Below are 460,705 nucleotides of genomic sequence, written 5' to 3'. Positions count from 1 at the left end.
TCTGAATTTTCCATCTTCAATACCGGTTAGAAATTTTATGGTGTATGTTGACATCATATAAGATATGACGAGCGAAATGAGCATAACGTATTGCCACTCTAAAAGACAACTACTCTCAATACGCTCCTATAACCACTACCAGAGCAGAGAGAAGCCTAACGTCATTTAAAGAAGCATATTGTCAGCTTCCAGATTAACAGGTACGTTCTAATGTCTGCTCCTCGCTCGGAGCGGACCTTCAGCGCCACGTGTTTGTCTGCTGTGTGCCAGGAGCGGACGTTAATGCTCTGAATGAATACCGGAGCTGCTCAGCTCAGTATTAGGATGTGATAAAGGAGCCAGTTTCGGTTCCAGTATCATTTTGGCAACCCATATGGCGGATGAAATAGTCAGTTCCAGTATTCGTATTTCGCCGTTATAACGGCTTTATATTTGTCCACATCCTGTTTACCCGTCCGATCGACTGGGACAATCATGATGTTCATATTGGCGCGTGTGCATTCTCCATGCGAGTTCCACTCCTCGCACGTGGACAGGTTTTTTTCGATGGTGAAATAGGTCTGGGTCTTGCTCAGGGTCAGCTCACGGCCCTCGTTATCATAGGTATACTCTTCTATGGTTGAGGGGGACTGGGTTTTGATCAGGCGATGATTGTCATCATAGCTGTATACAATCGTATTGTTATCTATCGGCAAACTTCCTTTGCTTACCATCCTTGCCAGCAACCCTGATGAATTGAAAACGTAATCTATTTTGCTCACTGTGGTTTTGTCTTTATCTTCTGCTTTTGTGGCCGCGATAGTCGAGCGTGTAACTGCGTGGCTGATTAATCCTTTATTGTTAAGCAGGTACATTCCCTCCAGAGTCTGCTGGTACAGCTGTGTGGTCTTCTTACTGTTGTGATCGACTATGACCCCGTTTGCATCCATCTGGATGCGCCAGCCAAAGTCCGTTCTGTTCAGCTGAATTTCATTGGTAGCCGTGAATACTGCTTTCGGGCCTCTTGAGGTTTTGACCTCTTTTACACTGCCGCCAATTAGCTCACCGCACTGACTGAAGTTGCCTTGAACCGATGCACGAAGATACCCATTAGGACTATCAATAGTCATTTCAACCGATTTGGGGATTTCTGTTCTTGTCTGCTGGCTCATGAGAATGAAGTTGTTCAGTTTGTTTTTAGCGATGGTTTCCGCTGTGCATTGTGCTGCATAAGTCTGGAACGTGCAGAGGGATAAGAGAGTAATAAACAGATTTTTATTATTGAAAAGCATTATTTGTTGTCCTCAGGAACCGATCAATTATCTGAATGAACCATTTAGCTTGCCAGGAAAGAGGGCCTTTTCTATGGACAGGTCGAAATCGAGGATCGCCTCATCTGTATGTAGCAGCACAGGAAACTGTGCCTTTAGGCTCAACAATCGGCACGTCTTCCCAACACGGATGAAACAATGCACGATTCCAGTCCGGCCTGAGACGACCACGTTTTTTAAAGCGCTCACCATTACATGCAAGCCTGTTGCGCGTGTGATTCGACTCACTTGTCAATCAATGGCTTCACTGTAATCTGGCGACATGCTTTGTACAAGAACGTCTGCACCTCGCTCACAGCTGACCTTCCTCTACTTGCGTCCGCTCGCTCAGTGCCAGGAGCAGACCTTAGCGCGTGGAATAAGTATGGATATTATACAAAATCCGGGTAACCGACAGGTTGCCCGGGAAACGAAGCTAAAGCGGCACAACGTTTTCCACGACATGCTGGAAAACGTAGGGATCGGAAAGTAGTTCAAATTCTTCGTCACCTGGGTAAGTCACCGCGACGTGATAACTTTCTCCGGCAAATGTCTTAACCGATTGCAGATCTTGCCAGTAGTAACTCAAACACTAATTATTAGGATCAGCCAGCTTCCTCTTACTCCCCCGCCCCTCACCTCCTGAATTTTCCCCCTGGCCCTTCCGCCCCATGATAAGGTTGAAATCACGCAAACTGTCACAGGATAAACAGGCAAAAAATGGGTGAAAACGCGATACATGAGTGGCACAGCAACGCTTACCTGATCAGTACCGACAGCGAAAAGTTAGACGCGGTGGCAATACACCAGTATCTGACCCGATCAACGTGGGCTGCCGGAATCGATAAAGATACCGTGACGAACGCGATCCGTCACAGCCTTAACTTTGGCCTTTATCACCATGGGGTGCAGGTGGGGTTTGCCCGCCTTATTACGGATTACGCCACCTTTGCCTACCTGTGCGACGTCTACGTGCTGGAAGAACATCAGGGCCAGGGGCTGGCAAAATGGCTGATGCAATCCATCCACAGTCACCCGGTTTTTGTCCGGCTCCGCAGGATCACGCTGTTCACCACCACCGCGCCCTGGCTGTATGAAAAGTTCGGTTATGAGCCTGTCAATAAACCGAATTATGCATGGGCGATAACCCGGCCTGATATCTATCGTGTCAAAGCGCAGTAACCCCTCGTCCACAGAAAAATGGACGGGTATCAAAAGCGCGGCTTCTGATCGAGAGAGAAATGCTGCCCGTGAAAAAACTGGCCGCAGAATGCGGCTTTTCCGGGCCGGACGTGATGCGGCGTGTTTTCAGTTGGCTGACTGGCGTCACGCCTGCGGTTTACCGGAAAATAATAAGACGGAAATAACAGACGTTGCGCACGCGACGGGTACAACAATCGCCTGCTACAGGACTTCAACCCGCTCGAATTCTTCTGCAACCAGCTCCATATCCTCCTGGTATGTGCCCTCTCTTGAGAAAAATGCTTTATGCTCTGTCCTCCAGTATTTCAGGCTGAGATCCCCCTCGCCCTCCTTCCTTACAAGGTCTTCATCGACATCGCAGAAGCGAACGATACACAGCGAAATAGTCCTGATGACGCATACCGGTTCGTCTCTGCCGTTAAGGATGATGCTGTAACCGCCAATGGTGGGTGCTCCCTCTTCGTTTTTGAACGACGAAAGCGATCCACAGGTGGCCGTTTTCACGCCTTTGATGACCAGTTCAGCCAGTTCATCTGCCATTTCTGGCGAGTCCCCAAATGCCCATGCGATCGCGCCCGGGTACTTAACGGTTAATTGTTCAATCATGCTCATCACTAAATCCTTTTTAAACAGATTTTTGAGTCTACATTAGCCAGCATCAGCCCCTCACAATCAAGACCTGACATGAATGTTTACGATGGGGCCGTTCAATATTACAGGTGACCCATGCCTTGGCGGTGTTACCCTCCACTACGGATCCCATCCTCCCCAAAACGAATGCGCCGATGGCTGATATGATCAATCAGCGCTTCATCGTGGCTGACCACCAGCAGCGCACAGTTCTGCTCTGCGGCGACCTCGACTAACAGCTCAATGGTCTGTTGCTGGGTCAGCAGATCCAGCCGCGAGGTGGGTTCATCGGCAAACAGAAACACCGGGTCGAGCAACAGCACGCGCAGCAGGGCAAAACGCTGCAGCTCACCGCCGGAAATCTCACCAGGATAACGGTCCAGCAGCAGCGGGCGCAGCTTCAGTCGTTCCATCAGAGGCGCAATGCGTGCGCCGTCTAGGCGATGACGTTTCACCACATCACTTAATGCCTCACGCAGCGTGACACGCGGCGCAAAAGCAGACGGCGGATCCTGGAAAATCTTCTGGTACTTCACCGCGGCTAACTGGCGGTCACGCACCACGTCTCCACTGTCAGCGGCCAGCAGCCCGAGCAGGATATCGCCGAAGCTGCTCTTACCGCAGCCGCTGGGGCCAGTAATGCCAATCACCTCCCCGGCATGGACGCGCAGCGACTGGTCGCTGAACAACTGACGGCCTCCGCGCGTGATACTGAGGTTATGGGCTTCCAGCACCACGTCACGCGCGTGTGCAGCAGGTAAACGTGCGGCCCAGCGAGCCGGATCGGCAGCCAGCAACGCCTGGGTATAAGGATGCTGCGGCTGCGTCAGCACCTGCTCTGCACTGCCACGCTCGATGATTTCACCGCGCAGCATGACGGCCACTTCACCGCCGATCTGGCGGGCCAGTTCAATATCATGGGTGATGGTCAGCAACCCGCCGCCTGCGCGCACTTCCTGCAACAGCAAGGCGATCACTTCATCGCGCCGCGCCACATCCAGCCCTTTGGTCGGTTCATCGGCGACAATAATGTTCGCCCCACCGGCCCGCGCCGCGGCAAAGGCCACCCGCTGGGCCATCCCGCCGGACAGTGCCTGCGGCAGGCGGTCGGCTGCGGCGGACACGCCCAGCGCATCCAGATCGCGCAGGGCGGCCTCGCGGGCAGGTCGCGCTTTCATGCCACGCAGAAAGCGGTAGCTCTCGGCCACCTGCTCGCCTGCACGCATGGTCGGGTCCAGCGCCAGCCACGGCTCCTGCGGCAGAATGCCCAGCCGATGCCCCCAGAAGGCACGCGCCGGATGGAAAGCCAGCGGCAATGCCTGACCATCAACGTGCAGCGTACCGCTGGCCTTCAGTCCGGCGGGCAGCGTGCCGATCACCGCCTGCGCCAGCAGGCTTTTACCCGATCCGGTTTCCCCTAACAGCGTAAATGGCTGCCCGGCACGCAGCGTAAACGACAGCGGCTGCACCGGTAAATCGCCGCCGCTAACGGCCGCCTGTTCAATATCCATCAGGATCATGCTTTCTCCCTGCCTGCCAGCAACAGCAGGCTTAACACCAGTAAAAACACCACCACCACGGGCTGCAACAGCGCATACGGCGCTTCTTCATAATACGGCAGCAGCTCGGTCATCATTAGCCCCAGCTCCGGGGTCGGTGGGCGAACGCCAACGCTGACAAAGCCTAACGCAGCAATCGCCATAATCGCGCTGGCTGCCCCAAAGGCCGCTACGGTCAGCACCACGGGTGCCATCTCCGGCCACAAATGACGGCGGAAAATCAGCCACGGACTCAGGCCCAGCAGACGCGATGCCTGTACGGCGGGTGAGCTCAGCAGCGGGCGTGCAATGGCACGACTGATACGGAAATACTCCACCCACAGCAGCAGGGAAATCCCGACATACAGCATCACGGCCGAGTCAGGCACCAACGCGGTGAGCAGCAGCACCAGCAGCAGGCCGGGCAACGCCAGAAACGCATCGGCCAGCAGTGAGACGCCACGATCCACCCCCCCCCGCGCCAGGCTGCCAGCACGCCCAGTAGAATGCCGGGGATCATCGCACTCAGCACGCTGACAAAGGCCAGCCCCAGCGACAGACGGATCGCCGCTGTCAGACGGGCAAACAGGGAGCGCCCCAGATGGTCATAACCGAAGGGGGCACTGAGGTCAGGCCATTGCAGTGCCAGCATCAACTTCTGCCGCACCGGGTCCTGCGGCCACAGCAGCGGCAGCACAAAAGCAAACACCACCAACAGCAGTAACAGTGCTGCCCCGGTCCGTTGCGCCAGCGAACTGCGGCGCACTATCGTCATCATCATGCATTTTTCCTTCGCGGATCGAGCCAGTAACACAGCCCGTCACTGAGTGCGTTGAGCAGCACAAACATCAGCCCCATAACCAGTGCCGTACCCTGAATCATCGGCACATCGCGGGCAAAAATCGCATGCACCAGTGCATGACCAATGCCCGGCCAGGCGAACAGCGTCTCCACCACGATCACGCCTTCAATCAGGTAGATAAACTGAACGCTGAGGTACGTCACCAGCGGCACGCTGACGTTGCGCAGACCGTGCCGCCAGAACAGCGTGCCCTCTTTCAGCCCTTTGGTGCGGCCAAACTGATACCAGGCCGAGTCAGTCACCTGGCGCATGGCGTTGCGCGCCACCCGGCTGGACACCGCAGCCAACCCGAGGGCCAGCGTCAGGGCAGGCAGCAGCACATGCTGCACATCGCCATAGCCGGCCGCAGGTAGCAGGCCCAGGTTGAGCGCAAAGATCACCACCAGAATCAGCCCGAGCACAAAGTGCGGCAGCGCACGCAGCGTGGTGGAGATCGCCAGCAGCGCGCGATCCAGCTTCCCACCGGGGGACAACCCGGCCAGAATGCCGAGCGGCGGGCCGAGCAGCAGTGACAGTAGCAGCGCCACGGCCGCCAGCAGCAGGGTCTGCCCCAGCTGATGACCTATCTCTTCCATCACCGGCGCACCGGACACCAGCGAGTTACCGGGATTGAAGTGCAGCAGTTGCACAAACCAGTCTGCCAGCGCCTGCCAGGCCGGGCGATCCAGCCCCAGCTCTTGCTGAACCGCGCTGGCCGCCGCCGCATCAACGCGGTCATAACCGTAACGCCCCGCCGCAATACGGTAGGCAATATCCCCCGGCAGCGAGCGCATCAGCACAAAGGTCAGGCCGCCGACCAGCAGCGCCACCAGTCCGGCCTGCAACAAGCGGTAGCCCAGCATCCGTATCATTCAGCCCACCTCATTTTTTCCAGTCCGAAGGTGCGCTCAAACGGGTCAAGGGTGGCACCACTCAGACGTTTAGACACGGCCGCGGTCTGCTGATACCAGGCCACCGGAATGGTGGGCAGATCGGTTTGCAGAATGCGCGTTAACTGCTGACGTTCTGCCTGGCTTTTCGCCGGGTCGCGGCCCTGCACCAGGTCGGCCAGGGTCTGATTGAACGTGGCGTTGCTCCAGTTCATTGCCCCCCACTCTCCGCCCTGAGGTGGATAATCCTGCAACAGCGTACCCAGTGGATCTGGCGTCAGCGCAAAGTTACGTGCCACCAGCGCCAGCTCCAGCGTGCCGTCATGATGCTTCGCGGCAATTTCCCCGGAGTTGGTCGAGTTGATCGCCACCTGCACGCCGACTTCACGCAGCTGCTGCTGGATGGCCGCCGCGATCAGTGGCAGCTCCGGGCGGTCAGGATAGGTGGTCAGCGTCAGGGAGAATGGCTTGCCGTTACGTTGCAGCACGCCGTCTGCTCCCGGTTTCCAGCCAAGCTCCGCCAGCAGCGCCTGGGCCTGCTGCGGCTGATTCGCCAGAGGCGTCAGGCTGGCGTTATGCCACTGCGCCACGGAAGGGGGAAACAGCTGATCGGCTGCCGCCGGATAACGCAGAATGGCGCGTGCAATGCCCTGACGATCGAGCGCCATGCTCAGCGCCTGGCGCACACGCACATCATTCAGCAGCGGATGCCCGGCATTCACTTTCAGCAGGACGCTGCGCGGGATCGAGACTGACAGCAACTGCACGTTGCGGTTGTTTTTCAGACGGCTGCGGCTGGCAGGATCGAGATTCAGCACCATATCGGCATTGCCACTTTCAGCCAGCAGGGCACGGGTTTCCGCGCGACCCACGGCCATGTAGCTGGCCTGCTCAATGGCAGGGGCTTTGCCCCAGTAGTCGTGGAAACGGGTCACGGTCAGCTTCTGCGGTGCCTGCAAGGAGGTCATCCGGTACGGGCCGCTACCGATAATCTGCACGACTTTGTGCGCGGCATCGTAAGAAGCAGGCGCCAGGATCTGAGCACGGTTTTCCGCCAGCATACTGAGCAGCGGCGTAAACGGCTGGCTGAGCGCAATCACTACCTGCCCTGCTTCGGCGCGGATGGCGGTGACCGGAGCTTTATCCAGCAGGCCGGGTTTACTGCGTGAGACTTCCAGCGCATTCACCACACTCTCAGCAGTCAGCGGACTGCCATCATGGAATTTCACGCCAGGACGCAGGGTAAAGCGCCACAGCAGACCATCGTCGGACACCGTCCAGCTGGTCGCCAGGCCAGGCAGCGGCTGCCCGGCGGTATCCGCGTTGACGAGGGTTTCGACAATCGACATTTTCAGGAAAATATCGCCGGAAAGCGTCGGGTCTGTACCTTTGATTTCGAAGGGGGCGACCAGCGCGGCGACCCGCTCAGGGGCGGCACTGGCTGGGGCAGCAATGGCCGCCAGCATCAGGGCCAGCAGCGGTGAGCGTAAAAATTTGTGCATCCGTTATCAATCCTTTATCCAGAGAAAGGGAACAACGCAGGCTGACGCCCGCGCTGCGGATGATAACTGTTACTTTATAACATTACAATTAGCAATCTGTAGTTACAATTCCCCGTATTTAACGGGGGATTCTGTGTACCTGGAGATAACGCCTGCCACGGGACGACCGAAAAAAGGTCATCCACTGAGGGATCCCCAGCCATTTTTGTCGCTGGCAGTCTGGCTTCAGGGCTGAGGCCCGTTTGAGCACGCCGGAACGGCAACGGCCGCATCCCTGCGGGCCTCGGCACGCGACGTCCTGTCGCGTGACGTCCGGCTTACCTCAAACGGGCCCCATCCCCGCAAGATAGCGCTCGCTGTAAATTTTAAAACCCCGACTGCATGGCGATCTTTCGTAGGGGGCGATCATCTTTTCCGATCGCCCCGTAACTCCGGATTGGCGTCCTGCTCAACATTACGGGCAAGACGGTATCTACGCGCCCTGAGTTGTTTTCGGGTTGGGTGTTGACCTGGGTTTTGAGGTTGAGGCGGCATTCAGCAGCGCTGAGGAAGCACAGTGAACCAGGACGAACAGCCAGGACGGCGGTGAGAGGGAGAGCCGGCACAGGGATGTGCCGTCACGACCGGTGCGTCGGTGAACGACGCTTGCGAAGGCACCCGCTGAAAGCGGGCGATGCGCCAGCCGCAAGCCCGGGTCCCCAGGGTGGGGGCGACTGCCCACCCTGGGTCGCTCAGCCCGCGCAGCGGGAAAGCGAAACGCCCTTGACGTTGACCTGGACAATCGCGCACGTCCACTACGGTTTGAGGTGACCCGGATTCAACGTCTCAGATGTATATCTGCCCTCAGCGTCACTCTCCAGCGGCCTGACCTGCGCAGTCATCACCCCCTGCCCTTCGCCATATTTATGCTGTAAGGCCCGCTGCATTTCATGCAGGATTTCGCCATCCAGCTTGTAGTGACGCAGGTAGATCCACAGCGTGAGAACAAAGAACACCAGCGGCAGGCCAATCATAATCCCCTGCATCCCCATGATGGTGCTGGCTGACTGCTGCGCCCCCGGAACATACCCCACCACACCCAGCATCACGCCAATCAGCAGCCCGGCAAACGCGGCACCGGCTTTTACCACCATGGTTTGCACCGAGAAGGCGATACTTTCAATGCGAACGCCCAGCGCGTAGTCGCCATAATCCACGGTATCCGCGACCATAATCACCAGCATCACCCAGAAGAAAGCCCCGCCAATGTTAACCAGAATCCCGGACAGCGAAATCAGCGTGGCGCTCTGCGGCGCATACATGCCCACCACCAGCAGCAGCAGACAGCTCATCACCGGCAGCACCGAGGCGCTAATCCAGATCGCCCGCCGTGAGAAGCGCGCCACCAGTTTCGGGAAGCAGAGGATGGCGATCAGGTTGGCGATCCCGGCATACATCATGTACCACGGGAACAGCTCTGCCCGGCCCACCACATAGGTGAAGTAGTAGATGGCAAATGCGGTAATCACGTTATGTGCCAGATTCCAGGCCAGCGCCATCAGCAGCAGCGCAAACAAGGGGCGGTTGCGGAAAATCATGCTGAGTACGGCTTTAATGGTGGTCTGCTCTGGCGCATTCGGCACGGCAGAGGAAGAGTATTTCTCTTCGATATTACGCAGCGTGATGATCGCAGAGAGGATAAAAAACACCACCAGGATCAGCGAGAACAGCATGAACCCCTGCCCTTTGTTGCCGTCACCCAGGTAGTTCACCAGCGGCAGACCGATCACCCCGGTGGTGTAACCCGCCAGACTGGCGAAGAAACGCGGCCACGGGATCAGCGCTTCACGTTCCCGTTTGTCGAGGGTAATGCAGGGCACCAGCGACCAGAACGGCACGTCCATCAGGGTATAGGTAAAGCCCCACAGCAGGTAGGTCGCCCAAATCCACGCAATCAGCGCACCGCCCTCGAAGTTATGCGCACAGAAAACGGAGACCAGCACCACCGAATTGCTCAGCGTACCAATCAATATCCAGGGTTTAAACTTGCCCCAGCGGGTGCGGGTGCGCTCAACAATCCAGCCCATCACCGGGTCAAAGAAGGCATCAAGAATGCGCGCCACCAGGAACAGTGAGGCCACCATACTGACCGATACCCCAACCACATCGGTGTAGTAGTACATCAGATACATATAGATAATGCCGATGGCAAAATCCTTACCGAATGCCCCCAGCCCGTAGCTGATTTTTGTTTTTACCGAAACTGTCATCGTGATTAATCCCTGCCAGTGTCATCGTAAATGGCGGCCATAAGTGGCCGCCACGAGCCAAAGCGCTGTACCCGTTTCAGGGATTAACGGTAAGTGGGTAACCAGTCACCGTGAGCGGCGATCAGTTCGTCGCACAGCTTCACCGTGTCATCAATCGACAGTTCAGCAGAGGTGTGCGGGTCAAGCAGCGCAGCATGGTAGATATGCTCTTTTTTATGGCTGATCGCGGCCTCAATGGTCAGCAGCTGGCTATTAATATTGGTGCGGTTAAGCGCCGCCAGCTGTGGCGGCAGGTCGCCGACATAACATGGCGTCACACCCTGACCATCCACCAGACACGGCACCTCTACGCAAGCCTGGGACGGCAGGTTGGTGATCAGCCCGTGATTCAGAACGTTGCCGCCAATCTTATACGGCACATCGGTTTCCATCGCTTCAATCATCCACGACGCGTACTCGTGGCTGCGCGTATGGCTGAGGTTCTCGTTTTGCGTCAGCTTATCGCGCTGCTGATGCCAGCGGTCGATCTGCTCAATACAGCGACGCGGATATTCATCCAGCGGAATATTAAAACGCTCAATCAGCTCGGGATAGTTGCGCTTGATCCAGTACGGCATATATTCCGCATTATGTTCGGAGGACTCGGTGACGTAATAGCCAAAGACGCGCATGATTTCGTGACGTACCATATCGTCATGTTTATCCGACAGGGCCAACGCGCGGCGTTTGATCTCCGGGTAAATGTCTTCGCCATCACGGGTAATATTGAGCAACCACGCCATATGGTTGATACCGGCAATCTGCCATTTCACACCGTCCATCGACATATCAACGGACTTCAGCAGTGTCTCAGCACAAACCTGCACGCTGTGGCACAGGCCAACGGTTTTAATCCCCGTGTGTTGCAGCATGGCACCGGTCAGCGACGCCATCGGGTTGGTGTAGTTCAGCAGCCAGGCATCCGGGCACACCGCTTCCATATCACGGGCGAAATCCAGCATCACCGGAATGGTGCGTAATGCACGGAAAATCCCGCCAATACCGAGAGTATCGGCAATGGTCTGGCGCAGTCCGTACTTTTTTGCGATCTCAAAATCAGTAATGGTGCAGGGATCGTAGCCGCCGACCTGGATGGCGTTAATCACATAGCTGGCCCCCTGCAACGCATGGCGGCGCTGCTCCACGCCGGCGTATTTCTCAATGCGAGCTTTGCCCTGGCACAGATTGGCATTGAGATTATTCAGCATCAGCCAGGAGTCATTAAGCCGTTCAGCGTCAATGTCATACAGGGCGATATCCACCTGCTGCAACGCGGGCGTTGCCAGAATATCCCCCAGTACATTCTTCGCAAATACCGTACTGCCTGCCCCGAGAAACGTAATTTTCATTGTTGTGCCCTTTTGAATCCATGAGGTGAAGTTGCACTCACTTTAGGCAGCAGGCGCACGGCTGCCTATGTCATTTTTTGACATTGATATGGTGAAAAACGACCGCCAAATCGAACTGTGATCTGGCTCGCTAATTACCGTCCCCGACGAGCAAAATAACGGTGCAATGTCACAACCCGGGTTTATTTCACGCAACCAGCTGACGATTCACTGCTGTAATAAGCTGAAAAATAAAAGGAAGATGCCATGCAGAAAGATATTCACCCCGATGACATTGCCCAGTTTGGTCTGAACATTTATCAGTACGGGCATGAAGTCTGCGCCAGCCAGCACAGCTATGGCCCCGCAGTGCGCCAGCACTATCTTTTACATTATGTGATACGCGGCGGCGGGACGCTGTTTAGCGGCGATCGGCGCTGGCCCGTGCGTCAGGGGGAGGCGTTTCTTATCCATCCGCATGAGATCACCACCTACACCGCCGATAAACAGCGGCCATGGGAATATATGTGGGTGGAACTGGATGGATTGATTGCGTTGAGAAGCCTGGAAAAATGCGGGTTACGCCGTGACATGCCATTGTATCGGCCAAAAGAGACGCTTTCTCCCTGCCCTGCCTACCCCTATTTGCAACAACTGGTGGCACAGGACCCGGTACATTCGCTGCGTATCGCCGGGTTAACCTGCCTGTTTCTTGATGCATTAATCGCCAACGCGCACCACGAGGACGGTGAGGAAACCCGTTGCGGAAATAAACACCTGGACAGTGCCATTCAGTTTATTGAACGCCACTACCACCGTAATCTCGCGATTGGCGAGGTGGCAGACCACTGCAATATTGACCGCAGCTATCTCAGCCGCCTGTTTCAGCAGCAGTTCGGCTATGGTCCGAAACAGTATCTGTTGTTGCTGCGGATGGAGGTGGCCACTTCGCTGCTCTCTGACCCCAGCCTGCCAATAAAAGTAATAGCCTATTCACTGGGTTACACCAGTCAGATGCAGTTTGCCAAGGTATTTCAGCAACATTTTCACTGCTCCCCTACGCAGTGGCGGCGCGAGAAAGCCCGCCCGGCCTGATGGGTGGCTGAGATTCTGCCATACTCTGTGGCACTGCCCGGCTACGGGCCGGATTCTCATCACCGTGAGGCGCCCGATGAATACTGAACTCAGCCCATCCCCTGCCTACGGCCAACTGCACAGCGCCCTGCTGGAACAACGTTCCCGGGTGCAGTCAGCAGAGGTAATTCATACCATTAATCGTGCATTACTGGCCGGAGAACGGGTCAGTGCAGCGTTTTATGACCTCAGCCAGCTTAAGCTCCTGCAACAGCGAAAAATTTTGCCGCTGATCACCCCGGAAACCGAAGATGAAGTGGCCGCTTTTATTGCTGCGCTTAACCCAGTGGTTCCTGCCGCGCTGGTGAATGAAGCCCAGTTTTGTGAGCTGCAGCAGCGTGTCAGCCATCTGAGTGAGCACTTTCGCTGGCAGCATGCCAGCCTGCCGCTGGTGCAGAATGCGCTGTTTGTCCGCACCTGGCACCACTGGCAGCAAACGCTGGAGACCCTGTTCAGCGCGGGCGATAATGCCGCGGTGTTTACCCGGCTTGAGCAGGTATTGAATGATTCCAGCGGTAAGATCCCGGTGCTGGGTGAAGCGCGTGAACTGTACCGGGCGCTGGAAGGATTACTGGTGAGTTGCCGCCAGAAGGCGGAAGAAAGCAGCGGCGAGCAGGATGCACTGGCGGGATATGTTGCCGCCGCCGACATCGCCACCCGGGGGATTATCACCTTTGGTGCCACTGCTGAGGCGGTATTACGCGGCCGCCCGCTTCCCACGGAGGCACAGCTGAAAACCCGCATTAAAGAGCATCACACCAGCGTCACCGAGCGCATGCATCCGTGGTTTTCAACCGTGTAGTCAGCCCGCTATTATTCGATAAAAGTGGCAAGCGGAATGCTGAACCGTTTCGCCAGCGCTCTCATATGTTCCAGCGTTAAGGCCCGCTGGCCACTCATGATCATACTCACCAGCGAGCGGCTGCCAATCTCCTGTTGGAAGCTGCTCTGGTTCAGGCCATGCTGATCCATTAAAACCCGCAGTACTGACAGCTCGCGCGGTGTTGCATCAATACGCGCATTAAAATCCGCGAATGCCGGTGCAACATTTTCCCAGGCGGAAATTTTCTTCGCCAGAATATCGATCAGTGGATTTTCATCATCGTGATCGATCAGGTACTCCACCAGCACCAGTGCCTCTTCATAGTCATGTGTGGTTGCTTGACGACCAAGGAAAGGAATCGCATGAATCAGTGCAGCACTGGCACTGAGTGCGGTATGAAATTTTTTTTCTGCAACCCTCATTCCGGGTGCCTCCGATAGTAGTCCGTTAACCTGTCGTATTCATCGTGCGTAACAATATGCTTAATAAATACATTTTGTGTCTCAAACTTGATATAGGTAATGATGCGCAGGTGGTTCCCTGCGGCATTGATGACCCACCATTTACGCCGATACTTGAATCTGTCCAGTGAGGCAAACTGGGCTTTCAACTGCTCAGGTGTAATGTAATCCCTTGAGTTCAGTACCCTCCAGATATCATCAAGCGAGAGTGCTGCGTTCGGATAGCAGCGGGCAGCCTCGATAAACGGTCGTCTTGAGATAACATGCATAGATCCCTCTTCGTTATCATGGTTGCAAAGTATACAGACATCCCTTCATGGTCACAATATGTGAACAATTATTTTATCGCAGACCGCTTTATCTGGCTATTTGCTGACGGCGATTTTGCGAGGCACTATTTGTAAATCAGCGCCTCAGGCGCTACTCTGGCGGCGGTTTCCACTGAAAATGATGGATATAGATTCACTATGCCAGCCCCCGTCAAACGTAAAAACGATCCGGAAGGGTTAAAGAAACGCATCCTTGCCAGCGCCCTCACCACCTTTGCTGAATTCGGCTTGCAGGGTGCACGTATGGAGCAGATTGCCGAGGATGCACAGACCACCAAGCGAATGGTGGTGTATCACTTCACTAATAAAGAGCAGCTGTATATCGAGGTTCTGCACCTGGTGTATCGCGAGATCCGCCAGCATGAGACCGGCCTGAATCTGGCCGAGATGTCACCAGGCCTGGCCATTGCCCGCCTGGCGGAAGCCAGCTTCGATTATCACATTTCGCATCCCGATTTTATGCGGCTGATCTGCAGTGAGAACCTGATGCGTGGCCGCTATATTCGCCAGTCAGAGACGATAAAAACGCTGAACCAAAGCGCGCTGGATGTACTGGATGCGGTACTGATACGCGGAAAACAGAGCGGTGAGTTTGATCCGCATGTCACCACCGTGGACGTTCACCGCCTGATCAGCAGCATCAGCTTCCACAACGTCGGCAACCATTACACCTTCCATACGCTGTTTGGCGGCAATGAAACCGAACAGCAGAGCCTGGCGCGTAACCGCCGGTTAGTGGTGGATGCCACGCTGCGTTATCTGCGCCCTGAGCACTAATCTCTACAGCCCATTTAAATCGGTACAACTCACAATTACCCCGCTATGCCCTGAGGTATCCCCACAAAAATGAATGGCTGATCATTCGGCTTCAGGTCTGAGGCCAGTTTGAGCACGCCGGATCGGCAACTGCCGCATCCATGCGGGCCTCGGCACGCGGCGTCCCTGCCGCGTGACGTCCGGCTTACCTCAAACTGGCCCCATCCCCGCAGAACGTCTGCTCGCTGTGGGTATTACAACCCCCACCATGTGACAGTCTCTGCGGATTGATTTGAATCAGGATTAAAGAAGGTGGCTGCCAATAATGCAGGTCTTGTTTTGTGGGGATCCCTCAGCGCTATGCCCTCATAGCGGGGTTTTTCGTCTACGCTTAGCGTCTGGCTGAACTGCCTGCCATCGCCCTCCATTCACCCGTTATTGTCCTGAACAGGAGCTGTCAATGACTCGCGAAACGACCGACTATTCTCGCCGACAGCCACATCTTTCCCCCCAGCATCCCCTGGTGTGGAACTGAGCACAGAATGCCACGCTGGCATGCCGAAGTGCAGCCGCATATGCATGGGAGAAGCAACCCGATCCTGATGCCCGCTATTACACGCTGAATAAGCTGTGGTGGAACGCTGTATCGTAGGGGTCAGACATGTCTGACCCGGGCGGGGCTTGCCCCGCCCCTACGCATAATCACACGACGTACCGCCCCGTGCCCAGATTAGTTGTATCGTAGGGGTCAGACATGTCTGACCCGGGCGCGGCATGCCCAGCCCCTGCAAAATCAGGCGCCCCTGCTGCTATTTTTCTGGCGCAAACAGCGGCACGGGTTGGCCGCTGATATAGCGTTTGCGTAGTTTCGCCGAGAGATGGTCCATGATCATTACGATCACGACCATGATCAGGGTAATAAACATCACCACATCCCAGTTCCACAGGCGCATATTTTCGGCATACACCAGGCCGATACCGCCAGCGCCGACAAAGCCCAGCACGGCCGCCGAACGGGTATTCGACTCAATCTGATACAGACTCAGCGCCAGAAACGCCGGGAATGACTGGGTGAAAATACCGTAACGGTGTTTTTGCAGGCTGTTGGCCCCCACCGCATTTAACCCGCGTCCTGGTGAACGTTCCACGGCTTCATGCCCTTCGGCATAGAGTTTCCCCAGCAGCCCGACGTCCTGCATGATAATCGCCAGCACCCCTGCCAGCGGCCCCATGCCGACAGCACGCACGAAAATCAGCCCCCAGATTGCCATATCAATTCCGCGCAGGATATCCAGCAGGCGACGAACCACCAGCGCCACCGGACGCAGCACAGGCGTGGCCATCACGTTGCGTGCTGCAAGAAATGACAGCGGTAAGGCCAGCAGTGTGGCGGTGATCGTACCGGCGAAGACAATCGCCAGCGTGATAAAGATCTGGCTGAAATAGTAGGCAAACGGCCAGTTCGCCACGTCATGCCAGACAAACATGCGCATAAAATAGTGCGCCAGCTGGCCTAAGCCAATAGTGAGCTGCTGCCAGCTGATGCCAAACTGGGTGAAGAAAAACACGTAGTAAAGCAGGATGGCTGCCGCAATCAGCCCGATGCGCCTCAGGTAGCTGCGCTGAATGGCAAACAGCGCCTGATGCTGCTGCTTCATGCCTTCCAGCTTGTCACTGCCGATTAATCCCATCATGAGCGGTTTCCTTCCACAACGCGCTGGCGCACCCGCCCGGAGACCATGTCCAGCAGTGAGACCACCACGATAATCAGTATCAGCGTCATACTGACCTGGTCATAACGGTCCAGTTTGATGTTGGTCATCAGCTCCTGGCCGATGCCCCCCGCCCCCACCAGTCCGAGGATCGTGGACTGACGGAAATTCACCTCAAAACGCATAAAACCATACGAGAGAAACACCGGTTTGACCTGCGGCCAGAGCGCGAAACGCATACGCTGCAACGACGATGCACCGCAGGATGCCAGGCCGCGCACCGGTTTATCTGACGCACTTTCAATCGCTTCATAGAACAGTTTGGTCAGGCTGCCAATGGTGTGCAGCGCCAGTGCCAGAAAGCCCGGGATCACACCAATACCAAACGCCATGACAAACATCACTGCCCACGCCAGTTCCGGCATGGTACGCAGGAAAGCCACACAGGTACGAATGGCGAAACTCACGCTGCGCGGTGTCTGGGTGTTGCTGGCAGCGAAAAAGGCCAATACGCCCGCCACCATCACCGATGCCAGGGTCGCGGCCAGCGCCAGTTGCAGTGTTTCCCAAATCAGCGGCAGCTGAATAGGCAGACGATAGCCCCAGTAAGCCAGTGAGCCTTCCGTATGGCTGTCGGCAAACAAGCGTGAGGCGCTCAGCGTGGGCACGGTTTCCGCGAGGTAATCGAAAAAGTGCGGCAACGACACCCAGATGGTGTGCAGATTAAATTCCGCCATCTGGCCGGAGGCGAGGTACAGCACCAGCAGCGTCAGGGACCACAGCAGCGTGTCGCGCTTCTGCTTACCGCGGATCTGCTGGTAATAGCGTTCAAAATCGGGATGTGTCATGCGGATACCTGAGTGAAGGATCGACGGCAGTCGACCCTTATCAGCGGAGAAGAGAACGGGTGATTAACGGGCTTTGGTCAGCGCACGTTTCATATCGATGATCGCCTGATAATCAGCCACTGTAGCCGGGCCGATATGCTGGGCGCCACCCACGGCTTTGACGAAGCAGCTGTGATGTTCGGTATCCAGCTTTTTGATGGCCGTGACCAGCTTCGCTTTGAAATCAGCAGGCAGCTTGTTGCTCACCAGCACCGGACCGTTCGGGATCAGCGGTGACTGCCAGATGATACGAATTTTCTTCATCAGGTCCGGGTTACCGGCACGGATCATTCGGGTGAATGCACCGCTGGTGTAACCGGTGTTGTAATCGCCGATCATCGAGGCCCAGGTCACTGCGCCTTCGAACTGACCGTTCAGCACGCCCAGTACATCCTGCTCGTGGCCGCCGGAGAAGGTCACGCTGGAGAAGTGGCCTTTGTATTTGTCATCCACCGAACCGCCAAACTCTTTCTTGAAGCTTTCGTTCGGGATCAGGAAGCCGGAAGTGGAATCCGGGTCGGCCATACCAAATGATTTGCCTTTCAGGTCGGCCAGTGTTTTGTACGGACTGTCCGCTTTCACAACGACAACAGAGTGATAGCCGCGTGATTTATCGGCGTCATCCACCACAATGCCAACCACATCGACAGCTTTCGGGTCATTGATGTAGACCGAGGCATACGATGACGGTGACATGCTCAGCACCATATCCACTTTGCCGCCGATCAGGCCCTGGATCACACCAGAATAGTCAGACGAATTACGCAGTTTGGTATCAACGTTCAGCTCTTTATCGAAGAAATCTTTCACGCACTGGTTATCACCAATCTGCTGCGTGGCATTCTGGCCGCCGAGGATACCTAAATTCAGTTCTTTCGGTGCGTCAGCGGCAGAGACGTTAGCTGCCATCACACTACCGATTACTGCTGCGAGAATCATTTTTTTCATTGCTGAGTTCCGTGTCCCATAAAAGTGTTATTACCCGTCATGCCTGCGGTGTGACCGTCAGCCGTGATGGGCATCGTTAAGTTCAGAGTTTTCGTCGCCATACAACACATGCAAAAGATCATCGGTCAGTTCTGACGGATGGCCGTCAAACACAATGCGGCCCTTAGCAACGCCAATGGCACGCGTACAATATTCTTTCACCAGCTCCACCGAGTGCAGGTTCACCATCACGCTGATGCCGTTTTCACTCACCTGACGCAGCACATCCATAATGCGCCGGGTGTTTTTTGGGTCGAGCGAGGCAACCGGCTCATCGGCCAGCAAAATCTTCGGGTTCTGCATCAGCGCGCGGCAGATCGCCACACGCTGCATCTGTCCACCGGAGAGATTTTCTGCCCGCTGCAAGGCCTGAGGCAGCATGTTCAGCCACTCCAGCAGGCCGATAGCGCGGGCACGATCGGCATCGGGGAAGATTTTAAAGAAGGATTTCAGCGTCGAGGTCTGGCTCAGACGGCCCAGCAGGACATTGGTCAGCACATCCAGCCGCGGTACCAGGCAGAAATCCTGGAAGATCATGCCGCACTCGCTGCGCCACTGGCGCATCTGCCGGGTATTCAGCTCAACAATGTTCTGTTGTTTGCCATGATCATTGAAGTGAAGGATGGCGCCTTCGCTGGCCGGGAGGGTGCCATTCAGCACATGCAGCAGCGTTGATTTTCCTGCGCCGCTGCGACCAATCACCGCCACCAGCTCACCGGCATGCAGGTCAAAGTTAATGTCCTGCAAGACCCGCGTCTGTGTGCCGTATGATTTTCCGAGTCCATTCACTGCCAGCACTTTTGCACGATGCTCCGCGTGGGGGATCGCCTGCTGCTGGGGGGCAATTTTTAACAATGCCTGTGCCATGTGTTGTCCATTATCAGGTTGCGCGTTATCCGCTGTGCGCCCTATTAACCACCTGTGCGATGAAAGTTTAATGACAGAGGGGTGATGGAAGCATGACAGACCGAAAAGGGCACTGAGCAAATTAACAAAGATTGAATGTTTATCCCCTCCCGCCGATAACCCTGTGGACAGCTAACTCTAATAATAAGGTCCACCATGTTTTCCACTATTGCATCAGGTATCACGTCACGCCTTGCGTGGCAGAAACGCACTCACTCTTCTGCCACGCTTGACTCATTAAAAGACTCTATCGCCATGATCGAATTCATGACCGATGGCACCATCATCACGGCTAATAGCTTGTTTCTTGAGAAAATGGGCTACGAACTGAATGAGGTGGTCGGGCAGCATCACAGCCTGTTTTGCACGCCGGACCTGTTGGCGTCGCGCCAGTATCAGGACTTCTGGATGCGGCTGAATCGCGGGGAAAGTTTCAGCGATAAATTTCTGCGCGTGGCGCAAAATGGCCGTCCGGTGTGGCTCGAAGCCAACTATGTACCGGTGCGGGATCGTAACGGGCGCGTGTTCAAAATTATTAAGCTCGCTACCGACATCACGTCGCGCATTATGGATGCCCAGGAGCAACGGGCAATGACCAATGCTATCGAGCGCTCAATGGCGGTGATTGCCTTTAACCTTAAAGGCGAAGTGCTGAAAGCTAACGATAACTTTCTTAAAACCATGGGATATCGCGCCAGTGAAATTATCGGTGCGCATCACAGCCAGTTCTGTTCCGCAACATTGCGCAGCAGCCCGGAATACACACTGTTCTGGCAGAAGCTCAACCGTGGTGAGTTTATTTCCGGCCAGTTTCAGCGCGTCAACAAGCAAGGGTCTACCCTCTGGCTGCGCGCGACCTATAACCCGGTGTTCGACGACAGTGGTGAGCTGTATAAAGTGGTGAAGTTTGCCACCGATGTCACCGCCCAGGTTGAGAAAAACCAGCTAGAGCGTGATGCAGCCCAACAGGCTTATCAAACGGCGCTGCAAACCAGCGAAAGCACAAAACGCGGTGCCAGCGTGATTGCCAACAGCGTGCAGACCATGAATGAACTGGCAGGTGAACTGCACGGGATCTCTGGCGATATCACCGGGCTCGGGGATTCCTCAGACAGTATCGGCCAGATCGTGACCAGTATTCGTCGTATTGCCGATCAGACCAACCTGCTGGCCCTCAATGCGGCGGTGGAAGCCGCCCGCGCAGGCACGCAGGGTCGCAGCTTCGCGGTGGTGGCCAACGAAGTGCGCACGCTGGCGCAAAACATCAACCGCGCCACCACCGAAATCGAACAGATGGTGCAGCAAAATCACCTGCTGGCGAGCAAAGCGCAGAAAGGCATTACCTCAAACCTGCAACGTGCCGACCGTGGCGTGGAACTGGCGCAGGAAGCCGGCGGCGTTATCGCCGATATCCGCGACAGCTCAGATAATGTGTTACGCGCCATCGGCCACGTCACCGCCGCGTTAAAGAGCGATTAAGCGTCGTCTCATCAACCTGCACAACGGCATTATCACTCCGGCAAAAAGGCCGACCCGAAAAGGTCGGCCAACGCAACAGGATCTTCATCAGCAAAGCTGAAGGCATACGTCAGGCGTATACCCTCTGTCATTTAATTTTGCATTTTTTCCAAAGTATCATCAATTCGTAAACTACAGATAGCCATAGCGATGGCGAATATCATTACTGTTGGACCGTAAATTAAAACAGAATCCGTCAGCCCCGTGATAAACAGTGAAGCGATTGGTAGATAAAACCCCTTATATAAGGAAGGTTTTAACAGTGCGACAAAGCCCACACTGAATAATAACAGTAACGATAAAAATCCTGCTATTCCTTGTAAACTAGTCACTTCAAGGAATTCATTATGCAGATTGTATTTCACATTGGTATAGGCGATGACGTTTTTGGGCTGTACTTCGTGAATGTATCCATGTGCACTCACTGTACGTTCATCAGGAGAGGAAAAACCGTACCGACCATCAATAAAATGTAGCCCACCCTGCCAAATGGCAAATCTCGCTCCTACAGAGGTTGAGCTATTGGCATTGTAACTTTCGATATTATTTATTGCTTGAACCCAACGCTGCTGTGTAAAAAAAAACAGAGAAACGAAGAATACGACAGCCAGTACAATACTCTTCCAGCTGGAAATAATATTTTTCCATCCCAATACTGAGATAGCGTAATACGTTGAGATAAAAATGAAGGCAAGATAAGTAATTCTGGTACCACAGAGCACCAGAACGAATAATGAGGTCACTACGAATAGAAAATCGATAGTTTTCCATACAGGCTGACAAGTAAAACGTCTTAACCACAGATAGCAACAGTATATAAATATGACCATATAAGATGCGCTTGAAGCTGCATCCGCTGTTAGTTTGATTCGGTTGTGAGTCACCAGATAATGCTCATGAACACCCGAAATTAATGTCAGGAACATTCCTAAAAAAATAATAGCCTTGGAATAACCCACGACTTTGAAGGAGATCCGGTTACCAAACATCATTATCGCGGCGATAACAAACACCCCTAACAACAGTCGCTTGCCTCCCAGCAAGTAGTTTTGAATAATTCCCAAAGCATTAGAAGACAGTTCGTAATGATGATAATTCAAATAACCGACCCAAGCCAATCGAATTAACGCGATTAACGCCAAAGAAAAAATAAGGAAGAAACCGAGTTTGGACACCCTACTCCTGGCATCTTTGTTTGCAACACCCAGCAGTGTCAATCCAATGCTAAGATAGCCAGAAAAATAAAAAACCTTCTGTGAAATACCATAAGTAATGAGATTAAAAGACAATGAAACACATAAAAGGACCAACACAACATTAATCAGCTTAGTCACTAAATTAGCTTTATAAAGATCAACTTTCATCATTTTCCTGACAATTTATTATATAATATTTTTTTGAATCTTTCCATGTAAGACGACTCATAAAATGCAGAAATACTTTCCCTGATATCGTTCTGCGAAGTCTTTAATACATCATCTTTTATCCCATTAAGGATCTTAACGAGTTGCTGCACATTATTCGTTTCATAAAGCTGTCCATTGACACCCGGTTGAATAATCTCTGCAGGTCCGCTTATGCAATCAGATGAAACACAATATATACCACGTGCCATGGCCTCAAGTAACACTAAAGGCAAACCTTCATTATTCGAGGTTAAAAGCAAACAAGTAACATCGCCAATGTTATTACTCACATATCCCCATGAGTCATCTTGCCAGCCATGCCAGGTTATTCTATTTTCTACCTTGCAGGTAGCGGCATAATCTTTACACCGTAGGATATCATTCCCATCACCAACAATATCTAATGACCACTCGAAAGATAGCTGACTGACTGCATCAATCAAATCCTTTAACTGTTTTTGATCTTCAAAATGTACGCGACCAACATAAAGAAACTTTACTTTACGTGAACGTGGAATAACCGAATTACTCCGCTTAACAGGATTATAAACAACATCGATACTATCAGGGCTAACCCCCAACTCAATCAACTGCTCTTTAATTCCCGTACTGATGGAAAAATGATGGTCGGCCAGTTTCAAATAATGAGGACGGTATCGGTATTTTGGTGGTAAATGCATCCATGTTGATAAACTGGCGCGCTGGAGGGAGAGTGTCAGTGCGCGACGAGAGATAAGACATGAAATAGTATTTAAGGCAATAACATGGTCCGGCTTCTCTTTACGCAAAAAAAATGCCAGTCGTATGCTGTGGATAAGACGAGTTATTTTAGGATTTCTGACTATATTGGCACTCGAACCCCAAACGATACTTCGCATCCAGGTATCTGATTGACTCTTAATCTGTTGGTTAATGATGAATAAACCGGCAGAAATTTTGCGATCAGAATTAAGTTGGTTAATCAGATGGCAAGTTACATTCTCCATGCCGCCTCGACCATTGAGCATTTCAACGACAAAGACTATTTTTTTGGACGCGTTCATATTTTGCGTGTTCAGTATCATTTAATTCGGAAATTGTACCAATGATACATGCCGAGTGTACAGCTAGGCAACTACTTAGGAATTTTCTGTACAGTGAGGCCAGGGGTCAAAGAATCCACTTCTCAACAATAGCTTATGTCCTGCTACCGCCTGATTTATCTCGGCATATTCTACGCGCCATCAGCCACGTCACCGCCGCGTTAAAGAGCGATTAAGCGTCGTCTCATCAACCTGCACAACGGCATTATCACTCCGGCAAAAAGGCCGACCCGAAAAGGTCGGCCACTGCGAATAATCAGATCTGTTTATTGATAAGCCGCATCAAAGAAAGCCTTTTCCAGCGTCACGGCGCGCAGGAAGAAATCCTCACACTGCGCCTGCTGTGCCGGGCCAACACGGTCGAGCTCCTGACGTAAAAAGGCGACAAATTCGCGGAAATCGGGGTTATCGTGCAACATAATCCACTCGGCGTGAACAAAACTGGCAGGCAATGGCAGCGGGGCCTGTGACGCCCAGTCGAGGTACAGCCACTCGGCGACATTGAGCACGGTCAGGATCACCGCATAGGAGCGCGTGGCAGCGGCCTCCAGCATGATCGCCTTGAATCCCGCAGTGGGAGAAGTGTCCGGTTCGGCGTCGCGCTGCGCAGCGCTGACGTCCAGCGCCTCAAATGCGCGCAGAAAATAGGTGTTCTCTTCACCGGAGACAACCCCGGCGCAGCGACCAAAGCGCAGGCGGGCTGCGGGGCTGTCGGCACTGGCAATGGCCGATCCGACTAAGGTGAGGAAGCTGTCGAGAAAACGGTGATCCTGGGTGAGGTAAGTGCTCATCACCTGGCGATCCACGCTGCCATCATAGAGTTCACGAACAAAGCGATGCGTGACGGCCTGTGTCCAGATGGGCTGGCTCAGGGTACGGAGTGTGTCAGTAAAACGAGTGGTCATCAGGTAGTCCTTATAAGCAGACTACCGGCAAAAGAGAGGTAAGTTGCCCCATCCCTTCGCCGGCATTATCCGGATCAGGTGTTAAGGGTCATCGCGCTGAATCTTTTACGATTTCTCAGCCAGTTGCCTGGCTCCCCCTGGAGGGGGAATTAAGTCAGGAATTTGCCGGAACGTCAATGTTGCTGAAGCGGGACATCGGGCGAGGCATGCCTCACCCCTACAGAATGCGCAGGTCAGTGGGTGTTGCATTACGGGACATCGGGCGAGGCATGCCTCGCCCCTACAGAAGCGCAGGTCAGTGGGGGTTGCATTACGGGACGCGGGCGAGGCATGCCTCGCCCCTACAGAAGCGCAGGTCAGTGGGGGTTGCATTACGGGACATTGGGCGAGGCATGCCTCGCCTCTACAGAATGTGCAGGTCAGTGGGTGTTGCATTACGGGACGCGGCGAGGCATGCCTCACCTCTACAGAATGTACAGGTCAGTGGGTGTTGCATTACGGGACGCGGGCGAGGCATGCCTCGCCCCTACAGAAGCGCAGGTCAGTGGGGGTTGCGTAGGGGCGGGTCATGACCCGCCCGCCGTCAACGGGGCGGCGTTAACAACGCCGAAAAACCCTGTAACGTCTCACTCAATGGCCCATCATTACTTAACGTCATACACCCTGCCGCCACCGGCTCTGCCGCACGCTGCAACCGCTGTTCAATGGCGGCTTCATCCTCGCGACCGCGCTGGCGCAGTCGCCCGGCGAGGATCTCCGCCGACACCTTCAAACACACCGGCAACAGCCGCTCACCGTAACGCTGACGGGCAGCCGCCAGATGCAGCCGTGAACCGTTCACCACCACATCCAGCCCACTTGCCAGCCACTGATCGATCTCAATACCCAGCCCGTAGTAAAAATGATGCGCCTGCCAGTCGAGGGCAAACAGACCGTATTCACGCCGACGTCGGAACTCATGCTCGCTGAGGGCGATATGGTTTTCGCCCCCGGCGCTGGCGCTGCGGGTGATATAGCGATGCGCCACAATCATCCGCTCTGGTGCGCATTCACGCAGCGCCAGTAGCAGGCTGTCTTTGCCGGAGCCGGAAGCGCCCATCAGCCAGATCAGCCGCCCCATCAGAACACCTTCCTGCCCTGCGCCCACACCGACGATACATAGACCTGATCGCGGTGCGCACGCACCAGCACCAGATCGGCCCGTTTGCCTTCATCAATCACACCGCGATCGTCAAGGCCGATGGAACGGGCCGGGTTACGCGTCACTAGCGCGATGGCCGCAGGCAGCGTCATGCTGTGACGTTCATCGGCGGCAAGACGGAATGCCGCATCCAGCAGGCTGGCGGGATAGTAATCCGACGAGAGAATATCCAGCAGCCCCAGCTGTGCCAGCTCGCTGGCCGCCACGTTACCCGAGTGCGAGCCGCCACGCACAATATTCGGCGCACCCATCAGTATCTGTAAGCCCATTTCACGCGAGGCGCGTGCGGCCTCTTCGGTGGTCGGGAACTCAGCGATAACACTGCCTACCCCTTTCGATTCAACCACGTGTTCATAGGTGGCGTCATCGTGGCTGGCCAGCGGAATGTGATACTGACGACACCAGGCAGAAATCGCCTCACGGTTCGGCGTGGACCAGCGGGCCGCCAGGCGTAGCTGATCGGCCTCGTACTCATCAAGCTGCCGATCGCTGAGCTGATATTTGCCGCCAAAATAGGTGCGCCACGCCGCCAGCGACACATACTGGCGCTGCCCGGGTGAGTGATCCATCAGTGACACCAGCGACAGTGCCGGGTTACACATCAGTTGTTCAAACAGCGGCAGCGTTGAGTCATGGGGCAGTTCACAGCGCAGGTGCAGGCGATGTTCGGCACGGTTCAGGCCGTGCTTCTGCGCATGGCGAATCGCATCGATCATCTTGTTCAGATTCTCCATGCGGTGGCCGCCATCGCGCACATCGCCCACGCCAATCGCATCCAGCACCGTGGTAATGCCGCTGGCGACAATCAGCGCATCATGGCTGCTCATGGCAGAGTGCGCAGGCCAGTCCACCTTCGGGCGCGGGGTAAAGAACTTATCCAGATTGTCAGTATGCAGCTCGACCATGCCGGGCATCAGCCAGCCGCCCTCGCCGTCAATTGCTGCCGGAAGCTGGCTTTGTGTGTCAGAGAAGGCGCGGATCACGCCATTTTCACAGGCCAGCGATCCCTCAACCACTTTATTTTCCAGGATAAGTTTGACGTTATTGATGATCATTCGGCGTGCTCCAGGGCAACAGGTTGCATCACATGCAGACGGTCAGCGATGCGATCGCGCACCGCGTTATCATGAAAAATGCCGACAATCGCCGCGCCGCGCTGGCGCGCCTCTTCAATCAGCGCCACCACGGCAGCGCTGTTGGCGGTATCGAGTGAGGCGGTCGGCTCATCCAACAACAGGATCGGCGAGTCGGCAATAAACCCGCGCGCAATATTGACGCGCTGCTGCTCACCGCCGGAAAACGTCGACGGTGCCAGTGCCCACAGGCGCGACGGCACGTTAAGGCGGCCCAGCAATGCTTTGGCACGCTCTTCGCTCTGGGATCGCGACACACCACGCTCCAGCAGCGGCTGCATCACTACCTCCAGCGTGGAAATCCGCGGGATGACGCGCAAAAACTGGCTGACCCAGCCAATCGTATCTCGGCGAATGCTGAGGATCTGGCGCGCCGGGGCGCTGACCAGGTCAACCCACTGCTGCTGATGATCCACCCAGATATGCCCGCTATCCGGCAGATAGTTCGCATACAGCGAACGCAGCAGCGTGGATTTACCGCTGCCTGAATGACCGTGCAGCACCACGCACTCCCCGGCAGCCACCTGTAAGGAGGCGTTACGTAACACCGGCAGTTCTGCCCCCTGCTGATTGTGCATCACAAAGGTTTTTGACAGATTTTCGACACGCAGTTTCAGATTCATAATGATTCCCGTAGGGGTATTTAAACAATGGATGAGACCAGCAGCTGGGTATACGGATGATGCGGATCATCCAGCACCCGGTCGGTCAGGCCACTCTCCACCACTTTCCCCTCTTTCATCACCAGCAGACGGTGTGCCAGCAGACGCGCCACACCGAGGTCGTGGGTGACAATCACCACCGCCAGATTCAGATCGCGGACCAGACTGCGCAGCAGATCCAGTAGTCGCGCCTGCACCGACACATCCAACCCGCCGGTGGGTTCATCCATAAACACCAGCGTCGGATGCGTCACCAGATTACGGGCGATTTGCAGACGCTGCTGCATGCCGCCGGAGAACGTACCCGGCAGGTCGTCGATGCGCGACAGCGGGATCTCCACATCCTGTAACCACTTCCCGGCGGTTTCGCGGATCTGCCCATAGTTACGCTGCCCGACCGCCATCAGGCGTTCACCGATATTGCCCCCGGCAGAAACCTGCGCCCGCAGGCCATCCATCGGATACTGATGTACCACGCCCCATTCGGTGCGCAGCAGACGGCGGCGTTCGCTTTCGCTCAGGGCATAGAGATCCTGGCCCTGATAAATAATCTCACCCTGCTGCGGTGCCAGCCGGGCCGAAATCGACTTCAGCAGCGTGGTTTTACCGGAACCCGATTCCCCGACAATTCCCAGTACTTCTCCCGGAAAGAGCTCAAAGGAGACGTCACTGAACCCTTTGCCCGGCGCATAGAGATGCGTTAACTGATTGACCGCCAGCAGCGGTGTTTCGCGCGTCATGATGGATTCTCTTGTTGCTGATGGCAGTAGTCGGTATCGGAGCAGACAAACAGGCGCGAACCCTGATCGTCCAGCACCACTTCATCCAGATAGCTGTCGCGTGAACCGCACAGCGCGCAGGGTTCATCCCACTGCTGTACGGTAAAAGGATGGTCGTCAAAATCGAGGCTTTCCACTTTGGTATAGGGCGGCAGCGCGTAGATACGCTTCTCGCGTCCTGCACCAAACAGCTGGAGCGCGGGCATCATATCCATCTTCGGGTTGTCGAATTTCGGGATCGGTGACGGGTCCATCACATAGCGATCGTTGACCTTGACCGGATAGGCATAGGTGGTGGCGATATGACCGTAACGGGCGATATCTTCATACAGTTTGACCTGCATGATGCCGTACTCCTCCAGCGCGTGCATGGTGCGGGTTTCCGTTTCACGTGGCTCGATAAAGCGCAGCGGCTCCGGGATCGGCACCTGATAAATCAGGATCTGATCTTCCGTCAGCGGCGTTTCAGGAATGCGGTGACGCGTCTGGATCAGTGTGGCGTCAACGGTGCGTTCCGTGGTGGCGGCACCGCTGACGCGCTGGAAGAAGCGGCGGATAGAGACGGCGTTGGTGGTATCGTCAGCGCCCTGATCGATCACTTTCAGCACGTCATGTTCGCCAATCACGCTGGCGGTGAGCTGAATACCGCCAGTGCCCCAGCCATAGGGCATCGGCATCTCACGTCCGCCAAACGGCACCTGATAACCGGGGATCGCCACCGCTTTAAGGATGGCACGGCGGATCGTACGTTTACTCTGTTCATCCAGATAACCGGGGTTATAACCGCTTAGTTCAGTCACGCTGCTTCTCCTGGTATTCCGCCCGCAGGCGTTTCAGCAGTTCCAGTTCAGCCTGGAAATCGACGTAATGCGGGAGTTTCAGGTGAGAGACAAACCCCGCCGCTTCAACGTTATCCGCATGCGATAGCACAAACTCTTCGTCCTGCGCCGGGCTGGTAATGCGTTCGCCGTGTTCATCGGTTTGCAGCGCACGGTCCACCAGCGCCATCGCCATCGCTTTGCGTTCCGCACGACCAAAGACCAGCCCGTAGCCCCGGGTAAAGTGCGGCGCATCGTCCGCCGGGGTGGTGAAACCGTTCACCATTTCACACTCGGTCAGCATCACTTCGCCAATCTCCAGCGCAAAACCCAGCTCTTCCGGGATAATCTCAACAGTGACCGATCCGGTACGAATTTCCCCGGCAAAGGGATGGGTGCGCCCGTAACCGCGCTGCGTGGAGTAGCCCAGCGCCAGCAGAAACCCTTCGTCACCGCGTACCAGCTGTTGCAAACGCGCTGAACGCGGCATCGGATAAGATGGCGCATCGCGGGTGATATCCAGCGGCTCGCTGCCATCGTCCTCTTCGCGCAGCGCCAGCCCTTCGCGCGTCATCAGGTCAAACATATGCGGGCATTCTGCTGCCAGTGGCTGTTCCGCACGCGGTGTCACGGGCGCTTTGCCTTCGGCCAGCAGGGTGAAATCCAGCAGACGATGGGTGTAATCATAGGTTGGCCCCAGCAGCTGTCCGCCGGGCAGATCTTTGTAGACCGCAGAGATACGGCGCTCAACGCGCATCGCACCGCTGTCCAGCGGCAGGCTGTCGGCCAGCCGTGGCAGCGTGGTGCGGTAGGCACGCAGCAGAAAAATCGCTTCGACCAGGTCGCCACTCGCCTGCTTAATGGCCAGCGCCGCCAGCTCACGGTCGTGAATACCGCCTTCGGTCATCACGCGGTCAACGGCCAGGCCAAGCTGCTGGTCAATCTGTGTGCAGGTCAGTTCCGGCTGGTCATCCGCGCCACGACGCAAACGCTCCTGAAGCTGATGGGCGGCGGCTATCGCCTTCTCGCCCCCTTTCACCGCGACATACATCAGCAGACCTCCACGTCAGTAGTGCGCGGCAGCGCCATCATGTTTTCACCACAGGTGAAGATCAGGTCAATGCCCTGCGGGAAGCGGTGGCGGCGATCGCGCAGGTAACTCAGCACGCTTTCTGGCAGCTGCGGAGCAATGGCGCGGCGCTCCTGCAAGCCCGGGCCGCGCAGGCGCAGTGTCAGGCCGCCGCTCAGGGCCGGTACGTCAATAATCAGCGTGCTGCTTTTCTCCGGTGACACATTATCGCCGGGGGAGAAACTGTCGATGCTGGTGCCGGATTTGGCATGCAGCAGGGCAAACGGGGCATCTGTGCTGTCGGTGATCGGTGCACCGGTGTGGAACCGCAGATTGCTGAGCAGGGCATCATCGCGCAGCGCTTCGTCAATCCACAGAGGCGTTTCGCGATCCACCAGCGTCATCATGACCGCCGTTGCGGCACAGGAGGCGTTGCCCCAGGCGGGCAGCGTCGGCAGCGATACCATCACGCCCGGTTCACTCATCGCCTTGAGAATACGGCGGAAGGCGCGCTGAGCATCAGCAACGGGATGGCTAAAACTGGCCAGTAAGGTCATGCGTTATCTCCGCGAACAAGGGTAAAGAAGTCGACCCGGCTGCTGGCCACTTCGCGCGAACGCAGCGCCAACTGCTCTGCACGCAGGGCCGCCAGCGGTGCGATAATCTGCTGATATAAATGCGGTGAGCGGTCACCCTGTAACAGGGCATCCAGCAGTGCACAGCGTTCGGCGTGGGCTTTGTCGCGCCCGAGAATGTAGCTGTAACCACAGAGTCCGTTGGTCAGGCGCACCACGGCACGCGTCACGGTGGTATCCCCAAGAATAAAACGACGACCCGTACCGCCCATTCGCGCCTGGAAACGGGTCAAGCCGGTTTCCGGTGCGCGCAGCAGTTGATAGTCGGTGGGGAGATCGGCGGGGCAATGCGCCAGCAACTGTTGCGGCTGGCTATGAGCCAGCACGGAAAGCCAGTGCTGACGTGCCTTATGTGCTTCCATTTAGTGCTCCAGCGTCAGTTCAATCATATCGGCACGCGTCAGGCTGACGGAGTATTCCGCCATCCGGCCGTTGTCGGTACAGGTATTCAGGGTGCGTACGCACAGCAGCGGCGCATGCAGGGAAACTTCAAGCAGACCGCTCTCTTTCGCCTGCGCGCGGCGGGCGGTAATGCGTGTCTGTTTACGCGTCAGCCCGGTAGTCAGTTGCTGACGGAGAAAATCGTGCAGTGAGCCACTGCTGAACTGTTGCAAGTGCGGCCACCACGTCAGGTCGGGCAGATAATGGTTGATCACGCAGACCGGCACGCCGTTGACCCGCCGCAGGGTGCGCAGATGAATCACCGTGTCGCCTTCGTTGCAGGCCAGCGCGGCGGCCACTTCGGCATTGCAGGGGCGCAGCACCGCCAGCAGGCGTTCACTGGTGGGATGGCTTCCCTGTTCCATCAGATTCTGACTGAAGCGTGCCTGGGCATGGAGCGGGTAGTTATAGGGCCGCATCAGCACCAGTATCCCCACCCCCTGACGGCGCTGTACCAACCCTTTATCCACCAGTTCATCCACCGCACGGCGCAGGGTATGGCGGTTAACGGCATAGTGCGCCGCCAGCTGTTTCTCAGACGGCAGGTACTCGCCACAGCGGTAACGGCTGCGCAGTTCATCCTCCAGTTGCGCCGCAATGGCCTGATATAAAGTGGTCGGATGTCTGGATAAGTTGAGCATAAAAAAATCTCCACAGAACAAAGCCGGTTAGCGGGCTTATTTGCGTTAAGGTCCCTGCTACTGATGGCAGTTACATTGAAGATGTTGTGTGACAGTGCGGTTAACGCCAGATGAAGGTTTTTAAAAAGTGCGGGGAGTGTGTCAGGATAGGCAACGTCAGAGTCAGCCAGAAGGATACAGCGTGGATAACGAAAGCGAGATCGTGCAGGCCGGGGCCGTATTGAGCCAGAAACTGGCAGAGCTGGGAGCTGTGGATTTTCTTTATCTGCGCCAGAATAAGCGTGCCCCGGAAGAGGCGCTGGTGCTTTCCAGTCATTCAGAGGAGTGGATCAGCGACTATCGCGATCGCCGCCGCTATCTGAAAGATCCGGTGGCGCTGGCCGCCCGGCAGCGCATCTCCCCCTTTAACTGGCAGGATTGCACGCGCCCCAACGCCGGGCTATGCGATGCAGGCAGCCAGTGCCAGCGGGTGAAGGGGTTTACCTTTGCGGTTCACGACGAGCAGCAACAGATGTCACTGCTGAGCGTGATACGCCGCCATGACAACCTGACGTTTTCCCACGACGTGATTTCCCGGCTGGCGGATTTGCAGATGCTGTTGATCCTGCTGCATGAAAAAACCCACCTGCGGCGCGAAAACAGCCCGGTGCTCTCGCCGCGTGAGCAGGAGGTGTTGCTGTGGAGCAGCCGGGGTAAAACCTACGGAGAGATCGCTATCATCCTGGGGATTCAGCTCAGTACCGTGAAGTTTCATATCGCCAATGTCACGCGGAAACTGGGCGTCAGTAATGGGAAACATGCGATTCGCCGGGCGCTTGAAATGAACTATCTGCCCTCCCCCCTCTACTAAAGGCTAGCTGGACGCAGCGGCCTCAGGCTCTACACTCGTATTCACTTATCTCTTTTCAGGAAACGTTATGTCGTCGTCTCCCTCCCGTCTTCCCGCTGCCGTGTATACGCTCGGCTTTGGTGTTTTTGCGCTGGTAACCAGTGAGTTTCAGGTTGCCGCACTGATGAATATTATGACCACCGACCTGCATATCACCCTGCCGATGACCGGCTATCTGATCACCGTGTATGCGCTGGCGATGGCGATTGGCGGCCCGCTGCTCGCCCTGTTGCTGCTGAAACACCCGCCGCGCAGCAGTCTGTTGATCCTGCTGACGCTGTTTATTGCCAGTCAGGCGCTGGGGGCGGTAGCGGGCAGCTATCTGCCGCTGGTGATTGCGCGCATTCTTACCGGTGCCGTGGCCGGGGCCTATATTGGCTGTGCGGTCAGTACCGGCGTGAAGCTGGTGCCCGAGCAGCAGATCCCGGCGGCGATTACCGTGGTGCTGGGTGGACTGATGATCGGTACGGTGATTGGCCTGCCGCTGGCCAGTTTTATCGGTAACCTGGCGGGCTGGCGCGTCAGCTTCTGGTCGGTGGTGGTGATTACGCTGCTGGCGCTGTGGCTGACGCACAAAACGTTGCCCTCCACGCTGGCTCCGGATGACATTAATCTGAAAGAAGAGCTGCGGGCACTGAAAAATCCGACGCTGTGGCGTGCTTATTCCACCAGTCTGCTGATTATTGGCGCGACCTTTGCGGGCTTCAGCTACTTTACGCCGATCCTGAGTGCGCAAACCGGCTTTAGCAGCGGCCAGGTCACCGGGTTACTGCTGGTGTATGGCATGGCGACCGTGCTGGGGAATGCGGTTGTGGGGCGTCTGGCCGGGCGCTATGCGTTGCCGGTCATTGCCTGCGGTTTACTGGCGCTGGTGGGCTTTTTCGCCCTGTTTGCCAGCTTTATTCAGCTACCGTCGGTGGCGATAGCCTGCGTTGTCGGCGTGGGTCTGTTCGGGGTAACAATGAACCCGGCGATGGTGACCCGCGTGATGGGTGCGGCCGGTAATCGCCAGTTGGTGAATACGCTGCATACGTCGATGGTGACGTTCGGGCTGATGCTGGGATCGTTGCTGGGCGGGCTGAGTATTGAATATGGCTTCGGCCTGAGCGCCCCGCTGTGGATCGGTGCCGGGATGGCGCTGTGCGGGCTGTTAACGCTGCTGCCGGATGTCAAAACATCACAGCCTGAAGCCTGTCGCGAGTGAGGTTACGTCAGAGACGACCGGAAAAAGGGTCGTACCCTGATGGCTTCCCAGTCATTTTTTGTCGCTGACAGTCTAACTTCAGGTCTGAGGCCAGTTTGAGCACGCCGGATCGGCAAAATCCGCATCCCTGCGGGCCTCGGCACGCGGCGTCCCTGCCGCGTGACGTCCGGCTTACCTCAAACTGGCCCCATCCCCCCTGAATGGTTGCTCGCTGTTAGTTTTAAAACCACCACAACATAACGATCTCTGCGGATGAATTTGAATCAGGATTTTGGTTTTAGACCCAGGTTTTGACGTTGAGGCGGCATTCAGCTGCGCTGAGGAAGCGCAGTGAACCAGGACGAACCGCCAGGACGGCGGTGAGAGGGAGAGCCGGTACAGGGATGTGCCGTCACGACCAGTCCGTCGGTGAACCGCGCTTGCGAAGGCATCCACGCAGTGGACGCAGCGCCTGCCGCAAAGCCCGGGTCCCCAGGGCGGCGGCGACTGGCCGCCCTGGGTCGCTCAGCCCACGAAGTGGGAAAGCGAAACGCCCTTGACGTTGACCTGTATCTTGACCTTGAGCGTCGTGCATAGCATCATCACGGGTCAAGTCCGCCAAGAGGCAATGTCGGTCTTGTTTTGTGGGGATCGCTCAGGGATCGCACCCTGACGAATCCAATGCCCGTCAGCCTGCGGGTTTGGCCTGCTCTGCGGTGAGTGCAGCAATCCGGGTGATCACCCTTACCGCCTGCTCCATATTATCGAGTGAGGCAAACTCATGCCTGCCGTGATAGTTATAGCCCCCGGTAAACAGATTCGGGCAAGGTAAGCCCATAAACGACAGTTGCGCACCGTCCGTGCCGCCGCGAATCGGTTTCACATGCGGGGTGATGTCACAATCGCGCATCGCCTGAAGGGCCAGCTCGATACTTTGCGGGCACGCTTCCACCTGTTCACGCATATTGTAGTAACTGTCTTCAACCACCAGCTCAATCGCCGCCGGGGCAGGCAGCGTTTTCTCTAAACGGTGGGCGATAGCTGCCAGCCGTTGTTTACGCTCGTCAAAGCCGCTGCGGGCAAAATCGCGCACGATGTAGTGCAACTCGGCGCGGTCCACACTGCCTTTGATACCATGCAGATGGTAAAAACCTTCGTAACCGGACGTCTTTTCCGGCACCTGATCTTCCGGCACTTCACGATGGAAACGCATCGCCACATCCAGCGCATTGACCATCACGCCTTTTGCCGTTCCCGGATGGACGTTATTGCCAGTAATTTTTACCGTAACCGAAGCCGCATTGAAGTTTTCATATTCAAACTCCCCCATCCCCCCGCCATCGACGGTATAAGCCCAGTCGGCGGCAAAGGCGGCAACATCAAAGTGCTGGATACCCCGGCCAATTTCTTCATCGGGAGTAAAAGCAACGCGCACCTCGCCGTGCGCCACTTCTCCGGAGGTGAGATGGGCCAGCGCCGTCATAATCTCGGCAATTCCGGCTTTATCATCTGCGCCCAGCAGCGTTTTACCGTCCGTGGTGATCAGCGTATGCCCGGTCAGCTCATGCAGTACCGGAAACATCACCGGCGACAAAATTTCATCGCCAATTCCCAGGGCAATATCACCACCGCGATAATTCTCAATCACCTGCGGGTTAACATTTTTCGCAGTGAAATCCGGGGACGTATCCATATGGGAAATAAAACCGATGACCGGCGTCGGCCAGCTTACGTTTGACGGCAGCGTGGCCATCACAATACCGCGTGGGCTGCAGGACACATCGCTCAGTCCCAGCGCACGTAACTCATCACACAATCTTTGCGCCAGGCGAAGCTGCCCTTCAGTACTGGGAACCTGACGAACGTTACCTTTAGATTGCGTATCAAAAGACACATAGTTTAAGAAGCGATCAAGTAAGTTATTCATCTGTCTTCCCTTTGGATGCCAGTGCTTATTATGGATAGCGGAACAATGTTAAATATTGTTTCAGGTCAGTTTAGTACGCTGGCGCAGCATTAACGTTGCGGATAATGGATGAGATCATGAAAACGCACCGGCTCCGTGCCCGGATTGCGGTAAGCATGGGCGCAGTCAGCGTGAAAACGCACCCCATCCCCCGCGGAAAGGCGCTGCCACTGACCATCAACCTGTAACTCAAGCTCGCCCTCGATGACAATGACATGTTCGACCACACCGCGTTCATGGGCGTCGGATGCACTGGATGCCCCGGAGGCCAGCTCAATCACCAGCATTTCAAAATTCAGGGCGGCATCGAAAGGAAACAGCGGGAACACCTGCATCGTACTGTCAAAGGCAGTGTAGCCCTGCTGACGTTGGTGCCGTGCCGCACTGTCAACGGCTGGCGGATCGATAAAGGCAGAGAATGGCAAGTTAAAACCCGTTGCGATTTTCCACAGCGTTGCCACGGTCGGGCTGGATTCCGCGCGTTCGATTTGCCCAAGCATCGCTTTACTCACGCCCGTGGCATCCGCGGCCTGGGTCAGACTCCAGCCACGTGCGCTACGCTGGGTCTTCAGGGTTTGCGCCAGATGGTGTTGCAGACTGTCCACGTTGTGATCTCCTGTAAGCATGAAACGAGTATAACGCCTTGTGCGCTATAACGCACGATGCTACCTTGTACGTTATAACGCACATTGGTCTGCCTCTGCCAGGACACTCGCTATGCGCCCACCGCTTACATTAAGTCACCTGACGTTTCCTGCCATCGTCGCCGGATTTGTTGCCGTGCTCGTCGGCTACACCAGCTCTGCGGCGATTATTTTCCAGGCCGCAGCGGCCGCCGGGGCCACCGCGTCTCAAACGGGCGGCTGGCTGACCATGCTTGGGCTGGCGATGGGCCTCACCACGCTCGGCCTCTCACTGTGGTATCGCACGCCGGTACTCACCGCCTGGTCAACACCCGGCGCGGCATTGTTGGTGACCAGTCTGCCCGGCACATCACTCAATGAGGCCGTTGGCGTATTTGTCTTCGCCTCGGCGCTGATCTTTCTTTGCGGCATTACCGGACTGTTTGCCCGCCTGATGAATGCCATACCGCAGGCGATCTCTGCCGCGATGCTGGCAGGAATTTTACTGCGGTTTGGCGTGGATGCATTTGCCGCGATCCAGGTTAATTTCGCCCTGAGCGGCACCATGTGCCTGGTCTATCTGCTGTCACGCCGTCTGCTGCCGCGCTATGCCATTATTCTCACCTTGCTGGCCGGGTTAGGCATGGCGGCACTCCAGGGCAATATTCATGCTACGCAGACGCAGAGCCTGGTGATGCCGGAATTTATCATGCCGCACTTTACGCTCGAAACGCTGCTGGGCATTGGCGTACCGTTTTTTGTGGTCACGATGGCATCACAGAATGCACCCGGTATCGCCACCCTCAAAGCACACGGCTATACGCTTCCAGTGTCACCGCTGATCGCCTGGACCGGGCTGGTGGCACTACTGCTGGCCCCTTTCGGTGGCTTTACCGTGTGTATTGCCGCGATTACGGCCGCGATTTGCATGGGACCGGAGGTGCACAGCGATCCGCAGCGCCGTTACTGGGCCGCTGCCGCTGCCGGGGTGTTTTATTTGCTGGCAGGGGTGTTTGGTGGGGCGATTAGCGGCCTGTTTACTGCGTTGCCGCTGGCACTGATCCACACGATTGCCGGGCTGGCACTGCTGGGCACCATCGCCGGGAGTCTGCAACGGGCATTAAGCGATGAGAAACAGCGAGATGCAGCGGTGATCACTTTTCTGATCACCGCCTCGGGCCTCACCCTGCTTGGCGTGGGTGCCGCGTTTTGGGGATTAGTCGGCGGAGTTATCGCCCACCTGGTCTTCTCGCTGGCCAAACGCTGAAGGCGCATCGGCCCCGGTCAGCACCGGTACAGCGATGTTTTTCAGCAGGTCATGAACCCATTCCGGGACCACTTCGCTGGCCAGTCCGTACTCTTTTTCTTCAAACTCGCTGCCCACCTGGCTCGGTTCCAGGTTCAGCTCCACGGTATGAGCCCCCTGCAAACGCGCTTCATGGACGAAGCCTGCCGCCGGATAAACGTGCCCGGAGGTGCCAATCGCCACAAAATAATCGGCCTGCGCCAGCGCCTGGTAAATTTCATCCATCTGCAACGGCATTTCGCCAAACCACACCACGTGTGGGCGCAATACGGACGGGAACTGACAGCAATGGCAGCGATCGTCGGGTTTCACATCATCCGTCCATTGCAGGATCTGACCACTACCGGAGCAACGCACTTTTAACAGCTCACCGTGCATATGGATAACGTTACGGTTTCCGGCGCGCTCATGCAGGTTGTCGATATTCTGTGTCACCAGCAGAAAATGGTCACCCAGTGCGGCTTCCAGTTCAGCCAGCGCCAGATGCGCCGTATTAGGCTGGATATCATCCTGCTGCAGCTGACGCCTGCGGGCATTGTAGAAATCCTGCACCCGCTGAGGGTCGCGGGCAAAACCTTCCGGCGTGGCGACATCCTCCACTTTGTGCTCTTCCCACAGGCCATCGGCTGCGCGGAAAGTCCGGATGCCGGACTCAGCGGAAATCCCGGCCCCGGTCAGCACCACCACACGCGGCAGCGGATGACGGGCAATTTCGATATTGCGGTCACGTTCGAAAATGCGCTGACGAAAACGCTGGTGAACCTGGCGTCGGGTCTTCTTGTAGCGTGCCAGCCTGAGGCGGCGACGGGGTGTGCGCATCATCAAATCCTCTAATCCTTAATATGCAGGAATGGCGCACCGTACGGTGCGGAACCTGTCCCTGATAATAACGGGTGATTAACCCGGGTGCACTGAGAGTGTGCCGATAAACGTGATATCCACCCCAGGAAAATCCGCATCCTGAGAGTGAGAGACCGCCCTCAATGCCCTCGTGTTTTTACTGCCCACTCAGTACCCGTGCCGGATCGATACGGCTGGCCCGGCGCGCCGGATACCAGCTTGCCAGCAGACTGAGTAACAGCGACGTGACCAGGACAATCCCGACATCACGCCAGTGCAGCTCTGACGGCAGGAAATCAATAAAGTAGATATCCCCGGAAAGGAAATGGTAACCGGTCAGCGCTTCAATCCCATGAATGATCGGTGTCAGATTGAACGCAGCCAGCACCCCCACCACCACGCCGCTCACGCTGCCCACCAGTCCGGCAAGCAGGCCATACCAGACAAAGATAGCGCGGATCAGGCCGTCTTTCGCCCCCAGGGTGCGCAGTACGGCAATGTCGCTGCTTTTATCTTTCACCGCCATCACCAGGGTGGAGACGATATTGAAACAGGCCACGCCAATCACCAGCACCATCGCCAGATACATAATCGCGCGGATCATCTGGATATCACGGTACATATAACCGTAAGTGCCTACCCAACTGCGAATGTACACATACGCGTGGGTGACTTCGCCCGCCTGACGGACAAGGCTGACCGCATTGAACGGATCAGTGGCTTTGATGGCGATGCCGGTAACACTGTCCCCCATGCCCAGCAACTGCTGCGCATCCGCTAACGGCACCAGCGCCAGACTGTGATCGAGCATCCCGCTTAACTTTAAGATACCGCTCACTTGCAGGCGCACGCGCTTGGGCTGCAACAGTTTGTGCCCGGCATCGCTGTTTGGGATCATAATCGTCAGCCAGTCGCCCTGTTTTACCTTCAGGCTGTTGGCGACGCCCTGCCCCAGCAGGATCTGTTGCTTGCCCGCACCAAAGTTCTGCCAGGCATCGCCCTGCACATAGGAGGGCAGCGCACTGAGGCGGCTCTCCTGCTGCGGGTCAACACCTTTCACCTGCACGGCCTGCAACTTGCTGCCGCTTTCAATCAGCCCGGTGAAATTAATGTAAGGTGCTGCCGCTGCAATACCTGGGATCTGTTCCATTTTCGGCACCAGCCCCTGCCAGCCAGTAAACGGCTGGTTGACCGGCTCAATTTCACCGTGTGGCACGACGGCCAGAATGCGGTTATTCAGTTCACGTTCAAAGCCATTCATCGCGCTTAGCCCGACGATCAGCACCGCCACGCCCAGCGCAATGCCGACCGTTGAGATCACGGAAATCAGCGAAACCATGCCTCCGCGCCGACGACCACGGCTGAAGCGCAGGCCGAGCAGAAGAGAGAGAGAACCCGCCATCAGAAGCTACCTGCCAGTTTGACCTGGTCACTGAGCTGCCCGTCGCGCATTTCCATCTGACGACGCATACGTTTCGCCAGATGCAGATCGTGGGTGACGACCAGAAAAGCCGTGCCCTGGCGTTGATTCAGCTCGTTGAGCAGGTCAAAGATGGCATCGGTGTTACGCGCATCGAGGTTACCGGTCGGTTCATCGGCCAGCACCAGGCGAGGGTTGTTGACCAGCGCACGCGCGATGGCTACACGCTGACGCTCACCACCGGACAACTCTGACGGACGGTGTGCAGCACGGTGATCCAGCCCGACGGCTTTCAGCATGTCGACCGCTCTCTGCTGAGCTTCGGCTTTGGCGGTCTGACCAATCAGTAGCGGCATCGCGACATTTTCCAGCGCACTGAAATCGGGCAGCAGATGGTGAAACTGATAGATAAAACCCAGTTCGCGGTTACGCAATTCGGCCTTAGCGACCGAGGACATGCTATTCAGCGACTTCCCGTCAAACACCACCTCCCCGGAGGTTGGCGTATCCAGCCCGCCCATCAGGTGCATCAGGGTACTTTTCCCCGAACCTGAGCTGCCAACAATCGCCATCATTTCACCCGGTTCTACGCTAAAGGTAACGTTGCGCAGGACATCGGTCTGCACGCTGCCTTCCTGATAGCGTTTGCACAGGTTGTCGCACTGCAACAGGATCTTGTTACTCATAACGTAAAGCCTCAGCGGGTTGAACGGCGGCCGCGCGCCAGGAAGGGTAAAGCGTTGACAACAGCGCCACGACAATCGCCGTCAGGGTAATGGTGGCAACCTGAGTCAGGGAAATTTCAACCGGTAAGGCGGCGCCATCAAGGAAGGCACCAATCACCGGCATCAGGTTATTTAACTGGCTGGCGAGCAGCACGCCGAGCAGTGCGCCGAGTAACGCACCGACAATACCGGCCGTTGCACCCTGCACCATAAACACCGCCACAATCTGACGGCGTTTCAGCCCCTGCGTTTGCAGGATCGCGACTTCACCCTGCTTCTCCATAATCAGCAAGCCCAGCGAGGTGACAATATTGAATGCAGCGACGGCGACAATCAGGCTGAGCAGCAGGCCCATCATGTTTTTTTCCATCTTCACTGCCTGGAACAGTTCGCCTTTGCGCTCACGCCAGTCTTTCCACACCAGCCCTTTCGGCAGGGTTTGCTGGCTGACGCTATCCACCTGTAACGGTTTGTCCAGCCATAAACGCCAGCCCGTGATATTCCCGGCCGGGTAACGCATCAGACGCGAGGCATCCTGCTGGTTGACCAGAATCTGATAACCGTCGACATCGCTGTTCGAGGCAAAGGTGCCAATAATAGTAAACAGACGCTGACTGGGAATACGCCCCATCGGGGTGAACTGGCTGGCTGAAGGCACCATCAGACGCACTTGATCGCCACGTTTTACGCCAAGCTGCCCTGCCAGTTGTTCACCGATGATCACATTGTACTTGCCTGATTCCAGCTGCTGCTGGCGTACGCTCACCAGATACGGCGTTAACGGATCGGCTTCATCGGGATTAATGCCCAGCATCACGCCAACGCCAACGCTGCGCGCACTCTGCATCACCACTTCCCCGGTCGTCAGCGAGGTGACGCGACTGACCCCGGAGAGGTGCAGGCTACTGGCGGGCAGTTGTTGCGGATTGATCGACCCGGTGTCGCTGGTGATCAACGCTTGCGGCATCAGGCCAAGGGTATTTTTTTCCAGCTCGTGCTCAAGGCCGTTCATCACCGACAGCACGGTAACCAGCGCCATCACACCCAGCGTAATGCCGATAGCGGAAAGCCAGGAAACAAACCGCCCGAAGCGATCTGAACCACGCCCGCGCATGTAGCGCAGGCCTATAAATAAGGCGACAGGTTGATACATGACATCCGTCTTTCTTATGGCAGTAAACAATTGGGGAGGATAATAAAGGTTAGCACTGCGTTATGGAACCACTAAGCCCCTGAGTCCGCACATTGTTTTGTCAATGGCTGAAACACTTTTCCCCCTCCTGCCTCGCGTTACGGTCCATCACCCCCCGCCGCAAACCGCCTTTCTGGCGGGGTCCTCAAGTCCATTCATTACCCTTATTTCAGCGGGCTGGCCTCCCTGCGGATAGCGCAACACTCAGGATAGTCAGTTTCTTTTATGATTTAGCTCAGTGAGTTAGCATCACCAGGATTTTTCCCAAACCGCCTGACTGTGTATTTTTTTATTCGATCGCTGCTGGGTTTTGCGCTATATGTGGCATCACATAACGGCGCTGGCCGGGAAACAGATTAAAAATACTTAACTGATTGAGTAGCGCAAGTGATAGTCAGATCGTGCTTGCGCCATTCTGCTAATAGCAATACCAGGAATAGTCTTAAGGAATTGCTTTCATCCGGGTTGTCACGTATGTTGTGGGCGCGTCATTTCGCGCCAATCCCCTGATGTCGATCTGTTATCTAACTGCAGCCAGCCAGTAAACTCGACCGTCTCGAGAGTGACCCGTTTTAACCGTCCTGAGCCTAACGATGCCAAATTATAAATATAACCTCAACAGGGCCATCATCTTATTTGCCCTTGCCATGCTGCTATCCACAATCGGCCTGGAATCGCGCAATTTAGCCTCACTGTCACTGTTCTGGCCGGGTAACGCCATTCTTCTGGGGCTGCTGATCCGCTTCCCATCACTGGACAAACCCAGCACCCTGGTCGTGCTCTATTTCGGTATGCTCAGTGCCGATATCCTTTATGGTACCCAGGTGAGGATTGCCGTCGGTCTGGATATCGCTAATATTCTTTTTATCGCCACCGCCCGCTGGGTGTTGCTGAGTAACCCTTTTTTCACGCGCGGACATCCCCGCCGCTTGCAGGCGCTGTTGCATGTGTTTCCTGCTTCACTGCTGGGTGCCGCAGCCTGTGCGCTGGTCGGCGCCATCGTCAGCGAGCGCTACTTCGAAGATGAGCTGTTTAAAGCCTGGTTCTCCTGGTTCTCCGAACAGATGTCGACATCGATTCTGCTATTACCGTTGGTGATCAGCCTGCCGAGACGCGATGAACTGGTACATCTGGTTACTGCCCTGCGCGACAGCAGCGTGCTACCGATACTGGCGCTGGTGCTCACCACGGTAACCGGCATTTGGGTCGGCGGCGGCGGCAGTTTACTGTTCCCATTACCGGCGTTGTTGTGGTGTGCGATCAGCTATCCGCTGTTTATTACCTGTTTCCTGACGCTGTTTACCGGTATTAGCGAAATTATTCTGGTCGCGGGAAACGTGCTGAATATTCAGGGCAAAGACGACCTGTTCCGTATTGACAGTTTGTCATCCGCGCGCCTGGGCGTGGCAGCGATGTTGATCAGCCCACTGATTGTGGCACTGAGTACCGCCTCAAACCGTAAACTGGTGGCGCGGATTACCAAGCGTGCCGACTATGATTTCCTGACCGGCGCGCTGACACGCAGCGGTCTCGCCTCCAAACTGGAAACACTGGTCACCCCGCGTAACCGCCCACAGGGCTTTTTTGGTGCGGTATTTGTCATTGATATCGACCGCTTCAAGAACATTAATGATACCTACGGCCATGCCAGCGGCGATTATGTGCTGGCAAAAACGGTGGAGTGTATTCGTCAGGGATTGCCCGCGTCAGCGCTGGTGTGCAGGATGGGGGGCGAGGAATTTCTGGTATTAATAGAAGGGATTTCACAGCCGCGCGCTTTTCTGTTAGCCAACCGTCTGCGTCACAGTATTGAAGAGAACCAGATCCTGCTTGACGGCAACGATCTCAGCGTGACGGCCAGCATCGGTATCAGCGCGCTCAATATCAATAACGTCAACAGTCTGGACGAATCGATTACCAAAGCCGATGAGCAGCTCTATATCGCCAAGAGCAGCGGTAGAAATCAGGTCCGTCCGGAATTTATCTTGTAACTACGGGTTTGGCGAGGGCTGGTGCGGCCAGACGTGATGCTGTCAGACCAGATGAGAATAAAGGGCCGACCTGAAAAGGCCGGCTTTTTTGCATTATGCTTCGTTTTCGATGCGGTTCGCTTCGATTTCAAAATCCTGGATGGTGGTATCCAGCTCATCCAGCAGGCTACCTTGCTGAGTCAGTAACTGATTAATTTTCTCTGCAAAGCCTGTGTCTTTGTGCTCCCCCTGATCGAACGCCAGCCACTGTGTTGACAGCGTTTCAGTATTACTCTGAGCATAATGGCGCATTTCTTTTAGCTGCGAAGTCACGTCACGTAAGTGGTCAGTCTGCGTTTTGCTTTCGTTATCACTCATGGATATTTCCTTTCATCGTTAAAAGAAGCCTACCCTTTTTGTGACCGGACGAGGTGGAGAAAGTTCATAACCATTTTTTAACAGCCGCGAAAACGACAAAAAAAGGCCGGATTTCCCCGGCCTTAAGCTGTTGATTAATAATACGCAATTTTTCTGTCGGTCCCATTGACGTTCACAGTGATATAACCGGCAACCGTGGTGGTGGCAGGCGCTGTTGCGATCGCTGTCGCCACCGTCAGCACGCCTTTTTCATTCGCCCCCACGCCCGCCAGCCCGTTATGCAGGCTCATACGTGCCGCCGGAGAGACGGTGCCTATCGTCGTGGCATCCGTGACTTCACTCAGGTCCGGCGTAAACAGCGAGCACTCACCGGATTCAAAGCGCGTCGGTCCGGTGGATTTCAGGTTGAACATAGTATCGCCACTGGCCGCTTTCAGTTTGACCCAAATCTCCGATGTGGTCACGCCGATGCGGTTGAACTTGATATCCAGCACCGCAGGAGAACCATGATGCCGGATATCGCCGTAAATCGCGGTGGCGCAGCGAGAAATGGCCAGATAACTGGTGCCGGATGACATGGCACCGATCGGGCTTCCCGCCGTCCCGGTCACAGCATCGTTCGTCGACTTACCGATCATCTCAATAATCCATTGCTGGTTATCTTTTGGCATAAAGACTTTACCCAGCTTGTACCATTTGTCGCTGGTAGAGATGTTGGTAATTTTATAGCCGCTGTACCAGCCCGCGCGCATAGTGCCGGTCATCTGTGTACCGAAGCTTTCATCCCGACGCCAGCCGGATTCATAGCCGGACAACCAGCGCCCGGCGGCGGCGTTCAGGCTGACCGCGCCGCCGGATTGCAGATTGAGCTGGCGGATCTGCACGCGGGCATTATCCATATTCAGCGGATTGGCGCAGTCCTCCAGACTCAGGGCATCCACCAGCCACTGCCCGTTATTGAAATCCCCCGGGAAGCGGGTGTGCTCAATCCAGACGTTGCGTATCAGCCCCTGGCCAACGCGCGGCATCATTAGCGTGGCGTCACCATAGCCGCTCTGGAAGTTAGCATTCGACAACTCAATGGCCGTGGAGTGGTCCCATACGCCCTTCACCGTATCAGACCAGCCGACGTCAAAGACGCGCCCATAGGTATTGATCGAGTAGATCTGGTCGAACTTGGTATCCAGCGTATCCAGAAGCTTGACCGCCGTCCCCCCCGAATTCTGTACCCGGAAACAGGTGATCAGCACCGTCTGGCCTGCCACCATAATATTTTCAAAGAAGGGCTGCTGGTTGGTACACATCTCAGCGCTGATCGCTCCCTTATTGGCGGTGATATCCGCCGAGGCCTGACCGTTCCAGCAAATACCTTTAATCGCCGTGCGCCGTGCGTTCACTTTGAACACCGGGCTGGTGGATTTATCGGAAACAATGGTGGTACGCGGCATTCCCCCCTGGGGGTTGTCGTCACCATAGAGATAAAAGAACGGGATTTCGCTGGCGGAGAGATCAATCGGGTTGATCAGAAACTTACCGCCCGGGAAACGAACGCCAAGATCCTTGCTGCTGGTATTCACATTCTGTGCCCAGTTCAGCATCAGCTTAAAGGCACCGCTGTCGTCGGTGATACCGTCACCTTTGCCGCCAAAGTGATAGATATTCAGCTCGTCCTGGCTGTTCACCACCCGTTTCCAGAAAAATCCTGTTCCGACGGCATAGGTGCCACTGTCATCCACCGGCAGCGCCGTTGTCACGAAACCAGCAAAAGTACCACCACCACGAAAGGTGGAGTCTTTATCGTAATAACGTTTTAACAGCGCAATTTCGCCTGATTTTGATGGCGCGGTGGTGCGTAATTCAGCAAAAGAGTTAACTTCAATCATAATAACCTCCGGGCAGCGCACAGATGTCAGCCGCCTTATTCAGGATTAATAAATGGGGTTGAGTGGGATACAATAAATAACAAACTGCGTAACACCTCCTAAATAAAATAATAAAGGCGAGGCTTACTTGTTTTTACTTGCACACAATGATACCCAGAGATCGTTATGGGCATTTATTTGCCTGACCGTTCTGATATCCATTAACTGTGCATCCTGACCGTGCGTGTAAATAGGTGAAAAGAGGGTGCAGGAAGAGTCAGTAATTAACTCACTGGCTATCGTCGGAGTTGAATTGTGACTGCTGCAACTTGCGACGAGCGTCAGTATCATCAAGCACAGCATTGGCCGTTTGTACACGTTTTGCCTCCTCACTGTTATCTGCCTGTTTTTTTGCCACAACGGCAATCTGCGCGGCACTTTTCTGCGCCTCGGCGACCTGGGCTTTCGCTCGCTGCTGGCTTTTGCCCACCTGCTTACCGCCGAACCAGACGGCGAAAAAGGCCCCAACCACGGCAACGATCGCCAGCAGGCCATGCCAGCTACTGCTGAGTAGTGAAAGCAGCGCACTCATACCTTGCCTCCATTCAACGTATCACGCTGTTTACTGAGGTTTTTCTGTTTTATAAACTGCGCCATCACTGCCATTGCCACCATAAAAGCGCCCGTCATCCCCAGGAAATTGTGTGGCAGATAGGACTTAACATCCTCTGGTAGCGAACTCCATGCCGTTAGCGCAGCATCGGGAAAAGACTGCACCCATGCGGTCAGTGCCGACCCCCCTGACGCCAGCCAGACAGACCAGGTTTTAAACAACAGGCGCGCATGATTGACTACCGCCACCCGCCCATAATGGACTAACAGCCAGATTGCCAGTGACGTCACAGCCACCAGCGAAACAAACAGGGTAAATTTCACAGGACCTCCTGATATTGCGTATAGGTTCCGCTGCGCATCACGTCAGCATGGCGCTGGGCGCGTGTCGGAGTTTGTCGTGCCCAGAGGCTGGCCAGCATCGCTTCCGCTGCGCCGCTGAAATTCCCCGCAGCAATCAGCAACAGGGTGTTTTTGAACGCTGACAGCCCGTCAACACCCAGCTGGTAGGCCATGCTGTACAACACATCGGCGCGCGGCGTGTTGCACTGCCGCAGCGCAGCCAGAATCGAAGGACGACGGTTAATATCCTTCATCTGGCTGTTTAGCATCTCTTGTAACCAGACTTCGGCGACCGTTCGCGGCAGGCTGAAAATATAATTATCGAGCGCCGCACCTTTGGGTCCGATCTTAATTCCGCACCCTACCGTCGGATATCCCTCCGTATCCCGGTAAGGTTTCTCCTGGTATCCTTCTTCATACATTAAAATCTGAATGACTTTACTCATAGTTCACCTCACTGACAGGCAATAAAAAAAGGCTGCTTTGCCAGCCTTGTTCATCACGTCGAACAATAAAATGGCGAGTTTTTTCACAAAAGAGAAATAACAGTGACGCTTAAGAATGTTATTTAAAGGTGGATAGTGATAGTTTGAGACAGAATTTGCGTACGCAATAAATTTTCCTGATTTTTTTAATATTCTTTTTTCAATTGCGTTGTTGAGTGATTTTACCCGGAAGTGTCCTATTCGAGTTTGCAGAGCGAATCACATTCCAGTTCACACTCCAGTGCGGTGAGAACACCAGAAACAAATCCCTCAGCCGTCTGAATCTGCTTACGGATAGTCCCGTCAGCACAGCGACGACGACGGGCAATCGAACGGAGTGAAATTTGATAGAGGTAATGTGCCACGAGGATAGTGTGCTGTTCTTTATTCACGCTCATCAGCCGGCTAATACAGCCGTCGAGTATCAGGCCGTCGTTATCACTGCAAGTCAGTCGTTGATGACCACGATCGCTGACCAGGCCTCTGAAGCCCGCCGCGACAGAAGAGTAGCCCAGCCCGTGTCCACTGGCCGCCGCCCAACCGCCCCATCGTTCCAATAGTATTTTGATATCTCGCATAGCCTGCTCCTTTATCCCATGCAGGGTTGTCCGACAGCCCCGATTTATGCCAGGTGTCGGCCTGCAACGGTGAGTGTCAAAACAGTGTTTTGCCCAGGTCGGCACGATCTCCCGATAGTGTGACGATGCTGGCAAAGACACCAGGACGGGTGGCCATTACGCCACCGTGAAGATGAGACCAGCGATTAGGCTGGACGACCGGGTTGGTAAAGAGCGGTAAAAAATATCCTGCAATAAGGGGAAATCCGACGATATCGGTGCAACACTATCCTGCAACGTCACGTTAATACTGGACCTGTTCCCGAACCGCCGGATGTGGCCGTTAGCACCACATAGAACCCGACATGCTTTCCTGACTGGTAACAAAAAAAACGCTTTTGAATGCCATTCGCTCACCATGTCGATACTTATAGGTATAGATAAAAGACAATAAATAGCAAAGGCTATTATAAAAAATAATAGCAAAGCGTGTTTGACGAAAAATACGCATCGCTATAAATTCTGGTATATGAAACCGAATACACTCGCCTGGCGGCTGAACATGGCTATGACCATGATGGGAATGACACAGGGTGCTTTGGCAAAAGCATCGGGCGTATCACAGCCAACAATTTGGCGGCTGACGAAGGGTGAGGCAGAGGGATCGCGTAAGCTGGTCGACATTGCCAGAGCACTGGATATCAACGTGGAGTGGCTGGCAAACGGCGCGGGAGAGATGCGCGGAGCGGCAGCCATGAGCCCCACAGAAAAAGTTAAAAGCGGCACTACTGTGCCGCTCTGGGATGCCAGCGGAAAAACCACTGAACTGGTCGCTGTCCCCACCGGCGTTAAGGCTAAAAAGAGCTGGCGGGCCTATATTCTTGACCGAAATAGCGGTTGCGTGGAAGCAACCGCAGGCAGCGTTGTGATCATTGACGTCGATGTACCAGTTGAATCTGGAGATCTTGTCATGGCTGAGATGAATTCACGCGTCTCTGTATACCGCTATCTGGAAGGGCCCTCGAATGGTTTTTTAACCGTTGATGACCCACGCCTGCCCGCGGTTGAGCTGGCGGGAGAAGTCCGCTTAATTGGTGTGGCTATTTTCCTTATTCGCGATTTAAGACGATAATCACTCACCTCCTGCTCCGGCAGGATTATCTCCTCGTAGTGACCGCCAGACACCCTGAACAACACAGAAACCATCAGTATTTCCTCGCGGTAAACCATCAATCCCTCTCACATCATGGGCATGACAGTGTTCATCTATCGATATAACTGAATAGGTTAGTAAAATTTTTCAGTTCTTTGCCATTAAACTGCCAATTAATCCAAATTAAATATTAAAAATCAGTTATTTCAAATAAATACGCTGATAGCAAAGGTTATTTAACTCATAACATTTGATATTGATAATAACTATAGCTATCGTTTTTATAGGCGCGATTCATCAGCTGCGCTTACGAGGGTTTTTACCGCACATGGCAAGGGGAATCAGAGAACGGGTTCCTGCACCGGAGGTCTTTATGACTACGATATTTTGGAAAACGGCAGCACCATTCGGTACCTGTCGTAGCCGCTATAAGGCGCGACGTGCGGCTGCCATCGCTGCGCGTCAGCGCGAAAAAAGATTGATACGCAAAATTGGTCATCTGCTGGGTCAGGAAGAGTGTGCGAGGTTAAGTCTGAATATGCGCAGTACATTTGCCGTCGGACATCATTGCCCGCATTGTGCTTTACCTGGCCCAGGCAACCATTCAGGCTGCTCATTTTGCTCTGCGTTTGTTCAGTCGGTACCGGACAGATAAAAAAAAAGGCCGCACACTGGCGGCCTGTTTGTTTTTAGCGATCGGTATCGCTTTCGTCATCCTCACTGAGTAAGGACTTAATAAAGGTTCGCTGCGCGGGTGTTAACACCCAACCTTCCAGATCCACTGCAATCGGATGAGCACAATCCGTGCTGTCCGGTGGAGGATCCGCAGGAATTTCCGCCTGAACATCGGCGGGTGGGTTATGACTGTCTTTATCCATAAGTTCTGATGAAGGAACCTCAGTAAGCAAGCGCACCATCCAGATCGCGTCAAATCGACGTACCGGGCCTTGTACGTTCTCTTCCTTACTTCCTCCAGCCTCCTTTTAACGATGCCCGGTTTCATTCTAGGATTTTTCAGACAAGTGATAAGTGAATTATTCTGATATGTGAATTAGCGCAATGATTATCGCCACGTTGCAAAGGCGTTGCAGGGAGAAGTAAAAGCAGGCAGGTGCGCCACTCGCACCTGTCCTGCCCGCTGCATTCTCTTCATTGACTGCCCTCTTAGGACGGAGGGATATTTAACGTATTACAATCAGTAGACTGCATCTTCCAGTACCTGGTGTATCACCGCGGAAAGCTGATTAATTTCGAATTTCGCCACATAACCATTCGCCCCGACTTTACGGACGTGATCTTCGTTAGCACTGCCAGAAAGTGAAGAATGGATCACCACCGGAATATCCTTCAGATTGTGATCGCTCTTGATGTTACGCGTCAGCGTAAAGCCATCCATTTCGGGCATTTCAAGGTCGGTTAACACCAGAGCGATCTTGTCATGAATAGAAGTGCCCTCTTCCTGAGCCTCTTTGTAGAGCTTTTTAATTTTTTCCCAGGCTTCCAGACCCGTGGTATGCATCTCGGCCGGGATCCCCATCGCTTTCAGGCCCTGCTCAAGCATTTGACGGGCAACCTTCGAGTCCTCCGCCACAATCGCTATCGCACCCGGCTTCAGCTTGAAGGTTTTCACCTTAATGTCGCCTTCTTTCACTTCACGAACAGAAGGGATGACATCATGCAGAATCTGCTCAACATCCAGCACCATGGCCATGTTGTTGTTGTTATCCAGGCAGGCAATGCTGGTAATGTTACGGGTACTGACACCGGATTCCGCTGCATGTACCTGGCTCCAGTCAAGGCGTACGATATCTTCAACAGATTCCACCGCAAACGCCTGCGTGCTGCGCGCGTATTCGGTCACCAGCAATAAATTGAGGCCCGTTGAAGGAGTACAACCCGCCACCGCAGGAAGATCGATCACCGGGATCAACTGCCCACGAATATTCGCCATACCCAGCAGCGGCGATTTCATACCTGCCGCACGGGTGATGTTGGTCATCGGCACAATTTCACGCAGTTTAAAAACGTTGATACCGAACAGCTCAGGCTTATCATCCTGATGAGCAGACCCCAGGCGGAATAACAAAAGTTCGAACTTATTCGATAATGCGAGATTCGCTCTCTCATCGATCTCTTTTTGAAAGTTATCCATGTCTACCTCAAGGTTATTATTCATTGTTGTCAGCCGGCGCGGAAAAACAGCACGCGCTCAGGATCGCTGTTGAAAGTTATCGGCAGTGACGAAGAAAAATACAGGGCAGATTGCAGGATTTATGACCGGGGGAGAGAAAAAGATGAGAGTGACATACCCCTTCCGGCGCTTATCTCCGGCACTCTGTGGTGTTAGCTCTGTGAGGGGCAAAGCAATAATACAAGTAAGAAGCATTCTTAACAAGTTAAATGATATTAAGTATCATTCGCATAGGAATTTAGACTGTCTGAGTGTGTCTATATTGGCTGGCAGGGGCATAGCATCGGCATCAACGATGACCACTGAATAAAAAACACATTGATGACGTGTCGATAAGCACCTGTAAGGATACAGCGCAGCTAATCAGTGACTGCTTTCACTATCACGCGGTATGGCAGGGCTGATGATCACCAGCCCTGAAACGGCTTTGCCCACTACTGCCCCACACTCACACCGGATAGGTATTTAAACAATTTTATTCAGGTACTTAACCAATTTAAACTTGCATGTTCATGATGTCGCTGTACGCGCTCACCAGCTTGTTACGCACCTGGATGCCCATCTGCATTGAGACGCTGGACTTCTGCATATCCACCATCACGTCATTCAGTGAGACGCCTTCTTTACCCATCTGGAAGTCCTGCGCCTGAGCACGTGACTCGGTCTGGACTTCACTGATCTTGCTGAGCGCGGCTTTTAGCTCCGCACCAAAATCTGCCTGCGATGTACTGTCAGCGCCTTTACCGCCAGCAGCCTGCATTGCGGTGGTTTGCAGCGCTTGCATCACACTCTCAATACCCTGAATAGCCATGTTTTCTCCCGAACGAACGATGTGGTGATTACGATTGCTGACAAACTTAACACAATGTCAATAAGACAAAGCCCCTAAATAGCCGCATAAATCACAGCTTATCCAGCCATCGAATTTCTCATTTCAGAAAATAATGGCAGTCCATTGAGGTGGAAATTTTTTAAGCCAGCGCATCAGGGAGTCAGTTTTGTTACGACACTACACGCAACAGTCCGGTCAACTGTCAGGCAGGAACGAGTCATGAATGCAACTGTCACGCAGGATAATCCAGAGAAGAAAGGTTTGAATGACCTGTTCGCTCGCCTACGCGCCAACCCACGCATCCCTATTATCGTTGCGGCGGCCGCGGTCATTGCCATCGTTATTGCGATGGTATTGTGGGCCAAGCAGCCAGATTATCGCGTCCTTTATAGCAACCTCAGTAATGAGGATGGCGGGGCTATCGTCACGCAACTGACCCAGATGAACGTACCGTATAAGTTCGACGATCAGGGTGGTGCGCTGTTGGTTCCTGCCGCACAGGTGCATGAGCTGCGCCTGCGCCTCGCTTCACAGGGGTTGCCGAAAGGTGGCGCTGTGGGGTTCGAGCTGCTGGATAAAGAGAAATTCGGTATCAGCCAGTTCAGCGAACAGGTGAACTACCAGCGTGCGCTGGAAGGTGAGCTGGCACGTACCATCGAAACACTCGGCCCGGTTAAGGGTGCACGGGTGCATCTGGCGATGCCAAAACCAACGCTGTTCGTGCGCGAGCAGAAATCACCGTCCGCGTCTGTGACCCTGGCATTGCAGCCGGGTCGTGCGCTGGATGAAGGTCAGATCAACGCCGTTGTCCATATGGTGTCCAGCAGCGTCGCCGGTATGCCACCGGGCAATGTGACCGTCGTTGACCAGGCGGGCCGTCTGCTGACTCAGAACGATCCAACCGGGCGTGACCTCAATGACACCCAGTTAAAATATGCCAGCGATGTTGAAGCGCGTTTCCAGCAGCGTATCGAAGCCATCCTGGGTCCTATCGTTGGCAACGGCAATGTCCATGCGCAGGTCACCGCGCAAATCGACTTTAATACCCGTGAGCAGACCGACGAGCAGTACAAACCGAACAGCAACCCTGACCAGCAAGCAATTCGCTCACGCCAGACCAGCAACAGCGAACAACTTGGTGGCCAGTATCCTGGCGGCGTTCCGGGTGCCCTGTCGAACCAACCGGCTCCGGCCAACGCAGGTCCGATTACCACCCCAGCTAACGGTGCCGCCGGTGCCAATGGTGCTGCGGGTGCTAACGGTGCTGCGGGTGCCGCTGGCGCTAACGGTGCAGCCGGTGCTAACGCGAATAATGCGGCTGCCAATGCAGCCACCAGCAGTGCTCAGAAAATCGTTCCGTCAAATACGCGTAACGATGACACGACTAACTACGAAGTGAACCGCACCATCCTGCATACCAAGATGAATGTCGGTGAAGTTCAGCGTCTGTCTGTTGCGGTGGTGGTGAACTACCGTACCGATGCCGCCGGTAAGCCTATTGCACTGAATGATGCACAGCTTAAGCAGATCGAAAACCTGACCCGTGAAGCGATGGGCTTCTCGGAGCAGCGTGGTGACAGCCTGAACGTGGTTAACTCTCCGTTCACGGAAAACAGTGACCTTGGCGCTGAGCTGCCATTCTGGAAACAACCTGCATTTATCGAGCAGATGCTGGAAGCCGGACGCTGGTTACTGGTGCTGATTGTGGCTTACATCCTCTACCGCAAACTGGTTCGTCCACAGCTGCGTCGTAAAGCAGAGCAGGAGAAAGCCGCGCTGGAAGCTGCTGCCATTACTGCTGCACGTCAGGCCGAAGATGAAGAGTCCGGTATCTCCGTCAAGCTGTCGAAAGACGAACTTGACCAGGAACGTAAATCTCAGCACCGCATGAGTGCTGAGGTGATGAGCCAGCGTATTCGTGAGATGTCAGAAAATGACCCACGCGTAGTGGCTCTGGTTATTCGCCAGTGGATGAAGGAAGAACTATGAGTCTCACCGGTACTGAGAAAAGCGCCATCCTGATGATGACAATTGGCGAAGACCGCGCCGCCGAGGTGTTCAAACATCTCGACTCCCGCGAGGTGCAGCACCTCAGTGCGGCGATAGCCAATATGCGTCAGGTATCTCATAAGCAGCTTACCGATGTTCTGCGCGAATTCGAAATTGATGCAGAACAGTATGCAGCCCTGAGCCTCAACTCTAACGACTACTTGCGTTCCGTGCTGATCAAAGCGCTGGGCGAAGAGAAAGCGTCTACCCTGCTGGAAGATATTCTGGAAACGCGCGAGACCACCTCCGGGATGGACACGCTCAACTTTATGGAACCACAGGCGGCTGCCGACCTGATCCGCGACGAACATCCGCAGATCATCGCCACCATCCTGGTGCACCTGAAACGCGGCCAGGCGGCCGATATTCTGGCGCAGTTCGACGAACGTCTGCGTCACGATGTGATGCTGCGTATTGCCACCTTCGGCGGCGTACAGCCAGCCGCGCTGGCAGAACTGACCGAAGTGCTCAATGGCCTGTTGGATGGTCAGAACCTCAAGCGTGCGAAGATGGGTGGTGTTCGTACCGCGGCAGAGATTATCAACCTGATGAAAACTCAGCAGGAAGAAGCGGTTATCGAAGCGGTTCGCGAGTTCGACGGCGAGCTGGCACAGAAAATTATCGACGAAATGTTCCTGTTCGAAAACCTCGTCGAAGTGGACGATCGCAGTATCCAGCGCCTGTTGCAGGAAGTGGAATCCGAATCGCTGCTGGTGGCTCTGAAAGGTTCCGAGCAGCCGTTGCGCGAGAAATTCCTGCGCAACATGTCGCAGCGTGCTGCCGACATCCTGCGCGACGACCTCGCCAACCGCGGTCCAATGCGTATGTCTGCGGTGGAAACCGAACAGAAAGCGATTCTGTTGATTGTTCGTCGTCTGGCCGAAACCGGCGAGATGGTGATTGGTGGTGGCGAGGAAACTTATGTCTGATAACGCGTCACTGCCTTGGCAACGCTGGCAGCCAAACGACCTGGCGCGCCCGGATCGTCCGCTGCTTGAAGAGCTGGTCTTACCCGAGGTCACTACCGATGACCCGATTGAGCAGCAGCAGTTTCAGTTAGAACAGTTGCAGGCTCAGGTCCGCAACGAAGCCCAGGGTCTGGGTTACGCCGAAGGGCAGCAGCGCGGTTTTTCTGAAGGTCAGAAAGCCGGCTATGACGCTGGTTTTCAACAGGGTCTGGCAGAGGCACAGCAGCAGCAGGCGCCATTACAGGCGCGTATGCAGCAGTTGGTTTCCGAGTTTCACCATACGCTGGAAGCACTGGATAGCGTGATTGCCTCACGTCTGATGCAGTTGGCACTGGAAGCGGCCCGTCAGGTGATTGGCCAGGCGCCTCACGTCGACGGTACCGCCCTGCTGCGTCAGATTCAGGGCATGTTGCAACAGGAACCGATGTTCAGCGGCAAACCTACGTTGCGCGTCCATCCCGACGATTTGCCCCGCGTGGAAACCACGCTGGGCGCGACGCTCAGCCTGCACGGCTGGCGTCTGCTCGGTGACAGTACCATCCATCCCGGCGGCTGCAAGGTCAGCGCGGAAGATGGCGATCTGGATGCCAGTATTGCCACCCGCTGGCACGAACTCTGCCGCCTGGCCGCACCGGGAGAATTATAATGACCACTCGCCTGTCGCGCTGGCTTGGCGCACTCGACAACTTCGAACAACGTCTGGCACAAGTGCCGGACGTCCGTCGTTATGGTCGTTTGATCCGCGCTACCGGTCTGGTACTGGAAGCGACCGGGCTGCAACTGCCGCTGGGCGCCACCTGTGTGATTGAACGTCACGACAGCCAGGGCGTTAGCGAAGTGGAAAGTGAAGTGGTGGGGTTTAACGGCCAGAAGCTGCTGCTGATGCCGCTGGAAGAAGTTGAAGGTATTTTGCCCGGAGCGCGCGTGTACGCACGTATCGCCGGCGACAAACAGAACAGCGGTAAACAGATGATGCTGGGCCCGGAACTGCTTGGCCGCGTGCTGGACGGCAGCGGCCGCCCGCTGGACGGGCTGCCTGCACCTGAAACCGGCTATCGCGCACCGCTGAATACCCCGCCTTTTAACCCGTTGCAGCGTACGCCGATTACCGATGTGCTGGATACCGGTGTGCGTGCGATTAACGCCCTGCTCACCGTCGGACGCGGCCAGCGTATGGGCCTGTTTGCCGGTTCCGGCGTGGGTAAAAGTGTGTTGCTGGGCATGATGGCCCGTTATACCAAAGCCGACGTGATTGTCGTGGGCCTGATTGGTGAGCGTGGCCGTGAAGTGAAAGACTTTATCGAGAATATCCTCGGCACAGAAGGACGTGCGCGTTCGGTAGTGATTGCCGCCCCGGCCGATGTCTCTCCCCTCCTGCGTATGCAGGGTGCTTCGTACGCCACGCGTATTGCCGAAGATTTTCGTGACCGTGGCCAGCACGTGCTGCTGATCATGGACTCCCTGACGCGTTATGCCATGGCGCAGCGTGAAATTGCCCTGGCCATCGGTGAACCCCCTGCGACCAAAGGCTATCCGCCTTCCGTGTTCGCGAAATTGCCTGCACTGGTAGAACGTGCCGGTAATGGCATCGACGGCGGTGGTTCGATTACCGCTTTCTATACCGTTCTGACCGAAGGGGATGACCAGCAGGATCCCATCGCTGACTCAGCCCGCGCCATCCTTGATGGCCATATCGTTCTGTCACGCCGCCTGGCGGAATCCGGCCACTATCCGGCCATTGATATTGAAGCCTCGATCAGCCGCGTAATGGCACACCTGATTGATGAGACCCATTACGCCCGCGTGCGTCAGTTTAAACAGCTGCTGTCGAGCTATCAGCGCAACCGTGATTTGGTCAGCGTGGGCGCCTATGCGGCGGGAACCGACCCAACGCTGGATAAAGCGATCAAACTCTACCCTGAACTGGAAGCCTTCCTGCAACAGGGTATGTTTGAGCGCAGCACCTTCGACGATGCCAGCCTGCATTTGCAGGCGATTTTTGGTTAAGTTTCATCTGAAGTCGCATCACGCCCTGTGCCGTGATGCCGCCTGACTGGAGGGCTTTATGACAAAAACAGTCTCAGCCATTGATACGCTGCGCGATCTGGCGCACAAAGATGTGGAAAAAGCCGCCATTCAGTTAGGTGACGTGCGTCGAGCGCAAAAACAGGCCGATGAGCAGCTCAACATGCTGCTCAATTATCAGGACGAATACCGCAAGAACCTTAACAACACCATGAGCGAAGGGATAGCCAGTACCCGTTGGTACAACTATCACCAGTTTATTCAGACGCTGGAAAACGCGATTGAGCAACATCGTCAGCAACTGCTGCACTGGAATACGCGCGTGGAAAATGCATTGCGCCTGTGGCGCGACAAACAACAACGGCTGCACGCCTACGAGACTCTTCAGTCACGCGCGCTGGCTACCGCCCTGTTACAAGAAAACCGTCTCGATCAGAAACGGATGGATGAATTTGCCCAACGGGCATCATTGAGGAAAGGCGAATGATTACCTTACCAACTGCGGTCACGACGACGGCAACCACCGGCAGCGCGAAAGTCAGCAGCACCGGCGACAGTACTCTCGACAGCACCGGCAGTGAATTAACGGTGGGTGGGGAGACCTCGCAGCAGGGCTTCCTGACGCTTTTAGGCAACCGCCTGCTCACCCTGGCCCAACAGGGTGGAACGGGTGTGGCAGTCGATGGCGTCGAGGTTGCAGCCAGTGATGACGGTAAAGAGACTAAGAAGCCGGGCATCAGCGATCTGCTGGCCGCTCTGGATAAGCCCGATACACTGACGGCCCTCTTGCAGCCACAGCAGGCAAAAATCGCTACCAAAGACGATGTGGCGACGGATGAGAAAGAGGCACCTGCGGTGACACTCAGCGACAGCGATCTTCAGGCATTGCAGGCGCTTTATGCCATGCTGCCGAACAACGCCGCCGTTCCGGTTGCCAGTGCTACGGCAAAAAGTAGCGATCTGCTCACCGCTGGGCTGAATAAAAGCGATAAACAATCGACGCTGAATGCGCTGAGTGCGGCCCTGGGTAAAGTGACAACGGAAGAAGGGGATGCCACTAGCGCAGACGCTAAAAACAGCAATAATGCCCTTTTGGTTCCCGTTAGTGCAAAATCTTCTGACGGCACGGGCACAGGTAAAGCGTCCGTAAATCCAGGCGCGGTGACTCTCGACCCGGCTTTTCAGCAGGTTATGAGCAATGTCAGCAAAGATATCGATAAAGAAAATTCAAGTTCTGCCCCTACCGCGACGATAACCAATAATGTGATCAGTACCGCGTCTTCATTACTTACCCCGACGTCAACCTCGATGGTAAGTGCACCGGCAACTCCTCTGCTGAATTCTCAGTTGGGAAGCCCGGAATGGCAGCAGGCACTGGGACAACAGATCCTGATGTTCAGTCGCAACGGGCAACAGACCGCCGAGTTGCATCTGCATCCGCAGGACCTGGGCAGTATCCAGATCAGCCTGAAACTGGATAATGACCAGGCCCAGCTGAGTATGGTGTCAAATCAGAGCCAGGTGCGGGCCGCACTGGAGGCAGCATTGCCTCAACTGCGCGCCTCTCTGGCTGAGAGTGGCATCAACCTGGGTCAAAGTAATGTCAGTAGCGATGCGTTCCAGCAAGGCCAGTCTTTTGCTGGTCAGCAGGAACAGCAGCGCAATAACAACGGAAGCCCGTTTAGTCTTGCTACAGAAAATGACAGTGATGTGACGCCAATTGCCGTTCCTGCCGCCCTGCAGGCGCGCGCAGCCGGCTCCAATGCTGTTGATATTTTCGCCTGACGGCAACAAACGCGTAAGCTGATGGCAAAACTCGCGTCTTTTCTGCCTATTGTTTGGCGCAAGACGCGGGATAATTTGTCATAACGCCGTGGGACAGTGGATTACGTGGCACCGCCCCCGAAAATAATCACAGGAAGTTACAGCTAATATGACTGATAACGCTAAAGCCAAAAGCGGCAAACGTAAGCTCCTGATACCGGTGTTACTCATTGTGACTCTGGTCGCTTGCAGCGTGGCGGGCTATACAGTCTGGCGCATGATGAAAACTCCGGCAGATGCCGCTGCGGCAGCAAAGCCGGAGCCGCCACCTGCGCCGGTGTTTTTTGCTCTGGATACTTTTACGGTTAATTTGATCAACCCAGATAACGACCCGGATCGTGTGCTGTACGTGGGCTTTACGCTGCGTTTGCCAGACGAAGAATCGCGTCGTCGTATGAATGATTATCTCCCGGAAGTCCGTAGTCGTCTGCTGCTGTTGCTTTCACGTCAAAGTGCCTCGGCGTTAGCGAATGAACAAGGCAAGCAGGCATTAGTAGCACAGATAAAACAGGTACTGGCACCTCCGCTGGTGCAGGGACAACCACAGCAGGTCGTGACAGATGTCCTCTTCACGGCCTTCATTCTGCGGTGATGGATATTTATGGGCGATAGCATTCTTTCTCAGGCAGAAATTGACGCACTACTCAATGGCGACAGCGATAGTGCGACAGAAGATAAGGTCAGTAGCGGTGGCGAGAGCGACATTCGCCCCTATGATCCCAATACCCAGCGCCGCGTGGTTCGTGAGCGTCTGCAGGCACTGGAGATCATTAACGAACGTTTTGCGCGTTCTTATCGTATGGCGCTGTTTAATCTGTTGCGCCGCAGCCCGGATATTTCGGTCGGCGCGATCAAGATTCAGCCATACCATGAGTTTGCCCGCAATTTGCCGGTGCCAACTAACCTTAACCTTATCCACCTCAAGCCGCTGCGTGGCACGGCGCTGGTGGTTTTCTCGCCGAGTCTGGTGTTTATCGCCGTAGATAACCTGTTTGGGGGTGATGGCCGTTTCCCGACGAAAGTCGAGGGACGTGAATTCACCCACACTGAACAACGCGTCATCCGTCGTATGCTGAAGCTGGCGCTCGACTGTTACAGTGAGGCCTGGAAGCCAATCTATCCGCTGGATGTCGAGTACGTTCGTTCAGAGATGCAGGTGAAGTTCACCAACATCACCACCTCACCTAACGATATCGTGGTTACCACGCCGTTCCAGGTTGAGATTGGTAACCTGACCGGTGAGTTCAATATCTGTATTCCATTCAGCATGATTGAACCGCTGCGTGAAACGCTGGTGAACCCACCGTTAGAAAACTCTCGCAGCGAAGATGAAAACTGGCGTGACACGCTGGTGAAGCAGGTTCAGCACTCTGAGCTGGAGCTGGTGGCGAATTTTGCCGAAGTATCGATGAGAATTTCACGTCTGCTGGCCTTGAAGCCTGGCGACGTATTACCGATTGAAAAACCGGACCGCATTATCGCCCATGTGGATGGCGTGCCGGTGTTGACCAGCCAGTACGGAACGCTGAATAAGCAGTACGCTCTGCGCGTGGAACACCTGATCAACCCGATTTTGAATTCGCTGAATGAGGAACAGCCCGATGAGTGATACGAATAAGCCGTCCGATGACGACATCTCTGCGGACGACCTGTGGGCTGACGCAATGAATGAACAGGTAAAATCCTCTTCCACCGACAGCGTATTTAAATCGCTGGATGTGGGCGATGTGTCCGGTTCTCTGCAAGATATCGATATGATTATGGATATCCCGGTCAAACTGACCGTTGAACTGGGCCGTACCAAAATGACAATCAAAGAGCTGCTGCGCTTGTCGCAAGGTTCGGTTGTCGCACTGGATGGATTAGCGGGTGAGCCACTGGATATCCTGATTAACGGTTATCTGATTGCTCAGGGTGAAGTGGTCGTGGTGGCCGATAAGTATGGCGTACGCATCACCGACATTATTACCCCGTCTGAACGTATGCGTCGCCTGAGTCGCTAAATGAATACCACGCAGCAGCAGCCGGTCATCCCACAGCCGGCCATTTCAACCGGCTCTATGCTCACTCAGGTGAGTGGCGTGCTGGCAGCGATTATTATTCTTATTCTCGCTTGTGCCTGGGTGGCAAAACGCTTCGGCTTTGCTTCACGACGCAGCGGCAGTCAGACACTGAATATCAGTGCAAGCTGCTCGCTGGGTCAACGTGAACGTGTCGTGATTGTCGACGTTGATGATGCGCGTCTGGTGCTGGGTGTTACTGCACAGCAGATTACCCATCTGCACACGCTGCCTGCCAAACCTCAGCAAGAGACATCCGACTCTGCGGAACCAAAGCCCGATTTCCGTCAGGTTCTCCAGTCATTAATGAAAAGCGCCGGGAAGAAAAAATGAAACGCACCCTTCCACTGCTGCTGCTCGGCCTGCTGATGCTGGCACCTGATGTTTATGCCCAGTTACCGGGCCTGATCAGCAAACCAATGGCCAATGGCGGCCAGAGCTGGTCACTGCCGGTACAGACACTGGTATTTATTACCTCGCTGACCTTCCTGCCAGCCATCTTACTGATGATGACCAGCTTTACGCGCATCATTATCGTATTTGGTCTGCTGCGAAGTGCACTCGGAACACCGTCTGCACCACCGAACCAGGTTTTACTGGGTTTGGCGCTGTTTCTGACCTTCTTTATTATGGGCCCGGTGTTCGACAAAATTTATACCGATGCCTATCAGCCGTTCAGCGAAGACAAAATCAGCATGCAGGAAGCCATTGAGAAAGGTTCCCAGCCGCTGCGTGAGTTTATGCTGCGTCAGACGCGTGAGGGTGACCTGGCGCTGTTTGCCCGTTTAGCCAACACACCGCCAATTGCCGGCCCCGAAGCCGTACCGATGCGTATTCTGCTGCCCGCTTACGTGACCAGTGAACTGAAAACGGCGTTCCAGATTGGTTTTACCGTTTTTATTCCGTTCCTGATTATCGACCTGGTGGTCGCCAGCGTATTGATGGCTCTCGGGATGATGATGGTGCCACCAGCGACCATATCGTTACCCTTTAAGCTCATGCTATTTGTGCTGGTCGATGGCTGGCAGTTGCTGGTCGGTTCGCTGGCCCAAAGTTTCTATTCATAACGCGGAGCCACGACAATGACACCTGAATCGGTAATGGTACTGGGGCATGATGCCATGTTGATTGCGCTGGCACTGGCGGCTCCGCTGCTGCTGGCTGCGCTGGTCAGCGGTTTCCTTATCAGCCTGTTGCAGGCGGCAACCCAGATCAACGAACAGACGCTCTCCTTTATTCCTAAGATCCTGGCGGTTGTCACCACTATCGTGATTGCCGGTCCATGGATGCTGAATCTGGTGCTCGACTATATGCGCACCCTGTTCAGTAACCTGCCGTATATGATCGGATAATGATTCTTTTTGACAGTAGTCAGCTGTTGTTCTGGATAAGTCAGCTATTCTGGCCCCTCGCCCGCGTGCTGGCTTTGATCATGTCTGCGCCGTTACTGAATGAAAAATCCATCAGCCGTAAAGTCAAAATCGGGCTGGGCGTGATGATTACCTGGGTACTGGTGCCTTCCTTACCCCCGACTACCGTTACATTATTCTCCGTCGGTGGTTTCTGGCTGCTAATCCAACAGATACTGATTGGCGTATCGATTGGTTTTACCATGCAGTTTGCTTTTGCAGCCGTGCGCACAGCGGGTGAAGTGATAGGTTTGCAGATGGGGTTATCCTTTGCCACCTTCTTCGATCCAAGCAGCCGCCTGAATATGCCGGTGCTGGCACGCTTTCTGGATATGCTGGCCATGCTGCTGTTTCTGTCGTTCAACGGTCATCTTTGGCTGATTTCGATGGTTGCTGACAGTTTTCATACATTGCCCATCGGCGGGGAGCCGCTTAACGGCAATGCGTTTATGGCCCTGACCAAAGCTGCAGGCCTGATTTTCCTTAATGGCATGAGATTAGCGCTACCGTTAATTACTCTGTTACTCACCTTAAACCTGGCCCTGGGTTTGTTAAACCGCGTTTCACCTCAACTCTCCGTTTTCGCCATCGGCTTCCCTGTCACCTTATCAATCGGTATGGTGTTCATTAGCCTGATGATGCCGCTGCTAGCGCCCTTCTGCGAACATTTGTTCAGTGAAGTGTTCGACTTGCTGGCTACGTTGCTCAGTGAATTACCCGGCAAGTAAACTTACCTATTCTCATTTTTGTGCAAAGTTATTGTTAAGCGTTGAAAATACATCTGTGTATTTTTTGGGCCATTATTTGCAGAATGTCCTTAAGGAAATTCTGATAAATGCACTAGCACGATGAAAATCATTCTTATTAAAACGCACTTAGCGTATTTTATCCCCTCAAACCGATGATTTGTTGCGAAAGAGTTAACGGTTAAAAAACACTCAAATAACTGTTTTTTATGGGAATTTTATTTTTCGCGGTTTTTCTTGTTTTAAAATACATTTTCCGGCATTGTCAATGCACTCCGCGAGTCCACACTTTCGGGAAATGAATGTTTTTAAGAATCGTCCTATCAGAGTTTTCTGTTTTCTGCGCGATAGTGTGTCGATGCAGGCAGAAATCTGCGTCAAATGCTGTGTTAAGTCAGATCGCTAAGCGGAACCTCTGCTTTTGCACTGACCCTGGTACTCAGACAGGTTTTCACCTCGTCAAAACTCAAACTACCTGTCAGCAAGGATGAATTAAGTACCCTCGCCGTCAATGGCAAGCTTTGCTAACGCTGGGTAAATATAACAAGACCGTGAAACAGAACTCTTGCTCTCGTACCGAACGCGCGTAATTCATCGTTGATTTAAACGGATAACAAATTGGTGAGGGTCGCTATTATGCCAACGATTATTATGGATTCATGTAACTATACACGGCTAGGTTTAACTGACTATATGGCAGTGAAAGGGGTTAAAAAGAAAAATATAACCTCAGTTAACGATATTGAGCAGTTACAAATAAAGTGTCAGCAGCTTCAACCCGGCGTTGTTTTTATTAATGAAGATTGTTTCATTCATGAATCCGATGCAAGCCAACGGATCAGAAACGTTATTATGCAGCATCCTGATACGTTATTTTTCATTTTTATGGCCATCTCTAATATCCATTTTGAGGAATACCTCTACGTTCGTAAGAATCTGATTATTACATCAAAATCGATAAAGCCGTCGACCCTGGATTCATTACTTAGCACGTACTTTCAAAAGAAACTTAATCTGTCACCTCGCTATTCTTCGGGCTTCGACGTACATCCACTGACGCTCAGTCAGACGGAGTCAAACATGCTGAAGATGTGGATGTCAGGTCATGACACCATTCAAATTTCAGATAAAATGCAAATAAAAGCGAAAACGGTGTCATCACACAAAGGTAATATCAAACGTAAAATAAAAACACATAACAAGCAGGTTATTTATCATGTGGTTCGTTTAACTGATAACGTTACCAGCGGTATTTATGTCAACGTAAGATAGTCATCCAGGGGAAGCGGGTACTCACCGGCTTCCCCGCCTCACATCAGATAATGCTCATTATGTGAGCCTGCTCCCACTTCCAGCCCTAATCCTTTTAGCCCGTATGCCGATGTTTTGTAGACGACCGGAGTATGACTTCGTCCCTATCTGACAGAGAGCAATGGATATGAAATCACAACTACAATCTCACGAACATCAGGCTATCAGCTTCTGGCAGCACCTGCGTCTGGTTCCGTTGTTCGCCGCCATCCTTGGTGGAATTTTGCTACTTTTTGCCCTGTGTATCGGCCTCGCCAGCTATTTTTTGATTCAGAGTAATCAGTCACTGAATGATGTGACGGAAGAGATTCAGGTACGTATGGCGCTTTCTAACAGTTCCAACCATTTACGTACGGCACGCCTGACCGTAGTCCACGCAGGAGCTTCCGCACGTATTGGTGAGATGGATGAGTTCAAAACCAACCTCGACAAAACTCAGGCACGCATTAAATCGGCACGCGAAAGCTTTAATGCCTATCTCAACCGCCGGGTAAAAACGCCGGCTGATGAAGCGCTGGATGGCGAACTGAAAACCCGTTTTGAGGCATATATCACTCAGGGCGTCATGCCGATGGTAAAAAGTGCTTCCGATGGGAGCTTTGAAGGCGTTATTGCCCAGGAAACTGACTACACCCGCAAGCTGGACGATGCGTATAACGCGGTGCTGTTAAAAGCCATTAAGATCCGTACCGAACGCGCGGAAGCGATTAATGTGCAGGCCGCCTCTCAAACCCGTCTCGGCTTTATTATGATGGCAGGCGCGTTTGGCCTTGCGCTGTTATTAACCCTGGCGACCTTTATCTTCTTGCGCCGGGTGGTTATTACCCCATTACGCCAGGCGGTAGAACGCATTGAACATATTTCCCGTGGCGATCTGACCGCGCCACTGCAAAACTGGGGACGCAGTGAAATTGGCAGTCTGGGGAATAATCTGCAGCTGATGCAGCAGGCCTTAGTGAAAACCGTTGGCACCGTGCGTGAAGGAGCCGTAGCGATTTATCAAGGCTCCAGCGAAATATCAGCGGGCAATACCGACCTCTCTTCCCGTACCGAGCAGCAGGCCTCGGCGCTGGAACAAACCGCCGCGAGTATGGAAGAACTGACTGCGACGGTGAAACAGAACGCTGAGAATGCTCATCATGCCAGCCAGCTCGCCTCGGATGCCTCCGGCAAAGCACGCCAGGGTGGCGATATTGTCACTGGCGTGGTGAATACCATGAATAATATTTCCACCAGCTCGAAGAAAATTGCCGAAATCACTACGGTGATTAACAGCATCGCCTTCCAGACTAACATTCTGGCACTGAACGCCGCCGTTGAAGCTGCACGCGCCGGTGAGCAAGGTCGTGGTTTTGCCGTGGTGGCCAGCGAAGTTCGCAATCTGGCGCAGCGCAGCGCCGGTGCAGCGAAAGAGATCGAAGGACTGATAGCTGAATCGGTAGATTTGATCGGCAAAGGTTCGGCACAGGTTGGCCACGCCGGTAATACGATGGGTGAAATTGTTGATGCCGTCCGTCGGGTGACCGATATTATGGCGGAGATTGCTGCTGCCTCTGACGAGCAGAGTAAAGGCATTCAGCAGGTGAGTATGGCAGTGACCGAGATGGACAACGTCACCCAGCAGAATGCCTCACTGGTAGAAGAAGCGTCTTCTGCGGCGGCGTCTCTGGAAGAACAAGCGGCGCGTCTGACTCAGGCGGTATCAGCCTTTAAATTGAATGGTGCCGCAGCAGCCACCGTAAAAACCAGCAACACAGGCAGTCAATCCAAAGCATTAGCGGCTCCACGGCCTGCGCTGGCATCCACCAGCAATGAGCACTGGGAAACGTTCTGAGTCGTTGATCACAGGGCGGAGGGGCGACCGAAAAAGGGTCGCCCCGTACAGCAGATTACGAATGCGGCTCAACGAAAATGCCGTCGTCATGACCGACTTCATTAAAGAACCAGATCCCCAATGGGTAGTCCTCAAGCGCGACCAGAAACATAGTACCTTCACTGAAGTTCTCAACGGCCAGAACCGTACCTTCACGACGCGGTCCGCCATCCGTTTTCACTGTTACCCGTTCATTGACCTTCATAACCCCTCCTGCGCCATTTTTGGATGAGTTTAACCGAAAATCTCACTCTGCGCAGGCACTCACATCAATGATTAGCGACGGGCGATGACCCAGACAGCATGCACAATGCCCGGGATATAACCACATATCGTCAGCAGGATATTCAGCCAGAAGGCACCTGCAAAACCGACCTGCATAAACACACCCAGTGGGGGTAATAGAATCGCAATTACAATTCGTAAAAAGTCCATAAATTCTCCGTTATCTGTTTTATCGCACGGGATGACCCGCACAAAGAGTATAGCCAGTCTGGATTCACATCACTGTCTGCGGCGGGTAAAGCTGGGTAAAGCCTTATCCCATCAGGTTTTTTCACTTTCTTTACGATTCATAGTGAGATTTTTCACGGCGTAAACCCTTAGAATATTCTTACTGCGCCAACCCCAAAGGGGCAGACGGTGATGTCCACTCAATGGGCAGCACCTAAGTAACAAGGATTTTTGCCCGCGCAGCGCGGGCTTTTTTTTGCCCTGAATAATGTACATCCCTTCTGAATCCCTGACCTGATATCAATGGGCAAAAAAAATCCCGACCAAACCAGGCCGGGATAAAAGTGTTTCTCACAGGAAATGAAGTTCGTTACATCTGGGAATTCTTTAACGTTAGCAGACTAACCGATCCTCACGTTCGGATAAGTCTTAATACACCGCCTAATGTGTACAGCCTGAGAATTTTCGTACAGCTTAAACGACGCTAAGCTGCACCACATCTGGCTTCTTCTTCCTACCGGGATAATCACGCCCGTTATTTAACACTGTTTTTTTTAAGATAATTCCTGGAGTGAGTGGAAGCCTTGCCTCAATCCCTTCCCTACCCTTCTCAATGCGATGGCTGAGCTATACTGACGGTTCTACTGCCAAATATCACTCTGAGGTAGGGCTTATGCCGACGTTGCAGGACCCACTGATGATCGTCACCGATCTCGACGGCTCGCTGCTTGATCACCACACCTACAGCTGGCAGCCTGCTGAGCCCTGGCTGGCGCGTTTGCAAGCGCACCACATTCCGCTGGTGATCTGCTCAAGCAAAACCGCAGCAGAAATCATTCCGATACAGCGAGCACTGGGGCTAAGTGGCACCCCTTTTATTGCTGAAAACGGTGCCGTTGTGAGCGATGGTCATGCCCGTACGCCGTCACCGCATCTTCCTGAAAGCACCGTTAACTACGCGGCATTGTGCGGGCAGTTAGCACAACTGAAGCAGCAGTATGGCTTTAAGTTCACCGGTTTTTCTGATGTGAGCGAAAAAGAGGTTTCCGAATGGACGGGACTGACGCCGCATGATGCTGCTCTGGCCAGATTGCGCGAAGCCTCCGAAAGCCTTATCTGGCGTGACAGTAGCGAACAGTTCGCCCTGTTCCGCCAGCAGTTGGAGGCCCGGGCATTGACCTTAGTTCAGGGAGGACGCTTCTGGCACGTGATGCGGGAAGGCAGCGGCAAAGGCGCCGCACTGCGCTGGCTACTTCAACACACCCTGCAGGGAGACAAATCCCCCGTCACCATTGGACTGGGCGATGGCCCCAACGATGCGCCGATGCTGGATGCCGTCGATTATGCCATCGTAATCAAAGGCTACAGTAAAAATCCCATCATCCTGGAACGTCAGGATAAACATCATATCTATCATACCGCGCACTTTGGCCCCGAGGGCTGGAGCGAAGGGCTGACGCATTTTATCACTCAGTAAACTGAGGCGATTTTTAAGGGGTAAGCGATGAGCGATTTTTACCAGAATGGCGTGATAACGAATTTTCATAATCTGACCGGACGCTCCGTAGAGACGCTGGAAAAAGATCTGGTGCGCTTTTCGCGCAAGCGCAAAATGGGGTTGATCCTGCCATCACTCTTTTCCGAACTGGAAGGTCCAGCCCTCAGTCATATTGTCGATGAACTGGCCAAAGTCCCCTACCTGTCGGAGATTGTTATCGGTCTGGACCGCGCGGACCGCGACCAGTTTCTGCTCGCTCGCGAGTTCTTTTCACGTCTGCCACAGCGACATCGTATTTTGTGGAACGATGGACCGCGTCTGAAGGCGCTGGATGCGGAGCTGGACAAAGAGGGGCTATCACCTTCGCAACCGGGAAAAGGCCGTAACGTCTGGTTTTGCACCGGCTATACCCTGGCGTCAGACAAGTCGGCCTGCGTCGCCCTGCACGACTGCGATATTGTTACCTATGAACGGGGAATGCTGGCGCGCCTGCTCTATCCTCTGGCTAACCCCGGCTTTCAGTATGAGTTCTGCAAAGGTTTCTATGCGCGGGTAGCCGATAACAAGCTCAACGGTCGTGTGGGACGGCTGCTGGTGGGACCGCTGTTACGTTCTCTGCAAAAAGTATACGGTCACTCTGACTATCTGGATTACCTGACCAGCTTTCGCTACCCTCTTTCCGGCGAGTTCGCCATGCGCACGCATGTGCTCAACGGCATCAAGCTGCCGGGCGACTGGGGGCTGGAGATCGGCGTACTGTCAGAAATATATCGCAACTACACCACCCGCCAGAGCTGCCAGGTAGAGATCGCGGATAATTACGATCATAAGCATCAGCCACTGGCAGAAGAGGACGGCACTGGCGGTCTGAAGCGCATGAGCAACGACATTGTGCAGTCGTTACTGCGCAAGATGGCCACGATGGGAGTCAGTATCACCAGTGATTCCTTCCGCGTGCTGAAAGCGACCTATTATCGCAATGCGCTGGATATGATGGAAATCTACCACCATGAAGCGACCATGAATGGCCTGACTTTCGATCAACATGCGGAAGAAGCCGCCGTCGAAACGTTTACGCAGTCGATCCTTGATGCCGGACAAGCCTTTATTGAGCGCCCGAATGAGAAGCCGTTTATCCCCAGCTGGAGCCGTGTACAATCGGCCTTTCCTGATATCATGCAACGCATTTACCAGGCGGTTGAAGATGATAACAGCGGGGACGTTTAAGGCCCGCTGCTGACGCAGTTACGGCCGGCGGCTTTTGCCTGATAAAGCCGGCCATCTGCCACCGATTGCAGGGTATCTATCTGGTACTCCTGCTGCTCTTCGCTGCTGCTCACACCCAGTGAGGCGGTCACCTTCAACGTATGAGTGGCGTCAATCAACACCTCTTTTGAGGCCAGCTTGCCGCGAATTCGCTCCGCTATTTCTACTGCCTCCTCAAGCCCGGTATCGGGTAAGACAATGCAAAACTCTTCGCCCCCTACGCGCCCCAGCACATCCACTTTTCGCACGGTCTGGGCAATGATGGCCGCTGCATGGGTCAACACCACATCGCCCGCATGATGCCCAAGCGTATCGTTCACCGATTTAAAATGGTCAAGATCGAGCTGAATCAGAGAAACAGGCTGCTGCTGACGTTCACAGAACGCTGACACGCGTTCCGCATGGTCGAAAAAGGCACTGCGGTTTAACAGGCGGGTTAAACCATCATAGTTCGCACGCCAGCTCAGGGTTTCCTGAAGGGTCAATAAGCGCCCGATCATCCGAATGATGGCCTGATGGGACGCCAGCAGCGTCAGGCTGAACAGCCCCCACATCAGCAGCAGTATCATCATCACCCGTCCCGCTTCACCCCGCAGCCCCTCATGCAGGGTTTGCACATTAACCAGCAGTCCGTCGAAGTTTTGTAAATGCATCCAGGTGATTAACTGCATTCCTGAACGGATTTGCCCACTTTGCTCCGGGGTAACCTGGCTGAAAATGCTGGCCACCTGTGCAGCATCCAGTCCGTGTTCGTTCAGCGGTTGACCATCCGAAATCGCCACCGCGTGTTGTTGGCTATCGAACAAGATGATGCTGCCGTCCTGCCACCTGGGCAAAGCGTGCTGTAAGTACCGTTGAATGACCTGGGTGGAAAAGTCCATCGCCAGAACGCCATACCAGTATTGGTCATGGTCGACGGGCAGAGCCACCGTCACCACATCACCTTCGTTATCAACGGAACGATAGGTTCCAGACCAGCGAAGTTTACGCTGCGGGTTTTGTTCCGGGCTGGCACTGAGGAAATAAGGGCGGTTGATAACGCTGCTGTAACTTGTCGCCGTCTCGGCATGATCGTCAGGCACAGAACTCAGATAAAAACCGGCGCGCGAGATATACCAGAGACGGTAGTGGAAATCCTGTTGAGGATTGTTGAACTGCAGGATGTAGCTCATCTCAAGCGCGGCGGTTAGCTCATCGTTCAGGCGCTGTGGATCGCTGCGGTCGAGTAATGGCAGGCGCTGTACGGCAGCATCAGAAATTCCGGAGATCGGTATGCTGCGCTCGGTATTAATAGAGATGCTCCACAGCGGACTTTGCCGCTCGCCGGCAAAGACGGTTAACGCATCACGGGATTTATCGGTTTCCAGCGGATCGCCAAGCGCATGGCGCAGCATATTACGAAAGAAGAACATCTCATCAATACTTTGCTGCCACTGCCGCTCAAGGCTGCTGCCCGCCTGAGTCAGCCAGGCACGCTGGGTGGTTTCATGTGACGATTTCAGCACTATCGCTTCATGCAGGGTTAAAATGCTGGAGAAGGCAAAGACAATCGCAAAACAGAAATGAACCATGTTTTTAGGCCGAAAGAAACGCGAACTTTTGTCAGGCATCACTTAAGCATTCTCCGCCGCTACTCTTCTTGGTTTTTACACAGTTTAGACCGCTGCCTACTGCGCAGCCAGCACGCGGCGTTCGTACGACAGAGTGATGACATTTTTATTGATCTCCTTCAGGCCAAACCCCTTTCAACAGGGGGAAAATAGCGCTATTACTGTAAAGAGTATTCGCCTGAGGCCCTGCTGGTACAGGAGGTAGTAATGTCCAGATTTCCTAAAGGCAGTATTGTGCGCCATAAAACGGGACAGATTAAAGGTGTGGTCCTTAACGTCTTTGATCAGGGCGACCGATCCGCAGGATATTACATCAAGTGGGATGATGGAAACCACAGCTATCACGCTGAAAACGAACTGATATGGGCGAATATCGACCGCCCAAGAATGCATGATGGTCCACAATCACCAAAATAACGTACTGCCCCCAACAAGCGCTAAAATCAAGGTATACTCCATCTAGCTGAATCGGGCCCCCCCGGCGCGCCAGGGGTCCCGTTCTCCCTTTTGTGAAGAGACCGTCTAACTTATTATGCCTGAACTCTACCGTTATGACCTGCCGACCAGAGCAGGTGACCAGCGCCAGCTGGGGCAACTCACCGGCGCGGCCTGTGCCGTTGAATGCGCCGAAATTGTTGAACGTCATCATGGTTTGGTGATTTTGATTGCGCAGGATATGCAGAATGCACTGCGCCTGCAGGATGAAATCAAACAGTTTACCTCCCACCCCGTGATGGCACTGGCTGACTGGGAGACCCTGCCGTACGACAGTTTTTCTCCCCATCAGGAAATCATCTCCTCCCGGCTTTCCACTTTATATCAACTTCCCGGGCTGGAACGCGGGTTACTGATTATGCCAGTCAATACCCTGATGCAGCGCGTTTGCCCGCATAACTTCCTGCACGGCCACGCGCTGGTGATGAAAAAGGGACAGAAGCTCTCACGTGATAAACTGCGTGCCCAGCTTGAGCAAGCCGGTTATCGCAGCGTTGACCAGGTCATGGCACACGGTGAATTTGCTACCCGTGGCGCCCTGCTCGACCTCTATCCGATGGGCAGTGAACGTCCCTACCGCATCGACTTCTTTGATGATGAAATCGACAGCCTGCGTCTGTTCGATATCGACAGCCAGCGTACGCAGGAAGAAGTGACAGCGATCGATCTGCTGCCCGCTCACGAATTCCCGACCGATAAAAAAGCCATCGAACTGTTTCGCACCCAGTGGCGCGAGCATTTTGATGTGCGCCGTGAGCCCGAGCATATTTATCAGCAGGTGAGTAAGGGGACGTTGCCTACCGGGATTGAGTACTGGCAGCCGCTGTTTTTTGAGCAGCCCCTTCCCGCGCTGTTCAGCTATATCCCGGCCACCACACTGCTGGTGATTTCCGGCGATCTGGAAAGCGGCGCCGAGCGCTTCTGGCAGGATGTCAATGCACGTTATGAAAACCGCCGCGTCGACCCGATGCGCCCACTGCTACCGCCTCCGACATTGTGGCTGCGTACGGATGAATTGTTCAGCGAACTGAAGCTGTGGCCTCGCGTACAGTTGAAAACCGACCTGCTGGCTGACAAAGCCGCCAATACCAACCTGCGTTATGAAACGTTGCCGGACCTCGCCGTACAGGCGCAGGCCAAAGCCCCGCTGGACACGCTGCGCCGTTTCCTTGAGTCTTTCGATGGTCCGGTGGTGTTCTCGGTAGAAAGCGAGGGCCGCCGTGAAACGTTGCAGGAATTGCTGGCACGCATCAAGTTAAAACCCACCGCTATCGACTCGCTGCCGCAGGCCGACCAACCCGGCCACTATCTGTTAATTGGTGCCAGCGAACACGGCTTTATTGACCGGCTGCGCAACCGCGCCCTGATCTGTGAAAGCGATCTGCTGGGGGAGCGCGTCAGTCGCCGCCGTCAGGATAGCCGCCGGACCATTAACCCGGATGTCCTGATCCGTAACCTTGCCGAACTGCGTCCCGGTCAGCCCGTGGTGCATCTGGAGCACGGCGTGGGCCGCTACATTGGCCTCACTACGCTGGAAACGGGGGGGATTCAGGCCGAGTATCTGATGCTGGCCTATGCCGGGGATGCCAAGTTATATGTGCCAGTCTCGTCACTGCATCTGATCAGCCGTTATGCCGGCGGCGCCGAAGAGAATGCCCCACTGCATAAACTGGGCAGCGATGCCTGGTCACGTGCGCGGCAAAAAGCAGCCGAGAAAGTGCGTGACGTTGCAGCAGAGCTGCTGGATATCTACGCACAGCGCGAGGCGAAAACCGGGTTCGCGTTTAAGCACGACAAACAGCAGTACCAGCTGTTCTGTGAGAGCTTCCCTTTTGAAACCACCCCGGACCAGGCGCAGGCCATCAATGCGGTATTGAGCGATATGTGCCAGCCGCTGGCAATGGATCGTCTGGTGTGCGGCGATGTTGGCTTCGGTAAAACCGAAGTCGCCATGCGCGCCGCCTTCCTGGCCGTAGAAAATCATAAGCAGGTTGCCGTGCTGGTGCCGACCACCCTGCTGGCTCAGCAGCATTACGATAACTTCCGCGACCGTTTTGCTAACTGGCCGGTACGTATTGAGATGCTGTCACGTTTTCGTACCGCCAAAGAACAGGCACAGGTGCTGGCAGAAGCGCAGGAGGGTAAGGTCGATATTCTTATCGGCACCCACAAGCTGCTGCAAAACGACATCAAGTGGCGCGATCTGGGGTTACTGATCGTCGATGAAGAGCATCGCTTTGGCGTGCGCCATAAAGAGCGAATCAAAGCGATGCGCGCCGACGTGGATATCCTGACGCTCACCGCCACACCGATCCCGCGTACGCTGAATATGGCGATGAGCGGAATGCGCGATCTGTCGATTATTGCCACGCCGCCCGCGCGCCGTCTGGCGGTGAAAACCTTCGTACGTGAATATGACGATATGGTGGTGCGCGAGGCGATCCTGCGTGAGGTACTGCGCGGCGGCCAGGTGTATTACCTGTACAACGACGTTGAGAATATTGAAAAGGCGGCAAAACGCCTGTCGGATCTGGTGCCAGAAGCCCGTGTGGCCATCGGTCACGGTCAGATGCGTGAGCGCGAACTGGAGCGGGTGATGAATGACTTCCATCATCAACGTTTTAACGTGCTGGTCTGTACCACCATTATTGAAACCGGTATTGATATCCCGACCGCGAACACCATCATCATTGAACGCGCCGATCACTTTGGCCTGGCACAGCTGCATCAGCTGCGTGGTCGCGTCGGGCGTTCGCACCATCAGGCCTATGCCTGGCTGCTGACGCCACATCCAAAATCGATGACCACCGATGCGCATAAGCGTCTGGAAGCCATTGCTTCGTTAGAGGATCTGGGCGCCGGATTTGCGCTCGCAACACACGATCTGGAAATTCGTGGTGCCGGGGAGTTGCTGGGCGAAGGTCAGAGCGGCCAGATGGAAACCATTGGTTTCTCACTGTATATGGAACTGCTTGAAAACGCCGTCGATGCCTTAAAAGAGGGGCGTGAACCTTCGCTCGAGGATCTGACCAACAATCAGACCGAGATCGAGCTGCGTATGCCGGCACTATTGCCGGATGACTTTATCCCGGATGTGAATACCCGTCTTTCATTCTATAAACGCATTGCCAGCGCCGTGCAGCCGGGTGAACTGGACGACCTGAAGGTTGAGCTGATTGACCGTTTCGGCCTGCTGCCGGATGCGGCACGCAATCTGCTGGATATCGCGTCTATGCGTCTGGTGGCGAAAACGCTGGGTATCCGCAAGGTCGAAGCCAGTGAGAAAGGCGGTTTCGTTGAGTTTGCAGAGAAAAACAAGGTCGACCCGGTATGGCTGATTGGTCTGTTACAAAAAGAACCGCAGCACTGGCGCCTGGATGGGCCAACGCGTCTGAAATTTATCCGTGAGCTGGGCGAACGTAAGGTGCGGATGAAGTGGGTGCAGACGTTTATGCAGCAGATGCTGGAGAATGCAACGGGCTGACATCAAAAAAGGGACCATGAGGTCCCTTTTCATCGTATAGCGTCAATCTGCTGACTTACGCTTTATTACTCAGCACCAGCTGACCATTATCGTCTAACGGAATACGTGTACCCGGGTCATTCTCCATGCGGATTTTACCCTGCTGGTCGCCAATCTTATAAGTGACGTCATAACCCAGCATTTTTTCCTGCTTATCGTAGACCGTCTTACAACGCTGCTCGGTCGTGGTGTAGGTATCACGATCCTGCAACGCGCCCTGGACCTGGTTACCGCCATAGCCCCCCGCCAGCGCACCCGCCACGGTGGCAACATCACGACCACGACCGCCACCAAACTGGTGACCCAGCACACCACCGGCAACAGCACCCAGCACGGAACCGGCGATGCGGTTTTCATCCTGAACAGCGCGACGATGAGTCAGCGTGACGTTACGGCACTCCTGACGTGGATTCTTCAAGGTCTCTTTAATCGGCGTGGCTGAAAGTACCTGCGCGAACTGTGGGCTGCGATCGAACACATTCATACTGGCCACCGCTGCTACACCGAGTGCAGCCACAACACCAATACCAATACCCGCTAACATTGATTTATTCACAGGAAACCTCCTGACATTGTTACCGCGCATTCTTGATTACTGCGGCATCCTGAACAGGTGCGGCATATTCGGCGTGCGCGACGCGCCGTGGTAATTGATAGGAATTCTGCTACCAGCCGGGGATTGTGACAATAAGAATACTGGACGAAAATCGGATCAGGCATGATAAGAGAAAGTTTTTAAGAGAGTTCTTATCAAAGGGGATTAGCGGGGGGAGTCAGAAGAACGGCTTATACCACCACAGACGCTCATCCGGGAGTATAAGCCGTTTTTTCACAGCTTAGTGCAGCTTGAGGCGCGGACGGATCGCGCGGTTGATACTGCCCACCAGCACCATCAACCCGGTTTTAAAGTAACCGTGCAGCGCAACCTGGTGCATGCGGTACAGCGAGATATAGACGAAACGCGCAATGCGCCCTTCGACCATCATCGAACCGCGCATCAGGTTACCCATCAGGCTACCCACTGTACTGAAGCGGGACAGTGAGACCAGTGAACCGTGATCTTTATAGACGTACGGTTTCTGTGGCTGCCCTTTTATATCCGCCAGAATATTGGCCAAAACACGTGAGGCCATCTGGTGCGCAGACTGTGCGCGCGGAGGGACAAAACCGCCGGACGGCAACGCGCAGGATGCGCAGTCACCAATGGCGTAAATGTTCGGGTCACGAGTCGTCTGTAAGGTTGGCTCAACCACGAGCTGGTTAATACGGTTGGTTTCCAGGCCGCCCAGCTCTTTCATAAAGTCCGGTGCCTTGATCCCTGCCGCCCAGACCATCAGATCGGCATCAATAAATTCGCCGCTCTTGGTGTTCAGACCTTTTTTATCCGCGCTGGTGACCATCGTCTGAGTCAGCACGCGTACCCCCAACTTGGTCAGCTCGCTGTGAGCCGCGCTGGAGATACGCGGTGGCAGTGCAGGCAGAATACGTTCACCGGCTTCCACCAGCGTGACGTTCAACGCCTGGCTGTCCAGACCTTTATAGCCATAGCTGTGCAGCTGTTTCACCGCGTTATGCAGCTCGGCTGACAGCTCAACGCCGGTCGCACCCGCGCCGACAATAGCGATATTAACCTTATCCTGCGAACCTTCACTGGCGGAAAACTTCAGGAACAGGTTCAGCATCTCATTATGGAAACGGCGTGCCTGGTGTGGGTTATCGAGGAAGATACAGTTGTCTTTTACGCCCGGCGTACCAAAGTCGTTTGAGGTGCTCCCCAGCGCCATCACCAGCGTGTCATACGCCAGCTCACGCTCCGGGACCAGAAGTTCACCCTGCGCATCGCGAATTTCAGCCAGTTGCAGACGGTTATTCTCACGATCGAGGTTGGTGAGCGTTCCCAGCTGGAAGCTGAAACCATGTTTGTGCGCATGTGCCAGGTAGCTCAGGCCGTCAATACCTTCATCCAGCGACCCGGTTGCCACTTCGTGTAACAAGGGTTTCCACAAATGGCTGTGGTTACGATCCACCAGCGTAATGTGTGCTTTCTTCTTGCGGCCCAGTTTGTGCCCCAGCTGAGTCGCCAGTTCAAGACCTCCGGCACCTCCGCCGATGATTACAATTTTTTTCATAGGTGTTGTCAAACGACCCTCTCTAAAAGTAAACCAATCGTTAACTAAAAGTTAAATAAATAACCTTAGTAAACATAGGGTTGGCGATGTTAATTCGCGAGCTGGGGCCAGAATAACACGAGGGAATTCATCTGTTCTAAGAAAATTGATCCTGGTCAATTTTATTAGCAAAACTAAGAATAGTACGAATAAAGACCCTGCATCCAGCCCGCCTTTTAGCGGGCATGAGGTCTGTTTTCGAGGGATAAAAAACGGGGATTAACCTAATGATTTGAACGCTTTGATTCGCGGAAGATGATGGGAGATATTCTTGAATTTATGCCCTTCCACTTCATCCCATATCAGCTCGTAAAAATGTTGTAACGCCTCGGCACTGCGCTGGTTATCAAGCGCATCGTCATGACGGGAAAGAATGGTCATACAGCGGTCACGGTTCTTCTCACGGAAATTGCCGACGCATTTGGTGGCAATATCAACATACTCTTCCGGGCGGTCAATTTTGCCTTCCATCACTTCCTGTGGCCACAGGTTAGGATTGAACATCACCTGGCGCACATCACACAAGAAGCCGATACGTTCAGCCCAGTAGCCGCCCAGACCAACACCACAAATCAATGGCCGTTCGTCATCACTTTGCTGCAACATCTTGTAGGTCTCTTTCAGCAGATGCTGCATATCGTGCTTCGGATGCCGGGTGCTGTAGCTGAGCAGCCGGACATCCGGGTCAATAAACTGAAGTTGCAACACTTTTTCATGGTTGCCCGGGCTGTTTGAATCAAAACCGTGCAGATAAATAATCATTGTCATCCTCACCGTTGATGCGCCGCAGGCAGCCTGAAATCAGATGCCTGCCGCCGCTTTATGTTCCAGCCAGCGTTCCTGCAATTGACTCAGTGTGGCACTGGTCTCTTTCCAGCGTGTCGAGTCACGCAGTTGCTGATGGGTAAATGAGCTTCGATGGTAAAGCTGCGTCACCCTTTCAGCATTGATCGGCGACAGGTTATCCAACACGCTCACCGCTCCCTGACGATTATTGCATACCAGAATCATGTCACACCCGGCATCCAACGCGGCCTGACCCCGCTCGGCATAGCTGCCCATAATAGCCGCACCTTCCATCGACAAATCATCTGAAAAGATGACGCCGTCAAAACCAAGTTCCTCACGCAGCACGGTTTTTAGCCAGTGTGACGAACCGCTGGCCGGGCGCGCATCAACTTCAGTATAGATAACGTGGGCCGGCATAATTGCGTCCAGCGCCTGTTCCGCAATCAACTGCCTGAAGATTGGCATGTCATGCTGGCGGATCTCGGCTTCACTGCGCGTATCTCGCGGAGTTTCTTTATGGGAATCTGCACTCACAGCACCATGTCCCGGGAAATGCTTACCCGTGGTTTTCATTCCCGCGTCGTGCATCCCGCGAATAAATGAACGCGCCATTTGCAGGGCAACCTGCGGATTTTCATGGAATGAGCGTTCGCCGATGGCCGCGCTGCCGTGACCAATATCCAGTACCGGGGCGAAGCTGATATCAATATCCATTGCAATCATTTCAGAGGCCATCAACCAGCCTGCCTGCTGGGCCAGTGCCTCTGCCTGCTCACCACGATGTAATGCGGCAAAAGCCTGCATCGCTGGCAGACGCGTAAATCCGTCGCGGAAGCGCTGAACGCGGCCACCTTCCTGATCGACGGCCACCACCAAACGATGGCGCGATGCCGCACGGATCTGTCGCACCAGCTCACGCAGCTGCGCCGGATCGTGATAGTTACGGCTGAACAGGATCAGTCCGCCAACCAGCGGGTGTTGTAAAATTTCACGCTCTTCGGCATCCAGTTCGCCGCCTTGTACATCTAACATTACCGGTCCCACACTTCACCTCTTAACCTGATGACATGCGCTGCCAGCCCTCGGCTGCCAGCGTCTTAAATTGGTGTTCACCACTTTGCTGCCAGCGTAACTCATACCAGCTGGTCGCCAGTAGATCGAGCCACGGTAACCAACGGTCAACCTGCCGTCGTAGTGGGTCATAATCAAATTGTTGCCGATCCGAATAATGGACAATCAAACGCTGCTGTTGCTGTGCATCCAGCCCGTTACCCATTATGATCGCGGCCAGTTCCAGCGCCACATCGCCATCGCCGGCGTACTCCCAGTCAATCAGCCGCAGGCGCCCGTCATTGAGGATCAGGTTCCCACAGTGAATATCCATATGCAGTAAGGCCATCCGTAATGGTTTCGGTTCGCCCTGCCGCTGACAGCGCTTTAGCGCCCGCAGCCAGTGTATCTGGCGCCGCGCAGGCTGACTGCGCTGCCAGTAGCTCATCAGCAACGGCAGCAGCTGTAAGGGGTATCCTGACAGCGGCTGACGGTGCAAGCGGACGACTTCATTCACCAGAGGTTCTACCCACCTGTCCCACTGCCCTGTCGACAGCACGTTACCCGGCTGCCAGGCCAGAAGCAGCCAGTCCGCATTGCGTCCATAAACGCGCGGTGTAAGGCCGCTGGCGGCCAGTTTGCGCAGCAGTCGGTATTCACGCTGGCGATCCACCCCAGGCATGGTCTGCAGCCCTGCGGCACGCCTGGCCAGCAGGGAAACTCCCTCAAGCGAAACCTGAACACTGCACCCGCTCAATCCCTCAAGGGGGGAAAAAGAACCGGCGGCTCGCGCCGCCGGAAATTGTTGCATGATCAGCCGCTCAAGGGCGGGATCAGTGCACAACGGCACCGCTACCTGACCAGATGATTTCGCCGGTCTGCACCAGCATTAACTGCATTTGCAGCGTGGGTGCTTTCACATCCCCCTCCGCATTGCTGTACAGCACATACTGTGCACCCACGTAACGCGCCAGACCCACCGCTTTACTGCGTGAGACCAGGCTGTCATCCGCTGACAGACCGAGCGTCTGCTTCGCCACCGCCAGTTGTTGTGGCGTCACCAGCGTAAACTGGGTGTTATCCTTCAACGCACTTTGCAGCGCAGCCGTCGCTTTAGCACTTTGCAGGCTGCCGTTGGTGCTGTTTTTTACATTATCCACCAGCAGCACGCCGCCAGGCGTAACGCCATCCGCTTTGAGCATCTGGGCAATCAGCGGAGAAACACTGGCTGGCCAGTTGAGGGTTTGCATTTTCGGCGGCGGTGGCACGTTCTGCCCCGGCTCTGCTTTTGGCTGTTCAGGCACAGTAATCGGTGGCTGCACCGGTTCAACGGGCGCAGGGGGTGCCGTTTCCTGTTGCTTCTGAAAAAATACACAGCCGCTCAGAAAAAGCGCCAGCATCAGCACCCCTGAGCGTTTAACGATGTTGCTGTTCACGCGATAACTCCTTACAGATACAGATAGAGACGAACTTTGCTCGCCGTCAGATTACCGGTTTGAGATGAAATTTCGGCTTTACCATGAGCGGGTACCGTCAGGGTATGTGGTCGTTCAAACGGCAAGATTTCCAGCCCTTTGTCATCATACCAATAGAATCGGTAGGTCACCTGGACCGGTTTTTCCTGCTGATTAAATAGTACCGTTGACGCACGCTGTTGTCCTTCTGTCTCGCGGATCGTCGGTTCGTCGGTCGTGATCCCCGCTGACAATACTGACGATTCCATCACCAGTGACTGTGAGGTATTGATGGCAGTACGATCGCTGCTGCATCCGGTTAATGCTATCAGTAACGTGATGGCCGTTACGCTTGCCCGCATAGGATTATGTCCGTATTCGTTGGCGTTCAGGACGCCAGCATTGGGCCTAAAGGTCGGCCACCGACAAGATGCAGGTGGATATGATAAACCTCCTGCCCGCCGTGTTTATTGCAGTTCATGATCAAACGGTAGCCGTCTTCAGCAATCCCTTCATCCTTCGCGATTTTCGCCGCTACGGTGATCATACGTCCCAGCGCGGCTTCGTGCCCGGCGACAGCATCGTTAGCCGTGGCAATCAGCAGGTTAGGAATGATAAGAATGTGCGTCGGCGCCTGCGGGGAGATATCGCGAAATGCCGTGACCAGTTCATCCTGATAGACGATGTCGGCCGGGAGTTCACGGCGGATAATTTTACTGAAAATGGTTTCTTCAGCCATGCTATCTGTCCTTGTGTTCATGTCGTTAACGTTACCGCAGTATGAGCGAGAGAATCGTTTTCTTTCAACCTGCAACTGACTTTTCTTTGGTTAATCGCTCGGCTTTACGGCATTTCACTCTCTCAGCGTTGCCCTTCACCCTCTTTCTGTGCTGTTCATCAACAAAATGAACCGCTACTTTCGATAAAAACAAAACAGTGTTTTATAAATTTAGATGTGCGACACACCGATGACGGCCATTTTGCCACCTTCTTGCCTCAGATGGCAAAAACGGCAAGGTTCAGCCATCGCGAACGCTCTATTTTTCCAGCATCCGTATGAGTTGTCCGGAACCTGTGGCTGAAGCCACCCCACCGCGCAAGGAGTTTTCCTGATGCACACTCGTAAGATCGGACTGGCAAATTATCTCGCCTACGGTTCCGGTGATTTTCTCGGCGCCGGCACTACTGCCCTGACCGCCGCATGGCTGCTTTATTTTTACACCACCTTCTGTGGCCTGACGCCAATTGAAGCGACCTTTATCTTCGCCCTTGCCCGGGTGCTGGACGCCGTGATCAGTCCACTGATGGGCTTTCTCACCGATAACTTCGGCAGCACCCGGCTGGGTAAACGCTTTGGCCGCCGTAAGTTCTTTATTTTGCTCGGCATTCCCTGTGTGTTCAGCTACAGCCTGATGTGGGTCGGGGATATGAGCTACCTGTGGTATCTGCTCACTTATCTGCTGTTTGATATCGTCTACACCATGGTGCTGGTGCCCTATGAAACACTGGTACCGGAAATGACCGACGACTTTAAGCAGAAAACGCGCTTCTCCGGTGCCCGTATCGCCCTCGCCCAGCTATCTGCGATTCTTGCCGCCTTTTTACCGGGCATCCTGCTGGGGGTTTTCGGTAAGGACAACGCGGTGTCATTCTTCTATTCCAGCCTGGTGTTTTCCACACTCTGTGCCATCGTGCTGACGCTGGTGTGGTTCTTCACCTGGGAGCGTCCGGCCGATGCCATGTCGGAAGAGTCAAAACGCGCAGAGGAGGAGAAAAAACACCTCACGCTGGGCCAGAGCCTGAAACGCCTGTATGTCGAGCTGGCATCAACGTTACGTATCCGTATATTCCGCCAGCATCTTGGTATGTATCTCGGCGGCTACATCGCTCAGGATGTGTTTAACGCGGTGTTTACCTGGTACGTGGTTTTTGTGCTGATGCAGAGCGCGCAGCTGGCCTCCAACCTGATGGGCACCATGGCGGTCCTGCAATTTATCGCGGTGATTGGCATGATCCCGTTATGTATTCGTATTGGACCAGCCCCGGCCTATCGCCTGGTGGTGGCACTGTTTGCCGCCAGTGCCCTCTCATACTGCCTGCTGTGGTACGCAGGTATGAGTAATAACCTGGCACTGCTGCTGTTGATTTCCGCCGTAGCGGGTCTGGGGCGTGGTGGCATCAACTACATACCGTGGAATATTTACACCTACATCGCCGATGTGGATGAAGCCATTACCGGCCAGCGGCGCGAGGGGATTTTTGCCGGAATCATGACGCTGACGCGCAAAGCCTCACAGGCAGGTGCAGTGATGGTGGTCGGTATTGTCCTGCAACTTTCCGGGTTTGTCTCGGGCAAAGCGGAGCAGCTTCCCCAGGTCGGCCATACCATTGTCGTTATTCTCGGTGCCGGCACGCTGGTGATGCTGACATTCGGCTTTATTATCTCCCTGCGCTTTAAACTCAATCTTGCCACTCACCATACCCTGCGCGAAGAAACGCTGAAAATGCGCCAGGCCGATGGTGTGGTTCCGCAGCAGCTGACACCGGAAGCACGTGCCACCGTCGAAACCCTGACCGGTATGCCGTATGAGAATCTCTGGGGTAACAACAATGTTGGCTACCTCAATCGTCATAAACCTCAGGCAGCAGCGTTGTCAGAAACACGCGCCGCCTTCCCTTCTATCCGACCTCAGGAGCACCACGATGACAGTTTACCCGGTTAAGTTCAGCGCACTGCTGCGCCAGCCCGAATATCTGCTGCCGCGCACTGCGCTACAGCAGCTGATTGCTCGCGTCAGTGATAATCTGGTCGGCATTACTGATGAAAGCGGCGAATTTTTGCTGCGCCTGGATGATGGCCGGGTGATTGATACCAAAGGCTGGGCAGGCTGGGAGTGGACGCACGGCATCGGGCTGTACGGCATGTATCACTATTACCAGCAGACCGGCGATAAGCTGACGCTGCAACGTATTGATGACTGGTTTAGCGCACGGCTCCAGGAGGGTACACCGACCAAAAACGTCAATACTGTCTGTCCGTTCCTGACCCTCGCGTACCGCTATGAAGAAACGCGCGATCCGTCGCTGCGCCCGGTACTGGAACGCTGGGCAGAATGGGTGATGTATGACATGCCGCGCACTGAGCATAACGGCATTCAGCATCTGGTCTACAACAATGAGAACCACCAGCAGATGTGGGATGACACGCTGATGATGAGCGTGTTGCCACTGGCGAAAATCGGCCAGTTGCTTAACCGTCCGGAATTTGTTGAAGAAGCCACCTATCAGTTTCTGCTGCATACACAATATCTGATGGATCGCCAGACCGGCCTGTGGTTCCACGGCTGGACATTCGACGGCCACCACAACTTTGCCAACGCCCGCTGGGCGCGCGGTAACAGCTGGCTGACCATCGCCATTCCCGATTTTCTTGAACTGATGAACTGGCCGGAGCAACACGCCACCCGCCGCTACTTGCTTCAGGTGCTGGAAAGACAGGTGAAAGCGCTGGCGGAGTGCCAGCATGAAAGCGGGTTATGGCATACGCTGCTGGACGATCGTGACGCGTATCTTGAAGCCTCGGCGACTGCCGGTTTCGCTTACGGCATCCTGAAAGCTGTGCGTAAACGCTATCTCAGCCGCGACTATTATCCTGTGGCCGAGCGTGCACTGAAAGGTGTGATGGAACACATCAATGATGACGGTGAGCTGACGCAGGTGTCATTCGGCACCGCGATGGGCAGTGATTTAGACTATTACCGCCAGATACCGCTGACCTCAATGCCGTATGGACAGGCGATGGCGCTCCTGTGCCTGACAGAGTATCTGCGGGTCTATCTCTGAGGCATAAAAAAAGGGGCGCTTTCGCGCCCCTTCTGGTCACTATACCGTGATCATTTCGAATTACGGATAAAGTCATCCATATCGGTTTTCAGGTTATCGGATTTAGTACCGAAAATCGCCTGAACACCAGAACCTGCCACGACCACACCGGCCGCACCCAGTTTCTTCAGACCCGCCTGGTCGACTTTGCTCACATCCGCCACGCTAACGCGCAGACGGGTGATGCAGGCATCCAGATTGGTGATGTTATCTTTACCGCCGAAGGCAGCCACCAGGTTACCCGCCATTTCACTGGCGTTGCCGACAGTCTGCTCGCTGGTCGTTTCTTCACGGCCAGGTGTTTTCAAATCCAGCTTGGCGATCAGTACACGGAAAATGGTGTAGTAGACCAGGCCGTAGACGATACCCACAATCGGGAACAGCCAGATTTTGCTGCTGTTACCGCTCAGAACGATGAAGTCGATCAGACCATGCGAGAAGCTGGTGCCGTCACGCATACCCAACAGGATAGCGATTGGGAAGGCCAGACCCGCCAGGATTGCGTGGATTGCATACAGAATCGGCGCAACGAACATGAACGAGAACTCGATCGGTTCGGTGATACCGGTCAGGAACGAGGTCAGCGCGGCGGAGATCATGATACCGCCCACTTTGGCACGGTTCTCAGGTTTCGCTGAATGCCAGATAGCAATCGCAGCGGCTGGCAGACCGTACATTTTGAACAGGAAACCACCTGACAGCATACCTGCCGTTGGATCACCCGCCATATAACGTGGAATATCACCGTGGAATACCTGGCCTGCCGCATTGGTGAATTCACCAATCTGCATCTGGAAGGGAACGTTCCAGATGTGGTGCAGACCGAATGGCACCAGCGAACGCTCAACCACGCCGTAAATGCCAAAGGCGACGACCGGGTTCTGATACGCCGCCCACTGTGAGAATTCCTGAATCGCAGTACCGACGGGTGGCCAGATAAAGGACAGCAACACACCGAGGAAAATCGCGGTAAAACCGGAGATGATCGGAACGAAGCGTTTACCCGCGAAGAAGCCCAGATACTCAGGCAGCTTGATGCGATAGAAGCGGTTAAACATATAGGCCGCGATGGAACCGGCAATAATCCCGCCCAGTACACCCGTGTCAGCCAGGTGCTTAGCCGCAATCTCTTCGGCAGGCAGGTGAAGGACCAGCGGTGCCACGACGGCCATCGTTTTCACCATGATGCCGTAAGCAACAACGGCGGCCAGCGCTGAAACGCCATCGTTATTGGTGAAGCCCAGTGCCACACCAATCGCGAAGATCAGCGGCATATTGGCAAACACCGAACCACCGGCTTCGGCCATCACATGAGAAACTACCGCTGGCAGCCAGTCGAAGTTGGCAGAACCAACGCCCAGCAGGATCCCCGCAATCGGCAGCACCGATACGGGCAACATCAGCGATTTACCGACCTTTTGCAGGTTCGCAAATGCATTTTTGAACATAGTGTAAAGCTCCTGAGTATGAGTGCTTTTCTTCGCGCTGTGCGCGTTGCAAAGGGGGAGGATCCTTTGCGGGTAGTGCAAAATAAGGAGCGTCTTAAGCGCTCTCGGTATTTATTACGAAGGGTAAAATAAATCCGCTCAAATTTGTTTGATGGCTATCACGTTTCGTTGAACGCGTGCCACTTCTTTAGTAAAAGTTGACGGGAAACGCCAGTTTTTTGCGCAAAAAAAATGCAGCACCCGATTTAAGGGCGCTGCACTTTACGACTTTTGCTTATTAATTACGAGCTATAAAAGAAATCCCGGCCTCAATGTCAGTCTGTCAGACGCGACATTGGCACATGAAATAAGCGCGAGAAGTTTTCTGTGGTCGCCTGCGCCATCTGCTCAATACTGACCCCTTTGACCACCGCCATGTATTCCGCTACATCGCGGGTATAAGCAGGCTGGTTTTCTTTGCCACGGTACGGCACCGGGGCAAGATACGGCGAGTCGGTTTCCACCAGCATACGGTCCAGTGGCACATGACGGGCGGCTTCGCGGATCTGTTCAGCGTTCTTGAATGTGGCAATTCCTGAGAAAGAAATATAGAACCCCATATCCAGCAGTCGGGTGGCGGTTTCACGATCTTCCGTAAAACAGTGCAACACACCGCCACACTCTTCTGCTTTCTCTTCCTGCAGGATCGCCAGCGTATCTTCGCGGGCATCGCGAGTATGGACGATCACGGGTTTGTTCAGATCGCGCCCGATGCGAATATGTTCGCGGAAAGAGGCCTGCTGACGCACCATCGTCTCTTTTTGATAAAAATAATCCAGCCCGGTTTCACCCATCGCGATAACGCGCGGGTGTGCGGCCAGCTCGCGCAATTCAGCGAAGTCATACGCCTCTTCCTGATTCAGGGGATGCACGCCGCATGAATATGCAACGTTTGGACGTTCCCCAATCAGGTCAACCATCGCTTTATAGCCCGGCAGCGTGGTCGCTACTGCCAGCATAAATTTCACATCGCGGGCAGCAGCCTTTGCCAGCACATCCGACACATCCTGGTGCAGCGTTTCATAATTCAGGCCATCGAGGTGGCAGTGGGAATCAACTAAAAACATAATGTACTCTCTAAAGCGGTGAACCGGCCGATGCCGGGTTGAGCATGGCTTCCCAGCCTAGCAGCTGATTGGTCAGTAGCAGTTCGCGGTTGACGGCGACCACATTCAGCAGGCGGTCGCGACAGATAATCCACTGGCGCAGACTGGCATCAATAGCGCTGGTCGGTAACAGGCTGGCGATACGCATCACGTCCGCCTGGCGATCGACGTTGCTGATAAACTGCCCGCCTCCCTGCTGCCATTTCACGGCATCGATCAGCAGTGAACAGAGCCATCCAATACGCTGGGCGGCATCATCATGATGTAACGCGGGAAGCAGGCTCAGCATATCACCCTGCAAAGCATCAGGTAGCGCCTCGCAGACCCGTTGACGTTGTTGCCAGATTTTGTCGTCCAGTAACGCCAGCGCTGCCGCAGGTGCGCCCGCTGACAGGCGCAAGGCGGCAGTACGTTCGCTCAGACCGGCCGCAGACTGTTTCTGTAACCATTGCAGACTTTGTGCTTCTGCGGGGGGAGCGAGGTGCCACAGCAGACAGCGGCTGCGCAGCGTCGGCAGCAGGCCCGAGGGTTCGCGGCTACTGAGTAAAAACCAGGTGTTTTTTGGCGGCTCTTCCAGCGTTTTCAGCAGCGCATTCGCGGCCGCTTCAGTCAACTGTCCGGCATCCGGCAGCCAGACAACTTTTGCCCCGCCCTGCTGCGCATGATGGTACAGCTTCTCAGTGACACTGCGCACTGCGTCAATGCCGAGCGAACTTTTGCCTTTTTCCGCTTCCAGCCGATACCAGTCCGGATGCGTTCCGGCCAGCATCAGCTGGCAGGCGTGGCATTCACCACAGCTTTTCAGGCCATCAGGCCGCTTGCACATCAGCCAGCGGCTGATCCCCCAGATAAGGGCATCATCGCCCATCCCCGGCAGCGCCTGAATCAGCAAAGCATGATGGCCGCGCTGTGCCTGATGCTGGCTGAGGATCTGACGGTAGCTGTGATTGAGCCACGGATACCAGTTCATTGCTGTTCCTGTAACCACTGGTCAAGCGTCTGGCGCAGCGAGACGGTAACCTGTTCCAGTGACTGGGTGGCATCCACGGTTTTGATACGGGTGTCAGCGGCTGCCAGCGCCAGATAACGGTCACGCGTGCGGATAAAGAAGTTGAGGGATTCCTGTTCGATGCGGTCCAGCGCGCCACGGGCACGGGCACGTTGCAGGCCAATTTCAGGCGTGACATCGAGGTACAACGTCAGGTCCGGGGAAAAATCGCCCAGTACTGCCTGCTTCAGGCTGCGCATTAACTCGCTGTCCATGCCGCGTCCTCCGCCCTGATAAGCCTGCGATGAGAGATCATGACGATCCCCTACCACCCAGGCACCGCGTGCCAGCGCAGGTTTAATGACATTTTCAACCAGCTGTACGCGGGCTGCGTACAGCATCAGCAGTTCCGCCTGATCGGTGATGGGTTCATCATTTATTCCCTGCTTGATCAACTCGCGCAGTTTCTCTGCCAGCGGCGTACCGCCGGGCTCGCGGGTAAAGACAATGTCGTTAATGCCGTGGCGCTGAAGTTCGCTGACCACGGCATCACGTGCTGTGGTTTTCCCTGCGCCTTCCAGGCCTTCAATAACGATAAATTTACTGTTCATTTTTTTCCTTCATCGCCAGGCGATACACCTGTACGGCTTTATTATGGCTGGCCAGATTGGTGGTAAAGGTATGCCCTCCTTTTCCATCGGCCACAAAATAGAGGAAGTTAGTTTTATCCGGGTGCGCTGCCGCAGCTAGCGAGGCTTTTCCTGGCATGGCAATCGGGCCTGGCGGCAGTCCGTTAATCGTATAGGTGTTATATGCCGTGGGCGTTTCCAGATTCTTGCGTGTTAGCGTGCCTTTATAGGCATCACCCATACCATAAATTACCGTCGGGTCGGTTTGCAGGCGCATGCCCAGACGCAGACGGTTGATAAATACCGAGGCGACGCGACGACGCTCGTCACTCACCGCAGTCTCTTTCTCAATGATCGAGGCCATGGTCAGCATATCATTTTTGCTTTTATACGGCAGGTTATCCATTTTACCCTGCCATTCACTGTCAACCAGCGTCACCATGCGATCATGCGCACGTTTCAACAGCGCGACGTCGGTGGTGTTCGCCGTATAAAGATAAGTATCGGGATAAAACCAGCCTTCCACGGCGGCTTGTTCCCCCTCCAGCTTTAATGCCGTGGCAACCGTCGTGAGTTTGTCATCCGTCAGGGTATGTTTAATGTATGGCGCATTGCGGAGCTGACTCAGCCATTCCTGCATACGCGTGCCTTCAACAAAACGCAGGGGGAATTGTGCCTCTTTACCGCTGGCCAGCAGCGCCAGCATCTCACGCACGGTCATTCCTGGCGTGAAGCGGTAGGTTCCGGCTTTAAATTTCGCCAGTTCAGGTTCCAACTTCAGCAGAACGCCAAACCACGGGCCATCAGGCACGATGTGCTTCGACTCCAGTTGAGCTTCCAGCACCACGCGGCCTGACCCCGCAGGCAGGGTAAAGATCGTTTCTTTATCAATGGTTAACGCAGAATCAGCCAGCTGGCGTGTTTGCCAGTAACCGTATGCGACTACCAGTAGCACGAATGCGAACAGCACTACTATCGTTTTTCGGAGTTTAGTCATGAAGGTCCCACGTCATTCATTATGGTGGTTGAGCAGACCAAAAAGCTGGCGTGATGAATAATGCCAGTTCTCAACCTGGTAAACCGGCAATACGGGCATCAGTGCGTTGGTGATCAGCACTTCTTCTGCCGACGCCAGTGCGTCAATCTCAGCACGGACTTCTGTCAGGGTGAAGCCCAGTTGAACCACCTGCTGCATCACCCATTGACGTTGAATGCCATTCACACCCGATGCCGTTAAATCAGGGGTAAACACCTGATTTCCCGTACGCCAGAATAAATTAGCCGCACAGCATTCCACCAGCATAGCGTCACTGTCAAGCACCAGCGCCTCATCGGCGGCAGTCTGCTCAAGCTCTGTGCGGATCAGCACCTGTTCAAGGCGGTTTAGATGTTTTATTCCTGCCAGGTGGGGATTTTTCCCCAGGCGCACACTGCTGAGTGCCAGCCGTGCGCCAGTCTGGCGTAGCGTATGATAATGAGCAGGATAGTCAGCGAGCGATATGATGCGTACCGGCTGGCTGCAGCCCGTTGCGCTGTAACCGCGTCCGCCGCTGCCACGCGTCAAAATAACCTTCAGTACGGCATCGCTACGGGTTGTCGCAGCAAAGCTCATCTCTTTTTCGAGGTTATGCCAGTCAACGTCACCGATCATAAGACGTTCGCAGGCTTGCTGTAAACGCGTCAGATGGGCCTCAAGAAACGTTACCCTGCCCTGTTGAACACGCGCCGTGGTAAAACAACCATCGCCGAACTGCACTGCGCGATCGCGGATATCGATATTGTCCCGCGTGTCACCATTGACCCACATCATGCTCACTCTCCGTTATCGTCAGTGCCAAGATTACCTGCCAATCCCGCCAGAATCATCTGATTGTCGCTCACTGACGATCAGAATAAAAAAAGGCCCGCACAGTGCGGGCCTTTCAATCGGACAGGACAAACTCAGATCTTACGGAAAATAAGCGAACCGTTGGTACCGCCGAATCCGAAGGAGTTACATAAAGTGTACTCCAGACCTTTTGTCTGACGCGCCGTGTGCGGAACAAAATCAAGATCACAACCTTCATCTGGATTATCCAGATTGATGGTTGGCGGAACGACCTGGTCGCGCAATGCAAGAATAGTGAAGATCGACTCCACCGCGCCCGCTGCACCTAACAGGTGACCGGTCATGGATTTTGTCGAGCTGACCATCACGCTGTTCGCACTGGCACCAAAGACGGATTTCACTGCCTGCGTTTCTGCTTTATCTCCGGCCGGCGTCGAGGTACCGTGCGCGTTGATATAGCCGATTTGCTCTGGTGACAGTTGTGCATCTTTCAGTGCATTCACCATCGCCAGCGCCGCACCCGCACCGTTTTCCGGTGGAGAGGTCATGTGGTAGGCATCGCTGCTCATCCCAAACCCGACGATTTCAGCGTAGATTTTCGCCCCGCGTTTTTTCGCGTGCTCATACTCTTCCAACACCACCAGACCTGCACCGTCACCCAGTACAAAGCCATCACGATCTTTATCCCACGGACGGCTTGCTGCCTGCGGGTTATCGTTGCGGGTAGAAAGTGCACGTGCAGCACCAAATCCGCCCACACCCAGTGGTGTACTGGCTTTTTCAGCACCACCAGCCAGCATAACATCAGCATCGTTATAAGCGATGATACGTGCAGCGTGACCGATATTGTGCACGCCAGAAGTACAGGCAGTTGCGATGGAGATACTTGGGCCTTTCATGCCAAACATGATCGTCAGGTGACCCGCAATCATGTTAACAATGGTCGAAGGAACAAAGAACGGGCTGATTTTACGTGGGCCACCATTCACCAGAGAGGTGTGGTTTTCTTCAATAAGACCAAGACCGCCAATGCCGGAGCCAATGGCAGCGCCAATACGTTCAGCGTTCTCTTCGGTGATTTCCAGGCCGGAATCCTGCATGGCTTGAATGCCAGCAACAATTCCATATTGGATGAAGGCGTCCATCTTGCGCTGATCTTTACGCGAGATGAATTCATCACAATTAAAATCTTTTACTAAGCCAGCAAAACGCGTTGCGTAGGCACTAGTATCAAAATGGTCGATGAGGCTGATGCCACTCTGACCGGCAACAAGAGCATTCCAGGTGGACTCTACGGTATTGCCGACAGGAGACAACATGCCAAGACCAGTCACAACTACACGACGCTTAGACACGTTCGTCCTCCAGAGAGGGAAAAGTTGACACTGTGTGGGACGTTCAGATAAAACTCAGGCGGTCGAGCGACCGCCTGGAGATGCTCACTTATGCCTGGTGACCATTGATGTAATCAATAGCAGCCTGAACGGTAGTGATTTTCTCAGCTTCTTCGTCCGGAATCTCGGTATCAAACTCTTCTTCCAGAGCCATTACCAGCTCAACGGTATCAAGAGAATCAGCGCCCAGATCTTCTACAAAAGAGGCAGTATTAACAACTTCTTCCTGCTTAACGCCCAGCTGCTCGCCAATGATTTTCTTAACGCGTTCTTCGATAGTGCTCATACTATTAAATTTCCTATCAAAACTCGCTTTCGCGATGGTTTTCGTAGTGTATAAAATGTTGAAAAAGATGCAACTAAATCCCGGCTGGTCCAACCACGATTTTACGCTATTCTGCGGCCTTTACCCCAAATAACGCAAATAATTTTCGTGATTTTCAGACCATGTACATTCCGCCATTGACGTGCAGCGTTTCACCAGTGATGTACGCTGCCTCGTCAGAGGCTAAAAATGCAACGGCATTAGCGATCTCCTGCGCGCCGCCGAGGCGACCTGCAGGAACTTCCGCCAGAATGCCCGCACGCTGATCTTCGCTCAGTGCACGCGTCATGTCGGTTTCAATGAAACCAGGTGCCACGACGTTAACAGTAATACCACGGGACGCGATTTCACGCGCCAGTGATTTGCTAAAGCCAATCAAACCCGCTTTTGCTGCCGCGTAATTTGCCTGACCCGCATTACCCATTGTTCCAACTACGGAGCCAATGGTAATAATTCGACCCGCACGTTTTTTCATCATGGCACGCATTACCGCTTTTGACAGACGGAATACTGAAGTCAGATTGGTGTCCAGGATGTCCTGCCACTCATCGTCCTTCATGCGCATCAGGAGATTATCACGCGTGATGCCTGCATTATTGACTAAAATGTCCACTTCGCCAAATTCGGCGCGAATATTTTCCAACACGCTTTCAATCGATGCGCTGTCGGTCACGTTCAGAAGCAGGCCTTTTCCGTTATCGCCCAGATAGGTACTGATAGCGTCGGCGCCACTTTGGCTGGTCGCAGTACCCACAACTTTGGCACCACGTGCCACCAGGGTTTCTGCAATCGCACGGCCGATTCCACGGCTTGCACCGGTTACCAGCGCAATTTTACCTTCGAAGTTCATGTTTCTCTCCGTGTTATTGTTCAAGCGCCGCTGTCAGGCTGGCCTGGTCGTTTACCGCCGCCGCTGTCAGGGTGTCAACAATACGTTTAGTCAGCCCGGTCAGAACTTTACCCGGACCCACTTCCAGCAGCGACGTTACGCCCTGCCCGGCCATAAATTCTACACATCCGGTCCAGCGCACTGGATTGTACAACTGGCGAACCAGCGCACTACGGATAGCTTCTGCTGACGTCTCGCACTGCACATCAACGTTATTCACTACCGGGAAGGCAGGCGCGTTGAAGGTCAGCAATTCGAGTGCTGCGGCCAGTTTATCTGCCGCAGGCTTCATCAGTGCACAGTGTGACGGCACGCTGACAGGCAGCGGCAGTGCACGTTTCGCGCCGGCGGCCTTACAGGCAGCACCCGCACGTTCTACGGCTTCTTTGTTACCGGCAATCACAACCTGACCCGGAGAGTTAAAGTTCACCGGAGAGACAATTTGCCCCTGAGCAGACTCTTCACAGGCTTTGGCAATAGACGCATCGTCCAGACCAATAATCGCCTGCATCGCGCCAGTTCCTTCCGGAACGGCTTCCTGCATCAGTTTGCCGCGCAGTTCAACCAGCTTAATCGCATCTGCAAACGCCATGACACCTGCACAAACCAGCGCACTGTACTCACCCAGGCTGTGCCCTGCAAGCATTGACGGCGCTTTTCCGCCTTTTTCCTGCCAAACGCGGAAAATGGCAACAGAAGCAGCCAATAAAGCAGGCTGAGTTTGCCAGGTTTTGTTCAATTCTTCAGCAGGGCCTTGTTGCACTAACTGCCAGAGATCGTAACCCAGTGCGTCAGAAGCTTCACGGAAGGTTTTTTCCACAAGCGGATTCGTTGCAGCCAGATCGGCCAACATACCTACCGTTTGCGATCCCTGCCCCGGGAAGACCATTGCAAATTGCGTCATTGTGATTTCCTGTTAATCGCTATTTTTGCTTAATTAAAAGCGAACCAGTGCAGAACCCCAGGTGAACCCGCCACCAAAAGCTTCCAGCAGAATCAACTGACCACGTTGAATACGGCCATCACGTACCGCTTCATCAAGTGCGGTCGGCACAGATGCCGCCGAGGTGTTGCCATGACGATCGAGCGTCACAACGACTTTATCCATGTCCATGCCCAGTTTGCGGGCAGTGGCACTGATAATACGCAGGTTTGCCTGATGCGGCACCAGCCAGTCGATAGCAGAGCGATCAAGCTTATTGGCTTCCAGCGTTTCATCAACAATGTGAGCCAGTTCAGTCACAGCAACCTTGAACACTTCATTGCCCGCCATGGTGACATACGCTGGCGTGTCCTGGTTCGCACGATCCTGATTAGGCAGCGTCAACAACTGGCCATAGCGGCCATCTGCATGCAGATGAGTAGAGATAATCCCCGGCTCTTCACTGGCGCCCAATACCACGGCGCCTGCGCCATCACCAAACAGGATAATGGTGCCACGATCCTCAGGATCAAGCATACGAGCGAGGACATCAGCACCGATCACCAGTGCGTGTTTCACTGCACCATTTTTAATGTACTGATCGGCCACACTCAGCGCATAGGTGAAGCCTGCGCAGGCGGCGGCGAGGTCAAAGGAAGCGGCATCATCAATCTCAAGCATCTGCTGAATCATGCATGCTGAGCTTGGGAATGCGTGGCTGGACGACGTGGTCGCTACCACGATCAGACCGATATCATTTTTATCGATACCGGCCATCTCCAGCGCGCGCTCGGCCGCATGGAAGCCCATGGTTGCCACGGTTTCGTCCGGGCCGGCAATACGACGTTCACGAATGCCGGTACGAGTGACAATCCACTCATCCGACGTTTCTACCATTTTTTCCAGATCGGCGTTAGTCCGCACCTGCTCGGGCAAATAGCTGCCCGTACCGATAATCTTCGTATACATGTACGCTCAGTCACTCTTAGGTAATACCGCTTGAAGGCGCGCAGCAATCCGCTCGGGAACTTGCCGCCGCACCGCCTGCTCTGCCTGTTGGATCGCCACAGTAAATGCACGTTGATTCGCCGCGCCATGACTCTTAATCACGGTGCCACGTAATCCTAACAGGCAGGCGCCATTGTACTGGTCGGGATTGAGATGGCCGAACTTCTTTGCCAGACGCTTCTTGAGCCAGCGTCCCAGCAATCCCAGCCACCAGGCCTTCTTTTTACCTTCGCCCTGTGAATTCAACAGCGAAAGGAACATTCTTACTACACCTTCCATCGTTTTCAGCGTGACATTGCCCACGAAACCATCGCAAACAAGCACATCCGTCTTACCGGTGAGAAGATCGTTACCCTCGAGGTATCCAATATAGTTAAGTTCTGGCGATGCACGCAGTATTGCCGCTGCTTCACGTATCGAACTCAACCCTTTAGTCTCTTCCTGACCAATATTAAGCAGTGCCACTCTCGGTCGGTCGATGGCCAGGATTTCCTCTGCCACCACCGCGCCCATAACGGCAAATTGTACCAGCATAGCACTGTCCGAATCGACATTAGCGCCTAAGTCCAGCACCACGGTTTTCCCGTATTGCTGATGCGGTAACACGGTCATCAACGCCGGGCGATCAATGCCGTCCAGCGGTTTTAATAATAATTTAGCTAACCCCATCAGCGCACCCGTATTACCTGCACTGATACAGGCCTGTGCCTGCCCTGCTTTCACCTGCTCCAGCGCGACACGCATAGAGCTTCCACGGCTGGCGCGGATCGCCTGTGAAGGTCTGGCATCACTGGCAATAACCGATTCGGCAGCAATGATCTGCAGACGTGCCTTGAGGGCAGAATCAGCTTTGGCAAGTAATGACGTGATGGTGTCGGGATCGCCGACCAGAAGGAGATGCAGATGCGGATTTAAGGCCAGTGCCTGCAGTGATGCAGGCACTGTCACGCAGGGACCGAAATCCCCGCCCATGGCATCTATCGCCAGGGTCAAACGTGTCAAAGTAGCGCCGCGGACCGCGGAATTACTTAACGATGACCTTGCGACCGCGGTAGTAACCATCCGCAGTGATGTGGTGACGCAGATGAGTTTCACCAGAAACTTTATCTACGGAAAGAGCTGCTGTGGTCAGCGCATCGTGTGAACGACGCATGCCACGTTTGGAACGGGTTGGTTTATTCTGTTGTACGGCCATGGACCTTACTCCTATTACTTACGCTTTAAACTGGCTAATACGGCAAATGGGTTTGGTTTTTCTGCCTCTTCAGGCAACTGACCAAAGACCATGTCCGCCTCGGACACTTCACAGTGTTCAGAATCATGCACCGGAACGACAGGCAGGGCGAGAATGATTTCATCCTCAACCATTGCCAGCAGATCGGTTTCGCCAAACTCGTTGACGTTGATCGGCTCGTACGCTTCCGGCAGTGCTTCGGCCTGTTCGTCAGTGACGACCGGGCTGAAACAGTACGATACGTGGACATGCTGCGGAAAAGTCTTGTTGCAACGTTGGCAGCACAGCGTCACTGAAACTTCGGCCGTACCTTTCAGTACTGCCAGACGCTGCTCGTCAATCGCAAACGACATGACACATTCTACATCACTGTCCACACTCACTACCGACTCGGCAATCCGCTCAACCTGCTCAGGGGTGTAAACACCCTGGTAGTCCAGGCGTTTTTGAGCGGTACGAGTCGCATCGAGAGTTAGGGGTAATTTTACCTTTTGCATAGGGCGCGCATATTAACTTTGTAACGACATAGAGTCAAAGAAAAAGGCCGTTTTACGGCATCTTTCACCCATGATTCGCATCCAGTGCGGCGCATAGTTTAAAATGCCTGACACTGATTCGCTATATATTCTGGAAAAAATTATGCGCCACCTGGTATTAGCCTCCACATCGAGCTATCGAAAAGCCTTATTAGCCAAACTGGAACTGCCGTTTATTACCGCGGCGCCAGAGGTGGATGAAACACCGCTGGACGATGAAGATGCCACTGAATTGGTGGTACGACTGGCAACCGCCAAGGCGCAGGCGCTGGCCGGACGCTACCCGGACCACTTAATCATTGGTTCCGACCAGGTCTGCGTGGTGGCCGGCAAGATTTTTGGCAAACCTCTCACAGCCGCACGGGCACAGGAGCAGTTGCGTGCAGCCAGCGGCCACAGCGTGGTGTTTTATACCGGTCTGGCGCTCTATGACAGCCGCAACGCGTCACTGCAGGTGCTTTGTGAGCCCTTCAGCGTCGATTTTCGCACACTGAGTGACGAGGAAATCGTGGCCTATATCAGCAAAGAGCAGCCACTTAACTGTGCAGGGAGCTTTAAAAGTGAAGGACTGGGTATCACACTGTTCGATCGCCTGTCAGGGCGTGACCCCAATACACTGGTAGGGCTACCGCTGATTGCCCTGTGCGACATGCTGAGAAACGCCGGTGTTAATCCACTGGTGTGATGGAGAACCGAAGCACGGCATGGGGGCCTGGGTCAGGCATGCCTGACCCCTACAAAGTCCGTGTCCTTACGTAGGGGCGAGGTATGCCTCGCCTTGGGTCAGGGCTACCTGCCCCCTACAAAGTCCCTGTCCTTACGTAGGGGCGAGGCATGCCTCGCCCTGGGTCAGGGCTGCCTGACCCTACGTGGCGGGATACTGTTTACGCAGAATCTCCAGACAACGTTTCAGTTCGTTGTCCAGGGGCGCTTCCACACGCATGATTTCCCCGGTATTCGGGTGCGTGAAACGCAGCGCAGCGGCATGCAGGAACAGGCGTTTCAGACCGGTCCCACTTAGCTGCTGGTCAAAATCGGCTTCGCCGTAGCGATCATCAAAGGCAATCGGATGCCCGGCATGTAATGTATGTACGCGAATCTGGTGAGTACGCCCGGTGACCGGACTGGCTTTTACCAGCGTAGCCATGGCATAACGCTCTTCCACTTTAAACAGCGTCTCGGACGGTTTGCCTTCACTGTTCACCTTCACAATGCGCTCACCGCTTTGCAGGATATTTTTCAGTAAAGGTGCCCGGACCGCTTTCACATGGGATGGCCACTGCCCGCGTACCAGCGCGAGGTAATCCTTCTGCATGCCCTTCTCACGCAGTTGCTCGTGCAGCGAACGCAGCGCAGAGCGTTTTTTTGCCACCAGCAATACCCCGGAGGTGTCGCGATCCAGGCGGTGGACTAACTCCAGGAAGCGCGCATCTGGACGCAGCGCACGCAGCCCTTCAATCACACCGAAACTCAGACCACTGCCCCCGTGTACGGCAGTGCCGGACGGTTTGTTCATGACGAGAATGTGGTCGTCTTCATAAATGATGGCGTGTTCCAGTGCGGCGACTTTCGCCAGCTTAGGTGACACATTATCGTCTTCACGCTCTGCCACCCGCACGGGGGGAATGCGCACCTCATCCCCGGCCTCCAGTTTGTATTCCGGTTTGATACGTTTCTTGTTCACCCGCACTTCGCCTTTACGCAAAATGCGATAAATCATGCTTTTCGGCACCCCTTTTAACTGGGTGCGCAAAAAGTTATCGATGCGCTGTCCTGCTTCATCAGCAGAAATGGCAATAAAATGTACGGCTGGAGTATTGGTTTTCATGGTTGGCGATTCTAAATAGTGCGCTGTGATAGCGCCACCTCTTTTTCTGTGCTTAACTGACAGAGACGGTTACCGCAGGAAGTTGTGACCGGTTTTTAGACAATCTGCTGAAAAGCACTGCAATACGTTCTAAAAGCTGAGAGAAACTTCTCAACGCGGATAAAGTCACCTTGCGATCACCGCCTTAGCAATGGAATAATATCTCCGTTTTTGACGCTAAGACTTGCGAACGTAAGGGAATAGTTAGCGTGTACCCAATAGATTTCGTGTTGCAGCAAGGCAAGCGAAAGAATCCCCGGAAACAGACATAAGTCGGTATTTGGGGATGAATGAGATCAGCCAACATGGCTGCGGCTCGAAAGATGAAGGGTGAGAAATTTTGCCGGATAGCGCATACACGCAGCAATGGCGTAAGACGTATTGTGCAATCAGGCATTTAGCGGGCTGCGGGTTGCAGCCTGGACGATAAAACGGGATTGGTTCACCTGGTATTCTACTGGCGGTTCCCCCCTTAAAAGCGCTGTTTTTCCATATGTAAAACAGGCTACCGAGTTTTTGCACCCCTTTAGCTGCTGACAACCGGGAGGTTGACGGCTTTGCGATGAGACACGGGGTCATCGGTTTTCATGTCCAGCGTTACTTTGCCCGCAGCTTTGTCACTAATGTAAGAATAATGAGTAAGTTACGATGAAAAGAATGTTGATAAACGCAACTCAGCAGGAAGAGTTGCGTGTTGCCCTCGTGGACGGACAACGTCTGTACGATCTGGATATTGAAAGCCCTGGACACGAACAGAAAAAAGCCAACATCTACAAAGGCAAGATCACCCGCATTGAACCCAGCCTCGAAGCCGCATTTGTTGATTACGGCGCTGAACGGCACGGTTTCCTACCTCTGAAAGAAATTTCCCGCGAATACTTCCCTGCTAATTACAATTCTCACGGTCGTCCAAATATCAAGGATGTACTGCGTGAAGGCCAGGAAGTCATTGTTCAGATCGATAAAGAAGAACGTGGTAATAAAGGCGCAGCCCTGACCACCTTTATCAGCCTGGCGGGAAGTTACCTGGTTCTGATGCCAAACAACCCACGAGCAGGCGGTATTTCACGCCGTATCGAAGGCGATGACCGCACTGAACTGAAAGAAGCCCTGTCAGCACTGGAATTGCCTGATGGTATGGGTCTGATTGTACGCACCGCGGGTGTGGGCAAATCGGCCGATGCACTGCAATGGGATCTCAGCTTCCGTCTGAAACATTGGGAAGCCATTAAGAAAGCTGCTGACAGCCGCCCCGCGCCTTTCCTGATCCATCAGGAAAGTAACGTGATCGTGCGCGCCTTCCGCGACTATCTGCGTCAGGACATCGGCGAAATCCTCATCGACAATCCAAAAGTGCTGGAGCTGGCTCGCCAGCATATCGCCGCACTGGGTCGTCCAGATTTCAGCAGCAAAATTAAACTGTACACCGGTGAAATCCCGCTGTTCAGCCACTATCAAATCGAATCGCAGATCGAATCTGCATTCCAGCGTGAAGTGCGTCTGCCTTCTGGCGGATCGATTGTTATCGATTCCACCGAAGCGCTGACGGCTATCGATATCAACTCCGCACGCGCCACTCGCGGCGGGGACATCGAAGAAACGGCGTTTAACACCAACCTGGAAGCGGCCGATGAAATTGCCCGCCAGCTGCGTTTGCGTGACCTCGGTGGCCTGATCGTTATCGACTTTATCGATATGACCCCGGTTCGTCATCAGCGTGCGGTAGAAAACCGCCTGCGTGAAGCCGTACGCCAGGATCGTGCTCGTATTCAGATCAGCCATATTTCACGTTTCGGCCTGCTGGAAATGTCGCGTCAGCGTCTTAGCCCTTCTCTGGGTGAATCCAGCCATCACGTTTGCCCACGCTGTAGCGGCACCGGTACCATCCGTGATAACGAATCGCTGGCTCTCTCCATTCTGCGTCTGATTGAAGAAGAAGCGCTGAAAGAGAACACCAAAGAAGTTCATGCCATCGTACCGGTTCAGGTTGCTTCATACCTGCTGAACGAGAAACGTGAAGCCGTCAGCGCCATTGAAAAACGCCAGGGCGGCGTGCGTGCCATTATCGTACCCAACGATAATATGCAGACACCGCACTACTCAGTTCTGCGCGTGCGCAGTGGTGAAGAGACGCAAACTCTCAGCTATCACCTGCCTAAACTTCACGAAGCAGAAATGGCGTTACCTTCTGAAGAAGAGCACGCTGAGCGCAAGCGTCCTGAGCAGCCTGCCCTCGCCGCTTTCGTGATGCCAGATGCGCCGCCAGCACCACAGGAAGAAATCGCAGAAGTTGCAGCAGCCACTCCGGTTACCCAGCCTGTCGCGAAAACACCTGCTGCTGCTGAGCCGGGCCTGGTTAGCCGCTTCTTCAGCGGGTTGAAAAAACTCTTCGCTGCGGAAGAGAAACCGGTCGTTGAGCCACTGCCACCTGTCGTTGAAGAAAAAACGGCCGAAGCCGCGGCTCCACGTGGTGAGCGTCGTAATAACCGCCGCCAGAACAACAACCGTCGCGACCGTAACGGTGAACGTGGTGAGCGTTATGGCGACCGTAATGCGGACCGTAGCGATCGTAATGGCGAACGTAACGACCGTAACAGTGAACGTAACGACCGTAATGGTGAACGTAACGAGCGCAACAGCGAGCGTAACGACCGCAACGGTGAACGTACTGAACGTACTGAACGTGCACCACGTGAACGCAACAACGAAGCGCGTGAAAATGGTCGTGACGACAATCGTCGTAACAACGCCAATAAACGCAATGCACCACAGGCGGATGCCCGCAGCGAACGTATGGTTCCAGACGAATTTGAACGCAGCGAAACCTCGCAGCCACGTCAACCTCGTCAGGATCGCCAGCGTCGTCGTCCTGGTCAGAACCAGGAAGAAAAACGGCCGGTCGTGCAGGAAGAGAGCATCGTTGAGCCGATCATCGAAGCTGTAGACAATCAGGAAGTGCAGGAAGAGAACGTACAGGTGATGCCGCGCCGTAAACCGCGCCAGTTGAACCAGAAAGTGCGTATCGAAACGGCTGAACAGACCGCTGCGCGTTCGTTTGAACCGCAAGGTGAAGAAGTGACCCCGGCAGCCACGCCAGTGGTTAACGAACCTGTGGCTGAGTCTGATGACAACGACGATCGTGATGGCAACAATATGCCACGCCGTTCACGTCGCTCTCCACGCCACCTGCGTGTGAGCGGTCAGCGTCGTCGCCGTTACCGTGATGAGCGTTATCCGACACAGTCACCAATGCCGCTGTCTAACGCTGCTGCATCGCCAGAAATGGCATCAGGTAAAGTGTGGATTTCTTATCCGGTTGCTCAGACAAGCGATCACGAAACGCATGAAGAGCATGGCCATTCAGTGGTCCCTCCTTACGGTCATACAGAGGTTGAAACGCCTGTTGCAGAAGCCACTGCCGCTGTCGAAGCCGCTAATGCGGTAGAGGCTGTCGCTGCCACCGCACCTGTGGTTGAAACCCCTGAGGTTAACACTCCTGCGATTGAAGCCCCGGTCGAAGAGCAGGCAGAACCTGTGCAGCAGGCTGAGCCACAGCCAGAAAATCTGCCAGAAATCACCCCTGTGATTGCTGAAGAGACGGCTGCCATTGACGCACCGGTAAACGAAGAACCCGCCGTAATTTCTGCCGCTGACGAAGTTGTCGCGGAAGAGACTGCAGCAGAAGCGACGCCTGTGGAAGATGTTCAGCCTGAGCCAACTTTTGCCGCAGTTGATGCTGTTGCGGATATTGTGGAAGAAGCCCAACAGGCGACTGACATTGCCAGCGTTGCTCCGGTTCAAGTCAGCCCTGAAGTTGAGCAGCAGGTTGCCGAAGTGCTCCATGCACCGGAAGTGACTGCAGCACAACACACTGTGGCGACCAGCGAGCCGCACGCTCCGGTTCCTGCCCGTGACGAGCCTGTCGCGGATGCACCGGTTGCTGCTGAGCCTGTGGTTGATGCTGCACCGGTCGTTGCCAGCGCACCTGCTGTTGCAGAACCCGTGGCCGCTGCCCCCGTGCAGAGCAGCGCTCCGCATCATGCTACCGCGCCAATGACGAAAGCCCCGGCTCCGGCTTACCAGCCAGAAGCACCAAGTCAGAGCGACTGGGTGCGTCCGGACTTTAACTTTGAAGGTAAGGGGTCAGCAGGCGGTCACGCTGCAACTCATCAGGCGACTGCTCCGGCAACCCGTCCTTAATACCTGATAACGCGTCAATCAAGCCCTGGCCACCTGGCCGGGGCTTTTTTTTATCTGCTCTTCCCTCCCCGTTTACGCCAGTATCTCTGTATTCACCGATCGTTGTCGCAACGTATTCATGTCTGTGAGTATACATATACCCGCCGTCATCAGCATCGCGGTTCATAGACACCATTGCGTTATCGACAAGTCGTTAAAAGGATACGGGGCACACCGTTACGTGAGGGGAGATAGCAGGCAAAAAAAACCCGCTGTCAGCTTTGGCTACTGACAGCGGGAGAAACTGAACGTACACGGTTAAAGCACGTTCAAATATTAGAGGTCAGCTAGGAATTCATAGTAAACAGCGACAGTTTCGACATCTGCTGGAACACGGTATAAGAGGCCTGTAAGGCCGCCTGCTGCATGGTATAGCTGGAGATGGTTTCAGTGGTATCGGCACCGATTAACCCGCTTAACTGGTTCTTCAGATTCAGTGTGGTGTCATCCCCTTTTGAATCAAGGTTTGTCAGTTCCTGCAGGTTCGTACCGATCTCAGAACGCACGCTTGACACATTTTCCAGCGCATTACTCAAACCACGGTTAGCCTTGCCCATATTGAGCCCCTCGGCATCGATTGCCGCTTGATCGGCATCGTCCAACGGGACTTTCAGCGATTTAATCGCGGTATCAAGGATGGTAAAGATATTGCTTTCACCCGTGGTGCCATCCGGTTCTTTCACCGCACTACTGGTCAACGAGTCAAAAATTTGCTTGCCGGTATGGTTCGTGGTCAGCGTACGGCTGGCATCTACTTTTTGTGTAATCGGAGTCAGCCCGCCATTATAGGTGGTTTCGCCTGTAGTGGCATCGGTGGTGAACGGTGCCGTATCGCTATCATAACCGGCAAACACATAGCGCCCATTACCATCGGTACTGTTTGCCAGATTGAGTAACTGTGCACGAAGTCCTTCCAGCTGGGTGGCATAGGAAGCACGGTCAGCATCTGACAAGATCCCGTTTGATGCGGCAACCACAGTAGTCTGAGCGCTGATAATGACATCAGCAGCCTGCTTCAACGTGGTTTCTTCGGTTGACTGGTTTTGCGTAGCAAATACGCGCGCCGTTTTAAACTGGGCGGTCTCAGCCTGTGCCTGAGACACCACCACCGCCTGCGCAGATGCAACGGGATCATCCGACGGCCGGTTAACACGGTTACCCGTTGAGAGCTGTTCACCCACTTTCAGCCAGCTTGCCTGCGAAGTCTGGATGCCACGCATCTGCTGGTCATAGATCATGCCGGTACTGAGTCGCATGGTATTAGTTCCTCTGCAAAAAATTAGCTGACAGCACTAAGCAGTGCCTGAAAGATGGTGGATGCAGTCTGCAATACCTGGGCGTTAGCCGTGTAATATTGCTGATAGCGCGTCAGGTTGGTGTACTCTTCATCCAGGTTCACCCCGGAAACAGACTGCTGCTGATTAGTCAGCTGTGTGACGACGGCCGCCTGTGTGGTACTGGTGGTTTCCAGCGTGCTGGTTTTATTACCTACGGTCGCCACCAGGCTGGCGTAAGCCTGCGTCAGGGTGCTTTTACCGTTGATCACATTAGCTGTCTGCAGATCCAGCAGCTTCTGTACGTTTTCATTGTTACTTTCACCGCCCGCCGAACTGGCCGCAGCCAGCTTGGCTTCCTCGGTCACCAGTACGCTCATTCCGGTCACGACGCTGGAGACCGGCTTAACAGTGAAGCTGTCTTTGGCTGCAGGCAGAGTGTCATAGGCCACTGAGAGGCCATCAAACGACAGCGTCTGAGCAGTGGTATCCACGGTAACTGTCGATTTAGTGTTATCAGACAGGCGCGTTGCCGTCCAGTTGGTGCCGTCGTAACTGACGGTATAATTAGAAGCCTGTACCGCAGTAGTATCTGCCCAGGTGGCAGTCAGCGAAGCACCGCCGGTATTTTTGCTGTTCGAGATCACAGACGGGCTACCGAGCGCAAAGAAAGCACCGCCATCTGCGCCATCAACATCTTTACCCAATTCATGCTGGGTATTGAAGCTGGTGCCCAGCGCCATAGCGAGTTGTCCCACCTGGTTGCGTACGCTGTCCAGATCGCTACGGAATGCCAGCAATCCACCAAGTGAACCCGTGGTGACCAGTTTTTCTGAGATTTCGACTTTTTGACCCGTCACTGAGTCAACGGTCGCGATTGTGGTACGCGATGGATCGGCGCTGGAAGGCACGGCAGCCAGTTGGCTGTAAGTATCACCCTGGACCAGAGAAATACCGTTACCAATAGAGATATTGTAACTACCACCATCCTGCTGGGTGACGTTAACGCCGACCAGCTTATTCAGCTCACTGACCAGTTGATCACGCTGATCGAGCAAATCGTTGGGTTCGCTACCCCCACCCGCGCCTTTCAGTTTGATGATCTGCTGGTTAACGTTAGCGATCTGTTTGGCGTAGTTGTTAATTTGCTCAACAGTGGCTTTTACCGACGTGTTCACACTGCTGTCGAGGTTCGATAAATAGGTATCAGTCACTTTAAACTGATTGACCAGACCTTCCGCTTTGCCTAATACCGCCTGGCGGGAAGAAGAGTCGCTGGCGTTGCTGGCAAGCGTCTGCAGCGAGCTGAAGAAGTCCTGCATATTGGTCGACAATGTGTTTGTGGTGCTGGACAGCATGTCGTCAATACTGGAAAGCTGGCTGTACTGAGTCGTAATGGCACTGGACTGAGCGCTGGCCGCGCGCAGCTGGTTAGTGATGAACTGGTCATACTCACGGTATACCGTGGAGACGTTCGCACCATTACCATAGTAGCTGTTGCCACTCAGGGTACTGTTGGCCTGAGCCAGCACAGTTGTCTGGCGCGAGTAACCGGTTACCGCGTAGTTCGAGATGTTGTTACTGGTGGTATTCAGCGCAGCAGATGCAGCGCTTAACCCGCTCATCGCGGTATTGATTAAGTTAGCCATTTCGGGTCCTTGTTAACCGGCAACTGCAGAGCCAGCATTGACGAATCGTTTGCCGGAAGGGGGTTAACGCAAATCCGGCCTGAAAAGGTTATCGGTTAAACCGGGGCAAACTTGAGCATTTCCCCGAAAAATTTAAAACAAATCGCCGATATCCTGGCTGTAGGCTTTGACCACTTTTTCACCCATATTTTTGAACTGCTGGATCATACCCACCAACTTTTGTGCATATTTAGGATCGGTGGCATAACCCGCAGCCTGCAACGCCTGCGCGCCCTGTTCCGGCGAGGAAGCGGTCGTCACGGCCGCATAGCGTGGATTGTTACTCAGCAGTTTGACGTAGTCGTTGAGGGCATCGAAATAGGAGTCGTAAACACGGAATTTTTGCTTCACCTTTTTCGCTTCACCATTCTCAAATTCGGTGGTCATCACATCAGTGGTTTTACCCTGCCAGCTGCCCGTCGCTTTAATACCAAAGACGTTATAGCTTGGCTTACCGTCACGCGTGAGGATCTGGCGCTGGCCCCAACCTGATTCGAGTGCGGCCTGGGCCAGAATCAGGTGATGAGGAATACCACTTTGCTCACTCGCCGCCTGTGCCGGTTTTGACAGCATCGCGATAAAGTCACCATTGTCACCGGATAACGGCATCTCTGCGCTGGAGAAACGTGGCACCGCTTTACGGAGCATTTGTTCCATCGCCAGCGGAGGTAAGGTGTTGATAAAGCTCTTATCCAGCGGCATGGGCACCGTACCGGCTTTCTCATCCAGCGGCTTCTGCCCTTCCATCTGTTTCACGATAAGGTCAGCCAGACCGAGGCCTTTAGCCCCGATCTCCTGGCCAATCTGCTGATCGTACATTGAGGTATAAAGCCGCGTCTGCTCGCTACTCATCAGGCCATCCTGCGGTAGCGCCTGGCGCATGCTTTTCAACATCATCTGGACAAACATCCCTTCGACCTGTTTTGCCACTTCGCGCGCATGCGCTTTCGGGTCATCACCGGCTAACCGTTTCAGGGTGTTCAGCGAGCGGCTGTCATACGCCGCGCTGCTCAGAGACTGGCTGTTGTCACTCATCAGATAATTTCCAGTTTGGCGTGCAGGCAACCTGCGCTTTCCATCGACTGCAAAATAGACATCAGATCGATAGGCGTCGCACCCAGCGAGTTCAGTGCACGAACCACGCTGTTCAAATTCGCGCTGGCGTTAACCGTTTGCAGTGCGCCCCCGCTCTGACGCATATCAATCTGCGTTTGCGGTGTCACCACAGTCTGACCACCGCCAAATGGCGTATCAGGCTGACTAACGTTCTGCGTCTGATTGACCGTGACCGACAGGCTGCCCTGGGCGATCGCACATTGCGTCAACATCACTTCACGGTTCATGACCACCGAGCCAGTACGTGAGTTGATGATCACTTTGGCGTCCTGAATCGGAACCGAGACATCAATATTCTGGATATCCGCCAGTAGACGTACCTGAGAGGTGTTATTTGCTGTTGAGCGGATCTGCACCGTGCGGCCATCGACGGCCTGCGCCATCCCGTAGCCACCGCGGCTGTTAATGGCGTCGCTGATGCGCTGCGCCATGCTGAAATCTTCCTGGTTCAGATACAGGCTTACGATATTGCTGGTGGCGAAGTTATTCGGCAATTCACGCTCAATCGTGGCACCGCCGGTAATACGACCACCGTTCACCTGGTTGACCTGCACGCTACTGCCACCGGCCGCAGCACTGGCACCGCCGATCAGAATGTTACCCTGCGCCAGCGCGTAAACCTGGTTATCCACGCCTTTCAGCGGGGTCATCAGCAGCGTACCGCCGCGCAGACTTTTGGCGTTACCCATGGAGGAAACCACCACATCAACCACCTGCCCCTGACGGCCAAATGCTGGCAGCTTTGCAGTCACCATCACCGCCGCCACGTTTTTCAACTGCATATTGGTGCCGGTAGGAACAGTGATCCCTAACTGCGACAGCATGTTGCTCAGGCTCTGTGTGGTAAATGGCGTCTGGGTTGTCTGGTCACCGGTGCCATCGAGTCCCACCACCAGACCGTAGCCGATCAGGGAGTTATCACGCACGCCGCCCACGGTAGTGAGATCGCGAATACGATCGGCCTGCGCCAGGGCGCTAAACCCCACCGTCAGCAGCAGGACACATCGAATCAGTACATTACGCATTAAAACCTCTTACATCGGTGATATGTTCAGGAAGAACCGTTGCAGCCAGCCCATATTCTGCGCCTCATTGATGTAGCCGTTACCAACGTACTCAATGCGGGCATCAGCCACCTGGGTGGAAACAACACTGTTGCTGGCGCTAATCGTGCGTGGGTTAACCACACCGGAGAAGCGGATAAACTCTGTTCCCTGATTAATTTCAATCTGTTTCTCACCGACCACATTCAGGTTGCCATTAGGCAATACCTGGTTAACGGTAACGGTGATGGTGCCGGTAAAGGTGTTATTCGCTGAAGCGCCCCCTTTTCCTGCAAAATCATTTTTCCCTTCCCCGGCGAAGGTGGCTTTGTCGCCACCCAGCAGTCCGACGAGGGCACGTGGTGTCGCGCTTAACCCGAAGCTGGAAGATCCATCACGTCCGGCATTGGCAGAAGAACTCTTACTCGCGCTGACATTTTCCTGCAGCGTGATGGTTAATGTGTCGCCAATATTACGTGGGCGGCGATCCTCGAACAGCGGCTGATAGCCGTAGTTCATCGGCATCACGCCCTGAAAAATAGAACCGTTGACCAATGCAGGTGAAGCAGGCATCGGCTGGGCCGTCGTCGAGCCTTCGACCAGTGGCTTACGGGGAACTAACGCACAACCGTTAAGCGTTAGCAGCAACGTGGCTACCAACAAACGTCCAGGCAATGAGATCTGCTGCGCCATGGATATAAACCTTTCATTACGAGAATATTGTATTAACGGGCCGGGCAAGCCCGGCACCTGTAACGGTCAATCAGTCCGTCTTACTTTTACAGCTGAGTCAGTTTCGCCAGCATCTGGTCAGAAGTACTCACGGCCTTACTGTTAATCTCATAAGCGCGCTGAGTCTGGATCATGCTGACCAATTCTTCCGCGACGTTTACGTTCGACGTTTCCACATAGCCCTGGTACAGCGTACCGGCACCGTTGTTGCCCGGGTTACTTTCCGTTGGCGCACCGGATGCCTGTGTTTCCTGGTAAAGGTTTTCACCCATACTTTCCAGACCGGCATCGTTGACAAACGTGCTCAACGTCAGCTGCCCTACCTGAACCGGGTTAGTCTGGCCCTGCTGGGTCACACTCACCACACCATCACGACTGACGGTCATGCTCAGGGCGTTTGGCGGGATCGTGATAGCGGGCTGAACCGGGAAACCACCGTTGGTGACCAGCTGGCCATTCTGATCCGTCTGGAAAGAACCATCGCGGGTATACGCGGTGGTGCCATCCGGCATCTGAATCGAGAAGAAGCCCTGGCCACTGATCGCCACATCCTTAGATGAGCTGGTCTGCGACAGGTTACCCTGATTATGCAGGCGCTCTGTGGCCACCGGACGCACACCCGTACCGATCTGCAAACCGGAAGGCAGCGTGGTCTGTTCTGATGACTGCGCGCCTGGCTGACGCATCGTCTGGTACATCAGGTCTTCAAAAACCGCACGCTGGCGTTTAAAACCGTTGGTGCTCACGTTTGCCAGGTTGTTGGCAATAACGTCCATATTGGTCTGCTGGGCGTCAAGGCCGGTTTTGGCAATCCATAGAGAACGGATCATGTGTTATTCCTCTGATCAGCCCATTGACAGCAGCTGGTTGGCTTTTTGTTCGTTTTCATCGACGCTGGAAATCACTTTCATCTGCATCTCGAAACGACGGGCATTGGCAATCATGTCCACCATGGTCTGCGTGCTGCTGACGTTGCTGCCTTCCAGCACGCCCGGCATCACTTTCATGGTGGCATCGATAGGTAACGTGGCACCGCGTTGGGCCACCGCACTGGCTGAGACGCGGAACATACCGTCATCACCGCGCGTCAGCTCACTGCCAGTAGCTTGTACCAGCTTGAGCCTGCCCAACTGCACCGTCGCATTCGGCGCATCGCCCGGATTCAGCGCAGTAATAGAACCGTCAGCCGCGATGGTGAGTTCAGCGCCCTGCGGCACCGCAATCGGTCCGCCGTCACCCATCACCACGTTGCCCTGTACGGTAAGTTGCCCGGCAGGGCTGACTTCCATATTCCCGTTGCGGGTATAGGCTTCGGTGCCGTCGGCAGTCTGCACTGCCAGCCAGCCGTCACCCTGCATCGCCACGTCCAGCGCACGCTCGGTGTAATCCAGCGCGCCCTGGGTCATATCTGCTCCCGGCGTCGACGCCGTGACCAGCGTACGGGTAGGCAATGACAACCCTTCCACCGGCACCGCACGCGCAGCACTGAGCTGCGCACGGAAGCCCGGCGTTGCGGCGTTGGCCAGATTGGCCGCCGTCACTGCCTGCTGATCGAGGGTCTGACTGGCAGCCCCCATTGCGGTATATATTGCGTGATCCATAGGGCCGTCCTGTTAACCGAATTAGCGCAGGTTGACCAGTGTATTAAGAATCTGGTCCTGAGTTTTGATGGTCTGCGCATTCGACTGGTAGTTACGCTGCGCAACGATCATATTCACCAGCTCTTTACTCAGGTCCACGTTTGAGGATTCCAGCGCACCCGCGGTCAGCGTACCGAGGTTACCGGTGCCGGCGATGCCGGTCAGTGCCTGACCAGAAGACGCCGTCGCAGACCAGACGTTGTTACCTTCTGATTTCAGGCCTTCCGGGTTTGCGAAGTTAGCCAGCACGATCTGACCCAGAACCTGAGTCTGTTCGTTGGAGTAGGTTCCGACCAGGGTGCCATCATCGTTAATCTGATAGCTGGTCAGTTCACCCGGTTTGTAACCATTCTGGGTCGGGTTACCGAAGGTGCTGGTACCGTTGTTCTGTTGCAGGCTGCCGGTAATATCGACAGTCAGGTTGGTCGGGCCTGCTGAACCGTTCAACGCGCCCATGGTGAAGGCCACCATGCCACTCGCTGGGGTGGTCAGATTACCGCTGGTGTCAAAGACCAGCGGAGTAGCCGTACCCGTGGTACCGGTTGAAGCATCAACCGGAGTGACCGTCCAGTTGTTATCAGCCGTCTTATTGAAGTACAGATTGATGGTATGTGAGTTACCCAGTGAATCGTATGTGGTCATTGACGACTTGGCGTTATAAGTCGTTGGATCGGTAATATCTAAGTCTGCAACAGCCAGAACGCTATCCGTCGAATTCAGGTTCGCAGTCATGGAGGCAGTGGTAGTTGCTTTCGCTGACATCGCGGTGGTTGGCACGCTCAATCCTACCGGGTTAGCACCGGTCTGGATGGTTGGCGGGGTACCGGTGGCCGGATAACCGGTCAGCTGCAAGCCCTGCATGTTAACGATATTACGATCTGCATCCAGCGTGAACTGGCCGTTACGGCTGTAATACACCGCACCAGTGGTGTCCGCCATACGGAAGAAGCCCTGCTGGCTGATCGCCACATCAAGACCACGGCTGGTGGTGGTAGTGGTACCGTCGTTAAAGTCCTGTACCACGGCCGCAACCTTAGTACCCAGACCCACTTTAGAACCGGCAAACATATCAGCAAACGCGACGGTGCTGGATTTAAAGCCCGAGGTGGCGGAGTTGGAAATGTTGTTACCAATAACGTCGAGGTTGCTGGATGCTGCGTTTAAGCCGCTGACTGCCTGTGAAAAGCCCATGTTGTCACTCCTGAAGCATAAATTAGTGGATTAAATAATCTGACGTACGTTTTCCAGGGTGGTCGTCCCCATGGTGCCCAGGTCAAGTACAGCACCCGTCGCGCTACTGCTGACGCCGCTCACGTAGGCGTAATTCAGCGGCTGTGCAACCAGCTGACCGGTGGCATTACTGGCGCTGATTGAAACGGTGTATTTACCGTCGGCCGCGACGCTACCATCGGCGGCTTTCCCATCCCACTGGAAGGTATGCACACCGGCGGTTTGAGCGCCCAGGTCAATGGTCTGGATCACGGCACCGCTGCCATCTTTAATGGTGGCGGTGGTCGCAGTGGAAGCCTGCCCCAGTTCCACACCAAACGGCGTGGAGGTGCTGTTGCCGACCAGCACCTGTGAACCATTGACCATCACGCCGTGACCGATAAGGGTCGAGGCCTGCAAGGACTGGCCCGAGGTAATCTGACCGGAAATCGATCCCAGCGTGGTATTCAGTTTCTCAATACCACTGAGGGTATTGATCTGTGCCAGCTGCGAGGTCAGTTGACTGTTATCCATCGGATTGGTCGGGTCCTGATTCTGCAACTGGGTGACCAGCAGCGTCAGGAAGTTACTCTGCAAGTCCGCCGCTGACGTATCAGAAGAAGACGAGGAAGATTGCAGCGTTGTGGTGGCCTGCTTTTCATTTACACCAACAGCAATACTCATCGGGAAGCTCCTTATTGACCCATGGTTAAGGTTTTCAACATCATCTGTTTAACGGTGTTTAAAACCTCAACATTGGCCTGGTAACTGCGCGAGGCCGACATGGTGTTCACCGTTTCTCCTACTACATCCACATTGGGCATTTTCACGTAACCTTTGGCATCGGCCATCGGGTTACCGGGCTCATACACCAGACGCGCCGGGGCAGGATCATCGATCACCTGCGCCACTTTCACGCCGCCGGTCGGGGACCCCGGTGCCGCGTCGGTTTGAAACACCACCTGTTTCGCTACATAGGGCTGACCATCCGGCCCGGTAACGCTGTCGGCGTTGGCCAGGTTACTGGCGCTGACGTTAAGACGCTGTGATTGTGCAGCCATTGCCGAACCGGCAATATTAAAAATATTTAAAAGTGCCATCGTTATTGCCCCTGTAGCACAGACATCATGCCTTTAATCTGACTGCTGATAGCCATCAAATCCGTCTGATATTTCAGACTGTTATCGGCAAACTCTGTGCGTTCGCGGTCCATATCTACCGTGTTACCGTCCAGCGCAGGCTGGTCAGGAATGCGGTACATCAGGTCCATCGAAGGCGGTTGAAGATTTTCCGCAGGAATATGGCGTGCCGACGTCACCGCCAGCGACAGCCCGGAACCCTGCGCCCGCCCTTGTTCCAGCACCTTATTCATCTGGCTGGCGAAATCGATATCGCGTGCCTGATAGCCCGGCGTGTCAGCATTGGCGATATTGGATGCCAGGATTTCCTGTCGCTGTGCACGCAGGTTCAGGGCTTCGGTGTTAAACCGTAGTGCTGCGTCCAGTTTGTCGAGCATGCGTCCTCCGCAAGTGAGAATTTAGAGCTGACAGCATAATCTCGTGGGGGAAAGGGCTATCGTTTGAATAGCGCTAAAAACCGTCGCTAATTTGCGCCTTGACAATATGCATCTGAGGGTAGAATCGGTGCCATGTTGAAATTAAGGGGGTCTCTGATGCGAGGATTCACACGACTACTGGCCGTTTTAGTGGCTCTGATAAGCGTCTCTGCCAGTGCTGTCGACCTTAACGCACAGCTCAATGAATTTTTTAAAAATCGCTATGGGCAAAGTGGTCAGTCTGCCGATAACCTCACCGTGGTGGTGAAAACTCCGCAGACGATGTGGCCTGCCTGTGAGCAACCGCAGTTCTCACTGCCGGGTAACAGCCGCATGTGGGGAAACATCAGCGTTGCCGCCAATTGCGATCAGAATCGACGTTATATTCAGGTACAGGTTCAGGTCAGCGGTCAGTATCTGGTTGCTACTCGCCAGGTGCCGCGCGGCGCGACGATCTCCGCCAGCGATATGCGAATGGAGCAGGGCCGACTGGATACCCTGCCCGCCCGCACCCTGACGAGCCCCGCGGACGCGGTCGGTGCTATTGCCCTGCGCGATATCAATCCCGGTCAGCCCGTCACACTGATGATGATGCGCCAACCGTGGCGAGTGAAAGCAGGCCAGATGGTTACCGTTACCGCCAGCGGTGAAGGGTTTAATATCAGCAGCGAAGGCAAGGCAATGAACAATGCCACGTCCATGCAACCGGTCAGAGTTCGGATGAGTTCAGGGCAAATCGTGATGGGTAAGGTCGACGCTAATGGGAATATTCTGATATCGCTATAAACCACTAAAGAAGGCTACAGTTCTGCCGATAGTGTTAATAACGGTCATTGTACTATTAGAATATTGAACATCAGGTTGTGAGAACCTGAGTTAACAGGAGCGCATATGAGCATCGACAGAACCCAGGCATTGAAACCGGCAAGCACTGTACAGTCACGTGATACCAATGATGTTGCCCAGCCAAAAGCACGTGCAGCAGAAAGCAAGACCACTGAAACCACAACCGGTACTCAGGTTATTCTCAGCGGCGCGCAGTCACAGTTGAGCAAAGCCAGCTCACAGGACATTAATACGGCTCGCGTTGAAGAGCTGAAGAACGCAATTCGCAACGGCGAACTGAAGATGGACACCGGCAAAATTGCCGACGCACTGATTCAGGAAGCTAAAGACTCACTGCAAGGTAATTAACCCATGGATAAGCTGCAAAACGCACTTGATAAAATGCTTGAAGTTCTTTCGTCGCTGGCCGATGTCATGAATGCGGAGCAAGAACAGCTCTCGGCAGGTCAGGTCAACAGCAGCTTATTGCAACGGATTACCGAGGATAAAAGCTCTTTACTGGCTACCCTCAATTTCCTGGAAGATATGCGTCGTGACGCCGAAAAAGTCACTGGTATGCATGTGCCTTACAGCCAGCACCCGGCACTTGCACGGCGCTGGGCGGCTATTCAGGAACAGACGGTAAAACTGCGTGATACCAATTTACATAACGGTATGTTGCTCAACCATCAGATCAGTCATAACGAGCATGCGCTGCAAGTCTTGAAGCCTTATCAGTCACAAAAATTTTATGGCCCTGACGGACATGCGATTACCAGCGCTCCGGTAAGTCGCAAAGCATAATATCCGTCAACCCGTGTTCGACTTTACCCCGCTGCGCCCTTGCGCTGCGGGGTTTTTCTGTTTGTTATTCTCTTACTGCGCCGTTCGGCGAGAGAAGTGACGCGGGCGGAAACCAAGAGCACCCAACACAACAAAATAGACACCCCCTCCCACCGCGCAGACCGCGGCCAGACGCAGCAAACGCGACAACATATTGCCGCTGGCCCAGTCAGGCATCACGTACATCATGCCCAGCAGCGCCGCTGCCATCACAACAACAGCAATCCCCAGACGCATCAGGAAACTGAACCAGCCCGGCTGCGGCTGGAAAATATCCTGCTTACGCAGTTGCCAGTAGAGCAGCGCGGCGTTAAGACAGGCAGCCAGACCGATAGACAGCGACAGCCCGGCGTGTTTCAGCGGGCCGATAAACGCCAGGTTCATCACCTGCGTGGCCAGCAGCGTAAACAGCGCAATCTTCACCGGGGTTTTGATGTTCTGTCGCGAGTAAAAACCCGGCGCCAGCACCTTAACCACAATCAGCCCCATCAGTCCGACCGAATAAGCCACCAGCGCCCGCTGCGTCATGGCGGCGTCAAATGCGCTGAACTTGCCGTACTGGAAGAGCGACACGGTGAGCGGTTTCGCCAGAATCCCCAGCGCTACCGCGCTGGGCAGTGCCAGCAGGAAGCAGAGGCGCAGCCCCCAGTCCATCAGTTTGGAATACTCGTCCTGGTTACCGCTGGCAAAACTCTTGGCCAGCGAAGGCAGCAGAATGGTGCCCAATGCCACGCCCAGCACCCCGGAAGGAAATTCCATCAGACGGTCAGCGTAGTACATCCACGATACCGAACCGGACACGAGGAAGGAGGCAAAGATGGTATTGATGATCAACGAAATCTGGCTGACTGACACACCGAGGATCGCCGGCCCCATCTGACGCATCACACGCCACACGCCCGCATCCTTCAGGTTAAGGCGCGGCAACACCAGCATGCCGATTTTCTTCAGATGCGGCAGCTGATAACCCAGTTGCAGCACGCCCCCCGCGACCACCGCCCATGCCAGTGCCATGACGGGAGGATGAAAGTGCGGTGCCGCAAACAGCGCAAAGCCGATCATACTGACGTTCAGTAACGTGGGCGCAAAGGCGGGAACAGAAAAACGGTTCCAGGTGTTGAGGATTGCCCCCGCCAGCGACGCCAGCGAAATCAGCAGAATATAAGGAAAGGTGACCCGCAAGAGCGAAGACGTCAGCGCAAACTTGTCCGGTGTGTCGGCAAAACCCGGGGCGGTAATCAGGATCACCCAGGGAGCCGCGAACATCCCCAGCACCGTGATAATCGCCAGAGCCAGGGTAAGCAGCCCTGACACATAGGCAATAAAGACTTTGGTCGCTTCTTCACCCTGCTTGCTTTTGTACTCCGCAAGAATCGGCACAAAGGCCTGAGAAAATGCGCCTTCGGCAAAAATACGGCGCAGCAGGTTTGGCAATTTGAAAGCAATAAAGAAGGCATCGGTCGCCATCCCCGCGCCAAACACGCGTGCCACAATGGCATCACGCACAAAGCCCAGCACACGTGAAAACAGGGTCATGGAGCTGACCGCTGCCAGTGATTTCAACAGGTTCATGTAATTCCTGATTCTGATATCCGGGAAGACCGGCTTGCGACAATCACAGCCCGATGATCTTCGGGCCATTTAAGGTGCGGATAGTCTACTGAAGTGAAAGGAAATAACCACAGTGGATTGTTACGGGGTTTGTGTTGTAAACCTATTCCCGCTCGGCATCACGCCATAATTTTTCGACCATACGCTGGGCCAGCAGCGCCTGCTCGCCGCTGATTTGCGGCATTGTCTGATTTTCCACGCAGCGGATAAAATGATGCGCTGCGCCGACAAAACCACGCTGCTCCAGCGTGCTCTGCCAGCCGGGGATGGGGTCAATACTGATCTGCCCTGCTTTCTCCTGCTGCCAGTCACGCATATCGCTGACCTGATAGACCGCCCCCTCGTCCACCGCCATCACGCGTTCCATCTGGCTGCCAGCACGACGATGCATACTGGTCGTGACCTGAACACCCGCCACGTTAAAGTGGTGTTCGGCATACAGCATCTGCCCACTGTCGTTGGTCTGCAACGTGCCACTCAACAACTTTCCTTCCCCGCCACCCAGCCACAGCACGCTGTCGACCACATGCAAATAGTCATCCAGCAAGGTGAAAAACAGATCCTGTGGCCCCACGCTATCACTGCGGTGTTTATCCATACGTATCGTCGCCGGTTGCAACAGCGCTGACTTCAACTGAAGGTAGCGTGGTGCAAAACGGCGGTTAAAGGCCACCATCAGTTTGCGTCCGCGCTTATCGGCCAGGTCCACCAGCCGCTCCGCCTCACTCAGCGTAGCCGCCAGAGGTTTATCAACGCAGACATCCACCCCGGCGCGTAACAGCCGATCGACGATCGCATAGTGGCTGGCAGTGGTGCTGTGGACAAACACGGCATCGCTGGCCGCCGCCAGATCGTCAAGGGAGCTGAGTAAGGGAATGCGATAGCTATCGCAGACCGGGCGCGCCTTTTCCTGATTCGGTGAGAACGCGCCAGCAATCTGCCAGCCATCTGTCTTCGTCAGCACCGGCAACCAGGCTTTTTGCGCAATGCCGCCCAGACCGACGATCCCCACTTTTAATGCACTCATTCTGCCTCCTGTACGGCCAGTAGCCGGGCAAGCTGCTGTTGCAGTGCCACAACCTGTTGTTCAAGGGAGGCCACCCGCGCTTCCAGCCCGCTGTCATGGTCATTAACAGGGCTGGCAGCCAGTGAACCTTCATCCACATCACCGCTAAACAGATGCATAAAGCGGCTTTCGCGTTTACCCGGTTCACGTGCCAGACGCACCACCAGTGCGCCGGATTCGCGCTGTGCCAGCCGCTCCAGCGTCTGTTCCACTTCGGATATATCGGCAAAATCATGCATACGCGTAGTGCGGGTGCGCAACTCACCCGGCGTCTGTGCGCCACGCAGCAGCAGTGTTGTGATCACTGCCACTTCGGCAGCAGTAAACTTCAACTGACCAAACTCAGAGTTACAAAAACGCTGTTCATACTTCACTACCCGGCTGCCAAAACCGTTCAACGCCGTCAGTTGGTGTTTTTTCACCAGCAAATCGAGGGTGTTCTGTACATCGCTATCGGTCAGCGACATCACCGGCTCACGGTTGGACTTCTGGTTACAGGCGGTCACGACGCCGTTAAGCGACATCGGATACTGATCCGGAGTAGTGACCTGTTTTTCCAACAGGCTGCCGATGACGCGCGCTTCAACGGCGGTAAAAGGGGTTTTGATCATCTGGGGGTTACACTCCGCGCCGGTCCGGCGTCCATTCGTGGGAGGTCAGCGCCGTCAGAACATGGTCCTGCCAGCGCCCGTCAATCAGAAGGTAATCTTTGGCGTAGCCCTCTTTTTCAAAGCCGAGGCGCGCCAGTAAACCGCCGCTACGGTGATTATGTGGCATGTAGTTGGCCATAATACGGTGAATGCGCTGCTGCCGCTGCATATAACGAATTACGCTTTGCAACGCCTCAAACATCATCCCCTGCCCCTGCCATTTTTCCCCCAGCGAATAACCGAGGTAGCAGGCATGAAATGACCCGTGCAAAATGTTGCTGAAGTTGGCCACACCGCGCACTTCATTTTCCTCCGGGTCCATCACTGCGAAATAGAATGCGCTGCCCTGCTTCTGCATTTCTGCAATCAGCCCGAGCCGCGCCTGCCAGCCGGAGGGATAACAGTGACTTTCATCACGCACGGGTTCCCAGGGTTTCAGGAACGCGCGATTTTCCGCATAGTAGTCAGCCAGTCGCCAGGCATCACGCTCATTGACAAGACGAACCACCAGTCGATCGGTCGTCAGGCGCACTTTCGGCGCAGCAGTACGGTAGCCAAACATCTTCTCTCCTGAAATCCCTGGCCGGGTGTAAGTTTGCGGGGGGGGGGGGGGATTTATCGGCGAAAAAGCACGTTATCCCCATCGCTTTACTATAACCGCCATCCGAATCCCCGGTAAAACACTGCCGATTAAAAATTCGTAAAATTGTGGAGAAAACAACGAATGTCAGGGACAGGTTTGCCCTATGGCGGGTTCTCTTCCATACTTCCTTTGTACATTCAGATAGTTGATGAGTGCTCATCATTTATCCCAATTTAAGGGGAACCGCTTGAAACTCTATATTTATGACCACTGCCCGTTCTGCGTGAAAGCCCGCATGATCTTCGGCCTGAAAAATATTCCGGTTGAACTGGTGGTGATGATGAACGATGACGAAGCCACGCCAAACCGTCTGATCGGCCAGAAAATGGCCCCGATTCTGATGAAAGAAGACGGTAGCTGCATGCCGGAAAGTCTGGATATCGTGCAGTATATTGATCGGGTGGATCATGATCCCCTGCTGACCGGTAAAACCAATCCGGCGATCAGCGACTGGCTGCGACATGTCCACACTTATGTGAATAAACTGCTGTATCCGCGCGTAGCAGAAGCCCCGTTTGCCGAGTTCGCGACCCCGGAAGCACGCAGCTATTTTAAAAACAAAAAACAGGCCGTTGCCGGTGATTTCGCTGAGCTGAGAGAACATTCAGCAGGCTGGATTAAAAACATCAATGATGACCTGCGTAAACTCGACAAGTTGATTGTTAAACCGAATGCCGTGAGCGGTGAATTGTCGCTGGACGATATCCACCTGTTCCCGCTGCTGCGTTCCCTGACGCTGGTGGCCGGGGTAGAATACCCAACCCGCGTGGCGGATTACCGCGACAATATGGCAAAACAGACCCAGATCACCCTGCTCTCCTCTTCCGCTTCCTGACCTGTCCGGGCCGTCAAACGGCGGCCCGACACATTCCGTTGTCATTTTTCCCGGTTTCTCTCAGCGTTGTCCTGGTGACGAGCAGGCGCGAGTGGTGCATGCTATCCCCCTGCTCCGGTAGGATCGACCGGTGATTTGAAACAGAGGAACATCATGAAAAAAATACTTTTTGGCCTGAGCGCTTTACTGTTAGCGGGTTTGGTCAGCGGCTGTAATGATATTGCCCAGTACAGCATCAGCGAGCAGGAAGTTAACCAGGCGCTGGTGAAACACAATAACTACGAGAAGAATATTGGTGTCTCCGGGCTGGCCGATGCGCATATTACTCTGAGCGATCTTAGCAGCCAGATTGGCCGTGAAGAACCAAACAAAATCACCCTGACGGGCAAAGCTAACGTCAACATCAGTTCCCTGTTTGGCCCACAGCAGGCAGAAATGATGTTAAAGATGAAAGCACAGCCCGTGTTTAATCAGCAGGAAGGCGCGATCTATCTGAAAGATATGGAACTGGTTGATGTGACAGTGCAGCCGGAGAAAATGGCAGGCGTACTGAAAACCCTGACACCGTATCTTAACGAGTCGTTGAAGAATTACTTTAATCAGAAACCGGCTTATGTATTAAGCACAGACCGCAGCAAAGCGGAATCGCTGGCGAAACGCTTTGCCAAAGGGCTGGAAGTAAAACCTGGTGAACTGGTGATCCCATTTACTGACTGACAGAACAAGGCGGTACGGTCTGCCCGTACCGTTTTTTATCCCGGCGCGCATAAACCTGGTGCATTCCCCCCGTTTTATCCCTATCCTTTGTACCCGGCCAAAACCTGCCCTTTTCCCACTCTGCCGGAGCACATCGCATGACCACACAACCTCAGCAATTGATTATTCGCCGCCCTGACGACTGGCACATCCACCTGCGTGATGGTGATATGCTGGAGGCGGTCGTGCCGTTTACCAGTGAGGTGTGTGGACGCGCCATTGTTATGCCAAACCTGGTGCCACCCGTCAGCAGCGTTGCTGCCGCCCGTGCCTACCGTGACCGCATTCTTGCTGCCGTTCCTGCCGGGCATCATTTTACCCCGCTGATGACCTGCTATCTTACCGACGGTCTGGACCCGGATGAGATCGAAACCGGCTTCACTGAAGGCGTGTTTACCGCCGCAAAACTCTATCCAGCGCACGCCACCACCAACTCTGCGCACGGCGTGACCAGCATTGCGTCCATTGCCCCGGTGCTGGAGCGTATGCAGAAAATTGGCATGCCGCTGCTGATCCACGGTGAAGTCACCGATGCGCATATCGATATTTTTGACCGTGAAGCGCGTTTTATTGAGACTGTGCTGCACCCGCTGCGCCTGCAATTTCCGGAGCTGAAAGTGGTGTGTGAACACATCACCACCAAAGAAGCGGCCGCGTATGTGCTGGAAGGCAATCGTTTCCTTGGTGCCACCATCACCCCTCAGCATCTGATGTTTAACCGCAACCATATGCTGGTGGGCGGTATTCGCCCCCATCTCTACTGCCTGCCCATCCTGAAGCGCAACATTCACCAGCAGGCACTGCGTGACGCGGTGGCAAGCGGTCACGACCGATTCTTCCTGGGCACCGATACGGCGCCGCATACCCGCGATCGTAAAGAAACCAGCTGCGGCTGTGCCGGGGTATTTAACGCCCCCTCAATGCTCTCCGCCTATGCCACGGTATTCGAAGAGATTGGCGCCCTGGCCCACTTTGAAGCCTTCTGCTCCGAAAATGGCCCACGTTTCTACGGCCTGCCGCTGAATCAAGGCACCGTGACACTGGTTCGTGAGCCCTGGACCGTGGCGGAATCCGTCTCCGTTGGCCGCGACGGCCACACCCTGGTACCGTTCCTGGCGGGTGAAACCCTCAACTGGAAGGTCGACATTTAATCGCGCGCCCTCCCTTGGGCAATGCGCGATAATGATTGCGCACGGTTGAATTACTGTATATATTCACAGTAATTCAACCGGAGGCTATCATGCGTATTGAAGTCACTGTAGCAAAAACCACGTCCCTGCCTGCAGGCGCTATTGATGCGCTGACGCAGGAACTCAGCAAGCGAATCGACAAACAGTTTCCAGATGGCACCAATACCATATCGGTACGCTATGCCGGAGCCAATAATCTGACGGTGATGGGCGGCGGAAAAGAAGCCAAAGATCAGATCACCGATATTTTACAGGAAACCTGGGAAAGCGCTGACGACTGGTTTATCGCCTGAGTTAATGCGGTTGTGATGTCAGGCAATACCGCTATTCCCGTTCGATTCCATAATGATTGTGCCGTTTTTGCCGGATACGCCATCCGGCTTTTTTATGTGCGCGCCTTACCGCTGAACGCTGATAGACGGCTCGGGTAGAATATCTTATTCTGAGGCTGACATTTATTACTGAGGTTTTTCCTATGGCTGCCGATAATCCAGATGAGGCAATGACGTTTGGCGAACTGCTGGCGATGATTGGTGAACAGCAACGCCGTCTGACAGTATTAGAAAATGCCTTTTCCACCCTCTCTTTCTGTCTTGATGACAAAGCTAACCAACTGTTAATACACAGTTTAAAACTTGAAGGACAGAACCAGAACTACGATGAACAGCTCCAGCAGCATTTCATCCGTCTGGCCGGGGAACTGGAAAAACGCCTGGGTGTGTTACCGATAATACCGGATGTGTCTTAAATATAACCTGTATTATCACACCTGAAATAATGCTGCCATTCATCAGCAGGGTGATTATTTTCCACCCTGCGATGCTTAATTAGCGTGCGAATAGCGCCTGATTTTTACGCAGAACGAAATTTAAGTCTGCGAACAAAAAAACTCCTGTTATAATTAGAAAGCTCTAAGAAAAAAAGCCGCATTGAACCTCGATAAAACACTTCGTTGTCATCTTTCACGAGTAATAGGGGGTTATAATGGACAGAAACAAAGAGGTCATCCAGACACATCCCCTCATCGGATGGGATATCAGTACCGTAGACAGCTATGATGCCATGATGATCCGTCTGCACTCGCTCTCTTCCGATCATCAACCGGCAGAAGATGCTGAAGTTGGTCAGACCTACTGGCTGACAACTGATGTTGCAAGGCAATTTATTTCCATTCTTGAAGCTGGCATTGCCAAAATAGAAGCCACCGAATACCAGGACCGTGATTACAAGAAGCACTAATCTGCAACTGAATCTTGTTTCCCAGGGCACCCAACAGGGTGCCTTTTTCATGTCTGCCATATTTGCTATTCTGCTTCAATTGCTTGATTAACAGAGGCTGATACTGATGGTTTACGATTTAATTGTGGTGGGCAGTGGCTCCGTCGGTGCTGCCACCGGCTGGTATGCCACGCAGGCGGGTCTGAAAGTACTGATGATTGACCGTCATCATCCGCCACACAGGGAAGGCAGCCATCATGGTGAAAGCCGCCTTATCCGCCATGCCTACGGTGAAGGTGCTCGCTATGTCCCAATGGTTCTGCGCGCCCAACAGCTGTGGGATCAACTGGAACAACAGAGCGGCGAGCGCGTCATGCAGCGCAGCGGCGTACTGAATCTTGCCCCACACCGCTCCGAATTTATTCAGAATGTTATCCAGAGCGCAGAACAGTTTGCATTAAACGTACAGATCCTGAACGAAGCAGAGATCCGTCAGCGCTGGCCGCAGATCAACGTACCGGACGGTTATATCGGCGTGTTTGAACCACAGTCGGGCTACCTGAAATCAGAGGTTGCCGTTAAGAGCTGGATCCGCATGGCGAAGGATGCCGGCTGCGCCCAGCTTTTCAACTGCGGCGTCACACAAATTGCAACCGAGGACGGCCTGCAAGCGGTCACCACCTCGGACGGCGTTTACCGTGCGCGCAAACTGCTGATCAGCGCCGGAACCTGGGTGAAAACCCTTTACCCTTCCCTGCCGGTCACCCCGGTACGAAAAGTGTTTGCGTGGCATCAGGCCGACGGTCGCTACAGCGAGGACAATAAGTTCCCGGCGTTTACCGTCGAGATGCCGGACGGCATCCACTACTATGGTTTCCCCGCCGATAACAACGCCATCAAAATCGGTAAACACGAAGGTGGGCAGCCCATTGATACGCCGGATGGACGTAAACCTTTTGGCAGCGTAGCGGAAGACGGCAGTGAGCTGTTTAACTTTATGCGCACTTTCCTGCCGGGCGTTGGCGTATGCCTGCGCGGGGAAGCCTGCACCTATGACAACACCGCGGATGAAGACTTTATTATTGATACCTTCCCCGGTGAGCCGAACCGCATGCTGATTACCGGTTTAAGCGGCCACGGTTTTAAATTCGCCAGCGTACTGGGAGAAATTGCCACCCAGTTCGCCCAGGGGAAAAGCAGCGACTTTGATTTAACGCCGTTCGCGCTGAAGCGCTTTCAGTAGTCACGGATTCAAGGCCCATGCTTTGGGTTGCGTGTTTTAGTCGTCTTACTGGACTGGCCTGCCCCCTGGCAGGCCGTCAAGATAGCGACGTCTGTTCCCGTCCCTGTTCTAAAAACTACCAGACACCATACGGATATACTTTGTCCTTAATAAATTCTTTTGTATTTTCTCCGTATTCATAACCGTTTGAAAAATTAGTTATCCCTTTGCAAATATCTAACTTATTCCCGGAGAGCGTTTTCAGGACGGACGGGGTGACACGATAATTAGGCTCAAATCCTATGCCATTAATCCAGACCGCGATTTTTCCTTCAGGGGCCAGCCCTATCTGGATACTGTCGTGATACCGGGTCTTTCCCTGATAGTCTTTATGTGTGCTGGGCTTACGCATTTTATCCACTATCTCATCGGACAATGTCAGATGAGTTTCATACACCTTTTTATCAATCACCGAGTCCCAACAGAATAAAATATGCCGGGGAGGATGCTGTACATGATTCCAGTACCCGTAAAGTGCACGCGCACTGTCGTTCCACTCATCCGTCACGTCATACAGCGCTTTGGTACTGTCGAGAGTATTAAAACGATAATCAATACCGCCCATATCAAGGATGGCGACGAACGTTACTCGTGCAGGCAGTGCTCTAGGCGTGAAAAAATTAAATTTCCACTCCGTTGGTTCCGTGTTTTGAGTCGCCTTGTTGGGTTGTCCTGCCCCCTGGCAGGCCGTCAACGTCAGTAGTGAAAGCAGCACAGCGATACGTTTTATTTCCATATTCTGTTCCCTCCCTGTTCTAAAAACTACCAGACACCATACGGATACACTTTGTTTTTAATGAACTCTGGTGTATCCCCGTAGTATTCATATCCATTTGGATGGCTGGTTATTCCTTTGCAAATATCTAATTTATCCCCGGATAACGTCTTCAGCACTGACGGCGTTATACGGTAGTTATGCTCGAAGCGGATACCATTTACCCAGACGGCCACCTTTCCTTCAGGAGCCAGCCCCATCTGTACACTGTCGTAATACGCAGCTTTACCAAGATAGTCCTTGTGTACGCTGGGCTTACGCATTTTATCCACCACATCCCAGGGGAAAGTCAGATGGGTTTCATAGACCTTTTTATCAATCACCGAATCCCAGCAAAAAATAATATGCTTGGGCGGTTTTTCAACGTGATTCCAGTGCCCGTTGACTGCCCGGGCACTGTCATTCCACTCACCCGTCACGTCATGTAACGCCTGCGTACTGTCGAGAGTATTAAACTGATAAACCGTACCGGCGGCATCCTGGACTACGACAAAGGTCACCAGGGCAGGTAACGCTTTGGGGGTGAAAAAGTTGAATTTCCACTCCGTTGGTTCCATGTTCTGAGTCGTCTTGTTGGGTTGTCCTGCCCCCTGGCAGGCCGTCAGGATCAATAGCGAAAGCAGCCCGGCAATACGTTTTATTTCCATATTCTGTTCCCGTCCATATCGTAAATCGTCCGTTGCCAGCGTTCATCCGGCCGGTTGGTAAAGGTCACCAGCTTCGCAGGCTTCACCGCCCCGGTGATCCTTCCCTGACTGTCCCGTATCACGCTGTTCCAGTTGGCTGAACAGTGAAGGTATTTTCCCGCCAGCGCAGTAATTTCCGCGGTCGTAAACTCGCTGACCGATTGACCATTGCGGACGGCGCGGCCCATCACAATGGCTTTTTTATACATGCGGTTCAACTCTTCAGGCAAGGCAAAGTCAGGGACCGTTGCATCGATAGGGTTAAACACCACCCCCGCATCCTGCGCGGCGTCGATCATCACCCGTAGCGCCACCTTTGACCAGTCATTGCGCGTCGGGCGCTCAAGAATTAGCGCGGCGCCGCTGCGCTTTTGCAGCATACCATAGCGGTCGGCGGGCATTCGGTCGTCATGCCAGGCTCTGAGTTTAATCACGTTACCCTCAAGCAGCGGCGCTATGGCCGGATAACGCGTCATGATCCCAAACTGTGCACCGGCATGACGATACGTTGCGGTCTCCTTATCAGAAACAGAAGCCAGAACCGTTTCAAACTGCGGGCGGGTGAGGAAACAGGCTTCATGCTCGTCAGGATTATACCCGCCGCCAATATCCGAATGCGCCCCGGGCAACACCAGCTCCGGCCATGCAGGTTTTACGCTGTTCAGCGCAAAGTTAAAGCGGCACTCATGCTGCGCGGTAATATGGAACACCTTCTCCGCCACGCCGGGGCGCAGCACAATATTCACCTCCCCGGTATCCGCGCTGTGCGGGTTAAAGCCGTTCACCGGCGAACCAATCCCCGCAACGGTATCGAATATCCCCAGGAAGCGGGTTTTACCGCCGGGCGTGCCATTGAACTTAACCTCACCTAATCCGGCTTTAATCGCTGCCACAATGGCATCATCCTGCTCGAACACCCGGTTGGCAAAATGCCGTGCCGCCGCTGCCCCCCGGCTAAAACCGAAGATATCAAACTGCAATTCCCTGACGATGCTGATACCGTATTCGGAGGGTTTATCTAAATGATTTTTGATAGCAACAACCAGCGCGGCGACGGCTTTATCCGTTTTTCTGACTACGCCGGTGTTGCCCCTGCCCGTTCCCACGCCATAGGCACTGTCGCCCTTGCCGCTCTCTGTACCAATCCCCTCAATATAAATCTTGATCTGACCATGCTTGTCATCATTGGGGAAACTAGTGGTATACAACCTATTCAGCCAATACACATTGGTGTAATAACCAAGATAACTTCCTGCGGCAATACCGCTATGACTCCGTTTCAGCCTTATGCACTGAGATAACGTAGATTCGGCATCCCCGTCACTCATGCCATAATGCTCGCCTGCACAGGCATTCTGACGGTCAGCACTGTTATCCGCATTATTTCCCGTCCCATCAAAAAACACCCCGATCGTCAGCGTGATTTCGCGCCGCTTTATCTTCGCGGACTGGGCGTGTTGTTGCGGTACGTCTGCCTGAGAGGGGGCGAACAGGGAGAGTTCAATCGGCTCTGGCTTGCGCTGCGTTACGCTGGCGGGTTCTTTGCCGTAACCGTCAGGAATGGAAGAAATAAACGTGGCCCTGCAGGGGCAGGAACTGACGCTGTCGAGCGTACCGGCCAGCGGCATCCCGCCCACTCTGATTTTGCCAGGCCCGCTGATGATGCTGTACGTCATACCGGGGTTCTTACCGCAGGAGACCAGACTGCCCTCCCGCGGAAGCTCCGCGCCACGCAGAAAGACGGTCGAGTGACCGCTCAGTACTTCCCCACCGCAGGTGGTTTTATCGCCGACGCGAAGAAAATAGCCCTTTGCCATATGCTGTCCTTAGCCCGTTTACGTTGAACATAAAATGTGCGAAGGACAACTTAACCAGAAATTTTCATAAAAAAAATACGCGAACCGGTAACCCGGTCCCCGTATTTTTACGATTTATTATCTGAGTTTGTGTATTTTCAGACGAGGGATTTACTTCTCTGTAGCCGCAGAGGTTTTCTTCCCACGCAAACGCAGTTTATCCACCAGACGCTGCGCTTCTGCACGGCTGCCAACCGACGGCGCCGATCCTCGTAGTGGCTTGCGTGCCGTTTCACGCAGGGTGAAGACCGTGATCACCCCGATAACCCCCGCGCCCATCAGATAGTAAGCAGGCATCAATAAGTTACCCGTCTTCTCCACCAGCCAAGTGGTGATCAGCGGTGTGGTGCCGCCAAACAGCGACACCGACAGGTTAAAACCTATCGCCAGCGCACTGTAACGAATATCGGTGGAAAACAGCGCCGGTAAGGTGGCAGGCATCGAACCGCTGAAGCAGGTGTGAATCACCCCCAGGATCATCAGGCCGAGGAACACCAGCCACAGGTTTCCGGTGCCGATCAGCATCATGCACGGCACCGCCAGCAGGATCAGCGCGACAGCCCCGCCCCAGATCACCGGACGGCGGCCCAGACGATCGTTCCAGTGCCCCCAGAACAGCGTCAGCGGCATCATGACGAACATCACCACCATAATCAGCAGCAACGAACTCAGCTCACTCAGGCCGAGGATCCCGGTCAGGTAACTCGGCATGTAAGACGTCATCATATAGTTCGAGACGTTAAACAGCAGCACCAGCCCAATACACTTCAGCATCGCCGCGCGATACTTTTTCAACATCTGCCACAGGTTAAGGCGGGGTTTGCTGTGTTCCAGCTGCTCCTGTTTCTCCATATGCTTCTGGAAAGCCGGCGTCTCTTCCAGCTTAAGGCGGATATACAGGCCAAACAGCCCCAGGGGCGCAGCAATAAAGAAGGGAATACGCCATCCCCAGTCCAGGAGCGCCTGTTCCGGCATTGCCGCCGTCAGTCCGGTCACCAGACCTGCGCCCAACAGGTAGCCGCCGAGCGTACCAAACTCCAGCCAGCTCCCCATAAACCCACGCTGCTTATCGGTAGAATACTCGGCAATAAACGTTGCCGCTCCGCCATATTCACCGCCCGTCGAGAATCCCTGTAACAGACGCGCCAGCAGCAGCAGCACCGGAGCCATAATACCAATGGTGTGATAACCGGGGATCAGGCCAATACAGAAGGTACCGATCGACATCATGATCATCGTCAGAGCCAGCACCTTCTGGCGGCCAATACGATCGCCCAGCGGACCAAACACCAGCCCACCGATCGGACGCACCAGAAACGCGGCGGCAAAGGCACCAAACGTCGCCAGCAGCTGTGCCGCCGGGCTACCGCCAGGGAAAAAGACCTTACCGATGGTCACAGCCAGAAAGCTGTATACCCCAAAGTCGAACCACTCCATGGCATTGCCAAGAGCCGCAGCCCCGACTGCCCGCTTCAGCATCGATTTATCGACAATGGTAATATCGTCGACACTCAACGCCGGTTTAGCGGACTTATCTTTATTCCAGAAATGTTTTTTTCGGGGCTGTTGCCCCTCTGATGTGTGACCCATTGTATGCTCCCGGTGTGACTATCAATGAGCAGCCTCATAGCTTTCGTCGCCTGACATAAAATGGAAAATAGTGAAGAGGAAGAAAGCTATAACGCAGCAAATTAAGAATGGTAATTAACGGTAAATTTTATAGTGAACGTTACTGACACGTCTTTACGGTAGACAATATCTCGCAAAAATTCAAGTTAAGAGCGATATTCACTGGCTTAATGATAAATTTCAATCACAGGCACTCCCCCTGTGACTTTGGGTGAGATCATCGCTTCAAATAGGGGATAATTACCTCTGGCAATGAATTAATTTTCATAACGATTAAACTCTGCCTGATATTGACATAACGTGACAGAAAATTGACACTACCTTAATTAAACAGCAAAAAATCAGAACATCATATTTTCATTCAACTGCCGTTAAAGTGCCAAAATACGCAACCATCCACCATAAAACGCTATAACACTTCTGAATTACTGGGCATAACTCATTTTTTTATTCAAAATATTTCACGCTATGAGTGAATTTTAAAACCAGTAAAATTATTTGTTGATTTTGCCCTTACATCTGGTCAGTCTTATTGAAAATTCTGACAAACGGGTCTCTCAATGCAATTGAAAAATAGCGTGTTGCGTTATGGCTCACTGAGTATCGCTTTGCACTGGCTGGTGGCGGGTACCGTTTACGGTATGTTTGCACTTGGTCTGTGGATGGTCACCCAGGGCTATTATGATACCTGGTATCACAAAGCGCCGGAGCTGCACAAAAGTATCGGTATGGTGCTGTTTGTTGTGATGCTGGTGCGCGTGGTGTGGCGTTTTGTTTCGCCGCCCCCTAAACCTCTCAGCAGTTATACGCCGCTGGTACGTTACAGCGCCGTCGCCGCCCATCTTCTGCTTTACGGCATTCTGTTTGCTATTTTAGTCAGTGGCTATCTGATCTCGACTGCCGAAGGTAAACCTATTGATGTCTTTGGCGTGCTGCCGGTGCCCGCGCTCTTCTCCGGGCTGGGTGAACAGGCCGACCTGGCCGGTGATATCCATCTCTGGCTGGCATGGAGCGTGGTGATCCTCTCCGGGCTGCACGCGCTGGCCGCACTGAAACACCACTTTATCGATCGCGATATTACGTTGAAAAGGATGCTGGGTCACCGCATCGACTAACTAACAGGAATGGAGAACACCATGCTGAAGAAAAGTATTCTGGGTTTAACGACTGCCGCACTGCTGATGACCGCAGGCACCGCCAGCGCCGCAGATTATAAAATTGATAAAGAAGGACAGCATGCCTTTGTCCAGTTCCGCATCAAGCATCTGGGCTACAGCTGGCTGTACGGTACGTTTAAAGATTTCGATGGCAGCTTTACTTTTGACGAGGCCGACCCGGCGAAAGACAAAGTCAATGTCACTATTAATACCGGCAGCGTGGACACCAACCACGCCGAACGCGATAAACACCTGCGCAGCGCTGACTTCCTGAACGCCAGCAAATTCCCGCAGGCGACTTTCGTCTCAACGGGCGTAGAGAAACAGGGTGAAGGCCTGGCCGTGAACGGTAATCTGACACTGAACGGCGTGACCAAACCGGTGAAACTGGCTGCGAAGCTGACCGGCGAAGGGAAAGATCCATGGGGCGGCTACCGTGCAGGCTTTGAAGCCACCGGGACCATTGCCCTGAAAGATTTCAATGTTAAATCCGATTTAGGCCCGGCATCGCAGGACGTTGAGCTGATTATTTCTGTCGAAGGCGTGCGTCAGTAACGCCAGACTGACCTCTCACCGGAACATCGCCCGGTGAGAGGTCGATACACCCGGTTACTCTTCAGGCGAAGGGATGTGCATCGTGGTACTCAACAGGCCACGGGACTTGTTGAAAATCTTATTACCGTTCTCACGACCCGCACGGCGGGCACGCTGCTCTTCCGGCGGTAACGCCAGCTCTTCCATACAGATTGGGCTACAGCAGTGATTAAACTTCTCAGCGCAGCTCGGACACTGAATAAACAGCAGATGGCAGCCATCGTTCAGGCAGTTGACGTGGGTATCACAAGGCTCACCGCACTGGTGGCAGTTCGCAATAACATCCTCGGAAATTCGCTCCCCCATACGTTCATCAAAGACAAAATTTTTGCCTTTAAAACGCACCGGTAACCCCTGCTCACGGGCACGACGGGCATATTCGATAATCCCGCCTTCAATGTGGTACACATTTTCATAGCCGTTGTGACGCATCCAGGCACTGGCTTTCTCACAGCGGATGCCGCCGGTGCAGTACATGACAATTTTTTTGTCTTTGTCCTGCTGCAACATGTCCACCGCCATCGGCAGCTGATCACGGAAGGTGTCCGCCGGAATTTCCAGCGCGTTGTCAAAATGCCCCACTTCGTACTCATAGTGGTTACGCATATCGACAAATACTGCCTGTGGATCGTCCAGCATCGCATTCACTTCGGCGGCTTTCAGATAAGCACCGACATCGCTGGCATCAAAACTGTCATCCGTGATGCCATCAGCGACAATGCGCTCGCGCACTTTCAGGCGCAGCACCCAGAAAGATTTACCGTCGTCGTCCAGCGCAATGTTCATTCGCAGATCGTTCAGCGCCGGGTGGAAGCCGTACAGCGCGGCTTTCATCTGCTCATACTGGCTGGCCGGGACGCTGACCTGCGCGTTAATGCCTTCTGCCGCCACATAAACGCGGCCAAACACTTTCAGCTTTGTCAGGGTGACATACAGGGCGTCGCGGAACGCGCGCGGATCGTCAATAGTGAAGTACTTATAAAAAGAGACTGTGGTACGCGGTTCGGTTTCGGCCAACATGCGCGCCTTCAGCTCTTCATTGGAAACAAGGTTATGTAACACTGGCATGGTGTACGTTCCTGCATTCAAAGAGAGGAAAAATTTGCGGCGCTATCATACCTGAGGCATGGTGGATTGTCCTTAGTCACAGCCCTTTTTCATCACAGCAATCTACAGATAATGTAAAATATCTCGTTGTAAATCGCACAATTAGCCATAATTAAACTTTTATACCTATTCATAATTACTCTAATTTACTTGCGATCCGGACACTCATGACACAGCTTCCCCACTTCAATCGCACATTGCTGCATCCCCGTTATTGGTTTACCTGGTCAGGGATTATCCTGCTGTATTTGCTGGTTTTGTTGCCCTACCCGGTGCTGTACTTCATTGGTTGTGGCCTGGGAAGAGTCTCAATGCGCTTCCTGAAATCCCGGGTGACCATTGCCAGACGTAACCTTGAACTGTGCTTCCCGCAGATGCCGAATGCCGAACGCGAAGCGCTGGTCATCTGTAACTTTGAGTCACTGGGCATGGGTCTGATCGAAACTGGCATGGCCTGGTTCTGGCCCGACTGGCGCATCAAAAAATGGTTCAGCGTTAGCGGGCTGGAGCACATCCAGAAGGCGAAAACGGATGGAAAAGGCGTGCTGCTGATTGGCCTGCACTTTCTGACGCTGGAGCTGGGTGCGCGCATTTTTGGCATTTATAATCCGGGAATTGGCGTTTATCGGCCCAATGATAACCCCCTGATTGACTGGTTACAGACCTGGGGACGGATGCGGTCCAATAAAAGCATGCTTGACCGTAAAGACCTGAAAGGGATGATCCGCGCCCTGAAGAACGGCGATATCATCTGGTATGCTCCCGACCATGACTACGGTCCCAAAAGCAGTGTGTTCGTGCCGCTGTTCGCCGTAGATGAGGCCGCCACCACCAAGGGAAGTTACCTGCTGATCCGCAGCGGCAACCCGGCGGTGATCCCTTTTGTTCCACGACGTCTGCCTTCTGGCAAAGGCTATGAAATGGTGATCCTGCCAGAGCAGACCTCCGCCATTCCGCTGGACGATGAACGCACCACTGCCATACATATGAACCAGATTATTGAGCACGCCGTCTTAATGGCCCCCGAACAGTATATGTGGCTGCATCGCCGCTTTAAGACCCGTCCTGAAGGGCAACCCTCTTTTTACGACCACTGACGGGTCACCGATCCGGCCTGTTCCATTATTTGAAACAGTTTTTCATTTTTTTTGATCGCACGTCGGTTAGCAGCAGAATAAGCGCGTATACTTGGTGAGCTAATAGTTCAAAAGGTGACCCTTTATTTTATGTCCACGCCCGCTGCCCCCGCTGCCGCCATCAACTGGCAAAGAAATCTGTTCGTGACCTGGATAGGCTGTTTTCTGACGGGAGCAGGATTCAGCCTGGTGATGCCCTTTCTGCCGCTCTACGTGGAGCAACTTGGCATCACCGATCCTCAGGCACTGAATCTCTGGTCAGGACTGGTCTTCAGCATTACGTTCCTTTTTTCCGCGATTGCCTCCCCCTTCTGGGGCGGACTGGCCGACCGCAAAGGACGAAAAATCATGCTGTTGCGTTCGGCACTCGGGATGGCCATCGTGATGATGTTGATGGGGATGGCAACGTCTATCTGGCAATTTCTGGCGCTGCGTGCCCTGCTCGGTTTGTTGGGGGGATTTGTTCCTAATGCCAATGCGCTGATCGCTACCCAGGTCCCGCGCGGTAAAACCGGCTGGGCGCTGGGCTGGCTCTCCACCGGTGCGGTCAGTGGCGCACTGATTGGCCCGCTGATTGGCGGCCTGCTGGCCGACAGCTTTGGTCTGCGCCCGGTGTTCTTTATCACGGCAGGCGTGCTGTTTACCTGCTTTATGATGACGCTGTTCTGCGTACGCGAAAGTTTTATTCCGGTGCAGAAAAAAGACATGCTGCACGCCCGCCAGGTGCTGAGCTCGCTGAAAAACCCGCGCCTGGTGCTGGCGTTATTTGTCACCACGCTGATTATTCAGGTCGCCACCGGCTCCATTGCGCCGATCCTCACACTGTATGTGCGTGAGCTGGCGGGACATGTCTCTAACCTGGCCTTTATCAGCGGGATGATCGCCTCGGTGCCGGGCGTCGCGGCGCTGATGAGCGCGCCCCGGCTCGGCAAACTGGGCGACCGCATTGGCCCTGAGCGCATTTTGATCACCATGCTGATGCTGTCCGTGCTGTTGCTGATCCCGATGGCGTTTGTGCAGAATGCGTGGCAGCTGGGGATTCTGCGTTTCCTGCTCGGCGCCGCCGATGGCGCACTGCTTCCCGCCGTACAGTCTCTGCTGATTTATAACGCCAGCAACCAGGTGGCCGGGCGCGTGTTCAGCTACAACCAGTCATTCCGCGATATTGGCAACGTCACCGGGCCGCTGATGGGGGCGACCGTCTCAGCCCACTTTGGTTTTCGGGCGGTGTTTATCGTCACCGCCTGCATTGTGCTGTTTAACGTGCTGTATACCTGGATCACCCTGCGCGGCCGTAGCGAAATGATGGTGGTGCGGGAAGAGTAACGTCATCCTCAAACCAGGGCGATGTGCAGTTTTTCCAGCAGCTGGCACATCTCTTCGTCGGGCCACGCATCCACCACCAGCGTGCTGGCCAGCGAGAGATCGCCGATGGCAAAGGCCGAGGCAGAGTTCAGTTTTTCCTGCGACACCAACACCACGGTTTCCGCGGCCCGCTCTGCCAGCGCCCGTTTTACACAGGCCTCTTCATAGTTTCCCGTGGTCAGCCCGGCACTTTTGTGTACGCCGGTTACGCCCATAAAAAACAGATCGGCATTGATGCGGCGTATCCCTTCCATCATCGCCGCACCGACCGTCACCACCGAATGCTTGTAGAGTTGCCCGCCAATGATAATCACCTCAATCAACGGATAATCCACCAGCCCGACCGCCACGCCCGGACTGTGCGTGACCACGGTAAAAGCCCGATCCCTCGGCAGCAACGTGATCATCTCAGCCGTGGTCGTGCCACCGTCGATCATCACCACCTGACCGGGCTGAATCAATGCGGCCGCTTTCTCCGCCACCCGACGTTTGGACGCCATCTGCACGCTTTTTCTCGTTTCGAAGGGGGCAATCGCGGCAGACACCGGCAGCGCACCGCCGTGAACGCGTTGCAGCAATCCTTCTGCCGCTAACTCTCTCAAATCCCGACGAATAGAGTCTTCTGATACGGAAAAATACTGGCTCAGTTCACGCGAAAGCACCTGCTTTTCACGATCGAGCATGGCCAGGATCTGCTGTTTGCGCTGACTGGAAAGCACTGTTTCACCCTTCACGATTGATCTTGATATTGCACGATTATGCATGTTAGCGTGTTTTCTGTCACCACAATAAGGGCATAAACATGCAAAACATGCAGGAACGCGTACGCAATATCCGCGAGCAGCTGCTGTCGGATAACTGGTACACCCTGAAAAAATACACGTTTGAACTGCTGCGCCGCGACGGCAGCTGGCAGGAGCAAAGCCGGGAATCCTACGATCGCGGTAACGGCGCCGTGGTGCTGTTGTACCACAAAGCCCGAAAAACCGTGGTACTGACACGGCAGTTTCGTTTCCCCATTTTCGTCAACGGCCATCACGGTTTTCTGATTGAAGCCACCGCAGGCCTGCTGGATAACGCCTCGCCGGAAGCGCGTATTATTGCCGAAGCCGAAGAAGAAACCGGCTTTCGCATCACACACATCGAAAAGGTGTTCGAATCCTATATGAGCCCCGGATCAGTGACAGAAAAACTGTTTTTCTTTATCGCCGAATATTCTGACGACGATCGTCAGGGAAGCGGCGGTGGCGTCGCGGAGGAAGGGGAAGATATCGAAGTACTGGAGTGGCCATTTTCCCGCGCACTGGACGCCGTGCGCAGCGGCGAAATTATGGATGCCAAAACCATCATGCTGATCCAGCACCTGGCCCTTAACCCCATTTTTTAGGAAACCCTTATGAAATCACTGCAAATTTTAGTGGCAGGCCCGGTACGCAGCGGCACAGGCGACCGTGAAGACTTAATCCATGCCAACCTTGAACGCATGGAACAGGCAGCCTTAGCCATTTACCAGAAAGGGCATATTCCGCTGATTGGCGAGTGGCTGGCGTTTCCGCTGGCGCGGATTGCCGGGTCACAGAAGATTGGCGATGCGATCAGTGAAGCGTATTTATATCCGGTCGCACACCGACTTATCGGCCACTGTGATGCCATTCTGCGTTTACCGGGGGAGTCACGCGGAGCCGATAACGACGTACGCATTGGCCATGAGCTGGGGCTGACGATTTATCAGCATCCGGATGAGATTGCACAGGTTTAATCGTGCCGGGGTGGCATTGAAACAAACGCCACCCCCGGCTAATCAGAAACTGATATCGGCGGCCAGGCCACCAATTAGCGCATCCTGAACCTGACGCACGCCGCCCGGTTTAGTCACAACTTGCAGGTTAGGCCGCACATTCAGCCAGCGGGTGGCCTTCGCGTTGTAATAGAGTTCATAGTTCCATTCCGCGCCCTGTTGCAGGGGCAGATAAGCAGGATTGTGATAATCACTCATGCCGTTTGCGGCGTTCTGCCCCTCACGCATCTTTGTGTAGTCGCTGTTAACATGGATACGCGCCATGCCGATGCCGATCTCATCGGCGGGACGGGCATCAAAGGGCCCTTTCCACGCCAGTGCCAGCGACTGATAATTGTCCATCTTCGCCGTACGATGGTCGTTCATCACATACTGGAAACTCACGCTCAGACCACGCTTGTTATCACCGTCCATCGCGAACAACTGCTGCTCGGCCAGCAGATAGCCGCCGTAAGCACGTCGGTTATGTTGATACTCTCCATTCTTGAACGAGTGAAAATCCCCGCCCTCGGTGGAACTGTAGAACATCCCCAGCCGATAATTACCCTGAAGTTTGTCCTGCCCCAGCTGCGGCTTCCAGCCCAGTTCAACCGGGATCAGGTTTCCTTCGCCGTGGCCCATATCAAAACGAAATCCGTTCGCTTTCGTGTAGTTGGCACGGTTCTGGTTATAGACCCCGACCTGGAAATAAACGTCTTCGGGCAGATTGAGTTTGAACCGCCCTCCCCACTGCGATACCGGGGCGTTAAACCAGCGGTCGTTACGCCAGTGGCCCGGCTGTCCGCCGCCCATCGCCCAGTTCTGGAACATTCCGACGCTGGCCGTATCGAAATCCTCGTTGGTGGTGACACGGCCCAGCTTCACTTCCAGCCAGTGATCAAACAGTGACTGATTGAGCCAGAACTGCGTCAGGCGCAGATAGTCACCGCGTGCCGAAATACCCTGTACGTTAGACAGGCCACCGGTTCGCGGATCGTTAATATAGGGCGTAAGGTTTTGCCCGTTGCGGTTGGTCAGCGTCACCTGAAACTGACCGCCCTGCCAGTTCATCAGTTTATCCAGATCGAGCTTACTGCCGAACGTCCACTGATCGGCATAGCGCATCGTGGTGCTGGTGCGGTAGCCGCCGGCCAGGTTGGCCGCCGACTGCGTGGTATAGTCCACCTGGAAATCCACGCCTTCATCCGCCAGATGTTTGCGGTAGCCCGCCCAGTCACCGAGCAGCCACGGGGAATCCGGGTCAAAAGGGGCATCATTCGCGAACACAGGCGCGGCAAGAAAGAGAAGACTGCAGGAGAAACGGGTGAGAACGGTTTTGCGCGACGCTCTGCACGTTAAGGCTGATTTATCCATATCACTGATCCTGAAAAGGGGGTGAACAACCTGGCACACCGCCAGAGTTGGGGCAGTTCATTTGCCCGGCGCTAATACATCATATTTCAGAAACAGAACCCCATTAAAAACGTGCGAAAAACCGCCGACAGCACGCGATGCTGGCGAGTCAGAGAATTCCTGGCGACAGAAATTCTTGTCAATCGGCCTCACGCACGGTACACAAAATTTCTTCTTTACCGCCTTGCATCCTGACGCACAGCGACAACAATTACTCTTTACCAATAAAACCAGGGAGATGACCATGACACTTTATGCCACGCTGGAAGAAGCCATTGATACGGCTCGTGAAGAGTACCTTGCTGCCAACCCGGAGGTCGACGAAGATGACGCCGCGGTGAATCAGTTCAATCTGCAAAAGTTTGTGATGCAGGATGGGGACATTATGTGGCAGGCGGAGTTTCTCACCGAGGATGGAGATGAAGGTGAGCTTGTGTCGCTGTACAGCGGTGAAGCCGCGCAGGCCATTTTTGACGGTGATTTCGACGAGGTCGAATTGCGAAGCGAATGGTTGCCTGAAAATACCCTGCATGAATGGGATGAAGGGGAATTCCAGCTTGAGCCACCTGCCGACAGTGAAGAAGCTGAAGCGGCAGCAGAAGAGTGGGAAGACAATAATACGGATGCCGATAACCGTGCCTGAGGTACGGTAAAAGGGATTACTCGTACGGACCGTGGTGCGCATCCACCGGTAACAACAAGGTATCCACCACCAACGACAGCGGCAGGTCGATAATGGTGATCACGCGCCACGCCGTATCACGCACATCCCACTGTACGCCGGGATAATACTGATTACCGTGCCCCTGTCCGGGCACGGTTCTGCTGATAATACTGCCACACCCGCTCAGTACCAGCACACTGACTGCCAACATCACACCGCGTAAAAACATGCTCACCATATTATTCCCGAATAAAAAACGCACTATCTTACCGTCTGTACATCACAGCACCATAGCACTCAATGCAAAAAAAACGTAAAAAATGCCATCGCAACAGGTTGCTGTCCTGATTGAAAATCATTCTTTTACTATATTCGCCTCAATTTTTTGGCCGTAACTTCCTCTGGGTATAAGTATTAAAATACTTAATCAACCCACTAACGGATTCAGCTTTAAATAGGAGATTGTTGGCTTAGTGATGAAACTGCATGAATTTTATCAACCTAAGGAAGGGGGAAGTTATGCTCTATATAGATAATGGCGGTTATACGGATGCGGAGCGCATCATCCTTAAAATCATCAAGAATATTGAACGTGGACAGATGGATGCCATCAATGGCATTGTGGTGCACCAGACGGACAGTACGACGGCCAATAGTACCTTTAACAGCTATCAGACTAAAGGGGCCAACGGCGCTCATTTTCTGATTGACCGAGATGGCACCATTTATCAGACAGCTTCGCTTTATCAAGTTACCTGGCACGTGGGAAAAATTCAGTCCCGATGTTTTATCACAAAAAAATGTGAGCCGGTGGATTTGAAAAAAGTCACTGAATTGGAAAGAAATTGGAAAAACAATACTAAAATATCAAATTTAGAGAAAAAAAAGAGTTACCCGGATCGATTCCCTAATAATACTGACAGTATTGGCATAGAGATTGTGGGTAAAGCAATAGAGGTTAAAAACCCTAAAACGGGTGAAACAAAAGATATTTACGAGCAGGTTAGCGAACAACAAAATGACGCGCTTAAATGGTTAATAAAAGAATTAACCAGCACGTTAAATGTGTCGATGAATGAAATATATCGCCACCCGGAAATCGGCAGAAAAAACGTAACAGAGGCAAGCACTGCAAAATGGTAAACTTTAAGAGTTTGTTTTTTATCATTTTTTTCTTTGGTTTTTTTTCATATCAAGCAAAAGCGAGAGTCGTCAGCGATATCACGATTAAAAGCCTGGGGGTGCGGGCCGAAGGGCGAACAGATGAAACCGAAGCAGTAGCCTGTAAAGTCTATAAACCCACAAAAAAACAGTTAACCCGTTTTTTTAAGCTGGCAGAGGAGTCAAAAGAACGTGGCACACTCCTTCATGAATACTACTCACCCTGTGTATCATTTGGCACGGTGAAATTCAAAGATGGTGCCTCCGGGAGCTGGACTATACAGTCCAGTGGGCTGGGAACGGTTATTTTTGACAATAAAGACGTGACTACGTTTTTCCTGAAAGATAACAAATGGACCGATCCCTATGCCTGTACCTATGGCATGAGCGATGAAATTGAATGTTAACCTCGATATAGGCAGATAGAAATATCAATTGTGAACGATAAAAAAGGCCACAACGTTACGCGTTGTGGCCTTTTTTTATTGTTCGTTAAGGATTAACCTAAATCAGCTCACCCGATAAACGTTAATGTTACTTCGCGTTATTCAGCGCCAGTGGATTCAGTTTCAACGTATGGTAATGATCTAACCAGTCGTGATACTTATCGGCGTGCTGCCACAGGCGGTAATGCATGCGTGACAGCGTGACCGGGTCGCTTAACAACGCCAGGCGCTGATCGCGGTCCAGCTTCGCTGGCGATTCACTGAGTGCCTGCTCAATACGGCGGTCACGGGCGAAGTCGAGGATATCGCTCTTCAGGTGACGCGAGGTCGCCATGGCGCTGGCCAGCGCGTTAAACGAGGGATGGAACATGGCGTGCATAAAGCCATTATCCAGCTCACGTTCGCGGTTCAGCTCAACGTAACGATCCGTATCCACCAGCTCCTGCGGCGGGCTGAACTCTTCCGGTATCAGGAACAGTTTACCGCGCTTCGATGCCTGACCGAGCGTACGACGGCTGGACCATACCGAAACAAACGGAGACAGGATCAGCGAGAAGACAATCGGCGACAGCCACCAGAGGAAGTTAAGATCCAGCCAGCCCATACCGCCCGCCCAGACCAGGCCGAGCAGCATCTGCGAACCGTGGCGCTTAAAGGCTTCACTCCATGGCGTAGCATCATCGTCACGCTGCGGTGAGTTCCACACTACTTCCCAACCGAGGAAGGCACTGACCACAAACACCGTATGGAACAGCATGCGCACCGGTGCCAGCAGCACGGAGAACAGCATTTCCAGGAACAGGGAAGCCAGTACGCGCAGCGCACCGCCATAAGGTTTCGCGCCCTTGAACCACACCAGCACAATACTCAGCAACTTCGGCAGGAACAACAGCACCAGCGTGGTGGAGAACAGCGCTATCGCCAGTTCCGGACGCCACTGCGGCCACACCGGGAACAGCTGGCGCGGTTGCAGGAAGTACTGCGGCTCCATCAGCGTATGCACCACCTGAAGAGCGGTGGAGAGCGCCAGGAACATAAACCACAGCGGTGCTGACAGATAAGACATCACGCCCGTCAGGAACACAGCACGGTGAACCGGGTGCATCCCTTTCACCAGGAACAGACGGAAGTTCATCAGGTTACCGTGGCACCAGCGACGGTCACGCTTCAGTTCATCCAGCAGGTTTGGCGGCAGTTCTTCATAAGAACCCGGCAGATCGTAAGCGATCCACACCCCCCAGCCTGCACGGCGCATCAGGGCCGCTTCCACGAAGTCATGGGACAGGATGGAACCGGCAAACGAGCCCTCGCCCGGCAATGGCGCCAGCGCACAGTGTTCGATAAACGGCTTCACGCGGATAATCGCGTTATGGCCCCAGTAGTGCGACTCACCCAACTGCCAGAAGTGCAGACCGGCGGTAAACAGCGGACCGTAAACGCGGGTCGCAAACTGCTGACAACGCGCATACAGCGTATCCATACCCGATGCTTTTGGTGATGACTGGATGATGCCCGCTTTCGGGTTCGCTTCCATCATGCGCACCAGACCGTTCAGACAGTCACCGCTCATCACGCTGTCGGCATCCAGTACGACCATGTAGCTGTACTGGCTGCCCCAACGGCGGCAGAAGTCATCGATATTACCGGATTTGCGTTTCACGCGACGGCGACGGCGGCGATAGAAAATACGCCCTTCCCCACCGACATCACGTACCAGCTCCATCCAGGCCTTCTGTTCAGCCATGGCGATATCCGGGTTGTAACTGTCGCTGAGGATATACACATCGTAGTTCGCCTGCTCACCGGTACGCACCACGGATTCCCAGGTAGCACGCAGACCAGCAAACACACGCCCGACATCTTCATTACAGATGGGCATGATCAGCGCGGTGCGGTGTTCCGGGTTAATCGGTTCGTCGCCGTTGGTCAGATACGAAATACTGTATTTGTCCTTGCCGATCATCAGTTGCAGGAACCCCATCAGTGCCGTCCAGAACCCCGCAGATACCCAGAGGAACAGGATGGCAAACAGGAACAGGATCCCGGTCTGCAACACATAAGGAAGGATCTGCAACACCGACTGCTGCCAGTTCTGGTTGATCATCTCCATAGGATCGATCAGCGCCCAGCCCTGGTAAGGCAGAATGGTTTTCATATACCAGGTGGCCACCACCGTCTGGAAGACGGAGAGGAACAGCAGGATATAACGACGAATAGAGCCAACATGGCGCCATTTGTCTTCATTTTTCTGCTCTTCGCGGCTGTCGTAACGCGGTGTGCTTTTACGCCCACGCAGGGAATCCCATGCACGCGCCACCGGGTTGGTCCGCCACTCTTCCGGATACATAGAAGAACGGGTGTGTTTCGGCATCGCTTTCAGCGTGGTGCGATCCAGCGCGTCTTTGTCAAACTGACGACCGCCATCAACAGAGTCAGGCCAGCTCATCTCGACACGCGCTTTTACCGATTCCTGCGGAGCATCATCGGGGCGCGTTTCGACCGGGCCGTCTTCGGCCAGCTGATAGTGCAACTGGCTGAAGGTATCGGACGGTTGTTCTGGCAACGCATCACGCAGCGCCCCTTTCCGCTCCGGGGAAAGGGGCAGCGCATCGATATATTCGTTGGGTATTACGGTAGACTTATTCATTGGCAGGCAACTGATTGCTCCAGGTTTCCGTCAGCGTTTTGTCACCGTTAACCAGTGCAGCACGCATCTCGGTCGGCTGTTTATTGTCTTTAACACGAACACGCAGCACCAGACGCCAGCCTTTGGTGACCGGGTTATAGCGCACGCTGTTTTCTACCAGCTCACCATTATTACCGATGCTCACCTGCGGCGTGACCGGGGTGTTTTCCGGCAGCTTGCTCATGTCCGGGCCAACAAAGTCGACGATAAACGCCACTGTGCCGTCTGGCTGACGCACCAGATTAGACTGTTTCACATCACCCAGAGAACGCAGCGTGCTTTTCACATAGGCGGTATCCGGCGTATGCAGCTGGCTTTCGTCACGTGTAAAGTGCAGGCGATAGGCAAACTTCATCTCTTTGCCTGGCTCTGGCAGACTTTCCGGGGTCCAGAATGCCACGATGTTGTCATTAGTTTCATCGCTGGTTGGGATTTCGACCAGCTCAACGCGGCCTTTACCCCAGTCACCCTTAGGCTCGATCCAGCCGCTTGGGCGCAGATCGTAGCGGTCATCCAGATCCTGATACTTATCGAAATCACGGCCACGTTGCAGCAGACCGAAACCACGTGGGTTTTCCACGGTGAAGGTGCTGACGGCCAGGTGTTTCGGATTATTCAGCGGACGCCAGATCCATTCACCGTTGCCGGCATGGATCGACAGGCCGTTGGAATCATGCAGCGCCGGACGGTAGTTAGCCACAGGAGACGGCTGGTTCGCACCGAACAGATACATGCTGGTTAACGGAGCCACGCCCAGTTTGCCCACTTTGTCACGCAGGTAGACTTTTGACTGCACATCAACGGTGCTGTCTTTACCCGGGGTGATCAGGAAACGATAGGCGCCGGTCGCACGCGGCGAATCCAGCAGCGCATAGATCACCAGATGTTTATCCTGCGGCTTCGGACGCTCAATCCAGAACTGTTTGAAGCGCGGGAACTCTTCACCGGACGGCAATGCCGTATCGATGGCCAGACCACGGGCAGACAGACCATATACCTGGCCCTGACCAATCACGCGGAAGTAGCTGGCCCCCAGGAAGCTGGAAATCTCGTCTTTCTTATCTTTACTGTTCAGCGGGTACAGCACTTTAAAACCGGCAAAACCGAGGTTTTTCACGGTATCCGGATCGTGCTTCACATTGCCGAAATTGAAATATTCCGGAGAGTATTTGATCTCGCGAACGCTGTTAGCCGTCACTTCATTGAGGCGTACCGGCGTATCGAAGTACATACCCTGATGGTAAAACTCAAGTTTGAAAGGGGTCTTCAACTTGTTCCAATAGGCTTTTTCATGATTGAACTGGATCTGCTGATAGTCGGCATACTTCATATCACGCAGCTGTGACGGTAGATTACTTTTCGGCGCTTCAAAGCCTTTGCCGGCTAACTCTTTCGCCTGTTTTGCCACATCGTCAATGTTGAAAGCCCAACTGGTGTTGGCATACATTGAAAGCAAAACTGCCGCGCCAACCCAGCGCAATTTCATCAGTTTTGGTTTATTGTTCATTTTAGTCCGCACATCCCCCCCTTTCGGGTGCTTAAATCAATGGATCCATCTTAAAGGATAATTCAGCATTCCGACAGCCTGAGCCCGTTTTTGTTCCACTATTCCGAGTGGCTAATAGCCCGATTCTCAAGCGTTTAGCGGAAACAGATTCGGCTGATAGTATACGCGGGTTTGCTCTATTAAAGTAAGCGGTAAGCTTTAGACTGGTTCAGGGTGAACCGGGTGATTAACTTGTTGAATACTGGACATATATGACTAAAAAAACACCACAACGAGAATACTTTTTGGATTCGATTCGCGCCTGGCTGATGTTATTAGGGGTGCCTTTTCATGTCTCATTGATTTATTCCACACAAAACTGGTCGGTCAACAGTGTCGCGCCCTCCGAATGGCTGACGCTGTTGAATGACTTCATCCATGCGTTTCGCATGCAGGTGTTCTTTGTTATTTCAGGCTATTTTTCCTATATGCTGTTCCTGCGCTACACCCCATCAGACTGGCTGAAGGTGCGTGTGGAGCGGGTTGGTATCCCGATGCTGACCGCCATCCCCCTGATTACGCTGCCGCAGTTTTTTATGCTGAAAGAGTGGACCAGTAAGATCGGTGACTGGAGCAGTAAGACCCTGTATGAGAAATATAATACGTTGGTTTGGGATCTGATTTCCCATCTGTGGTTCCTGCTGGTCCTGATCGTTCTGACCGTGGCAGGCTTCTGGCTGTTCCGTTTTCTGCGCGATGGCGCACGTGAGAAAACAGACTATTCCGAACTCACCTGGACCCGTTTAACCTGTTTTATTCTGCTTTGCAGCCTGGCCTGGGGTGCATTTCGTCGTCTGATGTTTATTTTTGCACCACAAATCCTGAGCGATGCGCTGTTTAATATGGTGGTGATGCAGACACTGATGTTCCTGCCCTTCTTTATACTGGGTGCCATGGCATGGAAATATCCGGCGATTAAGGCCCTGTTTGTCCGCCCGGTACCCTGGACCTTTGTGGGATCGGCGCTGGCTTTTGCCGCCTATGTGGCCAATCAGACCTGGAGTAAAGGGGAAGGCTGGCTGTATGAGATTGATGCGGTGGTCTCGATGCTCATGGGCCTGTGGATGGTCAACGTGGTGTTTACCTTCGGTCATCGCCTGCTGAACTCCCAATCTCCACGCGTAACGTATCTGGTGAACGCCTCGCTGTTTATCTACCTGGTCCACCATCCATTAACCATTCTCTATGGCATTCTGTTTGTGAAGCAGATCGACAGCAACACCCTCGGATTCTTCGCCGGTCTGGTGTTTGTGTTTGGCATCGCCTTCCTGCTGTATGAGATTCATCTGCGCATTCCACTGCTGCGCTTCTTGTTCTCCGGGAAGCCACAGCGCCAGTAATGGCAGGGGGCGACCGGAAATAGGGTCGCCCCTTACAGTAACCATTCGATTGGCAGACGCCATACCAGGCGCACCAGCAGACGCTGCATCAGCCGGGTGCGCGGTTCATGCTTATGCACCACTTCATTGGCCCCTTCTCCCGGATACTCCACCCAGTTAACCCGCCCCCATTTATCCAGACGTAGCGTCCAGGCGCGGTCGCGCATACTGCTGATAAATCGCTCGTGAATGCGCGTTGCCAGCGCATCATTTTCAATCACCAGCCCCATTTCGGTATTCAGCACGGCAGAGCGCGGGTCAAAGTTAAACGAACCGATAAATACCGTCTGGTTATCCACGCTGAAGGTTTTTGCATGCAAGCTGGACCCCGAGTTCCCCGTCAGACCACGATCGTGGCTGGGCTCGCGTGTTCCGCTGTTCGGCTTAAGCTCGTATAAACGAATACCGTGACGCAGCAGCTTTTTACGCCATTTTGCATAGCCCGCGTGCACAATCGACACGTCGTTGGCCGCCAGCGAATTCGTGAGGATAGAGATTTTTACCCCTTTGCGCACCAGGGCCAGCAGTTGCGCCACGCCAGTACGTGTTGGCACAAAATAGGCAGAAATGATGTCGAGTTGCTGCTGCGGTTTACCAATCACCTCCAGCAGACGTTGTGGCAGCAGCGTGCTGGTTCTGGCACGTCCCAGCCCTTTACGCGGGTCGTCGCTTAACAGACGCGTTTTCGCCCAGGTAAAAGGCAGCTTGCGATTGTCTAACTGGGTCACGAACGTTGACTCATCCACCTGACGTAGATAGCGCGCCACCTGTGGGCTGTCGCGCCAGGCCTCCGGCAATGATACCGCCGACGTCTCGCCCTCTTCCTCTTCAACCACGCGGTGCAGCGGTGCCACGGGCCGGCTCTGCCAGTAGCGGTCAAAGTCCTGCGCCACTTCATCCACCACCGGGCCCACGGCCAGCACATCCAGATCGGAAAACAGCGGTTCATCACCCACGCCAAAATATTCATCACCGATGTTACGCCCCCCCACGATGGTGGCTTGATTATCAACGGTGAAACTTTTGTTGTGCATCCGTCGGTTCAGGCGGGCAAAGTCCGTCAGGTAACCCAGCGCCCTCAGCGTGCGGAAGGTAAACGGGTTAAACAGGCGCACTTCGATCAGCGGGTGACGGTTCAGTTCGCTCAGGGTCCGGTCCAGTCCCTGAGTGTTATTGTCGTCCAGCAGCAGACGCACTTTCACGCCGCGCTGGGCTGCCGCCAGCAGTGCGCTGAACAACAGCCTGCCCGACAGGTCGTTCTGCCAGATGTAATACTGAATATCCAGCGTATTTTCCGCCAGGGTGATCAACTGATAGCGCGCGGCAAAGGCATCCAGCCCTTCGGCCAGTGGATAGACCCCGCTGTACAGGGGATGCTGTGCGACCAGTGGCGTAATCGCCTGCGCCAGGCGTGTCGCGTCAGCCGGGCTGACTGCCTGCAATGGGTGAAGCGTGTAGGTCATCAGCAATCCTTGTGCGGTAATACGGTTATTCATCCGGTTAACTCCGGCCTGGCCCACAGTCTGTTCAGGCCTGCAAACATATAGTCTAGACTTAGCCCATCGCCTGCGTTTTATTCCCTCAGGAGAACATTATGCATGATGGACATTACCCGCCCGGTCTGTTTTCCAGCTTCTACCAGGGGAGCTTCGCCTGCTCCACTGCCTGCCGGACACCGGGCAAGCGCGCCGACCTGATGATCAGCAGCGGACATGACACGCTGCTGGAGAAAGATTATGCGCTGTTAGCCAGCCATCAGATCCTGACGGCACGCGATGGCGCCCGTTGGTATTTAATTGAATCGCAACCCGGAGAATATCACTGGGACAGTTTTTTGCCGCAGCTAAAAGCGGCGGAAAAGTACGGTATTGAAATGATCTGGGAGCTGGCCCACTTTGGCTGGCCGGACGGGCTGGATATCTGGCAGCCTGAATTCGTTGATCGTTTCAGCGCCTTTGCCCGCGCCCTCGCCCGCCTGATGCGTGAAGAAGGTCATACCCGCCCGTTTATTACCCCCATGAATCAGATTTCATTCTGGTCATGGGCCGGTGCGGAAATCGCCTGGTTTAACCCTTTTGTTACCGGGCGTGGTCGCGAACTGAAACGACAACTCGCTCGCGCCAGCATAGCGGCAATGCATGCCATGCGTGAAGAACTGCCTGGGGTGCGCTTTGTGCTCACCGATCCACTGGTCAACGTTGCGGCATCCGGATATTCCACCGCCGCCCGCTTACAGGCGCAGCAACAGCATCAGGCGCAATATGAAGTCTGGGACTGGCTGGCAGGGCGAAGCGAACCGGAACTGGGGGGATCGGAAGATCTGCTGGATATTATGGGCCTGACCTGGTACCCGGACAATCAGTGGTTCCATAACGGCGACCCGCTGGAACCGCACCACCCGGACTACCGGCCGTTAAATGTGTTGTTACAGGAAGTGTGGCAACGCTATCAACGCCCCCTGCTGATCGCCGAAACCGGTGCAGAAGCAGGCCAGTCTCAGACGTGGCTTAACCTCGTCAGTCAGGAATGCGATTTGGCACTGAAAGCGGGCGTACAGCTGGAGGGCATTTCACTCTATCCCGTTGTCGACTACCCGGCATGGGATGATGACCGTCGCTTACCTGCCGGATTATTTGGTCTACCCGATGCGAATGGCAATCGCACCATCAATGAATCCATGGCGCTGATGCTACGCAGTCAGCAGATAAAACATCAGCAGGAGCCGATCAGGACATCCACAACGTAATGCCGAGGACAAAGATAATCAGCGTAAAAGAGGTGACAGCGAGGACCACAATGGCAAACTGCGCATCATCTAACGGTACACGAGGTTCTTTTTCAGATTCAGGTTTGGAACTGTTTTTCATGTTCAGCCACAGCGTACCGGCAAACAATCCTGTTGGGGTGCCGGTAAAAAATGAAAGACGTCCCTTTCACCTAAAAAATAAGCAACACTAACGAAAGTACAGTATTCCACGAGGGTTTATAGCACCAAAAAGTGTCAATCATTCTCAAATAATCGCGCAGGATAATAGCACAACTCCCAGTCTGATTAACGTAATAAATTGATTCATCACTGCTAAAAAAGGAATAAGATAGACTCTTTTCTTCTGAAATCAGGCAGGTGCAGTGATTCCTCGACTGAACAGTCAGACAAAATGATTATCAACCTTAACTAATATTTCCAGACAAAAATAACAAGAAGGGCGTTGCAGTTGCAACGCCTTAGCAGGGTCAGGACCAGCGACGGAAAATCAGAGAGGTGTTGATGCCACCAAAGGCAAAGTTGTTGGACTGAATGTAGTCCGTCTGTATCGCACGGGGTTGCTGCATGATGTAGTCCAGCGCGGCACAATCCTCAGCGGGTTGAGTGAGGTTTAATGTAGGGGCGAACCAGCCTTCACGCATCATCTCAATGCTCATCCAGGCTTCCAGCGCGCCACAGGCACCCAGCGTATGGCCAAAATAACTTTTCAGCGATGAAACCGGCGTACGGTCGCCAAAGACCGCCGCCGTGGCATGACTTTCCGCCACATCGCCACGGTCGGTCGCGGTGCCGTGAGCGCTGATATAACCAATATCGTCGGCTGTCAGCCCTGCCGAGCGCAATGCCCGCTCAATGCAGATTTGCATGGTTTCACGCTGTGGCTGGGTAATATGCGCAGCATCGCAGTTGGTATAGAAACCGACGATCTCCGCATAAATCTTCGCACCGCGTGCTTCAGCGTGTTCCAGATCTTCCAGCACCAGCGTCCCGGCCCCTTCGCCAATCACCAGACCATCACGTTGGGTATCAAACGGTGAAGGCGTGCTTTGTGGGCGGTCGTTGCGCTGACTGGTGGCAAACAGCGTGTCAAACACCGCCGCCTCTGAAGGGCATAACTCCTCTGCCCCACCTGCGACCATCACCGTCTGATAGCCGTGGCGGATCGCTTCCCATGCATAACCGATGGCCTGGCTGCCGGAGGTGCAGGCGCTGGAGGTCGGGATCACCCGGCCTCGCAGGCCAAAGAACAGTCCGGCATTCACCGCTGTGGTGTGCGGCATCATCTGCACATAGGTGGTGCCGGTAATGTTGTTGGTGTGCTTTTCCGTCAGCATGGTAGCAAATTCACTGACCGGGCCGGTGCTGCCGGTTGAGGAACCGTAAGCAATACCGGTATCGCCATTGGTCAGCACCGGGTGCCCCAGCAGCCCGGCCTGCTCCAGCGCCAGTTCGGTAGCACGGGTCGCCATCAGTGAGACGCGCCCCATGGAACGGATACGTTTACGGGTGTAATGCTCCGGTAGCGTAAAATCATCTACGGGTGCCGCTAACAGGGTATTCAGGCCGTCATAAATCTGCCATTCCGGCATCTTACGGACCGCATTGGTGCCCGCGCGCAAACGCTCAGACACCGCCTGCCAGTTTTCACCAAAGGCGGTCACGCCCCCCATTCCTGTTACCACAACACGGCGCATCAGAGCATCCCCCCGTTAATCGAAATGACCTGACGGGTGACATATCCCGCGATATCAGACATCAGATAGCTGGCCAGCCCGGCCACTTCCTCTGCGGCACCCATGCGTTTCATCGGGATCATCTTCAGCGCCTCATCCACCGCCACCGGTTCCATCTGGATCATTCCCGTATCAATCAGACCCGGAGCAATGCAATTAACGGTGATTTTGCGTTTCGCCAGCTCAATCGCCAGCGCCTTGGTCGCACCGATAATACCCGCTTTGGCCGCACTGTAATTCACCTGTCCGCGATTACCCATCATGCCGGAAACCGACGAGAGGGTAATAATGCGCCCGCCTTTGCGCAGTCCGATCATCGGCATCACACAAGGCTGGATCACGTTATAAAAACTGTCGAGGTTAGTGTGGATCACCTGGTCCCAGTCGTCATCGCTCAGAGCAGGAAATGCACCGTCGCGAGTAATACCGGCATTGCTGACCACGCCATAATAAGCGCCATGTTGCTCGATATCCGCTTCAAGACGGGTGCGGCACATCTCGCGGTCGGCAATATCAAAGCCCAGCACGCGGCCCATGCCTCCGGCCGTTTCTATCTGGTGCAGCGTATCCCGTGCGCCCTGCTCATCGCTGTGAAAATGAACTATCACGGTAAATCCATCGGCGGCCAGGCGCAGCGCAATCGCACGGCCGATACCTTTGCTAGCTCCGGTGACTAAAACAGAACGCGTCATTCCTGAATATCCTGTTGCATAAGTTGTTGAAGTTCCTGGTCATCTGGCTGATAGGTATTCAGTCGGCCATGGGCCCAGGTGTCGCCATCAATGGTGATAACGCCGTCGAAACTGCCTATTTTTTCATCGCGCATCAGCAGGCTGACGCGAATATCCAGCACGCTGTCAGCGGGGAAAATCGCCTGCTGGCAGCGGTAGCCGCGCCCGCCCAGTAGCATCCCGGGACGCGGGGGGCATTGATGCTGCTGGCGGCCATGCCAGCCTGACCAGACGCCTATCGTCTGGGCAATAATTTCAATGCCGAACCAGGCAGGCAATGCCCCCTGCGGGTTGAGAAAGGGTGCCAGCACACTGTCAGCACTGACCCGTACCCGGCAATGGGCCTCTTCGTCACTGACCATCAGCACCTGCTCTACCAGCACCATCGGTGAGGCATGCGGCAGGTAATACGCGGCGGGTTGATACTCTGACATCACAGCGTTCCTAAAATCAGGCAGGCATTATTGCCGCCAAAAGCAAAAGAGTTACTCATGATCACCGGGCGTTCCAGCGGCTCGGGCACCGTCAGCAGACCGCAATCTGGCAGGCCGTTGTCCGGGGTGCTGGCGCTGAAATCTTGCGGCGGCAGCGGCAGGTGACGTGTGAGGATAAGCCAGCACAGCGCCGCCTCAACAATGCCTGCGGCACCGAGCGTATGTCCGGTTAAGTGCTTGGTGGAGCTACAGGGTACCTGGTCGCCAAACAGCGCACTGACCACGCCCGCTTCAATCTGATCATTTAACCGCGTTGCCGTACCGTGCAGGTTGATATACCCCACCTGCTCCGGGGCCAGACCCGCCTGTTGCAGCGCCATAGTAATCGCGCGTTTGGCCCCTTCCCCTTCAGGATGGGGTGCCGACATATGCCAGGCGTCCGAGGACTCACCATAACCCAGAATCGCTACGGGCTGCGGCTCGCGGGTCAGCAGCATCAGCGCCGCCCCTTCGCCAATCGTTATGCCATCACGCTGCTGGCTGAACGGCACGCAGCGTTGCGCTGATAACGACTCAAGGCTGTCAAAACCGTTGAGTGGCATACGACTGAGCGTATCGGCCCCGCCGACAATCGCCACATCCGCCAGTCCGGCGTCAATCAATCGCTGCCCGCTGATCAGCGCCCGCGCGCTGGAAGAGCAGGCCGTCGACAGCGTGTAGGCCGGGCCGCTCAGTTGCAGATAGTCCGCCAGAAAACGCGAGGGATCGCCAAGCTCCTGCTGAAAATAGTGATAATTCTCGCTGTCACCGCTGATAAAACGATCGCCCTCATCCAGGCCAGACGTGCTGGTGCCGAGCACCACCGCCACGCGGTCTGCACCAAAATGCGCGATCGCCGACTGCACTTCCGTTTCAATCTGTGCCAGCGCCGCCAGTAGCAGCTGGTTATTCCGGCTGTTATGCGCCGCCAGCCGGGCCGGAACCGCGGGTAATTCCGCATCCACCCGCCCGGTCCAGCAGGGTTTATCGCCGATCAACCATCCGCTGTCGGCACGCATCCCCGGTGCCACGCCGCGCACCAGGTTATCGGCGATGTCATCGGACGTTGCACCCAGCGCACTGAGCATACCCACCGCAGAAATAAACATCATCATCCGTCCAGATTCTGAATCAAGATATGGTAGCCAAAAGCAAACTGCTGAACACTGATCGGCATCCGCTGTGTCCCGCGTTGCAGGTAGCGGATCTCCGTGATCAGTTTGCCCCCGTCATCACGCAACTGCCGGCGGTCGCCCTGGTCTGCCAGCGTCCAGCCCGCCGGCAGGCGCGGAAGCCACACGGAAACAGGCCAGTGACTGAGCATAATATCAGCCAGCACCTGGCTGGCTGGCGGCATCTCCGGCAGAACCAGCGCCTGTTCGGCGTGAATGCCGCTGGCATCATACGTTACCCGAAACAGGCGGATGCCGAGTGATGACAACCCGGCCAGCGTCAGCTGCTGACCATCGGCACTCAGCAACACCAGCAGCGACTGCTGTTTGCCCTTGAAACTCCCGGTCAGCAGCTGTTGCTGACTGAACGCCGGATCAATGGCCGGGGGCGGTAACGTCACGCGTACGCCCGGTTTAAGCCAGGCCTGCGCCCGGGTGTCATCCGGTTTTCCGGCACAGCCCGTGAGCAGCAACGCGGCGCAGAACAGCGCCAGAAGGCTTTTCATTTTTTTCTCCGTTTCGCCGGCAGTGCCAGCGGGGACAGTAAGAACGCGGTAAAGATGCCGCTGCACAGCACAATGCCGAAACTGCTGATCGCCTGGGTACTGCTGAACACCAGCATCCCCAGCGTCAGCAACGTGGTCGCCATCGCCAGCAACACCGCCAGCAGAGAGGTTATCGGCGTCCCACGCGGATTGCTGAAGAACAGGGTGTAATTAATCCCAATGCCCAGCACCAGTACCAGCGCAAGCAGCGAAAACAGGTTAAGCGAATGGCCGGACAACGCCAGCGCCGCCAGTCCACCGCCCAGTGACAGTACGGAAGGGATCACCGTCAGCAGCCCCTGACGCCAGCCAAGGCGCAGCACATTGCTCAGGGCAATCGCCACCAGCGCGGCTGCCAGCAGCCAGCCCAGCAGGGTACGGTAAAAGGCAAACAGCGTATCGAAGGTCTGTTTACGGTCAATCCAGCTGACGCCCGGCAGGCTGTCAGCCAGTTGCGCCAGTGCGGCACGATTGCTCACGCCGCTCAACGGCACCAGTACACCACTGCGCCCGTCAGGCAGCGTCAGCCACAGCAGGCGCCAGCCTTCGCTGTTCTGACTGTTAAGCCAGGCTTCCGGCGTCAGCGGCTGCGCGCTGAGATCGGGGGCATTCACCGTCACCCCGGCCTCGTGCAAACGGGCGATCACCGTCGGAGCCGCCTGCTGCAGCCTCTGTAAATCCTGCTGCTGCTGCGCCAGGGAGGAGAGCGGCAACAGACGGTAACTGTTGAGCCATTGCTGACGGCGCGCATCGCCCAGTTTCGGGGCCAGCGCCTCCAGACGTTGCAAGGTCTGCTGCGGGTTATCGCCGGAAACCGCCATCCAGGTCTGATCGGCACTCTGACCGGTGAGCGCAGTGACCTGCCGCTCCACGGCCAGCAAATGCGCGGGCAGCGCCTGGAGCTGGGAAATATCATCATCAACGCGCAGCTGGCTGATCCCGCCCAGCGAAAGTAGTGCCACCAGCAGCGGCAGACCGATACGCAGGCGGTTGTTGCGCCGCCACGCCGCCAGCCAGCGCCCCATCAGCGCCATCAGCGGCACCGGGCGCACAGGCAACCCTTTCACCAGCAGCGGATACCAGCAGATCACCGTCAGGCAGGATGCCGTCAGGCCAACAGCAGCGAACACCGCCAGCTGGCGAATCCCCGGGAAGGGTGCCACCACCATAATCAGCCATGCAATGGCGGTGGTGCCCAGCGCCAGCAGCAACGCACGCATCACCTTATGCAGGCTCTCCTGCGGGGTCATATCTGCCCCGTGAACCATGCGCTCCGTGAGGTAATAGAGGGTGTAATCGGCCGAAATCCCGACAATGCTCAGGCTCATCACCAGCGTCATCAGGTGCAGCTCACCGAAGCAGAGGAGCGTGATCACCGTCCCTGCCAGTGCACCAATCCCTACGGAGAGCGCGCAAAGCAGCAGCGGTCGCGGTGAACGAAACACCGAGAAAACCAGCAGCAGCACACCAACAATGGTGGCCACCCCAAGGGTGGAGACATCATGCCGCGCCTGCTGGCTGGCATAATCACTGAACCAGACGGTACCGCGTGACAGCAGTTGTGCATTCGGGTACTGCTGTCGCAGTTGCTGCTCGATATCCTGAAGCTGGCCAACAATGGCGTGGCTTTGCTGCATATCGAACGAGCTGCTGGCCAGTTCGCCATGAATAAAGTACCAGCGCTGCCCCTGCTTATCGCGGGTGGTCAGCCAGCCGTTGCTCAGCCCGAGCTGGCTGGCATTTTGTTGCATCATTAGCTGTGCGCCACGCACCAGCATCAACGGATCGTGATTCAGTTCCTGCCCGCTCACCCCGGCAAACGCGGAATAGAGCTGTGCCAGCACCCAGTCGGCCTGGGCGGCTCCGCCGTTTTCCAGCCGTGCGCGCGTGGCGGCATCAATCATGCTGTTTCGGTGCTGAAAAGCAAATTGCCCCCAGGCCTGCTGTTGCTGTGCGTCCAGCGGCCCTTTCACCTGCTTCAGTCCTTCAAGCTGTTGCAGCTTCGTCAGCAACGTCTGTGCCACGGCCGGGTTATCCTGCTTCCCGGCGCTGACCAGCCACACCATCTGGCGGTCAAGACGCTGCATAAAGCCCTGTTCCAGGTCGGCTGGCATCGCCCCCATCGACTGAGCAGGCAGCAGCGCCAGCACGCTACTGTTAATACGCGCCTGCGGCAGCAATGCCGCCAGCCCGGCCAACAGCAGCAGGCAGACGATCAGCCAGGCAACGGCAATCTGACGCGGTCGGTTAGAAAACAAAATGCTGCTGCTCTTCATCAGTCAGGTGAGTCGGCGTCAGGCGCTGATTGCTCAGGGTTATATCCGTACGATCGCCCTGTCGGTCATTCAACTGAATGCTGTCGAGATACGCAGCACCCTGTAAGGTGATGTTGTTAAAAAGTTTATCCAGCGGCGAAGTGGTTGGCGTCAGCACCAGGCGCCAGCGGTCCTGCCCGAGATCGTGAAAATCCAGCGCAAAGTTCTGCTCCAGGACTTGGCGGTCTGCCTGAAACAGGGCGCGCAGCAGATGGTTGAACTGGAACATCTGCGGATTGCTGTCGGCAGTGACAATTTCCGGCGGCTGGCCGTTCATCACCTGGACCATGCGTTTTTCATCCAGCACCAGCGTCAGCGGGAAAGGCTTTGCCTGCTGCCACCACAGCCCTTTATCCTGGGCTATCAGCAGTTGGCCACTGGATTTCAGGGGTTGCGCCATACCTTTGATGGTACGCAGTTGGCTGAAGTCAGCCCGCACCACCGGCTGGCTGGCAAAGCGCTGTTGCAGTGCGTCCAGCGTAACGGCCTGCACGCTAAGGCTGGTGAGCATCAGCAAGGTGAAAAGCATTTTGATCATAGCGTGACTCCCAGACGATCAAACAGGATCTGCGGCGAGACAAAGCTGATGCCCGTCTCCCCTTCGGCCACCGCAACCTGAATGGTGTAACCGGTGGTCGTACGCTGGCCGCTCTCTGCATCAAAAATCTGATAAGCGATACGCAGGCGATTCTCCACTTCTTCAATGGTGGCACGCACGCGGATACGCTGCTCAAACGTCAGGGTGCCGCGATATTTTACCCGGGTATCCACCACGGGCCAGACGTACCCCGAGGCCTTCATCTCGCGGTAGCCATAATTAAACTTGCCCAGCAGCGCTTCGCGGGCAATTTCGAAATAACGGAAGTAGTTGCCGTGCCAGACCACGCCCATCGCATCCACATCGTGGAACGGAACGGTCAGCTCAACCTCAACAGAGAAACGCGCATCGTTTAACACCGGGGATCCTTCTCTTCATGTTCGGTCGGGGGAGCTTCCGGCAGTTGCCAGAAGTCGAAAAAGTTAAACCAGTCGAGTGGCGACAGCAGCGCATGGTATTCCAGCCGCTGTGCATAACGATCGACGACCTGCTGTAAGGCCTGCTGCCGTGTCGCACGCGGCAGTTCCAGCGGGTCGGCGAACGGCTCGCAGTGCAGACGCAGCGTGCTGCCCTGACGCAGGGCAAACATCAGCATCACCGGGCAACGTAGCGCCGCCGCCAGCACAAAAGGCCCCTGCGGGAAGGGGGCCGGTTTGCCAAGAAACTCGCTCCATATCACACGACGACTGCCGCCGCGCTGGCGGTTGACCGCCGTACGGTCACCGACAATCGCCACCCATTCTCCGGCATCGAGCTTCTGCCGCAGCATGATGGCGGTTTCCGGGCCGATATGACTCACCGGGATCACATTAACACTGGCTTGTGGGGCAATCTCGTCCAGGACCTGTTTGAAGCGCTGCGCGTGGTCGGTAAACACCAGCGCGTTGATCACCAGCCCACTCACCTGCTGTGCCAGTGCACGGCAGGCCTCAATATCGCCCAGATGCGAGGCCAGGATCAGTCGCCCGCCCGGCGGGCCGTGGTTGATAATTACCCCGGCACCGGGGGCGAAATCAATGTCTTTACCCCAGCGCAGATCGCCGCGCCAGCTGGCAATTTTGTCCAGCATGGCATCGCCAAAACGCAGGAAGTGGCGGAAGCTGCTCAGCGGTTTGGGCAATGTCAGCTGCTGCGACTGTGCGTAATCACGGACGGCATTCAGCCACTGCACGGAGGCGCGCCGCTGTTCGCCGCCGGTCAGCCAGTACACGGCGGTCACTGGCCACAGCAACAACGTAAACGCGCGGCGGCCAAAGCACCGATACACGGTGAGCATAAAGCGTATGCCCCACAGCCCGCTGCGTTCCGGGGTAGCAGACCAGTGTCGTGCGGTTTTTCTGCGCCAGAGTAAGGAAGGTATACGCGGCAGCATGCCGAAAAACAGCCGGGTGTGCATCCAGGAGATACGCAGGTTATCGCGCAGCGCATCAAAGTGTGACAGCCCGTCCTGCGGGTAGGTTACCCGGGTGGCAACGAAGTACGAAGGCGTGCCCGCCCAGTAGAGGCGCACCATAATTTCCGTATCAAAATCCATACGCTGACCGATAGCACGGCGCTGTGCCAGCGCCAGCGTCGGGGCCAGCGGATACACACGGAATCCGCACATGCTGTCTTTCAGGGAAAAGGACAGGGTTTCCACCCAGACCCAGAAATGGGTGATATAGCGGCCATAGAGGCGCGCCCGAGGCACCGAGTCGTCATACTGCGGCTGGCCTGAGATCAGCGCTTCCGGCGCAGCACGCGCTGCATCCAGCAGGCGCGGGCAGTCTTCGATCTGATGTTGCCCGTCAGCGTCCACCTGAACCGCATGCGTAAAGCCCTGACGGGCCATCTCCGTCAGCCCGGCCAGTACCGCCACGCCTTTGCCCTGATTGGTCGTCAGGCGGTGGAGCTGCACGTCCGGCCCCACCAGCGCATCGAGCTGAACGGCGGTGGCGGCATCACTGCCATCATCGACAATCAGCACTGGTAACGTAAACGGGGCCAGGCGGGCCAATACCGAGGCCATCATCATGCCGTGGTTATAGCAGGGGATCACCACGCAGGGGCGGAACGTCTCGTTTAACACAGGCGGATCTTCCCGCTACTGGCCGGGTGCAGCCCCGCATCGGTCACCCGCTGATATTGAAAACTCAGCCCTTTTTCAGGCTGCCAGCTCAGCGTCAGTTTCAGCGTAGCGCCCGGCAGGATCGGCTGCTGAAACTTAATGTTATCCACGGAGGCAAACTGCAGCCCTGGGGCCAGCAACGAGGTGCCATAGTGGATCACCCAGTCCAGCTGCGCCACGCCGGGCAACAGGGGCTGCTCAGGGAAATGGCCCTGGAACCAGAACAGATCCGCATCGACGCGCAACAGCAGTTCCGCTTCGCTGCCCTGCTGTTGTACCGCAAGCTCAACGGGCAACATGAAATAACTCCTGTATCTGCGGCCAGGCACGTTTGCTCTGACTGTTATGCGGGATGATCTCAACCACCCGCCAGAACCGCGGCATCGCCACCGGCTCAAGCCAGCGCTGCAGTTCATGACGCCACTGGCGTTTGAGTCCGTTGAGATCGCTCTGCGGCTGATAAAGCACCAGTACCACGCCAATGCCGCTGCGATCGCCGCGCACCACCTGGAGTGCCACCGCATCGGCCACCTCCGGTAGCGCCAGCAGCCGCCGCTCAATCTCACTGAGCGACACACGTTTATCTTCGATTTTCACAATACGATCATGGCGGCCACAGAGCTGAAAGCCCTGCTCACTGAACACCAGCTTATCGTCCAGCATCGCACCCTGCGGCAGTGGGATCAGCGCCGAACGCACCCACCAGTTTTTCTGCTCATCCTGGCGGAATGCCACCCCGCTGAACGGCTGCCACGCGGCGTCATCACGCGCGCGGGTACGGCTGGCGATGGCGCTGGTTTCGGTACTGCCGTAGATCTCTTCGACCGGATACCCGGTCCACTCCGTCACCGACTGCGCATCCCGCCATGGCAATGCCCCTCCGGCTGACACCGTCAGGCAGCAGTCAGGGGCCGCCAGGGAGAAATCAATACGGCGCAGAAAGGCCGGACTGCTGATAAACGCATAGCGCCCTGGGGGTTGCGCCACCAGCTGTTCACTGTAGCAGACCTGGCGGCTGTCAAACGGCAGCCCCAGCGCCATCGGCATAACAAGGCGGAAACTCAGCCCGTAGAGATGCTGATGAGTGACCGACGCAATCAGGGTGCAGCCTTGCAGACGTTCGCCCCACAGCGTATGCAACCAGCGCGCCTCTTCATCCAGGCTGGCAACGGGTTTACTGACCTGCCGTGGCGCGCCCGTAGAACCGGAGGTAAACAGGATAATGGCGGCATCAGGGGCCATCGGCGGCAACACATTGTCTGACGCCCTGCCCGCCTCGTCGACCTGCCAGACCGGGCAGTCGAGGGGAAATGCCTGATCGCTGAGCACGCCGTCGAATTCCGCGATTTGCTCCGCCAGCAGTGAGGGCCGACAGTGGCCGGGGATCAGCGGGGTTTTTCCCGCATGCAGCGCCGCCAGTAACGCCACGCTAAACAGATAGCAGTCTTCAAAGCACAGCGCCCAGCGTTGCCCCGGGTGCGCCAGCAGACGCGTACCCAGCGCGGTGACCTGCTGCTGCCACTGCTGTCGGGTCCATTGATGCGTGCCGCTGCGTGCCACGATGCCCGGCGTAACGGTGGTCAGCCAGTCGCCCATTGGCAAAACGTTGTGACTCACCGCGAGGCCTTTATGCGCTGGCGTACACACCATTCGCCCGCCATCAACAGCCCGATTAACAGATAGCTGATTAGTCCGTTCCACCACGTCCACCAGAAAAGAGAAGTTTGCAGGCAGGTGACCAGCGCCACCCCGCCATTCATCAGAAAGAACAAGCACCAGACCTGCGTGACGCGACGGGTGTATGCCACCGCGCGCGGCGGTAAATCGGTTTCACGCAGACGGGCCAGGCGTTCAACCAGCGGCATGGCGCTGAATAAGGAGCTGGCGAACAGCAACAACAGAATGGCGTTTACCGCCACCGGGTACCACAGCAACAAATGATGGTCGCGCAGCAGCATGCTGGCCGCACACAGCGCTGCCCCGGCCACTGCCAGCCATTTGCCTGTCATCGCAAATGCCCCCTGCTGCCGACGCAACCCCAGCCAGCGCAGCACAAACAGCAGTGCCATCAATGGCAGCAGCCAGTGATATTGAGGGTGAGTGAGGCTGAACCCGACCAGAAATGGCCACAGCACCAGCAACAGCCCGGTGAGCATACGTAGCATCGGTTCGCTTTCCCTGCCGCCGTTAACGATCAGCCTTCACGCAGCAATTGTTCTACTGCATCCACCACATCCTGCACGGTGCGGACTGATTTGAAGATCTCAGGTTTGATTTTTCGGCCAATGCGCTTTTGCAAATGCACGACCATATCGACGGCATCAATGCTGTCCAGTTCAAGGTCTTCATACAGACGCGATTCCGGTTTGATATCGTCCGCATCCAGCTCAAACAATTTGACCAGCAGGCCAGTGATTTCCTGATAAATTTCGTTCTTATCCATTACGGTCTTCTCCTGGATACAATCAGGCCGTCAGCGCAGAACGCTGGGCATGGATAAACGCCGCCAGGGTGGCAACGGAGTAAAAATGCTGACGCATTTCGTCACTTTCGGCAGAGAGCACCACGCCGTAACGGCTTTTCACCGCCAGGCCCAGTTCCAGTGCGTCGATAGAATCAAGACCCAGGCCGTCGCCAAACAGCGCCGCGTCGGTTTCAATATCCATCACGCTCACTTCTTCCAGATTAAGCGTGTCGATGATCATCTGTTTAATTTCGAGCGATAACTCTTCCATACTGTTTCCGAATAATTATTGATGTTCTGGTGTTAATGCATCTTGCAAATAGTGAGTGAGGTGACGCGCGGCACGTGACTCCAGCTCCCCCTCTTCGGCCCAAAATGTGCTGCCGTCAATGCGCTGCTGCACGCGCACGGTGAACAGCGGTTTTTCTTCTGGTACCTGATACCAGCGGCTCTGCTTGTCGAGCATACGCTGGGTACAGACAATATGAACCAGACGCAGATCGCAACGGCAGCGCACTGCAATATTGGCAGCGCCGCGCTGGAGTTTCAGTGGTTCACCGTAACGGGTACGTGTCCCTTCCGGGAACAGGATAATCGCATCGCCCTGATCCAGACGGCGCTGGCTGTCCGGCAGCAGCGTTTCCCCCTGGCTGTTCACCAGATAATCCGCAGCGCGCACCACGCCGGAAAGGAAAAAGTTTTTCTGTAACCCGGCTTTCACCAGGCAATCTGCTTCCGGCATCACTGACGCCAGAAACACGTAATCCACCAGCGAAGGATGATTCGCCACGATCAGACAACGTCGATCCTGTTGCAACAGTTCGGCCCCTTCAATGCGGTAGTCAAACACCCCAAGGGTACGGCAACAGCGCAGGAAAAGACGAAAACAGCGCGAGATACTGCGCCGCGCCAGGCGGCGGCGCTGCTGAGGATTGCGCAACAGCAGCAGCAGGTTAAACCACACCAGCGACAGCATCAGCCCTCCCAGACCAAATAGCGTAAAGCACAGGCCGGTCATCAGAATGCGCCAGTAGCGACTGAGGTAACGATAAGGTCGGGCTCGCAGGGTGAGATCAGTCATAGCGACACGCCCACTGCCAGTGGAAACGATCGCCCGGCACGCTGAACTGCGCCTGACGTGCCAGCCAACCGTGCAGGAACAGCAGGCTTTGCGGCAGCGCAGGTGCACGCGGCGTAGCCTGCGGCTGGCTCACACACTGACAGGCATCACCCGGTGCCAGCAGCAATGCCACCGCATACGCAGAAAACAGCGTCAGGTCAGGAATATGCGGGTGATAGATATCAGGAATGGTGCCGTCAAAATCAACCAGCAGCACATGGTGATAGCCCGAGGCATGTAACGCGGCCACTTCCAGCATACCCTGCTGAAAAGAGTCCACTCCGGCTGACAATGACGTTGAGACCAACGGGGCTTCGGCGGCAATGGTCAGGCTGCCTACCGCCGCATTGTGCACCGACATCGCAAAGTCTGTCGGCGACAGATTCTGCTGTTTTGCCAGGGCAGTGAGAATACGTAGATTACGCTCCAGCTCACCGTGACGGCTGGTAAATACCAGCGCATCCACGGGCTGACGACGCATGACAGACAGCCCACAGTCCACCGCCGAACGGCTGCCGCTGTTCAGACGCCGCGCAGTCATCATCGGCAGCTGGCTGCATTTGGCCAGTTGCTGCGTGCTGTCGATGACGGGCGGCTGCATTGCCCAGTTTTGCCAGTGCTCAGGCTCATTCAACCCGGGCGCGCTAGCCTGCCAGTCGAGGAGTGTAAAGGCTAAATTCATGCTGATTCTTCTTGCAGCGCGGGAACGTTCTCCGCCCTGTATTCGAGTAATTTGATCATGCCCACAGAGGGATCGTCACTGCGGTTCATCGGTCCATTCAGCGGCACCCGTGCCGCATGGCTAAACCACAGCATAGCGTTTAGCAACGGGTGCTGGCATTCGGAATTAACCGCATTTGCGATATAAAACGCTGTTAACGACTCACCCCATTTAATGGGTTGTCGGCCAGGCTGGCAGGATCTTTAATGCCTGAGCGAACCGACGCCTGACGATTAGGGTGTTTTTGAGGATGCCAGACGTAACTGGATGTCCTTATCGAGGTTATTGACCCAACGATTGTAATTACGGTGAATTTCACCCGGTGCGGCCATCAAGTTATTGCTACCGACATAATTGATAGAATAATGGTTCGCGCCGTAGGTAATGCGAATATCGGCGCTATGGTTACGCTGAATGATCCGCCCGGTAATCACGCCCGGCTGCTGTGGCTGCATCACCCATTGACGTGCGCGCCCGGCGTCCAGAATGGCCGTTTGCAACTGATTGTCGCTGTAATCAGCATTCAGCGTTTGATTGATATTTTTTACCGGTTCTGTGCGCGCGCACCCTGCCAGCGCAAAGGCGCATAACAGTGTGGCGAAAAGACGTGACTTTTTCATAGCATCCCTAAAAATAATCTATAATTTCCAGCTAGTTATTTGCACAAATAGCACCCATTACGGAGATTTTTTTCCGCATGACTCAGACTATTAATTGTAAAGATTCGCATAATAGCATTCGTTGCTAAGCAATGAGAAGTACTAAAGAATCCGATTGATTCCCAATTTTTTCTCGTTATTGATTGGCATCAAGGGTGCCACTGACGCTACGCTGTCGTGGGGATTCTCTGAAGGGGGCAAGGTTATGAAGCCATCAGGCTGGATAGAAATGGCGCGCGATGACGCGACGTCGATTGAAACCCTGCGCGCTCATTTTACCGGCCACGCTTACGATCCACACTGGCATGACAGCTACCTGGTCGGTGTGACCGAACAGGGTGTGCAACAGTTTCATTCGCGTCGCCAGCAGCATCAGAGCCGTCCCGGTACGGTATTTTTACTGGAACCGGGTGAACTGCATGATGGCGATGCGATCGACGAAAGGGGTTTTACCTATCGTATGCTGTATATCGACCCGCTCACGCTGCGCCAGCAATTAAGCAGCCTGTTTAGTGAGATTCCCGACCGTTTTGAACTGAACTTTGCCCGTACCCTGAGCAGCGATCGTCAACTGGCGTGGGCAACGCTTCATGCCTTTCAGGCTCTGCATGACAATGAGTTGAAAATCATCAAAGAGAGCGCGTTACAGCGCCTGTTTTCTGCCCTGACACGCCACCTTCACTGGCGGCGCCCCCTTCAACTGGCTGCGCATGAGAACACCCTGGCGCTGCGGGCGCGCGATTTTATGCTGGACCACCGTTATGACAATATCGGCCTGAGCGATATGGCAGCGGCGCTGGAGGTTGATCGTTTTCGTCTGTCACGCGAGTTTCACGCTCACTTTGGCCTGCCTCCTCATGCCTGGCTGATTCAGTTGCGCCTGAGCGAAGCGCGCCGCCTGCTGTCGGCCGGTCAGCCCCCTGCCCTGGTTGCGGCACAGCTGGGATTTGCCGATCAAAGCCATCTCGGGCGCTGGTTTAAACGCGCCTATCAGCTGACTCCCGCTTTTTATCAACAGCACTGCACAAATCTTCCAGACTGAGCCGCCGCACTGATTTACGCTGCGTTTTTTCTCCGTCAGAAGGCAAAAATGATGAATGATGTTCGTTGTGTGGTGGTACTGAATAGTGCGTTAACCGTGGGCAAGGCGGCCAACGCCGCCGCGGTACTGAGCCTGACGCTGGGGCAGCGCCATCCGCATCTGGTCGGTGATGCGTTAGCGGATGCCAGTGGCCAGTGCTATCCGGGCCTGATCCCGGTGGGCATCCCGGTGCTGTCAGCCGATAATACCCAGTTGAGTGTGCTGCTTGAGTGCTGCGAAGAGCAGCAGTTTGATGCGATTATCTTTCCGCAGGAGGGCCAGATGACGGTGGATTACGCCGAATTTTCAGCTGCCGTCAGTCAGATTGCCACCGCCGATCTACAACACCTCGGGCTGGCTATCGCCGGGGAGAAGAAGGCACTGCGGAAACTGACGGCGAAACTGAAACTCTTTGGCTGATCGCAGGCCGACAGCAGCAAGCCTGCCTATCTGTTATGACGCCTGCCAGCCGCCGCCCAGTGCGCGGTAGAGATCGATCTGCGCCAGCAACAGGTTATTTTTGGCCTGCACCACACTGAGCTGGATGCTGAACAGCGTACGCTGAGCATCCAGCTCATCCAGATAGGAAGCGTAGCCATTCTGATAGCGGTTGCGCGCGATACGCAGCGCCTCCTGCACCACTTTCTCCTGTGCCTGTAACTCGGAGAGTTGCTCCTGATAGCGGGTAATGGCATCCAGATCGTTATTCACTTCACCAAACGCACTGCGCACGACTTTTTCGTAGTTGTACAGTGCCTGGTTGCGCGTGGCCATGGAGACATCAACCTGCGCGGTCAGCGCTTCACGGTTCAGCAATGGTGCCAGCACGCTGCCGCCAATACTCCACAGGCGGAACGGATTCTCCACCAGTTCATGGAGCACCGAGCTTTGCATTGTTCCGGTGGCGGTGAGATTCAGTGAAGGCAGCAGACTGGCGCGTGAAGACTGAAGTGATGCATCCGCCGCCAGGAGCTGGCGTTCGGCCTGCACGATATCCGGCCTGCGCTGCAACAGCTGAGACGGCATCACGGCAGGCAGCGTCTGCGGTGCCACGTGGTCAAAGTGGTTCTGGCGGGCAATCTGACGCGGGTTCATTCCAACCAGAATACTCAGGGCATTTTCCTGCTCAGCAATCTGATGTTGTAACAGCGGGATTTGCGCTTTTGCCGTCTGATATTCCGACTGCGACTGCACCCACTCCAGGCGCGAGGTGTAACCCGTTTCAAACTGGCGCTGTGCCAGCTTTAACGAGTTGGCACGGCTGGCCAGCGTGGCTTCCGTAACCCGCAGCTGTTCGTCGAGCGACACCAGGGTCATATACCCTGACGCCACCGAACTGGCGATGGTCAGTTCGGCCGCGCTCGCCGCCGCCTGCTGGGCTGCCAGCGAGGCTTTGGCTGCATCAATGCTGCTGCTGCGTTCACCCCATAAATCGACGTTGTAGTTGGCCTGTAACAGGCCCTGGAAGACGGTGGATTGCGCAGGCTGGCCCGTTGCCGCGGAGATAGCCCGCGCACGGCTTGCCGCCACGCCGGCATCCAGCGTCGGGTAGTTATCCCCCTGCGCTCCACGTAGCTGAGCACGATACTGATCGACGCGTGAACGGGCGGTTAATATATCCGGGTTGTTGCGCAGCGCCTGCTCCACCAGCTGGTTCAGTGATGCATCGTTAAACGCCCGCCACCAGCTCGCTTCCACCGCCGCACCCGGTCCAACCTGGTTTCGCCACTGCATCGGTATTGGCAACGCCGACGGTGCCTGCTCCACTTCCGTAGCACAGCCTGCCAGCGTGGCCGTCAGCATCATCATCACCAGAGTTTTCGGCGCAGGCATCATTTTTTATCTCCATCCTGCACGGCCGCAGTATCGATATTGACCTCGACCGACATACCCGGACGCAGATGGGCCGTGTTATCGCTGGTGATCTTAATTCGCACAGGAATGCGCTGGGCAATTTTCACAAAGTTGCCGGTGGCGTTATCCGGTGAGATGGCACTGAACTCCGATCCCGCTGCCGGGGAGATATACTCAACCTCACCGTTAAACTGTTCACCGTCCAGTGCATCAACGTGGAACGTCACAGGCAGCCCCGGACGGATGCGCGCCATCTGGGTCTCCTTCATATTAGCCACCACCCACATCTGCTGCGGCACCAGCGAGGTCAGCCGGGTTCCCGCCGTGACGTAAGCGCCCTGCCGCACAGAGATTTGCCCTAACTGCCCATCACGCGGGGCGATAATTTTGGTGTTGTCGAGGTCGATCTGCGCCAGTTCCAGCGCGGCCTGCGCGCTGGCGACATCCGCCTCCAGCGAGGCACGATTAACAATCACGGTTTGCAGATCCTGGCGAGAGACTTCCAGTGTGGCCTGCGCCTGCTGCACATCCGCCAGTGTCTGGCTATTGCTGGCACGCGATGCATCGCGTTCACGCAGAGAAAGTGAACCATCTGAGACCAGATTTTCCACACGCTTCAGATCCAGCCCACCTTTTACCGCCTGGGCTTTGGCGTTTTGCAGTGCGGCGTCATTGCGTTTGATCACCGCTTCCGCGCTGCGGCGCTGCTGAATATTGTTGGCCAGCGTCGCTTTTTTCATATCCAGCTGCGCCATCGCCTGGTGCACGCGCTGGCGATAGATGCGGTCGTCAATGGTCATCATCAGGTCGCCCTGGTGGACCGGCTGGAAGTCCAACACCTTAACCTCAGTGATATAACCACTGACCTGCGGGCTGATAAAAGTCACCTGGCCGCGCACATAGGCGTTTTCCGTTGACTGTGTCTGGCTGGTAAAGGGCGGTAGCTGCCAGGCGTAAAGGATCACCAGTACGCCGACCAGGGCAATCCCCGATCCAAGGGCAATCGATAAAATACGCAGCTTATTATTTCTCAGACGCTCGGTGAGTTGCTGCTGTTCCTGTTGACTCATGTTTTCCCCGTGTTCCCTTCTTCGTTCCACAGAACGCTTACCGGGCAATAGTCTTGTTAAGATTTTGCATCGCGCGCTGTTCCGCTTCGGCTTCGCGTTTGGCCTGCTGCCAGTTGAGATAACGCAGACGCGAAAGACGCCACAGCACCCAGAGTAAAGTGATCCCTGCCATGATGGCAGTCAGCATATACACATCGTTATAGGCCAGTACATTCGCCTGTAATGTGGCAACGGTTTGCAGCTGTGCCGTGCCCTGAGCACTTTGCAGGGTGCTGTCACCCACAAGGCTGGCAAACAGATTATTGTACTGGGCTAAACGATCGGTCACGTTCGGATCCAGCAGCGACAGCTGGTCACCGAGCAGGCTGGAGTGATATTTTTCGCGCCAGGTCTGGAAGGTCCCGAGCAGCGCCGAACCCATCAGGCCGCCGAGGTTTTGACTCATACCAAACAGCACTACAAAGCTGACCAGGTTCTTCGGCTGAGTCACCACGCTGCCCACGCCCAGCAGCATCGCTGGTGCGATAAAGAAGGAGGTACTGAAGCCCAGCAGGAACTGACTGAAATACATATTACTGGCGCGGGTCAGCGGGCTGGACTGGGCATCCATCAGCGAGGCCACCATCACGATAATCAGCGACAGTACAATCGGCCAGCTCAGATGTTTGGGATTAATGGTCAGCGCGCTACAGATAATCCCCGCCGCCACCCCGGCAAGGATCGCCAGCGCCAGCCCCTGCATCTGATCGTTCAACATGCCAATCTGTTGCAGATAACCAATCGCACCGGTGTTCTGTTCGGCCAGCATGATACGCAGCAGGATCATCACAATACCGAGACGGAATATCGCCCCGCTCCCCAGCCAGCGGGTGTTAATCAGTGGATTACTGCGATTGTGTTCCACCAGCACGGCTGCCGTGACCAGCACCAGCCCGAGGGCGAGGCAAACGCCCAGCCACGGCGTGCTGGTCCACCATTCAATGCGCCCGAGCGACAGTACGCCGCAGAACAGCGCCATACCGGGTGCCAACAGGAAGAAGGTCAGAAAGTCTTTTTTCTCGAAAACTTTGGTGCGCTCTCCCGGAGGCAGTTTAAGGATCAGCACCGCACCGAGCGCCATTAACGCCAGCCCCAGCTCAAACAGGTACAACCCGCGCCACTCATCCAGTTGCAGCAGTTCCGTCGAGAACAGACGCGCAAGAGGAATGGCGAGCTGTGAAGCCCCCAGACCAATCGCCAGCGCTTTCAGGCGATGTTTCGCGGGCCAGGCCTGAACCTGATAATAGATACCCAGTGAACTGAGTGCGGCACCGACCATGCCGTGCGCCGCACGGACGATAATCGCGGAACTGAGGTCGTTGACCAGCAGATGGAAGAACGCCACCAGCACATACAGCACCAAAAACGCTTCGGTGAATACCCGCAGCCCGAACTGCTGGCGAAACTTCACCAGCAGCAGGTTAATCGAGATATTTCCCATCACGTAAACGGCGGGCAGCCAGGCAATCTCGTTATTGTAGGCACCAAACACGCCCTGCAAATTGGTCAGGTTGGCAGTCACCAGCGCGTTACTGAGCGCCCCGGTGATGCAAATCAACAGGCCAACGATACCAAAGGCAATGCGTTTATGGGTGGGGTGCAGCGGCGTAGAGGGCGATCCAGGCAGCATGGGCTTTTCGCCAGGCGCCCACTCACGCGGAGCATAGGGATTGGATTTAATGCGGGACACCTTACTTCACCTCTGTCGCCGCCAGCAGTTGCTGCAGTACACGCTGGGTGACCGCCAGATCGCCCGCATTCACGCCAGACAGCAGCTCATTGCGCAGTGCATCAGCCTCCGTTTTCAAACGCTGATACAACACCTCGCCTTTCGGCGTGACATGCAGCAGTCGTTTACGCCGATCTTCAGGAGGCTGTACCCGCTCGACCAGTTGCTGCTTTACCAGACGGTCAATCAGCGGCACGACGCTGGCATCTTCCAGACCCAACGACTGCGCCAGTTCTTTCTGACTCATCGGCTCATCCTGAAGGGCGATCGTCGCCACGGCCATCCAGCTGCTCATGCTGAGACCATTATCTTTCATCCGCCGATCTATCGCCTGACGCCAGGCGTGGGCAGTAAGATGCAGCAAACGGGAGAAATTCAGTTCCTGGGTATTCAATAGGTAAGATGCCTGATAATTAGAGCTCTAACTAAACGATATAGCAATTATAGCCACGATGAGATAAAGAAAGGAAGACAACCTCAGAAGAGTGTAGATAATTCTTTTCCGCCTCGCCAGGCGGCTACCGCTTAAGGAACAGCATGATGCCCATTTTTACCCTGCGCCAGCAGCCTGAACGCCGCCATGAGATTGCTCGTCTGTTGCATAGCGAATGGTCTGAACTCGCGAACTGGTCCTCGTTAGCCACCATCAGCCAACGTCTTGATGAGCGTAACCAGCACGACAGCGGCAGTTTTACCCTGATCGCCTGTGACACTGACGGCACGCTGGCAGGCACGGCCAGCGTGATCGAATATGAACTGGATGACAGGCCAGAACGTCGTTACTGGCTGGGCGAAGTGTTCACACCCAAAGAGTGGCGCGGTAAAGGAATAGGTTCCAGCCTGGTAAACGCCTGTATTGACCGCGCCCGCGCACAACAGATAGACGCGTTATGGCTGTATACGCCGGACCAACAGGCTCTTTATCGCCGACTCGGTTGGCAGGATGTGGAACAGCGTTGGATTTCAGAAGAGTGGGTGACGGTGATGGTGCTGGGGTTGTCCGCAGTAATAGATGATCCTTCGTCTGACAAGATGCTGAATCGTGTTGGATCTTAGATAAGTGAATGATGAGGATGGGCAATCAGGTCTGGATAATAAACGGTGAAGATTAAATAAGCGTTCTTCACCGCGTTAGTATGGCTTTCATTTTCTGAGAGCCATCAAAAGACGACTTTTACTGCACCTACATCAGTCTCTTTCAAAGCAGCTGGAGTGATATAGGCTGGTCCAGCATCACTCAGCCAGTGCTTTATTATCCTAGAAAGCTCGGTGTCACTGGTGGTTCTGTGACTGGTGGTTCTGTGACTGGCGGTTCTGTGACTGGCGGTTCTGTGACTGGCGGTTCTGTCGTTGGTGGGCAGGTTACTGGCGGCTTTGTCAATGGTGGTTCTGTCGTTGGTGGGCAGGTTACTGGCGGCTTTGTCACTGGTGGTTTCTGAGTATTGCAGCACACTTTAATATTGATACAACCGCATTCGTCTTCAGCAGCAGAAATAGTCAACGACAAGTCACCGATGATAATGGTGTTTTGATCAATGCACAGTTTTTTCATTATTTATCCCTAATAAAACAACTCCATTTTATCGCCACGTATGTCTTAATCATCATAGCGATCCCTTAGGCCATTGTTATAGCACTCAAGGTGCGAATGAAATATCGCAATTGCTTGAGTAATTCATCCATTTTTCCATTACGCCTCAACGCAGGTAACCTCCTTTTCTTTAAAGGCCCAGCCTTAAATCTGCGGTTCGTGATGGTAAAAAATGTTGAACGGTCTGTACGTCACGACCGAAAAATAGCGGTAGTTCCGGTTGTTGGTGGGCAGAAGTAGAAGCGAATATTAGGAAGGCATATTAGGAAAGGATTAATTCAGACGTAAAAAAACCGCCTTTCGAGGCGGTTACGACATTGCTTACTGCTTGTTTTTATTCGTTTTAATCGGTACTGATAATATGGTGCCCGGGGTGGGACTTGAACCCACACAGCCATAAGCCGAGGGATTTTAAATCCCTTGTGTCTACCGATTTCACCACCCGGGCATGGGTGTTAATTGGAGGCGCGTCCCGGAGTCGAACCGAGGTAGACGGATTTGCAATCCGTAGCATGGCCACTCTGCCAACGCGCCTTTAAATCTTTTTGTCATCAGAGAGTCATCTCTGGCGACTAATTTGGAGCGGGAAACGAGACTCGAACTCGCGACCCCGACCTTGGCAAGGTCGTGCTCTACCAACTGAGCTATTCCCGCATTGCCATCAGTTTTATTCTGTTTTAAATGAAACCTTCAGAACTTGCTGATTTGCTTTATCTTCTGGCTGCCTGAGCTGCCTTTCGATGCGTTGCATTCTACTGTTCTGGCGCAATGAGTCAACCAAATTATCCTCACAATGCATCCGTTTGCTGCTTTTTAAGTCGCTTCGATCACCGTTCGAGCAAATCGCCACGTGCAGCGCTCAAATACTGGAACATTGACCAGAAGGTTAGCACAGCGGCAATGTACAACGCGGCAACGCCAACGCCCTCAACAATACTGTTCGGGCGCCATAACAGCGCAAACAGTGACAACATCTGGGCCGTGGTTTTGACTTTACCAATCCACGAAACGGCCACACTGCTGCGTTTGCCGATTTCAGCCATCCACTCGCGCAGAGCTGAAATGATGATTTCACGGGCAATCATGGTGGCAGCCGGTAAGGTGATCCACCATGAGTGGAAATACTCGGCCACCAGCACTAACGCGATCGCCACCATCACTTTATCGGCCACCGGATCCAGGAACGCCCCGAACTGGGTCGTTTGTTTCCAGCGACGGGCCAGGTAACCATCAAACCAGTCAGTCACCGCAGCAAAGATGAAAATCAGTGCGCATGCCAGTGGAGCCCATTGAAATGGCAGGTAAAATGCCAGTACAAAGAATGGGATTAATACAACGCGAAACAGGGTAAGTAAGGTCGGAATATTAAATGGCATAATTACGCTAACTGTTTGGACAGAGTAGAATTTGTCCCTATGTTCCTACATTGCTACGGGTGTTGCAATGCTTAGTGTTTCAGCGCATAGAAGATTTTTTCAGCCAGCGCATGTGAAATTCCAGGGATACTGGCGATTTCTTCCATAGAGGCATTGATCAACGGTTGCAGGCCTCCCATGTACTTGAGCAGCATCTGGCGCCGTTTTGGACCGATCCCTTCAATGGTTTCCAGCGCACTGGTGTTCTTCACTTTAGCCCGTTTATTACGATGGCCTGTTATTGCATGATTGTGAGAGTCATCACGAATATGCTGGATAACATGTAACGCCGGAGAGTCTGGCGGCAAAGCAAATCCCTCCCCTTCCGGTTCAAGGAACAGCGTTTCCAGCCCGGCTTTACGATCGGTGCCTTTTGCCACCCCCAGCAACAGAGGATGATGTTTATCCCAGGTCACATCCAGTTCAGCGAAAACGTCTTTCGCCTGTGAAAGCTGGCCTTTGCCACCATCGATCAGAATTACGTCAGGAATTTTGCTCTCTTCAATGGCCTTGCCATAACGGCGACGCAGCACCTGGTTCATGGCCGCATAGTCATCACCGGGGGTGATGCCCGTGATGTTATAGCGACGATATTCGCTGCGCAGTGGCCCGTTGGCATCAAAAACCACACAGGAGGCGACCGTCTGCTCCCCCATCGTGTGGCTGATATCAAAACATTCCATACGACGAATAGCCGGTAACTTCAGGGTGTCGGCAAGAGCCGTTAGCCGTTGGTGTATAGTGGAATGCTGTGCCAGACGCGTCACCAGCGCGGTAGCCGCATTGGTGCGGGCAAGCTTCAGGTAACGGGCGCGGTCGCCCCGGGGTTTGCTCTGGATGGCAATACGCCTTCCGGCAAGCTCTGTCAGCGAGTCCGCCAGCAGCTCTTTTTCCGGTAACTGGAAATCCAGCAGAATATCAGCGGGTAACGTGCGTGCCTGGCTACCCTGCAAATAGAATTGCCCCACAAATGTCTGCACAACTTCAGCCAGTTCTGTGCCACTGGGCACTTTCGGGAAATAACTTCGGCTGCCCAACACCTTACCCTGACGGATAAACAATACGTGCAGACAGGCCATTCCAGAGTCGAACGCAACACCGATGACATCCAGATCGTCCCCCTGATTGGAGACAAACTGTTTTTCCGTGACGCGGCGCACCGCCTGTATCTGATCGCGCAGACGGGCGGCCTCTTCAAAGCGCATTTCCTGGCTGGCATGTTCCATGCGTGCAACTAGCTGATTCAGGACCTGATCGTCTTTACCCGAAAGGAACAAGCGCACATAGTCGATCTGGCGCGCATACTCCTCTTCCGTCACCAGCCCCTTCACGCAAGGCCCAAGGCAACGACCAATCTGGTATTGCAGACACGGACGTGAGCGGTTGCGATACACGCTATTTTCACACTGGCGTACCGGGAAAATTTTTTGCAACAGCGATAACGTCTCTCGCACCGCATAGCCGTTAGGGAAAGGACCGAAGTATTCCCCTTTCGCATGCTTGGCACCGCGATGGCTTGCCAGGCGCGGATGGGCATCCGCGCTCAGAAAGATGTAGGGATAGGATTTATCGTCACGCAGCAGCACGTTGTAGCGCGGCTGGTAAAGTTTGATGTAGTTATGTTCCAGCAGCAGCGCTTCGGTTTCCGTATGGGTCACCGTCACGTCTATCTGGCAAATCAGCGCCACCAGCGCTTCCGTCTTACGACTGGCGAGGTTTCCGCGAAAATAGCTGGAGAGCCGTTTTTTGAGATCTTTCGCTTTGCCAACGTAGATAACCGTACTCGCAGCATCATACATCCGGTAAACGCCGGGCTGGCTGGTGACGGTTTTCAGGAAATACTTTGCATCAAACTGATCATTCACTACTGATTAACGGCTCCGCGCTGTACAGGCCATGACGGATGGCCAGATGCGTTAACTCCACGTCCCCACTGATATTCAGTTTGCTGAACATGCGGTAACGATAGCTGTTAACAGTTTTAGGACTCAGATTGAGTTGTTCGGAGATTTCCGTCACTTTCTGGCCCTTAGTAATCATCAGCATAATCTGCAACTCGCGTTCCGACAAACTGTTGAACGGCGATTCCGCTTTTTGCGGTTCGATTTGGCTCAGTGCCATCTGTTGCGCAATATCGGAGGCAATATAGCGCTGCCCCGAGTTGACAGAGCGAATCGCGCTGATCACTTCCTGCGGCGCTGCCCCTTTGCTGAGATAACCAGAAGCCCCCGCCTGCATCACTTTTGCTGGCAACGGGTTTTCGGTATGAATCGTTAACATGATAATTTTGCAGTCTGGCGTGTAACGGATAATCTTGCGCGTCGCTTCAAGTCCGCCAATACCTGGCATATTCATGTCCATCAGCACCACATCAGCACTGTTAGCACGACACCATTTTACCGCATCTTCACCGCAGTTCGCTTCTCCAACAACCTGGATACCTTTGATATCCTCCAGGATGCGACGAATACCTGCGCGAACCAGCTCGTGGTCATCAACAAGAAAAACGCTTATCAAACGATGCTCCTTAAGCGGCTAAGGCAGGTGGCGAAAAAAACATTGGCAGGCCGATGATGTTACTACTTTTTCACGGCTGTTAGAACAGAAATAATGTTGAACTTTATACCAAATCTAATTTATCTGTAGAGGCTAAATAGCACGTAAATTCTTCAATAATGCAAAGGTGTAACTTGTAAACGTTAATCTTTTAGGTCGAAAAAAATCTCATCCGCCAGCACCATAATAAAATAAATTATAATTTACAATAAGTTGTATAAAAAATGCTATTTTTCATTTAAAAATAAAGTCAATATTTTCCTAAATTTTAGCACTTTCTACAACGTGACATAACACTAACGCACAACCGATTGTTTTATCATTAATCTTAACCGACTCACTGCTTTCTTCATGCCATTATATGATATACTTTCGAACACTTTACGTGCCTGGTAAACTAACCGGAAGCACTGTTTTTTCAAAGACTATCGGGAGAAATCATGAGCGAGACTGACTTTTCAACCAGCGAAGAAGTGCAGGCATTAGCTAACGAAGTGACGTGCATGAAAGCACTTGTCACACTGATGCTGAAAGGTATGGGTCAGGCAGATGCCGGTAAAGTCATCATCAATATGGAACGCTACATCGCCGCGCTGGAAGATCAGCAGCAGGCAGAAGTGTTCAGCAATACGGTCAAGCAGATCAAACACGCTTATCGTCAGTAATACACCCGCCTTCCCGCCGCGTTAAACGCCCGTTGCTTTTTTATTGGTTTTGTCACACCGTAGTGTTTTAACTGACAGAACAAAGCAATGGGCTTACTTTTCAAAGCAATACTGGGTGCTGCGGTCGTGGTGTTAATCGGCCTGTTATCGAGAACCCGTCATTACTATCTTGCCGGTCTCATTCCGCTGTTTCCCACCTTCGCACTGATAGCCCACTATATTGTGGCCAGTGAGCGGGGCATCGAGGCGCTGCGAACCACCATCGTCTTTGGCATGTGGGCGATTCTGCCCTACTTTATCTATCTGCTGGCACTTTGGTATTTTATTACGATGATGCGGCTGCCACTGGCACTGCTGGCAGCCGTATTATGCTGGGGCGTAGCAGCGTGGGTGCTGATCACGCTGTGGTCGAAATGGCATGGACAATAAACTTAGCGCCCGCGTGGCCCCCAGCTAACAGATACCCCAAGTGTAGGCAGCACTTCTTCAGGCCGGAAGCGACGTGCGCCATGGAACTTTTCAGCCAGATTCGGCTGAGCAATCGGGATTTTGACCGCAAACAGGTTGTCTTCTGACTGAATGATCCCTGGTGTGAGCGGATCATAGTTCACCTGATGCTGTTCAAACATCTGCTCCAGCATCGGCGTTGCCGCACTGTAGAGATACTGAATGCCCGATTGTCCCGCCAACTGCACCGCATGCCATAAAATGTTCAGCGGCAACTCCGCATCAATTTCAAGCCGGGCAGAGAAACGTGACATTTCCCAGACGATATCACTCTCATTGTTACTATTTTCAGCACCTGCGGCTGAACGGTTGCTGTCCGGATCCTGCCATGCCATTAAACGCGCACAACCACAGATACCAAACTGCGCAGTCCAGGCAATCAACCAGATCACATCGGAACGATCGAAGCGATCGTACTCCTGGCCCGGGGTACTGAGACGAGACGGAATCGACCAACCTTCACCTCTGGCAAAGACGCTGTAACGATAACTTCCTAATTCTGCCAGTAAAGATGACGGCATGTCCTTCAGCTTGGTCTGGATAATCTTCATTCATGATCCCCTGTCGCATTCCCTCGTGAGCGCCGCTCCTGACGGTTCGGGCAGGGTTGTTACCCTGGGCGCAGGGTAGACAACCGGGTGGCAATTCGAAACTACCAAATTTGGTAGTTGCATCCTCTTTCAGATTAAACCGATTGCTGCGGCATAAGAGGCAATTTGCGTTTTGTTTGGTGCATTAAATCGTTTTTGCATGTTTTTTTGGTGAAAATTAACGGTATTCTCTGAGATAGAGAGGATCAGTGATATTTCTGCCGATGTTTTTCCCTCTGCGGTCCATTTGAGAATTTCGAGTTCTCTTTCACTTAATTCCAGTTTCGTTGCCAGCATCGAAATATCATCCATTTCGATCAATGCAGCCATTGACAGCTCCGAAATATACTGGAGTTTAAGTTCAAGTTCTGTCGTTAACGCTATCATTTTAGAAGGATTGGCAGACGACAGCGATAATATACCTACGGATCTGTTTTTCGCCATCACGGAACAAGAAATACCGTGATAAATACCATGTTCTCTGGCAGCTTGCAGAACGCACTGCTCCTCGGGGAGCAGATCGCCTCCCCACAACCACATCGCTCCCGGTGAACGGCACTTCTTCATCACAGGATCGCGCTGCACTAAGTCTTCATGCAAATAATACTCAATCCACTTCTGCGGATAATTACTGTAAAAAAAAGTTTTTGGCCGGGTAAAAGGAACGGGATGACGAATAAAAAGAGCATAAAAATCGAATTCCAGCTCCCCCGCCTGTTGCTCAATTATCCTGGTAATATGAGCGGTGTTGCTTCCCGTACCAAAAGCCAATTGCATCCTGTTTCGCCAACTGAAATAGTTCTCAGATGTCATTAATGCCTCAGTCCGACAGGGAAAATCCCCGCCCTGATTATAATTGTCATTGTGAATATGGCAGTAAAAAAATGAATGAAATCGAGTAAAAATTTTAATTGTCCAGAGTGATATTTCTGAACAAAAAACAGTTTACAACGTTCAGGTATTGATCTGTTTGGGCATAAAAATCACCAGGAAAATAAGCCCAAAAAATGGACACCAGACCGATAATAACCTATGTAACATTTTGTTCTCAGTGTCGCCAACGAGATACATCGATTTATCGCACCACTCACCACAGGTGGTTAGAATAGGATTTTTCCTATAAAGATTCAATAATTTTGCCCCTTTTGTCATGGCGTTTACGCACAATAGTTTTACAGTGTTTCAGGGCTTTTTTTCAGTAAAAAAAATGTGACTCGTCCGACAAAAAGTCAAAACTTATTGATATAACTATCAATTACCTCCCTCCTGTTACCATTTGGCTTTCACGCAATAGGTTAATGACTATGTAGCAACAGCAGACAATCCCACAGTTATCACATGGGGTTAACGGCAATATGTACAATTTGCATCATCATCTTTTCGTTTTAAGTTCTGCTGCGTATTGTTATGCGAAAATACGTCTCTGCGAATACCTGCCTCCTGAAACAAGCAGCATGAGTGCATGCTCTACAAATGCATCGACTTTATGCATCATTAATTGCATCGCGCTATATCAATATTGCTCATCACTCGTTGTCTCATTTATTGTCCGCAGGTATCAGCCATCTCCACGCGCTTTCAGCGGCACAAACCAAAACCGCGCATACCGAGATGAAAATGATTGGCATGCGCCGCGTTATATTCCGGTCCTAAGGCATTACCAAACAGATGACAGCTACGGGCAAAGACGAGGTGCAACCATCGGCTGCGATCATCTCCGCCTCTCCAGTGACTCAGTACACTGATGCGTTGGCCGTTTTGTAAACGAAAACCGCTGAGGTCCCAGGCGTCAGCCGTGGCGTGCTCACTTAAGCGACCTTCTGCACGGTGATAAATATTACGACAGGCGTAGCTACCGAGGTGATCAATGCGCGTTAGTGGCGACCCCAGCTCACGAGTAGCCATGGGTTTGAGCGTTTGAGTGACCAGCATCGTGCTGCTGACCGCCAGCGTGCAGCTGCTGAGGAAGGTGCTGCTGAGGGTCACATCGCCAAAGCCCGTTATTCTGACCGGGTCAACCAACGGACAACGTCCCTGCTGTGTGCCTGGTCGGGTGTAGCTCAGATATCCCTGTGTTCGAGCCTGTTGCAGCACCGCGAAACAGGCCTCCGGGTTGGCAGCCAGTCTCTTCAGTTTATAACGTGTAACCAGCGTCGGTGCATCGGTGACCGACAATGGCGCAAAGGGATCCCAGGCGGGGGGTAAAACACGTAACAGCAGCGAACACAGCCATCCTCCGGCGAGGAGAACAGCAACCAACGTGATGAATCGCTTCAACTCCCCTCCTTTTACCCTGGCACAAAGAAGTGATGCCGGGTTTTTAAGCATATGACGCTTCGTTATCGTAGTTTAGCTGCAATTTTGCTTTATCGACCGGGATTTTACGTTAAGCTCTTGATCGCACTAACCTCAACAACATCAGACATACGAAAAGCCATCAGAGCTTTCATATCATTACCACAGGACAGGAAACCCATTAATGGTTGATCAATCAAAAGAGGCTGCTGCCTCTGAAAAAGGAGCGGACCAGCTCCAGCGCAATCTGCACAATCGCCATATTCAGCTGATCGCCATCGGCGGTGCTATCGGCACCGGTCTGTTTATGGGATCTGGAAAAACGATCAGCCTTGCCGGGCCGTCGATCATTTTCGTTTATATGATCATCGGTTTTATGCTGTTCTTTGTCATGCGCGCGATGGGCGAGCTGCTGCTCTCTAATCTTGAGTACAAATCCTTCAGCGACTTCGCCGCCGACCTGCTGGGTCCGTGGGCAGGCTATTTCACCGGCTGGACGTACTGGTTCTGTTGGGTGGTCACCGGGATTGCCGATGTCGTGGCCATCAGTTCCTATTTCCAGCTCTGGTTCCCGGACTTCTCTATCTGGATGAGCGCCCTGCTGTGCATCGTCGTTTTCCTGTCGCTCAATATTGCGACGGTGAAACTGTTCGGCGAGATGGAGTTCTGGTTTGCGATTATTAAAATCGTCGCCATTGTTGCGCTGATTGCCACCGGCATTGTGCTGGTCGCGATGCATTATCCGTCACCGGGTGGCGGTACCGCTTCCCTGAGCAACATCTGGGATCACGGCGGGATGTTCCCGAAAGGATTGAGTGGTTTCTTCGCCGGCTTCCAGATTGCGGTGTTTGCTTTTGTGGGTATCGAACTGGTCGGTACTGCGGCGGCAGAAACGCATGACCCTAAGACCGTCCTGCCACGCGCCATTAACGCCATCCCTTTACGCATCATTATGTTCTACGTTTTGTCGCTGATGGTGATTATGGCGGTGACGCCGTGGGATCAGGTGGTGGCCGATCGTAGCCCGTTTGTTGAAATGTTTATGCTGATTGGTTTACCGGCAGCGGCGAGCATCGTGAACTTTGTGGTACTGACCTCCGCGGCCTCATCGGCTAACAGCGGCATCTTCTCGACCAGCCGCATGCTTTACGGTCTGGCTCAGCAGGGTGTGGCACATCGCCGCTTTGGGTTGCTGTCACGCCGTTCGGTGCCGACCACAGGTCTGTTCTTCTCCTGCCTGTGTTTGCTGGGCGGCGTCGCGCTGATTTACCTGATCCCCAATGTGATGACGGTGTTCACGCTGGTCACGACGGTATCTGCCATTCTGTTTATGTTTGTCTGGACGATTATCCTTTGCTCTTATCTGGCCTACCGCAAGAAGCATCCGGAACGCCACGCGACATCCAGCTATAGAATGCCATTGGGCAAATTTATGTGCTGGGTGTGTATGGCCTTCTTTGCCTTTGTGCTGGTGCTGTTAACGCTGCAAGAGGATACCCGTCAGGCGCTGATGGTCACGCCACTGTGGTTTATCATTCTGGCGGTGGGATGGTTCCTGCGTCAGCGTAAATCTGCCTGATAAACAAGCAGGCCAGGTCAACCTTGCCTGCTGCATCAGAATCGTGACCACAGTTTATGCAGCGCCTGCCCCAGTGGAGGGCGCTGAACCGGCAAGCGTTCCGGTTTAAATGGCCCGTCTTGTAATGGCTCAGGGCCGAGATCAAAGGTAAAGTTGTAATTGGGTTCTTCCCCCATCCGCAGGTCAGTGATCGTAATATGATCCCCCACCCGCTTCATCGCATAAAAACCACGACTGAACCAGACCACGCGCTGAACATACCAGTTACTGCTGTACTGTTGATACAGTGCACTGCCGTTGTCATGAGGGGTAAGCGCCAGCGGCTTATCCGGGCTCAATAACGACCAAAATCCTTCCTGATAATCATCAGCCGACATCACCACCACACGCCACTGTACTGTGTTAAATGCCGTGGGCGTCACCAGCAGTCGCTCTGCGCTGACGTGCTGCTGAACCAGCTGTTGCTTCACCTCGTGAGTGACCCATGCCTGCGCCACCATGCTCCAGACGAGATACAGGCAGCTCAGACTTAAGCCCAGCGTATTCCAGCGCCGCCCGTGACGGTGTCGCCATACCAGTGCCGCTATCAGCCCGGCCAGCAAGGGCAGAGTATATAGCGGATCGATAATAAACATGCTGCCGATGGCAAAAGGACGATCGGTGAAAGGCAGCGCTAACTGCGTGCCATATATAGTGGTCAGGTCAAGAAGAGGATGAGTAATCAGCGCCAGCCACACTGCCGCCCACCAGCGTCCGAAAGCCTGCGGCTGGCGACACAGACGGCTGCACAACCCGGCAAGCAGCGGCGACGCCAGCGTCAGCCAGAACAACGCATGGCTCTCAGTGCGGTGCAGAGTCATATTGCGGATGGCATCGCCGTGATCAATAAAGACATCCAGATCGGGCAGCGTACCACAAACCGCCCCCACGACAGCCGCCTGCCATACCGGGGCTTTACGCCCCATCACGGCAACAGCGACCGATGCGCCCAATACCAATTGTGAAACGGAATCCATCATCGCTCCCTGTTAATCACGGCTCTTAGCGTACGCGGATACCTTCAATCACCATACGCTGCACATTTTCGACCGTCTGGTTGAAGAAATGCTCATCATTCAGCGTCTGCCCGGTTATCGCCTCCACCTGGGTGGCGAAGTCAGCATAGTGCTGGGTCGTGGCCCACAACATAAAGATCAGATGATCAGGCTGAACAGCGGCCAGTTTTCCCTGCAAAACCCAGGTTTCTATGATGGCCGCCTTATCTTCAACCAGATGACGCAAATCCCTCGCCAGTTCGGCTTTAAGTAACGGTGCGCCCTGCAGCATCTCCATGCAGAACAGACGTGAAGCCTGAGGGTGATCGCGTGAAACCTCCAGCTTAAGACGAATGTAATCGCGTATTGCCTCCAGAGGATGCTGATCGTGGCGCAGCGCGCGCAGCGGTGCCAGCCAGACATCCAGCAGGTCCTTCAGCACAGCAATATAAAGTTCTTCTTTAGAGGGGAAGTAGTAAAGCAGATTGGTTTTCGATACATCTGCACGTTCGGCTACCTTATCCAGGCTGGTGCCATGAATGCCGAACTGTGAGAAAAACTCCAGCGCCGCAGAGAGAATAGCGGAACGCTTTGCAGCCACCGCGCGCGAACGACGCGTCGGGGCTTTAGCCGGTAACTTATCAGTAGAATTCACCGTGACTCCATGATCCATGTGGGTTGCGGGGATAATAGCAAAACAGCTGACGCATACCTAATTAGCGCTATCCCTTAGGCATGCACTCTAATTGACCATCCTCGCCTGCTTTTTGTGCAACATTTTTTACCAAATGGTCTGAAATGGACCACTCATTCCACCAGAGTTTTACAAACAAAAAACAACTCACTGTTTTAAATAACAATTTTCAAACTGGCACAGCCTTTGCAATTTGATTCACAGCGCCGCTTCAAAGGAAACTGCAGGATGCATCGCAGCGCCGGGATTCACTCTTTCACTCAAGCAGAGGATGTCACATGAAAATTGGTGTTTTTATCCCGATCGGTAACAACGGCTGGTTAATTTCTCAAAACGCGCCGCAATACATGCCGACCTTTGAACTGAACAAAGCGATTGTGCAGAAGGCAGAGCATTATCACTTCGATTTTGCGCTCTCTATGATCAAACTGCGCGGCTTCGGTGGCAAAACCGAATTCTGGGACCATAACCTCGAGTCCTTTACTCTGATGGCAGGCCTGGCCGCCGTCACCTCGCGCATTGAAATCTATGCCACCGCCGCCACCCTGACCTTGCCTCCGGCGATTGTGGCCCGCATGGCGTCAACCATCGACTCCATCTCTAATGGCCGCTTTGGCGTCAACCTGGTGACCGGGTGGCAGAAACCCGAATACGATCAAATGGGCCTGTGGCCGGGTGATGAATACTTCTCACGCCGTTACGACTATCTGACTGAATATGTCAGCGTCCTGCGCGATCTGTGGGGCAACGGTAAGTCCGACCTGAAAGGCGAGTTCTTTACCATGAATGACTGCCGCCTCAGCCCGCAACCGCAGAAACCGATGAAGGTCATCTGCGCAGGACAGAGCGACGCAGGCATGGAATTTTCAGCCAAACACGCCGACTACAACTTCTGTTTTGGTAAGGGTGTGAATACGCCAACCGCTTTCGCCCCGACGGCGGCTCGGATGAAAAGCGCAGCCGATGCACAAGGCCGCGATGTCGGCTCCTATGTGCTGTTTATGATCATCGCTGATGAAACCGATGAGGCCGCACGCGCCAAATGGGAACATTACAAAGCCGGTGCCGATGAAGAGGCGCTGTCGTGGCTGACCACCCAAAGCCAGCAGGACAAACGATCCGGCAGCGACACCAACGTACGCCAGATGGCCGACCCGACTTCCGCCGTGAATATCAATATGGGCACCCTCGTCGGCTCCTATGCCAACGTGGCGCGGATGCTCGACGACGTTGCCACGGTGGAAGGCACCCACGGCGTGCTGCTGACCTTCGATGACTTCCTGCAAGGTATTGAGAACTTTGGCGAGCGTATCCAGCCGCTGATGCAGTGCCGTATCGATGTGATTGATGCTGCACAGGAGGTGGCATAATGAATAACAAACATGCTGTTGTGTGCACTACCGCATCCACCCTGGACGCTATCACCCTGCCCGCGCGCCCGGAAGCGATTGTCTTCCCACCGGAGCAAACGGCGCTGATCGTCGTGGATATGCAGAATGCTTATGCCACCACCGGCGGCTATCTCGATCTCGCCGGGTTTGACGTGTCGGCCACTCGCCCGGTCATCGATCAGATCAATGTGGCAGTCAAGGCTGCCCGTCAGGCCGGGATCCAGGTGATTTGGTTCCAGAATGGCTGGGACGATCAGTACGTCGAAGCCGGCGGACCCGGTTCACCGAACTGGCATAAATCGAATGCGCTGAAAACCATGCGCCAGAACCCGGAACTGCAGGGCACGTTGCTGGCAAAGGGTGGCTGGGATTATGAGCTGGTCGATCAGCTGACACCGCAGCCGGGCGATATCGTACTGCCTAAACCGCGCTATAGCGGCTTCTTTAATACTGCACTCGACAGCATGCTGCGCAGTCGGGGCATCCGTCATTTAGTGTTTACCGGCATTGCCACCAACGTATGCGTGGAGTCCACCCTGCGTGACGGTTTCTTCCTTGAATACTTCGGCATCGTCCTTGAGGACGCCACCTATCAGGCAGGCCCACTGTTTGCCCAGCAGGCCGCCCTGTTCAATATTGAAACCTTCTTTGGTTGGGTGTCTGACGTCGGCAGTTTCTGCTCGGCATTACAAACGGAACCGGCCACTGCAGCCCAGACAGCCTGACACCTGCTTTTTAAACGGAGAAAAAAACAATGCCAAAAACGATTATTACCCCACCAGGCACCAGCGTACCGATCGCCCCTTTTGTTCCGGGAACGCTGGCCGATGGCGTGGTGTATGTCTCCGGCACGCTGCCGTTCGATAAAGACAATAATGTGGTTCACGTGGGAGATGCCGCCGCGCAAACCCGCCACGTGCTGGAAACGATTAAGAGCGTGATTGAAACCGCAGGCGGCACAATGGATGACGTGACATTTAACTCCATTTTTATTACCGACTGGAGTAACTACGCTGCCGTGAACGCGGTGTACGCAGACTATTTTCCCGGCGAAAAGCCCGCCCGCTTCTGCATTCAGTGCGGACTGGTGAAACCCGATGCGCTGATTGAAATCGCCAGCGTGGCGCATATCGGTAAATAAGGAGTGACTCATGCATATTGAGCTGTCAGGCCGCGATGAACCCGGGGCCAGAACCGTAGTGTTATCTGCCGGACTGGGCGGACTGGGGAGTTTCTGGTTGCCGCAAATGAATGCGCTACGCGCGGCATTTCGCGTGGTGGTTTACGACCAGCGCGGCACCGGAAAAAGTCCGGATACGCTGCCTGAAGGCTACAGTATGTCGCAGATGGCCAGTGAGCTGGCGATGCTGCTGGAACAGCACAATATTATGCAGTTCGATATAGTTGGCCATGCGCTCGGTGGCATGGTTGCCCTACAGCTGGCACTCGACTACCCCGAACGTGTGTCGCGGCTGGTGCTGGTTAACGGCTGGTTACAACTGGATGCACACACCCGTCGCTGTTTCCGCGTACGCCAGGATCTGCTGCTTAATGTCGGGGTCGAGGCTTATGTTCGTGCCCAGCCACTGTTTCTTTATCCCGCTGACTGGCTGTCGGAACATCAGGCACGTATTGAAGCTGAAGATACGCTGCATACGGCGCATTTTCAGGGTATGGATAACTTGCTCAAGCGCCTGCATGCGCTGATGGCCTGCGACTACAGTTCTCATGCCGCGCAGATTACCCAGCCCGTGCTGTTGCTCTGTTCACGCGACGACCTGCTGGTGCCATGGACCTGTTCCGAACAACTGCTGGCAGCATTGCCGCACGCCACCCTGCAACGCATGAACTGGGGTGGCCACGCTATGAGTGTCACCGACGCTTCCACCTTTAATCACCTGCTGATGGGCTGGCTGCAAGATGACAGCCTGGCCGCGAATACCGCTGATATGGAGCCACTATGGCAGAAACCTTGAATACCCTGGCACCCACCCCGCCTGTCACCGGCGTGGAAAAGCAACAATTCCGCGATGCGATGGCACGCCTGGGTGCCGCCGTCAATATTATCACCACCGATGGCCCTGCCGGACGTGCCGGATTTACTGCCTCGGCGGTGTGTAGCGTCACCGACACGCCACCGACGCTGCTGGTGTGCCTGAACCGTTCCGCATCGGTGTATGAGACCTTCAGAGAAAACAGACAGCTTTGCGTGAATACGCTGGCGTCCGGTCATGAAGCGCTATCTAACCTGTTTGGCGGTAAAACGCCGATGGCCGAGCGATTTATCGCCGCTGACTGGTCAACGCAGGTCACCGGATCGCCGATCCTCAGCGGCGCACTGGTGTCGTTTGACTGTCTGGTGACACAGGTGATGAGCGTCGGCACCCACGATATTTTAGTGTGCGAGGCACAGGCACTGGTGTTCAGCGACAGCAATCATGGCCTGATCTATTTCGATCGTGGCTACCACCCGTTACCACAACGTAGTTTCTGATCCCGGGCTTTACTCGCCGGTCAATGCAGTGCTCACACTCTGGAGATAACGATGGCAGGTTCCTGGTTCCCTCAATGGTCGAAAACGACGGCGTCGACAACCGGTATTGTCGCGCCTGATGAAACACTGCCCCTCGGGCAAACGGTAGTGATGGGCCTGCAGCACGCGGTCGCCATGTTTGGTGCCACCGTGCTGATGCCTTTGCTGATGGGGCTGGACCCGAACCTGTCGATCCTGATGTCGGGCGTGGGTACGTTGCTGTTCTTCCTGATCACCGGAGGCCGCGTACCCAGTTATCTGGGCTCCAGCGCGGCGTTTGTGGGCGTGGTGATCGCCGTGACGGGCTTTAGCGGTCAGGGACTGAACCCGAACCTCAGCGTGGCGCTGGGTGGCATCATTGCCTGCGGTCTGGTTTACACCCTGATCGGTTTTGTGGTGATGAAAGCAGGCACCCGCTGGATAGAAAAATTGATGCCGCCCGTGGTGACGGGTGCCGTTGTCATGGCGATTGGTCTGAACCTGGCACCGATTGCCGTGCGCGGCGTTTCAGCCTCGATGTTCGATAGCTGGATGGCAGTCATGACTGTGTTGTGTATCGGCGTGGTCGCGGTATTCACCCGCGGCATGGTGCAGCGCCTGCTGATCCTCGTTGGGCTGATTGTCGCTTGGGCAATCTATGCGCTGCTGACCAACGGCTTTGGATTAGGGAAACCCGTCGACTTCAGCCTGCTGGCGAATGCCCCCTGGTTTGGCATGCCGCTGATCACCAGCCCGACGTTCAGTACTCAGGCCATGGTGATGATTGCGCCGGTGGCGGTCATTCTTGTGGCCGAGAACCTCGGACATATCAAGGCCGTAGCCGGTATGACCGGACGCAATCTTGACCCTTATATGGGCCGGGCATTTGTCGGTGACGGGGTGGCAACGATGTTATCCGGCGGCGTTGGCGGCAGCGGCGTCACCACTTACGCGGAAAATATCGGCGTGATGGCGGTGACGAAAGTTTACTCCACGCTGGTCTTTGTCGCCGCGGCTCTGATTGCCATGGTACTGGGCTTCTCACCCAAATTTGGCGCTCTGATTCATACCATCCCGGGGCCTGTTATTGGCGGCGCATCAATCGTTGTGTTTGGTTTGATTGCGGTAGCCGGTGCTCGCATTTGGGTACAGAACAATGTCGATCTCAGCCAGAATGGTAATCTGATTATGGTTGCCGTGACACTGGTACTGGGTGCGGGAGATTTCGCACTAAAAATCGGCAGCTTTACGCTCGGTGGGATCGGTACGGCAACGTTTGGGGCGATTTTACTGAACGCCCTACTCAGCCATAAACGCGCCGCCGCACTCAGCGGCAGTAGTGTAGTGCGTCAGGATCATTAATCCCTCTGTACGAATGTGCGGGTCGGGCATGCCCGACCCCTACGAAACAATTCGGTCCACATGTCCCATCCACAGCTGAACACTTCATTCATCTCGTAGAGATGAGGCATGCCATCCGTTTTACGCAGGCTTTTCAGGGGCCGCTTTTCTCCGTTTCAGCTTCAGCTCACTGATCAGCACGCCCAGTACGATCAGTGCCCCGCCCAGCAGGGCGATAGCCGGCAATCGCTCCCCGGCAATACGCCCGACAATCCCGGCCCAAACCGGCTCACCCGCATAGATGACCGTGGCTCGCGTTGGCGACACGCTGCGCTGCGCCCAGTTCATCGTCACCTGGATCAGTGCGCTGGCGATGCCCAGTCCGATGGCGCTGTAGAGAAGATAAGGACTGAACGGCGGCACCGACTCACCATTCGGAACCATCATCACAAAGCCAAAAAGGGAAGCCGCCGCCAGCTGGATCACGGTGACTCGCTGCACATTGACGTTTCCTGCACTGGCGCTGATCAGGATGATCTCCGCCGCGATGGCCAGCGTGCTCAACAACGTGGCAATCTCTCCGGCGTTGAACGCCATCTCACCGCTTTCCGGCCCCGCCAACAGCAGCAGACCGCCAAAAGCCAGCACGATACCCACCCACGACATCAGCCCGGGCATTCTGCCAAGAAAAACCCACTGTAACAGCGGCACCAGCGGCACATAGAGCGCCGTGATAAACGCTGATTTGCTGCTGGTAATCGTCTGCATGCCGTAGGTTTGCAAACCATAGCCAAGGCCAATCGCCAGACCAATCAGCGCCCCCGCTTTCACCTCATACCAGGTGACACCCCGCAGAACCCGCCATGAAATCAGCCCGAGCAACACGGCCGCTGTAGCAAAGCGCACGCCGATAAAAAAGAAGGGGCCGCTGACCGTCATGGCATGATGCACGGCGAGGAAGGTGCCGCCCCAGACCATCGTGATCAGGATCAGCACCCCTTCCTGGGGGTTCACTGCAAATTTATAACGTGATAAAAAACCGGACATTGGCGCACTCTGCTGGAAATTTGGCGTCAGTGTGCTGCGTTCGCTGCGGGGGGTCAAGCGTTGAAAATGGGGGGATGTTTATGCCGCCGGAGAACCCGGCGGCGGGCGGCATGGCTGCTTAGTTACCGTCATCGGTCTTACTTTTGCTCCCGCGACTGTTGCGGCCACCTTTTTCTCCTGCCAGAGAGGCGCGCTGAGGATCGTTCTTAAAATTCCCCCCGCTGACCTTGCCGCCTTTACGCCCGGCTTCTGATGCTCTTTGACGGTCTTCAGCGAAATTTCCAGATCCACCACGATGTTCTGCCATTTCTTACCTCCGAATAGTTAAGACATCATACTGCATTGTGCCCGTGCTCAGCTGGCGTTTCCCGGCAACAATGGCGGCAAACGCTGGCCTGCCGCGTTGTTAAGCATAGTGTATTCAACTAAGGATGCATCGCTGACTCGCCATTTCCTGTGCCAGATAGCCCCGAATGCACTGATTTATCCCCTTAATTTTTATTAATGCATTGTGGCAAAAAATGTGAACGCGCTGTTTTTTTAAGCAAACATTGATTGCACCACGAGCAGGCAACGCGCACTCTTCTATACTGACGAATCAGGCATTGAACGGACAACATCAACCACAGGAGAGCGTTATGGCAACACAACAATCGAAAGCGCATCACGTTGGCGAGTGGGCAAGTCTGCGCGGAACGTCACCCGAAATCGCCGAAGCTATCTTTGAGGTCGCGAATTACGATGAGCGTCTGGCCGAAGCTATCTGGCAGCAACAGGGTAGCGATGAGGTCCTGCTGCGCGCCTTTGATAAGACCGGTGCAGATGTGCTCACCTGGGATAATAAGGTGGTTGAGCGCAGGAACGTCTGATACCCCATCGGCGGGTATCTGCGCCCGCCGTTTCAACGCTTACATTTTGCAACTGAGACTCCTCTGAGAACCCACCAACCTGCCGTCATGTCGTCTACGCTTAATGCTGGGTTGACATACTGACAGCCAGAACCCGGCTGATTACTGACACTATCCAAAGGAGGCGTAATGCCGTACCAGACGATTAATCCCGCAAGTAATAAGCTGATCAAGTCCTGGCCTGACCATAGCGACAGCCAGATTGAAAAGGCGCTGGCCACCGCCGATGCGCTGTATCACTCTGACTGGTCCAAAGGCGATCTCCAGCCCCGAGTGCAAGTGCTGAAAAAACTGGCAGATTTGATTGATAGCCGTGTTGACGAACTGGCCGAAGCGGCCAGTATTGAGATGGGAAAACTGATTGAGCAAAGTCGCGGTGAAGTGCAACTCTGTGCACAGATTGCCCGCTACTATGCCGAGAATGCCGGGCGTTTTCTTGCGCCAACGCCCTACCCCAGTGAACTTGGCGAGGCCTGGGTAGAGAACCATCCGATTGGCGTTCTGGTGGCCGTTGAGCCCTGGAACTTCCCGTTTTATCAGCTAATGCGTGTGCTGGCGCCTAACCTCGCTGCCGGAAACCCGGTACTGGCAAAACATGCGCAAAATGTTCCGCACTGTGCCGTGTTATTCGAGGCTCTGGTGACCGAAGCCGGTGCGCCAGCGGGGGCGTGGACCAATATCTTCGCCAGTAACGATCAGGTGGCAGCGCTGATCGCTGATGACCGTGTGCAGGGTGCCGCTCTCACCGGTTCCGAGCGTGCAGGCAGCGCAGTGGCACAGCAGGCGGGGAAATATCTGAAAAAGACCACGCTCGAACTGGGCGGCAACGATGTGTTTGTGGTACTGGACGACAGCGACCTGGAGAAAGCCGTGAAGGCCGGTGTTGGTGCCCGCCTGAGCAACTGCGGCCAGGTGTGTACCGCCGCCAAACGCTTCCTGGTGCATGAGAAGGTGGCCGATCGCTTCCTGGAAAAAATGACCGAGGCATTTAAGGCGGTGAAAATTGGCGATCCCCTTGATGCCAGCACCACTCTCGGCCCACTCTCCTCCGCTGAGGCACGCGATCGTCTGCATAAGCAGGTTCAGCAGGCGAAAGAGAAAGGCGCTAACGTGCTGCTCGGTGGTGCGCCCGTACCGGGTGACGGCTGTTTCTATCAGCCCACCATCCTGACCGGCATCACACGCGACAATCCGGCGTACTTTGAAGAGTTCTTCGGACCGGTGGCTCAGATCTATGTGGTGAAAAATGACGATGACGTGGTGAAACTGGCCAATGATTCGCACTACGGACTGGGTGGCGCCGTGTTCACGAAAGATATCGCCCGTGGCAAAGCACTGGCTTCGCGGATTGAAACCGGGATGGTGTACATCAACTCGTCGAGCAATACCGCGGCAGAACTGCCCTTCGGGGGCGTGAAACGGTCAGGATATGGTCGTGAACTTTCCGACCTCGGCATTAAAGAGTTTGTGAACCAGAAACTGGTGGTGATCAGTAAGGATTAAGGATGTGTCGGGAGTCGTCTTCTTTAGCCGCCCCGCTCATCAAAATATCGCCATTAAAAAAGGGGCGACCTGTTAACCAGGTCGCCCCTTTTCATCTCTGAACGTGGGGAGACGTCAATGCCTCCCCCCAGATCAGTTAGCTGCAGGTTTCGCGTCTGGCGCGCTTTCTGCTTTTGCTTTGTCCGCTTTCGCTTTATCCGCTGCGGCTTTATCGGCAGCCGCTTTGTCTGCGGAGGCTTTGTCTGCTGCCGCTTTATCTTTTGCGGCCTGTTCAGCGGCGGCCTTATCTGCAGCGGCTTTCTCTTTCGCTGCTTTATCTGCAGCGGCTTTATCAGCAGCCGCTTTCTCCGCAGAGGCTTTGGCCTGAGCCGCTTTATCCGCTGCGGCCTGGTCTGCGGCCGCTTTGTCCGCCAGTGTCTTATTGACGACGGCTTTTTCGTCAGCCGGTTTGGTCGCCGGGGTAGCTGGCGCAGCAGCCGGTGCCTGTTCAGCCACCTGTAACGGCGTTCCCTGCAACGACTTGTTCAGAACCTGAGTGAACTGATCCCATGAACAGAAACCGTTAGCATCGGTCGGACAACCAGCCATTTGCAGAGTGACACGCTTCGGTGGGTTATCCAGGGACAGAGCTTCCGCATCACGCAGCTGGCTGGACGTCTGGTAGACGTATTCCACCTTCACCAGCTCACGGTCATTCTTCTTATCATGCCAGCGCTGGAACTGCACCATACCGCCAATCGGCGTTTGCTCGTTTTGTCCTGGCAGATCATAAGGTTTGAAATCAAGGGCTGTCAGCAGTGACGCGATATTCGAATCATGGCCAACCATTAAGGTTACTTTAGGCGCAGTGGCTTGATCCTGATCGACCAGCAAGCTGCGGATGTAGTCCACCAGCGGGGCAGCCACTTCACGTGCGACAATCGGAGAGGTGAACAGCGTGTCCTGATAACCATTTTTGATCGCCGCCAGTTCTTTCCACTGCTCAGGCGTTTTGATCTGCCCCCAGGCGACCTGCTCCATCGGGAAGCCTTCGTAATATTGTAGGGTGAAGGCATCAACCAGTGAGTTCCCCACCTTCAGCGGGCCAGACACATTCGGTTCTTTACCGTTATCGGCACTGAATTTGTTCTGGTTATCGCTGGAAAGATCACACTGCTTTTTACCGTCACAGGCAGGTGAATTTTTATAGTCGATGATTTTTTCCAGACGCTGGAAAGCGGGTTTCAATGCCAGCTTCTCGCCTTCGCCGTTAATCGCGGTCAGCGCCTGTTTGTTAAAATCTTCACTGCCGTTGGTGATCACCGGATTAAACACCGGGTCCATCGATCCCATCTCATCCTGATGAGAAACGGCAACATCACAGCCAGGGAAAGCCCCCGCCACGAAGAACTGGGCGGTAGCAACGGTGCGTTGCAGGCTGTTTGCATAAGCATAGACGTCATCAGGTGCCGGACACTCACCGTCTTTTACCAAGCCCTGCTGTGCCAGCCATTCACGGGTATAGCGCCCCATATACACTTCCAGCACGCCGCCTTTGGTGGTCAGCTGTCCACCCGCTACATCCCACTTCGGCCAGGCTTTTTTTGTCGCCTGTGCCAGTACGCTGCCGTTATCCGCTAAGGGAGCACGCAGATTGTGGCGGCTCATCATCAGCACTTGTTCCAGCTGGTAATCACTATCAGCAGCCCAGGCAGGAACCCCGGAAAGTGCGGAGCAAACGGCTAACGCACAAAGACTATACTTGTTGATCATGTGTGTATTCCATTGATTCAAAGGGGTAAACTGGCTGACTGGCCTAACATGCAGCGCAGAAATAAATCAGCGCATCGGCACTGACTCACCACAACCGCTCTCCAGAGTACAAGCCAGATGCTCATAGAAAGATGAATAGTGAGAATATAGCAGACTCTGCACCCGGCGGTTTAGTGGCTTCAGGAGTTTGAAAAGAAACAAGATGTTTTTAGGAATGATCTAATCGCCCACCCGTGAAGAAAATAACAGGAAGCCGGGGAAAACAGAAGGGTGTTCGTCCCGGTACGCCCTGTTTCTTATGGCTCAGAGGTATTCCACCGTAAACAGTACCTGAGCCTGAAAGCTGCCGCTGCTCACCACCGCTGCACGTCCTTTCAGTACCGAGGAAAAACGGAGCTGATTATCGCCGTTATTAATGCGCTGCCATGCAACAGGCTGGTTATTGAATACCTGCTGCCCGAAGCGGTCACGAACGGCAATACCCACGGTAGTGTTACCCTGCCCGACCGAAAATAAACCGTCAGGAAACGCCGTACCCTGGAAAGTCACGCGTACCCGATTTTTCAGCGAGGTACTGCAGCGCAGCAGATCCAGCGAAAAGTCCACCGCTGCGGACTCATGCCCGTTCTGCAGCGCAGATGCACTGACATCACCAAAGTTGACCTGGATATTATCGGCCCCCGGAGAGATAGAGCATGGGGCATCCACCACCACGCCAGAAATATTAATTTTTCCATAGCCGTTATCCGCGCCTTCACAGCTAAAAGCAACCGCCAGGCACAACCACGCTGACCCGTATCGTGTCATGATCGTTCCCCTTCTGATAATGAGGAATAAAATAACCAGTGATAAAGTTCCAGATTTTTTTGCATCCCCAGTTTCAACATCACCGAACGTTTGTAAGTACTGATGGTTTTAGGATGTAAAGCCATGCTGGCTGCAATCTGGCGCGGTGTTAAGCTGCTGCGCAAATGTGCAATGAGCATTTTCTCGCGTGGCGTAAGGACATCTTCTTTGACCGCCCGCGGGTCGATAAGGGTAATCAGCCGATTTTTATCCGGTATCAGTTGCTTAAACACCTTGCCCAGTTGTTCCAGTGACTGCCTGGGGTGAAGATGCCGTGTGGGGTAACGTTGCAGGCCTGGCGGTAATCCTCTGCAGCTTTCTTCAAACGAATGATGAACCACGACTAGCTGGCTTTCTGCTGTCATCATCCGCCCGAACTGCAGCGAGGCACAGAGTGAAACGGCATCCAGTCCCGTCAGTAACAGGTCCACTTTTTTGACCGGCCTGGTCGATAGCCTCCTGACAGTATGCGGATACTGAGACTGTAGAAAGCGCAGAACCCCCTCGACAAAGAAACGGTCATGATCGAACATTACCAGCGTTAAACAGCGTGGATCGGACATCTTTTCTCCTTGACCCGAATAGCAACTGGCTTTATTGCAGACTCATTACCAATACCGCCGTGGCGTTGAATGGCCCGGTAGCCACCGCCGCATTGGAGGATCTGAGCAGCACGAAGCTGAAATCATCGCCGCCCACACCATGGGTAATCCGGCTACTGATGCTGTCGAACGGACGGACCAGTTTGCCCTGATGGTAAATCTGTACCGCCAGGTCAGGATTGGTGGTTTTAATCGCGTTGCCCGAGAAGCTGCTGACATCCGCTGATAGCGTCATTTTTATCGGCCAGCTACTGGTATCTTTACACTGATAGGGAATGTGCACTTCACGGCGGAACGGCGACAGGGTCGCGCTCTGGCTTAACTGATTACGCGCGATATAGCCAAAACTCACATCAATATCCTGCCCGTTGTTGATCGCACAGGTACCGGAGGTGTAGTAAGCATCATTGGCAGCAATCACCCGCCAGTTAGCGGTAAACACGCCGCCGGCGGGCGCGCTCCATTTATACATCTGCATACTGGCCACAACGGTACCGGCCTTGATATACACGCCGCGCCCTGGATTATCTTTCAACTGATAGAACGCTTTAACCTGCAGATCATGCCAGTTACCATCGCGCAGCTCATAAATCGTCAGCGCTGAGGTTATCGGGTTGAGATAGCGCTTACCGTTAATCTCCAGACCGCTGTTGAAAGAGGCATCCAGCGAGGTTTGATAGGTCCCGGCATTGATGCGCATATAGTCGACGTAGCGGGCAGGGATGGTGTTTTGACAGGTAAAGTATTGGGACAGATCGAACACCACTACGTCACCGATCATAATTTCCGGCGACAGGTTAACGGTGACATCAATATTGCGCTGTCCGACAGCATCAAACGCTTTACCATCGCGTTTATCAATGCAGGAGAAGGCCAGCGCCTTTAGCGGCAGCAGCATTACGATCAGCCAGAGCATCAAACGTTTCATGCTTGTGTGATGACCTTACAGGTCATCCCATGGCAGCGGAATATCAGGCTGGATCGGCCACCAAAATCATTGACGTATTGGAGTACCGGCGCGTCCCCCAACGCAGCGGGGCTGACATTCAGCTCCACGTCAGCACGCGGGGCAACCATCACCGGGGTGAAGTCCTTAAGAGGCTCCTCTCCCTTGCCGTGGCTGGCTTCAATAATCGTGATGTAGTAACCCGTGGGATTGTGCAAACGGTAGCGCCCTCCTTTGCGGACCAGCTGCACCTGCTGTTGAATCGGTGAGGCATATTGCGCGGACGAAATCTGCAGCGCCTCCGGGCGATAGAATAATTTTATTTTCGTCTGCAACGCGATTTGCAGCGTATTTGGCTGATCGGAGCGCGGTGGAATTTCGCGCAGGTTAAAATAAAATAACGTTTCTTTATCCTGGGAAAGTAAATTCACCGAAGAAAGCGACTGTATCTTTATCTGGCTTTTATCACCGGCCTCTATGCGCTGTACTGGCGGCAGTACCGTTAACGGTGAATTCACTTTTTCACCTTGTTCATTCTCAATCCAGCCCTGAGCAAGATAAGGAAGCCGGGGATTTTCATTGGCAATGGTCAGGCTGACCGACGGGTTTCCTGCATCCAAAATAATACGGGTACGATCGAGAGAAAGAGCCGCCTGCGACCAGGATGAAAAAAAGACTATACCGGCGGCAAGGGTATTCAGCACCCCCGTGCTTGTTGACTGTTTCATTACATTTATTCCTTGATTTGATTCTGGGGCTTACCCGACATCGCGTGGTCGCCGATACACGGCAGTAGAAGATTATCCAGCCTGTCTTTATTCAATAGCGGCAGCGTAATCTGGCACTGTTGTCTGCCATCCCAGGAGACGCTCAAATGTTCTCCTGACTGCATGCCACTGAGATAAACGCTGCCGCCATCCGCCACCAACCCCACCGCCTGCTGACGGGCATTCATCACCTGTGCTCCGAACGGCGGGGATGTCCCCTCTTCCAGACGGATAACGGCCATCGCTTTCAATCCCGCCAGTACCGGAAAATGACGATAACCAATCGCCCCTTCGGTGAGCGTGGCGTGCACAATGGATGAGGTAACTTCGGCGTTTTCCGGCAGTTTATTAATATCAATGCCCACCTGATTTCGGTAATAGCTGCTGATATCGGAAATCACTAATTTCCCGCGACTATTGCTGTAAACAATTCCGCCGTTGGCCCGCACTGGAATATTGGCAACACCGTCAGTATCCAGTAATAAACGCGTTCCCCCAGGAGAGTTCTGACGGTGCGCCGCTACCCCTTTTGCTGTCGCGGTTATTCCACCTTTCAACGAGGCGCCAAAGGCCTGATAATTATCTTGCTGCACATTGACGCTTCCGGTTAGCTGTGCACTACTGCCATCATGCAGATAATATCCGGACAGGGTATTACTGCTATTGGTGGTTCCGGCACTGAGACTGTAACTGTCGTTATTATTTATCTGGTTGTAATAATTAACCTGCTGGCTGTTATTATTGCGCCCACTCGAACCGCTATAGCTGAGAGTGCCCTGATGACCAATAGGTAATGATAAAGAGAGATAAAGCCCTTTATCACTCAGTTGGTTATAACGGTTCTGCCAGGCAGAGAATGAAAGGCTGGCATTTTTCCACTGCAGAATGTCGAAGTAGCGCGACAATGCCAGGCTATAGCGTTCGCTTTCCGGCCTGTCCCAATAGGTTTGACGGTTGTAACTGAGCTGTGCGCTGGTTCCCAGTGCCCGCAAATCCTGAGCCAGCGTGACGGTGTACATTTCACGGCTGTTGCTTTGCCCGTTACCGTGACGTTCGGCATCGAGAAATGCATCCATCGTCATAAACTCGCGTTCAGAAAAGCGATAGCCGGCAAAGGTGACCTGACTGCCATAATCGTCAAAGCGTTTGGAATAGCTCAGTCGGTATGAATTACCCTGACGGGTATCTCCCCACGGAAGTCGGGCCACCGAATGAGTCACGTCAAAAGACATGGCACCGAACACCAGCAGATCGCGACCAATCCCGCTGGCAAGCGCCTGATAGTGCTCACTGCCGATCGCTCCGCCATACAGCGACCAGCCGTTATTCACTCCCCAGGAGAATTCGCCGCTGGCAAACTGCGGCCCACTCATACTGTGCTGCCCGTTTATCGGCTGCCCCAGCGCCATTTTGTAACGCAACTGTCCGGGACGCGTCAGATAGGGGATCGTCGCGGTGTTAAGGGTGAAAGTCTGAACCGACCCATCCTCTTCTTCGATACGAACCTGTAATTCCCCCAGCACTGAATCATCAATATCCTGGATGCGGAACGGCCCTGCGGCCACCTGAGTCTGATAAAGGACACGTCCCTGATGCATCACGACGACTCTGGCGTGGGTACGCGCCACACCGGTAATTTCCGGTGCGTAGCCACGGAGGTTGGGAGGTAACATATTGTCATCGGTGATCAGGCTGACACCAGCAAAGCGGAAGCTGTCGAAAATATCAGAGACCAGATAGTCCTCACCGACTACCAGCCTGGCTCCGCTTTCCGGCAGCGCGCGTGAGGCAGAGTAACGCGTCCAGTCGAAGGTATTGCGCGTAGTACCATTGAGTGTGTCGCGACGCCCCTGCCAGTCTGCACGTAGCCGCCAGGGACCGAGATTGGCACCGGCGACGCCTGTTCCGGCGGTGGTTCGCTGCTCACCGGCATGAGGGGTAAAACGGACCTGGCTATTCAGGTTGTAATCAAACAGCACGCCTGGGATCCCCTCATCCCAACGCGAGGGAGGATCCCAGTTGGCGGACTGATAGTTGAGGAATGCCTGTGGCACACTAATCGCCAGCGTTGTGGTGGAAAGATCGCCCCTTGCCTGCATTCCTTTCAGGCTGCGAATATCGAGGCACTGCCCCTCATGCCACCACTTCAACGTACTGACAGATTCGGATCGCAGCCCCAGCTCGCTGACGAGTTGCGCATCAAGGCAGGGCAGGCTCGTCTCAGGATGGTCTTCCGCTAAATAAAAATTGATGGCGCGTTCTGCCAGCGGATCGTTATTCAGACGGATATTCATGGGGTAACGACCCGGCATGATGTAGCCCTTATGGGTAAAATTCGATACATCAATATTCTGACGGTCTTCCACATCAAACAGATCGGTATTGAACTGAATATCATCAGCATGAACACGACCACCCCATACCGCCAACCCCAGAAAAATGGAAATAGCCAATATCCCTGGAAATTTTATTTTTAATGTTACTTTTTCCATAATTAAGCAGGCGGAGGATCCGTTTTCGTCTGATAAACAAATAAATAGCGTCCGGGATCCCGGACGCCATGTTCATCCGGCAAAAAGGATATCAGGGATAAGCCAGGGTGAAATTTGTGACCGCGGTGAATGCACCCGTGCCTACAGCAACAGGTTCATCGGTTGTACCATCACCTTTCAGTGCTGCGGTGAATTGCAGAGTGTTCGCACCACCATTAATATTCTGTGCTGTAGTTGCTGTACCCAGCTCGATTTTCTTGCCGCTACCATCGCGCAAAAGAATACTGGCACCGCTTGCTTCTCCGGTAATACCCAGTCGGCCATCCACACCGGATTTACCGGTAAAGGTCGCGGTTACCGTTTTTTTCGTGCTGTTATCGCAGTTCTGTAAATCAATGGTAAAAGGGATCGCAGTCTGCTCTCCGCCGTTAGCCAGCAATGTATTCGACACCTGCCCCAAAGGGATTTTCTGGTCGTCAACATTGGGTGCAATTGAGCAAGGTGCATTGACGATTGAACCGTAAAAAGTAATTTTACCACTTCCTTCATCGGCGGCATTAACTGCACCTGACGCTGCGATAGTGAAAAGTGAAATAGCAGCGATTTTTTTAATTTCCATTTAGATATCCTTGAGTTTTATCTGTCTTGCAGAATGATCCATCCTCACAAAAGCTCCGGCTTTAGTTTACTTAAATGACAGCCAGACTCATCTCGGGTATTCCGTTGTGAAGTGCCGCAATACTAATCCGATCTTTCATCAAGTCACTGTCCATTTTTGTTGTTAATTTAAAAACCTTAAAAAACATAAAGTTAAATATATTATTAACATTGTGATAGCATTTTTAAGTGGAGCGATATATTCAACAACAACTAAACACATGTAAAACAAGGTGTTTATTATCCAGCTATCGAATCCATAGAGAAAAACGCAAAGCAAAATATCTTACTTGGTTGACACAATCACCTGTGGCAAATAAGATAATTCTTACCAATTTTAAAATAAGAAAATAAGATATTTACGTATGCCTTTTGTTAGTAGGAAGAAGTTAGCGCTGGAAGTTAAGCTAAAAAGTATGTCCAGGGAATTCAGGGAGAGGAGTAAGATTGATGATGCCATTCAATGCCACTATGATCTTTTACTTAAACAGTACTTAACTAATCCGCTCTATTTCAAGACTCTGTTCAAGGCAAACAGATTTATTGTCGGCTCAGCCATATTAGGTATTTACTACACACGTTCAGGTAGTACGTTTAAAGACATTAAACGATTTTGTATTGGAAATGACCTGTTTAGCAGTAATTCACTGGATTCTTTTTTGCTTTTTTTGCGCGTGGGGGGAAGACTGGAGGTTTATCGCGATGCAAAAGATAAACGTAAGCTCAACTATAAACCGACAACGAAAGCGCTGGCAGAAACCCGGCGCATGATTAACACGATGCTGATTCCTTGTGCCATGTTGATAGATGATTTTGATTTGAACTTTTATCAAAAACATCCAAATTTTGTGCCGGAATTCTTCCGCACTTACTCAGAGATCACCCTGAATCGGTTATTTCTGCATGATTTGGTGCCAGGCAGCGGCGAGTTTTTGAGTCGGGATGGCGGTCATATGATTATGTTTAATATCTATCTTGAGAGCATCAAACAGAAATCACCGATCATTCATTACAATATTCTCAAAGCCGCTTTTTTCTGTGGCGTCTCAAGGTCACATATTCGGCGCTGCCTACAGGCAGCAGAGCAGGTCAATCTGCTGAAGATACAGGACGAGTCACAGCAACTCGCACTTTCTCAGGAATTTATTGATATGGTAAAAGATTATTTTTGTATTTATCTGGCGACTGTTGAACACGGGTTATCTGGGATGCGATAAAACGAAAAACCCCGCGCTGTTGCCAGCACGGGGTCAGAATGGATGGTGGAAGCGTAGAGATTCGAACTCTAGAACGGTTTCCCGTCGCCGGTTTTCAAGACCGGTGCCTTCAGCCACTCGGCCACGCTTCCACACGGTTATCAGCTTTGCTTGAGAAGACTCTCGCTAACTGATGGAGCGCAGTATAGGAGATGTTTTTCACTTTGCCAACACTATTTTTCGCTACTTTGTTGATTTTGTGAGCATTTATGATTGTTTGCTGTAAATTTCAGCAATAGAGATCAAAAAGGAGAAAAAAGCCGCAGCAGCACATCACCCGCTTTTTTATTTCGCGCATAGCAAAACGGGCCAGCTTACGCTGACCCGTTGGATTTGATGGTGGAAGCGTAGAGATTCGAACTCTAGAACGGTTTCCCGTCGCCGGTTTTCAAGACCGGTGCCTTCAGCCACTCGGCCACGCTTCCACAATGGGGCGCACTATAAACATCCCTGTTCTGCTTGTAAAGTGAGTTTTGTATCAACTGCCAAAAAAAAAGCCTCAAACGGTTTGATTGTCGCTAATATCGCCATCTTGTTTAAAGAATCAGCGGATTAGCGCGTAAAGAAGGGTAAAACGCCTTTCCCCACCGCCATCTGCTCCTTATTCTGCATGATAGTCTGAGTCTTACTTTCGTGACCCTAAGAGGTGATTTATGGATCGCATTGTTTCGTCCACGCGCGACAGCTCGTTACTGAGCACGCACACAGTCCTGCGTAATACTTATTTTCTGCTCGGCCTGACCTTAGCGTTCTCAGCGGTGACTGCCACGCTAAGTACTGTGTACGCGCTGCCGGCACCCGGTTTAATACTGATGCTGGTCGGCTTTTATGGTCTGATGTTCCTGACCCATCGCCTGGCTAACAGCCCGGCGGGTATTCTGGCGGCCTTTGCCTTTACCGGTTTCCTGGGTTATTGCCTGGGCCCAATCCTGAACAGCTTCCTGTCTGCTGGAATGGGTGATGTGATCGGGCTGGCATTAGGGGGCACAGCATTAGTCTTCTTCTGCTGTTCAGCCTATGTGCTGACCACCCGTAAGGACATGTCTTTCCTTTCCGGGATGCTGATGGCGGGCTTTGTGGTGCTGTTGATTGCCGTCGTGGCCAATATCTTCCTTAACATCCCTGCCCTGCATATGGCGATCAGCGTGCTGTTTGTGCTGTTCTCTACCGGGGCCATTCTGTGGGAAACCAGCAACATCATTCACGGTGGCGAAACCAACTATATCCGCGCCACCGTCAGTCTGTATGTTTCTATCTACAACATCTTTGTCAGTCTGCTGAGCCTGCTGGGTATGTCACGCAGCAACTAAGTCATACGAACAACGTTATTAAAGCCCCGCACTGCGGGGCTTTATTTTTGCTGGGCCAAAAGTTTGGTAAACTGATCGCCGATTTTTAGTGTGAGGCAATGACAGTGCAGTTTGACGGGAAAGAGATTGAACGTGACGCTCAGGGATATTTGAAATCTACTGCCGCGTGGAGCGAAGGGCTGGCCCCGCTGTTAGCCGCAGAGGAAGGGATTGAATTAAGTGAGGCCCACTGGGAGGTGGTGCACTTTGTGCGCGCCTTCTATCTGGAGTTCAATACCTCCCCGGCGGTGAGAATGCTGGTGAAAGCGATGGCACAAAAGTACGGCGAAGAGAAAGGTAACAGCCGCTATCTGTTCCGACTGTTCCCAAAAGGCCCTGCGAAGCAGGCAACAAAAATTGCCGGACTACCAAAACCTGCCAAGTGCCTGTAAACATTAAATCGTGCTAAATCCGTGCGGAAGGTGTGCGGGATGGTGTGGCTCCGCCAGCACCTTCTCCACGCGGGCGCTGCGTGGCCCACCTGCTTTTAGCCACGCCAGCAGGGCCTCAACCTGCTGCGCCTCACCGCAGGCCAGCACTTCAACACTGCCGTCATCCAGATTTTTGGCATACCCCTTCACGCCCAGCGCTTTTGCTTCCCGCTGAGTGCTGTAACGAAACCCGACGCCCTGAACACTACCGTGGACCCATACGCGGATGCAGATGATTGCCATTTTCTCTCCTCTTGCCAACACCGATTGCTTTTTCGTGGTCGGCACCGGACAATATCGACTGATTCTCTGAGTGTAAGCATAGCAAAATATGACTGTTCGTTTGATTCTTGCCAAAGGACGTGAAAAGTCCTTACTTCGTCGCCATCCGTGGGTTTTCTCAGGGGCAGTTGCCCGTATGGAAGGCAAAGCCCAGTCGGGTGAAACTATTGATGTCTGTGACAGCCAGGGTAAATGGCTGGCACGTGCCGCCTGGTCACCGGAATCGCAGATCCGCGCCCGCGTGTGGAGCTGGCAGCAGGATGAGTCGATTGATATCGATTTCTTCGTACGCCGTTTACAGGCCGCGCAGCAGCTGCGTGACTGGCTGGCGCAGCGCGATAACCTTGACAGTTACCGACTGATTGCCGGTGAGTCTGATGGCTTACCGGGTATCACCATCGACCGCTTCGGCAACTTCCTGGTGCTGCAACTGCTTTCTGCCGGTGCTGAGTATCAGCGAGCACCGCTGATTACCGCTCTGCAGACCTGCTACCCGGATTGTGCTATCTATGACCGCTCTGATGTCAGCGTGCGTAAAAAAGAGGGTCTGGAACTGACCCAGGGCGTAGTGCTGGGTGATACTCCGCCTGAGCTGCTGCCGATTACCGAACACGGTATGAAACTGCTGGTCGACATTCAGACCGGGCATAAAACCGGTTACTACCTTGATCAGCGTGACAGCCGCCTGGCAACCCGCCGCTACGCGGAAGGCCGTCGTGTGCTCAACTGCTTCTCTTATACCGGTGGGTTTGCGGTATCGGCGCTGATGGGTAACTGCTCAGAAGTGATCAGTGTAGATACCTCACAGGCTGCGCTGGATGTGGCCCGCCAGAACGTGGAGCTGAACGGTCTGGATGTGAGCAAAGCGAAGTTCCAGCGTGACGATGTCTTTAAATTGCTGCGCCGTTATCGCGAGGAAGGCGAAAAATTCGATCTGATCATCATGGATCCGCCGAAATTTGTTGAGAACAAAAACCAGTTGATGGGTGCCTGCCGTGGTTATAAAGACATCAATATGCTGGCGATGCAGTTACTCAATCCTGGCGGGATGCTGATGACCTTCTCCTGCTCAGGCCTGATGGCGACTGACCTGTTCCAGAAAATCATTGCCGATGCCGCCCTTGATGCACAGCGCGACGTTCAATTTATTGAGCAGTTCCGTCAGGCTGCCGATCACCCGGTTATCGCCAGCTATCCGGAAGGAATGTATCTGAAAGGATTTGCCTGCCGCGTGTTGTAACTTGAAAACGCTGCCTTTGCCTCCATATATATAGAGATAAGGGCAACTTTTCTCAGGAGGTTACGATGATTGCCAGCAAATATGGTATCGGACAACAGGTACGCCACCAGCTACTCGGTTTTCTCGGGGTTATTGTTGATGTCGACCCGGAATACTCATTAACCGAGCCCGCTATAGACGAGGTTGACGGCGCCGAAACGCTTCGCTCCTCACCCTGGTATCACGTGGTGATGGAAGATGATGATGGTCAGCGGGTGCAAACCTACCTGGCAGAAGCGCAAATCGCATGGGAATCACCTGGTGAGCATCCTGAACAGCCCTCTCTAGATGAACTGGCGGCATCAATCCGCCAGCAGCTCCAGGCCCCCAGCCTCAGGCATTAAAAAAACCCCGTTAACACGGGGTTTTTTGTTATTTTTCCAGCCCCAGGCGGGGAATTTCAATTTTCGGGCAGCGGTCCATGATCACCTTCAACCCGGCTTCTCCAGCCAGAACAGCGGCCTGTTCGTTGATCACGCCAATCTGGAACCACAGCGATTTTGCGCCAATAGCAATCGCCTCCTGCGCCACACCCCACGCAGCCTCCGTATTGCGAAAGACATCGACCATATCAATGCTGTGGGGAATATCACTCAGTTCAGCGTAAACGGTTTGCCCCAGCAAAGTACTGCCTGCCAGTTTGGGGCTAACCGGGATGACCTGATAACCTTGTGACAACAGGTAAGCCATCACACCGTAACTTGGCCGCCCGGGTTTATCACTGGCGCCGACCAGTGCAATGGTTTTTGTCGATGTCAGAACATCAGCGATGGTTTTATCACTCATTGTTGCCTCCATTTGCCTTACTGGCTCTATTGCCGCTAAGTGTGGCTTATTCACCACATTAAAAAATGCAACTCATGCGATTCTCGATTTATAGCACGATTAAGTATTTTTAAATGTTAATATGCTGCCATACTGAAAGACTTTGATACATTCACACCCCCTTATATCCTTTACCCTGCTGGAGAAAGAATGAAGCTGCGTATGGTCATCACCGGACTGATAGCGATGCTGGTTGCCGCAACCGTGCAGGCGACAACGCTGAAGCTTTCAGCCGATATTGACCTGCTGGTACTGGATGGACACAAGATTTCGGGTTCGCTGCTCAAAGGCGCAGAAGGTCTGGAACTCGAGCGCGGGGAACACCAGTTGCTCTTTCGTGTAGAAAGAACGGTCACACGCAACGCGCAGACGCCGATCAACTGGGTTTCAGCGCCTCAGATTGTCAAATTTACTGCCAGCACTCAGTCGGTCGTGATTCAGTTACCCGCGTTGCAAACGTTGCATGACGGAAAGCACTTCGACAAAAATCCGCAGTTTACGCTGGTGAATGAACACGGCGTCGAGATTGAGAGCCAACGGGATGCGCTTCGTTTGCAGACGCAGGACGATCTCGAACAGGCAATGATACAGTATAACCTCGATAACAAAGTCGCCTCGGTGCCACGCTTTGCTCAGCCAATGCGCCGTACCTCTCAATCGGCTTCTGTTCTTCCCGATCCCTCAACCAGCCAGCATCCGGCCGAACGCATGCTGCGTCTTTGGTACTTGCAGGTCGATTCAGCCACCCGTCAGCGTTTTGTGATGTTGATGAAGGCCCTGCATACCAGTTGATATCGGCAGATACCCGGCGCTACACTCAATCCTCTGTTTGCTTATTCCTCTTGCCCTACCCAACCAGGATACTGAATGGATCAGACAACCCGCACTCTCCAGCCACAGAAACATATCGCGCTGGTAGCCCACGACCACTGTAAGAATGCTTTAATGCAGTGGGTGGATGTTCATAAAGAACAGTTGCAGCATCATACGCTTTACGCCACCGGAACAACCGGCAATCTGGTACAACGCGCCACCGGATTACCGGTAACGGCGATGCTGAGTGGCCCAATGGGCGGCGATCAGCAGGTCGGTGCGTTGATTTCGGAGGGGAAAATTGATGTACTGATTTTCTTTTGGGACCCACTGAATGCGGTACCACATGACCCCGATGTGAAAGCGCTGCTGCGTCTGGCCACCGTGTGGAATATTCCTGTTGCAACGAACCGTGCCACCGCTGACTTCATTATTCAGTCACCGTTGTTCGCCCGCCAGGTTGAAATCCAGATCCCGGATTACGAACGCTACCTGCAACAGCGCCTGAAGTAACTCAGGCGCTGGCCGTCAGGGTTTACGTAATACCGGTACGCCCTGACGGCTGAACTCGGCAACAAATACCGAGGGATGATCACGATCATACATTAACCACACCTGCTGCTTCGCACGCGTGATGGCAACATACGCAAGTCTTCGCTCTTCGGCGTCCGGAAAGTCTTCCGGGGCAGGTAACAGCGCATCTTCCATCACTGACTCTCTGGCTGCTGCCGGGAAGCCCTCTTTGCCCTCTGCCAACCCCAGAAGAATGACATAATCTGCCTGCTGCCCTTTGCTGGCATGAATAGTCATAAAATCAATATTGAGCTTCGGCCAGCGCGTTGCGGCTTTATCCAGTATTTCCGGTCGCAGATGGTGATAACGCGCCAGAACCAGAATTCTCTCGCCAGCAGAGGCATAGCCACTCAGCTTGTTCATCAGCGCTTCCAACTGCTCTTCAGGCAACAAAGAGATGGCTTTTTTATGGCCTTTAATCGGGCTGTTAAGTGGTTTTTTTAACTGATGAGGGTTGCATTGAATAAAGGTATTCGCGATTTCGCCAATACGCTGATTAAAACGGTAGGTGGTATCCAGCACACAACGGTCGCCTTCACCAAAATGGTGATGGAAGGCCGTTGTTAAGCTCATTTCAGCGCCACTGAAGCGATAGATAGCCTGCCAGTCGTCCCCCACCGCAAACAGTGTGGTCTGTTTATTCTGACGGCGCAGTGCCGCCAGCAAAGCGGCACGCTGCGGAGAGATATCCTGAAACTCATCGACGAGAATATGTTTCCAGGGGCTGATAAAGCGCCCTTTATCAAGGATATTTACCGCCTGATGAATCAGCCCGGCGAAATCAACCGCTCCCTCTTCTTTCAGCGCACCCTTCCACGCTTTCATCATCGGTGCCATTAATTTGACCCGTTTGCTGAAAAGATCGCGGACTTCGTCAGGTGCACTCTCGATCATCGCAGCCTGTGCTCCGCCGTGCATACGCATCAGTCCAAGCCAACGCTCAAGCCGACTGGCTAGGCGCCGCGCCAGGCGATCGTCCTGCCAGAAACTGCCTTCCTCCAGTTCCCACTCCAGCTCCTCTGTCAGCCACTGCCGCCAGCCGTTCGCATGCGCTTTTTTCTCATTACACTGCTGTCGCCAGATCTCAATCAGTAGCGCCTGACGCGCACCATGATCGGTTTCCAGTTTGCTGATCGTGGGGGCTTTATTGCTGCCCTGCTGAATGATGTGTAAAGCCAGGGAATGGAAAGTACGCGCCTGGATCTCTTCGGTATGCAGGCGTTCCTGGATACGTTCGTTCATTTCTTTGGCCGCCTGGCGACCAAACGCCAGCAATAGAATCTGCCCCGCACTGGCCTGCCGACGCATCATCAACCAACCTGCCCGCGCCACCAGCACGGATGTTTTACCACTGCCTGCCCCCGCCAGAACCAGCACGGCATCCTCTCCGTTAACAACGGAGCGTGCCTGGGAAAGATTCAGCGGTGAGGTTTCCACCTGATTAAAGAAATCCGCATGCTGTTCCAGCATACGGTTGGTCCATTCATTGTTGCGCTGAACACGGCGTGCATCGCTGTTATGGAGCCACTGCTGGCAGTAAAGGTAGGGTTCGCGACAATTATCAAATTCCCCCAATCGTTCTGCGGGCAACGGCACGGCGTCAAACGCTTTACGGATCGCCAGTTGCCAGGCACTGATATCACTACGACGCAGCCATTTGTCCTGTTGTTCCGCCTCATAAATTTGCTGCTGCTGTGCTAACAGAACGCTGGCTGAAACATCGCTCATTTCCTTACTCCACTGCTGCCATTCCTGGTTGAGATAGTGGAAAAAGCGCTGTGTTTCACTCCATTCGGTGCCGTGAAGGCGCACGACCTTTTCGTCAGGCAGCGTAAACTCAAGCTCACCCCATACCAGCCCACGCTTACATTTAATTGCCAGTAACTGATTGAACGGGATCAAATACTCATGCTTTTCACCGCTAACTTCTACACCTGCGGTCAGAAGACGCACCCGATTATAAGGATGCTGTGCCAGATGTTTACCCAACGCTGTTGCTTTCAGTTCCATTCCGGTGACCCTGGCTGAGGTTATTTTCATCATCAGACAGTTTAACTGGCTGACGTGTACCTCTCCAGCGCTAAAACACGTTACAATCAAGGTATTGTCGGTTAATCACCGTTATCTGCTGAAGGGAAACTCTTTTATGCGCACCGTATTAAATGTTCTGAATTTTGTGCTGGGTGGATTCCTGACCACATTCTCCTGGCTGGTGGCCACGGTTGTGAGCATTATTTTTATCTTTACCCTGCCACTCACCCGCTCCTGCTGGGAGATAACCAAACTGTCTCTCCTCCCTTATGGTAATGAAGCAGTGCATGTTGATGAGCTGAACCCATCAGGTAAAAATGCGCTTCTGAATTCTGGCGGCACTCTGCTGAACATTTTCTGGCTGGTACTGTTTGGCTGGTGGCTGTGCGTGATGCATATCATGGCAGGCATCGCACAGTGTGTGACGATTATTGGCATTCCCGTTGGTATCGCTAATTTTAAAATTGCTGCTATTGCCTTGTGGCCGGTTGGCCGCCGCGTGGTTTCCGTCGAAGTTGCTCAGGCCGCTCGTGAAGCCAACGCACGTGCGCGTTTCCGCTAAGTTACGATAATGAACAAGACCATGATCGGCAATGTACGCCGCTACGCCTTTAACAGTACCTGGTTGTACAATATCCGCATCACTCTGGCGCTGGCAGGCACCACTGCCGTACCCTGGTGGCTGCATCAGATTACCTGGACGATCCCACTAACGCTGGGAGTCGTGGCTGCTGCGCTGGCGGATCTTGACGATCGTCTTGCCGGACGATTACGTAACCTGCTGATCACGCTGGTCTGTTTTTGTATTGCTTCCGTTTCAGTCGAATTACTCTTCCCGCATCCGTGGCTATTTGTTGCCGGGCTAGCGCTGTCCAGTTGGGGCTTCATTTTGCTCGGCGCACTGGGGCCTCGTTATGCAACAATCGCCTTTGGCGCATTACTGATCGCCATTTATACCATGCTGGGCATTCATTTATTTCCGCAATGGTATCTGCAACCGGTGCTGCTACTGCTGGGTGCAGTATGGTACAACCTTCTGACCTTATCCGGACATCTGCTGTTCCCTATCCGGCCGTTGCAGGAAAATATATCTCGCTGCTTTGCGCAACTGGCGCGCTATCTGGAAGCCAAAGCCAACCTGTTTGATCCCGATATTGAAGGGGATGATCACCAAACGCTGGTCGACGTGGCAATGGCGAACAGTCAACTGGTTCAACTGCTTAATCAGGCCAAAGCATCGATTCAGTCACGACTGCGCGGTGACCGTGGTCAGCGTGGTACTCGCAGAACGCTACACTACTATTTTGTTGCTCAGGATATCCATGAACGAGCCAGCTCTTCCCATGTGCAGTATCACGCACTGCGTAAAGCATGGGGGGAGAGCGATATTCTGTTCCGCTTTCAGCGTCTTTTATCTTTACAGGCACAAGCTTGCCGACGGCTCTCGCGCTCAATCTTACTGCGAGAGCCTTATCAGCATGATGCGCGCTTCGAACGAGTCTTTATAAACCTGCACGCTGCGCTGCATCGCCTTGAAACCGCGCAGCCTGACAGCACGGAGGTCAAAGCCATGGCCTACCTGCTGAACAACCTTAAAGCGATTGATGCCCAGTTGGCGACTATTGAATCAGAGCAAGTTCTGACAGAGGGCGATGCCCCGCATGACCAGACGCTATCCAGCGAGGGGCTAACTGGCTGGAGCGATATTCGTCTTCGCCTGAGCCGCCATCTCAGCCCGGAGTCTCCGCTGTTTCGTCATGCAGTCCGCATGTCGCTTCTGCTGTGCGTTGGCTATGGCATTATTCAGGCTACCGGGGTGCAACACGGTTACTGGATATTGCTCACCAGTCTGTTTGTCTGCCAGCCCAATTACAGTGCGACGCGTCGTCGCCTGGCATTACGTATTATCGGTACACTCGCCGGGATTGTACTGGGTCTGCCGTTGCTGTGGCTGGTTCCTTCTGTTGAAGGACAATTGATGCTGATTGTGGTTACGGGCGTGCTGTTCTTCGCTTTCCGCAACGTTCAGTATGCGCATGCCACCATGTTTATTACCTTGCTGGTGTTACTGTGCTTCAACCTGTTGGGCGAAGGATTTGAAGTCGCGATACCGCGTATTGTTGATACGCTGGTTGGCTGCGGTATTGCCTGGCTGGCGGTGACATTTATCTGGCCTGACTGGCGTTTTCGCCGGCTTCCTGCCGTTGCTGAACGCACCCTGAATGCGAACTGCCGCTATCTCGATGCTATTCTGGTGCAGTATCACCAGGGTAAAGATAACCGACTGGATTATCGTATTGCTCGCCGCGATGCCCATAACGGTGATGCAGAACTGGCATCCGTTGTTTCTAATCTCTCGGTCGAAAATAAATCTGATCTGGCATTGCGAGAAGCGGCTTTCCGCTTGCTGTGCCTTAACCATTCATTTTTGAGCTACATTTCTGCTTTAGGCGCGCATCGTGAGAAGCTGGAAAACGATGCCATGCTGCAGCTCATGGATGATGCCGTCTGTTATGTCGACGATGTACTGCATATTGACATCGTCGATGAGGCGAAAGCACAGCGTATGATCGACAGTCTGGCGCTACGCTTACAGCACAGCGAAGCCAATGCCGAAACAAAAGAACCACTGGTCTTGCAGCAGGTTGGTTTACTGGTGGCTCTTTTACCTGAAATTACGCGCCTTAAAAAACAAATAGCCTTACGTGGTTAATCTTCTTCACGCGGCTTTTTACGCTCTCGCTGCGTATTGTAGTTAAACCAAAGGCGCAGCTCTTCTTTCATCTCTTGTGGAAGCGCGGCATAGTGGCGACCGACAATGGCCCCTTGCAAAGCGAAGAGCACCGTTAACCCCAGATTCTTGTTGTTGTTACGTAGCAGCAGCCAGCTTCGTTTTGCTCCCTGTTGAACCAGCATCTCGATGGTTGAAATACCCACTTGCCGTAGTAACATTTCCATTCTGATGCCCATATTGGGCAGGTCCTTCAGACGGCGGTTATTCTGACGCTCTCTCTGCTGTTGCTTCGCTCCCTGCAGGCAAAGCTGGGAGATGGCTACCAGCTGTTCACCATCAGACCACAAGGCACCATCAACACGATAGTAATTGAGTTCTACTGGCACACCACGCTTACTAAGGCTCAGCGGTGTCATCTTACGCTCAACAATATAGGATTGAACCTCTTCACAGGCGCGAAGATAAAGCTCTCCTTGAGCCACCACGGCAAACACAGTTTTTTCCACTGCCAGGCAATAACCGCCAAACTGTGTACGGGACTGCACCTCTCCAAGCTGAGCCAGTCGTTGTTTCGCTTCTGCAATTTTACGTTTCGAACGATCCATATTCTCATCCCAAGTTAGTTAAGAAATAACTCATAAGGTCTCGGTAAAACATATTAGAAAATAGGCAATACTCATTACAGGTTCAACGACTAATTTTTATTTCATGTGTTTACATTGTAATTTTGCGAGGCGTTACGAAAAAAATCGCTCATAAGAATACATTCAAGGACGGCATTTTCTCCTTAGAAAAAATAGCATTAAAAACCACAATATCTGCATCCGGTTAAAAACTCAATAAAACACACTTCGTTAAAATTCAGTCTTAAATATTTTTTCGTCCAGCGGGATAACAGTAACGCGACAAAGCCGGTCAACCAAACGGGCATGCTAACCAGAGTAAGTTAAGCAAGAAGATACTGTACAAACCGCGTTTCACGGCCCTTCATCAAAAAAAAACCACGATTCTCCCCCTATCGAATCCCTCTGCAGCCCGTTAAGGCTGGGTTACCATGAAAAATAAACATGCTGATATTCTGTTCCAATGAGATCCAAAATGGATGTATTCCACAATTTTTATCCTGCGGATGTATGGGTGAAGTTTTCATGTTTTCATCGCCATCCACCAAATGTTCAGAAAGCCCCGAGCACCTACTCGACCATGACTGAGTAAACGTTAATCCCCCCGATGAGAAACAAGTTAAGTATCGTTACTTTCCAGGGCGGGAAATAGAATATGAAAATAGGTACTCGCAGCGATATTATCTTTTATTCCTTTCTGATGTAATCGTTAATTGCGATACAAAGTGCGGACACTTATCATTGATAAATGATTGCCATGTACCTCAAATGTTTAAATTCTTAACCGTAAGAACAAGAATGCTTGAAATGTCAGGAAGCTCTGGAACGACACTCGTCAGACCTGAAAAAAAGCCTTAATACATTCGCCATGTGTACACAGACTCTCAGTACACCAGCCTCTGAGCCGACATGTGTCAGGAAGTCAGATTAAAGGTTGATCTTTGTTCACCACACATATACTGTATATCCATACAGTAACCTAGTGAGCGAAGACATTATGCGTACTCATTTCCTGAAATCTCAGTCTGTTAGTCGTAACATGCATGCTTCCGCATCTGCGTCCTCTGGCTCGACTTGTGCGAATGGCCTGATCAGCGAACTGATTTACAGTGAGAATCAACCTGACATGACTCAATTGCTGCTGCTGCCTTTGTTGCAGCAGCTGGGGATGCAGTCTCGCTGGCAGTTATGGCTGACACCGCAACAGAAGCTCAGCCGCGACTGGTTACAGCGCTCCGGGTTACCCCTTGATAAAGTCATGCAGTCTCCCTACTGCGGTACGATCACCACGGTAGAAGCCATGATCAAAGCATTGCAGACAGGGAATTACAGTGTGGTTTTAGGCTGGCTGGATGAAGAAGTATCAGAAGTGGATCGTCAACGCTTGCAAGAAGCAGCAAGTTCAGGGCAGGCACTGGGGTTAATTATGCGCTCAGAAAATAGCATTTACTCCTCAGCCAGACCGCTTAATGGATTAAGAATTCACTCATCTTTGTATCATTAAGTAAAAATAAGATTTTTCTCAGACTTTATCTCTGCCAGACCCTTCTTAACAGGCTAATAATGTTATGACGCGGTGCGACAACGGTTTAGCTGGGTTCTCAGACCTGTTTTTGAGCAAAGAATTCACCCTCAAATGTTAAAAAATGTGTATGAAACGCTGTTTTTTTGCTGACCATCGTCACATCATACTTGTAAGTTTGCTGGTACGTTGTAGACTTTAGCTCGCCAGGGTGCTCAATAACCTCCATTTTTTGGAAGAGTCACAATCGAGCTTCTCAACCCGGCGAAGGATTAAATCAAAGAGCTAATTTAAAGCTCATTGCCTATTTGGATGATAACGAGGCGCAAAAATGAAAAAGACAGCTATCGCAATTGCAGTGGCACTGGCTGGCTTCGCTACCGTAGCGCAGGCCGCCCCTAAAGATGACACCTGGTACACCGGTGCTAAACTGGGCTGGTCTCAGTACCACGACAAAGGTTACTACGGTAACGGTTACCAAGATAACGACGGCCCATCACATGAAAGCCAGCTCGGCGCTGGTGCATTTGGTGGCTATCAGGCAAACCAGTACCTGGGCTTCGAGCTGGGTTACGACTGGTTAGGCCGCATGCCTAACAAAGGCAACAACGTCAACGGCGCTTTCAAAGCGCAGGGCGTTCAGCTGGCAGCTAAATTAAGCTACCCAGTTGCTGACGATCTGGACGTGTACACTCGTCTGGGCGGCATGGTATGGCGTGCAGACTCCACCCAGAACGCTAACGGTACTCGTATCAGCGACCACGACACCGGCGTTTCTCCGCTGGCTGCTGTTGGTGTTGAATACGCAGTGACCAAAAACTGGGCAACTCGTCTGGATTACCAGTGGGTTAACAACATCGGTGACGCAGGTACCGTTGGTGCGCGTCCTGATAACTCAATGCTGAGTGTTGGCGTTTCCTACCGTTTCGGTCAGGATGATGCAGTAGCACCAGTTGTTGCTCCGGCTCCGGCTCCAGCGCCAGTTGTTGAAACCAAGCGTTTCACCCTGAAGTCTGACGTTCTGTTCAACTTCAACAAGGCCACTCTGAAGCCAGAAGGTCAGCAGGCTCTGGATCAGCTGTATACCCAGCTGAGCAATCTGGATCCTAAAGACGGCTCTGTTGTCGTTCTGGGCTACACTGACCGTATCGGTTCAGAGCAGTACAACCAGAAACTGTCTGAAAAACGCGCTCAGTCTGTTGTAGACTACCTCGTGTCTAAAGGCATCCCTGCTAACAAGATCTCTGCACGTGGCGAGGGTAAATCTAACCCTGTTACCGGCAGCACCTGTGACAGCGTGAAAGGCCGTAACGCCCAGATCGACTGCCTGGCGCCAGACCGTCGCGTAGAAATCGAAGTTAAAGGCATCAAAGACGTTGTAACTCAGCCACAGGCTTAAGTTATCTCGTTAAAAAAACCCCGCTCCGGCGGGGTTTTTTATTGGCTGAATAAGGTGAAAAAGAGGAAGGGATAAGGCATATGTCGATTTTATTCAGGCTTGCCCAAAATCGCTTTTAGATCCTGCTTCAGCGAGGACATCTGGCTGGCATACTGCTCTTTACGTTCTGCATCTTCAATTAACTGCACTATCGTCTCAGACAACGTACTATTTCGACGCTGCGCAAGACCAGCCAACCGCTGCCAAACCAGATATTCCAGATCGATAGATTTCTTACGCGTATGCTGATGTTCGGCATTAAAATGACGTTTGCGACGCGCACGGATAGTCTGCTTCATGCGATTTTCAAGCAGCGGATTAATATGCTGGCTGATCCATTTCAATACCTCTACTGGTCGATTTTCCATCACCAGTAGCTCATCGACGGCGGCCTGCGCTGCACTTGACTCGATATAACGCGTGATCAATTCACCTTCACGGTGTTTTTTGACCAGGTATTTCCATTTCCATCCGCTTTCAAGATTTTCCAGTTGCTGGTATTTCATCGGAATCTCATGCTGACCACATTACGAATTAAGAATAACAGCTTTTTTTCATCAGGCTGTAAAGAAAACAGGGACATCAGCGTCAATGTTAACGCAAGCAGCGCAGATGTGCATGTGCACTGTGCTTAACCGGCTGAAATATTGTATAATGCCGCTTTTAATCATCTAAGAAAAATACGATAACTTTGACCAACAACCGATTAGAGTGGCGCGCCCTACAGCCCGATACAGAACGCTTCCAGCATCTCCTCTCGCAGGCCTATGCTGCCGATACAGAGTGCTTTGCATCCGTGCAGGCACGCCTGTTTAATGGCTTGAGCCTGCTACTGCAAACCCCGGCCAAAGTACCGCTAATGCTGGTCAAAAGCCCTGAGAGCGCTGAATATCTCGCTTTATTGCAGGATATTCTTTCCTCTCTTACTGTCGATGATGATGATGTTCCGGCCTTATTTGGTGGCCAATATGACATCAGCGAACACGCGGTAAACTGGCGTCCGGCGGAAAACGCTGCGGATAATTTCGCCAGCGAAGGGGGAGTTCATCAGGCTGAATGGATTGAAGCCGAACAACTCTTTGGCTGTGTACGCATCCATCAGTCTACGATAACGCTGTCACCAGGTCTGGTACATCGTGCCAATGGCGGAGTATTGATCCTGTCAATGCGTGCCCTGATGGCGCAACCGCTGCTGTGGCTGCGGCTAAAACAGATCATGGTTAATCAACGGTTTGACTGGTATTCCCAGGATGAAACCCGTCCTCTGCCATTAGCGATCCCATCCATGCCAATGCAGTTCCGCCTGGTACTGGTGGGTGAACGCGATGTGCTGGCAGATTTCCAGGATATGGAGCCTGAACTGGCAGGGCTATCGCTGTACAGCGAGTTCGAAGACAATATTCAACTCGTGGACGAAGAGGAATTCAACCACTGGTTACAGTGGGTGCAAAGTGTTGCCCACAGTCTTGGCTATCCCTCTCCTGCGCCTGATTTCTGGCCAGTGTTGATCCGTGAGGCCGCACGCTATACCGGCGATCAGGATACCCTTCCACTGGATCCTCAATGGCTGGGCCGACAGTTACAGGAAGCCGCACTCTACAGCGAAGACAATCAGCTCACTGCCGAAAATCTTCAGGATGCCCTCAGCACGCGCGAATGGCGTGAAGGTTTCCTGCCTGAGCGCATTCGTGACGAGATCCTGCTTGATCAGATTCTGATTGAAACAGAAGGCGAGATGATCGGTCAGATCAACGCCTTGTCGGTCATGGAATTCCCAGGCCATCCTCGCGCATTTGGTGAACCTTCACGCATTAGCTGCGTCGTTCATGTTGGCGATGGTGAGTTCACCGACGTAGAGCGCAAAGCCGAGCTTGGCGGTAATATTCATGCCAAAGGTATGATGATCATGCAGGCATGGCTGATTGCAGAGCTGGAGCTTGAGCAACAGCTGCCGTTTTCTGCCTCAATCGTTTTTGAGCAATCCTACTCCGAAGTCGATGGTGACAGCGCCTCCCTGGCTGAGCTGTGTGCACTGATCAGTGCCCTCGCCTCACAGCCGCTCAATCAACAGCTGGCTGTGACGGGTTCCGTCGATCAGTTTGGTCGCGTGCAGCCTGTTGGCGGGCTGAATGAAAAAATTGAAGGCTTCTTCCACATCTGTAATCAACGCACATTAAGCGGAACCCAGGGGGTCATTATTCCTGCGGCCAATGTGCGTCACCTCTCGCTTCAGCAGGAGGTGGTTGATGCCGTTCGTGAAGGTAAATTCCATCTGTGGGCCGTCTCCAGCGTTGATGAAGCTCTGCCGCTGTTAACGGGTGTAGAGTGGGACAAAGAGACAGGAGCGTGCCTGTTACGTTCGATTCAGGACCGTATCGCACAGATACTTCACCCTGAACCACGCCATCGACCGTGGCCGTTGCGTTGGTTAAACTGGTTTACGCCCGGCTGATCGGACTTGTCCGGCGTACACGTGTAAGCTAAACTCCCTGCTTCATTAAAATAAGGCTTATTGAAAACATGGTAGATAAACGCGAATCCTATACAAAAGAAGACCTGATTGCCTCTGGTCGCGGTGAACTGTTTGGCGCGGAAGGCCCGCCATTGCCAGCTGGCAATATGTTGATGATGGACCGCGTGGTTAAAATGACCGAAGACGGCGGTAACTACGGTAAAGGCTTCGTTGAAGCTGAACTGGATATCAATCCTGACCTGTGGTTCTTCGGCTGCCATTTTATCGGTGACCCGGTCATGCCAGGCTGCCTCGGCCTTGATGCTATGTGGCAGTTGGTTGGTTTCTACCTCGGCTGGTTAGGCGCTGAAGGTAAAGGTCGTGCGTTGGGCGTGGGTGAAGTGAAATTTACCGGCCAGGTTCTGCCAACCGCGAAGAAAGTGTCTTACCGTATTCATTTCAAACGCGTTATCAACCGTAAACTGGTGATGGGCGTGGCAGATGGCGAAGTACTGGTCGATGGTAACGTGATTTACACCGCTACTGACCTGAAAGTGGGCCTGTTCAAAGACACCACCGCGTTCTAAGTCTCTCACTGCTTTCTGATATCCAAAATAATTCGAGTTGTATTAAGGCGGCAAAAGAAGGAATCCCGATGAGCTGAGTGAAGTCAGTGATTCGGGTGACTGAAAGCAGCCAAGGCAGAGACAACTTGAAGTATGAAGGATAAAAATGAAAACCTCCGCATAAGCGGAGGTTTTTCCCTTTCTCTGACAGGTGTTACGCGGTAACCGACCTGTCCTCCATGGCTTGTCGCCAACCTCCCAACCAGTGAGATCGAGCATCCAGCATTTGATACGGACACATCTCTTTTGAGCGTCCTGTAATGCCTGCGTGATAACCCCGTGATTGTGCCCGATCCAAGCGATCTCGTTTCTGTCTCTTCATGCCGCGTTTCCCTCATTTAGTCTGGTGGAATCTGGTGGAAAGATACAGTGGTTACGTTTCGCGCAACCACTCATAAGTTCTACCGCGACTTTCAGTAAAGATCAACGCGCAAATTTCACGCCAATGTCATGAATGTGTATCAAACCCATGATGATTTCTCGCCACTGCTCGCTGAAAAAACACTGCTATCTGACTGAATGGCAATAAAAAAGCCTTTGATGCCACAGAAATCAGGTTCTGCAACAATCAAAGGCTTAGTACGTTAGTTAATTTTTTCTTATTGTTCGCGAATTATCGCATTAGCGACCTGCCCCGCAATCTGCTGCCATCCTTTAGCCAGGGTTCTTACTAACCCATCGTAACCATCTTCGCTTTGCGGTAGTACCAGCGTAAACGGCTGCTTTTGCAGTTTCCCATTGTGTTCAAGTATCCATTCACCACTGATCACCGCCTGTCCATCATAGCGACCATGGAAACCCGTTACGGTGACATTGAGCGTATCGTGTTGCTGTCCCAGTGGAGAAGACGAGACCAGCGCTCCCGGCAACGCCGTGCTGAGATTGGTCACCAGCGTTTGCTGCAACTGTTGATCCAGCGGGCTGGCCCACTGGTTATTCGCCGCTATCACGAACTGGACATCATTGCTCTGGTAGACCACACCATTCCCGGCAAGGTAATCCGGCACCGATACGCGTTCTATCCATACTGGCGTCGCCACGTTCCGACTGGCCACAACAGCCGTGCTGCCCGCCGTTGGCAATTGGTAGTAAGCCGTTTTGGGGGTGCTGCAAGCACTCAGTGCCAGCACAAAAGCTACGGGGATCCATTTCATCATTATTTCGCCCTCTTCGGCTGTGGGTCCTGACCGGGTTTGGCTTCGAATACCAACGCATTACTCTTGGTGTTGAGCGTTTTTAATACAGGCTGCAATTCACGCAGGACCTGATCGAGACGCTGCATATCTCCCACCATCTTATTGTAAGCCGGTGAGCCTGGCTGGAAGCCCTTCATGCTGCGATTCAGTTCACGCAGCGTGCTTTGCATATCCGCCGGTAGCTCTTTCATCGACTGGCTGGAAGTGATCTGATTAAGACTGTCGAGCGTTTTCTGCATTTCACGCAACGTACGCTGGCTCTCTTTCAACGTGCCGGTAGCTTCGTTCAGCAACGGATTCAGCGGCAGACTGTTAATCTTATCCAGAGATTCCATCAGCTTCTGCTGAATTTGCGCCAGGCCACCGCTGACCGTTGGGATCAGCTCATAGTCAGCAAACGTCGTCGGACCGCTAACAGGTTTCGCGTTGTTGTAGAAATCGAGATCGACATACAATGCGCCCGTCAACAGATTGGCAGACTTCAGTGAAGCTCGTAGCCCACTTTTGATACCGTCTTTCAGATGCTGCTCAATATTGAAATCATTACCTAAGCGATTCTCGAAGCGGTCCGGTTCAATACGGATCAGAACTGGAATGCGGTAATCATTATTCAGACGCTGAGCAAGGCCTGGCATGGTAAATGGTACCTCCGCGACCGTCCCCAGACGGATACCGCGGAACTCGACTGGCGCGCCTTTTTGCAGACCACGAATAGAGTCGTTAAAGAACAGCAGGAAGTCTTTGTGTTCGGTATAGAGTGAATCCTGAATGCTGCGCTGGTCGTTGAACAGCCGGTATTCCGCTTTGTTTTCAACCCGCTCGCCGCGCTCCCAGCCTTCTGGTACATCAAAGCTGACACCACCGCTGAACAGAGTCGTCAGCGATCCCATCTCCACACGCATTCCTGAAGCCGACATATCCACCGCTATTCCACTGTCTTTCCAGAAGCGAACGTTGCTGGTCACCAGGCGGTCATAAGGTGCGGAAATAAACAACTGATAGGTCATCATGCGCTTGTCCGCATCAAAGGCGCTGGTTTCAACAGACCCCACGCGATAACCACGGAACAGCACCGGGTCACCCGCATTAAGCTGGCCTGCTTTTTCACTGTCGAGGGTAATGCGGATACCTTTAGCATCCAGCGGCGCCAGTGGGGGTGAATCCAGCAGTTCATACTGCGCCGCTTTTTCACCTTTTGCCCCGGGCTGAAGTTCAATGTAGGCACCCGACAGCAGCGTTCCCAGCCCGGTGATCCCTTCACGACCAATAGCGGGTTTCACCACCCAAAAAGCGCTGTCTTCACGCAGCAGTTTTTCCATGCCGGAATTAAGCCGTGCCTTGATTTCCACATGGTGCAGATCATCGGTTAGCACGGCACTTTCGACCACCCCGACGTTAACGCTGCGGCTTTTAATCAGGGTTTTCCCCCCTTCAATACCTTCAGCGTTGGTGGTCATTAACGTGACTACCGGGCCCTGATGGCTGAAGTGATAAAACAAAATCCATGCGCCTATCAAGACGGTGACGATGGGGATGATCCACACCGGCGACCAGCGCTTTATCTTATCTACCGTGGCTACGCCGTGGTTATTGTCCGTCACTTGCAGGCTCCTCAGTCTTCTTTTCTTGTATCCGGTCCCAGGTGAGACGGGGATCAAACGTCATGGCGGCAAACATCGTCAGGATCACCACCAGGGCAAACAGCACCGCACCACTGGCTGGATAAATACTCATCAACTGCCCCATTCGCACCAGTGCCGATAACACGGCAATCACGAATACGTCAATCATTGACCAGCGCCCGACGAACTCAACAACCTCATATATTTTATGCATTTTATCACTGTCGTCCCGGTTGCTGTCGCGCTCGTTGGCATGCCAGCACAACCAGCCGATGGCCATCATTTTCAGCGTTGGGACCATGATACTGGCGATAAAAATCACCAGCGCCACCGGGTAGGATCCATCACTCCACAGCAGGATCACGCCAGCCATAATGGTTGAGGTGATTTTATTGCCCAGCGCCTCGGTAATCATGATCGGCATCAGATTGGCCGGGATATAGAGCAAGATTGATGTCATCAATAAAGCGAGTGTCCATTGCAGGCTGTGCTTTCGTCTGACATGCCCATGAACCCCACAGCGCGGACACTCCAACGTATCGCTGGCGAGTACCGCAGTACAACAACTGCAGGAACGCAGCCCCTGACGCAAGCCACTCACGGCGGGTAATGGCGTGAAGGGAAGCACAGGCAATGGGGCGACCCGCAGCCATAATGTACGGCGATCAATACACTGAAACGCTCTGAGCTGTAACAGGCAGAACAGGCACCAGGGGATAAAACTGGTGCCAATGCCGATATCACCATAAGCCATAAGCTTTACAAAGCTCACCAACACACCGGCGAGAAAGATCTCCGCCATGCCCCAGGTTTTCAGCTGAAACAGCACGCGTGCCAGAGTGCGTTTCAGCCCCTGTGGCAACGTAATATCATTCACTAAGAGCAGGATCACCAGCATACAGAAGGCCGGAACCCCCTGAACAAACAGCAAAAACAGCGTCGCAAGGCTACTGTAGTCATCGGAAATCATCACCTGAGGTATTTTGGTCAGGGTGATTTCACTGCTGAGTCCGGCAACATGCATATTGATGAAAGGGAATAAGTTAGCCAGCAGCAGCATAAACAGTGCTGCCAGCGCATAGGCCGTTGGCCGCTTTCGCGGCTCAACCCAGTTAGACTGAAGTGTGGTATGACAACGTGGGCAGCTTGCCTTGCTGCCCGGCCGGATATCTGGCAACTGTGTCATCAGGTCACACTGTGGGCAAAGCATCCATTGATGCGCGTGGTGCGACGAACACATACCTGACCCTCGATAATTTCAGAACAGCAGTATCAGGCGCCGTTGCTTAACGACTCCAGGTATTCCCAACGTTCGAAAGCGACTTCCAGCTCCTGTTCAGCCTGGGCGAGCGAATCCAGTACAGGCTGGGTCACATCATGGGGCTGGTTGAAGAAGTTAGCATCGGCAACCTGCGTCTGATACGTTTCAAGACGGGCTTCCAGCTCTTCCATTTTCTTCGGCAGTTGTTCGAGTTCACGCTGCAAATTGTAGCTTAACTTAGCCGCAGGTTTTTTTGCGGCGTCAGTTTTTGCGTTTTCCTGACGCGGCTGCGCACTGGTGGATTTTGCGCTGGCGCGGTTTTGTTTATAGGCACTACGCTGCAGCTGCGCATCGTGGTAGCCGCCAACAAACGCACCGATTTCACCATTGCCTTCAAAGATCCAGCATTCGGTCACGGTGTTATCAACAAACTGACGATCGTGGCTCACCAGCAGAACGGTGCCCTGATAACCATCAACCAACTCTTCCAGCAGCTCAAGCGTTTCCACATCGAGGTCGTTGGTCGGTTCATCGAGGATCAGCAGGTTGCTTGGCTTAAGGAACAGACGTGCCAGCAACAGGCGGTTACGCTCACCACCAGACAAAGCACGCACCGGCGTCATCGCGCGTTTAGGGTGGAACAGGAACTCCTGCAGGTAGCCCAGCACGTGGCGTGGCTTACCATTTACCATCACTTCCTGTTTACCCTCTGCCAGGTTGTCCATGACCGTGCGATCCGGGTCCAGGTCCGCGCGGTGCTGGTCAAAGTAGGCGACTTCAAGCTTGGTGCCAATATGCACGCGGCCGCTATCAGCCTTGAGCTCATCGAGCATCAACTTCAGCATGGTCGTTTTGCCACAGCCGTTAGAGCCGATCAGGGCAATTTTATCACCGCGTTGTACCTGGCGGGAGAAATCACGCACCAGTTGTTTACCACCCACCGCATAGCTGACGTTTTCCAGCTCGAAGACAATCTTGCCGGAGCGAGAAGCCTCTTCGACCTGCATATTGGCTTTACCCATCACTTCACGGCGATCGGAACGCTCACGGCGTAACGCTTTAAGCGCACGAACACGCCCTTCGTTACGCGTACGGCGCGCTTTGATGCCCTGACGGATCCACACTTCTTCCTGCGCCAGTTTGCGGTCGAATTCGGCGTTCTGCATTTCTTCAACACGCAGCGCTTCTTCCTTGCTGGTCAGATACAGATCGTAATCGCCCGGCCAGGAAACCAGCTTGCCACGGTCCAGATCAACAATGCGCGTCGCCATGTTGCGAATAAACGAACGGTCATGCGAAATGAAGATGATGCTGCCCTGGAATGTTTTCAGGAACGTTTCCAGCCAGTCGATAGTTTCAATATCGAGGTGGTTAGTGGGTTCATCCAGCATCAGCACTTTCGGATTGCTGACCAGCGCGCGCCCAAGCGCAGCTTTACGCAACCATCCACCGGATAATGAGGACAGCTCGGCGTCCCCATCCAGACCGATTTGTTGCAGCACATCGTGAATACGGCTTTCCAGCTGCCACAGATTCTGGTGGTCAAGAATGCCCTGTAAGCGCGCCATCTCATTCAGGTTTCTGTCGCTCGGATCGTCCATCACTTTATGCGAGATCGCGTGATAGGCTTTCAGGTGTTCCGCCTGCTCTTCCACACCTTCCGCGACAAAATCATACACCGAGCCCTGCACATTACGTGGCGGATCCTGCTGGAGGCGTGCCACCACCAGGTCCTGCTCATAAATAATGCGCCCATCATCCAGCGGTTGTTCGCGGTTGATGATCTTCATCAGGGTGGATTTACCCGCCCCGTTACGGCCAACCAGACAAACACGCTCGTTTTCTTCGATGTGCAGTTCAGTGTTATCCAACAGCGGCGCATCGCTGAATGAGAGGTAAGCGCCATGAATACTGATTAGTGACATAAAAACTTATTCCTTACCGGCGTGAGTGATCAGCCAGCAGTTGTGAATTTGACGATTACGGGCAAAATCCTGCGACTGTGTTTTCGCAGTGATTTCAGTAGCAGCCAGGCCAAGAGCTTCCAGGCCGGCAGAATCCATTTTGAAGCCGCGTTTATTGTTGGAGAACATTACGGTGCCCCCTTTACGCAGCAGACGCTTCAGATCTTTCATCAGATCAAGATGATCGCGCTGCACGTCAAAGCTCTCTTCCATACGCTTGGAGTTAGAGAACGTCGGCGGATCGATAAAGATCAGATCAAACTGTTCATCCGCATCACGCAGCCAGCTCAGGCAGTCTGCCTGCATCAGACGGTGCTGACGCCCGGACAAACCGTTGAGACGCATATTGCGCTCGGCCCATTCGAGATAGGTACGCGACATATCGATCGTAGTCGTGCTGCGCGCGCCTCCCAGACCAGCATGAACGCTGGCGCTGCCGGTGTAAGCAAACAGGTTCAGGAAGTCTTTCCCTTTACTCATCTTCCCCAGCATTTTGCGGGCAACACGGTGGTCGAGGAACAGGCCAGTGTCGAGATAGTCCGTCAGATTAACCCATAATTTGGCGTTAAACTCACCGACTTCAAAGAAATCGCCCTTCTCGCCCAGTTTCTGATACTGATTTTTTCCTTTCTGTTTTTCACGGGTTTTCAGCACCAGTCGGTTAGCCGGCAGCTCGAGCACGCTGAGGGTTGCGGCAATGACATCAAACAGGCGCTGACGCGCTTTGGCTGGCTCGATGGTTTTCGGCGCCGCATATTCCTGCACCACAACCCAGTCACCGTAGCGGTCGACCGCCACATTGTAATCGGGCAGATCGGCATCGTAGACGCGGTAGCATTCAATCCCTTCCTGACGCGCCCATTTATCCAGTTTCTTGGTATTTTTGCGCAGACGGTTGGCGTAGTCTTCTGCCAACTGGCCCGCAGCGGCACCGGTCGGATTTTCCGCCAACTGGTAGTTTTTCTGCACGCAATCCAGCGGGCCGTTCTTCGCTTTAAACTGGCGGTCGGCTCGCAATTGCAGGCAGCTCAGCAGCTCTGGTGAAGCACTGAACAGAGACAGGTTCCAGCCACCAAAATGCGTTTTCATAATACGGCCCAGCTGGCCGTGCAGCGCAATCAACGCAGGTTCACTGTCCAGACGCTCGCCGTACGGTGGGTTACTCAGCACCGTCCCGGTCACTCCCTGCGCCAGCGGGTTGGTCAACTTCAGCACGTCCTGGGTCGTGAACTCAATGAGGTCAGTCAGCCCGGCGTTACGGGCGTTGGCGCGGGCACGTTCGATCACCCGGGAGTCATTATCATAGCCGTAGAAGCGCGACGTGGTTTCCTCTAACCCTTTACGGGCGCGTTCGTGTGCTTCGCGCGTCACATCGCTCCACAGGGACTGATTAAACTGGCTCCAGCCCGTAAAGCCCCAGTGTTTACGTTGCAGTCCTGGCGCACGATCGCTGGCGATCATTGCGGCTTCAATCAGCAAGGTCCCGGAACCACACATCGGATCCACCAGCGGCGATCCCACCTGCCAACCGGATCGCTGCACGATGGCCGCTGCCAGGTTCTCTTTCAACGGAGCCTGACCCGTCTGTTGGCGATAGCCGCGCTGATGCAGGCCGTCCCCGCTCAGATCCAGGGCAATACTGGCCGTATCTTTATTCAACCAGACGTTAACGCGAATATCCGCCTGCTCGCGGTCAACATTCGGGCGCGGCAGGTTTTTACGGGTAAAGCTATCAACGATAGCGTCTTTCACTTTCAACGCGCCGTACTGGCTATTACGGATCACCTCATTCAACCCGCTGAAATGCACCACGAAGGTTTGGTCGCTGCCAAACATGGCTGGCCAGTCAATCGCCTGCACCCCGAGATAAAGATCGAGGTCGCTGTAAACGCCGCATTCGGTTAGCGGCAGGAGGATACGTGAAGCCAGTCGGCTCCACATCAGACTCTGATACATCAGACGATCATCGCCCTGGAAATGTACGCCGCCCTGGACCACCTGGCAGCCTTCGGCCCCCAGCGCTTCCAGTTCACTTTTTAACAGCTCTTCGAGCCCACGCGCCGTACTGGCAAACAGAGAATTCATAGCGTCACTTATCGTCATCAGAAATTGCTGCGCATTATAGCTAATCATGACGTCATGTCATAAAGTTAGCGTTTATTACTGCAAAAACCCTGTAAATAACAGGGTCCGCGGTGGGCGCAATGGAGAATCGCCATGATCAGTCTGTCTCGTTTATTTGTTCATCCGGTTAAATCAATGCGAGGGATGCAGGTTTCCCATGCGCAGGCGCTGAACAGCGGTCTGGCCTTCGACCGTATCTTTATGCTGACCGAACCCGATGGCACCTTTATTACCGCGCGGCAATATCCTGAAATGGTGCTGTTTACCCCGGCGCTGATCGTCGACGGACTGCACCTGAGTGCGCCGGATGGCAGCAGTGCGACCGTGCGCTTTGAGGATTTCCTCAAGACTCCCGCGCCAACCGAAGTCTGGGGTAGCCAGTTCACCGCGTTAATCGCTCCCGACACGATTAATCAATGGCTGAGTGATTTTTTCCCGCGCCAGGTGCAGTTACGCTGGGTCGGCCCGGAGATGACCCGCCGGGTAAAACGCTTTGACGAGGTCCCATTGGGATTTGCTGACGGTTACCCGTTTCTGCTGGTCAATGAGGCCTCTTTGCACGATCTGCAACAACGTTGTCCGGCGGGGGTGAGAATGGAACAGTTTCGCCCCAACCTGGTGGTTAGCGGTGCGGGTGCATGGGCGGAAGATAGCTGGTCGTCATTACGTATCGGGGAAATTATCTTCGATGTGCCGAAACCCTGTAGCCGCTGTGTATTAACCACCGTCAGCACACAATATGGTCGTAAACATCCCGGCGGCGAGCCACTGAATACCTTACAGGGGTTTCGCAGTGCGCTGGATGGAAGCGGTGATATTGATTTTGGCCTTAACCTGGTGGCTCGCAGCAGCGGCGTCGTTCGCGTGGGCGATAAAATTGAGGTGTTAACCAGCCATACGCCACGCGCTTACGGTGCAGGACGCGTAACAGAAACGCTGGAGGTTGCCACCGTTGCAGCCCGCGATGTGACCATCCACTGGCAGGGCCAGCATTTTACTGGTAACAATCAACAGGTATTGCTGGAACAGCTGGAGCTTCAGGGCATTAAAGTGCCTTATTCCTGCCGCTCAGGTATCTGCGGAAGTTGCAAAGTCACACTGGTCAGTGGGGAAGTGAAAGCGATGAAAAAAGGGGCGATACGTCAGGACGGCAGCGTATTAAGCTGTAGCTGTATTCCGGCGGGCGATGTGGTGCTGCGCTAATAGCAAGCGCGGTGACTTACACCGCGCGTGCGAAGCGAATACCATCTGCACTGGCGTGAGGAAGCAAGCGATCATGCATAATTTTAATTGCATCACCCAATACCATTCCACGACCAGCCACAGTTAACTGCGCCTGCGCCAGCAGGCACAGTGCGGCGCTGTCACCAGACTCTACCACCAGCAGACTTGCCGATTCACCGCTGTCAGAGACCTTGACGTTGACCAGTTCACCGTCAGCCGGACGCCAGTTTCCCTGAATATAGCTGTCAAAATGCCAGCTTTTAGGCATCAATGGTTTCAGGAAACGCGTAGCCACCAGCGCATTCAGCACCAGCTCAGCTCGCTGATCGGCATTCAATTGCGTATCACGGCAGCGTTCGTCAAAGGTGAAAAACAGTGCAGCATCATCAACACAGAAACCGGAAACATCAAAAGCATCAGGCGTTAACATTTTGCGCGGAAAGCGGGAACGAAATAACATACCGTCCGCCAGGTCGAGCATCATCCGGTCATGTTCTTCGTCGAAAAACCAACGCCAGTTATCGTCTGGTTTTATCCTCATGATGGTTCCTGTATTAATACTTAGTTACAAGTAGCCGGAAAAGCATATTCCCTTTCCGGAAACCAGAGGCTTCGTTAACGCTCTCAGCTCGCTCTGTAAAATTTGAATATTGTCTGAACAGCACAAAATATAAACGAGACAGCAGCGAAAATAAAGCCCCTGGCATATTTAACGCTAAATTAACCTAGAGATGAGTCACAATTTCTTTTATCAAAGGCGGACCTTTGTAAATAAATCCAGAATATATTTGCACCAGCGAAGCACCCGCCGTCATTTTTTCACGCGCCGAAACCAGTGAATCAATCCCACCAACGCCAATAATTGGGATGCGCCCCTGTAATTCCAGCGCCAGACGGCGAACGATTTCGGTACTGCGCAGCTGTACCGGACGACCACTTAGCCCACCCGCTTCTTCCGCGTGCTTTAATCCTTTTACCAGCTCACGATCGAGGGTGGTATTGGTCGCAATCACGCCATCAATATTGTGACGCACTAAACTGTCGGCCACCTGGATCAATTCTTCTTCAGAAAGATCCGGTGCGATCTTAACCGCCACAGGAACATATTTATGATGGATCTGTTGAAGATCGTTTTGACGGATTTTAATCGCCGCCAGCAAATCATCCAGCGCTTCGCCGTATTGTAAAGATCGTAAGCCTGGGGTGTTAGGTGAAGAGATATTGATGGCGATGTAGCCAGCATACGGATAAATCTTATCCATACAGGTTAAATAATCGTCTTTACCCTGCTCTACCGGGGTATCTTTATTCTTGCCAATATTAATGCCGAGGATACCGTCAAAATGGGCTTTTTTAACATTCTCTACCAGGTTATCAACGCCCATATTATTGAAGCCCATGCGGTTGATGATCCCTTCCGCTGCCACAATCCGGAACATACGCGGCTTATCATTGCCCGGCTGAGGGCGCGGCGTCACGGTACCAATTTCAATGGAACCAAACCCCATCGCACCAAATGCATCAATGCATTCGCCGTTTTTATCCAGGCCAGCGGCCAGGCCCAGTGGATTCTTAAAGGTCAGTCCCATGCAGGTTACGGGCTTAAAAGGGAGCGACTGACGGATAAGACCCATCAGCGGGGTGCCGGAGATACGCTTCAACTGCTGCAAAGTCAGGTCATGCGCGCGCTCAGGATCGAGCTGAAACAGCGCCTTACGAACGAAAGGGTAATACATGGTCACTCCTGAGGTCCCGATGGAAAATCGGGGTCGTATTATCCGGGTTTCATGGGGTAAAGGGAAATGACCTGGCGCAAAAGCGGGCCTGAATCGACGGTTTTTTTACTTCATCAAGGCCGTTATGCCGCGCTATATGTGCAAACTGGCAAAAATATGCCGGATAAATCATTTAAGCGTCCAAACGCGCTCTGTCAGGATGAGCCATCGGTTCTTGAATTTCGTTTATCAATAACTTTTGGTTATAAGGAGAGGTTATGCGCGTTATTACTCTGGCGGGAAGCCCCCGTTTTCCTTCACGCTCCACCGCACTACTGACCATTTGCCAGCATGCGCTGGAAAAACGCGGCGTCGAGGTTATCCCGTGGAATCTGCATAACTTCAATCCCGAAGATTTATTGTATGCCCGCTTCGATTCCCCCGCCCTGCTGGCCTTAAAGGAAGACCTCGAATCGGCTGACGGGTTGATCGTCGCAACCCCTGTCTATAAGGCATCGTTTGCCGGGGCATTGAAAACGCTGCTTGACCTGCTGCCAGAACGTGCGCTGGAACATAAAGTGGTGTTACCGCTGGCAACAGGCGGCACCGTAGCCCATCTGCTGGCCGTCGATTACGCACTGAAACCCGTTCTGAATGCACTGAAAGCGCAGGAAGTGCTGCACGGGGTATTCGCTGACGATACGCAGATCAGCCATTACGACCGGACGCCTGAACTCTCTCCGATTCTGGCTGAGCGGCTGGCAGAGTCGATCGATACCTTCTGGCATGCACTTGCCCGCCGCCATCAACCTCTGGCTGCTGCCGTCTGAAAAGGTGACCGTCTATGACATTGTTTGCTCGCATATTTAGCACCCTGCTGATAACCGGGCTGCTGGCCAGCCAGGCGATTGCTGCTGACGCCATCCCGGCCCCCGACCAGGTCCGTATTGGTTACCAAAAAGGCTCGGTCAGTATGGTGCTGGCGAAATCCCACCAGCTGCTGGAGAAGCGCTTCCCGCATACCACCATTAAATGGGTAGAGTTCCCTGCCGGGCCACAGATGCTGGAAGCATTAAACGTCAACAGCATTGACCTTGGCAGCACCGGCGACATCCCGCCGATTTTCGCTCAGGCCGCTGGCGCGGATCTGTTGTATGTCGGTTCCGAACCGCCAAAACCACGATCTGAAGTGATTCTGGTGCGTGAAGACAGTCCGTTGAAAACCGTGGCAGACCTGAAGGGCCATAAAGTGGCCTTCCAGAAGGGCTCAAGCTCCCACAATCTGCTGTTACGTGCATTAAAAGAGGCCGGACTGGGTTTCAATGATATTCAGCCTGCGTTTCTGACGCCTGCGGATGCCCGCGCCGCTTTCCAGCAGGGAGATGTTGACGCCTGGGCAATCTGGGATCCCTATTACTCTGCGGCCATCCAGCAGGGCGGCGTGCGCGTACTGAAAAATGGCGACACGTTAAATCTGACCGGCTCGTTCTACCTCGCAACTCGCCCGTTCACCGAAAAGAATGGCGTGTTTCTGCAACAGGTACTGGACACCTTCAGCCAGGCCGATGCCCTGACGCGCAGCCATCGTGAACAGAGCGTGGACCTGCTTTCAACGGCGATGGGTCTGCCAAAACCGGTGATCTCAACCTATTTCGATCATCGCCCGCCAACCGCCATTACCCTGGTCAGTGAGAAGACAGCAAAGGCTCAGCAGCAAACTGCCGATCTGTTTTACACCAGCAAGCTGATGCCGGTGAAAGTCGATATTTCCAGCCGCATCTGGCATGGCCCGTCAACCCATTGATTGAGGAATAACATAATGAGTCTCTCCGTATTCTGGTTTCTTCCCACTCACGGTGATGGGAAATATTTGGGTACCAACGAAGGTGCCCGCCCGGTGGATCATGCTTACCTGCAACAAATCGCGCAGGCTGCCGATCGCCTGGGATTTGGCGGAGTGCTAATCCCGACCGGCCGCTCCTGTGAAGATGCCTGGCTGGTTGCCGCCTCGCTGATCCCGGTCACCCAGCGTCTGCGCTTCCTGGTGGCACTGCGCCCCGGCGTGATCTCGCCCACGCAGGCTGCCCGTCAGGCAGCCACGCTCGACCGCCTCTCTAACGGCCGCGCACTGTTTAATCTGGTCACCGGTGGCGATGCGGAAGAGCTGGCGGGAGATGGCGTGTTCCTCGATCACCGTGAGCGCTATGCAGAGTCTGCCGAGTTTACCCGCGTATGGCGCCGCGTGCTGGAAGGCGAGACGGTTGATTACGAAGGGAAACATGTTCATGTGCGTGGCGCGCGTCTGATGTTTAAGCCGGTTCAGCAGCCCCGTCCGCCACTGTGGTTTGGCGGGTCGTCTGATGTCGCGCAGGATCTGGCTGCCGAACAGGTTGATGTCTATCTGACCTGGGGGGAACCGCCTGAGCAGGTCAAAGAAAAAATTGCTCAGGTACAGGCGAAAGCCGCCGCATTAGGGCGTAAAGTGCGTTTTGGTATTCGTCTGCATGTGATTGTGCGTGAAACCAATGAAGAGGCATGGCAGGCCGCTGACCGTCTGATCTCGCATCTTGATGATGCGACCATTGCCAAAGCGCAGGCCGCACTGGCGAAAACAGATTCTGTTGGCCAACAGCGAATGGCTGCCCTGCACGGTGGCAAACGTGACCAGCTTGAGATCAGCCCGAATCTGTGGGCAGGTGTGGGCCTGGTGCGTGGCGGTGCCGGAACCGCTTTAGTGGGCGATGGCCCGACGGTGGCAGCCCGTATGCAGGAATATGCCGATCTCGGCATTGAGACCTTTATTCTTTCCGGCTATCCGCACCTGGAAGAAGCGTATCGCGTGGGCGAACTGCTGTTCCCACATCTGGATCTTAATGTCCCTTCGATCCCGCAACCGCAGGTCGTTCAGGCGCACGGGGAACATGTTGCGCATGATTTTGCCCCACAAAAAGTATCGCAAAGTTAGAGGTGGAGAATGAGTAAGACCCTTAATCGTATCGGCAATGGCCTGCTGCCCTGGGCGCTGCCGATCCTGCTGGTGGCGGTATGGCAGTTAGCCTCACAAATGGGCTGGCTTTCAACGCGCATTTTGCCGTCACCGGAAGCCATTGTGGTGACCTTCTGGAAGCTGTCTGCCAGCGGTGAGCTATGGCAACATCTGGCGATCAGTAGCTGGCGTGCGGCGATTGGTTTCAGCATCGGTGGATCGATTGGTCTGATACTGGGGTTAATCACCGGAATGTCACGTCTGGGTGAGCGCCTGCTCGATACCTCCGTGCAGATGCTGCGCAACGTCCCCCATCTGGCGCTGATCCCGCTGGTGATCCTGTGGTTCGGCATTGATGAATCGGCCAAAATCTTTCTGGTTGCGCTGGGGACGCTGTTCCCGATTTACCTGAATACCTACCATGGTATCCGTAATATCGATCGCGGGCTGGTGGAGATGGCACGCAGTTATGGTCTGTCTGGCTGGAGTCTGTTTATCCAGGTGGTGTTGCCTGGCGCCCTGCCCTCCATTATGGTCGGCGTGCGTTTTGCGCTGGGCCTGATGTGGCTGACCCTGATCGTTGCCGAAACCATTTCAGCCAACTCCGGCATCGGCTACCTCGCCATGAATGCCCGCGAGTTTTTGCAAACCGATGTGGTGGTGGTGGCGATTATTCTTTATGCCCTGCTGGGCAAACTGGCTGACGTCAGCGCTCAACTGCTGGAGCGTGTCTGGCTGCGCTGGCATCCGGCGTATCAACTAAAAGAGGAAAACGCATGAGCGAATTAAATACGTCTCCGGCGCGTCTTAATGCCGGTACGCCGCTGGTGATCAATGGTGTCAGCAAGCAATATAACCAGCGCACAGTACTGAATAACATCAACCTGCATATTCCCTCGGGCCAGTTTGTCGCCGTGGTGGGCCGCAGTGGCTGCGGTAAAAGCACCCTGTTACGACTGCTGGCCGGGCTGGAGAAAGCCAGCAGTGGCGAGCTGCTGGCCGGCAGTGCATCACTGAATGAAGCACGGGAAGATATTCGTCTGATGTTCCAGGATGCGCGCCTGCTGCCGTGGAAAAGCGTGATCGATAACGTTGGCCTTGGCCTGAAAGGCAAAGCCTGGAAAGAACAGGCGCTGGCGGCGCTGGATGCCGTTGGTCTGGCAGATCGTGCCAAAGAGTGGCCTGCTGCGTTGTCCGGCGGGCAAAAACAACGCGTGGCATTGGCGCGAGCCCTGATTCATCGCCCGGGCTTGCTGCTGCTGGATGAGCCACTCGGTGCGCTGGATGCCTTAACCCGTATTGAGATGCAGGATCTGATTGAATCGCTTTGGCAACAGCATCACTTTACCGTGTTGCTGGTGACCCATGATGTCAGTGAAGCGGTAGCAATGGCTGACCGGGTTCTGCTGATTGAAGAAGGGAATATCGGACTGGATCTGCTGGTTGAGCTGCCACGTCCACGCCGTAAAGGCTCGGTCAAACTGGCGGAACTGGAAGCGGAAGTGCTCGACCGCGTGATGAAACGTTCACCCGTCCAACAGGACCGCCATTATGCACATGGCTAAAAAATAAAAATGGGCGAAGATATCGCCCATTTTTTTGTTTATCACTGACCGCTTTTATCAGGCGTTCAGTGCCTTGGTGATCTTCTCGAACAGATCGCCTGACAGCTTATCCAGCCCTTTCAACTGCTCCAGAGCCTGGCGCATCAGCGCCTGACGGCCTGCATCATAACGCTTGAGACGAATCAACGGCTCAATCATGCGTGCCGCGACCTGTGGGTTACGGGTATTCAGATCGCTAAGGATCTCCGTCAGGAACTGATAACCGCTACCGTCTGCTGCATGGAATGCGGACGGATTCGCCGAAGCGAATGCACCAATCAACGAGCGGATACGGTTCGGATTACTCAGGGTAAACGAACGGTGGCTCAACAGTACTCGTACCTGTGCCAGCACATCCGCTGCCGGACTGGTCGCCTGCAGGGCAAACCACTTATCCATGACCAGACCATCCTGATGCCAGCGCTCATCGAAATCAGCGAACAGCGCCGTACGGCAAGGAAGCTGTGCGGCCATGGCAGCCGACAGAGCCGCCACGGTATCCGTCATGTTATTAGCATGGTGATACTGTGCGCTGACCAGCTTATCGGCTTGCGGCACATCCGCAAAGGCCAGGTAACTCAGGCAGACATTTTTCAACGACCGCTTGCCGATATCCGCGTGTTCAATGCGATACTCCGGGGTCTGGCTGGCGTAATACACCGCCAGCAGCTCATCTTCCAGCTCGGTTGCCAGCGTGCGAACCAGCGCCTCACGCACAACAGCATTTGCCTGCGGGTCAATGATGTCGAACAGCTCGGCAATCTCATTCTCACCCGGCAGCGACAGGATCAACGCCATCAGGGCAGGATCGCTGGACTCAGAGAGCAACACCGCACGGAAGGCATCCGCAACGTGCAAGGGTAGCGACAGCGGTTGCCCCTGCTGCTGGCGGGCCACGTTAATTTTGATGTAGTTCGCCATCAGACTTTGTGCCGCATCCCAGCGGGCAAAATCATTGCGTGCGTGCTGCATCAGGAAGGTTAACTGCGCATCGCTCCAGTTGTAGTCCAGTTTCACCGGCGCAGAGAATTCACGCAGCAGGGAAGGCACAGGCTGGAAGTAAACCTTATCAAAGACGAAGGTCTGGAAAGACTCGGTGACATTGAGTACATGATGCACCGGATGGCCATTGTGCTGTAACGGAATGACCTGCCCCTCCCCATCGTACAGTTCAATATCCAGCGGGATATGCAGCGGCAGCTTCTCTTTCTGATCGGCGGTTGGCGGCGTCATCTGTGTCACGTGCAACGTGTACTGTTCCAGCTCAGGATTGTAGTCATCACGGATGGACAACACGGGCGTACCCGACTGGCTGTACCAGCGGCGGAACTGTGACAGGTCAACATTGGAAGCATCCTCCATCGCCTGAACAAAGTCATCACAGGTCGCTGCACTGCCATCATGGCGCTCGAAGTAGAGCTGCATGCCTTTCTGGAAGTTTTCTTCGCCAAGCAAGGTGTGCAACATGCGGATCACTTCAGACCCCTTCTCATACACCGTCAGGGTGTAGAAGTTGTTCATCTCGATCACCTGCTCAGGGCGGATCGGGTGCGCCATCGGGCTGGCATCTTCAGCAAACTGTGAACCGCGCATCACACGCACGTTATCAATGCGGTTGACCGCACGCGAACCGAGGTCAGAACTGAACTCCTGATCGCGGAACACCGTCAGTCCCTCTTTCAAACTGAGCTGGAACCAGTCGCGGCAGGTGACGCGGTTACCGGTCCAGTTGTGGAAGTATTCATGACCGATAACCGCCTCAATCCCGAGATAGTCTTTATCGGTGGCGGTTTCCGCTTTGGCCAGCACGTATTTGGAGTTAAAGACATTCAGCCCTTTATTCTCCATCGCCCCCATATTGAAGAAGTCGACGGCGACAATCATAAAGATATCGAGATCGTACTCCAGGCCGAAACGCTCTTCATCCCACTTCATACTGTTTTTCAGCGAGGTCATCGCCCAGTCAGCACGGTCAAGGTTGCCCCGATCAACGAAGATTTCCAACGCGACATCACGGCCGGAACGGGTGGTGAAGCTGTCGCGCAGCACGTCGAAATCACCGGCCACCACGGCAAACAGGTAACAAGGTTTCGGGAATGGATCCTGCCACTTAACCCAGTGGCGGCCATCTTCCATATGCCCGGCATCAACGCGATTACCATTTGAAAGCAGGAAGGGATAGTGCTTCTGCTCTGCAATAATGGTGGTGGTAAAACGCGCCAGCACGTCGGGACGGTCGAGATACCAGGTAATATGGCGGAAACCTTCCGCTTCACACTGGGTACATAGTGCTTCGCCTGATTTGTACAGACCTTCAAGCGCGGTGTTTTTATCCGGATGAATGTCATTGACGATTTTTAACGTGAAGGACTCAGGCAGCTGTTGTAACACCAGTGCCCCTTCTTCCTGCCGATAGTGCGGCCAGGGCTGATCGTCGACATGTAACGAGATCAGCGTCAGGTCTTCGCCATCCAGGCGCAATTCGGCGCCACTGGCTCCCAACCGTTTAATCTGGCTGACGGCGGTGACCTGGGTGGTACTGGCATCAAGATTAAACGTCAAATCAATGTCGGTAATAGTGTAGTCAGGCGCACGATAATCATGGCGATTTTTGGCTTGTGGCAGTTGCGTCATAAGTCCTTCTCACGTCGATAATTAGTTAACCTTTTCAAGTCTATTCCTGTTATCACCAGGTTGCCACGTTGAATCACTGCCAATTGCGGCCTTTGCCATAAAAGAAGACATTTCATTAACAATCGCACGTATTTACCTCGACCTCTCAGCCTGAATTGTGCTGTGATTGGGTTCACTAAATATCTATTCGGGTTATACTCCTGCGACTTTTTCTTCATTTGAACCAGGGATAACGCTCTTCGCCAGAGGATGCTGAAACGCACCATGACACGACACGCTTCCCCGATTTTGACTACGCTGCTCGATACCGATGCCTACAAACTCCATATGCAGCAGGCGGTATTCCATCGTTATTACGATGTGACTGTGGCCGCCGAGTTTCGCTGCCGGGGTGACGACATGCTGGGTATTTATGTTGATGAAATACAGCAACAAATCGAAACCATGTCCGCATTAACGCTGACCGAAGATGAATTCACTTATCTCTCTGGCCTGCCTTTTTTCACCCCGGATTACCTCAACTGGCTGCGCAGTTACCGCTATGACCCCGCTCAGGTTCGCGTGCGCAATCACCAGGGAAAACTTGATATCCGCATCAGCGGGCCGTGGCGTGAAGTGATCATGTGGGAAGTACCGCTGCTGGCGCTGATCAGCGAAGTGGTGCATCGCCATCGTTCACCGCAGGTCACGCCGGAAATGGCTGTGAGTCAGTTGAAGAGTAAACTGGCACAGTTTAAAGCGCTGACCGCCGATCTCGATATGTCGCGTTTTCGTTTGATGGATTTCGGCACGCGTCGCCGTTTCTCACACGATGTTCAGCTGGCGATCGTCAGTACGCTGAAACAGGATTTCCCGTGGCTGGTTGGCTCCAGTAATTACGAGATGGCACGTCAGCTGGATATCATGCCGGTGGGCACCCAGGCTCACGAGTGGTTCCAGGCCCACCAGCAGCTTAGCCCGGTGCTGGCTAACTGCCAGCGCGCCGCACTGCAATCCTGGCTTGAAGAGTACCCGGACCAGTTAGGTATTGCCCTGACAGACTGTATTACTATGGATGCCTTCCTGCGTGATTTCGGCCTTGAGTTTGCCAGCGCTTATCAAGGACTGCGCCACGACTCTGGCGATCCGCTGGAATGGGGTGAAAAAGCCATCGCACATTATCAACAGCTGGGTATCGACCCGCTAAGTAAAACGCTGGTATTTTCTGATAACCTCGATCTGGAAAAAGCGGTGGAGCTTTACCGCCATTTCGGTCAGCGTATTAATGTTATTTTCGGCATTGGTACCCGCCTGACCTGCGATATTCCTCAGGTTAAACCGCTTAATATCGTGATTAAGCTGGTGGAGTGTAACGGCAAACCCGTTGCTAAACTGTCGGACAGTCCGGGTAAAACCATTTGCCAGGATAAAGCCTTTGTTCGCGCCCTGCGCAAAGCCTTCGACCTGCCGCTGGTCAAAAAAGCCAGCTAGCATCACTGGCCGACCGAAACAGAAGGTCGGCCACTCCGCTTTATGCCTGTCTTAATTTATAGGAATACCTCAGGGGTCGGCACACGTGTCGCCCCCAGATTCCCTCTTCTTCTAAAGAAATCTGCCTTTATTGCCGGAATTTCGCTTGTTTATCATCGCCCGGCAAGTAACATAGCAAGACCCTAAATTCGGGGTAATTCATTCAGATTAATAGTGAGAGACTTATATGAGCGTTGTGCCTGTAGCGGATGTACTGCACGGCCGGGTCGCGGTTGACAGCGAAGTCACCGTACGTGGTTGGGTGCGTACACGAAGAGATTCAAAAGCCGGTATTTCCTTTATCGCCGTTTATGACGGTTCCTGCTTTAATCCCGTTCAGGCTGTCGTTAATAATTCTCTGAATAATTATCAGGAAGAAGTATTGCGCCTGACTACCGGCTGTTCGGTGGTTATTACCGGCAAAGTGGTTGAATCTCCGGGTGAAGGTCAGAGTTTTGAAATTCAGGCCACCCACGTGGAAGTCATCGGCTGGGTTGATGACCCGGATACTTACCCAATGGCCGCTAAGCGCCACAGCATTGAATATCTGCGTGAAGTGGCCCACTTGCGCCCGCGTACCAATCTGATTGGCGCCGTCGCCCGTGTGCGCCATACGCTGGCACAGGCACTGCACCGTTTCTTCGATGAGCAGGGCTTCTTCTGGGTGTCCACGCCGCTGATTACCGCGTCCGATACCGAAGGCGCGGGTGAAATGTTCCGTGTATCGACGCTCGATCTGGAAAATCTGCCGCGCACGCCGGAAGGTAAAGTTAATTACGACGAAGATTTCTTCGGCAAAGAAGCGTTTCTGACCGTATCAGGTCAGCTTAATGGCGAGACCTATGCCAGCGCGATTTCCAAAATCTACACCTTTGGCCCAACCTTCCGTGCGGAAAACTCCCACACCAGCCGTCACCTGGCGGAATTCTGGATGCTGGAGCCGGAAATGGCCTTCGCCAACCTGGAAGATAACGCTGCCCTGGCAGAAGCCATGCTGAAGTACGCGTTTAAAGCGGTACTTGAAGAGCGCGCTGATGATATGGCCTTCTTCGCCGAGCGCGTAGACAAAGATGCCATTTCGCGCCTCGAGCGTTTTGTGACTACCGATTTCGCGCAGGTGGATTACACCGAAGCTGTCGAGATCCTGCTGGCGTCAGGTCAGACGTTTGAAAACGCCGTCTCCTGGGGTATTGATCTCTCCTCTGAGCACGAACGTTATCTGGCAGAGAAACACTTTAAAGCACCGGTGGTGGTGAAGAACTACCCGAAAGATATCAAAGCTTTCTATATGCGTTTGAACGACGATGGCAAAACCGTTGCCGCGATGGATGTTCTGGCACCAGGAATTGGTGAAATCATCGGGGGTTCTCAGCGTGAAGAGCGTCTGGATGTGCTGGATGCGCGTCTGGCCGAAATGGGCCTGAATAAAGAAGATTACTGGTGGTACCGCGACCTGCGTCGTTACGGTACGGTCCCACATTCAGGTTTCGGATTAGGTTTCGAACGATTAATCGCCTATGTCACCGGTGTACAAAATGTAAGGGATGTTATCGCCTTCCCACGTACTCCACGCAACGCGACGTTCTGATTTCTGCATTAAATATAAGAAATTCATATATATACTAAGGTCAGCCTCGCTGACCTTTTTTTATTTTTGTAAATTTAGAGTTGGTTCACAAAGTTCCGTAAATTTTACATTTTGTAATACATATTTTCTCTTTGTTACCAGAATAAGAGATTAGTAGCATTTTCGGGCTAGATTAACCAGGCTGCGAATGGAAAGATGCGTGCAGACACAGGAAGACACCAAACTCTCATCTTGGTTCTGTAAAGAATTATTGACGGCAGTGGCAGGTGTCCAAATAACTCCAATGAGGGTAATAACAAAATGATGAAGCGCAACATTCTTGCAGTAGTGATCCCAGCACTGTTGGCTGCTGGTGCCGCTAACGCAGCAGAAATCTATAACAAAGATGGCAACAAACTGGACCTGTACGGTAAAGCTGTTGGTCTGCATTATTTCTCTGATGACGACGGTTTTGCTTCAGATGGTGATCAGTCTTATGTGCGCTTCGGCTTTAAAGGTGAAACCCAGATTAACGACCAGCTGACCGGTTACGGCCAGTGGGAATATAACGTTCAGGCAAATAACTCTGAAGGCAGCGATGCACAGAGCGGTAACAAAACCCGTCTGGGCTTCGCCGGTCTGAAATTTGCAGATGCGGGTTCATTCGACTATGGTCGCAATTATGCAGTAGGTTATGACGCTCTGGCTTGGACTGACGTGCTGCCAGAATTTGGCGGTGACTTCGGTCAGTCTGACACCATGACCAGCCGTACTACCGGTGTGGCTACCTACCGTAACACTAACTTCTTTGGTCTGGTTGACGGCTGGGACTTCGCTGTACAGTACCAGGGCAAAAACGAACGTGACGACATTACCCGTTCTAACGGTGACGGCTACGGCTTCTCTACCACTTACACTTCACCAATTGGTGTAGGTATCACCGGCGCATACAGCTCTCAAGACCGTACCAATGCCCAGAACCTCAATGACCAGACCACCGGTGCAACAACACTGGGCCGTGGTGACCGTGCTGAATTCTGGGGCACTGCGCTGAAATATGATGCAAACAACGTTTACCTGGCAGCATCATACGCTGAAGGTCGTAACGAGACTCGTATCAATGACGCCAGCATCACCAATGCAGCTGGCGTGACCACCACGGGAATCAACGGCTTTGCTAACAAAACTCAGAACTTCAACGTTGTTGCGCAGTACCAGTTTGACTTTGGCCTGCGTCCATCCATCGCCTATGTACAGACTAAAGCTAAAGATATTGAAGGCGTGGGCGATGTTGACCTGACCAAATACATCGAAGTAGGCGCGACTTACTACTTCAATAAAAACATGTCCACCTATGTTGACTACATCATCAACCAGATCAGTGATGACAACAAACTGGGCATAGGTTCAGGCGATACCGTTGCATTGGGCCTGGTTTACCAGTTCTAATTGCCATTTAATTGCGACTTCGGTCGCGATTAAAAGTGCATCAAAAAGGGGCTTCGGCCCCTTTTTTGTTTTTCTCCCTTCCCCGCTCGCTTTCTGCTGTTTTTTTGATGCAAACGGTTGGTAATTTTCCACTTGTGGCGGTAACCTGAGTCCTCACTTCGCTTTAGACTAAGCTAACGGACTTCGACTATGTTTGAACGTATTGCAGCTGCACCCGCCGACCCTATTCTTGGTTTAGCCGATCTGTTCCGCGCTGATGACCGCACAAATAAGATCAACCTCGGTATTGGCGTGTATAAAGATGAAACCGGCAAAACGCCGGTACTGACCAGCGTGAAAAAAGCTGAACAGTATCTGCTGGAAAACGAAACCACCAAAAACTATCTCAGCATTGATGGTATCGCCGATTTTGGCCGCTGCACCCAGGAGCTGTTGTTCGGAGCAGACAGCGCCCTTATCAGCAACCATCGTGCACGTACCGCACAGACCCCTGGCGGCACTGGCGCACTGCGCATAGCAGCCGATTTCATCGCCACCCAGACCAGCGCTAAACGCATCTGGGTGAGCAACCCAAGCTGGCCAAACCACAAAAATGTCTTTGCCGCTGCCGGCCTGGAAGTGTGTGAATACAACTACTACGATGCTGCACAGCATGCGCTGGACTTTGACGGCTTGCTAAACAGCCTGAACGCCGCGCAGGCGGGTGATATCGTGCTGTTCCATGGCTGCTGCCACAACCCAACCGGCATTGACCCAACGGCCACTCAGTGGGCCCAGCTGGCTGAACTGTCACTGGCGAAAGGCTGGTTGCCACTGTTCGACTTTGCCTATCAGGGCTTTGCCCGTGGTCTGGAAGAAGATGCCGAAGGCCTGCGTGCGTTTGCTGCCAGCCATCAGGAACTCATTGTATGCAGCTCGTACTCTAAAAACTTCGGCCTCTACAATGAGCGCGTCGGTGCTTTCACGCTGGTCGCTGCTGATGCAGCCATCGTGGATACGGCCTTCAGTCAGGTGAAAGCCACCATTCGTGCCAACTACTCCAACCCACCCGCACACGGTGCAGCCGTCGTCGCCACCATTCTCGGCAACAGCGCGCTGCGTGCCTTGTGGGAGCAGGAGCTGACCAGCATGCGCGAGCGTATTCAGCGTATGCGTCAGCTGTTTGTGAATACCCTGCAAGAGAAAGGCGCGAAAGGCGATTTCAGCTTTATCATCGATCAGAATGGGATGTTTTCATTCAGCGGCCTGACGAAAGATCAGGTTGTGCGCCTGCGAGATGAGTTTGGCGTCTACGCGGTAAATTCAGGCCGTGTGAACGTGGCGGGGATGACACCTGACAATATGTCTCCACTGTGTGAAGCCATCGTCGCGGTTTTGTAATTTAGCCGGTGGGTCTTTCGTTGCCCCACCGCTGAGCTTTATCGCGATCAAAAAAGCCTGCTTAAGCAGGCTTTTTTATGGCACCAATGCCGAGATGCGTTTATTGCAGGAACGGGTTACTGATTCGTTCACGCCCCAGCGTCGATATCGGTCCGTGGCCTGGAATGAAGGTGACGTCATCCCCCAGTGGCAACAGTTTGTTATGAATAGAGGCTATCAGGTCGCTGTGGCTGCCCTGGGGGAAATCAGATCGTCCTACCCCGCCACTGAAAATCACATCGCCAGAGACCAGCAGGCGCCCTGCACGGTCAAAGAACACAATGTGTCCCGGCGTATGCCCCGGGCAAAGCAGCACTTCCAGAGAGGTCTGCCCTACCTGCACAGTCTCACCCTCTTCCAGCCAGCGATCGGGGACCAGGGGAGGACATTCGGCAAAACCAAACATCTGGCTTTGTGTCGGCAGGCTATCAAGCCAGAATTTATCGGCTTTATGTGGCCCTACAATCGGTAGAGAATAATGTGCGGCCAGTTCAGCAGCGGCACCGACATGGTCAAGGTGACCGTGCGTCAGCAGTAATTGGGTCAGGTTAACACCCAGCGCAGCCACTTCACGTTTAATTGTCTCTGCGTCGCCACCCGGATCCACCAGCGCAGCTTCATTTGATTCCGTACACCAGATCACCGAACAATTCTGCGAGAACGCAGTGACCGGGATAATATGATAGTCCATAACTCTCCGTTACCGGTCACCACAGGGTGCCGGAATTTCGTTTTACCAGTTCCGAACCGGCCCGGTATCAATATGCACAAAGTTACTACTTGGGTAGTATCCTACACCACCCGCCCGCAGCGAAAGTGCGGCTTTGCGTATATTGCTTAACGAAATTCCTTCAATGTGGAAATCCATCGCCTGCCCCAGCGTGTGGTAGCTATGTTTCGCTACACCACGGGTATGCGACCGTAATGAGTTATTGGTGCCGAGAGAACGGTAGCCAGAGATTAGCTGCACCGGTTTACGACTATCGAGCAGCGATTGCAGACGGAAGAGTTGGTCAAAAAGATGGGGATCGATGCTTTTACTTTTATTGGCCCGGTAGTCACGGAAAAAATGATTCAGTCGTGCCAGTTCATCCTTGTCATAGCTTTTACCGTTAAAAAATTCCGTTTTAAGGTTTTCGCCGGTATTGAGATTATTAAGCGTTAATACACGCGGGCGGGAAGTTGAAAGCGAGGCGAAGGCCTGCCCGGGGAGCAATGCCACACCGAGCGCCGCGCCGCCTAACGTCAGCCACTTACGGCGATGAGAGTCGAATTTATCCATGAATCAGTATTACCCAGCTAAAGAATTCGGAACAGTGCACTAATTACACCGTTTTGAACCTTACCGGGGGAGAATACCTACGTCAACCCAACAAAAGTAAAACCGGCGCAAAGATTGGCATCACACCCATTGCACCGGCTTTTTAGCATAACTATTCCCTGCACGGGAACTGCTGATTAATCAATCATTAGAGCAATAATTGACCAGCCTGCGTTAGCACCTGCGCACCAGAACGTGCCGTATTGTCATAATTGTAAATATCTGTACGAAATTGCGGCTGGCCATCATCTGCCACCCAGGCGGTCAGATAATAGAGGTTAACCGGGATACGATGACGGATGGACACATAGCGTGTATCCCCCTCTTTCAAGGTGCTGGAAATCCGCGTGTCGTTCCAGCCCACATCCTGCAGCAACAAATTAGCCAGATCGGATGCCCGGTTCACACGTACACAGCCAGAACTGAGAGCACGAATATCTTTCTGGAAAAGACCGTGATTTGGTGTGTCGTGCAGGTAGATCGCATCCGAACTCGGCATGTTGAATTTATAGCGCCCCAGTGAATTCGTCGGGCCCGGTGCCTGACGAATGCGGTACGGGAACGAAGCGGCAGAAACCATGCTCCAGTCAATCATCGAAGGATCAACCACCTGAGCATCACTGCTCCAACCCGACAGTAACGTATAATTGTGCTTATACAGGTACATCGGGTCCTGTTTGACCTTCGGCACAATATCCTTGCGCACTAAGGTGGTGGGCACATTCCACGGCGGGTTGAGGACAACGTTATTCAGCGCGCTGCGCATCAACGGCGTTTTACGGTCAGGGCGGCCGACAATCACTCGGGAAGAGAGAATTTCATTACCGTTGACATAGTAGGCCAGTGAGTAATTAGGAATGTTCACCATAATGCCGTTATGCATATCATCCGGCAGCAGTCGCAGACGCTGGATATTCAATGCCAGCAGCGATGCACGACGTTGTGGGGAAACATTTAACCATTCGCGGGTGCGAGCACCTATCGCACCATCGGCCTCTAACCCCTGCCAGGTCTGGAAGCGTTTCAGTGCGGCGACCAGGTCCGGAGTATAAACATTATCAGCATTGATAGGTGCGGCAGTTCCCTGCACATTACCGACATTCTGAGGAACGGCAGTCTGAGGATTATTTTCTGACGGCATTGCAGACGGGCTGACGACGACATTGTTATCAACGTTCGCCTGCACAGGGGCATCAGGCTGGGCATTATCATCATCATGCACCAACGGCGCATCAATAGGGCCCACCACTTCTTCCGTGGGTTTTGGTGGCTCGCTGTCTGCCGACATCATGCCGGTACGTTTAAGAATATCGCGCAGCACAGGCACATCATTGCTGATCTGGCCAGGACGCAGGGTCTGCTTATCAACCAGTTGTGGCCAGGGACGGTTTTCTGCCAGCAGCGTTTTTAATGCCTGATGCATACGCACATACTGCGGATGCTGCGGGGCCAGTGAGAGAACAAAACCATTGAGACGATTCTGAACTACCGCGTTTTGCCACAGATTAATCACCGCGACAGACGGGGCCTCCATCTTATAAGGTACATTGCTGTACAGCCAGGTTTCCCCTTTGCTGGGAACGCCAGAAGTAAACTGCAGATAACCCAACATGGCATCAGACAACACCACATCACGTGCCATGCCAGTAATATTCGGATCCGTCAGCTGTTTTACCCAGTGGGAGAACTGCGGCTGAACACCGGAAATCGCGACCTCAGCCAGCTGTTGCTGGAACTGTTTTACCGCCTGCTCATCCTGCCACATTGGCTGCATGCCACGACTGGCATACAACGGTGCAAGGTTTTTCAGATAGAACGGCGCCATCCCCTGAGAGAACAAGCCGCTGATATGCGATGCACTCTGCGAGACGCTGATACTTTGCACAATCGGAGCAGAGACGGGTGGAATTCCCGCCACAGAAGAAGACACCGGCACCAGCCAGCACAAAAGACTACAACCCAGTGCAACAACCTGGGTGGAAAACGATTTCTGCAGCAACATCCCTTGCTCCCTGTTAAGACTGCCGGATGAGTAACCCGCAGCAATTAGTCGTTGTTATAAGTATAGAAACAGAAAACGGCATTTGCCTCTTACGTTGCAAATGCCGTTATGCAGAGTAATCTGGACACAGAAATTTTACCACTGCGTACCATTATTTTTTACAGGATTTCGTGAATCAGGCTCCTGCCTCAACATCTTTTGCCGTTATCGTCGGTTCTGCAGCAAATCCACGCAGCCCAACAACGTGAACATGTTCAGTATTATTGAAGACCTTACGAACCAGTTTGTAAGTGGTGCCTTTTTCAGGGCTGATATTTTCCGGTGCCGCGATAATCAGCTGCATCTCCAGTCGGTCACACAGCTCGAATAAGGTGGCAATGGATTTTGCATCCAGACGCGCGGCCTCATCAAGGAACAGCAGACGGCAAGGGGAGATATCTTTCCCGCGCAGACGGCGTGACTCTTCCTCCCAGCTTTGTACCACCATCACCAGAATCGACATACCGGTACCAATCGCTTCCCCTGTCGATAACGCCCCACTTTCTGCACGCAACCAGCCGTCAGAGCCACGGTTAACTTCCACTTCCATCTCAAGATAGTTGCGGTAATCCAGCAGCTCCTCACCAATGGTCTGCGGTGTACGCTGGCCCATATCGATTTGTGGGTTCAGGCGCTGGTAGAGTTTTGCCAGTGCTTCGGAGAAGGTCAGACGATTGCTCTTAAACAGATCCTGATGCTGTTCATGCTGCTCAGACAGCACATCAAGCAGCGTAGAGTGAGCTTCCCGCACGTTAACGTTGAGACGCACACTCTTCACCTGCCCGAAACTCACGGCCTGCAAGCCCTGGTTCAACTGACGAATACGATTCTGTTCGCGCTGAATCGTTTTGCGAATAATGTTCGACACGCTGCGTGAGCTGATGGCCAGCATCTGCTCACGGGCAGTCAGCTCTTCCGTCAGGCGATTCAGCTCAATTTCCATCTGCTCAATGGCTTCGACCGGATCATCGGTGCGAATGATATCCTGACGGATACGCTCACGCAGATGCTGATAAACCGCAATGAAGAACTGAATTTTACGCTCCGGCCGCTTCGGATCCTCCGACAGACGCAGCACGTCGCGCAGATGTTCGTTATCCGCTACCGCCAGACGCAGCGCACCTAACGCCTTATCCGACATGGAGCGCAGCTCGTCACCGCCGAGATACGCCAGCTCACGACGGTGCAGACGGCGCTCAACGCCATTGTCTTTCACCAGTCGCAGTACCGCAACCCAGCCCGCCTTCGCACTCACAACCTGCTCACGGCCTATCTGGTACTCGCGCTCCAGACGGCGTAGTTTTTTCTGCAACGCATCGATTTCGGCTTCACAGAAGGTCAGCTGTTTTTCCAGCTGATTACGACGCAGTCGGTTGTTGCTCAGGGCACTGTAGAGTTCGTCACGACGCAGCCGCGCCCGCTCTTCAGCGGAGGCATCCGCCTGCACGCCGATATCGAGCATCTCCTGCTGAAGCTCCTTCAACATGTCGCGTTTCGCGTCATAGGAGCTTTTCAGCGAGGCCAGAACCTGGGAGTATTGCGCTAACTGGGTTTGATGCTGACGTAGCTGCTCACGGGCGCGGGTACGTTCACCTTCCGCCTGTTCAAGGCGCTGGCGCAGCTTCTCATTGAGGTCGCTGGTGCCGTTGAGCATACCTGCAGAATCAATGTAGCCAAAGTGCGCACGACGCTGAACCACTTCGGTCAGGGCAAAGGCTTGCTGACGCGCATCGCGCTGCTGCTGCTGCGCCTGCTGGTAGTCCAGTTTTAACTGGTCATGCTGCTCAGGATCGCTCTGCAGGACAGAGAGAATGGGTTCCAGCTTCGTCAGTTGAGCACCGTGCTGCTGCACAAAGCGCGCGGCTTCCTGCGCTTCATCCAGCTTTTCCTGAATCTCTTCATGACGATCCTGTAACGTATCATCCAGCAGCAGGCTGACGCGAGGCAACAGACGGTTAAGCTGGGCAACGCCCTCTTTCGCCTGTTCGAACTGCTGGCGCTGCTGCTGGTTTTCGCTTTCATGATTCGTCAGCGCACGCTCCACCTCGTTACGGCGGGTATTGAGCAGGCGCATTTCTGCTTCAGGGTCGGACTCAAACGCTACGCCAAGGTGGCTGCCGATAAAGCGGCTAAAGGACTGATGCAGACGCTGGGTTTTCTGAACATCAAATGACAGCGTAGCGTAACGTTCGGCCAGCGCCTCGCGCTCAGCGTGCAGCACATCTAACTGGTTTTCACGCGCAGCACGACCAAACAGCGGTACTTTCGGGAAACGAGAATAGCGCCACTGGCGATCCCCCGCTTTCACCACGACGGCTTTTTCCAGCTCTTCGACATTAAATACGCTGTCATCAAACGACTGCGGATCCCCTTCGATCAGGTAGAGATCTTCCGGGCAATCGTCCAGACCGTCGAGCTGATCGCGGATCAGTGACAGGTCAGGCACCACAATGGCATGACGAGCCGGGCCATACAATGCTGAGAAGTACGGCGCATCATCAATGGTGACATCATCATAAATTTCTGACAGCAGCACGCCACCAAAACGTTCGGCGAGGTTGTTCAGGCGAGCGTCTTCTGCCCCGCCCGGCTGGCTGAGACGCTCAATCTGCTTCTCAATGTCGCGCTTACGGGCTGAGACTTCATCACGTTCTACCGTGGTTTCACGCTCACGCTCCAGCAGTTGCTGCATAAACTCGGTGACCTGCTGGCTGTTTTCCAGCGCCTGGCCCGTTTGTTCACTCAACTGCGAGAGGATTTCCTGCGCGGCCAGCCACTGCGGCGCTTGTTTAGTCAAACGCGCAATGCGTTCACGGAGCTGCTCCAGCTCCTGGCGCAGTGTCATACGGCGCTCACCGGCGTCCGCCACGCTTTCGCTTAACAGCTCAATCTGTGCTTCCAGTTCAGCCTGTAAGGACTCCAGCTCACTGGCATCATGCTGACCGTGTCGCTTGCAGAAGTCACTCAGCAGGCGTTCGGCATCCTGCTGTTCACGTACACGCTGTGCCAGTTCACTCAGGCGGCTGCGCAGCGGCTGTAGTTGTTCGGCATGATAACGCTGGTTGCTGGCATCACGGAGCAGATCGCGCCCTACCTGCCAGGCTTCGCTACGGCTAACCGGGCCGGCAATTTTACTGACCAGTTCAAACGCCTGCTCAAACTGGCTGTGTGCGGCCTGCGCCACACTCATTTTTTGTTCCAGCATCAGCAGTTTGTCGGTCGCTTCCTGCTCTTTCGCCTGGAAGGTTTCCTGCCATTCATCTGCGTTATCCACGCTGAGGTCGCGTATCTGGCAGATTTCCTGAGCACGCTGAAGTGCCTGCAACGCCTGCTGATACTGGATGGCGCGCGTCTGCTGCACATCCAGCGCCTGCTGGTAATCAGCCAGCTGATTTTTCAGCTCATCCACTTCCAGCTCAGCATTTTCGCTACGCGCTTCATTTTCTTCATGCACTTCACGCGCTTCAGCGACGACCTCATTCTGCTCTTCGAGGCGGAAGGTCAGCTCTTCGAGATCGGCATCGTAGCGGTCAATTTTTTCCTGCTGACGCAGTGCCGTCTGAACCAGATTGAGATGGTCGCTGGCACCCTGATAATCTGTTTCCAGATCGCTTTCAGCGGCATTGTGCTCACTCAGTTCCCGCGCCATCTCAATATGACGATATTGCTCAGCGGATAACTGTTTACGACTGGTGAAAAGATCATTACGCACCTGCATCGCACCATCCAGATGGATACGGCGCTCGTTGGCATGACGCATATAGTCTGCCGCCACGTAGCTGGTCGCTTCTGAGATCAGATGCTTAAAGAGATCGCGGTCAGACTGGGTCACGCGAATCGCTTCCAGCGTCATGCGGTTTTCACGCAGTGCGGCTTCCATGTCCTGGAACGCTTTACGTACTCCGCTGTTTTCAGGCAGCAGGTAATCTCGCAGGGAACGCGTGATCGCACTGGAGATCCCCCCGTACAGCGAGGCTTCAATCAGGCGGTAATACTTGCTACGGTCAGCGGCAGAGCGTAAACGACGCGCCACAATACCGAGGTCAAACATCACAGAATGGTAATCCGTAATGGAGTTGTACTGTTTAAACTGCACACTCTCCATCGCTTCAAACCGCTCTTTCAGTTCACTGATTGGCACCACACGCGCCTGACGGGCATTCACCGTCTCAGTCAGAATTTCGGTCGGGTTAATGGAGGTCGGTAGGCCATGAATACTAAAAGGTTTGATATCCACTTTACGGTCACGGCCGGCAACCTGTTGCAGTCGGACCCCAACAAGCACGCGCTGATGCAGCGAGTTCACCACATCGAGCACAGCGTAACAAACGCCTGGGCGCAGTTTGCCGTGCAGGCCTTTATCACGGGAACCTGAGGTTGCCCCGGCTTCAGTAGTGTTACGGAAATGCAGCAGTGTCAGGTCGGGGATGAGCGCAGTAACAAATGCCGCCATCGTGGTCGACTTACCTGCACCGTTCCCACCTGACAGCGTTGTCACCAATTCGTCGAGGTCAAAAGTACGGGCAAAAAAACCGTTCCAGTTAATGAGCGTCAGCGAGCGAAACTTTCCACGTTCAATCATTTATTCTTCCTCCGCGCTGTCCGGCACACTGTTTTCAGTGTCACTTTCACCGTCTTCGCTTTCATCATTCAGCGCCAGGCCACCGTCAAGCTGCATCGCCTCACCGTCGCGGATCATCCGCAGTTGCGCTTCACGCGCATCGTCACCGCTGCGCACATCGGCGCCAAAGCGGAAGACGGATTCGGTGATACGGAATTTACTGCTGTCATTACCCATAAACCACACCATTCCCAGGCGACGCAGGCGATTAAGCGACGCGCGCATTTTCTCCTGAAGTTTCTGGCGGTCAAGGTCTGAGCCGGTAGAACGCTGGTTAACCAGCTTCAGCAATTTGCTTTCATCGGCCAGCGACATCAACTCGTCGTGCAGTTCTTGCTGGGTAAAGATCCCTTCATTGGCCAGACGTTCCGGGCTGAGGTAGAGATAACATAAGATTTTACCCACCATCATATCCAGCTCGGACAACACTGAACGCGGGATCAGCGTGGTGGAACGTGGCCGCAGGTAGAAAAAACCTTCCGGCGCACGGATCAGTTCAACGTTGTAACGGGCATAGAACTCTTCCAGAAATTCCTGGTAGTCCATCAGAAAGGCGTGTTGATCTAACTCTTCAATACCAATATGGCGCCCTGCGCGTAACTGGCTGTCCAGTGCCGGGAAAATCGGGTTGGCCAGTGCCTGCGCCAGTTTAACTGGCATCACTTGTTCAATATTTGTCGATGACATGTGCCTGCACCTTGGCTCCGTAATCATTAATCGCCTGCCATTTTGCAGCCAGGCCAGAGAAATCTGCTTCGGCCACGCCTAAGCGTACAGCCTGATCGACGACAATACGTGCCACGTCAAAGTGACGTACACGCGGGTATTGTGTCAGGTAATCACGAATCACCGCCCCAAGATCCAGCGGCTTTTGCTGTGTCCTGTAGATGGCCAGTGCTTCTTCAATCATCGCCGCCAGCTGTTCACGGATAGCATTGAACTCTTCGTATTCCAGTTCAGAAGGCAGTTCACCCGTCACTTCCTCACTGCGCAGCGTCAGTTCTTCATCACGCATATCGTACAGGCGGTCAGCATTGGCATAGGTCAGCGCCCAGGGCTGATCGAAGTAATTCTGTACCGACTGACGTAAACGTTGGGCAAAGACGCGGTTCTTATCCATATCAATCGCGGTACGGATAAATTTATGCACGTGGCGGTCATAGCCGATCCACAGGTCAATCGCCTGCTGGCCCCAGCTGATAATGCGGTCGAGCTTGTTTTGCAGGTCATACACCAGCTTGTCGACGAAGCCGAGATCGGGGCTATTCATCGTGGCATCCTGGATGCGCAACAGATTGGCCTGTAGCTTATCGCCCGCAGCCTCCAGGGTATCCTGAAGTTCACGCAGCGTACCGGACGTTTCGTTCAGCAACAGTTCACAGCTGGATATCGCCGCACGCCAGTCTTTGTTGAGTAACTGAGCAATATCATCTTTAACGCCCTGTTGTTGTTCATCCATGATGCGCTGGGTGATATCAATGCTGTCGAAGATCTCTGCCACCGAATATTTCAACGGAGCGAACACGTTGCGGTGCCAGTGAAACTCGTCGCCATCTTCATCAGCAGCATCGGCGGCACGTTTTAGCTCACCCGCTACGATCGACAACTGCAAAGAGAGACGCAGGGTGGAGAATTCACGCTGGCGAATATAATAGTCGGTAATGCCGATGCCCAACGGCGTCAGACGATAGATCGCATTACCTTCTGCATGTTCGCTGGTAAAACGATTGAGCAAGCGCTGGCGCACCATATCGTTAATGGCATTGTTGGCACGTACCACGACAGTTTCGCTGGTCTGTTCGAAGCCTTCACTGACATGGCGGAAGGCATCAATCAGTTCGCCTTCACTCATTTCGCCATCCATGCGCTCCCCATTAAGGGTGGCAATCGCCAGCAAAAAAGCCAGACGTTCGGTTGGCAATGAGACGGAAAAATCATTTTTTCGCGCCCAGGCTACCAGCTCCGGTACAGTCTGGGAAAATTCACTCATAGTTCGTCTGCCTTATGGGTTTCCGCGCTGTAACGTGGATATAACGCCCTAAACTTAAAAACGGCTCCTGGCGGCAGTATTGCTTTTCCAGGGCCAGAACCTCATCAAAACGATCGATCTGTTTGGTTTTATCACGCATGTAGTCGTGAAAAACGCGGATGCCGGTTTTGTGCTCAATCGTAAAGCCACACTCTTGTAGCCAGCCATACACCTGTTCAGGATCCCTTGGGTAGTCCGGAGACAAGGTTTTCTTTTTACGTTTGGCCAACCCCGTTTGTAAATAGCCGAAGTTGCCGAGCACCATCGTCTGCATCAGCAAACCATTGAGGTTATAGAACATGAGCGACAGGACACCACCAGGCTTCAGTGCATCATACAACGCCGCCAGCACCTGCTGAGGTTCCGCCACCCATTCCAGCACCGCGTGAAACAATACCAGATCAACCGGTTTATCCAAATGTTGACCGACCTGCTGAGCGCTAATTTGTTCGAATTGCATGTTACCGCTCACACCTTTTTCATCGGCGAGACGGCGGGCACGGGACAACATCTCTTCGGAGACATCACAAAGCAGCACCTGATGACCCCGGGCTGCAATGCCACAGCCGGTTTGCCCTTCTCCGCCCCCTGCATCCAGCACCGATAAAGGACCGTCAGGGAACGATGTTAACAACGCATCAAGATCCTCCCAGAGAATGGCCTGGCGAATACGGCCTTTGGTGGTACCGTAAATATTCTGAGAAAATTTTTCTGCGATATCATCAAAGTTGCGATCCTGCATACAACGACTCCGGCATTCAGGGCTTTATTCTACGGGGTTAACCGGCTATTTCGAGCGGCGTTCAGACGTTACACTGTGCTCATTCACGTCATTCAGCGAAGTGAAGGGAATGCGTCAGCGCGTCTGTAGCTTGAAAGATGCGGGGTATTTTGGCATACACTGGCAAATAATGAACCTTTCAGTCATCGCTTCGTGATTGTGTGATGTTTTTTCGGACAAAAGGAACCCTTTTTGATGTTTTTTGCACTGAAAAAAATTGTTGGCGGCCTGCTGCTTCCACTGCCAATGCTGCTGCTGGTGATGGCACTAGGGATTATCTTACTCTGGTTCAGCCGCTGGCAGAAAAGCGGCAAAACACTCATCTCCCTTGCCTGGGCTATTCTGTTGCTGATCAGCCTGCAACCTGTTGCTGACAGACTGCTGGCCCCCATCGAGAATAACTATCCCACCTGGCACAATCAGCACCCGGTGGAATATGTTGTAGTTCTCGGCGGTGGCTACACATGGAATCCGCAATGGGCACCCAGCTCAAATATGCTCAACAATAGCTTGCCACGCCTCACAGAGGGCATTCGTATTTTACAGGCGAACCCAGGGGCAAAACTGATTGTGACCGGCGGACATGCGCAGGGCAACCCGATGAGTTCAGCAGCAGTGGCCTCACTCGTGGCACAATCACTGGGCGTACCGCAAAGTGCGATTATTACGCTGGATAAACCCAGTGACACTGAGCAGGAAGCCCTGGAAGTTTCCCATATTGTCGGGCAGCGCCCATTTGCGCTGGTGACCTCCGCTAACCATCTGCCGCGGGCCATGATCTTCTTCCAGCGTCAGGGCCTGGCCCCCTGGCCTGCGCCTGCAAACCAGTTGGCAGTCACATCACCACTGAACTTCTGGGAGCGGGTTTTACCTTCATCATTCTGGCTGGGCCACAGCGAGCGCGCGATCTACGAAAGCCTGGGGCGTTTGTGGCAATGGCTGAAACCCGCCGCCAAACCGTCAGTCGAGCCAGGGAAGGAGTGACTGGCCGGCTGCCGTAAAACGCGCACGGTCAAACTGCGCGGTGTGAATGAGCCGCGCAATTTCCTCCCAAAGACTATAGAACCAACGGCGTGCAACAAACCCTTCCGCTACGGGGGCTCGCCGCAAGTATTCACTGACGATGCCGTCGCCTGCGCCGGATGCGCATAGCGGGAACAGTTCGAATTCTCGTGGTGCCCAAAGTATCGTACCGGGATTGATCATCGCCAGTAACTGATCCCCCCAGGCCTCTTTCATTATGCTGCTGAGCACCAGGTTGCCGTGGACCAGAACACAGGGATCGTCAAAATCTTTAAACAGTGCGTGCAGACTCTGACGGCTGCGATAAAGCACACGTCGGTCATCCATACTCAGCAATGCCGGTCGCAGGTAGTTGAGCGTCGCCCACAACACCTCCACTCGCTGCGCATACCAGGCGGGCCATCGGTTCTGCTGGGTGCTATCTACCGTTCCCACCAGCCCATGACTGTCGATACGATGCCAGCCGAGCATCCCTTCAACAATCTGTTCCTGCAGCTGCTGCCAGCGCTCGGGCGTACGCGTGGGCGCCTCAACGGAAACGCCACCAATACGCTCTATCAGTAAGACTTCATGCAGGGGCGGCTGCTGGCTGATCACCAAACCATATACGGCAGGCACACGCACCTTCCCTTCACGCATCAGCATTGAGAGCTTATGCGCTTCCTGGGCTGCAATGCCCTTCATATTGAAGTATTTCGCCACTAACGGCAGTGAATGACCACTGTCATCGTAAAGAGTATAAAGACTGGCGTAAGGCTGCTGGCTGATACACTCCACCCGGCTGACGGGTTCGCCCAGTACCAGTGCCAGTTCAGATCGCAGTTGTTCCATCTGCCCTCCTTATCAGGCAAGAGGTCTTATGATGGTGCGAATGGATGAGATTTGCTCCGAACTGGATCAAATTCGTCGTATAAAGTGCGGGGCCAGCACTGTGGCCCCGACGCGGATTTACTGCATGGCTGCGCGAACGCGTAGCAAATCCTCTGGCGTATCAACACCCACGCTGGGAATGGCTTTTGCCACATCAACATGGATTTTTTCGCCGTACCAAAGCACTCGCAGCTGCTCCAGCAGCTCGATCTGCTCCAGCGGACTGGCTTCCCATCGGACATAACGGCGGATAAATCCGGCACGATAACCGTAGATACCAATATGGCGCAGGAAGTGGTCACCGATAGTGTCATGGGAAGCCGCAAAGCGCTCACGATCCCACGGGATAGTGGCTCGTGAGAAGTACAGCGCATAACCGTTGGCATCACGTACCACCTTCACCGCATTCGGGTTAAAGGCTTCTTCCGCTGATTCAATCGGCACCGCCAGCGTTGCCATACCCGCAGTGCTGCTGGCCAGATTATCCGCCACCTGGCGAATAATAACCGGTGGGATCATGGGCTCATCACCCTGAACATTAACAATCACCGTGTCATCCGGGAACTGGTAGTGATCAATTACTTCGGCAAGGCGTTCAGTGCCGGACTGATGGTCAGGACGGGTCATACAGACTTCACCACCCGCAGCTTCAACCGCGCGTGCCACATCCTGATTATCCGTGGCTACAATTACCCGTTCAGCACCGGATTCCAGTGCACGTTCCATCACGTGAACCACCATCGGTTTGCCGTGAATATCGACCAGGGGTTTACCCGGCAAACGGGTGGAAGCAAAGCGGGCAGGAATAATGGCAACAAAACTCATGGATGGCTCTCTTCAAGTGTCAATGCGCGTGCTTCAACTTCCAGCAGCACAGGAATACCGTCACGTACCGGATACGCCAGACCATCTGGTTTGCAGATGAGTTCCTGCTGCTCTTTGTTGTAGTACAACTTGCCATGACAGACCGGACAAGCAACGATTTCGAGTAGACGATGATCCATAAATCCTCCGCGATAAATCCAATTTTGCAATGGGCTAAGAATACCATAGCTGTACTGGTGCAGTTACCCGCTCACCACGAAAAACATGCCCCGGATTATATTTCCCAGCGAGTTGGCCAGCAGGAACCCATTGCGTCAGGGAGTTTATTGACCTCGATCATCTCCGCCCCCTGCCAGCGTGCAAATTTCGTCAGAGCACGCTGCACATCATCCACGAACTGCTGGCTGACGCGTGTGTGCCGCTCCAGCCATAATTGTTTGACCTCCAGCACTTTTGTTTTGCGCTGCATACGGGCATCCAGTCGTGCTTTTAACGCACCTCGATGCAAAACAGGCAGGACAAAGTATCCATACTGCCGTTTTTCCTCCGGGGTGTAACATTCCAGGCGATAGTCAAAATCAAACAGTTCAAGCGCGCGTTTGCGATCCCACACCAGTGGGTCAAATGGCGACAGAATAGCAGTATGAGTAGCGGCTTGCGGGTGAGCCAGTTGTGTAAACAGACTGTGATGGACATACATCGTGCCGAGATCTTCAACCTGTACCTCACGTACTGTTTCCTGCTCCAGCCAGCGATCGATGGCCTGGATAACTGGCGCCCGTTTCAGACGGTAATAATCTGCCAGCCAGGCCAGACGAAAGATCCCCAGACTGCACGCACTGTTATCCAGCATACGCTGTACCGCTTCTGCTTCGGTGAGTGCATGCTGTGCATCATCCCAATCTGGCATCATCCGCTCACGCAGGTCATAAACGCGCTGAAACTGACGACGTTCACTGACCATCAACTCACCGGCGGTGAACAGATTTTCCAGGTGGCGCTTATGAGGTTTCCACGCCCACCAACCAGGCTTCTGCCCTGCCGGAGCGGTAAAATCCGCCGAACGAACCGCGCCATTTTCACGGATATGTGCCAGCAAATGGGTGATATCCTGCTGATGCTCATCCATCCATGTCTGGCTGTACTTCCAGCCTAATGCTGAGGGGTTCAGCATGCGGTGACGCAGCAGAGGGTAATCCTCAATGGGAATAAAGCAGGCTTCATGCGCCCAATATTCAAACAGGTTTCGCTGTGCCAGCGCCTGCTCAAGCCAGATGTGCGGATACTCGCCGAGACGGCTGAATAGCACAAGGTAAGGGCTACGCGCCACCACATGGATGGTATCGATTTGCAGCAGTGACATTCGGCGTACCGCCGACAGTAGATCGTCAAACCGGGCTTTATGTGAAGGTGGCCGCAGCAGGCCCTGAGCCGCCAGCTGAAGCTGGCGCGCCTGAACAAGAGAAAGAGTTACCGCCGTCATGATGCCATCCGTAAAGTTCAGATGGCTTTAGTGTAGCGCGATGTGGAGAGTTGTGGACTGAATTAACGTGGAATTAATGCACTGATTTTGTTCAGCAATACGATGGTCTGCTCATCGGGAAGCATGGCATCAACCGGTAAATACCACCAGTTGTCAGTGGCAAAAGCGCGCGCTTTGACCGCATCTTTCTCTGTCATCAACAGTGTCTGTCCTTCCGTTATCAGGGCATTCAGAGTAGCGGCAGTGTAATTCTGATGGTCAGCGAAAGAGACCTCTTTTTGGATCACAACCCCCTGCTGACGCAGCGTGTTGTAAAAACGTGGCGGATGGCCAATACCGGCCATTGCCACCACATTTTGCAGTTGTGCGGCCGGACGACGTTCCCCTGAAAGCAGGTTTACCGCCTGGCCCGGCACCAGTTGCATCGACAGTTCACCCGGCTGTGCATGGCCACCGTTGGCGATGACGGCAGTCACACTTTTCAGGCGAGAAGCGCGTTCCCGCATGGGACCTGCGGGCAACCACCAGCCATTACCAAAGCGACGTTCACCATCAACGACGACGATTTCAACATCACGCGCCAGAGCATAGTGCTGTAATCCATCATCAGTGATAATCACATCGACCCCGCCACCGCTCACCACCGCCTCTACGGCCTGACGGCGCTGGGGTGCGACCGCGACCGCCGCCCCGGTACGCTGATAGATCAGAACCGGTTCATCACCGGCTTCACGGGTAGTCGTCTCTTCGCCCAGCACCAGCGGATAGCTTTCTGCTTTACCACCATAACCACGAGACACCACCCCAACGCGAAAACCCCGCTGTTGCAGTGCCTGTACCAGCCAGATGACCACTGGCGTTTTACCATTCCCGCCGGCAGTAAGATTACCGACGATCACCACCGGAACGGGTGCACGCCACGCTTTACGCCAGCCCCAGCAATAGCTAAGACGGAGCACATTACTAATCAGCCCGTATAACAGGCTGAAAGGCAACAACAACAGATAAAGCGCAGAGCGGCCGCTCCAGATGCGTTCAATCATTGGCCAAATTGCATCTTATGCAGCTGCGCGTAAACACCACGTTCTGCCAGCAACATCTCGTGACTGCCACGCTCAACGATTTGACCATCTTCAACCACTACAATCTCATCCGCTTTTTCAATCGTGGAAAGACGGTGGGCAATCACCAGCGAAGTCCGGTTCTTTTGCAGTTCGTCCAGGGCTGACTGAATAGCACGCTCAGATTCGGTATCCAGAGCCGAGGTGGCTTCATCCAGGATCAGAATCGGGCTGTCACGCAGCAGGGCACGGGCAATGGCAATACGCTGGCGCTGCCCCCCTGAGAGCAATACACCATTCTCACCAATCATCGTATCCAGGCCATTCTCCATCTTGCCGATAAAGTCCATGGCATGGGCCATCGTTGCCGCTTTCTCAATATCTTCGCGGCTGTACTGTTCCTCGCGCGCATAGGCAATATTATTGGCAATGGTGTCATTGAACAAATGCACATTTTGCGATACCAGCGCCACCTGATTACGCAGTGAGGCAAGGGTATATTCACGCAGGTCATGTCCATCCATCAGGACGGCCCCCTGCTGCACATCATAGAAACGGGTCAGCAGGCTCGCCAGCGTTGATTTACCTGAACCCGAGCGCCCGACCAGAGCCACCGTCTTACCCTCAGGGATCGTCAGATTGATATTTCGCAGGGCAGGCACTTCGCGACCAGGATAGGTAAATGTTACCTCACGGAACTCAATGTCGCCCTTTGCCCGCTCAACTATGCGCTTACCGGTATCCACTTCCTGTTCGCTATCGAGAATGGAGAACAACGTCTGACAGGCAGCCATACCGCGCTGGAACTGAGCATTGACGTTAGTCAGTGATTTCAGCGGACGCATCAGGGCAATCATTGACGAGAACACCACGGTGATCGTACCCGCCGTCAGGGTCTCCATCACACTCGGGAAGCTCGCGGCATACAGCACAAAGGCCAGTGCCAGCGAGGCGATCATCTGAATAATCGGGTCTGAAATAGAGGATGCTGAAACCAGTTTCATCCCCTGCTGACGCATGCGATTACTCACACGGTTAAAGCGCTCGCTTTCGATCTCCTGACCACCAAAGATCAGTACTTCTTTATGCCCTTTCAACATCTGTTCAGCGCTGGTCGTCACCTGGCCCATGGTGTTTTGCATATTTTTACTGATATTGCGGAAACGCTTTGAGACCGTACGAATAGCAAATGAAACGATCGGCGCCAGAACGATCAGGATCAGCGACAGCTGCCAGCTGTAGTAAAACATCAAGATAAACAGGCCGATAATCGAAGCACCCTCACGCACCACAGTCACCAGGGCACCGGAAGAGGATGAGGCAACCTGTTCAGAATCATAGGTGATGCGCGATAGCAGCGTACCGGTAGACTGCTGGTCGAAAAAGGCGACCGGCATGCCCATCATATGGCTGAACAGGCGGCGGCGCATGCCCATGACCACATTGCCAGACACCCAGGAAATACAGTAACTGGAAACGTAGCTGGTAACGCCGCGAACGAGCATCAGACCCATTACGACAAGCGGCATCCATAGCAGTACGGCGTTGTTCGCTTTACCAAAACCATCATCGAGTAAAGGCTTCAGCAGTGACAGCATGAGTGTATCGCCAGCCGCATTAAGAATCAGTGCGACTGCAGCCACAATCAATCCCGCCTTATATGGCACAATCATTGGCCAGAGTCGACGGAAGGTCTGCCAGGTGGAGAGATCTTTATCCAGATGCATTATTTAACCAGCTTTGAATGAAATAGCCGCTCATTCTACCTGGAATCCCTGACTACGCCAAACCACTGATGATACCAACGGTTCATTATTTGTTCTCTTAACCCCATAAGTTGCCAGTTATCAACAAAAAAATGGGCGCTGATCTGTCCCGAAAGGGCCGTATCATGCCATTCGACGTGATTTTTATCGTAACGCTGGATAATCTTCGCAGCTGGTAGCCGCCAGGCACTGTAACGCGCGGCTGATGCGACCGCCGCTGTGGCGCCCACCGCGCGTAAGAAAGGTGGAGAAGAGGATGTTCTGCTACCGTGATGTGGAACTTGCAACAGATCCGCCGACAGGCTGGCACGCTGTTCTGCGACCAGTTTTAGCTCTGCCGGGGCCTCAATGTCTCCTGTCAGTAGCACTCGCCATTTTCCGTCCGTGATGGTGACGACACAGGATTGGTTGTTCCCCTCACCTTTTTCCGCCTCGGGTGGCCAGAGAACGCTGAACTGAAGTTCCTGCCAGCGCCAGCGAGTACCTTTGCGACAGGGTAAGTGCCCCCTACGCGCCAGAGCGCTGCGTACACGCGCCGCCGGGAATGCAGCCTGCACAGTTTCCAGCCCGCCAATATGGTCAAGATGGCCGTGACTAATAATAACATCGGTGACGTTTAATCCCTGCCAGTTGAGCCAGGGCAGGATCTGACTACGGGCAGCATCCCCTCCTGGCCAGCGGTTACCGGTATCGTATAGCGTTGCCTCGCCGTTACGAGAGACAACGACGGCTAACCCATGGCCAACATCTAACATATCAACACGCCAATGCGGATGGGATCCTACTTCGCGCCAGCTACACAGCAAAAGAGCCGCACTAAACAGGCTGACAGGTGAGGTACGCCACCAGCCGAAACGCAGACTCAAAAGTATCAGCCAGCATAACAGGCTGGCAGCGCCCAATGTTTGGTCCAAAGGAAACCAGCCGCGAGGTAAATGTTGAAGAGGAATAAAAACCAGAGCCAGAGAGTGGTCAACCCATTGCCACAGTAGCGGGCTGACCCACGGCAACGGATTGCACACGATCGCCACAAGAATCAAAGGCACTGTCAGCATCGTGATTAACGGCACTGCCCACAAATTTGCTACCAACGCGCTCAAGCTAAACCCATGAAACAGCATCGCTTGTAGTGGCATTAATAACAGTAGCATTCCAATTTGAAGATGCAGTAAACGCAAGAGCAGCCAGCGTTTACCACGGTTAAAACGGCGAGGTAGAGGAAAAAAGTGAAACCACAGTAACAGACCCGCTACCGCCAGCGCTGACAGCCAAAGACTGTCAGAAAGTACGCTTAATGGATCAAAAAACAGGATCAAAGCGATGCACAGGCACCATACCTGCCAACTATGGCAGTGGATAAAACGCAAACGAAGCGTACTCCAGACCAGTAAAGACAGCATTGCCCGCAGCGCGGGGGGATTGCCACCGGATAACCAACAATAGGCTAATGCAATCATCAGGCTGCAATACATAGGCAATCGGTAGCCAATACACCAGGCAGGCAACAGGAACTGAACACCACGCGATAATAACCAGCCGAAACTCGCGGCAAGGGCAATATGCATACCTGAAATCGCCATCAGATGTGCCGTGCCAGTTTCACGCAATAGCAGATTTGTTTCCCTGTCGACTTCCGCTCTTTCGCCAAAGGCCAGCGCAGAAATCAATGCCTGCCACGTCAGATGACCATAGTTCTTTTGCGTTGCATTAATCACCCTGGCACGCCAGCTGCACTGTGAATCAATAACCTCTGTCGACACCACTCTGCCAGTGAGTGGCGTATGATTAGCCAGCGCAAAACGCTGTCGGTCAAATCCTCCTTCATTGAGCTGAGCATGCACTGGACGCAGAACAAGTTCCATGTTCCAGTGCTGTCCGGCGCAAAAGGCTATCTCCTGCGGCGGAACTTTCAAGGTGGCATAAATCGGAGGGAACAGAATCCTGTCTTTGTAGCGCAGCAGCCGTACTTTAACCATCTTCCCATCGGGTAGTACGTTTTCTACGACAATTTCTGCTTTCAACTGCCCGTGCGTCAGCTGTTCTATTTGATCCAACATGACCCGCCCAGCACAGACTGCCCAGAGGAACAAGACTAATATCAGCGCGACCAATTTTGCACAACGCCATCCGGACAGCGCCATGAGAACAGCTGCGGACAAAACGGGCAGGTCGTAGACAGCAGCAGGAAGCTTAGACAGGAAACTCAGCGGTAGCGTTGCAGCAATGACACTCCATGCCAGCCGGTTCACAGTTATCAACATGACACCTCCCTGTATCAATGATGACCAGTGTGCAGCAATCACTCCTGAAAGTCATATCACCCGGAAAGGATGTGGAAAACACCTCGCAAACAATTTTCGCTATTTGCAAATGTCATCAAGATTTTATGCATAAACCAATGGTTTTATTTTGGGCAAAAAAAAACGACACCGGAGTGTCGTTTTATCGATTCATCGCAATACCCTAAGGTATTAACCGCCGTAAATATTAGCGCGATCACGCAACTCTTTACCTGGCTTGAAGTGTGGAACGTATTTGCCTTCCAACTCCACTTTGTCACCCGTTTTCGGGTTACGGCCAGTACGAGGTGCACGATAGTGTAAAGAGAAGCTGCCAAATCCCCGGATTTCAATGCGTTCGCCATCTGACAACGTTGTTGCCATATGCTCAAGCATCTCTTTTACCGCATCCTCAACGACTTTCGCCGGAATATGAGAGTGCTGGCCGGCAAGTCTTTCAATCAGTTCTGACTTGGTCATATAACCTCCGGTTAATCCTTGTTAGGAAAAGTTCTGACAGTAACGACGGTACAGGGCAGCTTGCGCTGCCCTGAAAGCGATTACTCGCCTTTAGCTGCTTTGAAAGCTTCAGCCATTGCGCTAGAGAAGTTGCTTTCTTCCTGTTTGGTGTTAACAGTATTGATTGCTTCTTTCTCATCAGCCTGGTCTTTTGCACGAACAGACAGGCTAACAACGCGGTTTTTACGGTCTACACCGGTGAACTTAGCTTCAACATCGTCGCCAACGTTCAGAACCAGAGTTGCGTCTTCTACGCGGTCCAGCGATGCTTCAGAAGCACGCAGGTAACCTTCAACGCCGTCTGCCAATTCAACTGTAGCACCTTTAGCGTCAACTGCAGTCACTTTACCGTTAACAATTGCACCTTTCTTGTTCAGAGAGATGTAGTTGTTGAACGGATCTTCTGCCAGCTGCTTAACGCCCAGGGAGATACGCTCGCGCTCTGCGTCAACCTGCAGAACAACAGCAGCGATTTCGTCGCCTTTCTTGTATTCACGAACTGCTTCTTCTCCGGTAGCGTTCCAGGAGATGTCAGACAGGTGAACCAGGCCGTCGATGCCGCCGTCCAGGCCGATGAAGATACCAAAGTCAGTGATTGACTTAATTTTACCTTCAACACGGTCGCCCTTGTTGTGGGTTTCTGCAAACTGCTGCCATGGGTTAGATTTGCACTGCTTCAGACCCAGGGAGATACGACGACGTTCTTCGTCGATGTCCAGAACCATAACTTCAACAACATCACCAACGTTAACAACTTTAGATGGGTGAATGTTTTTGTTGGTCCAGTCCATTTCAGAAACGTGTACCAGGCCTTCAACGCCTTCTTCGATTTCAACGAAGCAGCCGTAGTCGGTCAGGTTAGTTACACGACCAGTCAGCTTAGTGCCTTCTGGGTAACGTTTCGCGATAGCAACCCATGGATCTTCGCCCAGCTGCTTCAGACCCAGAGAAACACGGGTACGCTCGCGGTCGAATTTCAGAACTTTAACGGTAATTTCATCGCCAACATTCACGATTTCGCTTGGATGCTTAACGCGTTTCCATGCCATATCAGTGATGTGCAGCAGGCCGTCAACGCCGCCCAGATCAACGAATGCACCGTAGTCAGTAAGGTTCTTAACGATACCTTTAACTTCCATGCCTTCCTGCAGGTTTTCCAGCAGCTGATCGCGCTCTGCGCTGTTTTCGGATTCGATAACCGCACGACGTGAAACGACAACGTTGTTACGTTTCTGATCCAGCTTGATGACTTTGAACTCAAGCTCTTTGCCTTCCAGGTGCAGTGTATCGCGCACTGGACGAACGTCTACCAGTGAACCTGGCAGGAACGCACGAATGCCATTCAGCTCAACTGTGAAGCCACCTTTAACTTTGCCGTTGATAACACCGGTAACAGTTTCAGCATCTTCGTAAGCTTTTTCCAGTGTAATCCATGCTTCGTGACGTTTAGCTTTCTCACGAGACAGCAGAGTTTCACCGAAGCCGTCTTCCACTGCATCCAGCGCAACGTCAACTTCGTCGCCTACCTGGATTTCCAGTTCGCCGGCTGCGTTCTTGAACTGCTCTGCAGGGATCGCAGATTCAGATTTCAGACCCGCATCAACCAGGACTACGTCTTTGTCGATAGAGACAACAACGCCACGAACGATGGAACCCGGACGGGTTTCGATTGTTTTTAGGGATTCTTCAAATAGTTCAGCAAAAGATTCAGTCATATTGATAATCTTCAGGATTCTTCAATTTAACGTCCACCTGACATCCTGCCGGGTGGGGTTGTTTCACATGCTCCATGACATCCATATCACAGAGTTAGATAAATCATTCTGCAAGCCGAAGCTCATGCAGAGGTCATTAAGCGTAGTTGATATTTACGCCAGCGCGAGCTTCTCACGCGCATACTTTAATGCGATGTCGATAACCTGCTCGATCGACATCGTTGTCGAATCAAGCACTAACGCATCATCAGCCGGCACCAGTGGTGCAATGGCTCGATTACGATCTCGCTCATCACGCTCTTTTATCTCAGATAAAAGGCGCTCAAAGTTAACACTAAAGCCCTTTTCCTGCAACTGTAGCATACGACGGTTAGCACGTTCTTCAGAGCTGGCATCAAGGAAAATTTTCACTGGTGCATCAGGGAAAACCACCGTGCCCATATCGCGACCATCGGCAATCAATCCCGGAAAATCCCGGAAACCACGCTGACGACGCAGCAATGCTTCACGCACACGAGGGAATGCGGCCACTTTGGAGGCGGTGTTACTGACATCCTGAGTTCGGATTTCACCGGTAACATCTTCACCTTCCAGAATCACTTCCATTTCGCCGTTGTTAGAAACAAAACGCACATCAAGATGGGCGGCGATAGGAACCAAAGCTTCTTCAGAAGCCATATCCACCTGATGATGCAGCGCAGCCAGGGCCAGAACGCGATAAATTGCACCGGAGTCCAACAGGTGCCACTGCAACGCCTCGGCCATCGCTTTACACAATGTACCTTTCCCTGCACCACTTGGGCCATCAATGGTGATCACTGGGGCTATTGCCATCATGTCGTTCTCCTGTCGGTGGAATGCCTGGGCAACGGGTGCCCAGACAAATATCGACGCGCATTATACCCCTCATGCATGAAGCTGCAACTGCGTTGGTTGCGCACCGTATTCTGTCATAGGCGGCACGCATTCCTGACGAAGATGCCCGTTACGCCAGTTGACTGATACGGGCGAGCTGTTCGAAGTAGTCGGGAAACGTTTTCGCCGTGCATTTTGGATCAAGAATGGTCACTGGCGTTGAGGAAAGAGCAACCAGGGAGAAACACATCGCCATACGATGATCGTTATAGGTTCCAATTTCAGCAAATTTAACCTGCGCGGGTGGTGTAATGCGAATGAAGTCATGGCCTTCTTCAACTTCAGCACCCACTTTACGCAGTTCAATGGCCATCGCCGCCAGACGGTCGGTCTCTTTCACACGCCAGTTATAGATATTGCGCATAACCGTTGTACCTTTCGCAAACAGGGCAGCTGTTGCAATGGTCATCGCAGCATCAGGGATATGATTCATATCCAGATCGATAGCATTAAGATCCCCACGCGTACAGGCAATAAAATCATCGCCCCACTCCACGCTGGCGCCCATTTTTTCCAGTACGTCGGCAAAACGAATATCGCCCTGCATACTGTTACGGCCAATACCGGTAACTTTCACCGTTCCACCTTTGATTGCTGCCGCGGCAAGGAAATAAGACGCAGAGGATGCATCACCTTCAACCAGGTAGTCGCCGGGTGCCTGATACTGCTGCTGGCCACGAATGTGGAACGCGCGGTAATCTTCATTCTCAACGTTAACGCCAAAAGTCGCCATCAGGTTGAGCGTGATATCGATATAGGGTTTTGATACCAAATCGCCTTTAATCACAATGCGAGTATCGTTTTCGGCTAACGGTGCGGCCATCAGCAACGCCGTCAGAAACTGACTGGAAACGCTACCATCGACGGCGACTTCGCCACCGCGGAACCCGCCTTTCAGGCGCAGCGGCGGGTAATCTTCCTGCTCAAGGTATTCGACATCGGCCCCCCCTTGACGTAAAGCATCAACCAGGTGGCCAATCGGACGTTCTTTCATGCGAGGCTCACCGGTCAGAACGATGTCGTTGCTGCCCAGGCACAGTGCCGCCGCCAGAGGGCGCATTGCCGTTCCGGCATTGCCAAGAAACAGTTCCAGCGCGCCTTCTGCCTGAAGTGCACCGCCCTGACCTTCGACTTCACACACCGTGCGATCGGCAGACAGTGTGAAATGAACACCCAACGCCTGTAGTGCATTCAGCATATGGCGAACATCGTCGCTATCAAGCAGATTCGTCAGGCGGGTGGTGCCTTTTGCCAGTGCGGCCAGCAGCAGCGCGCGGTTAGACACACTCTTAGAGCCGGGAAGGTTAACGGTGCCATCGACCAGGGCGATAGGTTGTAACGTCAGGGAATCCTGCATGTGAAACGTATTCTCCAAAATAATTACAATGAAACCCCGCTGGGCTGCGGGGTTTCAGATTCAAAACTTACTGCCAATGCAGGCGTACCTTAGCCGTGGCGACGTTCGAAGTCGACCATAAAATCGGTGAGCGTTTTCACGCCCTGCAACGGCATCGCATTGTAGATCGAAGCACGCATGCCGCCGACCACACGGTGGCCTTTCAGAGCATGCAGACCTGCTGCAAATGACTCTTCAAGGAACAGTTTGTCCAGTGTGGCATCAGCCAGTTGGAAGGGTACGTTCATACGTGAACGGTTAGCGGCTACCACATCGTTGCGATAGAAACTGCTGTTATCGATGGTGCCATACAGCAGATCGGCTTTTGCCTGGTTACGTTTATCCAGTTCCGCCACGCCGCCCTGCTCTTTCAGCCACTTAAACACCAAGCCGGACAGATACCAGGCAAAGGTCGGTGGCGTGTTGAACATAGATTCGTTATCCGCCAGGACCTTATAATCCAGGATGGAAGGCAATTCTTTACGCGCCTGACCCAACAGATCTTCACGCACAACGACCAGTGTTAACCCGGCAGGACCAATATTTTTCTGTGCGCCGGCATACAACACGCCGTAACGACTAACATCGATCGGGGACGACAGAATCGTGGAAGAAAGATCGGCCACTACCACTTTATCACCAAAGTCCGGGGTTTCCGGGATAGCGATACCGTCGATCGTTTCGTTCGGGCAGTAATGAACGTAGGCAGCATCATCAGACAGTGCCCACTCGCTCATTGGTTTGATACCGCGCAGGCCATCAATCGTCGTTTTGGCATCGATCACATTTGGCGTGCAGTATTTCTGAGCCTCTTTTACTGCGCTGGCTGCCCAATAACCGCCATCAACATAGTCCGCCGTGGCATGCTGCCCCAACAGATTCATCGGGATGGCAGCAAACTGAGCGCGTGCACCGCCATGGCAGAATAAAACTTTATAGTTGGAGGGGATTTTCAGCAGATCACGAAAATCTTTTTCAGCCTCTTCCGCGACCTGAATAAATTCCTTACTACGGTGGCTGATCTCCATTACGGAGGTTCCTAAACCCTGCCAGTTGCAGAGTTCCTGTTCAGCGCGACGAAGTACTTCTACCGGCAACATAGCCGGGCCTGAGCTAAAATTGAAAACCTGACTCATTTCCCCTCACCACTTTCAGATCAATCGGTTTTGATTCCTCTATCGGTTTTATCATTGCCACCCCGTTGCTGCAATGATTTATCAGGTCGACCGACCAGTTCACCGGCCTGTGCCGCAACAGCTTGTAGGGGAAATGCAACAGCAGACGATATTTTGTGAGGTGTTTTCCTGTTTGAAAAACAGACCCGTTATCTTTTCATCCTAAAATGGCATTCTTGCGTTCATGAAATTAATGATGTCGGATAGCGATTCCGCCGGAAACCCCGTATCATTGCGCGCTTTCCGCACAATCAATAACGAGTGGGCAAAATGACTCAAACTTATATCCCAGGCAAAGACGCCGCGTTGGAAGTTTCCATCGCACGCTTTCAGCAAAAACTGCAGGATCTTGGCTTCAACATCGAAGAAGCATCCTGGCTGAACCCGGTCCCGAATGTCTGGTCAGTTCATATCCGCGATCGCGACTGCCCGCTGTGTTTTACCAATGGTAAAGGCGCGAGCAAAAAAGCGGCTCTGGCCTCTGCGCTGGGCGAATACTTTGAACGCCTGTCCACCAACTATTTCTTCGCTGACTTCTGGTTAGGCGAGAAGATCGCTAACGGCGACTTCGTTCACTACCCTAACGAGAAGTGGTTCCCACTGCCGGAAGATGACCAATTGCCAGAAGGCATTCTGGATCCACGACTGCGTAAATTCTACGACCCGGAAAACGAAGTGAGCGCCAGCGAACTGGTTGACTTGCAGTCGGGCAATGCCGCACGCGGCATCTGTGGCCTGCCGTTTACCCGTCAGTCGGATCAGCAAACCGTTTACATCCCGATGAACATTATCGGCAACCTGTATGTATCAAACGGTATGTCTGCCGGTAATACCGCCAACGAAGCCCGCGTTCAGGGGCTGTCAGAGGTATTCGAGCGCTATATTAAAAACCGTATTATCGCGGAATCAATCAGCCTGCCAGCCATTCCGCAAGACGTGTTAAATCGTTATCCGGGCGTTGTCGAAGCCATCGCCTCGCTGGAAGCAGAAGGTTTCCCAATCTTCTCTTACGACGCCTCACTGGGCGGTAAATATCCTGTTATCTGTGTGGTGCTGTTTAACCCTGCTAATGGCACGTGCTTCGCCTCCTTTGGTGCTCACCCTGACTTTGGCGTAGCGCTTGAGCGTACCGTCACCGAACTGCTTCAAGGTCGTGGCCTCAAAGATTTGGATGTGTTCACACCGCCGACCTTCGACGATGAAGAAGTGGCGGAACACGCCAACCTGGAAACACACTTTATCGATTCCAGCGGTCTGATCTCGTGGGATATGTTTAAGGATGACGCCGATTATCCGTTTGTTGACTGGAGCTTTAAAGGCAGCACTGAAGAAGAGTTCTCGACACTGATGGACATCTTCAAGTCAGAAGATCAGGAAGTTTACATCGCGGACTATGAGCATCTGGATGTGTACGCTTGCCGCATCATCGTGCCGGGCATGTCTGATATCTACCCGGCAGAAGACCTGCTGCTGGCGAACAACAGCATGGGTGCTTACCTGCGCGATACACTACTCAGCCTGCCGGAAAGCAGCTGGGAAAAAGAAGACTATCTGTCTCTGCTGGAGCAGCTGGATGAAGACGGCCATGACGACTTCACACGTGTACGCGAACTGCTGGGCCTTGCAACGGGTAAAGATAACGGCTGGTACACACTGCGTATTGGTGAACTTAAGGCGATGTTAGCACTGGCAGCAGGCGATCTGGAACAGGCATTGATTTGGACGGAATGGACCATGGAGTTCAATCAGTCGATCTTCAGCGCCGAACGCGCCAACTACTATCGCTGCCTGCAAACACTGCTGTTATTGAGCCAGGAAGAAGGTCGCGACCCTTTGCAGTATCATACGGCATTCGTCCGTATGTATGGGCAGGAAGCCGTAGACACAGCTTCAGCAGCTATCAGTGGTGAAGCGCCATTTTATGGTTTGCAGGCGGTTGATAACGATCTGAAAGCGTTCCCGGCACACCAATCTCTGCTGGCGGCTTATGAAAAACTTCAGGCGGCCAAACGTCTTTACTGGAAATAATTGACTATAAAAATAGCACCCGGTTAAAGGGGGTTATAAACAGACAAGATTATTTCACCGCAGCCGATCTCTATCTGCAGGTTAATAAAAGGTAACAGCGCAGGCTGTTACCTTTTTAATTGTTACAACCTGGCTATATTTACTCTCGTTTATTCACCCACTCTTTCGCGAAACACATCTGAGACTCAAATATTTTTTTAATAATTAAAAAAGTTTTATTTAAATAAAAACAACAACTTAAACAATAAACCCATGATAAAAATAGGGTCTTACCCGCGAATTAGCCGGGCCTATATGATCCACATCAAATTCTTTCCTATACTCCTTTGTTAGACTTTCCTCGCTGATTACTTTTGGGAGGACGTTAGTGTGAAAGCTGGCAACCCCTTTGATTTATTATTACCGTCAGAAATGGCGAAAGTTGCTGAAGATGCAGGTGTCTATAAAGCAACGAAACACCCCTTCACCACATTTTTTCTGGCAATTACCGCTGGAGTCTTCATTTCCATCGCCTTTGCTTTCTATATTACTGCGACAACGGGTACGGCTGCTGTCCCATGGGGGCTGGCAAAACTGGTTGGTGGTATCTGCTTTTCACTGGGTCTGATGTTGGTTGTGGTTTGCGGTGCTGACCTGTTTACTTCCACTGTTCTCACCGTGGTTGCTAAAGCCAGCGGTCGTATCAGTTGGGCGCAGCTCGCACGCAACTGGATTATCGTCTACGTCGGTAACTTTATCGGTGCCATCTTATTTGTCGCTCTGATTTGGTTTGCCGGGCAATACATGGCGGCCAACGGTGCCTGGGGACTGAATGTCCTGCAAACCGCTGACCACAAAATGCACCATACCTTCACTGAAGCAGTCTGCCTTGGCATTTTGGCGAATCTGATGGTGTGCATGGCAGTATGGATGAGTTACTCCGGTCGTAGTCTGATGGATAAAATGTTTGCCATGGTACTGCCGGTTGCGATGTTTGTTGCCAGTGGATTTGAGCACAGCATCGCCAACATGTTTCTCGTCCCGATGGCGATCATCATTAAAGACTTTGCGACTCCCGAATTCTGGCAAGCTACCGGAGCAAGTGCAGAGCAGTTTTCGCACCTCACCGTTGGCCATTTTATTACCGATAACCTGATCCCGGTTACCCTGGGCAATATCATCGGTGGTGGTTTGCTTGTTGGTTTAACTTACTGGGTAATTTATCTGCGTGATGGCGATCATCACTGATTCACCCACTAACAGAATTTTGCAACCGTCGGTGTGATGTCACACGGCGGGAACGTACAACGAACTTCACGTTATAAGGTAGGTATCAAATGACCGAGCTTAATCAAAAAATGGCGACAGCCTGGGAAAGCTTTGCACAGGGCGAATGGCAGACCAGCGTTAACGTCCGTGACTTCATCCAGAAAAACTACACACCGTATGAAGGCGACGAAGCGTTCCTGGCCGGTGCCACTGAGGCAACAACTGCCCTGTGGGACAAAGTGATGGAAGGCATCAAACAAGAAAACCGCACTCATGCACCGGTTGACTTTGATACCGACCTGCCATCAACCATTACCTCTCATGATGCGGGCTATATCAATAAAAGCCTGGAAAAAATCGTTGGTCTGCAGACAGAAGCTCCACTGAAACGCGCGCTGATCCCTTTCGGCGGAATTAAAATGGTTGAAGGTTCGTGCAAAGTGTATGGCCGCGAACTTGATCCTACCGTGAAAAAAATCTTCACCGAATACCGTAAAACCCATAACCAGGGTGTATTCGATGTCTACACTCCAGATATTATGCGCTGCCGTAAATCAGGTGTGCTGACGGGTCTGCCTGACGCATACGGTCGTGGCCGTATCATTGGTGACTACCGCCGTGTAGCGCTGTACGGTATCGATGCATTGATGAAAGATAAATTCGCTCAGTTCACCTCACTGCAGAGCGATATGGAAAACGGTGTTAACCTGGAAGCGACAATTCGCCTGCGCGAAGAAATTGCCGACCAGCATCACGCACTCCAGCAGATTAAAGAGATGGCAGCAAAATATGGCTGTGATATCTCTGGTCCGGCTACCAATGCAAAAGAAGCGGTACAGTGGACCTACTTCGGTTACCTTGCTGCGGTGAAATCCCAGAACGGTGCAGCAATGTCCTTTGGTCGCGTATCGACCTTCCTGGATATCTACTTTGAACGCGACCTGAAAGCAGGCGTGATTAACGAGTTGGAAGCACAGGAACTGATCGACCACCTGGTGATGAAGCTGCGTATGGTACGTTTCCTGCGTACTCCTGAATACGATGAACTGTTCTCAGGTGACCCAATCTGGGCGACAGAATCACTGGCAGGTATGGGCGTTGACGGCCGTACAATGGTGACTAAAAACACCTTCCGTTTCCTGAATACCCTTTACACCATGGGTCCTTCACCGGAACCAAACATGACCATTCTGTGGTCTGAAAAACTGCCACTGAACTTCAAAAAATACGCGGCAAAAGTGTCCATCGATACCTCTTCTCTGCAGTATGAGAATGATGATCTGATGCGCCCTGATTTTGACAATGATGATTACGCTATTGCCTGCTGCGTAAGCCCGATGATCGTCGGCAAACAAATGCAGTTCTTCGGTGCACGTGCCAACCTGGCGAAAACCATGCTGTATGCCATTAACGGCGGCGTGGATGAAAAAATGAAAATGCAGGTTGGCCCAAAAGAAGCGCCAATGATGGATGAAGTGCTGGACTACGATAAAGTGATGAACCGTATGGATCACTTTATGGACTGGCTGGCAAAACAGTACGTCACTGCGCTGAATGTTATCCACTATATGCACGATAAATACAGCTATGAAGCGTCACTGATGGCACTGCATGACCGTGATGTTTACCGTACTATGGCTTGCGGTATCGCAGGTCTGTCCGTTGCGGCTGACTCCCTGTCTGCTATCAAATACGCCAAAGTATCCACCATTCGTGATGAAGATGGTCTGGCTGTAGACTTCAAAATCGAAGGTGAATACCCGCAGTTTGGTAACAACGATTCACGTGTGGATGACATTGCCTGCGACCTGGTTGAACGTTTCATGAAGAAAATTCAGAAACTGCAAACCTACCGTAATGCAGTGCCAACTCAATCCGTACTGACCATTACCTCTAACGTGGTGTATGGTAAGAAAACGGGTAATACCCCGGACGGACGTCGTGCTGGCGCACCATTCGGGCCAGGTGCAAACCCAATGCATGGTCGCGATCAGAAAGGTGCGGTTGCCTCTCTTACCTCGGTTGCAAAACTGCCGTTTGCTTACGCGAAAGATGGTATCTCTTACACCTTCTCCATCGTGCCAAACGCACTGGGCAAAAATGACGACGTACGCAAAACCAACCTTGCGGGTCTGATGGATGGTTACTTCCATCACGAAGCCAGCATCGAAGGTGGTCAACACTTGAACGTCAATGTGATGAACCGTGAAATGCTACTAGAAGCAATGGAGAACCCGGAAAAATACCCGCAGCTCACCATTCGCGTATCAGGCTATGCAGTACGCTTCAACTCACTGACTAAAGAGCAGCAGCAGGACGTGATTACACGTACCTTTACACAGTCTATGTAAGTCGCTGCGCTCTATACAGGCTCCCGTAAGGGGGCCTGCTCACCACCAGCCGGTTTTGTCAGTCGCCTAATATGGACGCCTGCCAAAACAGACTTAACACAGCTAAAGACTGTGTCACCGTGGAGAATTCATCGCAATGTCAGTACTCGGTCGCATCCACTCTTTTGAATCCTGCGGGACCGTTGACGGCCCCGGCATCCGTTTTATCACCTTCTTCCAGGGCTGCCTGATGCGCTGCCTGTATTGCCATAACCGTGATACTTGGGATACGCACGGCGGCAAAGAAATCACCGTAGAAGAACTGATGAAAGACGTGGTGTCATATCGCCACTTCATGAATGCTTCTGGCGGTGGTGTTACCGCGTCAGGCGGGGAAGCTATCCTGCAAGCCGAATTCGTACGTGACTGGTTCCGTGCCTGTAAAGCTGAAGGGATTAATACCTGCCTGGATACTAACGGTTTTGTTCGCCGCTATGACCCGGTGATTGACGAACTGCTCGACGTTACCGATCTGGTGATGCTCGACCTTAAGCAGATCAATGATGATGTCCACCAGATTCTGGTCGGCGTATCCAACCACCGTACACTCGATTTTGCTCGTTATCTGTCCAAGCGTAACATTCGCACCTGGATCCGCTATGTTGTTGTGCCAGGCTATTCTGATGATGATGAATCGGCTCATCGTCTGGGTGAGTTCACACGCGATATGGGCAATGTTGAGAAAATCGAACTGCTGCCCTATCACGAACTGGGCAAACATAAGTGGGTGGCAATGGGGGAAGAGTACAAGCTGGACGGCGTTCATCCACCGAAAGCCGACACGATGGAACGGGTCAAAAGTATTCTCGAAAGCTACGGTCACTACGTGATGTATTAGCGGTTCGGACTCAATTTTAGTGATTAAAAAGGCTGGCCAGAAGGTCAGCCTTTTTAATGTCTGTTTTATGCGTGTGCCACAGGATTGGCGTGGTGATCGGCCTTACGCAGCAACATCGCCAGATACACCATTGCGACCGCGGCAATCATTACAAACAGCAAGCGGTCTGAATAGCTTTGCATCAACATTGAGGTCATCGTCGGCCCCACCAGACTGCCAACGGTATAACTCAGCAGCAGCGCCTGATTCATCGCAACCAGTTCATGGTGGGCAACGGTTTCACACGCCCAGGACATCGCCACTGGATAAAGAGTAAAGCCTGCACAGCCGAGAATAAACAAGGCAGGTGCCATCGCAGCATTACTCAGCATCGCCAGAGCGCCGAGGATCACCACAAACACCTGCACCCGCAACACCAAAAGGCGCCCATAACGATCTGCAAGGCGGCCTACCGGCCACTGGCCAATAATACCGGCGCTCACCAGTAACGCCATCCAGTAACCTACCGTTGAGTCACTCATCCCCTGATGCGAAAGGTAAAGCGGCATCAGACCATATAACGACCCCAGAACAATGCCTGAAATAATACAGCCATTGATACCAAGACGGGCATTACGGCGGCGCAGCATCGGCCACAGCCGCCCTGCAGGTGTTTCTTCGTCACCTTCCTGGCTGGCAGTGACACGACAAAAGACCAATGGCAGAACCGCCGCCAGTATCACACTGCTGACCCAGGGGAGAACGTGCATCAATTCAGTCGAGACTTTGCTGACCAGTAATTGCCCGATAACCGTGCCAATATAATAAATGATCATATAGGCAGCCAGCAGTCGCCCACGGTTACGCAGCGTCCCGTTACACAGCAGCGCACTTTCCACCACAACCCAGATCAGCGCACAGCCAATACCGGCCACAAAGCGCCATAGTGTCCAGGACCAGAAGCCGGTACCCAGCGCCAGTGCCAGCGTTGCCAGAGCAAAGACCAGAGAGGCGAGATAGTAGCTACGGTTAAAGCCATAGCGTTTGATCACCCAACCCGCAATCAGCGTTCCCAGCAGGTTCCCGCAGTAATATGACGAGCTGACCATCCCCACCTGCCAGGTCGGCAGTGCATCATGCGTGAGCCAGAGCGGCACCAGCGTATTGAGCACAGCAATAGAGACTGTTAGCAGCAGCAAGCCGCACAGCAGCACCAAAACAGGACGTGACCAGGTGGACATAGTAGTTGGGGGACCGAAAACGAGGGAGATTTTGCGCGCATCATGCCACTGAGTAGACGATTGGAAAAGCACAATAAAAAGGCAATAGCACGATTTGTAGCTACGCGATTTAAAATTTTTATCTTCAATGGCTTAGAGCTGTTTAGCAGAGGACTGTCGACGGAATTATCTTATTGAATTCACATGTAATAAGTCAGAATAGCATCACTATTATCCATCATTATTTTTGCTCAATCTCTGACAATAAAAAACCCGCCAGTGGCGGGTTTTTCAAAACACTGTTCAGGGCGACTTATCCTGCTGGTACAGCCTCGAACCTGTGCGTGGATCAGCCAATAAACTCCAGGCCTTTCATATACGGACGCAGAACATCCGGTACGGCGATACGGCCATCAGCCTGCTGGTAGTTTTCCAGCACCGCAACCAGAGTACGACCCACTGCCAGGCCAGAGCCATTCAGGGTGTGTACCAGGCGTGTTGCTTTCTCACCACGTGGACGGCAGCGCGCTTTCATACGACGCGCCTGGAAATCGCCCATATTGGAGCAGGACGAGATCTCACGGTAGGTATCCTGCGCTGGCAACCACACTTCCAGATCGTAAGTTTTGTGAGAACCAAAGCCCATGTCACCAGTACAGAGCAGTACTTTACGGTATGGCAGGTTCAGCAGTTGCAGCACTTTCTCTGCATGACCCACCAGTTCTTCCAGCGCATCCATTGAGTCTTCAGGGCGTGTAATATGCACCATTTCAACTTTATCGAACTGATGCATGCGGATCAGACCACGAGTGTCACGACCATACGCGCCAGCTTCGGAACGGAAACATGGCGTATGTGCGGTCATTTTGATCGGCAGTGATTCTTCTTCCAGAATCTCATCGCGTACCAGGTTGGTCAGCGGGACTTCGGAGGTCGGGATCAGAGCATAGTTGCTGCTGGAGGCTTCTTCTTCCAACGGACGTGTATGGAACAGGTCTTCGCCAAATTTAGGCAACTGGCCCGTGCCGTACAGGCTGGCATGATTCACCAGGTAAGGTACGTAGGTTTCCAGGTAGCCATGCTGCTCGGTATGCAGATCGAGCATGAACTGGCTCAAAGCACGATGCATCAGTGCAATCTGGCCTTTCATCACGATAAAACGTGAACCGGTCAGTTTAACTGCGGCGGCAAAATCGAGGCCTGCGGCCATTTCGCCCAGCTCAACGTGGTCGCGCACCGCGAAGTCAAACTTGCGCGGCTCACCCCAGCGACTGATTTCCTGGTTTTCACTGTCATCTTTGCCCAGTGGAACTACATCCGCAGGGATATTGGGAATGGCCATTGAAAAGTCATTGATACTGGTCAACAGTGCATCCAGCTCTGCTTTTGCAGCGTCCAGGCGTTCGCCCAGTACGTTCACTTCCTGACGCAATGGCTCGATGTCTTCCCCACGTGCTTTGGCCTGCCCGATGGATTTGGATCGCGAGTTACGCTCTGCCTGCAGATTTTCAGTTTCGACCTGCAGTACTTTACGACGCTCTTCGTGTGCGCGCAGCGTATCAACGTTCAGCTTATAGCCACGGCGTGCCAGTTTTTCAGCGACTGCGTCTGGCTCAGTACGCAGTAGATTGGGATCGAGCATGCTTGTCCTGTGATGATTGATTGAGTTAAAAAAGAAGGGGCGCACCGACATATCGAATGCGTTGAATTCATTGCTAACCTTACCGCAACGTCACTGTCAGCGGTAGCGTTTTGTCGGGCTATTTTGATCCTGTTCAATCAACCAGGCGAGCTTTTCACCAATCTTCCCTTCCAGCCCACGCGTGGTCGGATGGTAATAGCGGGTTTGTGCCATTTGCGCCGGGAAATAGTCCTCACCTGCTGCATACGCGTTAGGTTCATCGTGGGCATAACGGTATTCCGCTCCCAGCCCCATTTCTTTCATCAGTTTGGTTGGCGCATTACGTAAATGTTCAGGAACATCATAATCCGGGCTTTCACGCGCATCACGCATGGCCGCTTTGAAAGCGTTATACACCGCGTTGCTTTTTGGCGCGCAGGCCAGGTAAACAATCGCCTGGGCGATCGCCCGCTCACCTTCTGCCGGGCCGACACGAGTAAAACAATCCCAGGCAGAGATCGCTACCTGCATGCCACGCGGATCCGCGTTGCCAACATCTTCGGAGGCGATAGCCAGCAAACGTCGCGCGACATACAGCGGATCACCGCCTGCGGTAATGATCCGTGCATACCAGTAAAGTGCCGCATCCGGGGCCGACCCCCGCACTGATTTGTGCAGCGCCGATATGAGATCGTAGAAACGGTCACCTTTATTATCAAAGCGTGCGCTACGCTCGCCAGACACTTCATTGAGCAACTGCGGCGTCAGTTCACGCTTGCCTTTGCTATTCACCTCAGCCATATCGGCCATCATTTCCAGCGTATTCAGCGCGCGGCGCGCATCGCCGTTGACCAGCTCAGCAATCATATTGCGGGTATTTTCAGGCAGGATGATGTTGTCATTACCATAGCCACGCTCACCGTCTTGCATCGCCTGGTTCAGCACGGCAGCAATGTCTTCCGTGGTCAGAGATTTCAACAGATACACGCGGGCACGCGATAACAGCGCTGAATTCAGTTCGAATGAGGGATTTTCCGTTGTGGCACCGATAAAGGTAATGGTGCCATCTTCAATATGTGGCAGAAAAGCATCTTGCTGGCTTTTATTAAAACGGTGAACTTCATCAACAAACAGGATGGTACGCCGACCTGCATTGCGGTTTTGCCGCGCACGCTCAATCGCCTCACGGATCTCTTTCACCCCGGAGGTGACAGCGGAAATGCGCTCAACGTCAGCCTGTCCATAGTGACCGATAATTTCGGCCAGCGTGGTTTTCCCCGTCCCCGGCGGTCCCCATAGAATCATCGAGTGAAGATGACCCGCCTCAATAGCGCGCGGCAGCGGTTTACCCGCTGCCAGCAGATGCTGCTGGCCAATATACTCGGCCAGCGTACGTGGCCGCATACGCGCGGCCAGAGGCTGAAACTCATTACGGGAAAAGTCGAGGGACAGGTTACTCACGCAAACCTCACTGACGCTGGTCGTCCACAGTTACACCCTTAGGTGGTGTGAACTTGAACTTATCGGCACTGATGCTGCCATTTTGCTGGCTTTTCAACGTATAACTGCTGCGCTGCCCATCCTGCTCTACCGCGCTGAACTGATTGATGGTGCCATTGGTCGCCACGTTGATGGTGAACTGCTTCAGGTTGCCATCAGCATTTTTTGGCGTCAGAGAGAAGTCATCCCCTTTTTGCGCAACGTTGTATTGCTTCCAGTCACTCGCCTGGTTACGTGCAATCAGCATAAAGGGGGTATTGCTGGTGGCATCTTTCACCCAGCTGGCGCTAACCTGCTCAACAAACGGATTGTAGAACCATAACGTTTTACCATCGGAAATCAGGGTGCTTTCATCCGGCGCTGTCATATGCCAGTTGAACAGGTTCGGACGCTGAACCCACATCTCACCTTCGCCATCCTGCACCGATGCACCGGTGCTGTCGGTTACTTTTTGACTAAACGTGGCATGGAAACTTTTCACCTTATCCAGGCGTTGCTGCAAATCGCCAGATGCATCAGCCCAGGCGGTAACCGAGGAAAAAGCAGCCAACACACAGCAGGAAATCATTAATTTTTTCATTACGGCATCCTTATTGAAACTCTTGTATCCCGTTCGGGTTAAGCGTGACGTGGATAACTTTAGCCAGGCGCTGATAACAACAACAGGAGAAAAAACTGAATCTCCCAGTCCGTATCCTACAAATATTGGGACTGCTGTCAGGAATTCAACGGGCCAGGCAGTGCCTGACCCGTTGATGGTGAGCGAAACAAGAAGACTTAACGCTCATGCGGAGGTGGTGCCAGCACCTCGCGGTTCCCGTTATGCCCCGGTGACGAAACAATTCCCTGCGCTTCCATCTGTTCAATGATACGCGCAGCACGGTTATAACCGATACGGAATTGCCGCTGAACGCCGGAAATCGAGGCGCGACGCTTGTCGACAACGAACTCAACGGCCTGGTCGAACAACTGGTCCAGCTCTTCGTCACCGTCAACGCCACCCGCACCCGATTCAGTATCGTCGCCGCCGCTAAGGATACCTTCTTTATACTGAGGACGTTCGCGTGCCTTCCAGTCTTTCACGACGGCATGCACTTCCTGGTCGCGAACAAAGGCACCATGGACTCGGACCGGAATAGAAGAGTTAGGTGCCAGATACAGCATGTCACCCATGCCCAGCAAAGATTCTGCACCCGACTGATCGAGAATGGTACGTGAGTCAATTTTACTGGATACCGTAAAGGCAATACGTGTCGGAATATTGGCCTTAATCAGACCGGTGATCACATCCACAGAAGGTCGCTGTGTGGCCAGCACCAGATGAATCCCCGCCGCACGTGCTTTCTGTGCCAGACGTGCGATCAGCTCTTCCACTTTTTTGCCGACGGTCATGATCAGGTCTGCAAACTCATCCACCATCACCACGATATAAGGCTCTTTTTCCAGTACCGGTGGTGTCATATCCATGCTGTCGGTTGGCTTCCAGAACGGGTCAGGGATGGGACGCCCCATCGCCTCAGCCATATCCACCTTCTCGTTATAGCCCGCGATGTTACGCACACCCAGTGCCGACATCAGCTTGTAACGACGCTCCATCTCAACCACACACCAGCGCAACGCATTGGCCGCATCTTTCATGTCGGTGACCACATCGGTTAACAGATGTGGAATGCCTTCATACACCGACAATTCGAGCATTTTCGGGTCGATCATAATAAAGCGCACTTCTTTTGGCGTGGCTTTATACAAGATACTGAGGATCATGGCATTAACGCCTACCGACTTACCGGAACCGGTCGTACCGGCAACCAGCAAGTGAGGCATTTTGCCCAAATCGGCTACCACTGGATCGCCGGAAATATCTTTGCCCAGCACAATCGACAACGGGGAGGGATTATCACGGAATGCCGGGCAATCCAGCACTTCTCGCAGATAAACCGTCTGGCGATTCAGATTAGGCAACTCCAGCCCCACATATGGACGGCCAGGGATGACTTCCACCACACGCACGGCAACAGCTGACAATGAGCGAGCCAGATCCCGCGACAGGTTAGAGATACGCGCAGCTTTTACGCCCGGCGCCAAATCCAGCTCAAAGCGGGTGATAACCGGACCCGGTGAGTACCCAACCACCTCAGCCTTCACGCGATAGTCAGCCAGCCGCGCCTCAATCAAACGAGCGGTCTGCTCAAGCGCAAACTGGTCTACCGGTTCCGTTTCGGCTGGCGGCGACGCTAACAAATCGAGCGTTGGCAGCGGCGTGGTTGGTTTGTACGTTGGCTGCTCATGACGCATCAGGAACGGATGGATCAAACTGTCCATATCCGGTTCTTGCGGCTTCACTGGCTGGGCCGTCACAGGAGGTGCAGCAGCGGGTTGCCAGGCAGGAGAAGTCTGCGCAATGGGAGCCTGCGGTTGCGCCTCTTCGGGCTGTTGCCACTGTGACTGAACGGGGGCAACGGACTCTGTTTCCGGTGCTGCCGACAGCGTAAACAATGGCTCAGTCGGGCCGTCATTGACCAGATCGTCCATCGGTGAGAAATCGAAAGCACCGGAGGTATCAAGCGTAAAGGTTGGGCTTTGGCCTGACGTTTCGGCGGCATAACGCTGCTGCTGCTGTTCAGCAAACTGACGCGCCAGCGCCGCCTGTTGCAGTGCTTCTTCATCTTCAGCAGCAAACTCTTCGCCGTAACGCTGCTGTTCCCGTGCCAGGAACGCTTCACGTAGCTGTGCCTGTTCCGCATCATCCTGCTCGTCAGGCGTGACAGCCTGCCAGGCATCTCCTTCAGCAACCTCTGGCTGCAGGGACTCCTGCTCTTTGGCTTTTTCTTCCGCCATGCGCTGCGAAGGCAACTTAATGCCGTAAGAAGCCAATTCGCGGCGTGTCGGCAATTTTACTGGATTTGGGCGCGGCAGTTCAGGGCCGATACCCTGCTTAACCTGGGGATTAAGATCGTCGCCACTGGTTGCCGTAAAGCCCGGCATAAACGGCATATTACTGCTGGCTGACTGTGCAACAGCACCAAGCGCAGCTCCGGTTGCAGCAGCAGCTACTGAGGCTGGATGAGAGGCATGTGGTGTGGAGAAATCAAACGGCGAAGCCGCTGAGGTATCCTGCCAGTTGCCCATCTGCGGACCGTCTTCTTCATCAACCGGTAGCGAAGGCGCTGGCGTCCTGGCTTCTGCTGGCACTTCAAAACGATAGAGCGATGGTTGTGGCGGTGCCACTGGTGTGGAAACCTGCACCTCAGCCTGGGCTGCGTATTCCTGAGCAGGAGCAATGACCGGCGCAACGGGGGCAATCGCAGATTGCTGCGCAGGAACCGAAACAACATCGCTGGATGTCGGTTTGGCCAGCAGCGGATCGTCCTGCTCGCCCTCCTCATCATCTGCGTGAACAGGCTGTTGTTTCGTCAGCAGTACGTCGTAGTGATCGTCAGCATGCATCGGTGCACTGCGTACCGCTACCGGCGCATCCACTTCATCTTCATCGTCTTCTTCATGCCATTTCTCATCAGCACGTGAGCGATTACTGGCGAAAGTCAGTACTCCCATCACCACGCCACCAATCTTCTCGGCAATCGTCAGCCATGACCAGCCGGTATAGAGCGTCAGCCCCGCTGCCCAGATGCACAGCAGGGTTAGCGTGCCGCCCGGCCCGCTAAAATAGGGAGCCATCGCATTGCTTAACAAGCTGCCAATCACACCACCCGACGCAAAATACCAAATATCGTCAGCATTCAATGCGGCCAGACCACAGGAAGTAACCACCAGCGCCAGCACGCCAATCATGCGCAAACCAACGGCAAAATAGTCAATGTAATCCTGGAAGTGGCGTCGGCTGAACGTGATCCAGCACAGGCCTAAAATCACGGGAGGAAGCGCATAAGCCATCACGCCAAAGATAAAGAATAGCGTATCTGCAAGCCACGCCCCAACGCCACCACCGATGTTGTGGATAGGTTCGTGCCAGGCGGTTTGTGACCAACTGGGATCGGAAGGATTGAAGCTCACCAGCGCCACCATCAGATAAATGGCGAAAAGAGCAACAACAATTAATAGCGCTTCCAGCAGGCGACGCCCGCTGCTCAACGGTTCTAACGAAACGTCTTTATCTTCTGTGTATTCCTGGCTCAAGAGTACTCTCCAGGTGCCTGTAAACTATGGAGGTAACAGCGCCGGGCATGCCCGGCGCTGAACCTGTATGAATTCACAGGAGTGTACCGAAAACTAACAGGTTTTGCACCTGCCCTGTGTTACCGGGTTTTAATCACTAACCGGTTACTTTGTTTCACTTCTTCCATGACCACATAAGTACGGGTATCGTTCACACCCGGCAGACGTAGCAAGGTTTCGCCCAGCAATTTACGGTACGCAGACATATCTGGAACACGGGTTTTTAGCAGATAGTCAAAATCACCGGAAACGAGGTGACACTCTTGAGTTTCCTCAAGTTTTTGTACTGCGGCGTTAAACTGCTCAAACACATCAGGCGCACCACGATTCAGAGTAATCTCAACGAATACCAGAAGTGATGCATCCAGATAGTGCGGATTTAACTGAGCAGTGTAGCCGAGAATGAAGTTCTGTCGCTCCAGACGGCGAACGCGCTCAAGGCACGGCGTGGGTGATAGGCCTACGCGCTTGGAAAGCTCGACGTTAGAAATACGCCCATCTTTCTGCAGTTCATTCAGGATGTTGCGGTCAATTCTGTCGAGATCTTTACCCGGCCGTTTTTTATTGTCTACCATTATTATTGTCTCTCTTAAATTTCTTCCCTTTACCTGCCATACCCTGAACGACTCAATGTAACAGGGTTGATCTAAGTGAAGACATCGAGCCTGTCGCGGTATTAAACGCTCTATCTGCATGACGCATGTTGTCTGTCCACACCATGCGTCATTCCAAATAACAGGCTGAGTATATCGGGCGATAAACGCAAAATCCGGGATGAAACCCTGACTTAGGTGACCAAATACACTCTGCTTCCCATAATGTTTTCGCAAAAGCGCAGCCGATTGTCAAAGCAAAACAAACAAAATCAGTACAACATGCCAAAGCGAATGCTGTCTCTCTGTTTTTCAATGACAATTTTGTCGCCAAAATGACAAAAAATGGCTGAAATGCTATTTTTCCACCCTCACCCTGTCATACGGACAACGATTGGCCAGACCTTTTTCATTAATTGTTAACAAAATCGCAGAATGCTTTTTTTGCCTCGCTAAATTCCCTACAATCCGGGTATAGGTTTGCCAGTCAATTAATGAGGGTCTCATGGGTACGGCTAAACACAGTAAATTACTGATTCTGGGCTCGGGCCCGGCAGGTTATACCGCTGCCGTGTATGCAGCCCGCGCTAACCTGAACCCGGTGCTGATCACCGGTCTGGAAAAAGGGGGTCAGCTGACCACCACCACCGACGTGGAAAACTGGCCAGGCGATCCGAACGAGCTGACCGGGCCACTGCTGATGGAACGCATGCACGAGCACGCGGTGAAATTTAACACCGAGATCATTTTCGATCATATCCACAGCGTGGATCTGCAAAACCGCCCGTTCCGGCTGACCGGCGATGAAGGTGTGTACACTGCTGATGTACTGATTATTGCTACCGGTGCATCCGCTCGTTACCTGGGTCTGCCTTCAGAGGAAGCGTTCAAAGGTCGCGGTGTTTCAGCCTGCGCCACCTGTGACGGTTTCTTCTACCGTAACCAAAAAGTCGCGGTGATTGGCGGTGGTAACACCGCAGTGGAAGAAGCGCTTTATCTGGCGAATATCGCCGCCGAAGTGCATCTGATCCACCGTCGCGATAGCTTCCGTGCGGAAAAAATCCTGATTGACCGTCTGAATGAAAAGGTCAAAAACGGCAATATCGTGCTGCATACTGACCACACGCTGGATGAAGTGCTGGGCGATCAGATGGGCGTCAGCTCATTGCGTCTGCGCTCCACCAAAGACGATCAGACTAAAACACTGGAAGTCGCAGGCTTGTTCGTTGCTATCGGTCACAGCCCGAACACCGCTATCTTTAATGGTCAGTTAGCACTGGAAAATGGTTACATCAAAGTCCAGTCCGGACTTCAGGGTAATGCCACGCAGACCAGCATTCCGGGCGTATTCGCAGCAGGTGATGTGATGGACCATATTTACCGCCAGGCGATTACCTCTGCCGGAACGGGCTGTATGGCCGCCCTGGACGCAGAGCGTTATCTTGACGGTTTAGTTAAAAATAATCAGTAAGTTGTTAAAACTCTGAGCTAATCTTGCCTAAGGCGACGAGCAATTGTCGCCTTTTTATCCTCCGCATTGTAACATTGCCGCGCTTGACACCTATCTTCCTGGGGCCTTTGCCTCACTACTGTTTACGTCAGGGCAATACGGCAACAGATGAATAAAACACGACAACAACAACTCACCCGCTGGCTGAAAAGTCAGAGTGTGCATGGCCATCGCTGGCTGCGCCTCTCATACCTGCTAGGCACATTGAGCGCCCTGCTGATCTTAGCCCAGGCCTGGTTTCTTGCCTCGCTGCTTCAGGCCCTGCTGATTGACCATCAGCCGCGTGATAGCCAGCTGCTGCATTTTATTCTGCTACTGGCCTGCTTTGCGGGTCGTGCCTTTCTGGCATGGCTGCGCGAAAAGATCGGTTTCAAAACCGGCCAGGCTATCCGCCAGACCCTGCGCCGTCAGGTATTGAACCGTCTGTCTGATCTCGGGCCCGCCTGGATTCAGGGTAAACCCGCCGGGAGCTGGGCCACATTGCTGCTGGAACAGATTGAGGAGATGCAGGATTACTATGCGCGCTATTTGCCGCAGATGATGCTGGCGGGGATCATCCCATTGCTGGTACTGATCCTGCTGTTCCCGGTGAACTGGGCAGCCTCGCTGATCCTGCTGGCGACTGCACCATTGATCCCCTTATTTATGGCAATGGTGGGAATGGGTGCTGCCGATGCAAACCGCCGTAACTTTCAGGCACTGGCACGTCTGAGCGGTCAGTTCCTTGACCGTCTGCGCGGGCTGGAAACGTTACGTCTGTTTCACCGCGCACAGGCTGAAACCGCCACCATCGCAGAAGCGTCCGAGCAGTTCCGTCTGCGCACCATGGAAGTGCTGCGCATGGCGTTTCTGTCCTCGGCGGTGCTGGAGTTCTTCGCGTCAATCTCCATTGCCCTGATCGCGGTCTATTTCGGTTTCTCTTATCTTGGCGTCTTCAATTTTGGTCACTACAGCACCCCGGTTACCCTGTTTGCCGGGTTCCTCGTGCTGATACTCGCCCCTGAATTTTACCAGCCACTGCGTGACCTTGGGACTTACTACCATGCCAAGGCACAGGCGATTGGCGCCGCCGATGCGCTGCAAACCTTCCTTGAAGAGAGTGAGTCTGCCTCAGTTGAACGTGGATCGCTGACTCCGGACCTGAGTAATGGATTGAGTCTGGTGGCCCAGGATCTGGTCATCACTACGGCAGAAGGCACACCGCTTGCGGGTCCACTGAGTTTTACTTTACAACCGGGACAACGCGTGGCGCTGGTCGGGCAAAGCGGTGCGGGCAAAACTTCGCTGATGAATGTGCTGCTCGGCTACCTGCCCTATCGCGGTTCGCTGCTGATTAATGGCACAGAGCTGCGAGATATCGCTCTGCCGCACTGGCAGTTGCAGCTGGCCTGGGTGGGCCAAAACCCGCACCTTCCCGCCGGTACACTGCGGCAGAACATTTTGCTGAGCGGTAATAGCGATGAAGCCCGTCTTCACCAGGTGCTGGCACTGGCTGGTGTGAATGAATTCCTCTCACAGTTACCCGCGGGTCTTGACAGTGAAACCGGTGATCAGGCTGCGGGGCTTTCTGTTGGCCAGGCGCAGCGTGTTGCCGTTGCACGTGCGTTGATGAAGCCCTGCCAGCTGCTGCTGCTGGATGAACCTGATGCCAGCCTCGATGCGCACAGTGAACAGCATGTTAACCACGCGCTGTTACAGGCTTCTCATGCCCAGAGTACGCTGTTGATCACCCACCAGCTCGATCGCCTGGATCAGTGGGATGAAATCTGGCTGATGCGCAAAGGCGAAATTGTTCAGACAGGAAGCTGGGAGGCTCTGGCCCATCAACCAGGCCCATTTGCAGACCTGATGGCCCAGCGAGGAGGATCGCTCGAATGAAAACCCTGCTGCCGTTTTTAAGACTCTATCGTCGCCATATCCTGCGGTTACTGGCGGGCATTGTGCTGGCTGTGCTGACGCTACTGGCCAGTATCGGCCTGCTGACGCTGTCGGGCTGGTTCCTCGCCGCGACGTCTCTGGCGGGCGTCGCCGGGATCTACAGCTTTAACTATATGCTTCCTGCCGCCGGGGTTCGCGGCACGGCAATCAGCCGTACGGTGGCACGCTACCTGGAGCGCCTGGTCAGCCACGACACTACCTTCCGTGTGCTTCAGCATCTGCGGGTATTCACCTTCAGCAAGCTGCTGCCGCTCTCTCCTGCCGGTATCGCCCGTTTCCGTGAAGGCGATTTGCTCAACCGTCTGGTGGCGGATGTGGATACGCTGGATCATCTCTATCTGCGTGTCATTTCACCGTTGGTGGGGGCGCTGGCCGTCATTGTGGTGGTGACGATCGGCCTGAGCTGGCTGGATACCAGTCTGGCACTGACCCTTGGCGCACTGATGCTGCTGACGCTGATTGTTATCCCTCCTGTGTTTTACCGTGCCGGGCTGCCGGTAGGCGCTGATTTAACTCGCCTGCGTGGCGAATATCGCAGCGGCCTGACCCGCTGGCTTCAGGGGCAAGCCGAATTAAGTCTGTATGGGGCTGCCAGCCAGTTCCGCAGCACAATGAATGCCACCGAGCAGGACTGGCTGGCAGCGCAACAGCGTCAGGCGAGCCTGACCGGGATGTCTCAGGGACTGGTGATGTTGATGGGTGGCATCGCCGTCACGCTGCTGTTGTGGTTAAGTGCTGTTGGCATCGGCGGCGATCCTTATCCTGGTGCTTACATTGCGCTGTTTGTCTTCTGTGCGCTGGCGGCCTTTGAAGCGCTGGCACCGGTCGGTACTGCATTCCAGCATCTCGGCCACGTTATCGCCTCAGCAAAACGCGTTTCACAGATTATCGAACAGCGACCGGCCGTTAACTTCACAGCGGAAAGTGGAACATTACAGAGTGCTGGTGCGGCGCTGAGCCTGAGTGATGTCAGCTTCCGTTACGGCGAAGGCCCGTACGCCCTTGCCGGGCTAACGCTTGAGATTGGCGCTGGCGAACATATCGCCCTGCTCGGTCGGACTGGCTGCGGCAAGTCCACGCTGTTGCAACTACTCACCCGCGCCTGGGACCCGCAACAAGGGACTATCCTGTTGAATGGTCAACCGCTGACTGACTGGAGTGAAGCCGATTTACGTGCCCGCACCAGCGTGGTCACCCAGCGTGTGCATCTGTTCAGCGCCAGCCTGCGTGACAATCTACTGCTGGCCGCACCGGCATGCCGCGATGAGCAGCTGTGTGATGCCCTTCATCAGGTCGGGCTGGAGACACTGCTGGATAATGATCAGGGACTCAATGCCTGGCTGGGTGAAGGCGGTCGTCAGCTTTCCGGTGGGGAGCTGCGCCGACTGGGTCTGGCGCGCGCGTTGCTGCACGGCGGCGATTTAATGTTACTGGATGAACCGACGGAAGGCCTGGATGCGGAAACCGAACAGCAGATCCTGGCTTTGCTGCGCCAGGTCGCCCGCGGGAAAACCCTGATTATGGTGACGCACCGTCTGCGGGGTCTGGCACATTTCGATCGAATTTGTGTTATGGATAGCGGCCAGATTATTGAACAAGGCAATCACCAGGAATTAGTCTCAAAACAGGGCCGATACTGGACATTTCTGCAGCGCTTTGCGCTATAGTCATTACCTTTCGTGCTGATGAGTATTGCCCGATGCGCCTGATCCAGCTCTCACGTGAATCGCTTAATTTCCCGCCGCCAGAAATGGCGTTGCGGGAACCCAATGGCCTGCTGGCAATGGGGGGAGACCTCAGTCCGCAGCGTTTGCTTAACGCTTATCATCGGGGCATTTTTCCGTGGTTTTCCCCTGGCGATCCTATCCTCTGGTGGTCACCCGATCCGCGGGCAGTGCTGCTGCCTGAACATTTCCATCTCAGCCGCAGTATGAAACGCTTTCATCAAAAATCCCCTTATCAGGTCACACTGAACCAACAATTTCAGCAGGTGATAGAAGGCTGCGCCAGCGATCGTAATGAAGGAACCTGGATCACCCATGAGGTGAAACGCGCCTGGCAAAAGTTGCATGAGCTGGGACACGCACAGTCGATAGAAGTATGGCGTGGTGAAGACCTGGTCGGCGGTATGTACGGGCTGGAACTGGGGCAAATCTTTTGCGGTGAATCGATGTTCAGCCGCAGCGAGAATGCCTCCAAAACGGCATTGCTGGTCTTCAGTGAGTACTTTCAGCAACAGGGTGGCAAGTTAATCGACTGCCAGGTGCTTAATCCTCATACCCTCTCTCTGGGCGCGCAGGAAATTCCCCGCGCGGCCTACCTGCAATATGTCCATTCTCTGGCGCATCAGCCTCTTTCTGCTGATTGCTGGCAGCCACGTCGGCTTTTTTAATGCAATCCTTCTATGTTTTGCACGCAACAGGGCAAGAACAGTGATATAATATGCGCGTTTGGTATGTCGTCCGCCTTTCACCGGTACAAGATGGTGATGCGGAATACCAGGCTGGGAATCTCAACGCACCTTTTCAGAACTGTTTTAATCGTGCGACCAAAGCATATTTTAAACAGATTCTTAGCCCGCTGTTCCCCCACGCTGACGTCACTGACTCCAGATTAATTCGTAATCCGTCTGCGCCAGGTGCGCGTCAGAGGGATTGATGTGGATGAATTCATCCGCAATTCTTTACTTAATACGTGAAATTCGGCATTATCTCGCCGGTTCAAAACTAAGGTAGTCCACCTAGAGGATTCGATGGCCAAAGAAGACAATATTGAAATGCAGGGTACCGTACTCGATACGTTACCTAACACCATGTTCCGCGTTGAATTGGAAAACGGTCACGTGGTTACCGCTCATATCTCCGGTAAAATGCGCAAAAACTACATCCGCATCCTGACGGGCGACAAAGTCACTGTAGAGCTGACCCCGTACGACCTGAGCAAAGGCCGCATTGTCTTCCGTAGTCGCTAAGTGACCCATTCTGAGGTGCTGCCGCGTTAATCGCCAGCAGTACCGCTACGCCAAACCGGACTGCTTTCAGTCCGGTTTTTTTACGCCTGAAATATATTGATTCGTGCCCCTAAAGTGCCGTTGCCTCCTTGCCGATAAATCAGATAATTCTTAAAAATGGGTACCTCAACCTTATAATTCTGATGGTGGCAAATAAATGATAAGAACGCTGCACTCTTTCCCTCTTAAACCGCTGGTTATTGCACTGGCGGCGGCTCAAAGTCTGACGTCTCTGGCACATGCCATCCCAACACAGACTGAGCAGGTTGTTGACGCCAGTTATAGCTATACGACAACACTGAGCCCCACTACTGATATTCTGACGTTCACACCTGACGCCAACTTTTCCATCTCCAGCATTGCGGTAAATAACCAGCAGCATACCCAACGGGTGGATAATCAGGGCATTCTCAACTCGATTTACTCATCGACGCTGATGAACCAGGGGATCATCGACACCCTGCGCAATTCAGGTCAGCTCACTATTGGTTCCAACAGTGGAATGGTTTTATCGGGCGGCGCGATTTACAACACCAATAACGCCACCATTACTAACCTGATTAACAGCGGTACCATCAGTACCAATGGTACGTCTATGCCGATGCCCGGTATGGGAGCTGCGGGGATTCAGAACAATGGAATCATTACGACACTGACTAATCAGGCGCTCGGCACTATTTCCAGCACTAATACGGCCATCTTCAATTCAGGTACCATTACCGAGCTGAACAACGAGGGCACCATTCGTCAGTTGGGTAATAGCAACATCTATATTGGAACGGCTATCACCAACTACGGCACGCTGACGACCCTTAATAACAGCGGTACTATCATCGGGAATGTCACCAGTTACTCCATGACCGACCTGGTGATAAACGGTGGGAACATCCGACGTGGGATACTGACCGGCATCACAAGTGATTCGATAATCTTACCAAACTCAACGCTCGGTACACTGGGCAGTTACAATGCTAATCTCGCTTTCCAGCAGGGCAAGCTTTGGTTGAATGATAATGTCGGGCTCGGCAGCAACGGTACACTGACCAATAGCGCTGACGTTCTGATTACCCAACCGGTAAACATTAATGGGAATTATCATCAAACTGCTGCGGCCGTCCTGAATATTGGTGTTACCGACTTTACAAACGCTAACGGCAGCACTCTCGATGTGGGCTACGGCCGCCTGAACGTGAATGGCAATGCACAGATAGACCCGGGGTCGTCCATTCGCTTAACCAGTACTGGCAGCAGCTATGGTTTCGCCAGCGGCCAGCGCTATGTAGTGATCAATGCCACCACGGCCGATTATAATGCCGCCATGCTGCATTACAGCGCTGACACGTTTAATGGGACAGTGACAGGTGCAGCGATTAGCGACGAAGTCAATAATACCAATAACCTGGTCGTTTATCTGTCCGGCGGTAATAACAGCGGTGGCGGTAATAACAACGGTGGCGGCAATACGCCAAAGCCGGGTAAACCGCTTCCGACGACGGGCAATGCCATCTCGTCACTGAATGGTCTGTCGAGCTACAGCGGTATCTCTTCCCCTGCGCTGCTGAATCTCTTCAACGCCTCAAAAACCATCACCACGGAAGCGGAAGCCAACCGCATCGGCGAGCAGCTTTCCCCTGGCCAGAACAGCATGGCGTCCGCTGCCACCTCGGCCGCATCCATGGATGCCCTGGGCGTGGTTGGCACGCATCTGGACGGCCTGCGCATCACCCCGGGCGCCAGCGCACGCGGTATCGCCACCGGTGATGACAGCCTCGACTGGGCCGCCTGGGGCAAACCGTTCTACGGCAGCGCGCGTCAGGGCATGGTCGATAACGTCAGCGGTTACCGCGCACATTACGGCGGCCTGGTGCTGGGTGCCGACCGTCAGATTCTGGACAGCTGGCGTGCCGGTGCGGCGTTAAGCTACAGCCGCACCTCCGTTAAAGGCCAGGATAACGTGAAAGGCAGCAGCAGCGACGTTGACGCATGGGGCGGCATTCTCTATGCCACCTACAGCGGCGAGCCGTGGTTCGTCAACCTCAGCACCAGCCTGACCCGCCAGTCTTATGACAGCCAGCGTCAGGTGGCCTTCGACGGCTTCAACGACAACGCCAGCGCGCACTTTACCGGGCAGCAGGTGGCACTGAAGTCGGAGGTCGGTTATCCGCTGGCATTAGGGGCTAACACCACACTGACCCCGCTGGCCAGCCTGAGCTACAGCTACCTGCATCAGGGCAGCTACCAGGAAAACAGCGACAATGGCAGTGCGCTGGATGTCGACAGCGCGCACAGCCAGTCGGTCGAAAGCAGCCTCGGCGGTAAACTGGCGCACAGCTGGTCAACGCCTGCCGGCGACCTGTCTCCGTTTGTCCAGGTAATGTGGACCCATCAGTACGATCGCAGCCCGATGACCACTAACTCCGGTTTCAGCGCGGACAGCCTGGGGGAAACCCGCTTTACCTCACAGGGCGCCCGCCAGGCTGCAGACAGTGCGGATACCAGCGTTGGTGTTTCACTGGCCCATGCCGACGACCTCACGCTGGAAGCGCGGTACGACCTGCAAACTGCACCGCAGTTCATGGGTCAGACCGTCAGCCTGCAAGTGCGTAAGCTGTTCTAAGCCACGGGTGAAATTCACATCCCGTTGCGTTGGGTTACTGTGGTGCAGCCTGCTCATCGGTTGCGCCACCGATAACCGAGTTGTCACCGCCGACGCCATTGCGCGTGCGGCGGGTTTACAGCAGGGTGAAATCAACGCCGCCCCCTTTGTACTCAGCTGGTGGGGGCGCATTCGCGATCCTCAGCAGCCTGTGCATCTCTATATTGAAGGTGATGGTTTTGCCTGGGTCACTCCCAGTCAGCCCTCACGCGATCCCACCCCGTTTAACCCTACTGCGCTTAAACTTGCCGCTGCCGACCCTGCCCTGAATGTGGTCTATCTGGCACGTCCCTGCCAGTACATCCCAATGACGCGCAATCCCGTCTGTAACAAGAGCTGGTGGACCGACCGCCGCTTTGCTCCAGAGGTGATTAATGCAATGAATAAAGCCATCACACAGATTGCCCGCCAGGCCCCGGGTCAGCCGCTCGTGCTGGTAGGCTACTCGGGTGGTGGTGCGGTGGCTGCGTTAGTCGCGGCGCGGCGCCATGATGTGCAGTCGCTGCGCACGGTGGCGGGAAATCTCGATATGGATGAGGTGAACCGTCTGCACCAGGCCAGCCCGATGCCGCAGTCACTGAATGCTAAAGACGTTGCCCCCACGCTGGCAGGGCTACCGCAGATCCACTTCTCTGGCAGTGAGGATCGGGTGGTGCCAAACAGCGTTGCACGAGGCTATGCCGATGCCAGCGACTCTTCCTGCGTACAAATCGTTGAGGTTCCCGGGCTGACGCATGGTGGCCATTGGGAAGCACACTGGTCCAGGTTACTGGCACAACAGCCCGCCTGCAAATAGATAAAAAAAAGCCTGATGAATCATCATCAGGCTTTTTTATTCACGCAGGTCCGGCAAATTAATGCACGGTCCCCTCCGCTTTACGCTTCTCCGCACTCAGGAAGTGATAAGTAAGCTGGTTTTTATCTTTATCCAGCGCCACCGACACCGATCCCCCATCAACCAGTGAACCAAACAGCAGCTCATTGGCTAACGGTTTCTTCAGGCTTTCCTGAACGGTACGCGCCATTGGGCGTGCGCCCATTGCCTTGTCGTAGCCTTTCTCAGCCAGCCAGTCACGGGCATCGTCACTCACTTCCAGCGAGACACCTTTCGCATCCAACTGGGCCTGGAGTTCGACGATAAACTTGTCGACTACCTGATGGATCACAGCCTGGTCGAGATGTTTGAACCAGATGATGTTATCCAGGCGGTTACGGAACTCTGGTGTGAAGATCTTTTTGATCTCTTCCATCGCATCGGTACTGTTGTCCTGCTGGATCAGGCCGATAGATTTACGTTCCGTTTCACGTACCCCGGCGTTCGTGGTCATCACGACCACCACGTTACGGAAGTCCGCTTTACGGCCGTTATTATCCGTCAGCATACCGTTATCCATCACCTGCAACAGCAGGTTGAAGACATCCGGGTGTGCTTTCTCAATTTCATCCAGCAATACCACCGCATGCGGATGTTTGATCACCGCATCGGTTAACAGGCCGCCCTGATCAAAACCAACATAGCCAGGAGGCGCACCAATCAGACGACTGACGGTGTGACGTTCCATATACTCGGACATATCAAAGCGCAGCAGCTCAATACCCAACGCTTTCGCCAGCTGAACCGTGACCTCGGTTTTCCCGACACCGGTCGGGCCGGCAAACAGGAAGGAACCAACAGGTTTACGATCCTGGCCCAAACCTGCACGGCTCATTTTGATCGCTTCGGTCAGCACTTCAATAGCGTTATCCTGGCCGAATACCAGCATCTTCAGGCGATCGCCCAGCGTTTTCAGTGAGTCACGGTCGGAAGCCGACACGCTCTTCTCAGGAATACGGGCAATACGCGCCACCACCGTTTCGATATCCGACACGTTGACGGTTTTTTTGCGTTTGCTGACCGGCATCAGACGCGCACGGGCACCGGCTTCATCAATGACGTCAATCGCCTTATCGGGCAGATGACGATCGTTGATGTATTTCACCGCCAGCTCCACCGCAGCTCGCACCGCTTTTGCGGTATAACGAACATCGTGATGCGCTTCGTATTTAGGTTTCAGACCATTGATGATCTGTACTGTTTCTTCGACCGTTGGTTCAGTAATATCTATTTTCTGGAAGCGACGTGCCAGTGCACGGTCTTTTTCGAAAATATTGCTGAATTCCTGGTAGGTGGTGGAGCCCATCACGCGAATTTTTCCGCCCGACAGCAACGGTTTAATCAGGTTCGCGGCATCCACCTGGCCGCCAGACGCTGCGCCAGCCCCGATAATAGTATGAATTTCATCGATAAACAGAATGCTGCTGGTGTCCTGCTCAAGCTGTTTCAGTAACGCTTTAAAGCGTTTCTCAAAGTCACCACGGTATTTGGTGCCCGCCAGCAAAGAGCCGATATCCAGTGAGTAGATGGTGCAATCTTTCATCACTTCCGGCACATCGCCCTGCACAATCCGCCAGGCAAGCCCTTCCGCAATCGCCGTTTTACCGACGCCAGATTCCCCCACCAGCAGTGGGTTATTTTTACGACGGCGGCAGAGAACCTGAACGGCGCGTTCCAGCTCTTTATCACGGCCGATCAGCGGATCAATTCCGCCTACACGGGCAAGCTGGTTAAGGTTGGTGGTGAAGTTTTCCATACGTTCCTCCCCGCCTGCTTGCTCTTCATTAACCGGATTCTCAGCACCCGATGCCGGGCCTGGTTCATCTTTGCGTGTGCCGTGTGAGATGTAGTTCACCACATCAAGACGACTGACTTCATGTTTGCGCAGCAAATAAGCAGCCTGCGACTCCTGCTCGCTAAAGATCGCGACCAGTACGTTAGCGCCCGCGACTTCGCTGCGGCCGGATGACTGCACGTGGAAAACAGCACGTTGCAGTACGCGTTGGAAACTTAGCGTCGGCTGTGTGTCGCGCTCTTCTTCGCTGACCGGCAAGACCGGGGTGGTTTGTTCAATGAAAGCTTCGAGCTCCTGCCGTAACGCGACAATATCCACCGTACAGGCTTCCAGTGCCTCTCTGGCCGACGGGTTACTGAGCAATGCCAGTAACAAATGCTCGACGGTCATAAACTCATGTCGGTGCTCGCGCGCTCTGGCGAAAGCCATGTTTAAACTGAGTTCCAGTTCTTGATTGAGCATAGGCACCTCCCCCACAAATAGATCGCCTTATTCAGGCTTTTTCCAGCGTACAAAGCAACGGATGCTCATTTTCCCTGGCATACTTGTTCACATTAGCGACTTTAGTCTCTGCGACTTCAGCAGTAAACACACCGCATATCGCCTTTCCCTGGTAGTGAACCGCGAGCATCAGTTGCGTTGCACGTTCAACATCATAAGAAAAGAACTTTTGCAGAACGTCAATAACAAATTCCATAGGCGTATAATCGTCATTATTCAGAATAACTTTATACATCGAGGGTGGCTTGAGCTCCTCACGGACTTTATCGTCTGCAAGCTTTTCAAAATTAAGCCAATCGTTAGTCTTTCCCATACCTACCCAGTGTGATCAACATTGCTTACTTACGCCAGACTAACATCATTCATGTTAGGAATAACATGAGCACAATGTTGTACAGCGCGGTTGAAATTGTGTACAGAAATCATCAATCGCGACCTTCATCACAAAATTCGCAATAGCGTTAACTGCTTCAAATTTTGATGATTTCATCCCCATCATAACCGCCCGTTTGCTTGACCCTTGATGCCAATTCTCTACAGTACAAACACAGGCTGAATGAAGATTAACCAGCCGTCAGGTTTTTAAACCTGGACACCTCACTCAATTTGAATGTCTTGCGAGGGATGTAGAAGCATGGAGACGGGTACTGTTAAGTGGTTTAATAACGCCAAAGGCTTCGGTTTCATCTGTCCGGTGGGCGGCGGCGAGGATATTTTCGCTCACTACTCAACGATTAAGATGGACGGTTACAGAACGCTGAAAGCCGGGCAACAAGTCCAGTTTGATTTGCATCAGGGCCCAAAAGGCAATCATGCCAGCCTCATCGTCCCTGTTGAAGAGGCCATCGCTATCAGCGCATGACCCTTTACTCATTCTGTACAACCCTGCGACAAAATGCCAGCCAGTGATGCTGGCATTTTTATTGGGCGCTCTGCTCACTCTCCTAATATGGGTGGACAGATGCGTTTTTCAACCCAGGCAGAATGCCATGAACGGAAATAACGGCATTAATCCGCTTTCCCTCGCGCCAGCCTCTGTACGCTGGCAAACATGTTACGCAGCAAAGGCGGTACTGACTCCGTTCCGCGTTCAGCGGCATCCATCGCCACTGAAATGGCCAGCTCCGGCTTGGAAGCGTGCTGGAGGGCCTTGCCAATAATTCGCCGCATATTCATCGGTACATTGGGAGGCAGCCTGGCGATACGATGATAGACCGCAGCAAAACCCGCTTTGTACAGGAAATGCTCCATATCCAGTGCGGGTAATTGCGTCAGGTGCTGGTGTTCGTCTGCCCGCGCCTGATCCAGCATACTGCGAGCCGTAGCAGCATATTTCTTTCCGGCATCATCGCCATCGGTGAGAACATGCCATTCAATGCCCATACGCTGAGCGAATTTCAGCAACGGCTTTAACCCGGACTGGGCGAACTCAATCACCTTCACGCCTTCTGCCGCAAAATGATAACCGCACTGGCGCGCCAGCTCGTTCATCACCCACACCTCTGTTTCACCTTCCACCAGCAACCAGCAGCGGGCAAACAGCGAAGACGGGCGGTTAAAACGAATGTGAAAAGCGATGCGTCGGCTGTCCTCAGCGCTCATGCCTGCGGAGCCAATACGCCACGCGGCTACGCGCTGTGGCTCGCGTACCAGGCGACACACCTGCTCCACCGGCACTTGCGACAGCAGTTCACCCGAGTTCGTGGTGACGATTTTTTGCAGGGGCAGCAGGGAGAGTAACTCCCAGGCCACTGCCAGCATGGTCGGGTGCAGGCGGGTTTCCGGGTCTTCCACCAGTAATAAAGGCCGGGCCTGCGCATCCAACTGCTGCGCGCCACGCGCCTGAACCAGCAGGGCAAACATGCGCAACAGGATCAGTCGACGGCTACGGTCGCCTTCGGCAATCAGGTGATTCATCTCCCGCAGATGACGCCAGCCACTGCCGGATTCACGCTGCTGGGGAGGGACACGGCTGGCCGGAAGAGAGGCCTGGGACGACTGAAAAGAAAAATAGTGTTCCACCAGTTGTTGCAGGGTATTCAGCCCTTCGCGCAGTGCGGTATCCGTCAGATTTTGCGGGCAGATCGCCCCGTCACGCATCAGATCTTCCATCATACTTGTCAGTTCAGTCAGCGGCGCAGACGGTGCTGCATCGTGTGGCTGGCGTCGGCTGAAACGTGCATCGCGCAGGCGCAGCACGGGATGCAGGCGGATCAGTGCTGTTATCGCCTCCGTCGCCTGGTCACCGCTAATGATGCTTTGTCCCCGGGCATCTCGAAACTGTCGGCGGGTTACTATCTGTTCTTCGTCCAGCAGCCGCCCCTCGATACAGAGTTCAAGACGGCGCAATCCGCCTTCGCCTCGCCACCACAGGGAGGAAAGCGGCTGATACTGCACCGCTTCCGCCTCACCCACCTCGCGTTCGCAAAACGTCAGTACGATCTGCACATCGCGTTCCCGACGATGCCGTTCACCCGGCAGGTAATGAAAATCATGCCGCCTGAACTGGTACAGATCCTGCTGAGGAGCCAGCAACAGCGTCAGCGCATCCAGCAGGCTGGATTTCCCCCAGGCATTTTCGCCAATCAGAACGTTGTTTCCTTCCAGCGGCAACGACAAGCGGTTGATGCCACGAAAGCCGACGATGGCCATTTTTTCCAGAATCATCTTTGCCCCTTTTTGCTTTTGTATTGAGAATGGTCGGCCTGCGTCGGTGGGTCAAGCCACGGAGAAAAAACGCTATTTGCCTTTGCAGAATTGCGCCAGATCAAACCAGGGCAGGTTAATCTTTACGGCTGCTTGTATCCCGGGCCGTAATCTCATACATAAAGATGCATATTAAATACATCTTATAAAAGGTGAGACCATGTTCTGTATTCAATGTGAGCAAACAATGCGTACTCCGGTCGGCGACGGCTGTGCTTACGCGCAAGGTATGTGCGGTAAAACAGCGGAAACGTCCGATCTACAGGATCTGCTGGTGGCGGTGCTTCAGGGCTTGTCAGCCTGGGCACTTCAGGCACGCAGTCTGGGAATTATCGATCACGAAGTGGATAATTTCGCCCCGCGCGCGTTTTTCTCCACGCTGACTAACGTCAACTTTGATTCCGCGCGTATCGTTGATTATGCGTTTGAAGCGATCGCCCTGCGCGATCGTCTGCAACAGCGCTGCGTGCAGAGAGGGGGTAGCCTGCTTCTCGATCACCCGCTCGCCGCGCTCAACCTGGCAAGCCATGAAATCGCCGGGTTGCAGCAGCAGGCCGCACAGTTTGCACTGAACGAGGGTGGCGCGGATGCCGATACCCTCGGGTTGCGTCTGCTCTGTCTCTATGGACTAAAAGGGGCGGCAGCCTACATGGAGCATGCACACGTCCATAACCGCTTCGATAACGCGATCTATGCTGAGTATCATCAGATCATGGCCTGGCTGGGGACAAACCCTTCTGCCACCAACGATCTGGTGGCCTGCGCCATGCAGATCGGCAAAATGAACTTCACCATTATGGGGATGCTGGATGAAGCGCAAACGACGGTTTATGGCGATCCGCAGCCCGTCACCGTCAATGTCCGCCCGGTGGCCGGCAAGGCGATCCTGATTTCTGGTCACGACCTGAAAGACCTCCAGTTCCTGCTGGAGCAGACCGCCGGAAGAGGCATTAACGTTTTCACCCACGGCGAGATGTTACCTGCCCACGGCTACCCGGAACTCAAAAAATACCCGCATCTGGTGGGTAACTACGGCAGTGGCTGGCAGAACCAGCAAACGGAGTTTGCCCGCTTCCCAGGCCCGATAGTGATGACCTCCAACTGCATTATTGACCCGCTGGTAGGCGATTATCAGCAGCGTATCTGGACACGCAGCATCGTCGGCTGGCCTGGCGTCAATCACCTGGAAGGTGACGATTTCTCTGCCGTCATCGACCAGGCAGAGAGTATGCCGGGCTTCCCCTGGAGTGAAATTCCTCATGAGATCACTGTCGGCTTCGGGCGTAAAGTGCTGCTGGATGCCTGTGACAGTATCATCGACCTGGTAAGCCGCCAGAAACTGCGCCATGTGTTCCTGGTGGGTGGCTGTGATGGCAGCCGTGACCAGCGTAGCTATTACACGGATATGGCGCTGGCGATCCCACAGGACTGCCTGGTGCTGACGCTGGCCTGCGGGAAATACCGCTTCAATAAACTGGAGTTTGGCCATATCGAAGGGTTACCACGCCTGCTGGACGTGGGCCAGTGTAACGACAGCTACGCGGCCATTATGCTGGCGGTCAGACTGGCAGAAAAACTCAACTGCGGCGTCAACGACCTGCCGCTGTCACTGCTGCTTTCGTGGTTTGAACAAAAAGCCATTGTCGTACTGCTCACGCTGTTATCACTGGGGGTAAAAAACATTCGTACCGGCCCAACCTCCCCGGCATTCCTCACCGATAACCTGCTGGCACTGTTGCAAAAAGAGTTCGGTATGATCCCGGTTAGCAGCGTGGAAAACGATCTGGCCACCATCCTCGGCAACGTGGAGTAACTCATGAATTCAACGATACTATGCCCCTGGCGCATGCAGGTTCACCATGTGCAGCAGGAAACCCCCGATGTCTGGACGCTTGCGCTGATTAACCATGACTTCTATCGCTGGCAGGCGGGCCAGTTCGCGCTGGTGAAAATCGGTAACAGCGATGAAATGCGCGCATATACGCTGTCATCCACCCCAGGACAAAGCCCGTTTATCACGCTCACCGTGCGGCAGATCGAACAGGGCAAAGGCTCGGGCTGGTTGACGCGAGATGTTCGCCCGGGAAACGATATTTGGCTGTCCGATCCTCAGGGAGATTTCAGCTGTCAGCGCCATCCCGCCAGCCATTATCTCTTTCTGGCGGCAGGCTGCGGCATCACACCGATGATGTCGATGTGCCGCTGGCTACATGCGCAGCGCCCGGCCTGCAATGTGCAACTACTGTACAGCGTTCGCTCACCGCAGGATGTCATTTTTGCCCATGAACTCAGCGCCATGCAGCCGTGGTTAACGTTGACGATTATCGCTGAAAATAGCGGCACGGAAGCGATGCTATCCGGCCGCCTGGATCGTATGCGCCTGGCCGCACTGGTGCCTGATATGGTTCGGCGTACCGTGATGATCTGCGGACCCGAGGCCTATATGGCGAGCCTGCAACATGATGTGAAGGCACTGGGGGCAAAGACGATTTTCACAGAACAGTTCACCCCAGTAGCCGATGTCGCCAAAGAAGAGACGCAGTTTACCCTGCGCAGCCCGATGCGCTTACAGGCTGACACCTTTCCGTCAGGCTGGTCACTGCTGGCCGCGATGGAACACCATAAACTCCCCGCTGCCGCTGCCTGTCGCTCGGGCGTGTGCGGCTGCTGTAAAACCCGCGTGACGGAAGGCCACTACCAAACCCGCAGCCAGCAGACACTTAGTGACACCGAGATTAGCCAGGGTTACGTACTGGCATGCAGCTGCTATCCAGAAAGCGATATCGTCCTCGCCTGATCTCACGTTTGACTCCCGTGTGAAACCGCTTGTTTCACACGGTATCACCTGCCCGGCGCATCCTAAACTAAGCTTGTAACCGTGAACTTTATCTTCCCGTCAAAGGACATCCCCATCACTGAGGAGAACGCATGAAGCAAACTGTTGCAGCCCTGGTCGCAAAAACACTGGAAAGTGCGGGCGTAAAACGTATCTGGGGCGTCACGGGCGACTCACTGAACGGCTTGAGTGACAGCCTTAATCGTATGGGAACCATTCGCTGGATGCCCACGCGTCACGAAGAAGTGGCGGCGTTTGCCGCTGGCGCTGAAGCTCACCTTACTGGAGAACTGGCGGTCTGTGCCGGATCCTGTGGGCCCGGTAACCTGCATCTCATCAATGGTCTGTTCGACTGTCACCGCAACCACGTGCCGGTATTAGCGATTGCCGCACATATTCCGTCAGCGGAAATCGGCAGCAACTACTTTCAGGAAACCCATCCACAAGAGTTGTTTCGTGAATGCAGCCACTACTGCGAACTGGTCTCTAACCCTGAGCAACTCCCTCAGGTGCTGGGGATTGCCATGCGTAAAGCGATCCTCAATAAAGGCGTTTCCGTGGTGGTGTTACCGGGGGATATTGCTCTCCAGCTGGCCCCGGAAACCGCCAGTGCCGACTGGTATCCTCCGCAGTTACCGCAGGTGCAGCCCGTTGCCGCTGAGCTGGAGAAACTGGCTGCTGCGCTCAATCAGGGCGGCAATATCACCCTGCTGTGCGGCAGCGGCTGTGCAGGCGCGCACAGCGAAGTGTTGGCACTGGCTGAAACCCTGAAAGCCCCGGTGGTGCACGCCCTGCGCGGCAAAGAACATATCGAATACGACAATCCCTACGACGTGGGTATGACCGGATTAATCGGCTTCTCCTCCGGCTACCACGCAATGATGAATGCTGACACGCTGCTGATCCTCGGTAGCCAGTTCCCTTACCGGGCTTTTTATCCGGCCAATGCGAAAATCATTCAGATCGATATCAATCCCGGCAGTCTGGGCAGCCACTGTGCGCTGGATATGGCGCTGGTCGGTGATGTCAAGGCCACGCTCACGGCCTTACTGCCACAGCTCAGTGTGAAAACCGAACGCGGCTTCCTCGATCAGGCGCTGGAGCACTACGCCAAAGCGCGTAAAGAGCTGGATGCGCTGGCCACCGCTAACGATAAACAACCGATCCATCCGCAGTATCTGGCACAGCAGATCAGTCGCTACGCCAGCGAAGATGCGATCTTCACCTGTGATGTCGGCACCCCAACCGTCTGGGCAGCCCGTTATCTGAAAATGAACGGCAAACGCCGCCTGCTTGGATCATTCAGTCACGGTTCAATGGCCAATGCGATGCCGCAGGCCATTGGTGCCCAGGCCATAGATCCTGGCCGTCAAACCATCGCGCTGTGTGGTGACGGAGGATTCAGCATGTTGATGGGCGATTTCCTCTCACTGGCACAGCTAAAGTTGCCGGTCAAAATCGTGGTGTTTAACAACAGCGTATTGGGGTTTGTGGCAATGGAGATGAAGTCTGGCGGCTATCTCACCGACGGCACCGACCTGGAAAACCCCAACTTCGCGGCGATTGCTAACGCCTGCGGAGTGAAAGGCATTCGGGTTGAACAGGCATCGCAACTGGACGACGCCATACAACAGGCGCTGGCACATGATGGCCCGGCACTGATCGACGTGGTCACCGCCAAAGAGGAGCTGGCGATGCCGCCGCAAATCAAACTCGAACAGGCGAAAGGCTTCAGCCTGTATATGCTGCGCGCAATTATTAATGGTCGCGGTGACGAAGTGGTTGATCTGGCAAAAACCAACTGGCTGCGGTAAAAAAGAGTGAAGGCCTTTTCACGGACGCTGCGGCGTCCGTTTTACTGTTGACAGGAGAGTTGAGCGTGATTGACCTGCGTAGTGATACCGTGACCCGCCCCAGCCAGGCGATGCTGAATGCCATGATGTCGGCTGAAACCGGCGATGATGTTTATGGTGATGACCCCACCGTCAATCAACTGGAATCAGAGGCTGCTCGCCTGAGCGGCAAGGCCGCCGCCCTGTTCCTGCCCACAGGTACCCAGGCGAATCTGGTCGCCCTGCTTTGCCACTGTCAGCGTGGTGAAGAGTATATCGTCGGTCAGCTGGCACATAACTACAAATACGAAGCAGGCGGCGCGGCGGTGCTGGGCAGCATACAGCCCCAGCCGATCCTTGCAGCCGCTGACGGATCGTTACCGCTGGATGTGGTGGCGCAGTTTATCAAACCCGATGATGTCCATTTCGCTATCACTCGCCTGTTAAGCCTGGAGAATACCCATAACGGCAAGGTGCTGCCGATTGCCTATCTGCAACAGGCATGGGATTTTACCCGCGAACGTCAACTGGCGCTGCATATCGATGGTGCACGTATTTTCAACGCGGCGGTGGCGCTGGACGTGCCGCTGGAGGCACTTGCACGCTATTGCGATACGCTGACGATCTGCCTGTCTAAAGGGCTGGGAACGCCGGTAGGATCGTTGTTGTGCGGCAGTGAGGAATTTATTCATCGCGCTCGCCGCTGGCGGAAGATGACAGGCGGTGGCATGCGTCAGGCGGGAATTCTGGCCGCCGCCGGGCTGTATGCGCTGGAGCATAACGTCGCCCGCTTAAAAGATGACCACGACAATGCCGCCTGGCTGGCAGAGGCACTGCGTGGCATCGGCGTGGATGTCACCCGTCACGATACCAACATGGTGTTCCTGCGGCTGCCAGAAGCGCAGGTTGCCACGCTGGGGCCGTGGATGCGCGAACGCGGTATTCTCCTCAGCCCCGGACCCGTGACGCGTCTGGTAACCCACCTGGATGCCGACCGTGATGCACTGCAACAGCTGGTCAGCCAGTGGCAGGCATTTTTAGCCGCGCAGTAAATTAGTCAGAACCGTATTTCTCCAGTAACGCAGCGGCAATGGCTTCGGTTTCAGCATCGGCCACGCCGCTGTAATCTGACGGGCGAAAGTGCATTTGAAAGGCGGCGATCAACGCCTGCTGCTGATACGGTTTCATCTGCGGCGTCACCTCATAACCATAACGGGCTAACAGATCCAGCAGGCGGGTTTTATCCACGCGCTGTGTCGGTGGGCGACCCGCCAGCCAGAATGTCACCCTTTCTGCATCAGGCCATGCACCAATACCCTGCCCGGCAAACCACTGCCAGGGAAACAGCGGGCCAGGGTCCTGTTTACGCAGCGGAGCAATATCACTGTGCGCCACCACGTCCTGTGGCTGAATACCGTAGCGCTGCACAATGTCACGCACCAGCGGCAACAGTGCATCCATCTGCGACTGTGGGAACGGCTGCCAGACCACAACGCCGCCCTCACGGTGCCAGCCCTGATTCTCCAGCTCAATACCGATGGAGGTATCATTCAGCCGGGTTGCGCCGCGCCAGAAACTCTCCCCGGCATGCCACGCCAGCATCGCCTCCGGCACCAGTCGCCATACCAGCGGCTGACCATCATATTTCGGTGGCGTTGCCGGTAAAAGATAGTGAGCGCTTACCCGACGGTCGGTTAGCGTATTCAGTGAACGCGGGAAGTCCCCGGCCGTATAGTGGATCACCAGTACTTTGACGCGCGGGCGCGCACCGTAAGCTTCCTGCCGGGTATCCACCGTGTATCCCTGATGCGGTTGCAGCCCTTTCGGGGTAATAGAGGTATACAGAAAGACCGCCAGCAGCAGCAACAGCGGGCGAACGATAGACAACGGACGCATCAGTGATGCAGTTTCACTGCGGTGCCACTGACACTGACCATCAGCATACTGCTGTCTTTGCCCACGGTTTCATAATCAATATCGATTCCGACAACGGCATCGGCCCCCAGCGCTTTCGCCTGTGCTTCCAGCTCGCTAAAGGCTATCTGGCGCGCCTTACGCAGTTCTTTCTCATACGCCCCGGAACGGCCGCCGACGATGTCACGGATGCCGGCAAAAAAGTCTTTAAAAATGTTGGCGCCAAGAATCGCCTCGCCGGTGACGACACCGCAATATTCAGTAATGGGCTGGCCTTCCAGCGTTGGCGTTGTGGAAAATTTCATGTCGCTCTCCTTGTTCAGTGTTCACTTCGCTCTTGCAACTATACTCAGCGGCTATAATCAATGATAAAGCACACTCGCTGATAACAATAAGGAAATCAGAATGAAATACCTACCCTTTGCTTCCGTGGTACCCCTTGCGCTGTTACTGAGTGCCTGTACTACCGTAGAACCTGCCTATAAGGACATTGGTACCCGGGTGGGGCCCTGTGCTGATGGCGGCCCGGACAGCGTAGCGCAGCAGTTCTACGATCTGCGTACACAACAACCTTCACCGGGATTGCCGGATGCTCAACTGCTGGCAAAGTACCGCCCGCTACTCAGTGATGCGCTCTATCAGTCTCTGATTAACGCACAAACGAAACCGAATAAAACCGCACTGCTGACGGGAGATATCTTCTCCAGTCAGAGCCAGGGTGCTACGGACGCCAGCGTGGCGGATGCTTCGACTATCCCGAATACCGATGCCCGTAACATCCCGTTGCGCGTCACGCTGAAACGGGGTGATACAAGCTGGCAGGATGAAGTGCTGATGGTTCGTGAGGGCACCTGCTGGTCCGTCAGTGATGTGCGCTATCTGGGCCCTAATCCGCATCTTTCCGGCGGCTCACTCGTCCAACTGCTGCAAAAATAAGTCACGAATACGTGCCGCTGGCTGGCGGCACGATGTTTAATGCCGTCTTTATCCCCATAGAATAATTCATACGATCGCCTCCTGCCCCCTGATTTATAATCGTATTATTACTATTTCCAATCTAATTCATTGAACGTAAAATTCGCCGAGCAGATGGTTTATTCAGAAAGTCACACTGGCGCAAAACAAACCAGACAGGCACCAATGAAACACATTATAATTACTCAGTTAAAATAATAATAATAATGTCACTTCAACCTAATGAAAAAAGCACAAAAAAGGATGTAAAATGAGTGATACAGAAAGAATTTCAAAACAAATAATAGCGTTAATGAAAACTGACAGCAAACCATTTTATATAAAATACACAACCTTCGCTGGTAATATCGTCAAGGACTTCTCAAGAGATATCGGATATTCTTCTTATGAATACTTTGATACCGAAAACAGATGGGTAAATAAATTGGATTCAGACAGGTTATTTAGACGAATTAAATTCGGTATTTCTAATGATGAGATAAGAAAAATAATAGTATTAGTTGTGGGCGAATTTACAAGAAACTCGAGAAAACACGTCACAGACATTATCGCTGAACAAGCAGGAAAGGCTTCTGGGCGAATATTTATAAACAGCATTCTGCTTCAGGACATGGCATCTTACTTTACCAGTAAATTACTTCCCAAGATTATATTCAACGCAACATTCACACTGAGTGTTACAATAGCTGGAGCCAGAGCAAGATCTTTATATGTTTCGAGAAAATTAAAAAACAAGTCACCTTCATTGTTTTATATGATGAGAAAAAAAGATGACCTCGACCTGTTTTATTTTCTTGTCGATGATTACTTGGAACCCTTTATTGACGCACTATCAATAAAGGAAAATAATGAAGAGGAATTTCATGAGATAATAAAAAATATTTTAAGTGGAATTAACTAAATGTCATTTTAATTAATTAGAAATTAGCATATCTATTATCTTAAATCTATCAATTAGTGCCATCAAAGTTCGATAAAAAAACAACAACACCCAAAAAATTCATCAACGGCGTTAGCCCACTCCCTAACACCAATATTTTGAGAAAATATATTATTACATTAACAATGATGTCTTTATTGAAAAATAAAGACATCCTACTATAATCAGCAATATTAACAGGTGGCCAATCAGATCTCCTGAGTTAAAAGAATAGATACCACCATCCTCGACAATTCTTTTTATTGAAAAAATAGCGCTAACAAAAACAAAGCAAAAAAAAGCAAAAAAAAGAAAAGAGATAAAAACCATGAACATTTTAAAGTGCTTTTTTGAATCCATTCAATATAACTCCTGTAAGTTATTCTCACCTTAATGATTTCGACATGCAAATAGCATATTACATGTAATCCACCCGATCCCGGAAGTGACGAACCGTCATGGTTTATCAGAAAAAATTGCATTTCGAAAAAATCACAATTGAAACAATAAATCATTACTTTGCTTGAGATCCGATTCTATGAAAGCCATAAAAATACGACATCTGCAATCACGTGGATATTGTAACCGTAACTTTTAATTAGTTCAATGAGCGTAAATTATTATCATGATTAAATTTCTAGCCACAACCAGTAATCCCTGATTATCGCATGCATTCACGTTAAGAATTCGATGGCGTATTTTAATAATCAGAGGCATACCCTTCATACTTTAAGATGCAGATGCGTTTTCTACACCCATTCGCCCCAGCCACATAGTTATCTATGCTCATGAAGGTTCACGGGCTCGCCATCCTTCTGTAGCACAGTCATTGATCCGATCCCGCGCACATAATTGCATAACAGCCCCGATACATTTCAGTGAAAACCGTAACATCGCGCTATCTTGTGCTACTATTTAATCACCCTGCCCGCATAAATAAATTTTAACGCACAATGATTGCATAACTATGCTGTCGACGTTAAGATTCGCGGCATCAATTGCTATTCACTTTTTGCGCATGAGTATTCAACTAAACGGTATTAACTGCTATTACGGTGCCCACCAGGCGCTTTTTGACATTCAGCTGGCTTGCCCTCAGGGTGAGACGCTGGTATTGCTGGGGCCAAGCGGTGCCGGGAAGAGCTCTCTCCTGCGTGTGTTAAACCTGCTGGAGATGCCGCGTTCCGGTACGCTGGAAATCGCTGGCAATCGCTTTGACTTCACAAAACCCCCTGGCGACGTGGCAATACGCGAACTGCGTCAAAACGTCGGTATGGTGTTCCAACAGTATAATCTCTGGCCTCACCTGACTGTCGTTCAGAACCTGATCGAAGCCCCCTGCCGCGTGCTGGGCTTAAGCAAAGCGCAGGCACATGAACGTGCTGCGAAACTGCTCGATCGCCTGCGTCTGACGACCTTTGCCGACCGTTATCCTCTGCACCTGTCCGGTGGCCAGCAGCAGCGCGTAGCCATTGCTCGTGCTCTGATGATGGAACCGGCTGTGCTGCTGTTCGATGAACCCACCGCTGCACTGGACCCGGAAATCACCGCCCAGATCGTCAGCATCATTCGTGAACTGGCGCAGACCAATATCACCCAGGTGATCGTCACCCATGAAGTGGAAGTGGCGCGTAAAACGGCCAGCCGCGTGGTGTATATGGAAAATGGCTATATTGTCGAACAGGGTGATGCCAGCCGCTTTACACAGCCGCAAACCGAGGCGTTTGCCCATTATCTTTCGCATTAATTGCAGGACATAACGATGAAAAAAATTGTCATTGCCGCACTGTTAGCCGGTTTCAGCCTGAGCGCCAGCGCCACTCAAACCCTTCGTTTTGCTACTGAGGCGTCTTACCCTCCTTTCGAATTCGTGGATTCTGATAATAAGATCCAGGGGTTTGATGTCGATCTGGCCAACGCGCTGTGCCGCGAAATCGGTGCCGAATGTACCTTCACCAACCAGGCGTTCGACAGCCTGATCCCCAGTCTGAAATTCCGTCGTTTTGATGCAGTGATGGCCGGTATGGATATCACGCCTGAGCGTGAAAAACAGGTCCTGTTCACCAAAGCCTATTACGACAACTCTGCGCTGTTTATTATCCAGAAAGATAAAGTCAGCAGCGTAGATGCACTGAAAGGCAAACGCGTGGGTGTGCAGAACGGCACCACACACCAGAAATACCTGAGCGAAAAGCTGCCTGCTATTAACGTTGTGCCATACGACAGCTATCAGAACGCGATCCTCGACCTGAAAAATGGCCGTATCGATGCGGTATTTGGTGATACAGCGGTGGTCAACGAATGGCTGAAACAGAACCCAAATCTGACGCCAATGGGCGAGAAAGTGACGGATAAAGCCTACTTCGGCACCGGCCTCGGCATTGCCGTGCGTCAGGGTAATACCGAGCTTCAGAGCAAATTCGACGCGGCGCTGGACAAGGTGAAAGCCAACGGCACCTATAAGACTATCTACAGCAAGTGGTTTCAGCAGTAATTAATGAGCGAACTTTATACTCTCGCCAGCGCCGCCGGGATGACCGTCGGCCTGGCCGTTTGTGCACTGATCGCCGGTTTAATACTGGCGATGATTTTCGCCGTCTGGGAATCTGCGCGCTGGCGTCCCCTCGCCTGGCTCGGAACCGGACTGGTCACGCTGTTTCGCGGCCTGCCGGAAATCCTTGTGGTGCTGTTTATCTACTTCGGTGCCTCACAGCTGCTGCTCACGCTGTCGGACGGCTTCACCGTTAACCTGGGGTTCGTTCAAATCCCGGTTCAGGTCGCCATTGAGAATTTTGACGTCAGCCCGTTTCTTTGCGGGGTGATTGCGCTGGCTATCCTCTACTCCTCTTATGCATCACAAACCCTGCGCGGTGCGCTGAAAGCCGTACCGTCAGGCCAGTGGGAGTCAGGACAAGCGCTGGGAATGAAGAAGACCGCCATCTTCTTTCGCCTGATTATGCCGCAGATGTGGCGCCATGCGCTGCCCGGCCTCGGCAATCAGTGGTTGGTGCTGTTGAAAGATACCGCGCTGGTCTCCCTTATTAGCGTTAACGATATTATGTTGCAGACCAAAAGCATCGCGACCCGCACCCAGGAACCTTTTACCTGGTACGTTATCGCGGCGGGGATTTACCTGCTGATCACCCTGTTCAGCCAATTCGTCCTGAAACGCATTGAACTGCGCACCACACGCTTTGAGCGGGGAGACTGCTGATGTTGAGTTATTTCCCTGAACTGCTGAAAGGTTTGAATACCAGCCTGATGCTCACCGTAGCGTCACTGCTGCTGGCGTTGATTCTGGCCCTGGTGTTTACCGTGATCCTGGCGTTAAAAGTCCCGGTTCTGAACCAGATGACTCGCGCCTATATCACCCTGTTTACCGGCACCCCACTGCTGGTGCAGATCTTCCTGATCTACTACGGACCAGGACAGTTCCCGGCGATCCAGAATATTCACTGGTTATGGAGCCTGCTTTCACAACCCTGGTTGTGTGCGCTGCTGGCCCTGTCACTGAACAGCGCGGCCTATACCACACTGCTGTTCCACGGCGCGGTGCGTGCTATTCCTGCCGGGCAATGGCAGTCCTGTGCGGCGCTGGGCATGAACCGCCGCGATCAACTGCGAATTTTGCTGCCGTATGCATTCAAACGTGCGCTCTCCTCATACTCCAATGAGGTGGTGCTGGTGTTTAAAAGCACCTCGCTGGCCTACACCATTACGCTGATGGAAGTCATGGGTCACGGGCAAATGCTTTACGGACGCACCTACGATGTCAGCGTGTTTGCCGCCGCCGGGGTGATTTATCTGTGCGTAAACGGCTTACTGACCCTGATAATGCGCATGATTGAGCGCCGGGCACTGGCGTTCGAACAGCGGAATTGATGCTTACCGATGCCCGATCCGCACCCGCGCCTCGGGCATTCATGAAAAAAAAGCCTTCGTAGCTCTTTAATCAACGGATAACGAACAGCTTCTGTCGTCGATACTGGTCAGGACAATGAGACCTAAAGGAATTAATAGATGAAAAAACTCGTTCTGGCAGCCTTGCTGGCCAGCGTTGCCTTAGGAACGCAGGCTGCAGACAAGATTCGTTTTGCCTCCTCCGCGACCTACCCTCCCTTTGAATCCCTGAACAGCGATAACCAGATTGTCGGCTTCGATATCGATCTGGCGAAAGCACTGTGCAAACAGATGCAGGCGGAGTGCAGCTTCACCAATAATCCCTTTGACAGTCTGGTTCCTGCGCTGAAGTTCCGCCGCTACGATGCCGTGATTTCCGGTATGGATATCACTGAAGAGCGCCAGAAACAGGTCAGCTTTACTCAACCTTACTACGCCAACTCAGCGATTATTATTGCGCAGAAAGGCAAGTTCACCAGCCTGGATCAGCTGAAGGGTAAACGTGTAGGTATTGAGAACGGCACCACTCACCAGAAGTACCTGCATGATAAGCAGCCGGACATCACGGCGGTGGCCTATGACAGCTACCAGAACGCGATCCTCGACCTGAAAAATAATCGCCTGGATGGCATTTTGGGTGACACCGCAGTGGTCGGCGCCTGGCTTAAGACCAACCCTAATCTCAGCGCCGTCGGCGAGCATATTACGGACAGCAGTTATTTCGGCACGGGTCTGGGTATTGCGGTACGTAAAGATAATGATGCGCTGCTGAAGAAGCTGGACACCGCGCTGGCTGCACTGAAAGCTGACGGAACGATTGATAAACTCAATAAGCAGTGGTTCCCCGAGTAATTTTCGGCATCAGGGCGCGGCATGCCACGCCCCTACCCACATGCTGACGTCATCGTAAGGCATCAGGGCGCGGCATGCCACGCCCCATATAGTGGTATCATCGTAGGGGTCGGGCATGCCCGACCCACTTTACACCCGCTGCAACAGCGTCAACACTTCGTAATGCGCGGTGTGCGGAAACATATCAAAGATCTGAACTTTGATGATGCGATAGGCTTTCAGGCGTCCGATATCGGTGGCCATCGTTTCGGCATTACAGCTGGAATAGAGTATCCAAGGCGGTGCCATTTTTTCCAGATACGCGCAAAGCCCGGCACCAATTCCGCGGCGCGGTGGATTGACCAGCACCAGCTCCGGCACGCTGCCCTCTCCGGTGGCAAAAGCGGTGGAGTCCAGTGCTGCAAAGCTCACTTGTTTCAGTCCCATCTGTTCCGCAGACCGCTGCGCACAGGCAATCGCCTCCTGGCTGATCTCGATCCCCGTCAACTGCATCTCGGGCGTCGCACAATGCAGACCAAAACCACCCACACCGCAGAACAGATCCCACATAGCACTCACCTGCAATTCTCTGACCCAGACTCGCGCAGTGGCATACAGTTCGGCCGCCACCCGTGGATTGGTCTGAAAAAAGCTTTTCGGCAGTACTGACAGCGGCACGTCGTTGAGTTGTTCGGCAAGGACCTGATTATCCGTTAATGGAATCTCTTCCTCCCCCTCCATAATCGCCATCGCCACAGGTTGAATATTGGCAGAAATCACCGCCAATTGAGGCAATGCGCGCTGAAGCTCGGGCAGTGCGGCGCGCAGCTGCGCCAGTTTGGTGGTTGAGCGCAAAACAAAACGTAGCATCAGTTGCCCGTTATGCCGGCTTTCGGTCAACAGGATATATTTCAGTTCACCTCGCCTGCGTGCCACGTTATAGGGCGTCAGCCCGGCACGGGCAATAAACGGGCGTAGTTCAGCAAACACGCTGGCAAAACTGTCAGGATAGAGCGGACAGTCGCTCAGATCGACTGGCGTACCATCACGATGCAACATACCCAGCAGAGGGCGTTCGACGCTGCCGCTGACCACCATTTTGGCTTTATTGCGGAATTTTTGTAGCGGAGAGAGCGCAGGCGGCAACCACTGACCAACCGGAAAACATGCCAACAATTGCTGTAAATGTGACTGTTTTTGAGAAACTTGCCGGGAGTAAGGTGTCTCCAGCCACTGGCAGGAACGGCAACGGCCGGCGTCATAAAGCGCGCAATGCATGATGGAAGCCTGATCTGGGAAGCGAAATGCAGTCGGACAGTATAGCAGTGGAGGATTAACGATAAAACCGTCGGCTACTTTGCGGCACAAAAAGCAGCAACAACACCAGGATATCGGGAAGCTTTTGTACCAGGAGAGAGGGAACGACCTGACTATCATTATCGCTATTAATGCTGAAAATCTCCGGATAGACCCAGCCCATAGACGCCACAAACATATAGATCAGCACCAGCACCTGAGCTGCCAGGAAACCCCAGCGCCCCCAGCTGTGCCCGCGCATCAGGGCAATGGCACAGCGCAGCTCGATAAAGAAGATCAGCTGGCTGGCAATAAAGATCAGCGTTGAATCCCAGGCCTGTGCACTGCGATGCACAAAGTTCATCAGCTCCATCAACCCCAGCTCGTTAGCGAGCAGCAATACGCCGAGGCAGCGGGTAGCAATAATGGCGATACCCGCAATCCATACGGGCACCGGAATGCTTGCCGCGCCGCTGAACAGCGTTTTGCTCTCTCTTATCACTTCAGACATTTCTTCCCTCCTGCTGCTGCCACGCCCTGTGATGGTGCAACTGATCCATCATGGTGTCTTACGGTTGCACTCACAAGAATATTCCCACTGAGAAAAGAAAAAAAGTGTCTTTTATTTCATCGTTGAAAATAAATAATCGGTTTTTCACTTTTATCTTATAGCGAAATTAACCCGCCCTGCCTCAGTTCATTCCGTAAGATTAATGATATGAATGCATTCTGGCACGATATCTGCAATCCGAACCCGGTGGTTCGATCGTTATCGGCAGCAACCACATTATTTTTAGTCCAGGTCGGTCAATAATTCCACTATATGGAACGAAAAATCCGCTATGGGCTATTTGCATAACCTTTGATGAATACCGGGGAGTAGGAACCAGATGTCTGAAGATAAAATAACCCTGTCGGGTGAAAAGTGGTCAGTCGGCAAAGGGGCCTGGCTGGCATTAATATTAGCCATACTGTTTTTTTCCGGCCTGCTGTTTAACGTCGACGGCATGGCATGGCTGGGTGCATTTGATTTCACCACACTGGGTGGCAGTTTCGGCACCATGAAAGATCCGGCCCATAATACCTTTGTCGGTGCGGGCGGACTCAGTGCCAAAGCCGGCTTCCTGTTTGCATTGTCGCTGGTGCCAACCGTGATGCTGGCGCTGGGGCTACTGGAGATCTTCACTCATTACGGCGCCATTCGCGCGGCCCACAAATTGCTGACGCCACTGTTACGTCCCCTGTTAGGTATTCCAGGACGCACAGGGCTGGCCTTAATTACCGATTTACAAAGCACCGATGCAGGTGCGGCATTAACGAAAGAGCTGTACGACAACAAACAGGTGACGAAAAAAGATGTAGTGATCATGGCGGCCTGGCAATATTCCGGCGCAGGGCTGATTAATAACTACTTCTCTATCGGGTCGGCGTTATTTGCTTCGCTGGCCACACCGGTACTGGTCCCGCTGGTGCTGATGTTCGTACTGAAATTTGTTGGCGGCGCTTTTGTCCGTCTGATGCTGAATACCGTTTACAAGCGAGATTTCCAACATGCAGAATAACCCTCAGGTTAGCGTTTCTAATAATCCCTTCGATATCTTTGTGATTGGTGCACGTAAAGGCTTTCATATTGCCATTCATAATTTAATGCCGAACGTGGTGATGGCTTATGTCATTGCTGAAGTGCTGAACCTGCTCGGCGTGATGAAACTGATTGGTACCGTTTTCGCGCCCGTCATGGGGCTGTTCGGCCTGCCCGGTGAAGCGGTTACCGTACTGCTGACCGCCTGGCTCTCCTCCTCTGCCGGAACCGGCGTTGCTATCAGCCTGCTGGCGAAAGGCGTGCTGACCGGGGGAGATATCACTATTCTGGCCCCGGCGATCTTTTTAATGGGTTCTCAGTTACAGTATATGGGCCGCCTGCTCGGTGTTTCCGACGTGCCGAAAAAATACTGGCCGCTGTTAATGCTGACCAGCATTATGAACTCGGTCATCGCGATGCTGGTGATGCGAGTCATTGCGTAACAGAAGCTGAATGGAGTGTATAACGTGTCAAAAGTGTTAGAACATTACCACTACCTGCACGAAATCCCGGAGTTGGGTTTCCAGGAGTTTAAGACCTCGGCCTACATCAGCCAGCAGCTTAAAGCCGCCGGTTATGAGGTTCAGGATCATTTTAATGCCACCACCGGCATTGTCGCTGTGCTGGACAGCGGTGTTCCAGGCCCGACTCTGGCACTGCGTGCCGATATGGATGCGCTGGGGCATATCATCAACGGCATTCCCTGCGCCCGCCATACCTGCGGCCACGACGGTCATTCTTCAGTGGTGCTCACCGCCGCCCAGGAACTGATCGCCGAGCAGGCGATTAAAAAAGGTCGCCTGAAACTAATTTTCCAGCCTGCTGAAGAACTGGGAACCGGCGCGCTGGCGATGATCGACGGCGGGGCAATTGATGATGTCGATATGATCCTCGGTTTCCACGTCCGTCCGGCGGAAGAGTGCGCGGTTGGCACAGCGATCCCTGCCGTGTATTACTCAGCCTGTGTGACCGTTGAAGCCATTATCCGCGGCCAGACCGCGCACGGCGCTCGCCCACACCTTGGCGTCAATGCGCTGGATGCTGGCGTTAGCGCAGTGCAGGCAGTAAATGCGATTCATATGGCACCGAACAGCGTGTGGAGCGTTAAAGCCACGCGTTTCCTCTGCGATGCAGGCGTGACTAACTCGATCCCGGATGAAGCACGCGTGGTGTTCGATCTTCGGGCCGCAAAGAACGAGGATATGGTTGAACTGCAACATCGTGTGCAGCGTGCCATTGAGCACAGCGTTGCCGCCTTTGGCGCACAGGCTGAAGTGCAGGTACTGAAAGCCATGCCCGCAGCCGAAATTGATGATGAGATGAGTGCGCTGATCTCCGGCGCGATTGTCGAGGTATTGGGTCAGGACGCTTTACTTGAACCGCGCTCCACGCCGGGCAGTGAAGATTTCTTCCACTATCCGGTGCAGCGTCCTTCAGTGAAGGCCGGTTTCTGGGGCCTGGGCACCGGGTTAGTTCCTGGATTGCACCATCCGGATATGCATTTTGATCTGAATTCATTGCCGGTGGGGATTAAGATTTTCAAAGCCTGTGTGAAGAAGGTGCTTGGGTGATTGGTCGCCAAGGAACCTCGTAGAGATAACGGGACGACCTTTTTCCGGTCGTCCCGTTTTCATTGCGGCATAACGTCGCAGGCTGGAAGAAACAGAAGGTCAGCCACGACAGGTCTTGCTTAAACGCGGATTAATGCCCGGCGCGCGCCCTCTGAATGTCTTTCAGGCGCTGCTTCTCTTTACTGGCCATCAAACGCCAGGCAATAAAGCCAACAATCCCCACCACCAGCAGAATCAAGGTTGCCAGCGCGTTAATCTCGGGGTTAATCCCACGGCGCACGGTGGCAAATATCTGCATCGGTAACGTATTAGCACCTGGCCCGGTGACGAAGTTGGAGATCACCAGATCGTCAAGCGACAGGGTAAATGCCAGCAGCCAGCCGGTGACAATGGCAGGCGCAATCATCGGAACCGTGATCACAAAAAACACCTTCAGTGGCGTCGCCCCCAGATCCATCGCCGCCTCTTCAATCGAGCGGTCCAGCTCACGCAGACGCGAGTTAATCACCACCGCCACATAGGCGGTACAGAAGGTGACGTGGGCCAGCCAGATCGTCAGCATCCCGCGCTCAGCAGGCCAGCCGAACGCATTTGCCATGGCCACAAACAGCAGCAGCAGCGAAAGCCCGGTGATCACATCCGGCATGACCAGCGGTGCCGTCAGGATAAAGGCAAAGCCAGTGGAGCCTTTAAAGCGGCCGAAGCGCACAATCACCATCGCAGCGATAGTCCCGAGGATCACCGCTGCCGTCGCCGACAGCCCGGCAAGGGACAGGCTAAGCGTTACCGCACGGATCATGGCATCGTCGTTAAACAGTACCTGATACCAGCGCAGCGAGAAGCCCTCCCATGCCGCCAGTTGCGATGAGTTAAACGAATAAATCACCAGTAACAGCATTGGTGCGTACAGGAAGAAGAAACAGACGGCAAGGATAGCCGTGCGCCACTTTGAGCGAATAACCGGTAGCTGACTCACGCTTTATCCCCCTCTTTATTCTGATGTTTATGGAACCAGATAATCGGCAGGATCAGGATCAACAGAATAATCACCGCCAGGGCCGATGCGACAGGCCAGTCACGGTTGTTAAAGAACTCCATCCACACCACGCGCCCGATCATAATGCTGTCCGGGCCCCCCAGCAGTTCCGGGATCACGTACTCCCCTACCGCCGGAATAAACACCAGCATCGACCCGGCGATAATGCCGCCTTTGGTCAGCGGCACAATCACACTGAAGAAGGTTCTTATCGGACGTGCGCCGAGATCGAGCGAGGCTTCCACCAGCGAGTAATCAATACGTGTCAGCGCGGTGTAAATCGGCAGCACCATAAACGGCAGATAGCAGTAAACAATACCGATATACACCGCCAGGTCGGTATAAAGAATGGTGATCGGATGATCGATCACCCCCGTCCACATCAGAAATCGATTCAGAATACCGTTATTATTGAGGATGCCCATCCACGCATAAACGCGCACCAGGAACGAGGTCCAGGACGGCAGGATCACCAGCAACAGCAGGATATTGCGCGTAGAAGGTGAAGCATGTGCTACCGCCCATGCCAGCGGATAACCAATCGCTAAACAGATCAGCGTGGCAATGCCCGCCACCTGCAATGAATGCAGGTAGGCATCGATATACAGCGGGTCCTCAGTCAGCATCAGGTAGTTGCCGAAGTTCAGCGCCATGTTCAACTGGCCGTCCGCCCAGCTTAACAGCTCGGTATAGGGCGGGCTTGAACGGGCGATATCGGCAAAACTGATCTTCAGAACAATCAGAAACGGCAGCAGAAACAGCAGCGACAGCCAGAGGTAAGGCAGTCCAATCACCAGCTTACGGCCGTGCGCCATCGACAGGCGCGTCAACAGGCCTTTAATGCCGGTTTGCTGGCCGCTTGGCGGCTCGGGAGGGCGTTCAGAAAATTGGCTCATGATTATACCGTTAAGACCACACAGCTATCGGCATCCCAGCAAAGACGCACTTCGTCACCCCAGGTCGGAGTATCCTTACGGAAGCGATAGGCATTCTGCAACTGGGCACTGATCATCTGCCCGCTATGCAGACGGACATGATAAATCGACAGATCGCCCAGGTAGGCAATATGCACCACTTCACCCACGGCAAAGTTGCAGCCATCGGCCGGGATCTCATCGCATAACATCACTTTTTCCGGGCGCAGCGCCACGGACACCGGAACACCATCAACCACCGACACGTCAGAGGCCACTTTCAGCGGATGGATCAGGCCCGGACTCTCAATAATCAGCCCATCCTCCAGACGTTCACGCAGCAGTCCTTCGAACAGGTTAACTGAACCGATAAATTCGGCACTGAAACGCGTGGTCGGGTGCTCGTAAATTTCTTCCGGTTCACCGATCTGCACAAACTTGCCACGATTCATTATCGCGATGCGGCCCGCCATGGTCATGGCTTCTTCCTGGTCGTGGGTCACCATGACGCAGGTCGCCCCTACACGCTCAAGGATATCCACCACTTCATGCTGCATGCGGTCACGCAGTTTTTTATCCAGCGCGCCCATCGGTTCATCCAGCAGCAGCAGTTTAGGGCGTTTTGCCAGGCTACGGGCCAGTGCGACACGCTGACGCTGACCGCCAGAGAGCTGATGAGGCTTACGTTTGGCAAACTCCTGCATATGCACCAGCGTCAGCATCTCAGCCACACGCTCGGCAATCTCGGCTTTCGGCAGACGGTCCTGTTTCAGTCCAAAGGCGATATTCTGCTCCACCGTCATATGGGGGAACAGGGCGTAGGACTGGAACATCATATTAATGGGTCGCTGATACGGTGGCACATGGGAGAGATCGAGGCCATCCAGCACGATTTGCCCCTGCGTTGGCGCTTCAAAACCGGCCAGCATACGCAGCAGCGTTGATTTACCGCAGCCTGAGGCACCTAACAGAGCGAAAATCTCGCCTTTATAGATGGTGAGGTTCACATCATCCACCGCATGCTGACCATCGAAAGATTTCGTCAGATTGCGGATCTCCAGCAGTGGCGTCAGCGCCTTACCTGCTTTGCTTTGAGGACGGGGGATCGCGTCATTCACTACCATTATACTCCGGCGCTAAAAGGCGGGGCCGCTGTGCGGGTTGACGTCTGCCCTGCCCTAAAAAAAACAAAACAGAGGCCGGTAACCGCGCCTCTGCTGCTTAACGAGTGTGAAACGGTTATGGCTTACTTACCACTTTTAACTTTAGTCCATGCACGCGTACGCACACGGTCAAGTTTCGGATCCTGCACCTTCAGGGTGAACAGTTTCGCCATGGTTTCAGGGGTTGGATAGATTCCCGGGTTGTCGCGAATAGCCGCATCAACAAACGGCAGGGAAGCCTTTACACCGCTGGCGTAAAACACCGTATTGGAAATCTGCGCCATCACTTTCGGCTCCATCAGATAGTTAATAAACTGATAGGCTTCATCGACGTTTTTCGCATCTTTCGGGATCGCCAGCATATCGAAGAACGCCAGCGCGCCCTGCTTAGGAATGCTGTAGGCGATATTCACGCCGTTCTTCGCTTCTACAGCGCGGTTTTTCGCCTGGAGAATATCACCCGCCCAACCAATCGCCACGCAGGTATTGCCGTTTGCCAGATCGTTGATGTACTGGGAAGAGTGGAAATAGCGAATGCTCGGACGCAGTTTCAACAGCAGATCGGTCGCCGCCGTATAATCTTTTGCATCGCTGCTGTTCGGATCTTTGCCCATGTAGTTCAGCACAGTCGCGAAGATCTCCTCAGGTGCATCGAGGAAGGAGACGCCACAGCTCTTCAGCTTTTCGAGGTTTTCCGGCTTCAGGACCAGATCCCAGCTGTCGACCGGGGCATCTTTACCCAGAGCGGCTTTCACTTTCTCAACGTTATAGCCAATCCCGGTGGTCGCCCACAGATAAGGGATCGCATATTTGTTGCCCGGATCGTGCTGCTCGAGCTTTTTCATCAAATCAGGGTCGAGATTTTTGTAGTTCGGCAGTTTGCTTCTGTCCAGCGGCTGGAACACACCCGACTGAAGCTGACGCGCAAGGAAGCTGGAGGACGGCACAACGACGTCATAACCGGTGCTACCGGCCATCAGTTTGCCTTCCAGTACTTCATTGGAGTCGAATACGTCGTACACCACTTTGATACCGGTTTGCTTTTCAAAATCCGCCACCGTACCCGGCGCAATATAATCAGACCAGTTATAAACGTGCAGCGTCTTGTCTGCGGCCAGTGAGCCAGCAGAGATCGCCATCAGCGTACCCGCTACCACACCTGACAACCATTTTTTACGTTGGTTGAACATTTTCCATCCTCATGAACAGAGATAAACATTTTGCCGGGCAGGTGAACCGGTGAACACCTGCTTTCTTGATAGATAAAGTTTGAAGAATTAAGGCTAAAGAATGAATCATTATTCACCGGCCCGTTAATACTAAAAACCTATATATCTGGGGACGTTGCACGCGTAATGCAGCCACGCAAGAATAGCCCCAGTATCAGGATCAGACCAGCCCCTAGCGTAAAAAACGCCTTTTATCGATTTTTTATGCATGTTTCCTCTATGTGATACGCCATTCACGGCATAAACAGCGACAGATATCTGGCAATATAGGGCAAAATGCAGAATAAAAAGTGGTTATGATCATGCTGAAGTTGGTGTTTAAAACAGCATTTGATTCAGGGGCGTGGAGTGAACAGAGGAAACAGGATTAAAACGGGCGGAAAGAGTATCCGCCCGGAGGAAAGCATGGGTGTAAAAATGCCGATTAATGCAGAACCGAATGCCCCGTGCTCACGGGTGTCCGATCGTCATCTTCACCGATCATCAGTAGATTATTGGCAAAAGCCTCCATGACGATCATCGAAATTTGCTCTTCGCTCTGCTTCATAAAATGGACAAACTGGCCATAGGTCAACCCGGCGGTCACACTCAGCGACTGGCAGACTATCAGTTTCGGCAGATTATCGTCCTGAATATCAAGGAACGCTTTCACCGTCAGCGAACTGGCATTGATCTGTGACAATTCGCCCAGCAGCGGGATCAGGGCCGTGGGTTTAACTTCAGCCAGAGCCGAAAACAGAATGACGTTATCCACCAAATCGAGTTTGGCATCAAACACCCCATCAAAATTCTGCATATGCGGCAGATGTAGTGCCTGGCATGAATCACACTCAAACCAGGTGATGCTTTGCTGATCCAGCCAACGTCGCAATACGTCGAGATCCGGAACGACGAGTGAATCCATATTCTTTGTCTCATGCCGCAATAAAATTGCGCCCTAGCTTACGTAAAAACGCCGCCAAAAACCATGATTACGACAGAAATATGACGCCAGCAGCTGGTTTTAAGCATTAACTCAGGGAGACACTTCCTGGCCACGCCGCCTGAGGCAACAACAGAACGCCCCCTGCCGCTGCAGCATTCAGACCAACGAATATTATGGCCGCGTGGCGTGCGCCGCAATCGTCAGGTCAATTGCCACCCGATCGTCAACAATGCCGACAAGGCGATCAACCCGAAATGCACTGCGCGAAATCGCGGTGGATGCATGCAGTGCCAGCGTTTGTGCCTCTGGCGATAACACACCGTGATTATCCAGCGTCGCCTCCATGATGATCGGACGACGAACATCTTTGACGGATAAAAGACCGAAAATTCTGAACTGCCCCTGCCCCAGTGCCACCACGCGGCTGCTGGTAAAGCTTATCCAGGGATAATGAACCGCATCAAAAAACAGGGCACTTTTCATCTGACTGGTGAGGAGGATGTTTGACGCAACCAGCGTGGCGACCGGTATTTTCACCTCAATATGATCGTCCCAGTCCGCCATGGGATCCAGTATCACCGTTCCCGTCACCCCCTCTAAATGCGCCTGAGAAAACGCGTGGCCAAACGCGCGCCAGGAAAGCCCGATGGCAGTTTTGTCCGTCGAGATGACATAGGTTTCAGGCGCAGCATACAGAACCGGGCTGATCAGCAGTAAAAAACTCAGAAAGCAGCAAGAACGCATCATGGGTAAACCTCTCTTTAGACGTCATTGCGTAAACACCTGACCGCATGATTTTATTCACGGTACTCTCTGCATTACCCTTTTACAGCGTCACCCCTCTGTTGAATAAGATCGCTTCTTGAGGTTAACCACCGGTTTTCAAACAAAAACCCGGCTGGGCCTGCTCTTCAATCCAGCCAATCATCATCGCCGCAATATCCAGGCCGGTGGTTTTCTCAATACCTTCTAATCCAGGAGATGCGTTAACTTCCATCACCAGCGGTCCCCGGCTGGCACGCAGAATATCGACGCCGGCCACATCAAGCCCCAGCGTGGTGGCCGCTTTAATCGCTATCTCTCGCTCGCTGTCGCTGATCGTCACACGCCGGGCAGTGCCGCCGCGATGCAGGTTAGAACGAAAATCACCTTCTTTTGCCTCACGCTCGATCGCACCCACCACTTTCCCACCGATCACCAGGCAACGCACGTCACGCCCGCGCGCCTCTTTGATAAACTCCTGTACCAGAATATGAGCATTCAGACCGCGAAAAGCATCAATCACACTTTCCGCAGCCTGGCGGGTTTCTGCCAGCACCACTCCAATCCCCTGGGTACCTTCCACAAGCTTGACCACCAACGGCGCACCGCCCACCATCTCGATCAAATCGCGGGTGTCATCCGGTGAATGGGCAAATCCGGTGATCGGCATGGCAATCCCCGCTCGCGCCAGGAGTTGCAGCGAGCGCAGCTTGTCACGCGCCCTGGCTATCGCCAGCGATTCATTCAGCGGGTAGCTGCCACACATTTCAAACTGGCGCAGTACCGCCGTGCCGTAAAACGTGGTGGCCGAACCAATGCGTGGAATAACCGCGTCATAATGTGACAGCTGGCGACCCCGGTAATGGATAGCCGATGCACCAGGATTGATATTCATATAGCAGGAGAGCGGGTCTATGACGTCAATGCTGTGACCACGCGCTCGCGCGGCCTCCAGCAGACGTTTACACGAGTAAAGCGAACCATCACGGGAAAGAATAGCAATTTTCACCAATAGCCTCCGGGGCCAAAAGGATTAGCGCGTAGCCCAGCCCTGCTGATGCAGGTAATCAAGAATAAACGGACGGCTCTCCTTGATCAGCGTCTTCTGAATGTGCTCGCTCCAGCTTTCCGAGCGACGGTTGCTGTCGCGTGACTGGTAATAGGCCACCAGTTCGCGGTCATATTGCGCCAGTAACGCAGGATCGATCGGCTGATAACAGTTTTCATGCATCAACAGCCCCGCAGGCATACGCGGTTTATGATCAGGATCCTGCTCCGGGCTGCCCAGGCAGAGGCCAAACAGTGGCAGAACGAACTTCGGCAAACCCAGCAGCTCCGTCACATCAGCGATATGGTTACGGATGCCACCAATAAAGCAGCCGCCGAAACCGAGCGATTCGGCAGCGACCAGGGCATTCTGCGCCATCAGAGCCGTATCGATGCAGCCCAGCAGCAGCTGTTCTGCCAGCCCTAATTCAGCGTCCGGGCAGATCTGCTGGTTACGGTTGAAATCGGCGCAAAACACCCAAAACTCGGCGGCTTCGGCAACGTATTTTTGCCCGCCGCTCAAAACGACCAGCGCATTGCGCGTCTCAGTATCCGTAATACGAATAATCGAGGAACACTGCAAAAAGCTGGAGGTGGAGGCCGACTGTGCAGCATCCAGAATCGCGGCACGCTGCTCTGCGGTGATTACCTGGTCGCTGTAAGCGCGAATCGAACGGTGTGAACGCAGTAGTTCAATGGTCGGCGTCATGGGAATCTCCTGATTTGGGCTTATCACGCGAACGGCGCGTGTTAAAAAGTTCGGGTGCCATTACCTTCGCTGTCCGCCACATCATCACCGTGGCAGCAGGCAGCATCAGGGCAATACCGGCAAAGATCATCAACGTTGCTGCAAGCTTACCGGTAAAAGGCGACGGCAAGGGTAGCATTTCATGTAACGTGAGGTAAGACAGGATCAAGAGCAAAATACCGAATACTTCGAGAACTAACACCGCCCGGGGCAGCTGACTAAAGGCACGCATAACGGCTCTCCTGCTAATGACGATATTCCTGCTGAAAAGGGGGTTATTAAAGCGCAGTTTGTGCCCTTATGCATAGGTGCTGCGAATCAGACTAACAGGTAATTCCTTCTTCCTTTCAACGGGGGATGCGGGCATCATAAGCGCCATTGAGCAATGAAATGTGATATGAATCACATAAAATTCTGACCCTTTGAGGAGAAACCTATGTTTGCAGTGATTTTTGGACGCCCTGGCTGCCCTTACTGTGTTCGCGCGACCGAGCTGGCAGAAAAACTGACTGAAGAACGTGAAGACTTCAATTTCCGCTATATCGATATTCACGCGGAAGGGATCACTAAAGCTGACTTAGAGAAGACGGTGGGTAAGCCGGTAGAAACCGTGCCGCAGATCTTCCTCGACTCAACCCACATTGGCGGCTGCACTGATTTCGAAGCCTATGCCAAAGAGAATCTGGGCCTGTTCCAGTAATCATCACCGCCTTGCGGGGATGATTACCGTAGGGGTCGATCATCTTTTCCGATCGACCCCTATCACCGCAGCCATGATGACTGTCAGGGCCGATCGTTGAGATCGGCCCTTTGCTTTTGCAGCAATGCTATAAACGCCCTTTCCCATCCTGCTGGTTATGGATATCCATCAGCGTGCGCCACAGCATCACGCCCAAGGTGCCAGACCCGCACCAGAATACCGCACTGGCAATAAACGCAATCTCCTGCCCAAGGCCCACAGAGTTAAAACCGTCTGACTGCATCAGCACCAGGCAAGGAGGGGACGCCAGTACGATAGCAATGACCATTGCGGTCAGTGGGGACTCTTTTGAGGTCAACGCGGCCAGTGCGCCCGGCAGCACAAACAACAACAGACCCAACTGCGCATGCCCGATGTACCCTGCGGGCAGCGGATAGCGCACGGCGATATAGATAGCACCATAGAGTGCGCTACAGGCAATCAGGCCTGTCCAACGGATACCTTTTATCCACACGGGAATTTTCTCCAGGTTATTTAAAACCCAATTCAATTCAACGCATCAATTAGCCATTTCAGTCACTATGGGTAATTGCCGTTTTTGGTCAGCCTATTCGATAAAAACAGAACGGGTAACAAATAAGCGTGCCGGAGACTGGCTGTCAATCGGCATAGGGATTAACATAGTGGTGCAATTTATCTGGCTGTTGGCAAGTCCTGTTAACCCACAGCGGACGAATGACGAACACAGGGTGGAATCTAGCGTATAAACCCCTTTTCTTCAATAGGTTACTGGTAAACAAGAAGTTAAACCGTGAATATAAACATCGCAGATTTGTTAAGTGGAAATTACATTCTGTTATTATTTGTCGTACTCGCCCTGGGGTTATGTTTAGGCAAACTTCGGTTAGGATCTGTTCAACTGGGTAATTCTATTGGTGTTTTAGTTGTTTCATTACTGCTCGGCCAGCAGCATTTTTCGATTAATACTGAAGCACTCAATCTCGGCTTTATGTTATTTATTTTTTGTGTCGGCGTGGAAGCCGGGCCGAATTTTTTCTCTATTTTCTTCCGCGATGGAAAAAACTATCTCATGCTGGCGATTGTCATGGTCACCAGTGCGATGATACTTGCGCTTGGACTCGGGAAACTGTTCGGCTGGGATATCGGCCTGACCGCCGGGATGCTGGCCGGTTCAATGACCTCCACGCCGGTGCTGGTTGGCGCGGGCGATACCCTGCGGCAAACCCTCACCGACGAGAAAAGCCTGACGCTGGCACAGGATCATCTTAGCCTTGGCTATGCGCTGACCTACCTGATGGGCCTGGTAAGTTTGATTATTGGTGCACGTTACCTGCCTAAATTACAGCATCAGGACCTGCCGACCAGCGCACAGCAGATTGCCCGCGAACGTGGGCTGGACCCGGACAGCCAGCGCAAAGTCTATTTGCCAGTGATCCGCGCCTATCGCGTTGGCCCGGAACTGGTTGCCTGGAGCGATGGGAAGAATCTGCGTGAGCTGGGTATCTACCGTCAAACCGGCTGCTACATTGAGCGAATTCGCCGTAATGGCATTCTCGCCAACCCCGACGGCGATGCCCTGCTCCAACCTGGCGATGAGATCTCGCTGGTAGGCTATCCTGACGCGCATTCCCGCCTGGATCCGAGCTTCCGTAACGGAAAAGAAGTGTTCGACCGCGACCTGCTGGATATGCGCATCGTCAATGAAGAGATCGTGGTTAAGAATAACAATGCCGTGAATAAACGTCTGAGCCAGTTGAAGCTGACAGACCATGGCTGCTTCCTTAACCGGGTGATCCGCAGCCAGATCGAAATGCCTATCGACGACAACATTATCCTGAACAAAGGCGATGTGTTGCACATCAGCGGTGAAGCACGACGCGTGAAATCCGTCGCCGACCGCATCGGCTTTATCTCGATTCACAGTCAGATGACCGACCTGCTGGCATTTTGTGCCTTCTTTATCGTCGGCCTGATGATCGGGATGATCACCTTCCAGTTCAGCAGCTTTAGTTTCGGCATTGGCAACGCGGCAGGTCTGCTGTTTGCCGGTATTATGCTGGGATTCCTGCGTGCCAATCATCCAACCTTTGGCTACATTCCTCAGGGCGCGCTGACGATGGTGAAAGAGTTCGGGCTGATGGTATTTATGGCGGGTGTCGGTTTAAGCGCCGGTAGCGGCATCACCCACGGTTTAGGCGAAACCGGTCTGCTGATGCTGGGTGCCGGGCTGGTTGTCAGTCTGGTGCCGGTGATTATCTGCTTCCTGTTCGGTGCCTGGGTACTGAAAATGAACCGCGCCCTGCTGTTTGGCGCCATTATGGGTGCCCGCACCTGCGCCCCGGCGATGGAAATAATCAGCGATACTGCACGCAGTAACATCCCGGCACTGGGCTATGCAGGAACCTATGCCATTGCTAACGTTTTACTGACGCTGGCTGGAACATTAATCGTGATAATCTGGCCGATTTTAGGCGGATAAAATAATTAATCGATTTCAGAGAACTTTTGTGACGGCGTGAAGTCTTAATTTATGCCACTGCTTTTCTTTGAAATCCCCTTATTGTGGAGCCCGTTAATCTTATGATTTTCGGGTTTTTTTCTTTTCTGCTCCTGTCCGATTTTCTGCGGCCTTCTTAATGTTTCCTTAAGCCCCTCACGGCAAAGTAGCACCATGCTCCCCTGGTCGCCAAACTGTCATGAAATCATCATTAATTCTCAACAAAAGCCAAACGAATCGTGTAATTAAGAGCGATTCTCTTTACCCCTTGCCCACACACTTTTACCTTAAGCAATTCGTGCTACTGATCCTCAGCGCCATGGTGTTTATCTGGTTGTCGCGCAGTGAAAGCATCGATATGGCGATCACTCGCCTGTGGTTTGACCCGCTGACACAGCAATTTCCGTGGAAAGATAATCACTGGCTTGATTTGATTAACCATCGGCTGCTTAAACAGATGGTCATTGGCGGGGGTATCGTACTGCTGCTGGCCGGCGTGGTACGCCGTCAGCCACGCTGGGTATTAGTGGCATTGTTGATGGGCATTGGCCCGCTGGTGGTGGGCGTACTCAAGGCCACCAGTGCCCACTCCTGTCCGTGGGATCTGGTGGAATTTGGGGGGAAGGCGGTCTCATACCCGTTGTTCGGCGCTGTCCCGGTGAACAGCGGGCCGGGACGCTGTTTCCCCGGCGGCCATGCATCCAGCGGCTTCAGTGCCCTGGCGCTGTTTTTTCTGTTCTACCCACAACGCACACGCCTGGCCTGGGCCTGCTGGTGGGCAGCCCTGACCGTTGGCATGGTGATGGGCTTTGGACAGATTATGCGCGGCGCCCACTTTCTCTCCCACAACCTGTGGGCAGCATGGTGGGTCTGGCTGACGCAATGTGTGACTTTCGGATGCGTAACGTATCTGCTTAACAAGACGAGGAAATCAACATGATGGAAGAGCTGAACCGGGCACTGTTTCTTTGGGTCAATGCCAACGCGGCGTCACCCGAATGGCTGATCGACCTGGCCACCTTTATTGCCCGTGATGTGATCGCCATTGTTCCCCTGCTGATCGTGGGCCTGTGGCTGTGGGGGCCTCGCAGCCAGCTCACTTCACAACGTGTGCTGGTGGTTAAAACCGGCATAGCACTGCTTTACGCCCTTGCGATTTCCTGGTGCCTGGCGCAACTCTTCCCACACCCGCGCCCTTTTGCTATTGGTCTGGGGCATCAGTTCCTGTCACATGCGCCGGATGACTCTTACCCCAGCGATCACGGTACGGTGATCTTTACCTTTGCCATTGCCTTTATCTGCTGGCACCGCCTGTGGTCAGGCGCGATTTTGATGGTGACTGGCGCAGCCATTGCGTGGTCGCGCGTTTATCTGGGCGTACACTGGCCGCTGGATATGCTGGGTGGCATGCTGGTGGGACTGCTCTCCTGCCTGTTTGCGCAAATATTCTGGCAGTTGTTTGGCGCGACATTGCTACCCCGCCTCTCTTCTCTCTATCGGGCGTTGTTTGCCTTCCCCATCAGTAAAGGATGGGTACGCGATTAATCCAACATGATGGGCCTGATTATTCAGGCTCTTTTACTTTGATGCAGATCACACCTCTCCCTGTTTTTTTAAAAAATGCACGGCTATTTCATGCAAATCACTTTTTGCTTATTGCGCAACATCATCAACCTATCTCCCAGATATTATGCGTGTTGCGCAAGGCGCTTAAATTAACCGCAAACCACTCCACTAAAAAAAATACAACCCATTGATAATTAAAAAATTATGAAAAACAAAGCTGATATTTTCGCCGCCTACGCTCACTATTTCACCATACCAAAATGATAAAAATCAGTGTAAATACCTGTTTAAACACTCATTACCTGGTCAATAACCCCTTCAAAAACCCACCCTACAGATGTTCACACTAAAAAAGGTGATGGAAATGTGATTTCGATCACCGGTAACCCCAAAGACAGTGCTTTCTTCTATTTTTTCTAGTGGTAGAGTGTGCGCCATAAAATCAGAGTAATTAATTAAAGCCGTAATCAGGGGTTAATTCTGATATCGCGGAAGGAATACGATTTAGTTAATTGTTTTAACATTTCAACCCTGGAGAAATCATGGACACATCCCAAACGGCGGTGTTGAGCCCCGAAGCAACGCAGGATGCCAGCGCGTGGCGTAAAACTGACACTATGTGGATGCTCGGCCTTTATGGTACGGCGATTGGTGCGGGCGTACTGTTTCTGCCAATCAATGCCGGAATTGGTGGCCTGATCCCGTTGATCATCATGGCCGTACTGGCCTTCCCGATGACCTATTTTGCTCACCGTGGACTCTGCCGCTTCGTCTTGTCTGGCCGTAATCCGGGCGAAGATATTACTGAAGTGGTTGAAGAACATTTTGGCGTGGGTGCCGGTAAGCTGATCACCCTGCTCTACTTCTTTGCCATCTATCCGATCCTGCTGGTCTACAGCGTGGCGATCACCAATACCGTGGAAAGCTTCATGACTCACCAGTTGCAGATTCAGGCACCGCCACGTGCGCTGCTGTCTCTGATTCTGATTGTCGGTCTGATGACGATTGTGCGTTTTGGTAAAGAGATCATCGTCAAAACGATGAGCGTGCTGGTTTATCCGTTTGTTCTGGTACTGATGCTGCTGGCGTTATACCTGATCCCACACTGGAGCAGCGCAATCTTCGACAACGTCAGCCTGAGTGGCAGCGGAAAAGGTCTGATGATGACTTTGTGGCTGGCCATCCCGGTCATGGTGTTCTCCTTCAACCACTCACCGATTATCTCTGCCTTTGCCGTTGCCAAACGCGAAGAGTACGGCGACCAGGCTGAACCAAAATGCTCACGCATTCTGGCACGCAGCCATATCATGATGGTGCTTACCGTGATGTTCTTCGTGTTCAGCTGTGTATTGAGCCTGACACCGGAAAACCTGGCGGAAGCCAAGTCCCAGAACATCTCTATTCTGTCTTATCTGGCGAACCACTTTGACACCCCGCTGATGGCGTGGCTGGCACCAATTATTGCGATGGTGGCCATTACCAAATCCTTCCTGGGCCACTATCTGGGTGCACGTGAAGGCTTTAATGGTACGGTGAATAAGATGCTGCGCAGCCGGGGTAAAACCATTGCCGAGCATAAACTGAACCGCTTTACCGCGCTGTTTATGCTGGTGACGACCTGGATTGTGGCAACACTCGATCCAAGCATTCTCGGCCTGATTGAGAGCCTGGGTGGCCCCATCATCGCCGTGCTGTTGTTCCTGATGCCGATGTACGCGATTAACAAAGTCCCGGCGATGCGCAAATACAGCGGCAAGCTGAGCAATGTGTTTGTCGTGCTGGTAGGCCTGGTGGCAATTTCCGCCGTGGCGTATGACCTGATCTGATGTTCACAGGGTCAGGCATGCCTGACCCCTACCGCTTTGTCGGAGCAAGGCACGCCTCGCTCTGCAAAATCCCACACCCGCTTTGTCGGGGCAAGGCACGTCTCGCCCTGTAAAATCCCGAAGCCGTATGTAGGGGCGAGGCACGCCTCGCCCTGTAAAATCCCGAAGTCGTATGTAGGGGCAAGGCACGCCTTGCCCAATACGTTGACGATTTACGCGAACCAGCTACCAAACCAGCTATTCATCTTCATCATCACGAAGTCCCACATGCGGCTAAAGAATCCCCCCTCTTTCACTTCCTCCAGCACCACCAGCGGGCGTTGCTCAATCGATTTGCCATCCAACTGGAAGTCAATTGTCCCAACGACCTGATGCTTAGCCAGCGGCGCCGTCAGCTGCGGTTGGGTCAGTGTGAAACTGGCCTTCAGATTTTTCATCTGCCCTCTTGGCAGCGTAATTGAAGCATCCTTCGCCACACCAAGACTGACCTCTTTCCGGTCGCCAAACCAGACGCGCTGGGTGGCAAATGCGTTCCCCGCTTTAATCGGCGTGATGGTCTCAAAAAAACGGAAGCCCCAGGTCAGCAGCTTTTCACTTTCGCGGAAACGAATCGCATCGGTAGCCGCACCCAGCACCACGGAGATCAGGCGCATATCGCCGTCCGTCGCGGAAGCCACCAGGTTGTTGCCGGCACCGGACGTATGACCCGTCTTGATACCGTCAACGTGCAAATTGGTACTCCACAGCAGGCGGTTGCGGTTGTGCTGGCGAATCTTATTGAAGGTAAATTCTTTCTCTTTGTGCAGGGCATACTCTTCCGGCACATCGCGAATCAACGCCTGGCCGATCAGCGCCATATCGCGAGCAGTGCTGTACTGACCGGAGGAATCCAGCCCGTGCACTGTTTTGAAATGGGTATTTTGCAGCCCCAGCGCCTTCACGTAGTTATTCATCAAGCCAACAAACGAATCCTGGCTGCCCGCCACATGATCGGCCAGGGCAATACTGGCATCGTTACCGGACTGGATCACAATGCCTTTATTCAGCTCTGAAACCGGGATACGGTCGCCGGGTTTCAGGAACATAAGGGATGACCCCTGCAATACCGGGTTACCGGTGGCCCACGCGTCTTTGCCAACGGTCACCATATCATCGTTGCTGATTTTGCCTGCTTTCAGAGCCTGCCCGGTAACATAGCTTGCCATCATTTTCGTCAGGCTGGCCGGGTCAAGGCGCTGATCGGCATTAGACTCGGTGAGCACTTTACCGCTGTTATAGTCCATCAGCACCCAGGCTTTCGCCTCAATCTGCGGAGCGGCAGGTGCCTGCTCTGCTCTGACGGGGGATAGCGTGAATAGCAACAGCGTGGAGGTGGTAGCCAGTGTATAAACACGGGATGACAGGGGAATATTCTTCATGTCGTGACCAGGTATCCATTTGAAAGACAATGATTAAAATTAAAGCCAGGAGACTAACTCCCTACACTAAGGTGTTACATCCTGAAAAAGAACAATTTTACCGTAAAGATTTCTAGAGTTTATTCAATATGGCAGATTTTTCCTGCAATAAGGCACAATCTAGCGTCATTTTCACAAAGAGTAAAACGGGCGTAAATCCGAATTATCGGCGAACAGTTAAGCCTGTCACAAAAATCCGCTAATCTGAGAAAAGTCTGCAAGAGGAGTCACGACGATGGATTTAGCGCTGTTTGATCTTGATGAAACACTGATTTGTGAAGACAGTACCGGCCTGTGGCTGCGCTGGCTGGTTTCCCAGGGATTTGCCCCTGCCGCTCTGATCGATGAAGAGCGGGCTCTGATGGAACAATACTATCAAGGCTCGCTGTCGATGGAAGCCTATATGCATACCACACTCTCCCCGCTGGCTGGGATGTCAGCCGCCACGGTATCCGGCTGGATCCGCCGCTTTATTCAGCGAGACATCCTGCCACGTGTCTACCCCGCCGCCCGCGAGCGGATGCGCTGGCACCAGCAACGCGGCGATACTGTCATCGTTATCTCGGCCAGTGGTGAACATCTGGTTGCCCCGATTGCAGAACAGTTGGGCGCGTCCGGTGCGCTGGCGATCGGTGTGGAGATCATTGATGACCGCTACAGCGGCCAGACTTATGGCACCATGACCTATAAAGAGGGCAAAGTCAGCCGTCTGAACGACTGGTTGCAACAGGCGCAAACGCCGACCTATTCCCGCACCTGGGCTTACAGTGATTCCATCAACGACCTGCCGATGCTGGAACATGCGGACCATGCCTGGGTTATCAACCCTGCCGAACCGCTCAGCCTGCTGGCTCAGCAGCGCGGCTGGGAAATCTGTCACTGGCTTCGGTAACGTTCAGGGCTGATCGTTTCCGGTCAGCCCTGCTTTGTTGCTTAAGGCTGCAACCCCACCTTCAGCAGTTTGCCATTCGCCTCGTCAGTCAGCACATAGAGCCAGCCATCCGGCCCGGCCCGTACATCACGAATACGCTCACCACGGTCGGCCAGCAGACGTTCCTGTCCTTCAACCCGATTGCCATTAAGGCTCAGGCGGATCAGGTTTTTCTCTTTCAGTGCACCGATAAACAGTGAATCTTTCCACTGTGGGAAGCGTGTGCCGCTGTAAAACGCCATGCCGCTAATCGCCGGAGAAACTTTCCAGTACCAGACGGGTTGCTCGGTTCCCGCCACGCGGCCTCCTTTCGAGCCGGGGACTTTTTCACCACTGTAATCAATCCCCCATGTCGCCAGCGGCCAGCCGTAATTATTGCCCCGGTGTGGGATATTCACTTCATCGCCGCCACGCGGACCGTGTTCACTCTCCCAGATTTCACCGCTGGCCGGATTCAGGGCAAGTCCCTGCGGATTACGCATCCCCCAGCTCCAGATTTCAGGCCGAGCCCCTGCTTTAGTGGTCAGTGGATTATCGGCCGGAACAGAGCCATCGGCGTTAAGACGAACAATCTTGCCTTGCAGAGCCGACAAATCCTGCGCTTTTTCAGCCTGGAAATTATCACCAAAAGCGATAAACAGATGGCCGCTGCGGTCAAAGGCCAGGCGTGTCCCCAGATTGGCACCGGTTGACATCCCCTGCTGCCGCAGCACTTCGCGGAAGTCACTCAGCTGGCGATGATCCTCGCTGAGCCGGCCATAGCCAACTGCCGCTCCGGCGCGGCCGTCCTGCCCGGCGACGGTATAACTGAGCCAGACGCGGCGGCTGCTGGAGAAATCAGGTGCCAGTACCACATCCAGCAATCCGCCCTGGCGCTGCGCCCAGACCTCAGGCACACCACCAATCGGTTCAGACAGCCCCGCTCCGGCCTGCCAGCGGCGTAACTGGCCGGAACGTTCGGTGATCAACATCCCCTGGTTATCCGGTAGAAAGGCCAGCGACCAGGGATGATCCAACCCATCCTGTAGCACCTCAGCATGGACTTTTTCAGCCCGTATCGCTGGGCTGAGTAATAACGCTGACACCATCGTTAACGCCGCCAGGCAACCTCTCATCGTTATGCTCCTTATCGCTATTTGTTAATTAAACGTAGTTAAATTACCAATAATTGCCGAATTATCCGGTTCAGTGCGCTATATTCCCCGGGCTATTTTTTCAATACTACAAGGGATATGTCTGATGACTTCACGATTACCACAGACGGGTTTCATCCGTTTTTTACTGCTACCGTTGATCATGATGGCCCTGCTGCTGACATTAAGCGGCTGCGGCGACAAAGAGCCAGAACAGCGCAAGGCATTTATTGAATTCCTGCAAACACGCGTGCTGGCAAAATCGCAGGTTGCCGTCCCTACCCTGACGGACGAGGAGACCAAAGCATTCGGCCCCTATGCCAGCGACTATGCGTTACTGACGGATTATCACAAGGGGATGGGCAACGTGTTCAGCGCCTCCCTGGGCGAAGTTTTTGCCCAGTTCAGGGGTGTGAATACCGTCAGCAACCTGATGGCTAAGCGCGATGACCTCAAAAAAATGGCCGATCAAAGTGCCGCCTGGAAACCGGTGCTGGAGAAGCTGCGTGCGGATAGCGAAAGCAAACATGCCGCGCTGAAACAGCCGGACGATCTGAAGGCGGTTTATGACCAGGTGTGGGCTAAAGTGATTGTTGCACCGGGTGATGCGGCGTTGCAGGTTGCCACGCAGGTCCCGGAGGTGCTGACGCTGCTGGTGAGCCAGGTGGATCTGTTGAAACAGCAGGGAGACAAAGTCACCGTATCCGGGAATATAGTGCAGTTTACCGACCAGAAAGCTCTGGATCAGTACAATGCCATTCAGCAAAAACTCCAGCCGTTAGTCATGGATCTGATGAAAACCGCCGGTCAGTTACAAAGCATGATCCGTTAAATCCGGGCAGAAAGTTCACCCGTTACAGCATCAAGATAAAAGTGGCCGACCGAGTGTTGCGGTCGGCCAACAACGAGTACTTTACTGCGCAGGGAAAGTCACAACGTCCCGTACCATCTCATCGATACCGCTTTTCAGCTCGCTCAGATTGATCGGTGCATTGCTGTTAGGCACGGTTTTTCCGTAAGCCTTGCGGACCACTTCCACCACCGGTTTGCCGGTTTTCGCATCCAGCAACTGCGTTTCCAGGAACAGCACACTGTTCTGAGTACGATGCCCGGAGGCCGCCATCGTGCTGGCAACGACCGCCGCCACCGGCACCACTTCATAGAACTTCATATCCTGATTTTCGGCATTCACCGCCGTGATCGCCGTTTTCATGATCAGCGTGCCGGGGCCGGACTGATTCACCAGCGCTTTACGCTGCCCAACCGCACTTTTCAGCTGCTGGTCGAGATAACTGCGCACCTGGTCCAGCGTGGGTTGGCTGACGCGGGCAGTCGGTTTTGCTGCCGGGTAATAGACCACCGGGGTGTAATAAATGCCGCGATAATCAGACAGTTTAAAATCAGGTGAAACCCAGCGCAACGTTTCATGACCGCTGGGAGACTCCGATGCTTTCAGGCGGGAATAATCCGGCAAAAAACCGGAATATTGTGTGGTATCAGCTACTTTTGACGAACAGCCGGCCAGCACAAGACACAACGTTGCCAGCCCGGCGACCAGAGGGAGACGCAAATTCTGCATTGCCAAATTCCTTGCTCAGTGAAGGTTATTCAAGCATAGAGCGCGCCTGACCTTTCACCAGCGGGATAAGCAAAATAGTTGATCTGACTGCGGTCAGCGTCAGGTTTTTAGCTTCGGATCCAGCGCATCCCGCAGGCCATCCCCCAGCAGATTAAAGGCGAGCACGGTCAGGAAAATCGCCAGACTGGGGAAAATCGCCACGTGCGGTGCCAGCACCATATCAGCCTGAGCCTCATTGAGCATCGCCCCCCACTCCGGGGTCGGCGGCTGCGCGCCCAGCCCAAGAAATGACAGGCTGGCTGCCGAAATGATTGAAGTACCAATACGCATAGTGAAATAAACCACAATCGACGACAGCGTCCCCGGCAGAATGTGCCGCAGGATGATAGTCAGATCCGATGCGCCGATACTGCGTGCCGACTCAATATACGTCAAATGCTTCAGCACCAGCGTATTGCCGCGGACAAGGCGGGCAAAGGCCGGAATACTGAATATCGCCACCGCCAGAATCACATTCGACATGCCGTTGCCCATCACCGCCACCACGGCGATCGCCAGCAGAATGCCGGGAAACGCGAACAGCACATCGCAGATACGCATAATGATGCGGTCCCACCAGCCTTCGTAGTAACCGGCTAACAGCCCCAGCAGCGTGCCTATCGCGGCACCCACCGCTACCGAGAAGAAACCCGCGACCAGTGATAGCCGGCTACCCAGCAGCACGCGACTGAAAATATCACGCCCCAGCGCATCCACGCCAAACCAGTGGACCAGCGACGGCCCTTCATTCAGCCGATCGTAATCAAAAAAGTTCTCGGCATCGAACGGGGCGAGAAGCGGTGCAAACAGCGCAATCAGGATCAGCAGCAGCACAAAAACAGCGGCAATCATCGCCACATGCTGGCGACGAAAACGCCGCCAGAACTCACGCCACGGGGTACGGACGCGATGGGGACTGATACCCGGCAGCGCTGAGAGTACGGCGTTACGTCGCCAGTTAATCATCATGCATCCTTACTTGTAGCGAATGGCGGGGTTGATCGCGGCATACAGCATATCGACCACCAGGTTAATCAAGATAAACTCCAGCGAAAACAGCAGCACTTCGGCCTGAATAACCGGGTAATCACGCATTTCCACCGAATCCACCAGCAGCCGCCCCAGCCCTGGCCAGTTAAACACCACCTCGACCACGATGGAGCCCCCCAGCAGGAAGCCAAATTGCAGGCCCATCATCGTGACCACAGGGATCATCGCATTGCGCAGGCCGTGTTTGATCACCACCACCGATTCACGCACGCCCTTAGCGCGTGCGGTACGCATATAGTCTTCCTGCATCACCTCAACGAAAGAGGCTCGGGTAAAGCGTGCCATCACCGCCGCTACGGCAGCGCCGAGGGTAATGGAGGGTAAAATATAGTGTTGCCAGCTATCGGCGCCGACGGTCGGCAGCCAGCCAAGCTCCACGGAAAAAACCTGCATCAGCAGGATGCCCAGCGCAAACGCCGGGAAAGAGATCCCTGAAACCGCCAGCGTCATCCCCAGCCTGTCCGGCCAGCGGTTGCGCCATACGGCAGAGACAATGCCAATGGCCATACCAAAAATCACTGACCACACCATGCTGCTCAGGGTCAGCCACAGCGTCGGCAGAAAGCGTTGGGTGATCTCTTCCGAGACCGGGCGTTTCGACACCATCGAGATGCCAAAATCCCCGCGCACGGCATGGGTGATGTACTGCCAGAACTGCTGCGGCAAAGGCAAATCCAGCCCCAGTTGCTGGCGCACCATCGCCACCACATCGGCATCGGCTTCGCGCCCGGCAATCAGTCGCGCCGGATCGCCGGGCAGCAGGTGAACAAACAGGAACACCAGCACCGCCACGATCAGCAGCGTGGGGATCAGCCCCAGTAAGCGTTTGAGAAAATAGTTAAGCATCTTGTACCCTGCGCCTCCCTGACGGGAGGCGCGTTAGTCCATTACTTCAGGTCAGCATCGTCAAAGCTGAACGAGGTATCCGGCATCACATAGAACCCGGTCAGGTTTTTGGTGTTTGCCGAAACCAGCTTTTCCACGACCAGCGGTGCCCAAGGCTGATCTTTCCAGATACGGTCCTGCGCATCTTTGTACAGCGCGGCTTTTTTCTCGCCGTCAGTCGTATTCAGCGCATCAGCCAGATCTTTATCCACCTGTGTGTTGCTGTAGAAAGCGGTGTTAAAGATGGTTGGCGGCCAGGACTGCGTGGCGAACAGCGGCGTTAAGGCCCAGTTGGCTTCCCCGGTAGAGGCAGACCAGCCAGTGTAGAACATGCGCACGCCGCTCTCTTTCTGGCCTTTATCTTCAACCTGTGCCGCACGCTGACCGGCATCCATCGCCGTCAGTTCCACTTTGATGCCCACCTGTGCCAGCTGCTGCTGGGTGAATTGCAACACCTTCTGCGCAGTGCTGTGATTATGCGAAGACCACAGTGCGGTAGTAAAGCCGTTCGGATAGCCCGCTTCCTTCAACAGTTCACGCGCTTTAGCCGGGTTGTATTCCGGGGCCGGGTAGCTTTGTGAGTACTGGATCGACGGCGGTACAATACCGGTTGCCGGGGTGGCATAACCGGCGAAGGCCACTTTCGCCAGCGCCTCACGGTTAATCGCGTAGTTGATCGCTTCACGCACTTTCGGGTTATCAAACGGCTTCTGCGTCACGTTAAAGCTGATGTAACGCTGCATGATCGATGGCGAGGTCACCAGATCCAGTTTGCTGTTTTTCTCCAGCAGTTTCGCCTGCTCAAACGGGATAGGGAAAGCAAAGTTGGCTTCGCCCGTTTGCAGCATCGCGGAACGGGTGTTGTTATCCACGACCGGGCGCCAGGTAATGCTGTCCAGCTTCGGATAGCCCGCTTTCCAGTAACCCGCAAACTTCTTCACTTTCACAAAATCAGTCTGATTCCAGGTGACGAACTCGTAAGGACCGGTGCCGACCGGGTGGAAGCCGATATCCTTACCGTATTTCTTCAGCGCATCCGGGGAGATCATCGCCGCTGCCGGGCTGGCCAGGGTGTTGATAAAGGCAGAGAACGGTTGCTTAAGCGTGATTTTTACCGTGTTAGCGTCCACCACTTCGGTGCTGGCGATGGTTTTAAACAGGTTATACCGCTTGAGATGATTGTCCGGGTTACTGGCACGGTCGAGGTTGGCTTTTACCGCTTCAGCATTAAACGGGGTGCCATCCTGGAAGTTAACACCGGTTTTTAGTTTGATGGTATAGCTCAGTCCATCCGGGCTGGCCTGGTAACTTTCTGCCAGCACGTTTTCCAGCTTCATCTCTTTATCAAAGCCAAACAGCCCCTGATAAAACGACTTTGCCACGGCCTGCGACAGCGTGTCATTCGCGTCGTACGGGTCCAGGGTGGTGAAGTTTGAGGCGACTGCAATGGTGACATCTTTCGCCGCCCAGGCAGGCAGTGCAACAACGCTGCCGAGCAGGCCAGCAGTTAACAGCAATTTACGCGTGTAGTGATTCATCATGTCATCCCTTATTGTCGTTCTACTCTGGAGTAAACAGGTTCTAGCTGCGATTTATGGCATGGCGCGCCACGTAATGCCCGGCGCTCACCTCTACCAGCGGTGCCACATCCGGCTCATCACCGAGGGCGTGGATTGGGCTGGGTATTTCATCAACGAGCAGTGCGCGTTCACGTCTCCGGTGCGCAGGGTCGGCCACCGGTACAGCGGCCATCAGCTTACGGGTGTAAGGATGCTGGGGATGCTCGAACACCGCCTGGCGCGGACCGATTTCCACAATCTGCCCAAGGAACATCACCGCCACACGGTGGCTGATTCGTTCCACCACCGCCATATCGTGCGAGATAAACAGAAACGCAATGCCAAATTCACGCTGCAAATCGAGCATCAAATTAATAATCTGTGCCTGGATCGACACATCCAGCGCGGAAACCGCTTCATCGGCGATCACGACTTTCGGATTAAGCGCCAGCGCGCGGGCAATACAGATGCGTTGTCGCTGCCCGCCGGAAAATTCATGGGGATAGCGCTGGGCGTGTTCAGGCAGCAGGCCGACGCGCTCTAACAGCGCGGCCACGCGCTGCTCGGCCTCCCGCCCACGGGCAATGCCGTGCACCAGCAGCGGTTCCATGATCGAAAACCCCACCGTCAGGCGCGGGTCGAGCGACGCATAAGGGTCCTGAAAAATAAACTGAATATCACGCCGCAAATGCGACAACGCGCTCCCAGTCAGATTATCGATACGCTGGCCGTTGAAAGTGATGCTGCCGCCCTGGCTTTCAACCAGCCGCAGCAGCGAACGCCCGGTGGTGGACTTGCCGCAGCCGGACTCTCCCACCAGCGCCAGCGTTTCGCCGGGGCGCAGATCAAAGCTCACCTTCTCTACCGCATGCACACGGCGCTGTACCCGATTGAGCAGGCCGCCACGAATATCAAAACGCGTCACCAGGTCGCGCACCTGAAGAATCGGCGTATCCTGCGGGTTTACCGTATCCTGCGGCTGCTCTGCCACGGATTCACCTTCACTGACCAACGGGAATTTGGCTGGCCAGTGACGCCCGGTCATCGCCCCCAGTTTCGGTACGGCCGCCAACAGCGCACGCGTATAGGGCTGTTGAGGGTGACTGAAGATCGCCTCCACGCTGCCGGTTTCCACCACATCACCGCGATACATGACCTGAACGCGGTCGGCCATCTCGGCCACCACGCCCATATCGTGAGTGATAAAGATCACTCCCATCTGCATCTCTTTTTGCAGCACGCGGATCAGCTGGAGTATTTGTGCCTGAATGGTCACATCCAGCGCGGTAGTGGGTTCATCGGCAATCAACAGCGCAGGACGGCAGGAGAGCGCCATCGCGATCATCACACGCTGACGCATCCCGCCAGAAAGCTGATGCGGATAGCGCGCCAGCACGTTTTTTGCTTCAGGGATACGCACGAGGTCGAGCATCCGCTGCGCCTCGGCCAGCGCCCCGGCGTGGCTTTTGCCCTGATGGAGACGAATGGATTCTGCAATCTGCTCACCCACCGGGAATACCGGGTTCAGCGAGGTCATCGGCTCCTGGAAAATCATCGCCATATCGGCACCGCGCAGGGTGCGCAACTGCGACGGCGACTGTGTGGCCAGATTGACCAACTGATGATTGCGACGACGTAGCCACATCTCCCCGTTGTCAATTTTCCCGCCGCCCTGCTCCACCAGCCGCATCAGGGCCAGAGAGGTGACCGATTTACCGGAACCGGACTCACCAACAATCGCCAGCGTTTCGCCACGGCGGACCTCCAGTGACAGGTTATTGACGGCCTGAATACGCTGGCCTTCATGCTGGAAGCTGACGCTGAGGTCGCTTACCGACAGCACCACATCATCCTGATGGGGTAACTCACTCATCAGGGCTCCTCCCGATAAATGGCGACCACTGGCCGTTCACCCACCACGGCATAAGCGCGATACATGCCTTCGCTGTTAAACGGCAGCACCACGTTGCCAGCAGCGTCGATGGCAATCAGCCCACCGCTGCCGCCCAGTGCAGGAATATTTTCGTGGATCACTTTGTCACTGGCCTGTTGTAACGACAGTCCGGCGTACGCCATCAGCGCGGCGATATCATAGGCCGCCAGCGTGCGCATAAACACTTCCCCGGTACCCGTACAGGAGACGGCCACGCTGTCGCTGGCGTAGCATCCTGCGCCAGGTAAGGGGGAGTCACCGACACGACCCACCTGCTTGTTAGTCATGCCGCCCGTAGAGGTTGCCGCTGCAAGATTGCCCGCCTGGTCGAGGGCAACCGCCCCCACCGTGCCAAACTTGCGGTCAGGATCCAGCGGTTCGCCAGACGCATCGCCATCGTGATCCAACAGAGTTTGTTGTGTGGCGATGGCGCGCTCAAGCTGTGCACGGCGCTCTGGCGTGGAGAAAAACGCATTTTCGACCATTTCGAGGCCATGTGATGCCGCAAACGATTCCGCACCCTGGCCGATAAACAACACATGAGGACTGTTTTCCAGCACCGTGCGTGCCGCCAGCACCGGATTACGCACGCGGGTAACACCCGCCACAGCCCCGGCTTCTCGCGTACGGCCATCCATGACGCTGGCATCCAGCTCATGCGTGCCTTCATGCGTAAAGACTGAGCCGACCCCGGCATTAAACAGTGAACACTCTTCCAGCTGGCGCACTGCCTCGGTCACCACATCCAGTGCACTGCACCCCGCCGCCAGCAATGCCTGCCCGCTGGCAACGATCTGCAACAGCGCCTGGCGATAGAGCAGCTCTTTCTCTGCATCCATGCTGGCACGCGCGATAGCTCCTGCACCACCGTGAATTGCAATCGTCGCTATGGCCATAATTCATTTTACCCTGTGTGCCAAATCAGCATGAAAAACACTGAGTTAGAATATATTTGTCGAAAAAAAGCAGTTTTTGACTATAGGCAGGCAATATAGCGATGTAAAGCAGAAAGTTCGCACCCTGATAATAACCATTAATTCTAAGATAAACTTTATAGACGGTTATGGCTTACGCAGGCGGGCAAACGTGACCCTGCGACCGATTCACGCCATAATGATCCCATCAGTTTTTTGCCCGAATCCTGGAGAAATAACTCAATGGAAGCTTTCACTGCGGGGTTAATCTCGCTTGATGATGCAATCAGCACGTTGCTGGCGCGCGTGATCCCTGTTCAGCAACATGACACCGTGGCTTTACCGGATGCCGCGGGTCGTATTACCGCCAGCGCGGTGATCTCCCCCATCGATGTCCCCCCATTCGACAATTCCGCCATGGACGGTTATGCCCTGCGCATGGCCGATCTCACCGCGGGATGCGCGCTGCCCGTGGCGGGGAGGGCTTTTGCCGGTAGCCCGTTCAATGGCAACTGGCCTGCCGGGACCTGCATTCGAATTATGACCGGTGCGCCGCTGCCTGTGGGCTGTGACGCGGTAGTGATGCAGGAACAGACTGAGCAGGAAGGTGAGACCATCCGCATCACTGCCGACGTCAGTGCCGGGCAAAATATCCGCCGGGTGGGTGAAGATATCCGCCAGGGAACCCAGGTACTGGAGGCGGGAATCAAACTGGGTGCGGCCGAACTGCCGCTGCTCGCCTCGCTGGGCATTGCCCAGGTCGCGGTGCTGCGTAAGCTACGGGTTGCCCTGTTCTCCACCGGCGATGAGTTACAGCCGGTGGGTCAGCCGCTGGCTGCGGGCCAGATATACGATACTAACCGCTTCGCCGTGCAGCTGATGCTGAACAAACTCGGCTGCGAGGTGATCGATCTCGGGATTATCCGTGATGACCCGGCTGCGCTGCGTGCTGCCTTTATTGAGGCAGATAGTCGTGCGGATGTGGTGATCAGCAGCGGCGGCGTATCGGTGGGTGCAGCGGATTACACCCGGCAGATGCTGGAAGAACTGGGTGAAATCGGCTTCTGGAAGCTGGCAATGAAACCCGGTAAGCCCTTTGCTTTCGGTCGCCTGCCGAACAGCTGGTTCTGCGGCCTGCCCGGCAACCCGGTCTCTGCGGTGGTGACCTTTTACCAGCTGGTGCAGCCCTTACTGGCGAAGCTGACGGGGCAGGAAGGCCCGGCATTGCCGCCACGTCAGCGGGTGCGAAGCGCCAGCTTTCTGAAAAAGTCCCCGGGTCGCCTCGACTTTCAGCGCGGCGTTTTGCAGCGCAATGGGCAAGGTGAGCTGGAGGTAGCCACCACCGGCCATCAGGGCTCACATATCTTCAGCTCCTTCCAACAGGCTAACTGCTTTATTGTTCTGGAACGGGATCGCGGCAACGTCGACGTGGGAGAATGGGTGGAAGTCGAACCGTTCAATTCTCTGCTGGAAGGCTGATATGCTCCCTGAACTGAATGATGAAGAGATGCTGCGCTACAATCGCCAGATCGTGCTGCGCGGCTTCGATTTTGACGGACAGGAGCGGCTGAAGGCTGCCCGGGTGCTGGTTGTCGGGCTGGGCGGGCTGGGCTGTAGCACCAGCCAGTATCTCGCTTCGGCCGGTGTGGGTCATCTGACGCTGCTCGATTTCGACCACGTGTCGGTGTCGAATCTGCAGCGTCAAATCCTGCACGGCGAGGCGCAGGTCGGTATGGCAAAGGTGGACTCAGCACGCCTGCGGCTGACGGCCATCAATTCCCTGATTTCCCTTGAGGCGATCAACGACCGGCTGGACGATCAACCGCTGGGCGATCACATCGCCGCTCATCATCTGGTGGTGGACTGTTGCGATAACCTGGAAACGCGTGAGCAGCTCAACCGATTGTGCCATGCGCGCAAAATTCCGCTGGTATCCGGTGCGGCGATCCGCATGGAAGGCCAGATCAGCGTCTTCACCTGGGGCCACGATGAACCCTGTTACCGCTGTGTCAGCCGCCTGTTTGGCATCGCGCCGCTGAGCTGTGTGGAAGCGGGCGTAATGGCGCCATTGGTGGGCGTGATCGGTTCATTGCAGGCGATGGAGGCGATCCGTGTCCTGACCCAATACGGCAGCCCGGTGGCAGGGAAACTGCTGTTGTATGACGCAATGACCTTGCAGTTCCGAAGTATGACGCTGGCTAAAGATCCGGATTGTGAAGTCTGTGGCATCGTCAAGCAGCACTATAGTTAGGGGAGATGCCTGGATGCGTAAAGGATTGATTAGCACATGACTGATGAGCAAAGTGGGATAAGCGCGAGTGAAAAATCGTCATTGCGTCAAATAATGATTATTTTTCTATTGGTGATTGTCACGGCTGTGATTGCGATCAACAGCTGGATTGTGTGGAGCTCGTGGAACCGCATGATTTCCACCTCGAAGGATGATGCGCGTAATCTCTCCCAGTCCCTTTCCCGTCAGGCAGAAGATACCTTCTTGCAGGTTGATCTCACATTACAGGATCTGCGTGATCGCGTCTCCCTGATCGGCCTGCGCGACGATCAGACCGAGTACCTGCGTGAGATACTGACCAACCGTAAGGCCAGTCTGCCACAGTTGCATGGTCTGTTTATCTTTGACGCACAGGGCAGCTGGCTGGTGACTTCTGACGGCAATATCCCTAAACGCGCCAATAACAGCGACCGCGAATTTTTTCAATATCACCAGCAGAACAACAGCACGCAGGTGCATATTGGCAAAGTGATCCGCAGCAGAACCACCGGGGAGCTCATTATCCCGGTGTCCATGCGCCTCGTTAATTACGATGGTTCTTTTCGGGGTGTGCTGCTGGCCACCGTCAGGCTGAGCTATTTCAAGCAGGCATACAGCTATTACAACCTCGGCGAGCACGATGTACTGGCGCTGATGCTGAAAGACGGCACGATTCTGTACGTCCGTCCTTTCCCCGATGACACCATTAATCGCAATATTTCCGGCAGCCCCCTGTTTACCGGCCTGCTCAATAATGCGTCCAGCGGTACTGCCATTTATGGCTCGGCGCTGGATGGCATCGAACGGGTGTTTGGCTACTCCAGCCTGAAACGGTATCCGTTGGTGGTGGCCGCAGGCTACGACAAGAACCATCTGCTGGAAGTGTGGTTCTCCGATATCAGCATCTTTATTACGCTCTGCACCATTCTGCTGCTGGTGATCGCCCTGCTCGGTTTTCTGGTGCTGCGCCATATTTCACTTAACCTGAAAAATCAGCTGGAGTTGACCCTGGTGCGCGACAGGCTGACCTCAATGAACCGGACTCTGCAGACGCTGGCGCTGGTGGACAGCCTGACCGGGTTAGCTAACCGTCGGCAGTTTGATCTCTATCTGCAGCGCAGTGCGGAACGGTCGGCAAAACTGCACACCCCGCTGGCACTGCTGATGATAGATGTCGACAACTTCAAGCTGTTCAATGATAGCTACGGGCACCTGGCAGGCGATGACTGCCTGAAACAGGTGGGTGATACGCTGGCGCATTTACCCCGCAGACCCGAGGATCTGGTTGCGCGCTATGGGGGTGAAGAGTTTGCCGTGGTGATGCCAGGGGCGGATCGTGCTGCCGCGCTGCGCTTTGCTCATCAGGCCATCGCGGCCATCGCCAACCTTGCTATTCCTCATCAGCATGCCGAAAAAACGGGGAATGTGGTCACCATCAGCGTAGGGATGCATGTGGTGAACGCCGAACGTAATGTTGATGTCAGTCTGGCGCTGATTGCGGAAGCGGATAAAGCGCTTTATGCAGCGAAAAAGGCGGGGAAAAACCGGGTGGCGGAAAATCAATCTGAGGCAGAGACCTGATAAATCGTGCTAACCCTGGCACGGGTCGACCGAAACAAATGGTCGACCCCTACGGGTTTGGCGTGGAGGTGACCGGAAAAATGGTCATCCCGTGCGGGTCTTCCTTAGGGGCTGACCTTCTGTTTCGGTCAGCCCGCAGCCACTGGACCTTAAACGATACCCTGGCTACGCAGGTAATCTTCGTAGTCACCGGTAAAGTCGTTGATTTTGCCCGGTGTCATTTCAATCACGCGGGTCGCCAGCGAGCTGACGAATTCACGGTCGTGAGACACGAAGATCAACGTACCTTCGTACATTTCCAGCGCCATGTTCAGCGCTTCGATGGATTCCATATCGAGGTGGTTGGTTGGCTCATCCATGATCAGCACGTTAGGCTTCTGCATCATCAGCTTACCAAACAGCATACGGCCCTTTTCACCACCGGACAGCACCTTCGCAGGCTTCTTAATATCGTCCTGGCTGAACAGCAGGCGGCCGAGAATACCGCGTACGGCCTGCTCGTCATCACCGTCCTGCTTCCACTGGCTCATCCAGTCGAACACGGTAAGGTCGTCGGCAAAGTCATGCGCATGATCCTGCGCATAGTAACCAATCTGCGCGTTTTCAGACCATTTCACCGTACCATTTTCTGGCAGCAGTTCGCCGATCAGGGTTTTCAGCAGCGTGGTTTTACCGATACCGTTTGGCCCCAGAATCGCCAGCTTTTCGCCCACTTCCAGCAGCATGTTGACGTTCTTAAACAGGGGACCATTGTCGAAACCTTTGGTCACCGCTTCCAGCGTCAAGGCGTTACGGAACAGCTTCTTGTCCTGCTCGAAACGGATAAACGGGTTCTGACGGCTGGAGGCTTTGACTTCGTCCAGCTTGATCTTATCAATCTGCTTGGCGCGTGACGTTGCCTGACGAGATTTAGAGGCGTTGGCGCTGAAGCGGCTGACGAAGGATTGCAGTTCGTTGATCTGCGCTTTCTTCTTGGCGTTATCCGACAACAGACGATCGCGGGCCTGGGTGGCCGCCGTCATATATTCATCGTAGTTACCTGGATAGACGCGCAGTTCGCCGTAATCCAGATCCGCCATGTGCGTACACACCATATTCAGGAAGTGACGGTCATGCGAAATGATGATCATGGTGCTGTTACGCTCGTTCAGCACCTGCTCCAGCCAGCGAATAGTATCGATGTCCAGGTTGTTTGTTGGTTCGTCAAGCAGCAGAATTTCCGGGTTAGAGAACAGCGCCTGTGCCAACAGCACACGCAGTTTCCAGCCGGGAGCCACTTCGCTCATCGGGCCGTAATGCTGTTCCAGCGGAATCCCCACGCCCAGCAACAGTTCACCAGCACGCGCTTCCGCAGTGTAGCCATCCATCTCGCCATACTTCTCTTCGAGATCGGCGACTTTGTAGCCGTCTTCTTCGCTCATTTCCGGCAGCGCATAGATCGCATCGCGCTTTTCTTTCACCGCCCACAGCTCGCCGTGACCCATGATCACAGTATCCAGCACCGAATACTGTTCAAAGGCGAACTGGTCCTGGCGTAATTTACCCAGGCGTTCGTTCGGATCAAGAGCAACGTTGCCGCCAGATGGCACCAGATCGCCGCCCAGAATTTTCATAAAGGTGGATTTGCCGCTGCCGTTGGCGCCAATCAGGCCATAGCGGTTGCCGCCGCCAAATTTGACAGAGATGTTTTCGAACAGCGGCTTACTGCCAAACTGCATGGTGACGTTGCTGGAAACTAGCACAGAGATAGCCTTTAATTTTTAATGTGAGTATGTGAGTCAGCGCGCATTATGCCAAAAAAAAGGCGCGGGGCATACAGCGGGAAATCCTGGAGAGGGGGAACATCAGGGCCGGGAAGAAACCCGGCCCTGGCGGTTAATGACTTTCTGCTTTACGTTTCGACGCGGTTAATGCTTTGCTCTCTTCCTCGTTACTGAGCCAGTCATGCAGATAATGTTCTATCTGCTCAAGGCTGCGATTGCGTGTTTCCGGGATGCATTTGATAACGAAGATGCCGGAAGCAATACCGATCAGCGCAAAAATCAGGAAGGCGCCCGACAGACCCACGCTGGCGAGTAACATCGGGAATGCCAGTGAGATCAGGAAATTGGCGATCCACATCGCGAAAATCGCGCTGCCCATAAACATCCCGCGCAGCCGGGTCGGGAAGATCTCCGACAGCAACAACCAGGTCGCTGGCGAAAGGAAGCCTTGCTGAAAGCTGAGGAACATCAGCATACCCAGCAGCACGAGATAACCACGCAGTGCATCCACCTGACCATTCACCGTTTCGGGCATAAAGAAACTCACCGCTGCGATAAACAGCAGGCTGAAGGTACAGCCAAACTGACCGATCAGCGTCATGGTACGGCGGCCCATTTTACCCAGCAGCCAGATACCCACGCAGACCATCAGCACCGAGACGACGCCGTTAGCAATCGTGGCAAAAAGCGCCGCATTAGTGCTCATGCCGATAGCTTTTAACATAGTTGGAGCGTAATACATGATGGTATTAACGCCTGAGGTCTGCTGAATAACCGCAATCCCCACGCCGATCAGAAACAGCTTCATCAGCCAGGGTTTGGCAAGATCGTGCAGGCCCGGTTTTCTTTGATTCTCCTCCTCGGCCAGCGTCTCCTCAATCTCCTCCATTTCCCAGTCAACGTCTTCTTTGGCACGGGTGCGTTCCAACACGCGACGGGCTTCAGCCAGCCTGCCCTGCATCGCATACCAGCGCGGCGTATCGGGCATAAACATCATTCCGAACCACAGCAGCACCGCCGGAACGGTGGCAATCGCCAGCATCCAGCGCCATGTTTCATCACCGCCCCAGGCGGCGTTAAAACCGGCATTGGATATATAGGCGAGCAGTTGACCCGTGACGATCATGAGTTCCTGGATGGTCACCAGTTGACCACGTTTATTCGCCGGGGCAATTTCAGCAATATACACCGGCACCGTCGCCGATGCCCCACCCACTGCGACACCGAGGATCAGGCGGAAGAAAATCATCCACTCGACGTCAGGCGCCATCGCGGTTCCGATGGAGCCAATGGCAAAGATGATGGCAAGAGTGATGATGATTTTCTTACGTCCGGCCGTATTAGCGAAATGCCCGGAGAGCAGTGCGCCAAAAGCGGCGCCGAATAACAGCGAGCTGGTGACCAGGCCTGTGGTAAATGGCGTGAGATGTAATTCATCGCCCATAAACAGCAGAGCACCTGAGATTACGCCGGTATCATAGCCAAACAGCAAGCCACCCAGGGTAGCCACCGCGGCGATCACTTTCACAAACGGTTCAGTTTTCGTTCGACTATTCGGACCTGAAGCCCGGTTAGGTGTTAAATATTGTTCTTTTGCCATGGTGACTACAGTGACCTCTCATCGACCTGGTTAGTAGGGTGCAGGGGGGTAAATCATTATTTTGCTCAACCGTTCACCGCCTCTGAACCTTAATTTAGACTATTTCTTTCATTTCAATTAACAATGAAAATTAAATTTTGAGCGTTACATCGCATTATTTCATTTTAATTGCGACACCCATCACATAAACATGCCAATGACGTTGTATTAATGTGATCTAATTGGCGAAAAAAATATTTGAGAACATTTCATCCAGAATGAAATAATCATTATTCATTTCATTTAAAATAAAGAAATGATAGGAAAATATCAAACCAAAAAACAGATAATCTCGTAAATCTCTTTCATAAATTCCATTAATTACAACAAATTAAGAAAATGATAATCAATTATCATAGAATCATAAAAAACTCTCTTTTCGCAGAACAGGCCTCTCATTTATGGTCAAACATAATGAAAATAAACAGGAATTCCATCGTTATGGCTTACACAGGTTAAAAGAGTGAAATGGAGTAAACTCTCATTTCTTGCATTTTTTGAGGAAAAAAGGCGATGAGATTCAAACCAAAAAAACGCGGCCCCTGATGAGAGCCGCGTTTTTTTAGAAAGATAAAAACTTACTGTGGGTTTTCTGCGGGGCCAAATACCGAATAATCCGGCATGTTCACGTTTTGATACGCTTCCCAGCCGCCGCCCAGCGCTTTATACAGCGCGACCAGGTCAAGCGTGCTCTGTACCCGTGCCTGTTCCGCCTGCTGTTGCGCCTGCGCCAGCTGACGCTGTGCATCCAGCGCCTCAATAAAGGTCGAGATCCCCTGGCGATAGCTGTCGCTGGCCAGCGTAAAGGCACGCTGTAACGCCGCCACAGTGTCATCCAGCCCTTCCACCTGCTGCTGGTCACTGCGATAGCTGACCAGCGCATTTTCCACATCCTGCAACGCCGTCAGCACCGTCTGACGATAACCCAGCGCCGCGCTCGCCTGCTGCGCACGGGCCAGCTTCACACTGGATACCAGCCGCCCCCCCTGGAAGATCGGGATGGTGACGGACGGTCCGTAGCTGTAGAAATGACTGCTCCAGTTATCCAGATAGCTGGCATCGCTGTTACGCATGCCAAACTGCCCGGTCAGTGACAGACTGGGAAACAGCTGTGCCACAGAAACACCAATATTGGCGGTCGCCGCGTGCAGGCTGGCTTCCGCTTCACGCACATCCGGGCGACGACGCGCCAGCTCAGACGGTACGCCGACCGGCACCGCTTTCGGCAGAGCCGGCAGCGGTTTGGCGGTCATTAACTCCGCATCCAGTGCGCCGGGGACTCTGCCCGTCAGCACGGCCAGACCGTTCATCGCCTGGTGGATCTGCGCCTGATACTGCGGCAGTTGAGCGCGCAGTGAATTCACCTGGGCGCGGGAGTTCTCCACATTGGTCTGCGGTGCCAGCCCATTACGCTGCTGGCTCTGCGTCAGCTCCAGTGTCTGCTCCGCCACGTCAATCTGTGTTTGCAGGGTACGGGTAATGGCTTGCGCGCCCCGCAGCTGCAGGTAAGCCCGCGCCACTTCGGCCTCCAGTGACACCAGCGCATCATTACGGTTTTCTACCGATTGTTGCTGCTGCGCATCGGCCATTTCGACCTGACGACGCACTTTGCCCCACAGATCCAGCTCCCACGAAGCGTCAAAACTGCCCTGATACAGCCCGACCGGCTTAGACAGGCTGTCTAGCGCCGGTTTTAAATCGGTTTCGCTTCCCGCCTGGTCAATCTGGTCGTAGACCCCTTCGGACTCCAATTCGCCTTTAATGCCCAACTGTTGGCGGGTAAAACGGGCGTTACCGTTCACAGAAGGTGCCCAGGCACCGCGTGCCTGGTTCAGCTGCTGACGTGCGCCAGCGATACGCAGTACCGCCTGCTGCAGGGATAAATTGCCTTTAATGGCACGTGCGATCAGGCTGTCCAACTGCGGATCGTTAAATGACTTCCACCAGTTCGGGTTAGTCGCTGCCGCCAGCGGCGCGGAGATACCGTCCGGCTGCATACTGTTAAAACGCTCCGGTGTGGCGGGCTTCGGCGCCTGGTAATCCGGGCCAACGGCACAGCCACTGAGCATCAGTGCAACGGCTATCAGCCCACCACTGCGCGAACGCAAAAAAGAAGGAGGAACGTTCATGTCAGTGTGCTCCTGCACTGCCCTGGCTCTTGATAGGCGCCAGTAACAGACAAAATGGAATAAGGACCAGGGCAACAATACTGAGGCCCATAAAAACATCGATATAGGCGAGGAAACGCGCCTGCACGATCATCTGTTTATACAACTGCCCGGTGGCGATGGTCACCGGGTCACCCGCCATATGCACATAGTCCCTGACGCCCTGGGCCCAACGCTCAACCGTCAGGTTAAACGGCTCATTGAGTGGGGTCATGTTATGTACCAATTGCGCGCTACGCGCCTGGGAGCGTTCGGTGATCATCGCCGTCGATAGCGAAATACCAATCGATCCCGCCACATTACGAAACATGGTAAACAGCGCCGAGGCATCGGCATTCAGCCGCTGCGGAATAGTGACAAACGCGATGGTGGTCAGCGGTACAAACAGGAAGCCGAGGCCAATGGTCTGGAAACTGCGCATGATGACCAGCGTGGTGAAGTCGATATCCGGCGTCAGGGTCGATGAGTAGATAAACGACACCCCGAGCAATGCAAAGCCAAAGGCAATCAGCAGACGCGTCTGCACGATGGGCATCAGCTTCAGCACCAGCGGGATCGACAGCACAATCAGCACCGCCCCGGGCGACAACACCAGCCCCGAGAGCGTGGCGGTATACCCCAGGTCCTGCTGTGCCAGTTGAGGGATAACCACCGAACTGCCATACAGGATGGCAGCCATACCCGCCATCAGCAGGCAGGCCACCGCAAAATTACGATCTTTCAGCACGTGCAGATCGACCACCGGCTTTTTGGCATACAGCAACCAGTAAATCGCTCCGACAATCCCGGTCAGCGCCAACAGCGCGAAGGTAACGATAAACCCCGACTGGAACCAGTCTTCATCTTCGCCACGGTCCATCATCACCTGCAGGCAGCCAAGGCCGAGTGTGATCAGACTGATGCCGATATAGTCGACGCTCAGTTTGCCCTTCGCCTTTTTACGCTCCCACGGCGGATCTTCCAGCAGCTGGTAGATCGCCAGCACGCTGAGGATCCCCACCGGAATATTGATGAAGAACACCCAGCGCCAGCTGTAGTTATCGGTGATCCAACCGCCAAGCGTCGGTCCGAGAACCGGCGCCACGATCACCGCAATCGACGACAGACCGAACGCCTTACCGCGATCCTCCGGCTTAAAATAATCCAGCAGCACAGACTGCTGCACAGGCTGTAACCCGCCGCCGAAGAATCCCTGTAATACGCGGAACAGAATGATCTGCCACAGTTCAGTCGCAATGCCGCACAGGAATGAGCAGACGGTAAACATCACAATACAGATGAGGAAAAACTGCTTACGGCCCAGCAAACGACTCAGGAAGGCTGAAATCGGTAGCACGATGCCGTTGGCCACCAGATAGGAGGTCAGCACCCAGGTGGATTCGTCATAACTGGCCGAGAGCGATCCGGCCACATGCGGCAGGGCAACGTTAACGATGGTGGTGTCGAGGATCTCCATGAACACCGCAAGCGTCACGGTCATCGCGACCAGCCAGGGGTTACTGGCGGGCTTCCAGTTCTGGCCGGGATTCATTCCAGCGTGACCTTAGGTTCAACCGACAGACCAATCGGAAGCGGATGGTTCGGATCCAGCCCTTTATCAATCACGATTTTCACCGGCACGCGCTGCACGATTTTCACGTAGTTGCCAGTAGCATTCTCAGAAGGGAAAGCAGAGAAGCGGGAACCACTGCCCATCTGTACGCTGTCGACATGTCCCTCCAGCTTGAGGTCCGGCCAGGCATCGACACTAATCTCCACTCTGTCGCCCGGTTTCATCCGTGCCAGCTGCGACTCTTTAAAGTTAGCCACAATCCATACGTCGGGTGATACCAGTGAGAACAGCGACGAGCCTGCCTGCACCAGCGTCCCCACCTGTACATTACGTTTGGTGACAAAACCGTCGTAAGGGGCACGGACTTCGGTATAAGAGAGATTCAGATTCGCGGTATTGAGCTGTGCCTGTGCCTGTTCAACCTGGCTCTGCCGCGCTTCAACATTGGTTTCCTGCTGACGGATCTGCAAAGCCACCTGAGAAGCGACTTCAACCTGCGCCTGGGCATTCGCCAGTTCAGCTCTGGCACTGCGTAACTGGGCGTTTGCTGTATCGATATTGCGCTGTGACGTGGCACGCGGGTCGACGCCACGCTGGCGCTTATCGTCAGCCTGAGCATTCATATAATTGGCCTGCGCACTGGCGAGCTGTGCCAGCGCCTGGTCTTTCTGTGCCGGGTACTGTACCCGTGCCAGTTCCAGTTGAGCCTGCGCCTGATGCAGCTGTGCCTGAGCCAGGCCGAGCTGCGCTTTCGCCTGATCGCGCTGGGCAGTGGTATCACGCGGATCGATCACTACCAGCAGATCGCCCTTCTTCACTCGCTGGTTATCTTTAACCCGCAGCTCGGTGACATAGCCAGAGGCTTTCGGCGCAATGGTCACCGCATCCGCTTCAGTGAAAGCATCATCGGTGGTTTCAATATTGCGCGTGGTCAGCCAGAACCACAGCGCCACGATAATCATCACGACAACCACTATCGCCAGAATAACCAGAGGCTTTTTACCGGGCCGTTTGCGTGGAGTTTCTTCATTTTGCGCAGCATCAGACTGATGCTGGGATTCATCATCAGGTGCAGAGGAGGTTTGATTAGCCATAGTATCCGTCGGTGAGTGCGCCCGGGTTCAGCGAGCGCAATGATTCAGTCTGGTATAACCATAGGGCCAAAATTGACAAATGCCAGGGTTTCCTGACAAATCCGGAATTGCCTGACGTCAGTTCGCATGAATAAACAAATAGAGCCCCCAGCCACTGACTAACGCCCACACCAGCATCGGCAGGGAATAGAGGTGGAAGTGCCACCAGATAGCGCGATCTTTTGCCATGCGCAGCGCGATCAGGTTGGCCAGCGAGCCTGGCAGCAAGCCAAACCCACCAATATTCACCGCCCAGGCCAGCAGCACCGACGGCGGCAGGCTGCTGAGCAGCAGGATGGTGGCAGGGACATTACTGATCACCTGCGACAGCCCCGCAGCCAGCAAAAACTGCCCGCCAGCCGGAAGCTGCCCGGCCAGATGCAGGGTGGATTGTACCAGCGGCAGTTTCGTCAGCAGGAAGACATCGATAAACATCACGATAAACACCACCAGCAGGCTCCAGTCGATGCTTAACAGGATGCGGCGTGCCAGCGCAAAGAAGGTAGCAAACACCAGCACCAGCCCCCAGACGGCGATATCCAGTTCCAGCGCCGTGATAAACAGCAGATAAAGCAGCGTGCTGGCGAACAGCAACCGGCGCTGCCAGGGGGCATCTTCTGACGTCTGATGCTGCTCAATCTTCTTCGCGCGGAAACAGCAGGCGGTCAGTAACAGCAGGCTGAGCACCAGCCATCCGGCCAGCGGTAACATCTGCCAGATAAAACCGGCAAAGCCTGCCTCACCGTGGCGCCACAGCAGGATATTTTGCGGATTACCGATGGGGGTAAGCAGCGAACCCGCGTTCACCGCCAGGGCTTCAAAGATAATTAACCGTGCAATCGGCAGCGCGGAATACTTTCGCAGAGAGAGCGTCAGCGGCACCAAAATAAACAGAGCAACGTCGTTGGTCAGGAACGTTGAGAGCAGTGCGGCAGCAGCCACCAGAAACAGCGCCAACTGGCGCTGGTGGCGAAAGCCCTGCACCAGACGACGCCCGAGCACATCAAAATAACCGCTGGCCTCAATGCCTTTGGTCAGCATCAGCAAGCCGCTCAGCGTGATAATGGTGGGCCAGTCTACGGCACCAGGCAGTTCTGCCAGCCGGAAAGGCACAAAACAGGCCAGCAGCAGCCCCAGAACCACCAACAGATGCAAAAAACGATCGTGCAAAAAAGGTCTGAGCAGAGAAGTCATGCTGGCGCGCCATGTGATATCCCCTTTATCCCTGACGCTGCATCAGCATACGCCCGATGGACCGTCCCTGGATGGGGTAAGGTTCTTCAGGGCTGTCGCAGGCAACGCCAGTGATGGGGGAAGAAGGTGATTAACGACTTTCGCTAAATTTTTTAAAGATGGCCAGCGTTTCATCGCTGACGTGATGCTCAATACCTTCCGCATCGCGGCGTGCGGTATCCGGGCTGATACCCAGTGCCAGCAGGAAGGTTTCAACAATATGGTGACGTTCGCGGCTCTCTTCAGCCAGTTTTTCCCCTTCCGGTGTCAGGAAAACGCCCCGGTAAGGTACCTGTTCAACCAGCCCGCCTGTGGCGAGACGTTTAAGCATTTTTGCCACCGTTGGCTGCGACACGCCCAGACGAGCAGCCATATCCACCTGGCGGGCTTCACCAAACTCACGGATCAGGTCAGAAATCAGCTCTACATAGTCATCGATTAATTCACGACGGTGCGCTTCACGTACCTGACGGAAACCCTCGACATGCTCTTCAATATCTTTCAGTGGCGCGGGCACTGCCACTTTTGCGCGACGACTCATTCAGCTTCCTCTTCTTATCAACCGCTGCATTATAGCGGGCAGCGGTCTGTTGTGTGCCACATTGTAAACGAACCGCAGGCAAGCACAAAATTTAGCGTATTAGCTATGGCTATAGGGTATAGCCTGTGCTATACCTGATGATAATTCGCGCATATCCTGATTGACCGGAGGGACATCAGATGAAAACACCACTGCTATTAAAACTCTTTTGCCGTTCGCCGTTTACACTCCGACTGATGCTGCTGGAAATGCTGGTGAATTCGAAGCCTGCCCGTCAGGCTTCTTAACCACTCAGCCCTTGTTCCGACTATTTTGTTTGTCACTTCACAGAACTTATTGATGATGCTGGTTGCCTTTCGGCAAAACAGCGATTATCGTGCCAGCCTTTCGTAAAGAATGCAGGCCGATCGGGCTCCACCCCACCCCTTCCCCCATGATCTTACGAGTTGTATCAGGCAGTTTGCCACTTCAGCGTCGAACTGAATGGTCGCTATAGCTTTCCCTAATAAGAACCAATAATGAATCTGACATTAATTAAAACTGCTACAGCAGGCCGTTATCGTGCCTGGGTTAGCCCGTACGTTGGGCTGTATTTACTTTTATCCGTTCTGATTAATCTGGCATTCGGTTACCCGTTAAGCGGTTTATACAGCCTGGCCTTTACGGCACTGCTGGTGCTGCTGGCGGCGATTGCCCCGAAGACGCAAAAAACGCTGATTGCCGTTGGTGTACTGATGGCCGGGTTCTATTACCCTTTTGGTCAGGTTTATGGCCCACCCAATTTTAATACCCTGCTGGCACTGCACGCGACCAATGTGGAAGAAGCCAGTGAAATAATGCTGATCTTCCCGCTGCATGATTATTTTATTGGCATGGCCATTCTGGCCGCCGGACTGCTGGCGCTCAGGCGTAAACCACTGGAAAAACAGCGCTGGTGGCACGCGGAAAGTGCCTGCCTCGCTTTCGTACTGGTGGCGTGGGTGACACAGCCAGTGATGAATCAGCTGACGGGCGGGGTGTTTAATCTGAAGGATACCGGTTTCCCACTGGTGCGCTTTGTGAAAGATACGCTGGAGAGTAAGTTTTCTGTCGATAAAGAGATCGACCGGATGAACCAGCTGGCCACGCTGAAAGACGACTGGCATGTGTTAAGCGTCAAACCCCAGCAGCAGATTTATGTGGTGGTCATTGGGGAAAGCGCGCGTCGTGATGCGCTGGGTGCCTTTGGCGGGCACTGGGATAATACGCCTTTTGCCAGCCAGCTTAACGGCCAGTTTTTCACCCGCTATACCTCGGCGGCCTCTTCCACTCAGAAATCGCTGGGCTTGACGCTTAATCAGGTGGTGGACGGTAACCCTGAATACCAGAACAATATCATTACTCTCGCTAACCGCGCCGGGTTTGATACCTGGTGGATGTCGAATCAGGGCCAGATTGGTCAATATGATACGCCGATTGCCAGCATTGCTCAGCGAGCCAAAAATGTGCATTTCCTTAAAAGCGGCGACTTTGAAGCGGATAAAAACACGCGGGATGAAGACCTGTTGAGTTTTACGCCGGGTGCACTGGCACGTCCGGTCGATCGTCCTCGCTTACTGGTGTATCACCTTGTCGGCTCACATCCGAAGGCCTGTGATCGCACGCGTGGTCGCTTTGTCGAACGTCTGCATTCGCTGGAAACCTCATGCTATCTGTACAGCATGACGCAGACCGATGGTTTCCTGCAGCAGCTCTGGGAGCAGTTACACAGCAGCGGTCTGACTTTTTCGATGATCTATTTTTCCGATCACGGCCTGGCATTTAAAGAGAAAGGGACGCGTAACGAGTATCTGACTCACGATGATAAATATCGTCAGAACTTTGAGGTGCCGATGTTTATCAGCTCAAGTAACGACAGTCGTCATCAGATGATCACTACGCCGCGCTCAGCCAATGATTTCCTGATGCTGTTCTCACAGTGGACGGGGATTGAGACGAGGGAAATTACATCACGCTATCGCTTTGTATCCGCAGAGAAAGCGCCACCGATTGAAGTGACTAACTTTGCACTGAAGCGCCTGCCGTTTAATCAACTGCCGCAGGATCATTTTGCTAAGTAGGACATTCACATAAAAAAAATCCGCCCCGAGGGGCGGATTCTTCAACGTCAGTCCGGTAATCCGGACTTGCGGTTAGCAACTTAGAAGCTGTAACCTACGCCAGCAGTCCAGGTGCCAACGTCAACGCTGCGGATACGGCTCTGCTCGTAACCCACGTCCAGAGCGATGTCCTGGATTGGGTTGAACTGCAGGCCAGCACCGTAGGAGAAGCCTACGTCGCTTGAATCATATTTTTCACGGTTTGGTTCGTTGTACTGGTATTTGCCGTAGCCGATACCCACAACACCGTAGATGCTTGCCCAATCGTTCAGACGGTAAGCTGGACCACCAGTGATGCCATAGTACTGGCCCTTGATGTAGTCGCCTGCATCGGTACGGTCTTTCTCAGTGTAAGTGAAAGAGCCAATCCAACCCAGTGCATCGCTGCCGTTCTCGTAGCGGTATTTCAGGTTGAAGCCGTTAGCTTTGTTAGCTACGCCCTGGTAATCACTCTGAGCGTAACCAGCGGAAACGGTGCTCTGCGCCATTGCTGAACCAGCAGATACTGCCAGTACGCAAGCTAATGCTGAAAGACATGCAATTTTTTTCATAACCACCTCAAATGTGAAAGTACTTCTCTCCTGACAACGCTGGAAATATAACAAAAATCAGCGAGAAACTCTGCCCTGATTTTGTTGTCTAACAGAATGTTTGGTGTAACAGAAAGTTAATGATGCTTTCTATGTCATTCTTTTTTCTTATGATTATTGCCATTTTCATTCTATTTTTATCGACTGTAAAAAAAGCTTCATTGAGATAAATCCTAATCAAATCTGACAGTTCTTTACTGAACTGGCCCTGTTTTCTGACAAAATTTCTGTTTTTTTCACTTATTTTTTTCCCCTCACTGGGTTTAACAGCGCCTTCCAGTACACTGTCACAGCGCGTTTATCTTCGAAACGGATCAATTAAGGCTGGAATACAGGATGTCTTCACACGTAAAAAATGCTGTCTGGTTACCCGTGCTGGTGCTGCTGATTGCCATGACGTCAATTCAGGGTGGTGCTGCGCTGGCCAAAACACTGTTTCCTACCGTCGGTGCACCAGGCATTACCGCCCTGCGTCTTGGCCTGGGTACGGTTATTCTCTGCGTGATCTTCAAACCCTGGCGGTTGCATTTCAACCGTCAGCAGATCTTGCCACTGGTGATCTACGGTCTGGCGCTGGGCGGAATGAACTATTCCTTCTATTTATCGATACGCACTGTACCGCTGGGTATTGCCGTGGCACTGGAGTTTACCGGCCCACTGGTGCTGGCGCTCGCAGGATCACGACGACCCCTGGATTTTCTCTGGGTCGGGCTGGCCGTACTGGGGCTGTTCTTCCTGCTACCGATCGGGCATAGCATTGATAGCATAGACCCGCTTGGTGCGATATATGCGCTGACCGCTGGCGCCCTATGGGCAGTGTATATTCTGGCGGGCAAACGTGCGGGTAGCCAGCACGGCCCGGCCACCGTCGCGGCAGGCTCCCTGATTGGCGCGTTGGTGTTTGTACCTCTGGGCCTGGCGTATGCCAACCCCGGGATCTGGACCTTATCACTGATCCCCATTGGCCTGGCGATTGCGGTGCTCTCCAGTGCTCTGCCCTACTCACTGGAAATGGTCGCACTGACACGTCTGCCTGCACGGACTTTTGGTACGTTAATGAGCCTGGAACCGGCAATGGCGGCTATCTCTGGCATGCTGTTCCTGGGTGAAGTACTGACGCTGGTGCAGTGGCTGGCACTGCTGGCGATTATTACCGCCTCGGCGGGTTCAACCCTGACGATGCGCCCGGCAAAGCAGGACATTGACCCGGTGGGAGAATTAAGAGAATAAACGGCACCCTGCCTGCGGGAAATGTATCTCCCGCAGGTGATGACATCCTCCATGCTTAATTCCACAGCGCGAATTGTGACAAATTGGTTAATTACCTCATCAGAAACATCCAGTTATAATTTTAATAAAAATGAATCACTTAATGCAAAATTAAAAAAATTATCCTTTAAAAACATAAATATATAATAATAAAATAAACAAAAATCATTCGCATCATTATTTAACCTCACCCTTCTCTGTCTTTATTTTGTCAACAGGCCGGCACTATTCAATCAATAGGCACTAACTTTCCAACAAAATTAAAAACCAGTGCTATACTTAATCCCGTATTCAATTAGGACAACCTGACTATCAAGAGGATATTAATGATGAGTACCGCTAAACTGGTTAAAGCAAAATCTTCTGATCTGATTTACACCCGTAACGACGTGGCCGATGACGAGAAAAAAGCCACCATTGAGGTGCTTAATCGTCTGGTTATTGAATTTATCGATCTGTCGCTGATCACCAAGCAGGCGCACTGGAACATGCGCGGAGCAAACTTTATTGGCGTCCACGAGATGCTTGATGGCTTCCGCACTGCGATCACCGACCACCAGGATACCATTGCAGAACGCGTTGTGCAGCTGGGTGGCGTGGCACTGGGCACCACGCAGATCGTTGCCGACAAAACACCGTTGAAAAGCTACCCGCTGAATATTCACAGCGTGCAGGATCACCTGAAAGCGCTGGCCGATCGTTATGGCATCGTTGCTAATGACGTGCGTAAAGCCATCAGTGAAGTCTCGGATGAAGACTCTGCCGACATCTTCACCGCGGCATCACGCGATCTGGATAAATTCCTGTGGTTTATCGAATCTAACATCGAATAATCGTACTGACGATTCCGCTCAGCCCCTGGCAGATGGTGATCCATCTGCCTTTTTTTTGCCAAAATGTTGCTAAAGTAAGAACTCTGTGACATTAAATTAATCCCCCCCGACACTATCTGTTGTTTTTATCCCGTAATTTGCTAAAACTGCTGATGCACCACCATAGACACAGCGCACCATAATGGGGCACCAAAATTGTGCACCACCCTGAACCCTGTCAATGAGCTTAAGAAAAATCGCATTTAACTTGCTGTTTTTCATTGTTTTTGCAAAACTGGCACGATTCTTTCATAGGGCTGCGGGCATTTAATCGGGAAAGACCTTTCCCGAGAAGCGATAAGGATAAAATGATGAAGTCAATTTTTAAGGTTTCTCTTGCAGCGCTGACGCTGGCGTTTGCGATGTCTTCCACGGCTGCTGACAAAAAACTGGTTGTTGCTACCGATACCGCTTTCGTGCCTTTTGAATTCAAACAGGGTGATAAATATGTCGGTTTCGACATCGACCTGTGGGATGCGATTGCCAAACAACTGAACATGGAATACACCCTGAAGCCAATGGACTTTAGCGGCATCATTCCTGCGCTGCAAACCCGTAACGTTGACCTGGCTCTGGCCGGTATCACCATTACTGAAGAGCGCCAAAAAGCGATCGACTTCTCTGACGGCTATTACAAAAGCGGCCTGTTAGTGATGGTGAAAGCGGGTAACGATGCCATCAAAGGCATCAATGACCTGAATGGCAAAGTGGTTGCAGTGAAGAGCGGCACCGGATCGGTTGACTACGCTAAACAGCACATCAAATTTAAAGATCTGCGTCAGTTCCCGAACATCGACAATGCCTATATGGAACTGGGTACCAACCGTGCTGACGCGGTCCTGCACGACACACCAAACATTCTTTACTTCATCCACACCGCAGGCAAAGGCCAGTTCAAAGCTGTAGGTGAGTCAATTGAAGCACAGCAGTACGGTATCGCCTTCCCGAAAGGCAGTGATGAGCTGCGTGGGAAAGTGAACGGCGCACTGAAAACACTGCGTGAGAACGGCACCTACAATACGTTGTACAAAAAATGGTTCGGCAGCGAACCTAAATAATAAGAAAATATCGGTAACGCCTTAAATGCAGGAGCGTGTTGCTCCTGCGTTTTTTCCACATCAACACACTGTTTTAGATCCGGAGAATAAACATGCAGTTTGACTGGAGCGCCATCTGGCCTGCTATTCCAATCCTGCTTGAAGGTGCCAAAATGACCCTGTGGATTTCGGTCCTCGGTCTGCTTGGCGGTGTGATCATCGGTCTGGCCGCAGGTTTCGCCCGCGCCTACGGTGGCTGGCTTTCACGCAACATCGCGCTGGTTTTCATTGAACTGATCCGTGGCACCCCTATCGTGGTGCAGGTGATGTTTATCTATTTCGCACTGCCAATGGCACTGCCCGATTTCAGAATCGACCCGTTCACTGCTGCGGTGGTGACCATCATGATCAACTCAGGTGCCTACATCGCTGAGATTACGCGTGGTGCGGTGCTGTCGATTAACCGTGGCTTCCGTGAAGCCGGCCTGGCGCTGGGCCTCTCCAGCCGTGAAACGCTGCGCTACGTGATTATGCCGCTGGCGCTGCGCCGTATGCTGCCACCGCTGGGTAACCAGTGGATCGTCAGCATCAAAGACACCTCACTGTTTATCGTGATTGGTGTGGCAGAACTGACCCGCCAGGGACAGGAAATTATTGCAGGTAACTTCCGCGCACTGGAAATCTGGAGCGCCGTTGCGGTTATCTATCTGATTATTACGCTGGTGCTGAGTTTCGTTCTGCGTCGCCTTGAGAGAAGGATGAAAATCCTGTGATTGAATTTAAAAATGTTTCCAAGCACTTCGGTGCTACTCAGGTCCTGCATGACATCGATCTGAAAATAAACCAGGGCGAAGTGGTGGTGATTATCGGCCCATCGGGTTCCGGTAAATCCACACTGCTGCGCTGCATCAACAAACTGGAAGAGATCACCAGCGGTGATTTGATTGTTGATGGCAAAAAGGTCAACGACCCGAAAGTGGACGATCGTCTGATCCGCCAGGAAGCGGGCATGGTATTCCAGCAGTTCCATCTGTTCCCACAGATGAGTGCGCTGGACAACGTTGCCTTCGGTCCTATCCGCGTACGCGGTGCGAAGAAAGCCGATGCTCAGCGTCTGGCGAAGGAACTGCTGGGTAAAGTCGGCCTGGCTGAACGTGCTAACCACTTCCCTTCCGAGCTGTCCGGTGGCCAGCAGCAGCGCGTGGCGATTGCCCGTGCGCTAGCCGTGAAGCCGAAAATGATGCTGTTCGATGAACCCACCTCTGCGCTTGACCCGGAACTGCGTCACGAAGTGTTAAAAGTAATGCAGGACCTGGCTGAAGAAGGCATGACCATGGTCATCGTGACCCACGAAGTGGGCTTTGCGCAGAAAGTGGCATCGCGCCTGATCTTTATCGATAAAGGCCGTATTGCGGAAGACGGTAACCCTGACGAGTTGATCTCCAACCCGCCAAGCGCCCGTCTGCGTGAGTTCTTACAGCACGTGTCGTAATCCCTTCAGGGGCGAACCTGCGTTCGCCCCTGCTTTTCGTCTTTGTCTCAAAACCTCTCCTTTCTCTTTCACACCGTCTTGACGGTCTATACTTTTCTGCCGATCGCCACTACAGGATAAGAGGATTCGCGCACACGAACAGGGTGTTTGACGCCCGCTTAAACGAAACGGGCCGACTCACACAGCGGCAAGGTTAAAGATTAAGGTTGCGCGTTCTCTGCGGCTGTTCCATAAAACTCCACGCAATAAAGCGGCTCTGCTTCTGTCCCTGCGCCATTTCAACGGTACGCATGGCAGCAACATCCGCCTCTTCCAGCGTACGCCACAGCTCCGGCAGATGCTCTTTGCGTGATACCAGCGTGGTGAACCACACGCACTGACGGCCGAAGCTGGCGCTCTCTTCAATCATGCGCTTGATAAACGCCACTTCGCCGCCTTCACACCAGAGTTCGTCCTGCTGCCCGCCGAAGTTCAACGGAGAGTGGCGATCCAGCCCCAGGTTGCGCAGCTTGCGCTGGCTGCCCTGGTGGGCATCGGCTGCGGATGCGTGGAACGGTGGGTTACACAGTACGGCCTGATACAGCTCACTTTTGTGAATCACACCTTTAAAAATCGCGTTAGTGTCTTTCTGACGGCGCAGACGAACGGCACGGTTCAGGCCCGGATTCGCCGCGATAATCGCATTGGCGGAGGCCATCGCCTGCTCGTTGACTTCACTGCCGGTAAAGCGCCACTGGTATTCGCTGTGGCCAATCAACGGATAAATCAGGTTTGCACCGCAGCCGACGTCCAGCACGTTAATGTCACGCGGCACCACGCGGCGGTTATCTTCCGCCAACAGGTCAGCCAGATGATGAATATAATCGGCACGTCCCGGCACTGGCGGGCAAAGGAAACCTTCCGGGATATCCCAGTGAGCGATCTGATAAAAATGGCTCAGCAGGGCCTGATTCAGCGCCTTAACGGCATCGGGATTGCCGAAGTCCACGGACTCGCTGCCCCAGTTATTGACCGCGACAAAAGGTGCCAGGGAGGGATGGCTGGCAATCAGCGCGGCAAAATCGTAGCGACCGCGATGACGGTTACGGGGGTGAAGCACATTTTTTTCAACAGGGGTTTTCATCAGTCATTCTCTTATCAGCAGACGCGTAAGATACCTGCTGCGCTATTAATGGTAAACCACTGGCAGATAATTCACGCGTTGTGCCTGCGGGTGGGGAGCGCCTGCTGAGAGAAAAAGGGCCTGACGGCCCTGATTTTTGTGCTGACTATTTCGCCATCGCTTTCATCGCTTCGAGATCGGCTAATGACGTAAATTCGCAGCTTAGCAGTGTCTTACCCGGGATCCCCTGCGCTTCACGTGCCGTGATCGCCACGCGTCCCATCTCCGGTGAAGGCTGGTCGGCATCGGCTAATACGCGAATGTAGCTTTTGGTCGCCACGATCATCGGGTTTTTGGGCTCAGGCGTTAACTGATAAGTTTTCGCCAGCTCATCGGCTTTATTGCCTTCGACCAGCACGCCGTAGGTGGTACCTGCCAGCACAAAGGCTTTGGTGCTGTAACCATCTTTGACCACAGCTTCAGTCAGCGGGTAAACCGCCATTGCACCCACCAGCTGATATTTGGACACTTTTTCTGCTTCATTGTAGAGCGCGCTGGCAGCCTTGGTGGTGTAGGCTGGTTTGCATAATGCGGCATCAAAAAATGCGCTATTATCCGCCGCTGTAGCCGCTGTAGCCGAAAACAGTACCGCGGCAGCAATCAGAAGAGGGGTTGCAGTAAAACGCGAGGCATTTGAATACATGTAAAGCTCCTTAAAATTAAGTTCCTTAAAAAATATAAGGGCATATCTTCTTAGATAGCGCCCCTAATATATTGCATGTTTCAAATGATTTCCCAACTGAATGCATTTGACTTAAGTCATTAATATTTATCTTTATTATTATAGGAGTTCCCTTTGCGTACGCGTCATTCGTATCAACCTAAACAAGGCCACGGCCTGCCGCACGATCCACTCAATGCGATTATTGGTCCGCGCCCGATTGGCTGGATCAGTTCACAGAATGTGGCCGGGCAGCGTAATCTCGCACCCTATAGCTTCTTTAACTGCTTTAATTACCGCCCTCCAGTGATTGGGTTCGCCAGCAGCGGCTGGAAAGACAGCGTGGCGAACATCGTTGAAACCGGAGAATTTGTCTGGAACCTGGCGACACGTTCGCTGGCCGTTCCGATGAATGAAAGCTCGGCCTCTCTTGCCCACGGCGAGGATGAGTTTGCTTATGCGGGGCTGACTGCCCTGCCCGCCAGCCTGGTAAACGTCAGTATGGTGGCCGAAAGCCCGGTCAATTTTGAGTGCCGACTCTCACAGTGCATTCAGTTGCAAACCGCCGATGGCGAGCAGATCCCGACCTGGCTGGTATTGGGCGAAGTGGTGGCGATCCATATTGATCAGGATCTGCTGGTTGACGGGATCTATCAGACGGCAAAAGCAGAACCGATCCTGCGTGCAGGCGGCCCCTCCGCCTATTACGGCATCAGTGAAGCGTTGAAGTTTGATATGGTCAGGCCGGATGCCCGGGGTTAAATACAAGTCGGGCATGCCCGGCAGGGGCAATGGAATAAACGTCAGATAGCAGACCATCCAGTGAGGCAGGCATGACAAACGCCGACATGCCGTCCGCAGGCTTTTTTGCTATGATGCGAATTCTAAAAACATTAGTCATGGAGTGATTATGAAACGCATCGCCATCGATATGGATGAAGTCATCGCTGATTTTCATACTAAGATATTAGCCACCTGGAACGCCCATTTTTCACAGCAGCTGATGCCGGATGAGCTGAACCTGTTTAATCTGCATCAGGACGATCAAGATAAACTGGTGGAAATCTTTGAGCTGGTCGGCGACCCCACCTTCTTTGCCGACCTGGGCGTGATCGCCGACAGTCAGCGGGTGATCGCCCGGCTGAGCGAGCATTACGAGATTTTTATTACCACCGCTGCGATGGAAGTGCCGACATCGTTCAACGCTAAATTCCAGTGGCTGAAACAACACTTCCCGGCCATCAAACCCAGCAATATCGTGTTCTGCGGCAACAAAAGCATTATCAATGCCGACTATATGATCGATGATAACGTGATTAACTTCGCGAATTTCTGCGGGGAAGGCATTCTCTATTCGGCGCCGCATAACCGTCATGTGACGGGCTACCGACGCGTGGAAAACTGGCAGGACATTGAAACCCTGTTGTTGTAAGACAGAAACGTTGTTGTAAGACATAAAAATTGTTGTAAGGCAGATAAAATCAGGGCGCAACACCGTTGCGCCCGAAAGATCAACGCGATTTTCCGTAGTGCAGCAGCGTCTCGATCAGCTGCTTAAGCAGCGGCTGAAGCCTGCTGGCTTTATCTTCTCTCCAGCCAAAGGGCGGCTGCTCATCCATATAATGACACTGCGCCAGTTCCAGCTGCACCGCATGCTGGTTCTCCTGCGGTTTACCGTAAGCACGGGTAATATAGCCGCCTTTAAAGCGCCCATTCAGCACCCAGCTAAATTGAGACTGGGCATCACAGCAGGCCGCGAGCTGTTGCGCCAGTTCCGGGTGGCAACTGGCACCATCGTTGGTTCCCAGATTCAAATCCGGTAATTTGCCATCAAATAAACGTGGGATCACTGACGCTATCGAATGGGCGTCAAATAACAGCGCATAACCAAATTGATGCCTGATCCGCGCCAGCTCCTGCTCGATTTTGTCATGATATGGCTGCCAGATATGCTGCAGATAACCTTCACGCTGTGCCGGTATCGGTGTTTTTCCCGGGGCAAACGTTGGAGAGCCGTCAAACAGGGTTTCCGGATAAAGCCCGGTGGTCGCCGTGGTGTACAGTGCCTGGTTATCCGGCGGACGATTGAGGTCGATAACAAAGCGTGAATAGTTGCCCACCAGCACGCTGACGCCCATTGCCCGGGCAAAGTCGTACAGTTGAGGGATATGCCAGTCGGTATCGGGCAGCCCGCGTGCGGCATCACTTAAGCCGGATTCCACTTCAGGCGTGAGCTGCGTGCCCGCATGGGGAATACTGAGCAGCAGCGGAAGCGTACCGGCGCTGAATTGATAAGCGTTCATCGTTCTTCTCCACGAAAGATGACCCGGCAGGGTAACTGCCCGCCAAGCCAGTAAACCAGTTCAGCCGGGCGCGCCAGCGGCCAGTGGACGAAATCGGCCAACTTACCCACCTCCAGCGAACCCAGTCGATCGGCCAGACCCAATGCACGCGCACCGTTCAGCGTCACTCCTGCCAGCGCCTCTTCCGGCGTCATACCAAACAGCGTGCAGCCCATATTCAGCATCAGACGCAGTGACAAAGCCGGGGACGTTCCCGGATTGGCGTCGCTGGCCAGCGCCATCGGCACCTGATAACGGCGGAACAACTCAACAGGCGGGCGCTGTGTTTCACGCAACAGATAAAAAGCACCGGGCAGCAGTACGGCAACGGTGCCATGTTGCGCCATCGCAGCAACGTCAGTTTCAGTGGCATATTCCACATGGTCCGCCGACAGCGCATTAAATTCTGCCGCAAGCGCACTGCCACCCAGCGGTGACAGCTGTTCTGCGTGCAGCTTCACTGGCAATCCGAGCCGCTGCGCCGCGGTAAAGACCCGCCGTACCTGATCGGGGGAAAAGGCCAGGTGCTCGCAGAAGGCATCCACCGCATCGGCCAGACCTTCTGCCGCCACCTGAGGCAACAGCTGATCACAAATGACATCAACCCAGGCATCGGGCTGCTGCTGATACTCCGGCGGCACCGCATGTGCCGCCAGGCAGGTTGCCTGGATCTGTGCAGGTACCTGCTGCGCCAGTTGACGAATGGCCTGCAGCATCCGCAGCTCGCTGGCAATTTCCAGCCCGTAACCGGATTTAATCTCAACGGTGGTGACACCCTCGGCCAGCAAATGATCGAGGCGCTTGCGGGCACTGGCCACTAACTGCGCCTGGGAAGCGCTGCGGGTTGCGCGCACGGTAGACAAAATGCCCCCGCCCTGGGCCGCAATCTCGCTGTAACTGACCCCGTTCAGACGTTGTTCAAACTCATGGCTGCGATCGCCCCCAAACACCAGATGCGTATGACAGTCCACCAGACCGGGCGTGATGATCCCCCCGCCGAGATCGGTGCGCTGACTGGCCGCAATATGCGCACTGTGTGTATAAGGCCCCAGCCAGACAATCTCTTCCCCGCTGACGGCAATGGCGCCTTGCTCAATGATGCTGTAACGCCCATCCTGCATGGTGACAATATCGGCCCCATACCAAAGATGGTCGCAGCTGAGTTGCTGGTTCATCCGCTCTCCCATGTTATGCACTTTACTGTTGAATCATAAGTATGTATATGTATATACAACCTCATTGCACAGGAAGCAACCATGACACGCTTTTTTGCGCCCCGCGCCCTGCTGGCCGATGGCTGGCAACGCAACGTCCTGATCGATGTCGACGCACAAGGCATGATCACCGCCACCGCTGCCAACAGCACGCCTGAGGGAGCACAGCGTCTTAATGGCGTCGTGCTGCCTGCGATGGCCAACCTGCATTCACACGCTTTCCAGCGGGCGATGGCCGGGCTGGCTGAAGTAGCGGGTGACCCGCAGGACAGCTTCTGGACTTGGCGCGACCTGATGTATCGCATGGTGCAGCGTCTGTCGCCGCAGCAGGTCGGTGCCATCGCCACACATCTGTATGTTGATATGCTGAAAGGCGGCTATACCCAGGTGGCCGAGTTCCACTATCTGCACCATCAGCCCGATGGCCAGCCCTATCCTGACGATGCGATGCTGCGCCAGTTGATTCACGCCGCCGACCGCAGCGGCATTGGTCAGACACTGTTACCCGTGTTGTACAGTTATGCCGGATTTGGCAGCCAGCCCGCACAGCCGGGGCAGAAACGGTTTATTCAGGATACCAACACCTATCTGGCTCAGCAGCAGCGCCTGCACCAGCTGATTGCCGGGCGGCCGTTGTACAACCAGGGGCTGTGCTTCCATTCTCTGCGTGCGGTGAACGAACAACAGATGCGCGAGGTGTTGGAAAGCAGTCCCGCCGATCTTCCGGTGCATATTCATATCGCGGAGCAGGAAAAAGAAGTCAACGACTCGCTGGCCTGGAGCGGTGAACGCCCGGTGAGCTGGCTGCTGGATCGCTTTGCCGTGGATTCACGCTGGTGTCTGATTCACGCCACGCATCTGGACGAACAGGAGATCCGCCGCCTTGCCGCCAGCCAGGCCGTTGCCGGTCTGTGCCCGACCACCGAGGCTAATCTGGGGGACGGGATTTTCCCGGCCACCGACTACGTGGCTCAGGGCGGTCGCTGGGGGATTGGCTCTGACAGCCATGTTTCGCTGGATGTGGTGGAAGAGTTGCGCTGGCTGGAATATGCCCAGCGACTGCGCGACCGCCGCCGCAACCGTATTGTGACCGCGCAGGAACCGTCAGTGGGTGACGTGCTGTATCAGCAAGCGCTGGCAGGTGGTGCTCAGGCATGCGGCGTGAAGATCGGCAGCCTGCAACCCGGCTACCGCGCTGACTGGCTGGTGCTGGCCGGGGATGCCCTGCTGGACAGCACCCCGGATACCTCACTGCTGAACCGCTGGCTGTTTGCCGGCCACCGTAGCCAGATTCAGGATGTGTTTGTCGCCGGACAGCAGCGCATCCGTGACGGACAGCATGCACAACAGACCGCAATTAATGCCGATCTGCGTGATGCCCTGGAGGCATTACAGTGATCCATCTGTATGAGAGCAACCGCCTGCCCGCCAGCCGCTGGCGTAATGGCGGTGGTGAAACGCGGGAAATTGTCAGCTATCCACCCGGTGCAGCGGATTTTGACTGGCGCATTAGCATTGCCACCATTGCCGCTGACGGTGATTTTTCACTGTTCCCCGGTATCGATCGCATTATTACGCTGCTCAGCGGGGATGTGGCGCTCTATCGTCATGACCAGCTTTATCAGCCGTTGAGCCTGCATCAGCCGTTCGCCTTTCGTGGCGAAGAAGCCATCAGCGCCCGGCTCTCCGGCAAAATCAGTACAGACTTTAATATCATGGCACGGCGCAGTGCTTTTCTGCCGGAGGCGGGGATTGCCACCACGCGCTTTGCACCTGCAGCGATTGAGGCGGGCGTGGTGTATGTGATTTCAGGTCAGTGGCAGCATCAGCAAACGCTGCTAAAAGCAGGCCAGGGCGCATGGTGGGAGAACAATGCCGGGGCGTTTATCCCGGTGTCAGAAGATGCGCAGTTGCTCTGGGGCACACTTCACTTAAAACGTCCGAATAACTGATAGCGTGAACCAGGATAGAGCAGGCGCGCGTAAGTCACAATCTTGCCCTCGCTCCAGGTCTGGCGGCGGATCAACAGGCAGGGTTCCGTAGCCTCGATTGCCAGATGACGGCACTGCTGTGCATCCGGCAATACCGCTTCCACAATATGCTCACCTGCTGTCAGCGGTGCCACATGCATCAGATAGGTATAAGGCGTCTGATGCTCATAGTCCTGTTGCAGATAATCCGGTGCCATTTGCGGATTCACCAGGCGATCTTCCAGCTGTACGGGTTGCTCGTTTTCGTAATGCACCATCAGCGAGTGGAACAGTGACTGACCGGTGGTTAATCCCAGCACAGCCGCTTGTTCCGGGTCGGCTTTACATTCGCGCAGCGTGAGGATTTTGCTGCTGTGCCGATGACCACGCTGGGCGATCTCTTCTGCGATATTGTGCACTTCCAGCATTGCCGTATAGCCCTTCACTTCGGCCACAAAGGTGCCCACCCCCTGCATACGGATCAGATACCCTTCGCTGGTGAGTTCGCGCAGCGCGCGGTTGATGGTCATACGGCTGACGCCGAGTTCATTGACCAGCTCGCTTTCTGACGGCACGCGCTGGTTGGCTTTCCACACCCCTTCACGGATCTGGCTGATAATCGCCTGCTTAACACGCAGGTAAATCGGAGCAGGCTGATCGCTCATGGCTGCGGAGAGTTGTGAAATGGCAGTCTGCACGACCATAGCGGATTCCTTAATTATCTGATAACGGAAGTTTACGGGCTAAAACCTGATATGTATAGACATCCGGACCGCACCTGAATAAAGCATGATGCCCTGATGCAGTGCAAACCCGAAAGCCTGCTGTGCGCGGGCTGCTGGAAAAATCCCCGGTTAAACACACATTTTCTCCGAAATCGTTTTTGTGACGCAGCTGGCACAACTCTTGCTGGTTGTATAGACAAGACTATACACATGTGTTTCACTCATTAACGTCTTCCTAACAAAACACAGCAACCTTAGTTGTCTATACAGGAGTATACCATGTCACTGACTACGCATCATTGCCTGCTGACGCCGGGCAAGGTGGACCTGGCCACCCTCAAAAGGATCTATCGCGGGGGTGTCACACTGGCGCTGGACGAAACGTCACGCAGCCGTATTCAGCAGGCGAGTGCCACGGTGGCCGCGATCGTCAAAGAAGGCAAAGTGACCTACGGCATCAACACCGGTTTTGGCAAACTGGCGCAAACCACCATTCCAACGGAGCGCCTGGCCGAGCTGCAACGTAACCTTGTTCTGTCACACAGCGTCGGGCTGGGTGATCTGCTGCCAGATGATGTTGTGCGCGTGATTATGGCGACCAAAGTCATCAGTCTGGCACGCGGTCATTCAGGAATACGCATTGAACTTGTCGACGCACTGCTCGCCCTGTTTAACGCAGGCATCATGCCGTGCATCCCGGAGAAAGGCTCCGTTGGCGCCTCCGGCGATTTGGCCCCGCTGGCACATCTGTCGCTGATGCTGCTGGGTGAAGGTGACGTCCGCGTACAGGGCAAACTGATACCTGCCACTGAAGGGCTGGCGATCGCCGGGCTGAAGCCCTTTGTGCTGGGACCCAAAGAGGGCCTGGCACTACTGAACGGTACCCAGGTATCGACGGCGCTGGCACTGCGCGGACTGTTTGAGGGGGAGAATGTGTTTGCTGCCGGATTGGTGGCGGGTGCTCTGTCGCTGGAAGCGATTAAAGGCTCGATCAAACCTTTCGATCACCGCATTCATGAAGCGCGTGGTCAGCAGGGTCAGATTGACGTGGCCGCTGCGGTGTCAGCGCTTCTGGAAGGCAGTGAAATCCTCACTTCGCATGCCAACTGTGGCCGCGTGCAGGACCCCTACTCCATTCGCTGTGTCCCACAGGTGATGGGCGCCTGCCTCGATAACCTCAATCATGCGGCGAAAGTGTTACAGATTGAAGCTAATGCCGCCTCCGATAACCCGCTGGTGTTTACCGATACCGGCGAAGTGATTTCCGGCGGTAACTTCCACGCCGAGCCGGTGGCGTTTGCCGCCGATATCATCGCACTGGCCGTTGCCGAAATCGGTGCCATCTCTGAGCGTCGCCTGGCGCTGCTGCTGGATACCGGCCTTTCCGGTCTGCCGCCGTTCCTGGTGAACGATGGTGGGGTGAACTCCGGCTTTATGATCGCTCAGGTGACCGCCGCTGCGCTGGCCTCTGAAAACAAATCGCTGGCCCATCCGGGCAGCGTCGACAGCCTGCCCACCTCCGCAAACCAGGAAGATCACGTTTCCATGGCAACCTACGCCGCCCGTCGTCTGGGCGCGATGTGTTTTAACACCGCTGCCGTGGTCGGCATCGAAGCGATGGCCGCTGCACAGGGTATTGATTTTATCCGCCCGCTGCACAGCTCCCCTCAGCTGGAAAACGTGCTCGCCGCCATCCGCGAACGCGTGCCTTACCTGGAAAAAGACCGCCTGATGGCACCGGATATCGAGCAGATGCGTCTGTGGGCTGGCGCGGATCGCTGGCCGGATATGATCGCCGCCCTGCAACCCTCACGCGCGCGCTAAGCCCATATTGAGAAGGAATACACCATGACTGAATCTGTAAAAAATGCCGTCGCCCGTACCATACGCGCCCCGCACGGCAGTGAACTGCACTGTGCTAACTGGCTGATTGAAGCTGCTTATCGCATGATCCAGAACAACCTTGACCCGGATGTTGCTGAGCGCCCGGAAGACCTGGTGGTTTATGGCGGCATTGGCAAAGCAGCACGGAACTGGGAGTGCTTTGAGCAGATCCTGCGATCGCTGAAAGCGCTGAAACCGGAAGAGACGCTGCTGGTGCAGTCCGGCAAACCGGTGGGCGTATTCCGCACCCATGCCGATGCGCCACGCGTGCTGATTGCCAACTCTAACCTTGTGCCGCACTGGGCCACCTGGGACCACTTCCATGAGCTGGATAAAGCCGGGCTGATGATGTACGGCCAGATGACTGCCGGCTCCTGGATCTACATCGGTGCGCAGGGCATTGTGCAGGGGACGTTTGAAACCTTCGTGGAGGCCGGGCGCCAGCATTATCAGGGCGATCTTGCCGGTAAATGGATCCTGACCGCCGGGCTAGGCGGGATGGGCGGCGCACAGCCTCTGGCGGGCGTGCTGGCCGGTGCCTCCGTGCTGGCGATAGAGTGCCAGGAGTCCCGTATTGATTTCCGTCTGCGCACCCGTTATCTGGATTACAAAGCCTTTAGCATCAATGAAGCCCTGGAAATTATCGACCGGGCAAACAAAGAGAAACGCGCGATTTCTGTCGGCCTGCTGGGTAACGCGGCCGAAATCCTGCCAGAGCTGGTGAAACGTGCGAAAGCCGGCGGCATGAAGCCGGATATCGTCACCGATCAAACCTCTGCCCACGACCCGATCAACGGCTACCTGCCTGCGGGCTGGGATCTGGCGCGTTGGGAATCCACCCGCAAGACCGATGCAAAAGCCGTAGAAAAAGCCGCCCGTGCCTCAATGGCAGTCCATGTTCAGGCGATGCTCGACTTCTGCCATATGGGCATTCCGACGGTGGATTACGGCAATAATATTCGACAGGTTGCCCTGGACGAAGGGGTGAAAAATGCCTTTGATTTCCCAGGCTTTGTTCCTGCTTATATTCGCCCCCTGTTCTGTGAAGGCAAAGGTCCCTTCCGCTGGGTCGCCCTGTCCGGTGACCCGGAAGATATCTACAAGACCGATGCCAAACTGAAAGAGCTGTTCCCGGATCACAGCAACCTGCATCGCTGGCTGGATATGGCGCAGGAGCGCATCGCTTTCCAGGGTCTGCCTGCCCGCATCTGCTGGCTGGGGTTGGGTGAGCGTCATCTTGCCGGGCTGGCCTTCAACGAAATGGTGCGCAACGGTGAGCTAAAAGCACCGGTGGTTATCGGTCGTGACCACCTTGACTGCGGTTCGGTGGCTTCCCCTAACCGTGAAACCGAAGCGATGATGGATGGATCGGATGCCGTGTCGGACTGGCCGCTGCTGAACGCTCTGCTGAACACCGCTGGCGGGGCCACCTGGGTCAGTCTGCATCATGGCGGTGGCGTCGGGATGGGCTTCTCACAGCATGCTGGTGTGGTGATTGTTGCAGACGGCACCCCGGAAGCTGATGTGCGCCTCGGGCGCGTACTGTGGAACGACCCGGCTACCGGCGTGATGCGCCATGCGGATGCGGGTTACGAAACAGCCAAAGCCTGTGCCCGCAAGCACGAGCTAAATCTTCCCATGATCAAATAACCCCACACGGGCCTGCTCTCAGGCCCGTTTTTCTCTGCACCTGCCCCTTTCCTTATCCGTTTTATGCTAACTTATTTTGTGCCCGCTACTGGATAGCAAAGCCCCTGACAGGAGAAGTAATCTATGGTCATTCCCGTTTCGCTGATTGATGAAGCCACTGGCTGGCGCAGGGCATTTCATGCCCGCCCGGAGCTTGGCTATCAGGAGCATCATACGTCGCAAGCGGTGGCGGAACAGCTTACAGCGATGGGGCTTCAGGTGCATCGTGGCCTGGCGGGGACGGGCGTCGTCGGGACGTTGGAAAACGGCCCCGGCCCGACCATTGGTCTGCGCGCTGATATGGACGCACTGCCGATGACCGAACTGGGAAACCCGCCGCACCGCTCCACGCAGCCGGGCGTGATGCATGCCTGTGGCCACGATGGCCACACGGCAATACTGCTGGCAACGGCCAGACACCTCAGCACCACCCGATGTTTTAGCGGCACCGTTCACTTTGTCTTTCAGCCTGCGGAAGAAAACCTCGGCGGTGCACGCCGCATGGTTGAAGACGGCTTGTTTACCCTGTTCCCGATGGATGCCATTTACGGTATGCACAACTGGCCGGGCCTGCCTGCGGGCCATGTGGCGGTCAATGAAGGAGCGATGATGGCCTCGCTGGATTCGTTCGAAATCACGCTGAACGGACGCAGCTGTCATGCCGCCATGCCGGAAAACGGCGCAGACCCGATTGTCGCTGCTGCCCAACTGATTCTGGCTCTGCAAACCATCCCTGCACGTCGCCTGTCGCCGCTGGCCTCGGCGGTCGTCAGCATTACGCAGATTAACGGTGGCGAAGCGATCAACGTCATCCCGGAGACGGTGGTGCTGCGCGGCACGCTGCGCTGCCTGCAGGCGGATGTCCGTGTACGGGTACGCCAGATGATTGATGAGTTTGTCACCACCTTCACTCGCCCGCTGGGCATCGAAGGCAGCATTGTTTATCAGACGGATTATCCGGTCACGGCGAATAATCCACAGGAAGCCGCGAAGGTGCGTGACTGTGCGCTGACGTTACTTCCCGCAGAGCAGGTGCACTGGAATGTTAACCCATCGATGGCATCGGAAGATTTTGCCTGCATGCTGGAAGCCTGTCCCGGTGCCTATTTCTGGCTGGGGGCCGACGGTGAAACCCCTTCTGCACCGCTGCATAATGCTCGCTATGATTTTAACGATACGCTGATCGGCCCAGGTATTGCGCTGTGGACCGCCCTGGTCGGGCAGTTATTGCCTCGTTAGAACCGCGTATACAACACCGGGCGAGGCATGCCTCGCCCCTACAGCGATTCCAGATAAAAGGGCTTTCGGATCCGGTCCATCCGTTCCAGATAAGGGGGATCTCGTCGGGGTCGGGCCGTTATTGCCTCGTTAAATCCGGCATTCAACACCGGGCGAGGCATGCCTCGCCCCTACAGCGGTTAACGATGATGAGGGATTGGTAGGGGTCGGGCATGCCCGACCCGAATGCGGCGCGGGTGTTAATAGCCCGCCGAATCGATCTGCGCTAACGCGCCATCCAGATCAATCGCCCGCCCGGTAGCGAGGTAACAACAGGCAATCTGCAAACGCAGCGACTGGGGCACCGGCACTTGGCGATCCAGGCAACGACGGATCCATGCGGCCGTGGTGGCCGCATCTTTAGCTGAAGGCAGATGGTCAGCGCTCAGCACCACTTCTTCCTGCCGGGACAACAGCGCACGCGTGTCTTCTCCAGCAATCAGCGTGATCGACGGGCACCGCTGCGGGCTGGCGTACACTTCCCCTTCCGTACCGTTCAGCAACAAACCCCGCCCGCCAACGGCGCTGAAAAATGTTGCTACGCGCGGGATATACTCCGGATGCGAAACGCTGGCCAACCGCAGCGCCGCATCGGCGGCAAACGGCGTTGCCAGCTTGGCCAGCGTATGCGCACTGTTACGCACCCCCATACGCCAGCGCAACGCCAGCTGCTGCTCCATGGGCTGGCAAAGCGTGCCAATAGTGATAAACACCAGCTCACCGGCATCCAGCTTCGCCTGTGCTTCTTCCAGGGTGGAAACAGCGGGTATATCCAGCGCTGCAAAGACCGCCTCGCTGGTGATGCGGGTCGGATCGTCGCTAACGCCGTGAACCAGCACCGGGAAGCCCAGACGCGACAGCAGCAGCGCCAGCAGCGGCGTCAGGTTTCCCTGACGGCGTGCCCCGTTGTAACTCGGGATCACGATGGGCATCGGTCGCTGTGCAGGCGGTATCAGGCGCGGCATCTGCTGCTGCATCGCCTGGTAGAAGCCCAGCATCTCCCCTTCGCCTTCGCCTTTAATACGCAGGGCAATCAGCAGAGCACCCAGTTCAAGATCCGGTACCTCGCCGTTCAGTATCCGGCGATAAAGCTCGCACGCGGTATCCGCATCAATATCGCGGGCATGATTCTTACCGCGTCCGACCTCTTTGATGATTTTTTTATAGTCCATGCTCATGTTTTTGCTCAGTAAAAAGGGTTAACGACGACGGCGCGGCGCGGGTTTCTTCTTCGCGGCCGGGGTTACGGCTTTTGGCAGTTCACCTTCCGGCATCGGAGGCTGCGCGATGGGGAACACCGGCAGCGCCCCCAGCAGGCGTGCACCATAGCTTTTGCTGATCAAGCGCCGATCGTAAATCACAATCTCGCCAAAGCAATCATGGCTGCGGATCAACCTCCCGACCTGCTGGATGAGGTTAAACGAGGCGCTGGGCAGGCTTTGCACTTCAAACGGATAGCGCTTGAGGCTTTTTAGCCACTCTCCCTCTGTCAAAATAACCGGACTGTCTATCGGGGGGAAAGCAATTTTATGAATATGGACCTGAGAAAGCAGGTCACCTTTCAGATCCAGCCCCTCCGCAAAGGACTGTAATCCCACCAGAACGCTGGTTTCCCCCTGCTCTACGCGTTTACGGTGCAGCGCCACCAGCGCCGGGCGTGGCTTATCGCCCTGCACCAGCATCATCAGGCGCAACTCGGGCAGGTAAGCGAGGAATTGATGCATGGCGCGACCACTGGCGAACAGCACCAGGATACCTTTATGGGCCGCCAGCTTAATTTGATGACGAAAGAAGTGCGCCATTTCCGCCAGATGCATCACTTCGTTCGCCAGCATCGGCTCGTACTTCATCTGCGGGATAATCAGCTGCCCCTGAGCCACATGATTAAACGGCGAATCGAGGGCGACAAAGCGGTCTCCGACTTTCTCACTCAAGCCGGACATCTCCTGCAGACGCTGGAAACTGTTTAACGAGCGCAGCGTCGCCGAGGTCACCACCACATGCGGGATCTTGCGCCACAGCAACTTTTCCAGCTGTTCACTGACGCGTATCCCGGCGCAGTGAAACATCAGATGCGCGCTACCGTCGCGGATTTCCCGTGTGACCCATTTCGACACCGGGGCGCCGGATGCCTGCTCCATTGCCGCCAGTCGCCACAGCTTGCTGCTGGCTTCAAACCAGCCCAGCGCACGGTTCATCTGGATCAGCGTACGGTGCAGGCGCACTACGTCAAACTGGCCGGTTTTCTCGCTGAGGTCATTCATCATCCCTTCCGCCAACCCACGCAGCGCATCGCTGAGTTTGAAAAGGCGGGCGCAGATTGTCAGGATCTCTTCGGGCAGCAGCCCCATCTCAAAGCGATATTCGCCCTCCTGCCCTTCCGGCGGCAGATACAGGCCTAAGATTTGCGACAGCATCTGTAACTGCTCACGCACCTCTTCGCAGTGGGCTTTGAGCTTGTCCGGGTGGCTAAGGGACGGCGGGCGTTTCGGGCGGAACTGCGCCAGGCACTGCTCCACCAGGCGGCAGAACAGATCCAGTTGTAACACGGTCCAGCCTGGGGTGATTTCGCCGCTCATCTCCAGCGCATCGCGTGCCACATCCGGTAAATGGTGGCCTTCATCCAGCACCAGAAGCAGGTTTTTCGGCGGTGGCAGCACGGATTCTGTTTCCAGTGCGGCCATCACCAGGGCGTGATTCGCCACCACCACGTCCGCATCTTCGATTTCACGCCGCGCCACATAAAACGGACATTCACGGAACCAGTTGCAGTTACTGCCGAGGCAGTTGGCTTTATCGGTGCTCAGGCGTTGCCAGAGGGAGTCTTCAATATTTTCCGCACAGTGATCGCGCAGTCCATCCCACTGATAGCGCTTGAGGGATTTTTCCAGTTCAGTGCAGATGACCCGCTCATCTTTGCTGGCGGTCATATCGTCGTCGAGGAACAGCAGCAGATCGCCCTGATTTTCTTCATCCGTTGCCAGCGCCGACAGATTGCGCGGACACACGTAACGACCACGACCAAACGCCGCAGTAAACTTCAAATCGGGAATAATTTTCTTCAGCAGGGGCAGATCCTTGCTGAAAATCTGATCCTGTAAGGCCACGTTAGCGGTGCTGACCACCAGCGGTTTTTCCTCGGCGCGGCTGACAGCAATACCAGGGATCAGATAGGAGAGGGTTTTCCCCACCCCGGTCGGCGCTTCAATTGCCAGATGACGACCGTCGTCCCCCGCCAGCGTTTTCGCGACCTCGGCAATCATCTGCCGCTGCGGCGCACGCGGAATAAAATCGGGAACTTCCTGTTGCAGGGCTTTATACCACCCGGCAATTTGCGTTTTTAACGCGACAGTTAACGCCATGACAATCACTTCCAGCTAAACAAGGCTGTATTTTTACACAGTATTGCGGCGGCGTCAGCCTGCAAACGTTAATCTCCTGCGGCGGCTTGCAGTTTCAGCAGGTCACGCAGGGCACGGATCGGGACTTCCCGGCTGCGGCCACGACGAAAAATCAGGGAAAAGGCTGCACGATAGTTGAATTGTTCCGGTGACAGACGCCGCAACCGGCCCTCAGCCACCCATGGCCGCGCGCAGTGCTCCGGCAGGTAACCAATATACTTACCAGAAAGGATAAGAATCAGCTGCGCTTCGATGCTTTCCACGGAGGCGCTACTGTCTTTAAAGCCGCGCCGCGCCAGCTCGCTCTGATTCCAGTAGCTGCGAGTCACGAAGCCCACATTTTGCAGGTCATTCAGGGTGTGGCGGGCAAACAGCGAATGGCTGTCGCTACAGTAAAGCCAGTGCTGTTCATGGTGCAGCGGCACCGTCACCAGATTATTCACGTTCACCGGGAAATGCCCGATGGCCAGGTCAAGGCGGTTATCCAGCACCTGCTGCTGCAACTCATTCGGGTCACGTACCGCCAGGCTGAGGTAGATCGCCGGAAAGCGGTCACTGAACTGACGCAGGGTATCGGCCAGATGCAGTCGGTCATCCGTGGCGATAGAGTCCACGACGCCAAGTGAAAACACGCCACCCTGCTCATTCTTCAGCCCGTCCACCTGGCGGTCAAAGTCCTGCAAGGTATCCAGCAATTGCAGGCTGTATTGCAGATACTGTTCGCCTTTTTCTGTCAGTGAAAATCCTGCCCGCCCGCGTCGGCACAGCACGAAACCCAGCTGTTGCTCCAGCTCACTCATATAGGCGCTGATCGCAGGCGTGGTCATATTCAGCTCCTGCTGGGCGCGGGAGTAGCCCTGGCAGCGCGCCACACAGACAAACACACTCAATAGTTTCAGATTGGGTAAACGGTTGAGGCTCACTTTCGTTCCACTGATTAAACGATCGATAGTTAAGTAAATCATGAAGTGAATAGTGGATACGAGTGATTTTCCTGCGGAGGGTTCCGTCAGATGATAGCCATAACTTTCCCCCTTTTTTTCTGAAGGATAACCATGTCACACCAACATCTGATTTTCCCAGCGCGCGTACTGCGTGGCGCGGGAGTCATCAACCAGATCGGCACCCTCAGCCGTGAACTGGGCCAGCGTGTGCTGCTGATTGGCGGCCACCAGGCGCTGGCGGCGGTCAAAGACCGGGTGGCGCAACAGCTGACGGCAGCAGGTTGTCTGCTGGTGGGCAGCGAATGGTTTGGCGGCGAAACCTCATTACGCCAGATTGCCCGCCTGGGCGCGCTGGCGCAGGAATATCAGGCCGACGTGATTATTGCAGCGGGGGGAGGTAAATCGCTGGATACCTGCAAGGCGGTCGGTGCCGAGCAGAATATCCCGGTGATCACCCTGCCCACCATCGCCGCGACCTGTTCGGCGGTGACGCCGTTAACCATTCGCTATGACGATAACGGCAACTTTTTTGATATCTTCCCGCTGCCGCAGGCTCCGGCGGCGGTGATCATCGACAGCCAACTGCTGACCGAGGCACCGCTGCGCTGGCTGGCCGCAGGGCTGGGCGATACGCTGGCAAAATGGTATGAGTTTCGTGCGGTGAGCGAACGCCACCCGGCCGTGGATGCGAATGCGCTCTCCTCGCTGGCACACAGCCGTCTCTGCTATGACGTGATAGCAAAACACGGCCCGGCAGCCTGTGAAGCCGTGCGCCAGCGGCAGCCTGATCACGCTCTCGATCAGGCGCTGGATGCCATCTTCACCTTTGCCGGGCTGACTTCACTGATGAGCAACGGCGCCCATGCGGCGGCTTCCCATGCCATTTACGAAGGGTTCACTTTCGTCGACAAAACCCGCGAATTCGGCCACGGCCTGCTGGTCGGCTACGGCAATCTCTGCCTGCTGGCGCTGGAGCAGCGCGATGATGCAGAGCTGCTGGCAGAAATGCGCCTGGCGCGAGACTGTGGTGTACCGCTTAGTCTGGCAGAGATTGCCGAACTGAATGCGGACGAACTGGCGGTGATTGTGCGTGAATCGGTGCATGCACCGGATATGGAAAATATGCGCGAGACGGTGACAGAAAGTGCGCTGTATCAGGCGATGGCGCGCGTGGACGCGCTGGCCGCCCGCGTTTAGCCCCGTCTCCCCCGGAAAGTGATCCGGGGGAGCGCGCCCGACCGCTTACCCAATCGGATCGATCGCCTTATACATGATCGTGGTGGCATCTATCACGCCAGCGGTCGATCGGGCATAGCCCGGGATCTGCCCGGCCACCTTCCAGCCCAGCGAGAGGTAAAGCGGTTCAGCCGCATCCCCGCTGCGCGTGTCCAGCACCAGCAGACTGCGCCCGAGTTCACGTCCCCGGGCTTCTGCCTGCTGCATCAGTTCACGGGCAATCCCGCAGCGGCGTGCATCCGGATGCACCAACAGTTTGATCACTTCGGCACGATGCACGCCGTTCGCGGGCATAGCCAGCACCAGCATTACCGTCCCGACAATTCGCCCGTCGCGCTTCGCCACCAGCAGCTGTTTATCCCCGCAGGCCAGGCTGAGAACGGCATCCTGCCAGAAATGGTGCAGCCTCTGCGCATCACGATCGATAAAGCCAATACTGGCCCCCTGCGCCACGCAGCCATCCAGCACCTCACACAATGCAGGCAGCGCCTGCTGCGCCTGACCGGCATCCAGCCATTGATAATCAATATTGTTCATGGACGGGCCACCACCAGTGCATAGCGTGCACCGCCCGCTTCAGGTGCATGAAAGCGGGTGCGGCCAAACAGATGAAAACGCAGGCAGTCCCCCTGCTCCAGCCGCCAGAAACGCTCATCCATTTGAAATTCCAGTACGCCATCCAGGATCCAGATATGTTGCTCAAGCCCGGCAATCGGCGGAATGTCGTAGTCAATACGTGCCCCTCCCGCCAGCCGGGCTTCCACCAGCTCCGCATGAAACGCCTGCGCAGGCGGGGAGAGCGATCGGCGCTGGTAGCCATTTTCTACATCGTGCCAGACGCTTTGCTGCTCAGGCCGTAAAAGTTGTACAGCTTCCTGTTCCACTTCGCTTAACAAACGTGACATCGTTAATCCGTAGGCATTACACAGTCGGTTAAGCAAAGAGGCTGTCGGGCTGGTCTCAGCCCGCTCGATACGGGATAGCGAAGCGCGGCTAATCCCGGTAAGCTCGGCAAGTGTCTCCAGCGACCAGCCCTTTTCCACACGCAGGTCGGCCAGACGTTGTGCCAGGCGCTGTTCCGTTGGGGTTTGTTGCATCTTTGTTTCTCATATTTGGGAATTAATCTCTAATATGAGATATAGCTGTTTATTTTCATCATTTCAACTTGTACAACAAATAATACTTTGTACAACCTGATAATATTGGTTAGGCTGATAAAAAGTCTGACAGCAAGTCAAGAGGTAATACATGGCACTGTACAGCATCGGTGACGTCGCAGAACGCTGCGGCATTAATCCGGTCACGCTGCGCGCCTGGCAACGTCGTTATGGTCTGCTGAAACCACAGCGCACCGAAGGGGGTCATCGTCTGTTTGATGAAGACGATATTGCGCGCATTGAAGAGATTAAACGCTGGATTGAGAGCGGCGTGCCGGTCGGTAAGGTCAAAGCGCTGCTCGAAGGCGAAAACGTTAATATTGATGATGGGTGGCTTGCCCTTCAGGAAGAGATGCTGGCGGTTATTCGCCTCGTGCGTCCGTCAAAGCTACGCGTAAAAATCGCCTCAATGGGTAAAGAAAACCCGGCAGAAATGCTTATCGACCATGTTTTCATCCCCATCCGCCAGCGCCTTGGTTTAGATCAAAATACCGCCCGGGCCATGTGTAGTTTATTAGATGGTGCTTTAATTGATTACATAAGCTTCTGTTTAACGGGTTCACGCAAGAAAGCAGGCAAAGATGCACTGTTGATTGGCTGGGGCCTGACGGACCGACCCCGCCTGTGGCTGGAAGCCTGGCGACTCTCGCAGCAGGGCTGGCGCATTGACATCCTGGCCGAGCCGCTGGAGTCTCCCCGCCCCGAGCTTTTCCCCGGTCAGCATATTTTTGTTTATACCGGAAAAGCGTTAACCAAACGCCAGCAGGAACAGATGAGCCACTGGCAGGCGCAGGGGTTCTCGATTACCGCATACGGTCACTAAGGAATCAGGTATGACTCAGCAGGCCGCACTACAGCAGTTAGTGACATTTTACCAGACGCTGGACAGCGACACGCTGACAATGCTGGCGCAGATTTACCATCCGGAGATCTGCCTGAGCGATCCGGTAGGTGAACACCAGGGCATTGCGGTGGTGGAGCAGTACTTTGCCAGCCTGCTGAAAAACATGCGTTACTGCCGCTTTGTGGTGACGCAGGTGCGCGAGTTTGATACCGACGCGCTGCTGCTGTGGCGCATGGAGTATGCCCACCCTGCCCTGCAACGGGGAGCTGACCAGACGCTGGAGGGCAGCAGCTACCTGCAATTTCGCGACAATAAAGTGGTCTTTCAGCGCGATTACTACGATATGGGCGCCATGCTCTACGAAAAGCTACCGTTGCTGGGCACGATCATCGGCCTGGTCAAAAAGAGGTTGCAACCATGAAACGTGTCCTGATCACTGGCGCCAGCTCCGGCATCGGCCTGCAATTAGCGCAGGATTATGCAACGGAAGGCTGGCATGTCACCGCCTGCGGGCGTAATCCGGAGCGACTGGACGCACTGCGCCAGCAGTTCCCACTGATTGACATCTGCCTGTTTGATATCACTGACCTGGCTGAAACGCGCGCCGCTCTGGACGGCAAGCGGGCAGATCTGGCGATCCTCTGTGCAGGCACCTGTGAATATCTTGACCATGGCATTGTCGATGCCGAAAAAGTCCACCGCGTGATGCTGACGAACTTCAGTGGTCCGGTGAACTGCCTGGACAGCCTGCTCCCACAGATGCAGCCTGGCAGCCGCGTGGCGCTGGTCGGCTCTACCGCCAGCATGGTTCCCCTGCCGCGCGCCGAAGCGTACGGTGCCTCGAAAGCCGCGCTGGCCTATTTCGCCCGCAGCCTGGCGCAGGATGTCAAGCGTCAGCAGATTGGCATCACGCTGGTGCTGCCCGGCTTTGTCGACACGCCGCTGACACAGCGCAACGATTTTGCCATGCCGATGATTGTCGACGTGGTTCAGGCTTCGCGCTTTATCCGGCGCGGGCTGGCAAAAGGAAAGGCCGAAATCGCTTTCCCGGCGCTGTTTGCTTTTATTCTGCGGGTGACCTCACGGTTGCCCCAGGCCCTTCAGCGTCTGTTAACGCAAAAAATAGCGAGGTAATGCGTGCGCATTGCGATTATTGGCAGTGGAATTGCTGGCCTGAGCTGTGCGTGGAAATTAGCCCCACGCACCGAGGTTCATCTTTATGAAACCGGCAGTACACTCGGTGGCCATACCGCCACGGTGGACGTTGAGCTGGACGGTCAGCACTGGGCGATTGATACCGGATTCATTGTTTTTAACGATCGCACTTATCCGCGTTTTCAGGGATTCCTGGCCGAACTGGGGCTGGAAGGCAGGCCCACGGAAATGAGTTTTTCGGTGCGCAATTCCCGCACCGGGCTGGAGTATAACGGCCACACGCTCAGCAGCCTTTTCGCCCAGCGTAGCAACCTGTTAAAGCCCTCGTTTTATCGCTTCCTCGCAGAGATCGTGCGGTTTAATCGCTGTGGAAAGCAGTGGCTGGCGCAGCAGCAGGACCAGGGTTCACTGGATGAGTTTCTGACCGCGCAGGGCTTTAGTGAATTTTTTGCCCGGCACTATATTTTGCCGATGGGTGCCGCCATTTGGTCAGTCTCACTGAGTGAGATGCGCCGTATGCCGCTGACCCAGTTTCTGAACTTCTTCCATCATCACGGCCTGCTGGATTTAACCCAGCGACCGCAATGGTACGTAGTGCCCGGCGGTTCGCGGGAATATATCCGCCGCATGATGCAGCTGATCGGGCAGCAGATGCAGGTCTATCTCGATACCCCGGTCACCCGGATAACGCGTGATGCCGATGGCGTCACGCTGGAAAGCCCGCGAGGCGTCGAGCGCTATGACCAGGTTATTTTCGCCTGTCACAGCGATCAGGCATTGCAGCTGCTGGGCGATGCGTCGCCGCAGGAAAGTGAGATGCTGGCCGGTGTGCCCTATCGCGCCAATGAAGTGGTGCTGCATACCGATACCCGTTTGCTTCCACAGAACCGCGCAGCCTGGGCGAGCTGGAACTACCGTCTGGATGATGAAGCAAACGACAGCGAACAGCAGGGTGCCAGCGTGACATACAATATGAATATCCTGCAAGGCATTCAGTCACCGCATACGTTCTGCGTCAGCCTCAACCCGACACAACCGATCGATCCGGCCCGCGTGTTACGCCGCTTTGAATACCATCATCCGCAGTTCGGACCACATGCTCTGCACACACAAGAGCAGCGGCTGCTGCTGAACGGGAACAACCGTACTTGGTTCTGCGGCGCATGGAGCTACAACGGTTTTCATGAAGATGGCATTCGCAGCGCGTTAGATGTAACGACGGCCATGGACCAGGCAGGTTTACTGTGAACAGCGTGCTGTACAGCGGCCATGTGCGCCATCGTCGCTTCACCCCGGTGGATCATCAGTTCAGCTACCGCATTTTTATGCCGCTAATTGATCTTGATGAGCTGCCGTTGCTAAAAAATGTCGGCATCGGCCACCACAATCTGCGCGCTGCCAGCTTCAGTGAGGACGATTATCTTGGTGGCGGCAGCGGCATCAAAGAGCGTGCTCAGGCGCGCATTGCCGCCCTGACTGGGGAGCATCTTACCGGACGCGTGATGCTGCTGACGCAGCTGCGTTACTTTGGCTGCTCATTCAATCCGGTCAACCTTTACTACCTGTACGATGCTGCCGACAGCCTGCGCTGGATGCTGGCCGAAGTGCGTAATACGCCGTGGAATGAGCGTCATACGTATGCGGTGAAACCTGACGGCAGCGAAACCACGCAGAAAGCGTTTCATGTCTCGCCGTTTAACCCCATGGAGATGGTTTACCACTGGCGGCTGTCCCCGCCGGGTAAATCACTGCAGGTGCATATTGAGAATCACCGTGAGGGGCGCGAGTTTGATGCCACCCTGCATTTACGCCGTCAGCCGCTGACCCGGCAGACACTGCGCCATTTTCTCTGGCGTTTTCCAATGATGACCGTTCGTACCGCGCTGGCGATTTACTGGCAGGCGTGGAAACTTTGGCGCAAAGGTGCGCCGGTGTATGACCACAGCAAGTCGGAGAAATAACCCATGACTGGCACTGATTTCAGCCTGGCACGCCGTGCAAAAACGGGTAAACGCTTCTCCGCATCACGCCGGGTGATTTTATCCCTGTTGCAGGGCATCAAAGGGGCGGGATTAACCCTGCATGACCCGCATCTCGGCACCTGCTTCTTCGGCGATGCGCAGGCTGCGCTTCAGGCCGAAGTGATGGTGCATCACTCACGGGCGTATCGCCGTATCCTGCTGGGCGGCAGCATAGCCGCTGCAGAAACCTATATGGATGGCGAATGGGAAACCCCGGACTTAACCGCCGTGATCCTGACGCTGGCACAAAATACCCGTGTCGCTGATAAACTGGAGGCCCGCCTCAGCTGGCTGACCGCACCGTTTAATCAGCTGCGTCATGCGTTGCGCCGCAACAATGTGCGCCAGGCAAAGCGCAATATCGCCGCCCATTACGACCTCGGCAACGACTTCTACACCACGTTTCTTGATGAGGCGATGCTCTATTCCAGCGCCTGGTTCCAGCAGCCGGAGATGACGCTGGAGCAGGCGCAGCAGGCCAAAATGAAACGCCTGTGCGTGAAGCTGGGGCTGACGCCGAATGATCATCTGCTGGAGATTGGCAGCGGCTGGGGCGCCATGGCTGAATTTGCCGCTCGCGAGTACGGCTGCCGGGTGACCACCACCACCATCTCGCGCGAACAGTATGTCTATTGCTGTCAGCGCATCGCCGCCGCCGGGCTGAGCGACCAGGTAACCGTGCTGTGTGAAGATTACCGTGATCTTAGCGGCCAGTACGACAAAATTGTCTCGATAGAGATGATAGAAGCGGTGGGTAAAGCCTATATTCCGCTGTTTATTCAGCGCTGCCAGCAGTTGCTGAAGCCGGGCGGCCGTCTGGCATTGCAGGCGATCACCATCAGTGAAGAACGTTTTGACAGCTATGCGCGCGGCGTCGATTTTATCCAGCGTTATATCTTCCCCGGCGGCTTTTTACCCTCCGTCAGCCTGTTGCAGAACACGCTGCAAGAAATCAGCGATTTCAGCGAAATTGACCAGCTGGAAATCGGCCCGGACTACGCGCAGACCTTGCAACTGTGGCGGCGGCGGTTTGACAACGCCTGGCCACAGCTGTCAAAAGGACGCTTTGATGAGCGCTTCCGCCGTATGTGGCTGTTTTATCTCTGCTATTGCGAGGCGGGTTTCCGCGCGCAGACCATTGGCACCGTCCAGCTCACACTGCAACGCGCATGAGCCGCCTGCGCTTCTGGTTGCTCACCCTCGGTTTTGATCTCTACTGGGGGCTGGCCGTGGCGCTGCGCGAGCGCATCGGGCTGCTGCTGTGCGCCGGGGCGCTGCTGGCCTGGCTGCTGAGCCCGCGCGTGATGAAGCTGCGCCTGCTGCTGGTCGCGCTGGCAGGTATCGCGCTCGACAGTCTGTGGCTGGGCTTCGATCTGTTCAGTTTTAGCGGCAGCCACGCGTTTCCCGTCTGGATGCTTGCACTGTGGCTGACGTTCGCCTGCTGGTGGGGGCTGATCCTCCATCGCTTTGCACCTGACTGGCGCTGGCTGATCGTGGCTGGCGCATTGGGCGGACCCTTTTCCTATTTCATTGGTGAGCGGCTCGGTGGCCTGCAATGGCATCAGTCACCCGCCATGGCGCTGGGTGCACTGGCGATTGGCTGGGCGATCTGGCTACCGTTAGCCAGCAGACTCCTGCGGAGAAATTCATGAAAAAATGGCTGTTATTGCTGTTGTTATTTTCATCGCTGAGCCAGGCCGCTGACTGGCTACGCTGGAAGAACGTGGGCAAAGCGACGCTGACCTGGGGGCCATTTACACTGTACGATTCCCAGCTCCTGACGCCCGGCGGACGCTGGCAACCCGAGCAGTGGCCGCTGGCACTGGTGATCACCTACCGCCGCGACATCAGCCGCCAGGAACTGCTGGATGCCACGCTGGAACAGTGGCAGGCACAGAATACCGGCAGCAGCGATCAGCGTCAGCAGTGGCTACAACAGCTGGCCACCGTCTGGCCGGACGTCAGCGATGGCACCCGCCTGGCATTTCAGGCGGATGCCCGCGGCGGACAGTTTTACTGGCAGGCCGCCGGAACGCAGGCGGCTATTAGCCCGATCGGCCCGCGCTTTGATGCTGCCTTTCGCGACGCTTTCCTCAATATCTGGCTATCGCCATCGTCGACTTACCCCGATATCCGTCGGGAACTGACCGGAGGTTAATCATGTGGAAATCCCTGTTACTGACGTTCAGCCTGCTGCTGGCAGGCTGTGGTGCCACGCTGGAAGACTACCAGCAGGCGCAACCGAAGATTGATATTTTCAGCTGGTTCAACGGTGAGTCCCGCGCCTGGGGCATGGTGCAGGATTACAGCGGGAAGCAGATCCGCCGTTTTGAAGTGGTTATCCGCGGCCAGGTGGTGGGCGAAACCCTGACGTTAAACGAGCAGTTCGTTTATGACGACGGCGAGAAGCAGACGCGGGTCTGGCATATCCGCCGCCTGGCCGACGGCAGCTACACCGGAACGGCCGGGGATATTATCGGCACGGCAACCGGCCATGCCAGCGGTAACGCGTTTAACTGGCGTTACACCATGACGGTCAAAACCGACGACAGCAGTTATAAACTGAACTTTGACGACTGGATTTATCAGCAGGATGCGCAGCATCTGATGAACGTCACCTCGATGAAAAAATTTGGTATTGAAGTGGCACGCGTCACGCTGTTCTTCTCAAAACAGCCCGATTCGGCACAATAAAACGCCGGCTTTGGCTTAATTCCCACGGGCGAAAGCGCTATACTTCGCCCCTGGTTAAGAAAATGGATGAAGTGATGAACTTACAAAAGATTGGTGTGATATTTATCTTCCTGCTGATGGCGCTCGGCGGGATTGGCGGCGTGATGCTGGCCGGATATACCTTCATCGTGCGTTCCTGATCGTGCGGCCCGGCGGCAGCCTGTTGCCGCCCCGCTCGCACCGTTGGTTGTAACTTATAACCAGACGGAATTTAACACGACAGGTCAGACAGTTATGCTCTGAGTTTACTCATCACAATAAAACTCAACATCATGACTGAAATCACTTCTTCGGCGCACGTCGCGCTGGCAGGGAACACGCCGACAGGCGAAGTCGTCACCCTCCGTCAGGCATCGGATGTCTCTCAGCTGGTCAACACCAGCAGTCACTCTGGCAACAATGCACGTATTGTTATCGGTATCGCCCTCGGCGGTGTCTTTCTTGACGCCTATGATTTGGGTGCACTGGCATTTGGCATGAAAGATGTCACCCGCGAATTTGGCCTCTCCCCGGCTGGGGCAGGTATGATCGCCTCATCGATTACGCTGGGTGCCATCGTCGGCGCGCTGATTGGTGGCTACCTTACCGATAAAATTGGCCGCTACCGCGTCTTTATGGCGGATATGTTCTTCTTTGTTTTTGCAGCCCTCGCCTGTGCCTTTGCCCCCAATGAGTACGTTCTGGCCGGTGCGCGTTTCGTGATGGGCATGGGCATCGGTATTGATTTACCGGTAGCGATGGCTTTTCTTGCCGAGTTTTCCAAACTGCGGGGGCGCGGCAATAAAGCCGCCAGTATTGCCATGTGGTGCCCCACCTGGTACGCAGCGATCTCTATCTCTTATCTGCTGGTGTTGTTCTTCTGGTCAGTGCTGCCGGAAAGCCACAGCGACCTGATGTGGCGCATTATTCTTGGCTTCGGGGCCGTACCGGCACTGATTATTATCGCCATTCGCAGTCGCTATATGAGCGAGTCTCCGGTCTGGGCCGCCAATCAGGGTGACCTGAAAGGGGCAGCGGCCATCCTGCGCAGCTCCTGGGGCATTAATGCACATGTCGCCGCAGATGCGGATCTCGCGCCAGTCAAAGCGGTACGCCGTGCCAGCTGGAGCAACTACGGCTCGCTGTTCAAAGGGGTTTACCTGAAGCGTACCGTGCTGGCGACTATTACCTCGATTGTCTCCCCCTTCGCCTATAACGCGGTGGCGTTTGGCCTGCCGGTGATTATCTCCAGCTTCCTGGCACAATCGATGCTGAACACCATTCTGCTGTCGCTGGCGCTGAATCTGTTGTTTGCCTTTGTCGGGGGTACGCTGGCCGTACGGCTGGTGCCACGTTTTGGTGCCTGGAAAATGATGACACTCGGTTATACGTTCCAGATCGCGGCGCTGGTCGGTCTGGCACTGGTTGGACGCCCGGAAGACGGGCAACAGGCGGCGATCTCGATTGGCATGCTGGCCCTGTTCCTGCTGGGCCAGGGCTTCGGACCGGGCGCACATACCATGACTTACGCCTCACTCAGCTACCCGACGTCGCTGCGCGGCGTGGGCGTGGGCTTCAATCAGACAATGGTGCGCGCCAGTTCGACGGCTTCGCTGTTCCTGTTCCCGGTGCTGGCCGCCCTGCTGGGCACTAATGTGTTCTGGGTGATTGGGATGGCACCGATTATCGGCCTGATCGCCCTGCTGGCTATCCGCTGGGAACCCTCAGGTTATGATGTGGATTCCGAGGATTTTGCTTTCAGTCATCAGTAGAGGAGAAAGCGTGTGGCGAAATGATTCGTCACACGCTCCCGCATTGCACGCAAATTTCGATGAAATTTTAGACATACCGACAAATATTCGATATATTCAAAATATGCAATATATCCAGTCGGGGGTGTTCTATGTCAGCAAAATCTACACCAGCCATATCAGAAACCATCAGCCTGTTTAATGGTCAGCAGCTACGCAATATGGCTGCTGAAGAGAGTGCTGAATATCTGGTCATCAATGTTAATCAGCTAAAAGATGCCGCCCCTTCGCCTGCAGGCAATGGTGTCGCATTGCGCAAAAAACTGGAGAAGATGGTCAGCAATCCCCTTCTTGATCCCTCCCTGGCGCTGGCTTTTTTTGAAATTGCCCAGACACTGCTTAAACCTGCGCGCAAAAAAAAACCCGCTCACGCCGGCGGAAATAAATCAGAAAGTATTTTTGATGGCTATGAGCAGTACCATGCACGTAATCAACAGCGTCAGCACGATATCCGTGAATTCGTACTGAGCGAAGACCGATGGATCAGATCCGGCGAACTGTCTGACAAAGCCCATTTTACCAATGCTAACCGCAGTGCCGGGCCCAATGCCTGGAAACGTCGGGGTAAAACCTTTGCCATCAACGTTGAAGGCCAGGACCGCTACCCGGATTACGCGTTTGATGAAGCCTGGCAACCTCTGCCCGTGATCAAACAGGTGCTGGACATCTTCGATGGCACACGCACGCCCTGGTCGCTGGCCGCCTGGTTTGCTACTGGAAACAGTTGGCTGGGGGGACGCAGGCCAAAAGACCTGCTCACCAGCGATCCTCAGGCAGTCACCGATGCTGCGCTTCAGGCAAAATCCGGAGCACAGCATGGCTAAGGAGAGCAGTAACGGAAAAGGACTTTCGCCGTTTTTATGTCCTGTAGGTTCGGTTGCGATTAACCCTGTGTTACTACCTGCAGGTCATTTATTGTTTCGCGTTCATCGTCAGCAGTTTGCTGGCGACAGTTTTAACAATACATTGCAGGGTAACGCGCGCTTCAGCCCGATTTTCGACCAGCAGGGCAGACTCATTCCGACACTCTATGCCGGAGACGTCACCAGGGTGGCGCTGTGCGAAGTGATATTTCATGATATCGATATTTCGCAGTCGGCTATCGTCTATCAGGTTAAAGCGTTGGCTGCATTTCGTCATAGCCAACTGGTCACCACAGTCCCCATGCAGTTAGCCAGCCTCGACCTGGCTTCATTGGTAAAAATGCGCGCCAACAAAAAGCTCATTCACTCCGATGCCAGTGAATACAACATTACACGCCAGTGGGCTGAAGCAGTCCATCATCAATATCCGCACATTCAGGGTCTGACCTGGCCTTCACGTCAACACGAAGGCCAGGCATGGTTGTTTTTTGGCGACCGTATTAACGGAGAATTACAGATGCACCACCAGGGAACTCAGCTTCTCACTACCCCGCCGGTGGTTGGCGAGTTACTGGCGCTGGCTGACCGAATGGGGATCTATCTGGAAGAGTGATCTGACTGCTGCGCGGTAAAACGCGCAAATTCAGAAGGGATGCGGGAAAACGTCAGCAAAAACCACGGAGTGAAGCGTTCCGGGTGAGCGTGCATTTCTCGCTGGATATCGGCCAGGGAACAATAACGCCAGTCGTCGGCCTCTTCCGGATTAATATCAGGCTGCACATCGCTGATGGCAAAATAGACGTGGCCATATTCATGTTCGGTCAGGCCATTACTGAGCGGCAGATAATAACTGAGTTCAAACACCGGTTGCAGCGTCAGGCGCAGCCCCATCTCCTCGCGCAAGCGGCGTTCAGCGGCATCCTGAGTCGACTCCTGCGGATAAGGGTGCCCACAGGTGGTGTTGCTCCACAGCCCGCCACAGTGGTATTTACCACTGGCACGACGCTGTAACAGCAGCTGATGGTCGGTGTTGAACACGTAAACGGTGACCGCACGATGCAGCAGACCTTTTTCATGAACTTCCATTTTTTCCATCTTACCGGTAGGACGATCCTGGCTGTCGACCAGAATAACTTCAATTGCAGACATGCCGACTCCTCAGAAATGATACTGACTATTCTGGCATAAGAGGCATCTCATGGTCTGCATAAAATCGTGCTTTATGCGAGGCGGGCGGAAACAGAAAGTTTCCCGGCGTTGGCAGGCCGGGAACGCAAAAAATTATTCTTCTACATTCACCACCTGCTGACGGGCGCGGAAAATATGCCCGCCGCCGTACTGCAACAGACGCGCCACCAGATCCAGGCCACCGTTCTCTTCGGCCTGCGCGAATTCGCGCTCAAGCTGCGTGATCGGGGCCGCCCAGAGCAGATTGACCTTTTCGCCGTCACGTTTTGGTAGCGGGAACTGGCCGCTTTCACGCCCCAGGGCAGATGAGAGAATAAACCCTTCAAACCCCATCGGGGCCACTGAGGATTCGAGCGTATGCCCTTCCCCCAGCCAGCTGAGGCGAGACCATGGCATATGCGCAAATCCGGCTAACGCACTGGCCATTTGCACGGCATTTTCTTCCGTCATCACCTCGGCATCGATGGCCAGCGCCAGCTCCGTCCGACGATATTCCGGGGCGAGGTCATCAAACAGGAAATCCACCCACGGCATCGGGCGGATGCACATGCCAAGCGTCAGAAAGTACCAGCAGCCCTCATGGTAATGCTGGGAGATCGCCATCGGCGGCCAGTTGCCCTGATCAATAGAGTAATATTTCAGTGATTCACCGTACTGCGCTTCATAACATTGCAGCATCTCCTGCTGGAAGGGCTCCCACTGCTGGCCATCCTGCCACTCGCGAAAAAACTGCCGGTGCTGTTGTGCGGCGGCGTAGTTTTTGTTGGTCGACGCAGAACCCAGCGGCGCGGTCAGACGGTTCGGTTTAATGCAGCCCGCCGAAAAGCTCACCTGCTGATCCTGGTACAGGCTCCAGCCCGGGATCACGGCCAGAAGCTGCCCCTGGTACCACAGAGCAGCACCGTCATCTGACGGCTCCCAAATGATCTGTAGCCCGGCCGGGTCAAGCATCGGCTCGGCGGCCAGCGTACGGCAATACTCGGCACTGAGCAGCGGCGGTGTGCCCTGCTCCATCGCGGCAACATCATCCTGCAAGGGGGCAGGCAACAGGTTACGCAACCAGCAGCCGCGCACGGCAAACTGTTGACGAAATGCGTCTGTCGGCCAGATATAAAAATACGCGGTGCGCTCATCCTGTTCGACAATTGCGATGAGCGTCTGTTGCTGATTGGTGACTTCAGCAATCTGATAGGGCTGTGTCATAACGCCTCGACGGTGTGTGGCGGGTTCCATTCCCTTGAGAATAGGCCTGGGCAATAAGAAGAGAATGGCGCGTTACATCACGTTGGGGCAAGGGTAAAAGTCTCAAAATGCCTTTTGTTACTCCCCCATATGGGTGCTTTCACGCAATCGATAGAGATCGCGGGCCTTCTCTTTAATCACATTCAGCTTCGCTTCTGACGCCACCAGCCCCCAGATTGTTCCCTGCTGCTGCTGATAAAAGCGGTTCATTGCCTGCAAATAACTGTCACGGTAGCTGATCCACGCCCGCTGGGCATTTTTCAGCGCGGCCTGCGCCTCAGGTGACTGCCCTGCCAGCAATAGCCGGTACTGTTTATTCAGCTCACTATCCCAGGCTTTATTCGCCACCTCATAACACTGAAGATTCTCCAGCGTGCTGACCGCCTGCTGCTGGCAGTTTGCCAGGCGGGTATCCAGATCCTGACGTAATGTTTCTGCTGCACTGGCCGTGCCGCTGAGCAGCAGCACGCTGATGAGAATATTTTTCATGATGAGATCCTTGAACCGTGAAAGAGAATTAACGTCCGACCCGCGTCATGGCCCGTTGATACGCCCCGCGCGAGATCGCCCAGCGCAGCAGCCTGGCAATCACCTCAATACGCAGGCGAATAATGCGCCGCCGTAGCGGAGAAAAATGCAGTCCGAACGCCTGTTGTACCCACTCCGGCAGCAGTTCAATGCCCGCCAGCAGCATGGCATTCATCGCCGGACGCGCCTGCCATGATGGCGCGGGCGCATTCAGCAGCAGGGATAACACTTCCTGTGTGCGTTCATCACAGCGCAACTGCGGCCGCATCGCCTCAAGATACGCAGCAACGCAGGCAACACTTTTCGGTACATCCTGCGCGCCCAGCGCTTCGGCCACTAACGCTGCCTCTGCATAATAACGATCCTGTTCAGCCAGACTGAGCTGCGGGTTTTTATAGCGCAAATGCGCCGCCAGGAAACTGCGGGTTTCCGCGACATGAACCCAGGTGAGCAGCGCCGGATCGCTGGCGGCATAAGGTTGCCCGTGCGCATCCACACCGCTGACGCGCAGATGAATGCGCTTCACCCGGTCAATCAGGGTGTGTGCATCGATGGTGTTACCAAAAGTGGTGACGGCGATGAACTGACTGGTGCGGCGTAACCGCCCCATCATGTCGTCGCGGAAAGTGGAGTGATCCCACACGCCAGCCAGCGCCAGCGGATGTTGCATCTGTAACAACAGCGCGGCGATCCCGCCACACAGCATGGAAGAAAAATCACCGTGCACCCGCCATATCACACTGTCCGGGCCGTACAGACCGGGGTCACCAGGTGGTTTTGACAGGTCAAACTCATTTAATGACAGGCCATTTAAGCGGAACACCTGCTGCTGAATTTTATCGCGAAAATTGACCATTACAGCGTCCAGTGAAACCGGGCGAGGCATGCCTCACCCCAATGGAAAATGAGGTGGGCATGCCCTGCCCGACCCGCTTTACAGGTAATCAAACTCCGCATCGACGGTGCGCGCGGAATCCAGCCCGATCATCACGCTGAATTTACCCGGCTCGGCCACCTGCTGCATTCTGGCATTCCAGAATTGCAACGCGCTGACGTCAATCGGGAAGGTGACGGTTTGTGATTCACCGGCCTTGAGCATGATGCGCTTAAAGCCTTTCAGCTCTTTCACAGGGCGGCTAATGCTGGCCACCTGATCGCGCAGATAAAGCTGGACCACGGTTGCACCATCGCGCTTACCGCTGTTGGTCACCGTGACGCTGGCGTTGACCGTGCCGTTACGTGGCATGGTCGTCGCAGACATCTTCACAGGCGACAGCGTGAACGAGGTATAGCTCAAACCGTAGCCAAACGGGAACAGCGGGCCATTCGCTTCATCAAAATAGTGTGAGGTGTATTTGTTCGGTTTTTCGAAGTTATACGGACGGCCACTGTTGAGATGGTTGTAATAGATCGGGATCTGGCCCACGGAGCGCGGGAAGGACATCGGCAATTTGCCAGACGGGTTGTAGTCGCCAAACAGCACATCAGCGATGGCGTTACCGCCTTCGGTGCCACTGTACCAGCTTTCCAGCATCGCATCGGCCTGCTGCGTTTCATGCACCAGCGTGAGCGCACGGGCATTCATCAGCACCAGCACCAGCGGTTTTCCGGTCGCTTTTAGCGCATCAATCAGTTTCAGCTGACTTTGTGGCAGCGTCAGGTCACTCCGGCTGGAGGCTTCATGCGCCATACCACGCGCCTCACCTATCGCCAGCACCACCACATCCGCTTTTTTAGCGGTGGCAACGGCTTCATCCAGCATCTGCTGCGGTGAACGCGTATCGACGGTCATCGCTTTTTCATACAGGTTGATAAAGTCCTGAATGCCTTTATCGTCGGTGACGTTCGCGCCTTTGGCGTACAGCAGCGTGGCTTTACCGGCCGTGGCGTTTTTCATCCCCTGCAACAGCGTGACGGACTGCGCTGCCACACCGGCGGCAGACCAGCTACCCATGATGTCGATCTGGCTGTCCGCCAGCGGGCCAATTAAAGCCACTGTGCCGGATTTTTTCAGCGGCAGCGTCTCCAGACGGTTTTTCAACAGCACCATGCTTTTGCGCGCCACATCGCGGGCTTCGGTGCGATGCAGACGGCTTTCCGCATTGGTGTCTTCCGGGTCGCTCCCCACCGGACCAAGATGGCTGTACGGGTCGTTAAACAGCCCCATATCGTATTTCACATTCAGCACATGGCGTGCCGCATCGTCGATCTCTTTCTCGCTCACTTCACCGCGTTTTACCAGGCCCGGCAGGTACTTGCTGTAATACTCATCGCTCATACTCATATCAATGCCGGACTTCAGCGCAATACGCACCGCGTCTTCCGGATCACGTGCCACGCCGTGTTTGATCAGCTCTTTAATGGCACCGTGATCGCTGATGGTGATGCCTTTAAACTTCCAGTCATCACGCAGCACCTCTTTCAACAGCCAGCTGTCGGCGCTGGCCGGTACGCCGTTCAGCGAGTTAAGCGCCACCATAACGCCGCCGCTGCCCGCATCTAACGCCGCTTTGTACGGCGGCAGATAGTCCTGGAACAGACGCTGCGAACTCATGTCTACGGTGTTGTAATCACGCCCGCCTTCCACCGCACCATAGGCGGCAAAGTGTTTGACGCTGGTCATGACAGAATAGCGATCCGCCGGGCTTTTGCCCTGCATCGCCTGCACCATCGTGCGGCCCATCACCGACGTCAGATAAGTATCTTCACCAAAGCCCTCTGAGCCACGTCCCCAGCGGGGTTCACGGGTCACATCCACCATGGGCGCCCAGGTCATATTCAGCCCGTCATCAGCGGCTTCATACGCCGCAATGCGGCCAACATTCGCTACGGCCTCGGTGTCCCAGCTCGCGGCCAGCGCCAGCGGGATCGGGAACTGGGTGCGTTGCCCATGGATCACATCATAAGCAAAGAACAGCGGGATCTTCAGGCGGCTGAGTTGCATCACCTGATCCTGCATCTGACGAATGTCATGCCGGGTGACGGTATTAAAGATCGCCCCCACCTGCCCCTGCTGGATCATATCGCGTATGGCGGATTTCGGATTTTCCGGCCCCACGCTGATCAACCGGAGCTGGCCGATCTTTTCATCCAGGGTCATTTTTGTCAGCAGGTCGGTAACGAATGCGTCACGCGCCTGCGGAGTCAGTTGATGTGGGCCGATCAAATCGTCGGCAAAAGCTGGCTGGATCGCCAGAGTAACGGCAAGGCTGACAGAACAAATCCATTTCATCAGATGATTTTCTCTCAAGTGACTGTGGCGTATCTATATTATTTTAGTGCAAGTAACAAGCGGGTGCAGTGTGTCATACCTTGAGAATAGCAGCTAGTTTTCAGGTGATGAATCACAGACGCCACAGGCCGGACTTTATTGCCACGCTGCGAGTGCTACAGTAGGACGGTGATACTGACAAGGATATGACATGCACACTTCCCAACACGCAGAACAAAAACTGATCGCTGAACTGGGCCGCATTGTGGGCCGCAACCATCTGTTAACGGAACCGGAAAAAACGGAACGCTATCGTAAAGGCTTCCGATCGGGCGAAGGCGATGCGCTGGCGGTGGTCTTCCCCGGCAATTTACTGGAGCAGTGGCGTATTTTGCAGGCCTGTGTTGCCGCCGACGTGATTATTCTGATGCAGGCAGCCAACACCGGGCTGACCGAAGGCTCAACGCCGAACGGCAAAGATTATCCGCGTGATATCGTGATTATCAGCACCCTGCGGATGGATAAAATCCAGTTGCTGGATGAGGGGAAGCAGGTGCTGGCGTTTCCCGGCAGCACGCTCTATCAGTTAGAAAAAGCCCTGAAACCGCTGGGACGTGAACCGCACTCGGTGATTGGTTCCTCCTGTATCGGCGCCTCGGTATTGGGCGGTATCTGCAATAACTCGGGTGGATCGCTGGTGAAACGCGGCCCGGCCTATACCGAGATGGCGCTGTATGCGCAGATTGATGCCAGCGGAAAATTGCAGCTGGTGAATCATCTTGGGATCAACCTCGGCGTCACACCGGAGCAGATTTTAGGCAAGCTGGATGACGACAGCTGGCAGCAGAGTGATGTGCTGCACGACCAGCGTCACGCCTCTGATCCGGATTACGCCGAACGGGTGCGCGACGTCGATGCTGACACGCCATCGCGTTTTAATGCCGATGAACGCCGCCTGTTTGAGGCCTCCGGCTGTGCCGGCAAGCTGGCCCTGTTTGCCGTCCGCCTGGACACCTTTGCCAGCGAAAGCGCTCAGCAGGTGTTTTACATCGGCACCAATGACACGGCGGTGCTCGACCAGCTGCGCCGCCATATGCTGGCCAGCTTCGATAATCTGCCCGTGGCCGGGGAATATATGCACCGCGATATTTTTGATATGGCGGAAACCTACGGCAAAGACACCTTTGTGATGATCGATAAGCTCGGCACCGACAAAATGCCGCTGTTCTTCACGCTCAAGGGACGCGCAGATGCCCTGCTCGCCCGGATCAAATGGCTGAAGCCCCACTTCAGCGACCGTCTGTTGCAGAAAATAGCCGCGTTGCTGCCGTCACATCTGCCACCGCGCATGAAGCAGTATCGCGATCGTTTTGAACACCATCTGATGCTGAAGATGTCCGGCGACGGGGTGGCGGAAGCGCGCGCTTATTTAAACGACTTTTTCAGCAGCGCCGAAGGGGAGTTCTTCGCGTGCGAAGGAAAAGAGGGAGCACACGCTTTCCTGCATCGCTTTGCCGCGGCGGGCGCGGCCGTGCGTTATCACGCGGTACACCATGAGGAAGTGGAGGATATCCTGGCGCTGGATATTGCCCTGCGCCGTAACGATCGTGACTGGTTTGAGCAACTCCCGCCGGAGTTCGACGATGCGCTGACCCACCGTCTTTATTACGGCCATTTCCTCTGTCATGTGTTCCATCAGGATTACATCGTGAAAAAAGGGGTGGATGTGCACGCGCTCAAGGAGAAGATGCTGGACATCCTGCACGCGCGTGGCGCGGAGTACCCGGCAGAGCATAACGTCGGGCATCTGTACAAAGCCAAACCGCAGCTGAAGGCGTTCTATCAACAGCTCGACCCGACCAACAGCTTTAATCCGGGGATTGGTAAAACCACGCGGGCGAAGCACTGGGGCGAATGCGGGTGCGATAAATCACAGGGGGACCGGCACGCCTGACCCTGAAACGGGCAACGTGTGCCTGCCCCCTAAACGGGCGAGGCATGCCTCGCCCCTACGTTTTAGGCTCCTGCAATACCATCTGACCGTTTTTACGTTCAATGATCATGGTCTGCGGTGTGGATAACATCACCCCTTCTTTGCGTAAGCGGGTGAGGATATCAAACAGCAGATCACTTTTCGCCCCACCCACCTGACGCGGGCTGGCAACGTTACCGGTTACAGACAGCACAATCCCCGTGGAGGTCAGATCCTTAAAGGTGACTGACGGCTCCGGGGTCTCCAGAATGCGTTCGTTCTCGTTATACACCTCAAGCAGCAGTTGACGAACCTGCTGCGGGTCAATATCCAGCGGGAAGGTCAGCGTAATGGTCGCCACCCCCTGGGCATTGCCCATTGTGGCATTACGTACGTTCTGCGAAATCAGCTGCGAGTTAGGCACAATCACCGTCGATTTATCACTCAGCTGGATTTCCGTGGCACGCACATTGATACGGCGAATATCGCCTTCAATGCCGCTGATACTCACCAGATCACCGACCTTAACAGGACGTTCCGTCAGCAGGATCAGGCCGGAAATAAAGTTCTTCACAATTTCCTGTAAGCCAAAACCAATACCGACTGACAGGGCGCTGACGATCCAGGCCAGCTTGTTCCATTGCAGGCCCATAATCGACAGGGTCATCAGGATCACCAGCACAAAACCGATATTACTGAACAGGGTGATCAGCGACAGGCGCATCCCTTTGTCCATCGTCGTTTTCGGCAGAAAATCATGCTCCAGCCAGCGCTTGACCGAACGCAGAACCCAGATGCCCACCACCATGCAGATCAGCGCATTCACCAGATGCGCCGGGACGATATTCAGGGATTCAAGGCCTTTACCGCCCCAGAACTCAATGGCTTTCTGCACCAGCTCAATCGGTGTCGAACTGCCGAAAGTACCGTTAAGCAACGCCATCGCAGCAGCCAGCACCAGCACAGTTTTGCCTATGGCGCCCAGCACTGCTGCAACCTGCCCCAGATGACGCTCATCGATATTCAGCGAAGCCTGAATGCGTTTACCGGAGGCATTGTTAGTGGAAAACAGACTTTCACACCCATCGGCCACCAGCTGGCTGAGGATATAGAAAGAGCCAAAAACAATCCCCATCCAGATCAGCTCGTAGCTCAGGAAGCGCGCCAGCGTGATATAGCCAATGACCAGCGCAATCATAATCGCCACGCCAATCAGCGTCAGCGCCATCTGGATCAGCCCGACCAGCGTAGATTTCGCCTCCGGCTGATTACCTTCCTGCATCATACGGCGACGTACGCGGTTGGTGCGCATACTGATTGACAGCGCCGTGGCACCAATCAGCAGTGCAGTCAGGCCGTTAGCAAAGATAGTGGTGCCAACGCTGGTGCTGGCGCTGCTGTTGAAGCTTTCAACTGTCTGGAAGATAAACACCAGCGCAGCGGTGAGCGGTGGGAAGGGTTTTAACGCCATCGCCACTTCATTAGAGATATTCGGCAAACGCCATGACGGGCGACGGGTGGAGAGGAAAGCCCGCCCGAGGCCGGCAATCAGACCACAGAGCACACTGAGTCCGACCAGCTTGTCAGCGAAATCCCGGACCTCGTCGACAACGTCATCGTGGCGGGTGAAGGCAAGGTCGAGGAAGTTAAAGGCCAGCACTACTGCGGCAAGGGTGGTGATAGCGGTCGCTGCCGCCAGGAAACTGCGGCGCAGGCGCCCTTCCGGCAAATGGTGAATCCCCACCCAGGCAAGAAACTCTTCCAGATAGCGGCGCCCCAGCGTGGCCACCAGGCCGGCGGCCAACAGCCATGCCAACGTGCCAAAGCGCCAGCCGGGTTCCCAGGAGAGCGCAGCGGCGCCGGTCAGCTCATCGACAAAACCGCTGATCTTTTCGCTGTCATCGCTTTGGGTGTTAAACAGCGGTGCCCAGAAGCGCGGGCCGAAAATACTGCCTGCGTTGAGCGCAAGCTGGGTTTTCAGCGCGTCACGACGCAGGTTGACGATCTGCGCTGACAGGTTAATCGCCCCGCTTTTGATCGCCTCGGCCTGTTTTATCTGGTCATCCATTTTGCCTTTCTGGTTTTCCAGCTTGTTGCGTTTGCTGGTGACCTCAGCCGTTTCTTTCACACCGCTGCTGGCTTCCGGGGCCGGACCCAGCACCGCCAGCTGCGCCTGTAACTGCGCACGCTGTGGGATGATGCTTTGCATCAGCGTATCGGCATCGCCGGACAACTCCAGCGCCAGATCGTTGAGCGCATTGAGTTTACTGTCGTTTGTTTCACCGGAAACCTGCTGTTTGATCTTGTCCAGCACCTTCTGCATTTTCGGCAGTTCAACGGAGGCGTTGATTTTAGGGGGAGCATCATTTTGCTGAGTGTTGTCGTTATCCGCCGCCAGCACAAACTGGGGCGACAGCGCCACCAGCGCCAGCAGACAAACACGAAGAAAAGTTAACAAGCCAGACATGTGCAGGTTCCTGAGACTAAGGGCAGCGCCGGGCGGCGCCTGTCAATTTTCCGGCTAGTTTAAGCTTTTGATCTGGCCGGGACTATAGGATTCGTGATGGAAAAATGAGGTCGCTGTCATAAGAATATTCTATGACCCCACCTTCCTGGTGTTATGGCAAATTATCCAAAAAACGCATGGAGCAAAAATGTCCCTTTCCTCTTCTGAGCCGATCGTCCGTGATGCAACACCAGGCGATATCGACGCGATGACCCGTATTTATAGCTGGCATGTGCTGCACGGTTGCGGTTCCTTTGAGGAAACGCCCCCCGATGCAACAGAGATGGCTGCCCGACATCAAAAAGTCTGTTCGTTCGAACTGCCGTGGCTGGTCGCCGAGATCGACGGGCAGGTCGTGGGTTACTGCTATGCCACACAATATCGTCCACGTCCCGCCTACCGTTTTACCGTTGAAGATTCGGTCTATATTGATGCGGAAATGGGGGGCCGGGGCATCGGCAGCGCCCTGCTGGCCGCGCTGATCGTCCGCTGTCAGCAAGGTCCATACCGCCAGATGCTGGCGATTATCGGCAATGGCGAGCGCAATGCCGGCTCGCTTAATCTGCATAAAAAAATGGGGTTTGAGATTGTCGGTAATTTTCGCGCCGTTGGTTTTAAACATGGCGAATGGCGCGATACATTACTGATGCAGCGAGCGTTATAACCAGGGCGACCGCAAAAAAAGGTCGCCCCGTGAGCGCAGGTTATTCTACCGCGCTGTCATCGACCGCCCGGTTAGTGACCACCTGCGAGGCTTTCTGCTTCTTGTAACTCAGCGCTGCCGGAGGAACCGGAGAGATTTTGCCGGTTTCCATCCACTTACGCAGACGGTTAGCGTCAGCAAAATGGGTGTATTTGCCAAAGGCATCCAGCACCACCAGTGAAACCGGGCGCTTATTGATCACCGTGCGCATCACCAGGCAGTGTCCTGCCTCATCGGTATACCCTGTTTTCGTCAGCTGTATATTCCAGTCCGGGCGATACACCAGATGGTTGGTGTTACGGAACGGCAGGGTGTAATTCGGGTTGCGGAACGTTGCCATATCTTCATGGGTGGTGCTGAGTTCGCCCAATAGCGGATAACGTTTGGTCGCGATCAGCAGTTTGCTCAAATCACGCGCCGTTGAGACGTTCTTAATCGACAGTCCGGTCGGCTCTACGTAATGCGTGTTACTCATGCCCAGTGCACGGGCTTTGGCGTTCATGGCGCGAATAAAGGCATCATATCCGCCCGGATAGTGGTGCGCCAGGCTGGCCGCCGCGCGGTTTTCTGAGGACATCAATGCCAGCAACATCATGTTCTTACGGCTGATTTCGCTGTTAAGACGCACGCGCGAATAGATTCCACGCATTTCTGGCGTACGGCTGATATCAACCTTGAGCATTTCGTCCATCGGCAGATGGGCATCCAGCGTCACCATCACCGTCATCAGCTTGGTGATTGAGGCAATCGGACGGACCAAATCCGGGTGACTGGCGTAGATCACATTCTGGGTGGTCAGGTCGACAATCATCGCACTGCCTGATGCAATTTCAGGCTGGGCCGATGCAGTTTCTACGGCAGGCTGGTGAGTACGGGCAACGGCCTGATTCAGGATGGCCTGACCAGAAAACAGCATAACCACACTTAATAGAGACAAACGGATTTTTGCAGGCATTGTAAACTTAGCGGCTGATAATGAGGGTGTGGAGACCACACACCGCGTCCCGCACTGTTGCGGGGGCTGGCGCAGGCATAATACGCCGGAAGTTAAGGATTATCCTACAGGATATTCGTTTCTGAGCGTTACCAAAACACCGCCGGTTTCCCGGCGGTATCCACGCTCAAAATAGCTGATAGCCGTAACCCCACATCAGCACGGTTATCGCCAGTAACACTTCAAACACCAGGATACCGATGGCCAGTGTGGAGCCGGAGAAACGTAAGCTCTCTTCGCGGTCAATGTTGAGGAGCAGCGGGATACCGACATACAGCAGATAGCCGGTATAAACCAGCGCCAGCGCGCCGACAAGGACACAAAGCCACACCAGAGGATAGAGAGCGACCAGCCCGCTGAGAAACAGCGGCGTTGCCACGTAACCGGCAAAGACACGACAGTTTGAGAGTGAGGGCCGCTGCGGGTAGTCACGCGCCATCCACCAGATCACCCTTCCCATGACGGCCACACCCAGCAGGATCAGCGCATAGAACAGGATGGCCAGTGAGAACGCACTGAATAACGACAGCGGAATAGTCCGTTCAATGCCGATATCCCAACCGATTTGAGTGGTACCAATGAAGGCGCAGATCACCGGGATCAACGCCATCAGCAGCACATGATGAGTGTAATGATGCGAGAGCGTTTCATTCTCTTGCTTAATGTCGCGCATCTCCCGACCCGGGTGCGCAAGAAGTCCCCAGACATGATTCATATCTTCACTCCTCTGTACAACGGACCGCCAGCAGGCACAGTCTCGGGCGGCATCTCTTCAAGTATAAGCGGCCCTGGCCTGTTTGTTTTTCATCCAGCAGATGAACGCGTTAAGCGCTTCATTTTCCGTTAAAAATAAACACGGAGACGGCCCTTTTCGCTGCAACTTTTATCAAAAGGGTTAGACTTAACCCTAAAAGCAACATGAGGAACGGGTTTAACAGATGGATGTGAATACGCTGATTTCCCAGTATGGCTACTGGGCACTGTTTATTGGTTGTCTGGCTGAGGGTGAGACATTTACGCTGTTGGGCGGTGTCGCCGCACATGAAGGCCTGCTGCATTTCGGCTGGGTGGTGCTGGTGGCGATGTGTGGGGGTGTTCTGGGTGATACTGCGCTGTTTTTCATTGGCCGCCGCTACGGTGAGCCGATCCTCCAGCGTTTCAAAAAACATCAGCAGCAAATTGAGCGTGCTAACCGCCTGATCCGCAAACGTCCGGTGCTGTTTGTGATTGGCGTGCGCTTTATGTACGGACTGCGCATTGTCGGGCCGATTATTATCGGGGCCAGTCAGCTCTCGCCACGCAAGTTCCTGCTCTTTAACGCGATTGGCGCCGCACTGTGGGCGCTGATTTTTGTTTCGCTCGGTTATCTCGGCGGCCAGGTGATTGCGCCGTGGCTGCATCAGCTTGACCATCATCTCAAGCACCTTTTCTGGCTGCTGCTGGCGGTGGTGCTGGTGTGGGGCATACGCCTGGCGGTGAAACACCGCCATAAAAAGCATCAGTAGTGGTCGACCTTCAGTGGTCGACCTTCGTTTCCAGTCGGCCAGCGCAGTCGGCTCCATTTTGGTCGGCCGGCAACACTGACCAGACTCTTCGGGCAGCCCCCGGCGCGGGATGACCGGAAAAAGGTCATCCCCGACGAAATGTGAATACCTGACCCGTTGCGGTCCCTATTCCCCCCCCGGCAACTGCCGGAAAAAATCCGCATAGGTGGGCGCGCGCACCTGCTCCAGCACCGCGGCTAATTGCGCCAGGGGGGCATCCGACCAGTCAACACGCACATCAATGTCGGCATAAGCACGACGATCCCAGACCTTTAGCGCCGCAGAACGAATGCCACGCTCATCCCCTCCGGCCTGATGCGCAGCATTGAGCGCCGCCAGCATCCGATCGGCCAGCAGCAGACGGTGCGCCGCTGCAAACGCAGTCTGCATCGCCGTCAGGACCTGTTCACTGACCAGCATATTGCCCGCCACGGCCAGCTGCGGGCCCGCCATGCTGCTGAAGCAGCGCCCGCACAGGTTGCCGCTCCAGTGCGCGGTCGCTCCGGCATTATCGATAATCAGCAACTGCCGCCGCTCACGCGCATCATCTTCCTTCAGCAACAGATGCAGCGTCTGTTCTGCCGTCAGCCCCTCAGCCAGCAATGCCAGCCCGCGACTGCCGTACAGTGGATTGGTCAGCGCCTGCGTGGCAATAGCACCCGTACGAGCGCGGCCATGGATCACCAGCGCACCCACGGCCGGGCCGCCCGTGGCCGTGGCCGCCGCCAGTGCGCCACTCTGTGGATCGCGTGCCACAATAGAAAAGGTCATTGCACCCTCCTTCTGCCAGGCAGATCAAATTTATATGGATAAATTATTGCACTTAACGCTATTTATACGCATAAATAACAAACAGGACAAACTTTGTTCATCCGCACGTCACACCGTGCGCTGACCACTCTGCTTAACGGGGACCACCATGTTCACATCGCTACGCACCGGGTTGCACTGTCTTTCCCTCTGCCTGGGCCTGCTGGCCCTGGCACCCCAGGCCGGGGCAGAATCTCCCCCCGGCGTGCTAATTATCGGCCAGGTGGCAGAGCCACAGTCGCTCGATCCTCAGGTGGCTACAGCTGCTAACGATTCGCGTATTCTGGTCAATATTTACGATGGTCTGGTGCGCAATGCGCCGGGTTCACTCTCGATTGAACCGGCACTCGCCAGCCGTTGGGAAATCAGCCCGGACGGCTTGCGCTATACCTTCCATCTGCGTGAAGGCGTCACGTTCCACGACGGTACGCCGTTCAATGCCGATGCGGTGAAATTTACCTTTGAACGCATGCTTAACAAGCAACATCCGTACTATCACACCGGCCCCTTCCCGCTGAGTTTCTTCTTCTCTTCCATCGATACCATCACCACCCCGGATGTACAGACGGTGGTGTTTACGCTGAAACAACCCTTCGCCCCCCTGCTCTCCAATCTGGCGACCCCTGCCGGGCTGATTGTGTCTCCGGCAGCGGTGAAGAAATATGACAAAGACGTTGGTCGCCATCCGGTCGGCACCGGGGCCTTTCGTTTTGGCGAGTGGCAGGCCAACCAGCGCGTGGTGCTGACCGCCAATAAAGACTACTGGGACGGCGCACCGAAGCTGGAAGCCGCCGTGTTCCGTCCGATTACCGATGGCAACACCCGTACCGCGGAGATGCTCTCCGGCGGCATTGATGCGATGGTGGAAGTGCCACCTGACACGGTAAAAACCTTCGCCGATAACCCGCAGTTCAAGATGCACCAGGCGGTCGGCCCGCACGTCTGGTTCCTGCTGCTGAACACCAAAGAGAAACCGTTTAACGATAAGCGCGTCCGCCAGGCGGTGAACTACGCCGTGAATAAGCAGGCACTGGTCGATAAAGTCTTGCAGGGATCGGCACAGGTTGCCGATGGCCCGATCCCTTCAGCATTTACCTGGGCGGCGAATAAAGAGGTCAGCCCGTATCCTTACGATCCAGAAAAGGCCCGTGCGCTGCTGAAAGAAGCCGGGGCAGAAGGAGCTACGCTGAATTTCTACGTCACAGAAGGGGGATCAGGGATGCTTGATCCGATCCCAATGGCCACCGCGATTCAGGCCGATCTGAAAGCCGTGGGCCTCAACGTCACTATTCAGACCTGGGAGTGGAACACCTATCTGGCCAAAGTGAATGCCGGGCTGACCCCGCAAACCCAGATGGCAGAGATGGCATGGATGACCAATGACCCGGATACCCTGCCGTTCCTCACCCTGCGGCGCGATGCGTGGCCGGATAAAGGCGGCTTTAATTCCGGTTATTACAGCAATCCCGAGGTCGATAAGCTGCTGGATGAAGCCCGTAGCAGCAGCGACCAGCAGACGCGCGGTGCACTGTATCGCCAGGTCCAGGCCCTCGTTCACGATGATGCGCCCTGGCTGTTCGTCGCCAACTGGAAGCAAAACGCTGTGACCACGCGCCAGGTGCAGAATTTTGCCCTGCAACCTAACTTCAACCTGATCCTGCATCAGGTCAGCAAACCCTGACGGAGGCCGCCTGCCATGTGGAACTATTTACTGCGGCGATTGATTGGCATCATCCCGGTGATTATCGGCCTGTCGCTGATTGTCTTTCTGCTAATGGCGATGATCCCCGGCAACCCGGCACAGGCATTGCTCGGCGCATTTGCCACACCGGAAAATGTGGCGCGCGTCAGCGCCGAACTGGGGCTGAATAAACCGCTGTGGCAGCAGTATTTCATCTGGGTCAACAACCTGCTGCACGGCGATTTTGGTCGCTCCTATGTGCTGAACCGCCCGGTGATCGATGAAGTGCTGGAACGCCTGAGCGCCACCCTGTTGCTGGGCGGCTGCGCGCTGTTGCTGAGCGTGATCCTCGGCCTGCTGGCGGGTGTCACCTCGGCGGTACGCCAGTTCGGCTGGGGCGACAAACTGATCACCCTGCTGGTGTTGATCGGCATTTCCCTGCCCTCGTTCCTGATCGGCCTGCTGATGATCATGCTGTTTGCCGTCAGCCTGCGCTGGTTCCCGGCCTCCGGCATGTTCGCGATTTATGGTGGCGGCGATGCATGGGACCTGCTGCATCATCTGACGCTGCCCGTCATCACGCTGGCAATTGTTGCCACCGGGGTGATTGCCCGCCTGACGCGCACCGCGATGCTGGAAGTGCTGCGCCAGGATTACATCCGTACGGCACGCGCGAAAGGCGTCAGCGAGCGCCGGGTGATATGGCGTCACGCCTTTCGCGTGGCGCTGGTGTCGGTGATCCCGGCGATCGGTATTCAGGCTGGCTTTGTGCTGGGCGGTGCGGTGTATATCGAAACCGTGTTCCAGTGGCCGGGCCTGGGCGCGATGCTGGTGAAAGCCGTCTCGACCCGCGACCTGCTCCTGGTACAGGGCGGCGTGCTGGTTGCGGCCATTGCTTACGTGCTGATTAATCTGCTGACCGACATCGTTCAGGCCTGCCTCGACCCGAGGGTAAAATCATGACGACTTCCACTACCCTGCCCACGCGCCGCTCCAGCTGGTCGCTGTTACTGCACAACCGCCTCGCCGCGCTGGGATTGCTGCTGCTGGCAATCACCTTAACCGCGGCCTTTATCGCCCCGCTGCTGCCGTTGCCGGACCCGGATGCCACCGACCTGCTGCAACGTCTTGCTCCACCGCTGACGCCGGGCCACCTGCTGGGCACCGATGCGCTGGGCCGCGATATGTTATCGCGCCTGCTGTGGGGCACCCGGGTTTCCGTTGCCGTGGGCCTGAGCGCCACCCTGCTGGCCGCCGTATTCGGCACGTTGATCGGCCTGATTGCCGGCTACGCCGCCGGGCGCACCGACAGTATCCTGATGCGCCTGATCGATATGATCATGGCCTTTCCCTATATCCTGCTGGCGCTGGCGATTGTCGCGGTGCTCGGGCCAGGGCTACTGAATGCGCTCTATGCCATCGCGCTGGTCAATATTCCGTTCTTTGCCCGTAATGTACGTGGTCTGACCCTTGGCCTGCGCAGCCGTGATTTTATTCAGGCAGCCAAACTGTCGGGGAAAAATCATACGCAGATCCTGTTAAGCGAAGTCCTGCCAAACGTACTGCCGCTGATCGTGGTGACGCTCTCCACCACCATCGGCTGGATGATCCTTGAAACGGCTGGACTCTCCTTCCTCGGTCTGGGCACGCAGCCACCGGATGCCGATCTCGGCTCGATGCTGGGCCAGGGGCGCAACCAGCTGTTTATCGCCCCCCATGTTGCCCTGGTGCCGGGCGTGATGATCTTCCTGCTGGTGATCGGTTTTAACCTGCTGGGAGATGGCGTGCGTGACCTGCTGGATCCGCGTCTGAAGTCCGGCGCCCTGCTACGCTCACAGGCAATGACCACCGTTGATCGTGCAGCGGTCGCCCCGCGTGCTCATCCTGATGCGCTGCTGGAAGTGGTGGATTTACAGGTGGCGTTCAGCCGTGGCAGCCATCGGGTGCCCACGGTAAAAGGCGTCAGCTTCCATGTGCAGGCGGGTGAATGCCTCGGGCTGATTGGCGAAAGCGGCTCCGGTAAAAGCGTCAGCGCGCTGGCGATTATGGGTCTGGTGGCTTCGCCACCCGGTGTGATCACCGGCGGTAGCGTCTGGCTGGAGAATGAGGAGTTGCTGTCTCTCTCTGCCACCCAGATGCAGCAACGCCGTGGTGTACGCGTGGCTTATATCTTCCAGGACCCGCTGACGTCACTGCATCCCCAGATGCGCATTGGTCAGCAGCTGGTCGAAGCGATTCAGTGCCACCAGCCGCTAAACGCCGCGGCAGCACGCGCCAAAGCCATTACGCTGCTGGAAGATACCGGCATTCAGCAGGCGGCAGAACGCTTTGATGCCTGGCCTCATCAGCTTTCCGGCGGCCAGCGTCAGCGCGTGGGCATTGCAATCGCCCTCGCCAACGATCCGCAGGTGATTATTGCCGATGAACCCACCACGGCGCTGGATGTCACGGTGCAGGCGCGTATCCTCGCTCTGTTGAACGAACTGCGTCACAAACGCGGGCTGGCCCTGCTGTTTATCACGCATGATTTTGCCGTGGTCAGTGAGATGTGTGACCGGGTAGCGGTAATGCGTCAGGGTGAGATTGTGGAAAGTGGTCTCACCGCCACGGTATTACAGGCTCCTCAACACGACTATACCCGACGACTGATTGCCAGCGTGCCGCAGCGCGGTCAGGGCCGCGCCTTCCTGCAACAAATCCGCCAGCTACACCAGCAGGAGACCTCTTCATGAAGAACGTGATTGAAGTGAAAAATCTGATAAAAACCTACCCGGGTCAGGGAGGATGGTGGCGACGCAGTAACGCCGTTGAGGCGGTAAAAGGCATCAGTTTTGATCTCTGCCAGGGGGAAACACTTGCCGTGGTCGGTGAAAGTGGCAGTGGAAAAAGCACCCTCGCCCGTATGCTGGTCGGGCTGGAATCCCCCACGTCTGGCAGCCTGACCCTACAGGGTGAAGAGGCCAGCCTGCTGGCACAGCGTGGCGTGCAGGCCTTTGGCAAAACCATTCAGTATGTGTTTCAGGACCCGGTGGCATCGCTCAATCCGCGTAAAACCATTCGCCAGATCCTGAGCGTGCCGCTGCGGCGGCTGTGTGGTTACTCTGCGCGTGAGTGTCTGCCGCGTATGCAACAGCTGCTGGCGGCGGTCAATATGCCTGCCGATGCCCTGAACTGTTATCCTCATGAGTTTTCTGGCGGTCAGGCGCAGCGGCTGGCGATTGCCCGTGCGCTGGCGGCAGAGGCACAGATTCTGGTGCTGGATGAACCTGTCTCTGCGCTTGACGTCTCAGTACAGGCACAGGTTCTGCTATTGCTGGAGGATCTTAAACAGGAACTGGGTCTGTCTTATCTGTTTATCAGCCATGACCTGGCCGTGGTGGAGTCGATTGCCGACCGCGTTGCAGTGATGAATTCTGGTACTATCGTCGAATGCGCCGCCACGCAGACGCTGTTCAGTGCGCCTGAGCACGAATACAGTCGTCAACTGCTGGCAGCCGCGCCAGCCTGGCAGGCCACGCCGCCCAGCGTTCAGCCCACTCTCTGACATACAGGTGACCATGTCTTCAGTATCAACGCCCCCCGAGGCAGTAAAGCGTAAACGCACCGACACCATCATTGATGCCATCAAGCAGAGCATTGTGGATGACAACCTGCTGCCCGGCGATCGCCTGCCGCAGGAAAAAGATCTGATGGTGCGGTTTTCCGCCGGAAAAAGTACGGTGCGCGAGGCGCTGAAGGCGCTGGAAGCGCAGGGGCTGATCCGCACACGTACCGGACCTGGCGGTGGTGCGTTTATCGACAGCATGCCGGAAAACCGTGCCATGAGCCTGCTGTCGAATTATCTGTTTACCCGTGAGCTGAGCATCAGCCATATCTATGCGCTGCGTAAAACGCTGGAACCGCAGGTCGCCGTCAGCGCCATCGGCCAGATTGATGAGGCGGGTTTTCAGCAGTTGCATCAGTTGATTCGTATCTATGATCACCCGCCCGCCAGTGAGGAAGAGCGCTGGGAGCAGCGTATGGCCGAGCTGGATTTTCACAGCGTGGTGGCCAGCTATTCGACTAATCCGCTGCTGGCCTTTTTCTGTCGCTTTCTGCAACGTCTGCTGAAAGATCTGGCCGTGTGCAAAGACATTTATCAGCAGCCGCAGCCCGTCGATCGTCGCCAGGGCATCGAATATCAGTATCAGTTGATTGATGCGCTGCGCCGTGAGGATGTCACCGCGGTGGAACGCATCATGCGCGATCATATGCAGCATGCTGAGCAGGCGATGCTGTTATTGCAGGCGACGCTGGAAGAGCGTTTTTTACGGGATGATAGTTGAGTGAGGGTCAGGCATGCCTGACCCCTACGAAAGATTACGGTTGTAGTAGACGAGTGGCATGCCTGACCCCGGCGAAAGATTACGGTTGTAGTAGACGAGTGGCATGCCTGACCCCGGCGAAAGATTACGGTTGTAGTAGACGAGTGGCATGCCTGACCCCGGCGAAAAGATAGTGCGGTTGTCGTAGGGGCGTGGCATGCCGCGCCCATCAGCCAAAACAACCGCTATAGTTAAACGATGAATAAAATCAAACGAAAGATTGAAGACCACGGCGTCATTGGCGATCTGCGCACCTGCGCACTGATCGCCAATGACGGAACCCTCGACTACTTCTGCTGGCCCAACCTCGATAGCCCCTCGGTATTCAGCGCCCTGCTCGACAGCGATAAGGCGGGCTTATTCAGCCTCAGCCCCGACTGGCCCGATGCGCGTCGTATGCAGCTCTACCTGCCCGATACCACCCTACTACAAACCCGCTGGCTGGACGATCTGGGTGTCGTGGAAGTGACCGACTATATGCCGGTATGCCAGCGGGAAGACCGCCAGCCGCGCATAATTCGTCGGATTAATGTGGTGCACGGCAGCGCCACCATCAACCTGCGCTGTGCGCCTGTCCATGATTATGCCCGGGCAGAAACCCGCGCCACTCTGCAATCAGGAGGCGTGATATTCCACGCAGAAGGTCAGCCCACGTTACGCCTGACGGGCGAAGTGGACTTTGCCCTGGAAGGTGCCGCGGCGGTCGCCCGCTTCACCCTACAGGAAGGGGAATCGCGCGAGTTTATTTTCGGGGGCGATGAGGATCCGCAGCGTGAAGAAGAAGGTACCGAAAGCTGCTTTGATGCCACGCTGGCGTTCTGGCGGCAATGGAGCGCGCAGAGTAGCTACCAGGGACGCTGGCGGGAAATGGTGAACCGCTCGGCGCTGACGCTGAAGCTGCTGACCTCCTGGCAACACGGTTCGATTGCCGCTGCTGCCACGTTTGGCCTGCCGGAAGAGCTGGGTGGTGAACGGAACTGGGACTACCGCGCCGCCTGGATCCGTGATGCCTCCTTCAGCATGTATGCCCTGATGCGCCTCGGCTATGTCGATGAAGCAAAACACTTCACGCACTGGGTCAGCCGCTGCGTTGAGAACAGTCACAACGACGTTGAAAAATTACAGGTGATGTACCGCATCGACAGCGGCACCGAGCTACACGAAAGCGAACTGCTGAACCTGTCGGGCTATGCCGGTTCCACCCCGGTGCGCATTGGTAATGATGCCTGGCGCCAGTCGCAGCTGGATATCTACGGTGAGTTGATGGACGCAATTTATCTCGCCAACAAATACGGCGAAGCGATTTCCCAGCGCGGCTGGAGCCACGTCAGCCGGATGATTGACTATGTGGCCGACCACTGGGAGCAGCGTGATGCAGGCATCTGGGAAATGCGCGGGGAACCGCAGCACTTCCTGCATTCACGCCTGATGTGCTGGGTAGCACTCGACCGTGCAATACGTCTGGGTGAAAAGCGATCGCTGTCGATGCCTGCCGAACGCTGGACCGCCGCCCGGGATGCGATCCGTAGCGATATCTGGGAGAATTTCTGGCATAAAGAGGCGGGTCACTTTGTCGCCACCCGTCACGGCGAGTTTGTTGATGCCTCAATGCTATTGATGCCGCTGGTGCGCTTTGTCGGGGCGACCGACCCGGACTGGCTGGCAACGCTGGATGTGATTAAAGAGAAGCTGGTCAGTGATGGAATGGTGCGCCGCTACAACGTCAGCGAAACCCCGGCCGATGGCCTGCAGGGTGAAGAAGGCGCCTTTGCCGCCTGCTCTTTCTGGTACGTTGAGTGCCTTGCGCGTGCCGGGCGGCTTGATGAAGCACACTTTGAATTTGAGAAGCTGCTAAATTACGCCAACCCCCTCGGCTTGTATGCGGAGGAGTTTGACAGTCGCGGTCACGCGTTAGGCAATACGCCTCAGGCGCTCACCCATCTGGCCCTGATCAGTGCCGCCTTCTTCCTTGACCGGAAACTGAGTGGGAAAGATCCGCTCTGGCAACCCTGAAATCAGGACGATGCATCGCAGAAACAGAATGATGCATCGCAAAAATGGTCGTATTGCAGACAATTTATCGTAAAGATAGTTCAACAGGGAAAATCCTGGTTTCATCCGGGGCCATAATGCACATATAATGTGCAGCCGGTCACAGTTGGCCAGTATTGGGTCGTTTATCAACAGTCTACATGGCGCTACACCTGAAATTACTATGAAAAAGAACATCCGTGCGTTAGTCACCTTGATTCTGGCCGCTGCGGCTTTCAGCCACTCTGCCTTCGCTGTGGTTTACCCTCTTCCGGCCGCCAACAGCCGCCTGACCGGGGAAAATCTGGAAATTACCATCCCGGAAGACAGCAAACTTCCGCTGGAAGCTTTCGCTGCTCAGTACCAGATGGGTCTGAGCAACGTTATGGAAGCGAACCCAGGCGTGGACGTTTATCTGCCGAAAGCAGGCAGCAAACTGATCATTCCTCAGCAGTTGCTCCTGCCTGACGCTCCGCGTGAAGGCATCGTGATCAACAGTGCGGAAATGCGTCTGTACTACTACCCGAAAGGCAGTAAAACTGTGGTTGTGCTGCCTATTGGCATCGGCGAACTGGGCCGTGATACACCGGTAAACTGGACGACTACCGTTCAGCGCAAAAAAGATGGCCCGACCTGGACTCCAACCAAGAAGATGCATGAAGAGTACGCCGCACGCGGTGAATCCATGCCAGCGGTCTTCCCGGCTGGCCCGGACAACCCGATGGGTCTGTATGCGCTGTACATCGGCCGCCTGTATGCCATCCACGGCACCAATGCTAACTTCGGTATCGGCCTGCGCGTGAGTCACGGCTGTGTGCGTCTGCGTGCTGACGATATCAAATGGCTGTTCAAGAATGTGCCAGTGGGTACACGCGTGCAGTTTATCGATCAGCCGATTAAAGCATCGGTTGAGCCGGACGGTTCACGCTACGTGGAAATTCATAACCCACTGTCGCAGACCGAAGAGCAGTTTGCCTCTCGCGAGCCAGTTCCGTTGACACTGACCAATGCGGTGAACAAGGTGGTTTCAGACGCCAGCGTTAACACAACCGCAATGGAAGACGCGCTGAAAGCACGTTCTGGCATGCCAACCAAAGTGAACGGCGATGCAAATAGCCAGCCTTCTGCTCCGGTTGTGGTGCCTCAGCAGGCTGCCACGCCTCAGGAAGCACCTGCTGCCCCAGCCGCAGCTCAGGGCACTGACGCACCTGCCGCTACTGACGTGCCAGCAACCACGGAAGCACCGGCAACTACTGAAGCACCGGCAACAACCGATGCGTCAGTACAGGCGGTTCCCGCGCTGACTCAGCCTGGCCCGATCTACAGCACGCCGAAGCCTTAATTCCGCGCAGTAGATATAAAAACCCCCGTGCCGTTAAGGTGCGGGGGTTTTTTATTGTGCGTTTTTTACTGGCGCGAGATAGCCGTCAGGGCTTATCACGCCGCCGCAACACCAGCCAGGCCGCAACGCAGGTGAAAAGCGTTACCAGCATCACCAGCAGGAAAAAACCGTGCGGATTATTGGCCAGCGGCACACCGCCCACATTCATGCCAAAGAACCCGGCCACCAGATTAATCGGCAGGGCCAGCACGGTGATCAGCGTCAGGGTAAACAGGGTCCGGTTACTCTGTTCCAGTTGCTGCGCAGCGATCTCTTCCTGCAGCAGCCGGATGCGCTCGGTCAGTCCATTCAGGTCGTTCAGGACCACGGTGAACTCTTCGGTAAACTGACGCAGATCCTGCACCACATGATGATGCAGCCAGCCCGGCGGGCGATTGATCAGGCGAAACAGTGCCGCCGGTTCCGGTGCCAGCAGGCGCTGGAAACGCAGCAATGTGCGGCGCAGGCGCCCCAGTTCACCACGATTACTTTTTATATGCTGCCCGAGCAGGCGCTCTTCTATCTGATCCACATACTGATTCGACTGGCGCACAATCAGCGCCAGCACCTCTTCCTGTTCCGCCAGCAACTGAGCCAGCAGCCCGGTCGACGAACGCAGCTCCAGCTGGTCCAGCTTACTGACTAACCGTTCCACCAGCCGCAGCGGTTTAAAGCGGGCGCTGACCACCAGCCCATCGCGACACCAGATCCACAGCGTAGCGCTTTCGTCGCTGGTTTCCCGTGCGTTGAAAGTAACATCGTTCAGTACCGCCATCAGCGCATCATTCTGTCGTTCTATACGGGTGCTGTGCGACCCCTGCTGGATTTCGTCAAAGAAGTCTTCATCAACACCAAAGTGGGTTTTCAGCCAGCGGGCGGCGGCGGCATGGTTAAGATTAACGTGCAGCCAGAGAAAGCTGCCCTCAACGGCTCCGCTGGCCCAGGCCTCACAGGATTGCTGAACGGTCAGGCTTTCGGGTGCGTGATCCTGAACAAAGCGGTAGCCATAAATCAGGCCGGAAACATCATCACTGAAGTCCGGTTTTTGCCGCAGTAACGGCAGGTGTTGCGTCATTCGTTTTTTTCCGGTTCGGGCGCGTTATGGCGATAGTCTTATCCTGCCGTATGCCGATGACAGTTTTGTTACCGGAGCGACTGTTCGCGCAGAAATCCCTCACGGATGTCATTTTCCTGTCACACAGAGTGCGTATTACCAGAGGATAAATTGATGAACCTGCCTGAATGGCTATTTTCACCACATGACCGGGAGAACGACGTATGGCGATGCAAGGTAATGATTTCTCAGCTGAGAATATTCACCATCGTCTGCTACAGGAATTTTACGACAGCTACGACGAAGAGCTGGAAATGGAGCTGGACGATCTGCGTTTTGGCGATGACAGCAAGATGGAAGAAGGCGAGAAAGCCTGGCGTAAACACTATTTCCGCGAGCTGCTAAGGCTACAGGGCGAACTGGTGAAGATGCAGGACTGGGTGATGCGCACCGGGCACCGCATGGTGATTATCTTTGAAGGCCGCGATGCCGCGGGCAAAGGTGGCGTGATCAAACGTATTACCCAGCGTCTGAACCCCCGTACCTGTCGTGTGGCTGCCCTGCCCGCCCCCAACGACCGTGAACGTACACAGTGGTACTTCCAGCGCTACATTGCACACCTGCCTGCGGCGGGCGAAATGGTGCTGTTTGACCGCAGCTGGTACAACCGCGCAGGCGTTGAGCGGGTCATGGGTTTTTGTAATGAACAGGAAGTGGAAGAGTTTTTCCGCAGCGTACCGGAGTTCGAGAAGATGCTGACGCGCAGCGGGATCCAGATCGTTAAATACTGGTTCTCTATCACCGATGAAGAGCAGGAACTGCGTTTTCTCAGCCGCATTCACGATCCGCTGAAGCAGTGGAAGCTCAGCCCGATGGACCTGGAAAGCCGCCGCCGCTGGGAAGACTACACCGAAGCCAAAGAGATTATGCTGTCGCGCACCCACATTGACGAAGCGCCGTGGTGGGTGGTCCAGGGCGTGGATAAAAAGAAGGCGCGCCTGAACTGCATCAGCCACCTGCTGCGCCAGGTGCCGTATGAGGACAGCGCCTTAAAACCCATCACCCTGCCCAGCCGTGAGCGCAACGAGGATTATCACCGCACCCCGGTGCCGGACGATATGATTGTGCCGGAAGTGTACTAAGCCTGTCGGGGCAATGTGCTATTGCCCCGGATTAACACACTGACCATGATTAACAGGGCCAGCAACACCACCCCTGCCGCCGCCAGATAGATACTGTCCACGCCCCAGTGCCCAATCAGCAATCCGGCAATCGGCCCGGTAATGCCTAATCCACAGTCGAGAAACGCGGAGTAAAGCCCCAGCGCCGATCCCTGATTTTGTGGCTGAACCCGACGGATCGCTTCCACGCCCAGCGCCGGGAAGATCAGCGAGAAACCGCTGCCGGTAAGAAATGCCCCCAGATCCACCAGCCAGATCGAACCGGCCTGCCAGATTAGCAGCAATCCTACGCATTCAATGGTAAAGGAGACCAGCGAAACACGAATGGCCCCGTAGCGCGCAATGCTGTTGTTAAACAGCAGGCGCATGAGAATAAAACCGATGCTGAACAGGGTCAGGGAGAACGCCGCACCGTTCCAGCCATGATGGGAGAAGTAGAGCGTAATAAAGGTGGCGATAGTCCCAAACCCGACCGTGCCTAATCCCAGGCAAAGACCATACAGCCAGATTTTTCCAAACACCTGGTTGAAGGGAATGCGCTGCCCCACTTGTACCTGAATCGCCGGGCGTTGGGTCGCCAGCCAGTAGCCAAAGGCGGCCATCAGCATGATCAACACGGCAAAACCGGGGATGCCGAACAGCGCATTGAGCATCACGCCCAGCGGTGCCCCCATTGCCATTGCCAGATAGGTCGCCACGCCATTCCACGAGATTACCCGAGCACTCTGCACGGTGCCCACCACATTGATGCCCCAGAGGATCGATCCGGTGGCAGTGAGGCTTTCACCAAAGCCTAATACCACGCGCCCCACGGCCAGCAGCAGCAGACTGGTGAGCGGTGAGGCATCCATCAGCACCGCTAGCAGGGTAAACAGCCCGCTGGCACCACAGAGGATCAGCCCCACCAGCACCACTTTTTTCGGCCCCAGCAGATCGGCATAACGCCCGGCCTGCGGTCGGCTGATCAACGTGGCGAAATATTGCAGGCTGATAATCAGTCCGGCAATAAACGAGCTGTAGCCCAGCTGGTTATGCACGTAGCCCGGCAATACCGCCAGCGGCAGGCCGATAGACAGGTAGCAAAAGAAGGTGAAGATCACGACAGAGATAATACGTTTGTTCAGTTGGGCATTGGTTAACGCCGGGATTGCGGACATAGCGGAGCCAGAAAAAGATACGATATGTGTCACATTATACCCTTAGCTTGCTAACAGATCCCGATCAGTTTAGAGACAAGTTATGTCCGTGAGAGGAAAGAGGGGTGATGCAGATGAGCAGGCAGAGGCTGGCCTGTGGGCCAGCCATTAACAGAGGGTTAGCCATTCACGGAACCAATCACCCGCGCAATATCCGCGGAGGTTTGCAACACGCGCACCTGCATAAACAACGGTGAGGCTTCTTCATACTCTTTACGCAGATACCCCAGCCACTGTTTGATACGCGCCACATGATACAGTCCGGTATCGCCCTGCTTCTCCAGGAGCACATACTTTTTCAGCAGTTGAACAACCTGCGGCCACGGCATCCGCGGTTCGTTGTATTTGATCACCCGGCTGAGATTGGGCACATTCAGCGCACCGCGCCCGATCATAACGGCATCACATCCCGTGGCCTGCATACAATCCTGCGCACTCTGCCAGTCCCAGATTTCACCGTTGGCAATCACCGGAATCGACAGCCGCTGACGAATCTCGCCTATCGCCGCCCAGTTTATCGCCTCAGCGCGATAGCCATCCTCTTTGGTTCGGCCATGTACCGCCAGCTCCGTGGCGCCAGCCTGCTGCACCGCATCGGCAATTTCAAACTGCCGCGCACCGGAATCCCAGCCCAGCCGGATTTTCACCGTGACGGGGAGATGGGCAGGCACGGCGGCACGCATCGCCTTCGCGCCCTGATAAATCAGCTCGGGATCTTTTAATAACGTTGCCCCACCGCCGCTACCGTTCACCGTTTTTGACGGGCAACCACAGTTGAGATCCACGCCCCAGGAGCCCAGCTCGACGGCACGCGCGGCATTCTCTGCCAGCCATTGCGGATACTGCCCAAGCAGCTGAATACGCACACGGGTGCCTGACGGCGTGCGGCTGTCATGATCGAGTTCGGGGCTGAGGCGTTGGAAACATTTCACCGGCAGCAGTGCATCCACTACCCGCAGAAATTCGGTAATACAGAGATCGTAGTCGTTGACGTCGGTCAGCAGTTCACGCACCAGCGAATCGAGAACGCCTTCCATCGGGGCAAGTAATACGCGCATGGTAAACCTGTGGGATGGGTGAGCAAAGGGGGAAGCGGGCGCTTCCCCCTGATTAATTAGCCGTTGTTCGCCGGGTTAGAACGACGTGGGCGGGTTTTGTTGACGCGTGGTGCGCCAGCGTTACCGCCTTCAGGGCGAGCGCCGCGTGGGGCTCCTGCACTGCTGCCATTCGCATTACCCTGACGACGTTCGCCGCCATTGCCGCCGCCGCCGTTACCGGTACGACTGCCGCTGGCACTGCGATCGCCACCGCTGTTACTGCGTTGACCCTGGCCCGGGCCGCCACGACCACGTCCACCGCCGCCACCGGCTCCGCCACGCTGCTGCTGGCGACCGTTGATGATCGGTTCTGCTTTGATGCTTGGGTCTGGCTCGTAGCCGTCAATCGCCATACGCGGGATTTCACGCTTCAGTACGCGTTCGATATCACGCAGCAGCTTCAGCTCATCCACACACACCAGTGACAACGCTTCACCCACTGCGGCCGCACGACCGGTACGACCAATACGGTGTACATAGTCTTCCGGCACGTTTGGCAGTTCGTAGTTCACTACGTGTGGCAGCTCTTCGATATCGATACCACGGGCAGCGATATCCGTTGCCACCAGCACACGAATTTTGCCGTCTTTAAAGTCGCTCAGTGCACGGGTACGTGCGCCCTGGCTCTTGTTACCGTGAATAGCAGCAGACGTGATGCCGTCTTTATTTAACTGTTCAGCCAGATGGTTAGCACCGTGCTTGGTACGGGTAAACACCAGCACCTGCTGCCAGTTGTCACGACCAATCAGGAACGATAACAGCTCGCGCTTACGTTTCTTATCAACCATATGCACATGCTGCGTCACCTGCTCAGAAGCCGTGTTGCGGCGCGCCACGGACACTTGTTCCGGGTTGTGCAGCAGTTTTTCCGCCAGGGTTTTAATCTCATCAGAGAAAGTGGCAGAGAACAGCAGGTTCTGACGTTTTGCAGGCAGTTTTGCCAGCACGCGACGGATGTCGTGGATGAAGCCCATATCCAGCATACGGTCCGCTTCGTCCAGAACCAGGATTTCCACCTGAGACAGATCAAGAGCGTTCTGGTGCTCAAGATCCAGCAGGCGACCCGGGGTCGCGACCAGCACATCCACACCACCGCGCAGTTTCATCATCTGCGGGTTGATGCTCACGCCGCCGAAGACCACCAGCGAACGCATATCCAGATATTTACTGTATTCCTGCACGTTTTCGCCCACCTGAGCCGCCAGTTCGCGGGTCGGGGTCAAAATCAGTGCGCGCACCGGGCGACGGCCTTTAGGGTGCGGGTTGTTGCTGCTTAACAACTGCAGCAGTGGCAGGGTGAAACCTGCGGTTTTACCGGTACCGGTCTGTGCGCTGGCCATCAGGTCGCGGCCAGCAAGGACTACCGGGATAGCCTGGCGCTGAATAGGCGTCGGCTCGTTATAGCCCTGTTCTGCAACAGCGCGCAAAATATCGGCGTTAAGGCCGAGAGAATCAAATGACATAAAGTTGACTGACTCCGGATCCGCCCTGACCGCATAGCGGTGTAGTTTCCAGGGGGAGAGTTGACGCCAGGATCATTCCTGACGCTTGAATGAGAGCACAAACCACGGTGCGTAAGCCGGGCATTATAACAGATCCCTACGCTGCACAGGGAGTTATTCTTATCGTGTTATCCGAAAATGCGCTACAGCCTGTAACAGTGCACAAACGATCGCTTGCTGTTGCATACAACGCATTAACGTAACAACACTTTTGTCATGCAGGAGGTTTATGAAGTGATGACGGCCCTGGTGACACTGCAGCACGTGGTGGTCGTGGTGGTATTGCTAACGCTGGCAGAGTGATTGAAACGACGGAGAGAAAGGCCATAAAACAGACGGGCCACCGAAGTGGCCCGTTGGGGTTTAGCGTGGGCGCTGACTCGGCTGCACCCGCTCTTTCACCAGCAGGGAGACCAGCGCAGGGCCAGCTAACATAACGACCCCTGCGGCACACAGCAGCAGGTTATTATGGATGACTCGTGACAGCACCAACAGCACCAGCATTGCGGCACCAAAATAGTAAGTGGTGGTCACGTCTTCCAGAAAATCGCCAATACGCCGCAGACGCGGCAAACGCTGGGTCAATAACATCGCGGCAAACACGCTGACATACATCGCCAGTAAAATCGTGCTGACCTGTAACAAGGCCTGATGTTTCCACCCCCACACCAGCGCAGCAATCAGCAGCAGGTGCAGTGCGATATGTACGCAGTTTTGTCCGGTGACAATCTGAATACGATTAGACCATTTCATGCTCTTCTCCTGGCAACCTCCGTTAAAGGTTACCCAAGCGGGTTACTGACACAGGCCAGTAACATATTTCCTCAGACTAACGTAGTTTTCGGATTATGCTGCAAATTAACGCATATCCCGCCACACTTTTGTGACAAAGACTACACTTTATCCTTCATTAGTTATGAAGGTAGCGTCATCAGTATGTCACAAAAAGCGCAAGGATTTTCATTTAAAGTCCTGACGATCAATACACATATGGGTTTTAACGCCTTTAACCGTCGCTTTATTTTGCCTGAACTGCGTGATGCCGTTCGCAACACCGGGGCGGATATTGTGCTGTTACAGGAAGTGATGGGCAGCCATGCGTTGCATCAGTTACGCGTTGCTGACTGGCCTGAAACCCCTCATTACGAATTTCTGGCGGATACCATGTGGAAAGACTTTGCCTATGGGCGCAACGCGGTCTATCCGGAGGGGCATCACGGCAACGCCGTGTTATCACGTCTGCCGATCGTCGATTATCAAAACCGGGATATCTCTGTTGCGGGCACGGAAAAACGCGGCATTTTGCATTGCCAGATTCAGGTGCCGGACTCCCCCGTTACGCTGCATATTCTCTGCGTACATCTTGGTCTGCGCGAGGCGCACCGTTCGGCCCAGTTGCGCATGATGTGTCAGCTGGTCAATGAATTGCCGCCGGAAGCGCCGGTGGTGATCGCCGGCGATTTCAATGACTGGCGCCAGCGGGCGAATGCCATTCTGAAGCGTGAGGCGGGGATGGAAGAGGTATTCAGCCGCAAAAATGGCCGTCCGGCTCGCACCTTCCCTGCCCGCTTTCCTCTGCTGCGGCTTGACCGTATCTATGTGCGCAATGCGGGCATTAGCCATCCGCAAACCATCCCGTTACGCCCGTGGGCACATCTCTCCGATCATGCCCCGCTCGCCGTGGAGATCCACCTATGAATCTGAACTGGCGTGAGGGCAACCAGATTACGCTGCTGGAAAACGGTGAAGAATTTTTCCCCCGGGTATTTGGGGCGATCCGCCGCGCACAGCACAGCCTGCTGCTGGAGACGTTTATCCTGTTTGAGGATGACGTGGGTAACGCCCTCCATGAGGAACTGCTGGCGGCCGCGCAGCGCGGGGTGAAAATCGAGATGATGGTGGATGGTTATGGTTCACCGGATCTGTCGGACACATTCGTTCACAGCCTGACGTCGCTGGGGGTACGTTTTCTCTATTATGATCCGCGTCCGCTGGTGCTGGGGATGCGCACCAATCTGTTCCGCCGCCTGCACCGTAAAATCGTGGTCGTCGATGGTACGATCGCTTTCGTCGGGGGCATCAACTATTCCGCAGAGCATAACGCCAGCTTTGGCCCGCAGGCCAAACAGGATTATGCCGTTGAGGTGAAAGGCCCGATTGTTGACGATATTGCACACTATGTGCAGCAGGAGATCGGCAGCGAACAAAAACATTACCGCTGGTGGGGACACCGTTCTCACCGTCCGGCGCACAATGCCACGCCAGGGGATGCCCAGGCATTGCTGGTTTATCGTGATAACCATCAGCACCGCGATGATATTGAACAGCATTATATCGAAATGCTGAAAAATGCCAGACAGGATGTGATCATCGCCAATGCCTATTTCTTTCCCGGCTATCGCCTGCTGCGTGAGATGCGTCAGGCGGCGCGGCGCGGAGTGCGCGTGCGCCTTATCGTGCAGGGCAAACCGGATATGCCGATTGTCAAAGTGGGTGCCGAGCTGCTGTACAACTACCTGGTGGAGGGCGGCGTGGAAGTCTATGAGTATTGCCGTCGCCCGCTGCATGCCAAAATCGCGGTGCAGGACAGCCAGTGGGCAACGGTGGGCTCCAGTAACCTTGATCCGTTGAGTCTGTCGCTAAATCTGGAAGCTAATTTAATGATCCACGATCGTGCATTTAATCAGCAGGTGCGTGATAACCTGGAGGGCTTGCTGTCAGCCGACTGTCAGCGGGTGCAGGAAAGTCAGCTACCGTCACGCAGCTGGTGGCAGCTCACTAAAAATGTGGTGGTGTTCCACTTTCTGCGCCACTTCCCGGCAATTGCAGGCTGGCTGCCGGCCCATACGCCGAAACTGGCCCAGGTACCTCCACCGGTTCAGCCGGAGATGGAAACTCAGGATCGCGTTGAACCGGAAAACGAAGGGGCAAAACCCTGATGGCAACCTCCTCGTTACTCTGGAAACGTACGCGAAAAGTCCTCACCTGGCTGTTTTTTATCGCGGTTATTGTCCTGTTGGTGGTCTACGCCCGCCAGGTGAACTGGGCCGATGTCTGGAATGTGGTGGTCAATTATAACCGGCTGGCCATTTTAGGCTCAGTGGCGCTGGTGGTGGTCAGTTACCTGACTTACGGTCTGTATGACCTGATCGGCCGCGCCTACTGCGGACATAAGCTGGAAAAACGCCAGGTCATGCTGGTGTCGTTTATCTGTTACGCCTTTAACCTGACGCTCAGTACCTGGGTCGGAGGGGTAGCGATGCGCTATCGCCTTTACTCACGGCTGGGGCTGGACGGCAGCACCATTACGCGCATCTTCTCACTGAGTATCGCGACTAACTGGCTGGGTTATGTTCTGGTGGCCGGCGTGGTGTTCAGCGCCGGTATGGTCAGCGTGCCAGGCGGCTGGTTTATCGGTGCCGGTACCCTGCGTATCACGGGCTTCGCACTGCTGGCTTTTGTCGTGGCTTATCTGGCGCTGTGTGCATTCTCAAAAAAACGGCGCTGGACGATCAAAGGACAGAAGCTGGCGCTCCCGTCACTGCGAATGGCGCTGATTCAGTTTGCGGTATCCAGCGCCAACTGGCTGGTGATGGGCGCCATTATCTGGCTGCTGTTAATGCAGAAAGTGGATTTCCCGCAGGTGCTGGGCGTATTGCTGATCAGCAGTATTGCCGGGGTAATCATTCATATTCCGGCCGGAATTGGCGTGTTGGAGGCGGTGTTCCTGGCGTTATTGCGTGGTGAACCGATTTCGCATGGTGCGATTATCGCCGCGCTGCTGGCCTATCGAGTGCTCTATTTTATTGCCCCGCTGCTGCTGGCGCTGGTGCTGTATTTATGGCTGGAAGGCCGGGCGAAATCGTTACGGGCAAAGAATTTGTCAACGTAATGATAGCGGGTCAGGCATGCCTGACCCCTACGTGAATTCAGATACGCGCCTGACACCTGCGTGAATTCAGATACGCGCCTGACACCTACGTGAATTCAGATACGCGCCTGACACCTACGTGAATTCAGATACGCGCCTGACACCTGCGGGACATGCAGACACGGAGGGGCGAGGCACGCCTCGCCCACTCTGGTTTTAACGGCGGTTGCCGAAAATCCGCAGCAGCATCAGGAACAGGTTGATAAAGTCGAGATACAGCGTCAGCGCCCCCATAATGGAGAAGCGACGCAGGTTCTCTTTATCATTAACGTCGATCCCTTCACCGATATTTTTCAGCTTCTGAGTGTCATACGCCGTCAGACCAACAAACACCACTACCCCAATGTAGGTTACCGCCCACATCAGTGCCGTGCTCTTCAGCCAGATGTTCACCAGTGATGCCAGTACGATGCCGATCAGCGCCATAAACAGCATACTGCCCATTCCGCTCAGATCGCGTTTCGTGGTGTAGCCCCACAGACTCATGGCACCAAACATCCCGCCCGTCACCAGGAAAGTGCTGGCAATGGAAGAGTAGGTATACACGAGGAAAATACTCGCCATCGTCAGTCCGGTCAGCGCCGAATAGAGCATAAACAGCCCGGTGGCAACGGTGCCGCTGAGTTTATGCACCATCCCCGACAGCACAAACACCAGTCCCAACTGGACGATAATCAGGCCAAAGAAGGTAATACGATTGGCAAACACCAGTTCCATCACCTGCGGCGTATTGGCCGCATACCAGGAGATAAAGGCGGTTAACAGCAGTCCACAGGTCATCCAGCCGTAGACCTGCGCCATATAAACAGACAGGCCGGTGCTGGCGCGCTGTACGATTGAATCACTGGAACGTGGATATCGGTCCATGATGCTCCCCTTAAAAGGTGAATGAAATTACGGTTAGATCCGCTATTAGCTTGGCACAAACTCCACCCGCTCCGCCACCCTGCAACCGTGCTCTTTTTGCCAGATTGATTACCTGTTGAAGTTATTACGGAGTGAGACAATAAGCGGATAAAGATTGTGCAGCTTCTGCCGATAGATCGCTTACAGGGAATTTTAGTTACAAGAAGACACATAGCGATCACATTATTGCCACATCGGGGGAAGTCAGATGCAGAGTCAGTCGGTTCCAAAAAAGAAAATGAGTACCCGTACACTGATGCTGCTGACCGGGGTGCTGACTATCACCCTCGGTTTCAGCGTGACGATTGGACTGCTCAGTTGGCAGTCCAGCCAACAGCAAAGGAAACTGGCAGAAGAATATCTCGGTCAGATCGCCCAGAGCCAGGCACTGGCCGTACAGAATGAGCTGGATTATGCCCGTACTGTCGCCACATCGATGGGACAGAGCCTGGTCGCTCTGCGTGCCTCTGGCATCAGCGATCGTGCTATTGCAGAACAGCAGATGATCTACTCCCTGAAACTTAACCCAAGCTATCTGTCGATGTCGGTCGTGTTCGAACCTGATGCCTTTGATGGCCGCGATGCCGAGTTCGCCAGCCAGCCAGGATCGCCGCCCGCCGGGCGTTTTGCCCGTTTTGTTGACCGTGACCAGGCAGGAAACTATAAAGCGCACTTTATGGGATCGTTCCTGACACCAGGCCAGGGTGACTACTACCTGGTGCCGCGCAAACTTGAGCGCGACACCCTGACCGAACCCTATAGCTACGCTTATAACGGCATCCCTACCCTGCTGACGTCGGTTTCTGCGGTCATTGTCGATGACGGTAAATTGAAAGCGGTCACCACCTCTGATATCTCCCTCGCCTCGCTGCAAGAGCGTGTCAGTAAAATCAAACCTTGGGAAGGCAGCGGCTATGCCATGCTGATTTCCACCGCCGGTAAAGTGGTTTCCAGTCCGAATAAAGCGGATGCCGGTAAGCAGTACAAAGGCGAAACTGACGGCTTCACCACCAAAATGGTCGAACGCTTTGATCCGGTACTGGGCGAAGAGGTGCTGCAAACCTGGCGTCCGGTGACCGTCGGTAACAGCAAAGCTTCATGGTATCTCAGCGTTGTCGCTCCGGTTGATTTGGTGATGGCCGCCGCTAACCGCCAGTTAATGTACGCAGTGGCAATGATGCTGATCAGTATCATCGTGGTGTGCGGCGTGCTGGGCGTGATCTTCAGCCGTAAAGTGGCAACGCCTATTGGTGGCGAACCGCGTCAGGCGGCAGATATCGCCATGGCCGTGTCGGAAGGCGATCTCAGCGCCAATATTCCGGTGAAAAAGAACGATCAGCAGAGTATTTTCTTCGCCATGCAGACCATGCAGCATCAGTTGCGCAATATGGTCGGTGAGATTATTTCGGCCAGTGATTCCGTGCGCCAGGGTGCAGAAGAGATTGCCAGCGGCAACCTTGACCTCGCTTCCCGTACCGAGCAGCAGGCGGCAGCGCTGGAAGAGACAGCAGCCAGCATGGAGCAGTTAACAGCGACGGTAAAACATAACGCCGATAACGCGCATCAGGCCACGGCACTGACCGAAAATGCCACGGATATTGCCCAACGCGGTGAGCATCTGGTGTCGCAGGTGGTGAAGATCATGCAACAGATCGATGAAAGTTCACAGAAAATCGGTGCTATCACCAGCATTATCAACAGTATCGCTTTCCAGACCAACATCCTGGCGCTGAACGCGGCGGTTGAAGCTGCACGAGCCGGGGAACAGGGGCGTGGTTTTGCCGTTGTGGCGGCAGAGGTGCGCAATCTGGCGCAGCGCAGTGCCAACGCAGTGAAAGACATTTCTGCCCTGATCAGCGAATCGACTCAACGTGTTGATCAGGGGGTGACGCTGGTGCAGAGCGCCGGAAAAACCATGCAGGAGATGACCCAGGCGGTGAACTCGGTGAAAACCATTATCGGGGAAATTGTGCATGCCTCGGATGAGCAATCACAGGGTATTGGTCAGGTAACGGTCGCCGTGAACCAGATGGATGGCGCAACGCAGCAAAACTCCGCGCTGGTTCAGGAGATGTCCGCGGCTGCGGCTTCGCTGGAAGATCAGGCGAAGACGCTGGCGCAGACGGTGCAGATTTTCAAACTGCAATCAGTGTAAGACAGCGGTAGGGGACGGGCATGCCCGTCCCTGTTAATGACGACCGATACAGCTCTGATATCGGCTGTTCACCCGCTGGGCAAACCACGCGGTGGTGAGATTACGGGTAATCTTCGGACTCTCCAGCTTGATCCCCGGTAACACTTCGCGCGGCAGCTTTTTCCCGGCATCTTTCTCAGCCAGAGCAAATACCGACTTCCACAGATCGGTTTTCTCGAAATCGATGCTGTCGCCTTTCTCCAGTGCACGGCGAATCGCCCGGTCACTGTAATCCAGCCGCTTACCCAGAGTACGTACCGCCTTCTCGGTCGATCCTGCACTGTCGGAACCGTAGTTGATCAGGTCACCATCCAGCGCCAGCTTAATGCCACTTAACCGCGACACTGCCGCCTGGAATGCCGCATTACGGCTGGCGTACCAGCCTGCATTAAAGTCGGCAAAGCGATACAGCGGCGACGGATAATTAGCCGGATAGCCAAGCAGGTGCCGGGTGCCAAACCACATGCCTCCCCGGCGGGAAAAGACTTCGCGGCGAACAGAACTGTCCACCTGATACGGATACCCTTTAGCATTGGCTTCCGCGAAGGCAATACTGACCTGCATCGGCCCGCCCGTGTGGATTGGATTCAGGTTGCCAAACAGCTTCTGTCCCATTGGCACCATATCGATAAAATCATCAAATACCGCGCTCAGCTCTTTCTCACTTTTGACGTGATCCAGACGCCAGGCATAACTTTTGCCGGTCGGTGAGTTGATCATCAGTGCGGTGCGCACCAGGAAGGACGGAATATGCATTTGCCCGGCACGGCGATCTATCTCCGCCCAGGCAATTTTTGGCAGACCCGGCACGGTGGCATCGGCGCTGAAGTTAGATTCCTGTCCGGTCACCGCAATGACGGCGCAGATATTGCTGACGTCGGGCACGATATTCTGGCTGTTAAATGCCACGAAAATATCCTGCGTCCATCCCTGACGATCGCTGACGCCCGCAGGTAACAGACGGGCAATATCGGCTTTTACATCGGTCGGGCGCGGCTGAGATGCTGTGTCCGACGGCTGATGGCTACAACCCGCCAGCACCAGCAGGGCCAGCGGCAAAAGATGATGCAGTTCAATCCGGCGCATGAAAATCCTCAAGGCAGAGTCAAAATGATAAATACGCTATTTCCAGCGGTCTGCGGCTTGATGGTCGCTGTCACGCGCGGCAACCCAGCGGTCACCTTCAGCGGTGGCTTCCTGTTTCCAGAACGGGGCACGGGTCTTTAGCTGATCCATGATAAATTCTGCGGCGGCAAACGCCGCTCCCCGATGCGCACCGCTAACCCCCACCAGCACGATTTCATCGCCAGGGAACAGCTCGCCAATACGATGGATCACCGTCACACGCTGCATCGGCCAGCGGGCGCGCGCCTCTTCGACAATCTCTGCCAGCGCTTTTTCGGTCATACCGGGATAGTGTTCCAGCCTCAGCGCGCTGACATTATCCCCCAGATTGTGGTTGCGCACCTTGCCCGTGAACGTCACCACGGCACCGTCAAGATCGGATGCCGCCAGCCACTGGTACTCATCACTCATGCTGAAGGGCGCACTGCCCACGCGAATGCGGGTATCCATTTCAGCCCCCGGTGACCGGCGGGAAGAAGGCAACTTCATCCCCGGCACGAACAGGATGCTGCATTGACACCAGCGTCTGATTAACCGCGGCCAGTAGCTTGCCGGATTCCAGCGCCAGCGCCCAGCGCTCGCTTTGCTGCGCCAACTGACTGCGCAGGGCTTCGACATTCTGATATTCCGCGGGCAGTTCAAGGCGATCAATACCGACCAGTTCGCGCACCTGGGCGAAAAACAGCACGTTAATCATGGGCCACCGCCTGGAAATCACCGGATTTCCCGCCGCTCTTACTTAACAGGCGACACTGCTCAATGGTGATATCTTTCTGCACGGCTTTGCACATATCGTAAATCGTTAACGCAGCGACCGATGCAGCCGTCAGCGCTTCCATCTCAACCCCGGTTTTCCCCGTCAGGCGGCACATCGATTCAATGCGAACCCGGTGATGTTCAGGTTCGGCGCTTAACGACACTTCGACCTTGCTCAGCAGCAGCGGATGGCACAGCGGGATCAACTCCCAGGTCCGTTTGGCCGCCTGAATACCGGCGATGCGCGCCGTGGCGAACACATCCCCTTTGTGGTGGCTGCCATCGATAATCATTTGCAGCGTTTCAGGACGCATGACGACATAGGCTTCTGCCCGTGCTTCACGCACGGTTTCCTGTTTGGTGGACACATCCACCATATGCGCCTCTCCGGCGGCATTAATATGCGTTAACTGAGACATTTACGGCTTCTTCACATGCGAAACAAAGTGACAGGGACGGGTGCGGGCATCGAGCTGATCCTGAATGATGCGCTCCCAGGCAAGCTGGCAGGCCCCGGTTGATCCCGGTATGGCGAAAATCAGCGTGTTATTGGCTAAACCGGCCACCGCGCGCGATTGCAGGGTAGATGTGCCAATATCCTCATAGGAGATCATGCGGAACAGTTCGCCAAAGCCTTCAATCTCGCGATCGAACAGCGGCAGTAACGCCTCTGGCGTGGCGTTTTTCTCGTTAAACCCCGTGCCGCCGTTAATCAGCACCACCTGCACATTATCGCTGGCGATCCAGCGCGAGACTTCGGCACGAATACCGTAGCGGTTATCCGCCACGATACCGCTCTCCACCGTGTGGTGCCCGGCCTCTGCCAGCGCTTCGCGCAGATAGTCGCCGGAGCTGTCAGTTTCAGTCGTATGGCGATCGGAGACGGTGAGTACCGCCACGTTAAGGGGGATAAAATCCGTTGATCCTTTGCCCATATATACTCCTTAGATTAACGCCTGTATCGTCGGCTGTTAGCCGCCGATAAACGAGAGATTCTGTGTAATACCGGTATTTCCCTGATGGAGAAAATGCGTCTCTTTCTTCGTCGTCAGGCTACCGGCAATACGCGCCTGTAATTCGGCCTGCTGGCTGTCATCGGCCAGCAAATCGCGCAGTGGCACACCGCCATCGCCAAACAGGCAGAGATGAAGATTTCCCGTCGCAGAGACGCGCAGACGGTTACAGCTGGCGCAAAAGTCTTTTTCATACGGCATGATCAGGCCAATTTCACCCTGATAATCCGCATGACTGAACACCTGCGCCGGGCCGTCACTGCGGGCGCGTAGTTGCTGCACCCAGCCCTGTTGCAGTAACTGGTCGCGGATCACCTGCCCGGATACATGGTGTTTGCGGAACAGTGCACCACCGTCACCGGTTTCCATCAGTTCGATAAAACGCAGCTGAATGGGACGGGTGCGTATCCAGTCGAGGAAGGTATCGAGGCTTTGATGATTGACGTCACGCATCAGTACGGTGTTGACTTTTACCTTGCTGAATCCGGCGTCGAAGGCCGCATCAATCCCGCGCATCACGTCATCAAATTTATCCTGCCCGGTGATGGCATGAAACTGGCGCGCATCCAGGCTGTCGATACTGACATTCAGCGCGGTCAGCCCGGCAGCACGCCACTGCGCGACATCGCGCTTCAGGCGATAACCATTGGTGGTGAGGGCTATCTGACGAATGGAAGGATTTTCACGCACGGCCGCGATGATCTCGGTAAAATCACGGCGCATGGAAGGTTCACCGCCCGTCAGGCGCACTTTTTCCGTACCTGCTGCGGCGAAGGCACGTGTGACGCGGCGGATTTCATCCAGCGACAGGAAGCTTTTGTTCTGCGCGCCCTGCGGCTTGTAACCGTCGGGCAGACAGTAAGTGCAACGGAAATTGCACACGTCGGTGATCGACAGCCGCAGGTAATAAAACCTGCGCGCGAAGTTATCAGTAAATTGTGGCACCTGTGACACCTTTCCAGATAGGGAGATGCAGTCATTTCTTTCTGCACCCTGGCAACTCAACGGTTGCGGCCAGGACACCATATCCAGCAGGACACAGGTATCAGGGCTTAAGTGTGATTCACCGAACATCGGTAAACCGTGATAGCGCAAATGTTAGCGCTAATACAGCAGGGTTACCAGCCCAGTATTTCGCTATGCATTATTATATATAACGCATTTTCCCCGCATTTTAGCGGACGTTTAGCGTAAAATAAGGCTCATAACAGTTTCATCACATGACGAATGGATATTATGCGAAATCGCACGTTAGCTGACCTCGACCGCGTGGTGGCATTAGGGGGAGGACACGGTCTGGGCCGTGTGATGTCCGCCCTTTCACCTTTGGGTTCCCGCCTGACCGGCATTGTCACCACCACCGATAACGGGGGTTCCACCGGGCGTATACGCCGCTCTGAAGGCGGTATCGCCTGGGGCGATATGCGTAATTGCCTGAATCAGCTGATCGCCGAACCGAGCGTTGCTTCAGCCATGTTTGAGTACCGTTTTGCCGGTAACGGTGAGCTGGCAGGGCATAACCTCGGTAACCTGATGCTGAAAGCCCTCGATCACCTCAGCGTCAGGCCGTTTGAAGCTATCAATCTGATCCGCAATTTGCTGAAGGTGGATGCATTCCTGATCCCGATGTCCGAGCAGCCGGTTGACCTGGTGGCGCTGGATGAAGAAGGCCATCTGATATACGGCGAAACTGAAATTGATCAGATGATACAACCGCCGCAGGAGCTGATGCTCGCGCCCAAAGTCAGCGCCACGCGTGAAGCGGTGGAGGCCATAGGCGAAGCCGATTTGATCCTGATTGGTCCGGGCAGTTTTTACACCAGCCTGATGCCTGTTCTGCTGCTGCCAGAGATTGCTCAGGCCCTGCGCCGCACGCCGGCCACGATGGTGTTTATTGGTAATCTCGGGAAAGAACTCAGCCCGGCAGCCGCGAAGCTGACGGTCACCGATAAGCTGGCCATGATGGAGAAGGCGATAGGCAAACGCGTGATTGATGCGCTGGTGCTGGGGCCAAAGGTCGACAGCAGCCAACTCGACGGGCGACTGATTATTCAGGAACCGCTGGAGGCCGGAGATATTCCGTATCGCCACGATCGCCAGTTGCTACGTATGGCGCTGGAGCACGCAGTGCAGGCAATGGTGTAAAGACGGGGCGACCGGAAAAATTAATGTCTGATCATTCGGCTTCAGGTCTGAGGCCAGTTTGAGCACGCCGGATCGGCAACTGCCGCATCCATGCGGGCCTCGGCACGCGGCGTCCCTGCCGCGTGACGTCCGGCTTACCTCAAACTGGCCCCATCCCCGCAGAACGTCTGCTCGCTGTAGGTATTACAACCCCCACCATGTGACAGTCTCTGCGGATTGATTTGAATCAGGATTTTGGATCTGGGTTTTGACCTGGATTTTGACGTTGAGGCGGCATTCAGCAGCGCTGAGGAAGCGCAGTGAACCAGGACGAACCGCCAGGACGGCGGTGAGAGTGAGAGCCGGCACAGGGATGTGCCGTCACGACTGCTCCGTCGGTGAACGATGCTTGCGAAGGTATCCACGCAGTGGACGCAGCGCCTGCCGCAAAGCCCGGGCCCCCAGGGCGGCGGCGACTGGCCGCCCTGGGTCGCTCAGCCCGCGCAGCGGGAAAGCGAAACGCCCTTGACGTTGACCTGAACCATCGTGCAGGCCCGCGTCACTGGCCGACCGGAAAAGAAGGTGGCTGCAAATAATGCAGGTCTTGTTTTGTGGGGATCCCTCAGGGGTCGCCCCTACAGAATCGGGTCAGACCCTACGCTAAGATGCCGCGATAAACAGTTCGCGCACCTTGTGTAGCTGATCGCGTACCTGGGCGGCCTCTTCGAACTCCAGATTCTGTGCATGCTTTTGCATTTGAGCTTCCAACTGGTGGATGCGTTTCTGCAATCCACCCGGCGACAGATCAACATACTCAGGATCGTCTTCCACAATGCTGCGCCCTTTCATGCTGCGCACCTTCGCTTTGTTCTTCGCCAGCCCCTGGCCCAACTCCAGAATGTCCGCGATTTTCTTATTCAGGCCCTGCGGTACAATGCCGTTTTCCAGGTTGTGCTGCTCCTGCTTTTCACGACGCCGTTCCGTTTCACTGATCGCACGTGCCATAGACGGCGTGATTTTATCACCGTAGAGGATCGCCTTACCGTTAAGGTTACGCGCCGCGCGGCCAATGGTCTGGATCAGTGAGCGTTCAGAGCGCAGGAAGCCCTCTTTATCCGCATCGAGGATTGCCACCAGCGACACTTCGGGCATATCCAGCCCTTCACGCAGCAGGTTAATCCCCACCAGCACATCAAACTCACCGAGGCGCAGGTCGCGGATAATCTCCACGCGCTCCACGGTATCGATATCTGAGTGCAGGTACCGCACCCGCTCGCCGTGTTCTTCCAGATACTCGGTGAGATCCTCTGCCATACGTTTGGTCAGCACCGTGACCAGCACGCGCTCGTTTATCACCACGCGTTTACGGATCTCAGACAGCAGATCGTCGACCTGCGTCCCTACCGGGCGCACCTCAATGGTCGGGTCAAGCAAGCCGGTGGGACGCACCACCTGATCCACTACGTCCCCACCCGATTTCTCCAGCTCATAGTTGCCAGGAGTCGCGGACACATAGATGGTTTGCGGCGCCAGCGCTTCAAACTCTTCAAATTTCATCGGGCGGTTATCCAGCGCTGATGGCAGGCGGAAACCGTACTCGACCAGCGTCTCTTTACGCGCCCGGTCGCCGCGATACATCCCGCCGATTTGTGGGATCGTCACGTGGGATTCATCAATGACCAGCAGGCCATCGGCGGGCAAATAGTCAAACAGCGTAGGCGGTGCCTCACCAGGGCCACGCCCGGAAAGATAGCGGGAGTAGTTTTCAATGCCCGAGCAGTAACCCAGCTCGTTCATCATCTCCAGGTCAAACTGGGTTCGCTGGCTGATTCGCTGCTCTTCCAGCAGCTTATTGTTAGCCAGCAGCACCTGTTTACGGTCAACCAGCTCCACTTTGATCTCTTCCATCGCCTGCAGAATGCGCTCACGCGGGGTCACATAGTGGGTTTTGGGGTAGATGGTATAACGCGGCACCACCGAGTCAATCTGCCCGGTTAGCGGATCGAAAATGGATAAGCGTTCGACTTCTTCATCAAACAGCTCAATGCGCAGCGCATAGTCGTCAGACTCTGCCGGGAAGATATCGATGACTTCACCGCGCACGCGGAACGTGCCGCGCTGGAAAGCCTGGTCATTGCGGGTGTATTGCAGCTCGGCAAGACGACGCAGGATCGCGCGCTGGTCAATAACCATGCCACGTGACAGGTGCAGCATCATTTTCAGATAGAGGTCCGGGTCACCCAGGCCGTAAATTGCTGACACTGAGGCCACCACAATCACATCGCGCCGTTCGAGCAGGGCTTTGGTGGCAGAAAGACGCATCTGCTCAATGTGTTCGTTTACCGAGGCATCTTTTTCGATAAAGGTGTCAGAACTGGGGACATAGGCTTCAGGCTGGTAATAGTCGTAGTAAGAGACAAAGTACTCCACCGCGTTATCAGGGAAGAACTCTTTCATCTCGCCGTAAAGCTGTGCCGCGAGCGTCTTATTGGGTGCCAGTACCATCGTCGGTCGATTGAGATCGGCAATCACGTTGGCAATCGTAAAGGTTTTACCTGATCCGGTTACGCCCAATAACGTTTGATGCGCCAGGCCATCTTCCAGCCCCTCTTCCAGGCGGCGAATCGCTTCCGGCTGATCGCCAGAAGGTTTGAAATCGGAGTTGAGTTTAAACACTTTGCTCATAACAGGCTACCTGATGAAGAGGGACGCGAACCGGACTGTAATTCTACTCTGCCGTGACGATTTTGCCAGCAAAAAAGGCTGGATAAAATCCCAGGTATTTTTCATACTGCTTCAAAGAAACGCAAAGCCGCACTTTTGCCGCCCGGTGCGCAAACGTATGCGGAAAGTGTCTGAAAGGCTTATCCCCAGATAGTTTAGCCTTTTAACATTTGTCAATAGCCGCCCGCCAAAAGCGCTGATGGATCAACCCAGGATTTTTACCTGTATTGATTTTAAATAAACAATTGATTTAACTATAGTTTATCAATAAGCCGAGTTTCACACCAACCCGAGCCAAAGCCGCGTCCGCTCTCGCATTGCGCAGGTTTTCAGACGTTAATGCACAAGGTTATCCACAGGAATAGTGGATAACTGTTTTCAGCGCCTGACCCGTCTGATGTGTATAAATCGTCCCCACGCTCCCATCTGACCGCCAAATATTTTTTTTTGCTTTTTTTTCGTCAAGCAAAGGGGGCAGCAGCAAGGATAAACGGGCAACTTATGCACCGTTTTGAGCCACGTGCGCCTGTCGAATTATCACCTCACATTTTCGGCTCTGCTATTTTACATGGCAGTTGCACCATGACCGTTTCACCTGCGGCACTGGCCCGGTGCAGCGCGCGGTTGACCACGAGAAATTGTTTAGCGCCGCTCACCAATACCTGCCGTCAATGTTACCACTTTGTGTATTTTTGGCCTTTTTCCGAACTGGCCTGCTATTTGCAAGCTATATCAGTACCGCCTCACGCTTTCATCACACCAAAGCGAAAAGCGCAAAGCCGCGGGCATTTTTATCAATGCCGGACTGTTTGCCTGACGACAAAGAGCGTAAGCAAAACAGGTGCGATCGATAACTGTCTGAAGGAGAGTGTCAGATGCTCAGTTTACGTTCTATTAATCAATTTTATGGGCAAAACCACATTCTGTGGGACGTTGACCTGGATCTGCAACCGGGCACCTGCACCGGCATTATCGGCCAGCCGGGAATGGGTAAAACCACGCTGGTGAACTGCATTATGGGACACCTGCCCATCAACAGCGGTTCCATGATCTGGCAGGAAGATAACGGCCCGCCGCAGGATCTGTTACTGCAACCGGTAGAGAAACGCGCGTCGCTGGGCATTGGCTATGTGCCGCAAGGGCGCCAGATTTTTTCGCAGATGACCATTGAAGAGAACCTGCAAATTGCCCTGCTGGCAGGGGCAGGTATGGAGCGCCACCGCGCAATCCCGCCGATGGTTTACGATCTGTTTCCGGCGCTTTACTCTCTGCGCCATCAGCGCAGCGGCGAGCTGCCGATTGGCCAGCAACAGCAACTGGCGCTGGCACGTGCGCTGGTACTGCAACCGAAGCTGCTGATTCTGGATGAGCCGACGGAGGGGATGTCACCCTGGCTGGAAGAGGAGATGGGCAATCTGATCCATCGTCTGAATCACGACTTCGGCATGACGATTCTGTTGCTGGAGCAGCGCCTGTCGTTTATTCGCCGCGTGGCCGATTACTTCCTGCTGCTGCATCGCGGGCGCAATGTCGCCCATGGCAAAGTTGCCCAACTGGATGACAGCATGGTGAATACATGGCTGACGGTGTAATGACGACGGGTCGACCGGAAAAAAGGGGCTCCCCCTACAGGATATCGTAGGGGCGGCCCCTGTTTTCTGGTCCGCCAGTCAGCCTCAAGGTAGCGTAATAAAACGCCCTAAATCCTCTCTCCCCTGCCCGGTCAGATGCGGGATTTCACCCAGTAACGGTGCGGGTATACGTTGTTTCAGCGTAGCCAGATATTCCTGATGCCGTTGACCCGGCGGCTGAATACCGTTCGCAATCCATCCTGCCAGTGATAAACCGGCAGACTGTACCGCCAGTACGGTCAGCAGCGCATGGTTGATACATCCCAGCTTCATCCCCACCACCAGAATCACCGGCAGCTGCATCTGCTGCACCCAATCGGCAAACGTCAGGGTGTCCGACAGCGGCGTAAACCAGCCACCCGCCCCCTCCGTCAGCACCCAATCCGCCTGCTGTGCCACCGCATCAAGCCCGTCAGAAAGCTGCTGTGCAGTAATCGTCCGCTGCTCCACGGCACTGATAATATGCGGTGAGGTCGGTTCAACAAAGGCCAGCGGATTCACCACATCGTAGGGTAGCCTGACCGCGCTGTTACGTTGCAATGCCAGAGCATCTTCATTACGAATCCCTTCCGGGGTGATCTCACTGCCGGAGGCAACTGGCTTATAGCCTGCGCAGCGATAGCCCGCGGCCCGTGCCGCCTGGAGTAATGCACAGCTGGCTACGGTTTTCCCCACTTCAGTATCCGTTCCGGTTACAAACCAGCGTTTACTCACGTTCCATCACTCCTGAAACCAGTTGATAACTGAGCAGGCAACCGCGCGCATCGCGCGGCCAGACCTGCTCAAGCTGTTGCAGCTGTCCACGGCTCAGCGGCCGTTCATCGCGCCCCTGATGCAGATGAGTGGCACCGATGCCTTTTAACGAACGCAGCAGGCTAAGGACATCCGGGAAGGCCAGCGTCAGCGTATAAGGGATCAGCGTCAAAGCACTTCCCGCCGCCGCCTGTTCAATCCTGCTCAGGCTGGCAAACGCGTTAACCGGCGCCGCCCGTCCGAGCACCTGCCAGGCCTGCTGCACTTCAGCAAGTGACCCGGCGGCAAGCGTAGAGAACAGCACCTGACCGCCCGGTTTCGTCACCCGTTGCAGCTCACGCAGCGCTTGTGATAAATCGCTGCACCACTGAACGGCCAGATTGCTCCAGCAGCGATCAAAGCGGGCATCGGCAAACGGCAGCGCCTCGATATCGCCGGGCTGGTAATGGTCCGCAGCGTGGCTGTTCGCTGCCTGCTGAAGCATTTTTTCCGACAGATCCAGTGCCGTGACCTGATGCCCGGCAGCACGCCAGCGCTGGCTGAACCAGCCGGTGCCACAGCCAGCATCCAGCACCTGCAGCGTGTGACCGGGGCGTGCCAGCGCCATCAGGTGTTCACCGCACTGACGCTGAAGATCCGCATGTTGGTTATAGCAGTGTGCTGCGCGCCCGAAGGCTGCCGCTACGGCCTGCTTATCAACGGTTTGCTGCATGGAGAGCCTCCAGAAGCCGATCGATATCCTCCGTGCGATGAGCCGCACTGAGAGTAATACGCAGACGTGACGTCCCCGGCGGCACGGTGGGGGGGCGGATGGCGCTGACCCAGCAGCCGCGTTCACGCAGCCGCTGCGACAATGTCAGCGCCGCCTGTTCATCACCGACCATCAGGGGCTGGATGGCACTGTCGGAGGATGCCAGTGACCAGGGCAAACCAGCCGCCTGCTGGCGGAAGTAGTGAATGTTGGCCGACAGCTGCTCGCGCAGACCCTCGCCTTGCCGGATACAGCCGAGGGCCGCCTGCAGTGCGCAGACCTGCGCAGGCGGCATCGCGGTGCTGTAAATCAGGTGACGGGCAAACTGCAGCAGGTACTCGGCAGTGTCCTCATTGCACAGCACCGCTGCGCCGCTGACACCAAAGGCTTTGCCGAAGGTGACAATAAGCAGCTCCGGTTTCACCCCCTGCTGCCAGCAGCTGCCGCGCCCGTGCTCGCCGCAGACGCCGATACCGTGCGCATCATCCACCAGCAGCCAGCCGCCCTGTGCCAGAGAGAGCTGATGCAGTTCTGCCAGCGGGGCACGGTCGCCGTCCATACTAAAAATCCCCTCCGTCACAACCAGCGTTTCGCCGTTGGCAGGCAGAACCAGCAGCTGCGCCAGTGCCGACGACTGATTATGCGCGAAGCGCCGCAGCGTCGCCGGGCTAAGGCTGGCGGCTTCAAGCAACGAGGCATGGCACAGCTTATCGGCGAAGATCCGGTCATTTTTCGCCATCATCGCCGTGATAACGGCCTGGTTCGCCGCAAATCCTGAAATAAACAGTAATCCGCGATCGTATCCCAGCCAGTCGGCCAGCTCACTTTCCAGTGCGGCCTGAGGGGCGCGATAGCCGGTCACATGCGCCGAACCGCCTGCGCCAACGCCATAGCGTGCAGCGCCCTGCTGCCATGCGCTGATGATGCGGGCATCGTGGCTTAATCCGAGGTAATCATTCGCTGAGAAGTTCAGATAGTCCTGCCCCGCCACCCGCAGGCTGCGTGCATCCCCTTGCTGGCTAGGGTGGCGCTGGCGGTACTGCCCGCTGCTGCGCCGGGCGGTCAGTGCCTGTTCAATACGCTGTGACCAGCTCATTACAGCGCCGCGTTGTAGAACAGGTCGGTATCCGCAGTCATCAACTGGGCTGCCAGCGCCTGTTGCTGCTCGTTATCCCCGCTTTCCGTCTCCGTATGCTGCGGGTTCAGGCCCAGCTTGCGGAACAACACCCGGTCTTTGTCCTCTTCCGGGTTTGGCGTGGTCAGCAGCTTGCAGCCGTAGAAAATCGAATTGGCTCCGGCCATAAAGCACATCGCCTGGGTTTGCTCGCTCATCTGCTCACGCCCGGCAGAGAGGCGCACATGGGAACGCGGCATCATGATGCGCGCCACCGCAATGGTGCGTACAAAATCGAAGGGATCGACGTCATCGTTATCCGCCAGCGGGGTGCCTTTGACTTTGACCAGCATATTGATTGGCACGCTCTCCGGCGGGGTTGGCAGGTTGGCCAGCTGCACCAGCAGGCCAGCACGATCGCTGACTGTTTCTCCCAGCCCGACGATGCCACCGGAACAGACTTTGATCCCGGCATCGCGCACTTTGCCCAGCGTATCCAGTCGCTCCTGATAGCTACGGGTGGTGATGATGCTGCCGTAAAACTCCGGCGAGGTATCCAGGTTATGGTTATAAAAATCCAGCCCGGCATGCGCCAGTCGCTGCGCCTGCTGCTCGCTCAAGGTGCCCAGCGTCATGCAGGTCTCCATCCCCATCGCTTTTACCCCCTGCACCATCTGCTCCAGGTAAGGCATATCGCGCTCGTGCGGGTTTTTCCATGCGGCGCCCATGCAGAAGCGTCCGGATCCGGCGGCCTTGGCTTTACGCGCTGAACTGAGCACCTCCTCCACTTCCATCAGGCGTTCGGAGGTTAGCCCGGTTTTATAACGCGAGCTTTGCGGACAGTATTTACAGTCTTCGGGGCAGGCCCCGGTTTTGATCGACAGCAGCGTGCTGACCTGCACCTGACGCGGATCAAAGTACTGGCGATGGATTTGCTGCGCCTCAAACATCAGTTCGAGAAAAGGTTTATCAAACAGCGCCTGTGCCTGAGAAAGGGTCCAACGAGTTGCCATTGCTTGCTCCAAAAAAGTCTGTCATTTGTCTTCACGGCCTGGTTATACTTGTAAACTAAATTTTTTATTTTTGGTTTACAAGTGATTTTATGACCCCTGACGATCTCGCCTTTGACCGTGAGCATATCTGGCACCCTTACACCTCCATGAGCCAGCCGCTTCCCTGCTACCCGGTGGTCGCTGCCGCTGGCACCTCGCTGGAACTGGCGGATGGCCGCCAGCTGGTGGACGGCATGTCCTCGTGGTGGGCGGCGATCCACGGCTACAACCATCCGCGCCTTAACCAGGCGTTACAGACGCAGATGGCGCAGATGTCCCATGTGATGTTCGGCGGCGTCACGCATCCGGCGGCGGTTGCGCTGTGCCGTCGTCTGGTGGCGATGACGCCACAGAATCTGACGTGCGTATTCCTGGCAGACTCGGGGTCCGTCGCCGTTGAAGTGTCGATGAAAATGGCCTTGCAGTACTGGCAGGCGAAGGGAGAAAAACGCCAGCGTTTCCTCACCCTGCGTAACGGCTATCATGGCGATACCTTTGCGGCGATGTCGGTGTGCGACCCGCAAAACTCGATGCACAGCCTGTATCAGGGCTATCTGCCGGAACATCTTTTTGCACCTGCGCCGCCGCGTTTCGATCAACCGTGGCAGGCACAAGATGCCAATGAGCTGGAATCGTTGATTGTTGAGCATCATCGCCAGCTGGCGGCGGTGATCCTCGAACCTATCGTGCAGGGTGCAGGCGGCATGCGCTTTTATCATCCGCGCTATCTGCAACGGGTGCGTGAGCTGTGTGACCGCTATCAGCTGTTGCTGATCGCCGATGAGATCGCGACCGGATTTGGCCGTACCGGCAAATTGTTCGCCTGTGAACATGCGGCCATCAGCCCGGACATTCTCTGCGTGGGGAAAGCGCTGACCGGCGGCACCATGACGCTCTCAGCAGCCCTGACGACACGCCAGGTGGCAGACACCATCAGCAACGGCGCCGCCGGTTGCTTTATGCACGGTCCAACGTTTATGGGCAATCCGCTGGCCTGCGCCGTGGCATCAGAGAGCCTGGCAATATTGCAGGAGAACCACTGGCAGGCGCAGGTGGCAAACATTGAGCGACAGCTACGCACGGCACTGTTGCCCTTGAGCACACAGCCGGAAGTGGCCGATGTGCGGGTGCTGGGGGCGATTGGCGTGGTGGAGACGCACAGAAGCGTCAATATGGCGGCGATGCAGCAGTTCTTTGTTGAACAGGGTGTGTGGATCCGCCCGTTCGGGCGATTGATTTATCTGATGCCGCCTTACGTGATCACTTCACAGGCGCTGACACAGCTTACGGACGCCGTCAGTGCCGCTATAGCACATCCTGCCCTGTTTAATTGTTAACAATGGAGGCAGTCTCCAGGCAGCCGTCAGCGTGATGCGCTACGCTTTTATCAGGTTTTGCGCGGCCTGCTGCCGCAAACAGGAGATAACATGCCACAAGATAAACAGACCAACCGTCGGCTGCTGCTGGCCTCTCGTCCGCACGGCGCACCGACTACGGCGAATTTCCGCCTCGAGGCACAGCACGTTCCTGAACCCGCTGCCGGACAGGTGCTGTTGCGCACTGTCTGGCTGTCGCTCGACCCTTATATGCGTGGACGCATGAGCGATGCCCCTTCCTATGTGCCACCCGTCGCCCTTAATGAGGTGATGTGTGGCGGAACCGTATCGATTGTTGAGCGCTCTGAGCACGCAGATTTTGCCGCCGGGGACTGGGTGCTGAGTTACAGCGGCTGGCAGGATTTCGCGATCTCCAGCGGAGAAGAGCTGGTGAAACTCAGCGGCCCGGTGCTGAAGCATCCATCCTGGGCGCTGGGAATGCTCGGGATGCCGGGCTTTACCGCCTATATGGGACTGCTGGATATCGGTAATCCCCAGGCGGGAGAAACCGTGGTGGTCGCCGCCGCGACAGGTGCCGTTGGCTCCCTCGTTGGCCAGATTGCCAAACTGAAAGGCTGCCATGTGGTGGGCATTGCAGGCGGTGCGGAGAAATGCCGCTACGCCGAAGACGTGCTGGGCTTTGATCGCTGCCTCGATCACCGTGATGACAACCTGGCCGAACAGCTGAGCCGTCATTGCGCCGATGGCATTGACGTCTATTTCGAAAGCGTTGGTGGCAAGGTGTTTAATGCCGTGCTCCCGCTGATGAACACCAAAGGACGCATTCCGGTCTGTGGCCTGATTGCCGACTATAACAGCACCGGGCAGCACGCCGGATCGGACCGCCTGCCGCTGCTGCAAAGCGCCATCCTGAAAAAACGCCTGCGCGTTGAGGGCTTTATCATTACTCAGGATTATGGCCACCGCTTTGATGAGTTCTTCCGCCAGATGAGCCAGTGGGTGGCTGAAGAGCGCCTGGTATTCCGTGAAGATATTATCGACGGGCTGGATAATGCGCCGGAGGCGTTTATCGGTATGCTGGAAGGGAAAAACTTCGGCAAGTTGGTGGTGCGTGTGGCAGGAGATAAACCCTCATGAAGTTATTAATGGTATTAACCTCGCACGATAAACTGGGCGATACCGGCCATAAAACCGGTTTCTGGCTGGAAGAGTTTGTTGCGCCTTATTATGTTTTCCGTGATGCCGGGATCACCGTAGAGCTGGCTTCTCCGCTGGGCGGACAACCCCCGCTCGATCCGGTCAGCGACGAGCCGGATGCACAAACCCGCGACACCGAACGTTTCCGCAGTGACGTGGAGGCACAGCAGGCGCTGGCCCATACGCAACGTCTGGATGCTATCGATGCCAGCCAGTTTGATGCGGTATTCTATCCTGGCGGGCACGGCCCGCTGTGGGATCTGGCCGAGAATGCCGACAGTATTCAGCTGATCGAAACGCTGTTTGCTAATGGCAAACCGGTGGGTACCGTCTGTCATGCGCCGGGCGTACTGCGTCATACCAAAAAACCCGATGGCACGCCCATTGTTGCCGGGAAAAGGGTGACCGGGTTTACCAACAGCGAAGAAGCCGCCGTTGGCCTGACGAATGTGGTACCTTTTCTGGTCGAGGACGAGCTGAAGAAGCTTGGCGGTCAGTTTGAACACACTGATAACTGGGGTGTTTATGTGCTGACCGATGGCCACCTGGTCACCGGACAAAATCCGGCCTCTTCCGCAGCGGCGGCCGAAGAGCTGCTGAAGCTACTACACCAATAAATGGGAGATGACATGAAATTAAGCAGCCAGAATTTTAACGACGGAGATAAGTTGCCGGAACGCCAGGTGCTGAATGCCATGGGTTACCAGGGTGATAATCTGTCGCCACATCTGGCCTGGGACGATGTTCCCGCTGGGACAAAAAGTTTTGTGGTGACCTGTTACGATCCTGATGCTCCTACCGGTTCTGGCTGGTGGCACTGGGTGGTAGCAAATCTGCCCGCCGAGACGCGCGAACTTCCCGAAGGCGCAGGTTCCGGCAAAGTGGATCTGCCAACGAGCTCAGTGCAGACGCGCACGGATTTCGGCAGCGCGGGCTACGGCGGCGCGGCCCCCCCAAAAGGCGAATCCCACCGCTATATCTTCACCGTGCATGCCATTGACGTTGAAGCGCTGGAAGTGGATGAGAACGCCAGCGGCGCCTTGGTAGGCTTTAACGTGCATTTCCATTCGCTCGGTAGCGCATCCATAACGGCGATGTATTCATAATTTTCCGGGTGAGAGGCGGGGGCGTTTCCCTTCCGGCGCAATGCCCCCGCCTCACTATTACTCTAAAGCCTTGACTATTTGCATGGCGACTTTCACCCGCAAGGTGTTGGGATAGTTTTTATTCGCCAGCATGACAATACCGATCTGTTTTTGCGGGATAAAGGCCACATAGGCTCCAAAGCCCCCCGTAGCACCCGTTTTGTGTACCCATGATGCCTTCACCCGTGGATGCGATTGCGCATCCCGCACCTGCTGGGGCCCCAGAGCCACCGGACTATCAGCGCCTCTGATGGCCAGCGTTGACTGTTCTGGCCAGTCAAGCATCTCCCAGCCAAGCCCCTGATATAACGCATCAGTGCGATAATAACGCGTCTGGGCAAGTACCAACCCCTGCTGCAATGTCTTATCCCCGACCTGTTGAGGATTCATATTGGCCTGCATCCAACGCAACATATCTTTTATGGACGACTTCACACCGTAGGATTCGGCATCCAGCATGCCAGGCGATACGCGGACGGGTTTCCCATCGCGATAACCCCACGCATAAGCATTTTCGCTGGCTTCTGGCACGGTAATAAATGTGTGTGTGAGTTTTAGTGGCGTCAATACACGCTGCTGCATCACCTGTTCAAAGGAGAGTCCCGTTGGCTTTACTGCCAGCATGCCAAAAAGTCCGATACTGCTATTCGCATACTGCCGCGTCTTTCCCGGAGCCCACTGAGGTTGCCACTGTTGATAGAAGTTTTTCAGCCCGTCTTCATCCGTAACGGCATCCGGAACCTGGAGGGGCAAGCCACCTGCCGTATACGTTGCCAGTTGCAGTAGCGTAATGTTGCGCCACTGTGGAAGATTAAGTGCCGGCCAGTATTGACTGGCACGATCGTTCAGCGCGATCTCACCTTTTGCCACCGCCACGCCCCCCAGCACACCGGTGAACGTTTTACTCACCGAACCCAGTTCAAAAAGGGTGTCCTGAGTCACCGGGAGATGCTGCTCTTTATCTGCCATACCCCAGGTAAAATAGTATGGTTTGCCTTTTACCAGGACCGCCACTGCCATACCCGGAATGTTTTGCTGATCGATAAGGGGTTTAATCGCCTGGCTGACCGTTGTTTCCACATCAGGAGCCGCCACGGCACCCAATGAGTATGCCGATGCCAGCACAGCCACCATCACAGCCTGAGAACGTAATTTCACTGTTTCTAACCTTCCATATTCTTGAACAGCAGTCAGTTTGACGGGTTTGACAAACAGCAACAAACTGTTAATTTTTACACCTGATAAAAGAAAATCTTACAGGTAAATCCGTGACCCGTCCTTACATCCCCCTCAATGCGCTAAGAGCATTTGAAGCTGCTGCGCGCCATCTAAGTTTTACTAATGCAGCAGTTGAACTGAATGTAACGCATGCGGCCGTGAGCCAGCAGGTAAAGTCGCTTGAGCAGCAGTTGGGTTGCTCGTTATTTATCCGTGTTGCTCGCGGTCTGATGCTGACCACGGAAGGCGAGAATTTGTTACCGGTCTTAAACGAATCTTTTGATCGTATTGCCAATACGCTGGACCGTTTCTCTGCGGGTAAGATGCGCGAAAAATTAAAAGTGGGGGTGGTTGGCTCCTTTGCTACTGGTTTGCTGTTGCCGCGCCTGGAGGATTTCAACCACCGTCATCCGCATATTGAGCTGCAACTGTCCACACACAATAATCGGGTTGACCCCGCAGCCGAAGGTCACGATTACACCATCCGCTTCGGCAGCGGTGCCTGGCACGGCACCGAGGCGACGTTAATTTGTGATGCCCCGTTTTCACCGCTCTGTCATCCCACGATAGCCCGTCAGTTACAGCAACCGGCGGACGTGCATAAATTTACGCTGTTGCGGTCATTTCGTCGTGACGAGTGGAGCCACTGGTTGCACAGTCTTAACGAACTCCCACCTTCTCCCTCACATCCGGTGATGATTTTCGACTCTTCGCTGACGATGATCGAGGCTGCCTTGTTGGGAGCGGGCATTGCGCTGGCACCAGTTAAGATTTTTCATCACCTGCTACAAACGGAGAAAATTGTTCGCCCTTTTGACGCTGAAATCCACCTTGGAAGCTATTGGCTGACACGGTTACAGTCCCAGCCAGAAAGTGAGGCAATGACGATGTTTTCCGACTGGCTTAACAGGCAGTTTAAAGAGAGTTAATGAAGAGTAAGCGGACCTGCCAGATGATCACCCGCAGAATCAATGCTCCTGGCCAATATGATTACTCCTGGCGCTTTCTTTTTACGATGAGTCCATTATCCTGAAGGAAGTAAACCCCGCCACTTACGGTAAAATCTGTTACATTGTATTTATTTCGACCAACCGTAATCAGTTTGTTTTTATCAATACAGTTTTTCGGTGGGTGCATATCTTCAAAACATAATCGGTCATACTTACCCTCTTCTTTATACCCTTTATCGAAATCCCAGAATACAACATGATATCCGCCATCCTCATCAGGTTTAGGGATATTATACTTCTCTTTTAATACCTCTTTATTTTTCAACCACCAGTCCATTTTTCCCGTATCAGTAAGAGGATAGTCTTTAACTAAAACATCACTGTAACTACCGCTCTGATGAATGGCAATGATTTTCACTGGCCGAGACCATAACCATAATAAATAGCCACCAATAGCCATGATCACCAGCATTATGGCCTTTATTTTTTTTTGCTATTTAACATTACGCTCACCTGTAATCTCAATGGTAGCTTCCATATTCGTCATAAACGGTTTAAAAGCAAACTTACTGTCTACTATCACTCCCGAAACTCATCATCAATTCCGTTTTCTTTTTACGAACTGACCATTATCCTGAAGAATATAATACTCGTTACCCACGGTGATTTGAGTTATGTTGTCTTTACTGTGTTGGATGATCATCATCGCATTCTTATCAACGCAGTTGATAGGTGGTTTCATATCATCAAAGCACAGACGATCATATTTACCCTCTTCTTTATAACCCTCATCAAAATCCCACAGTATCACACGATATCGCCCATCCTCATCGGGTTTAGGAGTATTATACTTCACCTTTAGCATCTCTTTATTTTTTAACCACCATTTCATTTTTTCCCTATCAGAGAAAGGATAGTCCTTGACCAAGACAACACTATAACTACCTCTCTGATGAACGTTTATGACTTTCATTGGACGATACCACAACCATAATAAATACCCACCAACGATTATGACCAACAGCATCATGAACTTTCTTTTTTTAGAACTATTTAACACGACGTTCACCAGTAATCTCAATGGTAGCTTCCATATTGGTCATAAACGGTTTAAACGCAAATTGACTGTAGTGTTGAAGGACAAACCAGATACGGAACAGGTTAAACTGCCTGAATTTCCAGTTCTGTATATCCAGATTATCCAGCCCAAAATGATCCTGGATTTTATAGTATACGACAGCGCGAAAACGATTATTTTCCACCTTCAGGGATTTGATAATAATCTGGGTGGCCCAGGTATCATGCACGCTAATTCCCATCCCGTTGAACCTATCCTTAATGCGATCAAATTTAGGCAGTATTCCGCTATCTATCGCATCAGTAAGTAGATATTTAAAATTTAAAGGATAATAACTATTTTCCCAGTCAATATTTATCGTCAAGGCATCTTTTAGTAATAGTCGTGAACTGTTTTCATCTGATCTATCAGTCAATATTTGCTCCCTCAGTGCCGAATCCAGCCTCGAACTGCTAAAATCCAGACCTTTTTTATGCTGCATATGGGTAATCATCTCAATGATGTTATCCCGATACGGGCCGTAAAAAGAGAACAATTTTGCACACTCACGGAACTCATCAAACAGAATATTGATGCACTCTTGTTTGCTAATCGACTCCGCCTTCCAGGCGGATGAGGCTGCAGGATAAGTAGGCACTTGCTGGTGCTTTTTTCGTGCCAGCGTCCAGGGATCTACCCTGTCAGAGACAGTTGCAAGGCCAAAATCTCTTTTCAGCTGTTCCGCGCTTAAATCACCGCAGCACATATCGTTAGCGCCGAAGTCATCCATGCGCTTCTTAGTGGTGAAAATGGTGCAGGGGAAAGATAATGCCGACATTGAAAACGCTCCTTGTGTTGAAAAATAGTCATCCTGACGCTGACTTTCTGTCAGTTCTCATGCGGCATCAGAGAAAGTGTCATTCAGTTGCCGACAACGTAATTTATCGATCACCGTCTGTGTTTCCAAATTAATATGATGATAAAAACCAAAAGTGCAGCACAGATCATAGTTATTGATAAATAGTAAAAATACGAATAGTAACAGGAGGTGTCAACACCTCACCCATTACAGCTAGTTATAATAAACCTCTATAAAAACCATAGACAACAGAAAAAACATTCTTTCTTTAATTAAAATCAACAACCTCCATTCAATTAGATTTTATTCTCACACTATCATCCTGATGAACAGCGACAATCTTCATTGCCCGACACCACAGCCATAACATGGCCCCAGAGAATACAATAACCATCAGTAGGATAAGCACTCTTTTTTTAATCAACTTTAAAAACATTATCTTAATCCGATTTTCTTTTTACGATGAGGCCATTGTCCTGAAGGATGTAAACTCCATCATCACCGATGAACTTGGTGACATTATATTTATCGCGACTGATTATCATGAGCGAGTTTTTGTCTACGCAGTTTACTGGTGGTTTCATATCCTCAAAACAAAGACGATCGTATTTATCCAACTCCTTATAACCGTCATCAAAATCCCACAGTATTACATGATACCGCCCCTGCTTATCTAGTTTGGGTATATTATACGTCTCCTTTACCATTTCTTTATTTTTTAACCACCATTCCATTTTTCCTGCATCAGTAAACGGATAATTTTTTACTAATACGATGCTATAACTACCACTCTGATGAACGGCAATAATTCTTACTGGACGACACCATAACCATAATATATAACCACCAATAATCATGATTATCAAAACCATAAACTTTCTTTTTTTAGAATTATTTAACATTACGCTCACCTGTAATCTCAATGGTGGCTTCCATATTGGTCATAAACGGTTTAAAGGCAAACTTGCTATAGCGTTGAAGGACAAACCAGATACGGAACAGGTTAAACTGCCTGAATTTCCAGTTCTGTATATCCAGATTATCCAGCCCAAAATGATCCTGGATTTTATAGTATACGACAGCGCGAAAACGATTATTTTCCACCTTCAGGGATTTGATAGTAATCTGGGTGACCCAGGTATCATGCACGCTAATTCCCATCCCGTCGAACCTATCCTTAATGCGATCAAATTTTGGCAGTATTCCGCTATCTATCGCATCAGTAGGATAAGCTCTCTTTTTTTAATCAATTTTAAAAACATTATCTTAATCCGATTTTCTTTTTACGATGAGGCCATTGTCCTGAAGGATGTAAACTCCATCATCAAGTGTGAAATCTGTAACGTTGTATTTATCGCGACTAACGGTCATCATCGCATTTTTATCCACACAGTTTTTGGGCGGTTTCATATCCTCAAAACAAAGACGATCGTATTTATCCAACTCTTTATATCCCTCGTCAAAATCCCACAATGTTACATGATATCGTCCCTGCTTATCTAGTTTGGGTATATTATACGTCTCCTTTACCATTTTTTTATTTTTTAACCACCATTCCATTTTCCCTGCATCAGTAAACGGATAATTTTTTACTAATACGATGCTATAACTACCACTCTGATGAACGGCGATTATTTTTACTGGACGACACCATAGCCATAATATGTAACCACCAATAATCATGATTATCAGAACCATGAGCTTTCTTTTTTTAGAACTATTTAACATTACGCTCACCTGTAATCTCAATGGTAGCTTCCATATTCGTCATAAACGGTTTAAAGGCAAACTTGCTATAGCGTTGAAGGACAAACCAGATACGGAACAAGCGAAACTGCCTGAACTTCCAATCCAGGACATCCTGGTTATCCAAGCCAAAATGGTCCTGAATTTTATAGTGTATGACAGCTCGAAAACGATTACCCTCTATCCTTAGCGATTTAATGCTGATCTGGGTCGCCCAGGTATCATGTACGCTAATTCCCATACCGTTAAACCGATCCTGAATGCGATCAAACTTTGGAAGTCTACCTTTGAATATCGCATCTGTAAGTTCATTTTTCTCATTTGAAGGATAGTAACCATTTTCCCAATCAATATTTTTTATTAACGTTTTTTGTAATAACAACCGTGAACTATTTTCGTTTGATTGATCAGTCAGTATTTGTACTCTCAATGCCGAATCCAGCCTCGAACTGCTAAAATCCAGACCTTTTTTATGCTGCATATGGGTGATCATCTCAATGATGTTATCCCTATAGGGACCGTAAAAAGAGAATAATTTTGCGCACTCACGGAACTCATCAAACAGGATATTGATGCACTCCTGTTTGCTAATCGACTCCGCCTTCCAGGCGGATGAGGATGCAGGATAAGTGGGCACTTGCTGGTGTTTTTTTCGTGCCAGCGTCCAGGGATCAACCCTGTCAGAGACAGTTGCAAGGCCAAAATCTCTTTTCAGCTGTTCCGCGCTTAAATCACCGCAGCACATGTCATTGGCGCCGAAGTCATCCATACGTTGCTGTGTGGTAAAAATGGTGCAGGGAAAAGATAATGCGGACATTGAAAACATTCCTTGTATTGAAAAATGGTCATCCTGAGGCTGACTTCCTGTCAGTTCTCACACGGTATCAGAGAAAGTGTCATTCAGTTGCCGACAACGTAATTTATCGGTCGCAGTCAGTACATCCTAATTAATATGAGGATAAAAACCAAAAGTGCAGCATAGATCATAGTTATTGAGAAATGGTAAAAATACGATTGGAAAAAAATATGCTACTTTTCGTTATGGTTATTTTGACTCAACCCTCTTCATTATTATCTGAGTCCGTTACGCTAAGCGGTAATCAATCATCTTTAATAATACTTCATGTTATCTCTCTCAGACCAATAAAAAGGGCCAGCCAGAATATGGCCGACCCTTGATATTTGCTGACTGAAAAATTAACGCGATTAATCCAGCTGGTGAACCACCACCCACATTGGTCCCTGCCCTACCGCATAGCGTGCCAGCGGTTGTAACAGGCCACGGTCGGCTGTGATTTTATACACTTCGATATGGTGCGACTTCTGCCCTGCTGCCACCAGGTACTGACCGCTATGGTCGATGTTGAAACCACGTGGCTGCGTTTCCGTAGGCTGATGGCCTTCAACGGTCAGGGTTGCGCCCTCGGTGCTGATGCTGAACGCGGTAATAATGCTGGCGGTACGGTCGCAACTGTACAGATGACGGCCATCCGGCGTGATATGAATATCGGCCGCCCAGCGGGTATCGCTGAAACCTTCCGGCATCATATCCAGGCTCTGTACTTTCTCCACTTCATCTTTACTGATGTCCCAGACGTCAACCGTGCTGTCCAGTTCATTCACACAGTAGGCGTAACGCTGGTTAGGGTGGAACACCATATGGCGCGGACCGGCCCCTTTGGTGGTGTTCAACTCAGACTGCGCTCGCGGCGTCAGTTCGCCGCTGTCAGACAGGTTGAACAAAGCGATACGGTCCTGCTTCAGTGCCGGAACAAACAGCGTCTGATTGGTCAGATCGATATTGGCCGAATGGCAACCTTCCAGACCGTTTACAATCTGCGTTGGTGCACCCGGCAGGCCATCAGCGCCAATCGGGCTGACGCTGACGAAGGCATCGTTATAAGAGCCGACGAAAATGAAGCGCCCCTGGCGGTCGGTAGAAATATGCGTCGGGCTGCCTGTCAGCGGTGCATGGCCCGCTTCTTTCAGTTTACCTTCGGCATCAATACGATAGGCAACCACGCGGAAATCCGGGCGCACGCCGACATAGAGAAACTTTTTGTCCGGGCTGACCACCATCGGCTGCACCTGGCCTGGGGCATCAACCACCTGCAACAACGTCAGTGCGCCGTCATCATTCAGCTGCCAGGCGTGGATCTGATGGCTCTCAGGGCTGGCGGTATAAACAACTTGTTTCATGAATGCTCCTTGTTCTGAACGGGAAATCGGTAAGTGGCTTTTCTCTTCATCTTCGGATGATGCTTTCTCTCTGTGCCGCCAGTTTTGTGGCTGGCGTCACAAGGTGTACACTTATTGACTTCTTTTGAGCCACGGGAACTGTTATGAGCTATCGCATCATCGCCCTCGATCTGGACGGCACGCTGTTAACCCCTTCCAAAACCATACTGCCAGAATCACTGGAAGCGCTCAAAAAAGCGCAACAGGCCGGCATAAAAATCCTGATCGTGACGGGTCGCCATCATGTGGCCATCCATCCTTTTTATCAGGCACTGGCGCTGGATACACCTGCAATCTGCTGTAATGGCACTTATTTGAATAGCTGCAATACTATACAAAAATACAAAAAAAATCACAGGCTTTCAGCATCATAAGTAGCACCTTAGGCATTTTGCTGCATGTCACCACGAGTGTACTATTGGGTAACCTCCAACTACATACGGTAACCACACGGCATGAATTATCAAGTAATAGCCCTAGATCTAGATGGCACGCTCTTAACGCCAGAGAAGAAAATCCTACCTGAATCGATACATGCTCTACACAATGCCCGTAAATCTGGTGCAAAAGTAGTGATAGTCACAGGCCGTCATTTTGTCGCTATACACCCTTTTTATCAGGCATTAGAACTTGATACACCCGCAATCTGTTGTAATGGTGCTTTATTGTACGATTACCCCGAAAAAAAGGTTATTGCTTCTACCCCATTACACGCAGAACAAGCCGCACTATTGATAGATCTTCTTGAATGTTATGATGTTCACGGATTGATGTATGCCGATGATGCCATGATTTATCAAGATCTAACCGGACACATCGAACGCACAACTAATTGGGCGAACTCCCTACCAGTATCACAGCGTCCAGTATTCCGGCAGGTAAAATCGCTTCGTGAAACCGCTAATGAAGTTGAGAGTATTTGGAAATTCGCCCTAACTGATACCGATACTGACAAATTAAAAAAATTCACTCAGATTGTGGAACGTGAGTTAAGCCTCACTTGTGAATGGTCATGGCATGATCAAGTAGATATCGCACAAAATGGAAACAGCAAAGGCAAACGTCTAGCTCAATGGGTCGAATCACAGGGCTTATCAATGAGTCAGGTTATAGCTTTTGGGGATAACTTTAATGATCTAAGTATGCTTAAAGCGGCAGGTTTAGGTGTAGCGATGGGTAATGCTGTTGATGAAGTGAAAGCCTGTGCGGACTTGGTGATCGGGACTAACATCGAACCAAGTATTTCTGATGTAATCAACAATTATTACAAGGAATAAGTGTATGACCGAAGAACAATTCCTACTCAAATATCCAAAAGAGAAGTACAAATATATCCAAACCAGAAGACGCGAGAAAGGTCATATGGGGCAGACTGAAATCTATTCATATGACATTGTAGACATTGCGACTGATGAAATCGTATACAAAGCTACTTATACGGAACATATGAATGTTAAAGGGTTCGCAACCACTGAGTACTGGGAATAATGAACAGCCCCAAATGGGGCTTTTTCAAAAATAAACCGTTATCACTTCACACATTAAGTTTTATCGTGCCATTGGTCCCGGAAGATAGACGTATAGATACCGCATCCAGCTTCAAATGTGTAACCCGTCTGATCTGCAAACTTCTTGTACTTTAAACGATCTCTCAGGTCATAGTACTGAACACCAGAGTAAAAAACTTAAAACTAAAATTTCTTGAGATTTTTAGCGATTATGAAATTCCTTTAACTAAATACAGGCATCACTTTTTCATGGGGTTTTCAAAATTTGATACAACACTAAACAACAAGCTAAAAATGCAAAGAATGTACTAATTGAGGGTATGTATAACCCAGTAACACGCTTAAACCGTTCATCAGGATGAAGGTAAGCTCGTACACTACAATGGATTTTCAAAAAATAACACTTTAATCTATCAATGTAACTTGGATGGTGTAAAACAGCAGTACAACGATGATAAAGAAAAAACTGCTTTATCCATTTTCTAATGACTTTTTCAGTCACATCAGCAGGATTGTATGTAGTATAAATATTGATGTCTGCGTGAACGGCTTCTGAATCACCAGAAGTACTTGGTGATATGAAGACTAACAACATCCCTAGATTATTATAAGTTATTTGTAATGTAGAACCTTCCTGTCTCTTATAATCATAATGGGTGCTTTTTTCTTCCTTAGTAATAATAAAATTTCCAGTGAACTCCATTGGGAACTTCAGAGAAATCCCATCATATGTCGGATAATTTTTATACAGCATTGAATCTGCATAATCATAGCAAAACAAAGGAATCCCAACTTGATCAGCTTCCTGAACAATACTTCTTATTGAAGATAGTATTGTAGGTTTATGCCCTTTCCAAAAAATACGAGATAGCTCTATTTTTTTCTTATCTTTAGCAATAAGTCGAGACTGTTTAGATAGCCATATTTTCATGGTAAATCCAAGTATAAAGTTATAACTTTATTTTATCAGTAAAAACCAGATTTCATCAACAAAAAAACCCGCATACGTGAATATACGGGCTTTTCTTAACTACCACCAACCATGATTAGCAGTATCTGGAACAACTGCCCCAAAGGAACTTGAATGAGTACTACACCAAAGTAATCCATAATCGGTACTATGATCCAGTTGTAGGCGATAACCGCCGTGAGAACGAAACCAAGAGCATTACGCCAGTGAAAACCAGTCTTATTAATTTCCTGTTTGTTCAGTTCAATCTGACCATCTTCTTTTGTTACTTTTACTTCCTGTTCGATGGTTTTAGTCTTCATGAAGAAGTTCATACCTGTTTTTATTAAATCTAATACAATACTAATCATTCTATAATTCCTACACAATAAGCCCAAATGAGCTTTCCTTTTACAAATAACTTAGTAGAGTCGATTAGATATACTTGCATTACTTCATCATGTAATGTCCATTCCAGTACTGAACCATCTACTAACTTTTGCTCACTTTCAAAACAGACATTCATATAACTATCAAATTTCAGTTCTGTATTATTTAATGCTTTACGTTGCTTCTTTCCAAGAAACATTACACTTAATGGCATACTGTTTGCCACTGGAGTACATCCATCTAATTGAATGTAGTGTGTCATTTCTCCATAATGTTGTTCAAAATTCATATCATCCCTTCTTTACTTTGAAAGTACCTTTAATGTCTTTAATAATGAGCAACGCACCTTTCTCACCATTGCGGTAAAAGTCGTAAACCATCTTGCGGCGTTTCTCTTCTCTAAGTCCGATTACCCGCTTATTGCGTTTCTTCTTACTCTTAACATTAGTATCAATCAGGCGTTCTTTAGTACCCTGTTTGACTACCTTATAACGTCCATTAGAAAGATTACGTTTCAATCCTGTGATGTTACCAAAGCGATCAAGACGTGCTGCACTTGTCGGTACAATCTTATCTATCATCTTTGGTTTAACTAATATCTCATAGAGGTATTTAGCCTGGACGTCTTTAATCATTATGGTTGTTTTAACACTGGTAGTAGTCTTACTAAAGAAAAATGATACTGCTCTTTTAGTAAATGGTACTGGTCCCTTGTCAACTGCCTTACTCATATCATCTTGCATCTTAACTGATAAGGCCCTACTTTGATCAATGATTGATTGGACAACATCCTTAGTAATACGTTGTCCTTCTTTATTGATAAACTTAGTAGCATCCTTTGTATTGATTAGTACTCTTTTCACATTAACACCTCTATTAACCTCTGAAGTATCTTATAAGTATCTCCATTGTCTTTTGGTAGACGTGCTTTAACCATTATTGCTTTATTCAGGAAATCATGACGAGTACCGAAGATTGCGATTAATGCCGCCTCAACTAATGCCGCCTGATTCACAGTTTTAAAACACCATAAGATTTGTTTCTTATATTCCATACCACTATCAATCATTTCTTTTACTGTCTTTGATGAACTGGTGTATGACTTCCAGTTAGATTCTATTGAAGTACCTTTCAACCTCTTCCAGTCTTTGATGCCCTTGTATACCTGCTTAACACCGATATAGAATTCACCACTTTCGGGAAACTGAATTAGATATGCGAATCCGGCATAATTAACTACTTCATCTACATTCCATTCATCATCAAAGAACATTGTCCAATCACTAACCATTCAACACCGCCGCAAGCATCGCATTAACGCGGTTTGGTGTCTGGCGATACCAGTTAGAGTCCTTTACTTCTTTAATGGCAGTTGCATAGTTACCCGCTTTAAGGGCAGCTAAAAACTTCTTAAACTGGCGGGTCTTGGTCAATCCAAGTTGAAACACCATGAGAACCATGAAGTCATTCCAGTTCGATACCGGGGGTAAGTTAAGACCAAGTACCGCTACATCACGCCTTGCAATGGCTATATCAAGGTCTAATAACTTGTCTGCCTGAGCCTCTGTAAGCCCCTGTGAGAAGTCTTCACCCTTAAGTACTAAATGACCATAGCCGATTGTTGGAAAGCCCAGAGAGTCCTTATAAGTCCAGAATTTACTATCACGGTAACAACCTAACTTCTTCTGATATGCCTGTGTACCTTCGTACTCTTTTAATTGTAATTTAATATCCATTTGAAATTCCTTTTTCATTGATATTGTATTTAGTACTGACGAAAAAAAAGTGCCCGTTAAGGCACTTTTTTACGTTCTTCTAATAATACTAATGCAACTCTTAGATCTTGTTTGATATCACTAATATCATCCCGAAGCTCTTTGATTTCAACTACGTCACCTTCAATTGTTTCTACCTTTTGTTCAAGAATTAAAACTCTGTTAGCCAGTGCTATTAATCTTGCTTCTTTTTCTTGTGTATCTCTTTGGTAGTTCCTGAAGATTTTATAACAAAGTCCCGCTACTGGTATTAATAGTGAACCTATTATCCATTCCATAATGATTCCTATTATTTCTTTATTGTATTGTATTTAGTACCCGGTAAAGCTCGCTAATGCTATCTGAAATCCATTATTTCCCATTGCTTGCCTATATGTTCTTTGATACTGATTAATATATTGCATACTAAAAGAAGTAGAACTGTTACGCCTAATAACCAAACCAGAATAACCAAGTACCTGACCATCATCAGATACGTTCCCCGGACATTGACTAAAGCAAAACCAAGGATCAGCAAACGGCACTGTCACTGTTAGAGCATTAGATAGATCAGCAGTAGCGGGGGCAGTTAGAAACCCCCTGATACGTGGCATTGTGCCAGCACTTGCAGCAGACCAAATCAATTGCCCTGCCGGATTGCGAACATCAAGGTAACCACTAACAGGATTAGCTGTATGGGTTGAAGTCATGAACCTACCGATGTTCCTCTGAAACAGAAATGCCCCAGGGAAACACCAGCCCCCGTTAGTTTGGATCTGAAACCAGTACTGTGTGGTATTCATATTAACAACTACATTTGCATTTAATGATCCAAGTTGACCACCATCACCAAAAGCAGTTTTAATACCTGTGTAATACCCAAAACTTTCAAGGTTCCCCATTGCCTTAACACCACCAGTCATGATGGATTTGTTTGTACTGTCAATGGTTAAGGCACCATTAACATTGTATAATTCAAAACCTGGCATTTACACCGCCCATTTATATACATTGAACGAGTAAGTACCCAATACAGAATTACCCAGTAAATTGTTTACCGTCATTGTTCCATTATTACAAATACAATAATAATCATTTGAATATTCATTATATGCATTCGCTTTATGAGCGAACCAGCCTGTACTTCTCATAGCTGGAATATTGAATGTAAATGAAGCCGGAGGATTGGTAATTGTATATGTCCCCATATACCGTATATTGTAATCCCCTAAATCTACGACGAGTACCCCCGCCGCATTCCAACACTGTAATCCTTGTGCCATATATTATTCCCTTATCTGTTACCATAGACCTAAACGAACACGTAGTGTGCCGTTAGCATCGTATATTTGTATTAAATTATTTGTTTGTACCATTCTTCCAGTTGTGCCATTACCATTCATTTGGAATGAACCAGACTTATCAATACGCCAGCCAGTACTACTATCAACAAAATTATCACTCTGAATAGTATTTCCTATTTTGGCATTAGTAATAGCACCATCAATGATGTTCGCAGTATTAATAGCAGCCTGACCAATCTTAGCATTAGTGATAGCTGCATCGGCGATATACGCCTCACCTATACTTGCCTGTTGAATCATTGCCGTTTGAAGGTACGTATTACCATTGATGATTGCGAATGGTGCCGCACCACCAACTACTGCCGAATCACTACCAGACACAATGAACTTATCAGCCGCGAAATAGATTGCTGAGTTATTAGCCGCACCAGAAGAAGCAACAAGACGAATACCCGAAACAGTACCATTAGCTGCTACTGATAGTGAGTATTCAGAGTTAACATTAGCGGTATCTGCTTTAGTAATCATTTGTTGGTTAACAGTGGCGATGTTATCATCTACTTCAGATTTTAACTGCGTGATTGCAGTAGTCTGAGCACTGTCCATATCAACTACTGTCTGATTTAATTCAGTGATTTTCGCCGTGTTACCATTCACAGTATTACGTAATGTATCAACCTGTGTAGTGGTATATGCCGAACTTTCATTAACTGCTTCTGCTATAGCATCATCCAGACGTTTATCCAAATCAAGAATATCATTAATTTCTGCTGAATCTTCTGGAGTGAATTGATACTTAGAATTTATACTTATAGTTTGTTCTGGAGTGTATAGTACGTTATCAGTACCGAATACATCAAAGAAACCAACCTTAACTTTATACTCACCATCAGTAATGTTAGGTACTGAATCAAATTCTGGTTTGTTTGAAATATAAGTTGATACTGTAGTCGCACTTGTCATGTAAATCACACAACCAGCATAATCACGTTCTGTTGATTGAACCCATGAAGCGAATAAGTTACCAAATCCACCACCAAGTTTAAGACCAGTTGCCATACGACATTGTTTGTTCTCAACTGAGATTTTAACTTCCTGACTGTAAGTACCAGAAGAATAACCCTGTGCGATAATACCAATACTTGGATTACGCAATTTAGTTTCATTCAATGCTAAGGTAAAGTTGAAAGAACTATTCTGAGTATAGAAGGTTCTAATTACTGTAGTGTAAGTATCCCGGCAAAACGGCCCATTCACTTTTAGAGATCTTCCGACATACTGATTATGTCACCTGTGGAGATAGCTATGCGTAAGATCCGAT

The 460,705-nt window shown here is 54.0% G+C and carries 438 protein-coding genes, 5 tRNA genes, 4 pseudogenes and 2 riboswitches; of the genes and pseudogenes, 182 read left to right on the top strand and 265 right to left on the bottom strand.

Annotated features, from left to right (window positions below; all coding sequences use genetic code 11):
• Positions 1 to 389: 389 nt before the first annotated feature.
• Entirely contained in the window at positions 390 to 1,271 is an 882-nt protein-coding gene (locus HHI26_RS17680; protein ID WP_171149431.1) for a hypothetical protein, read from the bottom strand.
• A gap of 454 nt (positions 1,272 to 1,725) precedes the next feature.
• A pseudogene (locus tag HHI26_RS17675) lies at positions 1,726 to 1,869 on the bottom strand (hypothetical protein); the annotation flags it as partial.
• A 140-nt stretch (positions 1,870 to 2,009) separates the two neighbouring features.
• On the opposite strand from HHI26_RS17675, the gene HHI26_RS17670 reads away from it, so the two are divergent.
• A complete protein-coding gene (locus HHI26_RS17670) occupies positions 2,010 to 2,471 on the top strand; it encodes a GNAT family N-acetyltransferase (RefSeq protein ID WP_171149429.1) in 462 nt (153 codons plus the stop codon).
• Between the two features lie 35 nt (positions 2,472 to 2,506).
• Positions 2,507 to 2,656, top strand: a pseudogene (locus HHI26_RS25690) (AraC family transcriptional regulator); the annotation flags it as partial.
• A 37-nt stretch (positions 2,657 to 2,693) separates the two neighbouring features.
• Here HHI26_RS25690 and HHI26_RS17665 read toward each other — a convergent pair.
• The 7 genes and pseudogenes from HHI26_RS17665 to HHI26_RS17635 form a co-directional block, all read right to left on the bottom strand.
• Positions 2,694 to 3,104, bottom strand: coding sequence for an ASCH domain-containing protein (locus HHI26_RS17665; protein ID WP_171149428.1), 411 nt, complete (start codon positions 3,102 to 3,104; stop codon positions 2,694 to 2,696).
• A gap of 128 nt (positions 3,105 to 3,232) precedes the next feature.
• Positions 3,233 to 4,642, bottom strand: coding sequence for an ATP-binding cassette domain-containing protein (locus HHI26_RS17660; protein ID WP_171149427.1), 1,410 nt, complete (start codon positions 4,640 to 4,642; stop codon positions 3,233 to 3,235).
• A pseudogene (locus tag HHI26_RS17655) lies at positions 4,639 to 5,438 on the bottom strand (ABC transporter permease subunit). The gene HHI26_RS17660 and the pseudogene HHI26_RS17655 overlap by 4 nt, the downstream one beginning before the upstream one ends.
• A complete protein-coding gene (locus tag HHI26_RS17650) occupies positions 5,438 to 6,373 on the bottom strand; it encodes an ABC transporter permease (protein WP_133842990.1) in 936 nt (311 codons plus the stop codon). Before HHI26_RS17650 ends, HHI26_RS17655 begins: the two are co-directional and overlap by 1 nt.
• On the bottom strand, positions 6,370 to 7,893 hold the full coding sequence (locus HHI26_RS17645; protein ID WP_171149426.1) for an ABC transporter substrate-binding protein: 1,524 nt from the start codon (positions 7,891 to 7,893) through the stop codon (positions 6,370 to 6,372). The genes HHI26_RS17650 and HHI26_RS17645 overlap by 4 nt, the downstream gene beginning before the upstream one ends.
• A gap of 794 nt (positions 7,894 to 8,687) precedes the next feature.
• Positions 8,688 to 10,142, bottom strand: a complete 1,455-nt coding sequence (gene melB, locus HHI26_RS17640) for a melibiose:sodium transporter MelB (RefSeq protein WP_167864414.1) — start codon at positions 10,140 to 10,142, stop codon at positions 8,688 to 8,690.
• An 83-nt stretch (positions 10,143 to 10,225) separates the two neighbouring features.
• The gene (locus HHI26_RS17635; protein ID WP_171149425.1) at positions 10,226 to 11,530 is read right to left on the bottom strand and encodes an alpha-glucosidase/alpha-galactosidase; all 1,305 of its coding nucleotides are present in this window, start codon (positions 11,528 to 11,530) and stop codon (positions 10,226 to 10,228) included.
• A 246-nt stretch (positions 11,531 to 11,776) separates the two neighbouring features.
• Here HHI26_RS17635 and HHI26_RS17630 point away from each other — a divergent pair, with 246 nt between their 5' ends.
• Together HHI26_RS17630 and HHI26_RS17625 are read left to right on the top strand one after the other, a co-directional pair.
• Positions 11,777 to 12,604 (top strand): AraC family transcriptional regulator, encoded by an 828-nt coding sequence (locus HHI26_RS17630; protein WP_133842982.1) that lies wholly within the window; start codon positions 11,777 to 11,779, stop codon positions 12,602 to 12,604.
• Positions 12,605 to 12,680: 76 nt separating this feature from the next.
• Positions 12,681 to 13,445, top strand: a complete 765-nt coding sequence (locus HHI26_RS17625) for a hypothetical protein (RefSeq protein WP_133842980.1) — start codon at positions 12,681 to 12,683, stop codon at positions 13,443 to 13,445.
• A gap of 11 nt (positions 13,446 to 13,456) precedes the next feature.
• Here HHI26_RS17625 and HHI26_RS17620 read toward each other — a convergent pair whose 3' ends face one another.
• Together HHI26_RS17620 and HHI26_RS17615 are read right to left on the bottom strand one after the other, a co-directional pair.
• Positions 13,457 to 13,888, bottom strand: a complete 432-nt coding sequence (locus tag HHI26_RS17620) for a helix-turn-helix domain-containing protein (protein WP_133842978.1) — start codon at positions 13,886 to 13,888, stop codon at positions 13,457 to 13,459.
• The gene (locus HHI26_RS17615; protein ID WP_133842976.1) at positions 13,885 to 14,196 is read right to left on the bottom strand and encodes a type II toxin-antitoxin system HigB family toxin; all 312 of its coding nucleotides are present in this window, start codon (positions 14,194 to 14,196) and stop codon (positions 13,885 to 13,887) included. Before HHI26_RS17615 ends, HHI26_RS17620 begins: the two co-directional genes overlap by 4 nt.
• 198 nt (positions 14,197 to 14,394) lie before the next feature.
• Between HHI26_RS17615 and HHI26_RS17610 the strand changes: the two genes are divergently transcribed.
• Positions 14,395 to 15,033: a TetR family transcriptional regulator gene (locus HHI26_RS17610; RefSeq protein WP_133842974.1), complete on the top strand. Its 639-nt coding sequence runs from the start codon at positions 14,395 to 14,397 to the stop codon at positions 15,031 to 15,033.
• 788 nt (positions 15,034 to 15,821) lie between these two features.
• On the opposite strand, the gene phnE (HHI26_RS17605) is transcribed toward HHI26_RS17610, so the two are convergent.
• The 4 genes from phnE (HHI26_RS17605) to phnC form a co-directional block, all read right to left on the bottom strand.
• Complete coding sequence (gene phnE, locus HHI26_RS17605) at positions 15,822 to 16,706, bottom strand: phosphonate ABC transporter, permease protein PhnE (protein ID WP_171149424.1); 885 nt, start codon at positions 16,704 to 16,706, stop codon at positions 15,822 to 15,824.
• Positions 16,703 to 17,572: a phosphonate ABC transporter, permease protein PhnE gene (gene phnE / locus HHI26_RS17600; RefSeq protein ID WP_133842970.1), complete on the bottom strand. Its 870-nt coding sequence runs from the start codon at positions 17,570 to 17,572 to the stop codon at positions 16,703 to 16,705. Before phnE (HHI26_RS17600) ends, phnE (HHI26_RS17605) begins: the two co-directional genes overlap by 4 nt.
• A gap of 63 nt (positions 17,573 to 17,635) precedes the next feature.
• Positions 17,636 to 18,559 carry a phosphonate ABC transporter substrate-binding protein gene (gene phnD / locus HHI26_RS17595; RefSeq protein ID WP_133842968.1) on the bottom strand — a complete coding sequence of 308 codons (924 nt, stop codon included), beginning with the start codon at positions 18,557 to 18,559 and terminating at the stop codon, positions 17,636 to 17,638.
• A gap of 57 nt (positions 18,560 to 18,616) precedes the next feature.
• Positions 18,617 to 19,465: a phosphonate ABC transporter ATP-binding protein gene (phnC, locus tag HHI26_RS17590; RefSeq protein WP_133842965.1), complete on the bottom strand. Its 849-nt coding sequence runs from the start codon at positions 19,463 to 19,465 to the stop codon at positions 18,617 to 18,619.
• A gap of 195 nt (positions 19,466 to 19,660) precedes the next feature.
• Between phnC and HHI26_RS17585 the strand changes: the two genes are divergently transcribed.
• A complete protein-coding gene (locus HHI26_RS17585) occupies positions 19,661 to 20,983 on the top strand; it encodes a PAS domain-containing methyl-accepting chemotaxis protein (protein WP_171149423.1) in 1,323 nt (440 codons plus the stop codon).
• 131 nt (positions 20,984 to 21,114) lie between these two features.
• On the opposite strand, the gene HHI26_RS17580 is transcribed toward HHI26_RS17585, so the two are convergent.
• The 12 genes from HHI26_RS17580 to phnF all read right to left on the bottom strand — a co-directional run bounded on the left by HHI26_RS17580 (position 21,115) and on the right by phnF (position 31,794).
• Positions 21,115 to 22,386, bottom strand: coding sequence for an O-antigen ligase family protein (locus tag HHI26_RS17580; RefSeq protein ID WP_171149422.1), 1,272 nt, complete (start codon positions 22,384 to 22,386; stop codon positions 21,115 to 21,117).
• Positions 22,386 to 23,471 carry a glycosyltransferase gene (locus HHI26_RS17575; RefSeq protein WP_171149421.1) on the bottom strand — a complete coding sequence of 362 codons (1,086 nt, stop codon included), beginning with the start codon at positions 23,469 to 23,471 and terminating at the stop codon, positions 22,386 to 22,388. Before HHI26_RS17575 ends, HHI26_RS17580 begins: the two co-directional genes overlap by 1 nt.
• Positions 23,472 to 23,776: 305 nt before the next feature.
• Positions 23,777 to 24,415, bottom strand: coding sequence for a TenA family protein (locus tag HHI26_RS17570; RefSeq protein WP_167864406.1), 639 nt, complete (start codon positions 24,413 to 24,415; stop codon positions 23,777 to 23,779).
• A gap of 34 nt (positions 24,416 to 24,449) precedes the next feature.
• Positions 24,450 to 24,563: riboswitch (TPP riboswitch) on the bottom strand.
• A gap of 435 nt (positions 24,564 to 24,998) precedes the next feature.
• On the bottom strand, positions 24,999 to 25,535 hold the full coding sequence (phnN, locus tag HHI26_RS17565; RefSeq protein ID WP_171149420.1) for a ribose 1,5-bisphosphokinase: 537 nt from the start codon (positions 25,533 to 25,535) through the stop codon (positions 24,999 to 25,001).
• Complete coding sequence (phnM, locus tag HHI26_RS17560; RefSeq protein WP_171149419.1) at positions 25,535 to 26,671, bottom strand: alpha-D-ribose 1-methylphosphonate 5-triphosphate diphosphatase; 1,137 nt, start codon at positions 26,669 to 26,671, stop codon at positions 25,535 to 25,537. Before phnM ends, phnN begins: the two co-directional genes overlap by 1 nt.
• Positions 26,668 to 27,372: a phosphonate C-P lyase system protein PhnL gene (gene phnL / locus HHI26_RS17555; RefSeq protein ID WP_171149418.1), complete on the bottom strand. Its 705-nt coding sequence runs from the start codon at positions 27,370 to 27,372 to the stop codon at positions 26,668 to 26,670. Before phnL ends, phnM begins: the two co-directional genes overlap by 4 nt.
• Positions 27,373 to 27,392: 20 nt before the next feature.
• Complete coding sequence (phnK, locus tag HHI26_RS17550) at positions 27,393 to 28,151, bottom strand: phosphonate C-P lyase system protein PhnK (protein WP_133842951.1); 759 nt, start codon at positions 28,149 to 28,151, stop codon at positions 27,393 to 27,395.
• Positions 28,148 to 28,990 carry an alpha-D-ribose 1-methylphosphonate 5-phosphate C-P-lyase PhnJ gene (locus HHI26_RS17545; RefSeq protein WP_133842949.1) on the bottom strand — a complete coding sequence of 281 codons (843 nt, stop codon included), beginning with the start codon at positions 28,988 to 28,990 and terminating at the stop codon, positions 28,148 to 28,150. Before HHI26_RS17545 ends, phnK begins: the two co-directional genes overlap by 4 nt.
• Complete coding sequence (locus HHI26_RS17540; protein WP_171149417.1) at positions 28,983 to 30,059, bottom strand: carbon-phosphorus lyase complex subunit PhnI; 1,077 nt, start codon at positions 30,057 to 30,059, stop codon at positions 28,983 to 28,985. The genes HHI26_RS17545 and HHI26_RS17540 overlap by 8 nt, the downstream gene beginning before the upstream one ends.
• Positions 30,059 to 30,634: a phosphonate C-P lyase system protein PhnH gene (phnH, locus tag HHI26_RS17535; RefSeq protein ID WP_133842944.1), complete on the bottom strand. Its 576-nt coding sequence runs from the start codon at positions 30,632 to 30,634 to the stop codon at positions 30,059 to 30,061. The genes HHI26_RS17540 and phnH overlap by 1 nt, the downstream gene beginning before the upstream one ends.
• On the bottom strand, positions 30,631 to 31,074 hold the full coding sequence (phnG, locus tag HHI26_RS17530) for a phosphonate C-P lyase system protein PhnG (protein WP_171149416.1): 444 nt from the start codon (positions 31,072 to 31,074) through the stop codon (positions 30,631 to 30,633). Before phnG ends, phnH begins: the two co-directional genes overlap by 4 nt.
• Entirely contained in the window at positions 31,075 to 31,794 is a 720-nt protein-coding gene (gene phnF / locus HHI26_RS17525; protein WP_133842940.1) for a phosphonate metabolism transcriptional regulator PhnF, read from the bottom strand.
• 181 nt (positions 31,795 to 31,975) lie between these two features.
• Between phnF and HHI26_RS17520 the strand changes: the two genes are divergently transcribed.
• A complete protein-coding gene (locus HHI26_RS17520; protein WP_171149415.1) occupies positions 31,976 to 32,644 on the top strand; it encodes a LuxR family transcriptional regulator in 669 nt (222 codons plus the stop codon).
• Between the two features lie 67 nt (positions 32,645 to 32,711).
• Positions 32,712 to 33,887 carry an MFS transporter gene (locus HHI26_RS17515; protein WP_171149414.1) on the top strand — a complete coding sequence of 392 codons (1,176 nt, stop codon included), beginning with the start codon at positions 32,712 to 32,714 and terminating at the stop codon, positions 33,885 to 33,887.
• Positions 33,888 to 34,554: 667 nt separating this feature from the next.
• Here the strand turns inward: HHI26_RS17515 and pepT are convergent.
• On the bottom strand, positions 34,555 to 35,793 hold the full coding sequence (pepT, locus tag HHI26_RS17510) for a peptidase T (protein ID WP_159337061.1): 1,239 nt from the start codon (positions 35,791 to 35,793) through the stop codon (positions 34,555 to 34,557).
• A gap of 89 nt (positions 35,794 to 35,882) precedes the next feature.
• A complete protein-coding gene (locus tag HHI26_RS17505) occupies positions 35,883 to 36,458 on the bottom strand; it encodes an XRE family transcriptional regulator (protein WP_133842932.1) in 576 nt (191 codons plus the stop codon).
• A 91-nt stretch (positions 36,459 to 36,549) separates the two neighbouring features.
• Here HHI26_RS17505 and HHI26_RS17500 point away from each other — a divergent pair, with 91 nt between their 5' ends.
• Entirely contained in the window at positions 36,550 to 37,722 is a 1,173-nt protein-coding gene (locus HHI26_RS17500) for a benzoate/H(+) symporter BenE family transporter (RefSeq protein WP_159337062.1), read from the top strand.
• Here HHI26_RS17500 and cobB read toward each other — a convergent pair.
• From cobB to lolC, 4 genes are all read right to left on the bottom strand, one after another.
• Entirely contained in the window at positions 37,672 to 38,580 is a 909-nt protein-coding gene (gene cobB / locus HHI26_RS17495; RefSeq protein WP_171149443.1) for a Sir2 family NAD+-dependent deacetylase, read from the bottom strand. The two genes, HHI26_RS17500 and cobB, sit on opposite strands and share 51 nt — an antisense overlap.
• Before the next feature lie 178 nt (positions 38,581 to 38,758).
• Positions 38,759 to 40,003, bottom strand: a complete 1,245-nt coding sequence (lolE, locus tag HHI26_RS17490; RefSeq protein WP_133842928.1) for a lipoprotein-releasing ABC transporter permease subunit LolE — start codon at positions 40,001 to 40,003, stop codon at positions 38,759 to 38,761.
• Complete coding sequence (lolD, locus tag HHI26_RS17485; protein WP_133842926.1) at positions 40,003 to 40,707, bottom strand: lipoprotein-releasing ABC transporter ATP-binding protein LolD; 705 nt, start codon at positions 40,705 to 40,707, stop codon at positions 40,003 to 40,005. The genes lolE and lolD overlap by 1 nt, the downstream gene beginning before the upstream one ends.
• Positions 40,700 to 41,899: a lipoprotein-releasing ABC transporter permease subunit LolC gene (gene lolC / locus HHI26_RS17480; protein WP_133842924.1), complete on the bottom strand. Its 1,200-nt coding sequence runs from the start codon at positions 41,897 to 41,899 to the stop codon at positions 40,700 to 40,702. Before lolC ends, lolD begins: the two co-directional genes overlap by 8 nt.
• Before the next feature lie 632 nt (positions 41,900 to 42,531).
• Here lolC and HHI26_RS17475 point away from each other — a divergent pair.
• Positions 42,532 to 43,929, top strand: coding sequence for a GGDEF domain-containing protein (locus HHI26_RS17475; RefSeq protein ID WP_133842922.1), 1,398 nt, complete (start codon positions 42,532 to 42,534; stop codon positions 43,927 to 43,929).
• Between the two features lie 93 nt (positions 43,930 to 44,022).
• On the opposite strand, the gene HHI26_RS17470 is transcribed toward HHI26_RS17475, so the two are convergent.
• From HHI26_RS17470 to HHI26_RS17445, 6 genes are all read right to left on the bottom strand, one after another.
• Positions 44,023 to 44,286: a hypothetical protein gene (locus HHI26_RS17470; protein WP_133842920.1), complete on the bottom strand. Its 264-nt coding sequence runs from the start codon at positions 44,284 to 44,286 to the stop codon at positions 44,023 to 44,025.
• A 134-nt stretch (positions 44,287 to 44,420) separates the two neighbouring features.
• Entirely contained in the window at positions 44,421 to 46,169 is a 1,749-nt protein-coding gene (locus HHI26_RS17465) for an amylovoran biosynthesis protein AmsF (RefSeq protein WP_133842918.1), read from the bottom strand.
• Between the two features lie 268 nt (positions 46,170 to 46,437).
• Positions 46,438 to 46,740 carry a hypothetical protein gene (locus HHI26_RS17460; RefSeq protein ID WP_205945542.1) on the bottom strand — a complete coding sequence of 101 codons (303 nt, stop codon included), beginning with the start codon at positions 46,738 to 46,740 and terminating at the stop codon, positions 46,438 to 46,440.
• A complete protein-coding gene (locus tag HHI26_RS17455; RefSeq protein WP_227536363.1) occupies positions 46,737 to 47,060 on the bottom strand; it encodes a hypothetical protein in 324 nt (107 codons plus the stop codon). Before HHI26_RS17455 ends, HHI26_RS17460 begins: the two co-directional genes overlap by 4 nt.
• Positions 47,061 to 47,080: 20 nt before the next feature.
• Positions 47,081 to 47,548, bottom strand: coding sequence for a lysozyme (locus tag HHI26_RS17450; protein WP_133842914.1), 468 nt, complete (start codon positions 47,546 to 47,548; stop codon positions 47,081 to 47,083).
• 236 nt (positions 47,549 to 47,784) lie between these two features.
• Entirely contained in the window at positions 47,785 to 48,165 is a 381-nt protein-coding gene (locus HHI26_RS17445) for an antiterminator Q family protein (protein ID WP_133842912.1), read from the bottom strand.
• A gap of 541 nt (positions 48,166 to 48,706) precedes the next feature.
• Between HHI26_RS17445 and HHI26_RS17440 the strand changes: the two genes are divergently transcribed.
• Positions 48,707 to 49,276 (top strand): helix-turn-helix transcriptional regulator, encoded by a 570-nt coding sequence (locus HHI26_RS17440; RefSeq protein ID WP_238337046.1) that lies wholly within the window; start codon positions 48,707 to 48,709, stop codon positions 49,274 to 49,276.
• A 710-nt stretch (positions 49,277 to 49,986) separates the two neighbouring features.
• On the opposite strand, the gene HHI26_RS17435 is transcribed toward HHI26_RS17440, so the two are convergent.
• The 3 genes from HHI26_RS17435 to fliE all read right to left on the bottom strand — a co-directional run bounded on the left by HHI26_RS17435 (position 49,987) and on the right by fliE (position 52,299).
• Positions 49,987 to 50,175, bottom strand: a complete 189-nt coding sequence (locus HHI26_RS17435; protein ID WP_133842910.1) for a hypothetical protein — start codon at positions 50,173 to 50,175, stop codon at positions 49,987 to 49,989.
• Between the two features lie 317 nt (positions 50,176 to 50,492).
• Positions 50,493 to 51,449, bottom strand: coding sequence for a chemotaxis protein (locus HHI26_RS17430; protein WP_133842908.1), 957 nt, complete (start codon positions 51,447 to 51,449; stop codon positions 50,493 to 50,495).
• 535 nt (positions 51,450 to 51,984) lie between these two features.
• Positions 51,985 to 52,299 (bottom strand): flagellar hook-basal body complex protein FliE, encoded by a 315-nt coding sequence (gene fliE, locus HHI26_RS17425; RefSeq protein WP_159337066.1) that lies wholly within the window; start codon positions 52,297 to 52,299, stop codon positions 51,985 to 51,987.
• A gap of 240 nt (positions 52,300 to 52,539) precedes the next feature.
• On the opposite strand from fliE, the gene fliF reads away from it, so the two are divergent.
• The 15 genes from fliF (at position 52,540) to HHI26_RS17350 (ending at position 66,546) form a co-directional block, all read left to right on the top strand.
• Positions 52,540 to 54,309 carry a flagellar basal-body MS-ring/collar protein FliF gene (fliF, locus tag HHI26_RS17420; RefSeq protein ID WP_171149413.1) on the top strand — a complete coding sequence of 590 codons (1,770 nt, stop codon included), beginning with the start codon at positions 52,540 to 52,542 and terminating at the stop codon, positions 54,307 to 54,309.
• The gene (gene fliG, locus HHI26_RS17415) at positions 54,306 to 55,298 is read left to right on the top strand and encodes a flagellar motor switch protein FliG (protein ID WP_133842902.1); all 993 of its coding nucleotides are present in this window, start codon (positions 54,306 to 54,308) and stop codon (positions 55,296 to 55,298) included. Before fliF ends, fliG begins: the two co-directional genes overlap by 4 nt.
• The gene (fliH, locus tag HHI26_RS17410) at positions 55,291 to 55,983 is read left to right on the top strand and encodes a flagellar assembly protein FliH (protein ID WP_133842900.1); all 693 of its coding nucleotides are present in this window, start codon (positions 55,291 to 55,293) and stop codon (positions 55,981 to 55,983) included. The genes fliG and fliH overlap by 8 nt, the downstream gene beginning before the upstream one ends.
• The gene (fliI, locus tag HHI26_RS17405) at positions 55,983 to 57,344 is read left to right on the top strand and encodes a flagellar protein export ATPase FliI (protein ID WP_133842898.1); all 1,362 of its coding nucleotides are present in this window, start codon (positions 55,983 to 55,985) and stop codon (positions 57,342 to 57,344) included. The genes fliH and fliI overlap by 1 nt, the downstream gene beginning before the upstream one ends.
• Positions 57,345 to 57,402: 58 nt before the next feature.
• Positions 57,403 to 57,849, top strand: a complete 447-nt coding sequence (gene fliJ / locus HHI26_RS17400) for a flagellar export protein FliJ (protein WP_133842896.1) — start codon at positions 57,403 to 57,405, stop codon at positions 57,847 to 57,849.
• A complete protein-coding gene (locus tag HHI26_RS17395) occupies positions 57,846 to 59,147 on the top strand; it encodes a flagellar hook-length control protein FliK (protein WP_171149412.1) in 1,302 nt (433 codons plus the stop codon). Before fliJ ends, HHI26_RS17395 begins: the two co-directional genes overlap by 4 nt.
• Positions 59,148 to 59,295: 148 nt before the next feature.
• On the top strand, positions 59,296 to 59,778 hold the full coding sequence (gene fliL, locus HHI26_RS17390; protein WP_133842892.1) for a flagellar basal body-associated protein FliL: 483 nt from the start codon (positions 59,296 to 59,298) through the stop codon (positions 59,776 to 59,778).
• Between the two features lie 9 nt (positions 59,779 to 59,787).
• Positions 59,788 to 60,795, top strand: coding sequence for a flagellar motor switch protein FliM (fliM, locus tag HHI26_RS17385; RefSeq protein WP_133842890.1), 1,008 nt, complete (start codon positions 59,788 to 59,790; stop codon positions 60,793 to 60,795).
• Positions 60,788 to 61,189, top strand: coding sequence for a flagellar motor switch protein FliN (gene fliN, locus HHI26_RS17380; RefSeq protein WP_133842888.1), 402 nt, complete (start codon positions 60,788 to 60,790; stop codon positions 61,187 to 61,189). The genes fliM and fliN overlap by 8 nt, the downstream gene beginning before the upstream one ends.
• Positions 61,190 to 61,579, top strand: coding sequence for a flagellar biosynthetic protein FliO (gene fliO, locus HHI26_RS17375; protein ID WP_133842886.1), 390 nt, complete (start codon positions 61,190 to 61,192; stop codon positions 61,577 to 61,579).
• On the top strand, positions 61,576 to 62,313 hold the full coding sequence (gene fliP, locus HHI26_RS17370; protein WP_133842884.1) for a flagellar type III secretion system pore protein FliP: 738 nt from the start codon (positions 61,576 to 61,578) through the stop codon (positions 62,311 to 62,313). Before fliO ends, fliP begins: the two co-directional genes overlap by 4 nt.
• Positions 62,314 to 62,328: 15 nt before the next feature.
• A complete protein-coding gene (gene fliQ / locus HHI26_RS17365) occupies positions 62,329 to 62,598 on the top strand; it encodes a flagellar biosynthesis protein FliQ (protein WP_133842882.1) in 270 nt (89 codons plus the stop codon).
• Entirely contained in the window at positions 62,598 to 63,383 is a 786-nt protein-coding gene (fliR, locus tag HHI26_RS17360; RefSeq protein WP_133842880.1) for a flagellar biosynthetic protein FliR, read from the top strand. Before fliQ ends, fliR begins: the two co-directional genes overlap by 1 nt.
• Positions 63,384 to 64,037: 654 nt before the next feature.
• Entirely contained in the window at positions 64,038 to 64,673 is a 636-nt protein-coding gene (rcsA, locus tag HHI26_RS17355) for a transcriptional regulator RcsA (protein WP_133842878.1), read from the top strand.
• A 160-nt stretch (positions 64,674 to 64,833) separates the two neighbouring features.
• Positions 64,834 to 66,546, top strand: coding sequence for a methyl-accepting chemotaxis protein (locus tag HHI26_RS17350; protein WP_171149411.1), 1,713 nt, complete (start codon positions 64,834 to 64,836; stop codon positions 66,544 to 66,546).
• Between the two features lie 55 nt (positions 66,547 to 66,601).
• On the opposite strand, the gene dsrB is transcribed toward HHI26_RS17350, so the two are convergent.
• Complete coding sequence (gene dsrB, locus HHI26_RS17345; protein WP_133842874.1) at positions 66,602 to 66,790, bottom strand: protein DsrB; 189 nt, start codon at positions 66,788 to 66,790, stop codon at positions 66,602 to 66,604.
• Between the two features lie 71 nt (positions 66,791 to 66,861).
• On the bottom strand, positions 66,862 to 67,020 hold the full coding sequence (locus HHI26_RS17340; RefSeq protein ID WP_133842872.1) for a YqaE/Pmp3 family membrane protein: 159 nt from the start codon (positions 67,018 to 67,020) through the stop codon (positions 66,862 to 66,864).
• Between the two features lie 691 nt (positions 67,021 to 67,711).
• Between HHI26_RS17340 and HHI26_RS17335 the strand changes: the two genes are divergently transcribed.
• Positions 67,712 to 68,515, top strand: coding sequence for a mannosyl-3-phosphoglycerate phosphatase-related protein (locus HHI26_RS17335; protein ID WP_171149410.1), 804 nt, complete (start codon positions 67,712 to 67,714; stop codon positions 68,513 to 68,515).
• Between the two features lie 27 nt (positions 68,516 to 68,542).
• A complete protein-coding gene (locus HHI26_RS17330) occupies positions 68,543 to 69,763 on the top strand; it encodes a glycosyl transferase (protein WP_133842868.1) in 1,221 nt (406 codons plus the stop codon).
• Here the strand turns inward: HHI26_RS17330 and dgcQ are convergent.
• Positions 69,760 to 71,412, bottom strand: a complete 1,653-nt coding sequence (gene dgcQ, locus HHI26_RS17325) for a cellulose biosynthesis regulator diguanylate cyclase DgcQ (RefSeq protein WP_133842866.1) — start codon at positions 71,410 to 71,412, stop codon at positions 69,760 to 69,762. The two genes, HHI26_RS17330 and dgcQ, sit on opposite strands and share 4 nt — an antisense overlap.
• A gap of 207 nt (positions 71,413 to 71,619) precedes the next feature.
• Here dgcQ and HHI26_RS17320 point away from each other — a divergent pair, with 207 nt between their 5' ends.
• Positions 71,620 to 71,829, top strand: coding sequence for a hypothetical protein (locus HHI26_RS17320; protein WP_171149409.1), 210 nt, complete (start codon positions 71,620 to 71,622; stop codon positions 71,827 to 71,829).
• Between the two features lie 115 nt (positions 71,830 to 71,944).
• Positions 71,945 to 75,391 (top strand): transcription-repair coupling factor, encoded by a 3,447-nt coding sequence (gene mfd, locus HHI26_RS17315; RefSeq protein ID WP_133842862.1) that lies wholly within the window; start codon positions 71,945 to 71,947, stop codon positions 75,389 to 75,391.
• Between the two features lie 55 nt (positions 75,392 to 75,446).
• On the opposite strand, the gene HHI26_RS17310 is transcribed toward mfd, so the two are convergent.
• The 8 genes from HHI26_RS17310 to hinT form a co-directional block, all read right to left on the bottom strand.
• Positions 75,447 to 75,986 carry a glycine zipper 2TM domain-containing protein gene (locus HHI26_RS17310; protein ID WP_133842860.1) on the bottom strand — a complete coding sequence of 180 codons (540 nt, stop codon included), beginning with the start codon at positions 75,984 to 75,986 and terminating at the stop codon, positions 75,447 to 75,449.
• A gap of 280 nt (positions 75,987 to 76,266) precedes the next feature.
• Positions 76,267 to 77,571, bottom strand: coding sequence for an NAD(P)/FAD-dependent oxidoreductase (locus tag HHI26_RS17305; protein ID WP_133842858.1), 1,305 nt, complete (start codon positions 77,569 to 77,571; stop codon positions 76,267 to 76,269).
• A gap of 246 nt (positions 77,572 to 77,817) precedes the next feature.
• On the bottom strand, positions 77,818 to 78,360 hold the full coding sequence (ycfP, locus tag HHI26_RS17300; protein WP_133842856.1) for an alpha/beta hydrolase YcfP: 543 nt from the start codon (positions 78,358 to 78,360) through the stop codon (positions 77,818 to 77,820).
• Positions 78,361 to 78,399: 39 nt separating this feature from the next.
• Positions 78,400 to 79,419 (bottom strand): beta-N-acetylhexosaminidase, encoded by a 1,020-nt coding sequence (gene nagZ / locus HHI26_RS17295; protein ID WP_171149408.1) that lies wholly within the window; start codon positions 79,417 to 79,419, stop codon positions 78,400 to 78,402.
• Positions 79,420 to 79,441: 22 nt separating this feature from the next.
• Positions 79,442 to 80,248: a thiamine kinase gene (gene thiK / locus HHI26_RS17290; RefSeq protein WP_205945541.1), complete on the bottom strand. Its 807-nt coding sequence runs from the start codon at positions 80,246 to 80,248 to the stop codon at positions 79,442 to 79,444.
• Positions 80,249 to 80,270: 22 nt separating this feature from the next.
• A complete protein-coding gene (lpoB, locus tag HHI26_RS17285; protein ID WP_227536010.1) occupies positions 80,271 to 80,873 on the bottom strand; it encodes a penicillin-binding protein activator LpoB in 603 nt (200 codons plus the stop codon).
• A gap of 11 nt (positions 80,874 to 80,884) precedes the next feature.
• Positions 80,885 to 81,253, bottom strand: a complete 369-nt coding sequence (locus HHI26_RS17280) for a DUF1425 domain-containing protein (RefSeq protein ID WP_133842850.1) — start codon at positions 81,251 to 81,253, stop codon at positions 80,885 to 80,887.
• 26 nt (positions 81,254 to 81,279) lie between these two features.
• Positions 81,280 to 81,630 carry a purine nucleoside phosphoramidase gene (hinT, locus tag HHI26_RS17275; RefSeq protein ID WP_133842848.1) on the bottom strand — a complete coding sequence of 117 codons (351 nt, stop codon included), beginning with the start codon at positions 81,628 to 81,630 and terminating at the stop codon, positions 81,280 to 81,282.
• A gap of 373 nt (positions 81,631 to 82,003) precedes the next feature.
• On the opposite strand from hinT, the gene HHI26_RS17270 reads away from it, so the two are divergent.
• Both HHI26_RS17270 and HHI26_RS17265 read left to right on the top strand, forming a co-directional pair.
• Positions 82,004 to 83,614: an MFS transporter gene (locus tag HHI26_RS17270; RefSeq protein WP_133842845.1), complete on the top strand. Its 1,611-nt coding sequence runs from the start codon at positions 82,004 to 82,006 to the stop codon at positions 83,612 to 83,614.
• Positions 83,595 to 84,734, top strand: a complete 1,140-nt coding sequence (locus HHI26_RS17265; RefSeq protein ID WP_133842844.1) for a glycoside hydrolase family 88 protein — start codon at positions 83,595 to 83,597, stop codon at positions 84,732 to 84,734. Before HHI26_RS17270 ends, HHI26_RS17265 begins: the two co-directional genes overlap by 20 nt.
• 50 nt (positions 84,735 to 84,784) lie before the next feature.
• Here the strand turns inward: HHI26_RS17265 and ptsG are convergent, their stop codons facing one another.
• The 14 genes from ptsG to yceD all read right to left on the bottom strand — a co-directional run bounded on the left by ptsG (position 84,785) and on the right by yceD (position 97,080).
• Entirely contained in the window at positions 84,785 to 86,221 is a 1,437-nt protein-coding gene (gene ptsG / locus HHI26_RS17260; protein ID WP_133842842.1) for a PTS glucose transporter subunit IIBC, read from the bottom strand.
• Between the two features lie 314 nt (positions 86,222 to 86,535).
• Complete coding sequence (locus HHI26_RS17255; RefSeq protein WP_133842840.1) at positions 86,536 to 87,327, bottom strand: metal-dependent hydrolase; 792 nt, start codon at positions 87,325 to 87,327, stop codon at positions 86,536 to 86,538.
• A gap of 10 nt (positions 87,328 to 87,337) precedes the next feature.
• Positions 87,338 to 88,336, bottom strand: coding sequence for a DNA polymerase III subunit delta' (gene holB, locus HHI26_RS17250; protein WP_133842838.1), 999 nt, complete (start codon positions 88,334 to 88,336; stop codon positions 87,338 to 87,340).
• Entirely contained in the window at positions 88,333 to 88,965 is a 633-nt protein-coding gene (tmk, locus tag HHI26_RS17245; RefSeq protein ID WP_133842836.1) for a dTMP kinase, read from the bottom strand. Before tmk ends, holB begins: the two co-directional genes overlap by 4 nt.
• Complete coding sequence (gene yceG, locus HHI26_RS17240) at positions 88,955 to 89,980, bottom strand: cell division protein YceG (RefSeq protein ID WP_133842834.1); 1,026 nt, start codon at positions 89,978 to 89,980, stop codon at positions 88,955 to 88,957. Before yceG ends, tmk begins: the two co-directional genes overlap by 11 nt.
• A 12-nt stretch (positions 89,981 to 89,992) precedes the next feature.
• A complete protein-coding gene (gene pabC, locus HHI26_RS17235; RefSeq protein ID WP_159337075.1) occupies positions 89,993 to 90,793 on the bottom strand; it encodes an aminodeoxychorismate lyase in 801 nt (266 codons plus the stop codon).
• Positions 90,794 to 90,924: 131 nt separating this feature from the next.
• The gene (fabF, locus tag HHI26_RS17230; RefSeq protein WP_133842830.1) at positions 90,925 to 92,166 is read right to left on the bottom strand and encodes a beta-ketoacyl-ACP synthase II; all 1,242 of its coding nucleotides are present in this window, start codon (positions 92,164 to 92,166) and stop codon (positions 90,925 to 90,927) included.
• A gap of 88 nt (positions 92,167 to 92,254) precedes the next feature.
• Positions 92,255 to 92,491 carry an acyl carrier protein gene (gene acpP, locus HHI26_RS17225; protein WP_004157115.1) on the bottom strand — a complete coding sequence of 79 codons (237 nt, stop codon included), beginning with the start codon at positions 92,489 to 92,491 and terminating at the stop codon, positions 92,255 to 92,257.
• Between the two features lie 154 nt (positions 92,492 to 92,645).
• Positions 92,646 to 93,380, bottom strand: a complete 735-nt coding sequence (gene fabG, locus HHI26_RS17220) for a 3-oxoacyl-ACP reductase FabG (RefSeq protein WP_062743729.1) — start codon at positions 93,378 to 93,380, stop codon at positions 92,646 to 92,648.
• A 13-nt stretch (positions 93,381 to 93,393) separates the two neighbouring features.
• Positions 93,394 to 94,323, bottom strand: a complete 930-nt coding sequence (gene fabD, locus HHI26_RS17215) for an ACP S-malonyltransferase (protein ID WP_133842828.1) — start codon at positions 94,321 to 94,323, stop codon at positions 93,394 to 93,396.
• Positions 94,324 to 94,356: 33 nt separating this feature from the next.
• Entirely contained in the window at positions 94,357 to 95,310 is a 954-nt protein-coding gene (locus HHI26_RS17210; RefSeq protein WP_133842826.1) for a beta-ketoacyl-ACP synthase III, read from the bottom strand.
• Positions 95,311 to 95,316: 6 nt separating this feature from the next.
• Entirely contained in the window at positions 95,317 to 96,351 is a 1,035-nt protein-coding gene (gene plsX / locus HHI26_RS17205) for a phosphate acyltransferase PlsX (protein ID WP_159337076.1), read from the bottom strand.
• A 22-nt stretch (positions 96,352 to 96,373) separates the two neighbouring features.
• Entirely contained in the window at positions 96,374 to 96,544 is a 171-nt protein-coding gene (rpmF, locus tag HHI26_RS17200) for a 50S ribosomal protein L32 (RefSeq protein ID WP_003849870.1), read from the bottom strand.
• Positions 96,545 to 96,558: 14 nt separating this feature from the next.
• Positions 96,559 to 97,080, bottom strand: coding sequence for a 23S rRNA accumulation protein YceD (gene yceD, locus HHI26_RS17195; protein WP_133842822.1), 522 nt, complete (start codon positions 97,078 to 97,080; stop codon positions 96,559 to 96,561).
• A 142-nt stretch (positions 97,081 to 97,222) separates the two neighbouring features.
• Between yceD and HHI26_RS17190 the strand changes: the two genes are divergently transcribed.
• Positions 97,223 to 97,804 (top strand): nucleoside triphosphate pyrophosphatase, encoded by a 582-nt coding sequence (locus tag HHI26_RS17190; protein ID WP_133842820.1) that lies wholly within the window; start codon positions 97,223 to 97,225, stop codon positions 97,802 to 97,804.
• 180 nt (positions 97,805 to 97,984) lie between these two features.
• On the opposite strand, the gene rluC is transcribed toward HHI26_RS17190, so the two are convergent.
• The gene (gene rluC / locus HHI26_RS17185) at positions 97,985 to 98,947 is read right to left on the bottom strand and encodes a 23S rRNA pseudouridine(955/2504/2580) synthase RluC (protein WP_133842818.1); all 963 of its coding nucleotides are present in this window, start codon (positions 98,945 to 98,947) and stop codon (positions 97,985 to 97,987) included.
• Positions 98,948 to 99,634: 687 nt separating this feature from the next.
• On the opposite strand from rluC, the gene rne reads away from it, so the two are divergent.
• Positions 99,635 to 103,186 carry a ribonuclease E gene (gene rne / locus HHI26_RS17180; protein ID WP_171149406.1) on the top strand — a complete coding sequence of 1,184 codons (3,552 nt, stop codon included), beginning with the start codon at positions 99,635 to 99,637 and terminating at the stop codon, positions 103,184 to 103,186.
• Positions 103,187 to 103,512: 326 nt separating this feature from the next.
• Here the strand turns inward: rne and flgL are convergent, their stop codons facing one another.
• The 11 genes from flgL to flgB all read right to left on the bottom strand — a co-directional run bounded on the left by flgL (position 103,513) and on the right by flgB (position 113,443).
• Positions 103,513 to 104,481, bottom strand: a complete 969-nt coding sequence (gene flgL, locus HHI26_RS17175) for a flagellar hook-associated protein FlgL (protein WP_133842812.1) — start codon at positions 104,479 to 104,481, stop codon at positions 103,513 to 103,515.
• Between the two features lie 23 nt (positions 104,482 to 104,504).
• A complete protein-coding gene (flgK, locus tag HHI26_RS17170) occupies positions 104,505 to 106,148 on the bottom strand; it encodes a flagellar hook-associated protein FlgK (protein WP_133842810.1) in 1,644 nt (547 codons plus the stop codon).
• 132 nt (positions 106,149 to 106,280) lie between these two features.
• Complete coding sequence (gene flgJ, locus HHI26_RS17165) at positions 106,281 to 107,222, bottom strand: flagellar assembly peptidoglycan hydrolase FlgJ (RefSeq protein WP_171149405.1); 942 nt, start codon at positions 107,220 to 107,222, stop codon at positions 106,281 to 106,283.
• Positions 107,222 to 108,328 carry a flagellar basal body P-ring protein FlgI gene (locus HHI26_RS17160; protein ID WP_133842806.1) on the bottom strand — a complete coding sequence of 369 codons (1,107 nt, stop codon included), beginning with the start codon at positions 108,326 to 108,328 and terminating at the stop codon, positions 107,222 to 107,224. Before HHI26_RS17160 ends, flgJ begins: the two co-directional genes overlap by 1 nt.
• 9 nt (positions 108,329 to 108,337) lie before the next feature.
• A complete protein-coding gene (locus HHI26_RS17155; protein ID WP_133842804.1) occupies positions 108,338 to 109,039 on the bottom strand; it encodes a flagellar basal body L-ring protein FlgH in 702 nt (233 codons plus the stop codon).
• Positions 109,040 to 109,125: 86 nt separating this feature from the next.
• Positions 109,126 to 109,908 (bottom strand): flagellar basal-body rod protein FlgG, encoded by a 783-nt coding sequence (gene flgG / locus HHI26_RS17150; RefSeq protein ID WP_133842802.1) that lies wholly within the window; start codon positions 109,906 to 109,908, stop codon positions 109,126 to 109,128.
• Positions 109,909 to 109,923: 15 nt separating this feature from the next.
• Positions 109,924 to 110,679, bottom strand: coding sequence for a flagellar basal body rod protein FlgF (locus HHI26_RS17145; RefSeq protein WP_133842800.1), 756 nt, complete (start codon positions 110,677 to 110,679; stop codon positions 109,924 to 109,926).
• A 21-nt stretch (positions 110,680 to 110,700) separates the two neighbouring features.
• Complete coding sequence (gene flgE, locus HHI26_RS17140) at positions 110,701 to 111,909, bottom strand: flagellar hook protein FlgE (RefSeq protein ID WP_133842798.1); 1,209 nt, start codon at positions 111,907 to 111,909, stop codon at positions 110,701 to 110,703.
• A gap of 30 nt (positions 111,910 to 111,939) precedes the next feature.
• On the bottom strand, positions 111,940 to 112,611 hold the full coding sequence (gene flgD, locus HHI26_RS17135) for a flagellar hook assembly protein FlgD (RefSeq protein ID WP_133842796.1): 672 nt from the start codon (positions 112,609 to 112,611) through the stop codon (positions 111,940 to 111,942).
• 11 nt (positions 112,612 to 112,622) lie between these two features.
• Positions 112,623 to 113,027, bottom strand: a complete 405-nt coding sequence (flgC, locus tag HHI26_RS17130) for a flagellar basal body rod protein FlgC (RefSeq protein WP_062743747.1) — start codon at positions 113,025 to 113,027, stop codon at positions 112,623 to 112,625.
• A 2-nt stretch (positions 113,028 to 113,029) separates the two neighbouring features.
• Entirely contained in the window at positions 113,030 to 113,443 is a 414-nt protein-coding gene (flgB, locus tag HHI26_RS17125; RefSeq protein ID WP_062743748.1) for a flagellar basal body rod protein FlgB, read from the bottom strand.
• A 156-nt stretch (positions 113,444 to 113,599) separates the two neighbouring features.
• Here flgB and flgA point away from each other — a divergent pair, with 156 nt between their 5' ends.
• The 3 genes from flgA to flgN all read left to right on the top strand — a co-directional run bounded on the left by flgA (position 113,600) and on the right by flgN (position 115,111).
• Complete coding sequence (flgA, locus tag HHI26_RS17120; protein WP_171149404.1) at positions 113,600 to 114,268, top strand: flagellar basal body P-ring formation chaperone FlgA; 669 nt, start codon at positions 113,600 to 113,602, stop codon at positions 114,266 to 114,268.
• A gap of 105 nt (positions 114,269 to 114,373) precedes the next feature.
• A complete protein-coding gene (gene flgM / locus HHI26_RS17115) occupies positions 114,374 to 114,676 on the top strand; it encodes a flagellar biosynthesis anti-sigma factor FlgM (protein WP_133842792.1) in 303 nt (100 codons plus the stop codon).
• A 3-nt stretch (positions 114,677 to 114,679) separates the two neighbouring features.
• On the top strand, positions 114,680 to 115,111 hold the full coding sequence (gene flgN, locus HHI26_RS17110; protein ID WP_133842791.1) for a flagellar export chaperone FlgN: 432 nt from the start codon (positions 114,680 to 114,682) through the stop codon (positions 115,109 to 115,111).
• A gap of 72 nt (positions 115,112 to 115,183) precedes the next feature.
• Here the strand turns inward: flgN and murJ are convergent, their stop codons facing one another.
• The 4 genes from murJ to rimJ all read right to left on the bottom strand — a co-directional run bounded on the left by murJ (position 115,184) and on the right by rimJ (position 119,039).
• Positions 115,184 to 116,722, bottom strand: coding sequence for a murein biosynthesis integral membrane protein MurJ (murJ, locus tag HHI26_RS17105; RefSeq protein ID WP_167864383.1), 1,539 nt, complete (start codon positions 116,720 to 116,722; stop codon positions 115,184 to 115,186).
• Between the two features lie 142 nt (positions 116,723 to 116,864).
• On the bottom strand, positions 116,865 to 117,788 hold the full coding sequence (locus tag HHI26_RS17100) for a Gfo/Idh/MocA family oxidoreductase (RefSeq protein WP_133842787.1): 924 nt from the start codon (positions 117,786 to 117,788) through the stop codon (positions 116,865 to 116,867).
• Positions 117,785 to 118,438, bottom strand: coding sequence for a DUF480 domain-containing protein (locus HHI26_RS17095; protein WP_159337079.1), 654 nt, complete (start codon positions 118,436 to 118,438; stop codon positions 117,785 to 117,787). The genes HHI26_RS17100 and HHI26_RS17095 overlap by 4 nt, the downstream gene beginning before the upstream one ends.
• Before the next feature lie 7 nt (positions 118,439 to 118,445).
• Complete coding sequence (rimJ, locus tag HHI26_RS17090) at positions 118,446 to 119,039, bottom strand: ribosomal protein S5-alanine N-acetyltransferase (RefSeq protein ID WP_159337080.1); 594 nt, start codon at positions 119,037 to 119,039, stop codon at positions 118,446 to 118,448.
• Positions 119,040 to 119,307: 268 nt separating this feature from the next.
• On the opposite strand from rimJ, the gene grxB reads away from it, so the two are divergent.
• The 7 genes from grxB to solA all read left to right on the top strand — a co-directional run bounded on the left by grxB (position 119,308) and on the right by solA (position 124,362).
• Positions 119,308 to 119,955: a glutaredoxin 2 gene (gene grxB, locus HHI26_RS17085; protein WP_133842781.1), complete on the top strand. Its 648-nt coding sequence runs from the start codon at positions 119,308 to 119,310 to the stop codon at positions 119,953 to 119,955.
• Positions 119,956 to 120,108: 153 nt separating this feature from the next.
• The gene (locus HHI26_RS17080; RefSeq protein ID WP_133842779.1) at positions 120,109 to 120,672 is read left to right on the top strand and encodes a lipoprotein; all 564 of its coding nucleotides are present in this window, start codon (positions 120,109 to 120,111) and stop codon (positions 120,670 to 120,672) included.
• Positions 120,673 to 120,809: 137 nt separating this feature from the next.
• Positions 120,810 to 121,862 (top strand): dihydroorotase, encoded by a 1,053-nt coding sequence (gene pyrC / locus HHI26_RS17075; protein ID WP_133842777.1) that lies wholly within the window; start codon positions 120,810 to 120,812, stop codon positions 121,860 to 121,862.
• 89 nt (positions 121,863 to 121,951) lie between these two features.
• On the top strand, positions 121,952 to 122,194 hold the full coding sequence (gene dinI / locus HHI26_RS17070; RefSeq protein ID WP_133842775.1) for a DNA damage-inducible protein I: 243 nt from the start codon (positions 121,952 to 121,954) through the stop codon (positions 122,192 to 122,194).
• Positions 122,195 to 122,376: 182 nt separating this feature from the next.
• A complete protein-coding gene (locus tag HHI26_RS17065; protein ID WP_133842773.1) occupies positions 122,377 to 122,649 on the top strand; it encodes a hypothetical protein in 273 nt (90 codons plus the stop codon).
• 236 nt (positions 122,650 to 122,885) lie between these two features.
• The gene (gene bssS, locus HHI26_RS17060; protein ID WP_133842771.1) at positions 122,886 to 123,140 is read left to right on the top strand and encodes a biofilm formation regulator BssS; all 255 of its coding nucleotides are present in this window, start codon (positions 122,886 to 122,888) and stop codon (positions 123,138 to 123,140) included.
• Between the two features lie 106 nt (positions 123,141 to 123,246).
• A complete protein-coding gene (gene solA, locus HHI26_RS17055; protein WP_133842769.1) occupies positions 123,247 to 124,362 on the top strand; it encodes an N-methyl-L-tryptophan oxidase in 1,116 nt (371 codons plus the stop codon).
• A 115-nt stretch (positions 124,363 to 124,477) separates the two neighbouring features.
• Here the strand turns inward: solA and HHI26_RS17050 are convergent, their stop codons facing one another.
• The 4 genes from HHI26_RS17050 to proP all read right to left on the bottom strand — a co-directional run bounded on the left by HHI26_RS17050 (position 124,478) and on the right by proP (position 129,308).
• A complete protein-coding gene (locus HHI26_RS17050; protein ID WP_167864382.1) occupies positions 124,478 to 125,137 on the bottom strand; it encodes a DUF2931 family protein in 660 nt (219 codons plus the stop codon).
• 26 nt (positions 125,138 to 125,163) lie between these two features.
• Positions 125,164 to 125,823, bottom strand: coding sequence for a DUF2931 family protein (locus HHI26_RS17045; protein WP_171149403.1), 660 nt, complete (start codon positions 125,821 to 125,823; stop codon positions 125,164 to 125,166).
• On the bottom strand, positions 125,814 to 127,679 hold the full coding sequence (locus tag HHI26_RS17040) for a DUF2235 domain-containing protein (RefSeq protein WP_171149402.1): 1,866 nt from the start codon (positions 127,677 to 127,679) through the stop codon (positions 125,814 to 125,816). Before HHI26_RS17040 ends, HHI26_RS17045 begins: the two co-directional genes overlap by 10 nt.
• Before the next feature lie 150 nt (positions 127,680 to 127,829).
• A complete protein-coding gene (proP, locus tag HHI26_RS17035; protein ID WP_171149401.1) occupies positions 127,830 to 129,308 on the bottom strand; it encodes a glycine betaine/L-proline transporter ProP in 1,479 nt (492 codons plus the stop codon).
• A 599-nt stretch (positions 129,309 to 129,907) separates the two neighbouring features.
• Here proP and HHI26_RS17030 point away from each other — a divergent pair.
• Together HHI26_RS17030 and HHI26_RS17025 are read left to right on the top strand one after the other, a co-directional pair.
• Positions 129,908 to 130,462, top strand: coding sequence for a cytochrome b (locus HHI26_RS17030; RefSeq protein WP_133840921.1), 555 nt, complete (start codon positions 129,908 to 129,910; stop codon positions 130,460 to 130,462).
• Positions 130,463 to 130,483: 21 nt separating this feature from the next.
• The gene (locus HHI26_RS17025; RefSeq protein WP_133840922.1) at positions 130,484 to 131,059 is read left to right on the top strand and encodes a YceI family protein; all 576 of its coding nucleotides are present in this window, start codon (positions 130,484 to 130,486) and stop codon (positions 131,057 to 131,059) included.
• Positions 131,060 to 131,113: 54 nt separating this feature from the next.
• On the opposite strand, the gene HHI26_RS17020 is transcribed toward HHI26_RS17025, so the two are convergent.
• A complete protein-coding gene (locus tag HHI26_RS17020; RefSeq protein ID WP_133840923.1) occupies positions 131,114 to 132,166 on the bottom strand; it encodes a rhodanese-related sulfurtransferase in 1,053 nt (350 codons plus the stop codon).
• Positions 132,167 to 132,372: 206 nt separating this feature from the next.
• On the opposite strand from HHI26_RS17020, the gene HHI26_RS17015 reads away from it, so the two are divergent.
• Together HHI26_RS17015 and mdtG are read left to right on the top strand one after the other, a co-directional pair.
• Positions 132,373 to 133,302 (top strand): Kdo(2)-lipid IV(A) acyltransferase, encoded by a 930-nt coding sequence (locus HHI26_RS17015; RefSeq protein WP_171149400.1) that lies wholly within the window; start codon positions 132,373 to 132,375, stop codon positions 133,300 to 133,302.
• A 129-nt stretch (positions 133,303 to 133,431) separates the two neighbouring features.
• The gene (gene mdtG, locus HHI26_RS17010) at positions 133,432 to 134,667 is read left to right on the top strand and encodes a multidrug efflux MFS transporter MdtG (RefSeq protein WP_171149399.1); all 1,236 of its coding nucleotides are present in this window, start codon (positions 133,432 to 133,434) and stop codon (positions 134,665 to 134,667) included.
• Between the two features lie 8 nt (positions 134,668 to 134,675).
• On the opposite strand, the gene HHI26_RS17005 is transcribed toward mdtG, so the two are convergent.
• Complete coding sequence (locus HHI26_RS17005; RefSeq protein WP_159337089.1) at positions 134,676 to 135,425, bottom strand: DeoR/GlpR family DNA-binding transcription regulator; 750 nt, start codon at positions 135,423 to 135,425, stop codon at positions 134,676 to 134,678.
• An 83-nt stretch (positions 135,426 to 135,508) separates the two neighbouring features.
• Here HHI26_RS17005 and HHI26_RS17000 point away from each other — a divergent pair, with 83 nt between their 5' ends.
• Together HHI26_RS17000 and HHI26_RS16995 are read left to right on the top strand one after the other, a co-directional pair.
• Positions 135,509 to 136,093 (top strand): GDP-mannose pyrophosphatase, encoded by a 585-nt coding sequence (locus HHI26_RS17000; protein WP_167864377.1) that lies wholly within the window; start codon positions 135,509 to 135,511, stop codon positions 136,091 to 136,093.
• Between the two features lie 9 nt (positions 136,094 to 136,102).
• A complete protein-coding gene (locus HHI26_RS16995) occupies positions 136,103 to 136,465 on the top strand; it encodes an NUDIX hydrolase (RefSeq protein WP_171149398.1) in 363 nt (120 codons plus the stop codon).
• Positions 136,466 to 136,507: 42 nt separating this feature from the next.
• On the opposite strand, the gene HHI26_RS16990 is transcribed toward HHI26_RS16995, so the two are convergent.
• Positions 136,508 to 137,857 (bottom strand): carbohydrate porin, encoded by a 1,350-nt coding sequence (locus HHI26_RS16990; protein ID WP_171149397.1) that lies wholly within the window; start codon positions 137,855 to 137,857, stop codon positions 136,508 to 136,510.
• 283 nt (positions 137,858 to 138,140) lie between these two features.
• On the opposite strand from HHI26_RS16990, the gene HHI26_RS16985 reads away from it, so the two are divergent.
• Positions 138,141 to 138,539 (top strand): MysB family protein, encoded by a 399-nt coding sequence (locus tag HHI26_RS16985; RefSeq protein WP_167864368.1) that lies wholly within the window; start codon positions 138,141 to 138,143, stop codon positions 138,537 to 138,539.
• 16 nt (positions 138,540 to 138,555) lie between these two features.
• On the opposite strand, the gene HHI26_RS16980 is transcribed toward HHI26_RS16985, so the two are convergent.
• Positions 138,556 to 138,795, bottom strand: coding sequence for a YceK/YidQ family lipoprotein (locus HHI26_RS16980; protein WP_167864367.1), 240 nt, complete (start codon positions 138,793 to 138,795; stop codon positions 138,556 to 138,558).
• Between the two features lie 284 nt (positions 138,796 to 139,079).
• On the opposite strand from HHI26_RS16980, the gene HHI26_RS16975 reads away from it, so the two are divergent.
• Entirely contained in the window at positions 139,080 to 139,703 is a 624-nt protein-coding gene (locus HHI26_RS16975; protein ID WP_159337096.1) for a peptidoglycan recognition family protein, read from the top strand.
• On the top strand, positions 139,697 to 140,128 hold the full coding sequence (locus HHI26_RS16970; RefSeq protein WP_171149396.1) for a hypothetical protein: 432 nt from the start codon (positions 139,697 to 139,699) through the stop codon (positions 140,126 to 140,128). The genes HHI26_RS16975 and HHI26_RS16970 overlap by 7 nt, the downstream gene beginning before the upstream one ends.
• A gap of 127 nt (positions 140,129 to 140,255) precedes the next feature.
• On the opposite strand, the gene mdoH is transcribed toward HHI26_RS16970, so the two are convergent.
• Together mdoH and HHI26_RS16960 are read right to left on the bottom strand one after the other, a co-directional pair.
• The gene (gene mdoH / locus HHI26_RS16965; protein WP_133840934.1) at positions 140,256 to 142,814 is read right to left on the bottom strand and encodes a glucans biosynthesis glucosyltransferase MdoH; all 2,559 of its coding nucleotides are present in this window, start codon (positions 142,812 to 142,814) and stop codon (positions 140,256 to 140,258) included.
• Positions 142,807 to 144,342, bottom strand: a complete 1,536-nt coding sequence (locus tag HHI26_RS16960) for a glucan biosynthesis protein G (protein ID WP_171149442.1) — start codon at positions 144,340 to 144,342, stop codon at positions 142,807 to 142,809. The genes mdoH and HHI26_RS16960 overlap by 8 nt, the downstream gene beginning before the upstream one ends.
• 269 nt (positions 144,343 to 144,611) lie before the next feature.
• Between HHI26_RS16960 and mdoC the strand changes: the two genes are divergently transcribed.
• Positions 144,612 to 145,739, top strand: coding sequence for a glucans biosynthesis protein MdoC (gene mdoC / locus HHI26_RS16955; protein ID WP_171149395.1), 1,128 nt, complete (start codon positions 144,612 to 144,614; stop codon positions 145,737 to 145,739).
• Between the two features lie 32 nt (positions 145,740 to 145,771).
• Here mdoC and HHI26_RS16950 read toward each other — a convergent pair whose 3' ends face one another.
• Entirely contained in the window at positions 145,772 to 147,241 is a 1,470-nt protein-coding gene (locus HHI26_RS16950) for a phospholipase D family protein (RefSeq protein WP_171149441.1), read from the bottom strand.
• Between the two features lie 131 nt (positions 147,242 to 147,372).
• On the opposite strand from HHI26_RS16950, the gene HHI26_RS16945 reads away from it, so the two are divergent.
• Complete coding sequence (locus HHI26_RS16945; RefSeq protein ID WP_159337097.1) at positions 147,373 to 148,524, top strand: beta-glucosidase; 1,152 nt, start codon at positions 147,373 to 147,375, stop codon at positions 148,522 to 148,524.
• Here HHI26_RS16945 and HHI26_RS16940 read toward each other — a convergent pair.
• The 18 genes from HHI26_RS16940 to HHI26_RS16855 all read right to left on the bottom strand — a co-directional run bounded on the left by HHI26_RS16940 (position 148,505) and on the right by HHI26_RS16855 (position 163,144).
• A complete protein-coding gene (locus tag HHI26_RS16940; RefSeq protein ID WP_162900974.1) occupies positions 148,505 to 148,645 on the bottom strand; it encodes a hypothetical protein in 141 nt (46 codons plus the stop codon). The genes HHI26_RS16945 and HHI26_RS16940 overlap by 20 nt on opposite strands.
• A gap of 367 nt (positions 148,646 to 149,012) precedes the next feature.
• Positions 149,013 to 150,239 carry a beta-ketoacyl-ACP synthase gene (locus HHI26_RS16935; protein ID WP_133840938.1) on the bottom strand — a complete coding sequence of 409 codons (1,227 nt, stop codon included), beginning with the start codon at positions 150,237 to 150,239 and terminating at the stop codon, positions 149,013 to 149,015.
• On the bottom strand, positions 150,239 to 150,970 hold the full coding sequence (locus tag HHI26_RS16930) for a 3-ketoacyl-ACP reductase FabG2 (protein ID WP_171149394.1): 732 nt from the start codon (positions 150,968 to 150,970) through the stop codon (positions 150,239 to 150,241). Before HHI26_RS16930 ends, HHI26_RS16935 begins: the two co-directional genes overlap by 1 nt.
• A complete protein-coding gene (locus HHI26_RS16925; RefSeq protein WP_171149393.1) occupies positions 150,967 to 151,443 on the bottom strand; it encodes a hotdog family protein in 477 nt (158 codons plus the stop codon). Before HHI26_RS16925 ends, HHI26_RS16930 begins: the two co-directional genes overlap by 4 nt.
• Entirely contained in the window at positions 151,443 to 152,594 is a 1,152-nt protein-coding gene (locus tag HHI26_RS16920) for a beta-ketoacyl-[acyl-carrier-protein] synthase family protein (protein ID WP_171149440.1), read from the bottom strand. Before HHI26_RS16920 ends, HHI26_RS16925 begins: the two co-directional genes overlap by 1 nt.
• Positions 152,594 to 153,160, bottom strand: coding sequence for a DUF3261 domain-containing protein (locus HHI26_RS16915; protein ID WP_159337100.1), 567 nt, complete (start codon positions 153,158 to 153,160; stop codon positions 152,594 to 152,596). Before HHI26_RS16915 ends, HHI26_RS16920 begins: the two co-directional genes overlap by 1 nt.
• Positions 153,157 to 155,475, bottom strand: a complete 2,319-nt coding sequence (locus HHI26_RS16910) for an MMPL family transporter (protein WP_171149392.1) — start codon at positions 155,473 to 155,475, stop codon at positions 153,157 to 153,159. Before HHI26_RS16910 ends, HHI26_RS16915 begins: the two co-directional genes overlap by 4 nt.
• Positions 155,447 to 156,052 carry an outer membrane lipoprotein carrier protein LolA gene (locus HHI26_RS16905; protein WP_159337102.1) on the bottom strand — a complete coding sequence of 202 codons (606 nt, stop codon included), beginning with the start codon at positions 156,050 to 156,052 and terminating at the stop codon, positions 155,447 to 155,449. Before HHI26_RS16905 ends, HHI26_RS16910 begins: the two co-directional genes overlap by 29 nt.
• On the bottom strand, positions 156,049 to 156,471 hold the full coding sequence (locus HHI26_RS16900) for a thioesterase family protein (protein ID WP_159337103.1): 423 nt from the start codon (positions 156,469 to 156,471) through the stop codon (positions 156,049 to 156,051). Before HHI26_RS16900 ends, HHI26_RS16905 begins: the two co-directional genes overlap by 4 nt.
• Positions 156,465 to 158,180, bottom strand: coding sequence for a glycosyltransferase family 2 protein (locus HHI26_RS16895; RefSeq protein ID WP_171149391.1), 1,716 nt, complete (start codon positions 158,178 to 158,180; stop codon positions 156,465 to 156,467). The genes HHI26_RS16900 and HHI26_RS16895 overlap by 7 nt, the downstream gene beginning before the upstream one ends.
• A complete protein-coding gene (locus HHI26_RS16890; RefSeq protein ID WP_133840946.1) occupies positions 158,174 to 158,518 on the bottom strand; it encodes a beta-hydroxyacyl-ACP dehydratase in 345 nt (114 codons plus the stop codon). Before HHI26_RS16890 ends, HHI26_RS16895 begins: the two co-directional genes overlap by 7 nt.
• Positions 158,505 to 159,836, bottom strand: a complete 1,332-nt coding sequence (locus HHI26_RS16885; RefSeq protein WP_346775690.1) for an AMP-binding protein — start codon at positions 159,834 to 159,836, stop codon at positions 158,505 to 158,507. Before HHI26_RS16885 ends, HHI26_RS16890 begins: the two co-directional genes overlap by 14 nt.
• Positions 159,833 to 160,384: a hypothetical protein gene (locus HHI26_RS16880; protein ID WP_133840947.1), complete on the bottom strand. Its 552-nt coding sequence runs from the start codon at positions 160,382 to 160,384 to the stop codon at positions 159,833 to 159,835. The genes HHI26_RS16885 and HHI26_RS16880 overlap by 4 nt, the downstream gene beginning before the upstream one ends.
• A 29-nt stretch (positions 160,385 to 160,413) precedes the next feature.
• Complete coding sequence (locus HHI26_RS16875) at positions 160,414 to 160,662, bottom strand: acyl carrier protein (protein ID WP_133840948.1); 249 nt, start codon at positions 160,660 to 160,662, stop codon at positions 160,414 to 160,416.
• A 22-nt stretch (positions 160,663 to 160,684) separates the two neighbouring features.
• The gene (locus HHI26_RS16870) at positions 160,685 to 160,954 is read right to left on the bottom strand and encodes a phosphopantetheine-binding protein (protein WP_133840949.1); all 270 of its coding nucleotides are present in this window, start codon (positions 160,952 to 160,954) and stop codon (positions 160,685 to 160,687) included.
• A 15-nt stretch (positions 160,955 to 160,969) separates the two neighbouring features.
• Positions 160,970 to 161,764, bottom strand: coding sequence for a lysophospholipid acyltransferase family protein (locus HHI26_RS16865; RefSeq protein ID WP_133840950.1), 795 nt, complete (start codon positions 161,762 to 161,764; stop codon positions 160,970 to 160,972).
• On the bottom strand, positions 161,757 to 162,485 hold the full coding sequence (locus tag HHI26_RS16860; protein WP_171149390.1) for a beta-ketoacyl synthase chain length factor: 729 nt from the start codon (positions 162,483 to 162,485) through the stop codon (positions 161,757 to 161,759). The genes HHI26_RS16865 and HHI26_RS16860 overlap by 8 nt, the downstream gene beginning before the upstream one ends.
• 272 nt (positions 162,486 to 162,757) lie before the next feature.
• Entirely contained in the window at positions 162,758 to 163,144 is a 387-nt protein-coding gene (locus HHI26_RS16855; protein WP_133840952.1) for a hypothetical protein, read from the bottom strand.
• A 244-nt stretch (positions 163,145 to 163,388) separates the two neighbouring features.
• Here HHI26_RS16855 and HHI26_RS16850 point away from each other — a divergent pair, with 244 nt between their 5' ends.
• Together HHI26_RS16850 and HHI26_RS16845 are read left to right on the top strand one after the other, a co-directional pair.
• On the top strand, positions 163,389 to 164,225 hold the full coding sequence (locus HHI26_RS16850; RefSeq protein ID WP_159337106.1) for an AraC family transcriptional regulator: 837 nt from the start codon (positions 163,389 to 163,391) through the stop codon (positions 164,223 to 164,225).
• A gap of 51 nt (positions 164,226 to 164,276) precedes the next feature.
• Positions 164,277 to 164,684: a DUF2000 domain-containing protein gene (locus HHI26_RS16845; protein WP_133842085.1), complete on the top strand. Its 408-nt coding sequence runs from the start codon at positions 164,277 to 164,279 to the stop codon at positions 164,682 to 164,684.
• Between the two features lie 33 nt (positions 164,685 to 164,717).
• Here HHI26_RS16845 and HHI26_RS16840 read toward each other — a convergent pair whose 3' ends face one another.
• The 4 genes from HHI26_RS16840 to HHI26_RS16825 are packed head-to-tail and all read right to left on the bottom strand — an operon-like array spanning position 164,718 to position 169,350.
• Positions 164,718 to 166,100, bottom strand: a complete 1,383-nt coding sequence (locus tag HHI26_RS16840) for an efflux transporter outer membrane subunit (protein WP_159337107.1) — start codon at positions 166,098 to 166,100, stop codon at positions 164,718 to 164,720.
• Positions 166,097 to 167,188, bottom strand: coding sequence for an HlyD family secretion protein (locus tag HHI26_RS16835; protein ID WP_133840955.1), 1,092 nt, complete (start codon positions 167,186 to 167,188; stop codon positions 166,097 to 166,099). The genes HHI26_RS16840 and HHI26_RS16835 overlap by 4 nt, the downstream gene beginning before the upstream one ends.
• Before the next feature lie 37 nt (positions 167,189 to 167,225).
• Complete coding sequence (locus tag HHI26_RS16830) at positions 167,226 to 168,917, bottom strand: MFS transporter (protein ID WP_133840956.1); 1,692 nt, start codon at positions 168,915 to 168,917, stop codon at positions 167,226 to 167,228.
• A gap of 1 nt (position 168,918) precedes the next feature.
• Entirely contained in the window at positions 168,919 to 169,350 is a 432-nt protein-coding gene (locus HHI26_RS16825; protein ID WP_133840957.1) for a MarR family transcriptional regulator, read from the bottom strand.
• 143 nt (positions 169,351 to 169,493) lie between these two features.
• Here HHI26_RS16825 and HHI26_RS16820 point away from each other — a divergent pair, with 143 nt between their 5' ends.
• Both HHI26_RS16820 and HHI26_RS16815 read left to right on the top strand, forming a co-directional pair.
• Positions 169,494 to 170,012 (top strand): GNAT family N-acetyltransferase, encoded by a 519-nt coding sequence (locus HHI26_RS16820; protein ID WP_342345411.1) that lies wholly within the window; start codon positions 169,494 to 169,496, stop codon positions 170,010 to 170,012.
• A 230-nt stretch (positions 170,013 to 170,242) separates the two neighbouring features.
• Entirely contained in the window at positions 170,243 to 170,395 is a 153-nt protein-coding gene (locus HHI26_RS16815; RefSeq protein WP_171149389.1) for a hypothetical protein, read from the top strand.
• 514 nt (positions 170,396 to 170,909) lie between these two features.
• Here the strand turns inward: HHI26_RS16815 and HHI26_RS16810 are convergent.
• The 6 genes from HHI26_RS16810 to uvrY form a co-directional block, all read right to left on the bottom strand.
• Positions 170,910 to 170,995, bottom strand: a tRNA-Leu gene (locus HHI26_RS16810).
• 12 nt (positions 170,996 to 171,007) lie between these two features.
• A tRNA-Cys gene (locus HHI26_RS16805) sits at positions 171,008 to 171,081 on the bottom strand.
• 44 nt (positions 171,082 to 171,125) lie between these two features.
• Positions 171,126 to 171,201, bottom strand: a tRNA-Gly gene (locus HHI26_RS16800).
• A 173-nt stretch (positions 171,202 to 171,374) separates the two neighbouring features.
• On the bottom strand, positions 171,375 to 171,923 hold the full coding sequence (gene pgsA, locus HHI26_RS16795) for a CDP-diacylglycerol--glycerol-3-phosphate 3-phosphatidyltransferase (protein ID WP_133840959.1): 549 nt from the start codon (positions 171,921 to 171,923) through the stop codon (positions 171,375 to 171,377).
• 71 nt (positions 171,924 to 171,994) lie between these two features.
• On the bottom strand, positions 171,995 to 173,827 hold the full coding sequence (uvrC, locus tag HHI26_RS16790; protein WP_133840960.1) for an excinuclease ABC subunit UvrC: 1,833 nt from the start codon (positions 173,825 to 173,827) through the stop codon (positions 171,995 to 171,997).
• Entirely contained in the window at positions 173,820 to 174,479 is a 660-nt protein-coding gene (uvrY, locus tag HHI26_RS16785; protein ID WP_159337109.1) for a UvrY/SirA/GacA family response regulator transcription factor, read from the bottom strand. Before uvrY ends, uvrC begins: the two co-directional genes overlap by 8 nt.
• Before the next feature lie 479 nt (positions 174,480 to 174,958).
• Between uvrY and HHI26_RS16780 the strand changes: the two genes are divergently transcribed.
• Positions 174,959 to 175,183, top strand: a complete 225-nt coding sequence (locus tag HHI26_RS16780; RefSeq protein ID WP_133840962.1) for a DUF2594 family protein — start codon at positions 174,959 to 174,961, stop codon at positions 175,181 to 175,183.
• A gap of 87 nt (positions 175,184 to 175,270) precedes the next feature.
• Positions 175,271 to 175,612, top strand: coding sequence for a GlpM family protein (locus HHI26_RS16775; protein ID WP_171149388.1), 342 nt, complete (start codon positions 175,271 to 175,273; stop codon positions 175,610 to 175,612).
• A 2-nt stretch (positions 175,613 to 175,614) separates the two neighbouring features.
• Here HHI26_RS16775 and HHI26_RS16770 read toward each other — a convergent pair whose 3' ends face one another.
• The 3 genes from HHI26_RS16770 to HHI26_RS16760 all read right to left on the bottom strand — a co-directional run bounded on the left by HHI26_RS16770 (position 175,615) and on the right by HHI26_RS16760 (position 178,557).
• Entirely contained in the window at positions 175,615 to 176,241 is a 627-nt protein-coding gene (locus HHI26_RS16770) for an autoinducer synthase (protein WP_133840964.1), read from the bottom strand.
• Between the two features lie 129 nt (positions 176,242 to 176,370).
• A complete protein-coding gene (sdiA, locus tag HHI26_RS16765; RefSeq protein ID WP_133840965.1) occupies positions 176,371 to 177,093 on the bottom strand; it encodes a transcriptional regulator SdiA in 723 nt (240 codons plus the stop codon).
• 765 nt (positions 177,094 to 177,858) lie between these two features.
• Positions 177,859 to 178,557: an extensin family protein gene (locus tag HHI26_RS16760; protein WP_238337049.1), complete on the bottom strand. Its 699-nt coding sequence runs from the start codon at positions 178,555 to 178,557 to the stop codon at positions 177,859 to 177,861.
• A gap of 202 nt (positions 178,558 to 178,759) precedes the next feature.
• Between HHI26_RS16760 and cycA the strand changes: the two genes are divergently transcribed.
• Positions 178,760 to 180,154 carry a D-serine/D-alanine/glycine transporter gene (cycA, locus tag HHI26_RS16755; RefSeq protein WP_133840967.1) on the top strand — a complete coding sequence of 465 codons (1,395 nt, stop codon included), beginning with the start codon at positions 178,760 to 178,762 and terminating at the stop codon, positions 180,152 to 180,154.
• 35 nt (positions 180,155 to 180,189) lie between these two features.
• On the opposite strand, the gene HHI26_RS16750 is transcribed toward cycA, so the two are convergent.
• A complete protein-coding gene (locus HHI26_RS16750) occupies positions 180,190 to 181,170 on the bottom strand; it encodes a metal-dependent hydrolase (RefSeq protein ID WP_171149387.1) in 981 nt (326 codons plus the stop codon).
• A 25-nt stretch (positions 181,171 to 181,195) separates the two neighbouring features.
• Positions 181,196 to 181,861 (bottom strand): HTH-type transcriptional regulator RutR, encoded by a 666-nt coding sequence (rutR, locus tag HHI26_RS16745; RefSeq protein ID WP_171149386.1) that lies wholly within the window; start codon positions 181,859 to 181,861, stop codon positions 181,196 to 181,198.
• A gap of 299 nt (positions 181,862 to 182,160) precedes the next feature.
• On the opposite strand from rutR, the gene rutA reads away from it, so the two are divergent.
• Genes rutA through rutG form a run of 6 tightly spaced genes read left to right on the top strand, consistent with a single transcriptional unit; the run spans position 182,161 to position 187,147 of the window.
• Complete coding sequence (gene rutA / locus HHI26_RS16740; protein ID WP_133840970.1) at positions 182,161 to 183,252, top strand: pyrimidine utilization protein A; 1,092 nt, start codon at positions 182,161 to 182,163, stop codon at positions 183,250 to 183,252.
• On the top strand, positions 183,252 to 183,998 hold the full coding sequence (gene rutB / locus HHI26_RS16735; RefSeq protein WP_171149385.1) for a pyrimidine utilization protein B: 747 nt from the start codon (positions 183,252 to 183,254) through the stop codon (positions 183,996 to 183,998). Before rutA ends, rutB begins: the two co-directional genes overlap by 1 nt.
• Before the next feature lie 29 nt (positions 183,999 to 184,027).
• Positions 184,028 to 184,414 carry a pyrimidine utilization protein C gene (gene rutC, locus HHI26_RS16730; protein WP_133840972.1) on the top strand — a complete coding sequence of 129 codons (387 nt, stop codon included), beginning with the start codon at positions 184,028 to 184,030 and terminating at the stop codon, positions 184,412 to 184,414.
• A 10-nt stretch (positions 184,415 to 184,424) separates the two neighbouring features.
• Positions 184,425 to 185,249 (top strand): pyrimidine utilization protein D, encoded by an 825-nt coding sequence (rutD, locus tag HHI26_RS16725; RefSeq protein WP_133840973.1) that lies wholly within the window; start codon positions 184,425 to 184,427, stop codon positions 185,247 to 185,249.
• Entirely contained in the window at positions 185,234 to 185,767 is a 534-nt protein-coding gene (gene rutF, locus HHI26_RS16720) for an NADH-dependent FMN reductase RutF (protein ID WP_133840974.1), read from the top strand. Before rutD ends, rutF begins: the two co-directional genes overlap by 16 nt.
• Positions 185,768 to 185,818: 51 nt before the next feature.
• A complete protein-coding gene (gene rutG, locus HHI26_RS16715; protein WP_133840975.1) occupies positions 185,819 to 187,147 on the top strand; it encodes a pyrimidine utilization transport protein G in 1,329 nt (442 codons plus the stop codon).
• Positions 187,148 to 187,267: 120 nt separating this feature from the next.
• On the opposite strand, the gene HHI26_RS16710 is transcribed toward rutG, so the two are convergent.
• Both HHI26_RS16710 and HHI26_RS16705 read right to left on the bottom strand, forming a co-directional pair.
• Positions 187,268 to 188,173, bottom strand: coding sequence for a DMT family transporter (locus HHI26_RS16710; protein WP_171149384.1), 906 nt, complete (start codon positions 188,171 to 188,173; stop codon positions 187,268 to 187,270).
• 118 nt (positions 188,174 to 188,291) lie between these two features.
• Positions 188,292 to 188,480, bottom strand: a complete 189-nt coding sequence (locus HHI26_RS16705; RefSeq protein ID WP_133840977.1) for a general stress protein — start codon at positions 188,478 to 188,480, stop codon at positions 188,292 to 188,294.
• Positions 188,481 to 188,811: 331 nt separating this feature from the next.
• Between HHI26_RS16705 and HHI26_RS16700 the strand changes: the two genes are divergently transcribed.
• On the top strand, positions 188,812 to 189,042 hold the full coding sequence (locus HHI26_RS16700; RefSeq protein WP_133840978.1) for a YccJ family protein: 231 nt from the start codon (positions 188,812 to 188,814) through the stop codon (positions 189,040 to 189,042).
• Positions 189,043 to 189,210: 168 nt separating this feature from the next.
• Positions 189,211 to 190,584 carry an NAD-dependent succinate-semialdehyde dehydrogenase gene (locus HHI26_RS16695; RefSeq protein WP_171149383.1) on the top strand — a complete coding sequence of 458 codons (1,374 nt, stop codon included), beginning with the start codon at positions 189,211 to 189,213 and terminating at the stop codon, positions 190,582 to 190,584.
• Positions 190,585 to 190,716: 132 nt separating this feature from the next.
• On the opposite strand, the gene agp is transcribed toward HHI26_RS16695, so the two are convergent.
• From agp to HHI26_RS16660, 7 genes are all read right to left on the bottom strand, one after another.
• The gene (agp, locus tag HHI26_RS16690) at positions 190,717 to 192,336 is read right to left on the bottom strand and encodes a bifunctional glucose-1-phosphatase/inositol phosphatase (RefSeq protein WP_159337115.1); all 1,620 of its coding nucleotides are present in this window, start codon (positions 192,334 to 192,336) and stop codon (positions 190,717 to 190,719) included.
• 303 nt (positions 192,337 to 192,639) lie between these two features.
• The gene (locus HHI26_RS16685) at positions 192,640 to 193,143 is read right to left on the bottom strand and encodes a fimbrial protein (protein WP_171149382.1); all 504 of its coding nucleotides are present in this window, start codon (positions 193,141 to 193,143) and stop codon (positions 192,640 to 192,642) included.
• Positions 193,140 to 193,613, bottom strand: coding sequence for a LuxR C-terminal-related transcriptional regulator (locus HHI26_RS16680; RefSeq protein WP_166653670.1), 474 nt, complete (start codon positions 193,611 to 193,613; stop codon positions 193,140 to 193,142). The genes HHI26_RS16685 and HHI26_RS16680 overlap by 4 nt, the downstream gene beginning before the upstream one ends.
• 163 nt (positions 193,614 to 193,776) lie before the next feature.
• Positions 193,777 to 194,712, bottom strand: coding sequence for a fimbrial protein (locus tag HHI26_RS16675; protein ID WP_133840983.1), 936 nt, complete (start codon positions 194,710 to 194,712; stop codon positions 193,777 to 193,779).
• Positions 194,709 to 195,458: a fimbria/pilus periplasmic chaperone gene (locus HHI26_RS16670; RefSeq protein ID WP_133840984.1), complete on the bottom strand. Its 750-nt coding sequence runs from the start codon at positions 195,456 to 195,458 to the stop codon at positions 194,709 to 194,711. The genes HHI26_RS16675 and HHI26_RS16670 overlap by 4 nt, the downstream gene beginning before the upstream one ends.
• Positions 195,459 to 195,463: 5 nt before the next feature.
• Positions 195,464 to 197,950 carry an outer membrane usher protein gene (locus HHI26_RS16665; RefSeq protein ID WP_241008298.1) on the bottom strand — a complete coding sequence of 829 codons (2,487 nt, stop codon included), beginning with the start codon at positions 197,948 to 197,950 and terminating at the stop codon, positions 195,464 to 195,466.
• A 130-nt stretch (positions 197,951 to 198,080) separates the two neighbouring features.
• The gene (locus tag HHI26_RS16660; RefSeq protein WP_133840986.1) at positions 198,081 to 198,608 is read right to left on the bottom strand and encodes a fimbrial protein; all 528 of its coding nucleotides are present in this window, start codon (positions 198,606 to 198,608) and stop codon (positions 198,081 to 198,083) included.
• A 403-nt stretch (positions 198,609 to 199,011) separates the two neighbouring features.
• On the opposite strand from HHI26_RS16660, the gene HHI26_RS16655 reads away from it, so the two are divergent.
• Positions 199,012 to 199,863 (top strand): hypothetical protein, encoded by an 852-nt coding sequence (locus HHI26_RS16655; protein ID WP_133840987.1) that lies wholly within the window; start codon positions 199,012 to 199,014, stop codon positions 199,861 to 199,863.
• Positions 199,864 to 199,906: 43 nt separating this feature from the next.
• Here the strand turns inward: HHI26_RS16655 and HHI26_RS16650 are convergent.
• Positions 199,907 to 199,994: transfer RNA gene (locus HHI26_RS16650), tRNA-Ser, on the bottom strand.
• Positions 199,995 to 200,239: 245 nt separating this feature from the next.
• A tRNA-Ser gene (locus tag HHI26_RS16645) sits at positions 200,240 to 200,327 on the bottom strand.
• A gap of 228 nt (positions 200,328 to 200,555) precedes the next feature.
• Here HHI26_RS16645 and yccA point away from each other — a divergent pair.
• Positions 200,556 to 201,212 (top strand): FtsH protease modulator YccA, encoded by a 657-nt coding sequence (yccA, locus tag HHI26_RS16640; RefSeq protein ID WP_133840988.1) that lies wholly within the window; start codon positions 200,556 to 200,558, stop codon positions 201,210 to 201,212.
• 104 nt (positions 201,213 to 201,316) lie between these two features.
• On the top strand, positions 201,317 to 201,643 hold the full coding sequence (tusE, locus tag HHI26_RS16635) for a sulfurtransferase TusE (RefSeq protein WP_133842087.1): 327 nt from the start codon (positions 201,317 to 201,319) through the stop codon (positions 201,641 to 201,643).
• Positions 201,644 to 201,646: 3 nt separating this feature from the next.
• Here tusE and yccX read toward each other — a convergent pair whose 3' ends face one another.
• Positions 201,647 to 201,925, bottom strand: a complete 279-nt coding sequence (gene yccX / locus HHI26_RS16630; protein WP_133840989.1) for an acylphosphatase — start codon at positions 201,923 to 201,925, stop codon at positions 201,647 to 201,649.
• Between the two features lie 88 nt (positions 201,926 to 202,013).
• On the opposite strand from yccX, the gene rlmI reads away from it, so the two are divergent.
• Positions 202,014 to 203,204, top strand: coding sequence for a 23S rRNA (cytosine(1962)-C(5))-methyltransferase RlmI (rlmI, locus tag HHI26_RS16625; protein WP_133840990.1), 1,191 nt, complete (start codon positions 202,014 to 202,016; stop codon positions 203,202 to 203,204).
• 65 nt (positions 203,205 to 203,269) lie between these two features.
• Positions 203,270 to 203,587: a heat shock protein HspQ gene (hspQ, locus tag HHI26_RS16620; protein ID WP_133840991.1), complete on the top strand. Its 318-nt coding sequence runs from the start codon at positions 203,270 to 203,272 to the stop codon at positions 203,585 to 203,587.
• 28 nt (positions 203,588 to 203,615) lie between these two features.
• On the opposite strand, the gene HHI26_RS16615 is transcribed toward hspQ, so the two are convergent.
• Entirely contained in the window at positions 203,616 to 204,029 is a 414-nt protein-coding gene (locus HHI26_RS16615) for a CoA-binding protein (protein WP_133840992.1), read from the bottom strand.
• A 189-nt stretch (positions 204,030 to 204,218) separates the two neighbouring features.
• Between HHI26_RS16615 and HHI26_RS16610 the strand changes: the two genes are divergently transcribed.
• Positions 204,219 to 204,860 (top strand): DUF2057 family protein, encoded by a 642-nt coding sequence (locus tag HHI26_RS16610; RefSeq protein WP_133840993.1) that lies wholly within the window; start codon positions 204,219 to 204,221, stop codon positions 204,858 to 204,860.
• A 75-nt stretch (positions 204,861 to 204,935) separates the two neighbouring features.
• Positions 204,936 to 205,394, top strand: coding sequence for a methylglyoxal synthase (locus HHI26_RS16605; RefSeq protein ID WP_133840994.1), 459 nt, complete (start codon positions 204,936 to 204,938; stop codon positions 205,392 to 205,394).
• A gap of 15 nt (positions 205,395 to 205,409) precedes the next feature.
• Here HHI26_RS16605 and helD read toward each other — a convergent pair whose 3' ends face one another.
• The gene (gene helD, locus HHI26_RS16600) at positions 205,410 to 207,464 is read right to left on the bottom strand and encodes a DNA helicase IV (RefSeq protein ID WP_159337119.1); all 2,055 of its coding nucleotides are present in this window, start codon (positions 207,462 to 207,464) and stop codon (positions 205,410 to 205,412) included.
• Between the two features lie 136 nt (positions 207,465 to 207,600).
• Here helD and HHI26_RS16595 point away from each other — a divergent pair, with 136 nt between their 5' ends.
• Together HHI26_RS16595 and yccS are read left to right on the top strand one after the other, a co-directional pair.
• The gene (locus tag HHI26_RS16595; RefSeq protein ID WP_133840996.1) at positions 207,601 to 208,047 is read left to right on the top strand and encodes a YccF domain-containing protein; all 447 of its coding nucleotides are present in this window, start codon (positions 207,601 to 207,603) and stop codon (positions 208,045 to 208,047) included.
• A gap of 9 nt (positions 208,048 to 208,056) precedes the next feature.
• Complete coding sequence (gene yccS / locus HHI26_RS16590) at positions 208,057 to 210,198, top strand: YccS family putative transporter (RefSeq protein WP_171149381.1); 2,142 nt, start codon at positions 208,057 to 208,059, stop codon at positions 210,196 to 210,198.
• Here yccS and HHI26_RS16585 read toward each other — a convergent pair.
• Entirely contained in the window at positions 210,195 to 210,824 is a 630-nt protein-coding gene (locus HHI26_RS16585; RefSeq protein WP_133840998.1) for a TfoX/Sxy family DNA transformation protein, read from the bottom strand. The genes yccS and HHI26_RS16585 overlap by 4 nt on opposite strands.
• Positions 210,825 to 211,839: 1,015 nt before the next feature.
• Between HHI26_RS16585 and sulA the strand changes: the two genes are divergently transcribed.
• Positions 211,840 to 212,346, top strand: coding sequence for an SOS-induced cell division inhibitor SulA (gene sulA / locus HHI26_RS16580; RefSeq protein ID WP_133840999.1), 507 nt, complete (start codon positions 211,840 to 211,842; stop codon positions 212,344 to 212,346).
• A 349-nt stretch (positions 212,347 to 212,695) separates the two neighbouring features.
• Positions 212,696 to 213,763, top strand: a complete 1,068-nt coding sequence (gene ompA / locus HHI26_RS16575) for a porin OmpA (protein WP_159337121.1) — start codon at positions 212,696 to 212,698, stop codon at positions 213,761 to 213,763.
• Positions 213,764 to 213,852: 89 nt separating this feature from the next.
• On the opposite strand, the gene matP is transcribed toward ompA, so the two are convergent.
• Positions 213,853 to 214,308 carry a macrodomain Ter protein MatP gene (gene matP, locus HHI26_RS16570; RefSeq protein ID WP_133841001.1) on the bottom strand — a complete coding sequence of 152 codons (456 nt, stop codon included), beginning with the start codon at positions 214,306 to 214,308 and terminating at the stop codon, positions 213,853 to 213,855.
• Positions 214,309 to 214,493: 185 nt separating this feature from the next.
• Here matP and HHI26_RS16565 point away from each other — a divergent pair, with 185 nt between their 5' ends.
• Both HHI26_RS16565 and fabA read left to right on the top strand, forming a co-directional pair.
• Entirely contained in the window at positions 214,494 to 216,254 is a 1,761-nt protein-coding gene (locus HHI26_RS16565; protein ID WP_159337122.1) for a Lon protease family protein, read from the top strand.
• A 68-nt stretch (positions 216,255 to 216,322) separates the two neighbouring features.
• On the top strand, positions 216,323 to 216,841 hold the full coding sequence (fabA, locus tag HHI26_RS16560) for a bifunctional 3-hydroxydecanoyl-ACP dehydratase/trans-2-decenoyl-ACP isomerase (RefSeq protein WP_133841003.1): 519 nt from the start codon (positions 216,323 to 216,325) through the stop codon (positions 216,839 to 216,841).
• 193 nt (positions 216,842 to 217,034) lie between these two features.
• On the opposite strand, the gene rmf is transcribed toward fabA, so the two are convergent.
• The 6 genes from rmf to rlmKL all read right to left on the bottom strand — a co-directional run bounded on the left by rmf (position 217,035) and on the right by rlmKL (position 225,008).
• Positions 217,035 to 217,202, bottom strand: coding sequence for a ribosome modulation factor (gene rmf / locus HHI26_RS16555; RefSeq protein WP_072277417.1), 168 nt, complete (start codon positions 217,200 to 217,202; stop codon positions 217,035 to 217,037).
• 277 nt (positions 217,203 to 217,479) lie between these two features.
• Positions 217,480 to 218,037: a membrane integrity-associated transporter subunit PqiC gene (pqiC, locus tag HHI26_RS16550; protein ID WP_133841004.1), complete on the bottom strand. Its 558-nt coding sequence runs from the start codon at positions 218,035 to 218,037 to the stop codon at positions 217,480 to 217,482.
• Positions 218,037 to 219,677, bottom strand: a complete 1,641-nt coding sequence (gene pqiB / locus HHI26_RS16545) for an intermembrane transport protein PqiB (protein ID WP_133841005.1) — start codon at positions 219,675 to 219,677, stop codon at positions 218,037 to 218,039. The genes pqiC and pqiB overlap by 1 nt, the downstream gene beginning before the upstream one ends.
• Positions 219,664 to 220,938, bottom strand: coding sequence for a membrane integrity-associated transporter subunit PqiA (pqiA, locus tag HHI26_RS16540; protein WP_133841006.1), 1,275 nt, complete (start codon positions 220,936 to 220,938; stop codon positions 219,664 to 219,666). The genes pqiB and pqiA overlap by 14 nt, the downstream gene beginning before the upstream one ends.
• Positions 220,939 to 220,970: 32 nt before the next feature.
• Positions 220,971 to 222,884 (bottom strand): ABC transporter ATP-binding protein, encoded by a 1,914-nt coding sequence (locus HHI26_RS16535; RefSeq protein WP_133841007.1) that lies wholly within the window; start codon positions 222,882 to 222,884, stop codon positions 220,971 to 220,973.
• A gap of 6 nt (positions 222,885 to 222,890) precedes the next feature.
• Positions 222,891 to 225,008 carry a bifunctional 23S rRNA (guanine(2069)-N(7))-methyltransferase RlmK/23S rRNA (guanine(2445)-N(2))-methyltransferase RlmL gene (gene rlmKL / locus HHI26_RS16530; protein WP_171149380.1) on the bottom strand — a complete coding sequence of 706 codons (2,118 nt, stop codon included), beginning with the start codon at positions 225,006 to 225,008 and terminating at the stop codon, positions 222,891 to 222,893.
• Between the two features lie 132 nt (positions 225,009 to 225,140).
• Here rlmKL and HHI26_RS16525 point away from each other — a divergent pair, with 132 nt between their 5' ends.
• Entirely contained in the window at positions 225,141 to 226,250 is a 1,110-nt protein-coding gene (locus HHI26_RS16525) for a YcbX family protein (RefSeq protein WP_133841009.1), read from the top strand.
• 16 nt (positions 226,251 to 226,266) lie between these two features.
• On the opposite strand, the gene HHI26_RS16520 is transcribed toward HHI26_RS16525, so the two are convergent.
• Together HHI26_RS16520 and pyrD are read right to left on the bottom strand one after the other, a co-directional pair.
• On the bottom strand, positions 226,267 to 226,812 hold the full coding sequence (locus tag HHI26_RS16520) for a cell division protein ZapC (RefSeq protein WP_133841010.1): 546 nt from the start codon (positions 226,810 to 226,812) through the stop codon (positions 226,267 to 226,269).
• A gap of 184 nt (positions 226,813 to 226,996) precedes the next feature.
• Positions 226,997 to 228,007: a quinone-dependent dihydroorotate dehydrogenase gene (gene pyrD, locus HHI26_RS16515; protein WP_133841011.1), complete on the bottom strand. Its 1,011-nt coding sequence runs from the start codon at positions 228,005 to 228,007 to the stop codon at positions 226,997 to 226,999.
• A gap of 257 nt (positions 228,008 to 228,264) precedes the next feature.
• On the opposite strand from pyrD, the gene ssuE reads away from it, so the two are divergent.
• Genes ssuE through ssuB form a run of 5 tightly spaced genes read left to right on the top strand, consistent with a single transcriptional unit; the run spans position 228,265 to position 232,537 of the window.
• Positions 228,265 to 228,816, top strand: coding sequence for an NADPH-dependent FMN reductase (gene ssuE, locus HHI26_RS16510; RefSeq protein WP_133841012.1), 552 nt, complete (start codon positions 228,265 to 228,267; stop codon positions 228,814 to 228,816).
• Between the two features lie 14 nt (positions 228,817 to 228,830).
• On the top strand, positions 228,831 to 229,790 hold the full coding sequence (locus HHI26_RS16505; protein WP_159337124.1) for a sulfonate ABC transporter substrate-binding protein: 960 nt from the start codon (positions 228,831 to 228,833) through the stop codon (positions 229,788 to 229,790).
• A 15-nt stretch (positions 229,791 to 229,805) separates the two neighbouring features.
• The gene (gene ssuD, locus HHI26_RS16500; protein ID WP_133841014.1) at positions 229,806 to 230,951 is read left to right on the top strand and encodes an FMNH2-dependent alkanesulfonate monooxygenase; all 1,146 of its coding nucleotides are present in this window, start codon (positions 229,806 to 229,808) and stop codon (positions 230,949 to 230,951) included.
• A 9-nt stretch (positions 230,952 to 230,960) separates the two neighbouring features.
• Positions 230,961 to 231,752, top strand: coding sequence for an aliphatic sulfonate ABC transporter permease SsuC (ssuC, locus tag HHI26_RS16495; protein ID WP_133841015.1), 792 nt, complete (start codon positions 230,961 to 230,963; stop codon positions 231,750 to 231,752).
• On the top strand, positions 231,749 to 232,537 hold the full coding sequence (ssuB, locus tag HHI26_RS16490; RefSeq protein WP_133841016.1) for an aliphatic sulfonates ABC transporter ATP-binding protein: 789 nt from the start codon (positions 231,749 to 231,751) through the stop codon (positions 232,535 to 232,537). The genes ssuC and ssuB overlap by 4 nt, the downstream gene beginning before the upstream one ends.
• 57 nt (positions 232,538 to 232,594) lie before the next feature.
• On the opposite strand, the gene pepN is transcribed toward ssuB, so the two are convergent.
• The gene (gene pepN / locus HHI26_RS16485) at positions 232,595 to 235,210 is read right to left on the bottom strand and encodes an aminopeptidase N (protein WP_167864853.1); all 2,616 of its coding nucleotides are present in this window, start codon (positions 235,208 to 235,210) and stop codon (positions 232,595 to 232,597) included.
• A 264-nt stretch (positions 235,211 to 235,474) separates the two neighbouring features.
• Here pepN and pncB point away from each other — a divergent pair, with 264 nt between their 5' ends.
• The 4 genes from pncB to HHI26_RS16465 all read left to right on the top strand — a co-directional run bounded on the left by pncB (position 235,475) and on the right by HHI26_RS16465 (position 241,115).
• Complete coding sequence (gene pncB / locus HHI26_RS16480) at positions 235,475 to 236,680, top strand: nicotinate phosphoribosyltransferase (RefSeq protein WP_159337126.1); 1,206 nt, start codon at positions 235,475 to 235,477, stop codon at positions 236,678 to 236,680.
• A gap of 226 nt (positions 236,681 to 236,906) precedes the next feature.
• Positions 236,907 to 238,307, top strand: coding sequence for an asparagine--tRNA ligase (gene asnS / locus HHI26_RS16475; RefSeq protein ID WP_133841019.1), 1,401 nt, complete (start codon positions 236,907 to 236,909; stop codon positions 238,305 to 238,307).
• A gap of 300 nt (positions 238,308 to 238,607) precedes the next feature.
• The gene (ompF, locus tag HHI26_RS16470) at positions 238,608 to 239,735 is read left to right on the top strand and encodes a porin OmpF (protein WP_277395229.1); all 1,128 of its coding nucleotides are present in this window, start codon (positions 238,608 to 238,610) and stop codon (positions 239,733 to 239,735) included.
• A 189-nt stretch (positions 239,736 to 239,924) separates the two neighbouring features.
• Complete coding sequence (locus HHI26_RS16465) at positions 239,925 to 241,115, top strand: amino acid aminotransferase (RefSeq protein ID WP_171149379.1); 1,191 nt, start codon at positions 239,925 to 239,927, stop codon at positions 241,113 to 241,115.
• Positions 241,116 to 241,215: 100 nt separating this feature from the next.
• Here HHI26_RS16465 and HHI26_RS16460 read toward each other — a convergent pair whose 3' ends face one another.
• From HHI26_RS16460 to cmoM, 7 genes are all read right to left on the bottom strand, one after another.
• Positions 241,216 to 241,845, bottom strand: a complete 630-nt coding sequence (locus HHI26_RS16460) for an MBL fold metallo-hydrolase (RefSeq protein ID WP_167864855.1) — start codon at positions 241,843 to 241,845, stop codon at positions 241,216 to 241,218.
• Positions 241,846 to 241,887: 42 nt separating this feature from the next.
• Positions 241,888 to 242,436: a YcbK family protein gene (locus HHI26_RS16455; protein ID WP_133841022.1), complete on the bottom strand. Its 549-nt coding sequence runs from the start codon at positions 242,434 to 242,436 to the stop codon at positions 241,888 to 241,890.
• A gap of 187 nt (positions 242,437 to 242,623) precedes the next feature.
• Positions 242,624 to 244,477, bottom strand: coding sequence for a L,D-transpeptidase (gene ldtD / locus HHI26_RS16450; RefSeq protein WP_133841023.1), 1,854 nt, complete (start codon positions 244,475 to 244,477; stop codon positions 242,624 to 242,626).
• Between the two features lie 175 nt (positions 244,478 to 244,652).
• Entirely contained in the window at positions 244,653 to 249,098 is a 4,446-nt protein-coding gene (gene mukB / locus HHI26_RS16445; RefSeq protein ID WP_159337128.1) for a chromosome partition protein MukB, read from the bottom strand.
• A complete protein-coding gene (mukE, locus tag HHI26_RS16440) occupies positions 249,099 to 249,824 on the bottom strand; it encodes a chromosome partition protein MukE (RefSeq protein WP_133841025.1) in 726 nt (241 codons plus the stop codon).
• Entirely contained in the window at positions 249,805 to 251,127 is a 1,323-nt protein-coding gene (gene mukF / locus HHI26_RS16435) for a chromosome partition protein MukF (protein WP_133841026.1), read from the bottom strand. The genes mukE and mukF overlap by 20 nt, the downstream gene beginning before the upstream one ends.
• Positions 251,120 to 251,908 carry a tRNA uridine 5-oxyacetic acid(34) methyltransferase CmoM gene (gene cmoM, locus HHI26_RS16430; RefSeq protein ID WP_133841027.1) on the bottom strand — a complete coding sequence of 263 codons (789 nt, stop codon included), beginning with the start codon at positions 251,906 to 251,908 and terminating at the stop codon, positions 251,120 to 251,122. Before cmoM ends, mukF begins: the two co-directional genes overlap by 8 nt.
• A gap of 234 nt (positions 251,909 to 252,142) precedes the next feature.
• On the opposite strand from cmoM, the gene elyC reads away from it, so the two are divergent.
• Positions 252,143 to 252,931 carry an envelope biogenesis factor ElyC gene (gene elyC, locus HHI26_RS16425; RefSeq protein WP_171149437.1) on the top strand — a complete coding sequence of 263 codons (789 nt, stop codon included), beginning with the start codon at positions 252,143 to 252,145 and terminating at the stop codon, positions 252,929 to 252,931.
• Here the strand turns inward: elyC and HHI26_RS16420 are convergent.
• From HHI26_RS16420 to serC, 12 genes are all read right to left on the bottom strand, one after another.
• The gene (locus HHI26_RS16420; RefSeq protein WP_133841028.1) at positions 252,908 to 253,801 is read right to left on the bottom strand and encodes a YcbJ family phosphotransferase; all 894 of its coding nucleotides are present in this window, start codon (positions 253,799 to 253,801) and stop codon (positions 252,908 to 252,910) included. The two genes, elyC and HHI26_RS16420, sit on opposite strands and share 24 nt — an antisense overlap.
• Before the next feature lie 117 nt (positions 253,802 to 253,918).
• Positions 253,919 to 254,665, bottom strand: coding sequence for a 3-deoxy-manno-octulosonate cytidylyltransferase (kdsB, locus tag HHI26_RS16415; RefSeq protein WP_133841029.1), 747 nt, complete (start codon positions 254,663 to 254,665; stop codon positions 253,919 to 253,921).
• Complete coding sequence (locus HHI26_RS16410; protein WP_023654621.1) at positions 254,662 to 254,844, bottom strand: Trm112 family protein; 183 nt, start codon at positions 254,842 to 254,844, stop codon at positions 254,662 to 254,664. Before HHI26_RS16410 ends, kdsB begins: the two co-directional genes overlap by 4 nt.
• Positions 254,845 to 254,939: 95 nt before the next feature.
• Positions 254,940 to 256,148: a crosslink repair DNA glycosylase YcaQ family protein gene (locus tag HHI26_RS16405; RefSeq protein WP_133841030.1), complete on the bottom strand. Its 1,209-nt coding sequence runs from the start codon at positions 256,146 to 256,148 to the stop codon at positions 254,940 to 254,942.
• A gap of 62 nt (positions 256,149 to 256,210) precedes the next feature.
• The gene (gene lpxK, locus HHI26_RS16400) at positions 256,211 to 257,191 is read right to left on the bottom strand and encodes a tetraacyldisaccharide 4'-kinase (RefSeq protein ID WP_171149378.1); all 981 of its coding nucleotides are present in this window, start codon (positions 257,189 to 257,191) and stop codon (positions 256,211 to 256,213) included.
• Positions 257,188 to 258,936: a lipid A ABC transporter ATP-binding protein/permease MsbA gene (gene msbA, locus HHI26_RS16395; protein WP_167864859.1), complete on the bottom strand. Its 1,749-nt coding sequence runs from the start codon at positions 258,934 to 258,936 to the stop codon at positions 257,188 to 257,190. The genes lpxK and msbA overlap by 4 nt, the downstream gene beginning before the upstream one ends.
• Before the next feature lie 35 nt (positions 258,937 to 258,971).
• The gene (locus HHI26_RS16390) at positions 258,972 to 261,236 is read right to left on the bottom strand and encodes a ComEC family protein (protein ID WP_171149436.1); all 2,265 of its coding nucleotides are present in this window, start codon (positions 261,234 to 261,236) and stop codon (positions 258,972 to 258,974) included.
• Between the two features lie 210 nt (positions 261,237 to 261,446).
• Positions 261,447 to 261,734, bottom strand: coding sequence for an integration host factor subunit beta (gene ihfB / locus HHI26_RS16385; RefSeq protein WP_062743871.1), 288 nt, complete (start codon positions 261,732 to 261,734; stop codon positions 261,447 to 261,449).
• An 80-nt stretch (positions 261,735 to 261,814) separates the two neighbouring features.
• Positions 261,815 to 263,488, bottom strand: a complete 1,674-nt coding sequence (gene rpsA, locus HHI26_RS16380; protein WP_133841034.1) for a 30S ribosomal protein S1 — start codon at positions 263,486 to 263,488, stop codon at positions 261,815 to 261,817.
• Between the two features lie 153 nt (positions 263,489 to 263,641).
• Positions 263,642 to 264,325: a (d)CMP kinase gene (cmk, locus tag HHI26_RS16375; RefSeq protein ID WP_133841035.1), complete on the bottom strand. Its 684-nt coding sequence runs from the start codon at positions 264,323 to 264,325 to the stop codon at positions 263,642 to 263,644.
• 148 nt (positions 264,326 to 264,473) lie between these two features.
• Complete coding sequence (gene aroA / locus HHI26_RS16370; RefSeq protein ID WP_159337132.1) at positions 264,474 to 265,760, bottom strand: 3-phosphoshikimate 1-carboxyvinyltransferase; 1,287 nt, start codon at positions 265,758 to 265,760, stop codon at positions 264,474 to 264,476.
• A gap of 89 nt (positions 265,761 to 265,849) precedes the next feature.
• On the bottom strand, positions 265,850 to 266,935 hold the full coding sequence (serC, locus tag HHI26_RS16365; protein WP_133841037.1) for a 3-phosphoserine/phosphohydroxythreonine transaminase: 1,086 nt from the start codon (positions 266,933 to 266,935) through the stop codon (positions 265,850 to 265,852).
• A gap of 309 nt (positions 266,936 to 267,244) precedes the next feature.
• Here serC and ycaO point away from each other — a divergent pair, with 309 nt between their 5' ends.
• The 4 genes from ycaO (at position 267,245) to pflA (ending at position 273,478) form a co-directional block, all read left to right on the top strand.
• Positions 267,245 to 269,002: a 30S ribosomal protein S12 methylthiotransferase accessory factor YcaO gene (ycaO, locus tag HHI26_RS16360; protein ID WP_159337133.1), complete on the top strand. Its 1,758-nt coding sequence runs from the start codon at positions 267,245 to 267,247 to the stop codon at positions 269,000 to 269,002.
• Positions 269,003 to 269,371: 369 nt separating this feature from the next.
• Entirely contained in the window at positions 269,372 to 270,229 is an 858-nt protein-coding gene (gene focA / locus HHI26_RS16355) for a formate transporter FocA (RefSeq protein WP_159337134.1), read from the top strand.
• Between the two features lie 89 nt (positions 270,230 to 270,318).
• Positions 270,319 to 272,601, top strand: a complete 2,283-nt coding sequence (gene pflB / locus HHI26_RS16350) for a formate C-acetyltransferase (RefSeq protein WP_133841040.1) — start codon at positions 270,319 to 270,321, stop codon at positions 272,599 to 272,601.
• Positions 272,602 to 272,737: 136 nt separating this feature from the next.
• Entirely contained in the window at positions 272,738 to 273,478 is a 741-nt protein-coding gene (gene pflA, locus HHI26_RS16345) for a pyruvate formate lyase 1-activating protein (protein ID WP_133841041.1), read from the top strand.
• A 65-nt stretch (positions 273,479 to 273,543) separates the two neighbouring features.
• On the opposite strand, the gene HHI26_RS16340 is transcribed toward pflA, so the two are convergent.
• From HHI26_RS16340 to lrp, 6 genes are all read right to left on the bottom strand, one after another.
• On the bottom strand, positions 273,544 to 274,698 hold the full coding sequence (locus HHI26_RS16340) for an MFS transporter (RefSeq protein WP_159337135.1): 1,155 nt from the start codon (positions 274,696 to 274,698) through the stop codon (positions 273,544 to 273,546).
• A 328-nt stretch (positions 274,699 to 275,026) separates the two neighbouring features.
• Positions 275,027 to 276,319 carry a serine--tRNA ligase gene (gene serS / locus HHI26_RS16335; RefSeq protein ID WP_171149377.1) on the bottom strand — a complete coding sequence of 431 codons (1,293 nt, stop codon included), beginning with the start codon at positions 276,317 to 276,319 and terminating at the stop codon, positions 275,027 to 275,029.
• Between the two features lie 96 nt (positions 276,320 to 276,415).
• Positions 276,416 to 277,759, bottom strand: coding sequence for a replication-associated recombination protein A (locus tag HHI26_RS16330; RefSeq protein WP_167864862.1), 1,344 nt, complete (start codon positions 277,757 to 277,759; stop codon positions 276,416 to 276,418).
• A gap of 7 nt (positions 277,760 to 277,766) precedes the next feature.
• The gene (gene lolA / locus HHI26_RS16325; RefSeq protein ID WP_133841045.1) at positions 277,767 to 278,378 is read right to left on the bottom strand and encodes an outer membrane lipoprotein chaperone LolA; all 612 of its coding nucleotides are present in this window, start codon (positions 278,376 to 278,378) and stop codon (positions 277,767 to 277,769) included.
• A 197-nt stretch (positions 278,379 to 278,575) separates the two neighbouring features.
• Complete coding sequence (locus HHI26_RS16320; RefSeq protein WP_171149376.1) at positions 278,576 to 281,935, bottom strand: DNA translocase FtsK 4TM domain-containing protein; 3,360 nt, start codon at positions 281,933 to 281,935, stop codon at positions 278,576 to 278,578.
• Between the two features lie 119 nt (positions 281,936 to 282,054).
• Positions 282,055 to 282,549 carry a leucine-responsive transcriptional regulator Lrp gene (gene lrp / locus HHI26_RS16315; protein ID WP_133841047.1) on the bottom strand — a complete coding sequence of 165 codons (495 nt, stop codon included), beginning with the start codon at positions 282,547 to 282,549 and terminating at the stop codon, positions 282,055 to 282,057.
• A 523-nt stretch (positions 282,550 to 283,072) separates the two neighbouring features.
• On the opposite strand from lrp, the gene trxB reads away from it, so the two are divergent.
• The 7 genes from trxB (at position 283,073) to HHI26_RS16280 (ending at position 292,477) form a co-directional block, all read left to right on the top strand.
• Positions 283,073 to 284,038 (top strand): thioredoxin-disulfide reductase, encoded by a 966-nt coding sequence (trxB, locus tag HHI26_RS16310; protein WP_171149375.1) that lies wholly within the window; start codon positions 283,073 to 283,075, stop codon positions 284,036 to 284,038.
• 147 nt (positions 284,039 to 284,185) lie between these two features.
• Positions 284,186 to 285,955 (top strand): cysteine/glutathione ABC transporter permease/ATP-binding protein CydD, encoded by a 1,770-nt coding sequence (gene cydD / locus HHI26_RS16305; protein WP_133841049.1) that lies wholly within the window; start codon positions 284,186 to 284,188, stop codon positions 285,953 to 285,955.
• A complete protein-coding gene (gene cydC, locus HHI26_RS16300) occupies positions 285,952 to 287,682 on the top strand; it encodes a cysteine/glutathione ABC transporter ATP-binding protein/permease CydC (RefSeq protein ID WP_133841050.1) in 1,731 nt (576 codons plus the stop codon). The genes cydD and cydC overlap by 4 nt, the downstream gene beginning before the upstream one ends.
• 32 nt (positions 287,683 to 287,714) lie before the next feature.
• A complete protein-coding gene (aat, locus tag HHI26_RS16295) occupies positions 287,715 to 288,407 on the top strand; it encodes a leucyl/phenylalanyl-tRNA--protein transferase (RefSeq protein WP_133841051.1) in 693 nt (230 codons plus the stop codon).
• 360 nt (positions 288,408 to 288,767) lie between these two features.
• Entirely contained in the window at positions 288,768 to 288,986 is a 219-nt protein-coding gene (infA, locus tag HHI26_RS16290) for a translation initiation factor IF-1 (RefSeq protein WP_002211347.1), read from the top strand.
• A gap of 196 nt (positions 288,987 to 289,182) precedes the next feature.
• Complete coding sequence (locus HHI26_RS16285; protein ID WP_159337138.1) at positions 289,183 to 291,642, top strand: autotransporter domain-containing protein; 2,460 nt, start codon at positions 289,183 to 289,185, stop codon at positions 291,640 to 291,642.
• 7 nt (positions 291,643 to 291,649) lie between these two features.
• Positions 291,650 to 292,477 carry a cutinase family protein gene (locus tag HHI26_RS16280; RefSeq protein ID WP_339505787.1) on the top strand — a complete coding sequence of 276 codons (828 nt, stop codon included), beginning with the start codon at positions 291,650 to 291,652 and terminating at the stop codon, positions 292,475 to 292,477.
• A 58-nt stretch (positions 292,478 to 292,535) separates the two neighbouring features.
• Here HHI26_RS16280 and clpA read toward each other — a convergent pair whose 3' ends face one another.
• Entirely contained in the window at positions 292,536 to 294,812 is a 2,277-nt protein-coding gene (gene clpA, locus HHI26_RS16275; RefSeq protein ID WP_133841055.1) for an ATP-dependent Clp protease ATP-binding subunit ClpA, read from the bottom strand.
• 31 nt (positions 294,813 to 294,843) lie between these two features.
• Positions 294,844 to 295,164, bottom strand: a complete 321-nt coding sequence (gene clpS / locus HHI26_RS16270) for an ATP-dependent Clp protease adapter ClpS (RefSeq protein WP_133841056.1) — start codon at positions 295,162 to 295,164, stop codon at positions 294,844 to 294,846.
• A gap of 321 nt (positions 295,165 to 295,485) precedes the next feature.
• Here clpS and cspD point away from each other — a divergent pair, with 321 nt between their 5' ends.
• Positions 295,486 to 295,713 (top strand): cold shock-like protein CspD, encoded by a 228-nt coding sequence (cspD, locus tag HHI26_RS16265; RefSeq protein WP_133841057.1) that lies wholly within the window; start codon positions 295,486 to 295,488, stop codon positions 295,711 to 295,713.
• 146 nt (positions 295,714 to 295,859) lie between these two features.
• On the opposite strand, the gene HHI26_RS16260 is transcribed toward cspD, so the two are convergent.
• Positions 295,860 to 297,518: an ATP-dependent endonuclease gene (locus HHI26_RS16260; protein WP_171149373.1), complete on the bottom strand. Its 1,659-nt coding sequence runs from the start codon at positions 297,516 to 297,518 to the stop codon at positions 295,860 to 295,862.
• A gap of 199 nt (positions 297,519 to 297,717) precedes the next feature.
• On the opposite strand from HHI26_RS16260, the gene hcp reads away from it, so the two are divergent.
• The 4 genes from hcp to ltaE all read left to right on the top strand — a co-directional run bounded on the left by hcp (position 297,718) and on the right by ltaE (position 303,277).
• Complete coding sequence (gene hcp, locus HHI26_RS16255; RefSeq protein WP_133841059.1) at positions 297,718 to 299,370, top strand: hydroxylamine reductase; 1,653 nt, start codon at positions 297,718 to 297,720, stop codon at positions 299,368 to 299,370.
• Positions 299,371 to 299,373: 3 nt separating this feature from the next.
• Positions 299,374 to 300,354, top strand: coding sequence for an NADH oxidoreductase (gene hcr, locus HHI26_RS16250; protein WP_171149372.1), 981 nt, complete (start codon positions 299,374 to 299,376; stop codon positions 300,352 to 300,354).
• Between the two features lie 131 nt (positions 300,355 to 300,485).
• Positions 300,486 to 302,207 carry a ubiquinone-dependent pyruvate dehydrogenase gene (gene poxB, locus HHI26_RS16245; protein ID WP_171149371.1) on the top strand — a complete coding sequence of 574 codons (1,722 nt, stop codon included), beginning with the start codon at positions 300,486 to 300,488 and terminating at the stop codon, positions 302,205 to 302,207.
• Positions 302,208 to 302,272: 65 nt separating this feature from the next.
• On the top strand, positions 302,273 to 303,277 hold the full coding sequence (ltaE, locus tag HHI26_RS16240) for a low-specificity L-threonine aldolase (protein ID WP_159338121.1): 1,005 nt from the start codon (positions 302,273 to 302,275) through the stop codon (positions 303,275 to 303,277).
• Between the two features lies 1 nt (position 303,278).
• On the opposite strand, the gene HHI26_RS16235 is transcribed toward ltaE, so the two are convergent.
• Both HHI26_RS16235 and HHI26_RS16230 read right to left on the bottom strand, forming a co-directional pair.
• Entirely contained in the window at positions 303,279 to 304,121 is an 843-nt protein-coding gene (locus HHI26_RS16235) for an N-acetylmuramoyl-L-alanine amidase (protein WP_159338120.1), read from the bottom strand.
• Entirely contained in the window at positions 304,121 to 304,444 is a 324-nt protein-coding gene (locus HHI26_RS16230) for a heavy metal-binding domain-containing protein (RefSeq protein WP_159338119.1), read from the bottom strand. Before HHI26_RS16230 ends, HHI26_RS16235 begins: the two co-directional genes overlap by 1 nt.
• 100 nt (positions 304,445 to 304,544) lie before the next feature.
• Between HHI26_RS16230 and HHI26_RS16225 the strand changes: the two genes are divergently transcribed.
• From HHI26_RS16225 to HHI26_RS16195, 7 genes are all read left to right on the top strand, one after another.
• On the top strand, positions 304,545 to 305,075 hold the full coding sequence (locus HHI26_RS16225) for a lipoprotein (protein WP_159338118.1): 531 nt from the start codon (positions 304,545 to 304,547) through the stop codon (positions 305,073 to 305,075).
• Positions 305,076 to 305,364: 289 nt separating this feature from the next.
• Positions 305,365 to 306,015, top strand: a complete 651-nt coding sequence (locus tag HHI26_RS16220) for a hypothetical protein (RefSeq protein WP_171149370.1) — start codon at positions 305,365 to 305,367, stop codon at positions 306,013 to 306,015.
• Between the two features lie 1,036 nt (positions 306,016 to 307,051).
• A complete protein-coding gene (gene artP, locus HHI26_RS16215) occupies positions 307,052 to 307,780 on the top strand; it encodes an arginine ABC transporter ATP-binding protein ArtP (protein ID WP_133841067.1) in 729 nt (242 codons plus the stop codon).
• 15 nt (positions 307,781 to 307,795) lie between these two features.
• A complete protein-coding gene (gene artJ, locus HHI26_RS16210; protein ID WP_159338115.1) occupies positions 307,796 to 308,527 on the top strand; it encodes an arginine ABC transporter substrate-binding protein in 732 nt (243 codons plus the stop codon).
• A gap of 3 nt (positions 308,528 to 308,530) precedes the next feature.
• Complete coding sequence (gene artQ, locus HHI26_RS16205) at positions 308,531 to 309,247, top strand: arginine ABC transporter permease ArtQ (protein WP_133841069.1); 717 nt, start codon at positions 308,531 to 308,533, stop codon at positions 309,245 to 309,247.
• Positions 309,247 to 309,915: an arginine ABC transporter permease ArtM gene (gene artM, locus HHI26_RS16200; RefSeq protein WP_133841070.1), complete on the top strand. Its 669-nt coding sequence runs from the start codon at positions 309,247 to 309,249 to the stop codon at positions 309,913 to 309,915. Before artQ ends, artM begins: the two co-directional genes overlap by 1 nt.
• Before the next feature lie 138 nt (positions 309,916 to 310,053).
• Positions 310,054 to 310,785 carry an arginine ABC transporter substrate-binding protein gene (locus tag HHI26_RS16195; RefSeq protein ID WP_133841071.1) on the top strand — a complete coding sequence of 244 codons (732 nt, stop codon included), beginning with the start codon at positions 310,054 to 310,056 and terminating at the stop codon, positions 310,783 to 310,785.
• A 129-nt stretch (positions 310,786 to 310,914) separates the two neighbouring features.
• On the opposite strand, the gene rlmC is transcribed toward HHI26_RS16195, so the two are convergent.
• Together rlmC and HHI26_RS16185 are read right to left on the bottom strand one after the other, a co-directional pair.
• The gene (gene rlmC / locus HHI26_RS16190; RefSeq protein ID WP_133841072.1) at positions 310,915 to 312,042 is read right to left on the bottom strand and encodes a 23S rRNA (uracil(747)-C(5))-methyltransferase RlmC; all 1,128 of its coding nucleotides are present in this window, start codon (positions 312,040 to 312,042) and stop codon (positions 310,915 to 310,917) included.
• Positions 312,043 to 312,097: 55 nt separating this feature from the next.
• Positions 312,098 to 312,571, bottom strand: a complete 474-nt coding sequence (locus HHI26_RS16185; RefSeq protein WP_133841073.1) for a YbjO family protein — start codon at positions 312,569 to 312,571, stop codon at positions 312,098 to 312,100.
• 379 nt (positions 312,572 to 312,950) lie between these two features.
• Here HHI26_RS16185 and HHI26_RS16180 point away from each other — a divergent pair, with 379 nt between their 5' ends.
• The 3 genes from HHI26_RS16180 to HHI26_RS16170 are packed head-to-tail and all read left to right on the top strand — an operon-like array spanning position 312,951 to position 315,213.
• Positions 312,951 to 313,622, top strand: coding sequence for a nucleoside recognition domain-containing protein (locus HHI26_RS16180; RefSeq protein WP_133841074.1), 672 nt, complete (start codon positions 312,951 to 312,953; stop codon positions 313,620 to 313,622).
• A complete protein-coding gene (locus tag HHI26_RS16175; RefSeq protein WP_133841075.1) occupies positions 313,612 to 314,085 on the top strand; it encodes a YjiG family protein in 474 nt (157 codons plus the stop codon). Before HHI26_RS16180 ends, HHI26_RS16175 begins: the two co-directional genes overlap by 11 nt.
• Positions 314,086 to 314,109: 24 nt before the next feature.
• Positions 314,110 to 315,213, top strand: a complete 1,104-nt coding sequence (locus HHI26_RS16170) for an amidohydrolase (RefSeq protein WP_159338113.1) — start codon at positions 314,110 to 314,112, stop codon at positions 315,211 to 315,213.
• Positions 315,214 to 315,343: 130 nt separating this feature from the next.
• Here the strand turns inward: HHI26_RS16170 and potI are convergent, their stop codons facing one another.
• The 9 genes from potI to HHI26_RS16125 all read right to left on the bottom strand — a co-directional run bounded on the left by potI (position 315,344) and on the right by HHI26_RS16125 (position 323,269).
• The gene (potI, locus tag HHI26_RS16165) at positions 315,344 to 316,189 is read right to left on the bottom strand and encodes a putrescine ABC transporter permease PotI (RefSeq protein WP_133841077.1); all 846 of its coding nucleotides are present in this window, start codon (positions 316,187 to 316,189) and stop codon (positions 315,344 to 315,346) included.
• Positions 316,186 to 317,145 (bottom strand): putrescine ABC transporter permease PotH, encoded by a 960-nt coding sequence (gene potH / locus HHI26_RS16160; protein WP_133841078.1) that lies wholly within the window; start codon positions 317,143 to 317,145, stop codon positions 316,186 to 316,188. The genes potI and potH overlap by 4 nt, the downstream gene beginning before the upstream one ends.
• Positions 317,146 to 317,147: 2 nt before the next feature.
• On the bottom strand, positions 317,148 to 318,281 hold the full coding sequence (gene potG, locus HHI26_RS16155; protein WP_159338129.1) for a putrescine ABC transporter ATP-binding subunit PotG: 1,134 nt from the start codon (positions 318,279 to 318,281) through the stop codon (positions 317,148 to 317,150).
• Between the two features lie 128 nt (positions 318,282 to 318,409).
• Positions 318,410 to 319,516 (bottom strand): spermidine/putrescine ABC transporter substrate-binding protein PotF, encoded by a 1,107-nt coding sequence (gene potF / locus HHI26_RS16150; RefSeq protein WP_133841080.1) that lies wholly within the window; start codon positions 319,514 to 319,516, stop codon positions 318,410 to 318,412.
• Between the two features lie 463 nt (positions 319,517 to 319,979).
• Positions 319,980 to 320,459 (bottom strand): YbjN domain-containing protein, encoded by a 480-nt coding sequence (locus HHI26_RS16145; protein ID WP_133841081.1) that lies wholly within the window; start codon positions 320,457 to 320,459, stop codon positions 319,980 to 319,982.
• Between the two features lie 192 nt (positions 320,460 to 320,651).
• Positions 320,652 to 321,227: a YceI family protein gene (locus tag HHI26_RS16140; protein WP_171149369.1), complete on the bottom strand. Its 576-nt coding sequence runs from the start codon at positions 321,225 to 321,227 to the stop codon at positions 320,652 to 320,654.
• A 121-nt stretch (positions 321,228 to 321,348) separates the two neighbouring features.
• Positions 321,349 to 322,251 (bottom strand): 30S ribosomal protein S6--L-glutamate ligase, encoded by a 903-nt coding sequence (rimK, locus tag HHI26_RS16135; protein ID WP_133841083.1) that lies wholly within the window; start codon positions 322,249 to 322,251, stop codon positions 321,349 to 321,351.
• Between the two features lie 24 nt (positions 322,252 to 322,275).
• A complete protein-coding gene (gene nfsA / locus HHI26_RS16130) occupies positions 322,276 to 322,998 on the bottom strand; it encodes an oxygen-insensitive NADPH nitroreductase (RefSeq protein WP_133841084.1) in 723 nt (240 codons plus the stop codon).
• Complete coding sequence (locus tag HHI26_RS16125) at positions 322,982 to 323,269, bottom strand: YbjC family protein (RefSeq protein WP_133841085.1); 288 nt, start codon at positions 323,267 to 323,269, stop codon at positions 322,982 to 322,984. The genes nfsA and HHI26_RS16125 overlap by 17 nt, the downstream gene beginning before the upstream one ends.
• Before the next feature lie 204 nt (positions 323,270 to 323,473).
• On the opposite strand from HHI26_RS16125, the gene HHI26_RS16120 reads away from it, so the two are divergent.
• Positions 323,474 to 323,737 carry a GrxA family glutaredoxin gene (locus tag HHI26_RS16120; protein WP_133841086.1) on the top strand — a complete coding sequence of 88 codons (264 nt, stop codon included), beginning with the start codon at positions 323,474 to 323,476 and terminating at the stop codon, positions 323,735 to 323,737.
• Between the two features lie 127 nt (positions 323,738 to 323,864).
• Here the strand turns inward: HHI26_RS16120 and ybjM are convergent, their stop codons facing one another.
• Positions 323,865 to 324,251: an inner membrane protein YbjM gene (gene ybjM / locus HHI26_RS16115; RefSeq protein ID WP_171149368.1), complete on the bottom strand. Its 387-nt coding sequence runs from the start codon at positions 324,249 to 324,251 to the stop codon at positions 323,865 to 323,867.
• Between the two features lie 297 nt (positions 324,252 to 324,548).
• Here ybjM and HHI26_RS16110 point away from each other — a divergent pair, with 297 nt between their 5' ends.
• The 4 genes from HHI26_RS16110 to HHI26_RS16095 all read left to right on the top strand — a co-directional run bounded on the left by HHI26_RS16110 (position 324,549) and on the right by HHI26_RS16095 (position 329,647).
• Positions 324,549 to 326,237, top strand: a complete 1,689-nt coding sequence (locus HHI26_RS16110; RefSeq protein ID WP_133841088.1) for an aspartate:alanine antiporter — start codon at positions 324,549 to 324,551, stop codon at positions 326,235 to 326,237.
• Between the two features lie 217 nt (positions 326,238 to 326,454).
• Positions 326,455 to 327,195, top strand: a complete 741-nt coding sequence (locus HHI26_RS16105) for a phosphatase PAP2 family protein (protein ID WP_171149367.1) — start codon at positions 326,455 to 326,457, stop codon at positions 327,193 to 327,195.
• Positions 327,195 to 327,800: an undecaprenyl-diphosphate phosphatase gene (ybjG, locus tag HHI26_RS16100; protein WP_159338128.1), complete on the top strand. Its 606-nt coding sequence runs from the start codon at positions 327,195 to 327,197 to the stop codon at positions 327,798 to 327,800. Before HHI26_RS16105 ends, ybjG begins: the two co-directional genes overlap by 1 nt.
• Positions 327,801 to 328,363: 563 nt before the next feature.
• Positions 328,364 to 329,647, top strand: a complete 1,284-nt coding sequence (locus tag HHI26_RS16095; RefSeq protein WP_159338109.1) for an HAAAP family serine/threonine permease — start codon at positions 328,364 to 328,366, stop codon at positions 329,645 to 329,647.
• Between the two features lie 212 nt (positions 329,648 to 329,859).
• Here the strand turns inward: HHI26_RS16095 and HHI26_RS16090 are convergent, their stop codons facing one another.
• On the bottom strand, positions 329,860 to 331,065 hold the full coding sequence (locus tag HHI26_RS16090) for a serine hydrolase (protein WP_133841091.1): 1,206 nt from the start codon (positions 331,063 to 331,065) through the stop codon (positions 329,860 to 329,862).
• Positions 331,066 to 331,339: 274 nt separating this feature from the next.
• Between HHI26_RS16090 and HHI26_RS16085 the strand changes: the two genes are divergently transcribed.
• Positions 331,340 to 331,996, top strand: a complete 657-nt coding sequence (locus HHI26_RS16085; RefSeq protein ID WP_171149366.1) for an HAD family hydrolase — start codon at positions 331,340 to 331,342, stop codon at positions 331,994 to 331,996.
• A gap of 41 nt (positions 331,997 to 332,037) precedes the next feature.
• Here the strand turns inward: HHI26_RS16085 and HHI26_RS16080 are convergent, their stop codons facing one another.
• Entirely contained in the window at positions 332,038 to 333,123 is a 1,086-nt protein-coding gene (locus tag HHI26_RS16080) for a PQQ-dependent sugar dehydrogenase (protein ID WP_238337105.1), read from the bottom strand.
• 151 nt (positions 333,124 to 333,274) lie between these two features.
• Between HHI26_RS16080 and HHI26_RS16075 the strand changes: the two genes are divergently transcribed.
• Positions 333,275 to 334,000, top strand: a complete 726-nt coding sequence (locus tag HHI26_RS16075) for a DUF3053 domain-containing protein (protein WP_159338108.1) — start codon at positions 333,275 to 333,277, stop codon at positions 333,998 to 334,000.
• Positions 334,001 to 334,081: 81 nt separating this feature from the next.
• Here HHI26_RS16075 and HHI26_RS16070 read toward each other — a convergent pair whose 3' ends face one another.
• The 6 genes from HHI26_RS16070 to HHI26_RS16045 all read right to left on the bottom strand — a co-directional run bounded on the left by HHI26_RS16070 (position 334,082) and on the right by HHI26_RS16045 (position 341,109).
• On the bottom strand, positions 334,082 to 334,747 hold the full coding sequence (locus HHI26_RS16070; RefSeq protein ID WP_159338107.1) for a DUF3313 domain-containing protein: 666 nt from the start codon (positions 334,745 to 334,747) through the stop codon (positions 334,082 to 334,084).
• 99 nt (positions 334,748 to 334,846) lie between these two features.
• A complete protein-coding gene (gsiD, locus tag HHI26_RS16065) occupies positions 334,847 to 335,752 on the bottom strand; it encodes a glutathione ABC transporter permease GsiD (RefSeq protein WP_171149435.1) in 906 nt (301 codons plus the stop codon).
• A 9-nt stretch (positions 335,753 to 335,761) separates the two neighbouring features.
• Positions 335,762 to 336,682: a glutathione ABC transporter permease GsiC gene (gene gsiC / locus HHI26_RS16060; protein WP_171149365.1), complete on the bottom strand. Its 921-nt coding sequence runs from the start codon at positions 336,680 to 336,682 to the stop codon at positions 335,762 to 335,764.
• Between the two features lie 41 nt (positions 336,683 to 336,723).
• Positions 336,724 to 338,262 carry a glutathione ABC transporter substrate-binding protein GsiB gene (gene gsiB / locus HHI26_RS16055; protein WP_171149364.1) on the bottom strand — a complete coding sequence of 513 codons (1,539 nt, stop codon included), beginning with the start codon at positions 338,260 to 338,262 and terminating at the stop codon, positions 336,724 to 336,726.
• 40 nt (positions 338,263 to 338,302) lie between these two features.
• Entirely contained in the window at positions 338,303 to 340,153 is a 1,851-nt protein-coding gene (gene gsiA / locus HHI26_RS16050; protein WP_133841097.1) for a glutathione ABC transporter ATP-binding protein GsiA, read from the bottom strand.
• Complete coding sequence (locus HHI26_RS16045) at positions 340,153 to 341,109, bottom strand: isoaspartyl peptidase/L-asparaginase (protein ID WP_133841098.1); 957 nt, start codon at positions 341,107 to 341,109, stop codon at positions 340,153 to 340,155. The genes gsiA and HHI26_RS16045 overlap by 1 nt, the downstream gene beginning before the upstream one ends.
• 261 nt (positions 341,110 to 341,370) lie before the next feature.
• Between HHI26_RS16045 and moeA the strand changes: the two genes are divergently transcribed.
• From moeA to HHI26_RS16030, 3 genes are all read left to right on the top strand, one after another.
• Positions 341,371 to 342,606 (top strand): molybdopterin molybdotransferase MoeA, encoded by a 1,236-nt coding sequence (moeA, locus tag HHI26_RS16040; RefSeq protein WP_171149363.1) that lies wholly within the window; start codon positions 341,371 to 341,373, stop codon positions 342,604 to 342,606.
• 1 nt (position 342,607) lies between these two features.
• Entirely contained in the window at positions 342,608 to 343,378 is a 771-nt protein-coding gene (gene moeB, locus HHI26_RS16035) for a molybdopterin-synthase adenylyltransferase MoeB (RefSeq protein ID WP_159338104.1), read from the top strand.
• Between the two features lie 93 nt (positions 343,379 to 343,471).
• Positions 343,472 to 344,977 carry a diguanylate cyclase gene (locus HHI26_RS16030; protein WP_241008296.1) on the top strand — a complete coding sequence of 502 codons (1,506 nt, stop codon included), beginning with the start codon at positions 343,472 to 343,474 and terminating at the stop codon, positions 344,975 to 344,977.
• Positions 344,978 to 345,126: 149 nt separating this feature from the next.
• Here HHI26_RS16030 and HHI26_RS16025 read toward each other — a convergent pair whose 3' ends face one another.
• The 7 genes from HHI26_RS16025 to mntR form a co-directional block, all read right to left on the bottom strand.
• Positions 345,127 to 346,719 (bottom strand): ABC-F family ATPase, encoded by a 1,593-nt coding sequence (locus tag HHI26_RS16025; protein ID WP_133841102.1) that lies wholly within the window; start codon positions 346,717 to 346,719, stop codon positions 345,127 to 345,129.
• Between the two features lie 133 nt (positions 346,720 to 346,852).
• Complete coding sequence (locus HHI26_RS16020; RefSeq protein ID WP_133841103.1) at positions 346,853 to 348,340, bottom strand: sugar porter family MFS transporter; 1,488 nt, start codon at positions 348,338 to 348,340, stop codon at positions 346,853 to 346,855.
• A gap of 617 nt (positions 348,341 to 348,957) precedes the next feature.
• Positions 348,958 to 350,508, bottom strand: coding sequence for an efflux transporter outer membrane subunit (locus HHI26_RS16015; RefSeq protein ID WP_159338100.1), 1,551 nt, complete (start codon positions 350,506 to 350,508; stop codon positions 348,958 to 348,960).
• A 1-nt stretch (position 350,509) separates the two neighbouring features.
• A complete protein-coding gene (locus tag HHI26_RS16010; RefSeq protein WP_133841105.1) occupies positions 350,510 to 352,078 on the bottom strand; it encodes a DHA2 family efflux MFS transporter permease subunit in 1,569 nt (522 codons plus the stop codon).
• On the bottom strand, positions 352,075 to 353,193 hold the full coding sequence (locus HHI26_RS16005; protein ID WP_133841106.1) for an HlyD family secretion protein: 1,119 nt from the start codon (positions 353,191 to 353,193) through the stop codon (positions 352,075 to 352,077). The genes HHI26_RS16010 and HHI26_RS16005 overlap by 4 nt, the downstream gene beginning before the upstream one ends.
• Before the next feature lie 117 nt (positions 353,194 to 353,310).
• Positions 353,311 to 354,426 carry an SLC13 family permease gene (locus HHI26_RS16000; protein WP_133841107.1) on the bottom strand — a complete coding sequence of 372 codons (1,116 nt, stop codon included), beginning with the start codon at positions 354,424 to 354,426 and terminating at the stop codon, positions 353,311 to 353,313.
• A 130-nt stretch (positions 354,427 to 354,556) separates the two neighbouring features.
• Positions 354,557 to 355,006, bottom strand: coding sequence for a manganese-binding transcriptional regulator MntR (gene mntR / locus HHI26_RS15995; protein WP_133841108.1), 450 nt, complete (start codon positions 355,004 to 355,006; stop codon positions 354,557 to 354,559).
• A gap of 518 nt (positions 355,007 to 355,524) precedes the next feature.
• Between mntR and HHI26_RS15990 the strand changes: the two genes are divergently transcribed.
• Positions 355,525 to 357,105 (top strand): sulfatase-like hydrolase/transferase, encoded by a 1,581-nt coding sequence (locus HHI26_RS15990; protein ID WP_171149361.1) that lies wholly within the window; start codon positions 355,525 to 355,527, stop codon positions 357,103 to 357,105.
• A gap of 80 nt (positions 357,106 to 357,185) precedes the next feature.
• Here the strand turns inward: HHI26_RS15990 and ompX are convergent, their stop codons facing one another.
• Positions 357,186 to 357,695 (bottom strand): outer membrane protein OmpX, encoded by a 510-nt coding sequence (gene ompX, locus HHI26_RS15985; RefSeq protein ID WP_133841110.1) that lies wholly within the window; start codon positions 357,693 to 357,695, stop codon positions 357,186 to 357,188.
• Between the two features lie 375 nt (positions 357,696 to 358,070).
• Between ompX and rhtA the strand changes: the two genes are divergently transcribed.
• The 5 genes from rhtA to glnQ all read left to right on the top strand — a co-directional run bounded on the left by rhtA (position 358,071) and on the right by glnQ (position 362,404).
• The gene (rhtA, locus tag HHI26_RS15980) at positions 358,071 to 358,964 is read left to right on the top strand and encodes a threonine/homoserine exporter RhtA (RefSeq protein ID WP_133841111.1); all 894 of its coding nucleotides are present in this window, start codon (positions 358,071 to 358,073) and stop codon (positions 358,962 to 358,964) included.
• Between the two features lie 368 nt (positions 358,965 to 359,332).
• Positions 359,333 to 359,836 (top strand): DNA starvation/stationary phase protection protein Dps, encoded by a 504-nt coding sequence (gene dps / locus HHI26_RS15975; protein ID WP_133842093.1) that lies wholly within the window; start codon positions 359,333 to 359,335, stop codon positions 359,834 to 359,836.
• 350 nt (positions 359,837 to 360,186) lie between these two features.
• Positions 360,187 to 360,933, top strand: coding sequence for a glutamine ABC transporter substrate-binding protein GlnH (gene glnH, locus HHI26_RS15970; protein WP_133842094.1), 747 nt, complete (start codon positions 360,187 to 360,189; stop codon positions 360,931 to 360,933).
• Positions 360,934 to 361,025: 92 nt separating this feature from the next.
• Positions 361,026 to 361,685, top strand: coding sequence for a glutamine ABC transporter permease GlnP (gene glnP, locus HHI26_RS15965; RefSeq protein WP_062746608.1), 660 nt, complete (start codon positions 361,026 to 361,028; stop codon positions 361,683 to 361,685).
• Positions 361,682 to 362,404 carry a glutamine ABC transporter ATP-binding protein GlnQ gene (gene glnQ / locus HHI26_RS15960; RefSeq protein WP_133841112.1) on the top strand — a complete coding sequence of 241 codons (723 nt, stop codon included), beginning with the start codon at positions 361,682 to 361,684 and terminating at the stop codon, positions 362,402 to 362,404. The genes glnP and glnQ overlap by 4 nt, the downstream gene beginning before the upstream one ends.
• 193 nt (positions 362,405 to 362,597) lie before the next feature.
• Here glnQ and rlmF read toward each other — a convergent pair whose 3' ends face one another.
• Both rlmF and HHI26_RS15950 read right to left on the bottom strand, forming a co-directional pair.
• Complete coding sequence (gene rlmF, locus HHI26_RS15955; protein WP_167864885.1) at positions 362,598 to 363,527, bottom strand: 23S rRNA (adenine(1618)-N(6))-methyltransferase RlmF; 930 nt, start codon at positions 363,525 to 363,527, stop codon at positions 362,598 to 362,600.
• 145 nt (positions 363,528 to 363,672) lie between these two features.
• On the bottom strand, positions 363,673 to 364,209 hold the full coding sequence (locus HHI26_RS15950) for a hypothetical protein (protein WP_133841114.1): 537 nt from the start codon (positions 364,207 to 364,209) through the stop codon (positions 363,673 to 363,675).
• Positions 364,210 to 364,362: 153 nt separating this feature from the next.
• Here HHI26_RS15950 and HHI26_RS15945 point away from each other — a divergent pair, with 153 nt between their 5' ends.
• Both HHI26_RS15945 and HHI26_RS15940 read left to right on the top strand, forming a co-directional pair.
• Entirely contained in the window at positions 364,363 to 364,989 is a 627-nt protein-coding gene (locus HHI26_RS15945) for a flavin reductase family protein (protein ID WP_159338096.1), read from the top strand.
• A 148-nt stretch (positions 364,990 to 365,137) separates the two neighbouring features.
• Positions 365,138 to 365,659, top strand: a complete 522-nt coding sequence (locus tag HHI26_RS15940; RefSeq protein ID WP_133841116.1) for a 5'-3'-deoxyribonucleotidase — start codon at positions 365,138 to 365,140, stop codon at positions 365,657 to 365,659.
• Positions 365,660 to 365,738: 79 nt separating this feature from the next.
• Here HHI26_RS15940 and hutG read toward each other — a convergent pair whose 3' ends face one another.
• Complete coding sequence (gene hutG, locus HHI26_RS15935; protein ID WP_167864886.1) at positions 365,739 to 366,530, bottom strand: N-formylglutamate deformylase; 792 nt, start codon at positions 366,528 to 366,530, stop codon at positions 365,739 to 365,741.
• On the bottom strand, positions 366,527 to 367,744 hold the full coding sequence (gene hutI / locus HHI26_RS15930) for an imidazolonepropionase (RefSeq protein WP_133841118.1): 1,218 nt from the start codon (positions 367,742 to 367,744) through the stop codon (positions 366,527 to 366,529). Before hutI ends, hutG begins: the two co-directional genes overlap by 4 nt.
• Before the next feature lie 81 nt (positions 367,745 to 367,825).
• Between hutI and HHI26_RS15925 the strand changes: the two genes are divergently transcribed.
• Both HHI26_RS15925 and HHI26_RS15920 read left to right on the top strand, forming a co-directional pair.
• Positions 367,826 to 369,181, top strand: a complete 1,356-nt coding sequence (locus tag HHI26_RS15925; protein ID WP_133841119.1) for a formimidoylglutamate deiminase — start codon at positions 367,826 to 367,828, stop codon at positions 369,179 to 369,181.
• Positions 369,178 to 369,735, top strand: a complete 558-nt coding sequence (locus tag HHI26_RS15920; RefSeq protein ID WP_133841120.1) for a HutD family protein — start codon at positions 369,178 to 369,180, stop codon at positions 369,733 to 369,735. Before HHI26_RS15925 ends, HHI26_RS15920 begins: the two co-directional genes overlap by 4 nt.
• On the opposite strand, the gene hutC is transcribed toward HHI26_RS15920, so the two are convergent.
• On the bottom strand, positions 369,711 to 370,457 hold the full coding sequence (hutC, locus tag HHI26_RS15915; RefSeq protein WP_133841121.1) for a histidine utilization repressor: 747 nt from the start codon (positions 370,455 to 370,457) through the stop codon (positions 369,711 to 369,713). The two genes, HHI26_RS15920 and hutC, sit on opposite strands and share 25 nt — an antisense overlap.
• A 300-nt stretch (positions 370,458 to 370,757) precedes the next feature.
• On the opposite strand from hutC, the gene hutH reads away from it, so the two are divergent.
• From hutH to HHI26_RS15900, 3 genes are all read left to right on the top strand, one after another.
• Complete coding sequence (gene hutH, locus HHI26_RS15910; RefSeq protein WP_133841122.1) at positions 370,758 to 372,302, top strand: histidine ammonia-lyase; 1,545 nt, start codon at positions 370,758 to 370,760, stop codon at positions 372,300 to 372,302.
• Between the two features lie 24 nt (positions 372,303 to 372,326).
• The gene (gene hutU / locus HHI26_RS15905; RefSeq protein ID WP_133841123.1) at positions 372,327 to 374,012 is read left to right on the top strand and encodes a urocanate hydratase; all 1,686 of its coding nucleotides are present in this window, start codon (positions 372,327 to 372,329) and stop codon (positions 374,010 to 374,012) included.
• A 123-nt stretch (positions 374,013 to 374,135) separates the two neighbouring features.
• A complete protein-coding gene (locus HHI26_RS15900; protein WP_167864890.1) occupies positions 374,136 to 375,290 on the top strand; it encodes a M20 aminoacylase family protein in 1,155 nt (384 codons plus the stop codon).
• A 239-nt stretch (positions 375,291 to 375,529) separates the two neighbouring features.
• Here HHI26_RS15900 and ybiB read toward each other — a convergent pair whose 3' ends face one another.
• From ybiB to HHI26_RS15885, 3 genes are all read right to left on the bottom strand, one after another.
• A complete protein-coding gene (gene ybiB, locus HHI26_RS15895) occupies positions 375,530 to 376,501 on the bottom strand; it encodes a DNA-binding protein YbiB (protein WP_167864931.1) in 972 nt (323 codons plus the stop codon).
• Between the two features lie 27 nt (positions 376,502 to 376,528).
• Positions 376,529 to 378,691, bottom strand: a complete 2,163-nt coding sequence (gene dinG, locus HHI26_RS15890) for an ATP-dependent DNA helicase DinG (protein WP_159338092.1) — start codon at positions 378,689 to 378,691, stop codon at positions 376,529 to 376,531.
• 68 nt (positions 378,692 to 378,759) lie between these two features.
• Positions 378,760 to 379,653: a LysR family transcriptional regulator gene (locus HHI26_RS15885; protein WP_171149360.1), complete on the bottom strand. Its 894-nt coding sequence runs from the start codon at positions 379,651 to 379,653 to the stop codon at positions 378,760 to 378,762.
• Positions 379,654 to 379,785: 132 nt separating this feature from the next.
• Here HHI26_RS15885 and HHI26_RS15880 point away from each other — a divergent pair, with 132 nt between their 5' ends.
• Positions 379,786 to 380,871 carry an iron-containing alcohol dehydrogenase family protein gene (locus HHI26_RS15880; protein ID WP_159338091.1) on the top strand — a complete coding sequence of 362 codons (1,086 nt, stop codon included), beginning with the start codon at positions 379,786 to 379,788 and terminating at the stop codon, positions 380,869 to 380,871.
• 45 nt (positions 380,872 to 380,916) lie between these two features.
• Here HHI26_RS15880 and HHI26_RS15875 read toward each other — a convergent pair whose 3' ends face one another.
• Together HHI26_RS15875 and HHI26_RS15870 are read right to left on the bottom strand one after the other, a co-directional pair.
• Positions 380,917 to 381,447: a GNAT family N-acetyltransferase gene (locus HHI26_RS15875; RefSeq protein ID WP_133841128.1), complete on the bottom strand. Its 531-nt coding sequence runs from the start codon at positions 381,445 to 381,447 to the stop codon at positions 380,917 to 380,919.
• Positions 381,444 to 382,007, bottom strand: coding sequence for an XRE family transcriptional regulator (locus HHI26_RS15870; protein ID WP_171149359.1), 564 nt, complete (start codon positions 382,005 to 382,007; stop codon positions 381,444 to 381,446). The genes HHI26_RS15875 and HHI26_RS15870 overlap by 4 nt, the downstream gene beginning before the upstream one ends.
• Before the next feature lie 151 nt (positions 382,008 to 382,158).
• Between HHI26_RS15870 and HHI26_RS15865 the strand changes: the two genes are divergently transcribed.
• The 13 genes from HHI26_RS15865 to HHI26_RS15805 all read left to right on the top strand — a co-directional run bounded on the left by HHI26_RS15865 (position 382,159) and on the right by HHI26_RS15805 (position 392,086).
• Entirely contained in the window at positions 382,159 to 382,890 is a 732-nt protein-coding gene (locus HHI26_RS15865; protein ID WP_159338090.1) for a MerR family transcriptional regulator, read from the top strand.
• Positions 382,891 to 382,900: 10 nt separating this feature from the next.
• On the top strand, positions 382,901 to 383,332 hold the full coding sequence (locus HHI26_RS15860; RefSeq protein ID WP_171149358.1) for a nuclear transport factor 2 family protein: 432 nt from the start codon (positions 382,901 to 382,903) through the stop codon (positions 383,330 to 383,332).
• The gene (locus HHI26_RS15855; protein WP_133841132.1) at positions 383,329 to 384,045 is read left to right on the top strand and encodes an SDR family NAD(P)-dependent oxidoreductase; all 717 of its coding nucleotides are present in this window, start codon (positions 383,329 to 383,331) and stop codon (positions 384,043 to 384,045) included. The genes HHI26_RS15860 and HHI26_RS15855 overlap by 4 nt, the downstream gene beginning before the upstream one ends.
• Positions 384,046 to 384,048: 3 nt before the next feature.
• Positions 384,049 to 385,314, top strand: a complete 1,266-nt coding sequence (locus HHI26_RS15850) for an FAD-dependent oxidoreductase (RefSeq protein WP_159338089.1) — start codon at positions 384,049 to 384,051, stop codon at positions 385,312 to 385,314.
• Positions 385,311 to 386,027, top strand: coding sequence for a DUF1365 domain-containing protein (locus HHI26_RS15845; protein WP_133841134.1), 717 nt, complete (start codon positions 385,311 to 385,313; stop codon positions 386,025 to 386,027). The genes HHI26_RS15850 and HHI26_RS15845 overlap by 4 nt, the downstream gene beginning before the upstream one ends.
• 3 nt (positions 386,028 to 386,030) lie before the next feature.
• Entirely contained in the window at positions 386,031 to 387,260 is a 1,230-nt protein-coding gene (locus HHI26_RS15840; protein ID WP_167864893.1) for a cyclopropane-fatty-acyl-phospholipid synthase family protein, read from the top strand.
• On the top strand, positions 387,257 to 387,739 hold the full coding sequence (locus HHI26_RS15835; RefSeq protein ID WP_171149357.1) for a DUF2878 domain-containing protein: 483 nt from the start codon (positions 387,257 to 387,259) through the stop codon (positions 387,737 to 387,739). The genes HHI26_RS15840 and HHI26_RS15835 overlap by 4 nt, the downstream gene beginning before the upstream one ends.
• Positions 387,736 to 388,245 (top strand): hypothetical protein, encoded by a 510-nt coding sequence (locus tag HHI26_RS15830; RefSeq protein WP_133841137.1) that lies wholly within the window; start codon positions 387,736 to 387,738, stop codon positions 388,243 to 388,245. The genes HHI26_RS15835 and HHI26_RS15830 overlap by 4 nt, the downstream gene beginning before the upstream one ends.
• Before the next feature lie 2 nt (positions 388,246 to 388,247).
• Positions 388,248 to 388,781, top strand: a complete 534-nt coding sequence (locus HHI26_RS15825; RefSeq protein ID WP_133841138.1) for a DUF3833 domain-containing protein — start codon at positions 388,248 to 388,250, stop codon at positions 388,779 to 388,781.
• 74 nt (positions 388,782 to 388,855) lie between these two features.
• Positions 388,856 to 388,960, top strand: coding sequence for a protein YohO (locus HHI26_RS15820; protein WP_133841139.1), 105 nt, complete (start codon positions 388,856 to 388,858; stop codon positions 388,958 to 388,960).
• Between the two features lie 132 nt (positions 388,961 to 389,092).
• On the top strand, positions 389,093 to 390,571 hold the full coding sequence (locus tag HHI26_RS15815; RefSeq protein ID WP_171149356.1) for an MFS transporter: 1,479 nt from the start codon (positions 389,093 to 389,095) through the stop codon (positions 390,569 to 390,571).
• 131 nt (positions 390,572 to 390,702) lie between these two features.
• Positions 390,703 to 391,434, top strand: coding sequence for a DUF2384 domain-containing protein (locus tag HHI26_RS25370; RefSeq protein ID WP_205945534.1), 732 nt, complete (start codon positions 390,703 to 390,705; stop codon positions 391,432 to 391,434).
• Positions 391,435 to 391,525: 91 nt separating this feature from the next.
• Positions 391,526 to 392,086, top strand: coding sequence for an RES family NAD+ phosphorylase (locus HHI26_RS15805; RefSeq protein WP_166653673.1), 561 nt, complete (start codon positions 391,526 to 391,528; stop codon positions 392,084 to 392,086).
• Here the strand turns inward: HHI26_RS15805 and idi are convergent.
• From idi to bglX, 5 genes are all read right to left on the bottom strand, one after another.
• A complete protein-coding gene (idi, locus tag HHI26_RS15800) occupies positions 392,071 to 392,622 on the bottom strand; it encodes an isopentenyl-diphosphate Delta-isomerase (RefSeq protein WP_171149355.1) in 552 nt (183 codons plus the stop codon). The genes HHI26_RS15805 and idi overlap by 16 nt on opposite strands.
• A gap of 132 nt (positions 392,623 to 392,754) precedes the next feature.
• Positions 392,755 to 393,864 carry a suppressor of fused domain protein gene (locus tag HHI26_RS15795; protein ID WP_171149354.1) on the bottom strand — a complete coding sequence of 370 codons (1,110 nt, stop codon included), beginning with the start codon at positions 393,862 to 393,864 and terminating at the stop codon, positions 392,755 to 392,757.
• Positions 393,865 to 393,981: 117 nt separating this feature from the next.
• Positions 393,982 to 394,392 carry a lysozyme inhibitor LprI family protein gene (locus tag HHI26_RS15790; RefSeq protein ID WP_133841144.1) on the bottom strand — a complete coding sequence of 137 codons (411 nt, stop codon included), beginning with the start codon at positions 394,390 to 394,392 and terminating at the stop codon, positions 393,982 to 393,984.
• Positions 394,393 to 394,420: 28 nt separating this feature from the next.
• On the bottom strand, positions 394,421 to 395,287 hold the full coding sequence (locus HHI26_RS15785; protein ID WP_171149353.1) for an oxygenase MpaB family protein: 867 nt from the start codon (positions 395,285 to 395,287) through the stop codon (positions 394,421 to 394,423).
• Positions 395,288 to 395,365: 78 nt separating this feature from the next.
• On the bottom strand, positions 395,366 to 397,663 hold the full coding sequence (gene bglX / locus HHI26_RS15780) for a beta-glucosidase BglX (RefSeq protein WP_133841146.1): 2,298 nt from the start codon (positions 397,661 to 397,663) through the stop codon (positions 395,366 to 395,368).
• A gap of 190 nt (positions 397,664 to 397,853) precedes the next feature.
• On the opposite strand from bglX, the gene dld reads away from it, so the two are divergent.
• Positions 397,854 to 399,596 (top strand): D-lactate dehydrogenase, encoded by a 1,743-nt coding sequence (gene dld / locus HHI26_RS15775; protein WP_171149352.1) that lies wholly within the window; start codon positions 397,854 to 397,856, stop codon positions 399,594 to 399,596.
• Between the two features lie 55 nt (positions 399,597 to 399,651).
• Here the strand turns inward: dld and HHI26_RS15770 are convergent, their stop codons facing one another.
• Positions 399,652 to 402,081: a DUF3772 domain-containing protein gene (locus HHI26_RS15770; protein ID WP_159338082.1), complete on the bottom strand. Its 2,430-nt coding sequence runs from the start codon at positions 402,079 to 402,081 to the stop codon at positions 399,652 to 399,654.
• A 187-nt stretch (positions 402,082 to 402,268) separates the two neighbouring features.
• Between HHI26_RS15770 and HHI26_RS15765 the strand changes: the two genes are divergently transcribed.
• A complete protein-coding gene (locus HHI26_RS15765; protein WP_171149351.1) occupies positions 402,269 to 402,784 on the top strand; it encodes a GNAT family N-acetyltransferase in 516 nt (171 codons plus the stop codon).
• Between the two features lie 40 nt (positions 402,785 to 402,824).
• Here the strand turns inward: HHI26_RS15765 and pbpG are convergent, their stop codons facing one another.
• Together pbpG and HHI26_RS15755 are read right to left on the bottom strand one after the other, a co-directional pair.
• Complete coding sequence (gene pbpG / locus HHI26_RS15760) at positions 402,825 to 403,778, bottom strand: D-alanyl-D-alanine endopeptidase (protein ID WP_133841150.1); 954 nt, start codon at positions 403,776 to 403,778, stop codon at positions 402,825 to 402,827.
• A gap of 166 nt (positions 403,779 to 403,944) precedes the next feature.
• Complete coding sequence (locus HHI26_RS15755; RefSeq protein WP_133841151.1) at positions 403,945 to 404,532, bottom strand: Yip1 family protein; 588 nt, start codon at positions 404,530 to 404,532, stop codon at positions 403,945 to 403,947.
• A gap of 223 nt (positions 404,533 to 404,755) precedes the next feature.
• Between HHI26_RS15755 and HHI26_RS15750 the strand changes: the two genes are divergently transcribed.
• On the top strand, positions 404,756 to 405,322 hold the full coding sequence (locus HHI26_RS15750; RefSeq protein WP_133841152.1) for a DedA family protein: 567 nt from the start codon (positions 404,756 to 404,758) through the stop codon (positions 405,320 to 405,322).
• 165 nt (positions 405,323 to 405,487) lie between these two features.
• On the opposite strand, the gene HHI26_RS15745 is transcribed toward HHI26_RS15750, so the two are convergent.
• Positions 405,488 to 406,132 carry a DUF1028 domain-containing protein gene (locus HHI26_RS15745; RefSeq protein ID WP_171149350.1) on the bottom strand — a complete coding sequence of 215 codons (645 nt, stop codon included), beginning with the start codon at positions 406,130 to 406,132 and terminating at the stop codon, positions 405,488 to 405,490.
• Between the two features lie 148 nt (positions 406,133 to 406,280).
• On the opposite strand from HHI26_RS15745, the gene HHI26_RS15740 reads away from it, so the two are divergent.
• From HHI26_RS15740 to HHI26_RS15710, 7 genes are all read left to right on the top strand, one after another.
• Positions 406,281 to 407,852, top strand: coding sequence for an ABC transporter substrate-binding protein (locus tag HHI26_RS15740; protein WP_133841154.1), 1,572 nt, complete (start codon positions 406,281 to 406,283; stop codon positions 407,850 to 407,852).
• A 15-nt stretch (positions 407,853 to 407,867) separates the two neighbouring features.
• Positions 407,868 to 408,815, top strand: coding sequence for an ABC transporter permease (locus tag HHI26_RS15735; protein WP_167864900.1), 948 nt, complete (start codon positions 407,868 to 407,870; stop codon positions 408,813 to 408,815).
• Entirely contained in the window at positions 408,812 to 410,584 is a 1,773-nt protein-coding gene (locus tag HHI26_RS15730; RefSeq protein ID WP_167864901.1) for a dipeptide/oligopeptide/nickel ABC transporter permease/ATP-binding protein, read from the top strand. The genes HHI26_RS15735 and HHI26_RS15730 overlap by 4 nt, the downstream gene beginning before the upstream one ends.
• On the top strand, positions 410,581 to 411,396 hold the full coding sequence (locus HHI26_RS15725) for an ATP-binding cassette domain-containing protein (RefSeq protein ID WP_167864902.1): 816 nt from the start codon (positions 410,581 to 410,583) through the stop codon (positions 411,394 to 411,396). The genes HHI26_RS15730 and HHI26_RS15725 overlap by 4 nt, the downstream gene beginning before the upstream one ends.
• Positions 411,397 to 411,409: 13 nt before the next feature.
• The gene (locus HHI26_RS15720) at positions 411,410 to 412,177 is read left to right on the top strand and encodes an FCD domain-containing protein (RefSeq protein WP_133841158.1); all 768 of its coding nucleotides are present in this window, start codon (positions 411,410 to 411,412) and stop codon (positions 412,175 to 412,177) included.
• Positions 412,178 to 412,414: 237 nt separating this feature from the next.
• On the top strand, positions 412,415 to 414,229 hold the full coding sequence (locus HHI26_RS15715) for a glycoside hydrolase family 15 protein (RefSeq protein WP_133841159.1): 1,815 nt from the start codon (positions 412,415 to 412,417) through the stop codon (positions 414,227 to 414,229).
• Between the two features lie 202 nt (positions 414,230 to 414,431).
• A complete protein-coding gene (locus tag HHI26_RS15710; RefSeq protein WP_133841160.1) occupies positions 414,432 to 415,589 on the top strand; it encodes a L,D-transpeptidase family protein in 1,158 nt (385 codons plus the stop codon).
• An 85-nt stretch (positions 415,590 to 415,674) separates the two neighbouring features.
• Here the strand turns inward: HHI26_RS15710 and HHI26_RS15705 are convergent, their stop codons facing one another.
• Complete coding sequence (locus HHI26_RS15705; RefSeq protein ID WP_133841161.1) at positions 415,675 to 416,703, bottom strand: transporter; 1,029 nt, start codon at positions 416,701 to 416,703, stop codon at positions 415,675 to 415,677.
• Positions 416,704 to 416,906: 203 nt separating this feature from the next.
• Here HHI26_RS15705 and ppk2 point away from each other — a divergent pair, with 203 nt between their 5' ends.
• Positions 416,907 to 417,824 carry a polyphosphate kinase 2 gene (gene ppk2 / locus HHI26_RS15700; RefSeq protein WP_133841162.1) on the top strand — a complete coding sequence of 306 codons (918 nt, stop codon included), beginning with the start codon at positions 416,907 to 416,909 and terminating at the stop codon, positions 417,822 to 417,824.
• Here the strand turns inward: ppk2 and HHI26_RS15695 are convergent.
• The 4 genes from HHI26_RS15695 to HHI26_RS15680 all read right to left on the bottom strand — a co-directional run bounded on the left by HHI26_RS15695 (position 417,821) and on the right by HHI26_RS15680 (position 422,411).
• Positions 417,821 to 419,020, bottom strand: coding sequence for an MFS transporter (locus tag HHI26_RS15695; RefSeq protein ID WP_171149349.1), 1,200 nt, complete (start codon positions 419,018 to 419,020; stop codon positions 417,821 to 417,823). The two genes, ppk2 and HHI26_RS15695, sit on opposite strands and share 4 nt — an antisense overlap.
• Positions 419,021 to 419,178: 158 nt before the next feature.
• Positions 419,179 to 420,117 (bottom strand): tRNA dihydrouridine(16) synthase DusC, encoded by a 939-nt coding sequence (gene dusC, locus HHI26_RS15690; protein WP_133841164.1) that lies wholly within the window; start codon positions 420,115 to 420,117, stop codon positions 419,179 to 419,181.
• 56 nt (positions 420,118 to 420,173) lie between these two features.
• Entirely contained in the window at positions 420,174 to 421,619 is a 1,446-nt protein-coding gene (gene rhlE, locus HHI26_RS15685) for an ATP-dependent RNA helicase RhlE (protein ID WP_133841165.1), read from the bottom strand.
• Positions 421,620 to 422,021: 402 nt separating this feature from the next.
• Entirely contained in the window at positions 422,022 to 422,411 is a 390-nt protein-coding gene (locus HHI26_RS15680; RefSeq protein WP_133841166.1) for a YbhQ family protein, read from the bottom strand.
• Positions 422,412 to 422,594: 183 nt separating this feature from the next.
• On the opposite strand from HHI26_RS15680, the gene HHI26_RS15675 reads away from it, so the two are divergent.
• Genes HHI26_RS15675 through HHI26_RS15665 form a run of 3 tightly spaced genes read left to right on the top strand, consistent with a single transcriptional unit; the run spans position 422,595 to position 425,550 of the window.
• Entirely contained in the window at positions 422,595 to 423,356 is a 762-nt protein-coding gene (locus HHI26_RS15675) for an endonuclease/exonuclease/phosphatase family protein (RefSeq protein ID WP_133841167.1), read from the top strand.
• Entirely contained in the window at positions 423,353 to 424,597 is a 1,245-nt protein-coding gene (gene clsB / locus HHI26_RS15670; RefSeq protein ID WP_133841168.1) for a cardiolipin synthase ClsB, read from the top strand. Before HHI26_RS15675 ends, clsB begins: the two co-directional genes overlap by 4 nt.
• The gene (locus tag HHI26_RS15665) at positions 424,597 to 425,550 is read left to right on the top strand and encodes a lysylphosphatidylglycerol synthase domain-containing protein (RefSeq protein ID WP_133841169.1); all 954 of its coding nucleotides are present in this window, start codon (positions 424,597 to 424,599) and stop codon (positions 425,548 to 425,550) included. The genes clsB and HHI26_RS15665 overlap by 1 nt, the downstream gene beginning before the upstream one ends.
• Positions 425,551 to 425,745: 195 nt before the next feature.
• Here HHI26_RS15665 and HHI26_RS15660 read toward each other — a convergent pair whose 3' ends face one another.
• The gene (locus tag HHI26_RS15660; RefSeq protein WP_133841170.1) at positions 425,746 to 426,456 is read right to left on the bottom strand and encodes a Bax inhibitor-1/YccA family protein; all 711 of its coding nucleotides are present in this window, start codon (positions 426,454 to 426,456) and stop codon (positions 425,746 to 425,748) included.
• Positions 426,457 to 426,703: 247 nt separating this feature from the next.
• Between HHI26_RS15660 and HHI26_RS15655 the strand changes: the two genes are divergently transcribed.
• Positions 426,704 to 428,650 carry a methyl-accepting chemotaxis protein gene (locus HHI26_RS15655; protein ID WP_133841171.1) on the top strand — a complete coding sequence of 649 codons (1,947 nt, stop codon included), beginning with the start codon at positions 426,704 to 426,706 and terminating at the stop codon, positions 428,648 to 428,650.
• A gap of 33 nt (positions 428,651 to 428,683) precedes the next feature.
• Here HHI26_RS15655 and HHI26_RS15650 read toward each other — a convergent pair whose 3' ends face one another.
• The 6 genes from HHI26_RS15650 to moaA all read right to left on the bottom strand — a co-directional run bounded on the left by HHI26_RS15650 (position 428,684) and on the right by moaA (position 432,528).
• Complete coding sequence (locus HHI26_RS15650) at positions 428,684 to 429,775, bottom strand: DUF1615 domain-containing protein (protein WP_133841172.1); 1,092 nt, start codon at positions 429,773 to 429,775, stop codon at positions 428,684 to 428,686.
• A gap of 36 nt (positions 429,776 to 429,811) precedes the next feature.
• Positions 429,812 to 430,264 (bottom strand): molybdopterin synthase catalytic subunit MoaE, encoded by a 453-nt coding sequence (gene moaE, locus HHI26_RS15645; RefSeq protein ID WP_159338070.1) that lies wholly within the window; start codon positions 430,262 to 430,264, stop codon positions 429,812 to 429,814.
• 1 nt (position 430,265) lies between these two features.
• Positions 430,266 to 430,511: a molybdopterin synthase sulfur carrier subunit gene (gene moaD, locus HHI26_RS15640; RefSeq protein ID WP_133841174.1), complete on the bottom strand. Its 246-nt coding sequence runs from the start codon at positions 430,509 to 430,511 to the stop codon at positions 430,266 to 430,268.
• Complete coding sequence (gene moaC / locus HHI26_RS15635) at positions 430,504 to 430,989, bottom strand: cyclic pyranopterin monophosphate synthase MoaC (protein ID WP_133841175.1); 486 nt, start codon at positions 430,987 to 430,989, stop codon at positions 430,504 to 430,506. Before moaC ends, moaD begins: the two co-directional genes overlap by 8 nt.
• Positions 430,990 to 431,505 (bottom strand): molybdenum cofactor biosynthesis protein B, encoded by a 516-nt coding sequence (moaB, locus tag HHI26_RS15630; protein ID WP_167864904.1) that lies wholly within the window; start codon positions 431,503 to 431,505, stop codon positions 430,990 to 430,992.
• 36 nt (positions 431,506 to 431,541) lie between these two features.
• Positions 431,542 to 432,528: a GTP 3',8-cyclase MoaA gene (moaA, locus tag HHI26_RS15625; RefSeq protein WP_159338067.1), complete on the bottom strand. Its 987-nt coding sequence runs from the start codon at positions 432,526 to 432,528 to the stop codon at positions 431,542 to 431,544.
• Positions 432,519 to 432,654, bottom strand: a riboswitch (molybdenum cofactor riboswitch). It overlaps the preceding gene by 10 nt.
• A 165-nt stretch (positions 432,655 to 432,819) precedes the next feature.
• Between moaA and yvcK the strand changes: the two genes are divergently transcribed.
• Entirely contained in the window at positions 432,820 to 433,728 is a 909-nt protein-coding gene (gene yvcK, locus HHI26_RS15620) for a uridine diphosphate-N-acetylglucosamine-binding protein YvcK (RefSeq protein ID WP_133841178.1), read from the top strand.
• Positions 433,729 to 434,367: 639 nt separating this feature from the next.
• Here the strand turns inward: yvcK and uvrB are convergent.
• The gene (uvrB, locus tag HHI26_RS15615) at positions 434,368 to 436,392 is read right to left on the bottom strand and encodes an excinuclease ABC subunit UvrB (protein ID WP_133841179.1); all 2,025 of its coding nucleotides are present in this window, start codon (positions 436,390 to 436,392) and stop codon (positions 434,368 to 434,370) included.
• A gap of 914 nt (positions 436,393 to 437,306) precedes the next feature.
• Between uvrB and HHI26_RS15610 the strand changes: the two genes are divergently transcribed.
• Positions 437,307 to 438,023: an ATP-binding cassette domain-containing protein gene (locus tag HHI26_RS15610; RefSeq protein WP_133841180.1), complete on the top strand. Its 717-nt coding sequence runs from the start codon at positions 437,307 to 437,309 to the stop codon at positions 438,021 to 438,023.
• 84 nt (positions 438,024 to 438,107) lie between these two features.
• Here the strand turns inward: HHI26_RS15610 and bioD are convergent, their stop codons facing one another.
• Genes bioD through bioB form a run of 4 tightly spaced genes read right to left on the bottom strand, consistent with a single transcriptional unit; the run spans position 438,108 to position 441,693 of the window.
• On the bottom strand, positions 438,108 to 438,776 hold the full coding sequence (gene bioD, locus HHI26_RS15605; RefSeq protein ID WP_167864148.1) for a dethiobiotin synthase: 669 nt from the start codon (positions 438,774 to 438,776) through the stop codon (positions 438,108 to 438,110).
• The gene (bioC, locus tag HHI26_RS15600) at positions 438,769 to 439,527 is read right to left on the bottom strand and encodes a malonyl-ACP O-methyltransferase BioC (RefSeq protein WP_133841182.1); all 759 of its coding nucleotides are present in this window, start codon (positions 439,525 to 439,527) and stop codon (positions 438,769 to 438,771) included. Before bioC ends, bioD begins: the two co-directional genes overlap by 8 nt.
• Positions 439,511 to 440,662, bottom strand: coding sequence for an 8-amino-7-oxononanoate synthase (bioF, locus tag HHI26_RS15595; RefSeq protein WP_133841183.1), 1,152 nt, complete (start codon positions 440,660 to 440,662; stop codon positions 439,511 to 439,513). The genes bioC and bioF overlap by 17 nt, the downstream gene beginning before the upstream one ends.
• A complete protein-coding gene (gene bioB, locus HHI26_RS15590) occupies positions 440,662 to 441,693 on the bottom strand; it encodes a biotin synthase BioB (RefSeq protein WP_171149348.1) in 1,032 nt (343 codons plus the stop codon). The genes bioF and bioB overlap by 1 nt, the downstream gene beginning before the upstream one ends.
• 89 nt (positions 441,694 to 441,782) lie before the next feature.
• Between bioB and bioA the strand changes: the two genes are divergently transcribed.
• From bioA to HHI26_RS15570, 4 genes are all read left to right on the top strand, one after another.
• Positions 441,783 to 443,069, top strand: a complete 1,287-nt coding sequence (gene bioA / locus HHI26_RS15585; RefSeq protein WP_133841185.1) for an adenosylmethionine--8-amino-7-oxononanoate transaminase — start codon at positions 441,783 to 441,785, stop codon at positions 443,067 to 443,069.
• 90 nt (positions 443,070 to 443,159) lie between these two features.
• Complete coding sequence (locus tag HHI26_RS15580) at positions 443,160 to 444,206, top strand: NADP-dependent oxidoreductase (protein WP_133841186.1); 1,047 nt, start codon at positions 443,160 to 443,162, stop codon at positions 444,204 to 444,206.
• On the top strand, positions 444,203 to 444,883 hold the full coding sequence (locus tag HHI26_RS15575) for a type 1 glutamine amidotransferase domain-containing protein (RefSeq protein WP_171149347.1): 681 nt from the start codon (positions 444,203 to 444,205) through the stop codon (positions 444,881 to 444,883). The genes HHI26_RS15580 and HHI26_RS15575 overlap by 4 nt, the downstream gene beginning before the upstream one ends.
• A gap of 12 nt (positions 444,884 to 444,895) precedes the next feature.
• Positions 444,896 to 445,372, top strand: a complete 477-nt coding sequence (locus tag HHI26_RS15570; RefSeq protein ID WP_171149346.1) for a kinase inhibitor — start codon at positions 444,896 to 444,898, stop codon at positions 445,370 to 445,372.
• Between the two features lie 57 nt (positions 445,373 to 445,429).
• On the opposite strand, the gene ampC is transcribed toward HHI26_RS15570, so the two are convergent.
• Complete coding sequence (gene ampC, locus HHI26_RS15565; RefSeq protein ID WP_277934042.1) at positions 445,430 to 446,569, bottom strand: class C beta-lactamase; 1,140 nt, start codon at positions 446,567 to 446,569, stop codon at positions 445,430 to 445,432.
• Between the two features lie 110 nt (positions 446,570 to 446,679).
• Here ampC and ampR point away from each other — a divergent pair, with 110 nt between their 5' ends.
• Positions 446,680 to 447,558, top strand: a complete 879-nt coding sequence (gene ampR / locus HHI26_RS15560) for a LysR family transcriptional regulator AmpR (RefSeq protein WP_133841189.1) — start codon at positions 446,680 to 446,682, stop codon at positions 447,556 to 447,558.
• Positions 447,559 to 447,619: 61 nt separating this feature from the next.
• On the opposite strand, the gene HHI26_RS15555 is transcribed toward ampR, so the two are convergent.
• The 8 genes and pseudogenes from HHI26_RS15555 to pgl form a co-directional block, all read right to left on the bottom strand.
• Positions 447,620 to 448,063: a DUF943 family protein gene (locus HHI26_RS15555; protein ID WP_346775692.1), complete on the bottom strand. Its 444-nt coding sequence runs from the start codon at positions 448,061 to 448,063 to the stop codon at positions 447,620 to 447,622.
• A 114-nt stretch (positions 448,064 to 448,177) separates the two neighbouring features.
• The gene (locus tag HHI26_RS15550; RefSeq protein ID WP_337707499.1) at positions 448,178 to 448,639 is read right to left on the bottom strand and encodes a DUF943 family protein; all 462 of its coding nucleotides are present in this window, start codon (positions 448,637 to 448,639) and stop codon (positions 448,178 to 448,180) included.
• Positions 448,629 to 449,474: a YPO3983 family protein gene (locus HHI26_RS15545; RefSeq protein ID WP_171149345.1), complete on the bottom strand. Its 846-nt coding sequence runs from the start codon at positions 449,472 to 449,474 to the stop codon at positions 448,629 to 448,631. Before HHI26_RS15545 ends, HHI26_RS15550 begins: the two co-directional genes overlap by 11 nt.
• A gap of 461 nt (positions 449,475 to 449,935) precedes the next feature.
• Positions 449,936 to 450,397: a DUF943 family protein gene (locus HHI26_RS15540; protein ID WP_167864144.1), complete on the bottom strand. Its 462-nt coding sequence runs from the start codon at positions 450,395 to 450,397 to the stop codon at positions 449,936 to 449,938.
• A pseudogene (locus HHI26_RS15535) lies at positions 450,387 to 450,695 on the bottom strand (YPO3983 family protein); the annotation flags it as partial. The pseudogene HHI26_RS15535 and the gene HHI26_RS15540, both read right to left, overlap by 11 nt.
• A gap of 66 nt (positions 450,696 to 450,761) precedes the next feature.
• Positions 450,762 to 451,223: a DUF943 family protein gene (locus tag HHI26_RS15530; protein WP_133841196.1), complete on the bottom strand. Its 462-nt coding sequence runs from the start codon at positions 451,221 to 451,223 to the stop codon at positions 450,762 to 450,764.
• Positions 451,213 to 452,058: a YPO3983 family protein gene (locus HHI26_RS15525; protein ID WP_133841197.1), complete on the bottom strand. Its 846-nt coding sequence runs from the start codon at positions 452,056 to 452,058 to the stop codon at positions 451,213 to 451,215. Before HHI26_RS15525 ends, HHI26_RS15530 begins: the two co-directional genes overlap by 11 nt.
• A gap of 389 nt (positions 452,059 to 452,447) precedes the next feature.
• Entirely contained in the window at positions 452,448 to 453,440 is a 993-nt protein-coding gene (gene pgl, locus HHI26_RS15520; RefSeq protein ID WP_159337420.1) for a 6-phosphogluconolactonase, read from the bottom strand.
• Positions 453,441 to 453,583: 143 nt separating this feature from the next.
• On the opposite strand from pgl, the gene HHI26_RS15515 reads away from it, so the two are divergent.
• From HHI26_RS15515 to HHI26_RS15505, 3 genes are all read left to right on the top strand, one after another.
• A complete protein-coding gene (locus tag HHI26_RS15515) occupies positions 453,584 to 453,853 on the top strand; it encodes an HAD-IIB family hydrolase (protein WP_277395227.1) in 270 nt (89 codons plus the stop codon).
• Positions 453,854 to 453,934: 81 nt separating this feature from the next.
• Entirely contained in the window at positions 453,935 to 454,756 is an 822-nt protein-coding gene (locus HHI26_RS15510; protein WP_171149344.1) for a pyridoxal phosphatase, read from the top strand.
• Between the two features lie 4 nt (positions 454,757 to 454,760).
• A complete protein-coding gene (locus HHI26_RS15505) occupies positions 454,761 to 454,967 on the top strand; it encodes a hypothetical protein (protein ID WP_171149343.1) in 207 nt (68 codons plus the stop codon).
• Between the two features lie 267 nt (positions 454,968 to 455,234).
• On the opposite strand, the gene HHI26_RS15500 is transcribed toward HHI26_RS15505, so the two are convergent.
• The 10 genes from HHI26_RS15500 to HHI26_RS15455 all read right to left on the bottom strand — a co-directional run bounded on the left by HHI26_RS15500 (position 455,235) and on the right by HHI26_RS15455 (position 460,539).
• Positions 455,235 to 455,918 carry a hypothetical protein gene (locus HHI26_RS15500; protein WP_171149342.1) on the bottom strand — a complete coding sequence of 228 codons (684 nt, stop codon included), beginning with the start codon at positions 455,916 to 455,918 and terminating at the stop codon, positions 455,235 to 455,237.
• 95 nt (positions 455,919 to 456,013) lie between these two features.
• On the bottom strand, positions 456,014 to 456,307 hold the full coding sequence (locus HHI26_RS15495) for a hypothetical protein (protein WP_171149341.1): 294 nt from the start codon (positions 456,305 to 456,307) through the stop codon (positions 456,014 to 456,016).
• The gene (locus HHI26_RS15490; protein WP_171149340.1) at positions 456,304 to 456,615 is read right to left on the bottom strand and encodes a hypothetical protein; all 312 of its coding nucleotides are present in this window, start codon (positions 456,613 to 456,615) and stop codon (positions 456,304 to 456,306) included. The genes HHI26_RS15495 and HHI26_RS15490 overlap by 4 nt, the downstream gene beginning before the upstream one ends.
• Position 456,616: 1 nt before the next feature.
• Entirely contained in the window at positions 456,617 to 457,189 is a 573-nt protein-coding gene (locus tag HHI26_RS15485) for a hypothetical protein (RefSeq protein ID WP_346775684.1), read from the bottom strand.
• The gene (locus tag HHI26_RS15480) at positions 457,186 to 457,617 is read right to left on the bottom strand and encodes a hypothetical protein (protein WP_241008294.1); all 432 of its coding nucleotides are present in this window, start codon (positions 457,615 to 457,617) and stop codon (positions 457,186 to 457,188) included. The genes HHI26_RS15485 and HHI26_RS15480 overlap by 4 nt, the downstream gene beginning before the upstream one ends.
• Positions 457,610 to 458,062, bottom strand: coding sequence for a glycoside hydrolase family protein (locus HHI26_RS15475; protein WP_171149339.1), 453 nt, complete (start codon positions 458,060 to 458,062; stop codon positions 457,610 to 457,612). The genes HHI26_RS15480 and HHI26_RS15475 overlap by 8 nt, the downstream gene beginning before the upstream one ends.
• Positions 458,063 to 458,118: 56 nt before the next feature.
• Complete coding sequence (locus HHI26_RS15470; protein ID WP_171149338.1) at positions 458,119 to 458,379, bottom strand: hypothetical protein; 261 nt, start codon at positions 458,377 to 458,379, stop codon at positions 458,119 to 458,121.
• A gap of 33 nt (positions 458,380 to 458,412) precedes the next feature.
• A complete protein-coding gene (locus tag HHI26_RS15465; protein WP_171149337.1) occupies positions 458,413 to 459,069 on the bottom strand; it encodes a hypothetical protein in 657 nt (218 codons plus the stop codon).
• A complete protein-coding gene (locus tag HHI26_RS15460; protein WP_171149336.1) occupies positions 459,070 to 459,363 on the bottom strand; it encodes a hypothetical protein in 294 nt (97 codons plus the stop codon).
• Between the two features lie 18 nt (positions 459,364 to 459,381).
• On the bottom strand, positions 459,382 to 460,539 hold the full coding sequence (locus tag HHI26_RS15455; protein ID WP_171149335.1) for a hypothetical protein: 1,158 nt from the start codon (positions 460,537 to 460,539) through the stop codon (positions 459,382 to 459,384).
• Positions 460,540 to 460,705 lie beyond the last annotated feature (166 nt).

The sequence above is a fragment of the Erwinia sp. JH02 genome (assembly GCF_013074405.1).
In the GTDB taxonomy this organism is placed as follows: Bacteria; Pseudomonadota; Gammaproteobacteria; order Enterobacterales; family Enterobacteriaceae; genus Erwinia; species Erwinia rhapontici.
This window is presented reverse-complemented; position numbering and strand designations above follow the sequence as displayed.

What these genes read in the sequence shown, in the direction of transcription:
- yceG (WP_133842834.1), bottom strand. Translation starts at nt 89,980, where the DNA reads ATGACTAAACTCCGAAAAACGATAGTAGTGCTGTTCGCATTCGTGCTA.
- mfd (WP_133842862.1), top strand. Translation starts at nt 71,945, where the DNA reads ATGCCTGAACTCTACCGTTATGACCTGCCGACCAGAGCAGGTGACCAG.
- rlmI (WP_133840990.1), top strand. Translation starts at nt 202,014, where the DNA reads ATGACTGTTCGTTTGATTCTTGCCAAAGGACGTGAAAAGTCCTTACTT.
- HHI26_RS16070 (WP_159338107.1), bottom strand. Translation starts at nt 334,747, where the DNA reads ATGCAGAATTTGCGTCTCCCTCTGGTCGCCGGGCTGGCAACGTTGTGT.
- HHI26_RS15675 (WP_133841167.1), top strand. Translation starts at nt 422,595, where the DNA reads ATGTCACAAAAAGCGCAAGGATTTTCATTTAAAGTCCTGACGATCAAT.
- HHI26_RS16750 (WP_171149387.1), bottom strand. Translation starts at nt 181,170, where the DNA reads ATGGATTCCGTTTCACAATTGGTATTGGGCGCATCGGTCGCTGTTGCC.
- HHI26_RS16970 (WP_171149396.1), top strand. Translation starts at nt 139,697, where the DNA reads ATGGTAAACTTTAAGAGTTTGTTTTTTATCATTTTTTTCTTTGGTTTT.
- HHI26_RS15460 (WP_171149336.1), bottom strand. Translation starts at nt 459,363, where the DNA reads ATGGCACAAGGATTACAGTGTTGGAATGCGGCGGGGGTACTCGTCGTA.
- dinI (WP_133842775.1), top strand. Translation starts at nt 121,952, where the DNA reads ATGCGTATTGAAGTCACTGTAGCAAAAACCACGTCCCTGCCTGCAGGC.
- yccA (WP_133840988.1), top strand. Translation starts at nt 200,556, where the DNA reads ATGGATCGCATTGTTTCGTCCACGCGCGACAGCTCGTTACTGAGCACG.
- flgM (WP_133842792.1), top strand. Translation starts at nt 114,374, where the DNA reads ATGAGCATCGACAGAACCCAGGCATTGAAACCGGCAAGCACTGTACAG.
- HHI26_RS17575 (WP_171149421.1), bottom strand. Translation starts at nt 23,471, where the DNA reads ATGAACGCGTCCAAAAAAATAGTCTTTGTCGTTGAAATGCTCAATGGT.
- ssuB (WP_133841016.1), top strand. Translation starts at nt 231,749, where the DNA reads ATGAGCGAATTAAATACGTCTCCGGCGCGTCTTAATGCCGGTACGCCG.
- HHI26_RS17280 (WP_133842850.1), bottom strand. Translation starts at nt 81,253, where the DNA reads ATGCGGGCAAGCGTAACGGCCATCACGTTACTGATAGCATTAACCGGA.
- HHI26_RS16505 (WP_159337124.1), top strand. Translation starts at nt 228,831, where the DNA reads ATGACATTGTTTGCTCGCATATTTAGCACCCTGCTGATAACCGGGCTG.
- ompX (WP_133841110.1), bottom strand. Translation starts at nt 357,695, where the DNA reads ATGAAAAAAATTGCATGTCTTTCAGCATTAGCTTGCGTACTGGCAGTA.
- HHI26_RS16615 (WP_133840992.1), bottom strand. Translation starts at nt 204,029, where the DNA reads ATGAGTGATAAAACCATCGCTGATGTTCTGACATCGACAAAAACCATT.
- flgL (WP_133842812.1), bottom strand. Translation starts at nt 104,481, where the DNA reads ATGCGACTCAGTACCGGCATGATCTATGACCAGCAGATGCGTGGCATC.
- idi (WP_171149355.1), bottom strand. Translation starts at nt 392,622, where the DNA reads ATGTCTGCAATTGAAGTTATTCTGGTCGACAGCCAGGATCGTCCTACC.
- rpmF (WP_003849870.1), bottom strand. Translation starts at nt 96,544, where the DNA reads ATGGCCGTACAACAGAATAAACCAACCCGTTCCAAACGTGGCATGCGT.
- hcp (WP_133841059.1), top strand. Translation starts at nt 297,718, where the DNA reads ATGTTCTGTATTCAATGTGAGCAAACAATGCGTACTCCGGTCGGCGAC.
- HHI26_RS15470 (WP_171149338.1), bottom strand. Translation starts at nt 458,379, where the DNA reads ATGGAATGGATAATAGGTTCACTATTAATACCAGTAGCGGGACTTTGT.
- HHI26_RS17570 (WP_167864406.1), bottom strand. Translation starts at nt 24,415, where the DNA reads ATGACCACTCGTTTTACTGACACACTCCGTACCCTGAGCCAGCCCATC.
- gsiB (WP_171149364.1), bottom strand. Translation starts at nt 338,262, where the DNA reads ATGATGAATCACTACACGCGTAAATTGCTGTTAACTGCTGGCCTGCTC.
- yccX (WP_133840989.1), bottom strand. Translation starts at nt 201,925, where the DNA reads ATGGCAATCATCTGCATCCGCGTATGGGTCCACGGTAGTGTTCAGGGC.
- HHI26_RS15570 (WP_171149346.1), top strand. Translation starts at nt 444,896, where the DNA reads ATGAAATTAAGCAGCCAGAATTTTAACGACGGAGATAAGTTGCCGGAA.
- cspD (WP_133841057.1), top strand. Translation starts at nt 295,486, where the DNA reads ATGGAGACGGGTACTGTTAAGTGGTTTAATAACGCCAAAGGCTTCGGT.
- lolE (WP_133842928.1), bottom strand. Translation starts at nt 40,003, where the DNA reads ATGGCGGGTTCTCTCTCTCTTCTGCTCGGCCTGCGCTTCAGCCGTGGT.
- HHI26_RS17635 (WP_171149425.1), bottom strand. Translation starts at nt 11,530, where the DNA reads ATGAAAATTACGTTTCTCGGGGCAGGCAGTACGGTATTTGCGAAGAAT.
- HHI26_RS16770 (WP_133840964.1), bottom strand. Translation starts at nt 176,241, where the DNA reads ATGAAGATTATCCAGACCAAGCTGAAGGACATGCCGTCATCTTTACTG.
- pqiC (WP_133841004.1), bottom strand. Translation starts at nt 218,037, where the DNA reads ATGATGAAATGGATCCCCGTAGCTTTTGTGCTGGCACTGAGTGCTTGC.
- HHI26_RS15490 (WP_171149340.1), bottom strand. Translation starts at nt 456,615, where the DNA reads ATGAATTTTGAACAACATTATGGAGAAATGACACACTACATTCAATTA.
- cmk (WP_133841035.1), bottom strand. Translation starts at nt 264,325, where the DNA reads ATGATGGCAATAGCCCCAGTGATCACCATTGATGGCCCAAGTGGTGCA.
- proP (WP_171149401.1), bottom strand. Translation starts at nt 129,308, where the DNA reads ATGGGTCACACATCAGAGGGGCAACAGCCCCGAAAAAAACATTTCTGG.
- moaB (WP_167864904.1), bottom strand. Translation starts at nt 431,505, where the DNA reads ATGGGCAAAGGATCAACGGATTTTATCCCCCTTAACGTGGCGGTACTC.
- hutI (WP_133841118.1), bottom strand. Translation starts at nt 367,744, where the DNA reads ATGAACCAGCAACTCAGCTGCGACCATCTTTGGTATGGGGCCGATATT.
- HHI26_RS16975 (WP_159337096.1), top strand. Translation starts at nt 139,080, where the DNA reads ATGCTCTATATAGATAATGGCGGTTATACGGATGCGGAGCGCATCATC.
- msbA (WP_167864859.1), bottom strand. Translation starts at nt 258,936, where the DNA reads ATGCATCTGGATAAAGATCTCTCCACCTGGCAGACCTTCCGTCGACTC.
- rutD (WP_133840973.1), top strand. Translation starts at nt 184,425, where the DNA reads ATGCATATTGAGCTGTCAGGCCGCGATGAACCCGGGGCCAGAACCGTA.
- HHI26_RS15480 (WP_241008294.1), bottom strand. Translation starts at nt 457,617, where the DNA reads ATGGTTAGTGATTGGACAATGTTCTTTGATGATGAATGGAATGTAGAT.
- fliL (WP_133842892.1), top strand. Translation starts at nt 59,296, where the DNA reads ATGACTGATAACGCTAAAGCCAAAAGCGGCAAACGTAAGCTCCTGATA.
- rlmKL (WP_171149380.1), bottom strand. Translation starts at nt 225,008, where the DNA reads ATGAATTCTCTGTTTGCCAGTACGGCGCGTGGGCTCGAAGAGCTGTTA.
- HHI26_RS16675 (WP_133840983.1), bottom strand. Translation starts at nt 194,712, where the DNA reads ATGAAACGTTTGATGCTCTGGCTGATCGTAATGCTGCTGCCGCTAAAG.
- fliQ (WP_133842882.1), top strand. Translation starts at nt 62,329, where the DNA reads ATGACACCTGAATCGGTAATGGTACTGGGGCATGATGCCATGTTGATT.
- HHI26_RS16020 (WP_133841103.1), bottom strand. Translation starts at nt 348,340, where the DNA reads ATGGCAAAAGAACAATATTTAACACCTAACCGGGCTTCAGGTCCGAAT.
- fabG (WP_062743729.1), bottom strand. Translation starts at nt 93,380, where the DNA reads ATGAACTTCGAAGGTAAAATTGCGCTGGTAACCGGTGCAAGCCGTGGA.
- cydD (WP_133841049.1), top strand. Translation starts at nt 284,186, where the DNA reads ATGAATAAAACACGACAACAACAACTCACCCGCTGGCTGAAAAGTCAG.
- pflB (WP_133841040.1), top strand. Translation starts at nt 270,319, where the DNA reads ATGACCGAGCTTAATCAAAAAATGGCGACAGCCTGGGAAAGCTTTGCA.
- HHI26_RS17650 (WP_133842990.1), bottom strand. Translation starts at nt 6,373, where the DNA reads ATGATACGGATGCTGGGCTACCGCTTGTTGCAGGCCGGACTGGTGGCG.
- serS (WP_171149377.1), bottom strand. Translation starts at nt 276,319, where the DNA reads ATGCTCGATCCCAATCTACTGCGTACTGAGCCAGACGCAGTCGCTGAA.
- pgl (WP_159337420.1), bottom strand. Translation starts at nt 453,440, where the DNA reads ATGAAACAAGTTGTTTATACCGCCAGCCCTGAGAGCCATCAGATCCAC.
- ssuC (WP_133841015.1), top strand. Translation starts at nt 230,961, where the DNA reads ATGAGTAAGACCCTTAATCGTATCGGCAATGGCCTGCTGCCCTGGGCG.
- HHI26_RS17515 (WP_171149414.1), top strand. Translation starts at nt 32,712, where the DNA reads ATGTCGTCGTCTCCCTCCCGTCTTCCCGCTGCCGTGTATACGCTCGGC.
- phnM (WP_171149419.1), bottom strand. Translation starts at nt 26,671, where the DNA reads ATGATCATCAATAACGTCAAACTTATCCTGGAAAATAAAGTGGTTGAG.
- HHI26_RS15505 (WP_171149343.1), top strand. Translation starts at nt 454,761, where the DNA reads ATGACCGAAGAACAATTCCTACTCAAATATCCAAAAGAGAAGTACAAA.
- clpS (WP_133841056.1), bottom strand. Translation starts at nt 295,164, where the DNA reads ATGGGAAAGACTAACGATTGGCTTAATTTTGAAAAGCTTGCAGACGAT.
- HHI26_RS15830 (WP_133841137.1), top strand. Translation starts at nt 387,736, where the DNA reads ATGAAAAAATGGCTGTTATTGCTGTTGTTATTTTCATCGCTGAGCCAG.
- rimJ (WP_159337080.1), bottom strand. Translation starts at nt 119,039, where the DNA reads ATGTTTGGCTACCGTACTGCTGCGCCGAAAGTGCGCCTGACGACCGAT.
- dld (WP_171149352.1), top strand. Translation starts at nt 397,854, where the DNA reads ATGCACACTTCCCAACACGCAGAACAAAAACTGATCGCTGAACTGGGC.
- HHI26_RS17040 (WP_171149402.1), bottom strand. Translation starts at nt 127,679, where the DNA reads ATGGCAAAGGGCTATTTTCTTCGCGTCGGCGATAAAACCACCTGCGGT.
- HHI26_RS15860 (WP_171149358.1), top strand. Translation starts at nt 382,901, where the DNA reads ATGACTCAGCAGGCCGCACTACAGCAGTTAGTGACATTTTACCAGACG.
- HHI26_RS17645 (WP_171149426.1), bottom strand. Translation starts at nt 7,893, where the DNA reads ATGCACAAATTTTTACGCTCACCGCTGCTGGCCCTGATGCTGGCGGCC.
- HHI26_RS17585 (WP_171149423.1), top strand. Translation starts at nt 19,661, where the DNA reads ATGTTTTCCACTATTGCATCAGGTATCACGTCACGCCTTGCGTGGCAG.
- HHI26_RS17065 (WP_133842773.1), top strand. Translation starts at nt 122,377, where the DNA reads ATGGCTGCCGATAATCCAGATGAGGCAATGACGTTTGGCGAACTGCTG.
- HHI26_RS16030 (WP_241008296.1), top strand. Translation starts at nt 343,472, where the DNA reads ATGATTATTTTTCTATTGGTGATTGTCACGGCTGTGATTGCGATCAAC.
- mukF (WP_133841026.1), bottom strand. Translation starts at nt 251,127, where the DNA reads ATGAGTGAATTTTCCCAGACTGTACCGGAGCTGGTAGCCTGGGCGCGA.
- HHI26_RS15725 (WP_167864902.1), top strand. Translation starts at nt 410,581, where the DNA reads ATGAAGAACGTGATTGAAGTGAAAAATCTGATAAAAACCTACCCGGGT.
- HHI26_RS16525 (WP_133841009.1), top strand. Translation starts at nt 225,141, where the DNA reads ATGATCAGTCTGTCTCGTTTATTTGTTCATCCGGTTAAATCAATGCGA.
- HHI26_RS16915 (WP_159337100.1), bottom strand. Translation starts at nt 153,160, where the DNA reads ATGAAAAGCCTTCTGGCGCTGTTCTGCGCCGCGTTGCTGCTCACGGGC.
- HHI26_RS16085 (WP_171149366.1), top strand. Translation starts at nt 331,340, where the DNA reads ATGGATTTAGCGCTGTTTGATCTTGATGAAACACTGATTTGTGAAGAC.
- flgA (WP_171149404.1), top strand. Translation starts at nt 113,600, where the DNA reads ATGCGAGGATTCACACGACTACTGGCCGTTTTAGTGGCTCTGATAAGC.
- HHI26_RS16120 (WP_133841086.1), top strand. Translation starts at nt 323,474, where the DNA reads ATGTTTGCAGTGATTTTTGGACGCCCTGGCTGCCCTTACTGTGTTCGC.
- HHI26_RS15730 (WP_167864901.1), top strand. Translation starts at nt 408,812, where the DNA reads ATGACGACTTCCACTACCCTGCCCACGCGCCGCTCCAGCTGGTCGCTG.
- ompF (WP_277395229.1), top strand. Translation starts at nt 238,608, where the DNA reads ATGATGAAGCGCAACATTCTTGCAGTAGTGATCCCAGCACTGTTGGCT.
- phnD (WP_133842968.1), bottom strand. Translation starts at nt 18,559, where the DNA reads ATGAAAAAAATGATTCTCGCAGCAGTAATCGGTAGTGTGATGGCAGCT.
- phnC (WP_133842965.1), bottom strand. Translation starts at nt 19,465, where the DNA reads ATGGCACAGGCATTGTTAAAAATTGCCCCCCAGCAGCAGGCGATCCCC.
- aat (WP_133841051.1), top strand. Translation starts at nt 287,715, where the DNA reads ATGCGCCTGATCCAGCTCTCACGTGAATCGCTTAATTTCCCGCCGCCA.
- HHI26_RS15525 (WP_133841197.1), bottom strand. Translation starts at nt 452,058, where the DNA reads ATGTCCGCATTATCTTTTCCCTGCACCATTTTTACCACACAGCAACGT.
- poxB (WP_171149371.1), top strand. Translation starts at nt 300,486, where the DNA reads ATGAAGCAAACTGTTGCAGCCCTGGTCGCAAAAACACTGGAAAGTGCG.
- HHI26_RS17000 (WP_167864377.1), top strand. Translation starts at nt 135,509, where the DNA reads ATGCAAAACATGCAGGAACGCGTACGCAATATCCGCGAGCAGCTGCTG.
- hutC (WP_133841121.1), bottom strand. Translation starts at nt 370,457, where the DNA reads ATGGTCGTGCAGACTGCCATTTCACAACTCTCCGCAGCCATGAGCGAT.
- HHI26_RS17500 (WP_159337062.1), top strand. Translation starts at nt 36,550, where the DNA reads ATGCGCCCACCGCTTACATTAAGTCACCTGACGTTTCCTGCCATCGTC.
- ssuE (WP_133841012.1), top strand. Translation starts at nt 228,265, where the DNA reads ATGCGCGTTATTACTCTGGCGGGAAGCCCCCGTTTTCCTTCACGCTCC.
- HHI26_RS17665 (WP_171149428.1), bottom strand. Translation starts at nt 3,104, where the DNA reads ATGAGCATGATTGAACAATTAACCGTTAAGTACCCGGGCGCGATCGCA.
- rmf (WP_072277417.1), bottom strand. Translation starts at nt 217,202, where the DNA reads ATGAAGAGACAGAAACGAGATCGCTTGGATCGGGCACAATCACGGGGT.
- HHI26_RS15765 (WP_171149351.1), top strand. Translation starts at nt 402,269, where the DNA reads ATGTCCCTTTCCTCTTCTGAGCCGATCGTCCGTGATGCAACACCAGGC.
- HHI26_RS16670 (WP_133840984.1), bottom strand. Translation starts at nt 195,458, where the DNA reads ATGAAACAGTCAACAAGCACGGGGGTGCTGAATACCCTTGCCGCCGGT.
- ompA (WP_159337121.1), top strand. Translation starts at nt 212,696, where the DNA reads ATGAAAAAGACAGCTATCGCAATTGCAGTGGCACTGGCTGGCTTCGCT.
- HHI26_RS17340 (WP_133842872.1), bottom strand. Translation starts at nt 67,020, where the DNA reads ATGGACTTTTTACGAATTGTAATTGCGATTCTATTACCCCCACTGGGT.
- HHI26_RS15695 (WP_171149349.1), bottom strand. Translation starts at nt 419,020, where the DNA reads ATGTCCGCAATCCCGGCGTTAACCAATGCCCAACTGAACAAACGTATT.
- HHI26_RS17080 (WP_133842779.1), top strand. Translation starts at nt 120,109, where the DNA reads ATGAAAAAAATACTTTTTGGCCTGAGCGCTTTACTGTTAGCGGGTTTG.
- pflA (WP_133841041.1), top strand. Translation starts at nt 272,738, where the DNA reads ATGTCAGTACTCGGTCGCATCCACTCTTTTGAATCCTGCGGGACCGTT.
- pbpG (WP_133841150.1), bottom strand. Translation starts at nt 403,778, where the DNA reads ATGCCTGCAAAAATCCGTTTGTCTCTATTAAGTGTGGTTATGCTGTTT.
- artQ (WP_133841069.1), top strand. Translation starts at nt 308,531, where the DNA reads ATGAGCGAACTTTATACTCTCGCCAGCGCCGCCGGGATGACCGTCGGC.
- HHI26_RS16175 (WP_133841075.1), top strand. Translation starts at nt 313,612, where the DNA reads ATGCAGAATAACCCTCAGGTTAGCGTTTCTAATAATCCCTTCGATATC.
- HHI26_RS16850 (WP_159337106.1), top strand. Translation starts at nt 163,389, where the DNA reads ATGAAGCCATCAGGCTGGATAGAAATGGCGCGCGATGACGCGACGTCG.
- bioA (WP_133841185.1), top strand. Translation starts at nt 441,783, where the DNA reads ATGACCCCTGACGATCTCGCCTTTGACCGTGAGCATATCTGGCACCCT.
- HHI26_RS17045 (WP_171149403.1), bottom strand. Translation starts at nt 125,823, where the DNA reads ATGGAAATAAAACGTATTGCCGGGCTGCTTTCGCTATTGATCCTGACG.
- HHI26_RS16775 (WP_171149388.1), top strand. Translation starts at nt 175,271, where the DNA reads ATGGGCTTACTTTTCAAAGCAATACTGGGTGCTGCGGTCGTGGTGTTA.
- sdiA (WP_133840965.1), bottom strand. Translation starts at nt 177,093, where the DNA reads ATGACATCTGAGAACTATTTCAGTTGGCGAAACAGGATGCAATTGGCT.
- phnE (WP_171149424.1), bottom strand. Translation starts at nt 16,706, where the DNA reads ATGATGGGATTAATCGGCAGTGACAAGCTGGAAGGCATGAAGCAGCAG.
- HHI26_RS17145 (WP_133842800.1), bottom strand. Translation starts at nt 110,679, where the DNA reads ATGGATCACGCAATATATACCGCAATGGGGGCTGCCAGTCAGACCCTC.
- mukB (WP_159337128.1), bottom strand. Translation starts at nt 249,098, where the DNA reads ATGATTGAACGTGGAAAGTTTCGCTCGCTGACGCTCATTAACTGGAAC.
- HHI26_RS17030 (WP_133840921.1), top strand. Translation starts at nt 129,908, where the DNA reads ATGCAATTGAAAAATAGCGTGTTGCGTTATGGCTCACTGAGTATCGCT.
- HHI26_RS16220 (WP_171149370.1), top strand. Translation starts at nt 305,365, where the DNA reads ATGAGTGATACAGAAAGAATTTCAAAACAAATAATAGCGTTAATGAAA.
- fliI (WP_133842898.1), top strand. Translation starts at nt 55,983, where the DNA reads ATGACCACTCGCCTGTCGCGCTGGCTTGGCGCACTCGACAACTTCGAA.
- HHI26_RS16660 (WP_133840986.1), bottom strand. Translation starts at nt 198,608, where the DNA reads ATGGAAATTAAAAAAATCGCTGCTATTTCACTTTTCACTATCGCAGCG.
- HHI26_RS15660 (WP_133841170.1), bottom strand. Translation starts at nt 426,456, where the DNA reads ATGGACCGATATCCACGTTCCAGTGATTCAATCGTACAGCGCGCCAGC.
- HHI26_RS15755 (WP_133841151.1), bottom strand. Translation starts at nt 404,532, where the DNA reads ATGAATCATGTCTGGGGACTTCTTGCGCACCCGGGTCGGGAGATGCGC.
- fabD (WP_133842828.1), bottom strand. Translation starts at nt 94,323, where the DNA reads ATGACGCAATTTGCAATGGTCTTCCCGGGGCAGGGATCGCAAACGGTA.
- flgE (WP_133842798.1), bottom strand. Translation starts at nt 111,909, where the DNA reads ATGGGCTTTTCACAGGCAGTCAGCGGCTTAAACGCAGCATCCAGCAAC.
- HHI26_RS17025 (WP_133840922.1), top strand. Translation starts at nt 130,484, where the DNA reads ATGCTGAAGAAAAGTATTCTGGGTTTAACGACTGCCGCACTGCTGATG.
- HHI26_RS15770 (WP_159338082.1), bottom strand. Translation starts at nt 402,081, where the DNA reads ATGTCTGGCTTGTTAACTTTTCTTCGTGTTTGTCTGCTGGCGCTGGTG.
- pgsA (WP_133840959.1), bottom strand. Translation starts at nt 171,923, where the DNA reads ATGCCATTTAATATTCCGACCTTACTTACCCTGTTTCGCGTTGTATTA.
- clsB (WP_133841168.1), top strand. Translation starts at nt 423,353, where the DNA reads ATGAATCTGAACTGGCGTGAGGGCAACCAGATTACGCTGCTGGAAAAC.
- HHI26_RS16260 (WP_171149373.1), bottom strand. Translation starts at nt 297,518, where the DNA reads ATGATTCTGGAAAAAATGGCCATCGTCGGCTTTCGTGGCATCAACCGC.
- HHI26_RS17670 (WP_171149429.1), top strand. Translation starts at nt 2,010, where the DNA reads ATGGGTGAAAACGCGATACATGAGTGGCACAGCAACGCTTACCTGATC.
- thiK (WP_205945541.1), bottom strand. Translation starts at nt 80,248, where the DNA reads ATGCAACAATTTCCGGCGGCGCGAGCCGCCGGTTCTTTTTCCCCCCTT.
- dps (WP_133842093.1), top strand. Translation starts at nt 359,333, where the DNA reads ATGAGTACCGCTAAACTGGTTAAAGCAAAATCTTCTGATCTGATTTAC.
- HHI26_RS16820 (WP_342345411.1), top strand. Translation starts at nt 169,494, where the DNA reads ATGATGCCCATTTTTACCCTGCGCCAGCAGCCTGAACGCCGCCATGAG.
- potF (WP_133841080.1), bottom strand. Translation starts at nt 319,516, where the DNA reads ATGTTCAACCAACGTAAAAAATGGTTGTCAGGTGTGGTAGCGGGTACG.
- ybjG (WP_159338128.1), top strand. Translation starts at nt 327,195, where the DNA reads ATGGAAGAGCTGAACCGGGCACTGTTTCTTTGGGTCAATGCCAACGCG.
- ptsG (WP_133842842.1), bottom strand. Translation starts at nt 86,221, where the DNA reads ATGTTCAAAAATGCATTTGCGAACCTGCAAAAGGTCGGTAAATCGCTG.
- phnK (WP_133842951.1), bottom strand. Translation starts at nt 28,151, where the DNA reads ATGACGCGCGAAACACCGCTGCTGGCGGTCAATCAGTTAACGCATCTC.
- rluC (WP_133842818.1), bottom strand. Translation starts at nt 98,947, where the DNA reads ATGAAAACCAATACTCCAGCCGTACATTTTATTGCCATTTCTGCTGAT.
- yvcK (WP_133841178.1), top strand. Translation starts at nt 432,820, where the DNA reads ATGCGAAATCGCACGTTAGCTGACCTCGACCGCGTGGTGGCATTAGGG.
- nagZ (WP_171149408.1), bottom strand. Translation starts at nt 79,419, where the DNA reads ATGTTAGATGTACAAGGCGGCGAACTGGATGCCGAAGAGCGTGAAATT.
- fliF (WP_171149413.1), top strand. Translation starts at nt 52,540, where the DNA reads ATGAATGCAACTGTCACGCAGGATAATCCAGAGAAGAAAGGTTTGAAT.
- HHI26_RS15825 (WP_133841138.1), top strand. Translation starts at nt 388,248, where the DNA reads ATGTGGAAATCCCTGTTACTGACGTTCAGCCTGCTGCTGGCAGGCTGT.
- HHI26_RS16910 (WP_171149392.1), bottom strand. Translation starts at nt 155,475, where the DNA reads ATGAAGAGCAGCAGCATTTTGTTTTCTAACCGACCGCGTCAGATTGCC.
- rpsA (WP_133841034.1), bottom strand. Translation starts at nt 263,488, where the DNA reads ATGACTGAATCTTTTGCTGAACTATTTGAAGAATCCCTAAAAACAATC.
- bioF (WP_133841183.1), bottom strand. Translation starts at nt 440,662, where the DNA reads ATGAGCTGGTCACAGCGTATTGAACAGGCACTGACCGCCCGGCGCAGC.
- HHI26_RS15720 (WP_133841158.1), top strand. Translation starts at nt 411,410, where the DNA reads ATGTCTTCAGTATCAACGCCCCCCGAGGCAGTAAAGCGTAAACGCACC.
- ycfP (WP_133842856.1), bottom strand. Translation starts at nt 78,360, where the DNA reads ATGATTATTTATCTGCACGGTTTTGATTCAAACAGCCCGGGCAACCAT.
- HHI26_RS17610 (WP_133842974.1), top strand. Translation starts at nt 14,395, where the DNA reads ATGCCAGCCCCCGTCAAACGTAAAAACGATCCGGAAGGGTTAAAGAAA.
- dsrB (WP_133842874.1), bottom strand. Translation starts at nt 66,790, where the DNA reads ATGAAGGTCAATGAACGGGTAACAGTGAAAACGGATGGCGGACCGCGT.
- HHI26_RS17395 (WP_171149412.1), top strand. Translation starts at nt 57,846, where the DNA reads ATGATTACCTTACCAACTGCGGTCACGACGACGGCAACCACCGGCAGC.
- artJ (WP_159338115.1), top strand. Translation starts at nt 307,796, where the DNA reads ATGAAAAAAATTGTCATTGCCGCACTGTTAGCCGGTTTCAGCCTGAGC.
- HHI26_RS15785 (WP_171149353.1), bottom strand. Translation starts at nt 395,287, where the DNA reads ATGGTCAATTTTCGCGATAAAATTCAGCAGCAGGTGTTCCGCTTAAAT.
- HHI26_RS15650 (WP_133841172.1), bottom strand. Translation starts at nt 429,775, where the DNA reads ATGCGCCGGATTGAACTGCATCATCTTTTGCCGCTGGCCCTGCTGGTG.
- fliH (WP_133842900.1), top strand. Translation starts at nt 55,291, where the DNA reads ATGTCTGATAACGCGTCACTGCCTTGGCAACGCTGGCAGCCAAACGAC.
- rhtA (WP_133841111.1), top strand. Translation starts at nt 358,071, where the DNA reads ATGTCTTCACACGTAAAAAATGCTGTCTGGTTACCCGTGCTGGTGCTG.
- artM (WP_133841070.1), top strand. Translation starts at nt 309,247, where the DNA reads ATGTTGAGTTATTTCCCTGAACTGCTGAAAGGTTTGAATACCAGCCTG.
- ssuD (WP_133841014.1), top strand. Translation starts at nt 229,806, where the DNA reads ATGAGTCTCTCCGTATTCTGGTTTCTTCCCACTCACGGTGATGGGAAA.
- fliO (WP_133842886.1), top strand. Translation starts at nt 61,190, where the DNA reads ATGAATACCACGCAGCAGCAGCCGGTCATCCCACAGCCGGCCATTTCA.
- nfsA (WP_133841084.1), bottom strand. Translation starts at nt 322,998, where the DNA reads ATGACGCCGACCATTGAACTACTGCGTTCACACCGTTCGATTCGCGCT.
- rutC (WP_133840972.1), top strand. Translation starts at nt 184,028, where the DNA reads ATGCCAAAAACGATTATTACCCCACCAGGCACCAGCGTACCGATCGCC.
- fliJ (WP_133842896.1), top strand. Translation starts at nt 57,403, where the DNA reads ATGACAAAAACAGTCTCAGCCATTGATACGCTGCGCGATCTGGCGCAC.
- kdsB (WP_133841029.1), bottom strand. Translation starts at nt 254,665, where the DNA reads ATGAGTTTTGTTGCCATTATTCCTGCCCGCTTTGCTTCCACCCGTTTG.
- HHI26_RS17335 (WP_171149410.1), top strand. Translation starts at nt 67,712, where the DNA reads ATGCCGACGTTGCAGGACCCACTGATGATCGTCACCGATCTCGACGGC.
- phnH (WP_133842944.1), bottom strand. Translation starts at nt 30,634, where the DNA reads ATGACCTTACTGGCCAGTTTTAGCCATCCCGTTGCTGATGCTCAGCGC.
- HHI26_RS15575 (WP_171149347.1), top strand. Translation starts at nt 444,203, where the DNA reads ATGAAGTTATTAATGGTATTAACCTCGCACGATAAACTGGGCGATACC.
- flgC (WP_062743747.1), bottom strand. Translation starts at nt 113,027, where the DNA reads ATGGCACTTTTAAATATTTTTAATATTGCCGGTTCGGCAATGGCTGCA.
- HHI26_RS16180 (WP_133841074.1), top strand. Translation starts at nt 312,951, where the DNA reads ATGTCTGAAGATAAAATAACCCTGTCGGGTGAAAAGTGGTCAGTCGGC.
- HHI26_RS17615 (WP_133842976.1), bottom strand. Translation starts at nt 14,196, where the DNA reads ATGCATGTTATCTCAAGACGACCGTTTATCGAGGCTGCCCGCTGCTAT.
- HHI26_RS15870 (WP_171149359.1), bottom strand. Translation starts at nt 382,007, where the DNA reads ATGCAACAAACCCCAACGGAACAGCGCCTGGCACAACGTCTGGCCGAC.
- HHI26_RS17465 (WP_133842918.1), bottom strand. Translation starts at nt 46,169, where the DNA reads ATGATTGAAGTTAACTCTTTTGCTGAATTACGCACCACCGCGCCATCA.
- HHI26_RS16605 (WP_133840994.1), top strand. Translation starts at nt 204,936, where the DNA reads ATGGATCAGACAACCCGCACTCTCCAGCCACAGAAACATATCGCGCTG.
- HHI26_RS17050 (WP_167864382.1), bottom strand. Translation starts at nt 125,137, where the DNA reads ATGGAAATAAAACGTATCGCTGTGCTGCTTTCACTACTGACGTTGACG.
- HHI26_RS17350 (WP_171149411.1), top strand. Translation starts at nt 64,834, where the DNA reads ATGGATATGAAATCACAACTACAATCTCACGAACATCAGGCTATCAGC.
- HHI26_RS15900 (WP_167864890.1), top strand. Translation starts at nt 374,136, where the DNA reads ATGGTCATTCCCGTTTCGCTGATTGATGAAGCCACTGGCTGGCGCAGG.
- bioC (WP_133841182.1), bottom strand. Translation starts at nt 439,527, where the DNA reads ATGCAGCAAACCGTTGATAAGCAGGCCGTAGCGGCAGCCTTCGGGCGC.
- HHI26_RS15715 (WP_133841159.1), top strand. Translation starts at nt 412,415, where the DNA reads ATGAATAAAATCAAACGAAAGATTGAAGACCACGGCGTCATTGGCGAT.
- HHI26_RS16225 (WP_159338118.1), top strand. Translation starts at nt 304,545, where the DNA reads ATGAAATACCTACCCTTTGCTTCCGTGGTACCCCTTGCGCTGTTACTG.
- HHI26_RS17580 (WP_171149422.1), bottom strand. Translation starts at nt 22,386, where the DNA reads ATGAAAGTTGATCTTTATAAAGCTAATTTAGTGACTAAGCTGATTAAT.
- HHI26_RS16985 (WP_167864368.1), top strand. Translation starts at nt 138,141, where the DNA reads ATGACACTTTATGCCACGCTGGAAGAAGCCATTGATACGGCTCGTGAA.
- potH (WP_133841078.1), bottom strand. Translation starts at nt 317,145, where the DNA reads ATGAGCCAATTTTCTGAACGCCCTCCCGAGCCGCCAAGCGGCCAGCAA.
- ldtD (WP_133841023.1), bottom strand. Translation starts at nt 244,477, where the DNA reads ATGTTGCTGCAGAAATCGTTTTCCACCCAGGTTGTTGCACTGGGTTGT.
- HHI26_RS17440 (WP_238337046.1), top strand. Translation starts at nt 48,707, where the DNA reads ATGGCTATGACCATGATGGGAATGACACAGGGTGCTTTGGCAAAAGCA.
- rutA (WP_133840970.1), top strand. Translation starts at nt 182,161, where the DNA reads ATGAAAATTGGTGTTTTTATCCCGATCGGTAACAACGGCTGGTTAATT.
- moeA (WP_171149363.1), top strand. Translation starts at nt 341,371, where the DNA reads ATGGAAGCTTTCACTGCGGGGTTAATCTCGCTTGATGATGCAATCAGC.
- phnL (WP_171149418.1), bottom strand. Translation starts at nt 27,372, where the DNA reads ATGAATCTGAAACTGCGTGTCGAAAATCTGTCAAAAACCTTTGTGATG.
- HHI26_RS16925 (WP_171149393.1), bottom strand. Translation starts at nt 151,443, where the DNA reads ATGTCAGAGTATCAACCCGCCGCGTATTACCTGCCGCATGCCTCACCG.
- ycaO (WP_159337133.1), top strand. Translation starts at nt 267,245, where the DNA reads ATGACTCAAACTTATATCCCAGGCAAAGACGCCGCGTTGGAAGTTTCC.
- HHI26_RS17210 (WP_133842826.1), bottom strand. Translation starts at nt 95,310, where the DNA reads ATGTATACGAAGATTATCGGTACGGGCAGCTATTTGCCCGAGCAGGTG.
- HHI26_RS17540 (WP_171149417.1), bottom strand. Translation starts at nt 30,059, where the DNA reads ATGTATGTCGCGGTGAAAGGGGGCGAGAAGGCGATAGCCGCCGCCCAT.
- phnE (WP_133842970.1), bottom strand. Translation starts at nt 17,572, where the DNA reads ATGACACATCCCGATTTTGAACGCTATTACCAGCAGATCCGCGGTAAG.
- gsiD (WP_171149435.1), bottom strand. Translation starts at nt 335,752, where the DNA reads ATGATTAACTGGCGACGTAACGCCGTACTCTCAGCGCTGCCGGGTATC.
- HHI26_RS16845 (WP_133842085.1), top strand. Translation starts at nt 164,277, where the DNA reads ATGAATGATGTTCGTTGTGTGGTGGTACTGAATAGTGCGTTAACCGTG.
- HHI26_RS15710 (WP_133841160.1), top strand. Translation starts at nt 414,432, where the DNA reads ATGAAAAAGAACATCCGTGCGTTAGTCACCTTGATTCTGGCCGCTGCG.
- pyrD (WP_133841011.1), bottom strand. Translation starts at nt 228,007, where the DNA reads ATGTATTACCCTTTCGTTCGTAAGGCGCTGTTTCAGCTCGATCCTGAG.
- HHI26_RS15865 (WP_159338090.1), top strand. Translation starts at nt 382,159, where the DNA reads ATGGCACTGTACAGCATCGGTGACGTCGCAGAACGCTGCGGCATTAAT.
- HHI26_RS15950 (WP_133841114.1), bottom strand. Translation starts at nt 364,209, where the DNA reads ATGTATTCAAATGCCTCGCGTTTTACTGCAACCCCTCTTCTGATTGCT.
- HHI26_RS15740 (WP_133841154.1), top strand. Translation starts at nt 406,281, where the DNA reads ATGTTCACATCGCTACGCACCGGGTTGCACTGTCTTTCCCTCTGCCTG.
- HHI26_RS17270 (WP_133842845.1), top strand. Translation starts at nt 82,004, where the DNA reads ATGCACACTCGTAAGATCGGACTGGCAAATTATCTCGCCTACGGTTCC.
- HHI26_RS17660 (WP_171149427.1), bottom strand. Translation starts at nt 4,642, where the DNA reads ATGATCCTGATGGATATTGAACAGGCGGCCGTTAGCGGCGGCGATTTA.
- moeB (WP_159338104.1), top strand. Translation starts at nt 342,608, where the DNA reads ATGCTCCCTGAACTGAATGATGAAGAGATGCTGCGCTACAATCGCCAG.
- HHI26_RS15880 (WP_159338091.1), top strand. Translation starts at nt 379,786, where the DNA reads ATGTCACACCAACATCTGATTTTCCCAGCGCGCGTACTGCGTGGCGCG.
- HHI26_RS17155 (WP_133842804.1), bottom strand. Translation starts at nt 109,039, where the DNA reads ATGGCGCAGCAGATCTCATTGCCTGGACGTTTGTTGGTAGCCACGTTG.
- HHI26_RS15745 (WP_171149350.1), bottom strand. Translation starts at nt 406,132, where the DNA reads ATGACCTTTTCTATTGTGGCACGCGATCCACAGAGTGGCGCACTGGCG.
- HHI26_RS15855 (WP_133841132.1), top strand. Translation starts at nt 383,329, where the DNA reads ATGAAACGTGTCCTGATCACTGGCGCCAGCTCCGGCATCGGCCTGCAA.
- fliG (WP_133842902.1), top strand. Translation starts at nt 54,306, where the DNA reads ATGAGTCTCACCGGTACTGAGAAAAGCGCCATCCTGATGATGACAATT.
- HHI26_RS15820 (WP_133841139.1), top strand. Translation starts at nt 388,856, where the DNA reads ATGAACTTACAAAAGATTGGTGTGATATTTATCTTCCTGCTGATGGCG.
- HHI26_RS17330 (WP_133842868.1), top strand. Translation starts at nt 68,543, where the DNA reads ATGAGCGATTTTTACCAGAATGGCGTGATAACGAATTTTCATAATCTG.
- serC (WP_133841037.1), bottom strand. Translation starts at nt 266,935, where the DNA reads ATGAGTCAGGTTTTCAATTTTAGCTCAGGCCCGGCTATGTTGCCGGTA.
- HHI26_RS16935 (WP_133840938.1), bottom strand. Translation starts at nt 150,239, where the DNA reads ATGCGCCGTGTTGTGGTAACAGGAATGGGGGGCGTGACCGCCTTTGGT.
- HHI26_RS15990 (WP_171149361.1), top strand. Translation starts at nt 355,525, where the DNA reads ATGAATCTGACATTAATTAAAACTGCTACAGCAGGCCGTTATCGTGCC.
- HHI26_RS15705 (WP_133841161.1), bottom strand. Translation starts at nt 416,703, where the DNA reads ATGACGCAACACCTGCCGTTACTGCGGCAAAAACCGGACTTCAGTGAT.
- lolC (WP_133842924.1), bottom strand. Translation starts at nt 41,899, where the DNA reads ATGTATCAACCTGTCGCCTTATTTATAGGCCTGCGCTACATGCGCGGG.
- HHI26_RS15925 (WP_133841119.1), top strand. Translation starts at nt 367,826, where the DNA reads ATGACACGCTTTTTTGCGCCCCGCGCCCTGCTGGCCGATGGCTGGCAA.
- moaE (WP_159338070.1), bottom strand. Translation starts at nt 430,264, where the DNA reads ATGGATACCCGCATTCGCGTGGGCAGTGCGCCCTTCAGCATGAGTGAT.
- HHI26_RS17430 (WP_133842908.1), bottom strand. Translation starts at nt 51,449, where the DNA reads ATGGATAACTTTCAAAAAGAGATCGATGAGAGAGCGAATCTCGCATTA.
- HHI26_RS17450 (WP_133842914.1), bottom strand. Translation starts at nt 47,548, where the DNA reads ATGAGTAAAGTCATTCAGATTTTAATGTATGAAGAAGGATACCAGGAG.
- rutG (WP_133840975.1), top strand. Translation starts at nt 185,819, where the DNA reads ATGGCAGGTTCCTGGTTCCCTCAATGGTCGAAAACGACGGCGTCGACA.
- HHI26_RS16125 (WP_133841085.1), bottom strand. Translation starts at nt 323,269, where the DNA reads ATGCGTGCCTTTAGTCAGCTGCCCCGGGCGGTGTTAGTTCTCGAAGTA.
- HHI26_RS15515 (WP_277395227.1), top strand. Translation starts at nt 453,584, where the DNA reads ATGAGCTATCGCATCATCGCCCTCGATCTGGACGGCACGCTGTTAACC.
- HHI26_RS15840 (WP_167864893.1), top strand. Translation starts at nt 386,031, where the DNA reads ATGACTGGCACTGATTTCAGCCTGGCACGCCGTGCAAAAACGGGTAAA.
- pabC (WP_159337075.1), bottom strand. Translation starts at nt 90,793, where the DNA reads ATGATGTGGGTCAATGGTGACACGCGGGACAATATCGATATCCGCGAT.
- lolD (WP_133842926.1), bottom strand. Translation starts at nt 40,707, where the DNA reads ATGAGTAACAAGATCCTGTTGCAGTGCGACAACCTGTGCAAACGCTAT.
- bioB (WP_171149348.1), bottom strand. Translation starts at nt 441,693, where the DNA reads ATGGCAACTCGTTGGACCCTTTCTCAGGCACAGGCGCTGTTTGATAAA.
- HHI26_RS16010 (WP_133841105.1), bottom strand. Translation starts at nt 352,078, where the DNA reads ATGAATCCCGGCCAGAACTGGAAGCCCGCCAGTAACCCCTGGCTGGTC.
- HHI26_RS16655 (WP_133840987.1), top strand. Translation starts at nt 199,012, where the DNA reads ATGCCTTTTGTTAGTAGGAAGAAGTTAGCGCTGGAAGTTAAGCTAAAA.
- HHI26_RS16460 (WP_167864855.1), bottom strand. Translation starts at nt 241,845, where the DNA reads ATGGACTATCATATTATCCCGGTCACTGCGTTCTCGCAGAATTGTTCG.
- hutU (WP_133841123.1), top strand. Translation starts at nt 372,327, where the DNA reads ATGACTGAATCTGTAAAAAATGCCGTCGCCCGTACCATACGCGCCCCG.
- elyC (WP_171149437.1), top strand. Translation starts at nt 252,143, where the DNA reads ATGTTTTTTGCACTGAAAAAAATTGTTGGCGGCCTGCTGCTTCCACTG.
- HHI26_RS17265 (WP_133842844.1), top strand. Translation starts at nt 83,595, where the DNA reads ATGACAGTTTACCCGGTTAAGTTCAGCGCACTGCTGCGCCAGCCCGAA.
- hutH (WP_133841122.1), top strand. Translation starts at nt 370,758, where the DNA reads ATGTCACTGACTACGCATCATTGCCTGCTGACGCCGGGCAAGGTGGAC.
- rlmC (WP_133841072.1), bottom strand. Translation starts at nt 312,042, where the DNA reads ATGCATTGCGCGCTTTATGACGCCGGCCGTTGCCGTTCCTGCCAGTGG.
- HHI26_RS16710 (WP_171149384.1), bottom strand. Translation starts at nt 188,173, where the DNA reads ATGTCCGGTTTTTTATCACGTTATAAATTTGCAGTGAACCCCCAGGAA.
- rutR (WP_171149386.1), bottom strand. Translation starts at nt 181,861, where the DNA reads ATGGATCATGGAGTCACGGTGAATTCTACTGATAAGTTACCGGCTAAA.
- lpxK (WP_171149378.1), bottom strand. Translation starts at nt 257,191, where the DNA reads ATGATTGAACGCATCTGGAGCGGCCGCTCTGCGCTTTATCTGTTGTTG.
- dgcQ (WP_133842866.1), bottom strand. Translation starts at nt 71,412, where the DNA reads ATGCCTGACAAAAGTTCGCGTTTCTTTCGGCCTAAAAACATGGTTCAT.
- HHI26_RS16860 (WP_171149390.1), bottom strand. Translation starts at nt 162,485, where the DNA reads ATGAATTTAGCCTTTACACTCCTCGACTGGCAGGCTAGCGCGCCCGGG.
- HHI26_RS15680 (WP_133841166.1), bottom strand. Translation starts at nt 422,411, where the DNA reads ATGAAATGGTCTAATCGTATTCAGATTGTCACCGGACAAAACTGCGTA.
- HHI26_RS16000 (WP_133841107.1), bottom strand. Translation starts at nt 354,426, where the DNA reads ATGACTTCTCTGCTCAGACCTTTTTTGCACGATCGTTTTTTGCATCTG.
- mdtG (WP_171149399.1), top strand. Translation starts at nt 133,432, where the DNA reads ATGTCCACGCCCGCTGCCCCCGCTGCCGCCATCAACTGGCAAAGAAAT.
- pepN (WP_167864853.1), bottom strand. Translation starts at nt 235,210, where the DNA reads ATGACGCAACTGCCACAAGCCAAAAATCGCCATGATTATCGTGCGCCT.
- pepT (WP_159337061.1), bottom strand. Translation starts at nt 35,793, where the DNA reads ATGAATAACTTACTTGATCGCTTCTTAAACTATGTGTCTTTTGATACG.
- hspQ (WP_133840991.1), top strand. Translation starts at nt 203,270, where the DNA reads ATGATTGCCAGCAAATATGGTATCGGACAACAGGTACGCCACCAGCTA.
- HHI26_RS16945 (WP_159337097.1), top strand. Translation starts at nt 147,373, where the DNA reads ATGCATGATGGACATTACCCGCCCGGTCTGTTTTCCAGCTTCTACCAG.
- flgB (WP_062743748.1), bottom strand. Translation starts at nt 113,443, where the DNA reads ATGCTCGACAAACTGGACGCAGCACTACGGTTTAACACCGAAGCCCTG.
- holB (WP_133842838.1), bottom strand. Translation starts at nt 88,336, where the DNA reads ATGAACTGGTATCCGTGGCTCAATCACAGCTACCGTCAGATCCTCAGC.
- rne (WP_171149406.1), top strand. Translation starts at nt 99,635, where the DNA reads ATGAAAAGAATGTTGATAAACGCAACTCAGCAGGAAGAGTTGCGTGTT.
- hcr (WP_171149372.1), top strand. Translation starts at nt 299,374, where the DNA reads ATGAATTCAACGATACTATGCCCCTGGCGCATGCAGGTTCACCATGTG.
- HHI26_RS16285 (WP_159337138.1), top strand. Translation starts at nt 289,183, where the DNA reads ATGATAAGAACGCTGCACTCTTTCCCTCTTAAACCGCTGGTTATTGCA.
- HHI26_RS16585 (WP_133840998.1), bottom strand. Translation starts at nt 210,824, where the DNA reads ATGGATCGTTCGAAACGTAAAATTGCAGAAGCGAAACAACGACTGGCT.
- flgK (WP_133842810.1), bottom strand. Translation starts at nt 106,148, where the DNA reads ATGGCTAACTTAATCAATACCGCGATGAGCGGGTTAAGCGCTGCATCT.
- HHI26_RS15815 (WP_171149356.1), top strand. Translation starts at nt 389,093, where the DNA reads ATGACTGAAATCACTTCTTCGGCGCACGTCGCGCTGGCAGGGAACACG.
- HHI26_RS16780 (WP_133840962.1), top strand. Translation starts at nt 174,959, where the DNA reads ATGAGCGAGACTGACTTTTCAACCAGCGAAGAAGTGCAGGCATTAGCT.
- flgJ (WP_171149405.1), bottom strand. Translation starts at nt 107,222, where the DNA reads ATGAGTGACAACAGCCAGTCTCTGAGCAGCGCGGCGTATGACAGCCGC.
- HHI26_RS16950 (WP_171149441.1), bottom strand. Translation starts at nt 147,241, where the DNA reads ATGACCTACACGCTTCACCCATTGCAGGCAGTCAGCCCGGCTGACGCG.
- matP (WP_133841001.1), bottom strand. Translation starts at nt 214,308, where the DNA reads ATGAAATACCAGCAACTGGAAAATCTTGAAAGCGGATGGAAATGGAAA.
- HHI26_RS16705 (WP_133840977.1), bottom strand. Translation starts at nt 188,480, where the DNA reads ATGGCAGAACATCGTGGTGGATCTGGAAATTTCGCTGAAGACCGTCAA.
- HHI26_RS15475 (WP_171149339.1), bottom strand. Translation starts at nt 458,062, where the DNA reads ATGGATATTAAATTACAATTAAAAGAGTACGAAGGTACACAGGCATAT.
- HHI26_RS17630 (WP_133842982.1), top strand. Translation starts at nt 11,777, where the DNA reads ATGCAGAAAGATATTCACCCCGATGACATTGCCCAGTTTGGTCTGAAC.
- HHI26_RS15610 (WP_133841180.1), top strand. Translation starts at nt 437,307, where the DNA reads ATGCTCAGTTTACGTTCTATTAATCAATTTTATGGGCAAAACCACATT.
- HHI26_RS15665 (WP_133841169.1), top strand. Translation starts at nt 424,597, where the DNA reads ATGGCAACCTCCTCGTTACTCTGGAAACGTACGCGAAAAGTCCTCACC.
- HHI26_RS15835 (WP_171149357.1), top strand. Translation starts at nt 387,257, where the DNA reads ATGAGCCGCCTGCGCTTCTGGTTGCTCACCCTCGGTTTTGATCTCTAC.
- HHI26_RS16185 (WP_133841073.1), bottom strand. Translation starts at nt 312,571, where the DNA reads ATGTCTGAAGTGATAAGAGAGAGCAAAACGCTGTTCAGCGGCGCGGCA.
- cycA (WP_133840967.1), top strand. Translation starts at nt 178,760, where the DNA reads ATGGTTGATCAATCAAAAGAGGCTGCTGCCTCTGAAAAAGGAGCGGAC.
- HHI26_RS16880 (WP_133840947.1), bottom strand. Translation starts at nt 160,384, where the DNA reads ATGCTACGTATGCTCACCGGGCTGTTGCTGGTGCTGTGGCCATTTCTG.
- mdoC (WP_171149395.1), top strand. Translation starts at nt 144,612, where the DNA reads ATGACTAAAAAAACACCACAACGAGAATACTTTTTGGATTCGATTCGC.
- HHI26_RS16390 (WP_171149436.1), bottom strand. Translation starts at nt 261,236, where the DNA reads ATGTTGATAACTGTGAACCGGCTGGCATGGAGTGTCATTGCTGCAACG.
- HHI26_RS16340 (WP_159337135.1), bottom strand. Translation starts at nt 274,698, where the DNA reads ATGTCCACCTGGTCACGTCCTGTTTTGGTGCTGCTGTGCGGCTTGCTG.
- HHI26_RS16685 (WP_171149382.1), bottom strand. Translation starts at nt 193,143, where the DNA reads ATGACACGATACGGGTCAGCGTGGTTGTGCCTGGCGGTTGCTTTTAGC.
- rutB (WP_171149385.1), top strand. Translation starts at nt 183,252, where the DNA reads ATGAATAACAAACATGCTGTTGTGTGCACTACCGCATCCACCCTGGAC.
- HHI26_RS17320 (WP_171149409.1), top strand. Translation starts at nt 71,620, where the DNA reads ATGTCCAGATTTCCTAAAGGCAGTATTGTGCGCCATAAAACGGGACAG.
- HHI26_RS17190 (WP_133842820.1), top strand. Translation starts at nt 97,223, where the DNA reads ATGCGCCACCTGGTATTAGCCTCCACATCGAGCTATCGAAAAGCCTTA.
- HHI26_RS16080 (WP_238337105.1), bottom strand. Translation starts at nt 333,123, where the DNA reads ATGGTGTCAGCGTTATTACTCAGCCCAGCGATACGGGCTGAAAAAGTC.
- HHI26_RS16195 (WP_133841071.1), top strand. Translation starts at nt 310,054, where the DNA reads ATGAAAAAACTCGTTCTGGCAGCCTTGCTGGCCAGCGTTGCCTTAGGA.
- bglX (WP_133841146.1), bottom strand. Translation starts at nt 397,663, where the DNA reads ATGAAATGGATTTGTTCTGTCAGCCTTGCCGTTACTCTGGCGATCCAG.
- ihfB (WP_062743871.1), bottom strand. Translation starts at nt 261,734, where the DNA reads ATGACCAAGTCAGAACTGATTGAAAGACTTGCCGGCCAGCACTCTCAT.
- HHI26_RS15540 (WP_167864144.1), bottom strand. Translation starts at nt 450,397, where the DNA reads ATGTTAAATAATTCTAAAAAAAGAAAGTTTATGGTTTTGATAATCATG.
- fliP (WP_133842884.1), top strand. Translation starts at nt 61,576, where the DNA reads ATGAAACGCACCCTTCCACTGCTGCTGCTCGGCCTGCTGATGCTGGCA.
- HHI26_RS16905 (WP_159337102.1), bottom strand. Translation starts at nt 156,052, where the DNA reads ATGATCAAAATGCTTTTCACCTTGCTGATGCTCACCAGCCTTAGCGTG.
- HHI26_RS15735 (WP_167864900.1), top strand. Translation starts at nt 407,868, where the DNA reads ATGTGGAACTATTTACTGCGGCGATTGATTGGCATCATCCCGGTGATT.
- HHI26_RS17445 (WP_133842912.1), bottom strand. Translation starts at nt 48,165, where the DNA reads ATGCGAGATATCAAAATACTATTGGAACGATGGGGCGGTTGGGCGGCG.
- flgN (WP_133842791.1), top strand. Translation starts at nt 114,680, where the DNA reads ATGGATAAGCTGCAAAACGCACTTGATAAAATGCTTGAAGTTCTTTCG.
- HHI26_RS17475 (WP_133842922.1), top strand. Translation starts at nt 42,532, where the DNA reads ATGCCAAATTATAAATATAACCTCAACAGGGCCATCATCTTATTTGCC.
- HHI26_RS17460 (WP_205945542.1), bottom strand. Translation starts at nt 46,740, where the DNA reads ATGAGTGCGCTGCTTTCACTACTCAGCAGTAGCTGGCATGGCCTGCTG.
- HHI26_RS17435 (WP_133842910.1), bottom strand. Translation starts at nt 50,175, where the DNA reads ATGGATAAAGACAGTCATAACCCACCCGCCGATGTTCAGGCGGAAATT.
- cydC (WP_133841050.1), top strand. Translation starts at nt 285,952, where the DNA reads ATGAAAACCCTGCTGCCGTTTTTAAGACTCTATCGTCGCCATATCCTG.
- glnP (WP_062746608.1), top strand. Translation starts at nt 361,026, where the DNA reads ATGCAGTTTGACTGGAGCGCCATCTGGCCTGCTATTCCAATCCTGCTT.
- rlmF (WP_167864885.1), bottom strand. Translation starts at nt 363,527, where the DNA reads ATGAAAACCCCTGTTGAAAAAAATGTGCTTCACCCCCGTAACCGTCAT.
- HHI26_RS16875 (WP_133840948.1), bottom strand. Translation starts at nt 160,662, where the DNA reads ATGGATAAGAACGAAATTTATCAGGAAATCACTGGCCTGCTGGTCAAA.
- moaC (WP_133841175.1), bottom strand. Translation starts at nt 430,989, where the DNA reads ATGTCTCAGTTAACGCATATTAATGCCGCCGGAGAGGCGCATATGGTG.
- HHI26_RS16405 (WP_133841030.1), bottom strand. Translation starts at nt 256,148, where the DNA reads ATGACGGCGGTAACTCTTTCTCTTGTTCAGGCGCGCCAGCTTCAGCTG.
- HHI26_RS15875 (WP_133841128.1), bottom strand. Translation starts at nt 381,447, where the DNA reads ATGAACAATATTGATTATCAATGGCTGGATGCCGGTCAGGCGCAGCAG.
- HHI26_RS15655 (WP_133841171.1), top strand. Translation starts at nt 426,704, where the DNA reads ATGCAGAGTCAGTCGGTTCCAAAAAAGAAAATGAGTACCCGTACACTG.
- HHI26_RS16700 (WP_133840978.1), top strand. Translation starts at nt 188,812, where the DNA reads ATGGCAACACAACAATCGAAAGCGCATCACGTTGGCGAGTGGGCAAGT.
- cobB (WP_171149443.1), bottom strand. Translation starts at nt 38,580, where the DNA reads ATGCGCACACCCCGTCGCCGCCTCAGGCTGGCACGCTACAAGAAGACC.
- HHI26_RS15580 (WP_133841186.1), top strand. Translation starts at nt 443,160, where the DNA reads ATGCCACAAGATAAACAGACCAACCGTCGGCTGCTGCTGGCCTCTCGT.
- HHI26_RS16140 (WP_171149369.1), bottom strand. Translation starts at nt 321,227, where the DNA reads ATGATGCGTTCTTGCTGCTTTCTGAGTTTTTTACTGCTGATCAGCCCG.
- moaD (WP_133841174.1), bottom strand. Translation starts at nt 430,511, where the DNA reads ATGATTAACGTGCTGTTTTTCGCCCAGGTGCGCGAACTGGTCGGTATT.
- HHI26_RS16940 (WP_162900974.1), bottom strand. Translation starts at nt 148,645, where the DNA reads ATGAAAAACAGTTCCAAACCTGAATCTGAAAAAGAACCTCGTGTACCG.
- HHI26_RS16920 (WP_171149440.1), bottom strand. Translation starts at nt 152,594, where the DNA reads ATGATGTTTATTTCTGCGGTGGGTATGCTCAGTGCGCTGGGTGCAACG.
- phnN (WP_171149420.1), bottom strand. Translation starts at nt 25,535, where the DNA reads ATGGGGCGGCTGATCTGGCTGATGGGCGCTTCCGGCTCCGGCAAAGAC.
- pncB (WP_159337126.1), top strand. Translation starts at nt 235,475, where the DNA reads ATGACACGACACGCTTCCCCGATTTTGACTACGCTGCTCGATACCGAT.
- aroA (WP_159337132.1), bottom strand. Translation starts at nt 265,760, where the DNA reads ATGCAGGATTCCCTGACGTTACAACCTATCGCCCTGGTCGATGGCACC.
- HHI26_RS16235 (WP_159338120.1), bottom strand. Translation starts at nt 304,121, where the DNA reads ATGCGTCCGTTGTCTATCGTTCGCCCGCTGTTGCTGCTGCTGGCGGTC.
- dusC (WP_133841164.1), bottom strand. Translation starts at nt 420,117, where the DNA reads ATGCGCGTATTACTTGCCCCGATGGAAGGCGTTCTCGATTCGCTGGTG.
- mntR (WP_133841108.1), bottom strand. Translation starts at nt 355,006, where the DNA reads ATGAGTCGTCGCGCAAAAGTGGCAGTGCCCGCGCCACTGAAAGATATT.
- pyrC (WP_133842777.1), top strand. Translation starts at nt 120,810, where the DNA reads ATGACCACACAACCTCAGCAATTGATTATTCGCCGCCCTGACGACTGG.
- HHI26_RS17020 (WP_133840923.1), bottom strand. Translation starts at nt 132,166, where the DNA reads ATGCCAGTGTTACATAACCTTGTTTCCAATGAAGAGCTGAAGGCGCGC.
- mdoH (WP_133840934.1), bottom strand. Translation starts at nt 142,814, where the DNA reads ATGAATAAGTCTACCGTAATACCCAACGAATATATCGATGCGCTGCCC.
- lolA (WP_133841045.1), bottom strand. Translation starts at nt 278,378, where the DNA reads ATGAAAAAATTAATGATTTCCTGCTGTGTGTTGGCTGCTTTTTCCTCG.
- phnF (WP_133842940.1), bottom strand. Translation starts at nt 31,794, where the DNA reads ATGCTCAACTTATCCAGACATCCGACCACTTTATATCAGGCCATTGCG.
- HHI26_RS15465 (WP_171149337.1), bottom strand. Translation starts at nt 459,069, where the DNA reads ATGCCAGGTTTTGAATTATACAATGTTAATGGTGCCTTAACCATTGAC.
- HHI26_RS15495 (WP_171149341.1), bottom strand. Translation starts at nt 456,307, where the DNA reads ATGATTAGTATTGTATTAGATTTAATAAAAACAGGTATGAACTTCTTC.
- HHI26_RS16890 (WP_133840946.1), bottom strand. Translation starts at nt 158,518, where the DNA reads ATGTTGCCCGTTGAGCTTGCGGTACAACAGCAGGGCAGCGAAGCGGAA.
- fliM (WP_133842890.1), top strand. Translation starts at nt 59,788, where the DNA reads ATGGGCGATAGCATTCTTTCTCAGGCAGAAATTGACGCACTACTCAAT.
- HHI26_RS17505 (WP_133842932.1), bottom strand. Translation starts at nt 36,458, where the DNA reads ATGCTTACAGGAGATCACAACGTGGACAGTCTGCAACACCATCTGGCG.
- gsiA (WP_133841097.1), bottom strand. Translation starts at nt 340,153, where the DNA reads ATGAGTGAGTTACCCCATCAGGATGATGTGGTGCTGTCGGTAAGCGAC.
- HHI26_RS17015 (WP_171149400.1), top strand. Translation starts at nt 132,373, where the DNA reads ATGACACAGCTTCCCCACTTCAATCGCACATTGCTGCATCCCCGTTAT.
- HHI26_RS16840 (WP_159337107.1), bottom strand. Translation starts at nt 166,100, where the DNA reads ATGATGCCTGCGCCGAAAACTCTGGTGATGATGATGCTGACGGCCACG.
- fliN (WP_133842888.1), top strand. Translation starts at nt 60,788, where the DNA reads ATGAGTGATACGAATAAGCCGTCCGATGACGACATCTCTGCGGACGAC.
- HHI26_RS16595 (WP_133840996.1), top strand. Translation starts at nt 207,601, where the DNA reads ATGCGCACCGTATTAAATGTTCTGAATTTTGTGCTGGGTGGATTCCTG.
- HHI26_RS15545 (WP_171149345.1), bottom strand. Translation starts at nt 449,474, where the DNA reads ATGTCGGCATTATCTTTCCCCTGCACCATTTTCACCACTAAGAAGCGC.
- cmoM (WP_133841027.1), bottom strand. Translation starts at nt 251,908, where the DNA reads ATGCAGGATCGCAACTTTGATGATATCGCAGAAAAATTTTCTCAGAAT.
- helD (WP_159337119.1), bottom strand. Translation starts at nt 207,464, where the DNA reads ATGGAACTGAAAGCAACAGCGTTGGGTAAACATCTGGCACAGCATCCT.
- bssS (WP_133842771.1), top strand. Translation starts at nt 122,886, where the DNA reads ATGGACAGAAACAAAGAGGTCATCCAGACACATCCCCTCATCGGATGG.
- hutG (WP_167864886.1), bottom strand. Translation starts at nt 366,530, where the DNA reads ATGAACGCTTATCAATTCAGCGCCGGTACGCTTCCGCTGCTGCTCAGT.
- HHI26_RS15790 (WP_133841144.1), bottom strand. Translation starts at nt 394,392, where the DNA reads ATGAAAAATATTCTCATCAGCGTGCTGCTGCTCAGCGGCACGGCCAGT.
- HHI26_RS17255 (WP_133842840.1), bottom strand. Translation starts at nt 87,327, where the DNA reads ATGTTTTTAGTTGATTCCCACTGCCACCTCGATGGCCTGAATTATGAA.
- HHI26_RS16005 (WP_133841106.1), bottom strand. Translation starts at nt 353,193, where the DNA reads ATGGCTAATCAAACCTCCTCTGCACCTGATGATGAATCCCAGCATCAG.
- HHI26_RS15795 (WP_171149354.1), bottom strand. Translation starts at nt 393,864, where the DNA reads ATGACACAGCCCTATCAGATTGCTGAAGTCACCAATCAGCAACAGACG.
- HHI26_RS16455 (WP_133841022.1), bottom strand. Translation starts at nt 242,436, where the DNA reads ATGGATAAATTCGACTCTCATCGCCGTAAGTGGCTGACGTTAGGCGGC.
- HHI26_RS16865 (WP_133840950.1), bottom strand. Translation starts at nt 161,764, where the DNA reads ATGACTGATCTCACCCTGCGAGCCCGACCTTATCGTTACCTCAGTCGC.
- HHI26_RS16095 (WP_159338109.1), top strand. Translation starts at nt 328,364, where the DNA reads ATGGACACATCCCAAACGGCGGTGTTGAGCCCCGAAGCAACGCAGGAT.
- HHI26_RS16535 (WP_133841007.1), bottom strand. Translation starts at nt 222,884, where the DNA reads ATGTCACTAATCAGTATTCATGGCGCTTACCTCTCATTCAGCGATGCG.
- trxB (WP_171149375.1), top strand. Translation starts at nt 283,073, where the DNA reads ATGGGTACGGCTAAACACAGTAAATTACTGATTCTGGGCTCGGGCCCG.
- HHI26_RS17625 (WP_133842980.1), top strand. Translation starts at nt 12,681, where the DNA reads ATGAATACTGAACTCAGCCCATCCCCTGCCTACGGCCAACTGCACAGC.
- HHI26_RS16145 (WP_133841081.1), bottom strand. Translation starts at nt 320,459, where the DNA reads ATGGATTCACTCGTCGTTCCGGATCTCGACGTATTGCGACGTTGGCTG.
- pqiA (WP_133841006.1), bottom strand. Translation starts at nt 220,938, where the DNA reads ATGTGTTCGTCGCACCACGCGCATCAATGGATGCTTTGCCCACAGTGT.
- yccS (WP_171149381.1), top strand. Translation starts at nt 208,057, where the DNA reads ATGAACAAGACCATGATCGGCAATGTACGCCGCTACGCCTTTAACAGT.
- mukE (WP_133841025.1), bottom strand. Translation starts at nt 249,824, where the DNA reads ATGTCATCGACAAATATTGAACAAGTGATGCCAGTTAAACTGGCGCAG.
- gsiC (WP_171149365.1), bottom strand. Translation starts at nt 336,682, where the DNA reads ATGCTTAACTATTTTCTCAAACGCTTACTGGGGCTGATCCCCACGCTG.
- ybiB (WP_167864931.1), bottom strand. Translation starts at nt 376,501, where the DNA reads ATGGACTATAAAAAAATCATCAAAGAGGTCGGACGCGGTAAGAATCAT.
- HHI26_RS15500 (WP_171149342.1), bottom strand. Translation starts at nt 455,918, where the DNA reads ATGAAAATATGGCTATCTAAACAGTCTCGACTTATTGCTAAAGATAAG.
- ppk2 (WP_133841162.1), top strand. Translation starts at nt 416,907, where the DNA reads ATGGCGATGCAAGGTAATGATTTCTCAGCTGAGAATATTCACCATCGT.
- acpP (WP_004157115.1), bottom strand. Translation starts at nt 92,491, where the DNA reads ATGAGCACTATCGAAGAACGCGTTAAGAAAATCATTGGCGAGCAGCTG.
- HHI26_RS16105 (WP_171149367.1), top strand. Translation starts at nt 326,455, where the DNA reads ATGAAATCATCATTAATTCTCAACAAAAGCCAAACGAATCGTGTAATT.
- HHI26_RS16230 (WP_159338119.1), bottom strand. Translation starts at nt 304,444, where the DNA reads ATGAAATTTTCCACAACGCCAACGCTGGAAGGCCAGCCCATTACTGAA.
- flgD (WP_133842796.1), bottom strand. Translation starts at nt 112,611, where the DNA reads ATGAGTATTGCTGTTGGTGTAAATGAAAAGCAGGCCACCACAACGCTG.
- infA (WP_002211347.1), top strand. Translation starts at nt 288,768, where the DNA reads ATGGCCAAAGAAGACAATATTGAAATGCAGGGTACCGTACTCGATACG.
- rhlE (WP_133841165.1), bottom strand. Translation starts at nt 421,619, where the DNA reads ATGTCATTTGATTCTCTCGGCCTTAACGCCGATATTTTGCGCGCTGTT.
- HHI26_RS16995 (WP_171149398.1), top strand. Translation starts at nt 136,103, where the DNA reads ATGAAATCACTGCAAATTTTAGTGGCAGGCCCGGTACGCAGCGGCACA.
- fliE (WP_159337066.1), bottom strand. Translation starts at nt 52,299, where the DNA reads ATGGCTATTCAGGGTATTGAGAGTGTGATGCAAGCGCTGCAAACCACC.
- HHI26_RS16870 (WP_133840949.1), bottom strand. Translation starts at nt 160,954, where the DNA reads ATGGAAGAGTTATCGCTCGAAATTAAACAGATGATCATCGACACGCTT.
- tmk (WP_133842836.1), bottom strand. Translation starts at nt 88,965, where the DNA reads ATGAACAGTAAATTTATCGTTATTGAAGGCCTGGAAGGCGCAGGGAAA.
- glnH (WP_133842094.1), top strand. Translation starts at nt 360,187, where the DNA reads ATGAAGTCAATTTTTAAGGTTTCTCTTGCAGCGCTGACGCTGGCGTTT.
- HHI26_RS16855 (WP_133840952.1), bottom strand. Translation starts at nt 163,144, where the DNA reads ATGAAAAAGTCACGTCTTTTCGCCACACTGTTATGCGCCTTTGCGCTG.
- HHI26_RS17160 (WP_133842806.1), bottom strand. Translation starts at nt 108,328, where the DNA reads ATGCGTAATGTACTGATTCGATGTGTCCTGCTGCTGACGGTGGGGTTT.
- hinT (WP_133842848.1), bottom strand. Translation starts at nt 81,630, where the DNA reads ATGGCTGAAGAAACCATTTTCAGTAAAATTATCCGCCGTGAACTCCCG.
- HHI26_RS16520 (WP_133841010.1), bottom strand. Translation starts at nt 226,812, where the DNA reads ATGAGGATAAAACCAGACGATAACTGGCGTTGGTTTTTCGACGAAGAA.
- HHI26_RS17470 (WP_133842920.1), bottom strand. Translation starts at nt 44,286, where the DNA reads ATGAGTGATAACGAAAGCAAAACGCAGACTGACCACTTACGTGACGTG.
- HHI26_RS16610 (WP_133840993.1), top strand. Translation starts at nt 204,219, where the DNA reads ATGAAGCTGCGTATGGTCATCACCGGACTGATAGCGATGCTGGTTGCC.
- sulA (WP_133840999.1), top strand. Translation starts at nt 211,840, where the DNA reads ATGCGTACTCATTTCCTGAAATCTCAGTCTGTTAGTCGTAACATGCAT.
- melB (WP_167864414.1), bottom strand. Translation starts at nt 10,142, where the DNA reads ATGACAGTTTCGGTAAAAACAAAAATCAGCTACGGGCTGGGGGCATTC.
- artP (WP_133841067.1), top strand. Translation starts at nt 307,052, where the DNA reads ATGAGTATTCAACTAAACGGTATTAACTGCTATTACGGTGCCCACCAG.
- phnG (WP_171149416.1), bottom strand. Translation starts at nt 31,074, where the DNA reads ATGGAAGCACATAAGGCACGTCAGCACTGGCTTTCCGTGCTGGCTCAT.
- solA (WP_133842769.1), top strand. Translation starts at nt 123,247, where the DNA reads ATGGTTTACGATTTAATTGTGGTGGGCAGTGGCTCCGTCGGTGCTGCC.
- murJ (WP_167864383.1), bottom strand. Translation starts at nt 116,722, where the DNA reads ATGAACCTGTTGAAATCACTGGCAGCGGTCAGCTCCATGACCCTGTTT.
- HHI26_RS16835 (WP_133840955.1), bottom strand. Translation starts at nt 167,188, where the DNA reads ATGAGTCAACAGGAACAGCAGCAACTCACCGAGCGTCTGAGAAATAAT.
- flgG (WP_133842802.1), bottom strand. Translation starts at nt 109,908, where the DNA reads ATGATCCGTTCTCTATGGATTGCCAAAACCGGCCTTGACGCCCAGCAG.
- fabA (WP_133841003.1), top strand. Translation starts at nt 216,323, where the DNA reads ATGGTAGATAAACGCGAATCCTATACAAAAGAAGACCTGATTGCCTCT.
- rcsA (WP_133842878.1), top strand. Translation starts at nt 64,038, where the DNA reads ATGCCAACGATTATTATGGATTCATGTAACTATACACGGCTAGGTTTA.
- HHI26_RS15940 (WP_133841116.1), top strand. Translation starts at nt 365,138, where the DNA reads ATGAAACGCATCGCCATCGATATGGATGAAGTCATCGCTGATTTTCAT.
- HHI26_RS17095 (WP_159337079.1), bottom strand. Translation starts at nt 118,438, where the DNA reads ATGATCAAAACCCCTTTTACCGCCGTTGAAGCGCGCGTCATCGGCAGC.
- HHI26_RS16015 (WP_159338100.1), bottom strand. Translation starts at nt 350,508, where the DNA reads ATGAACGTTCCTCCTTCTTTTTTGCGTTCGCGCAGTGGTGGGCTGATA.
- HHI26_RS16410 (WP_023654621.1), bottom strand. Translation starts at nt 254,844, where the DNA reads ATGGATCATCGTCTACTCGAAATCGTTGCTTGTCCGGTCTGTCATGGC.
- uvrB (WP_133841179.1), bottom strand. Translation starts at nt 436,392, where the DNA reads ATGAGCAAAGTGTTTAAACTCAACTCCGATTTCAAACCTTCTGGCGAT.
- HHI26_RS16465 (WP_171149379.1), top strand. Translation starts at nt 239,925, where the DNA reads ATGTTTGAACGTATTGCAGCTGCACCCGCCGACCCTATTCTTGGTTTA.
- clpA (WP_133841055.1), bottom strand. Translation starts at nt 294,812, where the DNA reads ATGCTCAATCAAGAACTGGAACTCAGTTTAAACATGGCTTTCGCCAGA.
- HHI26_RS15530 (WP_133841196.1), bottom strand. Translation starts at nt 451,223, where the DNA reads ATGTTAAATAGTTCTAAAAAAAGAAAGCTCATGGTTCTGATAATCATG.
- HHI26_RS16695 (WP_171149383.1), top strand. Translation starts at nt 189,211, where the DNA reads ATGCCGTACCAGACGATTAATCCCGCAAGTAATAAGCTGATCAAGTCC.
- HHI26_RS17620 (WP_133842978.1), bottom strand. Translation starts at nt 13,888, where the DNA reads ATGAGGGTTGCAGAAAAAAAATTTCATACCGCACTCAGTGCCAGTGCT.
- HHI26_RS15510 (WP_171149344.1), top strand. Translation starts at nt 453,935, where the DNA reads ATGAATTATCAAGTAATAGCCCTAGATCTAGATGGCACGCTCTTAACG.
- HHI26_RS25370 (WP_205945534.1), top strand. Translation starts at nt 390,703, where the DNA reads ATGTCAGCAAAATCTACACCAGCCATATCAGAAACCATCAGCCTGTTT.
- HHI26_RS16090 (WP_133841091.1), bottom strand. Translation starts at nt 331,065, where the DNA reads ATGAAGAATATTCCCCTGTCATCCCGTGTTTATACACTGGCTACCACC.
- HHI26_RS16990 (WP_171149397.1), bottom strand. Translation starts at nt 137,857, where the DNA reads ATGGATAAATCAGCCTTAACGTGCAGAGCGTCGCGCAAAACCGTTCTC.
- dinG (WP_159338092.1), bottom strand. Translation starts at nt 378,691, where the DNA reads ATGGCGTTAACTGTCGCGTTAAAAACGCAAATTGCCGGGTGGTATAAA.
- agp (WP_159337115.1), bottom strand. Translation starts at nt 192,336, where the DNA reads ATGATCAACAAGTATAGTCTTTGTGCGTTAGCCGTTTGCTCCGCACTT.
- HHI26_RS16420 (WP_133841028.1), bottom strand. Translation starts at nt 253,801, where the DNA reads ATGGAACAACTGCGATCTGAACTGGCACTGGTACTGGGCGAACCCGTC.
- HHI26_RS16930 (WP_171149394.1), bottom strand. Translation starts at nt 150,970, where the DNA reads ATGACGCGTTCTGTTTTAGTCACCGGAGCTAGCAAAGGTATCGGCCGT.
- HHI26_RS17680 (WP_171149431.1), bottom strand. Translation starts at nt 1,271, where the DNA reads ATGCTTTTCAATAATAAAAATCTGTTTATTACTCTCTTATCCCTCTGC.
- HHI26_RS15750 (WP_133841152.1), top strand. Translation starts at nt 404,756, where the DNA reads ATGGATGTGAATACGCTGATTTCCCAGTATGGCTACTGGGCACTGTTT.
- asnS (WP_133841019.1), top strand. Translation starts at nt 236,907, where the DNA reads ATGAGCGTTGTGCCTGTAGCGGATGTACTGCACGGCCGGGTCGCGGTT.
- HHI26_RS17100 (WP_133842787.1), bottom strand. Translation starts at nt 117,788, where the DNA reads ATGAGTGCATTAAAAGTGGGGATCGTCGGTCTGGGCGGCATTGCGCAA.
- HHI26_RS16075 (WP_159338108.1), top strand. Translation starts at nt 333,275, where the DNA reads ATGACTTCACGATTACCACAGACGGGTTTCATCCGTTTTTTACTGCTA.
- lrp (WP_133841047.1), bottom strand. Translation starts at nt 282,549, where the DNA reads ATGGTAGACAATAAAAAACGGCCGGGTAAAGATCTCGACAGAATTGAC.
- yceD (WP_133842822.1), bottom strand. Translation starts at nt 97,080, where the DNA reads ATGCAAAAGGTAAAATTACCCCTAACTCTCGATGCGACTCGTACCGCT.
- fliR (WP_133842880.1), top strand. Translation starts at nt 62,598, where the DNA reads ATGATTCTTTTTGACAGTAGTCAGCTGTTGTTCTGGATAAGTCAGCTA.
- HHI26_RS16045 (WP_133841098.1), bottom strand. Translation starts at nt 341,109, where the DNA reads ATGGCCATAGCGACGATTGCAATTCACGGTGGTGCAGGAGCTATCGCG.
- rutF (WP_133840974.1), top strand. Translation starts at nt 185,234, where the DNA reads ATGGCAGAAACCTTGAATACCCTGGCACCCACCCCGCCTGTCACCGGC.